At 67.0% G+C, this 359,684-nt stretch carries 277 protein-coding genes, 8 tRNA genes, 2 pseudogenes and 2 riboswitches (1 of these 289 running past the window's edge); of the genes and pseudogenes, 192 read left to right on the plus strand and 95 right to left on the minus strand.

What is annotated here, in order from left to right:
- On the plus strand, positions 1-693 hold the 3' portion of the coding sequence (locus AC1DW0_RS06625) for a GSCFA domain-containing protein (protein ID WP_477945212.1). The gene continues 354 nt to the left of window position 1, outside the view; the window shows 693 of its 1,047 coding nt (coding positions 355-1,047); its start codon lies off the left edge, out of view; the stop codon is at positions 691-693.
- Between the two features lie 130 nt (positions 694-823).
- Here AC1DW0_RS06625 and AC1DW0_RS06630 read toward each other — a convergent pair whose 3' ends face one another.
- From AC1DW0_RS06630 to AC1DW0_RS06640, 3 genes are all read right to left on the minus strand, one after another.
- Complete coding sequence (locus tag AC1DW0_RS06630; RefSeq protein ID WP_477945213.1) at positions 824-16,348, minus strand: hypothetical protein; 15,525 nt, start codon at positions 16,346-16,348, stop codon at positions 824-826.
- Positions 16,349-16,691: 343 nt separating this feature from the next.
- A complete protein-coding gene (locus tag AC1DW0_RS06635; protein ID WP_477945214.1) occupies positions 16,692-27,032 on the minus strand; it encodes a hypothetical protein in 10,341 nt (3,446 codons plus the stop codon).
- Positions 27,033-27,350: 318 nt separating this feature from the next.
- Complete coding sequence (locus tag AC1DW0_RS06640; protein ID WP_457325842.1) at positions 27,351-28,007, minus strand: GntR family transcriptional regulator; 657 nt, start codon at positions 28,005-28,007, stop codon at positions 27,351-27,353.
- A gap of 83 nt (positions 28,008-28,090) precedes the next feature.
- On the opposite strand from AC1DW0_RS06640, the gene scpA reads away from it, so the two are divergent.
- Genes scpA through AC1DW0_RS06690 form a run of 10 tightly spaced genes read left to right on the plus strand, consistent with a single transcriptional unit; the run spans position 28,091 to position 38,706 of the window.
- Entirely contained in the window at positions 28,091-30,265 is a 2,175-nt protein-coding gene (gene scpA / locus AC1DW0_RS06645; RefSeq protein ID WP_477945215.1) for a methylmalonyl-CoA mutase, read from the plus strand.
- Positions 30,265-30,690 (plus strand): GNAT family N-acetyltransferase, encoded by a 426-nt coding sequence (locus AC1DW0_RS06650; RefSeq protein WP_477945216.1) that lies wholly within the window; start codon positions 30,265-30,267, stop codon positions 30,688-30,690. Before scpA ends, AC1DW0_RS06650 begins: the two co-directional genes overlap by 1 nt.
- Positions 30,687-31,649 carry a methylmalonyl Co-A mutase-associated GTPase MeaB gene (gene meaB, locus AC1DW0_RS06655; protein ID WP_477945217.1) on the plus strand — a complete coding sequence of 321 codons (963 nt, stop codon included), beginning with the start codon at positions 30,687-30,689 and terminating at the stop codon, positions 31,647-31,649. The genes AC1DW0_RS06650 and meaB overlap by 4 nt, the downstream gene beginning before the upstream one ends.
- On the plus strand, positions 31,646-32,041 hold the full coding sequence (locus AC1DW0_RS06660; RefSeq protein WP_056196607.1) for a VOC family protein: 396 nt from the start codon (positions 31,646-31,648) through the stop codon (positions 32,039-32,041). The genes meaB and AC1DW0_RS06660 overlap by 4 nt, the downstream gene beginning before the upstream one ends.
- A gap of 6 nt (positions 32,042-32,047) precedes the next feature.
- Positions 32,048-33,580, plus strand: a complete 1,533-nt coding sequence (locus AC1DW0_RS06665) for an acyl-CoA carboxylase subunit beta (protein ID WP_477945218.1) — start codon at positions 32,048-32,050, stop codon at positions 33,578-33,580.
- Positions 33,577-33,867 carry a helix-hairpin-helix domain-containing protein gene (locus AC1DW0_RS06670; RefSeq protein WP_457390009.1) on the plus strand — a complete coding sequence of 97 codons (291 nt, stop codon included), beginning with the start codon at positions 33,577-33,579 and terminating at the stop codon, positions 33,865-33,867. Before AC1DW0_RS06665 ends, AC1DW0_RS06670 begins: the two co-directional genes overlap by 4 nt.
- Before the next feature lie 11 nt (positions 33,868-33,878).
- Positions 33,879-35,924: an acetyl-CoA carboxylase biotin carboxylase subunit gene (locus AC1DW0_RS06675; protein ID WP_477945219.1), complete on the plus strand. Its 2,046-nt coding sequence runs from the start codon at positions 33,879-33,881 to the stop codon at positions 35,922-35,924.
- Entirely contained in the window at positions 35,917-37,122 is a 1,206-nt protein-coding gene (locus AC1DW0_RS06680) for an FAD-dependent oxidoreductase (protein ID WP_477945220.1), read from the plus strand. The genes AC1DW0_RS06675 and AC1DW0_RS06680 overlap by 8 nt, the downstream gene beginning before the upstream one ends.
- Complete coding sequence (locus AC1DW0_RS06685) at positions 37,122-38,219, plus strand: hypothetical protein (protein WP_056196624.1); 1,098 nt, start codon at positions 37,122-37,124, stop codon at positions 38,217-38,219. The genes AC1DW0_RS06680 and AC1DW0_RS06685 overlap by 1 nt, the downstream gene beginning before the upstream one ends.
- A 13-nt stretch (positions 38,220-38,232) precedes the next feature.
- Positions 38,233-38,706, plus strand: coding sequence for a VOC family protein (locus AC1DW0_RS06690; protein ID WP_056196628.1), 474 nt, complete (start codon positions 38,233-38,235; stop codon positions 38,704-38,706).
- 13 nt (positions 38,707-38,719) lie between these two features.
- On the opposite strand, the gene AC1DW0_RS06695 is transcribed toward AC1DW0_RS06690, so the two are convergent.
- The gene (locus AC1DW0_RS06695) at positions 38,720-39,952 is read right to left on the minus strand and encodes a Yip1 family protein (protein ID WP_477945221.1); all 1,233 of its coding nucleotides are present in this window, start codon (positions 39,950-39,952) and stop codon (positions 38,720-38,722) included.
- 304 nt (positions 39,953-40,256) lie between these two features.
- On the opposite strand from AC1DW0_RS06695, the gene AC1DW0_RS06700 reads away from it, so the two are divergent.
- The 24 genes from AC1DW0_RS06700 to AC1DW0_RS06815 all read left to right on the plus strand — a co-directional run bounded on the left by AC1DW0_RS06700 (position 40,257) and on the right by AC1DW0_RS06815 (position 61,954).
- Positions 40,257-41,594, plus strand: coding sequence for a phospholipase C/P1 nuclease family protein (locus AC1DW0_RS06700; protein ID WP_457355764.1), 1,338 nt, complete (start codon positions 40,257-40,259; stop codon positions 41,592-41,594).
- Between the two features lie 84 nt (positions 41,595-41,678).
- Positions 41,679-42,572, plus strand: coding sequence for a LysR family transcriptional regulator (locus AC1DW0_RS06705; RefSeq protein WP_056196636.1), 894 nt, complete (start codon positions 41,679-41,681; stop codon positions 42,570-42,572).
- Complete coding sequence (gene leuC / locus AC1DW0_RS06710) at positions 42,569-43,981, plus strand: 3-isopropylmalate dehydratase large subunit (RefSeq protein ID WP_457442182.1); 1,413 nt, start codon at positions 42,569-42,571, stop codon at positions 43,979-43,981. Before AC1DW0_RS06705 ends, leuC begins: the two co-directional genes overlap by 4 nt.
- A 2-nt stretch (positions 43,982-43,983) precedes the next feature.
- Positions 43,984-44,631, plus strand: coding sequence for a 3-isopropylmalate dehydratase small subunit (gene leuD, locus AC1DW0_RS06715; protein WP_457355768.1), 648 nt, complete (start codon positions 43,984-43,986; stop codon positions 44,629-44,631).
- Between the two features lies 1 nt (position 44,632).
- Positions 44,633-45,727 carry a 3-isopropylmalate dehydrogenase gene (gene leuB, locus AC1DW0_RS06720; RefSeq protein WP_477945222.1) on the plus strand — a complete coding sequence of 365 codons (1,095 nt, stop codon included), beginning with the start codon at positions 44,633-44,635 and terminating at the stop codon, positions 45,725-45,727.
- A gap of 86 nt (positions 45,728-45,813) precedes the next feature.
- Positions 45,814-46,926, plus strand: a complete 1,113-nt coding sequence (gene asd, locus AC1DW0_RS06725; RefSeq protein WP_457355771.1) for an aspartate-semialdehyde dehydrogenase — start codon at positions 45,814-45,816, stop codon at positions 46,924-46,926.
- Between the two features lie 339 nt (positions 46,927-47,265).
- Positions 47,266-49,782, plus strand: coding sequence for a motility hub landmark protein FimV (locus tag AC1DW0_RS06730; RefSeq protein WP_457355772.1), 2,517 nt, complete (start codon positions 47,266-47,268; stop codon positions 49,780-49,782).
- Between the two features lie 55 nt (positions 49,783-49,837).
- The gene (gene truA, locus AC1DW0_RS06735; protein WP_457355774.1) at positions 49,838-50,620 is read left to right on the plus strand and encodes a tRNA pseudouridine(38-40) synthase TruA; all 783 of its coding nucleotides are present in this window, start codon (positions 49,838-49,840) and stop codon (positions 50,618-50,620) included.
- Positions 50,617-51,258 (plus strand): phosphoribosylanthranilate isomerase, encoded by a 642-nt coding sequence (locus AC1DW0_RS06740; RefSeq protein ID WP_457355776.1) that lies wholly within the window; start codon positions 50,617-50,619, stop codon positions 51,256-51,258. Before truA ends, AC1DW0_RS06740 begins: the two co-directional genes overlap by 4 nt.
- A 9-nt stretch (positions 51,259-51,267) precedes the next feature.
- Positions 51,268-52,530 carry a tryptophan synthase subunit beta gene (gene trpB, locus AC1DW0_RS06745; protein ID WP_457355778.1) on the plus strand — a complete coding sequence of 421 codons (1,263 nt, stop codon included), beginning with the start codon at positions 51,268-51,270 and terminating at the stop codon, positions 52,528-52,530.
- Positions 52,527-53,330: a tryptophan synthase subunit alpha gene (gene trpA / locus AC1DW0_RS06750; protein WP_477945223.1), complete on the plus strand. Its 804-nt coding sequence runs from the start codon at positions 52,527-52,529 to the stop codon at positions 53,328-53,330. Before trpB ends, trpA begins: the two co-directional genes overlap by 4 nt.
- Position 53,331: 1 nt before the next feature.
- Entirely contained in the window at positions 53,332-54,204 is an 873-nt protein-coding gene (gene accD, locus AC1DW0_RS06755; RefSeq protein ID WP_056196658.1) for an acetyl-CoA carboxylase, carboxyltransferase subunit beta, read from the plus strand.
- Between the two features lie 72 nt (positions 54,205-54,276).
- A complete protein-coding gene (gene folC / locus AC1DW0_RS06760; RefSeq protein ID WP_457355780.1) occupies positions 54,277-55,587 on the plus strand; it encodes a bifunctional tetrahydrofolate synthase/dihydrofolate synthase in 1,311 nt (436 codons plus the stop codon).
- Positions 55,588-55,602: 15 nt separating this feature from the next.
- A complete protein-coding gene (locus AC1DW0_RS06765; RefSeq protein ID WP_477945224.1) occupies positions 55,603-56,373 on the plus strand; it encodes an SPOR domain-containing protein in 771 nt (256 codons plus the stop codon).
- A gap of 6 nt (positions 56,374-56,379) precedes the next feature.
- Positions 56,380-56,922 (plus strand): CvpA family protein, encoded by a 543-nt coding sequence (locus tag AC1DW0_RS06770; protein WP_477862512.1) that lies wholly within the window; start codon positions 56,380-56,382, stop codon positions 56,920-56,922.
- A gap of 11 nt (positions 56,923-56,933) precedes the next feature.
- The gene (gene purF, locus AC1DW0_RS06775) at positions 56,934-58,445 is read left to right on the plus strand and encodes an amidophosphoribosyltransferase (protein WP_056196671.1); all 1,512 of its coding nucleotides are present in this window, start codon (positions 56,934-56,936) and stop codon (positions 58,443-58,445) included.
- An 11-nt stretch (positions 58,446-58,456) separates the two neighbouring features.
- On the plus strand, positions 58,457-59,683 hold the full coding sequence (locus tag AC1DW0_RS06780; RefSeq protein ID WP_056196674.1) for an O-succinylhomoserine sulfhydrylase: 1,227 nt from the start codon (positions 58,457-58,459) through the stop codon (positions 59,681-59,683).
- A complete protein-coding gene (gene gltX / locus AC1DW0_RS06785) occupies positions 59,680-61,083 on the plus strand; it encodes a glutamate--tRNA ligase (RefSeq protein WP_056196678.1) in 1,404 nt (467 codons plus the stop codon). The genes AC1DW0_RS06780 and gltX overlap by 4 nt, the downstream gene beginning before the upstream one ends.
- A 76-nt stretch (positions 61,084-61,159) precedes the next feature.
- A tRNA-Ala gene (locus AC1DW0_RS06790) sits at positions 61,160-61,235 on the plus strand.
- 50 nt (positions 61,236-61,285) lie between these two features.
- Positions 61,286-61,361 (plus strand) — tRNA-Glu (locus AC1DW0_RS06795).
- A 52-nt stretch (positions 61,362-61,413) separates the two neighbouring features.
- A tRNA-Asp gene (locus tag AC1DW0_RS06800) sits at positions 61,414-61,490 on the plus strand.
- A 75-nt stretch (positions 61,491-61,565) separates the two neighbouring features.
- Positions 61,566-61,641 (plus strand) — tRNA-Ala (locus AC1DW0_RS06805).
- 48 nt (positions 61,642-61,689) lie between these two features.
- A tRNA-Glu gene (locus tag AC1DW0_RS06810) sits at positions 61,690-61,765 on the plus strand.
- Between the two features lie 112 nt (positions 61,766-61,877).
- Positions 61,878-61,954 (plus strand) — tRNA-Asp (locus AC1DW0_RS06815).
- Between the two features lie 483 nt (positions 61,955-62,437).
- On the opposite strand, the gene AC1DW0_RS06820 is transcribed toward AC1DW0_RS06815, so the two are convergent.
- Together AC1DW0_RS06820 and AC1DW0_RS06825 are read right to left on the minus strand one after the other, a co-directional pair.
- Positions 62,438-62,527, minus strand: a tRNA-Ser gene (locus AC1DW0_RS06820).
- A 50-nt stretch (positions 62,528-62,577) separates the two neighbouring features.
- On the minus strand, positions 62,578-62,952 hold the full coding sequence (locus AC1DW0_RS06825; RefSeq protein ID WP_056196681.1) for a hypothetical protein: 375 nt from the start codon (positions 62,950-62,952) through the stop codon (positions 62,578-62,580).
- A gap of 77 nt (positions 62,953-63,029) precedes the next feature.
- Between AC1DW0_RS06825 and AC1DW0_RS06830 the strand changes: the two genes are divergently transcribed.
- Positions 63,030-63,746, plus strand: coding sequence for a helix-turn-helix transcriptional regulator (locus AC1DW0_RS06830; RefSeq protein ID WP_056196685.1), 717 nt, complete (start codon positions 63,030-63,032; stop codon positions 63,744-63,746).
- Positions 63,747-64,032: 286 nt separating this feature from the next.
- Here AC1DW0_RS06830 and AC1DW0_RS06835 read toward each other — a convergent pair whose 3' ends face one another.
- A complete protein-coding gene (locus tag AC1DW0_RS06835) occupies positions 64,033-64,950 on the minus strand; it encodes an SPFH domain-containing protein (RefSeq protein WP_056196690.1) in 918 nt (305 codons plus the stop codon).
- A gap of 30 nt (positions 64,951-64,980) precedes the next feature.
- Positions 64,981-65,409 (minus strand): NfeD family protein, encoded by a 429-nt coding sequence (locus AC1DW0_RS06840; RefSeq protein WP_056196692.1) that lies wholly within the window; start codon positions 65,407-65,409, stop codon positions 64,981-64,983.
- A 121-nt stretch (positions 65,410-65,530) separates the two neighbouring features.
- Here AC1DW0_RS06840 and AC1DW0_RS06845 point away from each other — a divergent pair, with 121 nt between their 5' ends.
- Positions 65,531-67,804: an arginine/lysine/ornithine decarboxylase gene (locus AC1DW0_RS06845; RefSeq protein ID WP_056196695.1), complete on the plus strand. Its 2,274-nt coding sequence runs from the start codon at positions 65,531-65,533 to the stop codon at positions 67,802-67,804.
- Between the two features lie 82 nt (positions 67,805-67,886).
- On the opposite strand, the gene fabI is transcribed toward AC1DW0_RS06845, so the two are convergent.
- Positions 67,887-68,669: an enoyl-ACP reductase FabI gene (gene fabI, locus AC1DW0_RS06850; protein WP_056196698.1), complete on the minus strand. Its 783-nt coding sequence runs from the start codon at positions 68,667-68,669 to the stop codon at positions 67,887-67,889.
- 250 nt (positions 68,670-68,919) lie between these two features.
- On the opposite strand from fabI, the pseudogene rimP reads away from it, so the two are divergent.
- The 21 genes and pseudogenes from rimP to AC1DW0_RS06955 form a co-directional block, all read left to right on the plus strand.
- A pseudogene (rimP, locus tag AC1DW0_RS06855) lies at positions 68,920-69,426 on the plus strand (ribosome maturation factor RimP); the annotation flags it as partial.
- Positions 69,427-69,542: 116 nt separating this feature from the next.
- The gene (nusA, locus tag AC1DW0_RS06860; protein WP_457355792.1) at positions 69,543-71,021 is read left to right on the plus strand and encodes a transcription termination factor NusA; all 1,479 of its coding nucleotides are present in this window, start codon (positions 69,543-69,545) and stop codon (positions 71,019-71,021) included.
- A 46-nt stretch (positions 71,022-71,067) separates the two neighbouring features.
- Positions 71,068-74,070, plus strand: a complete 3,003-nt coding sequence (gene infB / locus AC1DW0_RS06865; RefSeq protein ID WP_056196705.1) for a translation initiation factor IF-2 — start codon at positions 71,068-71,070, stop codon at positions 74,068-74,070.
- A gap of 101 nt (positions 74,071-74,171) precedes the next feature.
- Positions 74,172-74,552, plus strand: a complete 381-nt coding sequence (gene rbfA / locus AC1DW0_RS06870) for a 30S ribosome-binding factor RbfA (RefSeq protein WP_457390026.1) — start codon at positions 74,172-74,174, stop codon at positions 74,550-74,552.
- Entirely contained in the window at positions 74,545-75,501 is a 957-nt protein-coding gene (gene truB, locus AC1DW0_RS06875; protein WP_056196710.1) for a tRNA pseudouridine(55) synthase TruB, read from the plus strand. The genes rbfA and truB overlap by 8 nt, the downstream gene beginning before the upstream one ends.
- A gap of 24 nt (positions 75,502-75,525) precedes the next feature.
- Positions 75,526-77,349, plus strand: a complete 1,824-nt coding sequence (gene typA / locus AC1DW0_RS06880) for a translational GTPase TypA (RefSeq protein ID WP_056196714.1) — start codon at positions 75,526-75,528, stop codon at positions 77,347-77,349.
- A gap of 103 nt (positions 77,350-77,452) precedes the next feature.
- A complete protein-coding gene (locus AC1DW0_RS06885; RefSeq protein WP_477945225.1) occupies positions 77,453-78,322 on the plus strand; it encodes a DMT family transporter in 870 nt (289 codons plus the stop codon).
- Positions 78,319-79,434, plus strand: a complete 1,116-nt coding sequence (locus AC1DW0_RS06890; protein ID WP_457355797.1) for an enoyl-CoA hydratase/isomerase family protein — start codon at positions 78,319-78,321, stop codon at positions 79,432-79,434. Before AC1DW0_RS06885 ends, AC1DW0_RS06890 begins: the two co-directional genes overlap by 4 nt.
- Positions 79,435-79,520: 86 nt before the next feature.
- Positions 79,521-80,102: a lectin-like protein gene (locus AC1DW0_RS06895; protein WP_457325510.1), complete on the plus strand. Its 582-nt coding sequence runs from the start codon at positions 79,521-79,523 to the stop codon at positions 80,100-80,102.
- A gap of 120 nt (positions 80,103-80,222) precedes the next feature.
- Complete coding sequence (gene dusA, locus AC1DW0_RS06900; protein WP_477945339.1) at positions 80,223-81,176, plus strand: tRNA dihydrouridine(20/20a) synthase DusA; 954 nt, start codon at positions 80,223-80,225, stop codon at positions 81,174-81,176.
- Positions 81,177-81,226: 50 nt separating this feature from the next.
- Complete coding sequence (locus tag AC1DW0_RS06905; RefSeq protein ID WP_477945226.1) at positions 81,227-82,681, plus strand: serine hydrolase domain-containing protein; 1,455 nt, start codon at positions 81,227-81,229, stop codon at positions 82,679-82,681.
- Positions 82,678-83,631, plus strand: coding sequence for an MBL fold metallo-hydrolase (locus AC1DW0_RS06910; protein ID WP_477945227.1), 954 nt, complete (start codon positions 82,678-82,680; stop codon positions 83,629-83,631). The genes AC1DW0_RS06905 and AC1DW0_RS06910 overlap by 4 nt, the downstream gene beginning before the upstream one ends.
- A complete protein-coding gene (locus tag AC1DW0_RS06915; protein ID WP_457325336.1) occupies positions 83,606-84,196 on the plus strand; it encodes a methylated-DNA--[protein]-cysteine S-methyltransferase in 591 nt (196 codons plus the stop codon). Before AC1DW0_RS06910 ends, AC1DW0_RS06915 begins: the two co-directional genes overlap by 26 nt.
- Positions 84,197-84,211: 15 nt before the next feature.
- Positions 84,212-85,444, plus strand: coding sequence for a DEAD/DEAH box helicase (locus AC1DW0_RS06920; RefSeq protein ID WP_457355805.1), 1,233 nt, complete (start codon positions 84,212-84,214; stop codon positions 85,442-85,444).
- Between the two features lie 3 nt (positions 85,445-85,447).
- Positions 85,448-85,936: a CYTH domain-containing protein gene (locus AC1DW0_RS06925; RefSeq protein WP_477945228.1), complete on the plus strand. Its 489-nt coding sequence runs from the start codon at positions 85,448-85,450 to the stop codon at positions 85,934-85,936.
- Between the two features lie 229 nt (positions 85,937-86,165).
- Entirely contained in the window at positions 86,166-88,610 is a 2,445-nt protein-coding gene (locus AC1DW0_RS06930) for a TonB-dependent receptor (protein ID WP_477945229.1), read from the plus strand.
- A gap of 175 nt (positions 88,611-88,785) precedes the next feature.
- The gene (locus AC1DW0_RS06935) at positions 88,786-90,363 is read left to right on the plus strand and encodes an ABC transporter substrate-binding protein (protein WP_477945230.1); all 1,578 of its coding nucleotides are present in this window, start codon (positions 88,786-88,788) and stop codon (positions 90,361-90,363) included.
- A gap of 8 nt (positions 90,364-90,371) precedes the next feature.
- Positions 90,372-93,581 carry a hybrid sensor histidine kinase/response regulator gene (locus AC1DW0_RS06940; protein ID WP_457390035.1) on the plus strand — a complete coding sequence of 1,070 codons (3,210 nt, stop codon included), beginning with the start codon at positions 90,372-90,374 and terminating at the stop codon, positions 93,579-93,581.
- 105 nt (positions 93,582-93,686) lie between these two features.
- A complete protein-coding gene (locus AC1DW0_RS06945) occupies positions 93,687-94,241 on the plus strand; it encodes a hypothetical protein (RefSeq protein WP_477945231.1) in 555 nt (184 codons plus the stop codon).
- 118 nt (positions 94,242-94,359) lie between these two features.
- Entirely contained in the window at positions 94,360-96,435 is a 2,076-nt protein-coding gene (locus AC1DW0_RS06950) for a TonB-dependent receptor (RefSeq protein ID WP_477945232.1), read from the plus strand.
- A gap of 158 nt (positions 96,436-96,593) precedes the next feature.
- Complete coding sequence (locus tag AC1DW0_RS06955; RefSeq protein ID WP_457390090.1) at positions 96,594-97,664, plus strand: asparaginase; 1,071 nt, start codon at positions 96,594-96,596, stop codon at positions 97,662-97,664.
- A 99-nt stretch (positions 97,665-97,763) separates the two neighbouring features.
- Here the strand turns inward: AC1DW0_RS06955 and AC1DW0_RS06960 are convergent, their stop codons facing one another.
- Together AC1DW0_RS06960 and AC1DW0_RS06965 are read right to left on the minus strand one after the other, a co-directional pair.
- Positions 97,764-98,756 (minus strand): recombination-associated protein RdgC, encoded by a 993-nt coding sequence (locus AC1DW0_RS06960; protein ID WP_477945233.1) that lies wholly within the window; start codon positions 98,754-98,756, stop codon positions 97,764-97,766.
- A 104-nt stretch (positions 98,757-98,860) separates the two neighbouring features.
- Positions 98,861-99,532: a DsbA family oxidoreductase gene (locus AC1DW0_RS06965; protein WP_477945234.1), complete on the minus strand. Its 672-nt coding sequence runs from the start codon at positions 99,530-99,532 to the stop codon at positions 98,861-98,863.
- Between the two features lie 87 nt (positions 99,533-99,619).
- Here AC1DW0_RS06965 and yghU point away from each other — a divergent pair, with 87 nt between their 5' ends.
- The 6 genes from yghU (at position 99,620) to AC1DW0_RS06995 (ending at position 105,095) form a co-directional block, all read left to right on the plus strand.
- On the plus strand, positions 99,620-100,501 hold the full coding sequence (gene yghU / locus AC1DW0_RS06970; protein WP_477945235.1) for a glutathione-dependent disulfide-bond oxidoreductase: 882 nt from the start codon (positions 99,620-99,622) through the stop codon (positions 100,499-100,501).
- Entirely contained in the window at positions 100,498-101,127 is a 630-nt protein-coding gene (locus AC1DW0_RS06975) for a glutathione S-transferase family protein (RefSeq protein ID WP_457390040.1), read from the plus strand. The genes yghU and AC1DW0_RS06975 overlap by 4 nt, the downstream gene beginning before the upstream one ends.
- A 36-nt stretch (positions 101,128-101,163) precedes the next feature.
- Positions 101,164-101,502 carry a hypothetical protein gene (locus tag AC1DW0_RS06980; RefSeq protein WP_477945236.1) on the plus strand — a complete coding sequence of 113 codons (339 nt, stop codon included), beginning with the start codon at positions 101,164-101,166 and terminating at the stop codon, positions 101,500-101,502.
- 58 nt (positions 101,503-101,560) lie between these two features.
- A complete protein-coding gene (locus AC1DW0_RS06985; RefSeq protein WP_477945237.1) occupies positions 101,561-101,986 on the plus strand; it encodes a hypothetical protein in 426 nt (141 codons plus the stop codon).
- Positions 101,983-103,476 carry an ATPase domain-containing protein gene (locus AC1DW0_RS06990; RefSeq protein WP_477945238.1) on the plus strand — a complete coding sequence of 498 codons (1,494 nt, stop codon included), beginning with the start codon at positions 101,983-101,985 and terminating at the stop codon, positions 103,474-103,476. Before AC1DW0_RS06985 ends, AC1DW0_RS06990 begins: the two co-directional genes overlap by 4 nt.
- Positions 103,477-103,646: 170 nt before the next feature.
- Positions 103,647-105,095: a sensor histidine kinase gene (locus tag AC1DW0_RS06995; protein ID WP_477945239.1), complete on the plus strand. Its 1,449-nt coding sequence runs from the start codon at positions 103,647-103,649 to the stop codon at positions 105,093-105,095.
- A gap of 57 nt (positions 105,096-105,152) precedes the next feature.
- Here AC1DW0_RS06995 and AC1DW0_RS07000 read toward each other — a convergent pair whose 3' ends face one another.
- From AC1DW0_RS07000 to aptA, 5 genes are all read right to left on the minus strand, one after another.
- Positions 105,153-106,133 carry a succinylglutamate desuccinylase/aspartoacylase family protein gene (locus AC1DW0_RS07000; protein WP_477945240.1) on the minus strand — a complete coding sequence of 327 codons (981 nt, stop codon included), beginning with the start codon at positions 106,131-106,133 and terminating at the stop codon, positions 105,153-105,155.
- On the minus strand, positions 106,130-106,981 hold the full coding sequence (locus AC1DW0_RS07005; protein ID WP_477945241.1) for a PIG-L deacetylase family protein: 852 nt from the start codon (positions 106,979-106,981) through the stop codon (positions 106,130-106,132). The genes AC1DW0_RS07000 and AC1DW0_RS07005 overlap by 4 nt, the downstream gene beginning before the upstream one ends.
- A gap of 164 nt (positions 106,982-107,145) precedes the next feature.
- Positions 107,146-108,033, minus strand: a complete 888-nt coding sequence (locus AC1DW0_RS07010; RefSeq protein WP_477945340.1) for a DMT family transporter — start codon at positions 108,031-108,033, stop codon at positions 107,146-107,148.
- Positions 108,033-109,193 carry an esterase-like activity of phytase family protein gene (locus AC1DW0_RS07015; protein ID WP_477945242.1) on the minus strand — a complete coding sequence of 387 codons (1,161 nt, stop codon included), beginning with the start codon at positions 109,191-109,193 and terminating at the stop codon, positions 108,033-108,035. Before AC1DW0_RS07015 ends, AC1DW0_RS07010 begins: the two co-directional genes overlap by 1 nt.
- A gap of 55 nt (positions 109,194-109,248) precedes the next feature.
- On the minus strand, positions 109,249-110,565 hold the full coding sequence (aptA, locus tag AC1DW0_RS07020) for an omega-aminotransferase AptA (RefSeq protein WP_477945243.1): 1,317 nt from the start codon (positions 110,563-110,565) through the stop codon (positions 109,249-109,251).
- A 312-nt stretch (positions 110,566-110,877) separates the two neighbouring features.
- Here aptA and AC1DW0_RS07025 point away from each other — a divergent pair, with 312 nt between their 5' ends.
- From AC1DW0_RS07025 to AC1DW0_RS07035, 3 genes are read left to right on the plus strand one after another with little or no spacing between them, the layout of a single operon-like run.
- The gene (locus AC1DW0_RS07025; RefSeq protein ID WP_477945244.1) at positions 110,878-111,732 is read left to right on the plus strand and encodes a hypothetical protein; all 855 of its coding nucleotides are present in this window, start codon (positions 110,878-110,880) and stop codon (positions 111,730-111,732) included.
- Between the two features lie 54 nt (positions 111,733-111,786).
- Positions 111,787-112,668, plus strand: a complete 882-nt coding sequence (locus tag AC1DW0_RS07030) for an SMODS domain-containing nucleotidyltransferase (protein WP_477945245.1) — start codon at positions 111,787-111,789, stop codon at positions 112,666-112,668.
- Positions 112,669-112,677: 9 nt separating this feature from the next.
- Complete coding sequence (locus AC1DW0_RS07035) at positions 112,678-113,316, plus strand: SLATT domain-containing protein (protein ID WP_477945246.1); 639 nt, start codon at positions 112,678-112,680, stop codon at positions 113,314-113,316.
- Between the two features lie 30 nt (positions 113,317-113,346).
- Here the strand turns inward: AC1DW0_RS07035 and AC1DW0_RS07040 are convergent, their stop codons facing one another.
- The 5 genes from AC1DW0_RS07040 to AC1DW0_RS07060 all read right to left on the minus strand — a co-directional run bounded on the left by AC1DW0_RS07040 (position 113,347) and on the right by AC1DW0_RS07060 (position 115,974).
- Positions 113,347-113,604 carry a hypothetical protein gene (locus tag AC1DW0_RS07040; RefSeq protein ID WP_477945247.1) on the minus strand — a complete coding sequence of 86 codons (258 nt, stop codon included), beginning with the start codon at positions 113,602-113,604 and terminating at the stop codon, positions 113,347-113,349.
- A gap of 118 nt (positions 113,605-113,722) precedes the next feature.
- Complete coding sequence (locus AC1DW0_RS07045; RefSeq protein WP_477945248.1) at positions 113,723-113,902, minus strand: hypothetical protein; 180 nt, start codon at positions 113,900-113,902, stop codon at positions 113,723-113,725.
- A gap of 23 nt (positions 113,903-113,925) precedes the next feature.
- Positions 113,926-114,237 carry an H-NS family nucleoid-associated regulatory protein gene (locus AC1DW0_RS07050; RefSeq protein ID WP_477945249.1) on the minus strand — a complete coding sequence of 104 codons (312 nt, stop codon included), beginning with the start codon at positions 114,235-114,237 and terminating at the stop codon, positions 113,926-113,928.
- Between the two features lie 52 nt (positions 114,238-114,289).
- Positions 114,290-115,195, minus strand: coding sequence for a DMT family transporter (locus AC1DW0_RS07055; RefSeq protein ID WP_477945250.1), 906 nt, complete (start codon positions 115,193-115,195; stop codon positions 114,290-114,292).
- Complete coding sequence (locus tag AC1DW0_RS07060; RefSeq protein ID WP_477945251.1) at positions 115,192-115,974, minus strand: ferritin-like domain-containing protein; 783 nt, start codon at positions 115,972-115,974, stop codon at positions 115,192-115,194. The genes AC1DW0_RS07055 and AC1DW0_RS07060 overlap by 4 nt, the downstream gene beginning before the upstream one ends.
- A 50-nt stretch (positions 115,975-116,024) precedes the next feature.
- Between AC1DW0_RS07060 and AC1DW0_RS07065 the strand changes: the two genes are divergently transcribed.
- From AC1DW0_RS07065 to AC1DW0_RS07080, 4 genes are all read left to right on the plus strand, one after another.
- Positions 116,025-116,549, plus strand: a complete 525-nt coding sequence (locus AC1DW0_RS07065; RefSeq protein ID WP_477945252.1) for a gamma carbonic anhydrase family protein — start codon at positions 116,025-116,027, stop codon at positions 116,547-116,549.
- A complete protein-coding gene (gene hslO, locus AC1DW0_RS07070) occupies positions 116,546-117,505 on the plus strand; it encodes an Hsp33 family molecular chaperone HslO (protein WP_477945253.1) in 960 nt (319 codons plus the stop codon). Before AC1DW0_RS07065 ends, hslO begins: the two co-directional genes overlap by 4 nt.
- 140 nt (positions 117,506-117,645) lie before the next feature.
- Complete coding sequence (locus tag AC1DW0_RS07075) at positions 117,646-121,236, plus strand: hypothetical protein (RefSeq protein WP_457355848.1); 3,591 nt, start codon at positions 117,646-117,648, stop codon at positions 121,234-121,236.
- Between the two features lie 189 nt (positions 121,237-121,425).
- Positions 121,426-121,887: a hypothetical protein gene (locus tag AC1DW0_RS07080; protein WP_457324366.1), complete on the plus strand. Its 462-nt coding sequence runs from the start codon at positions 121,426-121,428 to the stop codon at positions 121,885-121,887.
- 3 nt (positions 121,888-121,890) lie between these two features.
- Here the strand turns inward: AC1DW0_RS07080 and AC1DW0_RS07085 are convergent, their stop codons facing one another.
- The 12 genes from AC1DW0_RS07085 to mutS form a co-directional block, all read right to left on the minus strand.
- Positions 121,891-122,406 carry an AAA family ATPase gene (locus AC1DW0_RS07085; RefSeq protein ID WP_457355849.1) on the minus strand — a complete coding sequence of 172 codons (516 nt, stop codon included), beginning with the start codon at positions 122,404-122,406 and terminating at the stop codon, positions 121,891-121,893.
- 133 nt (positions 122,407-122,539) lie between these two features.
- Positions 122,540-123,148 carry a nicotinamide riboside transporter PnuC gene (pnuC, locus tag AC1DW0_RS07090; RefSeq protein ID WP_477945254.1) on the minus strand — a complete coding sequence of 203 codons (609 nt, stop codon included), beginning with the start codon at positions 123,146-123,148 and terminating at the stop codon, positions 122,540-122,542.
- Positions 123,148-123,441 carry a septum formation initiator family protein gene (locus AC1DW0_RS07095; protein WP_056196809.1) on the minus strand — a complete coding sequence of 98 codons (294 nt, stop codon included), beginning with the start codon at positions 123,439-123,441 and terminating at the stop codon, positions 123,148-123,150. The genes pnuC and AC1DW0_RS07095 overlap by 1 nt, the downstream gene beginning before the upstream one ends.
- Before the next feature lie 3 nt (positions 123,442-123,444).
- Positions 123,445-124,731: a phosphopyruvate hydratase gene (eno, locus tag AC1DW0_RS07100; protein WP_056196812.1), complete on the minus strand. Its 1,287-nt coding sequence runs from the start codon at positions 124,729-124,731 to the stop codon at positions 123,445-123,447.
- Positions 124,732-124,829: 98 nt separating this feature from the next.
- Positions 124,830-126,092, minus strand: coding sequence for a DUF3999 family protein (locus AC1DW0_RS07105; RefSeq protein ID WP_457355851.1), 1,263 nt, complete (start codon positions 126,090-126,092; stop codon positions 124,830-124,832).
- Positions 126,073-128,730, minus strand: a complete 2,658-nt coding sequence (locus tag AC1DW0_RS07110) for a DUF2339 domain-containing protein (protein WP_477945341.1) — start codon at positions 128,728-128,730, stop codon at positions 126,073-126,075. The genes AC1DW0_RS07105 and AC1DW0_RS07110 overlap by 20 nt, the downstream gene beginning before the upstream one ends.
- 5 nt (positions 128,731-128,735) lie before the next feature.
- Positions 128,736-129,023 (minus strand): DUF1330 domain-containing protein, encoded by a 288-nt coding sequence (locus AC1DW0_RS07115; protein ID WP_056196820.1) that lies wholly within the window; start codon positions 129,021-129,023, stop codon positions 128,736-128,738.
- A 75-nt stretch (positions 129,024-129,098) separates the two neighbouring features.
- Entirely contained in the window at positions 129,099-129,956 is an 858-nt protein-coding gene (kdsA, locus tag AC1DW0_RS07120) for a 3-deoxy-8-phosphooctulonate synthase (RefSeq protein ID WP_477945255.1), read from the minus strand.
- Positions 129,957-129,959: 3 nt separating this feature from the next.
- A complete protein-coding gene (locus tag AC1DW0_RS07125) occupies positions 129,960-131,591 on the minus strand; it encodes a CTP synthase (protein ID WP_056197248.1) in 1,632 nt (543 codons plus the stop codon).
- 58 nt (positions 131,592-131,649) lie between these two features.
- Positions 131,650-132,453 carry an alpha/beta fold hydrolase gene (locus AC1DW0_RS07130; RefSeq protein ID WP_477945256.1) on the minus strand — a complete coding sequence of 268 codons (804 nt, stop codon included), beginning with the start codon at positions 132,451-132,453 and terminating at the stop codon, positions 131,650-131,652.
- Between the two features lie 72 nt (positions 132,454-132,525).
- Positions 132,526-133,344 (minus strand): substrate-binding periplasmic protein, encoded by an 819-nt coding sequence (locus AC1DW0_RS07135; protein WP_457356659.1) that lies wholly within the window; start codon positions 133,342-133,344, stop codon positions 132,526-132,528.
- 5 nt (positions 133,345-133,349) lie between these two features.
- Entirely contained in the window at positions 133,350-135,911 is a 2,562-nt protein-coding gene (gene mutS, locus AC1DW0_RS07140; RefSeq protein WP_477945257.1) for a DNA mismatch repair protein MutS, read from the minus strand.
- A 363-nt stretch (positions 135,912-136,274) separates the two neighbouring features.
- Here mutS and AC1DW0_RS07145 point away from each other — a divergent pair, with 363 nt between their 5' ends.
- Complete coding sequence (locus AC1DW0_RS07145) at positions 136,275-137,345, plus strand: porin (RefSeq protein ID WP_477945258.1); 1,071 nt, start codon at positions 136,275-136,277, stop codon at positions 137,343-137,345.
- An 86-nt stretch (positions 137,346-137,431) separates the two neighbouring features.
- Here the strand turns inward: AC1DW0_RS07145 and AC1DW0_RS07150 are convergent, their stop codons facing one another.
- Complete coding sequence (locus AC1DW0_RS07150) at positions 137,432-137,746, minus strand: energy transducer TonB (protein ID WP_056196838.1); 315 nt, start codon at positions 137,744-137,746, stop codon at positions 137,432-137,434.
- A gap of 226 nt (positions 137,747-137,972) precedes the next feature.
- Positions 137,973-138,902, minus strand: coding sequence for an inositol monophosphatase family protein (locus AC1DW0_RS07155; protein WP_457390064.1), 930 nt, complete (start codon positions 138,900-138,902; stop codon positions 137,973-137,975).
- Positions 138,903-139,010: 108 nt separating this feature from the next.
- Between AC1DW0_RS07155 and AC1DW0_RS07160 the strand changes: the two genes are divergently transcribed.
- The 3 genes from AC1DW0_RS07160 (at position 139,011) to AC1DW0_RS07170 (ending at position 143,956) form a co-directional block, all read left to right on the plus strand.
- The gene (locus AC1DW0_RS07160; RefSeq protein WP_082532618.1) at positions 139,011-139,748 is read left to right on the plus strand and encodes an RNA methyltransferase; all 738 of its coding nucleotides are present in this window, start codon (positions 139,011-139,013) and stop codon (positions 139,746-139,748) included.
- 40 nt (positions 139,749-139,788) lie between these two features.
- Entirely contained in the window at positions 139,789-140,565 is a 777-nt protein-coding gene (gene cysE / locus AC1DW0_RS07165; RefSeq protein ID WP_056196844.1) for a serine O-acetyltransferase, read from the plus strand.
- 160 nt (positions 140,566-140,725) lie between these two features.
- Positions 140,726-143,956 carry a ligand-binding sensor domain-containing protein gene (locus tag AC1DW0_RS07170; RefSeq protein ID WP_477945259.1) on the plus strand — a complete coding sequence of 1,077 codons (3,231 nt, stop codon included), beginning with the start codon at positions 140,726-140,728 and terminating at the stop codon, positions 143,954-143,956.
- Here AC1DW0_RS07170 and mog read toward each other — a convergent pair.
- Together mog and yjgA are read right to left on the minus strand one after the other, a co-directional pair.
- Positions 143,953-144,519, minus strand: a complete 567-nt coding sequence (mog, locus tag AC1DW0_RS07175; RefSeq protein WP_457442225.1) for a molybdopterin adenylyltransferase — start codon at positions 144,517-144,519, stop codon at positions 143,953-143,955. The genes AC1DW0_RS07170 and mog overlap by 4 nt on opposite strands.
- The gene (yjgA, locus tag AC1DW0_RS07180) at positions 144,512-145,183 is read right to left on the minus strand and encodes a ribosome biogenesis factor YjgA (RefSeq protein WP_477945260.1); all 672 of its coding nucleotides are present in this window, start codon (positions 145,181-145,183) and stop codon (positions 144,512-144,514) included. Before yjgA ends, mog begins: the two co-directional genes overlap by 8 nt.
- Here yjgA and pmbA point away from each other — a divergent pair.
- Together pmbA and AC1DW0_RS07190 are read left to right on the plus strand one after the other, a co-directional pair.
- A complete protein-coding gene (gene pmbA, locus AC1DW0_RS07185) occupies positions 145,133-146,500 on the plus strand; it encodes a metalloprotease PmbA (protein WP_477945261.1) in 1,368 nt (455 codons plus the stop codon). The two genes, yjgA and pmbA, sit on opposite strands and share 51 nt — an antisense overlap.
- Before the next feature lie 118 nt (positions 146,501-146,618).
- Positions 146,619-147,701: a TRAP transporter substrate-binding protein gene (locus AC1DW0_RS07190; protein WP_056196858.1), complete on the plus strand. Its 1,083-nt coding sequence runs from the start codon at positions 146,619-146,621 to the stop codon at positions 147,699-147,701.
- A 77-nt stretch (positions 147,702-147,778) separates the two neighbouring features.
- Here the strand turns inward: AC1DW0_RS07190 and AC1DW0_RS07195 are convergent, their stop codons facing one another.
- From AC1DW0_RS07195 to AC1DW0_RS07220, 6 genes are all read right to left on the minus strand, one after another.
- Complete coding sequence (locus AC1DW0_RS07195; protein ID WP_457354121.1) at positions 147,779-149,338, minus strand: TRAP transporter large permease; 1,560 nt, start codon at positions 149,336-149,338, stop codon at positions 147,779-147,781.
- Positions 149,338-149,946: a TRAP transporter small permease subunit gene (locus AC1DW0_RS07200; protein WP_056196861.1), complete on the minus strand. Its 609-nt coding sequence runs from the start codon at positions 149,944-149,946 to the stop codon at positions 149,338-149,340. Before AC1DW0_RS07200 ends, AC1DW0_RS07195 begins: the two co-directional genes overlap by 1 nt.
- A 99-nt stretch (positions 149,947-150,045) precedes the next feature.
- Entirely contained in the window at positions 150,046-150,390 is a 345-nt protein-coding gene (locus AC1DW0_RS07205) for a protein tyrosine phosphatase family protein (protein WP_457354115.1), read from the minus strand.
- Positions 150,391-150,399: 9 nt separating this feature from the next.
- Positions 150,400-150,846: a GatB/YqeY domain-containing protein gene (locus AC1DW0_RS07210; protein ID WP_457354113.1), complete on the minus strand. Its 447-nt coding sequence runs from the start codon at positions 150,844-150,846 to the stop codon at positions 150,400-150,402.
- Positions 150,847-150,952: 106 nt separating this feature from the next.
- The gene (gene rpsU, locus AC1DW0_RS07215; protein WP_056196873.1) at positions 150,953-151,165 is read right to left on the minus strand and encodes a 30S ribosomal protein S21; all 213 of its coding nucleotides are present in this window, start codon (positions 151,163-151,165) and stop codon (positions 150,953-150,955) included.
- 165 nt (positions 151,166-151,330) lie between these two features.
- Positions 151,331-152,548 carry a BaiN/RdsA family NAD(P)/FAD-dependent oxidoreductase gene (locus AC1DW0_RS07220; RefSeq protein WP_457354110.1) on the minus strand — a complete coding sequence of 406 codons (1,218 nt, stop codon included), beginning with the start codon at positions 152,546-152,548 and terminating at the stop codon, positions 151,331-151,333.
- 214 nt (positions 152,549-152,762) lie between these two features.
- Between AC1DW0_RS07220 and AC1DW0_RS07225 the strand changes: the two genes are divergently transcribed.
- Positions 152,763-153,776, plus strand: a complete 1,014-nt coding sequence (locus AC1DW0_RS07225; RefSeq protein ID WP_457354108.1) for a GGDEF domain-containing protein — start codon at positions 152,763-152,765, stop codon at positions 153,774-153,776.
- On the opposite strand, the gene AC1DW0_RS07230 is transcribed toward AC1DW0_RS07225, so the two are convergent.
- The 8 genes from AC1DW0_RS07230 to AC1DW0_RS07265 all read right to left on the minus strand — a co-directional run bounded on the left by AC1DW0_RS07230 (position 153,773) and on the right by AC1DW0_RS07265 (position 159,709).
- Positions 153,773-154,585 carry a sulfite exporter TauE/SafE family protein gene (locus AC1DW0_RS07230; RefSeq protein WP_457323802.1) on the minus strand — a complete coding sequence of 271 codons (813 nt, stop codon included), beginning with the start codon at positions 154,583-154,585 and terminating at the stop codon, positions 153,773-153,775. The two genes, AC1DW0_RS07225 and AC1DW0_RS07230, sit on opposite strands and share 4 nt — an antisense overlap.
- Complete coding sequence (locus AC1DW0_RS07235; RefSeq protein WP_457354107.1) at positions 154,582-155,040, minus strand: EVE domain-containing protein; 459 nt, start codon at positions 155,038-155,040, stop codon at positions 154,582-154,584. Before AC1DW0_RS07235 ends, AC1DW0_RS07230 begins: the two co-directional genes overlap by 4 nt.
- A gap of 219 nt (positions 155,041-155,259) precedes the next feature.
- Positions 155,260-155,547 carry a cell division protein ZapA gene (locus AC1DW0_RS07240; protein ID WP_056196881.1) on the minus strand — a complete coding sequence of 96 codons (288 nt, stop codon included), beginning with the start codon at positions 155,545-155,547 and terminating at the stop codon, positions 155,260-155,262.
- Positions 155,544-155,753: a hypothetical protein gene (locus AC1DW0_RS07245; protein ID WP_056196883.1), complete on the minus strand. Its 210-nt coding sequence runs from the start codon at positions 155,751-155,753 to the stop codon at positions 155,544-155,546. The genes AC1DW0_RS07240 and AC1DW0_RS07245 overlap by 4 nt, the downstream gene beginning before the upstream one ends.
- 13 nt (positions 155,754-155,766) lie before the next feature.
- Positions 155,767-156,408 carry an endonuclease III gene (nth, locus tag AC1DW0_RS07250; RefSeq protein WP_457354105.1) on the minus strand — a complete coding sequence of 214 codons (642 nt, stop codon included), beginning with the start codon at positions 156,406-156,408 and terminating at the stop codon, positions 155,767-155,769.
- Between the two features lie 10 nt (positions 156,409-156,418).
- Positions 156,419-157,063: an electron transport complex subunit RsxB gene (gene rsxB / locus AC1DW0_RS07255; RefSeq protein ID WP_457354103.1), complete on the minus strand. Its 645-nt coding sequence runs from the start codon at positions 157,061-157,063 to the stop codon at positions 156,419-156,421.
- A gap of 7 nt (positions 157,064-157,070) precedes the next feature.
- Entirely contained in the window at positions 157,071-158,390 is a 1,320-nt protein-coding gene (locus AC1DW0_RS07260; protein WP_057299630.1) for a polyhydroxyalkanoate depolymerase, read from the minus strand.
- 131 nt (positions 158,391-158,521) lie between these two features.
- Positions 158,522-159,709, minus strand: a complete 1,188-nt coding sequence (locus AC1DW0_RS07265) for an amino acid aminotransferase (protein WP_457354099.1) — start codon at positions 159,707-159,709, stop codon at positions 158,522-158,524.
- Positions 159,710-159,836: 127 nt separating this feature from the next.
- Here AC1DW0_RS07265 and uvrB point away from each other — a divergent pair, with 127 nt between their 5' ends.
- The 9 genes from uvrB to tsaD all read left to right on the plus strand — a co-directional run bounded on the left by uvrB (position 159,837) and on the right by tsaD (position 168,543).
- Positions 159,837-161,966 (plus strand): excinuclease ABC subunit UvrB, encoded by a 2,130-nt coding sequence (gene uvrB, locus AC1DW0_RS07270; protein WP_477945262.1) that lies wholly within the window; start codon positions 159,837-159,839, stop codon positions 161,964-161,966.
- A gap of 184 nt (positions 161,967-162,150) precedes the next feature.
- Positions 162,151-162,684 (plus strand): Fe-S cluster assembly transcriptional regulator IscR, encoded by a 534-nt coding sequence (iscR, locus tag AC1DW0_RS07275; RefSeq protein ID WP_477945263.1) that lies wholly within the window; start codon positions 162,151-162,153, stop codon positions 162,682-162,684.
- Between the two features lie 24 nt (positions 162,685-162,708).
- A complete protein-coding gene (locus tag AC1DW0_RS07280; RefSeq protein WP_477945264.1) occupies positions 162,709-163,929 on the plus strand; it encodes an IscS subfamily cysteine desulfurase in 1,221 nt (406 codons plus the stop codon).
- 86 nt (positions 163,930-164,015) lie between these two features.
- The gene (gene iscU, locus AC1DW0_RS07285) at positions 164,016-164,402 is read left to right on the plus strand and encodes a Fe-S cluster assembly scaffold IscU (protein WP_056196896.1); all 387 of its coding nucleotides are present in this window, start codon (positions 164,016-164,018) and stop codon (positions 164,400-164,402) included.
- A gap of 1 nt (position 164,403) precedes the next feature.
- On the plus strand, positions 164,404-164,727 hold the full coding sequence (iscA, locus tag AC1DW0_RS07290) for an iron-sulfur cluster assembly protein IscA (protein WP_056196898.1): 324 nt from the start codon (positions 164,404-164,406) through the stop codon (positions 164,725-164,727).
- A gap of 60 nt (positions 164,728-164,787) precedes the next feature.
- Positions 164,788-165,306 carry a Fe-S protein assembly co-chaperone HscB gene (gene hscB, locus AC1DW0_RS07295; RefSeq protein ID WP_056196900.1) on the plus strand — a complete coding sequence of 173 codons (519 nt, stop codon included), beginning with the start codon at positions 164,788-164,790 and terminating at the stop codon, positions 165,304-165,306.
- 5 nt (positions 165,307-165,311) lie between these two features.
- On the plus strand, positions 165,312-167,156 hold the full coding sequence (hscA, locus tag AC1DW0_RS07300) for a Fe-S protein assembly chaperone HscA (protein WP_477945265.1): 1,845 nt from the start codon (positions 165,312-165,314) through the stop codon (positions 167,154-167,156).
- A gap of 8 nt (positions 167,157-167,164) precedes the next feature.
- Positions 167,165-167,503: an ISC system 2Fe-2S type ferredoxin gene (gene fdx / locus AC1DW0_RS07305; protein ID WP_056196904.1), complete on the plus strand. Its 339-nt coding sequence runs from the start codon at positions 167,165-167,167 to the stop codon at positions 167,501-167,503.
- Positions 167,500-168,543, plus strand: a complete 1,044-nt coding sequence (tsaD, locus tag AC1DW0_RS07310) for a tRNA (adenosine(37)-N6)-threonylcarbamoyltransferase complex transferase subunit TsaD (RefSeq protein ID WP_457354092.1) — start codon at positions 167,500-167,502, stop codon at positions 168,541-168,543. The genes fdx and tsaD overlap by 4 nt, the downstream gene beginning before the upstream one ends.
- Here tsaD and AC1DW0_RS07315 read toward each other — a convergent pair.
- Positions 168,540-168,935 carry an Hsp20/alpha crystallin family protein gene (locus AC1DW0_RS07315; protein ID WP_056196906.1) on the minus strand — a complete coding sequence of 132 codons (396 nt, stop codon included), beginning with the start codon at positions 168,933-168,935 and terminating at the stop codon, positions 168,540-168,542. The genes tsaD and AC1DW0_RS07315 overlap by 4 nt on opposite strands.
- A gap of 391 nt (positions 168,936-169,326) precedes the next feature.
- Here AC1DW0_RS07315 and rpsO point away from each other — a divergent pair, with 391 nt between their 5' ends.
- The 24 genes from rpsO (at position 169,327) to AC1DW0_RS07435 (ending at position 194,906) form a co-directional block, all read left to right on the plus strand.
- Positions 169,327-169,593: a 30S ribosomal protein S15 gene (rpsO, locus tag AC1DW0_RS07320; protein WP_057299620.1), complete on the plus strand. Its 267-nt coding sequence runs from the start codon at positions 169,327-169,329 to the stop codon at positions 169,591-169,593.
- Positions 169,594-169,799: 206 nt separating this feature from the next.
- Entirely contained in the window at positions 169,800-171,950 is a 2,151-nt protein-coding gene (gene pnp / locus AC1DW0_RS07325; protein ID WP_457354090.1) for a polyribonucleotide nucleotidyltransferase, read from the plus strand.
- 11 nt (positions 171,951-171,961) lie between these two features.
- The gene (locus tag AC1DW0_RS07330; protein WP_457354088.1) at positions 171,962-172,963 is read left to right on the plus strand and encodes an NAD(P)H-quinone oxidoreductase; all 1,002 of its coding nucleotides are present in this window, start codon (positions 171,962-171,964) and stop codon (positions 172,961-172,963) included.
- A complete protein-coding gene (gene tpiA, locus AC1DW0_RS07335) occupies positions 172,960-173,703 on the plus strand; it encodes a triose-phosphate isomerase (protein ID WP_056196912.1) in 744 nt (247 codons plus the stop codon). Before AC1DW0_RS07330 ends, tpiA begins: the two co-directional genes overlap by 4 nt.
- 215 nt (positions 173,704-173,918) lie before the next feature.
- A complete protein-coding gene (secG, locus tag AC1DW0_RS07340; protein WP_056196914.1) occupies positions 173,919-174,299 on the plus strand; it encodes a preprotein translocase subunit SecG in 381 nt (126 codons plus the stop codon).
- 112 nt (positions 174,300-174,411) lie between these two features.
- A tRNA-Leu gene (locus AC1DW0_RS07345) sits at positions 174,412-174,496 on the plus strand.
- Between the two features lie 222 nt (positions 174,497-174,718).
- Positions 174,719-175,078: an NADH-quinone oxidoreductase subunit A gene (locus tag AC1DW0_RS07350; RefSeq protein ID WP_056196915.1), complete on the plus strand. Its 360-nt coding sequence runs from the start codon at positions 174,719-174,721 to the stop codon at positions 175,076-175,078.
- A gap of 30 nt (positions 175,079-175,108) precedes the next feature.
- The gene (locus tag AC1DW0_RS07355; protein ID WP_046113908.1) at positions 175,109-175,585 is read left to right on the plus strand and encodes a NuoB/complex I 20 kDa subunit family protein; all 477 of its coding nucleotides are present in this window, start codon (positions 175,109-175,111) and stop codon (positions 175,583-175,585) included.
- 10 nt (positions 175,586-175,595) lie between these two features.
- Positions 175,596-176,192, plus strand: a complete 597-nt coding sequence (locus AC1DW0_RS07360) for an NADH-quinone oxidoreductase subunit C (RefSeq protein WP_056196918.1) — start codon at positions 175,596-175,598, stop codon at positions 176,190-176,192.
- 5 nt (positions 176,193-176,197) lie between these two features.
- Entirely contained in the window at positions 176,198-177,451 is a 1,254-nt protein-coding gene (locus tag AC1DW0_RS07365; protein ID WP_056196920.1) for an NADH-quinone oxidoreductase subunit D, read from the plus strand.
- Positions 177,448-177,948 carry an NADH-quinone oxidoreductase subunit NuoE family protein gene (locus AC1DW0_RS07370; protein WP_457325875.1) on the plus strand — a complete coding sequence of 167 codons (501 nt, stop codon included), beginning with the start codon at positions 177,448-177,450 and terminating at the stop codon, positions 177,946-177,948. Before AC1DW0_RS07365 ends, AC1DW0_RS07370 begins: the two co-directional genes overlap by 4 nt.
- Positions 177,949-177,956: 8 nt before the next feature.
- Positions 177,957-179,297, plus strand: a complete 1,341-nt coding sequence (gene nuoF / locus AC1DW0_RS07375; protein WP_477945266.1) for an NADH-quinone oxidoreductase subunit NuoF — start codon at positions 177,957-177,959, stop codon at positions 179,295-179,297.
- 20 nt (positions 179,298-179,317) lie between these two features.
- Positions 179,318-181,624, plus strand: coding sequence for an NADH-quinone oxidoreductase subunit NuoG (nuoG, locus tag AC1DW0_RS07380; protein ID WP_477945267.1), 2,307 nt, complete (start codon positions 179,318-179,320; stop codon positions 181,622-181,624).
- A gap of 14 nt (positions 181,625-181,638) precedes the next feature.
- Positions 181,639-182,736: an NADH-quinone oxidoreductase subunit NuoH gene (gene nuoH / locus AC1DW0_RS07385; protein ID WP_056196924.1), complete on the plus strand. Its 1,098-nt coding sequence runs from the start codon at positions 181,639-181,641 to the stop codon at positions 182,734-182,736.
- A gap of 10 nt (positions 182,737-182,746) precedes the next feature.
- Complete coding sequence (nuoI, locus tag AC1DW0_RS07390) at positions 182,747-183,235, plus strand: NADH-quinone oxidoreductase subunit NuoI (protein ID WP_056196926.1); 489 nt, start codon at positions 182,747-182,749, stop codon at positions 183,233-183,235.
- Between the two features lie 53 nt (positions 183,236-183,288).
- Positions 183,289-183,933: an NADH-quinone oxidoreductase subunit J gene (locus AC1DW0_RS07395; protein WP_477945268.1), complete on the plus strand. Its 645-nt coding sequence runs from the start codon at positions 183,289-183,291 to the stop codon at positions 183,931-183,933.
- Complete coding sequence (gene nuoK, locus AC1DW0_RS07400; RefSeq protein WP_056196929.1) at positions 183,930-184,259, plus strand: NADH-quinone oxidoreductase subunit NuoK; 330 nt, start codon at positions 183,930-183,932, stop codon at positions 184,257-184,259. Before AC1DW0_RS07395 ends, nuoK begins: the two co-directional genes overlap by 4 nt.
- Before the next feature lie 7 nt (positions 184,260-184,266).
- Positions 184,267-186,315 carry an NADH-quinone oxidoreductase subunit L gene (nuoL, locus tag AC1DW0_RS07405; RefSeq protein ID WP_477945269.1) on the plus strand — a complete coding sequence of 683 codons (2,049 nt, stop codon included), beginning with the start codon at positions 184,267-184,269 and terminating at the stop codon, positions 186,313-186,315.
- Positions 186,316-186,335: 20 nt separating this feature from the next.
- Positions 186,336-187,814, plus strand: coding sequence for an NADH-quinone oxidoreductase subunit M (locus AC1DW0_RS07410; RefSeq protein WP_056196933.1), 1,479 nt, complete (start codon positions 186,336-186,338; stop codon positions 187,812-187,814).
- Positions 187,815-187,835: 21 nt separating this feature from the next.
- Positions 187,836-189,317 carry an NADH-quinone oxidoreductase subunit NuoN gene (gene nuoN / locus AC1DW0_RS07415; protein WP_056196935.1) on the plus strand — a complete coding sequence of 494 codons (1,482 nt, stop codon included), beginning with the start codon at positions 187,836-187,838 and terminating at the stop codon, positions 189,315-189,317.
- 8 nt (positions 189,318-189,325) lie between these two features.
- Complete coding sequence (locus AC1DW0_RS07420; RefSeq protein WP_056196937.1) at positions 189,326-189,628, plus strand: DUF2818 family protein; 303 nt, start codon at positions 189,326-189,328, stop codon at positions 189,626-189,628.
- The gene (locus AC1DW0_RS07425; RefSeq protein ID WP_477945270.1) at positions 189,615-190,199 is read left to right on the plus strand and encodes an NUDIX domain-containing protein; all 585 of its coding nucleotides are present in this window, start codon (positions 189,615-189,617) and stop codon (positions 190,197-190,199) included. The genes AC1DW0_RS07420 and AC1DW0_RS07425 overlap by 14 nt, the downstream gene beginning before the upstream one ends.
- 296 nt (positions 190,200-190,495) lie before the next feature.
- Positions 190,496-191,665, plus strand: a complete 1,170-nt coding sequence (locus AC1DW0_RS07430) for an efflux RND transporter periplasmic adaptor subunit (protein ID WP_056196940.1) — start codon at positions 190,496-190,498, stop codon at positions 191,663-191,665.
- A gap of 13 nt (positions 191,666-191,678) precedes the next feature.
- Positions 191,679-194,906: an efflux RND transporter permease subunit gene (locus AC1DW0_RS07435; RefSeq protein WP_457442239.1), complete on the plus strand. Its 3,228-nt coding sequence runs from the start codon at positions 191,679-191,681 to the stop codon at positions 194,904-194,906.
- Here the strand turns inward: AC1DW0_RS07435 and AC1DW0_RS07440 are convergent.
- Positions 194,884-196,287: an FAD-binding oxidoreductase gene (locus AC1DW0_RS07440; RefSeq protein ID WP_477945271.1), complete on the minus strand. Its 1,404-nt coding sequence runs from the start codon at positions 196,285-196,287 to the stop codon at positions 194,884-194,886. The two genes, AC1DW0_RS07435 and AC1DW0_RS07440, sit on opposite strands and share 23 nt — an antisense overlap.
- Entirely contained in the window at positions 196,284-196,664 is a 381-nt protein-coding gene (locus tag AC1DW0_RS07445) for a DUF2069 domain-containing protein (RefSeq protein ID WP_477945272.1), read from the minus strand. Before AC1DW0_RS07445 ends, AC1DW0_RS07440 begins: the two co-directional genes overlap by 4 nt.
- A 21-nt stretch (positions 196,665-196,685) precedes the next feature.
- Between AC1DW0_RS07445 and AC1DW0_RS07450 the strand changes: the two genes are divergently transcribed.
- Positions 196,686-198,002 carry a YihY family inner membrane protein gene (locus AC1DW0_RS07450; protein WP_082532621.1) on the plus strand — a complete coding sequence of 439 codons (1,317 nt, stop codon included), beginning with the start codon at positions 196,686-196,688 and terminating at the stop codon, positions 198,000-198,002.
- Here AC1DW0_RS07450 and AC1DW0_RS07455 read toward each other — a convergent pair.
- Together AC1DW0_RS07455 and AC1DW0_RS07460 are read right to left on the minus strand one after the other, a co-directional pair.
- The gene (locus AC1DW0_RS07455) at positions 197,974-198,927 is read right to left on the minus strand and encodes a Bug family tripartite tricarboxylate transporter substrate binding protein (protein WP_457354067.1); all 954 of its coding nucleotides are present in this window, start codon (positions 198,925-198,927) and stop codon (positions 197,974-197,976) included. The genes AC1DW0_RS07450 and AC1DW0_RS07455 overlap by 29 nt on opposite strands.
- 31 nt (positions 198,928-198,958) lie before the next feature.
- Positions 198,959-199,528 carry a helix-turn-helix domain-containing protein gene (locus AC1DW0_RS07460; RefSeq protein ID WP_457354065.1) on the minus strand — a complete coding sequence of 190 codons (570 nt, stop codon included), beginning with the start codon at positions 199,526-199,528 and terminating at the stop codon, positions 198,959-198,961.
- A gap of 93 nt (positions 199,529-199,621) precedes the next feature.
- Here AC1DW0_RS07460 and kbl point away from each other — a divergent pair, with 93 nt between their 5' ends.
- The 3 genes from kbl to AC1DW0_RS07475 are packed head-to-tail and all read left to right on the plus strand — an operon-like array spanning position 199,622 to position 202,602.
- Entirely contained in the window at positions 199,622-200,818 is a 1,197-nt protein-coding gene (gene kbl, locus AC1DW0_RS07465) for a glycine C-acetyltransferase (RefSeq protein ID WP_477945273.1), read from the plus strand.
- Positions 200,815-201,759 carry an NAD-dependent epimerase/dehydratase family protein gene (locus tag AC1DW0_RS07470; RefSeq protein WP_056196951.1) on the plus strand — a complete coding sequence of 315 codons (945 nt, stop codon included), beginning with the start codon at positions 200,815-200,817 and terminating at the stop codon, positions 201,757-201,759. Before kbl ends, AC1DW0_RS07470 begins: the two co-directional genes overlap by 4 nt.
- A gap of 48 nt (positions 201,760-201,807) precedes the next feature.
- Entirely contained in the window at positions 201,808-202,602 is a 795-nt protein-coding gene (locus tag AC1DW0_RS07475) for a MipA/OmpV family protein (protein WP_162247778.1), read from the plus strand.
- On the opposite strand, the gene AC1DW0_RS07480 is transcribed toward AC1DW0_RS07475, so the two are convergent.
- A complete protein-coding gene (locus AC1DW0_RS07480; protein ID WP_056196956.1) occupies positions 202,599-202,907 on the minus strand; it encodes an Mpo1-like protein in 309 nt (102 codons plus the stop codon). The genes AC1DW0_RS07475 and AC1DW0_RS07480 overlap by 4 nt on opposite strands.
- Positions 202,908-202,990: 83 nt before the next feature.
- On the opposite strand from AC1DW0_RS07480, the gene AC1DW0_RS07485 reads away from it, so the two are divergent.
- A complete protein-coding gene (locus AC1DW0_RS07485) occupies positions 202,991-204,448 on the plus strand; it encodes a flavin-containing monooxygenase (protein ID WP_056196958.1) in 1,458 nt (485 codons plus the stop codon).
- Here the strand turns inward: AC1DW0_RS07485 and AC1DW0_RS07490 are convergent.
- Positions 204,433-205,230 carry an alpha/beta fold hydrolase gene (locus AC1DW0_RS07490; protein WP_056196960.1) on the minus strand — a complete coding sequence of 266 codons (798 nt, stop codon included), beginning with the start codon at positions 205,228-205,230 and terminating at the stop codon, positions 204,433-204,435. The two genes, AC1DW0_RS07485 and AC1DW0_RS07490, sit on opposite strands and share 16 nt — an antisense overlap.
- Positions 205,227-206,519, minus strand: a complete 1,293-nt coding sequence (locus AC1DW0_RS07495; protein WP_056196962.1) for an O-acetylhomoserine aminocarboxypropyltransferase — start codon at positions 206,517-206,519, stop codon at positions 205,227-205,229. Before AC1DW0_RS07495 ends, AC1DW0_RS07490 begins: the two co-directional genes overlap by 4 nt.
- Before the next feature lie 72 nt (positions 206,520-206,591).
- On the opposite strand from AC1DW0_RS07495, the gene AC1DW0_RS07500 reads away from it, so the two are divergent.
- On the plus strand, positions 206,592-207,059 hold the full coding sequence (locus AC1DW0_RS07500) for a CBS domain-containing protein (RefSeq protein WP_056196964.1): 468 nt from the start codon (positions 206,592-206,594) through the stop codon (positions 207,057-207,059).
- 75 nt (positions 207,060-207,134) lie between these two features.
- Entirely contained in the window at positions 207,135-208,232 is a 1,098-nt protein-coding gene (gene aroC, locus AC1DW0_RS07505; RefSeq protein WP_056196966.1) for a chorismate synthase, read from the plus strand.
- 87 nt (positions 208,233-208,319) lie between these two features.
- Here aroC and AC1DW0_RS07510 read toward each other — a convergent pair whose 3' ends face one another.
- On the minus strand, positions 208,320-209,342 hold the full coding sequence (locus tag AC1DW0_RS07510; protein WP_457323166.1) for a PEP-CTERM sorting domain-containing protein: 1,023 nt from the start codon (positions 209,340-209,342) through the stop codon (positions 208,320-208,322).
- Between the two features lie 486 nt (positions 209,343-209,828).
- Here AC1DW0_RS07510 and AC1DW0_RS07515 point away from each other — a divergent pair, with 486 nt between their 5' ends.
- The 4 genes from AC1DW0_RS07515 (at position 209,829) to AC1DW0_RS07530 (ending at position 214,978) form a co-directional block, all read left to right on the plus strand.
- Positions 209,829-210,992, plus strand: a complete 1,164-nt coding sequence (locus AC1DW0_RS07515) for an efflux RND transporter periplasmic adaptor subunit (RefSeq protein WP_477945274.1) — start codon at positions 209,829-209,831, stop codon at positions 210,990-210,992.
- Positions 210,993-211,002: 10 nt separating this feature from the next.
- Entirely contained in the window at positions 211,003-214,245 is a 3,243-nt protein-coding gene (locus tag AC1DW0_RS07520) for an efflux RND transporter permease subunit (RefSeq protein WP_477945275.1), read from the plus strand.
- A 103-nt stretch (positions 214,246-214,348) separates the two neighbouring features.
- The gene (locus AC1DW0_RS07525) at positions 214,349-214,570 is read left to right on the plus strand and encodes an AbrB/MazE/SpoVT family DNA-binding domain-containing protein (protein WP_056196972.1); all 222 of its coding nucleotides are present in this window, start codon (positions 214,349-214,351) and stop codon (positions 214,568-214,570) included.
- A gap of 3 nt (positions 214,571-214,573) precedes the next feature.
- Complete coding sequence (locus tag AC1DW0_RS07530; RefSeq protein ID WP_477945276.1) at positions 214,574-214,978, plus strand: PIN domain-containing protein; 405 nt, start codon at positions 214,574-214,576, stop codon at positions 214,976-214,978.
- A gap of 60 nt (positions 214,979-215,038) precedes the next feature.
- On the opposite strand, the gene AC1DW0_RS07535 is transcribed toward AC1DW0_RS07530, so the two are convergent.
- Complete coding sequence (locus AC1DW0_RS07535) at positions 215,039-215,929, minus strand: LysR family transcriptional regulator (RefSeq protein ID WP_477945277.1); 891 nt, start codon at positions 215,927-215,929, stop codon at positions 215,039-215,041.
- A gap of 72 nt (positions 215,930-216,001) precedes the next feature.
- On the opposite strand from AC1DW0_RS07535, the gene AC1DW0_RS07540 reads away from it, so the two are divergent.
- From AC1DW0_RS07540 to AC1DW0_RS07585, 10 genes are all read left to right on the plus strand, one after another.
- The gene (locus AC1DW0_RS07540; RefSeq protein ID WP_477945278.1) at positions 216,002-217,315 is read left to right on the plus strand and encodes an MFS transporter; all 1,314 of its coding nucleotides are present in this window, start codon (positions 216,002-216,004) and stop codon (positions 217,313-217,315) included.
- Between the two features lie 482 nt (positions 217,316-217,797).
- Positions 217,798-219,681: a phosphomethylpyrimidine synthase ThiC gene (gene thiC, locus AC1DW0_RS07545; RefSeq protein WP_477945279.1), complete on the plus strand. Its 1,884-nt coding sequence runs from the start codon at positions 217,798-217,800 to the stop codon at positions 219,679-219,681.
- The gene (locus AC1DW0_RS07550) at positions 219,678-220,679 is read left to right on the plus strand and encodes an FAD-dependent oxidoreductase (protein WP_477945280.1); all 1,002 of its coding nucleotides are present in this window, start codon (positions 219,678-219,680) and stop codon (positions 220,677-220,679) included. The genes thiC and AC1DW0_RS07550 overlap by 4 nt, the downstream gene beginning before the upstream one ends.
- Complete coding sequence (gene thiS / locus AC1DW0_RS07555) at positions 220,672-220,875, plus strand: sulfur carrier protein ThiS (protein WP_056196984.1); 204 nt, start codon at positions 220,672-220,674, stop codon at positions 220,873-220,875. Before AC1DW0_RS07550 ends, thiS begins: the two co-directional genes overlap by 8 nt.
- 2 nt (positions 220,876-220,877) lie before the next feature.
- Complete coding sequence (locus tag AC1DW0_RS07560) at positions 220,878-221,666, plus strand: thiazole synthase (protein ID WP_477945281.1); 789 nt, start codon at positions 220,878-220,880, stop codon at positions 221,664-221,666.
- Complete coding sequence (locus AC1DW0_RS07565; protein ID WP_477945282.1) at positions 221,663-223,216, plus strand: bifunctional hydroxymethylpyrimidine kinase/phosphomethylpyrimidine kinase; 1,554 nt, start codon at positions 221,663-221,665, stop codon at positions 223,214-223,216. The genes AC1DW0_RS07560 and AC1DW0_RS07565 overlap by 4 nt, the downstream gene beginning before the upstream one ends.
- Before the next feature lies 1 nt (position 223,217).
- Complete coding sequence (locus AC1DW0_RS07570; protein ID WP_477945283.1) at positions 223,218-223,853, plus strand: PEP-CTERM sorting domain-containing protein; 636 nt, start codon at positions 223,218-223,220, stop codon at positions 223,851-223,853.
- Between the two features lie 427 nt (positions 223,854-224,280).
- On the plus strand, positions 224,281-226,902 hold the full coding sequence (locus AC1DW0_RS07575; protein WP_477945284.1) for a hypothetical protein: 2,622 nt from the start codon (positions 224,281-224,283) through the stop codon (positions 226,900-226,902).
- Between the two features lie 2 nt (positions 226,903-226,904).
- Positions 226,905-229,226 carry an RHS repeat-associated core domain-containing protein gene (locus tag AC1DW0_RS07580; protein ID WP_477945285.1) on the plus strand — a complete coding sequence of 774 codons (2,322 nt, stop codon included), beginning with the start codon at positions 226,905-226,907 and terminating at the stop codon, positions 229,224-229,226.
- 3 nt (positions 229,227-229,229) lie between these two features.
- Entirely contained in the window at positions 229,230-229,562 is a 333-nt protein-coding gene (locus AC1DW0_RS07585) for a hypothetical protein (protein ID WP_477945286.1), read from the plus strand.
- Positions 229,563-230,398: 836 nt separating this feature from the next.
- Here the strand turns inward: AC1DW0_RS07585 and AC1DW0_RS07590 are convergent.
- Positions 230,399-231,331, minus strand: a complete 933-nt coding sequence (locus tag AC1DW0_RS07590; RefSeq protein ID WP_477945287.1) for a LysR family transcriptional regulator — start codon at positions 231,329-231,331, stop codon at positions 230,399-230,401.
- A gap of 105 nt (positions 231,332-231,436) precedes the next feature.
- Between AC1DW0_RS07590 and AC1DW0_RS07595 the strand changes: the two genes are divergently transcribed.
- Together AC1DW0_RS07595 and AC1DW0_RS07600 are read left to right on the plus strand one after the other, a co-directional pair.
- A complete protein-coding gene (locus AC1DW0_RS07595; RefSeq protein ID WP_477945288.1) occupies positions 231,437-232,450 on the plus strand; it encodes a zinc-binding alcohol dehydrogenase family protein in 1,014 nt (337 codons plus the stop codon).
- 112 nt (positions 232,451-232,562) lie between these two features.
- Entirely contained in the window at positions 232,563-233,297 is a 735-nt protein-coding gene (locus AC1DW0_RS07600) for a DUF72 domain-containing protein (RefSeq protein ID WP_477945289.1), read from the plus strand.
- Between the two features lie 7 nt (positions 233,298-233,304).
- On the opposite strand, the gene AC1DW0_RS07605 is transcribed toward AC1DW0_RS07600, so the two are convergent.
- The 4 genes from AC1DW0_RS07605 to AC1DW0_RS07620 are packed head-to-tail and all read right to left on the minus strand — an operon-like array spanning position 233,305 to position 240,679.
- The gene (locus AC1DW0_RS07605) at positions 233,305-234,774 is read right to left on the minus strand and encodes a hypothetical protein (RefSeq protein WP_477945290.1); all 1,470 of its coding nucleotides are present in this window, start codon (positions 234,772-234,774) and stop codon (positions 233,305-233,307) included.
- A 53-nt stretch (positions 234,775-234,827) separates the two neighbouring features.
- Positions 234,828-238,430, minus strand: a complete 3,603-nt coding sequence (locus AC1DW0_RS07610; protein ID WP_477945291.1) for a PAS domain-containing protein — start codon at positions 238,428-238,430, stop codon at positions 234,828-234,830.
- A 55-nt stretch (positions 238,431-238,485) separates the two neighbouring features.
- Complete coding sequence (locus tag AC1DW0_RS07615; protein ID WP_477945292.1) at positions 238,486-239,283, minus strand: NRDE family protein; 798 nt, start codon at positions 239,281-239,283, stop codon at positions 238,486-238,488.
- Positions 239,284-239,290: 7 nt separating this feature from the next.
- A complete protein-coding gene (locus tag AC1DW0_RS07620) occupies positions 239,291-240,679 on the minus strand; it encodes an L-serine ammonia-lyase (RefSeq protein WP_477945293.1) in 1,389 nt (462 codons plus the stop codon).
- 72 nt (positions 240,680-240,751) lie between these two features.
- Between AC1DW0_RS07620 and AC1DW0_RS07625 the strand changes: the two genes are divergently transcribed.
- Positions 240,752-242,605, plus strand: coding sequence for a sensor domain-containing diguanylate cyclase (locus AC1DW0_RS07625; protein ID WP_477945294.1), 1,854 nt, complete (start codon positions 240,752-240,754; stop codon positions 242,603-242,605).
- Positions 242,606-242,663: 58 nt separating this feature from the next.
- Here the strand turns inward: AC1DW0_RS07625 and gcvP are convergent, their stop codons facing one another.
- Genes gcvP through gcvT form a run of 3 tightly spaced genes read right to left on the minus strand, consistent with a single transcriptional unit; the run spans position 242,664 to position 247,080 of the window.
- Positions 242,664-245,552, minus strand: coding sequence for an aminomethyl-transferring glycine dehydrogenase (gene gcvP / locus AC1DW0_RS07630; RefSeq protein WP_477945295.1), 2,889 nt, complete (start codon positions 245,550-245,552; stop codon positions 242,664-242,666).
- Positions 245,553-245,573: 21 nt separating this feature from the next.
- Complete coding sequence (gcvH, locus tag AC1DW0_RS07635) at positions 245,574-245,948, minus strand: glycine cleavage system protein GcvH (protein ID WP_056197006.1); 375 nt, start codon at positions 245,946-245,948, stop codon at positions 245,574-245,576.
- Between the two features lie 19 nt (positions 245,949-245,967).
- The gene (gene gcvT / locus AC1DW0_RS07640) at positions 245,968-247,080 is read right to left on the minus strand and encodes a glycine cleavage system aminomethyltransferase GcvT (protein ID WP_477945296.1); all 1,113 of its coding nucleotides are present in this window, start codon (positions 247,078-247,080) and stop codon (positions 245,968-245,970) included.
- 27 nt (positions 247,081-247,107) lie between these two features.
- Positions 247,108-247,222: riboswitch (glycine riboswitch) on the minus strand.
- Between the two features lie 32 nt (positions 247,223-247,254).
- Positions 247,255-247,352: riboswitch (glycine riboswitch) on the minus strand.
- A 77-nt stretch (positions 247,353-247,429) separates the two neighbouring features.
- On the opposite strand from gcvT, the gene AC1DW0_RS07645 reads away from it, so the two are divergent.
- Entirely contained in the window at positions 247,430-248,260 is an 831-nt protein-coding gene (locus tag AC1DW0_RS07645) for a PEP-CTERM sorting domain-containing protein (RefSeq protein WP_477945297.1), read from the plus strand.
- Here the strand turns inward: AC1DW0_RS07645 and AC1DW0_RS07650 are convergent.
- The 5 genes from AC1DW0_RS07650 to AC1DW0_RS07670 form a co-directional block, all read right to left on the minus strand.
- A complete protein-coding gene (locus AC1DW0_RS07650; protein WP_477945298.1) occupies positions 248,257-251,517 on the minus strand; it encodes an amidohydrolase family protein in 3,261 nt (1,086 codons plus the stop codon). The two genes, AC1DW0_RS07645 and AC1DW0_RS07650, sit on opposite strands and share 4 nt — an antisense overlap.
- 65 nt (positions 251,518-251,582) lie before the next feature.
- Complete coding sequence (locus tag AC1DW0_RS07655) at positions 251,583-254,156, minus strand: ATP-binding protein (protein ID WP_477945299.1); 2,574 nt, start codon at positions 254,154-254,156, stop codon at positions 251,583-251,585.
- A 4-nt stretch (positions 254,157-254,160) separates the two neighbouring features.
- Positions 254,161-255,078 (minus strand): aspartyl/asparaginyl beta-hydroxylase domain-containing protein, encoded by a 918-nt coding sequence (locus tag AC1DW0_RS07660; protein WP_235531965.1) that lies wholly within the window; start codon positions 255,076-255,078, stop codon positions 254,161-254,163.
- Entirely contained in the window at positions 255,075-255,944 is an 870-nt protein-coding gene (locus tag AC1DW0_RS07665) for a lysophospholipid acyltransferase family protein (RefSeq protein WP_056197013.1), read from the minus strand. Before AC1DW0_RS07665 ends, AC1DW0_RS07660 begins: the two co-directional genes overlap by 4 nt.
- Positions 255,935-256,429, minus strand: coding sequence for a GFA family protein (locus AC1DW0_RS07670; protein ID WP_457354000.1), 495 nt, complete (start codon positions 256,427-256,429; stop codon positions 255,935-255,937). The genes AC1DW0_RS07665 and AC1DW0_RS07670 overlap by 10 nt, the downstream gene beginning before the upstream one ends.
- A 364-nt stretch (positions 256,430-256,793) precedes the next feature.
- On the opposite strand from AC1DW0_RS07670, the gene AC1DW0_RS07675 reads away from it, so the two are divergent.
- The 31 genes from AC1DW0_RS07675 (at position 256,794) to AC1DW0_RS07825 (ending at position 303,335) form a co-directional block, all read left to right on the plus strand.
- Positions 256,794-258,170, plus strand: coding sequence for a sigma-54 dependent transcriptional regulator (locus AC1DW0_RS07675; RefSeq protein WP_457353998.1), 1,377 nt, complete (start codon positions 256,794-256,796; stop codon positions 258,168-258,170).
- A gap of 424 nt (positions 258,171-258,594) precedes the next feature.
- The gene (locus AC1DW0_RS07680) at positions 258,595-258,741 is read left to right on the plus strand and encodes a hypothetical protein (RefSeq protein WP_457353996.1); all 147 of its coding nucleotides are present in this window, start codon (positions 258,595-258,597) and stop codon (positions 258,739-258,741) included.
- Between the two features lie 8 nt (positions 258,742-258,749).
- Complete coding sequence (locus tag AC1DW0_RS07685) at positions 258,750-259,340, plus strand: Pvc16 family protein (protein WP_457353994.1); 591 nt, start codon at positions 258,750-258,752, stop codon at positions 259,338-259,340.
- Entirely contained in the window at positions 259,337-260,245 is a 909-nt protein-coding gene (locus AC1DW0_RS07690; RefSeq protein ID WP_457353992.1) for a hypothetical protein, read from the plus strand. The genes AC1DW0_RS07685 and AC1DW0_RS07690 overlap by 4 nt, the downstream gene beginning before the upstream one ends.
- A 28-nt stretch (positions 260,246-260,273) precedes the next feature.
- Entirely contained in the window at positions 260,274-262,193 is a 1,920-nt protein-coding gene (locus AC1DW0_RS07695) for a phage tail sheath family protein (RefSeq protein WP_457353990.1), read from the plus strand.
- 12 nt (positions 262,194-262,205) lie between these two features.
- Positions 262,206-262,658 carry a phage tail protein gene (locus AC1DW0_RS07700; RefSeq protein WP_457353988.1) on the plus strand — a complete coding sequence of 151 codons (453 nt, stop codon included), beginning with the start codon at positions 262,206-262,208 and terminating at the stop codon, positions 262,656-262,658.
- Between the two features lie 3 nt (positions 262,659-262,661).
- Positions 262,662-265,529 carry a phage tail sheath C-terminal domain-containing protein gene (locus tag AC1DW0_RS07705; RefSeq protein ID WP_457353986.1) on the plus strand — a complete coding sequence of 956 codons (2,868 nt, stop codon included), beginning with the start codon at positions 262,662-262,664 and terminating at the stop codon, positions 265,527-265,529.
- On the plus strand, positions 265,526-265,993 hold the full coding sequence (locus AC1DW0_RS07710) for a phage tail protein (protein ID WP_457353984.1): 468 nt from the start codon (positions 265,526-265,528) through the stop codon (positions 265,991-265,993). The genes AC1DW0_RS07705 and AC1DW0_RS07710 overlap by 4 nt, the downstream gene beginning before the upstream one ends.
- Positions 265,990-266,814, plus strand: coding sequence for a CIS tube protein (locus AC1DW0_RS07715; RefSeq protein ID WP_457353982.1), 825 nt, complete (start codon positions 265,990-265,992; stop codon positions 266,812-266,814). Before AC1DW0_RS07710 ends, AC1DW0_RS07715 begins: the two co-directional genes overlap by 4 nt.
- Before the next feature lie 15 nt (positions 266,815-266,829).
- The gene (locus tag AC1DW0_RS07720) at positions 266,830-267,012 is read left to right on the plus strand and encodes a hypothetical protein (RefSeq protein ID WP_457353980.1); all 183 of its coding nucleotides are present in this window, start codon (positions 266,830-266,832) and stop codon (positions 267,010-267,012) included.
- An 11-nt stretch (positions 267,013-267,023) separates the two neighbouring features.
- On the plus strand, positions 267,024-268,094 hold the full coding sequence (locus AC1DW0_RS07725) for a phage late control D family protein (protein ID WP_457353978.1): 1,071 nt from the start codon (positions 267,024-267,026) through the stop codon (positions 268,092-268,094).
- Position 268,095: 1 nt separating this feature from the next.
- Entirely contained in the window at positions 268,096-268,812 is a 717-nt protein-coding gene (locus AC1DW0_RS07730; RefSeq protein ID WP_457353976.1) for a phage baseplate assembly protein V, read from the plus strand.
- 4 nt (positions 268,813-268,816) lie between these two features.
- A complete protein-coding gene (locus tag AC1DW0_RS07735) occupies positions 268,817-270,847 on the plus strand; it encodes a hypothetical protein (protein WP_457353974.1) in 2,031 nt (676 codons plus the stop codon).
- Entirely contained in the window at positions 270,844-271,233 is a 390-nt protein-coding gene (locus tag AC1DW0_RS07740; RefSeq protein ID WP_457353972.1) for a GPW/gp25 family protein, read from the plus strand. Before AC1DW0_RS07735 ends, AC1DW0_RS07740 begins: the two co-directional genes overlap by 4 nt.
- A 20-nt stretch (positions 271,234-271,253) precedes the next feature.
- Positions 271,254-273,557, plus strand: coding sequence for a baseplate J/gp47 family protein (locus AC1DW0_RS07745; protein WP_457353970.1), 2,304 nt, complete (start codon positions 271,254-271,256; stop codon positions 273,555-273,557).
- On the plus strand, positions 273,557-276,583 hold the full coding sequence (locus AC1DW0_RS07750; protein WP_457353968.1) for a phage tail protein: 3,027 nt from the start codon (positions 273,557-273,559) through the stop codon (positions 276,581-276,583). The genes AC1DW0_RS07745 and AC1DW0_RS07750 overlap by 1 nt, the downstream gene beginning before the upstream one ends.
- Before the next feature lie 36 nt (positions 276,584-276,619).
- A complete protein-coding gene (locus AC1DW0_RS07755; protein ID WP_457353966.1) occupies positions 276,620-278,197 on the plus strand; it encodes a hypothetical protein in 1,578 nt (525 codons plus the stop codon).
- The gene (locus AC1DW0_RS07760; RefSeq protein WP_457353964.1) at positions 278,194-279,501 is read left to right on the plus strand and encodes a hypothetical protein; all 1,308 of its coding nucleotides are present in this window, start codon (positions 278,194-278,196) and stop codon (positions 279,499-279,501) included. Before AC1DW0_RS07755 ends, AC1DW0_RS07760 begins: the two co-directional genes overlap by 4 nt.
- Positions 279,502-279,521: 20 nt before the next feature.
- Positions 279,522-280,295: a hypothetical protein gene (locus AC1DW0_RS07765; RefSeq protein ID WP_457353962.1), complete on the plus strand. Its 774-nt coding sequence runs from the start codon at positions 279,522-279,524 to the stop codon at positions 280,293-280,295.
- A 31-nt stretch (positions 280,296-280,326) separates the two neighbouring features.
- The gene (locus tag AC1DW0_RS07770) at positions 280,327-283,287 is read left to right on the plus strand and encodes an outer membrane beta-barrel protein (protein WP_477945300.1); all 2,961 of its coding nucleotides are present in this window, start codon (positions 280,327-280,329) and stop codon (positions 283,285-283,287) included.
- A 12-nt stretch (positions 283,288-283,299) separates the two neighbouring features.
- Positions 283,300-285,081 (plus strand): hypothetical protein, encoded by a 1,782-nt coding sequence (locus AC1DW0_RS07775; protein ID WP_457353958.1) that lies wholly within the window; start codon positions 283,300-283,302, stop codon positions 285,079-285,081.
- 7 nt (positions 285,082-285,088) lie between these two features.
- Positions 285,089-287,149, plus strand: coding sequence for an ATP-binding protein (locus AC1DW0_RS07780; RefSeq protein WP_457353956.1), 2,061 nt, complete (start codon positions 285,089-285,091; stop codon positions 287,147-287,149).
- A 3-nt stretch (positions 287,150-287,152) separates the two neighbouring features.
- Positions 287,153-290,395, plus strand: a complete 3,243-nt coding sequence (locus tag AC1DW0_RS07785; protein WP_457353954.1) for an eCIS core domain-containing protein — start codon at positions 287,153-287,155, stop codon at positions 290,393-290,395.
- A 10-nt stretch (positions 290,396-290,405) separates the two neighbouring features.
- Positions 290,406-290,870: a DUF6882 domain-containing protein gene (locus tag AC1DW0_RS07790; protein WP_457353952.1), complete on the plus strand. Its 465-nt coding sequence runs from the start codon at positions 290,406-290,408 to the stop codon at positions 290,868-290,870.
- Between the two features lie 8 nt (positions 290,871-290,878).
- Positions 290,879-294,469, plus strand: coding sequence for a phage tail protein (locus AC1DW0_RS07795; protein ID WP_457353950.1), 3,591 nt, complete (start codon positions 290,879-290,881; stop codon positions 294,467-294,469).
- A 30-nt stretch (positions 294,470-294,499) separates the two neighbouring features.
- Complete coding sequence (locus AC1DW0_RS07800) at positions 294,500-295,081, plus strand: hypothetical protein (RefSeq protein WP_477945301.1); 582 nt, start codon at positions 294,500-294,502, stop codon at positions 295,079-295,081.
- Positions 295,082-295,086: 5 nt separating this feature from the next.
- Positions 295,087-297,690, plus strand: coding sequence for a capsular polysaccharide export protein, LipB/KpsS family (locus AC1DW0_RS07805; RefSeq protein WP_477945302.1), 2,604 nt, complete (start codon positions 295,087-295,089; stop codon positions 297,688-297,690).
- Positions 297,687-298,214: a class I SAM-dependent methyltransferase gene (locus AC1DW0_RS07810; RefSeq protein ID WP_457353944.1), complete on the plus strand. Its 528-nt coding sequence runs from the start codon at positions 297,687-297,689 to the stop codon at positions 298,212-298,214. Before AC1DW0_RS07805 ends, AC1DW0_RS07810 begins: the two co-directional genes overlap by 4 nt.
- Positions 298,215-298,859: 645 nt before the next feature.
- Positions 298,860-300,620 carry a circadian clock protein KaiC gene (kaiC, locus tag AC1DW0_RS07815; protein ID WP_477945342.1) on the plus strand — a complete coding sequence of 587 codons (1,761 nt, stop codon included), beginning with the start codon at positions 298,860-298,862 and terminating at the stop codon, positions 300,618-300,620.
- A complete protein-coding gene (locus AC1DW0_RS07820; RefSeq protein ID WP_056197060.1) occupies positions 300,617-300,919 on the plus strand; it encodes a circadian clock KaiB family protein in 303 nt (100 codons plus the stop codon). Before kaiC ends, AC1DW0_RS07820 begins: the two co-directional genes overlap by 4 nt.
- Complete coding sequence (locus AC1DW0_RS07825) at positions 300,906-303,335, plus strand: EAL domain-containing protein (protein ID WP_477945303.1); 2,430 nt, start codon at positions 300,906-300,908, stop codon at positions 303,333-303,335. Before AC1DW0_RS07820 ends, AC1DW0_RS07825 begins: the two co-directional genes overlap by 14 nt.
- Positions 303,336-303,552: 217 nt before the next feature.
- Here AC1DW0_RS07825 and AC1DW0_RS07830 read toward each other — a convergent pair whose 3' ends face one another.
- Together AC1DW0_RS07830 and AC1DW0_RS07835 are read right to left on the minus strand one after the other, a co-directional pair.
- Positions 303,553-303,888 carry an HPF/RaiA family ribosome-associated protein gene (locus AC1DW0_RS07830; RefSeq protein WP_477945304.1) on the minus strand — a complete coding sequence of 112 codons (336 nt, stop codon included), beginning with the start codon at positions 303,886-303,888 and terminating at the stop codon, positions 303,553-303,555.
- A 150-nt stretch (positions 303,889-304,038) separates the two neighbouring features.
- Positions 304,039-306,372, minus strand: coding sequence for a nitric-oxide reductase large subunit (locus AC1DW0_RS07835; protein WP_477945305.1), 2,334 nt, complete (start codon positions 306,370-306,372; stop codon positions 304,039-304,041).
- A 619-nt stretch (positions 306,373-306,991) separates the two neighbouring features.
- Between AC1DW0_RS07835 and AC1DW0_RS07840 the strand changes: the two genes are divergently transcribed.
- The 7 genes from AC1DW0_RS07840 to AC1DW0_RS07870 all read left to right on the plus strand — a co-directional run bounded on the left by AC1DW0_RS07840 (position 306,992) and on the right by AC1DW0_RS07870 (position 317,078).
- A complete protein-coding gene (locus tag AC1DW0_RS07840; protein ID WP_477945306.1) occupies positions 306,992-309,625 on the plus strand; it encodes a DUF2235 domain-containing protein in 2,634 nt (877 codons plus the stop codon).
- Between the two features lie 207 nt (positions 309,626-309,832).
- Positions 309,833-310,756, plus strand: a complete 924-nt coding sequence (locus AC1DW0_RS07845; RefSeq protein ID WP_457325491.1) for a hypothetical protein — start codon at positions 309,833-309,835, stop codon at positions 310,754-310,756.
- Between the two features lie 15 nt (positions 310,757-310,771).
- Positions 310,772-311,227: a hypothetical protein gene (locus AC1DW0_RS07850; protein ID WP_056197069.1), complete on the plus strand. Its 456-nt coding sequence runs from the start codon at positions 310,772-310,774 to the stop codon at positions 311,225-311,227.
- A 424-nt stretch (positions 311,228-311,651) separates the two neighbouring features.
- Positions 311,652-313,673, plus strand: coding sequence for a glycoside hydrolase family 2 protein (locus AC1DW0_RS07855; protein ID WP_477945307.1), 2,022 nt, complete (start codon positions 311,652-311,654; stop codon positions 313,671-313,673).
- A 26-nt stretch (positions 313,674-313,699) separates the two neighbouring features.
- Positions 313,700-315,274 (plus strand): GH39 family glycosyl hydrolase, encoded by a 1,575-nt coding sequence (locus AC1DW0_RS07860; protein WP_457391002.1) that lies wholly within the window; start codon positions 313,700-313,702, stop codon positions 315,272-315,274.
- On the plus strand, positions 315,271-316,143 hold the full coding sequence (locus tag AC1DW0_RS07865) for a CE1 family esterase (RefSeq protein ID WP_457391001.1): 873 nt from the start codon (positions 315,271-315,273) through the stop codon (positions 316,141-316,143). Before AC1DW0_RS07860 ends, AC1DW0_RS07865 begins: the two co-directional genes overlap by 4 nt.
- A gap of 20 nt (positions 316,144-316,163) precedes the next feature.
- Complete coding sequence (locus AC1DW0_RS07870; protein ID WP_457353924.1) at positions 316,164-317,078, plus strand: ThuA domain-containing protein; 915 nt, start codon at positions 316,164-316,166, stop codon at positions 317,076-317,078.
- A gap of 279 nt (positions 317,079-317,357) precedes the next feature.
- On the opposite strand, the gene AC1DW0_RS07875 is transcribed toward AC1DW0_RS07870, so the two are convergent.
- The 8 genes from AC1DW0_RS07875 to AC1DW0_RS07910 all read right to left on the minus strand — a co-directional run bounded on the left by AC1DW0_RS07875 (position 317,358) and on the right by AC1DW0_RS07910 (position 327,095).
- Positions 317,358-318,827, minus strand: a complete 1,470-nt coding sequence (locus tag AC1DW0_RS07875; RefSeq protein WP_477945308.1) for an NAD-dependent succinate-semialdehyde dehydrogenase — start codon at positions 318,825-318,827, stop codon at positions 317,358-317,360.
- Between the two features lies 1 nt (position 318,828).
- The gene (locus tag AC1DW0_RS07880; protein ID WP_477945309.1) at positions 318,829-319,917 is read right to left on the minus strand and encodes a tartrate dehydrogenase; all 1,089 of its coding nucleotides are present in this window, start codon (positions 319,915-319,917) and stop codon (positions 318,829-318,831) included.
- Positions 319,918-319,936: 19 nt separating this feature from the next.
- Positions 319,937-321,565 (minus strand): ABC transporter ATP-binding protein, encoded by a 1,629-nt coding sequence (locus tag AC1DW0_RS07885; RefSeq protein WP_477945310.1) that lies wholly within the window; start codon positions 321,563-321,565, stop codon positions 319,937-319,939.
- On the minus strand, positions 321,565-322,434 hold the full coding sequence (locus AC1DW0_RS07890; protein WP_477945311.1) for an ABC transporter permease: 870 nt from the start codon (positions 322,432-322,434) through the stop codon (positions 321,565-321,567). The genes AC1DW0_RS07885 and AC1DW0_RS07890 overlap by 1 nt, the downstream gene beginning before the upstream one ends.
- A 13-nt stretch (positions 322,435-322,447) precedes the next feature.
- Positions 322,448-323,404, minus strand: a complete 957-nt coding sequence (locus AC1DW0_RS07895; RefSeq protein WP_457390990.1) for an ABC transporter permease — start codon at positions 323,402-323,404, stop codon at positions 322,448-322,450.
- A gap of 24 nt (positions 323,405-323,428) precedes the next feature.
- Entirely contained in the window at positions 323,429-325,045 is a 1,617-nt protein-coding gene (locus AC1DW0_RS07900) for an ABC transporter substrate-binding protein (protein WP_477945312.1), read from the minus strand.
- 74 nt (positions 325,046-325,119) lie between these two features.
- Positions 325,120-326,409 carry an NAD(P)/FAD-dependent oxidoreductase gene (locus tag AC1DW0_RS07905; protein WP_477945313.1) on the minus strand — a complete coding sequence of 430 codons (1,290 nt, stop codon included), beginning with the start codon at positions 326,407-326,409 and terminating at the stop codon, positions 325,120-325,122.
- 20 nt (positions 326,410-326,429) lie between these two features.
- Entirely contained in the window at positions 326,430-327,095 is a 666-nt protein-coding gene (locus AC1DW0_RS07910; protein ID WP_477945314.1) for a haloacid dehalogenase type II, read from the minus strand.
- Positions 327,096-327,591: 496 nt separating this feature from the next.
- Here AC1DW0_RS07910 and AC1DW0_RS07915 point away from each other — a divergent pair, with 496 nt between their 5' ends.
- The 6 genes from AC1DW0_RS07915 to AC1DW0_RS07940 all read left to right on the plus strand — a co-directional run bounded on the left by AC1DW0_RS07915 (position 327,592) and on the right by AC1DW0_RS07940 (position 333,612).
- Positions 327,592-328,479, plus strand: a complete 888-nt coding sequence (locus tag AC1DW0_RS07915) for a GNAT family N-acetyltransferase (RefSeq protein ID WP_477945315.1) — start codon at positions 327,592-327,594, stop codon at positions 328,477-328,479.
- A 7-nt stretch (positions 328,480-328,486) separates the two neighbouring features.
- Positions 328,487-329,416: a 2-hydroxyacid dehydrogenase gene (locus AC1DW0_RS07920; protein ID WP_477945316.1), complete on the plus strand. Its 930-nt coding sequence runs from the start codon at positions 328,487-328,489 to the stop codon at positions 329,414-329,416.
- Positions 329,417-329,550: 134 nt separating this feature from the next.
- A complete protein-coding gene (locus tag AC1DW0_RS07925) occupies positions 329,551-330,990 on the plus strand; it encodes an aminotransferase class III-fold pyridoxal phosphate-dependent enzyme (protein ID WP_477945317.1) in 1,440 nt (479 codons plus the stop codon).
- Between the two features lie 49 nt (positions 330,991-331,039).
- Entirely contained in the window at positions 331,040-331,534 is a 495-nt protein-coding gene (locus AC1DW0_RS07930) for an Lrp/AsnC family transcriptional regulator (RefSeq protein ID WP_056197100.1), read from the plus strand.
- Between the two features lie 366 nt (positions 331,535-331,900).
- Complete coding sequence (locus AC1DW0_RS07935) at positions 331,901-332,863, plus strand: porin (protein ID WP_477945318.1); 963 nt, start codon at positions 331,901-331,903, stop codon at positions 332,861-332,863.
- 380 nt (positions 332,864-333,243) lie between these two features.
- Positions 333,244-333,612, plus strand: a complete 369-nt coding sequence (locus tag AC1DW0_RS07940; protein WP_056197103.1) for a DUF1428 domain-containing protein — start codon at positions 333,244-333,246, stop codon at positions 333,610-333,612.
- Between the two features lie 318 nt (positions 333,613-333,930).
- On the opposite strand, the gene AC1DW0_RS07945 is transcribed toward AC1DW0_RS07940, so the two are convergent.
- The 4 genes from AC1DW0_RS07945 to AC1DW0_RS07960 all read right to left on the minus strand — a co-directional run bounded on the left by AC1DW0_RS07945 (position 333,931) and on the right by AC1DW0_RS07960 (position 336,059).
- The gene (locus tag AC1DW0_RS07945; RefSeq protein ID WP_477945319.1) at positions 333,931-334,146 is read right to left on the minus strand and encodes a hypothetical protein; all 216 of its coding nucleotides are present in this window, start codon (positions 334,144-334,146) and stop codon (positions 333,931-333,933) included.
- A 220-nt stretch (positions 334,147-334,366) separates the two neighbouring features.
- On the minus strand, positions 334,367-335,134 hold the full coding sequence (locus tag AC1DW0_RS07950; protein ID WP_477945320.1) for an MltR family transcriptional regulator: 768 nt from the start codon (positions 335,132-335,134) through the stop codon (positions 334,367-334,369).
- A 68-nt stretch (positions 335,135-335,202) separates the two neighbouring features.
- Entirely contained in the window at positions 335,203-335,568 is a 366-nt protein-coding gene (locus AC1DW0_RS07955; protein WP_477945321.1) for a hypothetical protein, read from the minus strand.
- Between the two features lie 314 nt (positions 335,569-335,882).
- Complete coding sequence (locus AC1DW0_RS07960; RefSeq protein WP_477945322.1) at positions 335,883-336,059, minus strand: hypothetical protein; 177 nt, start codon at positions 336,057-336,059, stop codon at positions 335,883-335,885.
- A gap of 17 nt (positions 336,060-336,076) precedes the next feature.
- On the opposite strand from AC1DW0_RS07960, the gene AC1DW0_RS07965 reads away from it, so the two are divergent.
- Positions 336,077-336,466, plus strand: a complete 390-nt coding sequence (locus tag AC1DW0_RS07965) for a hypothetical protein (RefSeq protein ID WP_477945323.1) — start codon at positions 336,077-336,079, stop codon at positions 336,464-336,466.
- A gap of 266 nt (positions 336,467-336,732) precedes the next feature.
- Here the strand turns inward: AC1DW0_RS07965 and AC1DW0_RS07970 are convergent, their stop codons facing one another.
- Positions 336,733-337,902, minus strand: coding sequence for a M20 aminoacylase family protein (locus tag AC1DW0_RS07970; protein WP_477945324.1), 1,170 nt, complete (start codon positions 337,900-337,902; stop codon positions 336,733-336,735).
- A 164-nt stretch (positions 337,903-338,066) separates the two neighbouring features.
- Between AC1DW0_RS07970 and AC1DW0_RS07975 the strand changes: the two genes are divergently transcribed.
- The 3 genes from AC1DW0_RS07975 to AC1DW0_RS07985 are packed head-to-tail and all read left to right on the plus strand — an operon-like array spanning position 338,067 to position 341,598.
- Positions 338,067-339,536, plus strand: coding sequence for an aldehyde dehydrogenase family protein (locus AC1DW0_RS07975; RefSeq protein WP_477945325.1), 1,470 nt, complete (start codon positions 338,067-338,069; stop codon positions 339,534-339,536).
- Positions 339,533-340,252 carry a cupin domain-containing protein gene (locus AC1DW0_RS07980; protein ID WP_477945326.1) on the plus strand — a complete coding sequence of 240 codons (720 nt, stop codon included), beginning with the start codon at positions 339,533-339,535 and terminating at the stop codon, positions 340,250-340,252. The genes AC1DW0_RS07975 and AC1DW0_RS07980 overlap by 4 nt, the downstream gene beginning before the upstream one ends.
- Before the next feature lie 20 nt (positions 340,253-340,272).
- On the plus strand, positions 340,273-341,598 hold the full coding sequence (locus AC1DW0_RS07985; RefSeq protein WP_477945327.1) for an NAD(P)/FAD-dependent oxidoreductase: 1,326 nt from the start codon (positions 340,273-340,275) through the stop codon (positions 341,596-341,598).
- An 11-nt stretch (positions 341,599-341,609) separates the two neighbouring features.
- Here AC1DW0_RS07985 and AC1DW0_RS07990 read toward each other — a convergent pair whose 3' ends face one another.
- The 5 genes from AC1DW0_RS07990 to AC1DW0_RS08010 form a co-directional block, all read right to left on the minus strand.
- On the minus strand, positions 341,610-344,750 hold the full coding sequence (locus AC1DW0_RS07990; protein WP_477945328.1) for an efflux RND transporter permease subunit: 3,141 nt from the start codon (positions 344,748-344,750) through the stop codon (positions 341,610-341,612).
- Positions 344,747-346,039: an efflux RND transporter periplasmic adaptor subunit gene (locus tag AC1DW0_RS07995; RefSeq protein WP_477945329.1), complete on the minus strand. Its 1,293-nt coding sequence runs from the start codon at positions 346,037-346,039 to the stop codon at positions 344,747-344,749. The genes AC1DW0_RS07990 and AC1DW0_RS07995 overlap by 4 nt, the downstream gene beginning before the upstream one ends.
- A gap of 4 nt (positions 346,040-346,043) precedes the next feature.
- Positions 346,044-347,306 carry a TolC family protein gene (locus AC1DW0_RS08000; RefSeq protein ID WP_477945330.1) on the minus strand — a complete coding sequence of 421 codons (1,263 nt, stop codon included), beginning with the start codon at positions 347,304-347,306 and terminating at the stop codon, positions 346,044-346,046.
- A gap of 91 nt (positions 347,307-347,397) precedes the next feature.
- Complete coding sequence (locus tag AC1DW0_RS08005; RefSeq protein WP_477945331.1) at positions 347,398-347,673, minus strand: hypothetical protein; 276 nt, start codon at positions 347,671-347,673, stop codon at positions 347,398-347,400.
- A gap of 235 nt (positions 347,674-347,908) precedes the next feature.
- Complete coding sequence (locus tag AC1DW0_RS08010; protein WP_268795254.1) at positions 347,909-348,034, minus strand: hypothetical protein; 126 nt, start codon at positions 348,032-348,034, stop codon at positions 347,909-347,911.
- A gap of 170 nt (positions 348,035-348,204) precedes the next feature.
- On the opposite strand from AC1DW0_RS08010, the gene AC1DW0_RS08015 reads away from it, so the two are divergent.
- From AC1DW0_RS08015 to AC1DW0_RS08030, 4 genes are all read left to right on the plus strand, one after another.
- Positions 348,205-348,465, plus strand: coding sequence for a heavy-metal-associated domain-containing protein (locus tag AC1DW0_RS08015; RefSeq protein WP_457356568.1), 261 nt, complete (start codon positions 348,205-348,207; stop codon positions 348,463-348,465).
- Positions 348,466-348,578: 113 nt separating this feature from the next.
- Positions 348,579-348,794 carry a DUF2933 domain-containing protein gene (locus AC1DW0_RS08020; protein ID WP_477945343.1) on the plus strand — a complete coding sequence of 72 codons (216 nt, stop codon included), beginning with the start codon at positions 348,579-348,581 and terminating at the stop codon, positions 348,792-348,794.
- Positions 348,795-348,940: 146 nt separating this feature from the next.
- Entirely contained in the window at positions 348,941-349,228 is a 288-nt protein-coding gene (locus AC1DW0_RS08025) for a hypothetical protein (RefSeq protein WP_477945332.1), read from the plus strand.
- A 13-nt stretch (positions 349,229-349,241) separates the two neighbouring features.
- Positions 349,242-351,401, plus strand: coding sequence for a copper-transporting P-type ATPase (locus tag AC1DW0_RS08030; RefSeq protein WP_477945333.1), 2,160 nt, complete (start codon positions 349,242-349,244; stop codon positions 351,399-351,401).
- Between the two features lie 103 nt (positions 351,402-351,504).
- Here AC1DW0_RS08030 and AC1DW0_RS08035 read toward each other — a convergent pair whose 3' ends face one another.
- On the minus strand, positions 351,505-353,469 hold the full coding sequence (locus AC1DW0_RS08035) for a family 43 glycosylhydrolase (RefSeq protein WP_477945334.1): 1,965 nt from the start codon (positions 353,467-353,469) through the stop codon (positions 351,505-351,507).
- 383 nt (positions 353,470-353,852) lie between these two features.
- Here AC1DW0_RS08035 and AC1DW0_RS08040 point away from each other — a divergent pair, with 383 nt between their 5' ends.
- From AC1DW0_RS08040 to AC1DW0_RS08055, 4 genes and pseudogenes are all read left to right on the plus strand, one after another.
- Complete coding sequence (locus tag AC1DW0_RS08040; RefSeq protein ID WP_477945335.1) at positions 353,853-355,442, plus strand: glycoside hydrolase family 43 protein; 1,590 nt, start codon at positions 353,853-353,855, stop codon at positions 355,440-355,442.
- Between the two features lie 67 nt (positions 355,443-355,509).
- A complete protein-coding gene (locus AC1DW0_RS08045) occupies positions 355,510-357,465 on the plus strand; it encodes a glycoside hydrolase family 127 protein (RefSeq protein WP_477945336.1) in 1,956 nt (651 codons plus the stop codon).
- A gap of 52 nt (positions 357,466-357,517) precedes the next feature.
- The gene (locus AC1DW0_RS08050; RefSeq protein ID WP_477945337.1) at positions 357,518-359,137 is read left to right on the plus strand and encodes a glycoside hydrolase family 43 protein; all 1,620 of its coding nucleotides are present in this window, start codon (positions 357,518-357,520) and stop codon (positions 359,135-359,137) included.
- Positions 359,138-359,196: 59 nt separating this feature from the next.
- Positions 359,197-359,684, plus strand: a pseudogene (locus tag AC1DW0_RS08055) (alpha-N-arabinofuranosidase); the annotation flags it as partial.

Here is a 359,684-nt window from a genome sequence, read left to right on the forward strand (position 1 = left end):
ACCGAAAAGGGCCGCATCTTCGACGCCCTGCGCCCGCGCGTCCAGGCCGGCGGCTATGACTCGCTGGCCGACCTGCGCGCCGACCGCGCCTGGCATCTGGCCCAGGTGCGGCGTCTTTTCAGCGAGTGCGATGTCTTCGTCTTCACGCTCGGCCTGACCGAGGCCTGGGTGGAGCAGGGCAGCGGTGTCGTCTTCCCGGTCTGCCCGGGCACGGCGGCGGGCGAGTTCGATGCCGAGCGGCATGGCTTCGTCAACTTCGAGTACCCGGAGATCCTGGCCGACCTGGAATGGGTGCGCGGGTTCATCGCCGGCGTGAATCCGGGCATGCGCTGGATCGTCACGGTGTCGCCGGTGCCGCTGGTGGCCACGGCGACGGCGCATCCGGTCATCGTTGCGTCCAGCTATTCCAAGGCGGTGCTGCGCGCGGTCGCCGGGCGGTTTGCGGACGCGCATGACGAGGTCGACTATTTCCCCTCCTTCGAGATCATCTCGTCGGCGCAGAGCTTTGGGCAGTACCTCGAGGGCGATTTGCGCGAGGTGTCGCCGCGTGGCGTGGACCATGTCATGCGCCAGTTCTCGGCCGCCTTTGTCGAAGCCGGCGAACGCGCTGCCGTGGCGGCACCCAGCCTGGCGGCCCAGGCCGCAGCGGCGGCTCAGGTCGAGTGCGAAGAGCTCCTGAACGACAGACCCTGAAGGGCTCACGTCTGTTTTCTGCACGGCCCTGCGGGGCCGTTTTCTTTGGCCCGTCATAAAAAAAGGCCCTGGGATTGCTCCACAGGGCCTGCATGGGCCGGCACCCCGTGCCGGCGTCAGGAGATCAGGCTCAGATCCAGTTGCCGCCGTTGTTGCGACGGTGCTCGTCGTCCTCGGCCAGCTTGCGGTCGATGGCGGCGAGGTGGGCGTCGGCGCTCGGCAGGGCGACCTTGGCCAGGTCCACGGATGGCGCCCCCAGGAGCGCGTCGGCCGGCGCGGTCAGCAGGTCGCTCAGGCTGACCGTCGCATCCTTGCCGTCGTCGGCCTTTTGCGGCTGCACGTCCTTGGCGAACCAGACGTCGGCCACGTCATGCTTGCCGCCGTCGGTCGTCGTGTAGCTGGAGACCAGGCCGATGAGGTTGCCGTGGTCGCTGCCCGAACCCTTGGCGGCGTTCAGGTCGATGGAGGCGACACCCACCTCGTCCAGCGTCTTCAGTTCGCCGGCGTCGGTCTTGCCATCGTGGTTGGCGTCGACCCAGACCTGCAGCTGCTTCCAGTTGGCGTCGTGTGCATCGAGCTTGCCGTCATGGTTGCTGTCCTGCTCGGCCATGGCGGCATAGCCGTCCTTGGCGTGCTTGCCATTGGCCAGGATGGTGCCCATGCCGAAGAGCTCGCTGCCGTTGTTGATGATGCCGTCGAGGTTGCGGTCCATGACGAGCAGGCCATCGCCGCCGGCAATCCAGCCGACCTTGTCCACGTGGCCGGAGCCGATCAGGTCGAAGTTGACGCCCTGGGCGGCGGCCAGCGTGTTGATGCCGTGGCCGTCCAGGTCGAGCACGATCGGCGTCTTGGAGAAGTAGGCGTCGAGCTGGGCGCCGTTCATCTCGCCGACGGCCGCGTTGGTCAACGCGTCCAGCTGGGCCATGCTCATGGCGGCGATGTCGCGGGTCTCCAGGCCGGCGACCTGGTCGGTCGTGATGGCATGGACCTGGTCGGTCGTCAGCGCGGCGGCCTGGTCCGTCGTCAGCGCGGTGATCTGGGTCACCTTCAGCGTCGTGAACTGGGCCGTGGTGATCGCGTCGATCTGCGCATTGCTCAGGGCCGCGAAGTTGGCCGTGGTCAGGGCGCGCAGGTCGTCGGTCTCCAGCGCCTTCATCTGGTCGGTGCTGAAGGACTGGACCTGGCTCGAGGTCATGACGCCGAACTGCGAGGCCGTGAACGAGTTCAGATCGTCCGTGGACAGGTGGTTGATCTGGCTGGTCGTCAGTACATTGACGCGGCCAGCCAGGCCGGTCAGCTGATCAGTCGTCAGGGTTGCCAGCTGGGTGTCGGTCAGGGCACGCAGCGAGGCCGTGGACAGCTTGGCCAGGTCTGTGGCGTCGATGGCCACGATCTGGTCGGTCGACAGCGAGGCCACCTGTTCCGTCGTCAGCACCGAGACCTGTGTCGAGCTCATCGCCGTCATGTCGGCCGCCGAAAAGCCGTCGAGCTGGCTGGTCGTCAGCGACAGCACCTGGGCGGTGCTCAGCGCGACGATGTGGTCGGTCGACAGGGCGGCGAACTGGTCGGAATCCAGGCCGGCCAGGGCGGCCGTCGTGATGGCGCGCAGGTCGGCGGTTTCCAGCTTGGCGAGCTGGCTGGTGGTCAGTGCGCCGAACTGGTCGGAGTCCAGCGCGGCGAACTGCGCCGTGCCCAGGGCGTTGAGGTTGTCGGTGACCAGGTTGCCAAGCTGGCTGGTGGTCAGTGCCTCGGCCTGGGCGGACGACAGGTTGCTGAACTGGCTGGTGGTCAGGCTGTTCAGGTCGGCCGTGCCCAGGGTGTTGATCTGCGCCGTCGTCAGGTTGTTGATCTGCGTGCTGCTCAGGGCGCGCAGCTGGTCGCTGGTGAAGGCGTCGAGCTGGTCGGACGAGAGGTTGCGCAGGGCTGCCGTGGACAGCGACTTGATGTCGGCCGTCTCGATGGCGGCGACCTGGGCCGTGGACAACACGTCGGCTTGCGTCGAGCTGATCGCGGCGATCTGCGTCGACGTCAGGGCCACCATGTCGGCGGTGCTCAGGCCCTGGATCTGGGTCGTGCCCAGTGCACCCACCTGTGCCGCGGTCAGCGAGCCGACGGCGTCACTGGCCAGTGCAGCAACCTGGTCGGAGCTCAGCGCGTTCAGTGCGGCGGTGGACACCGCGCGCAGGTCGGCCGTCTCCAGCTTGCCCAGCTGGCTGGTGGTCAGCGCGCCGAACTGGCTGGAACCCAGCGCAGCGAACTGCGCGGTGCCCAGGGCGTTGAGGTTGTCGGTCGCCAGGTTGGCGAGCTGTGCGTTGGTCAGGGCCTGCACCTGGCCCGAGGACAGGTTCGCGAACTGGCCGCTGGTCAGGCTGTTCAGGTCGGCCGTGCCCAGGGTGTTGATCTGGGCCGTGGTCAGGCTGTTGACCTGGCCGCTGCTCAGTGCGCGCAGCTGGTCGCTGGTGAAGGCGTCGAGCTGGTCGGAGGACAGGTTGCGCAGGGCGCCGGTGGACAGCGACTTGATGTCGGCCGTCTCGATGGCCGCCAACTGGGCGGTGGACAGCGAGCCGGCCTGGGCGGAGTTCAAGGCAGCGACCTGGGTCGAGGTCAGCGCGACCATGTCAGCGGTGCTGAGGCCCTTGATCTGGGCGGTGCCCAGCGACCCGACCTGCGCCGTCGTCAGTGTGCCGACGGCATCACTGGCCAGGGCGCCGATCTGGTCGGAACTCAGCGCATTGAGGGCCGCGGTCGTCACGCCGTGCAGGTCGGCGGTTTCGAGCTTGCCGAGCTGGCTGGTGGTCAGCGCGCCGAACTGGCTGGACGACAGGGCCGCGAACTGTGCCGAACCCATCGCATTGAGGCTGTCCGTCGCCAGGTTGGCGAGCTGGACGCTGGTCAGCGCCTGGACCTGGGCCGTGGACAGGGTGGCGATCTGACCGGTGGTCAGCGCGTTCAAATCGGCGGTACCCAGGTTGGCGAACTGCGGGCTGGTGCTCAGCGCATTGAGCTGGGCCGAGGACAGCGCGCGCAGTTGGTCGCTGGTCAGGGCGTCGAGCTGGTCGGTGGACAGGTTGCGCAGGGCTGCCGTGGACAGCGACTTGATGTCGGCCGTCTCGATGGCGGCAATCTGGGCCGTGGACAGGCTGGCGGACTGCGTCGAGTTGATCGCGGCGATCTGGCCAGAGGTCAGGGCGACCATGTCGGCCGTGCTCAGGCCCTGGATCTGCAGCGTGCCGAGCGCCGCGATCTGCGCCGTCGTCAGCGAGCCGACGGCATCACTGGCCAGGGCCGCCATCTGGTCGGAGGACAGGCCGTTCAGCGCCGCGGTCGAGACCGCACGCAGGTCGGCCGTCTCCAGCTTGGCCAACTGGCTGGTGGCCAGTGCGCCGAACTGGCTGGACGACAGGGCAGCGAACTGCGAGCTGCCCAGTGCGTTGAGGCTGTCCGTCTTCAGGTTGCCGAGCTGGGTGTTGGTCAGCGCCTGGACTTGGGCCGTGGACAGGTTGGCGAACTGGCCGCTGCTCAGGCTGTTCAGGTCAGCGGTGCCCAGGGTGTTGACCTGTGCCGTGGTCAGGTTGTTGATCTGGCCGCTGCTCAGGGCACGCAGCTGGTCGCTGGTGAAGGCGTCGAGCTGGTCGGAGGACAGATTGCGCAGGGCACCGGTGGTCAGCGACTTGATGTCGGCGGTCTCGATGGCGGCGACCTGGGCGGTGGACAGCGAGCCGGCCTGGGCAGAGTTCAAGGCCGCGACCTGGGCCGAGGTCAGGGCGACCATGTCGCCCGTGGTCAGGCCCTGGATCTGGGCGGTGCCCAGCGAGGCTACCTGGGTGCTGGTCATGGCGCCGACGGCGTCGCTCGCCAGGGCACCGACCTGGTCGGAAGACAGGCCGTTGAGAGCCGCCGTCGTGACAGCGCGCAGGTCGGCGGTCTCGAGCTTGGCCAACTGGCTGGTGGCGAGGGCGCCGAACTGGCTGGAGCTCAGCGCCGCGAACTGGGCGGTGCCCAGAGCGTTGAGGTTGTCGGTGCTCAGGTTGCCGAGCTGATCGGAAGTCAGCGCACGGACCTGGGCCGTCGACAGGTTGGCGACCTGGGCAGTGGTCAACGCGTTCAGGTCGGCGGTACCCAGGTTGGCGAACTGCGGGCTGGTGCTGAGCGCATTGAGCTGGGTCGAGGACAGCGCGCGCAGCTGGTCGCTGGTCAGGGCGTCCAGTTGGTCGGTCGAGAAGTTGCGCAGGGCAGCCGTCGACAGGGCCTTGATGTCGGCCGTCTCGATGGCCGCAATCTGGGCGGTGGACAGGCCGGCCACCTGGGCCGAGTTGATGGCGGCGACCTGGGCCGAGGTCAGGGCGACCATGTCACCCGTGGTCAGGCCCTTGATCTGGGCGGTGCCCAGCGAAGCGACTTGCGCCGTGGACAGGGCGCCGACGGCGTCGCTGGCCAGGGCACCGATCTGGTCGGAGCTCAGGGCATTGAGGGCGGCCGTCGTGACGGCGCGCAGGTCAGCGGTTTCGAGCTTGGCCAGCTGGCTGGTGCTCAGGCCGCCGAACTGGCCCGAAGTGAGGGCTGCGAACTGGGCCGTGCCCAGGGCGTTCAGGTTGTCGCTGGCGAGGTTGGCGAGCTGGGTGCTCGTCAGCGCCTGGACCTGGGTCGAGGACAGATTGCCGAACTGGCTGCTGGTCAGGCTGTTCAGGTCGGCCGTGCCCAGGGCGTTGACCTGGGCCGTGGTCAGGCTGTTGACCTGGCCGCTGCTCAGCGCACGCAGCTGGTCGCTGGTGAAGGCGTCGAGCTGGTCGGAGGACAGGTTGCGCAGCGCGCCGGTGGACAGCGACTTGATGTCGGCCGTTTCGATGGCGGCGATCTGGGCCGTGGTCAGGCTGCCGGCCTGTGTGGAGTTCAGCGAGGCGATCTGGCCCGAGGTCAGGGCGACCATGTCACCGGTGGTCAGGCCCTTGATCTGGGCGGTGCCCAGTGAGGCGACCTGCGCCGTGGACAGCGAGCCGACGGCGTCGCTGGCCAGCGCACCGACCTGGTCGGAGGACAGGCCATTCAAAGCCGCCGTGGTGACGGCGCGCAGGTCGGCCGTCTCGAGCTTGGCCAGCTGGCTGGTGGCGAGGCCACCGAACTGGCTGGAGCTCAGCGCCGCGAACTGGGCGGTGCCCAGGGCGTTGAGGTTGTCCGTGCTCAGATGGCCGAGCTGATCGGTGGTCAGCGCGCGGACCTGGGCCGTCGACAGATTGGCCATCTGGCCGGTCGTCAGCGAGTTCAGGTCGGACGTCGACAGGTTGGCGAGCTGCGGGCTGGTGGTCAGCGCATTGAGCTGAGTGGAGGACAGGGCACGCAGCTGGTCGCTCGTGAGGGCGTCCAACTGGTCCGTGGACAGGTTGCGCAGCGCAGCCGTGGACAGCGACTTGATGTCAGCGGTCTCGATGGCGGCAATCTGGGCGGTAGACAGCACACCGGCCTGCGCGGAGTTGAGGGCGGCGACCTGGGCCGAGGTCAAGGCCACCATGTCACCCGTGGTCAGGCCCTTGATCTGGTCGGTGCCGAGCGCAGCGATCTGGGCGGTGGTCAACGAGCCGACGGCGTCGCTGGCCAGGGCACCGACCTGGTCTGAGGACAGGCCATTGAGTGCGGCGGTCGTGACGGCGCGCAGGTCAGCGGTTTCGAGCTTGCCCAACTGGCTGGTGCTCAGCGCACCGAACTGGCTGGAACTCAGCGCCGCGAATTGAGCGGTGCCCAGGGCATTGAGGTTGTCGGTGGTCAGGTGGCCGAGCTGATCGGTGGTCAGCGCGCGGACTTGGGCCGTCGACAGATTGGCGATCTGGCTGGTGGTCAGCACATTCAGATCGGCCGTCGACAGGTTGTTGACCTGCGGGGCGGTCGTCAGCGCATTGAGCTGCGTCGAGCTCAGTGCGCGCAGCTGGTCGCTCGTCAGGGCGTCGAGTTGGTCCGTCGACAGGTTGCGCAGCGCGCCGGTGGAGATGGACTTGACGTCGGCTGTCTCGATGGCGGCGATCTGGGCGGTGGACAGCGCACCCGCCTGGTTGGAGTTGATGGCGGCAATCTGGCCGGAGGTCAGGGCCACCATGTCGCCCGTGGTCAGTCCCTTGATCTGGGCAGTGCCCAGCGAGCCAACCTGTGCCGTGGTCAGCGAGCCAACGGCGTCACTGGCCAGGGCGCCGACCTGGTCGGAAGACAGGCCGTTGAGCGCGGCCGTGGTGACGGCGCGCAGGTCGGCGGTCTCGAGCTTGCCGAGTTGGGCGGTGGTCAGCGAGCCGAACTGGCCGGAGTTCAGGGAAGCGAACTGGCCGGTGCCCAGCGCGTTCAGGTTGTCGGTGGCGAGGTTGCTGAGCTGCGTGCTGGTCAGCGCCTGGACTTGGGTCGACGAAAGGTTGCCGAACTGGCCGCTGGTCAGGCTGTTCAGGTCGGCCGTGCCCAGCGTGTTGACCTGGGATGTGGTCAAGCTGTTGACCTGGCCGCTGCTGAGAGCGCGGAGCTGGTCGCTGGTGAAAGCGTCGAGCTGGTCGGACGACAGATTGCGCAGGGCGCCGGTCGTCAGCGACTTGACGTCGCCGGTTTCGATGGCGGCAATCTGGGCGGTGGACAGGCTACCGGCTTGCGTGGAGTTCAGTGCAGCGACCTGACCCGAGGTCAAAGCGACCATGTCACCCGTGGTCAGGCCCTTGATCTGGGCGGTGCCCAGCGAGGCGACTTGCGCCGTGGTCAGCGAGCCGACTGCATCGCTGGCGAGGGCGCCGACCTGATCGGAAGACAAGCCGTTGAGGGCCGCGGTCGTGACGGCGCGCAGGTCGGCCGTCTCGATCTTGGCCAGCTGGCTGGTGCTCAGTGCGCCGAACTGGCTGGACGACAGGGCCGCGAACTGGGCCGTGCCCAGGGCGTTGAGGTTGTCGGTCGACAGGTTGCCGAGCTGGTCGGTCGTCAGCGAACGGATCTGAGCCGTCGACAGGTTGGCCATCTGGCCAGTCGTCAGCACATTCAGGTCGCCCGTGGAGATGTTGACGAGCTGCGGGCTGGTGGTCAGCGCGTTCAGCTGGGTGGAGGTCAGCGCACGCAACTGGTCGCTGGTCAGCGCATCCAGCTGGTCGGTCGACAGATTGCGCAGCGCGCCGGTGGAGATGGACTTGACGTCGCCGGTCTCGATGGCGGCGATCTGGGCGGTGGAAAGCACGCCTGCCTGGGTCGAGTTCAGCGAGGCGACCTGGGCCGAGGTCAGGGCGACCATGTCGCCCGTGGTCAGGCCCTTGATCTGGGCGGTACCCAGCGAGCCAACCTGTGCGGTGGTCAGCGAGCCCACGGCGTCGCTGGCCAGGGCGCCGACCTGGTCGGAGGACAGGCCGTTGAGCGCAGCCGTCGTGACGGCACGCAGGTCAGCGGTCTCGAGCTTGCCGAGCTGGCCGGTCGTCAGCGAACCGAACTGGCTGGAGTTCAGGGAAGCGAACTGGCTGGTGCCCAGCGCGTTCAGGTTGTCGGTGGCGAGGTTGCTGAGCTGCGTGCTGGTCAGCGCCTGGACCTGGCCCGAGGACAGGTTGCCGAACTGGCCGCTGGTCAGGCTGTTCAGGTCTGCCGTGCCCAGCGTATTGACCTGGCTCGTGGTCAGGCTGTTGACCTGGCCGCTGCTGAGGGCGCGGAGCTGGTCGCTGGTGAAGGCGTCGAGCTGGTCGGAAGACAGGTTGCGCAGCGAACCGGTGGTCAGCGACTTGACGTCGCCCGTTTCGATGGCGGCAATCTGGGCGGTAGACAGGCTACCGGCCTGGGTCGAATTGATGGCAGCGACCTGGGCCGAGGTCAGGGCGACCATGTCACCCGTGGTCAGGCCCTGGATCTGGGCGGTGCCCAGTGAGGCCACTTGAGCGGTCGTCAGCGAGCCGACGGCATCGCTGGCCAGGGCACCGACCTGATCGGAAGACAGGCCGTTGAGGGCTGCGGTCGTGACGGCGCGCAGATCGGCCGTCTCGAGCTTGCCCAATTGGCCAGTGGTCAGCGCACCGAACTGGCTGGACGACAGGGCTGCGAATTGGGCGGTGCCCAGCGCGTTCAGGTTGTCGGTCGCGAGGTTGCTGAGCTGGGTGTTGGTCAGCGCCTGAACCTGGCCAGAGGACAGGTTGGCGAACTGGCCGCTGGTCAAGCTGTTCAGGTCAGCCGTACCCAGCGTATTGATCTGGCTGGTGGTCAGCGAATTGACCTGGCCGCTGCTGAGTGCACGCAGTTGGTCGCTGGTGAAGGCGTCGAGCTGGTCGGAGGACAGGTTGCGCAGGGCGCCGGTGGTCAGCGACTTGATGTCGGCCGTCTCGATCGCAGCGATCTGCGCCGTGGACAGACCGGTCACCTGGGTCGAGTTCAGTGCAGCGACCTGGCCCGAAGTCAGGGCGACCATATCGCCGGTGGTCAGCCCCTTGATCTGGGCCGTGCCCAGAGAGGCGACTTGGGTTGTCGTCAGCGAGCCAACAGCGTCACTGGCCAGCGCGCCGACCTGGTCCGAGGACAGGCCGTTGAGCGAGGCGGTCGTGACAGCACGCAGGTCGGCCGTCTCGAGCTTGCCCAACTGGCTGGTGGTCAGAGCGCCGAACTGGCTGGAGCTCATCGCCGCGAACTGCGCGGTGCCCAGGGCGTTGAGGTTGTCGGTGGCGAGGTTGCTGAGCTGGGTGTTGGTCAGTGCTTGAACCTGGCCGGAGGACAGATTGGCGAACTGGCCACTGGTGAGGCTGTTCAGGTCGGCCGTGCCCAGGGTGTTGACTTGGGCAGTCGTCAGCGAGTTGATCTGGCCGCTGCTGAGCGCGCGCAGTTGGTCGCTGGTGAAGGCGTCGAGCTGGTCAGACGACAGGTTGCGCAGGGCGCCGGTCGTCAACGACTTGACGTCAGCCGTCTCAATAGCCGCCAGTTGGGCGGTGGAGAGGCTGCCGGCCTGGGTAGAGTTCAGCGCCGCGACCTGGCCCGAGGTCAGGGCGACCATGTCACCCGTGGTCAGGCCCTTGATCTGGGCGGTGCCCAGCGAGGCGACCTGTGCCGTGGTCAGCGAGCCGACGGCATCGCTGGCCAGGGAGCCGACCTGGTCGGAAGACAGGCCGTTGAGCGCGGCGGTCGTGACGGCGCGCAGGTCGGCCGTTTCGAGTTTGCCCAACTGGCCGGTGGTCAGCGCACCGAACTGGCTGGAGCTCAGCGAGGCGAACTGGCTCGTGCCCAGGGCATTGAGGTTGTCGGTCGCCAGGTTGGCGAGCTGGGTGTTGGTCAGCGCCTGGACCTGGCCCGAGGACAGGTTGGCGAACTGGCCGCTGGTCAGGCTGTTCAGGTCAGCCGTGCCCAGCGTATTGATCTGGCTCGTGGTCAGCGAATTGACCTGGCCGCTGCTGAGTGCACGCAACTGGTCGCTGGTGAAGGCGTCGAGCTGGTCGGACGACAGGTTGCGCAGGGCGCCGGTCGTCAGCGACTTGACATCGCCCGTTTCGAGGGCGGCAATCTGGGCGGTGGACAAGCTGCCGGCCTGGGTCGAATTGATGGCAGCGACCTGGGCCGAGGTCAGGGCGACCATGTCGCCCGTGGTCAAGCCCTTGATCTGGGCGGTGCCGAGGGAGGCGACCTGCCCGGTGGTCAGCGAGCCCACGGCATCGCTGGCCAGAGCACCGACCTGATCGGAAGACAAGCCGTTGAGGGCTGCGGTCGTGACGGCGCGCAGATCGGCCGTCTCGAGCTTGCCCAATTGGCCAGTGGTCAGCGCACCGAACTGGCTGGACGACAGGGCTGCGAATTGGGCGGTGCCCAGCGCGTTCAGGTTGTCGGTCGCGAGATTGGCGAGCTGGGTGTTGGTCAGCGCCTGGACTTGGGCCGAGGACAGGTTGGCGAACTGGTTGCTGGTCAGGCTGTTCAGGTCGGCCGTGCCCAGCGTATTGATCTGGCTGGTCGTCAGCGAGTTGATCTGGCCGCTGCTCAGCGCACTCAGTTGATCGCTGGTGAAGGCGTCGAGCTGGTCGGAGGACAGGTTGCGCAGGGCGCCGGTGGTCAGCGACTTGATGTCGGCCGTCTCGATCGCAGCGATCTGCGCCGTGGACAGACCGGTCACCTGGGTCGAGTTCAGTGAAGCGACCTGGCCCGAAGTCAGAGCGACCATGTCGCCGGTGGTCAGGCCCTTGATCTGGGCCGTGCCGAGCGAGGCGACCTGGGCCGTGGTCAATGATCCGACGGCGTCACTGGCCAGCGCGCCGATCTGGTCGGAAGACAGGCCGTTGAGCGCGACGGTCGTGACGGCGCGCAGGTCGGCGGTTTCGAGCTTGCCGAGCTGGCTGGTCGTCAAGGCACCGAACTGGCTGGAGTTCAGCGCCGCGAACTGGGCGGTGCCCAGCGCGTTCAGGTTGTCGGTCGCAAGATTGGCGAGCTGGGTGTTGGTCAGTGCCTGGACTTGGGCCGAGGACAGGTTGGCGAACTGGCTGCTGGTCAGGCTGTTCAAGTCGGCCGTGCCGAGCGTATTGACCTGGCTCGTGGTGAGGCTGTTGATCTGACCACTGCTGAGCGCGCGGAGCTGGTCACTGGTGAAGGCGTCGAGTTGGTCGGAGGACAGGTTGCGCAGGGCGCCCGTGGTCAGCGACTTGACGTCCGCGGTCTCAATCGCGGCCAGTTGCGCGGTAGACAGGCTGCCTGCCTGCGTGGAGTTCAGCGCCGCGACCTGGCCCGAGGTCAGGGCGACCATGTCACCCGTGGTCAGGCCGTCGATCTGGGCGGTGCCCAGCGAAGCAACTTGAGCGGTCGTTAGCGAGCCGACGGCATCGCTGGCCAGCGCACCGACTTGATCGGAAGACAGACCGTTGAGGGCAGCGGTCGTGACGGCGCGCAGGTCGGCAGTCTCGAGCTTGGCCAGTTGGCTGGTGCTCAGCGCGCCGAACTGGCTAGACGACAAGGCTGCGAACTGGGCCGTGCCCAACGCGTTCAAGTTGTCCGTGGCGAGGTTGGCGAGCTGGGTGTTGGTCAGTGCCTGGACTTGGGCCGAGGACAGATTGGCAAACTGGCTGCTGGTCAGGCTGTTCAGGTCGGCCGTGCCCAGCGTATTGATCTGGCTGGTGGTCAGCGAGTTGATCTGGCCGCTGCTCAGCGCACGCAGTTGATCGCTGGTGAAGGCGTCGAGCTGGTCGGAAGACAGATTGCGCAAGGCGCCCGTGGTCAGCGACTTGACGTCTGCAGTCTCGATCGCGGCCAGTTGCGCGGTAGACAGGCTGCCTGCCTGCGTGGAGTTCAGCGAGGCGACCTGGGCCGAGGTCAGCGCGACCATGTCGCCCGTGGTCAAGCCCTTGATCTGGGCAGTGCCGAAAGAGGCGACTTGCGCCGTGGTCAGTGAGCCGACGGCGTCGCTGGCCAGGGCGCCGATTTGGTCTGAGGAGAGGCCGTTGAGGGCAGCGGTCGTGACCGCACGCAGGTCAGCGGTTTCGAGCTTGCCGAGCTGGCTGGTCGTCAGTGCACCGAACTGGCTGGAGGACAGGGCCGCGAACTGGGCGCTGCCCAGGGCGTTGAGGTTGTCGGTCGACAGGTTGCCGAGCTGGTCGGTCGTCAGCGAACGGATCTGGGCTGTCGACAGGTTGGCCATCTGGGCCGTCGTCAGCACGTTCAGGTCGCCCGTGGAGATGTTGACGAGCTGCGGGCTGGTGGTCAGCGCGTTCAGCTGCGTCGAACTCAGTGCGCGCAGCTGGTCGCTGGTCAGGGCGTCCAGTTGATCCGATGACAGGTTGCGCAGTGCGCCGGTGGAGATGGCCTTGACGTCGGCCGTCTCGATGGCGGCGATCTGGGCGGTGGAGAGCGCACCCGCCTGGGTCGAGTTCAGCGAGGCGACCTGGGCCGAGGTCAGGGCGACCATGTCGCCCGTGGTCAGGCCCTTGACCTGGGCAGTGCCCAGAGAGGCTACCTGAGCGGTCGACAGCGAGCCGACGGCGTCGCTGGCCAGTGAGCCGATCTGGTCGGAAGAAAGGCCGTTGAGGGCAGTCGTCGTGACGGCGCGCAGGTCAGCGGTCTCGAGCTTGCCAAGCTGGCCGGTGGTCAGCGCCGCGAACTGGCTGGACGACAGCGCCGCGAACTGGGCGGTGCCCAGGGCATTGAGGTTGTCGCTGGCGAGGTTGGCGAGCTGGGTGTTCGTCAGTGCCTGGACTTGGGCCGAGGACAGGTTGGCGAACTGGCTGCTGGTGAGGCTGTTCAGATCCGCCGTACCCAGCGTGTTGATCTGGCCGGTGGTGAGGCTGTTGATCTGGCCACTGCTCAGCGCGCGCAGCTGGTCACTGGTGAAGGCGTCGAGTTGGTCTGAGGACAGGTTGCGCAGGGCGCCCGTGGTCAGCGACTTGACGTCCGCGGTCTCAATCGCGGCCAGTTGCGCGGTAGACAGGCTGCCTGCCTGCGTGGAGTTCAGCGCCGCGACCTGGCCCGAGGTCAGGGCGACCATGTCACCCGTGGTCAGGCCCTTGATCTGGGCGGTGCCCAGCGAGGCGACTTGTGCCGTGGTCAACGAGCCGACGGCATCGCTGGCCAGGGAGCCGACCTGGTCGGAAGACAGGCCATTGAGGGCTGCCGTCGTGACGGCGCGCAGGTCGGCCGTTTCCAGCTTGCCCAGCTGGCCGGTGGTCAGTGCACCGAACTGGCTGGAGTTCAGCGCCGCGAACTGGGCGGTGCCCAGCGCGTTGAGGTTGTCGGTCGCGAGATTGGCGAGCTGGGTGTTGGTCAGTGCCTGGACTTGGGCCGAGGACAGGTTGGCGAACTGGCCACTGGTGAGGCTGTTCAGGTCGGCCGTGCCCAGGGTGTTGATCTGGCTCGTGGTCAGCGAATTGATCTGGCCGCTGCTGAGTGCACGCAACTGGTCGCTGGTGAAAGCGTCGAGCTGGTCGGACGACAGGTTGCGCAGCGCACCCGTCGTCAGCGACTTGACGTCGGCGGTCTCGATCGCAGCGATTTGCGCGGTGGACAGGCTGCCCGCCTGCGTGGAGTTCAGCGCCGCGACCTGACCCGAGGTCAGGGCGACCATGTCACCCGTGGTCAGGCCCTTGATCTGGGCGGTGCCCAGCGAGGCCACTTGTGCCGTGGTCAGCGAGCCGACAGCGTCGCTGGCCAAGGCGCCGACCTGGTCGGACGACAGGTTGTTGAGTGCAGCGGTGGTGACGGCGCGCAGGTCGGCAGTTTCGAGCTTGCCAAGTTGGCCGGTGGTCAGTGCACCGAACTGGCTGGAGCTCATCGCCGCGAACTGGGCGGTGCCCAGGGCGTTGAGGTTGTCGGTCGCGAGGTTGGCGAGCTGGGTGTTGGTCAGTGCCTGGACTTGGGCCGAGGACAGGTTGGCGAACTGGCTGCTGGAGAGGCTGTTCAGGTCGGCCGTGCCCAGCGAGTTGACCTGGGCCGTCGTCAGTGAATTGACCTGGCCGCTGCTCAAGGCACGCAGCTGGTCACTGGTGAAGGCGTCGAGCTGGTCGGAGGACAGGTTGCGCAGGGCGCCGGTGGTCAGCGACTTGATGTCGCCAGTCTCGATAGCCGCGAGCTGGGCGGTGGACAGCGTGCCGGCCTGGGCCGAATTGATGGCGGCGACCTGGGACGAAGTCAGGGCGACCATGTCACCCGTGGTCAGGCCCTTGATCTGGGCGGTGCCGAGCGAAGCAACTTGGGCCGTGCTCAGCGAGCCGACGGCGTCGCTGGCCAGGGCACCGACCTGGTCGGAAGACAGGCCGTTGAGGGCCGCGGTGGTGACGGCGCGCAGATCGGCCGTCTCGAGCTTGCCCAACTGGCCAGTGGTCAGCGCGCCGAACTGGCTGGACGACAGGGCCGCGAACTGGGCTGTGCCCAACGCGTTCAAGTTGTCGGTGGCGAGGTTGCCGAGCTGCGTGTTGGTCAGCGCCTGGGCTTGGGCCGTGGAGAGGTTGGCGAACTGGCTGCTGGTCAGGCTGTTCAGGTCGGCCGTGCCCAGCGTATTGATCTGGCTGGTTGTCAGCGAGTTGATCTGGCCGCTGCTCAGCGAACGCAATTGGTCGCTGGTGAAGGCGTCGAGCTGGTCAGACGACAGATTGCGCAGGGCGCCGGTCGTCAGCGACTTGATGTCAGCCGTCTCGATGGCGGCAATCTGGGCCGTGGAAAGGCTGCCGGCCTGGGTCGAGGTCAGCGAGGCGACCTGGGCCGAGGTCAGGGCGACCATGTCGCCCGTGGTCAGGCCCTTGATCTGGGCGGTGCCCAGCGAGGCGACTTGTGCCGTGGTCATCGAGCCGACGGCGTCGCTGGCGAGGGCGCCGACCTGGTCGGAGGACAGACCATTGAGGGCTGCCGTCGTGACGGCGCGCAGGTCAGCGGTTTCGAGCTTGCCGAGCTGGCCGGTGGTCAGCGCACCGAACTGGCTGGACGACAGGGCCGCGAATTGGGCGGTGCCCAGGGCGTTGAGGTTGTCCGTCGCCAGATTGGCAAGCTGGGTGTTGGTCAGCGCCTGGACCTGGCCCGAGGACAGATTGGAGAACTGGCTGCTGGTCAGGCTGTTCAGGTCGGCCGTGCCCAGGGTGTTGATCTGGCCGGTTGTCAGCGAATTGACCTGACCGCTGCTCAGCGCGCGCAGCTGATCGCTGGTGAAGGCATCGAGCTGGTCGGAGGACAGATTGCGCAGGGCGCCGGTCGTCAGCGACTTGATGTCAGCCGTCTCGATGGCGGCAATCTGGGCCGTGGAAAGGCTGCCGGCCTGGGTCGAGGTCAGCGAGGCGACCTGGGCCGAGGTCAGGGCGACCATGTCGCCCGTGGTCAGGCCCTTGATCTGGGCGGTACCCAGCGAGCCGACCTGTGCGGTGGTCAGCGAGCCCACGGCGTCGCTGGCCAGCGCACCGACCTGGTCGGAGGACAGGCCGTTGAGCGCAGCCGTCGTGACGGCGCGCAGGTCGGCCGTTTCCAGCTTGCTCAGCTGACCGGTCGTCAGCCCGCCGAACTGGGTCGACGACAGCACGGCGAAATGGCCCGTGCCCAGCGCGTTCAGGTTGTCGGTGGCCAGGTTGCCGAGCTGGGTGGCGGTCAGCGCCTGGGCCTGGGCTGTGGAGAGGTTGGCGAACTGGCTGCTGCTCAGGCTGTTCAGGTCAGCCGTACCGAGCGTATTGACCTGACTCGTCGTCAATGAATTGACCTGGCCACTGGAAAGGGCGCGGAGCTGGTCGCTGGTGAAGGCGTCCAGCTGGGTGGACGACAGGTTGCGCAGCGCAGCGGTGGTGATCGACTTGATGTCGACCGTCTCGATGGCGGCGAGCTGGGCCGTGGAGAGGTTGCCCAGCTGGGCGGACGTCAGCGCGCCGATCTGGGCGGAGGTCAGCGCCACCATGTCGGCGCTGCTCAGGCCCTGGATCTGGGCCGTCGACAGGACGGCGATCTGCGAGGTGCTCAGGGCCTGGACCTGGTCGGTCTTCAGGGCCTGGATCTGGTCAGAGCTGAAGCCGACCAGGGCGCTGGTCGCGATGGCCCGCAGGTCTTCGGTCTGGAAGGCCCGGATCTGGTCGCTCTTCAGGACCGCCAGGCTGCTGGAAAGGATGACCGAGGCCTGCGCGGTGGTGAACGCGATCAGCTGGTCGGTGCTGAGGGCGGCGTAGTCTTCCGTCGTCCAATTGCGGATCGTCGTCGTGCTGAGGTTCGGGATGACAGATGGCGAAATGCCGGGGATGACGGTTGACATGTTTTCTCACCTGTACTGATGGCCGCCTTGCCTTGCGGCGTGGCGGCGTTGGACCATCGCTGGCCCACCCCCGAAACTGGAGGCGTTGTTCTGAGCGGAGCCTGTGCCCCGGCGCGTCGAGCAGCCAAGACGTGCCAGAGATACAAAAAAAGTGAAACCCGAACCCAACCCAATGCGGCCGCAGGCGGGATGCGATCCCGCCTGGAGCGCCGCGATGAGGTGGGCTCGTGTTGTCATGCTAGGGACGAGTCCTCGGAACCAATCGGCAAAAAGACCGGGTTTCTCGACCCAAGGTCGACCGTTCGGCAGCTGCGCCGAATGGGTTTGAACGAATTCACGGACTTCACACCCAGTTGCCGCCGTTGTTGCGCCGGTGCTCGTCGTCCTCGGCCAGCTTGCGGTCGATGGCCGCAAGGTGGGCGTCGGCCGACGGGTGCGGCACGGCCGCCTTGGCCAGGTCGACGTGCTCGGCACCGAGCAGCGGGGCGGTCGGCGGTGCCAGCACGTCGTGCAGGCTGACCGTCGCGTCCTTGCCGTCATCGGCCTTCTGCGGCTGCACGTCCTTGGCGAACCAGACGTCGGCCACGTCGTGCTTGCTGCCGTCGGTCGTCGTGTAGCTGGACACCAGGCCGATGAGGTTGCCGCTGTCTGACCCGGAGCCCTTGGTGGCGTTCAGGTCGAGCGAGGTGATGCCCAGCTGGTCCAGCGTCTTCAGCTCGCCGGCGTCGGTCTTGCCGTCGTGGTTGGCGTCGACCCAGACCTGCAGCTGCTTCCAGTTGGCGTCGTGGCTGTCGAGCTTGCCGTCACGGTTGCTGTCCTGTTCGGCCATGGCGGCGTAGCCATCCTTGGCATGCTTGCCGTTGGCCAGCACGGTGCCCATGCCGAAGAGTTCACCGCCGCTGTTGATGAGGCCGTCATGGTTGCGGTCCATCACCAGCAGGCCATCGCCGCCAGCCACCCAGCCCACCTTGTTGGCCTGGCCGGTGCCCAGCAGGTCGAAGTTCACGCCCTGGGCGGCGGCCAGCGTGTTGACGCCGTGGCCATCCAGGTCGAGCACGATGGGCGTGACGTTGAAGTAGGCGTTCATCTGCGCCGCGCTCATTTCGCCGAAGGTCGTGCCTTGCAGCGCGTCGAGCTGAGCCATGCTCATGGCGGTGATGTCGCGGGTTTCCAGGCCGCTGATCTGATCGGTCGTGAGGCTGTGGATCTGATCCGTGGTCAAGGCCGCCGCCTGCGCCGTGGTCAGCGCCGTGATCTGCGTCGCCTTCAGCGTGCTGAACTGGTCGCTGGTGATGGCCTGGATTTGCGCATTGCTCATCGCGGCGACGTGGGCCGTGGTCAGTGCGCGCAGGTCGTCGGTTTCCAGCGCCGCGATCTGCGAGTTCGTGAAGGCCTTGACCTGGGTGGAGGTCAAGGACGCGAACTGCGCCGTCGTGAAGGTGTTCAGGTCGTCGGTGGCCAGGTTGTTGATCTGGCTGGTCGTCAGCACCGACACGCGGGTGCCCAGGCCGGTCAGCTGATCGGTGGTCAGCGCACCCAGCTGGGTGTTGGTGATGGCCTGCAGCGATGCCGAAGTCAGCTTGGCCAGGTCATCGGAGTCGATGGCCACGATCTGGTCGGTGGACAGCGAGTTCACCTGGGCCGTGGTCAGCACCGAGATCTGCGCCGAGCCCATGGCCGTCAGGTCGGCTGCGGCCAGGCCCTGGATCTGTGCGGTGGACAGCGACAACACCTGGGCCGTGCTGAGCGCGGCGATGTGCTCGGTCTGCAGCGAGGCGATTTGATCCGAGTTCAGGCTCGACAGCGCCGCCGTCGTCACCGCGCGCAGGTCGGCCGTCTGCAGATTCGGCAGCTGGTCGGTTGTCAGCGAACCGAACTGGGTCGCGTTCATCACCGCGTAGTGCTGTGTTCCCAGGGCCGTCAGATCGTCCGTCGTCAGGTGCGACAGCTGGCCGGCCGTCAACGCCTGGACCTGGCCCGTGCTCATGCGAGCGAACTGGTCGGTCGTGAACGCGTTCAGGTCGTCGCTGTTCATCGTCGACAGCTGGGCCGTCGTCAGCGAGTTCACCTGCGCCGAGGTCAGCGATTGCAGCTGGTCGCTGGTCAGCCCATCCAGCTGGGTGCTGGTCAGGGCGCGCAGCGCCGTCGTGGTCAGGAAGCGGATGTCGCCGGTCTCGATGGCGGACAGCTGATCGGTGCTCAGCGCAAACGCCTGGGCGGAGTTCAGCACGGCCACCTGGGCGGTGCCCAGGGCCGTCATGTCGGCGGCCGTCAGGCCCTGGACCTGGGACGTCGTGAGCGAGCCGATCTGGGCGGTGCTGAGGCTGGAGACCTCGTCGGAGCTCAGTGTCAGGATCTGATCCGAAGACAGGCCACGCAGCGCTGCCGTGGTGACGGCGCGCAGGTCGGCCGTCTCCAGCTTGGGCAACTGGTCGGAGGTCAGCGAACCGAACTGACTGGAGTTCAGCGTCGCGAACTGGGCCGTCCCCATGGCGTTGAGGTTGTCGCTGGCCAAGCTGCTCAGCTGGGCCGTCGTCAGTACGGCGACCTGGGCGGTGGAGAGCTTGTTGAACTGGTCGGACGTGAGGCTGTTGAGGTCGTCCGTGTTCAACGTGCGGACCTGGTCGGTCGTCAGCGAGTTGATCTGAGCACTTGTCAGGGCGCGCAGTTGGTCGCTGGTCAGGCCGTCCAGCTGTGCGCTGCCGAGGGCCCGAAGAGCCGCCGTCGTCAGCGACTTCATGTCAGCCGCATCGATGGCCGAGAGTTGGTCGGTCGACAGGTTCTGGGCCTGCGCCGAGCTCAGCGCCGCGACCTGAGCGGTGGACAGGGCGGTCATATCGGCCGCGGTGAGGCCCTTGACCTGGGCGGTCGTGAAGGCCGCCACCTGGCCCGTGGACAGGCTGGACACCTCGTCGGAGGTCAGCGACTGCACCTGGTCGGAACTCAAGCCGCGCAGCGCGTTGGTCGTGACGGCGCGCAGGTCGGCCGTTTCCAGCTTGGACAGCTGGTCGGTCGTCAGCGAGCCGAACTGGCTGGACGACAGCGTCGCGAACTGGGCCGAGCCCATCGCGTTGAGGCTGTCGGTGACCAGGTTGCTCAGCTGCGAGGTCGTCAGCGCCTGGATCTGCGAGGTCGACAGGCGGGCGATCTGGTCCGTCGTCAGCACGTTCAGGTCATCGGTGTTGAGGCCGATGATCTGCGGGTTGGTGGTCAGCGCATTGAGCTGTGTGCTGCTGAGGCCGCGCAGCTGATCGCTGGTCAAGCCATCGATCTGAGTGCTGGACAGGGCTCGCAACGCGGCCGTCGTCAACGACTTCATGTCGGCGGCGTCGATGGCCGACAGCTGGTCGGTGGACAGCGACTGGGCCTGTGCCGAGCTCAGCACGGCCACCTGGGCGGTGCCCAGGGCCGTCATGTCGGCGGCCGTCAGGCCTTGAATCTGGCCGGTGGTCAGCGAGCCGATCTGGGCGGTGCTGAGGCTGGAGACTTCATCGGAACTCAGCGTCAGGATCTGGTCCGAACTCAGGCCGCGCAGCGCGGCGGTCGTGACCGCACGCAGGTCGGCTGTCTCGAGCTTGGGCAACTGGTCGGAGGTCAGCGAACCGAACTGGGTGGATGACAGCGAGGCGAACTGGGCCGAACCCATCGCATTCAGGTTGTCTGTCGTCAGGTTGCTGAGCTGCGTGGTGGTCAGCACCTGGACCTGGGCGGTGGAGAGCTTGTTGAACTGGTCGGACGACAGGCTGTTGAGGTCGTCCGTGTTCAGCGTGCGGACCTGGTCGGTGGTCAGGGCATTGATCTGGCTGGAAGACAGGGCCCGCAACTGATCCGAGGTCAGGCCGTCGAGTTGGGTGCTGCTGAGGGCGCGCAGGGCGGCCGTTGTCAGCGACTTCATGTCAGCCGCGTCGATGGCGGACAGTTGATCCGTGTTCAGTGCGGCCGCCTGGGCCGAGCTCAGCACGGCCACCTGGGCGGTGCCCAGGGCCGTCATGTCAGCGGCCGTCAGGCCCTGGACCTGGGACGTCGTGAGCGAACCGATCTGGGCGGTGCTCAGGCTGGAGACCTCATCGGAGCTCAGCGTCAGGATCTGGTCCGAGCTCAGGCCGCGCAGTGCGGCGGTCGTGACGGCGCGCAGGTCGGCCGTCTCCAGCTTGGGCAGCTGGTCGGACGTCAGCGAACCGAACTGGGTGGACGACAGCGTGGCGAACTGGGCCGAGCCCATCGCATTGAGGTTGTCCGTCGTCAGGTTGCTCAGCTGAGCGGTCGTCAGCACTTGCACCTGGGCGGTGGAGAGCTTGTTGAACTGGTCGGACGTGAGGCTGTTGAGGTCGTCCGTGTTCAGCGTGCGGACCTGGTCGGTGGTCAGCGAGTTGATCTGGCTGGAGCTCAGCGCGCGCAGCTGGTCCGAGGTCAGGCCGTCGAGCTGGGTGCTGGACAGCGAGCGCAGAGCCGCCGTCGTCAGCGACTTCATGTCGGCGGCTTCGATGGCGGACAGCTGGTCGGTCGACAGGTTCTGGGCCTGGGCCGAGCTCAGCGCGGCCACCTGGGCGGTACCGAGCGCCGTCATGTCGCCAGCCGTCAGGCCCTTGACCTGGGCCGTCGTCAACGTGGCGATCTGGGCCGTCGTCATCGAACCGACTTCGTCGGACGTCAGCGACTGGACCTGATCGGAGCTCAGGCCGCGCAGCGCATTGGTCGTGACCGCGCGCAGATCGGCCGTCTCCATCTTGGAGAGCTGATCGGTGCCCAGGGCGCCGAACTGGTTGGAAGACAGCGTGGCGAACTGGGCCGAGCCCATCGCGTTGAGGCTGTCGGTGACCAGGTTGCTCAGCTGAGTCGTCGTCAGCGCCTGGATCTGCGAGGTCGACAGGCGGGCGATCTGATCCGTCGTCAGCACGTTGAGGTCATCCGTGCTGAGGCTGATGATCTGCGGACTGGTGGTCAGCGCGTTGAGCTGGGCACTTGTCAGCGCCCGCAGCTGATCGCTGGTCAGGCCATCGATCTGGGCGCTGGACAGCGCACGCAGGGAGGCCGTCGTCAGTGACTTCATGTCGGCCGCATCGATGGCCGAGAGCTGGTCCGTGTTCAGCGCAGCGGCCTGGGCCGAGTTCAGCGCCGCGACCTGGGCGGTGCCGAGCGCCGTCATGTCGGCGGCGGTGAGACCCTTGACCTGGGCGGTCGTGAAGGCCGCCACCTGGCCCGTGGATAGGCTGGACACCTCGTCGGAGGTCAGCGACTGCACCTGGTCGGAACTCAGGCCGCGCAGCGCATTGGTCGTGACGGCACGCAGGTCGGCCGTCTCGAGCTTGGACAGCTGGTCGGTCGTCAGCGAGCCGAACTGGCTGGAGGACAGTGTCGCGAACTGGGCCGAGCCCATCGCATTGAGGCTGTCCGTGGCCAGGTTGGACAGCTGCGTCGTCGTCAGCGCCTGGATCTGCGAGGTCGACAGGCGGGAGATCTGATCCGTCGTCAGGACGTTGAGGTCGTCAGTGTTGAGGCTGACGATCTGCGGGCTGGTCGTCAGCGCGTTGAGCTGGGTGCTGGTCAGGCCGCGCAGCTGGTCGCTGGTCAGGCCGTCGAGCTGGGTGCTGCTCAGGGCGCGCAGGGCGGCCGTCGTCAACGACTTCATATCGGCCGCGTCGATGGCCGACAGCTGGTCGGTGGACAGCGACTGCGCCTGGGCCGAACTCAACACGGCCACCTGGGCGGTGCCCAGGGCCGTCATGTCGGCAGCCGTCAGGCCTTGGATCTGGCTGGTGGTCAGCGAGCCGATCTGGGCGGTCGTGAGGCTGGACACCTCATCGGAGCTCAGCGTCAGCACCTGATCCGAGGAGAGGCCGCGCAGCGCGGCCGTCGTGACGGCGCGCAGGTCGGCGGTTTCCAGCTTGGGCAACTGGTCAGACGTCAGTGAACCGAATTGCGTGGAATTCAGCGATGCGAACTGGGCCGTGCCCAGGGCGTTGAGGTTGTCCGTCGTCAGGTTGCTGAGCTGAGTGGTCGTCAGCACCTGGATCTGGGCAGTGGAAAGCTTGTTGAACTGGTCGGACGACAGGCTGTTGAGGTCGTCCGTGTTCAGCGTGCGGACCTGGTCGGTGGTCAGCGAGTTGATCTGGCTGGAGCTCAGCGCGCGCAACTGGTCCGAGGTCAGGCCGTCCAACTGGGTGCTGGACAGGGCGCGCAGGGCGGCCGTCGTCAGCGACTTCATGTCGGCCGCCTCGATGGCTGACAGCTGATCCGTGCTCAATGCGGCCGCTTGGCTAGAGCTCAGCACGCCAACCTGGGCCGTGGACAGGGCCGTCATGTCACCGGCCGTCAGGCCCTTGACTTGCGTGGCGGACAGCGAAGCAATCTGTCCCGTGGACAGGCCCGCCACCTCGTCGGAGGTCAGCGTCAGGATCTGGTCGGAGCTCAGGCCCGCCAGTGCCGCAGTCGTGACGGCGCGCAGATCGGCCGTCTCCATCTTGGGCAACTGGTCCGACGTCAGCGAACCCAGTTGCGACGAATTCAGCGTGGCGAACTGGGCCGAGCCCATCGCGTTGAGGTTGTCCGTCGTCAGGTTGCTCAGCTGAGCAGTCGTCAGCACCTGCACCTGGGCGGTGGAGAGCTTGTTGAACTGGTCGGACGTGAGGCTGTTGAGGTCGTCCGTGTTCAGCGTGCGGACCTGGTCGGTGGTCAGCGAGTTGATCTGGCTGGAGCTCAGCGCGCGCAGTTGGTCCGAGGTCAGGCCGTCGAGCTGGGTGCTGGACAGGGCACGCAGGGCGGCCGTCGTCAGCGACTTCATGTCGGCGGCTTCGATGGCGGAGAGCTGGTCGGTCGACAGGTTCTGGGCCTGGGCCGAACTCAGTGCGGCCACCTGGGCGGTGCCGAGCGCCGTCATGTCGCCGGCGGTCAGGCCCTTGACCTGGGCCGTCGTCAGTGCGGCCACCTGGGCAGTGGTCAACGAACTCACTTCGTCCGAGCTCAGCGACTGGACCTGATCGGAACTCAGGCCGCGCAGTGCAGCGGTCGTGACCGCGCGCAGGTCGGCCGTCTCCATCTTGGAGAGCTGGTCGGTTGTCAGTGAGCCGAACTGGCTGGAAGACAGCGTGGCGAACTGGGCCGAGCCCATCGCATTGAGGCTGTCGGTGACCAGGTTGCTCAGCTGCGTGGTCGTCAGCGCCTGGATCTGCGCGGTCGACAGGCGGGCAATTTGGTCCGTCGTCAGGACATTGAGGTCATCGGTATTGAGGCCGACGATCTGCGGGCTGGTGGTCAGCGCGTTGAGCTGGGCGCTGGTGAGGGCGCGCAACTGGTCGCTGGTCAGGCCATCGATCTGGGTGCTCGACAGGGCGCGCAGGGCGGCCGTCGTCATCGACTTCATGTCGGCCGCATCGATGGCGGACAGTTGGTCGGTATTCAGCGCGGCGGCTTGAACCGAACTCAGGGCGGCCACCTGGGCGCTGCTCAGCGCCGTCATGTCGCCGGCCGTCAGGCCCTTGACCTGGCTGGCCGACAGCGAGGCGATCTGGCCGGTCGACAGGCCGGCCACCTCGTCGGAGGTCAGCGTCAGGATCTGGTCGGAGGTCAGGCCGGCCAGGGCCGCGGTCGTGACGGCGCGCAGGTCGGCCGTCTCCAGCTTGGGCAACTGGTCGCTGGTCAGCGAACCGAACTGGGCCGAGCTCAGCGTCGCGAACTGCGATGAGCCCATCGCATTGAGGCTGTCGGTGGCCAGATGGCTGAGCTGGGTGGTCGTCAGCGACTGGACCTGGGCGGTGGACAGCTTGTTGAACTGGTCGGACGTGAAGCTGTTCAGGTCGTCGGTGTTCAACGTGCTGACCTGGGCAGTGGTCAGCGAGTTGATCTGGCTGGAGGAGAGGGCGCGCAGTTGGTCGGAGGTGAGGCCATCCAGCTGTGTGCTGGTCAGGGCGCGCAGGGCGGCCGTGGACAGGAAGCGGACGTCGCCGGTCTCGATGGCGGCCAACTGGTCGGTGTTCAGCGCCTGGGCCTGGGTCGAGCTCAGCACGCCGATCTGGGCGGTGCCCAGGGCGGTCATGTCGCCGGCCGTCAGGCCCTGCACTTGAGATGTGCTGAGTGAGCCGATCTGGGCGGTCGTGAGGCTGGACACCTCGTCGGAGCTCAGCGTCAGGATCTGGTCGGAAGAGAGGCCGCGCAACGCGGCGGTCGTGACCGAGCGCAGGTCGGCCGTCTCCATCTTGGGCAACTGGTCCGACGTCAGCGAACCGAACTGGCTGGAGTTCAGCGTCGCGAACTGGGCCGAACCCATCGCGTTGAGGTTGTCGGTGGCCAGGCTGCTCAGCTGGGCCGTCGTCAGCACGGCGACCTGGGCGGTGGAAAGCTTGTTGAACTGGTCGGACGTGAGGCTGTTGAGGTCGTCCGTGTTCAGCGTGCGGACCTGGTCGGTCGTCAGCGCGTTGATCTGGCTGGAGGTCAGGGCGCGCAGCTGGTCGCTGGTGAGGCCGTCCAGTTGGGTGCTGGTCAGGCCACGCAGGGCGGCCGTGCTCAGCGACTTCATGTCAGCCGCCTCGATGGCGGACAACTGGTCGGTGTTCAGGGCCGACACCTGGGCCGAGCCCAGGGCGGCGATCTGGGCGGTGCCCAGGGCCGTCATGTCGCCGGCCGTCAGGCCTTGCACTTGGGCCGTGGTCAGCGCAGCGATCTGGCCCGTGGTCAGGACGCCCACCTCGTCGGAGGTCAGCGTCAGGATCTGGTCGGAGGAGAGGCCGCGCAGTGCCGCGGTCGTGACGGCGCGCAGGTCGGCCGTTTCCATCGTCGGCAGCTGGTCAGAGGTCAGCGAGCCGAACTGCGTGGAGTTCAGCGTCGCGAACTGGGCCGAGCCCATGGCGTTGAGGCTGTCCGTCGTCAGGTGGCTCAGCTGCGCCGTCGTCAGCGCGGCGACCTGGGCGGTGGAGAGCTTGTTGAACTGGTCGGACGCCAGGCTGTTGAGGTCGTCCGTGTTCAGCGTGCGGATCTGGTCGGTCGTCAGCGCGTTGATCTGGCCAGAGGTCAGGGCACGCAGTTGATCGCTGGTCAGGCCATCCAGCTGGGTGCTGGTCAGGCCACGCAAGGCGGCCGTGCTCAGCGACTTCATGTCGGCGGCCTCGATGGCCGACAGCTGGTCGGTGTTCAGGGCCGACACCTGGGCCGAGCCCAGGGCGGCGATCTGGGCGGTGCCCAGGGCCGTCATGTCGCCGGCCGTCAGGCCCTTGACCTGGGCCGTCGTCAAGGCGGCGATCTGGCCCGTCGTCAGGGCGCCCACCTCGTCCGAGGTCAGGGTCTGGATCTGGTCGGAGGAGAGGCCGCGCAGTGCCGCGGTCGTGACGGCGCGCAGGTCGGCCGTCTCCATCGTCGGCAGCTGGTCGGACGTCAGCGCGCTGAACTGGGCCGAGTTCAGAGCGGCGAACTGGGTCGAGCCCATCGCGTTGAGGCTGTCCGTCGTCAGGTGGCTCAACTGGGCCGTCGTCAGCACGGCGACCTGGGCGGTGGAGAGCTTGTTGAACTGGTCGGACGACAAGCTGTTCAGGTCGTCCGTGTTCAGCGTACGGACCTGGTCGGTGGTCAGGGCATTGATCTGGCCCGAGCTCAGGGCACGCAACTGGTCGCTGGTCAGGCCGTCCAGCTGGGTGCTGGTGAGCGCCCGCAGGGCGACCGTCGTCAGTGACTTCATGTCGGCCGCATCGATGGCGGACAACTGATCAGTGTTCAGCTGGGCGACCTGGGCCGAGCTCAGCACGGCCACCTGGGCAGTGTCCAGGGCCGTCATGTCACCAGCCGTCAGGCCTCGCACCTGGGCCGTGGTCAGCGCGGCGATCTGGCCGGTCGTCAAAGCGCCCACCTCGTCGGAGGTGAGGGTCTGGATCTGATCGGAACTCAGGCCGCGCAGCGCCACCGTCGTGATGGCGCGCAGATCGGCGCTCTCCATCTTGGGCAGTTGGTCGGAGGTCAGCGAACCGACCTGCAGGGAGGACAGAGCGGCGAACTGGGCCGAGCCCATCGCGTTCAGGCCATCCGTCGTCAGGTGGCTGAGCTGGCTGGTCGTCAGCGACTGCACCTGGGCCGTGCTGAACTTGTTGAACTGGTCCGACGTCAGGGTGTTGAGGTCGTCGGTGTTCAAGGTGCTGACCTGGGCGGTGGTCAGCGCGAGGATCTGGCTGGAAGACAGGGCGCGCAGCTGGTCGCTGGTGAGACCGTCCAGCTGGGTGCTGGTCAGGGCGCGCAGCGCGGCCGTGGACAGGAACTTGATGTCCGTCGCTTCCAGGGCCGACAGCTGGTCCGTGGAGAAACCCTTGGCCTGCGTCGAAGTCAGGGCGCCGACCTGGGCGGTGGTCAGCGCCACCATGTCGGCGGCATTGAAGCCCTGCAACTGCGCGGTGCTCAGCTGCAGGATCTGGCCGGTGCTCAGGGCCTGCAGCTGGTCGGTCGTCAGGACGCCGATCTGGTCGGAATTGAAGCCGCCGATGGAGGCGGTCGAAATGGCGCGCAGGTCCTCGGTCTGGAAAGCGCGCAGTTGGTCGCTGCTCAAGACAGAAAGGCCGCTGGAGGTGATCACAGCGGCCTGTACGGTGGTCAGCGCAATCAGCTGGTCGGTGCTGAAGGCGGCCCAGTCTTCGGTCGTGAAATCCCGGATCGACGTGGTCGTGAGGCCAGGGATCTTGGAGACCGGAATGAAGGGGACGATGCTTGCCATGGTTGTACCTGCTGTGCTGACGGCCACGCCCTCATGGAGGTGGCGGCTTGCAACCCGGGGCAGCCGGCCAATGCCGTGGCACGGCCGTATCCCTAGATTTCAAGTGCTTCGATCGGTTATCGGGCCGGCCCCGCTTGACTTGAGGAACAAAGTCTCAAATCGGCCGGAATCAACCCGAACCGAGGCCGCCGCCCACGGCCCGAACACCCGGACCGGGGGTGGTTTTCCCAGTAATTGCCATGCTAGTAAGGACTTAGCGAAGCCACACGCCGATAAGCGCGGGCTTTCGGTGGCAGTTCACGCACCGCCCGTCTGCCTTCACAAAGCTGTCTGGGTGGCGCTCAGTCCGTTACAAAAATGGGCCGTGACAAGCTGCCTGCAGGCTTGCGCATCGCGCGCAAGCAGCGCTTGGACGATGGCGCGGTGTTCCTCCAGCGACTCCGCCAGCCGTCCCTCCCGGAACAGCGAATGGTGGCGATTGAGCTTCATCAGCCGCCGCAAGTCGCCGACGATCTGCAGCCGCCAGCGGTTGCCGTCAATCTCCAGCACGCGCAGGTGAAAGCGTTCGTTGGCAGCGAAGAAGGCATCCCGGTCGGGCAACGCCTCCTCCAGCGCGCGATGCAGTTCGCCGAGTTCGTTCAACTCGGCATCCGTCGCCCGGACACAGATTTCGGCGGCGGCGTCACTTTCTAGAAGGGAGAGCAGTTGGTAGGCTTCCCTGACGTCCCGCTCGCTCATCTCCGTCACATAGGCGCCGCGCCGAAGCTTCATCGTCACCAGGCCCTCGGAGGCCAGCACCTTCAGCGCCTCGCGCATGGGCGTGCGGCTGATACCCAGCTCGGCGCAGAGCTTGAGCTCGTCGATCCACGACCCCGGCTCCAGCTCCCGCGCCAGGATCTGCTGGCGAAGGCGGTCGGCCACCTGCTCATACAGAGCCGAGGCGGCGAGGGGGGCGTGGTCGAGGGAACCGGGCATGGCGGCCGAGTGTAGCGATTCTGAATTCATAATTATGAATAATCATTCGGCTAAGATGCCGGCCCAGTTACAGGAGAGTTTCGATGTCGGACGACAGCCGCGCCGGGGACGCCCCGGAGTTCAAGACTGCCACGCTGGAGCAATGGACCAAGGCCGCCGCCAAGTCCGCCCCGGGCGGTGACGTGGCGGCACTGAACTGGGTGACACCCGAGGGGTTGACGGTCAAGCCGCTCTACACCGCGGCCGATGTGGCCGACCTGCCGCACGCCGACACGTTGCCCGGCTTCGAACCCTTCCTGCGCGGCCCGCAGGCGACGATGTACGCCGCCAGGCCCTGGACGATCCGCCAGTACGCGGGCTTCTCCACCGCCGAGGAGAGCAATGCCTTTTATAGAAAGGCGCTCGCCGCCGGCGGCCAGGGCGTGTCGGTGGCCTTTGACCTGGCGACCCACCGCGGCTACGACAGCGACCATCCCAGAGTGACCGGCGACGTCGGCAAGGCCGGCGTGGCCATCGACTCGGTGGAGGACATGAAGATCCTGTTCGACGGCATCCCGCTGGACAAGGTGTCGGTCTCGATGACCATGAATGGGGCCGTGCTGCCGGTGCTGGCCGGCTATGTCGTGGCGGCGGAAGAGCAGGGCGTGTCGCAGGACAAGCTGGCCGGGACCATCCAGAACGACATCCTCAAGGAGTTCATGGTCCGCAACACCTATATCTACCCGCCGGAGCCGTCGATGCGCATCGTCGGCGACATCATTGAGTACACGGCGCGGGCGTGCCCCAAGTTCAACTCCATCAGCATCTCCGGCTATCACATGCAGGAGGCGGGCGCCAACCAGGCGCTGGAGCTGGCCTTCACGCTGGCCGACGGCCAGGAGTATGTGAAGACGGCCATGGCCAAGGGCCTGAGCGTCGACGACTTCGCGCCGCGCCTGAGCTTCTTCTGGGCCATCGGGATGAACTTCTATCTCGAGATCGCCAAGATGCGTGCGGCGCGGCTGCTGTGGACGCGCATCATGAAGAGCTTCGGCGCGACCGCGCCTAAGAGCCTGATGCTGCGCACCCACTGCCAGACCTCGGGATGGAGCCTGACCGCCCAGGACCCGTACAACAACGTGGTGCGCACCACCATCGAAGCCATGGCTGCCGTGTTCGGCGGCACGCAGAGCCTGCACACCAACTCGCTGGACGAGGCCATTGCCCTGCCCACCGAGTTCAGCAGCCGCATCGCGCGCAACACCCAGCTCATCATCCAGGAAGAGACCCACATCACCAGCGTCGTCGACCCCTGGGCCGGCAGCTACATGATGGAAAAGCTCACCCAGGACATGGCCGACAAGGCCTGGGAGATCATCGAAGAGGTCAATGCCCAGGGCGGCATGATCAAGTCGGTGGACTCAGGCTGGGCCAAGCTGAAGATCGAGGCGAGTGCAGCCGAGAAGCAGGCGCGCATCGACTCCGGCCAGGACGTCATCGTCGGCGTCAACAAGTACAAGCTGGCCAAGGAAGACCCCATCGACATCCTGGACGTGGACAACGTCAAGGTGCGCGACGGCCAGATCGAGCGCCTGAACCGCATCAAGGCCACGCGCGACACGGCCGCCGTGCAGGCCGCGCTGGCCGCGCTGACGCAGGCCGCGGAGACTGGCGAAGGCAACCTGCTGGACCTGTCCATCAAGGCCGTGCGCCTTCGCGCGACGGTGGGCGAGGTGTCCGACGCGCTGGAGGCCGTATTCGGCCGCCACCGTGCCGACACGCACAAGGTCAGCGGTGTCTACGCGGCCGCCTACGACTCGGCAGAGGGCTGGGCCAAGCTGCAGGAGGAGATCGCGGCCTTTGGTGACGAGCAAGGCCGCCGCCCGCGCGTGATGATCGCCAAGCTCGGCCAGGACGGCCACGACCGTGGCGCCAAGGTCGTGGCCACCGCCTTTGCCGACCTGGGCTTTGACGTCGACATCGGCCCGCTGTTCCAGACGCCCGAGGAATGCGCCCGCCAGGCCATAGAGAACGACGTGCACGCGGTGGGCATCTCGACGCTGGCGGCCGGGCACAAGACGCTGGTGCCGGCCATCATTGCCGAGCTGAAGAAGCAGGGCGCGGACGACATCATCGTGTTCGTGGGCGGCGTCATTCCGGCCCAGGACTACGACATGCTGTACGCGGCGGGCGTGAAGGGCATCTACGGCCCCGGCACGCCCATCCCGGCGAGTGCCAAGGACGTGCTGGAGCAGATCCGCGCACAGGTGGCCGCCTGATGACGCCCACGCTGGCGCCCGTCGCCGACGCGGATTTCGAGGCGATGCTGGCCCTGCGCATCGAGGCGCTGCGCGACAGCCTGGAGCGGCTCGGCCGCTTCAACCCCGATGTCGCGCGGGCACGGCTGCAGAGCCAGTTCCGGCCCGCGTGGATGCAGCACCTCGTCGTGGACGGCGAGCGCGTCGGCTACTTCACCGTCGAGCCGCGCGAGGGCGAACTGCGTCTGCATCACCTCTATCTGCGTCCTCAGGCCCAAGGGCAGGGCGTGGGCGCCTGGGTGCTCGACCAGATCAAGTCGCAAGGCCTGCCGATCACGCTGGCCGCGCTGCGCGAGAGCCGCGCGAACGACTTCTATCGCCGCCACGGCTTCCGCGTCGTTGAAGAACAGGAGTTCGACACCGAATACCGCTGGGAGGCCGAGTGAGTCTTGCGGCACCCTTGCAAGCCGGCGACCGCCGTGCGCTGGCCAAGGCCATCACGCTGATCGAGTCCACCCGGGCCGATCACCGCGAACAGGCCGACGCGCTGCTGACGGCGCTGATGCCCGCCACCGGCGGCGCGCTGCGCCTGGGCATCTCCGGCGTTCCGGGCGTGGGCAAGAGCACCTTCATCGAAGCCTTCGGCATGTTTCTGCTGGAGCGCGGCCACCGCGTGGCGGTGCTGACGGTGGACCCGTCGAGCACGCTGTCCGGCGGTGCCATCCTGGGCGACAAGACGCGCATGGAAAGGCTTTCCATGGACCAGCGCGCCTTCATCCGCCCCAGTCCCAGCAGTGGCACGCTGGGCGGCGTGGCCGAGAAGACGCGCGAGGCCATGCTGCTGTGCGAGGCGGCGGGCTATGACGTCGTCATCGTCGAGACGGTCGGCGTCGGCCAGAGCGAGACGGCCGTGGCCGGCATGACCGACCTCTACCTGCTGCTGCAACTGCCCAACGCGGGCGACGATTTGCAGGCCATCAAGAAGGGCGTCATGGAACTGGCCGACTTGGTCGTCATCAACAAGGCCGACCTGGACGACGTGGCCGCCACGCGTGCCCAGGCCCAGATCACGTCCGCGCTGCGGCTGTTGCCCAGGCATGCGCACGCCAACCATCGCGTGATGAAGGTCAGCGCGCTGAAGGCCGACGGCATAGCGCCCGTGTGGGACGCGCTGACTGCACTGCGCACAGCGAGTGAAGGCGGCGGCGGCTGGGCGGCCAAGCGCCGCGAGCAGTCCCTGGCGTGGATGTGGGCGCGCATCCAGTCCGGCCTCAAGCTGGCCTTCGTCTCGCACCCAGGCGTGAAGAGCCAACTCGACGCCGCAACCGCGGACGTTCGCGAAGGCCGTACGCCAGCATCCACCGCGGCACGCCAGTTGCTGGCGACCTTCAGGAGCACCCCATGATCACCGGCCTGCATCACATCAATCTGCGCGCACCCGCCGAGCTGCTCGCAGTGCTGCGCGATTTCTACCGCGACGTGCTCGGCCTCGAGCAAGGGCCGCGGCCGGACTTCGACAGCCCAGGCTACTGGCTCTATGCCAGCGGCCACCCGGTCGTCCACCTGTCCACGCAGCGGGCCAATGAAGCGGTGCGCGGCCCGGTGAACCCCGCCGCCCCGACGACCTACGACCACACGGCCTTCTTCGGCACTGACCCGGTGGGCACCGCGGCGCATCTGCGCGCGCTGGGCGTGAGCTTCCACGAGTCCCGCTCGCCCGTCACCGGCCAGCACCAGTTCTTCTTCCAAGACCCCGCCGGTAATGGCGTGGAGATCAATTTCCCGTTCGAGGGTTGAACCCATATGCAAGACATCCTGCAAGCACTCGAAGCCAAGCGCGCCCGTGCGCGGCTCGGCGGTGGCGAGAAGCGCATTGCCGCCCAGCACGCCAAGGGCAAGTTGACGGCGCGCGAACGGCTGGAGCTGCTGTTCGACGAAGGCAGCTTCGAGGAATGGGACATGTTCGTCGAGCACCGCTGCGTGGACTTCGGCATGCAGGACAACAAGATCCCCGGCGACGGCGTCGTGACCGGCTACGGCATGATCAACGGGCGCCTGGCCTTCGCCTTCAGCCAGGACTTCACGGTCTTCGGCGGCGCGCTCTCCGAAGCCCATGCCGAGAAGATCTGCAAGGTGATGGACCAGGCCATGAAGGTCGGTGCCCCGGTCATCGGCCTGAACGATTCGGGCGGCGCGCGCATCCAGGAAGGTGTCGCGTCCCTGGGCGGTTATGCCGACGTGTTCCAGCGCAATGTGATGGCCTCCGGCGTCATCCCGCAGATCAGCATGATCATGGGCCCCTGCGCCGGCGGCGCGGTCTACTCGCCGGCGATGACCGACTTCATCTTCATGGTGCGGGACAGCAGCTATATGTTCGTCACCGGCCCCGAGGTCGTGAAGACCGTGACGCACGAGGAAGTGACCGCCGAGGAACTGGGCGGCGCCACCACGCACAACAGCCGCAGCGGCGTGGCTGACCTGTCGTTCGAGAACGATGTCGAGGCGCTGCTGATGCTGCGCCGCTTCTTCAACTACCTGCCGCTGTCCAACCGCGAGAAGGCGCCATGCCGCCCGAGCGGCGACCCGGCCAATCGGCTGGACATGTCGCTGGACACGCTGGTGCCCGAGAACCCGAACAAGCCCTATGACATCAAGGAACTGATCCTCAAGGTCGTCGACGACGGTGACTTCTTCGAGCTGCAGCCCGACTACGCCAAGAACATCGTCACCGGCTTTGCGCGCATGGAAGGCCAGACGGTGGGCATCGTCGCCAACCAGCCGCTGGTGCTGGCCGGCTGCCTGGACATCAAGAGCAGCATCAAGGCCGCGCGCTTCGTGCGCTTCTGCGACGCGTTCAACATCCCGGTCGTCACTTTCGTCGACGTGCCCGGCTTCATGCCTGGCACCTCACAGGAGTACAGCGGCATCATCAAGCATGGCGCCAAGCTGCTGTATGCGTACGCCGAGTGCACGGTGCCCAAGATCACCGTCATCACCCGCAAGGCCTACGGTGGCGCCTACGACGTGATGGCCTCCAAGCACCTGCGCGGCGACGTCAACTTCGCCTGGCCCAACGCCGAGATCGCCGTGATGGGCGCCAAGGGCGCGGTGGAGATCATCTTCCGCGAGGACAAGGGTGATCCAGCCAAGCTCGCCGCCCGCGAGGCCGAGTACAAGGCCCGCTTCGCCAACCCCTTCATCGCCGGCAGCCGCGGCTTCATCGACGACGTCATCCAGCCGCACGAGACGCGCAAACGCATCTGCCGCAGCCTGTCGATGCTGAAGGACAAGAAGCTGGAGAACCCGTGGCGCAAGCACGGGAACATTCCGCTGTGAGCAAGGCAAGCTGCGCCGCTGAAGCCAAGCGCCTCACCGACATCCCCAACATCGGCAAGGCGATGGAAGCCGACCTGATCGGCCTGGGCATCGCGACGCCCGCAGACGTGAAGCGCATGGACCCGATGAAGACCTACGACCGCCTGCGCGACCCGATGGGCCAGCGCCATGACCCCTGCGTGCTCGACACCTTCATGGCCGCCCACGATTTCATGAACGGCGGGCCTGCCCAGCCGTGGTGGCACTTCACCGAACAGCGCAAGAAGCTGCTCGCGAAAACGAAATAACGAGGCACCTCATGTTTACCAAGATCCTGATTGCCAACCGGGGTGAGATCGCCTGCCGGGTCATCGCCACGGCAAGGAAGATGGGCATCGCTACCGTCGCCGTCTATTCCGAAGCCGACAAGGACGCCCGCCACGTCGACCTGGCCGACGAGGCCGTGCTGCTCGGCCCCGCGCCGTCGCGCGAGAGCTATCTTGTCGCCGACAAGATCATTAGCGCCGCCAAGCAGACGGGTGCGCAGGCCATCCACCCCGGCTACGGCTTCCTGTCCGAGAACGAAGAGTTCGCGCGTCGCGTCGAGGAGGAGGGCCTGGTCTTCATCGGTCCCAAGCACGGCTCCATCGCCGCGATGGGCGACAAGATCGCGTCCAAGAAGCTGGCGACCGCGGCCGGCGTCAACACCATTCCCGGGCACAACGAACCCATCCTGTCGGCCGAGGAGGCCGTGGGCATCGCGGCGCGCATCGGCTACCCAGTCATGATCAAGGCCAGCGCCGGCGGTGGTGGCAAGGGCCTGCGGGTGGCCTTCAACGACAAGGAAGCCTTCGAGGGCTTCACGTCCTGCCGCAACGAGGCGCGCAACAGCTTTGGCGACGACCGCGTCTTCATCGAGAAGTTCGTCGAGGAACCGCGCCACATCGAGATCCAGGTGCTGGGCGATTCACAGGGCAGCGTCGTCTACCTGTGGGAGCGCGAATGCTCCATCCAGCGCCGCCACCAGAAGGTCATCGAGGAGGCGCCGTCGCCCTTTATCAGCGAGGCCACGCGCCGCGCGATGGGAGAGCAGGCGGTGCAACTGGCAAAGGCGGTGAACTACCAGAGCGCCGGCACGGTGGAGTTCGTCGTCGGCAAGGACCAGGGCTTCTACTTCCTGGAAATGAACACGCGGCTGCAGGTGGAGCATCCGGTCACCGAGTGCATCACGGGGTTGGACCTCGTCGAGCAGATGATCCGCGTCGCCGCCGGCGAGCCGCTGTCATTCACGCAGGAGCAGATCAAGCGCGAAGGTTGGGCCATCGAATGCCGCATCAATGCGGAAGACCCCTTCCGCAACTTCCTGCCCAGCACCGGCCGCCTGGTGCGCTACCAGCCGCCCGAGACGACGATGACGCAGGCCGAGCCGCAGCGCTTTGGCGTGCGCGTGGACACCGGCGTCTACGAGGGCGGCGAGATCCCGATGTTCTACGACTCGATGATCGCCAAGCTCATCGTGCACGGCCGCGACCGGGCCGAAGCCATCGCCAAGATGCGCGAGGCGCTGAACGGCTTCGTCATCCGCGGCGTGTCCAGCAACATCCCCTTCCAGGCGGCGCTGCTGGCCCACCCGGACTTTGCGAGCGGCGACTTCAACACCGGCTTCATCGCCCAGCACTACGCCGGCGGCTTCAAGGCCGAGGATGTGCCGCATGACGACCCGCTCTTCCTTGTCGCGCTGGCCGGCTTCATCCGCCGCAAGGCACGTGAGCGCGAGGCCGGCATCAGCGGCCAGTTGCGCGGCCACGAGGTGCAGATCGAGCACGACTACGTTGCCGTCGTCAATCTCGGCGCTGGCCACAGCGAGCGCCATGCGCTGCACATCAGCGAATACGCGGGCGCGCTGGGCGAGGCACGCGTGCAGGTGGGCGGCAAGGACTACCGCATCGTTTCCAGCTCCCGCCTGAACGACGTGCGCATCACCGGCACCGTCAATGGCCTGGCCTTTACCGCCCAGGCTGAGCGCGGCACGGCGAAGAACCCGCTGGCCTATCGCATCCACCATGGCGGCCTGTTGATCGAGCTGACCGTGCTGAGCCCGCGCGCGGCCGAATTGCAGACGTTGATGCCCTACAAGGCACCGCCGGACACCTCCAAACTGCTGCTGTCGCCCATGCCCGGGCTGCTCGTGCACCTAGTTGCGCAGGTCGGCCAGACGGTTCAGGCCGGTGAGCGGCTGGCGGTCATCGAGGCGATGAAGATGGAGAACATCCTGACCGCCGCGCAGGACGTGACCGTCGCCGAGGTGTTGGCCAAGCCGGGCGAGAGCCTGTCGGTAGACCAGCCCATCCTGCGCTTTGCCTGAATCCGTCGCCATCGTCGGCGCCGGTGTCGCCGGCGCGGCCGCAGCGATTCGTCTGGCCGAGCGCGGCGTCGCTGTTGATCTGTACGAGGCCGTGCCCGAGCCCAAACCCATCGGTGCGGGCCTGCTGCTTCAGCCCACCGGCCAGCGCGTGCTCACGGCCATGGGGCTGCTGGACGAGGCGCTGGCGCTGGGTACGCGGGTAGACCGCTTGTTCGGCGACACGCCCTCGGGCCGCGCGGTGCTGGACATGAGCTACCGGCGCTTCCATCCTGAGGCCTATGGCCTGGGCATCCAGCGCGGCGCGTTGATGGGCATGCTGTGGAAGCGCGTGCGCGAGCTCGGCGTCCGCTGGCATTGCGGCGCGCTGGTTGAAGGCTTCGAGCAGGACGAGGCCGGCGTCACCTTGCGTTTGTCCGGCGGAGCCAAGGCTCGCCATGCCGCGTTGATCCTCGCCAACGGCAGCTTCTCCAGGCTGCGCGAAGGCATGAAGGTCAGCCAGCATGCGCGCGCCTTCCCCTGGGGCGCCGTCTGGACCGTGCTGCCGGCGCCGCCTGTTTTCCCTCAGATCGAGCTGCGCCAGCGCTTCCGATCGGCCTCGCAGATGATCGGCCTGATGCCGGTCGGCAGGGCCGATCACGCCGATGGCGCACGAGGCATCAACCTGTTCTGGAGTCTGCCCGTCGCCGAACTTGAAGGTTGGCGCGAGCGCGTTGGGCTGGATCGCATCAAGCAGCAGATGGCCGAGCTCTTTCCCGACGTCTTGCCGCTGCTGGCCGGCCTGCGCGATGCCGGGCAGTTGCGTGAAGCCCGCTACGCCGATGTCCACATGGCGCGCTGGCATGACGGCCGCGTGCTGGCCATTGGTGACTGCGCCCATGGCATGAGCCCGCAGCTGGGGCAGGGCGCCAACATGGCGCTGATCGATGCGCACGAGCTGGCGAGCGAGGTCGGTGGCGACTGGCCCGGCGTGTTCGAGCGCTACGGCCGCCGCCGCCGCGCCCACCTGCGCTTCTACGGTCAGGCCAGCAAGGGCCTGACGCCGATGTTCCAGTCCCACGCCGTTGTCGCGCCCTGGCTGCGCGACCGCTTCTTCGGCTGGGGCGGGCGACTGCCCTATGTCCACCAGCAGTCCATCGCGGTGCTGGCCGGCTACAAGACCGGCTGGCTCTGGGGGCGGCTCAAGCTGGCCGGCTGCTGATGCGCTTCGGCCTGTTCGCCCATCTGCGTGTGCTGCGGGCCGCGCTGGCGCCGCTGCGCCAGCGCGGCTTCGGCAAGGCCCAGGCGCTGCTGTGGCAGTTGCCGGCGGCCGTGCTGCTGCGCGCCTGGCGCGCACTGGCCCAGCCCTGCAATGCGGCGCTGCTGAGCGGCACTGCCGGCGCGCGGCGCTGCGCCGAGTTCCAGCAGCGGCTGCCGCAAGACGGCCGGCCGCGGCTTTACGTCATCGTGATGCCGCAGACGCTGCATTTCCTGCAGCCCTGCCTGAGCCTGCTCGTGGACAGCGCACAGCTGGTGCTGCTGGCGAACGGCGCCCGGCGCTGGGAACGGCAATGGCTGGCGCGGCGCTTCCCGACGCTGCCCCTGCATGTGCTGCCGACGCTGCCGGCGTCCAGTGCACCGCATGGCGCGGTCGTCAGCCTGCTGCTGCGCACCGAGGGCGCCAGCTTTGGCATCCTCGACCATGACGCCTACGTCTTTGACGGCGGCCTGCTGCCGCGCTTGCTGCCCACGGGGCGGGACAGCATGGTCAGCTGCTTCGAGGCCCGCAGCGAGGAGACCGGCCTGGCCTATCCGCTGACGCATCTGCTCTTCCTCAACGCCCCGGTGCTGCGCGAGCTGATGGAGCGCTGGCAGGTCGACGCGCGCTTGTACCGTCGCGCACCGGCCTCGGTGGCCGAGCCTTTTGCACAACTGCATCTCGGGCCGCGCAGCTACCTGAAGCCCTACCAGGGCTTCTTCGACACCCTGCACGTGCTGCTGATCGTGGCCCAGGCAGAGGGCTGGACGCCGCGCTTCGTGCCCATGGCCAGCGAGGCGCCGGTCTGGCATGTCGGTGGCACCAGCATCGGCAGCCACCACACCAAACCGCTGTTCGCCCTCTACCTGCACCTGCGCTTCCTGGAACTGGTGGGCGACGAGACGCTGAGCCGCCGCTACGCTTTCATGGCGGCACCGCTGACCCACTCCGATGAGGCGCTGCAGCGCTGTATGCCCGGCGATGCCGGCTGGCAAGGATTGCCCATCGCCTTGGCCCTTCTGGACAGGCTGCAGCAGCGCCTCCAGCCCCCCACAACCTGACGCGAGTCACGCCATGACCCAAGCCACGCCCCGTCCCTTCCAAGTCCTCGGCCTGCAGCAGATCGCCATCGGCGGCCTGGACAAGGACAAGCTGCGCCGCCTGTGGGTGGACCTGCTGGGCGTGCCGGTGACCGGCAATTTCAAGAGCGAGCGCGAGAACGTCGATGAGGACATCTGCACGCTGGGGCAGGGCGTGCATGCCGTCGAGGTGGACCTGATGCAGCCGCTGGACCCGGAGAAGAAACCGGCCGTGCATGCCACGCCGTTGAACCACATCGGCCTGTGGGTGGACGACCTGCCAGCGGCCGTGGCTGCCATGACGGCGCAGGGCGTTCGCTTTGCGCCCGGCGGCATCCGCAAGGGCGCGGCCGGTTACGACATCTGCTTCATCCACCCGAAGAGCAACGATGAGTTCCCCATCGGCGGAGAGGGCGTGCTGATCGAGCTGGTGCAAGCACCGCCCGAGGTGATTGCAGCACTGGGTTGAAAGGCGGCTGCGCTCAGCCGGGCTGGCGCGCTGTGGTGGCGAGCTTGTTGAGGTCGACGCCGCTGATGACGCCGCGCAGCTGGTCGATGCCGACCTGCTCGCCCTTGGCCTCGACGATGACGCCGTTGGGCAGCAGCACCGACACCTCGGCGTGCGAGCCATCCTTGCGATAGTCCTCGCGCACCGTGCGGTCGCCCTGCTTGAACACGCGCTCGATGCGGCCATCGGCCTCCTTGTCGAGCGTCATGTTGGCCCAGCCGGCGAGGTTGGCCATGCCGGCGAGGCTGCCCATGTCGGTGATGTCCAGGCTGATGGACTTGTCGCCATTGCCATAGCGGGCCCGGGCGGATGACGAGTTGATGCCGATCGCGCCGCCGCTCTGGGCCTCGACACTGGTGCGCTTGAAGTCGCCGAGAGTCTCAGGCAGCAGCGCCTTGAGGTCCGCGGCCGGCATCGGCTTGGCCCCCCCGGTCGCACCCGTCACAGCGCCCATCATCTCGCTCAGCGCCTTGCCCGCTGCAGTGCTGTCTCCCTTGGCCTGAGCCTCCTCCATGCGTTTGCCCAGCGCCTCCATGCGCTTGGCGGCCGCGTCCATCTTGCTGGTGTCGAGGGTGACGTCGCCGCCCGGGCCCTTGAGCGTCACCGAGCCGCTACCCTGATGCCCGCCGCCCCAGCTGCCCATGCCGAGTACTGCGCTGCTCACCGCGCCCACCACCAACCCGGCCACGATGCCCGCCACCACGACCACGGCGGTGTAGCCGGCGGACTTCTCCGGCGGGTTGCGCATCAGCACTGGCAGCCCGAGGTAGATGAGGTAGATCGAATAGAGCCCGCACAGCAGGCCCAGCACGCTCAGCGAGGGCAGGAGCTGGAACACCCCGCCCACGAAGCCAGCCGTGCAGCCATACGCCACCAGCTTGAGCGCGGCCAGGGGGTCGGGCGTGCCGCCGAAGGTGGGCGCCAGCGCGTTCACCAGCAGCGAAAGCAGGTAGACCATGCCCAGCGACAGCACATAGCCCACCACCATATGCACCAGGCCGCTCACGAAAGGCACGCGGAAGCTGATGCCGAAGCCACCCATTCCGATCACCGACATGCCGATGAAGCCCGCCACCGCCGGTATCGCCGCCAGGATGAGCAGCCATTCCTTGTACAGGGACTGCACCGTGGCGGTCTCCTGGGCGATCTGCGGCCAGGTGTCCTTGGGCTTGAGCAGGATGTCTTGGATGCGCTGAACCAGAATCATGGCGATCTCCGCAGGGGTGCCGCATCGTAGAAGCCGGCACCTGCGTGGCACATGGGGCTTTCATGAAGCCGCTCGCGGCGCTGACGTCTTTGGCGTTGGCGAAGCCGTGCTTCCCGAATCGCCGCTTCTGCGAAACCGTACCCGCCCGTAATCTGCAAGCAGCAAAACTTGCGCGTGCCGCGCTGGGCTCACCGGCCCGTGGCACACCGGAAGGCGAGGGGGCCACAAGCCGTTTCGCGAGTTCGGTCGCAAGGGTTTGCTCAGCACGGGCCAGAATGCGCGGCTTCTCATGCCGCTGCCGCCGATGCGCCTCCTCCACGTCCTGTTCGCCCTGCTGTTGCCGACCCTCGCGCAGGCCTGGGGCAACCACACCCCCATGTGCTACCGCGCCTTCGAGCGCATGCCCGAGGTTGCGAACGTTGCGGTCGTGAAGGCCGAACCTCTCGTCGACTTCCTTCGCGACCAGGAAGTGGCCATCGCCGCTCGGCTCGACGCTCAGGAGGCTTTGCTGCGCGAGCGCCTGAAGGGGCATGCCCCCCGGCCCGAGGCGCTGCGCTTTGTGGCCGATGCCAAACGCAGCGATGACGAGCGACGCGCTGCCTTCCTGCGCGCGCTGCGCCTGTCGCCCCAGGCCAGGCTGGCCCTCTATCTGCAGATCGACCCGCGCAACCCCGACGCCAGCCGCCCTGCACTGGATGTCGGCGTGGTCAGTGCCGCCACCCCGGGCAAGGGCGCGACCCAGCGCTTCGTCACACTGCAGCCCGGCGAGACCGTCGCGCCGCTGGCCGTGCTGGCCTCGGCCTGCGACGAGCCCGACTACGGCCACGACCTCAATCTCTTTGACGACAACCCGGGCAGCCCGGCCGACCCGGCTTACGGCTTCGGCAAGCAGCCTTTCGGGAACGCGGCCGTTGCCATCGGCTCGCAGGCTCCTTTTCACATGGGCTTCTTTCACCAGGGCGCCGTCTTCAACACCCTGGCGCCCAGCTTTGCGCGCACCTTCACCGAGTTGCGCGTGCAGCAGTACAGCGCATTGGCCGCGTTGGCCTGGCAGAGCGGCCATGCCTATTGGGGTTGGCGCTTTGCGGGCATGGCCCTGCACCATGTCGAGGACCTGACGCAGCCTTATCACTCCAGCGCAGCGCCGGGCGCGACGCTGAGCCACATGATGTGGGTCAACCTCAAGGCCCAGCTGGGCGCGCCGGCAGATCGCCAGGGATTGGTCGTGCTGCAAAGCAACCGCCATTTCGTGCTGGAGCAGTTCCAGACGCGCTGGATCATCGACAACGCGCAGCAGCGTCGCGATGGCCCGCTGGAGCTCGCGCTGCGCGACGCCACCCGCGACGGTCACTACCCGGCCTGGGGTTTCGACTATGTACGCGACATCGTCGCGGCCGAGGCGTTCAAGGCCGGGCCGGCGACGGATGCAGCCGTCGTGGTCGGCGCGCCGGCGAAATTCGTCACTGACCCCAATTTGGACTTTGCTGCCAACGAAGCCCAGTTCGGCCCCGAGCTGGCGCGCGACCTGCAGGGTCAACGCGATGCCTTGCACCGGGCCATCGCCGAGCTGCTGGGCCATTTCGGCGCGCACAGCCGCAACGCACTGCGTGGGATGTTGAAGCAGGCCAGCGCGCCGCATTGATCTTCGCAAACCACGAAACGCCAGTCGTTTTCTGGCGCAGAATCTCTATCTTCACGAAGGCTATGCTGGAGTTGGACGATCAACATGCGCCACGACCTCACCACTCTCAATCTCGTGCTCGCCATCGAGCAGACCCGCTCGATCACGCGCGGCGCCGCCCAGGAACACCTGGCGCTGGCAGCCGCCAGCAAGCGCCTGTCTGACCTGGAAAGCCGCCTCGGCGTGCAGCTCTTTGAGCGGCGCGCGAGGGGGGTCGAACCTACCGAGGCCGGCCGCGCCTTGGTGCGCCATATCCGTTCGCTGCACGCATCCCTCTACGCACTCGAGACCGAGGTCATGGAGTTTTCGCGCGGCATCAAGGGCCATCTGCGCATCGCCGCCAACAGCAGTGCCATCACCGAGGCGCTGCCGCCGCATCTGGTGGGTTTCTCGCAGGCGCACAGCCAGATCCGCATCAGCCTGGAAGACCTGACCAGCGCCGAGGCCCAGGCCGCGGTGGCGGAAGGGCGTGCCGACATCGGTGTGTTCTCGCCGCCTCTGCTGGACAACCGGCTGCAGACGTGGACGTTTGCGCACGGTCGCCTCGCGGCGCTCGTGCCCTTGAAGCACCCGCTGGCCCAGCGCGAGGAAGTCACCTTCGACGACCTGCTGGCTTATGACCTCATCGGCCTGCATGCCGGTGCCAGCGCCCAAGAGCTGATGCGCGAGCAGGCGGCGGCACGCGGCAAGACGCTGAATGCGCGCTGGCAGGTGCGTGGCTTTGATGCCATCGCCCAGCTCGTCGAGGCTGGCCTGGGCGTGGCCGTGCTGCCCGAGCAACCGGCCGAGCGCTTCACGCGCGTCTTCGGCGTGCGCTGCCTGCGGCTTGAAGAGCCGTGGGCCGAGCGCGAATATGTATTGGGTGTGCTGCGCCAGCAGCGTCTGCCCACCGTGGTGCAACGCTTCGTGGACACCCTGATTCCTCGAGAGAAGCAATGACTTCAAGAACCCTCTACGACAAGCTCTGGGATGAGCATGTCGTGCACTCCGAGCCGGATGGCACGGCACTGCTCTACATCGACCGCCACCTCGTCCATGAGGTGACCAGCCCGCAGGCCTTTGAAGGCCTGGACCTGGCCGGCCGCAAGGTCTGGCGCTTGAGCGCCAACCTCGCCGTCAGCGATCACAACGTGCCGACGACGGATCGCTCGCAAGGCATTGCCGACCCGATCTCGCGCCTGCAGGTCGACACGCTGGACGCCAACTGCGACCGCGTCGGCATCACGCAGTTCAAGATGAACGACAAGCGCCAGGGCATCGTGCACGTCATCGGCCCCGAGCAGGGCGCGACGCTGCCGGGCATGACGGTCGTCTGCGGCGACAGCCACACGTCCACGCACGGCGCCTTCGGCGCGCTGGCACATGGCATCGGCACCAGCGAGGTCGAGCATGTGCTGGCCACGCAGACGCTGTCGGCCAAGAAGGCCAAGAACCTGCTCGTCAAGGTCGAAGGCCAATGCCCCAAGGGCGTCGGCGCCAAGGACATCGTGCTGGCCATCATCGGCAAGATCGGCACGGCCGGCGGCAACGGCTACACCATCGAGTTTGCGGGCGCGGCTATCCGCTCACTCTCGATGGAAGGTCGCATGACCGTCTGCAACATGGCCATCGAGGCCGGTGCGCGCGCCGGGCTCATCGGCGTGGACGAAACGACCATTGCCTACGTGAAAGGCCGCCCCTTTTCCCCGCAGGGCGTGGAGTGGGACCAGGCCGTCGCCTACTGGCGCACGCTGCATTCGGATCCCGGCGCCCATTTCGACAAGGTCGTCGAGCTCGACGCCGCGCAGATCCGCCCGCAAGTCAGCTGGGGCACCTCGCCCGAGATGGTGCTGGCCATCGACGACCGCGTGCCCGACCCCGACAAGGAAAAGGACGCCGTCAAGCGCGGCGCCATCGAGCGCGCGCTGACCTACATGGCGCTGGAACCCAACAAGGCCATCAGCGACATCCATGTCGACAAGGTCTTCATCGGCTCCTGCACCAACAGCCGCATCGAGGACATGCGCGAGGCTGCGGCCGTCGTGCGCCGTGTCGGTGGCCGGCTGGCCAAGAACATCAAGCTGGCCCTGGTTGTGCCGGGTTCCGGCCTCGTCAAGGCGCAAGCCGAAGCCGAAGGCCTGGACCAGGTCTTCAAGGCCGCCGGCTTTGAGTGGCGAGAGCCGGGCTGCTCCATGTGCCTGGCCATGAACGCCGACCGCCTGGAGCCGGGCGAGCGCTGCGCGTCGACCAGCAACCGCAATTTCGAAGGCCGCCAGGGTGCCGGTGGTCGCACCCATCTCGTCAGTCCCGCCATGGCCGCAGCGGCCGCGATGACCGGCCACTTTGTCGACGTTCGTACCCTGAGCTGATCATGGACAAGTTCACCATCCACAAAGGGCTGGTCGCGCCCATGGACCGCGACAACGTCGACACCGACGCCATCATTCCCAAGCAGTTTCTGAAGTCGATCAAGCGCAGCGGCTTCGGCCCCAACCTGTTCGACGAATGGCGCTATCTGGACCATGGCGAGCCTGGCCAGGACCCCGCCAGCCGCCAGCCCAACCCCGACTTCGTGCTGAACCAGCCGCGCTATGCCGGCGCCAGCGTGCTGGTCGCGCGCAGCAACTTCGGCTGTGGTTCCAGCCGCGAGCACGCGCCCTGGGCGTTGCAGCAGTACGGCTTCCGCGCCATCCTGGCGCCGAGCTTCGCCGACATCTTCTTCAACAACTGCTTCAAGAACGGCCTGCTGCCCATCGTCCTGCCGGAAAGCGCCATCGCGCGCCTGTTCGACGAGGTCTATGCCTTCCCCGGCTACCAGCTGGTCGTCGACCTGCCGCGCCAGGTGGTGGTCAAGCCCGACGGTGCCGAGCTCCCGTTCGACATCGAGCCCTTCCGTAAGGAGTGCCTGATCGGCGGCCTGGATGAAATCGGCCTGACGCTGCAGCACACCGACAAGATCCGCGCCTACGAGGCTCAGCGCATTGCCGCCAAGCCCTGGCTGAACAACCGAGTGATTTGAGATGAAGAAGATTGCAGTACTGCCGGGCGACGGCATCGGCCCAGAAATCATGGCCGAGGCCGTCAAGGTGCTGAAGGCGCTGGACCTGCCTTTGCAGCTCGACTGGGCCGACGTCGGCGGCAAGGCCTACGAGACCAGCGGCCACCCGCTGCCGCCCGCCACGCTGAAGCTGGCCCAGGAAGCCGACGCCGTACTGTTCGGCGCCGTGGGCGACTGGAAATACGACAAGCTGGAGCGCTCGCTGCGCCCCGAGCAGGCCATCTTGGGCCTGCGCAAGGCGCTGGGCCTGTTCGCCAACTTCCGCCCGGCCATCTGCTACGAGCAGCTCACGCACGCCTCGTCGCTGAAGCCTGAGCTGGTGGCGGGCCTCGACATCCTGCTGATTCGCGAACTGACCGGCGACATCTACTTCGGCCAGCCGCGCGGCCGCCGCACGGCCGTGGACGGCCACTTCCCCGGCGCCGACGAAGCCTTCGACACGATGCGCTACTCGCGTCCCGAGATCGAGCGCATCGCCCACGTTGCCTTCCAGGCCGCCCGCAAGCGCGGCAAGCGCCTGACCAGCGTCGACAAGGCCAATGTGCTGGAGACCTCGCAGTTCTGGAAGGACATCGTCATCGAAGTCCACGCCCAGTACCCCGACGTCGAGCTGGACCATATGTACGTGGACAACGCAGCCATGCAGCTCGTCAAGGCGCCGAAGAAGTTCGACGTCGTCGTGACCGGCAACATGTTCGGCGACATCCTGTCCGATGAAGCCGCGATGCTGACCGGGTCCATCGGCATGCTGCCGTCGGCCTCGTTGGACGCCAACAACAAGGGCCTCTACGAACCCAGCCACGGCAGCGCGCCGGACATCGCAGGCAAGGGCATCGCCAATCCTCTGGCTACAATCCTGTCCGCTGCCATGATGCTCAAGTTCTCCCTCAACCAAGCCGACGCTGCCGCTCGTATCGAGCAGGCCGTGCAATCGGTGCTGGCCCAGGGCTTGCGCACTGCCGACATCTGGTCCGAAGGCACCTCGAAGGTCACGACCATCGAGATGGGCGACGCAGTCGTCAAAGCCATTACGACCACGAAAACCGTCAAGAGCTAAAGCTCCGTCTCGTCTCGCCCCACCAAACCCCGGCGAACGAGCCGGGGCCCAAAGTGGATGGGGTTTGGTGAAGCAAAGGAATGATGATGACGACCTTGGTAGGCCTCGTAGGCTGGCGCGGCATGGTGGGCTCGGTGCTCATGGAGCGCATGACCACTGAACGCGATTTCGACCTGATCGAGCCGCTGTTCTTCTCGACGTCCAACGCCGGCGGCGCCGCCCCGGTCCAGGCCAAGAACGAGAAGTCGCTGCAGAACGCCTTCGACATCGAACAGCTCAAGCGCTGCGACATCATCATCACCGCCCAGGGCGGCGACTACACGACCGAGGTCTACCCCAAGCTACGCGCCGCGGGCTGGGCCGGCCACTGGATCGACGCCGCCTCGACCCTGCGCATGGCCGATGACGCCGTCATCATCCTGGACCCCGTCAACCGCCCGGTCATCGACCAGGCGCTGAGCAACGGCGGCAAGAACTGGATCGGCGGCAACTGCACCGTCAGCTGCATGCTGATGGGCGTGGGCGCGCTGTACAAGGCTGGCCTCGTTGAGTGGATGTCCACCCAGACCTACCAGGCCGCTTCCGGCGGCGGTGCCCAGCACATGCGCGAACTGCTGACCCAGTACGGCACGCTGAACGCGTCGGTCAGGTCGCTGCTGGACGACCCGAAGAGTGCCATCCTCGACATCGACCGCCTGTTGGCCGAGAAGCAGCGCACGCTGTCGCCCGACGAGGTGGCCAACTTTGGCGTGCCGCTGGGCGGCTCCTTGATCCCCTGGATCGACAAGGACCTCGGCAACGGCATGTCCAAGGAAGAGTGGAAGGGCATGGCCGAGACCAACAAGATCCTCGGCTCGGGCGCCATTCCCGTCGACGGCTTCTGCGTCCGCGTCGGCGCAATGCGCTGCCACAGCCAGGCCCTGACCTTCAAGCTGAAGAAGGACGTGCCCCTGGCCGACATCGAGGCCATGATCGCCGCCGACAACGCCTGGGTGAAGGTCGTGCCGAACACGCGCGAAGCCACCATCCGCGACCTGACGCCCGTGGCCGTCACTGGCACGATGACCATCCCCGTCGGCCGCCTGCGCAAGCTGGCCATGGGCCCCGAGTACCTGGGTGCCTTCACCATCGGTGACCAGCTGCTGTGGGGCGCCGCCGAGCCGCTGCGCCGCATGCTGCGCATCCTGCTCGAGCGTTGATAGACCGAACATGCCTTGCGCCCCGCGTGGCGCAAGGCATGATTTGCTTACGGTCTTTTACGGTTTGACCTAGGGTTCACCCGGGCATCGATATTGGAACGAAGCGACACATCAGGTACCCCTTGAGCATTTCAGCGTATATGCTTGATGCCGTTGTGTTTTTTATTCCAGACTCGACACAGGCTATAACGTGCAGCCCAGCGTGCAAACCAGCGTGCAGACCAGGCTCGTGCCGCGCGTTCTGAAGATCGAGACAGGCGGGGCTTTGTGCCCCGCCTTGTTGCTTTGGGGAATGCCTTGAAAGATTACATCCGCGACGCATTCGAGGGAGTTCGACCCATGGGATTTGCTCGCCATCATCTGGCGCTTGCTGCTGCGCTGCTCGTAGCCGGCGGTGGTGCGCAAGCGCTTGGCCTGGGCAAGCTGAATGTGCAGTCGGCCCTGGGCGAGACCATGCGCGCCGAGATCGACGTCACCAGCCTGACACCCGAGGAGGCGTCGACGCTGAAGGTGCGCGTCGCGCCCCCCGAGTCCTACCGCGCCACTGGCGTGGAATACAACCCGGTGCTGACGTCGACCCAGGTTCAGATCGTGCGCAGCAACGGCCGCACCCTGCTGCGCGTCAGCAGTGATCGCTCGGTCCAGGAGCCGTTTGTCGACGTCATCCTCGAATTGAGCTGGTCCAGTGGCCGCCTGGTGCGCGAATACACGCTGCTGTTCGACCCGCCAAGCCTGCCCAAGCCCGCGCCGATCATCACGGCACCGCCGGCCGTGGCCGCCGCGCCTGCGCCGGCCACCGCTGCGTCGAGCGAGGCTGTTCCCGCACCGGCGCCGGCTGTGACTTCAGCCTTGCCGCGCAACGGTTCCGCATCGGCGCCAGCGCCGGTGGCCGCGGCCCGCCCGCCTGCTGCCGCACCCGCTCCCGTTCGACCACCGGCCACGGCGGCCTCCGAGTACGCCGTGCGCCCTGGCGACTCGCTGTCCAAGATTGCCACGCGCACCCAGGTCAGCGGCATCTCGCTGGACCAGATGCTGGTCGGCCTGTTCCGAAACAATCCCGACGCCTTCATCGACGGCAACATGAACCTGCTGAAGTCGGGTGCCGTGTTGCAGGTCCCGTCCAGCGACTCGCTGGCCGCGGTGCCCGCGCCCGAAGCGCGTCGTGTCATCCTGGCCCAGAGCGCCGATTTCTCGGCCTACCGCCAGCGCCTGGCCTCCGCCGCGCCGACGCTGCAAAACAGCGGGAGCGAGCGCCAGTCCAAAGGACAGGTGCAGGCCGCCGTCGAGGACCGCAAGCCCGCCGCTGCGCCGACGCCCGACAAGCTCACCCTCAGCAAGGCTGGCAGCACCGCCGCCAGCGCCGCCGAGGCCAAGCTGTCCAAGGACACCGAGAAGAAGGACGCCGCCGCCCGCGTAGCCGAGCTGACCCGCAATGTCGAGGAGCTGAAGAAGCTCTCCAGTGCGGCCAAGCCAGCGGCGCCGGCGCCCACCACAGCGTCCGCGCCCGCGCCCGCAACGCCGGTGCTGCCCGCGCCGGTCGTGGCGACTGCCGAGCCCGCATCCGCTGCTGCGTCGACGCCGGTTGCGGCTGCGGCAAGTGCGGCCGCGTCCCGTCCTGCGCCGCGCGCCAGTGCACCGCTGGCACCGCCGCCCGCTGCCGAGCCACCGGGCTTCATCGAGCAATTGCTCGACAGCCCCATCGTGCTGCCCCTGGCCGGTGTCCTCGTCGCCGTGCTAGGCGGCCTGGGCCTGTACCGCCTGCGCTCGCGCCGCCCGGCCCATGCAGCCGAGACCGGCTTCCACGAAAGCCGCCTGCAGCCCGATTCCTTCTTCGGCGGCACCGGCGGCCAGCGCGTCGACACGCGCGACGCGCAGAACAGCGGCCAGTCGTCGATGAGCTATTCGCTCAGCCAGCTCGACGCGATTGGTGACGTCGATCCGGTCGCGGAAGCCGACGTCTACCTGGCCTATGGCCGCGACCTGCAGGCCGAGGAAATCCTCAAGGAAGCCCTGCGCGCCAATCCCACGCGCCTGGCCATCCGCCTGAAGTTGTTGGAGGTCTACGCCAAGCGCCGTGACACCAAGGGCTTCGAGCAACTGGCCGTGCAGCTTTACGCCGAGACCAAGGGTTCGGGCGAGGACTGGGGCAAGGCCCAGGAGCTGGGGCGCGGCATCGACCCGGACAACCCGCTCTATCAGCCTGGCGGCGCGCCCGCTCATGTCGAGGATGGCCCCGAGCTGCGCCCCGAGCCGATGAATGCCAGCACGCTGCCCCAGACTGCGTTGCCGAGCGGCGCGTCGGCCGCTGCTGCGGCGGCTGCGGCTCATATGGCGACCGATGCGATGCGCGGCGGTCCCGACACCGGGCCGGTCAGCGGCTTCGACCTGGCGCTTGATCTGGATCTGGATGCGCCCGAGCCGGTTTCGCCGAATGCGATGGCGGCCACCCAGGCCATGCCCGCTTCGATCGAACAGGCGCCGATGACGATGGACTTCGACATCTCCAGCCGCGGCACCCGCACGGCACCCCCCGCGCCGGACCTGAACTTCGATCTCAGCAGCATGGGGGGGCTGCCGCCGTCGCCTGCGGTCCCTGCATCGGCGTCCACCGACCTGGATTTCGACTTCGGCGAGCCCACGCTGCCTGGCGAGACGAATCCCGAGGTGCTGGGGGCGGCTCTCGAAGGGCTGGGTGATGACGAAGGCGACCCGCTGCTGCGTCAGCTCGAGCTGGCCGACGAATTCCGTCAGATCGGTGACACCGAAGGTGCCCGCGAAGTGCTCCAGGAGCTGATCCAGCGTGCCAGCGGCCCGTTGCGTGACAAGGCGCAGGCCATGCTGAACGAGCTGCGCTAAGGCTCAGCCGCGATACTTCAACGCCCGGCTTGCCGGGCGTTTTTACTTGGAGCCCATGAGAGTCGCACTAGGAGTCAGCTACCGCGGTGGCGGCTACAACGGCTGGCAGAGCCAGCCGGACGGCCGCACCGTGCAGGATGCGCTTGAAAAAGGCTTGTCCGCGTTCGCTGCACAGCCCATCCGCACGGTCTGCGCCGGCCGCACCGATGCGGGCGTGCATGGCATCAACCAGGTCATCCATTTCGACACCGAGGTCGAGCGCGAGCTGTTTTCCTGGGTGCGCGGCAGCAACCGCTACTTGCCGCCCGACATCGCCATCCAGTGGTGCCGCTTTCCGGGCGACACCTTTCACGCCCGAAACTCCGCTCGTGGCCGGCGTTATGCCTATCTGCTGCTGGAATCCGCCGTGCGGCCGGCCATCGAATCCGGGCAGTGTGGCTGGGTGTTCCGCCCGCTCGACCAGGCCGCCCTCGAAGCCGCTGCCGGACGCCTCATTGGCGAACACGACTTCTCGTCCTTCCGTTCGTCCGAATGCCAGGCCGCTTCGCCGGTGAAGACGCTGCGCGAGATCCGCGTGCAACGGCGCGGCGCCTACTGGCGCTTCGAATTCGAGGCCAGTGCCTTCCTGCATCACATGGTGCGCAACCTGATGGGCTGCATCCTCGCCGTCGGCAGCGGTACGCGCTCGGCGGATTGGGTGTCGGACGTGCTCGCCGCGCGGGACCGCAAAGTGGCGGCTCCGACCTTTGCCCCTGATGGGCTCTACTTTCTCGGCCCGACCTACGATGTCGAACTCGACATCCCGCGCGAGGTCGCGGCTCTGAATTGGCTTCCATGACTCGAATCAAGATCTGTGGCCTGACCCGTGAAGCCGACGTGGAGGCGGCCGTCGAAGCCGGCGCCGACGCTATCGGCTTCGTCTTCTACGCCAAGAGCCCGCGCGCCGTGACGCCCGAGCGGGCGAGGGCGCTGGCCAGGCTGTTACCGCCCTTCGTCACGCCGGTCGGCCTGTTCGTCAACGCGACCGACGCCGAGCTGAATGCGGGCTTCGATGCGCTGCCCAATATGCTCGTCCAGTTCCACGGCGACGAGACGCCCGCCGACTGCGATCGCGCCAACCGGCCCTATCTGCGCGCCGCCCGCATGGCGCCAGGGGTCGATTTGCTAAACTTCGCCACTCAATTTCCCAACGCCCAGGCCCTGCTGCTCGACGCCCACGTCGACGGTTATGGCGGTGGCGGCAAGGTCTTCGATTGGTCACTCATTCCTCCAAGCGTCAGCTCTCGCCTCGTTTTGTCTGGTGGGTTGAATGCAGCAAACGTCGCCGATGGCATCGCGACGGTACGGCCCTGGGCCGTTGATGTGAGTTCCGGCGTCGAGGTGTCCAAGGGCATCAAGAGCGCCGACCTGATCCATGAGTTCTGCCGCGCTGTTCGTCTCGCTGACAGCCGCGCCGACGCAGAACTGACCCGATAGAGGAAGACCATGTTCCAGTACGACCAGCCCGACGCGACCGGGCATTTCCGCCATGCGGGCACCACGACCTTCGGCGGCAGCTTCGTCTCCGAGACCCTCGTCCATGCGCTGGACCAGCTCAAGGACGCCTACGCCCACTACCGCAATGACGCCGAGTTCATCGCCGAGTACAAGAAGGAGCTCAAGCACTTCGTCGGCCGCCCGAGCCCGATCTATCACGCCGACCGCCTGAGCCGCGAACTCGGCGGCGCGCAGGTCTACCTGAAGCGCGAGGACCTCAACCACACCGGCGCACACAAGATCAACAACGTCATCGGCCAGGCCCTGCTGGCCAAGCGCATGGGCAAGCCGCGCGTCATCGCCGAGACCGGCGCCGGCCAGCACGGCGTGGCCACGGCGACCATCTGCGCGCGCTACGGCCTGGAGTGCGTCGTCTACATGGGCAGCGAGGATGTGAAGCGCCAGTCGCCCAATGTCTACCGCATGAAGCTGCTCGGTGCGACCGTCGTGCCGGTGGAGAGCGGCAGCAAGACGCTGAAGGACGCCCTCAACGAGGCGATGCGCGACTGGGTCACCAACGTCGAGAACACCTTCTACATCATCGGCACCGTGGCCGGCCCGCATCCCTATCCGATGATGGTGCGCGACTTCCAGCGCGTCATCGGGCTGGAGTGCCTGGAGCAGATGCCCGAGCTGGCCGGCCGCCAGCCGGACGCCGTCATCGCCTGCGTGGGCGGTGGCTCGAACGCCATCGGCATCTTCCACCCCTATATCCCGCACGAGGCAGTCCGGCTCATCGGCGTCGAAGCAGAAGGGCAGGGCATCGCCAGTGGCAAGCATGCCGCGACGCTGACCGCTGGCAGCCCCGGCGTGCTGCACGGCAACCGTACCTACCTGCTGCAGGACGAGGACGGCCAGATCATCGAGACTCATTCCATCTCGGCCGGCCTGGATTACCCCGGTGTCGGCCCCGAGCACGCTCACTTGAAGGACATCGGCCGTGCCGAATACGTCGGCGTCACCGACGCCGAGGCACTGTCGGCCTTCCACCGGCTGTGCCGCACCGAAGGCATCATCCCGGCGCTGGAATCCAGCCACGCGGTCGCGCATGCCATCAAGCTCGCCCCGACGCTTGGGCAGGACAAGGTGCTGCTGGTCAACCTCAGCGGCCGGGGCGACAAGGACATCGGCACCGTGGCCGACCTGTCTGGTGCTGCCTATTTCGACCGACCTTCGCAAGCGGGCGAGATGGTCAAGGGAGGTGCGCAATGAGCCGCATCGCCACCACTTTCGACCAGCTCAAGGCCGCCGGCCGCAAGGCGCTGATCCCCTTCGTCACCGCGGGTGATCCGTACCCGAGTGCAACAGTCGATCTGCTGCTGGCCATGGCCGAGGCCGGCGCCGACGTCATCGAGCTGGGCGTGCCGTTTTCCGACCCGATGGCCGATGGCCCCGTCATCCAGCGCGCCGGTGAACGCGCCTTGAAGAACGGTATCGGCCTGCGCAAGGTGCTTGGCTTCGTGCGCGAGTTCCGTGCTCGTAACAACAAGACACCGCTGGTGCTGATGGGCTACGCCAACCCGGTCGAACGCTATGGCCTGGACGCCTTCGTGGCCGACGCCAAGGACGCCGGCGTGGACGGTGTGTTGATCGTCGACTACCCGCCCGAGGAATGCGAGGAGTTCGCTGCCAAGCTGCGCGCTGCCGACATGGATGCGATCTTCCTGCTCGCCCCCACGTCCACCGAGGCGCGCATGGCCCAGGTCGGCAAGCTGGCCAGCGGCTACGTGTATTACGTGTCGCTCAAGGGTGTGACCGGCGCCGGCCACCTGAACACAGCGGCCGTGGCCGAGGCTGTGCCGCGCATCCGCCAGCACGTCAGCGTGCCGGTGGGCGTTGGTTTTGGCATCCGCGACGGCGCGACGGCACGGGCCGTTGCCGACGTTTCCGACGCGGTCGTCATCGGCTCCAAGCTGGTCGAGCTGCTGGAGCGCCAGCCAGCCGATAATGTCGCCCTGACCAGCGCGGCGTTCATCCAAGACATCCGTGCCGCACTCGACAAGAGGAACTGACATGAGTTGGATCGACAAACTGCTCCCGCCCAAGATCCAGCAGGGCGACCTCGCCGACCGGCGCACGGTGCCTGAGGGCCTGTGGATCAAGTGCCCGAGCTGCGAGACGGTGCTCTACAAGACCGACCTCGAGCAGAACATCAACGTCTGCCCCAAGTGCTCGCACCACCATCGCATCGGCGCCCGTGCGCGCCTGGACGCCTTCCTCGACGGTGAAGGCCGCTACGAGATCGGCCAGGAAGTGCTGCCGGTCGACGCGCTGAAGTTCAAGGACAGCAAGAAGTACCCCGACCGCCTGAAGGAAGCGCTGGAGAACACCGGCGAGACTGACGCGCTGATCGTCATGGGCGGCGCCATCATGAGCGTGCCGGTCGTGACCGCCTGCTTCGAGTTCGACTTCATGGGCGGCTCCATGGGCTCGGTGGTCGGCGAGCGCTTCGTGCGTGGCGTCGAGACCGCCATCGAGCAGAAGACGCCCTTCATCTGCTTCACCGCCACCGGCGGCGCACGCATGCAGGAGGGTCTGCTGAGCCTGATGCAGATGGCCAAGACCAACGCCTCGCTGACGCGACTGGCCAAGGCCAAGTTGCCCTATATCAGCGTGCTGACCGACCCGACCATGGGCGGCGTGTCTGCCAGCTTCGCCTTCGTGGGCGACATCGTGCTGGCCGAGCCCAAGGCGCTGATCGGCTTCGCCGGCCCGCGCGTCATCGAGAACACCGTGCGTGAGAAGCTGCCCGCCGGCTTCCAGCGTGCCGAGTTCCTGATGGAGAAGGGTGCCATCGACATGATCGTGGACCGCCGCCAGCTGCGCGAGACGATTGCGCGCCAACTGGCCATGCTGCAACGCCAGAGCGCGGACGCCGTCGCCTGAACGCCGCCCGCAGGGTCCCAAGCCAGGCMCCGTGCCTGGCTTTTGTTTTTTGTTTCGCCATGACGCTTGACCATGACGCTCGATGAATGGCTCGCTCACTGCGAGCGCCTGCACCCCAAGTCCATCGACATGACGCTGGACCGCGTCGCGACCGTGCGCGAGCGGCTGGGCATTGCCTTCGACTGCCCGACCATCGTCGTGGCCGGCACCAACGGCAAGGGCTCGACCTGCGCGATGCTGGAGTCCATCGCGCTGCACGCCGGCTACCGCGTCGGCCTCTACATCAAGCCCCATCTCGTGCACTTCCAGGAGCGCTGCCGTGTGGGTGGCGCACCGGTGGCGGCCGAGTCGCTGGAGCCGCACTTCGAGGCCGTCGAGGCCGCCCGAGGCAACATCACGCTGACCTATTTTGAGTTCACGACGCTGGCCATCATGCGGCGTCTGCAGCATGAGCCGCTGGACCTGGTACTCCTCGAAGTCGGCCTGGGCGGGCGGCTGGATGCGGTCAACGTCATCGACGCCGACTGCGCCGTCATCACGAGCATCGATCTGGACCACACCGAGTTCCTCGGCAGCGACCGTGACAGCGTGGGCCGCGAGAAGGCCGGCATCATGCGCACGGGCCGGCCCGTCGTCGTCAGCGACCCGATGCCGCCGGCCTCGCTGGCGGAGCGGGCCCTGGAGATCGGCGCCGACCTGCGCCAGCTGGGCCGCGACTTCACCTTCAGCGGTGACCGCACGCAATGGCAATGGGCCGGGCGAGCCAAGCGCTTCTCCGGCATGGCCTATCCGGCGCTGCGCGGCGTCAACCAGCTGCTGAACGCTTCCGGCGTGCTGGCCGCCTTCGAGGCGCTGGCCGACCGGCTGCCCATCAGCGCCCAGGCTGTGCGCACCGGCTTGGCCTTGGTCGAGCTGCCCGGTCGCTTCCAGGTGCTGGCCGGCCAGCCGGCCGTCGTGCTCGACGTCGCCCACAATCCGCACGCCGTCGCGGCGCTGGCCCAGAACCTGGACCAGATGGGCTTTTTCCCGCGCACCCATGCCGTTTTTGGGGCGATGGCGGACAAGGACCTGGCGGGCATCCTGGCCAGGATCGCGCCGCTGGTGGACGTCTGGCATTTCACCGACCTGGCCATTCCCCGCGCCGCCAAGGCCGAGCAGCTCGAAGCGGCCTTTCTCGCTGCCGGGCTGAAGACGCCGCCCGATGTCGCGACGCACACCCATGCCAACCCGCTGGACGCCCTGCATGCAGCGGCGGCCGGGGCGACCACGGCCGATAGAATCCTCGTCTTCGGTTCCTTCTACACCGTGGGCGGGGTGCTTCAACAGGGCCTGCCGCGCGTGACGGCTGGTGCTACCGCACCCCAGCCCCCCACCTTCCACTGACGCCAGACGCTGCCGATGGGCCTGTTTTCCTTTCTCAAGCGCGATGACACCGCCGCCGCGGTGCCGCCCAAAAAGTCGGCCAAGTCCGGCGCCAAGGCGGCCGACGACGTGCAGCAGCTGCGCTTGCGCGCCCGCCGCCGCCTTATCGGCGCGGCCGTGCTGGTGGCGGCCGGTGTGGTCGGCTTCCCTCTGATCTTCGAAACCCAGCCGCGGCCGATTCCCGTCGACTTGCCTATCGACATCCCCCGCAAGGACACCGCGCCGCCGCTGGCCGTGCCGACTCGCGAGCCGCTGACCCAGGCCGATACGGCTGCCGCGCCCGAAATCACGCCCCCGCCCGCCGTGGCCCCTGCTGTCGTGCCTGCGGAAGCCAAGCCGGCCGAAAAGCCCGCTGAGAAGCCGCCGGTCAGACTTGCCGAAAAGCCTGCTGAAAAACCGGCCGAGAAGCCCGCAGATAAGCCGGCCGACAAGCCCAAGGCCCATGGCGGCGACGGTGCGCGTGCCCAGGCCTTGCTGGAAGGCAAGGAGGCCTCGGCCAGCATGCCAACTGCGTCTGCCGCGCGCTTCATCGTGCAGGTAGGTGCCTACGGTGAGAACAAGACCGCGCAGGACGTACGCAGCAAGGTCGAGAAGCTCGGCCTCAAGACCTATGCCCAGGCCGTGGACACGGCCGATGGTCGCCGCGTGCGCGTGCGCCTGGGGCCGTTTGCAAGCCGCGACGAGGCCGAGCGCGCCGCGTCCAAGCTCAAGGGCGCGGGCCTGCCCGGCGCCATCCTGACGCTGTAGCCCGCCATGGACGTCGCGCTCAGCTGGGTCGACCTCGCGTTCGCGGCAGTGCTGCTGATCTCGATCGGCATCGGCCTGTGGCGCGGCCTGATCTTCGAGGTCATGTCACTCGCCGGCTGGGTGGTCGCCTATTTCGCCGCGTCGCCGCTGGCGCCTGTCGTCGAGGATCTGCTGCCTGCCTCCATGACCAGCAAGTTCGGCCCTGCCGCCCTGCATGTTGTCGCGCTGGCGATCGCCTTCTTTTTCGTGCTGATCGTCTGGAGCCTGGCCTCGCGCCTGGTCAAGACGCTGATTCACGCCACGCCGCTGTCCATCGTGGACCGCCTGGGTGGCGCCGGTTTTGGTGCGCTGCGTGGTGTCTTCATCGCACTGTTGCTTGTGCTCGTCATTGGCGCTTCGCCCCTGGCGGAGTCAAGCACCTGGCGGGCCTCGCGTGCCGCACCCGTGCTCAGTGATGTGCTGCTCGACGTGGCGCCCTTGCTGCCCGAACCACTTGCCCGATTTGTTTCCCGCTCGATGACCCCATCTGAAGCGGAATCGACCAATTAAGGACCCTCGCCATGTGCGGCATCGTCGGCGCTCTCGCTGCCTCCCCCGTCAACCAGCTCCTGTATGACGCGTTGCTGCTGCTGCAGCACCGCGGCCAGGACGCCGCCGGCATCGTCACCATGCAGGGCAACAAGTGCTTCATGCACAAGGCGCGCGGCATGGTGCGTGATGTCTTCCGCACCCGCAACATGCGCGCGCTGCCGGGCAGCATCGGCCTGGGCCAAGTGCGCTACCCGACAGCCGGCAATGCCTACAGCGAGGAAGAGGCGCAGCCCTTCTACGTGAACGCGCCTTTCGGCATCGTGCTGGTGCACAACGGCAACCTGACCAATGCGCATGCACTGAAGGACGAGCTCTTCGACATCGACCGTCGCCACATCAACACCGAGAGCGACACCGAGGTGCTGATCAACGTGCTGGCGCACGAGCTGGAGCTGGCCGCGCGCGACCTGCCACTGACGCCCAAGGAGATCTTCTCCGCCGTGCGTGCGGTGCAAAAGCGCATCAAGGGCAGCTACGCCGTCATCGCGCTGATCGCCGGCCAGGGCCTGCTGGCTTTCCGCGACCCCTTCGGCATCCGCCCGCTGTGCTTCGGCCGCTCGGCCAACGGCGAGGTCATGGTGGCCAGCGAAAGCGTCGCGCTGGAAGGCACCGGCCACCAGCTGGAGCGCGACGTAGCGCCCGGCGAGGCCCTCTTCATCGACATGACCGGCAAGCTGCACACCGAGCAGTGCAATGACAACCCGACGCTGAACCCCTGCATGTTCGAGTTCGTCTACCTGGCCCGCCCGGACTCGGTGATGGACGGCATCTCGGTCTACCAGGCGCGGCTGAACATGGGCGAGACGCTGGCCCAGCGGGTCATTTCCACCATGCCGCCCAACGAGATCGACGTCGTCATCCCGATTCCGGAAAGCAGCCGCCCCTCGGCCATGCAACTGGCCCACCGCATCGGCAAGCCCTATCGCGAGGGCTTCGTGAAGAACCGCTATGTCGGCCGCACCTTCATCATGCCGGGGCAGGGCGCGCGCAAGAAGTCGGTGCGCCAGAAGCTCAATGCCATCGGCGTCGAGTTCAAGGACCGCAATGTGCTGCTGGTGGATGACTCCATCGTGCGCGGCACCACGTCCAAGGAGATCGTGCAGATGGCCCGCGAGGCCGGTGCGCGCAAGGTCTACCTGGCCTCCGCCGCGCCGCCGGTGCGCTATCCCAACGTCTACGGCATCGACATGCCGACGACCGAGGAACTGATCGCACACAACCGCTCCGTCGAGGAGATCCGCCAATACATCGGCGCCGATGCGCTGATCTACCAGGACGTGGATGCTATGAAGCGCGTCGTCGCCGCGCTGCGCCCGGGCCTCGCCGGCTTCGAGGCAAGCTGCTTCGACGGCCACTACGTGACCGGTGACGTGAGTCTCGAAGACTTCGCCACGCTGCGCGCGCAACGCACCAGCCAGCCCAGCGAGGAAGACGCCGACGCACGTGGCCGCCTGGCGCTGCAAAGCGACAGTGAGCAATAGGGGCTGAACGCATGAGCGACCCCGCTCGCCGCACCTTGCCCGAGGGCCTGCGCCCGGAGACACTGGCCGTGCGCACGGCGCTGGCGCCTAGCCAGCATGGCGAGAACTCCGAAGCGCTGTTCCTGACCACGGCCTACGTCCAGCCCGACGCGGAAACCTCGGCGCGCAAGTTCTCCAACTCCGAGGACTTCACCTACTCGCGCACCAGCAACCCGACCGTGCGCAGCCTGGAGGCGCGCCTGGCTGCGCTGGAGGGTACCGAGGCGGCGATCGCTACGTCCACTGGCATGAGCGCCATCCTGCTGCTCGGCATGGGCGTGTTGAAGGCCGGCGATCACGTCGTCTGCTCGCGCTCCGTGTTCGGCTCGACCATCAACCTGTTCGCCAAGGAATTCGCGAAGTTCGGTGTCGAGACCAGCTTTGTCTCGCAGACTGACCTCGCCGAATGGCGTGCAGCCGTCAAGGCGGCAACGAAACTGCTCTTCGCCGAGACGCCGACCAACCCGCTGACCGAGGTCTGCGACATCCGCGCCTTGGCGGACATTGCCCACGGAGCCGGCGCCATCCTGGCGGTCGACAACACCTACTCGACGCCAGCGCTGCAGCGCCCCACCGAGATGGGTGCCGACATCGTCATGCATTCGGCCACCAAGTACATGGATGGCCAGGGTCGCGTGATGGCCGGCGCGCTGTGTGGCTCCAGCAAGTTGATCCGCGATGTCTTCGGCCCGGTGCTGCGTACCGTCGGCATGACGCTGGCGCCTTTCAACGCCTGGGTCGTGCTCAAGGGCTTGGAGACGCTGTCGCTGCGCATGAAGGCCCAGAGCGAGCAGGCCCTGGCCGTTGCGCGCTGGCTGGAGGCGCAGCCGGAGGTGGACCATGTCTACTACCCATCGCTCGCATCCCATCCTCAGCATGACCTGGCCATGCGCCAGCAAAGCGGGCAGGGCGGGGCGGTGCTGTCCTTCGACCTGCGCGCCGATACCTCTGAAGCTGCACGTGCAGCAGCTTTCCACGTCATTGACAGCACGCGCGTGCTGTCCATCGCCACCAATCTCGGCGATACGAAATCCATCATCACTCACCCCGCGACGACCTCGCACGGCCGCCTGACCGAGGACCAGCGTCAAGCCGCCGGCATCGGGCAGGGGCTGATCCGCCTGGCCGTTGGCCTCGAGCATGTAGACGACATCACTGACGATCTGCTGCGTGGCCTTTCCACTTTGAAAATCCGATGAGCTCCACTTTCGACAAGGTCCGCACGCGCATCGCACCGTCGCCGACCGGCTTTCTGCACCTGGGCACGGCCCGCACCGCCCTTTTTTCCTGGGCCTATGCCCGGCACCACGGCGGCGAGTTCGTGCTGCGCATCGAGGACACGGATGTGGCCCGCTCCACGCAGGACTCGGTCGACCAGATCATTGCGGCGATGAACTGGCTCGGCCTGAACTACGACGAGGGTCCGATCTACCAGATGCAGCGCCTGGACCGCTATCAGGCCGTCGTCGAACAGTTGATCAGCGAGGGCAAGGCCTACCGCTGCTATGCGACGCCCGAGGAACTGGACGCGATGAAGGAGGCTCAGCAGGCCCGCGGCGAGAAGAAGCTCTACGACCGCCGCTGGCGCCCCGAGCCGGGCAAGGTGCTGCCCGCCCCGCCGGAGGGTGTGAAGCCCGTCATCCGCTTCGCCAACCCCGTCGACGGCGACGTGACCTGGGACGACCTGGTCAAGGGCACGATCACGATCAACAACCGCGAGATCGACGACCTCATCATCGTGCGCACCGACGGTGTGCCGACCTACAACTTCGCCGTCGTTGTCGATGACTGGGACATGCGCATCAGCCACGTCTTTCGCGGCGACGAGCACATCAACAACACGCCCTGGCAAATCAACATCTTCAATGCGCTGGGCGCACCGCTGCCGCAGTTTGGACACCTGCCCATCATCCTGGGTGACGATGGCCAGAAGTTGTCCAAGCGCCGCGGCGCTGTAAGCGTGACGGCCTATGCCGACGGTGGCTATCTGCCCGAGGCCATGCTGAATTACCTGGCCCGCCTGGGCTGGAGCCATGGCGACGATGAGTTGTTCACGGCCGAGCAGATGGTGGCGTGGTTCGATGGCTCGCATCTGTCCAAGAGCCCCGCGCAGTGGGACCCGGCCAAGCTGGACTGGGTCAACGGCCATTACCTGAAGCAGATCGATGAGGGCCGGCTGGCTGATCTTGTCGTCACGCAACTCAAGGCCAAGGGTATTCAAGCCACGGCAGAGCAGGTCCAGCCCAAGGTCGGTCTGTTCAAGGATCGCTGCGCGACGGCCGCCGCACTGGCCGATTGGCTCGCGATGTATTTCGCGCCCGTCATGCCATCGGTCGAGGATCTTGCGGCTTACATCACCGATGCCGTGCGCCCGGCACTGGCTGTGCTGGCAGAACGACTGTCGGCCATGACCGACTGGAACAAGGCCGGCATCCAGCAGGCCTTGAAGGAAACCCTTGCGGCCACCGGACTGAAGATGCCGCAGTTGGCGGTACCGGTGCGCGTGCTGGTGTGCGGGCGTTCTCAGACCCCGAGTGTGGATGCCGTGCTGGAGCACTTCGACAAGAAAAAAGTCCTCGAACGCTTGCATTCCATTTGAATTTCGTCATATACTCTTGGTCTCGCTTGAACAGCGCTGTTAACGAAGAGACTGACAACAGTCAACTCGAAAACACGGGGGTATAGCTCAGCTGGGAGAGCGCTTGCATGGCATGCAAGAGGTCAGCGGTTCGATCCCGCTTACCTCCACCAAAAAGGCCTTGGCTTATTGGATGGCGCGCGGTTCAAGTTGCGAAGGTTTCGTCCCCTTCGTCTAGAGGCCTAGGACACCACCCTTTCACGGTGATTACAGGGGTTCGAATCCCCTAGGGGACGCCAAGTTTGATGAGCTTGGATATTGTCGAAGGACGGTATCGAATTCATCCCACGCGGAGTGGTAGTTCAGTTGGTTAGAATACCGGCCTGTCACGCCGGGGGTCGCGGGTTCGAGCCCCGTCCACTCCGCCAAGGATTCCATCGGGTCCACCCGATAAAAGAACGGCCAATTTATTGGCCGTTTGCTTTTTGCGACCGGTTTATACCGGGGGTATAGCTCAGCTGGGAGAGCGCTTGCATGGCATGCAAGAGGTCAGCGGTTCGATCCCGCTTACCTCCACCAAATACTCTTGTGGTTTTTGTGTGGCACGCAGTTTGTTTAAAAAGTTCTGTCCCCTTCGTCTAGAGGCCTAGGACACCACCCTTTCACGGTGATTACAGGGGTTCGAATCCCCTAGGGGACGCCAATATTGGCAATCTCGTCGTATGATGGGAATGCGATTGGCAATCCCGTCGCAAGACGGGCAAGTTTGATGAGCTTGGATATTGTCGAAAGACGGTATCGAATTCATCCCACGCGGAGTGGTAGTTCAGTTGGTTAGAATACCGGCCTGTCACGCCGGGGGTCGCGGGTTCGAGCCCCGTCCACTCCGCCAAAAACAGCAATGCCCCGAAACCATAGGTTTCGGGGCATTTTTACTTGGCTGCTTAGGAGACGAGGCCGCGGGCCGGGGCGGGCGCTGTGCCAGCGTCGTCATTCCCGCCGGTGCCATGAATCTGTGGGCTGGCTGGGCCGGCAGGGCGCTGTTCAGCCGGCGCGGCCCGTGGGGCTTCGGCGGGACCGCGCTTGCCACTGACAACGAGGCGAGCGAGCTTGACAACCTCACTGGCTTTTGCCGGCATGCCGCCGATCAGCAATCCGAGCGTCAAGCTCAAGCACCACCATCCCTGTTTCACTCTTGGCATCTCCGGCTCCAGCCTTGCTCATCGGCAGGGCGCAGACTGAAGTGTTGAGCAAGGTCGGACAGCGGGCCACCTTGACGCGACGAACTGCGCTTTCTGTGGGCTGAACTGCGACTGAATGTCGATCAGTCATGAGCCAGAAAAGCAAAACGGGCCCAGTGGGCCCGTTCATACTTTGGCGGAGAGGGCGGGATTCGAACCCGCGGTGGGTATTAGCCCACACACGCTTTCCAGGCGTGCGACTTAAACCGCTCATCCACCTCTCCTGCAAGCCAACAATCATAACCTATTGCGTGCTCACGAAGGCGACATTCCGTCAGTTGCTGCTGCGCCAGTCCAGGGCGCCGCGCCAGTCGAGCTGGTGCACGACATTGTTGAGGTGCAGCATGCGCCGCGAACGCGCCAGCTCATGCCCGTGGCCGTCAATCAGCGCGACGTTGCACAAGATGTTCATCGGGTCGAACAGCGCCACGACGTCAGGCTGGATCTCCGTCCATTCCCATGCAATCTGGATGGCTTCGCCATCGGCCAGTGCAGCCCACACTTCCTGGCCACATCGCAGCCCGGAACGTGCATCGTGCACTCTGACACTGCTTCCGATTTGACGCAGGTCGTCTGTCACTTTTTCAAACTCGTTTACAGTCTTGACGACCGTCTCGCAGGCCATCAGTTGCCAGGCTGCCATCTGCATTCGGATCTCCCGTCATTTGGATGGTTTGCAGTTTGCGTTCGTCGAGGCCGCACTGCGCCTACCAACCCTAGTAGCGCATGAACCTCCAGCGGTACGAACAAGTCAGTCAAGCAGCAGATCTCACGTCTTTTCGACAGGGGCTGATCGCCTTCGCGAATGACCTAGATTTCGGTCTGGTCGTTGGCGTGCTGGCCATCGAGCACCGTGGGCCGGGTGCGAAGACTGAGTACGTCGCCGTAGGCAACACGCCTGAGGCTTTCTTGGAGATTTCCAGGGACAACAGCTACGCGCAACGCGACCCCGTGCATCAACGTTTGGCGAGCCTGACCAAACCGCTGATTTACGACCAGGCTTTCTACGTGGACGCCGGTGCAGGCGAGTTGTGGGAGATGTATGCACCGTTCGGCTACCGGACCGGTGTTGCCGTAGGTGTCCAAATGCCTGGCTACCGCCGGTTGCTTCTCGGGCTCGATCGGGACGCACCCTTGCCCAAAGATCCGATCAAGCTGAATCGGATGATCGCGGACTTGCAATTGCTCGCCGTTCATGCACAGGACGCTGCAGGGCGGCTGCTTGTGTCCAAGAGATCGGCACAACCTGCGGTGCAGCTTCCGTCACGACAGCTTGAGATCCTGAAGCTGACGATGGAGGGCAAGAGCGCCTGGGTTGTCGGGAGCCTGCTAGGCATCAGCGAGAACACGGTGAACTACCACATGAAGCAACTGTTCAAGCTGCTCGACGTGTCCACCAAGCACCAAGCCGTGCTGAAGGCGATGGAGCTGGGGCTGCTCTGACCGGCTACCGGCCCTACCAGGGTTTGTAGTTCTCTGTTGTCTGCCCGTCCTACACACTGCGCGCCATCTCAACGCTGCTAGCCGGACGGTGCAAATGGAAAAAGTTTCTTTCTGGGAAGTTCTCGCAGAACTGCTCGGCTTCCCGATTACGGGTAATTGATCCCGATCCTCTGAGCAGATCTTAGGAAAAGCGACACCTCCATCGCTTTCGTTCGGCGCCCCCCGAACGTCTTGCGCCCGCGACTGCCCTTGTTCAGGGCCCTCGCGGGCTTTTTTGTTCTGGGCCTCAGGCCTTTGCGCCGCCTTTGAACAACGCCATGGCGGTGCCGATCAAACCAGCGACTTCCGTCATATTGCCCGGCACGATCATCGTGTTGTTCTTCTGAGCGAGCTGGGCATAGGCGTCGACAGCCTTCTCGGCGACCTTCAGCTGCACAGCCTGATCACCGCCCGGCTGCTGGATGGCCGCTGCGATCTTGCGGATGGCGTCCGAAGTCGCGTCCGCCACAGCGGTGATCGCTGCGGCCTGGCCCTGTGCCTGGTTGATCTCGGCCTGCTTCTCACCCTCCGAGCGTGCAATGGCCGCCTCACGTTCGCCGGTCGCGATATTGATCTGCTCCTGGCGCCGGCCTTCTGACGCCGCAATCAGCGCGCGTTTCTCGCGCTCCGCCGTGATCTGAGCCTGCATGGAATGCAGGATGGCTGGCGGCGGCGTCAGGTCCTTGATCTCGTAGCGCAGCACTTTGACGCCCCAGTTCAAGGCCGCCTCGTCCAGGGCCTCGACGACGGACGTGTTGATGACGGCGCGCTCCTCGAAGGTGCGGTCCAGCTCCATGCGGCCGATGACTGAGCGCAGCGTCGTTTGCGCCAATTGCGTGATGGCGACAACATAGTTGCTCGCGCCGTAGCTCGCCCGCATGGGGTCGGTGACCTGGAAGTAGAGGATGCCGTCAACCGTCAACTGGGTGTTGTCCTTGGTGATGCAGACCTGGCTGGGCACATCGAGCGCGATCTCCTTCAGTGAGTGCTTGTAGGCCAGCCGGTCGACGAAGGGCACGAGGAAGTTGAGCCCCGGTGTGAGCGTCCCGTGGTATTTGCCCAGGCGCTCCACCACCCAGGCGTTCTGCTGCGGGACGACCTTGATGGAGCGCGCCACGAAGATGGCCGCGATGACGAGGATGACGAGTGCGATTTGGAACCCCATGAGGCCTCCCGGTGTTGTTGGTTTGCAGGCTCAGCGATCGAGGAGCAGACAACTGCCTTCGACCGCGCGAATCACATGCCGGCCACTTTGGGCCGGCGGACTGCCGATAAAGCGTGCCTGCCAGGCAGCGCCGCGGTATTGCACCTTGGCCCGGCCGTCGGTTGACCAGGTCTCGACCTGGACGGATTGACCGATGTCGAGGTTGACATCTGGGTTGCTTGCAGCGGGAGCGGCTGCGGGCATGCGGCTGCGCCGCAGGTGCCAGCCCACGACCGCTGCGCCGCCCGTGACGGCGGCGGTCAGCACTTGTGCGGTCAAGCTCGCGCCGAGATGAGCCGCCAGCGCACCGGCGATGGCGCCCACGGCCAGCATCAGCAGATAGAAGGTGCCGCTGGCCAATTCGGCCGCGACGAGCGCTCCTGCAGCGATCCACCAGACGGTGGCCCAGTTCCATTCCATCTTGTCTCCCCAGGTAAGTGTTGTCGGGTCAGTTTATAGACTGCGCTGACGCGAGTGGGACATGCTGCGGCCCTACACTTCGCCGCTTCGTTTTTTGATGCCCGCCCGCTGGAGGCCGCCGATGATCCGTTTTCACTTTCCCATCGTCATCATCGATGAGGATTACCGCTCCGAGAACACCTCGGGCCTGGGCATCCGCGCGTTGGCCGAGGCCATCCAGAAGGAGGGCATGGAAGTCCTGGGCGTGACGAGCTACGGCGATCTGTCGCAGTTCGCCCAGCAGCAAAGCCGCGCCTCGGCATTCATCCTGTCCATTGACGACGAGGAATTCACCGCGGGGCCCGAGATGGACCCTGTCGTGCTGAATCTGCGCAAGTTCATCCAGGAGATCCGCAACCGCAACCCGGACATCCCCATCTACGTCTATGGCGAGACGCGCACCAGCCAGCATCTGCCTAACGACGTGTTGCGCGAACTGCATGGCTTCATCCACATGTTCGAGGACACGCCGGAGTTCGTAGCCCGCCACATCATCCGTGAGGCCAAGAGCTATCTCGATGGCCTGGCACCGCCGTTCTTCAAGGCGCTGATGGACTACGCCCAGGACGGCTCCTACTCCTGGCATTGCCCAGGCCACTCGGGCGGCGTCGCCTTCCTGAAGAGCCCGGTGGGGCAGATGTTTCACCAGTTCTTCGGCGAGAACATGCTGCGCGCTGACGTGTGCAACGCCGTTGAAGAGCTCGGCCAACTGCTGGATCACACCGGTCCGGTCGCGGCCAGCGAGAAGAACGCGGCGCGCATCTTCAACGCCGATCACTGCTTCTTCGTCACCAACGGTACGTCCACGTCCAACAAGATGGTCTGGCACCACACGGTGGCGCCCGGCGACGTCGTCGTCATCGACCGCAACTGCCACAAGAGCAATCTGCACGCCATCATCATGTGTGGCGCCATCCCCGTCTTCCTGACGCCGACGCGCAACCACTACGGCATCATCGGGCCCATTCCCGAGAGCGAGTTCAGTCCGGAGACCATCCGCGCCAAGATCGCCGCCAACCCGCTGCTGGCGCACATCGACGCTGCCACGGTCAAGCCCTCCATCGTCACGCTGACGCAGAGCACCTATGACGGCGTGCTCTACAACACCGAAACCATCAAGAAGAAGCTCGACGGCTACATCCCGACGCTGCACTTCGATGAGGCCTGGCTGCCGCATGCGGCCTTTCACGATTTCTACGGGCAGTTCCACGCGATGGGCAAGAACCGTCCGCGCCCGAAGGAAGCCATGGTCTACGCGACGCAATCCACGCACAAGCTGCTGGCTGGCATCTCGCAGGCCTCGCAGGTGCTCGTGCAGGATTCGCAAAGCGTCAAGCTGGACAAGCATCTCTTCAACGAGGCCTACCTGATGCATACGTCGACCTCGCCGCAATACTCGATCATCGCGAGCTGCGACGTGGCTGCGGCGATGATGGAGCCGCCCGGCGGTACGGCGCTCGTGGAGGAAAGCATCCGCGAGTCGCTGGACTTCCGCCGTGCCATGCGCAAGGTCGAGTCGGACTATGGCGACGACTGGTGGTTCAAGGTCTGGGGGCCGGACTTCCTGCGCGCGCAGGATGACCAGGGCAGCGAGCCCGTGTCGGCGGACTGGATGCTGCACGCCGACGAGGACTGGCATGGCTTCGGCGCGCTCGCCGAGGGCTTCAACATGCTGGACCCGATCAAGTCCACCATCATCACGCCCGGGCTGGACATGGAAGGGCGCTTTGCCACCACGGGCATCCCGGCCTCGGTCGTCACCAAGTTCCTCGTCGAGCATGGTGTCGTCGTCGAGAAGACGGGGCTGTATTCCTTCTTCATCATGTTCACCATCGGCATCACCAAGGGCCGCTGGAACACGCTGTTGACTGCGTTGCAGCAGTTCAAGGACGACTACGACAAGAACGCGCCGCTGTGGCGCATCCTGCCGGAGTTCTGCGCGAAGTTCCCGAAGTACGAGCGCATGGGCCTGCGCGACCTCTGCCAGTCCATTCACAGGGCCTATGCCGAAGGCGACATTGCACGCCTGACGACGGACATGTATCTGTCCAATCTGCAGCCGCTGATGACGCCGACGGAAGCCTATGCCCATATCGCACAGCGCAAGACCGAACGCGTCGGCATCGACGACCTGGAGGGGCGCATCACGACCTCGCTGCTGACGCCCTATCCGCCCGGCATCCCGCTGCTGATTCCTGGCGAGGGCTTCAACAAGAAGATCGTCGATTACCTGAAGTTCACGCGCAGCTTCAATGCGAAGTTTCCGGGCTTCGCGACCGACGTCCACGGCCTTGTCCATGAAGTGGACGAAGAGACCGGTCGCGGCCGGTATTACGTGGACTGCGTGAAGGCCTGATCAGGCCGCTGCGCCCATCCGCCGGCGCGGTTTCTCGTGGTACGCCAGGTCGCGACGCACGCCATGCCGCGACCTCACTTGATCACTCGCCGCCGGCGAGTGCGACATGGCTGAAGCCGCCATCGACATACATGATCTCGGCGCTGACGCCGGCGGCCAGGTCGGACAGCAGGAAGGCAGCGGCGTTGCCGACGTCCTCGATGGTCACGTTGCGCCGGATCGGCGCCGAGGCGGCGAACTGGCTCAGCAACTTGCCGAAGTCCTTGATGCCGGAGGCTGCCAGCGTCTTGATTGGGCCGGCAGAGATGCCGTTGACTCGCACGCCCTTGGCGCCGAGGTCGTGGGCCAGGTAGCGCACGCTGGCCTCCAGCGCCGCCTTGGCCATGCCCATGGTGTTGTAGTTGGGCACGTAGCGCTCGGCGCCCAGGTAGCTCAGTGTGAGCAGGGCGGCGCCGGGGCGCAGGCGCGGGGCGGCCAGCTTGGCCATGGCGGGGAAGCTGTAGGCCGAAATGTCGTGGGCGATGCGGAAGTTCTCGCGCGTCATGCCGTCCAGGAAATTGCCGGCAATCGCCTCGCGAGGCGCAAAGCCGATGGAATGGACGAAACCGTCGAACTCCGGCCAGACCTCGCCGAGCTGGTTGAACAACGCCTCCATCTGCTCGTCGCTGGTCACGTCACAGTCGTAAATGAGTTTGGAGCCGAATTCGGCAGCGAACTCGCTGATGCGGTCCTTGAAACGTTCGCCCTGATAGCTGAACGCCAACTCGGCACCTTCGCGGTGGCAGGCCCGGGCAATGCCGTAGGCGATGGAGCGGTTGGACAGCACGCCCGTGATCAGCAGCCGCTTGCCGGCGAGAAAGCCCATTCTTGTCTCCTGTGAGGTCTCAAACAGCCTCAGATTCTGGCACGCGCAGGGCGTAGCGGCTTGCCGGCATGGGACTTGCACAGTACAATCCGAGCTTCACCAGAAATGAGAGAACTCTGCAAAGAGTCTTTCAACGAGCCCCGGACGACATCCCCCGGGGCGCGATATCAGGTGAACGAGTGGGCGGATTCATCCAGCCCATTTTTTTTGCTTTTTCGATTTTCTTTCGACCGAAGACCGCACACCCCGAATGAGTTGGCAAACCGCTGTGGAAACGACCGTGACCGGACTCGGTTACGAACTCGTGGACTGCGAACGCAGTGCCAGTGGTGGAACGCTGCGCGTGACGATTGACAGGCTGAACGCTGGGGCGGATGCCGGCGAGCTGATCGATGTGGATGACTGCGAAAAGGTCACCCGACAGCTGCAGTATGTGCTCGAGGTCGAGGGTTTGGAATATTCCCGGCTCGAAGTGTCTTCACCGGGTCTGGATCGGCCGTTAAAAAAGGCCGCGCATTACGCGCGCTTTGTCGGCCAGGAAATCGATATCACGCTCAAAGCGCCTTTCCAGGGCCGCAAGAAGTACCGCGGCGTGGTCAGCGCGCAGCCGGATGCGGCGGACGACCAAGCCTGGCGCCTGGTGTTCGACGACGGCGAGGCCGATCAGGCGCTTGATTTCACGCTCGACGAGGTGCGCGAGGCACGCCTCGTGCCGTCGTTCAGCTTCAAGGGTCGTGGCGGCGAACCGGCGCCTGACCGCAAGCCCGGCCAGCGTGGTGTCATCAAGCCGAAAAAAGCAGCACTCAAGAAACAAGCGGGCGCGCCCAGTGATGCGGCGCCCGGCCAAGACAAGGTTGACGGAGGTCTCAAGCAATGAACCGCGAAATGTTGATGCTGGTGGACGCGATCTCGCGCGAGAAGAGCGTGGAGCGCGATGTCGTGTTCGGTGCGGTGGAAGCCGCGCTGGCCTCGGCCACCAAGAAGATTTACGGCGCTGAGGCCGACATCCGCGTCAGTGTGGATCGCGAATCGGGTGAGTACGAGACCTTCCGCCGCTGGCATGTCGTGCCCAACGAGGCCGGTCTGCAGAACGCCGACGCCGAAATCCTGCTGTTTGAAGCCCAGGAACAGATCTCCGACATCGAGGTGGACGACCACATCGAAGAACCCGTCGAGTCCCTGCCCATCGGCCGCATCGGCGCACAGGCCGCCAAGCAGGTCATCCTGCAGAAGATCCGTGACGCCGAGCGCGAGCAGCTGCTCAACGACTTCATGTCGCGCGGCGAGAAGATCTTCGTCGGCACGGTCAAGCGCCTGGACAAGGGCGACATCATTGTCGAAAGCGGTCGCGTCGAAGGGCGCCTGAAGCGCAGCGAAATGATCTCGAAAGAGAACCTGCGCACCGGTGACCGCGTGCGCGCCGTCATCCTCGGTGTGGACCCGACCCAGCGCGGCCCGCAAATCATGCTTTCGCGCTCCAGCCCTGAGTTCATGAAGGAACTCTTCGCCCAGGAAGTGCCGGAAATCGAACAAGGCCTGCTGGAGATCAAGAGCTGCGCCCGCGACAGCGGTTCGCGCGCCAAGATCGCCGTCATCAGCCATGACCGCCGTGTCGACCCCATCGGCACCTGCGTCGGTGTGCGCGGTTCGCGCGTCAACGGCGTGACGACCGAACTTGCTGGCGAGCGCGTCGACATCGTGCTGTGGAGCGAAGACCCGGCCCAGTTCGTCATCGGCGCGCTGGCCCCGGCCAATGTGCAATCCATCGTCGTGGATGAAGAGCGCCATGCCATGGATGTCGTCGTTGACGAGGAAAACCTCGCCATCGCCATCGGCCGTGGCGGCCAGAACGTGCGCCTGGCGTCCGAGCTGACCGGCTGGCGCATCAACATCATGTCGGCCGAGGAATCGGCTGCCAAGCACGAGGTCGAGGCCGAGAGCGTTCGCAAGCTCTTCGTCGAGAAGCTCGACGTCGACGCCGAAGTCGCCGACATCCTGATCGCCGAAGGCTTCACCAGCCTGGAAGAAGTCGCCTACGTGCCGATGCAGGAAATGCTCGAGATCGAGGCCTTTGACGAGGACACCGTCAACGAGCTGCGCACCCGTGCCAAGGATGCCCTGCTGACGATGGAAATCGCCCGCGAAGAGAAGGTCGAAGAGGTCTCGCAGGACTTGCGCGATCTCGAAGGCGTGACCCCTGAACTGTTGAGCAAGCTGGCTGAAGGCGGCATCAACACCCGTGACGATCTGGCCGACCTGGCTGTCGACGAACTGGTCGAGCTGACCAGCCAAGACGAGGCCGCTGCGCGCGCGCTGATCATGAAGGCCCGCGAACACTGGTTCAACGCCTGATCAACACACGCCGCGCCGCACCGAAAGTAATTTGAAGGATCCCCACATGGCCGTGACTACCGTCGCCCAATTCGCCGCCGAGCTGAGCAAGCCGGCGGGCACGCTGCTGGAGCAGCTGCATGCCGCGGGCGTCAAGAAGTCTTCCGTCGACGACTCGCTGAGCGAGAACGACAAGGAACGCCTGCTCGACCACCTGCGCTCTTCCCACGGCACTGCCGGTGCGGATCGCAAGAAGATCACGCTCGTCAAGAAGTCGACCACCGAGATCAAGCAAGCCGATGCCAGTGGCAAGGCCCGCACGATCCAGGTCCAGGTCAAGAAGACCCGCACCTTCGTCAAGCGTGACGACGAGGTCGCTGCCGGCCCCGACGACGCCGAACTGGTGCGCCGCGAGGAAGAAGCCCAGGCCCAAGCCACCGCGCTGCGTGCCCAGGAAGAGGAACTCGCCGCCAAGGTGAAGGCTCGCGAGGACGCCGAGCGCGCCGCGCGTGAAGCTGCCGAGGCGCGCCGCGCCGAGGAGCAGGCTGCCGCCGAAGCCGCCGCCAAGGCCGCTGCCGAAGCTGCCGCTGCAGCTGCCGCCGCCAAGCCGGAGGTCACGCCCGTCGAGCAGGCCGAGGCCCGCCAGCGCAATGCCGCTGCTGCCGCCGCCGAAGCTGCCGCGATCAACAAGGCCGCCTCCAAGCGCGGTGCCAAGGCCGCCGCGCCTGCGCCCGAGCCTGAAGTCGTTGCGCCGCCGCCGCCCGCACCTGCGCCTGAAGTCGTCGCCCCGCCACCGCCCGCGCCCGAAGTGGCCAAGCCGGCGCTGCGCGTCGTCAAGGCCGTCGATGCCGCTGCCGAAGAGAAGCAGAAGCAGGACGACCTGGCCCGCCGCCGCAAGGCCGCCGAGGACGAGGCCGCCAAGATCCGCGCGATGATGAATGCACCCAAAAAGGTGCTGGTCGCGAAGAAGCCCGAAGAGCCCAAGCCGGCCGAAGCCGCCGCGGGCATCAAGGGCACCATCCACAAGAAGGCCGGCACGCCGGGCGCAGCACCTGCTGCAGCCGGCGCAGGCGCCGGCAAGCCGGGCGACAAGAAGTCGGTCAAGTCCGAGAAGCTGTCATCCAGCTGGGCCGATGACGCCGCCAAGAAGCGTGGCCTCAAGACCATCGGCGCCGGCCCCGCCGGCGCGAACCGCCCGGGTGGCGGCGGCAACTGGCGTGCTCCGGCGCGCGGAGGTGCCGGTGGCCGTCGTGGCGGCAATGACCGTGGTGGCAATGGCCAAGGCAACTTCCAGGCACCTGCAGAGATGCAGATCCAAGAGGTGCACGTCCCCGAGACGATCTCGGTGGCCGACCTCGCCCACAAGATGTCGGTCAAGGCCGCCGAGGTCATCAAGCAATTGATGAAGCTGGGCCAGATGGTCACCATCAACCAGCAGCTGGACCAAGAGACGGCCATGATCCTGGTCGAGGAAATGGGTCACAAGGCCTTCCCCGCCAAGCTGGACGATCCGGACGCCTTCCTGGAAGAAGAGGGCACCGCCGAGCAGGAGCACGAGTCGCTGTCGCGCGCCCCGGTCGTCACCGTCATGGGCCACGTCGACCACGGCAAGACCTCGCTGCTGGACTACATCCGCCGTGCCCGCGTCGCCGCAGGCGAGGCTGGTGGCATCACGCAGCACATCGGCGCTTATCACGTCGATACGCCGCGCGGCATGATCACCTTCCTGGACACCCCGGGTCACGCGGCCTTCACGGCGATGCGTGCCCGCGGTGCCAAGGCAACCGACATCGTCATCCTCGTTTGCGCGGCCGACGACGGCGTCATGCCCCAGACCAAGGAAGCCATCCACCACGCGAAGGCGGCTGGCGTGCCGATCGTGGTCGCGATGACCAAGATCGACAAGCCCGACGCCAACGTCGAGCGCGTGAAGAGCGAGCTCGTGGCCGAACAGGTCGTGCCGGAAGAATTCGGTGGCGAGTCGCCCTTCATCGGCGTGTCGTCCAAGACCGGCCAGGGCATTGACGACCTGCTGGAGCAAGTGCTGCTGCAGGCCGAAGTGCTGGAACTGAAGGCGCCGGTGGCCTCGATGGCCAAGGGCCTGGTCATCGAAGCCAAGCTGGACAAGGGCCGCGGCCCGGTTGCGACGGTGCTGGTGCAGAGCGGCACGCTCAAGCGCGGCGACGTCGTGCTGGCGGGCTCCACGTTCGGCCGCGTTCGCGCCATGCTGGACGAAGACGGCAAGGCCTGTACCGAGGCTGGCCCGTCCATCCCGGTCGAAATCCAGGGCCTGACCGAAGTGCCGCAAGCTGGCGATGAGTTCATGGTGCTGGGCGACGAACGCCGCGCCCGCGAGGTCGCGACCTTCCGTTCGGGCAAGTACCGCGACGTGAAACTGGCCAAGCAGCAGGCTGCCAAGCTGGAGAACATGTTCAGCGAGATGGGCGCCGGCGACGTGCAGACGCTGCCGCTGATCATCAAGAGCGACGTGCAGGGCTCGCAGGAAGCGCTGGCCGCTTCGCTGCTCAAGCTCAGCAACGCCGAGGTCAAGGTGCAGATCGTCCACGCGGCGGTCGGCGGCATCAGCGAGAGCGACATCAACCTCGCCATCGCCTCCAAGGCCGTCATCATCGGCTTCAACGTGCGGGCCGATGCCGGTGCGCGCAAGCTGGCCGAAGGCAACGCGGTCGATCTGCGTTACTACAGCATCATTTACGACGCTGTGGATGACGTGACCAAGGCGATGTCCGGCATGCTGGCGCCCGAGCAGCGCGAAGAAGCGCTGGGTACCGCCGAGATCCGCGTCGTGTTCGTCGCTTCCAAGATCGGCACGGTGGCCGGCTCCATGGTTACCAGCGGTTTGGTTCGCCGTGGCGCTCGCTTCCGACTGCTGCGCGAGAACACCGTCGTCTACACGGGCGAGGTGGACTCGGTGCGTCGCGAGAAGGACGACGTCCGCGAAGTCAAGGAAGGCTTCGAGTGCGGTATCAAGCTCAAGAACTACAGCGACATCAAGGAAGGTGATCAGCTCGAATTCTTCGAGATCAAGGAAGTGGCCCGCACGCTCTGACCTCCAATCCCGAGGGTTAACCCCGCCCCTCGGGGCGGGGTTTGTTCTTTGTTGGCTGTCCGCGCGTGAACCGCGCAAACAGCCTGATCAGGAAACCTGCCATGAGACACAAACGCGCCATCCCCAACCGAGCTTTCCGAGTCGCCGACCAGATCCAGCGTGATCTGGCGGAGCTGATCCGCGAGCTCAAGGATCCGCGCATCGGCATGGCGACGATCAATGCGATCGAGGTCACGCCCGACTACGCCCATGCCAAGGTGTTCTTCTCGGTACTGGTCGGTGACCCGAAGGAAACGCAGGAAGCGCTGAACGAGGCCGCGGGTTTCCTGCGCAACGGCCTGTTCAAGCGCCTGCAGATCCACACGGTGCCGACGCTGCACTTTCAGTTCGACCGCACCATCGAGCGTGCCGCCGAGATGAGTGCGCTGATCAACAGGGCCAACGCGACACGCGCAATAGAAGACGAGGAGCCGAATGACTGAGGCTGTCGTCACTGCGAGGCCTGCTCGGGTACGCATCCAGCGTCGCCCGCTGCATGGCGTGTTGTTGCTCGACAAGCCGCTGGGCTTGTCGAGCAACGACGCGTTGCAGAAAGCCAAGTGGCTGCTGCGCGCCGAGAAGGCCGGCCACACCGGCACGCTGGATCCCCTGGCGACGGGCTTGTTGCCGCTGTGCTTTGGCGCGGCCACCAAGTTCAGCCAGGTCAGCCTGGATGCCGACAAGCGCTATCTCGCAACCCTGGCGCTGGGCATCCGCACGACCACCGGCGACGCCGAAGGCGAGGTGCTGGAGCGCCGTGACGCCGACGGCATCACGCAAGCGCAGATCGCTGCCGCCTGTGCCGCCTTCACCGGCGAGATCGACCAGATGCCGCCGATGTACTCGGCGCTCAAGCACGAGGGCAAGGCGCTGTACGAATACGCCCGCGCCGGCATCGAGATCGAGCGCAAGAGCCGTCGCGTGACGATTCATGCCATCGACATCGTCAGCGTGCAGGCTGGTACCGTGACCCTCGATGTCCGTTGCACCAAAGGCACCTACATCCGCACGCTGGCCGAGGACATTGGCACTGCACTCGGTTGTGGCGCTTCACTTGCCGCACTGCGCCGCACGGGCTCCGGCAGCCTGACGCTGGACGGCAGCATCACGCTCAGCGGCCTGGAAGCCCTGCCCGAAGAACAACGCGCCGCGCTGCTGACCTCACCCGACCGCCTGCTGGCCGAAGCCCCCGAGCTTCGTCTGCCTGCCGACGAGGCCGCACGCTTCCTGTCTGGGCTGCGCCGTCGCGTGACGGCCGCCGACGCCGAGCGCGTGCGCGTCTACGGCCCCGAACCCCGCGCCTTCCTCGGCAGCGCCCACATCTCCTCTGGCGAACTGATCGCCGACCGCCTGTTGACCCCGCCGGAGGTCCAGGCTCTGCTTTCCGCCTGACCCGGTTTTCTTCCAAGCATCACCATGACCACCCCGATCCGCAACATTGCCATCATTGCCCACGTCGACCACGGCAAAACCACCATGGTCGACCAGCTCCTGCGCCAGAGCGGTACCTTCGCCGACCACGAAAAGGTCGTCGACACCGTCATGGACAGCAACGCCATCGAACGCGAGCGTGGCATCACCATCCTGGCCAAGAACTGCGCGGTGTCGTGGGGCGGCACGCACATCAACATCGTCGACACGCCCGGACACGCGGACTTCGGCGGCGAAGTCGAGCGCGCCCTGTCCATGGTCGATGGCGTGGTGCTGCTGATCGATGCCCAGGAAGGCCCGATGCCGCAGACGCGCTTCGTGACCAAGAAGGCGCTGGCGCTGGGTCTCAAGCCCATCGTCGTGGTCAACAAGGTCGACAAGCCGGGCGCCAAGCCCGACGCCGTCATCAATGCCGCTTTCGACCTGTTCGACAAGCTGGGCGCCACCGACGAGCAGCTCGACTTCCCGGTCGTCTACGCCTCCGGCATCAACGGCTGGACCTCGCTGACCGAAGGCGCGCCTGGCGAGCAGTGGGGCCCCGACATGTCGGCCCTGTTCGACACGGTGCTGAAGCACGTGCCCGCCCAGTCGGGTGATCCCGCTGCACCCCTGCAACTGCAGATCTCGGCGCTGGACTTCTCCACCTTCGTCGGCCGCATCGGCGTGGGCCGCATCAGCCAGGGCACCATCAAGACCGGCATGCAGGTCGTCGTGATGGAAGGTCCGGACGGCAAGGCCGTCAACGGCCGCATCAACCAGGTGTTGACCTTCCACGGCCTGGATCGCGTGCAGGTCACCGACGCCGGCCCGGGCAACATCGTGCTGATCAACGGCATCGAGGACATCGGCATCGGCGTGACCGTGACCGACCCGGCCAACCCGTCGCCGCTGCCCATGCTGAAGGTCGACGAGCCGACGCTGACGATGAACTTCTGCGTCAACACCAGCCCGCTGGCCGGCCGCGAAGGCAAGTTCGTCACCAGCCGCCAGATCTGGGACCGCCTGCAGAAGGAACTGCAGCACAACGTGGCTCTGCGCGTGAAGGAGACCGACGAAGACGGCATCTTCGAGGTCTGCGGCCGCGGTGAACTGCACCTGACCATCCTGCTGGAAAACATGCGCCGTGAAGGCTATGAGCTGGCCGTCTCCAAGCCGCGCGTGATGTTCAAGGACGTCGACGGCGAAAAGCAGGAGCCGATGGAGCTGGTGACCGCCGACGTGGAAGAAATCCACCAGGGCGGCGTCATGCAGGCGCTGGGCCTGCGCAAGGGCGAAATGCTCAACATGGAGCCGGACGGCCATGGCCGCGTGCGCCTGGAGTACCGCATCCCGGCCCGTGGCCTGATCGGCTTCAGCAACGAGTTCATGAACCTGACCCGCGGCTCGGGCCTGATCTCGTCGATCTTCGACGGCTACGAGGCCCACAAGGGTGACATCGGCGGCCGCAAGAACGGCGTACTGATCTCCATGGACGACGGCGAAATCTTCACCTACGCCCTGGGCAAGCTGGACGATCGCGGCCGCATGTTCGTCAAGCCCAACGACCCGGTCTACGAAGGCATGATCGTTGGCATCCACAACCGCGACAACGACCTGGTCGTCAACGCGACCCGCACCAAGCAGCTGACCAACTTCCGCGTCTCCGGCAAGGAAGATGCGATCAAGGTCACGCCGCCGATCGAGCTGACGCTGGAGTACGGCGTCGACTTCATCGACGACGACGAACTGGTCGAGATCACGCCCAAGAGCGTGCGGGTTCGCAAACGCTTCTTGTCCGAGAACGAGCGAAAGCGTGCTCAGCGGAGCTGACACGCTTTCGCTGGTGCGGCGCCTTGAGCTCCCCCCAGCCCCCCTCCAGGAGGGGGTTCTAGTCAGTTGATTGCCCGCGCCCCGAAAGGGGCGCTCTTCGTTGATGAGCCACCGGTCTGCTGTTTTGCTGATGCTGCTGGTCACGCTGATGTGGAGTTCGGCGGGCGTGGTCACGCGGCATCTAGATGCGGCGCGGGGCTTCGAGATCACGTTCTGGCGCAGTGCGTTCAATGCGCTGGCGCTGGTGCTCATCCTTGGCGTGATGCGGGGCAGGGCGCTGTTCGGCAGCCTGAAGGGCCGCGCGGTCTGGGCCTCAGGCCTGTGCTGGGCTGTCATGTTCACGGCCTTCATGGTCGCGCTGTCGCTGACGACGGTGGCCAATGTGCTGGTCACGATGTCGCTGTCACCGCTGTTCACGGCGATATTTGCGCGGCTCTTTTTGCATCAGCCGATTCCGGCCCGCACCTGGTGGGCCATTGCCGTGGCTGGCGCGGGCATCGCGTGGATGTTTGGCGGCCAGCTTGGCGGGCCGCTACTGGGTGTCTTCGTCGCGTTGGGCGTGCCGCTGGCCGCTGCATCGAACTGGTGCCTGTTGCAGAAGGTGGGGCAGGGCGGTGACATGCTCCCTGCCGTCCTCATTGGCGCCTTCATCTCCATGGCCGCCACACTGCCGCTGGCCTGGCCGTTGCAGGCCAGTGCGCACGACCTGTCCCTGCTGGGTTTTCTGGGCGTCTTCCAGCTTGCCGTTCCCTGTCTGCTGGCCGTGCGCCTGGCGCGCGAGCTGCCGGGCCACGAACTGGCCCTGCTCGGCCAGGCGGAAACCCTGCTCGGCGTGCTTTGGGCCTGGGCTTTTGCGGGCGAACACCCAGGCAGCGCGGCCCTGATCGGCGGTAGCCTCGTGCTTGCGGCGCTGATCGCCAACGAAGCGCTGGCGCCTCCTACTGTCAAACCCGCCTCCTTGAATAACGCATGAGTGACCTGATCCCGACCCTGGTGTCTGACGGCCATATCCTGGCCGACGTCAACGGCTGTCTCGGCCTCATCACGCTGAACCGCCCGCAAGCGCTGAATGCGCTGTCGCTGGCCATGATCCGCGACATGACGGCGCTGCTGCGCCACTGGGCGTCTCGACCGGAGATCCAGGCCGTCGCAGTGCTCGGCGCGGGCCGCGAAGGCAAGGCGCCGGCCTTCTGCGCGGGCGGCGACATCCGCTTCTTCCACCAGGCCGCTCATGCCGGTGACCCGGCGCTGGAAGACTTCTTCACTGAGGAATACCGCCTCAACCACCTGATCCACCACTACCCCAAGCCCTATATCGCGCTGATGGATGGCATCGTCATGGGCGGCGGCATGGGTATCAGCCAGGGCGCCAAGCTGCGCGTGCTGTCCGAGCGCTCCAAGCTGGCGATGCCCGAGACCGGCATCGGCCTCTTTCCCGATGTCGGTGGTGGCTACTTCCTCGCCCAATGCCCCGGCCACGTCGGCGAATGGTTGGCACTGACCGGCCAGGCCATTGCGGCCGGCGACGCCATCGAATGGGGCCTGGGCGACGTCTATGTGCCGGCGGCGCAATGGGCCGACCTTGTCGAAGCGCTGAGGGCCAGCCCCCAGCCCAGCGCCGAGCACGTCATCGCGACCGTCATGGAGTGTGCCGATCTCGCCCCCACCGCCGACCCCAAGGCCGCCGCCGAACGCATCGACCGCCATTTTGGCGAGCCGACACTGGCCGGCATCCTGGCATCCCTGGCCGCGGCCGATGACGACTGGGCGCACCAGACCCGCGAGACGCTGTTGACCCGCTCGCCAACCATGATGGCGGTGACGCTGGAGCTTGTGCGCCGCGGCCGCAAGCTCGGCCTGGCCGACGATCTGCGCCTGGAGCGTGATCTGGTGCACCACGCCTTCCATTTGCGCGGCGCGGCCCGCAGCGAGACCGTCGAAGGCATTCGCGCGCTGGCGGTCGACAAGGATCACGCACCGCGCTGGAGCCCAGCCTCGGTCGCCGATCTGGACGCGGGTGAGGTGGCCGCCTTCTTCGTCAGTCCCTGGCCTGCGAACGAGCATCCGTTGCGCGACCTGAGCTGAAGCTGTCGCCCCCTGGATCGGGGGTTGGCCTGGCGCGGGCATCTCCACACACTCGCGAAAATTTTTCACGTTCGACGGAGACAACAATGCGCAAAGTGCTCATGACGGCCTTGCTGGCCACCGGCCTGTTCGGCCAGGCTGCCCAAGCCTCGCCGGTGCTGTGGGATTCCGCCTCCGGCGGCAATGACCACTACTACGAGTTCTTCGACGCCAACGTCAGCTGGGACGATGCCTTCACGGCGGCCCAGAGCGCGAGCTATCTGGGCATGACCGGCTACCTGGCCACCATCACCAGCGCCGGCGAAAACCGCTTCGCTTCCGTCACCGTGGCCGGTGGCATCCTGGCATGGCTGGGCGCTTCGGACGCCGGCAATGAAGGCACTTTCACCTGGCGTGATGGTCCCGAGAACGGCCAGGCCTTGACCTACACCAGCTGGAATCCGGGCGAGCCGAACAACTGCTGCGGTGGCGAGAACTACCTGCAGACCAACTTCGGCGCCGTCATGGGCTGGAACGACCACGGCGGCCCGGGCAATGCTGGCCAGATCAACGGCTATCTGGTCGAGTTCAGCGCCGCCCCCGGCACCGTGCCCGAGCCGGCCAGCCTGGCCCTGGTGATGGCGGCCGCCCTGGCGGGCGTTGGCGTGTCCCGCCGCCGCAACCGCTAAGCCCTCACGGTTCAGCATTTCTCAACGCCCGCGTCAGCCCGACGCGGGCGTTGCCATTTGCGGGCCGGGATAATCCGCTGCGTGACTGCTTTTTCTCCCTGGCGCCTGTCCGTCGCGCCGATGATGGACTGGACCGATCGCCATTGCCGCCATTTCCATCGGCTCATCACCCGCCGCGCGCTGCTCTACACCGAGATGGTGACGACTGGCGCCTTGCTGCATGGCGACCAACCCCGTCATCTCGACTTCAACGACACCGAGCACCCGGTCGCGCTGCAGCTGGGTGGCAGCGATCCCGCCGACTTGGCCGCCTGCGCCAGGCTTGCCGAGCGCTGGGGCTACGACGAGGTCAACCTGAACTGCGGCTGCCCCAGCGAGCGAGTGCAGAAGGGCGCCTTCGGGGCCTGCCTGATGGCCGAACCCCAGTTGGTGGCCGACTGCGTCAAGGCCATGCGCGATGCCACCTCGCTGCCGGTCACCGTCAAGCACCGCATCGGCATCGACAAGATTGAGAGCTACGACTTCGTCCGCGACTTCGTCGCCACGGTCGCCGAGGCCGGCTGCGAAGTCTTCATCGTGCATGCCCGCAATGCCTGGCTGCAGGGCCTTTCACCGAAGGAAAACCGCGAGATCCCACCGCTGCGCTACGAGCTGGTGGAGCAGCTCAAGCGCGAATTCCCGCAGCTGACCATCGCCATCAACGGCGGCCTGAAGACGCCGGACCAGATCGCCGAGCAGCTGGCCGTGCTGGACGGCGTCATGATCGGCCGCGAGGCGTATCACGAGCCCTGGAGCATGGCGCAGTGGGACTCGCGCTTTTTCGGCCAACGTGACCCGGCGGCGTCGCGCGAGCAGGTCGAAGACGCCTGGCTGGATTACCTGGATCGCGTGCATGCCGCTGGCCGCTCCTGGTCCCATGCGATGCGCCACGCGCTCGGCCTGTGGAACGGCACGCCCGGCGCACGCCGCTGGCGCCAGGTCTGGAGCGACCATCGCCTGAAGACCCTGCCGCCGCGTGAGGTGGCCGAGCGCGCCAACGCGGCGCGTGTGCAAGGCGCCTCGGTCGCGGCATGACGACCGGCCGCGGCGCGGCCCTCGGCGAGCATGTGAGCATGCATCCCTCCATGACCCGAACCGCCGCCCTGGCGCTGTGCCTCGCCGTGGCGGGCAGTGCCCATGCCGCACCCTGCAAAGAACAGCCGGGCGCTGCCGCCCGCCGGCAAGCCGTCGAGCAGGGCCTGCTGCCTGCGGTGGTGTTCGACGGCGAAGAGCAGCCGCGGACGCTGGCCGCCCGCATGGCCGAGCACGGCGTGCCCGGCCTGGCCGTGGCGGTGCTGCGCGGCGGCGAGGTGGACTGGGTGGCCGTGTACGGCCGCCGTGCGATGCAGGCGCCGGCTGTCAGTTGCGACACGCTGTTCCAGGCCGGCTCGCTGGCCAAGCCCGTCACGGTGCTTGCCGCGCTGCGCCTGCAGGACGCCGGCCGGCTGGACTGGGACCGCGACGTCAACGGCCTGCTCACGTCGCTGCGCCTGCCTGCGGGCCGGCAGGCGCCCGATTACCCCGTCACGTTGCGTGGGCTGCTCGCGCACACCGCGGGCATCACGCCGGGGGGCTACCCCGGCTACGCCCAGGCCGGCCCCGTGCCGACAGTGTTGGAGGTGGCGACCGCGGCACCGGGCACGAACACGCCGCGGCCCGAGGTCGTGCTGCCGCCCGGCGAGCAGCTGCGCTATTCCGGCGGCGGCTACACGCTGGCCCAGATCGCTCTGCAGGATAGCCAGAAGCTGGCCTTCGAGCCGCTGATGCAGCGCTGGCTGTTCCAGCCGCTCGGCCTGCGCCATGCCACGTTCGCACTGCAGCGCCAAAGCGCCGGTGGCGATGTGGCGGCCGGCCACCAGGGCGACGCCGCGCCGGTACCGGGCGGCTGGCTGCACCTGCCCGAAAGCGCCGCGGCCGGCCTTTGGTCCGACGCGGGCGACCTCGCCACGCTGCTGACGGAACTGCGCAAGGGCTGGCAGGGCCGCAGCCAGGTGTTCCGCCAACCCGGCGTGCGCACGCTGCTTGGCACGCCTGTCGAGGGGCATCTCTACGGCTTCCGGCTTATCGGCGAAGGGGAACAGCAGGTCCTCGTCCACTACGGCGGCACGACGGGCTACAACGCCGGCATGGCCATCAACCTGCACACGGGTGATGGTGTCGTCTACCTGGCTAACGCCGATGCGGGCCGGGCGCTGAGCGCTGAACTGCTGGCGGCCGTGTCACGCGCCTATGGCTGGACGCAGTTCCGCGAGACGCGCGTGCGCCGGGCTGCCGTGGACGAGGCGGCTCTGCAAGGCCTCGCTGGGCGCTACCTGTTCGCCGCCATGGGGGTGCGCGTGCAGGTTGAACAGGCCAAGGCGCAACTGACCCTGGTGTTTCCCAACGGTGACCGCCTTGCGCTGACGCCCATCGCCGCCGATGGCGTGCCGCTGCAGTTCATCCATCCCACCGGCGTGCGCGTTGGCTTCCAGCGCGGTGAGGCCGGCGCGGTGACGATGCAGCTCTATGGCGACCAGGGCGTGCGCGAGAACTCGCCATGACGAAACTGCGGCGCGCGTGGGCCGCCGTGCTGTGCCTGGCCGCCGCGGCGGCGGTGACGGCGCAGCCGCTCGCGCTCGGCGTCGTCCTGGTGCCCGGTGGTTTCGAGGCTGGCCGCCAGCCCGACGGCAACAGCCTGCTGCTGCAGGGCGATCAGGGCTGGCTGCTGATCGACAGCGGCCGCCACCGCGCTCATGCCGAAGCGGCGCTCGCGGCGGCGGGCGGGCAGGTGAGGGCGGTGCTGAACACGCATTGGCACCTCGACCACCTCGGCGGCAACGCCTGGTTGCGTTCGCAAAGGCCTGGGCTTGAAGCCTGGGCGTCGCCCGCGGTAGCGAAGGCGCTGGCGGCCGATGGCTGGCTGGACCGCTACCGCCGCCAGCTGATGGAGGCCATTCCCACGGCACCGCCCGATCAGGCGGCCGTCATGCGCGTTGACCTCGAACTGCTGAACCAGGCTGCGGCCCTGCGCCCCGATCGTGAGATTGGGACAGCCTCGGCCCGGACCATCGCCGGCCGCCGCCTGCAGATCGGCATCGAAACCGCCGTCAGCGGTGGCGACTTGTGGGTGTTGGACGCGGCCACCGGCACACTGGCCGCTGGCGACCTTGTCACGCTGCCGGTGCCCTTCATGGACACCGCCTGCCCACCCGCCTGGCGCGAGGCGCTGGCACGCCTCTCCGCCCAGCCTTTCCAGCGCCTGGTACCTGGCCATGGTCCGGTCATGAGCCGCGCCGATTTCGAGCGCTGGCGTGGCGGCTTCGAGGCCCTGCTGGACTGCGCCGACCAGGGCCTGCATCCCGGAGCCTGCGCCGCCGTCTGGCGCTCGCGTGTGGACAGCTGGCTGGACGATGCCGGCCGAACCCGCGTCAATGGCATGCTTGGCTACTATTTCAAGACCCTGCTGCAAGCACCGACCGAACAACGTGAGCGATTTTGTCGACGACCCTGACATCGGCCCGGTGCTGCCGGCCGGCGAGCCGCTTTGGGCTCACAGCTTCGACACGGCACTGGGCCGCTGCGGCGTTGTCTGGAGCGAGCGGGGCATCGTCGCCTCGCTATTGCCTGAAGCCAGCCCGGCGCGACTGAAGCGCCGACATCCCACCGCCGAACTGACGACGGAGCTGCCCGCCCACATCGCCCATGCCGTCGATGGCATTCGCGCGCTGCTGGCCGGCGAGGTGCGAGACCTGAGCGAAATCACCTTGGACGAGCGCGGCATCCCCGAGTTCCGCCGCCAGGTGCATGCGCTGACCCGCGCCATCCCGCCCGGGCAGACCCGCACCTACGGCGAGATCGCCACGGCCCTCGGCCAGCCCGGTGCGGCGCGCGCGGTCGGCCGCGCCGAGGGCGACAACCCGTTTCCACCCATCGTGCCGTGCCACCGCGTGATGGGTGCGGGCGGTGAGCCCACGGGCTTCTCGGCGCCGGGCGGCGTCGAGACCAAGCGGCGCATGCTGCTCATCGAGGCCCGCGCCGTGGGTCAGCTCGCGGGCGATCAGCAGAAGTTGTTCTGACCGCGACAATCGCGCATGTCCTTTTCTTCCCTGGGCCTGTCGCCCGCCCTGCTGCGCGCCGTGCGCGAACAGGGCTATCACGCGCCGACCGCCGTGCAGTCGGCTGCGTTGCCTCCCATTCTGGCCGGCGCCGACGTGCTCGCGCTGGCGCAGACCGGCTCCGGCAAGACCGCTGCCTTTGTGCTGCCGCTGCTGCAACGCCTGGTCGCCGCGCCGCCTCGCCCAGGCCCGCGTGCGTTGGTGCTGGCGCCGACGCGTGAGCTGGCCGCCCAGACGGCCGAGCTGATGCGCAACGTCGCCGCGCTGCTGATGCACCGGCCCAAGGTGGCGCTGGCCTTTGGCGGCGTGTCCATCAACCCTCAGCTGATGGCGCTGCGCGGCGGCTGCGACGTGATGGTGGCCACGCCGGGCCGCCTGCTGGACTTGATCGACCACAACGGCCTGACGCTGGCCGGCGTGGAATGCCTGGTGCTGGACGAAGCCGACCGGCTGCTCAACGCCGGCTTTGCCGACGAGTTGCAGCGCGTGCTGGCGCTGGTGCCCGCACGGCGCCAGACCCTGCTGTTCTCCGCCACCTGCCCGCCGGCCGTGCAGGGGCTGGCCGAGCAGTTGCTGCGCGAGCCCGTGCGCATCGACATCCAGGAGGCGCCGCCGCAGATCACGCAGCGTGCCATCCAGCTCGACCGCGCCCAGCGCCTGCCCGCACTGCGGCAACTGCTCAAGGAAGAGGCCTGGGATCGCGCGCTGGTCTTCGTCGCCAGCCGCTACACGGCCGAGCTCGTATCGGACAAGCTTTTCGCCCATGGCTTCAAGGCCGGCGCCTTGCATGGCGAGCTGAGCCAGGGTGCGCGCAGCGACGTGCTGGCGGCGCTGAAGAACGGCAGCGTCAAGGTGCTTGTCGCGACCGACGTCGCCGCCCGCGGCCTGCACGTCGATGCGCTGGACGCGGTCGTCAACTACGAGCTGCCGCGCTCGGCCGCCGACTACACCCACCGCATCGGTCGCACCGGCCGCGCCGGCGCCACCGGCGTGGCAGTCAGCTTCATCTGCGCAGACAGCGCCGAGAACGCCGAGAGCCACTTCCGCCTCATCGAGAAGCGCCAGGGCCAGCGCGTGCCACGCGAGCGGCTGGAGGGCTTCGAGCCCGAGGCAGTCGCCACCGAAGCCCAGGCCATCGGCGGCATCAAGAGCACGACGCGCAAGAGCAAGAAGGACAAGCTGCGCGAGGCCGCGGCGCGTGGGGAATGAGCGATGGGCATTGAGATCGAACGCAAATTCCTCGTCACCGGCGACGGCTGGCGCCAGCCGGCCGCGGCGCAGACCCGCTTCAGCCAGGGCTATCTGAGCCGTGACCCGGCGCGCACGGTGCGCGTGCGCATCGCCGGTGAACAGGCCTTCCTGACCATCAAGGGTGCGACCCAGGGGGCCACGCGGGCCGAGTTTGAATATGAGATTCCGCTCACTGACGCCCGACAGCTGCTGGCGCTGTGCGATGGCCCGCTCGTCGAGAAGATCCGCCACCTGTGCCCGCATGAGGGCATGACCTGGGAGGTTGACGAATTCCTGGGAGCCAACGCCGGCCTCGTGGTCGCGGAAATCGAGCTGGCGGCCGAGGGCCAGGTCTTTGCCCGGCCGGACTGGCTGGGTGCCGAAGTGACCGGCGATGGCCGTTACGTCAATGCCAACCTGGCGGTGAACCCGTTCACGCGCTGGCCGGCCGGCCGGGCCGCGGACTCGTAACACGGCGAGTTCGACACCCATGGCCCGCGCCGGGCCATGACGCAGGTCAAAGCGGACGCTCATCCTCGTCTGGCGCCTCGCCTCTCGCCTGCCTACACTGCAAGAGTTCGGCGATACATCTGGAGACAACGTGAAACACGCTCCAACGCTCCGCCCGAGGCTCCCGCAGACAGTAGTCGCGCTAGCCACTCTAGCGATGGTCGTCGCCGCACACGCGCAGGACACGCCCTTGAGCGCTGGACCTGCCGCCAGCGCCCCCTCGTCCGCAGCGACAGCCCCGTCGACGCCCCCGGCGGCCAACCGCCTGAGCCTGGACCGGATGGTGGTCACCGGCACGGGTGTGGCCCGCCGCAAGTTCGACACGTCTTACGTCGTTTCGAGCCTGTCGTCTTCGGACATCGACAAGCTCGGACCGCTGAACACGGCGGATCTCCTCGGTCAGGTGCCGGGTGTGCAGGCCGAAGCTACCGGCGGCGAGGCCCAGAACATCTATCGCGTGCGTGGCATTCCGAACGAGTCGAACTTCTTCACGTTCCAGGAAGACGGCATGCTCATCTACGGGGAGAACGACGGGTACTTCTTCAAGGGCGACGTCATGCTGCGCCCGGACCTGATGACCCAGAACGTCGAAGTCGTCCGTGGCGGGCCAGCGCCGATATTTGCGGACAACGCGGCCGCCATCCTCAACCTGATCACGCGCCAGGGCGGTGAAGTGGCGGAGCACGGCGCCCGGCTCACGCTGGGCGACACCGGCCTGTATCGCTTCGACGGCTTCGCCTCCGGCAAGCTGGCCGACCGGACCTACTACGCCGTCGGCGGCTTCTACCGCAGGCATCAGGGCTACCGCGACAACGGCTTTCCCAGCGACACCGGCGGCCAGTTGCGGCTGAACATCCGGCACAGGCTGGACAACGGTGAGGCCAGGTTTTTTGCCAAAGTCTTCGACGACAGCAATGTGTTCCTGCTGCCTATTCCCGTGGCAGACCCGCGCGATCCGTCCAAGTCGCTGAACCCCTACATCGACTACTTCAAGGGCACGCTGAATTCGCCGTATCTGCGCAACGTCAAGTTCATCTACCCGACCGTGGGCGGCGCGGGCAGTGCCACCGAATCGCGTGACCTGTCCAACGGCCGGCACCTGCGCTACTTCAACACCGGCGTGGATCTCAACCTCAACCTGGGTGGATGGCAGCTCAGCGAGAAGCTGAGGCTGACGAAAGGCAAACTCGACTTCGATGCCTTGTACTCGACCGTCAACCCGGCGGACGCCAACACCTTTGCCGCCAGCTTCCTGACTGCCTCACGCACGGCGTTCGGTGCCGGCGTCAACCGCCTGGGCTACACCTACGCCGGCCAGTCCGGGGCCTACGACCCGTACGGCGCATCGGGCCTGGTCGCGCAGGCGGGCTACCGCTCGATCCAGAACGACTTCAACACCATTTCCAACGACCTGCGCGTGACCCGCGACTTTGAACTTGCCGGCCGGCACAGCCTGACCGGCGGCCTGCTGCTGTCGCGCTACAAGTCCACGATGAACCTGCGCTTCCAGGACTTGCTGCTGGAGTTGGCCGGCAAGCCCCGGCCGCTGGACCTGGTCGCCTATGACGCCAGCGGCGCCGTGCTGGGCCGCGTCACCGACAACGGCGTGCTGCGCTACTCATCCACGCTGATCGGCGGCGAGTCCACGGTCACCCAGACCTCGGTCTACCTTGCCGACACCTGGAAGCCGGCGCCGCAGACTGCGCTGGATTTCGGTGTCCGGCGCAGCGGCTACAAGGGCGACGGCTACAGCAAGAACACGGCCCGGTACGACCTGGGCAACGCCGCCACCCTGGCCGACAACTCGACGCTGGGTTACACCGGCGTCAACGCCCCGCGCCCGATTGACGGCCACCCGACTTCCTGGACCGTCGGTGTCAATCAGGAGCTCACGCGAGCCATGGGCGTGTATGCGCGCGCCTCCGTGGCCTACCGTCTGCCGGGGGAAATCAACGTCTACACATTCGCTGCGCCGACGACGACCAAGGCCAAGCAGTACGAGGCCGGCTTGAAGTACTCGACCGAGCCGTTCTCGGCTTTCGCCACCGTCTTCCTGAGCCAGTTCAAGCCCTTTGCGACGACGGTGGCCGAAATCAACCCCGCCACTGGAACCATCACGAATCAGGTCTTCATCGGCGACGTGAAGAGCCCTGGCGTGGAGTTCGAATTCTCGTGGCGCCTCATTTCAAGTTTCACGTTGGACGGCGCGGCGACCTACAGCCCGGCCAAGTCCGGCAACATGGTCAGCGCCGCCGGCAACCAGTCGCTGACGACCGAAGGCAAGTTGCCCATCCGCCAGCCCAAGGCCTGGGGCAATATCCGTCCCACCGTCCACTTCGCCGTGGCGGACTGGCAGGCCAGCGCCTACGCCCGCTTCAACTTCACTGGAAGGCGCTACGTCGATCTGCAGAACACGACGGCGCTGCCGGCCTACCAGACCCTGGCGCTGGGCACGTCGGCCAGCAGGGGCGGCACCACCGTGCAGCTGATGGTGGACAACGCCACCAACGCCAAGGGCCTGACCGAAGGCAACCCGCGCGCCGATGCGGTGGCCGGGCAGGGTTCGGCCGATGCCATCTATGGCCGACCGCTGTTTGGCCGCAATGTTCGCCTGACGCTGACCCAGGAATGGTGACTCGAGCGGCACAGGGGCCGGTACGGCCAAACACCAATCCGCGGACTGGAGATGTGGAATAGAGTGGGATCGAGGTTGGTGAGCACGGCTTGGCTCGATTCGGTGGGTTGCGCAAGGCCCTCCGATATCGACGCACCCCCGGCCTCATGGAGGCGACATGACTCTGAGCAGGCTCATGGGTGCATGCCTGGTGCTGTTGACCGGCTGGATCCCGCTGGCACAGGCCGCTGACGGCCCGGAGGCCAACGCGCCCGTCAGGCCCGAGAGCACCACCGTCACGGTTGGCCAGGCCAACGATGTCCCCGTGCCGCGTGTGCTGCCAGCCTGCGCGCCGGGTACGTGCCTGTTTGCGGGTCAGAAGGTGACGGTGATCGCCACCAAGAGCGCGATCAGCGTGGCGCTGCTCGAAGTGAAGCAGGAGTTCGAGGCGGCCACCGGTGCTCAACTCGACATCGTGCGCTTGGCCGGTGTGGAGCACTACCCGACCATCATCTCGGACATGACCACCCACACCGGCAAGTACGACGCGTCGATTGCCGCTGCCTGGTGGGTCGGCGACATGGTGGCTGGCGGGCACCTGCTGTCGTATGAGAAGTTCTACAACGACCCGCGATTTCCGAAGTGGGACATCGACGACGTACTGCCCGGCCCGCGCACCCTGCTGTCCTACGGCGGCAAGAAGTACATGGTCGCCTACGACCACGACGGCCAGGTGCTGTACTACCGTCGCGACTTGCTGAACCACCCGCGGCACCAGGCGGCGTTCAGGCAGAAGTACGGCTACCCGCTGGCGGTGCCGCAGACCTGGGCGCAGTTGCGCGATGAGGTCGAGTACTTCAACGGCCAGGACATGAATGGCGACGGCACGCCGGATCACGGCATCGTGCTGGCGCTGCAGCCGGGCAGCCAGGGCATGTTCAATTACATGACGCTGTCGGCGTCGTTCGTCATCGGCCCCACCAATGCGCGGCTGTACTGGTTCGACCCGCAGACGATGGAGCCGCTGATCAAGAGCCCCGGCCACGTGCGCGCCCTCGAGTTGTTCGTTGAACTGGTGAAGTTCGGCCCGCGCGAGATGCTGACCTGGAACCATGGCCGTGGCTGGGACCATTTCCTGGCGGGCCGCGCGGCGTTTGCGCTCACCTGGGGCGACCTCGGCGCGCTGGCTCAACAACAGGGCAGCAAGGTCAGGGGCAAGACCGGCGCTGCGCCGGCGCCCGGAACGCACGCGTACTACGACATCGCGCGGGGCAAATGGACCAGCACCGCAGGCGTCAACCAGGTCGGCAACACCAGCGGTGCCTCCTGGGCCGGCGTGATTTCCAAGTATTCGAAGGTGCCCGAGGCCGCGTACTTCCTGCTGGCGCTGCTGGCGGCGAAGGAGAAGTCGCAGGTCTATGCGGCGCGGGGCTGGGACGGCGTCGATCCGGGGCGCAAATCCCAGATGCTGCCGCCTGAAGGCACGGGCAGCCTGGCGCCGTATCTGCGAGCGAACTGGGACCCGGCCGACGTCCGCGACTATCTCAGCGCGTTCGAACGCACTTTCAGCAACAAGCAGCAGATCCCCTACCTGCGAATCCCTGGAACCTACAGCTATGTGCTGGCGCTGGATCTGCGCCTCATGCAGGCGGCGGCCGGTCAATTGAGTCCGGCAGAAGCGCTCGAGGCCGCTGCCGTCGATTTCGAAGAGATCACGATCCGGCTCGGCCGCGAGCGGCAACGAGAGGCGTATCGAACTTCACTGGGCTATTGATCACGGGCATGCGCTGGAATTTCCGGGTAGCGTCACTGGGCATCGGCACCAAGCTGACCGTCGGCGTCGGGGTCCTCGTCGGGCTGACGCTGCTGGTGGTGGCACTCGCCATCCTGGCGGGCCGCAACGCCAGCCGGGACATCGAAATCAGCGAAGGCCTGCGGGCGCCGGCCTCGCGGGCGTCGGCCCAGGCGCAGGAGGCGCTGCTGAGCATGCAGCTGCACCTGCGCGGCTTCCTGGTGCTCTCTGACCGCGAAGACATCGGGCACTACCACGCGGCACGCGGGGCGTTCGAGAGTGCGCTGACATCGCTGGAGGAATTGGCCGACGGCTGGGAGGAGGGCGAGCGCAAGCAGGTGCAGGCCTTGAACGAGCGTTACGCGCGCTGGAAACGCCTGCCGCCACAGCTGTTCGAGCTGCACGAGGACACCTTGCGCAACCGGCCGGCGCTGCGACTGTCGAGCATGGACGTGCAGGCGCAGCGGGTGCGTGTGCTGGCCGAGACCGAGGCCATGATCAAGTTGCAGAATTCGCGCCCTGCCGACGCGGTGAACCGCGAAGTGCTGGCGGAGATGCTTACCTTCCAGAGTTCGTTCGATGTGCTGGCCACCAACGTGATGGCGTTCGGCGCCTCGGGCGAAGGCAACTTCAGGCTGACGTACAGCTCGCAGCTGGTCACCAATGCGGCCTTGTGGGACGGGCTCTACGCCCGTCGCCCCTTGCTCACGGCTGCGCAGCGCGCCCACCTGGACCGCATCGCAGCGGCGCGGGCCGCGCTGACCGAGCTGACCCTGCGCATCCGCACGATCCAGGACAGCGCGCGTGCCTACGAGGACCTCTACCTGTATCGGACCGAGGTCGTGCCGCAGGCGCAAGGGCTTCTCGACCTGCTGCACCAGATCACCGCCGAGCAGCAGGCGCAACTGCAGACCGAGCTGTCGCGGGCTCGGGACAGCCTGGCCCGCTCGCGTGCCCAAACGGCTGTCGGTGGCCTGGCCGCGCTGGCATTCGGTGCAGCCTTGGCGTTCCTGCTTCGGCGCAGCATCGTCGGGCCGGTGCAGCGCCTGACCCAGGTGGCGGCACGGATCGCCGCTGGCGACCTCACCGCCCAGGCGCCCGTCGAAGCGCGCGATGAGACCGGCATGCTGGCCACCAGCTTCAATTCGATGACGGCCCGCCTGGCCCACACGATTGCCGACCTGGAAGCCGCCTACAGCGAAGCGCAGCAGGCCAAGAATGTTGCCGAGCTTGCCAACCAGGCCAAGAGCAGCTTCCTGGCCAACATGAGCCATGAGATCCGCACGCCGATGAACGCGATCCTGGGCATGTCCCACCTGGCGCTGCAAAGCGGCCTCAACCCGCAGCAGCACAACTACATCCAGAAGGCGCATGCGGCGGCGGAATCGCTGCTGGTCATCATCAATGACATCCTCGACTTCTCCAAGATCGAGGCCGGCAAGCTCGACATCGAGACGATCCCGTTCAGCCTTGGCGACGTGCTGGACAACCTGAGCAATGTTGTGGGCCTGAAGGCCGACGAGAAGGGCCTGGAGCTGCTGCTGGACTTGCCGCTCGCGGTCCCCCGGGCACTGGTGGGCGACCCATCGCGCCTGGGCCAGGTGTTGCTCAACCTGGGCAACAACGCCGTCAAGTTCAGCGACAGTGGCGAGGTCATCGTCGCCGTGAAGATGGTGGAACGGGACGGCGAATCGGCCCGGCTGCGCTTCACCGTGGGTGATTCCGGCATCGGCATGAGCCCTGAACAACTGCAACGCCTGTTCCAGCCCTTCACGCAGGCCGATGCCTCGACCAGCCGGCGCTATGGCGGCACCGGCCTCGGGCTGGCGATCAGCCGCCACCTGGTGAAACTGATGGGCGGCGAGCTCACCGTCGAGAGCGAGCTGGGCCGCGGCAGCCGTCTGCACTTCGAGCTGCATTTCGGGTTGCAGCCTGGCGCTGCGGACGCGGCCATGGACACCAGCCTGCGCGGCACGCGTGTGCTGGTCGTCGACGACAACGCCGCCGCGCGCGAGCTGCTCGCGACGATGTGCGGCACGCTGGGCCTGCAGGTCGATACCGCCGCAGGTGGCGAAGAAGCGCTGCGCCTGGTGATGCAGGCCGACGCGGGCGACGCACCCTTCCAACTGCTGCTGCTCGACTGGAAGATGCCGGGCATGGACGGCGTGGCCTGCGCGCAGGCGCTGGCCCAGCAGACCGAGCTGCGCCACCCGGCACCCCTGGTCATGCTGGCCACGGCCTTCAGCCGCGAAGAGGTGAGGCAGCGCCTGGCCGAGCGCAAGCTGCGGGCCGGCGCGCTGCTGACCAAGCCGGTCACGCCCTCGACCTTGCTGGATGCCTGCGCTGCCGCACTCGGACGCTCGCTTGCCGTCCCCACGCGCAATGCGCGGCGCGAAGAAGCACAGCTCGACCATCGAAAGGCGCTGGCCGGTGCCCATGTGCTGCTGGTGGAGGACAACGCGATCAACCAGGAACTGGCCGTCGACCTGCTCAGCCGCGCCGGTATCGTCGTCAGCGTCGCCGGCAATGGCGAGGAAGCGCTGCGCAAGCTGGCCAGCGAGCGTTTTGATGCAGTGCTCATGGACTGCCAGATGCCCGTCATGGACGGTTATGCAGCGACGCGGGCGTTGCGCCAGCAGCCGGCGCTGCAGGCGCTGCCCGTGATCGCCATGACCGCCAATGCGATGGTCGGCGACCGCGAAGCCGTCATCGCGGCGGGCATGAACGATCACATCGCCAAACCGATCAAGGTCGATGAGATGTTCGCCACCCTCGCGAAATGGGTCAAACCGAGCGGTTTGGTGGTGGTGGGCAACGACGGCAGCGCCGACGCGTTGCAGGCGCTGAACGGCATCGACGCGCATTGCGGCTTGGCCAATGTCGGCGGCAACGGCGTGCTGTACCGCCGTGTGCTGAGCATGTTCCGCGACCGCGAGGCCGATTTCGCGCAGCGTTTCAACGCCGCACGCCGTGCAGGCGACGCCGACGCCGCCATGCGCGCCGCGCACGACCTCAAGGGCCTGTCCGGAACGCTCGGCATGCATGCGGTGCAGGCCGCTGCCGCTGCGTTGGAGCGGGGGTGCCTGCATGGCGCGCGCGACGCCGAGGTGGACGCCATGGTGCATGACGTGGCGAGCCACCTCGACAAGGTCGTCGACGAGCTCCGGGCCGTCGAGAGTGAGACCGCGCAGGCCGCGTGATCGTCATTGCCAGGCTGCGGCGACGCCTTCAGTGAATCCGGCCACCGATGGCCCACGTAGGACAAGCAAGCGAATGTCATACGCGGGCAATGCTGGTGACCGAAGATGCGTCGCCTGGCCTGCGCCCGCCTCGGTTCCTTTGTCATCACGCCCGTGCCACCCACCCTGTCATCACTGCTCCATCGAACGCGTGCTGCCGTCCTGGTGCTGCTGCTCGTCGTGTTGCCGCTCCAGGGCGTGGTGCAACTCGTTGCGGGCCTCCAAGGCCACAGGCATGTGCATATCGGCACGGCGACTCGGCATGACGCCGTGCTGGCGGGCCTGACTCAGCCACTGCGCGCCCTGCTGGACCATCTGCACGCCGCACAGGACCCGCGGCTGCAGGGCTCCAAGCGCTCTCAGGTGCTGAGCAATGGGCATGGCGCGGAAATGCACGAGCATGGGGGTGTCTTTCACAATCACTCCCAGCACGACGCCGACGTGCTCGAGGTCGGCGATCCGGCTGACGACACCGCCCAGGGCGCTGTGACGGCCTTCCTCGCCTGGCTGCCGGCAGGCTTGACCTTGCCGATGGGCGAGGGCGGCGATCACCCTGCCGCGACTCGCCTCGATTGGCGCGACCGTGTCGTCGCGCCGCCGTTGACCCCTCCTCGCGGCTGATCGACAGGCGCCTTCGCGTGCCATGGCGCTTGCTGCGTCAGTCCGACCCCCTGACTTCCGCCCGTCCTGACTGGATTTGCGGTGCCTGCGCACGCGCGCAGGCTTGCCGAGAGCACCCATGCCCAAACATTGCCGCTTCCAGCCGACGCTGCTGGCCGTCGCCTGCCTGCTCGCCGCCTCCGCAGCCCGGGCCGAACCCTCAGCCGTGCTTGAAAAGGTCGAGATCACCGGCCGCCATTACGACAACGCCATCGGCAGCACCGACGCCGCGTCCCAAGGCACCATCCGCGCCGAGCTGCTGAAGAGCCGCCCCGCGCTGCGCCCGGGCGAGGTGCTGGAGTTCGTGCCCGGCCTCATCGTCACGCAGCATTCGGGTGACGGCAAGGCCAACCAGTACTTCCTGCGCGGCTTCAACCTTGACCATGGCACCGACTTCGCCACCACGGTCAATGGCCTGCCGGTCAACATGCCGTCTCACGGCCACGGTCAGGGCTACTCGGACCTGAACTTCCTGATCCCCGAGCTCGTCGACCGCATCGAGTACCGCAAGGGCCCGTACTTTGCGAAGAACAGCGACTTCGCCGCCGCCGGCTCGGCCGACATCGCCTACCGCAACACGCTGGACGAAAGCTTCGCCGCATTGACGCTGGGCCAGCGCCAGTTCCAGCGCTTTGTTGGCGTCGGCTTCACGCAGCTGGGCGAGATGCATCTGCTGGGCGCCATCGAGGTGCAGCACAACGACGGGCCGTGGCAGTTGCCCGAACACCTGCGCAAGACAAACGGTGTGCTGATTCTTTCGGGTGGCACGCGCGCCGAGGGCTGGAGCACGAGCCTGATGACCTATGACGCCCGGTGGACCTCGACCGACCAGGTGCCCGAGCGTCTCATCACAGCCGGCAGCTTCAACGGCCAGCCGTTCGGCCGCTTCGATGCCATCGACAAGAGCGACGGCGGCGAGACGCGCCGCAGCAGCCTGTCCGGTGAATGGCATCGCAATACCGGCACAGAGACCACCAACGTCGCGGCCTATGCGATGAACTACCGGCTCAAGCTCTTCTCCAACTTCACCTACGCGCTGGAGCGGCCCGACGACGGCGACCAGTTCCTGCAGCAGGACAGGCGCAGCGTCTACGGCGCCAATGCCAGCCACGCCGTCGACCACCGCCTGGGCGACCTGCCGGCCCGCAGCGAGATCGGCCTGCAGCTGCGCCATGACCGCATCCGCGTCGGCCTTTACGACACCGTGGAGCGCCGCATCACCGCAACGACGCGCGACGACGAGGTACGCGAGACCGAGCTTGGCGTCTACGGCCAGACCTCCGTCGAGCTGACGCCCTGGCTGCGCGGCGTCATCGGCCTGCGCGCGGACGAGGCGCGCTTCAAGGTGCATAGCTACAGCAACGCCGCCAACTCCGGCAGCGCCTCGGCCCACCTGCTGTCGCCCAAGTTCTCGCTGATCGCCGGGCCGTGGGCCAAGACTGAGTTCTTCTTCAACGCGGGCCGTGGCTTTCACAGCAATGACGCGCGTGGCACGACGGCCACCATCGACCCCAAGACCGGAGACGCGGTCGACAAGGTGCCGGGTCTTGTCGCGGCGCGTGGCCTGGAGCTGGGTGCACGGACCGAATGGGTGCCGGGCCTGCAGAGTTCGGTCGCGATCTGGAAGCTGGACTTCGACTCCGAACTCGTCTATGTGGGCGACGCGGGCGCGACCGAGGCCACCCGGCCCAGCAAACGTCATGGGCTTGAGTGGAACAACCGCTATGTCCCTGTGCCCTGGTTGCTCATCGACGCCGACCTGGCCTGGACGCGTGCCCGTTTTGCCGATTTCGACCCCGCGGGCAACCGCATTCCCAATGCCGTCGACAAGGTCGGATCGATCGCCGTCACGCTGCGCGACCTTGGTCCCTGGTCGGCCAGCCTGCAGTGGCGTTACCTCGGCTCGGGCTCGCTGGTCGAGGACAACAGCGTGCGCTCGCGCTCGTCGCTGACGACGAATCTGCGCGTCAGCCGCAAGCTGTGGGACAAGGCCGAGCTGACGGTGGACGTGTTCAACCTGATGGACCGCAAGCTCAACGACATCGAGTACTTCTACGAGTCGCAACTGCCCGGCGAGGCGGCGTCGGTGGCCGACCGTCACGTCCACCCGGCCGAGCCGCGCACGGTGCGGGTGACGCTGAAGATGGGGTTCTGAAGAGACGACGCTTTTGCACGCGGCCCGGCCCGGGCAATGCACTGGAGTCATGCGCCTTCTGAAAGCGTGAATGCCGGATCGGTATTCATGCGAGCCCGTTTCTCGCATCTACTCGCGCTGGTTTCTTTACAACCAGAGGAGAACTCCGCATGCAATCCATGACCTTCGGCCTGCGCGCCGCCTGCGCCGCGCTGCTGGCGGCCAGCGCCTTCGCCGGCTTGCCGGCGCTGGCCCAGACCGCCAAACCCACCGTGGTGATCGTCGCCACCGGCGGCACCATCGCCGGTGCTGGCGCCTCGGCGTTGAACAGCGCCACCTACCAGGCCGCCAAGGTGCCGGTGGACAAGCTGATCGCCGGTGTGCCCGAACTGGCCAGCGTGGCCAACGTGCGCGGCGAGCAAGCCTTCCAGATCGCTTCCGAGAGCTTCACCAACGACAAGCTGGTGACGCTGGGCAAGCGCGTTTCCGCGCTGCTGAAGGACCCGGAAGTGGGCGGTGTGGTCGTCACCCACGGCACCGACACGCTGGAAGAGACAGCCTTCTTCCTGAACCTGGTGATCAAGAGCGACAAGCCCATCGTGGTTGTCGGCTCGATGCGGCCGGGCAGCGCGATGTCGGCCGACGGCATGCTGAACCTGTACAACGCGGTGGTGGTGGCGGCTTCGCCCAGCGCCAAGGGCAAGGGCGTGCTGATCACCATGGCCGACGACATCCTGTCCGGCCGTGACGCAGCCAAGCGCGTGAACATCAAGACCAGCGCCTTTGGCAGCCAATGGGGTTCGCTGGGCATGGTGGTCGAGGGCAAGACCTTCTGGTTCCGCAGCCTGGCCAAGCGCCATACCGCGAACTCCGAGTTCGACATCGACACCATCGACGCGCTGCCGGACGTGTCCATCGTCTATGGCTCGGGCAGCATGAACATGGCGCTGTACGACGCGGCGGCCACGCCGGGCGTCAAGGCCATCATCAACGCCGGCACGGGCAATGGCTCGGTGCCCGACTACGCGGTGGACAAGCTCAAGTCCATCCGCAGCAAGGGCGTGCTGGTCATCCGCTCCAGCCGCGTGGCTGACGGCATCGTGCTGCGCAACGCCGAACAGCCCGACGACAAGTACGACTGGGTGGTGGCCCACGACCTGAACCCCCAGAAGGCCAAGATCCTGGCCGCCGTGGCCCTCACCAAGCCGCAGACCACCGCTGAGCTGCAGCGGATCTTCTGGGAATATTGATCTAGCGGAGCGTGCCGAGAGCTTCGCGGCTGACGGCACCGTTGTGGCGTGCCTGCCGGTGCCGCGCCAAGCTACCCAAGCGATCCGACGCCTGGGGTGTCACCAGGGCGGTGACTCACTGAGCGCGTCCTCAGGCACGTTCGCCGGCAGAGAGGCGATGGCGGGCGCGGGCGCTGAGGCGGGCGCACCGGCTGCGGCGAAGTCATGCTCGCCGCCCAGGCCTTCGATGAGCGCCGGGATCAGCCGGCCCAGTTCGCCGGTCGCCAGGGCCGCGTCGGCGTCGAAGGCCTCGTCGCCGCTGGCTTCGGGCCGGCCTTCAAAAGCCAGGTCCAGGAAGCTGATCTTCTTGATCGCGAAGCCCTCGGTCAACGTGAAGGCGACGCGGTCGTTCCAGCTCAGGGCCAGGCGGGTCGGCATCTTGCCGCTGGTCAGGTGGGCGCGGACCTCGTCGATGTCCAGCGGGTGGCGGGCATAGCGCACGACGGGCTTCTCGTCATCGCTGCCCTTGAGTTCGCATTCGCGCTCGATCTGGAAGCCCTCGGGCGTCACGCCGTCCAGCAGCCAGGCGGCCATGCAGGCGGCGGGGCTTTCGGCCGTCTGCACCAGCTGCAACGACAGGCCGTCGGCGGCCTGGATCAGCAGCGTGACGACCTCGTCGGCGCGGCTGGCGGAGCCGGCATCGACGAACAGCAGACGCTGCTCCGGCGCGATCCAGACGCGCGTGGCCGAGGTCTTGGTGAAGGCGCGCGGCAGCAGCTCGTGCGTGGCCTGCTCCTTCATGTCCTTCTTGGCCTTCTTGCCGGGTTTGCGGCCGGTCTGGGCCTCGATCTGCTCGGCGAGCTCGTCGATGCGCTCCTGCACGACGGAGGAGGGCAGCAGGCGCTGCTCGCGCTTGAGCTTGAGCAGCCAGTGGCCGTCGATGACTTCGACCAGGGGCGCGTGCTCGATGTCCCGCGGCGGGGCCCAGCCGACGGCCAGGGGTTGCGTCGGGGCGCAGGACAGGAAGGGTTCCTTGGCCAGCTTGTCGGCCAGTTGGGTGGCGTCGGGCTGCCAGCCCTCGCCGATGCGGTAGACGATGAGGTTCTTGAACATGGGCTCGATACAAACAAGAAACCCGCCAGCGGCGGGCTTCGCAAATAGGCAGCGATCAGGCCGCGATTGTCTCAGGTCGCGCGGCGGCGCCGGCGAGGGGTGGGTCAGGCCAGGTGCGGTTCGTCCATGACCTGGCGCAGCAGCTTCTCGAACACCTCGACCGATTGGCCGCCCTGGATCAGGTGGCGCTGGTTGACGATGACGGCCGGCACGGCATGGATGCCCTGGGCGTGCACCTCGGCCTCGGCGGCAGCCACCTCTTCGGCGTAGCGCTTGCCCGCCAGCAGCTCGCGCGCCTCGGCCTCGGGCAGGCCGGCGGCGGTGGCCAGGCTCAGCAGCACTTCGTGATTGGACACATCACGGCCATCGGTGAAATAAGCCTTCAGCATTGCCACCTTCAGCGTGCGCTGCACGGCGCCGCCAAAGGCTTCGTCCGCCCAGTGCAGCAGGCGATGGGCGTCGCGCGTGTTGTAGATGCGGCCGCGCGCCTCCATGCGGAACTCGAAGCCCAGCGCCGCACCGCGCTCACGGATCGCCTGTCGCGTGCCGGCCAGCGCCGCCGGGCTGGCACCGTATTTTTCGGCCAGATGCTCCTCGATGTCCTGGCCCTCGGGTTTCATGCCGGGGTTGAGCTCGAAGGGGTGGAAGTGCAGGTCCAGTTCCAGCCCGGGAATGCGGGCCGCCGCCGCTTCCAGCGAATACAGGCCGATGGCACACCAGGGGCAGACGATGTCGGAAATGAAGTCGATGCGCATGGGTGGCATTTTCGCGGGCATCGAGATGCCCCTCAGGTTTGCAGGCTTGACCGAGGTGTGACCGGCTTTTGCGCTAGCGTTGCCGGGTTTGCATCCTGGAACGCCTGCATGACCGATCCGACAACGACCGACTACATCCCGCCCCAGGTCTGGACCTGGGACAAGGCCAGCGGCGGCCAGTTCGCCAGCATCAATCGCCCTATCGCCGGCGCCACCCATGACAAGGCGCTGCCCGTTGGCCGCCATCCGCTGCAGCTGTATTCGCTGGGCACGCCCAATGGCGTCAAGGTCACCGTGATGCTGGAGGAACTGCTGGCGCTGGGCCACACCGGCGCCGAGTACGACGCCTGGCTGGTGCGCATCAACGAGGGCGAACAGTTCGGCAGCGGCTTTGTCGAGGCCAATCCCAATTCCAAGATTCCGGCCCTGGTGGACCACAGCGGGCCAGAACCGGTGCGGGTGTTCGAGTCGGGCGCCATCCTTGTCTACCTGTCGGAAAAGTTCGGCGGCGCCTTCTTGCCCGAAGGTGGTGCGGCGCGCGCCGAGGCGCTGAGCTGGCTGTTCTGGCAGATGGGCAGCGCGCCCTTCCTTGGCGGCGGCTTCGGGCACTTCTACGCCTATGCGCCCACCAAGCAGGAGTACCCCATCGACCGCTATGCCATGGAGGTCAAGCGCCAGCTCGATGTGCTGAACCGCCGGCTGGCTGAAGCGCCCTATCTGGCGGGCGAGTCCTACAGCATTGCCGACATGGCCATCTGGCCCTGGTATGGCGCGCTCGCCAAGGGGCAGCTCTACGGCGCGGGTGAGTTCCTGTCGGTGCACGAGTACACCCATGTCATCCGCTGGGCTGACGAGGTCGCCCAGCGCCCGGCCGTCAAGCGCGGCCGCAAGGTCAACCGCACCTGGGGTGAACCCGGCAGCCAGCTTCACGAGCGCCACGAAGCCAGCGACTTCGATACCAAGACGCAAGACAAGCTGGTGGCGCCATGATCACCCTCTACGACTGCGCCACCGCGCCCAGCCCGCGCCGCGCGCGCATCCTGTTGGCCGAGAAGGGGGCGCCGCACGAAACGGTGCAGGTCGACCTGCGCAATGGCGAGCAGATGGGCGAGGCGTTCCGGCGCATCAACCCGCAGTGCACGGTGCCGGCGCTGGTGACGGAGGAGGGCGTTGTGCTGACTGACAACGCCGCGATTGCGGCCTACATCGAGGCGCGTTTCCCCGAGCCGCCGCTGCTCGGCCGCAGCCCGCTCGACAAGGCCGAGATCGCGGGCTGGCAGTGGCGCGTCGAGTTCGAGGGCCTGCTGGCGATTGCCGAGGCATTCCGCAACAGCAGCCCCGCCATGGTCAACCGCGCGCTGGCGGGGCCGCTGGACTACGCGCAGATCCCCGCGCTGGCCGAGCGCGGGCAGGCGCGGGTGCAGGCCTTCTTTGCGATGCTGAACGCGCATCTGGCGGAGCGCGACTTCATCGCCGCTGGCCAGTTCAGCATTGCCGACATCACGGCCGTGGTGGCGGTGGACTTTGCGCGGGTCGTCAAGGTCAAGCCCGGTGACGAGCATCCCCATCTGCGGCGCTGGCGAGCGGCGATGGAGATGAGAGGCACGATGGCGTAGGCCATCGATCACCGTCAGACATTGAAAGGCAGCACCATGGGAGCGGACGCATTCATCGCCTTCTACGGCATCAAGTTCGAGCTCGACCCTGACGACGAGGAGGGGCTTGACGCCTGCGATACGGGCAGCGATGTCCGTTGCCAGAAGGCGAGGTCGGTCGGGCTGGAAGCCTACACGGGACGCATGACGGACGGTGAAGACTACTTCCTGTACATCGGCACAAGGCTGGCCTCACTGGGCATCGAGCATGATCAGTACGTGACGCAATCCGTCGAGCAGCTCTCTTCTCTCGCCGCTAACGTCATGGCCAAGCTGAGGGCGGCGGACTTTCCGCAGTCGCCCGAGCTTCACTTCCAGTTCATCGGTCAGTACTAGCCACGCGGGGGGGGGTACTATCCGTCAGTCCGCATTGCGGCAACTGACGGGGTCGTGCATGTCAACTGGACCGCAACATATCGAAGCGGTCCTGGCACGTCAGCTCGCAGAGGGCGCCAGTGCGGCGGTGATTGCCGACGCATCCTGTGAGGTCTGGCGCCGGATCGACGCCGCCTTGTCACCCATCGTCGGGCGCCATGGCGTCTCAGCGCTGCTCAAGCGCAGCCTGCACCTCACGCGAACCGCTCATCCTGCGCTGGCCGCCGCTGCAAATGCGGATGCCCGCCCCGGCGATTTCCGTGCATTGCGCGCGGTCCTGGCGGGTCAGGCCAGCGCCGAAGCCGCCGCGCTGAATGCCGCGTTGCTGGGTACCTTCTACGACCTCCTGTCCAGCCTGATCGGCGCCACGCTCACGGAGCGGCTGCTGGATCCCGTATGGGCACCCCCTTCCACCGACGCGCCCGCACAGGACTCCCAGACATGACCACCGCCAAAGCAACCATCAACCGCCTGGCCACAGGCGTGCAGGGCTTGGACCAGGTGCTGGGCGGTGGCCTGCCGGAGTTCTCCTTCAACATCATTGCCGGCCCGCCGGGCTGCGGGAAGACAACGTTGGCGCACCAGATGATGTTCGCGCTGGCCACGCCCGAACGACCGGCGCTGTACTTCACCGTGCTTGGCGAACCGCCGCTGAAGATGCTGCGCTACATGCAGCAGTTCGAGTTTTTCGACAGCGACGAGGTCAACCGTTCGATCTACTTCATCAACCTGGCCGACGACACCGCCGCCGGGGATCTGGACAAGGTGCTCGAAAAGATCGTTGCCGCCGTCGAGCAACATCGCCCCGGCCTGGTCTTCGTCGACTCCTTCCGATCGGTCATGCTGGCCAGCCAGGGCAACGGCAACAGCTACATCACCTTGCAGCATTTCGTGCAACAGCTTGGCATGTTGATGACCAGCTGGCAGGCAACGACCTTCCTGATCGGCGAGTACTTCACCGACGCCGATCCCAACCCCGTCTTCACCGTTGCCGATGGTCTGATCTGGCTGCGCCAGAGCACCAAGCGCAACTCCGTCGTGCGCAACATGGAAGTCATGAAGTTGCGCGGTCAGGCGACTTCGCCCGGCCTGCACACCTTCCGCATCGGTTCTGACGGCATCACCGTCTTTCCGCCCGTGCTGCAGTCGTTTCCGCCCATCAATGCGGTCGCTGAAACAGGCGGGCGGCTCAGCATCGGCGTGCCCGACCTTGACGCCTTGATGGGCGGCGGCCTGCCACGCGGCTACTCACTGCTGGTGGCGGGGCCCTCGGGTTCGGGCAAGACCATCCTGGCCTCGGCCTTTCTTGCAGAAGGCGCACGGCGCGGCGAGACGGGCGTCATCGCCTCCTTCGAGCAGGGCTCAAGTCTCTCGCGCACGCCGGCGGTGGCCGAGCTGGTCGGGAGCGGCCGCGTCGGGCTTGTGGACACGCAGGCGGCCGGCATGTCGGTCGACGAACTGTCGATTTTGCTGATCGCGGAGATCCAACGCCTGGGCGCGAGCCGCGTGGTCATCGATTCGCTGTCGGGCTTCGAGCTGGCGCTCGCGCCAACCTTCCGCGAGGATTTCCGCGAGTCGCTCGCGCGCATGGTCACCGCACTGGCCAGCACCGGCGCCACGGTGTTGATGACGTCGGAGCTGGAAGACCGCTATGACGACCTGCGCTTCAGTCCCTATGGCACGGCCTTCCTGACCGACGCCATCATCGTGCAGCGGTATATCGAGGTGGACAGCCGCCTGCAACGCGTGCTGGCCGTCGTCAAGGTCCGCGCCAGCGCGCACTCCAACGAGCTGCGCCTGTTCCACGTCAACGACGAGGGCATCCAGATCGGCGCAATGCTGGAGGGCTATGAAGGCCAGCTGGCCGGCCGGCCAACCCGCCAGGCAGGGGCTCCGGCGCCTCCTGCGTCATTTCGAGCACCGAAGCCGCCGTGAGCGACGACGCCCATCCGCCGCGGGCGCCACCTGCCCAAGCACAGCAGCCTGACGAAGACGTCGGTGCCATCCGTGCGGAGCTCCTGCGCCTGCGGCAAGACCTGGAACAGGTGCAGCAGCAGTTCAACGCCACGCGGGCCGCGCAACTGCGGGAGGCCAACGAGCAACTGGTGCTGGCCGTCATGCAGGCCGAGGCGATTGCCGAGGCGGCGACGGACAAGTTGATGGCGATGACGCGCATCACCCAGCGCGATGCCCTGACCGACACGCCCAACCGTGCGCTGATGCTGGACCGGTTGCAGACGGCGTTGTCGATGGCCAAGCGCCGGCACACACGCAGTGCGGTGCTGTTTGTCGACATCGATCGTTTCAAGCAAATCAACGACAACTTCGGCCATCTGATCGGCGACGAGGCGCTCAAGCTGGTCGCCCTGAATCTTGGGACGGCCGTGCGCGATTCGGACACCGTCAGTCGCCACAGCGGTGACGAGTTCCTGGTGCTCCTTGCCGAGATCTCGAAAGCCGCTGACGCCGCCCAGATCGCGCTGAAGATGTTGCACTTGATTGCTGCCATCCGCATCGACAGCCTGCCCGCGTTCAGGGTCAGTGCCAGCATCGGCATCGCGATCTACCCCGATGACGGTCGTACGGCCATGCAGCTCATCGACAAGGCCGATTCGGCCATGTACCGCGCCAAGAAGATGGGCGGTGCCATGTTCCAGTTCCACGGCGCTGAAGACGTGCCTGACAGCGGGCACGTGCCGGACTTCGGCGACACGCACGGCCTGGGGACGCAGCCTGTGCCGCTGGATGCAACGCCCAGCCCGAATCCCCACCGTCATGCTTTGCGTGACGCCAACGAGCAATTGCTTCTGTCAGCGCTCGCATCCAGGGTATCGGCGGAGCGGGCCACGGGCGCGCATCAGCAGCACGTCATCCATTTGGCGATGGTCGCGCACGAATTGCGCAGCCCACTCGCACCACTGAGCAATGCCGCGGAATTGCTGAGCCGATCCCGCGGTGATGAAAGCCGGCATGCGTGGCTGCAGGAGGTCATCAAGCGGCAGGTGGCGCACATGACCCGAATCATCGACGACCTGCTGGATGGATCTCGCGCCGAGACGGGCAAGTTCCATCTGGTCTGCGGCAATGTTGACTTGGTGGCGATCCTTGGCGGGGTGGCCCAGTCCTGCCAACCGGCGATGGACGAGAAGCATCAGCGCCTGCGCGTTTCTCTGCCACAAGGCCCGCTGAACGTGCATGGCGATCCCGTGCGGCTCGAGCAAGTTTTTCGGAATCTGCTCGACAACGCGGTCAAGTACACGCGTGACCGGGGCCACATCGCCCTCACGGCTGCCGTGATCGATCGCGTGATCTCGGTCACCGTGTCGGACAACGGCATCGGCATCGTGGCTGAGGCGCTGCCGCATGTATTCGACTTGTTCGTGCAAAACGAGCACGCGATGGCCATGCACCACGGCGGCCTAGGCATTGGCCTGGCGGTGGTGCGCGAGCTCGTAGAGGCCCATGGCGGCACAGTCGTGGCCGTCAGCGCGGGCCATGACAAGGGCAGCGAGTTCATCGTCAAGCTGCCCCTGGCCGCGCTTGCCACGCCTTGAGTGGGGACGCAAGGCCGGCATACAGCAGGCGGCCTCGATGGCGGAGCTGCCCCGCGTTCAACCGAGTTTGCGGTCGCTGGGCCGCGCCAGGTAGAACCACTCGGTTCCCGGCGCGGACTTGGTGTTCGGGAACACGATGCGCCCCTCGCTCGGCGCCAGCACGGCCTCGCCGCTGGCGCGGGTGCCAATCTGCTGACCCTTCGCGATGGCGTCGAAGCTGGCCCAGCCCTGCTCGAACTGGTCGCCCTCGGCTTCGCGGTCGATGACGTCGTAGAGCTGCAGCAACTCAGGCGCCTGAGTGGGGCGGTGTGGCTCGACGGCGCTTGCGTCCAGCATGCCCAGGAACACCAGCGAGCGCAGGATGGCCAGGCGCGCGACCTCGGGGCCGTTCGGGTCCAGATGCTGGCCGCATTCCAGCGTGATGGCCCAGCCGCCGGTGGAGCGCATGTACTCGGTGGTGCCGACGCCGTAGTGCGGGTCGGAGATCAGCGAGGCGCGGCGCGAGCCGTCGTGCTCGCGCTGCTGGCGGCGCTGCAGGCCCAGGGCATAGGTCGACAGCCAGCCCTCGACGATGCGGCCCACGCCCAGGCGCGCGGCCAGCGCCGATTCGGTCGCCTCCTGAGAGAAGGGCTCCAGCTCGCCGCTGTTGTTGCGCGGGCCGATCATCGCGAAGGCCGGGCCCTGGCCCTGGAAGCTGTGCAGGTCGAGGATGCCGTCGTGCTGCGCGATCAAGGCACAGAGCTGGCGGGCGATGCGGTCCTCGAAATCATGCGCGATGACCGGCGGGCGCAGGTTGCGGTTGAGGTTGCGGTCGCCTTCGCGGCGGTTCAGCTGGTGGGCCAGCGGGTTGACGATGGGCACCAGGGTCAGCGTGCCGCGCAGCAGCGTCAGCTCGCCGGCATCGAGCTGGCGAATGATCTCGGCCATGGCTTTGGTGCCATGGATTTCGTTGCCATGCACAGCGCCGGTGACGAGGAAACGCGGGCCAGGTTGCAGGCCGGCGAACTGGTGGACACGGATGTGGGTGGGCTGGTTCATGACTGGAGCAGGGCGGAAGACAGGGCCTTGTCGGCGGAGAAGACGCGGCGCGGCAGTTCGGCGGCGGGCTGGCCGGCGCGGTAGGCAACGAGGCGATAGAGGGTGGCGAATGCGAAGTCGGGCGGCTCCTCGCCGGCGCCCAGCACCAGCTCGCCACCGCGGCGCACGGCGTCGGCCAGGAAGGCGGGCAGGCGCAGGTGATACGGGTTGCGCTCGATCTCGCCGGTGTGGCGCTCCAGCGCGGCGATGAGGCGGGCGGTGTCAGCGATATTGGTCTGCACCAGCGCATTGGGTGCCGACTGCGTGGACCAGAACTCGGTGTGGGCCAGCACCGCGTCCAGGCGTGCGGCGGCCAGCGCTTCGGCGACGAGACGGTAGACGCCGCGGTGGCTGGGGTTGTCGTCCAGCGCATGCGGTGCCAGCACAAGGGCCGGGCGATGGCGGGCCAGCAGCGCGGCGATGGTGTCGACATGGGCCTGCCACAGCTGCGGCTCGCGTTCGGCCGTGTCGGCGCGCACGTCCGACAGGCCGGCCTCGCCAACGCGGATGCAGTCGAAGCCCAGCACGCCGCAGGCGTCCTGCAACTCGACCCAGCGCGACTCGCGGCGTTCGGGGTTGCTGCCCAGGGTCACGGCGACATTGCCGACCCGCCAGCCGGCCTCCTGCTGAAGCCGCAGTGGCAGGGCGCCGACGATGCATTCATCGTCGGGGTGGGGCGCGAAGATCAGGCAATGGCCGGGGCTTGGCTCGCGGCCGGGTGCGGTCACGCGGTCGGGCGGGTTGCCCAACAGCTCGGCAAAGCGGGAAAGGTGCTCACGCCAGCGCGCGAGGTCTGCATCCAGGGACATGCCGGCATCCTACAGAGAGTAGGAGCCAGCGAGGCCGTGAGCGTGGCCCGCGCCGGGGCGATTTGCGGCACCCGGCGGCGTTGCCGGCTCCTTGCGTGGCGCCCGCCACGCGGCGTCACCTGCGCCTTGCCGGCCACCGCAACTCGCCCCGGCGCGGGCCGCGCTCACGGCCTCGCTGGCTCCTTGGCCGGCCATGTCGCCAGCAGCACACCCAATAAGGCCAGGCCATAGGCCAGGGCCTGAAGGGCGGAGATGGATTCACCGAGAGCCAGGCCGATCAGGGCCGTGCTGATTGGCAGAAAGACCATGAAGACTCCCGCCTTGGCCGCCGGCAACCCCTTCAGGCCAGCCATCCACAGCCAGACGGTGATGACGCTGGCCGTGGCGGCGTAGTAGCCCAGCAGCGCCCAGTCCAGCATGCGCGGCGCGCCGAAATCGAAGCTCAGGGCCTGCCAGATGGCCAGTGGCGCGACGAGCACCAGGCCCCAGAGGTTGATCAGGGCGCTGATGCGCTTCGGGCCCAGGCCGGCGGTCAGCTTCTTGCCGATGACGACATAGCAGCCCTCGCAGAACACGGCCGCGAGCAGCAGCAGCGCGCCCACCGGCGTCGTCTCAGCGCCGCCACCCTGTTTGCCGCTGGCCACCAGCGCAATGCCGCCGACCGCGCAGGCGATGCCGGCCAGCACGCGGCCGCCGAGGCGCTCACGCAGGAAGGCCCAGCTCAGCAGCGCGACGGCCGCCGGGATGCCGGCCATGATGACGCCAGCGACCACGGCCGAACTCTGCCGCAGCCCGAACAGCATGCAGATGGAGAACAGGAAGTTGCCGAGGAAGGACTCGAGGAAGAGCAACCAGCGCGAACGCGCATCCAGCGGCGCTTCGTGGGCGGGCTTTTTCAGCCAGGGCAGCATCAGCACGGCCGCGAAGCCGAAGCGCAGGCCGGCCAGCAGGAAGACCGGGAAGGCCGCGACCAGCAGCTTGGACAGGCCGACATAGCTGCCGACCAGGCTGGTGCTGGCCGCCAGCAGGGCATACGCCCGCCAGGGCACCATCACGGCAAGTTGCCGTCGATGGTGAAGGCCAGGAACTGCGTGAACTGCGCGGGATTGAAGTTGTTGTCGGACACCAGGATCAGCGTGCGCTTGCCGTCCAGCATCGGACCGAACGTGATGCCTTCGATGTTGTCCAGGGCCAGCACGCTGCCGTCGTCGTTCTTCAGCGACGACAGGTCCAGCAGCATGGTGCGCTTGACGGGCACGACCTCGTGGCCCTTGATGCTGGACCAACCCGACACATCGGTCGCGCCGCGTGTGTCGATCAGGTAGAGCTTGATGGTGTTGCTGGTGGGCTGCTTGGTCAGCGCCGCGATGCCCGGCGTCACGGCGCCGACGGCGAAGGCGCGCTCGATGACGATGAACTCATGGGCCGACAGGGCCAGCATGTCGGGCACGCCGTTGGTGGCGAAATCGCCCTGGCGCGCCGGCGGGAAGGGCACCGGGCCGACGTCGTAGATGTATTCGGCGCCGGCCTTGCCACTGTCCAGGTCGAAGGACAGCATGCGCGCGCGGCTGCCGCGGCCCACGGCCGTGGGCAGGCTGTCCTGGGCCAGGCCGTTCTCGCTCATGGTCCACAGCGTCTTGCCGTCGGGCGTGATGGCGATGCTCTCGAAGGCGAGGTTGTTATAGACGCCCACGTCGCCGGGCGTGATGCCGCCGGCGCTGCCCAGGGGGTTGTAGTAGCCCGGCACCGGGAATTCGCCGGCCGGCTTGCCGTCGGGGCTCATGCGGCGCACGGTCGGGTTCTGCAAGGAACTGGAGACGCGCTGGCCCTCGTTGGCCCAGTAGATGAGGTTGCGCCTGGCGTCCAGGCGCAGGCTCTCGGGGTCGACCTGGTTGCGGCCAAAGGGCTGGCCGTCGAGGTCGAGGATGGTGGTCATGCCGACCCAGGCCACGCCGGCCTCACCGGGGTTGGCGCTGCGGCGGAACTTGGACAGGTCCAGGCTCAGCTCGTAGTAGCGCGCCGGCGCGCGGTCGCTGCGGTCATCGCAGATGGCCAGGTAGCGGCCGGTGGCGGGCACATAGTCGATGCTGGACAGGCCACCGACCGGCACCCCGCGGAAGCTTGCACTCGTCGGCACGATCTGCTGGCCGATGTAGTTCAGGGTCTGTGCGTGGGCGGACCCTGCAAGTAGCAGGGCGAGTAGCCATTTCATTGGGAAAACTCCAGGGCGGGGCCGCGGCGCCGGTACTGCCGCCACGGGGCGCGGATTATGCGGCGCGACGCAGGGCGCCTCTGAGCGTGTCGACGATGCGTTCGATGTGGCCACTCTCGATGATGAGCGGCGGCGACAGCGCCACGGTGTCACCGGTCGTGCGGATCAGCAGGCCCTTGTCCCAGCAGTCCAGGAAGACGTTGAAGGCGCGCTTGGCCGGCTGGCCGTCCAGCGGCTTCAACTCGATGCCGCCGACCAGGCCGATATTGCGCACGTCGATGACATTGGGCTCCTCGCGCAGCGAGTGCAGCGCCTTGGCGAACTCGCCTTCCATGCGCGCGGCGCGGGTCAGCAGGTCGTCGTCGGCGTAGGTGTCCAGCGTGGCGATGCCGGCGGCGCAGGCCAGCGGGTGGGCCGAGTAGGTGTAGCCGTGGAAGAACTCGATGAGGTGCTCGGGTCCGGTCATGAAGGCGTCGTGGATCTTCTGCTGCGCGAACACGGCGCCCATCGGCACGCAGCCGTTGGTGATGCCCTTGGCCACCGTCATCAGGTCGGGCGTGACGCCAAAGGTCTGGGCGGCAAACGGGCTGCCGGTGCGGCCAAAGCCGGTGATGACCTCGTCGAAGATCAGCAGGATGCCGTGCTTGTCGCAGATCTCGCGCAGGCGCTGCAGATAGCCCAGGGGCGGGAGCAGCACACCGGTGGAGCCGGCCACGGGCTCGACGATGACCGCGGCAATCGTCGACGCGTCATGCAGGGCAACCAGGCGCTCCAGGTCGTCGGCGAACTCGGCGCCATGCGGCGGGACGCCGACCGAGAAGGCGTTGCGCGCCGGGTCGTGGGTGTGGCGGATGTGGTCGACGCCGGCCAGCAGGCTGCCGAACATCTTGCGGTTGGCCACCATGCCGCCCACCGAGATGCCGCCGAAGTTGACGCCGTGGTAGCCGCGCTCACGGCCGATCAGGCGGGTGCGGGCGCCTTCGCCGCGCACGCGGTGGTAGGCGATGGCCATCTTGAGCGCGGTGTCGACCGACTCGGAGCCCGAGTTGGTGAAGAACACGCGGTTCATGCCCGTGGGCGCGATGGCCGCCAGCCGCTCGGCCAGCTCGAAGGCTTTGGGGTGGCCCATCTGGAAGGGCGGCGCGAAGTCCAGCTCGGCGGCCTGGTCCTGGATGGCCTTGACGATCTTGCTGCGGTTGTGGCCCGCGTTGACGCACCACAGGCCCGCGATGCCATCGAGGATCTCGCGACCCTTGTCGTCGCGGAAATACATGCCATCGGCATGCGTCAGCAGACGCGGCGCCTGCTTGAACTGCCGGTTGGCAGTGAAGGGCATCCAATAGGCGTCAAGCTTGGAAACGTCTGCGCTCATGCGAGGCTCCTGGGAAAGGACCCCAAAGTCTAAAAGCTAATTTGACGGGGTGGTCAGAATCTGGCGGCACCTCAGGGCTCCCGTACGTTGCTCTAAATCAACGTCTTGCCTGCGCCGGCGTCACCCGCATTACATGATCGACGTAAAAAGGCCCGCTGATGCAGGCCTTGTCGTTGGTGCAGACGTCTGCACTAAGTCGCCGGCCTCCACAGGTTGCGCGTACCAACGGCATTTGTACCGTTGAGAACTAGCGTCTCTCCCGATTGGCTGGTGCCGCTGAAGGCGGACAGTCAGGGGCCAAGGGAGTGAGCCATGGAAGAGGCCTTCAAGGCGTTTCAACAGACGCTGGTCGAGCGGTTTTCCAGTCCGTTGTTAAGCAGCTTTTTGATTGCTTGGGCCGGTTGGAACTACAAGTTCGTCATGATCGTTCTGTCGTCGAATACGGTCACGACGACTCTTGACCTGATACAGCGACTGGCCTTCCCGGACTGGCAGACCATTGTCGTCAGAGGCGCCGTCTTGCCGTTGGTCTCGGCGCTGCTGTACATCCTCGGCTACCCCTACCCAGCTCGATGGGTGAACGGGTTCGTCCTTCGGCAGCAGAAGGCCAACAACCAGCAGCGGTCGAAGATCGAAGAAGAGACCCCTTTAACGCTTGAGGAGTCCAACCTTCTCCGTGCCGAGTTCAGGGCGCGCTATCGCGAGCAGGAAGAGGGTCTGCGCAAGGCAGAGGGCGAAGCGGCGCATTACCGAGAAATTGCAAACAGCGCAGACGCTAGGGAGTCAAAGCTAAAGGCGGATCGGGACGCGCTGAGCAGCAACGTGGACCAGTACGCTCTTCGGATGGCGGAAGCAGACCGTAGCATCAACGAGCTAAAAAGTAGCAGCGACGCACTCGTGGCTGAGCTAAATGTGGAAGTCCGGGCCCTTAAAGAGGAGTGGTTGCATGACTCCAAGTCTGCGCAGCGCGTCGTTGACGTTTTGACGACGCCGATGTCAGAAGGCATGAACTCCAAAGTGGTAGCGCTCAAATTGAACATGGAGCCATCCTTAGTTAACCGACTCGTCCAACTCATGCACGACGTTGGCTACCTAAACCTAGTTGGGGGCCGATATTCATTGACGCAGAAGGGACAAATTGCGTTTGGCGACCCGCGCAGGATTTGACGAAAAAAACGCCCGCGAGAGTCATCTCGCCTATTAAGCGGAGGAGGATGGGGGATGTCAGTTGCGGAGATTTTCTCGTCGTTCGCCGGGGCTCTGAAAATCCCGGAAGCCAAAAAGGCTTCAATTGCTCGGCGCACTGCTGCAATTACTAGGCGGCTAAATCGGGATTTCAGAAATACCGATTCGGAAGTTGCCAATCGGTTCTATGGCGGGTCCTATGGCAGAAACACGGCCGTGGACTCATTAAGTGATGTGGATTTGCTCTACGTACTGCCGTATGCAACCTATGAAAGGTTCAATGCTTACACCAGTGCTAGGCAGAGTGCGCTGCTACAGGCGGTTAAGACCTCGTTGCTACGAACATATCCTGGCTCGAACATCTATGTGGATGGACAGATAGTCAAAATTCCGTATACAGATGGGATCACTTTCGAGGTTGTGCCTGTATTCAATAACACCGGCGGCGGTTACGTGTATGCGGACACAAATGGTGGCGGCAGTTGGCAGGTATGTCGACCGAAGGAGGAAATCAACGAGTTTTATAGTCGGAATAAAGAAGCGAACTGCAATCTGGTCGTGTTAGGGCGCATAGTGAGGTCTTGGCGAGATCATCACGGTATCAGTATTAGCGGAATGCTGATCGACACGCTTACTTATCAATTCATCGAAGCCTGGGCATATAAGGACAAGTCCTTCCTCTATTACGATTACCTGACGCGAGATTTCTTTTTATGGTTGTCTGAGAGAGATCGCTCGCAGAATTATTGGCGAGTGCCCGGCAGTGGAGCTTATGCTTGGAAGTCAGGAGGGTTCGTGCAACAAGCGGCGGCGGCCTACGGCCTGGCACTCGCGGCCATCGAGAGCTTGGAGAAGCAGCACTACTGGGCCGCTTCGCAAAAGTTTCGTACCATATTTGGTCCGTGTTTTCCGGCTTAAGGAATCGTAGTGAATCGAGAGCAGCTTTTAAAGTTGATAGCTGTTGCAGGCTACGACATCGGGTTTGGGGCCAAGACGCATTTCGCAACATTCGACATCGTCGAGAAAGGCCCTGGATGGCTTGGTTTTGTGTCGCTCGTTGGTGGCATCTATAGTCTATTTGTGCCGATTTGGTCCTCTCAACATGCTGCCGCAGCTTTTGTTGTATTTGGCGTTGCCGCCCTGTACATCGGCTTTTACGGAGCCGATAAGGTGAAATATGAAGAGGTCGGCCGCAAGTTAACTCTAGCATTCCATGAGCTTCATGTGCTATATCGCCGGGTGGAATCGTTGCCCGCAGCTTCCGATGCGACAGCCTTTCTGCCTAGTGTGGAGAAGATTAGATTGGAAACAAACGCGATATGTATCGGCAAACAAATATTCCTTTCGGACTGGTATGCACACTACAAGTTTTTTTGGCAGATGCAGACGGACTGGATTAATGAAGGTCGACCGTTTTCATTTTTTAGAGACAAAATTCCCCTAAGCGCTTACGCCGTAGTCGCTCTGGTATTGGGATTAGTTTGCGTGCATGTAAGCGGAGCGTTGCCTCTATCTAGCGCATGGACCGCGCAACCATCAGGCATTGCGGCGTCTGCCGCAAAGTAACGATTTGGTCCTCACCCGAGCTTGGGCAACTCAGCTGCCGCCGCTTTCTGCAGCGGCTTGCTGAGCACACACAGGTGGCCCTGGCCCTTGAGCATCCGGGGGGTAGCTGTTGAGGGCGACGGCCTCGGCCTCGCGGGCGACGAGGGGGCTGGAGGTGACCGCGTGGCCGTCTTTGTCGACGATGGCCAGGCGGCCGGGCGTGCCGTCGACGAGGACCGACAGGCCCTCGTGCGCAACGGCCGTGATAACGACGTCTTCGATGGCGCCGATAGGCTGGGTGCCGATCATGTTGGGCTCCTGTTGGTGGACAGATGGAGCAGGGTGGGCGGTAGTACCGTGACGCTGAGCCACGGACGCCGGCGAGGACCTGCATGGAAGGAGAGGCGGTAGACCACACGCCAACGCGCTAGTAGTGCGCGCTGCGCTGGTAGTCCTGCCCGCAGGCCCTGCAGTGGCTTCTGGGCAGGCCAGGCCGGTCCTTGCGGTTGGGATAGAACTCGCGGGTGGCTGGCCACCAGCTGAAGCAGGCGCCGCAGAGCTTCTCCAGCTCGCCGTCGACAAAGCGGATCTGCGTGCATGGGGGCAACGTGGGGACACGGGGGCGCGGCGTCAGACCTCGGTTCCAAACAGCTCACCCGTGGCGTCGGCGGCCGGCGAAGCCGGCTTCTTCTTGGCCTTGCCGCCGGAGGCGGCCTTGCTCTTTTCTTCTTTGACCTCGTGGTCGGTCAGCTTGCCGCCGGCGGCGATCGCGGCCTTGAGCCACCTCGGCTGCAGCCCGCGGCCCGACCACGTCTCGCCGGTGGCGGCGTTGCGATAGCGGGAGACGTTCTTGCCGCTGCCCTTTTGCGCGCCCCCCTCTACCGCGAGCGCAACCGGGGATGGGGTAGGAGCGGGTTCCGCAGGTGGCTGAACGAACGACATAACGTACGACGCCGTAGTCAGGTCTGCGCGGCTGACTCACCGCCAGCGGCAGCTAGCAGTTTAGTTTGCGCAACGTTAGGGTTCCCACCAGCGGCAGCAGCTGCACGAGCAGGATGCAGGCGAGCATCAGGCCGCAGCCAATCAGCCCGGCGGTGTTGAGCCGCTCGCCGAGCAGCACATAGCCGAAGGCGGCGGCGAACAGGGTCTCGGCCGACAGGATGATGGCCGCGTCCGCCGCGTGGGCGTAGCGCTGGGCCACCACCTGGGCCGTGAAGGCGATGCCGACCGAGACGATGCCGGTGTAGGCAATGGGCCAGGCGGCCGCCGCGAGTCCGGCCCAGTGCACCGCCTCCAGCCCGGACGCAGCGGCCAGCGACAGCAGGCCGCAGACGGCGAACTGCCCACTCGCGACAAGGAAGGGCGCGCCCATGCGGTCGGCCCAACGGCCCACCATCAAGACGTGCACGGCCCAGGGAATGGCCGAGGCGGCGACGCAGATGTCGCCGAAGCCGATGGTCATCTCATGCGCGCCGGACAGCAGGAAGGCGCCGACCAGGCAGCCCGCCGCCGCCGGCCAGACCGACCAGTGCGAGCGCTGGCGAAGCAGCAGCCAGGCCAGCACGGGCACCAGTGGCACATAGATGGCCGTCAGGAAGCCCGCATGGGTCACGCTGGTGAACTGTATGCCGACCTGCTGCATGACGGCGCCCAGCGTCATCAGGAGACCCAGGCCGGCAATGTGAATGCCGTCCAGCTTCACCAGCGGCCGGCCTGCGCGGCCCAGGCGGCGCCACTCCAGCAGGGCCAATGGCAGCACGACGAGGGCACCGATCAGGAAGCGCACGCCCGTGAACAGCAGTGGGCCGACGTCGGCCATGGCCTTGTTCTGGGCGACGAATGCCGAGCCCCAGATCAGCGCGACGAAGGTGAGCAGCAGATTGGCCTGGAACCGCGTCATGGGCGAGCCAGCGCGGCGAGTTCCGCTTCGTCGAAGCCGGCTGCGCGACGAGCTTCGAGGTTGAAGGGCGCGCGCAGCTTGGGCGCCTGATGAAGGGTGGCGAGTTCGGCGTAGGTCGCGATCGGGTCCAGCCCACGTTGCTCGCACAGGAAGCGGTACCAGCGGTTGCCGGCCAGCACATGGCCGATCTCGTCGTGCAGGATGACGTCGAGGATCTCGCCGGCGCGTTTGTCGCCGGCACCGACGAGCTTGCGCTTGACGGCGGGCGAGGCATCCAGCCCGCGTGCCTCCAGCGTGCGCGGCACGAGGGCAATGCGGGCGAGCAAATCGTGTTTCGTCCGCTCGGCCATGTCCCACAGCGCGTTGTGGGCGTCGAAGTCGCCGTAGTCGAAGCCCAGCGTCAGCAGATGCTCGCGCAGCAGCGTGAAGTGCTTGGCTTCTTCCTGGGCGATGCGCAGCCAATCGCGGTAGAAGGCCTCGGGCATGCCGGGGAAGCGCCAGCAGATGTCCAGGGCCAGGTCGATGGCGTTCAGCTCGATGTGGGCGATGGCGTGCACCAGGGCCGCGATGCCGGCCGGCGTGCGCAGCGACGGGCCTTTGAGCGTGATGTGCTCGACCAGGCGCGGGCGCGCGGGGCGCCCCGGAATGCCGCCGGGCTCGGGAATCAGCGCGCCGGTATCGACGGGCAGGGCGGCGTCAAGCGCCAGCGTGGCGGCGGCCTTGGCGGGCGCATCGGCAATCAGGAGGGGGCCGAGCGTGGCCAGGCGGAGGTCGGACATTGCCCGGGATTCTAAAATCCGCCCTTTTGCGCGTTTTGCGCGAGGCCGCGATGGCGATTTACCAGCTCGACGAGCACCTCCCCGACGTGGCTGATTCCGCCTGGGTGGCCGACAGCGCCGAGGTCATCGGCCGCGTGACCTTGGGTGAGGGCGTCAGCATCTGGTTCAACGCGGTGCTGCGCGGCGACAGCGACACGCTGACGATTGGCGCGGGCAGCAACGTCCAGGACGGCTCGGTGCTGCATGCCGACCACGGCTTCCCGCTCGTCCTCGGCGAGAACGTCACCGTGGGCCACCAGGTCATGCTGCATGGCTGCACGGTCGGCGACGAAAGCCTCATCGGCATCGGCGCCGTGGTCTTGAATGGCGCGCGCATCGGCCGCAATTGCATCGTCGGCGCCGGCGCGCTGGTGACCGAAGGCAAGGAATTTCCGGATGGCTCGCTGATCGTCGGTGCGCCGGCCAAGGTCGTGCGTGAACTGAGCGAGGCGCAGGTCGCCGGGCTCAAGGCCAGCGCGGCCCATTACGTCAACAACGGCCGCCGTTATGCGGCCGGCCTGAAAAGAATCCGATGAGTGAACTGCACAAATTCCTGTTCGACGGCCTGCCGGTGCGCGGCATGCTCGTGCGCCTGACCGAGGGCTGGCGCGAACTGCTGAGCCGCCGTGAGCCCGGCCAGGAGTACCCGCCCGAACTGCGCGACCTGCTCGGCCAGATGAGCGCCGCAGCGGTGTTGATGCAGGCCAACATCAAGTTCAACGGCGCGCTGGTGCTGCAGATCTTTGGCGACGGCCCGGTCAAGCTCGCCGTGGCCGAGGCTCAGCCCGACCTGAGCTTTCGCGCGACGGCCAAGTGCATCGGCGAGCTCGCGCCCGGGGCCGACCTGCCCAGCATGCTGAACGTGCACGGCCAGGGCCGCTGCGCGATCACGCTGGATCCCAAGGACAAGTTCCCCGGCCAGCAGCCCTACCAGGGCGTCGTGCCCCTGCACGGCGACCACCGCGAGCCGCTGTACAAGCTCTCTGAAGTGCTGGAGCACTACATGCTGCAGTCCGAGCAGCTCGACACCCGGCTGGTGCTGGCCGCCAATGGCGACATCGCCGCCGGCCTGTTGATCCAGCGGCTGCCGGTCGAAGGCGAGGGCAACCTCGAAGGAAAACGCAACGAGGATGACATCGGGCTGTCCGAGGGCTTCAACCGCGTCGCCATCCTCGCGGGCACGCTGACCGCCGAAGAGCTGCTGACGCTGGACGCCGACACCATCCTGCGCCGCCTGTTCTGGGAGGAGACGGTGACCCGTTTCGAGCCCCAGGCGCCGCATTTCTCCTGCACCTGCTCGCGGGAGCGTGTGAGCCAGATGCTTCGCGGCCTGGGCCGCGACGAGGCCGACAGCGTGCTGGCCGAGCGCGGCGAGATCGAGATCGGCTGCGACTTCTGCGGCCGGCACTACCGCTTCGACGCGGTGGATGTCGGCGCGCTGTTCACGCCCGCCGGACGCCAGCCGGACGGCGCCGAAGGCACGCTTCAATAGTTCTGAGGTCGTTCAGCGTTTCCATTGCGCAACGGGCCTCATGCCTTCTGAGGATGCCCGGCAGCCTAGTGATTGACGCCACTGCCCCGAGCTGAGACTTTCGCCTTTTGGCCCCTTCTTGAAAGGGCCAGGAGGCGACAGTGGCCGACAAGGGCGGATTTGGCAGCTTCCCGTGGGCAAGTGCCGCGGTGCTGGTGGCCTTCGTGGCCAGCACCCAGCTCGTGCCCCATGCCTTCGAACCGCTGCGGCCCGCCGAGAAGGCCCGCGCCCAGGCGCCGCTGGACCCGGATCTGGACGTCAACGCCCGCCTGTGGGAAGACCCCTTCACGGCGCTGCGCCGCTACGAGACGGAACGGGCGGAGCGCTGCGAGCGCGTGCGCAAGCAAACCTCGCAAACCCTGGACATCGACTGCCGCGACCGCGTGGCCGAGGTGCGTGACCCGCAGCGCATGCTGGCCAAGCTGGACCGCGACCACGACCAGCGCCTGGATGACACGCTGATCATCATGGGCCTGCTGCCCGGCGCCGATTTCGTGGGTGCCGAGGAGGCGCGGCGGCGTGTGCGCTACGCGACGCTGGCCGGCCTGCTGGCCCAGGACTATGTGCCCGACAACGCGGAGCGGCTCAGCCTGCTGGAGTTCAACCTGCTGGAGGCGGCCGCTCCGGCCGAGGCGGCGTCAGTGGCTTCAGCAGCATCAGCGGCCTCCCGGCCCGCTGCCGCCGACAAGCAGGCGCGCGCGGCCAAGGACAACTTCGTCGTGCCCTACGAGCTGCTGTCGGCGCGCTCGGAGCACCGCCGCAAGCCCGACGGCGAGGGCGATGCCAAGGCCGACAAGCCGCGCCGCTATGGCCAGATCGCCTTGCTGTGGGTGGACGAGAATTCCCTGCCCAACCGCAAGCTGGATGCCCTGGCCCGGCTGACCCAGCAGCTGATGGGCAGGCCGGCCCGCGACCTTGCGGCACCGGGTGGATCAGACGGGCAGCGCCTGCCCAGCCTGGCCGTCATCGGCCCTTCGTCGACCGACGCGCTGCGCGCCGCACTGATGGACCTGCGCTGCGCGGCCGACCGCAAGAACGCCGCCGCCGATGCCCTCAGCCCTGCGGCCAGCGCGGCGGCCGCACGCTGCAGCTCGGGCGTGGCGGGTGCCGTGCGGGGTCTCGCGCCCGACCTGCAGGAGGGCTACGAGCTGCTGTCGCGTGCCGAGTTCTACAACTCGGCCTCGACGGCGCCCAACAGCATGATCGCGGAGCTCAGCGACCAGAAGCTCGAGTCCTTCGTCACCGACCAGTTCAACCGCATCACCGGCGTCAACCCGGTGCGGCCGGTGCAGATGGTGCGCACCATCGGCACCGACGCCGAGCTCATCAAGCGCATCGTCGCCGAGCTCGGCCTGCGCCTGCCGCATGAGGGCCGGCGCGTCGTCATCGTTGCCGAGCGGGATTCCCTCTATGCCCAGTCCCTGGTCAGCGAGCTGCGCTACCGCCTGCCCGAGGGGCGGCCGCAGAGCCAGCCGCTGAAGATCGAGGTCATCTATTTCTTCCGTGGCATCGACGGCATCACGACGCGCGAGGCCGGCACCGCCGCCGCAGCCGGGCCGGCGGCCAAGAGCGCGCCGCTGGAATGGCCCGAGAGCCGTGACCAGCTCGACTATCTGCGCCGCCTCGGGGCCGGGCTCAAGCGCAGCGAGGCCGACTCAAGCCGCCTGCCCATCGGTGCCATCGGCATCTTTGCCAACGACGTGCACGACAAGCTGCTCGTTCTGCAGGCCCTGCACGAGGATTTCTCCGACCGCATGTTCTTCACGACGGACATGGATGCGCGCTATCTGCACCCCCGCACCCAGGCCTTCACGCGCAACCTGGTCGTTGCCAGCAGCCTGCCGCTGGCCTTCTACCCGCCCGCGGCAGGGGCACCGCACGGCGCCGTCGACCTGCAGGCCGGCACGCCGCCGCTGCGCGACATCTACCAGGCCAGCACCTATGCCGCCGCCCGCCGGGCCGGCTGCCGCAGCGAGAGCTGCAAGCGCGACGAGAGGCTGTCGCTGGAGCCGGCCCTGCAGAAGCCCTCGCTGTACGAGGTGGGCCGTTCCAGCGCAGTGCCGCTGGCTGGCTATGCGCTGGAGGCCCAGCCGACGCCACCGAGCGCGGGGCGCCACGGCCTGGCCGTGCTGATGGTGGTCGTGATGAGTTGCGCGCTGCTTGTCTGGCCGTCCACGCCGGCGATCCGGCAGGCGCGCCGTGTCTTCCTGCGCGAGCCGACGATGGACAACCAGCCGCAGATGGACATGACGTCCATCGTGCTGGTGGCCCTGCATGCCGGCGTGTTCGCCTACGTGCTGGCCAGCCTCATCGAATTCCTGCTGCCCAGCCAGCTCGGTTTCGTTCATGCCCTGCTGCTGGCCAGCCTGGCTGCTTTCGGGGCACTGCTGGCCGTGCTGCCGGCTTTGCTGCTGGCGCGGCGCGAGCAGCCAGCGCCGCCCGACCAGCGCGCTGGCGTCGACCGCCTGCATCTCGTCGTCGTGCTGCTGGTGGTGGGGGTCTGGCTGTGGCTGGCCTGGCCGGCCGGCGGATGGAACCAGGCCGGCGTCTGCGACAGCTGCGAGCCGGTGGCCTGGCTGGAAGGCGTCAGCGCCTGGCCTTCGCATCTCATCCACCTGCTGGCGCTGTTCGCCATCCTGTGGACGCTGGACTGGGCCTGGGCCGACTCGCTCAACCAGCTCCGCCACGACTCCGACTGGCTGCGGCTGCCGCGGCCCGTGCCCAAGCCCGTCGTGCGCAGCGACATGCGCCAGCTGTTGCGCGGCTGGTTCGAGCATGTCAGCGTGTTGTTCTGGAAGCCCGGCGTCGGCTACAGCTGCGACTTTGACGAGCTCTGGCAGGAGTACGGCGAGCGCGGCGAGGCCCGCCCGCGCGCCGCACGCACCCTGGTCTGGTACGGGCTCACGCTGAGCTGCGTCGGGCTGCTCTTCCTGTGCCTGTCCGAAGGGCAGATTCCCGAGGTGCCCGTGCGCGGCGACGAGCACCGCCAGATGGTGAGTGCCACGCTCTACGCCATCCTGCTGCTGCTGCCGCTGCTCATCGTCGCGGTGGCCGACGCGACGGTGCTGCTGGTGCGCTTCGTGCATCACATGAATGCCGGGCGCACTTTCTATCCCGAAAGCACTATCGAGATGTTTGCCAAGTCCCTGGGCGAGGAGCACAGGGCCTTGTGGGCGCAGCGCTTCAGCGCCCGGCCCGAGGACCGCAGCAAGGACGGCGGCGGCTTCGCGGTGCACACGCTGCTCGACGACTGGATCGACATCCAGGTCGTGGCTCGGCGCAGCACGCCGGTGGCCCGCCTCGTCATAGGTCCGTTCGTCGTGCTGGCGTTGCTGGTCGTCGCGCGCAGCCGGCTGTTCGACAACTGGTCGCTAACGCCGGCCATCGCCGTCGGCGTCAGCTTCTACATCGCCGCGCTGATCGGCCTGACGCTGCTGCTCAAGCGTGCCGCCGAGACGACGCGCCGCCGGGCGCTGGCGTCCATGCAGGCCGATCTGCGCTGGCTGGCGGGCAGCGGCAAACCGCTGTCCGACCTCGTCGAGCCCTACAAGCGGCTGATCGCGTCGGTCGAGAACGAGCAGTGCGGTGCGTTCGCCTCCTTCTTCGACCAGCCCCTGCTCAAGGCCATCCTCGTGCCCCTGGGGGGGGCGGGCGGCACGCAGCTGTTCGACTACCTGCTGCTCGGCCGCTAGAACAGCCGCGCTGATGCGATCCGGCAATTTCAAGCCCTAGAACCGCGGGCCGACCGGTCTGCACTTCCCCCCTCCATACGATGGTGTTTGCTGTCAGGGCGACTAGCCTGTTAGAGCGGCCGCCCCGATTCGAGGCCCCCGTCGGGCGCTCCCGGCATCGCCGTTCCATGCCGGTCACTGGAGTGAAGCATGACATCCGATCAACGACTGCTGGCCCTGATCGGCCGCCGACTACCGGCCATCTTCGACGTCATCCCACGCGGGCCCCAGGGCTTGTCCGTGCATGATCGCGTCAGCGCCGTGGCATTGAATCCCCAGCCGCTGCCGCCCGAGCACATTGGCGCGGCGCTGGCGCAGGAGTTCGCCCACATGGCCTGGGTGAGCGACCGACTGGGCCTGAACTGGAAGACCATGGGCCAGGATCTGGACGACTGGTGCCCCACGCAACCGCGCAAGATCAAGTTCCCCGTTGGTTGGCCGCCCGTGCCCGAGCCCGATCCGCATCCGAACTGGCTGGCCGAGCTGCACCTGGGCTTTGCGGCCAAGCTGTCGGCGATCTCCGCCGAAAATGCCGGCACGCCACTGGCCGCCACGCTGGACCGCGCCGTCAATCGATCCGTCGACGCGCTGTCGCAGTTGCAGGCGAAGTGAAGCTCAGCGGGCCGGTGCGCCCACGGCCTGCGCGGCCTGAGCGAGACGGCTCGCTTCGTCGCCGCAGATGTCGACCCAGGGCAGGCCCTGGGTCGACAGTGCTGCGCGCAACCGGCCGTCGAAACGCGACCGCACCTCGGGGCCGTCGCGCTGGATGCCGTCGGCCAGCCAGGGGAGGTCAGGCGCGCACAGCAGCGTCAGCGCGCAGCGGCGCTGGAAGGCCAGCGCGGGGACGAGCAGGCTGTCGTCGCCGAAGTAGTGCTGGCTGCACAGTGCCGTGATCAGCGGCGTGGTGTCGCAGAAGACCAGTTCATGCGCCCGCGCCGCGGCCTCGATGCGCGCGGCCTGCTCGGCAGCGATGTGGGCCTGCTCGTGCTGCAGCGGTGTGCGGCCATGGGCGTCGCACCATTCGCGCAGGTATTCGCTGACGAGCCCGGCATTGAATTGCCGTGCCAATGCCTCGGCCAGCGTGGACTTGCCGGTGCATTCGGCACCCAACAAGGCAATCATCCTTGCCATGAAGGCTCCGCAAATTGTGCGTGGCCAAGTTCGCCGTGTGGTGGCTGGCCAAGCGACTGCCGTGGAACCGGCTTTGCCGGGCCACTGGCAGTGCCCCCTCGAAGGGGGCGCGCGCAGCGCGTAGGGGGTGAGCTCATTTTCTCCAGGCGCGCCAGCCGATCACGCTCATCGGGATGAAGCCCGCGTAGAGGATGACGGTCAACCAGTAGCCCTTGAGGCCAAAGAGCACGACGCTGACCACGTTGACGACGATCCAGGTCGGCCAGTTCTCTTCGTACTTGCGCGCCAGCAGCCATTGGCCAAGCAGGCTGGCGACGGTGGGGAAAGCATCCCAGTAGGGAAGGGGGCTGTCGGTGTTCTTCGCGAGAAAGACGCCGAGCAAGGGCCAGGCGGCCAGCGTCAGCAGCGCGGGCTTGACGAGGCCTTGCAGGCCGAGGCGGCGTACCTTCAGCGCCTCGCCCTCGCGCGTGCGGCCAAAGCGCCATTGCCACCAACCCCACAGCGCCAGTGCGGCGAACACCAGTTGCAGTGCGGCCTCGCCATAGAGCTTGCCGTCCCAGAACAGCGCGAAATACATCAGCGAGCTGATGAGGGCCAGCGGCCAGGCCAGCAGGTGGACGCGCATATTGCACACGACCATCCAGACGGCCAGCACGAAGGCGACCAGCTCCAGCCAGGAAATGGGGCTGCCGAATGCTGAGAAGGCCGGCGCAAGAAGCGCCGCCCAGGTGGTGGCGAGCATCAGCGCTTGATGGAAGACGCTGCAGCCGGCGCCAGCGGCACGAAAACTTCGTCGGACTTGATCATGCCCAGCTCGAAGCGGGCCTTCTCCTCGACCATCTCCAGGCCTTCGCGCAGATCACGCAGTTCGGCCTGCAACTGGGCGTTGCGGGCCCGGGCCTTGTCGTTGTCGGCCTGGGCCTGGCTCAGCTCCTCCCGGAGCTGAGCGACGTGCGGAATGCTGCCCCGGCCCACCCAGAGCTGGGCTTGGATGGCGATCAGGAAGATCGCCAGGACCGCGGCAAGCGCCTTCAAGCTTTACTTGAGGTTGTAGAAGGCGGCACGGCCGGGATAGAAGGCGACGTCGCCCAGGTCTTCTTCGATGCGCAGCAGCTGGTTGTACTTGGCCATGCGGTCCGAGCGCGACAGCGAACCGGTCTTGATCTGGCCGGCATTCAGGCCGACGGCGATGTCGGAGATGGTGCTGTCCTCGGTCTCGCCCGAGCGGTGCGAGATGACGGCCGTGTAGCCGGCGCGCTTGGCCATCTCGATGGCGGCGAAGGTCTCGGTCAGCGTGCCGATCTGGTTGATCTTGATCAGGATGGAGTTGGCGATGCCCTTGGAAATGCCTTCCTGCAGGATCTTGGTGTTGGTGACGAACAGGTCGTCGCCAACGATCTGCACGTTCTTGCCCAGGCGGTCCGTCAGGATCTTCCAGCCGTCCCAGTCGCCTTCGGCCATGCCGTCTTCGATGGAGATGATGGGGTACTTGTCGACCCAGGTGGCCAGCATGTCGGTCCATTCCTGCGCGGTCAGCTGGATGCCGCCTTCGCCTTCGAGCACGTACTTGCCGTCCTTGTAGAACTCGCTGGCAGCGCAGTCCAGGGCGATGGCAATCTGGTCGCCGGCGCGGTAGCCGGCCTTGTCGATGGCCTGCAGGATCAGCTGGATGGCTGCTTCATGGCTCTCGACGCTGGGCGCGAAACCGCCTTCATCGCCGACGGCGGTGGAGATGCCCTTGTCGTGCAGGATCTTCTTCAGCGCGTGGAAGACCTCGGCACCCCAGCGCAGCGCTTCACGGAAGCTCGGCGCGCCCACGGGGACGATCATCAGCTCCTGCAGGTCCAGCGAGTTGTTGGCGTGGGCGCCGCCGTTGATGACGTTCATCATCGGCACCGGCAGCTGGCAGCCGTTCATGCCGCCGAAGTAGCGGTACAGCGGCAGGCCGGACTCTTCGGCCGCGGCGCGGGCCACGGCCATTGACACGGCCAGCATGGCGTTGGCGCCCAGGCGGCTCTTGTTCTCGGTGCCGTCCAGGTCGATCAGGGTCTTGTCCAGGAAGGCCTGCTCGGAGGCGTCCAGGCCCAGCACGGCCTCGGAGATTTCGGTGTTGATGTGCTCGACGGCCTTCAGCACGCCCTTGCCCAGGTAACGGCTCTTGTCGCCGTCGCGCAGCTCGATGGCCTCGCGCGAACCGGTGGACGCACCCGACGGCACGGCCGCGCGGCCCATGACGCCGGACTCCAGCAGCACGTCGCATTCGACGGTGGGATTGCCGCGGCTGTCGAGGATTTCTCGACCGACGATGTCAACGATTGCGCTCATGGGGTTGTCTCCAGGAAGTGAAAAATTCGGGCGGGCGCAAGTGTGCCAAGCGGGCGTTACCGTGTCACAACAAGCGGCCGGTGCGTTGGGGCGGGAGTTTAAGTGCTGGGCTGCGTCGGTCCCTGGCGCCATAGCCGCCAGGTGACGGCCGCGAGCAGCACGACGCCCACGCCCAGCACGGCCCACAGCAGCAGGCGGCGCGGGGGTAGAGCGGGTTCCGCGGCTGGCATGGCCTGGGGTGTGAAGGCGCCAAGCTGGGCTCGGCCCAGGCGGGCCTGCTCACGCTGCCAGTCGGGCACCACTTCGGCCAGCGAGTGCGGGCCGGTCTCTGGCGCTGCGGCGCCCACCTGCAGGCTGAAAGGCGGTTCGCCCTGGGCAGCCCACACGAGGCGGGTGACGCGCACGGCCCAGTCCAGGCGCAGGCTGTCGGCGGGCGGCAATGCGGTGCCGCGCGGCGGCAGCAGACGCAACTCGCTGGCACCGATGCCCAGCGGTAACGCAGGGGCGATGTCGGCGGGGGCATCGCCTCGCTCCACGCGGTAGAACACGCTGCGGGCGATGGTCTGCCAGGGCGCTTTCGGGCCCGAGCGCGTCTGCACCTGCACGGGCAGGACCCAGGTGCCCCGCGTGCCGGCCAAGCTCAGGCTCAGCAGGGGCTGTGGGCCGCCCAGCGGGATGACCCAGCCGCCATCGGCATCTTGCGCGGGCAAGGGCGAGCTGCGAACCAGCTGCTGCGGCGCTGCGCCAGCGGGTTGGGCCAGCAGGGTGGCGGCCTCGGGCTGCACGGCGCGCGTGGCGTCGTCCCACACCAGGCGCAGATAGCGTTGCGGACGGCCTGGCAGGGTGACCAGCGGCTGGGCCAGCGGCGCGCCGTCGGTCGTGCGCAGGCCCAGCAACTGACCGGTTCCCAGCACTTGCCAGGCTTGCAGGTCGGGGCTGGTCTCCAGCCGGTAGCCGGCCTGGAAAGCTGCGGCGTCGGTGGGCCAGCGCAGCCGCAGTTGGCGGGGCTCGGCCGGCCATTGGGCCGGCTCGCCCAGGTCCAACAGCCAGCCGGCGGGAAGCCGATGACGTGGTGCCGACGCGGCGACCGGCGCCGGCGGCAGCGCGGCCAGCTTCAGCTCGCGCTCGGGCATGGTCAGCAGGTCGTCCGGCAGCAGCGCGAAGGGCACGCGGCGGCCCTGGGCGTCGAGCAGCTGCCAGTCGCGCAGGTCGCTGCCCAGGCTGTGCTGCCAGGCTTCGGCCGTGGCATCCAGCGTCAGGAAGGGCGCGGGTTGGGTGATCTGCACCGGCGCGCGGTGCGGGCTGGCTGTGGCCGATGTGGCGGCCAGCAGCACCAACAGCTCAAGAAGGCTTTTTCTCATCTTGTGTAGAGCCCGGCAAAGGCGCGATATAGCCGATGACCAGCATCAACACGCCCACGCCGATGAAGGAGACGATGCGCAGCACGGTGCCGCTGCCCTGCAGGTCGAAGATCAGCAGCTTCAGCACGACGGCGCCCAGCAGCACGGCGCCGGCCAGCCAGGGCGCGCGCTGGTGGCGGCGCGTGCCCAGCAGCATCAGCACCAGGGCCAGGGCGCTCCACAGCAGTGCCAGGCCGGTTTGCACGCCGCGGGACTCGAGCCAGCCGTCGACGTGATAGGGCACATCGCCCCAGTGATGGAAGCAGCGGATCAGCATGCCGTTGAGCCAAAGGAAGGCCAGGGCTGCCGGCACAGCCAGCGAGGAAGGCGGCAGCTTGAGCGCGGCAGCAGCCGGGCTGCGCAACCAGGCAACGACGGCCAGCAGCGCCGCGGCGATGCCGAGATCGAGTGGATTCAGCACCGGGATGTAGGGCAGAGGCTGGGCAGTGCCGGGGCTGGCCCAGTTGGCGATCAGCACCCAGGCCGAAAGTGCCAGGCTCAGCACGGCAGCGCCCACCTGGGCATAGGCCGCAGGCGCCAGGCGCAGTGGCCAGGCCTGTTGATCGGCAGGGCGACGCTGCTGGCGCAGCACGGCAGCCAGCAGCAGCGCCGGCACCAGCAGCCAGCCCAGCCAACCCCAGGCGCTGCCGGGGTCGCCGAGGTCGGCCGTCCAGTGGCGGCCTTGCAGAGCGCCGAGCAGCGCAAATGCCAGCAGGCTGCCGGCATGCGTGGCGTTGCGCAGCAGCGCGGGCCAGTGCGACGCCGTGCGTTGCAGCACGAGTGCCTGCGCAACCCAGGCCAGCGGCAGTGCCCACACGCCGCCTGCCGACAGCGGCGCGCCGTGCAGCACCGTGCCCAAGATACCGAGCAGGCCCCAAGCCGGCAGCAGCAGCGCGGTCGGCCACGCGGCCGTGGGCCAGCGCCACAGTGCCTGCAGGCTCAGCAGCACGGCGCTGACGGCAGCGATCAGTGCGACGCTGACGGCCCACTCGTGCGATGCCGACACCCATTGGTCGAGCACGATGCCCGCCGCGACTGCGAGCCACGCCGTGCCCCAGCCGACCAGCGCGAACGCGATGCCTGCATGCCACGGTCGGCTGTCGTCACGGCCCAGGAAGCGCGAGGCGCCCAGCCCGGCGGCGGCGATCAAGAGCGCATTCAACAGCTGCGATGGCGCATGGAGGCCGTCGGGGTCGCCGCGGGACATCGACCACAGCAGCGTGAAGCCGCCCAGCGCCATCAGTGCCAGGCCGCTGGCGAGTACGCGCAGCCGGCCTTGGCGCAAGCCCAGCCAGACGGCGCCGACACCTTCCAGTGCCCAGGCACCGGCGGTGGCCTCGGCGCTGAGCGCGAATGGAATGACCAGCGTGCCGAACACGGCGCCGAGCGCGATGAAAGCCTCGAACACCAGGGCATGGGCCGGGCGGCGCCGCACCCAGGCGGCCAGGCCCGCGTAGGCCGCGCCGATCAGCAGCGCAGCAAAGGCGATGGCCATCGAGTCGGGCTTGAGCAGCGCGTACTGCATCGCCGAAGCGAAGACCGGCACGCCGAACAACAGCGTGGCTTGCAGCCAGACCTCGGGTGCTTGTGCGCGGCGGCCCGGCATCAGCAGCACGGCGGTGAACAGCAGCCAGAAGGCGATCAGGAAGCCCTGGGCGACGGCGTAGTCGGCGGGCGTATAGGCCGTCAGTCCCCAGGCACTCGCGATGAGGGCGGTGAAGCTGAAGGCGATCAGGTTCAGGCGCGGCCAGTGCTTGAACCAGGCGACGAGCGCCACGCCCAGGCCCAGCACGAAGTCATAGCCGAGCAGCATGGCGATGGCGCCGCCGCCGGTGGACAGCAGCAGCGGCGTGGCATAGCCGCCCAGGGCGGCGACGACGGCCAGCGCCTGCGCGTCCTGCTTGACGGCCAGCAGTGCCGCCAGCAGCGAGACGGCCAGCATCAGCGCGAACACGAGTGCGAGCGGCTCCAGGCCGGCCAGCTTCACGGCGGCAAACAGCGTCAGGTAGACAACGGCCACGCCGCCGCCTTGCAGCAGCAGCCCGTAGCCGCGCGAGCGCAGCCTCAAGCGCCAGCCAATGACCAGCAGCGCAATACCGGTGGCACCGATGCCGGCCAGGCGCACTTCCAGTGGCACCGTGACGTTCTCTGCCGCGAAACGCGCGAGGAAGACGAGGCCGAGGAAGAGCATCGCCAGCCCCACCTTGACGATGGTGTTGGCCGCGGCAAGGCGCTGGGCCCAGGCGGGCATGGGGATGGGACGGCGCGGGACGGGCGCCGGGGCCGGTGGTTGGGGTGCCGGCCTGGGCGGCGACGGTGCAGCAACCGGCGTCGCGACGTTAGGTGGCAACGGCGCGACAACCGCTTCGGTCCGCTGAGGCACGGCCACAGGGGGCGTTGAAGCGGGTGGTTGAGCGGGCAGCGGCGCCGGCGCCGGTCCGCGGGCTGTGAGCTGCTTTTCCAGGTCGGCGATGCGCCGCCCCTGTTGCATCTGCTGCCAGCCCAGCCAGCCCACCGCGGCGCCGAGAAACGCGCCGATCAGACTCTCCGAGGCGAAGCCGCCGAACAGCGCGCCCAGCAGCAATGCAACGACGGCCACGGGGCTCAAACGCCTTCGATCAACACCATGCGCATGACGGCGATGCCCTCGCGGGCCTCACGCGCCACACCGTACTCGGGCGAGTCATAGAAAGCCTGTGCGGCTTCCGGCGTGGGGAACTTCAGCAGCACGACACGCTCGGGTGTCCAGTCGCCTTCGAGCACCGTGGTCTTGCCGCCGCGCACCAGCACCTCGGCGCCATGCTGCTTCATGGCCAGCGTCGAGAGCCGCCGGTAGTCCTCGTATTGCGCTGGGTTGGTGACCTTGACGTTGGCGAGGATGTAGGCAGCCATTTATCTCTCAGCAGCTGAAATCGTTTTGACGAAAGCGCAAGTCAATGCATGCCAGTTCGTCGAAATGATTTCCCCTTAGCAGGAGAAATCATTTTCAAGCAGCGGCTGCTGCTTGACGACGCGATCCAGCGCCACCAACTGCTCCAGCAGCGTCTTCATGTGCTTGAGCGGCACGGCATTCGGGCCGTCGCTGAAGGCCTCGGCCGGGTTCGGGTGGGTCTCCATGAAGAGACCTGCCACGCCGACGCCCACACCAGCCCGGGCCAGCACGGGCACCATCTCGCGGGCGCCGCCGCTCGAGCCACCCAGGCCACCGGGCTTCTGCACCGAGTGGGTGACGTCGAAGACCACCGGGGCGCCGGTGTTGCGCATTTCGGCCAGGCTGGTCATGTCGGCGACCAGGTTGTTGTAGCCAAAACTGACGCCGCGCTCGCAGGCGAGGAAGAGGTCTTCGGACAGGCCCACCTCGCGCGCGGCGGCGCGGGCCTTGTCGATGACGTTCTTCATGTCCCAGGGCGCGAGGAACTGGCCCTTCTTGATGTTGACCGGCTTGCCACTTTGCGCGACCGCGCGGATGAAATCCGTCTGGCGGCACAGGAAGGCCGGGGTCTGCAGCACGTCCACGACGCTGGCGACCTCGGCCACCTGCGAGGCATCGTGCACGTCGGTCAGCACCGGCAGGCCGGTCTGGCGGCGCACCTCGTCGAGGATCTTCAGGCCGGCTTCCATGCCGACACCGCGCTTGGTGGTGCCGGACGACCGGTTGGCCTTGTCGAACGAGCCCTTGTAGATCAGCGGAATGCCGAGGGCCGTGCACGCTTCCTTCAGCAGGCCGGCGACGTCGAGCGACATCTGCAGCCCCTCGATCGAGCAGGTCCCGGCGATCAGGAAGAAGGGTTGGTCGATACCGACATCGAATCCGCAAAGCTTCATGGATCAGGCCTTTTGATGGTGTTCCAGCGCGGCCTTGATGAAGGCCGTGAACAGCGGGTGGCCGCCCCAGGGCGTGGACTTGAATTCGGGGTGGAACTGCACGCCCACGAACCAGGGGTGCACCTCGCGCGGCAGCTCGACCATCTCGGTCAGCTTCTCGCGCTGGGTGATGGCCGAGATGACGAGGCCGGCCTTCTGCAGGCGGTCGAGGTAGTGCTCGTTGGCCTCGTAGCGATGGCGGTGGCGCTCGGTGACGATCGGGCCATAGATGTCACGGGCCAGCGTGCCGTCCTTGACGTCGGAGCTCTGCGCGCCCAGGCGCATCGTGCCGCCGAGGTCGCTCTTCTCGTCACGCTTCTGGATGCTGCCGTCGGCGTCCTGCCACTCGTCGATCAGCGCGATGACGGGGTGGGGCGTGTCGGGATCGAACTCGGTGGAGTTGGCGTTCTCGAGGCCGGCCATGTGGCGGGCGTACTCGATGGTCGCGACCTGCATGCCCAGGCAGATGCCCAGGTAAGGCAGCTTGTGCTCACGGGCGTACTGGGCGGCCAGGATCTTGCCTTCCACGCCGCGCTTGCCGAAGCCGCCGGGCACGAGGATGGCGTCGAACTTGGCCAGCGTGTCGACCGTCTCGGGCGTCAGCGTCTCGCTGTCGACGTACTCGATCTTGACGCCGGCATGGTTGTGGATGCCGGCGTGGCGCAGCGCCTCGTTGAGCGACTTGTACGAGTCCGACAGGTCGGTGTACTTGCCGCACATGGCGATGGTGATCTCGGTCTTGGGGTTTTCGACCTCGTAGACCAGCGTGTCCCAGCGCCTCAGGTCCGTGCTCTTGGTGTTGAGCTGGAGCTTGGTGCAGATGAGCTGGTCCAGGCCCTGCTCATGCAGCATGCGCGGCACCTTGTAGATGGTGTTCACGTCCCACATCGAGATCACGCCGTACTCGGCGACGTTGGTGAACAGCGAGATCTTCTCGCGCTCGTCGTCGGGGATGCGGCGGTCGGCGCGGCACAGCAGCGCGTCGGGCTGGATGCCGATCTCGCGCAGCTTCTGCACCGTGTGCTGGGTCGGCTTGGTCTTCAGCTCGCCAGCGGCGGCGATCCAGGGCACATAGGTCAGGTGCACATAGGCCGTGTTGGTCGGGCCGGCGCGCAGGCTCATCTGGCGCACGGCTTCGAGGAAGGGCAGGGACTCGATGTCGCCCACCGTGCCGCCGATCTCGACGATGGCCACGTCAACGCCCTCGGCGCCGCGCTTGATGTATTCCTGGATCTCGTTGGTGATGTGCGGGATCACCTGCACCGTCTTGCCGAGGTAGTCGCCGCGGCGTTCCTTCTCGAGCACGGTCTTGTAGATCTGGCCGGTCGTGAAGTTGTTGGCCTTCTTCATCCGCGTGGTGATGAAGCGCTCGTAGTGGCCGAGGTCGAGGTCGGTTTCGGCGCCGTCGTCGGTGACGAAGACTTCACCGTGCTGGAAGGGCGACATCGTGCCGGGGTCGACGTTGATGTAGGGGTCCAGCTTGATCAGGGTGACTTTGAGGCCGCGCGATTCGAGGATGGCAGCCAGGGAGGCCGACGCGATGCCCTTGCCCAGGGAGGACACCACACCGCCGGTGACGAAGACGAATTTGGTCATGTCTTGCAGCACGCAGAACAGCATGCTGAGGTGGGAAATTGCGATTGTACGAGACCCGTCAATTGGGCCCCAGCAACTCCAGCGCCAAGTCGGCCGTTTCCTCAGGTTTCTCGAAAGGGAACAGGTGCGAGCCCTCCATCCAGCGCCAGTTCTCCCCAGCCAGTTTCCTGGACGCCGCGGCACCGGCCTGGCGCAGCTCGACCGAGCGCGTACCGCCGACGAAAGCCACCGGGCACTGTGGCGGGCGCAGACGCAGCAGCAGGGGCAGGTGGTGGGGCAAGGTACGGTAGATGTGGGCCTCGACCTCGCGCGTGAAGCGCAGCCTGACCTGGCCGTCTTCCGACTCTTCGAAACCGGCGTCGATGTAGTCGGCCAGCACCCGTGGGTCCCAACGGGCGAAAAGCTTCTTGGCTGAGAAATGCTTGTAGACGGCCTCGCGATCCGGCCAGACATGGCGACGCTCGCGGGCGATCTTGGACGGGCCGTAGCGGTGGATGAGTCCCGTCGTCTTGGCCATCGCAACGACCGCGGCCTTCATGCCCGACACGACGGGTGAGTCCAGCATGACAAGGCGGCTGACGAGATCGGGTCGGCGGCAGGTGGCCATCAAACTCAGCATGCCGCCCAGCGAGTGGCCGACAAGGGCGACCTGGCCTTGCGGGCGCACTTCATGCTCGATGAAATGCAGCAGCTGGTCACGCAGGCGGCGCCAGTCGCCAGTCACGGGGAAGCGCGGGTCGTGGCCAAAGCGATCCAGCGCCTCGACGTGCCAGCCGGCGGCGCGCCAACGCTCGAACAGCACGCGGTAGCAGCCGGCGGGATAGCTGTTGGCGTGAGAGAAGACCAGCGTGCGAGTTGTCATGGGCGCGCAGTTTGCCTGCGTCGGGCGACCTGTTCAGCGTCAGTTCTGGAGTGCCGAGTCCAGACGTGGCCGTCAGTCGGGCGGCAGCTCAAGCTCCAGCACGCGGCGCCTGCCGGCGTGGATCTCGTCAAGACTGCGCCTGAAGCCGGGAATGCTGCGGAACAGGCGGTCGAAGCTGCCGTCCGCCAGGGCTGCGCGCAGGCCGCGCTCGATGCGGTCGGCCAGGGCCGGGTTGTCGCGGCTGGTGAAAAAGTAGAAGGGCACGCCGTAGTGCAGGAACAGGGTCTGCTCGATGGCCAGGCCGCTGTGCTGTTGCTGCTCGTACCAGGCCTCATAAACGCCGCGCGGCATGTAGTCGAAGCGCCTGGCGCCCAGCATCGCGAAGAGCTGTTCGTAATTGACGGACGTGACCACGGGCAGGCCGTTGGCGCGCAGCACGTCGGTCGATGGCCAGCCCTCGCCGGCCCCGGCCGTGAAGCGGCTCAGGTCGGTCAGCGTGCGCACGGCCCGGAAACGCGCCTGGTCGCCCCTGCGGATCAGGAAGACGCGGTAGTCGTTGAGTTCGCGCAGCAGCGAGAAGCGCACGGGAAGGAGCTCGGCCTCGCGCCTGGTGTTGCTGCCATCCCAGATGACGTTGATGGCGCCATTGTTCTTCAGCTCGACGAACTGGCGCTGGCCGCTCATCGGCTGCTCGTAGTGCTGGATCTCGAAGGCCCCGTCGCTGGCCTGCGTCTTCTCCAACGCCAGGCGCAGCAGTTGCGGGAAATAGCTTGCGTGCTCCTGCGAGCTGGGCGACAACTGCGGGATGGTGACGCGCAGGGGCTCCGCAGCCAGGGCGGCGGAGGGGCCCATCGTGGACAACAGCGCCAATGCGGCGCGGCGCCGGTTCATGGCGTTCAGCTGGCCGCCAGGCGCTTGAGTTGGTACAGCGCTTCCAGTGCCTCGCGCGGCGACAGCGCGTCGGGGTCGACCTTGGCCAGCGCCTGCAGCAGCTCGCTGGGCTCGGGCAGGGGCGGCGGCGCGGGCGGGGCGGCGAAGAGGTCGAACTGGTCGTCGGCCGCGTTCTGGCGGGCCTCCAGGGCCTCCAGCGTCGCGCGAGCCTGGCGCACGAGGCTGGCGGGCATGCCGGCCAGCTTGGCGACCTGCACGCCATAGCTGCGGCTGGCCGGGCCGGGCTGCAGCTCGTGCAGGAAGACGATGTCCTCACCGCTCTCCACGGCCGACACGTGCCAGTTCTGCGCCTGCGCATGCTTGGCGGGGAACTCGGTCAGCTCGAAGTAGTGCGTGGCGAACAGCGTGAACGCGCGCGTCTTGTCGTGCAGGTGGCTGGCGATGGCCGACGCCAGTGCCAGGCCGTCGAAGGTGGACGTGCCGCGGCCGATCTCGTCCATCAGCACCAGGGATTGGTCGGTGGCCGAATGCAGGATGGCCGCACCTTCGGTCATCTCCAGCATGAAGGTGGATTGAGCGTTGGCGAGGTCGTCCGCCGCGCCGATGCGGGTGTGGATGGCGTCCATCGGCCCCAGGCGACAGCTCGTCGCCGGCACATAGCTGCCTATTGATCCCAGCAACGCGATCAGCGCCACCTGGCGCATGAACGTGCTCTTGCCGCCCATGTTCGGGCCGGTGATGACGAGCAGCTTGGTACGCGCATCGAGCTTGCAGTCGTTGGGCATGAACTCCGTGCCGCCGGTCTCGTGCAGGCGGGCCTGCACGACGGGGTGGCGGCCGGCTTCGATCTCCAGGCAGGGCTGGGTGACGAACTCCGGCCGGCACCAGTTCAGCGTGACGGCGCGTTCGGCCAGCGCCGCCAGCGCGTCCAGGCCGGCCAGCGTGCGGCCCAGCGCCGTCAGCGGCTCAAGGCGGCTGATCAGGGCGTCGATGACCTGCTCGTACAGCAGCTTCTCGCGCGCCAGCGCCCGCTCGTTGGCGGACAGGGCCTTGTCCTCAAAGGCCTTCAGCTCCGGCGTGATGTAGCGCTCGGCGTTCTTCAGCGTCTGGCGGCGCTGGTAGTCCATCGGCACCTTGTCGACCTGGCCCTGCGTCACCTCGATGTAGAAGCCATGCACGCGGTTGAACTGCACGCGCAGGTTGGCGATGCCCGTGCGGGCGCGCTCGCGGGTTTCGAGGTCGAGAAGGAAGCCGTCGCAGTTCTGCTGGATGCCGCGCAGCTCGTCAAGGTCGGCGTCGAAGCCGTCGGCGATGACGCCGCCGTCGCGCGTCAGGATGGCCGGCTCCAGCGCGATGGCGCGCTCCAGCAGCTCCTGGATGTCGGCGGGCGGGTTCAGGCTGGCGTCGCGCAACGCGGCGGGTGTCACAGCGCGCAGTTGCGGCAGCACCTGAAGCGTCGCGCGCAAGCCGGTCAGCTCGCGCGGGCGCACCTGGCGCAAGGCGATGCGGGCGGAGATGCGTTCCACGTCGCTGACCGATTTCAGCGCTTCGCGCAGGGGCTCGAAGCCTTCGTCGTGCAGGGCGGCGATGGCGTCGTGGCGCGAGACGGCTTCCGCCCGGTCACGCTTGGGATGCAGCAGCCACTGGCGCAGCGTGCGGCTGCCCATGCCGCTCTTGCAGGTGTCCAGCAGCGAGAAGAGGGTGGGACTCGGCTCGCCGCGCAGCGTCTGCGTCAACTCCAGGTTGCGCTGGGTGGCGGGCGGCAGGTCCAGCAGCTCGCCGCTGCGCTGCACGCACAGGGAGCGCACGTGGGCGAGAGCCCGGCCCTGGGTGTGTTCGGCAAACGCCAGCAAGGCACTGCCGGCCGCGTGAGCCAGCGTCAGCTCATGCGCGTTGAAGCCCTGCAGGCCGGCCACGGCCAGTTGTTCGCACAGCTTGCGCTGGCCCAAAGCGGCGTCGAACTGCCAGCTCGGCCGGTTCGTGACCGGGAAGCGCGCCTTCATGACGCCCGACGGCTGCTGCTCGCGGTTCACCAGCACCTCGGCTGGCGACAGGCGGGCCAACCAGGCGGGCAGCTCCACGTCGCTGCATTCGGCCAGGCCGATCTCGCCCTGGGTCAGCGACAGCCATGCAAGCCCATGGCGGCGGCCGTGGCCGGAGACGGCCAGCAGCACGGCGTCCTGCTTGTCGGCCAGCAACTCGGTGTCGGTGATGGTGCCGGGCGTGACGACGCGCACGACCTTGCGTTCGACCGGCCCCTTGCTCGCGCCGACCTCGCCGACCTGTTCGGCAATCGCCACGGCCTCGCCCAGCTTGATCAGCTTGGCGAGATAACTCTCCAGCGCGTGCACCGGCACGCCGGCCATGACGACGGGCTGCCCCGCGCTCTGGCCGCGCTGCGTCAGCGTGATGTCCAGCAGCGCGTTGCACTTGCGCGCGTCATCAAAGAAGACTTCGTAGAAATCGCCCATCCGGTACAGCAGCAGCGTGTCCGGGAAGTCGGCTTTCAGGCCCAGGTACTGGGCCATCATGGGCGTGTGGGCGCTGAAGTCAGCGGGCTGGGTCATCGGCGTCGAGCAAATAACAAAGCCCCCCGGCGGAGGGCTTCAGAATGGGCGACAGTTTACGCGGCGGCCAAGTAGGCTGCCCCGTCGGTTGAGCGGCCGACGGCCACGGAGCCTTCGCTGTGCTCCTGGCTTGCCGACGAGGCGCGCCGGCTGCCAACCTCCGTCTGGACAAGGGCGAACCGCTGGAGCGCTGGAATCGGCCTTCGCGACGGACAAAGCGCCATCAGTCACCCACGGAACGAGCGCTGGCGAACGATGCCTACCGATATGTTTTATGTTGCTGTGGCGGTGTATTTGGTGCTATGAATACCCGTCCCACCAGGGTGGGCCCCGGATCCTGCACAACAACACATGGAGACCGCCATGAAGACAGGACGTTGGAGGGTGGGCTTTGTGGCCCTGGCCACTGCGGCTGTGGGCGTGCAGGCGCAGCAGGCGGGGAGCGTGCAGCTCTTTGGCCTGATGGACATCGGCGTACAGCAGCTGAAGGCCGACGGTGTCGGCAAGCGCCACCTGGTCACCAGCGACGGCAACGCCTCCAGCCGCTTGGGCGTGCGTGGCAGCGAGGATCTGGGCGGCGGGCTGAAGGTTGGCTTCTGGCTGGAGTCGGCCCTGTTGGTGGACGACGGCAGCAGCGGTGCGACGAGCACCAACAACAAGGACTCCATCAGCGGCGGCCTGACCTGGGCGCGCCGCGCGACGGTGCAGTTGTCCGGTGACTGGGGCGAACTGCGCCTGGGCCGCGACTATGTGCCGTCCTTCATCAACCTGACGATGACCATGCATCCCTTCGGCCCCAATGGCGTCGCCAGTTCGGGGCTGTTGTTCTATCCCGCGCCCGCCAATGGCACGACGCCGCGCACCAATGCGCGGGCGTCCAACTCCATCGGCTACTTCCTGCCGCCGGGCCTGGGTGGTGTCTATGCCCACGTGATGCTGGCCTTGGGCGAGCAGGGCGATGGCCCGACGCAAAGGGACGGCCAGTTGCAGGGCATGCGCATCGGCTGGCGCAACGAGGCCTTCAACGCCGCGGTCGCGATTACGCGCACCCGTTATGCGACGGGCGACTACAAGCAGAGCAATGTCGGTGCGGCCTGGCAGTTGGGCCCGGTCAAGCTGATGGGACTGTGGGGCGAGAACAAGGTCGGCACGACGAAGACGACGGCGCGCATGGCGGGCGCGCGCTGGCAGGTAGGCCCGCAGGGCGAAGTCCGCTTTGCCTACACGACCTTGAGGGCCAAGGGGGTGGCCAGCGACGCGAGTCATATCGCGCTCGGCTATGTGCACGATCTGTCCAAGCGCACCGCGCTGTATGGCAACGCCGCCCGCGCCGACAACAAGGGCACTGGCGTGCGCTTCAACGTGGGTATGGCGACGACGGTGCCGGGCGGCAACTGCAGCGGTGCCGAATTCGGCGTTCGCCACAGCTTCTGAGCGGCGCAAGAAACACCCATAAAGAGCAAGGCCCGCAACGCGGGCCTTGTTGATTCAGCGAAGCGCTTGGCTAGCGAAGCGTCTAATTAATCTTCCGACTTGAACACCAACTTGACTTCGTGGGTCTGGGCGGCGCCGGTGCCTTCGAACTTCCACTGGCTCAGGGCTTCGGTGGCGGCACGGTCGAACACGCGCTTGGGTTCGGCTTCGACGATGGCGACATCCGAGACCTTGCCGTCGCCGGCAATGGTCATCTTGGCGCGCACGCTGCCGGCGCTGATGTTCTTCTTGACGGCCTCATTGGGGTACTCGGGAGCGACCTTCTTCAGAACCTTGGCATCGGCGTGGGCCAGGGAGGCAGCGGCGACGAGGGCGAGAGCGACAGCGGAGCGGGCAAACATCAGTAGCGTCTTTCGGGCGGTTTGATTGGGGGAACAGAGCGGCTCTGGCCGCGTTGCAGCACGCATTCTGGCGAGTCCGCCCCCCACGGGTAAGGGGTGCGGCCGTGCAGAAGTCACGCACGCATGACCGGGTTAGCCCTTGGTCACCGCTGTCGCCAACTCCTTCACGGCCAGGAAATGACAAAGCCCTCGCGAGGAGGGCTTCGAAGGGGACTGGTGGCGCTGATCAGGGTGCTGCGTCGCCGCTTTCATCCTTCTTGATACGCACGGCGCCACGCTTCTTCGGCTCGGCCGGCGCAGGCGCTGCATCACCATTGAGCGTGGGCGCTGCGGCCTCTTCTTCCTTGATGACGCGGGTGTAGGGCGCCAGCATCGTCACCAGCTGCGCGTAGATCTTGGGGTTGCCGGCCACCACTTCACGCTGGTGCAGGAAGTCGGCCTCGCCCGTGAAGTTGCCGATCAGGCCACCGGCTTCCGTGATGATGAGCGAGCCCGCCGCCACGTCCCAGGGCTGCAGGCCGGTCTCGAAGAAGGCGTCGTAATAGCCGGCTGCGACGTAGCAGAGGTCCAGCGCCGCGGCACCTGGGCGGCGCAGGCCGGCGCAGTGCTGCATGACCTCTTCGAACATCTTCACGTAGCGCTTGAAATTGTCGCCACGGCGGAAGGGGAAGCCGGTGCCGATCAGCGCGTCGCTCATGCGGGTGCGCTTGGACACGCGCAGGCGGCGGTCGTTGCAGAAGGCGCCGCGGCCCTTGCTGGCGTAGAAGAGGTCGTTGCGGGTCGGGTCGTAGACGACGGCCTGCTGCACGACGCCGCGATGCGCCAGCGCGATGGACACGCAGTACATCGGCAGGCCGTGGATGAAGTTGGTGGTGCCGTCCAGCGGATCGATGATCCAGACGAACTCGGAATGCTTAGCGCCGTGGGTGCGGCCCGACTCTTCGGCGAGGATGCCGTGGTCCGGGTAGGCGCCCAGCAGCGTCTCGATGATCACCCCTTCTGCGGCGTGGTCGACCTCGGTGACGAAGTCGTTCGGGCTCTTGGTGTTGATGCGCAGAGCTTCGAGGTCCAGCGAGGCGCGGTTGATGATGGCGCCAGCCGCACGCGCCGCCTTGATGGCGACATTGAGCATGGGATGGTGAGACGTTTGCAGCATGCGTGGCACTCGCTGGGAAGAAGGGGCTGACGGGAGGAAAGAGCGGCGGGACCCATGGAGGCGGCCCGGATAATCGCGCGATTCTAGCCGCAGCCTCCGTACAAACCCGTGGAATCCACACGCTTCGTTCTCATCAACACCAGCCACGCCGGCAACGTCGGCGCGACGGCGCGGGCGATGAAGGTGATGGGTTTCCAGGACCTGGTGCTGGTGGCGCCGCGCTTTGCCGACGTGCTCTGCCACGAAGAGGCGGTGGCCATGGCCAGCGGCGCGGCCGACATCCTGGCACGCGCCCGCGTCGTGCCCACGCTGGCCGAGGCGCTGGACGACGTGGACTTCGCCTGCGCCACCGCGATGACGCCGCGCGACTTTGGCCCGCCGACGCGTGAGCCACGTGCACTGTTCGGCGAGCTGGCCGCGCGTGAGGCCGCGCCCCGCCTGGCGCTGGTGTTCGGCTCCGAGCGCTACGGCATGAGCAACGAGGACGTCTACCGCTGTCATGCGGTGCTGAGCATCCCGACCCATCCGGACTACGGCTCGCTCAACCTTGCCCAGGCCGTGCAGTTGCTGGCCTACGACCTGCGCCAGGCCCTCGGCGGCTTCGGCGTGCAGGCGCGCACGCCTGACCCGCAACTGGCCGACGCGCGTGCCGTGCAGGGCCTGCTGGATCATCTACAGGCAGCGCTGGTGCACATCGACTACCTCGACCCCGCGGCGCCCAAGAAGCTGATGCCCCGCCTGAACCAGCTCTTCAACCGCGCCGGGCTCACGAACGAGGAAATCCACATCCTGCGCGGCATTGCGCGACAGATGCAGAAGACCGTAGTGCCAGCAGGCTCAAAGTAGCCCCACCTAAACTGGCCTGCCTTTCTCCCCTGGCTGCACCATGTTCCAGCGCCTGCGCGAAGACATCGCCCTGATCCTCGAACGCGACCCGGCCGCCCGGTCGGCGTGGGAGGTGCTGACCTGTTACCCGGGCCTGCATGCGCTGATGTTCCACCGCCGTGCTCACTGGTTCTGGCAGCGTGGCTTCAAGTGGCTGGCGCGCTGGGTCTCGCACTGGAGCCGCTTTCTGACGGGCATCGAGATCCACCCCGGCGCGCGCATCGGCCGCAAGGTCTTCATCGACCATGGCATGGGCATCGTCATTGGCGAGATGGCCGAGATCGGCGAGGGCTGCACCATCTACCAGGGCGTCACGCTCGGCGGCACCTCGCTCGTGAAAGGCGCCAAACGCCATCCGACCCTGGGCCCGGGCGTCATCGTCGGCGCCAATGCCAGCGTGCTGGGCGGCTTCACGGTCGGCGCCGGTGCGCGCATCGGCTCAGGTGCCGTCGTCACCAAGCCGGTGCCGGCAGGTGCGACAGCCGTGGGCAACCCGGCGCGCATCATCGAGGCCGCCAGCGAACAGGCCCGCGAGGAGGCGGCCGCCAAGATGGGTTTCTCGGCCTATGGCGTGACCCAGGGTGACGACCCGGTCGCGATGGCCATGCGCGGCCTCATCGACAGCGCCTCGGGCCACGAGCACCAGATCGCGCTGCTTTGGAGCGCGGTCTGCAAGCTGTCGACCCAGGCCGGCCGGCCGATCGGTGACTGCGTGCCCGATGACGCCCAGCGCGACGAGGCCTTCGATGCGGCGCAGATGAACCGGCTGGTCAAGTAGCGGCCGCGCCGGCGAAATAGACCGTCAGCCGGCTACGTCTTTGCCGCCGGCCGGCCCGGCGTGAATGAGAATCGCCGGTTCCGGGCCGCGATGGCCCGCCCTGTGTCGGCCTGCTGTGTTCCTGCGCGAGTTACGACTGCGGCTTTCCACTGGCTGGCGCATGGCGCTGTGCCTGGTCATGGCCCTCTGCCTGGCTGAGGCAACTGCGGCACCGGCGCCCAAGCGCTGGTCCAGCCTCGCCGACATCAGCTTCCAGCATCTCAGCCAGGAGCAGGGCTTGCCCAACGCCATCGCGACGGCCGTGGCCGAAGATGGCCAGGGTTTTCTGTGGGTGGGCACGCTCGGCGGTCTGGCGCGCTGGGACGGCTACCACTTCAAGGTCTACAAGGCCGATGCGCAGCGCCCCGGCGCCCTGCCGGACAACTATGTGCAGTCCTTGCATGGCGATGCCAAGGGGCGGCTCTGGGTGGGCACGAGCGCGGCAGGGCTGCTTCGGCATGACCCGACGACGGACCGTTTCGTCGCCATCCCGGTCGGTGGCGCCGCGGGCCTGAGCCATGTCAGCGTGCGGCAGATTGCCGACGACGGCGCGGGTGGGCTGTGGGTCGTGACCGACGGCGGCCTGGACCACCTGGATCCCGACAGCGGGCGCATCGAGCGTGCCAGCACCGTGGGCGGCTGGGCGGCCGGTGCCGGCACCCAGGTCTGGACCCTGCTGCTTGATCGCCGCGGCCAGCTCTGGATCGGTAGCGCCGCGGGCCTGTTCCGCCGCGCGGCCGCGGGCGCGCCGCTGCAGGCCGTGCCACTGGCGGTGGGCCGCGTCGTCCAGCCCCAGGCCCTGGCCCAGGACAGCGCCGGGCGCATCTGGGCCGGCGGCAAGCACGATGGCGTCTTCGTGCTCGCCGACAACGGCGAGGCGCCAGCCGTCGAAATGCGGGAGGCCGGCGTCGCCGCGAACGAGGACCTGCTGGGCAACAGCCAGATCACCAGCCTGCTCGAGACACAGCCGGGGGAGATGTGGGTGGCGACCCTGGGGCAGGGTGTCGTGGCCGTCGACGTCGAGCGGCGCGACAGCCGGCGCATCCGCCACGTGCCGGCCTGGCCGGTCAGCCTGGCGGACAACGCGCTGCGCACCCTCTACCGCGACCGGTCCGGGCTGATCTGGGCTGCATCGAACCGCGGCCTGAGTCGCCACGACCCCCGCCAGGGCGGGGTGCTGACCCGCCTGGGCGCCAGCGCCGAGGTTGGCGATGCACTTGACTCCCGTTTCATCAGCGCCGAGATCAGCTGGATCCTGCCGATGCCCGAGGGCCGCCTGTGGCTGGCCACGCACAAGAGCGGCATCGACATCCTCGACGCCACCGGTGCCCGCGCCGGTGCACTGCGGCCCGACGCGAGCCGGCCCGAGGCCGCGCTGCCGCCCGACATCGTGCTGGGCATGGCGCGCGTGGCGGATGGCAGCGTCTTCATCGCCACCAAGCGCGGTCTTTATCGCTGCGATGCGAATGGGCGCCATTTGCGTCGCGTGAGCCTGGCGGGCCGCAACCCTGCCGCATCCACCTGGGCCCTGCTGGTCGATGGCGGCACGCTGTGGATAGGCGGCCAGTTCGACGGCCTGTGGCGGTTGGACATTGCCAGCGGCAGCGCCGCGCCCGTCACCCTCCCGGCACCGGGCTTGACCGACCAGCGCATCATGGTGCTGGCCCGCGGCGCGGCGGGTGAGCTGTGGGTCGGAACGCGCAACGGCCTCAATCGGGTCGATCCCCTGAGCGGTGGTGTCGTGCAATACCCGGCCGGCCCGACGCTGGCGCGCGGCCTGTCGGCCGGCTTCGTCACGGCGCTGATGCTGGATGCCGAAGGCCGGCTCTGGGTGGGCAGCTATGGCGGCGGCATCGATGTGCTGCCTGCGCCGGGCCAGGGTGAAGCCATCCTGCGCGTGGGCGTTGCCCAGGGCCTGCCGGACGGCACTGTCAACGCGCTGCTGCCGGACCTGCAGGGCCAGGTCTGGGCCAGCACCGACAACGGCCTGGCGCGCATCGACCCCGCCCGCATGACGGCGCGCGCGCTGCGCCGGGCCGAGGGCGTCGTCTTCCCGACTTACTGGACCGGGTCCGCGGCGCGCACCGAGCGCGGCGAGCTGCTGTTCGGCGGTGCCGGCGGCATGACCGTGGTGCTGCCCGAGAAGCTGCAGGCCTGGACCTACCGGCCCGACGTGCTGGTGGCGGACGTGCAGATCGGCGGGCGCTCTGTGGCGCTGCCCCCGGGTGGTACGGCGCTGCTGGACGTGCCGGCCGACGGCAACAGCCTGGCCGTGGAGTTCGCGTCCACCGACTTCTCGGCGCCGGAACGCAATCGCTATGCCTACAAGCTCGAAGGCTTCGATGCCAGCTGGATGGCGGCCGACGCGGCGCGCCGGGTGGCCGCCTATACCAACCTGCCACCGGGTGACTACCGGCTGCGCCTGCGCGCCTCCAACCGCGACGGCCAATGGGGCGAGCGCGAACTGGCCCTGGCGGTGACGGTGAGGCCTGCCTGGCACCAGACCTGGTGGTTCCGCGCTGCCCTGGTGTTTGCGCTATGCCTGCTCGTGCTCGCGGCGGTGGCCGGGCGCACGCGGCTGCTGCGCCACCGTCAGCTCGAGCTGGAGCACAAGGTGCGCGAGCGCACGGTCGAGTTGCGGGCGATGCACCACGCTTTGCAAGAGAAATCAGAGCAGCTTCAGTTGAGCAGCGTGACCGACCCGCTGACGGGCCTGCACAACCGCCGCTTCCTGAGTGACCACATCGAGCAGGACCTGGCAGCCAGCCTGCGCCGATCACAGGAGACGCTTGCCGCCGGGGGGCAGCCGCTGGATACGGACAACGTCTTCCTGCTGCTCGACATCGATGCCTTCAAGCGCATCAACGACCGGCACGGTCATGCCGCGGGCGACGCGGTGCTGGTGCAGTTCGGCGCCCGGCTGCGTTCGGTGATGCGCGAGTCCGATTACCTGGTGCGCTGGGGTGGCGAGGAATTCCTGGCCGTGGCGCGCGACACCGATCGCCTGCGCGCTGAGGAGCTGGCCGAGCGCATGCGCGCCGTCATCGCCGCCACGCCGTTTGAGCTCGACGACGGCGGCCGCCTCGATGTCAGCTGTTCCGTCGGCTTTGCCTGCGTGCCCTTCGAGCCGGAGCGGCCACAGGCACGCAGCTGGCAGCAGGTCGTCAACCTGGCCGACCTGGGGCTCTATGCCGCCAAGCGCGCCGGCCGCAATGCCTGGGTTGGTGTGCACACCGCCAAGGGGCGCGGCGCCACCGGTCAGCGCGTCGTGGGCGGGTTCGGCCTCAGCAGCAATCGCAGCCTGGATGACGTGGCTGCGGCGCTGGCCGAGCCAGGAACGGTCGAAGGCTAGACGGGGCGTTGTGCGCTCTTGGGTCTGAAAGCCTTGCAGACCTCGTCGCGGGTCTCGATGTAGGGCCCGCCGATCAGGTCGATGCAATAGGGTACGGCGGCGAAGATGCCGCTGGCCTTCTCGTGGCCAGCCAGAGTTTCGGCGATGGCCTTGGGCTGGCCGGGCAGGTTGATGATCAGACTCTTGCCGCGGATGACGGCGACCTGGCGCGACAGGATGGCCGTGGGCACGAAATGCAGCGAGATCTGGCGCATCTGCTCGCCAAAGCCCGGCATCACGCGGTCAGCCACGGCCAGCGTCGCCTCGGGCGTGACGTCACGCGGTGCGGGGCCGGTGCCGCCGGTCGTCAGCACGAGGTCGCAGCGCTCGGTGTCGACCAGCTCGGTCAACGCCGCCGAGATGTCGGCCTGCTCGTCAGGAATCAGGCGGGACACGAACTCGATGGGGTTGTGCAGCGCGCCCGTCAGCCAGTCCTTGAGGGCAGGCAGGCCCTTGTCTTCGTAGACACCGGCTGATGCCCGGTCGCTGATGGACACGACACCGATGCGGACCTGCTCACTCATCTTCGGCCGCGGCTTCGGAAGCCTTGATGAACTGGAACAGCTCGCGGAAGGCGCGGCCGCTGCGTTTCTCCGGCTCGTTGGCCGCGTCCTTGCGTGCCGCGCGCACGAGGCTGCGCAGTTGCTGGATGTCGACGTCGGCGTGCTCGGCGAGGAACTCCTGCAGCGCGTCGTCGCTGGCCAGCAGGCGTTCGCGCCAGCGCTCGGACTGATGCAGCTTCAGGCTGTCCTGCGCATGGCCGAGCTTGAAAGCGGCCACCGCTTCCCGGATCGGCTCGGGATCGATCTTGCGCATCAGCTTGCCGATGTACTGGATCTGTCGGCGCTTGCCCTCGAAATTGGTGATCTTCTTGGCGTGGCGCAGCGCGTCGTAAAGGATTTCGGGCAGCGCCAGCGGCTCCCAACGGCTCTCGGGCAAGACGAGCAATTCTTCGCCGAGCTTCTGCAGCGCGGTCATGTCGCGCTTGAGCTGGCTCTTGCTTGGGCCGTCGAAGTCGTCGTCGTCTTCGAATTCAGGGTTGGGATCGTGCATCGCGGTGCGGGGGGAGGGCGGAGTCTTATCATTGTCCCCCACCCCATTGACACCGGCGCCGGCATCGCCCGGCGCTTTGCTTTCATGCCTCAGCCCCAGAACGGTTTTGCCTACAGTCCCGAGCAGTTCCAGCAATGGATCGAGGATGCGCTCGGCGAAGCGAAAAAGATCGGCGCGACCGATGCCGGTGCAGAAGTGTCTGAGGGCTGCGGCCTGTCGGTATCGGCGCGCCTGGGCCAATTGGAGAACGTCGAGCGCAACCGTGACAAGTCGCTCGGCATCTCGGTCTACCTCGGCCAGCGCCGCGGCAATGCCAGCACGTCGGACTTCTCGCCACAGGCTATCCGCGACACAGTGCGTGCGGCTTACGACATCGCCCGCTTCACGGCCGAGGACGAGTTCGCCGGGCTGCCCGATGCGGCCGACCTGGCGTTGGATGCGACCCAGCGGCCCGAGCTGGATCTCTTCCATCCCTGGGCCGTCGACGCCGCTGCAGCGGCCGAGATTGCGCTGCGCTGCGAGGCCGCTGCCCTTTCCGTGGACAAGCGCATCACCAACAGCGAAGGCGCGGCCGTGTCGGCCCAGCAGTCGCATTTCTGGATGGGCAATACGCGCGGCTTCCGGGGCGGCTATGCCAGCTCGCGGCATTCGCTGTCGGTTGCGCCCATCGCTGGCCGCGGCGTGGGCATGCAGCGCGACGCCTGGTACAGCTCCATGCGCGACGCGGCAGATCTGGCCTCGCCCGAGGCGGTGGGCCGTTACGCGTCGGAGCGCGCTTTGTCGCGGCTGAAGGCACGCAAGGTGGCGACCGCCGAGATCCCGGTGCTGTTCGAGAGCACGGTGGCCATCGGCCTGCTCGGTGCGCTGGTGCAGGCGACCAGTGGCGGTGCGCTCTACCGCCGCACCACCTTCCTGCTCGACAGCTTGGGCAAGCCGGTCATGGCGCCGCATATCGACATCTCCGAAGACCCGCATGTGAAGAAGGGCAAGGGCAGCTCGCCCTTCGACGACGAAGGTGTCGTCACGCGCGCGCGCTCGGTCGTGGAAGGCGGCGTGCTGCAGGGCTACTTCCTGTCCAGCTACTCGGCGCGCAAGCTGGGCATGAAGACCACAGGCCATGCCGGCGGTTCACACAATCTGCGCATGACGAGCCGTGCCACCGCGCCTGGCGACGACCTGCCGACGATGATCCGCCGCCTCGGCCGCGGCCTGCTCGTCACCGAGCTGATGGGGCAGGGCGTGAACTACGTGACCGGCGACTATTCGCGGGGCGCCAGCGGCTACTGGGTCGAGAACGGCGAGATCGCCTACCCGGTTCATGAGGTCACCATCGCCGGCAACCTCAAGGACATGCTGCACAACATCGTCGGCATTGGCGCCGACGAGTACACGATGGGCACCAAGACCATCGGTTCGGTGCTCGTCACGGGCATGAAACTCGCCGGCAACTGACGCGCATCTGGCGCGTCAGCGCCGGGGTAAATCCGGGCCGGAGGCCGGTGCAGCCTTCCTAGAATCGGCCGGCAATTTTCTCTCTTCGCAAATCCGAAAACAGGAGACTTCAATGACCATGGAACGTCGTTCCTTCGTGCGCCACGCCGGCCTGGCTGGCGTGCTGGCGGCAGGTGCCGCCCCGGCCGTCGTGCATGCCCAAGCGCAGGTGCGCTGGCGCCTCGCATCGAGCTTCCCGAAGTCGCTGGACACCATCTTTGGCGCCGCAGACGTGTTCGCGAAGAAGGTCTCCGAGATGACCGGCGGCAAGTTCCAGATCTCCGTGCATGCCGGCGGCGAGATCGTGCCGGCGCTGCAGGTGGTTGACGCGGTGCAGAACGCTACCGTCGAGATCGCGCACACGGCGCCCTACTACTTTTTCGGCAAGGACGAGACCTTCGCGCTGGGCTGCGCCATCCCCTTCGGCCTGAACAGCCGCCAGATGACGGCCTGGATGGTGGAGGGCAACGGCCTGAAGCTGATGCGCGAGTTCTATCGCAACTACAACATCATCAACTTCCTCGGCGGCAATACCGGCGCGCAGATGGGCGGCTGGTATCGCAAGGAGATCAAGAGCGTCGCCGACATCAAGGGCCTGAAGATCCGCATCGGCGGCTTCGCTGGCCGCGTGATGGAGCGCATGGGCGCCGTGCCGCAGCAGATCGCCGGTGGCGAGATCTACTCGGCGCTGGAGAAGGGAACGATCGATGCGGCCGAGTGGGTCGGCCCCTATGACGACCAGAAGCTGGGCTTCAACAAGGTCGCGCCCAACTACTACTACCCCGGCTGGTGGGAAGGCGGCCCGCAGCTCGATTTCTTTATCAACACCAAGGCGTACGAGGGTTTGTCGGCCGAATACAAGGCCGTGGTCGAAGCAGCGTCTGCCATGGCGCATATCGACATGCAGGCCAAGTACGACGCCAAGAACCCCGGCGCGCTGAAGCAGTTGGTGGGCTCGGGCACCAAGCTGTTCCGCTTCCCCAAGGACGTGATGGACGCCGCGTTCAAGGAATCCATGGGCATCTACGCCGAGCTGTCGGCCAAGAACCCGAACTGGAAGAAGGTCTACGAGGATTTTTCCAACTTCCGTCGCGACCAGAACCTGTGGTTCCGCTTCTCGGAAGCCGGCTTTGACGACTTCATGCAGGCGCAGAAGCTGTAAGCCTCGCGCCGCAGCAAAAGCAAAGCCCCGCGATGCGGGGCTTTTTCGTTGGCGGCTCGGAGTGCCTCCCGGAGTGCCTACTTCTTCGCCGCGTCCTCCAGGGCACGCCGCACGGCGTCGCCGTCATCCGCGGGCGCGCTGGCACCTGACGCCGCTGGTTCAGGGGCGAACAGCTTGCTCGCATCGTCCGAGCTCATGTCAGCGGGCTTGTCGTGGCCGCCCATCTGCTGCAACAGCTCCGACGCCTGGTTCAGGTCCACCGCCTTCTCCTTGTCGAGAAAGACGGTCACGGTCTGCGGGAAGAAGATGACGATGGCGACGAGGATGAGCTGCATGAACACCCAGGGGATGGAGCCCATGTAGATGTCGCTGGACAGCACCTTCTTCGGGATCGAGCCGTTCTTGAACAGCGTGTCCGAGATGCCGCGCAGATAGAACAGCGCAAAGCCGAACGGCGGGTGCATGAAGCTGGTCTGCATGTTCACGCACAGCATGACGCCGAACCAGACGAGGTCGATGCCCATCTTCTCGGCCACCGGCCCGAGCAGCGGCAGGATGATGAAGGCGATCTCGAAGAAGTCGAGGAAGAAGGCCAGGAAGAAGATGAACAGGTTGACGACGATCAGGAAGCCGATCTGGCCGCCTGGCAGGTCGCTCAGCATGTGCTCGATCCAGCGCCCGCCCTCGACACCCTGGAACACCAGCGAGAAGGTGCGCGAGCCGATCAGGATGAAGACCACCATGGCGGTGATGCGCATCGTGCCGAGCATGGTCTCCTTGATCAGCGGCCAGTTCAGCCGCTTGTGCAGGCCGGCCAGGATGAAGGCGCCGACCGCACCCATAGCGCCGGCCTCGGTCGGCGTGCAGATGGCTGTGTTGATGCCCGGCAGGCCGCCCATGGAGCCGAGCACGGCGAAGATCAGCACGGCCGACGGCACGATGCCGCGCAAACACTTCTTCCACAGTGCCCAGCCTTGCAGCGTGCGCGCTTCCTTGGGAACACCGGGTACGTGGTCCGGCTTCACACGGCTCAGCACGAAGGTGTAGAGCGCAAAGATCAGCACCTGCAGGATGGACGGGCCCCAGGCGCCCTTGTACATGTCGCCCACGGAGCGGCCGAGTTGGTCCGCCAGCACGACCAGTACCAGCGACGGCGGCACCAGCTGCGTGATCGTGCCCGACGCGGCCAGCACGCCGGTCGCGTAGCGCATGTTGTAGCCGTAGCGCATCATGACCGGCAGCGAGATCATCGCCATCGCGATGACCTGGCCCGCGACGGTGCCGGTGATGGCACCCAGGATGAAGCCGACGATGATGACCGAATAGCCCAGGCCGCCGCGCACCGGGCCGAACAGCTGGCCCATGGAGTCGAGCATGTCCTCCGCGAGGCCGCATTTTTCCAGCAGCGAGCCCATCAGCGTGAAGAAGGGAATGGCCAGCAGCAGGTCGTTGGACAGGATGCCGAAGACGTTCTGCGGCAGCGCGCTCATGAACTCCGGCGGGAACCAGCCCTGGCTCACCGCGAAGAAACCGCAGGCCAGGCCGAGTGCTGCCAGCGAGAACGCGACGGGGAAGCCGATCAGCATGATCACGATCAGCCCCGCGAACATCAGCGGCGGGAAGCTCTCCATCGAGATCATTGCAGGGGCCTCTCGTAGTGGATGTCCATGTCGAACTTGTGCGCGAGCCAGGCCACGCGCTTGATGATTTCGGCCACGCCCTGCAGCGCAACGAGCGCGAAGCCCAGGGGCAGCACCAGCACGGCCGGCCAGCGGATCAGGCCGCCGGCATTGCTCGACACCTCGCCCGAGGTCAGCAGCTTGGTGACATAGCCCATGAGGCCGAGGCTGGCGACCGAGTCACTGGCGCTCATGCCGGTGCTGAGCTTGACGACGAACAGGCCCCAGGACAGCCAGGCCATGTAGCAGATGACCGGCATCAGGAAGACGACGAGGCCGAACAGGTCGACATAGACCTTGCCGTGGCCGGTCAGCCGGCTGTAGACCAGGTCCACACGCACATGCTCGTTGAGTCGGAGCACCTGAGCCGCGCCCAGCATGACGCAGGTGGCGAACAGATACCACTGGATCTCGAGGAAGGAGTTGGAGCTGTAGTCCAGCCCGTAGCGGACGACGGCGTTGGCGGCGCTGATGAAGCAGGACAGCAGCACGGCCCAGGCGGCAATCTTGCCGAAGCGGTCGTTCAGGCTGTCGATGCGCCGCGCAAGGGAGAGCAGGGCGTTCATGGGCTGGGCAGGAGAAAAGCGAAGCGGCCGCCAATGTAGCGACCGCTTGGGGGGCGTCGGCTTCTTTCAGCCGTCGTTCAGGGTAAGCCCCGAGGGGGTTCAGCCCAGTTGCTGGGCCTGCATGAACAGGCGGGTCGATCGGGCACCGGAGCGGCAGAAGACCAGCAGCGGCCGCGGTAGTTCGGCCAGCAGATCGGCGAAGGCCGCAATCTCCTCGGGCGACTGGTAGCCGCCGGCCACCGGCAGATGGCGATACGCCAGGCCTGCAGCTTCAGCGGCAGCTTGAATGGCTGCCGAGGTCGGCTGGTCGGGGCCGTGCTCGAAATCGGGCCGGTTGTTGACGACGCTCTTGAAGCCCATCGCCGCCGCTTCGGCCATGGCTTCGGGCGTCAGCTGAGGGGCGGCGCAGATGTCGGGGGCGATGGCTTGCATCGGCAGGCTCATGGCGGCTCCTTACTTGGCCAGCGCGGCCTTGACCGCGGCCGACACTGCACTCATCTCTGCCACGTCGGCGAGTGCGGCCTTGGCAGCCGCCATGACCTTGCCCATGTCGCCCGGGCCGCTCGCGCCCAGCTCAGCCACGATGGCTCCGACCTTCTCAGCCACAGCCTCGGCCGACAGGCGCTCAGGCAGATAAGCCTGCAGCACCGCCAGCTCGGCGGTTTCCTTGGCAACGAGGTCGTCGCGGCCGGCGGCGGCGAACTGACTGATCGAGTCCTTGCGCTGCTTGATCAGCTTGTCGACGATGGCCACCAGGGCCGTGTCGTCCACAACGACGCGCTCGTCCACTTCCTTCTGCTTCACGGCGGCCAGCAGGCCACGGATGGTCAACAGACGATCGGCTTCCTTGGCGCGCATCGCGGCCTTCATGTCTTCGGTGATGCGGTCTTTGAGGCTCATGGCGTAGAGGGTATGAAAAAAACAAAAACCCGCGACAGCGTCCTGTGGCGGGTTTTGGTGTCAACCGGAGCTGTTATGGAAACAGGCTCCGGGTCGCGTCAGCCGATCAGAACAGCTTCTTGGGCAGCTGCATGCTGCGCACACGCTTGTAATGGCGCTTGACGGCGGCTGCCTTCTTGCGCTTGCGCTCGGCAGTGGGCTTCTCGTAGAACTCGCGGGCGCGAAGTTCGGTCAGCAGACCCAGCTTTTCGATGGTGCGCTTGAAGCGACGCAGGGCGACGTCGAACGGCTCGTTTTCCTTGACGCGGATGGTGGTCATTTATTTCCTTCAGATTGCGCTCGGTGTTCGCGGCTGGGATCAGCAGCAGGTTCCGGATTACTGCTTCTCTTGAGTCTTCTTCGAGAAGTGCAGCGAATCGACGCGCAGGTTTGCCAGCAAAGCCGGGGATTGTAGCCAGAAAATCAACGACTTGCCAAGATTCGCTCAAGCTGTTGTGGCGGTGTCCGCCATGGCCCGGGCGCAGGCAGCTGCACTGGCCCACGCCCATTGAAAGTTGTAGCCGCCCAGCCAGCCGGTCACGTCCACGACTTCACCGATGAAATACAGGCCCGGGACGCGCTTGCTCTCGAGCGTTTGCGAACTCAGTTCCTTGGTGCTGACGCCACCGCGCATGACTTCGGCCTTGCGCCAACCCTCGTCGCCGCTGGGCATCAGCTGCCAATCGTGCACGCTGCGGCCCAGGCGCTGCAGGTCGGCGTCGCGGCAGTCGGGCAGCGGTTTGGTGGCGTCCAGGTTTGCGCGCTCCAGCCAGACGGCCGCCAGGCGCTGCGGCAGGCGGGACGCAAATTCGTTGCCGAGTTGGCGGCGTGAGGTGGCCTTGGCCTGGACAAGTTCCTTCTCCAGTTGGAGGTCGGGCGCCAGATTGAGCTGCAGCGCCTGATCATCGGCGCGGTAGCTTGAGATCTGCAGGATGGCCGGGCCGCTGAGACCACGATGTGTGAACAGCAGGTCTTCAAGGAACCGCATGCGCGCTTTGCCACTGCCAACGCTGACTTCCACTGGCAACGACAACCCGGCCAGGGCAGCGAAGGGTGCCCAGGCGTCCGCATCGAAGGTCAGAGGCACCAGCGCCGGGCGCGGCTCCACGATGGCGTGCTCGAAGCGCTTGGCCAGTCGCAGGCCCCAGTCGCTGGCGCCGATCTTGGGCACAGGCAGCCCGCCGGTCGCGACGACGACGCGCGGCGCCAGCACCGGACCCTGGCTGGTGTCCAACTCGAAGCCACCTTCGGGCAGCCTGCGCACGTCCGCCACCGTGCAGGGCTGCCAGCGCGTCACGCCACCCGCCTCGCATTCCTTGACCAACATCTGGATGATCTGCTCAGCGGAGTCGTCGCAGAACAACTGGCCCTTGTGCTTCTCGTGGAAGGCGATGCCATAGCCCTGCACGAGCTTGATGAAGTCCTGCGGGGTGTAGCGGGCCAGGGCTGAGCGGCAGAAGGCGGGGTTTTCGGACAGGAAATTGGCCGGCCCGGCCTCACGATTCGTGAAATTGCACCGGCCGCCGCCCGAGATACGAATTTTTTCGGCCAGCTTGGGCGAGTGGTCGATCAGCAGCACCTTGAGACCCCGCTGGCCCGCCAGGCCAGCACAGAACAGCCCTGCCGCCCCCGCGCCCACCACCACCGCATCGAATCCCCGCATAGACCTCCCGTGAATGGGGCGGCATTGTCGTGGGTGGGCGCATCGAAACTCGTTAGGATTCACGCCGGGTAGCAAAAGGGTCTTCTAGGGGGGAGGCCCGATTCATGGGGTGGCACGGCCTTGCTGGTGCTGCTTTGGCCCCACTACAGTCCCCCGACACCTTTGGTATTCGCGGCATTGCGCCGCGAATACACGATGGCATCACAACGATCTCATGGACATGACCGCTGACCAGACCGCGATGCAGCCGCCGCCCGGCAGCTTGGCGCATTGGCTGGCAGGCCACGGAGAACTGGGCGGCGAGACACTGGCCGGCCTCATCTCGTTGATCGAGCCCCTGGGCAGCCAGGCGGCGATCAAGGCGATGTCCACCGGCCGATACGTATTTGCGAGCACGGGCCTGGCGCAGATGTTCGAGCGTGAAGCGGTGGTCGGCCACACGGACGCCGAGTTGCTCAAGGCCGACGAGACGACGGCCTTGCGTCGTGTCGAGCAGACGGTCATGGCCCAGCGTCACCCGGTCGTCAGCGAGCACAAGCTGGAAATCAACAGCCGTCGCCGCGAGTTCAGCGTCACCCGGCTGGCCCTGAGTGCCGACTTCCTGCTCTCGGTATGGCATGAGCGCACCGAGGAGCGCCACCGAGAGGCCCATCTGCAGCGCGCCCTGGCCCAGATCGAGCAGCAGCAGTCCTCCATCGAGCAGATCCGCCGCGAGCTGCAGCAGGGTTCGGGCCGCGACGATGTTTCGGGCCTTTACATGCGCGCCCAGTTCGACGACCAGCTGCTGCGCGAGATCGACCTTTCTTCGCGCGAGCATCGTGAGTTCGCCCTTGTCATCATTGCGCTGGATGCCTCGCCGACCATCACCGGCCTGGGTGATGACGCCCAACAGCGCCTGCTCGAGGGCATCGGTCGCATGCTGCGCGCCAACACGCGGGCGATGGACTCGGCCTGCCGCATCGGGCCGCAACGCTTTGCGGTGCTGCTGTCCGGCGTGGGCCTGGCGACGGCCCACGCACGCATGGAGCAGCTGCGCCGCCAGTGCGCGGCCCAGATCGTCGTGTTGAATGGCCAGGACCTGGGCTTGTCCATCTCGATGGGCGTGTCCAGCTTCCCGCATACCGCCTCGCGCCAGGACGAGCTGATGGCCGCCAGCGAAGCGGCCGTCCACGAGGCGCAACGCCGCGGTGGCAACCAGGTCGTGCTGGCGTCCATTGCCTTCGGCTAAAGCTCCGACAGCCCCTTGTAGAGCATGTAGGCCGCGAGCGCGAACAACAGCATCGCGAAGACCCTTTTCAGCTGAGCCACGTCCATGGCATGGGCTGCGCGTGCGCCGAGCGGTGCCATCGTCACGCTGGCCACGGCAATCAACGCCAGCGCTGGCAAATAGAGGTAGCCCACCGATCCTGGCAGGGCCGGCGTCAGCCCCCAACCGCCAATGACGTAGCCGAGCGTGTTCGCGACCGCGATCGGGAAGCCCAGGGCGGCGCTTGTCGCGACGGCGAGGTGCACCGGCACATTGCACCAGACCATGAAGGGCACGCTGACAAAGCCGCCACCAGCCCCCACCATGCCTGAAAGCAGGCCGATTCCCGCGCCCGCACTGAACTGGCCGGTCGTGCCAGGCATCTGCCGGCTGGGCGCCGGGCGCTTGTTGCGCAGCATCTGCCAACCCGAAAAGCTGACGAATGCGGCGAAGACCAAGGCCAGCCAGGCGCCTTTGAGAAGGGCGAACAGGCCGGCACCCGCCAGCAGGCCGCCGATGAGGATGCCGGGCGCCAAGCCCTTGACGAGATCCCAGCGCACCGCGCCGCGCTGGTGATGGGCGCGCACGCTGGACAGCGACGTGAACATGATGGTGGCCATGGACGTCGCGATGGCCATCTTGACCGCCAGGCCCGGCTCGACGCCGCGCTGGCTCAGGATGAAGGTCAGGACGGGCACCATCAGCATGCCGCCGCCGATGCCGAGCAATCCCGCGAGGAAGCCAGCCGCGAGGCCGAGTGCGAGCAGTTCCGCGGCGAGGGTGGCTGTCATTTGCCGTGCAGGCGCTTCAACACGGCTTGCCATTCGGCCGGCGTGACCGGCGTGATCGACAGCCGGCTGCCGCGCTCCAGCACGCGCATCGACGCGAGCTCCGGCGCCTCGCGCATTTCCTTCAGGCTCAGCAACCGCGTCGTCTCGCGCCAGCGCACGTCAACATGGACCCAGCGCGGTGCCTCGGGCTTGGACTTGGAGTCGTAGTAATGGCTGCCCGCGTCGAACTGCGTCGCATCCGGATAGGCCGCGCTGCTGACCTCGGCGAGGCCGGCGATGCCCGGCTCGGGGCAGGAGGAGTGATAGAAGAGCACGCCATCGCCCACCTGCATGTCGTCGCGCATGAAGTTGCGCGCCTGGTAGTTGCGGACGCCTGTCCATGGCAAAGTGCCGGCGCGTTGCAGGTCGAGGATCGAAGCCTCGTCGGGCTCTGATTTCATCAGCCAGTAGTTCATCAGCTGATGCTAAGCGGGAAGAAGGTGTCCACCGCAATCCGGGGGGCCGAGATCCTGAACACCCAGGGGTAATCAGGTGGGCGAGGTCAGCCGGACTTCGGGTTCATCTGACGCGAGACGATCACGCCCGTCCGGCATGTTCCAAGCCCTTGCTCATAGAGCATCGGATGAAGGAAATAAAGCCCCGGGGAAAGCGGTGGACGACGTGAATTCTAAGTCTTAGAGCAGCTGCCCGTCGTGACCGAGTGCTTCATCCAGGCGCTTGACGAGGGTATCGATTTCGGGCGTTGACACCGGCGTCTCACGCGAGGTGTCGGCGAGCTGATAGGCCAGGTTCAGCGCGGCCAATACGGCGATGCGTTCGCGTGCCTTGACCTTGCCGGCGTCGCGGATGGCGCTCATCTCGCGGTCCACCTGGGCCACGGCGGAGCTCAATGCAGCTTCGCCGCCTTCGGGGCAGCCGAGCAGATAGCTCTGGCCCATGATGGTCACTTCCATCTGCTTCATACGTCTTCCTTGGGCGTCTCGACGGGCAGGCGCTCCAGCAGCGCATCGACGCGCGCTCGCGCCGCATTCAGCCGTGAGCGCAGGCTGTCACGCTCTTGCGTGAGGGCCGCCACCTGCTCGAGCAGCAGGGTGTTGGTTCGGGTCAACTCGTCGTGGCGCAGCAGCAGGCGTTCGACGCGTTCGGTGAGGTCGCTGAGTTGGGCCATGGCGTGTGAGGGTTCAGGCGGCGGATTTTAGGTTCCGGCCGTAGTCGCATTCGTTGATGACCGCGCAAACATTGCACAGTGGCTTGCGCGCCTGGCAGACATAGCGGCCGTGCAGGATCAGCCAGTGATGGGCGTCAACCAGATAGTCGGTTGGCACGCGGTCCAGCAAGCCCAGCTCGACGGCCAGCGGCGTCTTGCCTGGTGCGAGGCCGGTGCGGTTGCTGACGCGGAAGATGTGCGTGTCAACCGCCATCGTCGGCTCGCCAAAAGCAACGTTGAGCACGACGTTGGCCGTCTTGCGGCCGACACCAGGCAAGGCTTCGAGATCGGGGCGTGAGCGTGGCACTTCGCCGCCATGCAGGTCGATCAGCATGCGGCAGGTCTGCAGCAGATGCCTAGCCTTGCTGCGGTACAGGCCGATGGTTTTGATGTGCGACTCGAGGCCTTCCTGGCCAAGGGCGAGGATCTGCGCGGGTGTGTTGGCAACCGCGAACAGTCGCCTGGTGGCCTTGTTGACACCCACGTCGGTGGCCTGGGCGGACAGCAGCACGGCGGTCAGCAACTCGAAGACGCTGGTGAACTCCAGTTCGGTCTGGGGCGCCGGGTTGGCAGCCTTGAGGATGGCGAAGAAGCGTTCGACTTGGCTCGCGTTCATGCCGCGATTGTCATGTCCGTTTGGCCCTGGCGCGGGCAAGCGCGGCTTCAATGGCCGCGCGCTTGCGGTCGAGCTGCGCGGGGTCGGTGATCGCAGATGCCGCCGGCAGGTCCGCCAGCTTGGCTTCGGCCTTGACAACCAGGCGCGCTGCGTTCTCTTCGGCTTCGCGATGGCGGCGGAACTGGCGAAAGGCGTAGCGCTCGCGCGCCTCGTCGGCCTGCGGCGGGCTCCAGGCCGCCCAGCCGGTGGCAGTGGTGACCTCGGGCATGGAGATGCAGTCGACCGGGCAGGCCGGTACGCACAGTTCGCAGCCGGTGCACTGAGCAGTGACGATCACGTGCATGGCCTTGGGTGCCCCGACGATGCAGTCGGCCGGGCAGGCCTTGATGCAGAGGGTGCAGCCGATGCACCAGGCTTCGTCGATGACGGCGACGCCACGCGTGGCTTCAATGCCGTTGACGGGATTCAATGGCAGGGCAGGGCGCCCGGTGATCGCGGCGAGTCGCGCAATGCCCTCTGCACCGCCAGGAGGGCATTGGTTGATCTCGGCCTCACTCGCGGTGATGGCGTCGGCGTAGCGGCGGCAGTCCGGGTAACCGCAGCGAGTGCATTGGGTCTGCGGCAGTGCGGCGTCGATCAGCTCCGCGAGGTTCACGCTGGATTCAAGCCTTGCGCTTGCGGGCCGCCGGCTTGGCTGTGGTCTTGGCCACCGCCACCTTGGCCGTCTTCTTTAGCGGCGCAGCTTCGTATTTGGCGATGAAGTCGCGCACTTCGGGATAGACCTTCTCGCGCCAGCGGCGGCCCGAGAAGATGCCGTAATGGCCGGCGCCAATGGCGTCGTAGTGGTACTGGTGCTGCTTGGCAACACCCGAGCAGATGTCGTGTGCCGCCTTGGTCTGACCGGCGCCGGAGATGTCGTCCAACTCGCCCTCGACAGTCAGCAGCGCGGTGGTCTTGATGTCCTGCGGGCGCACGAAGTGGCCGTCAACTGCCCAAGTGCCGTTCACCAGCGCGAAGTCCTGGAAGACGGTCTTGATGGTGTCGAGGTAGTACTCGGCCGGCATGTCGAGTACGGCGTTGTATTCGTCGTAGAACTTGCGGTGGGCTTCAGCGCTGTCATCGTCGCCGCGCACCAGGTCCAGGAAGTAGTCGTAGTGCGACGACAGGTGGCGGTCCGGATTCATCGCAACGAAGCCGGTGTGCTGCAGGAAGCCCGGGTAGACCTCGCGGCCGGCGCCCGGGAAGTTGGTCGGTACGCGGTAGATGACGTTGTTCTCGAACCAGCTGTAGCTGCGGTTCATGGCCAGGTTGTTGACGGCCGTCGGGCTCTTGCGGGCGTCGATGGGGCCACCCATCATGGTCATGCTGCGCGGCGTGGCTTCACCGGCGCTGGCCATCAGCGAGATGGCAGCCAGCACAGGCACGGTGGGCTGGCAGACGGAGATCACATGGCTGTCGGCGCCGCCGACGTGGCGGATGAACTCCTGCACGTAGTGGATGTAGTCGTCCAGGTGGAAGGGGCCGACTTCGAGCGGCACCATGCGCGCGTCGGTCCAGTCGGTGATGTAGACCTTGTGGTCCTTCAGCAGTTGCTTGACGGTTTCGCGCAGCAGCGTGCTGTGGTGGCCGGACAGCGGCGCCACGACCAGCACCGTGGGCTGGTCCTTCATCTTGGCCAGCACCTTGAGATCGTCGGTGTAACGCTTGAAGCGCAGCAGGCGGCAGAAGGGCTTCTCGAGCGCCACCAGCTCCTGCACCGCGACGTCGACGCCGTCGACCTCCACGGACTTGATGTCGAACTCAGGCTTCTCGTAGTCCTTGGCCAGCCGATGCATCAGGTCCAGGCCGGCAGACAGGCGCTGCGCCATCGGCGTGTGGGTGAACGGTGACAGCGGGTGGCTGTAGAGCTTGGCCGACGCGGCTGCGAACTCAGAGAAGGGACTGAGCAGCGCGCGCTGGGTTTCGAAGAACTGATACAGCATTGGCAAACCTTGAACTAGGGGCCGGGACGCCCCGATGGTGCCAGAAAACGCTTTCGGCCTTGTGCGCTGCAGCATCGGATGGGCGGTCAAACCGCCAATCCTGCGCACTTGGCTGGTGCATTGAAGGGTTTTTAGCCCTTGATGACCGCCGCCATCGCGCTGGCGACGGTGGGCAGATTGCCCTCATTCAGTGCGGCGACACAGATGCGGCCAGAGTCCACGCCATAGACGCCGAACTCGCTGCGCAGACGCTGCATCTGGGTGGCGTTCAAGCCCGAGTAGCTGAACATGCCCAGTTGCTCAGTGACGAAGGACAGATCCTGGGTCACGCCGGCAGCTTTCAGCGCGGCGACCAGCGCGCCGCGCATGGCCTTGATGCGCACACGCATGCCGGCCAGCTCCTCTTCCCAAAGCGCGCGCAGCTTGTCGTCGGACAGCACCTGGGCGACGACCTGGGCACCATGCGTGGGCGGGTTGGAGTAGTTGGTGCGGATCATGATCTTCAGCTGCGACAGCACGCGCACGGCTTCCTCGTCGCTGCTGCAGACCACGCTCAACGCGCCGCAGCGTTCGCCGTACAGCGAGAAGCTCTTGGAGAAGCTGGTCGACACAAAGAAACCGACACCGGCGGCCATGAACTGGCGCACCGCTTCGCCGTCTTCCTTCAGGCCGAAGCCGAAGCCCTGGTAGGCCATATCGAGGAAGGGCGTCAGGCCCTTGGCCTTGACGGCGGCGACGACCTGGGCCCACTGCTCGGCCGTGATGTCATAGCCGGTCGGGTTGTGGCAGCAGGCGTGCAGCACGACGACGGTGCCGGCGGGTGCGGCATTCAGCGCGGCCAACATGCCGTCGAAGTTGATGCCCTTCTTGGCCACGTCGTAATAGGGGTAGGTTTCGACCGTGAAGCCGGCCTGGGTGAAGAGGGCCCGGTGGTTCTCCCAGCTCGGGTCGGAGATCAGCACCTTGGAGGCGGGGTTGAGCTGCTTCAGGAAGTCGGCGCCGATCTTCAGCGCGCCGGTGCCGCCTAGGGCCTGCACGGTGGCGACGTTCTTCAGTTCGGAGCCGAAGACCAGCTTCTGAACGGCCTTGTCATAAGCGGCAATGCCATCAATGGGGAGGTAGCCGCGCGGCTTGGGGGCGGCGGCCATGGCGGCCTCGGCTTCGCGGACGCATTTCAACAGCGGCAGCTTGCCGGCTTCGTCGTAGTAGACGCCAACGCCGAGATTGACCTTGCCGGGGCGGGTGTCGGCGTTGAACTGTTCGTTCAGGCCGAGGATGGGGTCTCGGGGAGCAAGGGCGACATCGGCGAACAAAGACATGGCGGGTTCCTGAAGGGACGTTGGCAGGAGGGGAGGCTTGAAGAATCAGGGTCTGCGCTAACCTGACCGCTTCTGCATTGCAGCAATGCAGCGCAGCAATTTTGCCGCCGAACCCAGGGAATTCCCCATGCAAGAAGCCTTGAACGTCATGCCCAGTCCAGAAAGTGACTCGGAGGAACGCAAGGGCGAATTCGTCAGCTTCGAAGGCTCGCCGTTCCAGCTGTTCCAGCCTTTCCCGCCGGCGGGGGACCAGCCGACCGCCATCGCCAAGCTCATCGAAGGCATCAACGACGGCCTCAGCTACCAGACCCTGCTGGGCGTCACCGGTTCGGGCAAGACCTTCACGATGGCCAATGTCATCGCCCGCCTGGGGCGCCCGGCCATCGTCTTTGCGCCGAACAAGACGCTGGCGGCCCAGCTCTACAGCGAGTTCCGGGACTTCTTTCCGAACAACGCCGTCGAGTACTTCGTCAGCTATTACGACTATTACCAGCCCGAGGCTTATGTGCCGCAGCGCGATCTCTTCATCGAGAAGGACAGCGCGATCAACGAGCACATCGAGCAACTGCGGCTTTCGTGCACCAAGAGCCTGCTGGAGCGGCGCGACGTGATCATCGTGGCATCCGTATCGGCCATTTATGGCATCGGCAACCCGAGCGACTACCACCAGATGGTGATGACGCTGCGCGTGGGCGACAAGATGGGCCAGCGCGACGTCATCGCCCACCTGATCCGCATGCAGTACACCCGCAACGAAATGGAGTTCGTGCGCGGGCATTTCCGCGTGCGCGGCGACACCATCGATGTATTCCCGGCCGAACACTCGGAGCTGGCCATCCGCATCGAACTCTTCGACGACGAGATCGAGGCGCTGTCGCTGTTTGACCCTCTCACGGGGCAGATCCGCCAGAAGATCCCGCGCTTCACCGTTTACCCGAGCAGCCATTACGTGACGCCGCGCGACCGCGTGCTGGCGGCCACCGACGCGATCAAGGCGGAGCTGCGCGAGCGCGTTGACTTCTTCGTCAAGGAGGGCAAGCTGGTGGAGGCGCAGCGCGTCGAGCAGCGCACGCGCTTCGACCTGGAGATGCTGCAGGAGGTGGGCCACTGCAAAGGCATTGAGAACTACACGCGGCACCTGTCCGGCGCCGAGCCGGGCGACCCACCGCCGACGCTGGTGGACTACCTGCCCAAGGACGCCCTCATGTTCCTGGACGAGAGCCATGTGCTGATCGGCCAGTTCGGCGGCATGTACAACGGCGACCGGGCTCGCAAGACGACGCTGGTCGAGTACGGCTTCAGGCTGCCATCGGCCATGGACAACCGGCCGCTGAAGTTCGCCGAGTTTGAACGCAAGATGCGCCAGGCCGTCTTCGTGTCGGCCACGCCGGCCCAGTACGAGCAGGACAACGCCGGCCAGGTTGTGGAGCAGGTGGTGAGGCCCACCGGCCTGGTCGACCCCATCGTCGAGGTGAGGCCGGCGACGCACCAGGTGGACGACGTGCTGCAGGAGATCCGCCTGCGCGTCGAGGTCAACGAGCGCGTGCTGATCACGACGCTGACCAAGCGCATGGCCGAGCAGTTGACCGACTACCTCAGCGACAACGGCGTCAAGGTGCGCTATCTGCACTCGGACGTGGACACGGTCGAGCGCGTCGAGATCCTGCGCGACCTGCGCCTGGGCGCTTTCGACGTTTTGGTGGGCATCAACCTGCTGCGCGAAGGCCTGGACATCCCCGAGGTGTCGCTGGTCGCCATCCTGGACGCTGACAAGGAAGGTTTTTTGCGCGCCGAGCGCAGCCTGATCCAGACCATCGGCCGCGCGGCGCGCAACCTGAACGGCAAGGCCATCCTCTACGGTGACCGCATCACCGAGTCGATGCGCAAGGCCATCGGCGAGACCGAGCGGCGCCGCGCCAAGCAGGTCGCCTTCAACGCGGAAAACGGCATCACGCCGCGCAGCGTGACCAAGCGCATCAAGGACCTGATCGACGGCGTCTACTCCGCCGAATCCGGCCGCGACGACGCCAAGTTGCTGGCGGCGGCCAAGGTCGAGGACTTGTCCGAGAAGGATCTGGCCAAACGTATCGCCCAGCTCGAAAAGCAGATGCTGGAGCACGCCCGCAACCTCGAGTTCGAGCAAGCCGCCCGCATTCGCGATCAGCTGGGGCAATTGCGCGAGCAGGCCTTCGGCGCCCGCGTGCACGACAACATCGTGCCCCTGGACAGTGCCCGCAAGGCCGGTTCAGCCCGCTGAAGCTGCTGCGGCGCAGCAAAAGCCCGCCGAAACCTAGGGATACCTGCCGGCCATAGGAAGTGGCCGAGTAGTCGAGTAAAATCATCGGAAATGATTCGCTCGGCTATTGTCCGTGCGTCCCGGGTTAACCCCGATCATTTGTCCTGGACAAATCCTGTTCAGGCGCCTCGCAAAGGAGTTTCGTATGCGTCTCACCACCAAAGGCCGGTTTGCTGTCACCGCGATGTTGGACCTGGCGCTGCGCGAGAATACCGGCCCGGTCGCCCTGGCGGCGATCAGCCAACGGCAGCAGATTTCGCTCTCCTACCTGGAGCAGCTCTTCGGCAAGCTGCGCCGCCATGAACTGGTGGAAAGCACCCGTGGCCCCGGTGGCGGTTACTCGCTCGGCCGCAAGGCCGAGAACATCACCGTCGCCGACATCATCGTCGCCGTGGACGAGGCGCTGGACGCCACCGGTTGCGGCGGCAAGGAAAACTGCATGGGCGAGGACAGCGGCCGCTGCATCACCCATGAACTCTGGACCAATCTGAACGCCAAGATGATCGAGTACCTCGACTCCGTGTCCCTGCGCAAGCTTGCCGATGAGCAGTTGGCCAAGGGCTTCGAGGTCGAGGCCGCACCGATCAAGCGCGCCATCTCCAGCCAGCCCGTGCTCAAGCCCATCCGCGTGACGGCGCCGAATTCGGTCTTCGCCCTGGGTGGCGCGTTCAGCAAGTAAGAAGAACTCACAAGAAGTCGTTCCATGGACATGACCCCGCACTTCCCGATCTACCTCGACTACGGCGCGACGACGCCGTGCGATCCCCGCGTGGTGGACGCGATGATTCCCTGGTTGCGCGAGCACTTCGGCAACCCGGCGTCGCGCAGCCACGCCTGGGGCTGGGAAGCGGAAGAGGCGGTCGAGAAGGCGCGTGTGCAGGTCGCCGAGCTGATCGGTGCCGACCCGCGAGAGATCGTCTGGACGTCCGGCGCGACCGAGTCCAACAACCTGGCCCTGAAGGGCGCCGCGCAGTTCTACAAGACGCGTGGCAAGCACCTGATCACGGTCAAGACCGAGCACAAGGCCGTGCTCGACACCATGCGTGAGCTGGAGCGCCAGGGCTTCGAGGTGACCTACCTCGATGTGCTGGAAAACGGCCTCGTCGACCTGGAGGCCTTCAAGGCCGCGCTGCGCCCGGACACCATCCTGGCCTCGGTCATGTACGTGAACAACGAGATCGGCGTCATCCAGGACGTCGTTGCGCTGGGCAATCTCTGCCGTGAGCGCGGCGTCATCTTCCACGTCGACGCGGCCCAGGCCACCGGCAAGGTCGCCATCGACATGGCCAAGCTGCCCATCGACCTGCTGAGCCTGGCTTCTCACAAGACCTACGGCCCCAAGGGCATCGGCGCCCTGTATGTGCGTCGCAAGCCACGGGTGCGCCTGGAAGCGCAGATGCACGGCGGTGGCCACGAGCGCGGCATGCGCTCCGGCACGCTGCCCGTGCACCAGATCGTCGGCATGGGCGAGGCCTTCCGTATCGCCCGCGAGGAAATGGGCGCCGAGAGCGAACGCATCCGCGCACTGCACAACAAGCTGATCAAGGGCCTGTCCGGTATCGAGCAGACCTTCATCAACGGTGACCTCGAGCACCGCGTGCCGCACAACCTGAACATCTCGTTCAATTACGTCGAGGGCGAGTCGCTGATCATGGGCGTCAAGGGCCTGGCGGTGTCGTCGGGCTCGGCTTGCACGTCGGCGAGCCTGGAGCCCAGCTATGTGCTGCGCGCACTGGGCCGCAGCGACGAGCTGGCGCACAGTTCGCTGCGCATGACCATCGGCCGTTTCACGACCGAAGAAGAAATCGACTACGCGATCAGCGTGCTGACCGACCGCGTGGCCAAGCTGCGCGAACTGTCCCCGCTTTGGGACATGTACAAGGACGGCATCGACATCTCGACCATCCAGTGGGCTGCCCACTGACGGACGACAGCCCACTGCGGACTGTCGTCCGCGGTGGGCAGGCCAAGGGGCTTGCAAGCCCCTTGGCAACCTAGAAGGAGAACACCATGGCATACAGCGAAAAGGTCGTTGACCACTACGAGAACCCCCGCAACGTCGGCAAGTTCGACAACGGCGATGACGACATCGGCACCGGCATGGTCGGCGCGCCCGCCTGCGGCGACGTGATGAAGCTGCAGATCAAGGTCAACCCGGCGACCGGCCTAATCGAGGACGCCAAGTTCAAGACCTATGGCTGCGGCTCGGCCATCGCCTCCAGCTCGCTCGTGACCGAATGGGTCAAGGGCAAGACGCTGGACCAGGCGCTGACGATCAAGAACACGCACATCGCCGAAGAGCTGGCGCTGCCGCCGGTCAAGATTCACTGCTCCATCCTGGCTGAAGACGCCATCAAGGCAGCGGTGGACGACTACCGCGCCAAGCACGCCAACTGACATGTCCGTCACGCTGACCGAAGCCGCAGCCCGCCACGTCAAGCGCTACATCGCCAAGCGCGGCAAGGGCGTGGGCGTGCGGCTGGGCGTGAAAACGACCGGCTGCTCGGGCCTGGCCTACAAGCTGGAATACGCCGATGAGGTGGCGCCAGAGGACGTGATCTTCGAGGGCCATGAGGTCAAGATCCTCATCGACCCCAAGAGCCTGCCTTACCTCGACGGCACCGAGCTGGACTTCGTCCGCGAAGGCCTCAACGAAGGCTTCAAGTTCCGCAATCCGCGCGAGAAAGACAAGTGCGGCTGCGGCGAGTCCTTCCGTGTCTGAAACTCGCTGACTCGACGACAGGCGCGGTGTGAACCGCGCCTTTTGCTTTTCCACTCTGCCATGCGCCTGACCGACAACGATTTCCAGCTCTTCGGCCTGCCTGAACAGCAGGCCCAGGTGCGCGCCGACATCGATGCGCGCTGGAAGTCGCTGCAGGCCGAGGTCCACCCGGATCGCTTTGCGTCGGAAGGTGCTGCCGCCCAGCGCCTGGCCATGCAGTGGGCCATGCGTGTCAACGAGGCCCACCAACGTCTGCGCGACCCGCTCAGGCGCGCCGCCTATCTGTGCGAGCTGCGTGGTGCGCCGGTTCAAGCCGAGAACAACACGCAGATGCCCGCGGCCTTCCTGATGCAGCAGATGGAATGGCGCGAATCGCTTGACGACGCCGACGGCGAAGCCGCCCTCCAGGCACTGGATGACGACGCGGCGCAAGCCGAAACCTCTGCGCTTGCCACCGTGCAGCGTCTGCTCGACGAAGCCGGCGACGCGCCGGCTGCCGCATCCCAGGTCCGCGCGCTGATGTTCATCCAGCGCTTCCGTGCCGATATCGACCAGCGCCTCGCCGCGCTGGATGCCTGAACACCATGGCTCTTCTCCAAATCTCCGAACCCGGCGCCTCGCCCGACCCGCACCAGCGCCGCATCGCCGTGGGCATCGACCTCGGCACGACGCATTCCCTCGTCGCCGCCGTTCGCCACGGCGTGGCCGAATGCCTGCCCGACGAACAGGGCAGGGTCATCCTGCCGTCCGCCGTGCGCTACCTGCCAGAAGGCCGCCGCCAGATCGGCGCTGACGCGCTCGCGGCCCAGGCCGAAGACCCCGAGAACACCATCGTCTCGGTCAAGCGCTTCATGGGCCGCGGCCTGGCCGACGTGGCCAACCGCGAGCAGCTGCCCTATCAGTTCGAGGACCGTCCCGGCATGTTGGCCGTTGCCACGCGCGACGGCGTGAAGAGCCCGGTCGAGGTGTCCGCCGAGATTCTGGCTACGCTGCGTTTTCGCGCCGAGGACAGCTTTGTCGACGACCTGTTCGGTGCCGTCATCACGGTGCCGGCCTACTTCGATGACGCCCAGCGCCAGGCTACCAAGGACGCCGCCGAGCTGGCCGGCCTCAAGGTATTGCGCCTCATCAACGAGCCGACCGCTGCTGCCATCGCCTACGGCCTGGACAACGCCAGCGAAGGCTTGTACGCGGTCTACGACCTGGGTGGCGGCACCTTCGACATATCGTTGCTGCGCCTGACGCGCGGCGTGTTCGAGGTCGTCGCGACCGGCGGAGATGCGGCTCTGGGCGGCGATGACTTCGACCGCGTGCTGGCCGACTGGGCGCTCGCCGATCGCGTCGTCGAATCTGCGCATGACAAGCGCGCCGTCCTCGTCGCCGCACGTGCGGCCAAGGAGGCGCTGTCTGACGCTGACTCGACCGAATTGGTCGCCGCGCTGGACGCGGGTGAACTGCGCGTGATCGTTTCGCGCGAGCAGTTCGAGCAACTGGCCCAACCGCTGATCGCCAAGACGCTTTCGTCCGTGAAACGCGTGCTGCGCGACGCCAAGGTCAAGGCGGCCGATGTGGCGGGCACCGTCATGGTCGGCGGCTCCACGCGCATGCCCATCGTGCGCCATGCGGTGGGCGCGCTGTTCGGCCGCGAAGTGCTGACCAACCTGAATCCCGACGAGGTCGTCGCGCTGGGTGCCGCCATCCAGGCCAACCAGCTCGCCGGGAACGCGGCCGATGGCGAGATCCTGCTGCTGGACGTGATCCCGCTGTCGCTGGGTCTTGAAACCATGGGCGGCCTGACTGAGCGAGTCATCGAGCGCAACTCGACCATCCCCGTCGCCAAGGCCCAGGACTTCACGACCTTCAAGGACGGCCAGACGGCGCTCGCCATTCACGTTGTGCAGGGCGAGCGCGAGTTGGTCAGCGAATGCCGGTCGCTGGCGCGCTTCGAGCTGCGCGGCATCCCGCCCATGGTGGCCGGCGCGGCGCGCATCCGCGTCAGCTTCCAGGTCGATGCCGACGGATTGCTGAACGTATCGGCTGAGGAGCTGACCTCGGGCGTGCAGGCGGCCATCACCGTGAAGCCCAGCTACGGCCTCGGCGACGACGAGATTGCCAACATGCTGAAGGATGGTTTTGCCAGCGCCGAGGGCGACATGGCGGCGCGCAAGCTGCGCGAGGCCAAGGTGGAGGCCGAGCGCATGGTCCTCGCGACGCGCAGCGCGCTGGCCGCCGATGGCGACCTGCTGCCCGAAGCCGAGCGTGAGGCGCTAGAGGCGCGCCTGTTGGCCCTGGCCAAGATGGATGGCGATGCCGATGCCATCGATGCGGCCGTCAAGGCGCTGGCCGAGGCGACCGAAGGTTTTGCCGCCGAGCGCATGAACCGCTCCATCGCCCGCGCGCTGACCGGCCGTGCCGTCAACCAGATTTGAGAACTGACATGCCCGTCATCAAGATCCTTCCCCACGCCGAGTATTGCCCCGACGGCGCCAGCATCACCGCTACGCCCGGCACGTCGATCTGCGAAGCGCTGCTGGCCAACGACATCCACATCGAGCACGCCTGTGACCAGGTCTGCGCCTGCACGACCTGTCACGTGATCGTGCGTGAGGGCGGCCGTTCGCTGAGCGAGATGGAAGAAGACGAAGAGGACATGCTGGACCGCGCCTGGGGGCTGGAGCCCGACTCGCGCCTGTCCTGCCAGGCGCTGTTGCGCCAGCAGGACGTCACGGTTGAGATTCCCAAATACTCGATCAACCACGCCAAGGAAGGTAAGTGAATTCGGTTCAGCGCATCCTTGGGTTCGAGTCGTCCTGCGACGAGACCGGGGTTGCGCTTGTCGAGATCGATGGCAATGCGCCGCCGCGGCTGGTGGCGCAGGCGCTGCACAGCCAGATCACGATGCACCAGGCCTACGGCGGCGTCGTGCCCGAGTTGGCCTCGCGAGATCATGTGCGCCGCGTGCTGCCGCTGACGCGCGAGGTTCTGTCCCAGGCCGGCTTGGCGCTGCAGGACGTCGATCTGATCGCCTACACGCAGGGCCCCGGCCTCGCGGGGGCGTTGCTGGTGGGCGCCGGCGTGGCGGTGTCGCTGGCCGCTGCGCTCGATGTGCCGGCGCTGCCCATCCATCACCTGGAAGGGCATCTGCTGTCGCCCTTCCTGTCGACAGACCCGCCGGAGTTTCCCTTTGTCGCGCTGCTGGTCAGCGGCGGCCACACGCAACTGATGCGCGTGGACGGCGTGGGCAGCTACGAGATCCTCGGCGAGACCATCGACGACGCGGCCGGCGAGGCCTTCGACAAGAGTGCCAAGCTGCTCGGCCTGCCTTACCCCGGCGGCCCGCATCTGGCACGCATGGCCGAATTCGGTAACCCGGAGGCTTTCGCGCTACCGCGTCCGCTGCTGCACAGCGGCAAGCCGGATTTCAGCTTTGCCGGCCTGAAGACGGCGGTGTTGACGCAAGTCAAGAAGATTGGCGATTCGCCATGTGACCAGACACGCGCCGACTTGGCCGCCTCCACACAGGCGGCCATCGTCGAGGTGCTGGTGAAGAAGTCGCTGCTGGCCTTGAAGATGACCGGGCTCAAGCGCCTCGTCGTCGCCGGTGGTGTTGGCGCCAACGCCAAGCTGCGCGAGCAATTGAACGCCGCTTGCGCCAAACGAGGCGTGCGCGTGCACTACCCCGAGTTGTCTCTGTGCACCGACAACGGCGCCATGATCGCGATGGCCGCCGCGCTGCGGGTGCAGCGCGGCATGGCCAATCCCAGCCACGATGGCGGCTTTGCAGTCCGCCCGCGCTGGGACCTGACTGCGGCTTAGTTGACCGTCAGCTGGCCGCCGTTTTCGGCAACGCGCTTGACCAGATTTAGCGTCAGCACGCCGTTCTCGAAGCGGGCTTCGGATTGGCCCTGGTCGATCTCGGCCGGCAGCGAGAAGCTGCGGGCATAGCTGGCGGCGCGGCGCTCGCGGTACAGCACGCGGGAACCGTCAGTCGGCGCAGCCGCTTCTTCGGTGGCGGTCTCGATGTTGACGCGGCGGCCTTCGATGCGGACCTTGACGGCATCCTTGGCCACGCCAGGCATGTCGACCGTCACGCGGTAGGCCTTGTCGTCCTCGCTGACGTCGAGGGCCGGGGTGCGAGTGGCATTGGCCTCCGCATCAAACTGGCGCAGGACGCGGGCGACATGGCGGGGGTGGGTCAGATAGAACATGGTGAAACTCCGTGGCGGTTTGACGCTGCTTCGAAGGGTCGGGAGCAGCACCCGATGACCCAGAGATGTGGCGGTGTGAGAGCGCTTCAAGAGCCTTTCATGCGCTGACGAATAGAAGTCACGCATTTGCAGGGCAGGGCGGTTTTGGCTCTTGAAACCAGCATCCACGTCCACATGTCCGCTCGCTTGGCCTGCCGCGGTTTGGGGCTCCCACCGCTTTCGGCTAGAATCCGCAGGTTTTGCGCGTCCAACGTCCTTGTTGGGCTGCAGAACACCAGCACGGCTCGGGGCGGTTTCCCCCTTGTCCGCAAGTCAACCCCGGAAACCGTCTGCGGCAGCGCCAGTAGTTGCGTCTCGCCCGGCCGGACTTCCGAAACCTTTTGGAAAACAAATGTCCATCGCCGAAAAGAAGGCCGAGATCGTCAAGGCCAACGCACGCAGCGCCAATGACACCGGCTCGCCGGAAGTCCAGGTCGCCCTGCTGACCGCCCGCATCAACGACCTGACGCCCCATTTCAAGACCCACGCCAAGGACCACCACGGTCGCCGCGGTCTGCTGAAGATGGTCAACACCCGCAAGAGCCTGCTGGCCTACCTTAAGCGCGTTGATTCCAGCCGTTATGTCGCGCTGATCGCCAAGCTGGGCCTGCGCAAGTAATTCGCCCCATCCGACATGGAGCCTGTCTGGTCCTCAAGCCCAGTACAGGCTCTTTGTCCATCTATCTACCGGAACCGAGCTGACGTGGTGTCGGATCATTCCAAGACGGTTTTTTCGAGCCGCCCTGGAATGGCATCTGGACCAAACCCAGTCTCGTTCCCGGTTCCCCCGGGTGCCCCCGCACCCACCACAACCAGGAGATGAGCATGTCCATTTTCAACAAGGTCACGAAGTCCTTCCAATGGGGCCGCCACAACGTCGTGCTGGAAACGGGTGAAGTCGCCCGCCAGTCCACCGGCGCCGTCCTTGTCAACATCGAAGGCACCGTCGTGCTGGCCACCGTGGTCGCCAAGACCGAAGCCAAGGCCGGCCAGGACTTCTTCCCACTGACCGTCGACTACCTCGAGAAAACCTATGCCGCCGGCAAGATCCCCGGCAGCTTCTTCAAGCGCGAGGGCCGCCCCTCCGAGCACGAGACGCTGACCAGTCGCCTGATCGACCGCCCGATCCGCCCGCTGTTCCCGGAAGGCTTCTTCAATGAAGTCCAGGTCGTCATCCACGTGGTGAGCCTGAACCCCGAAGTCCAGGCCGACATCGCCGCGCTGATCGGCACGTCCGCTGCGCTGGCCATCTCCGGCATCCCCTTCAATGGCCCGATCGGTGCCGCCCGCGTGGGCTACGTCAACGGCGAATACGTGCTGAACCCCAGCAAGTCCGAACTGGCCAACAGCCAGATGGACCTGGTCGTCGCCGGCACGCAAGCCGCCGTGCTGATGGTCGAGTCTGAAGCCTCGGGCCTGTCTGAAGAAATCATGCTCGGCGCCGTGGTCTACGGCCACGAGCAAGGCAATGTCGCCATCGCCGCCATCAATGACATGGTGCGTGACGCCGGCAAGCCGACCTGGACCTGGACTGCCCCCGCCAAGGACGAGGCCTTCATTGCCAAGGTCAACGGCCTGGCCGAAGGCTCCCTGCGCGAGGCCTACCAGATCCGCTCCAAGCAAGCCCGCACGCAAGCCTGCCGCAGCGTGACGTCCAGCGTCTTCGCCGCGCTGAAGGACGAAGGCGTCGCTTTCGACAAGGTCGAGGTCGAAGGTCTGCTGTTCGAGATCGAAGCCCGCATCGTGCGCAGCCAGATCCTGGCCGGCGAGCCGCGCATCGACGGTCGCGACACCCGCACCGTGCGTCCCATCGAAATCCGCAACGGCATCCTGCCGCGCACCCACGGCTCGGCGCTGTTCACGCGCGGCGAGACGCAGGCCCTGGTCATCGCGACCCTGGGCACGGACCGTGACGCCCAGCGCATCGACGCGCTGGACGGCGAGTTCGAAGACCGCTTCATGATGCACTACAACATGCCCCCCTTCGCCACCGGCGAGACGGGTCGTGTGGGTTCGCCGAAGCGCCGCGAAATCGGCCACGGCCGTCTGGCCAAGCGCGCGCTGATCGCCGCACTGCCGAGCAAGGAAGACTTCCCCTACTCGCTGCGCGTCGTCTCGGAAATCACCGAGTCCAACGGCTCCTCGTCGATGGCTTCCGTCTGCGGCGGCTGCCTTGCACTGATGGACGCCGGCGTGCCGATGAAGGCCCACGTGGCTGGCATCGCCATGGGCCTGATCAAGGACGCCAACCGGTTCGCCGTGCTGACCGACATCCTGGGTGATGAAGATCACCTCGGCGACATGGACTTCAAGGTGGCCGGCACGACGACCGGCATCACCGCCCTGCAGATGGACATCAAGATCCAGGGCATCACCAAGGAAATCATGCAGGTCGCCCTGGCGCAAGCCAAGGAAGCCCGCCTGCACATCCTGGGCAAGATGGTCGAGGCCATGGGCACGGCCAACACCGAGGTGTCGCAATTCGCGCCCCGCCTGTACACGATGAAGATCAACCCGGAGAAGATCCGTGACGTCATCGGCAAGGGCGGCTCCACGATCCGCGCGCTGACCGAAGAGACCGGCACGACCATCGACATCGGCGAAGACGGCACCATCACGATCGCTTCCACGGACGCCGACAAGGCTGAACTGGCCAAGAAGCGCATCCAGGAAATCACGGCGGAAGTCGAAGTCGGCAAGGTCTACGAAGGCCCGATCACCAAGATCCTGGACTTCGGTGCTCTCGTGAACCTGCTGCCTGGCAAGGACGGCCTGCTGCACATCAGCCAGATCGCCCACCAGCGCGTCGAGAAGGTCACCGACTTCCTGAGCGAAGGCCAGATCGTCAAGGTCAAGGTCCTGGAGACGGACGAGAAGGGCCGCATCAAGCTGTCGATGAAGGCACTGCTGGACCGTCCCGAGCGTGAAGCTGCTCCGATGCCGGCCGCTGACCACACGCCGCCCGCCGCAGAATAATTGCGAGAGCGATGAAAGCCATCGCGATCACCCGCCCCGGCGGGCCCGAGGTGCTGGAGCTGGCCGAACGGCCGGATCCAGTCGCGGGCTCGGGCGAGTGCCTGATCCGCGTCGCAGCTTCGGGCATCAACCGCCCGGATGTGCTGCAACGCAAGGGCGCCTACCCGCCGCCGCCGGGTGCGAGCGATCTGCCGGGGTTGGAAGTTGCGGGCGAGATCGTCGCTGGTGACTCCGAGGCTCTGGCGGCGCATGGCTTCAAGTTGGGCGACAAGGTCTGCGCGCTGGTCAATGGCGGCGGCTATGCCGAGCTGTGCACGGCGCCGATCGGGCAATGCCTGCCGGTGCCCAAGGGTTGGACGCTGGCTCAGGCCGCGACGCTGCCCGAGACCTGCTTTACCGTCTGGGCCAATGTGTTCGACCGCGCTGCATTGCAGCCGGGCGAGACGCTGTTGATCCACGGCGGCAGCAGCGGCATCGGCGTGACCGCCATCCAGATCGCCAAGGCGCTGGGTGCCCGGGTGCTGGTGACGGTCGGCAGCGCCGAGAAGGCCGAGGCTTGCAAGGCGCTGGGTGCTGACGTCGTGATCAACTACCGCGAGCAGGATTTCGTCGTTGAAGCCAAGGCCGCCACCGGTGGCCGCGGTGTCGACGTGATCCTGGACATGGTGGCCGGCGACTACATCGGCCGTGGCGTTCAGGCGCTGGCCGAGGATGGTCGCCTGGCGTTGATCGCTGTGCAGGGCGGCGTGAAGTCGGAGATCGATGCCGGCCTCGTGCTGCGCAAGCGCTTGACGATCACCGGTTCGACACTGCGCCCGCGCTCGGCAGCGTTCAAGGCGGGCCTTGCGCGATCACTGCGCGACAAGGTCTGGCCGCTGATCGAGGCCGGTCGCATCAAGCCCGTCATTGACCGCGAGTTGCCCGCGGCCCAGGCGGCCGAGGCGCACACGCGCATGGAATCCAACCAGCACATCGGCAAGATCGTGCTGACCTGGTCAAGGAGTGAGCCGTGAGAAGAAAACTCGTCGTTGGCAATTGGAAGATGCACGGCAGCCGCGCTGCCAACGCCCAACTGCTGGCCGGCCTCAAGGAGGCAGGCCCCTGGAACGCTGACGTCGCCGTCTGCGTGCCCACCCTCTATATCGCCGAGACGGCGCTCGCGTTGACCGGCACGGCCATCACCTACGGCGCGCAGGACTGCTCCTCGCACGAGCAGGGCGCCTACACCGGTGAGGTCTCGTCGGCCATGCTGGCGGACGTCGGCTGCCGCTACGCCATCGTCGGCCATTCGGAGCGCCGCGCTTATCACGCGGAAAGCGACCAACTGGTCGCCGACAAGGCCAAGGCCGCGCTGGCCCATGGCGTGACACCCATCGTCTGCGTCGGCGAAACGCGTGCTGAGCGCGAAGCCGGCCAGACCGAAGCCGTCGTCAAGCGGCAACTCGCCGCCGTCATCCACACGCTGGGCCATTGCTGCGGCGAAATGGTCGTTGCCTATGAGCCCGTCTGGGCCATCGGCACCGGCCTGACCGCCTCGCCCGCCGAGGCGCAAGCCGTGCATGCGGTGCTGCGCGCGCAGTTGCACGCCGCGACGGACAAGTCCGGTGTCATGCGCATCCTTTACGGCGGCAGCGTCAAGGCTGACAACGCGGCCGAGTTGTTCTCGCAGCCCGATATCGACGGCGGCCTGATTGGCGGCGCGTCGTTGAAGGTGGCGGATTTCGCCGCCATCTGCCTGGCGGCGACGCACTGAAATGAAGCTGCCCCTCGCCCAGTCTTGCGGCGCTGAACGCGCGCCAACCTGGTCGGTCCCCCGCGGGGACGAGGCCGCCTGCGGCATTGAGCCGCAAGCGGCCTCAGGCGGGCCGGCTCGGGAGCGGCCCAGCGCTCGGCCCGGAAATAGGTGAAGTATCCCGGCGCCTGTCGCATGGAGCGGCGGCGTCATCAAGTTTTGATGGAGTGTTTGGAATGCAGTTCTTTGCGAATCTGGTGTTGATCGTTCAGTTGCTCTCGGCCCTGGTGATCATCGGTCTGGTGCTTGTGCAGCACGGCAAGGGCGCCGACATGGGCGCGTCCTTCGGCAGCGGTGCCTCGGGCAGCCTGTTCGGTGCCACCGGCAGTGCCAACTTCCTGTCGCGCAGCACGGCCGTCGCCGCCACGCTGTTCTTTGGTTGCACGCTGGGCCTGGCCTTCCTGTCCAACGGCCGCACAGCCGCACCGACTGCCGACAGCGTGCTGGACCGCGCCGCCGTCATCGCCCCCGCCGCGTCGGGCGCTGCCGCCATCCCTGGTGCCGTCGTTGCGCCTGCTGCAACGGCCTCGGCTGCTGCGTCTGCCGCAACCAACTGAAGTCCGACTAAAAACCTCGCTTCCTCACCGGGAGACCCCTAATTCCCGGTATAGAATTCGAGGCTGTCTGGCACGCAAACCCTCACTAGCTGCCAGGCATGTTTGAGTACCTGCCGTCGTGGTGAAATTGGTAGACACGCTATCTTGAGGGGGTAGTGGCGAAAGCTGTGCGAGTTCGAGTCTCGCCGACGGCACCAGAACATCGGCTAGGATTCCCGCGGCACTGATGCGGGAGTCAGCCATAGCGGCCTGTCGCCAAAGTCGCTCAGCCTCAGGCTGGGTTGATTGAGGCTAGGTTCAAGGCGGGCGCGATCCGCGAGCGAGACTTTGGTTTTGCTGGTGACGCGCCCGTTTGCTTTTGTGGCTCGCGTATGCGGGCCACGTTGACGAAGACGTTTAGTCGACCCGAGAAAGCCCAGATGAATCTCGATCAATACCTGCCCGTCATCCTCTTCATTTTGGTCGGCGCAGTGGTCGGGATTGCACCCCAGGTGCTCGGCGCGCTGCTCGGCCCCAATCGGCCCGACGCGGCCAAGAACTCCCCCTACGAATGCGGCTTTGAGGCCTTTGAAGACGCGCGCATGAAATTCGATGTGCGCTACTACCTCGTCGCCATTCTGTTCATTCTTTTCGACCTGGAAATTGCCTTCCTGTTCCCTTGGGCCGTGGCGCTCAAGGAGATCGGTGCGACGGGCTTCTGGGCCATGATGATCTTCCTCGGCATTCTGGTCGTCGGCTTTGCCTACGAGTGGAAAAAAGGCGCCCTCGATTGGGAATAAACGTCCGCCGACACAAGCTGGGAATTCCAAATGGGTATTGAAGGCGTCTTGAAAGAGGGCTTTGTCACCACGTCGGTCGACAAGCTCATCAACTGGTCCAAGACCGGCTCACTCTGGCCGATGACATTCGGTTTGGCCTGCTGTGCCGTCGAGATGATGCACGCGGGTGCCGCGCGCTACGACATCGACCGCTTCGGCATGCTGTTTCGCCCGAGCCCGCGCCAGTCCGACTTGATGATCGTGGCCGGCACGCTGTGCAACAAGATGGCGCCGGCCCTGCGCAAGGTCTACGACCAGATGGCCGAGCCGCGCTGGGTGCTGTCGATGGGCTCCTGCGCCAATGGCGGCGGCTATTACCACTACAGCTATTCCGTCGTGCGCGGCTGCGACCGCATCGTGCCGGTGGACGTCTACGTGCCCGGCTGCCCGCCGACGGCCGAGGCGCTGCTCTACGGCATCCTGCAACTGCAGGCCAAGATCCGCCGCGAAAACACCATTGCACGCTGAGCGCCAAGGTATGAGCCTGAATCTCGAAACCCTGGCCCAGCAAGTTGGCGCCGTCCTCGGTGAGCGCGTCGTTGCGCTGAAGAACGCCCTGGGCGAACTGACGCTGACCGTGCGCGCGGCCGACTACCTCGAGGTCGCGACGACGCTGCGTGACCACCCCGAGCTGAAGTTTGAGCAGTTGATCGACCTCTGCGGCGTCGACTACAGCAGCTTCGGCGATGGTGCCTACGAAGGCGCCCGCTACGCCGCAGTCAGCCACCTGCTGTCGATCAGCAAGAACTGGCGCCTGCGCCTGAAGGTCTTCGCCACCGACGACGACTTCCCCTGCGTGGCCTCGGTCACCGGCGTGTGGAGTTCGGCCAACTGGTTTGAGCGCGAAGCCTTCGACATGTATGGCGTCATCTTCGACGGCCACGACGACCTGCGCCGCATCCTGACGGACTACGGCTTCATCGGCCACCCGATGCGCAAGGACTTCCCGGTGTCGGGTCATGTCGAGATGCGCTACGACGCCGAGCAGAAGCGAGTCATCTACCAGCCGGTGACCATCGAGCCGCGTGAGATCACGCCTCGCATCATTCGCGAAGACAAGTACGGCGGGCTCTGAACACCATGGCCGAAATCAAGAACTACACCCTCAACTTCGGTCCGCAGCATCCGGCCGCGCACGGCGTGCTGCGTCTGGTGCTGGAGCTGGACGGCGAAGTCATCCAGCGTGCCGACCCCCACATCGGCCTGCTGCACCGCGCGACCGAGAAACTTGCCGAGAGCAAGACCTACATCCAGTCGCTGCCCTACATGGACCGCCTCGACTATGTGTCGATGATGGCGAATGAGCAGGCCTACTGCCTGGCCATTGAAAAGATGATGGGCATCGAGGTGCCGATCCGCGCGCAATACATCCGCGTGATGTTCGCGGAGATCACGCGGCTGCTGAATCACCTGATGTGGCTGGGCGCGCACGGCTTGGACTGCGGTGCGATGAATGTGCTCATCTACTGCTTCCGCGAGCGCGAAGACCTGTTCGACATGTACGAGGCGGTCTCGGGCGCACGCATGCACGCGGCCTACTTTCGGCCGGGTGGCGTCTACCGCGACCTGCCGGACACGATGCCGAAGCACCAGGCCAGCAAGATCCGCAATGCCAAGGCCATCGACAGGCTCAACGAGAACCGCCAAGGCTCGCTGCTGGACTTCATCGACGACTTCACCGCGCGCTTCCCGAAGAACGTCGACGACTACGAAACGCTGCTGACCGACAACCGAATCTGGAAGCAGCGCACGGTCGGCATCGGCGTCGTCTCGCCCGAGCGCGCGCTGAACCTGGGCTTCACCGGCCCCATGCTGCGCGGCTCCGGCATCGCCTGGGACTTGCGCAAGAAGCAGCCCTACGACGTCTACGACCGTCTGGACTTCGACATCCCCATCGGCACCAACGGCGACACCTACGACCGCTACGTCGTGCGCGTGGAAGAGATGCGCCAGTCCAACCGCATCATCCAGCAGTGCTCGGCCTGGCTCCGTGCCAACCCCGGGCCGGTCATCACCGACAACCACAAGGTGGCGCCGCCTTCGCGCGTGGACATGAAGTCCAACATGGAAGAGCTGATCCACCACTTCAAGCTCTTCACCGAAGGCTTCCACGTGCCCGAGGGCGAGGCCTATGCGGCCGTCGAGCACCCCAAAGGCGAGTTCGGCATCTACATGGTCAGCGACGGTGCCAACAAACCCTACCGCCTGAAGATCCGCCCGCCTGGTTTTGCCCACTTGGCAGCGCTGGACGAGATGGGACGCGGCCACATGATTGCCGACGCCGTCGCCATCATCGGCACCATGGACATCGTGTTCGGCGAGATTGATCGATGAGCTACCAACTCTCTGACGCCACCCGCGCGCGCTTCGACCGCGAGGTCGCCAAGTACCCCTACGAGCTGCGCCAGTCCGCCGTCATGGCCTGCCTGGCCATCGTGCAGCAGGAGGAGGGCTACGTGTCCCGCGCCGCGGAAGATGTGATCGCCGCCCACCTCGGCATGCCGACCATTGCGGTCTACGAGGTGACGACCTTCTACAACATGTTCAACCAGCGTCCGGCGGGCAAGTTCAAGCTGAACGTCTGCGCCAACCTGCCTTGCCAGTTGCGTGACGGCCAGAAGGCGCTGGACCACCTGTGCAGCAAGCTCGGCATCGAGCAGGGCGGCACGACGGCCGACGGCCTGTTCACCGTGCAGAAGAGCGAGTGCCTGGGCGCCTGCGCCGACTCGCCGGTGATGCTGGTGAATGACCGCCAGATGTTGAGCTTCATGACGACCGAGCGCCTGGATGAGCTCGTCGACGTGCTGCGGTCTGAAGCAGCCAAGGCCTGAGGACGACGATGCTGGACCTTTCCAAATTCCAAGCCACCGGCGCCGAGACCTGTTTCCACGGCCGCCACATCGCTCCGCAGATCTACGCGGACCTGGACGGCAAGAACTGGTCAATCAAGGACTATGAAGCCCGCGGTGGCTATGCAGCCCTGCGCAAGATCCTCGGCAAGGACGGTGGCGAAGGCCTGACAGCCGATCAAGTCATTGCCGAAGTGAAGACCTCGGCCCTGCGCGGCCGTGGCGGCGCAGGCTTCCCGACCGGCCTGAAGTGGAGCTTCATGCCCCGACAGTTCCCGGGCCAGAAATACCTCGTCTGCAATTCCGACGAAGGCGAGCCGGGCACCTGCAAGGACCGCGACCTGCTGATGTTCAACCCGCATCAGGTCATCGAGGGCATGGCCATCGCCGCCTACGCGATGGGCATCAAGGTCGGCTACAACTACATCCACGGCGAGATCTTCGAGGTCTACGAGCGCTTCGAAGCGGCCCTGGAAGAAGCCCGCGCCGCGGGTTACCTCGGCGACAAGATCATGGGCTCGGACTACAGCTTCCAGCTGCACGGCCACCATGGCTTCGGCGCCTATATCTGCGGCGAGGAAACCGCGCTGCTGGAGTCGCTGGAAGGCAAGAAGGGCCAGCCGCGCTTCAAGCCGCCGTTCCCGGCCAGCTTCGGCCTGTACGGCAAGCCCACCACCATCAACAACACCGAGACCTTCGCGGCGGTGCCCTGGATCATCCGCAACGGCGGCCAGGCCTACCTGGAGATCGGCAAGCCCAACAACGGCGGTACCAAGCTGTTCTCGGTGTCGGGTGACGTCGAGAAGCCTGGCAACTTCGAGGTTCCGTTGGGCACGTCCTTCGAGAAGCTGCTCGAGCTCGCCGGTGGCGTGCGCAAGGGCCGCAAGCTCAAGGCCGTCATTCCCGGCGGTTCGTCCGCGCCGGTGCTGCCGGCCGACGTGATGATGCAATGCACGATGGACTATGACTCCATCGCCAAGGCCGGCTCCATGCTGGGCTCGGGCGCCGTCATCGTCCTCGACGACTCGCGCTGCATGGTGCAGAGCCTGTTGCGCCTGTCCTACTTCTACGCCCACGAGTCCTGCGGCCAGTGCACGCCCTGCCGCGAAGGCACGGGCTGGATGCACCGCGTGCTGGAGCGCATCTACCACGGCGAGGGCAGGGCAGAGGACATCGACCTGCTGAACTCGGTGGCCGACAACATCCAGGGCCGCACGATCTGCGCGCTGGGCGACGCTGCCGCGATGCCTGTGCGCGCCATGATCAAGCACTTCAAGCACGAGTTCGTGCACCTAATTGAACACAAGAAGCCCCTGGTGGCTCCGACCTGAGCGCCTAGAGAAACACCACCATGGTTGAAATCGAACTCGACGGTCAGAAGGTCTCGGTCCTGGAAGGCAGCATGGTCATGCATGCCGCCGAGAAGGCCGGCACCTACATCCCGCACTTCTGCTATCACAAGAAGCTCAGCATCGCGGCCAACTGCCGCATGTGCCTGGTGGACGTGGAGAAGGCGCCCAAGCCCATGCCGGCCTGCGCGACGCCCGTCACGCAGGGCATGATCGTTCGCACCAAGAGCGACAAGGCGATCAAGGCCCAGCAGGGCGTCATGGAATTCCTGCTGATCAACCATCCGCTGGATTGCCCCATCTGCGACCAGGGCGGCGAGTGCCAGCTGCAGGATCTGGCCGTCGGCTACGGTGCTGGCAAGAGCCGCTACACCGAAGAGAAGCGCGTCGTCTTCCACAAGAACGTCGGCCCGCTGATCTCGATGGAAGAGATGAGCCGCTGCATCCACTGCACCCGCTGCGTGCGCTTCGGCCAGGAGATCGCCGGCCAGATGGAGCTGGGCATGGCCCACCGCGGCGAGCACAGCGAGATCCAGACCTTCGTCGGCCGCACGGTGGACTCCGAGCTGTCGGGCAACATGATCGACATCTGCCCGGTCGGTGCGCTCACGAGCAAGCCGTTCCGCTACAGCGCCCGCACCTGGGAACTGTCGCGCCGCAAGAGCGTCAGCCCACACGATTCGACCGGTGCCAACCTGATCGTCCAGGTCAAGAACCATCAGGTCCTGCGCGTCGTTCCGCTCGAGAACGAAGACGTCAACGAATGCTGGATCGCCGACCGCGACCGCTTCAGCTATGAAGCGCTGAACAGCGACCAGCGCCTGACCGCGCCCATGATCAAGCAGGGCGGTGCCTGGAAGCAGGTCGACTGGACGACGGCGCTGGAATACATCGCCAACGGCCTCAAGACCATCAAGGCCGACCATGGCGCGGCCGCCATCGGCGCGCTGGGCTCGGCCCACAGCACGGTGGAAGAGCTGCACCTGCTCGCACAGCTTGTGCGCGGCCTGGGCAGCGACAACATCGACCACCGCCTGCGCCACAGCGACTTCGGCAATGTCGCGTCAGCCGGCCAGGCGCACTGGCTGGGCACCAGCATCGCCAGCCTGTCCGAGCTCGACCGCGCCCTCGTCGTCGGCTCCAACCTGCGCAAGGACCACCCGCTGTTCGCCGCCCGCCTGCGCCACGCCGCGCGCCGTGGTGCCGCCGTGCATCGTGTCGGCCTGAGCAGCGATGACTGGCTGATGCCGCTCGCCGGCTCGACCTCCGTCGCGCCCTCGGGCTGGGTGCAAGCCCTGGCCGATGTGGCCGCCGCGATTGGTGCTGGTGCCCCGCTGGCCGGCACGGCCACCGACGAAGCCAAGGCCATCGCCGCCAGCCTGCAGTCCGGTAAAGCCAAGGCCATCCTGCTGGGCAACGCTGCCGCCGAGCACTCGCAAGCCGCCAGCCTGCTGGCGCTGGCGCAGTGGATTGGCCAGCAGACCGGCGCGAGCGTCGGCTACCTGACCGCCGCCGCCAACACGGTTGGCGCGCAGCTCGTGAAGGCCCAGCCGCAGATCGACGGCCTGAATGCCGGCCAGATGCTGAACGGCACCTCGCTGAAGGCCGCACTGCTGCTGAACACCGACCCGGTGCTGGACTCCGCCAATGCCGCCGCCGCCGCCAAGGCGCTGGACGCGGCCGAGATGGTCGTCGTGCTGAGCCCGTTCAAGAGCGGTCTCGAATACGCCGACGTGCTGCTGCCCATCGCCCCGTTCACCGAGACCTCCGGCAGCTTCGTCAACGCCGAGGGCCGACTGCAGAGCTTCGTCGGCGTCGTGCGCCCGCTGGCCGAGACGCGTCCGGCCTGGAAGGTGCTGCGTGTGCTGGGCAATCTGCTGGGCCTGCCGGGCTTCGACCAGGACAGCTCCGAGCAGGTGCGCGAACAAGCCCTGGGTGGCGACATCGCCGCCCGTCTCAGCAACGCCACCACCTCTGCGCCGCAAGCCGCGGTCAAGGCTGAGGGCGTCGAGCGCTTCGGCAATCTGCCCATCTACGCGACCGATGCGCTGGTGCGCAACTCGACCTCGCTGCAGCTGACCACCGACGGCCGTGAAGCCGCCACGGTCGGCCTGCCCAGCAGCCTGTGGCAACTGCTTGGCTTGGCTGAGGGCGATCAGGTCCGCGTCGTGCAGGACGGCGGTGCCGCCCAACTGCCCGCACGCCTTGAAGCCGGCCTGCCGCAAGGCGTGGCCCGCGTGCCCGCTGGCCTGGCACAAACCGCCGCGTTGGGTGCTGCCTTCGGCACGCTCAACATCAGCAAGGTCTGAGGGAGCTGACAAGAATGATCGACACCCTCTACCAGAACGGCGCCTCGCTGCTGGGGGCCCTGTGGCCCCTGGTGTGGAGCCTGATGAAGATCATCGCGGTCGTTGCACCGCTGATGATCTGCGTCGCCTACCTGACGCTGTGGGAGCGCAAGGCCATCGGCTGGTCGCAGATCCGCCCGGGCCCGAACCGCGTCGGCCCCTACGGCCTGCTGACGCCCATCGCCGATGCGGTCAAGCTGATCTTCAAGGAGATCATCAAGCCCGCAGCCGCGAGCAAGGGCCTGTTCTTCCTCGGCCCCGTCATGACCATCATGCCGGCGCTGGCCGCCTGGGCCGTCGTGCCCTTCGGCCCGGATGCCGCCGCCGCCAACGTCAATGCCGGCCTGCTGTACTTGATGGCCATCACCTCGCTCGAGGTCTACGGCGTCATCATTGCCGGTTGGGCTTCGAACTCGAAGTACGCCTTCCTCGGCGCGCTGCGCGCCTCGGCGCAGATGGTCTCCTACGAGATCGCGATGGGCTTTGCGCTGGTCGTCGTGCTGATGGTGACCGGCAGCCTGAACATGACCGAGGTCGTGCAGGTGCAGGAACGCGGTTGGTTTGCATCCCACGGCGTGCCGCTGCTGTCGTGGAACTGGCTGCCGCTGTTCCCGATCTTCATCGTCTACTTCATCTCGGGCCTGGCCGAAACCAACCGCCATCCGTTCGACGTCGTCGAAGGCGAATCGGAAATCGTTGCCGGCCACATGATCGAGTACTCGGGCATGTCGTTCGCGATGTTCTTCCTGGCCGAGTACGCCAACATGATCCTGGTGTCGGCCCTGGCCGTCCTCATGTTCCTGGGCGGCTGGAGCGCGCCGATCTCCTGGAGCCTGTTCGGCATGGAAACGCCGACCTTCATCCAGCACACGATGGCGTTCTGGAATTGGGCCTGGCTGTTCGGCAAGACCTTCTTCGTCGTCACGACGTTCCTGTGGGTGCGCGCCACGTTCCCGCGCTTCCGCTACGACCAGATCATGCGTCTGGGCTGGAAGATCTTCATTCCCATCACGCTGATCTGGCTGGTCGTTGTCGGTGCCTGGATGCAGACACCGTTCAACATCTGGAAGTGAGGCGGCGCCCATGACTGCAATCACGAATTTCGCGAAGACCTTCTTCCTCTGGGAACTGCTCAAGGGGATGAAGCTCACCGGGAGGCATTTCCTCTCGCGCAACATCACCATCCAGTTCCCGGAAGAGAAGACGCCTCTCTCCCCGCGTTTCCGCGGCCTGCACGCGCTGCGCCGCTACGAGAACGGTGAAGAGCGCTGCATCGCCTGCAAGCTCTGCGAGGCCGTCTGCCCGGCGATGGCCATCACCATCGAGAGCGACGTGCGCGCCGACGGCAGCCGCCGCACGACGCGCTACGACATCGACCTGACCAAGTGCATCTTCTGCGGCTTCTGCGAGGAAAGCTGCCCGGTGGACTCCATCGTCGAGACCAGCATCTTCGAATACCACGGCGAAAAGCGCGGCGACCTGTACTTCACCAAGGACATGCTGCTGGCCGTCGGTGACAAGTACGAAGCCGAAATCGCGGCCCAAAAGGAGGCTGATGCCAAGTACCGCTGATCGCTGACCGGCCTTGCGGCCGCAGCGGTCCAGCCTAGCTGGCCTGGATACGTATGGACATCACGACCATCCTCTTCTACGTCTTCTCCGGCATCCTGCTGGTGAGTTCGTTCCGCGTCATCACGGCGCGCAGCACCGTGCATGCGGCGCTGTTCCTGATCCTGTCCTTCTTCACGGCGTCCTGCATCTGGATGCTGCTGAAGGCCGAGTTCCTGGCGATTGCGCTGGTGCTCGTCTACATCGGTGCCGTCATGGTGCTGTTCTTGTTCGTCGTCATGATGCTGGACCTGAACACCGACAGCCTGCGTGAGGGCTTCTGGAAGCATCTGCCGCTGGCGGCCGTTGTCGGCGCGCTGATCGCCTTCGAGATGGGCATCGTGCTGATGGGCGGCTTCCAACTGTCTGACGTGCCGGTGGCCACCGCCGAGCAGCTGAAGATGGGTAATACCAAGCTGCTCGGCATCGAGATCTACACCGCTTACCTGTACCCGCTGCAGATCGCTGCCGTGCTGCTGCTCGTGGCCATCGTTGCGGCTATCGCGCTGACGCTGCGCCGGCGCAAGGACTCGCGTGCCATGGACGCATCCGAACAGGTCAAGGTCACCAAGGCCCAGCGCCTGAAGATCGTCAAGATGGCGCCCACCGTCGCCACGCCGCCGGCCTCGCCCGCCGCACCCACCGAAGGAGGCCAGGCATGACCGCCATTACTGGACTGAGCGGCTTGACCCTGGGCCACTTCCTGACGCTGGGCGCGATGCTGTTCGCGCTGTCGGTGATCGGCATCTTCCTGAACCGCAAGAACCTGATCGTGCTGCTGATGGCCATCGAGCTGATGCTGCTGGCGGTCAACATGAACTTCGTCGCCTTCTCGCACTACCTGGGCGACATGGGCGGCCAGGTCTTCGTGTTCTTCATCCTGACCGTCGCGGCGGCCGAGTCGGCCATCGGCCTGGCCATCCTGGTCGTGCTGTTCCGCAACCGAGCCAGCATCAACGTCGAAGAGCTCGACGCGCTGAAGGGTTGAGAAAAAGATGTCTGCACAACTCTCCCAGAACCTGCTGCTGACGGTGCCGATGGCGCCGCTCGTGGGCGCCATCGTCGCCGGCTTCTTCGGCAAGACGGTGGGCCGCCGCGGCTCGCACATGGTCACCATCCTCGGCGTGCTGATCGCCTTCATCCTGTCGGCCATGACGCTGTACAGCGTGGCCGTCGACGGCGCGCGCTTCAACGCCACCATCTACGAATGGATGAACCTCGGCGCGCTGAAGATGGAAGTCGGCTTCCTCATCGACGGCCTGACGGCCATGATGATGGTGGTCGTGACCTTCGTGTCGCTGATGGTGCACATCTACACCATCGGCTACATGGAAGAGGACGACGGCTACCAGCGCTTCTTCTCCTACATCTCGCTGTTCACCTTCAGCATGCTGATGCTCGTCATGAGCAACAACATGCTGCAGCTGTTCTTCGGCTGGGAAGCGGTGGGCCTGGTGTCGTATCTGCTGATCGGCTTCTGGTACAAGAAACCGACGGCCATCTTCGCCAACATGAAGGCTTTCCTGGTGAACCGGGTCGGCGACTTCGGCTTCATCCTGGGCATCGGCCTGCTGGTGGCCTTCGGGGGTTCGCTGAACTACGCCGAGACCTTCGCCAAGTCCGAGATCCTGTCGCAGATGATCTTCCCCGGCACCGATTGGTCGCTGATGACGGTCACCTGCATCTGCCTCTTCATCGGTGCGATGGGCAAGTCGGCGCAGTTCCCGCTGCACGTCTGGCTGCCGGACTCGATGGAAGGTCCGACGCCCATCTCCGCGCTGATCCACGCCGCGACCATGGTGACGGCCGGCATCTTCATGGTGGCGCGCATGTCGCCGCTGTTCGAGCTGAGCGACACGGCGCTGAACTTCGTCATGGTGATCGGCGCGATCACGGCGCTGTTCATGGGGTTCCTCGGCATCATCCAGAACGACATCAAGCGCGTCGTGGCGTACTCGACGCTGTCCCAGCTGGGTTACATGACCGTCGCCCTGGGCGCCTCGGCCTACTCGGTGGCCGTCTTCCACCTGATGACGCACGCCTTCTTCAAGGCGCTGCTGTTCCTGGGCGCGGGCTCCGTCATCATCGGCATGCACCATGATCAGGACATCCGCAACATGGGCGGCCTGCGCAAGTACATGCCCATCACCTGGATCACGTCGCTGCTGGGTTCGCTCGCGCTGATCGGCACGCCGCTGTTCTCGGGCTTCTACTCCAAGGACTCGATCATTGAGGCCGTGCACGCCAGCCATCTGCCGGGCGCGCACTTCGCCTACTTCGCCGTCATCGTCGGCGTGTTCGTGACGGCCTTCTATTCGTTCCGGATGTATTTCCTCGTCTTCCATGGCAAGGAGAACTTCCATCACAAGCCCTTCCCGCCGGAAGATGACGAGCAGCACGGTCATGACGACCACGGCGACCACCACGCCCACGTGCCGCACGAGTCGCCCTGGGTTGTCACCGCGCCGCTGGTGCTGCTGGCCATCCCGTCGGTCGTCATCGGCTTCATGACCATCCAGCCGATGCTGTTCGGCGACTTCTTCAAGGACGCCATCTTCGTCAACCTGCACGCCCACCCGGCGATGGAGGAACTGGCCGAGGAGTTCCATGGCGCCGCCGCAATGGCCCTGCACGGCTTGACCTCGCTGCCGTTCTGGCTCGCGCTGGCCGGTGTCGTGACGGCCTACGTGTTCTACATGGTCGCCCCGAGCATTCCGGCCACGCTGGCCAAGGTGCTGCGCCCGCTGATCATCGTCCTGGAGAACAAGTACTTCATGGACTGGATCAACGAGAACATCCTCGCCCGCGCCGCACGCCTCATCGGCATGGGCCTGTGGAAGGGTGGCGATGCCGGGCTGATCGACGGACTCATCATCAATGGCTCGGCGCGTGGCGTCGGTGGCATCGCGGGCCTGGTGCGCCGACTGCAGAGCGGCTACCTGTACTGGTACGCCCTCGTCATGATCCTTGGCGTCACCGGCCTGATGACCTGGCAGCTCTGGCCCTATATCAAGCCCCAGTTCAGCGCCCTGTTCGGGTTCTGAGCGAGAGGCGGAGAACAAGAATGTTGCTGAGTCTTGCGATTTTTCTGCCCATCGTCTGCGGCGCCTTGCTGCTGGCGCTCGGGCGCGACGAGCAGGCGCACGCCGTGCGCTGGCTGGCCCTGGTCGCTGCCGTGGCGAGCTTTCTCGCCACCATCCCGCTGATCACCGGCTTTGACACATCGACGGCTGCCATGCAGTTCGTCGAGAACCAACCCTGGATCGACCGCTTCAACATCAGCTACCACCTGGGCGTGGACGGCATCTCGATGTGGTTCGTGCCGCTGACGGCCTTCATCACCATCATCGTGGTGATCTCGGCCTGGGAGGTCATCGAGACCCGCGTCAACCAGTACATGGGCGCCTTCCTGATCCTGTCGGGCCTGATGGTGGGCGTGTTCAGCGCGCTGGACGGCATGCTGTTCTACGTCTTCTTCGAGGCCACACTGATCCCGATGTACATCATCATCGGCGTCTGGGGCGGCCCGAACCGCGTCTATGCGGCTTTCAAGTTCTTCCTCTACACGCTGGCCGGCTCGCTCTTGATGCTGATCGCGCTGCTCTACCTGTACTCCCAGGTTCCCGGCGGCAGCTTCGACATCCAGACCTGGCACAAGTTGCCGCTGACCGGTGGCGCCCAGACCTGGCTGTTCTTCGCCTTCCTGGCCGCCTTCTCGGTCAAGGTGCCGATGTGGCCGGTGCACACCTGGCTGCCCGACGCCCACGTCGAGGCACCCACGGGCGGCTCCGTCGTGCTGGCCGCCATCATGCTGAAGCTGGGCTGCTACGGCTTCCTGCGCTTCTCGCTGCCGATCGCGCCGGACGCGGCTCGCCACTGGTCCTGGCTGATCATCGCGCTGTCGCTGATCGCCGTCGTCTACATCGGCCTGGTGGCCCTGGTGCAGAAGGACATGAAGAAGTTGGTGGCCTACTCGTCCATTGCCCACATGGGCTTCGTGACGCTGGGCTTCTTCATCTTCAACGAACTGGGCGTCTCCGGCGGCCTGGTACAGATGATCTCGCACGGCTTCGTGTCGGGCGCCATGTTCCTGTGCATCGGCGTGCTCTACGACCGCGTGCATTCGCGTGAGATCGCTTCCTATGGTGGTGTCGTCAACACCATGCCCAAGTTCGCTGCCTTTGCCGTCTTCTTCGGCATGGCCAACTGCGGCCTGCCCGCCACGGCCGGCTTCGTCGGCGAGTGGATGGTCATCCTCGGCACCGTCAAGGCCAACTTCTGGCTGGGCGGCATCGCCGCGACGGCCCTGGTCTTTGGCGCGGCCTACACGCTGTGGATGATCAAGCGCGTCTACTTTGGCGATATTGCCAACGACGACGTGCGCGCGCTGACCGACATCAATACCCGCGAATTCCTCATGCTCGCTCTGCTGGCCGTGGCGACGCTGTACATGGGCCTCTATCCCAAGCCCTTCACCGACGTGATGCACAACTCGGTCACCGAGCTGCTCAGGCATGTCGCGCTCAGCAAGATCCCGGCCTGATTTCGAGCAGAGGCAAGAACAATGAACGACATGAACTGGCTCGCGATCTACCCCGAAATCCTGCTGCTGGCGATGGGCTGCGTGGTTGCCCTGGTGGACCTGTGGGTCACCGACGAGCAGCGCCGCCCGACCTACTGGCTGACCCAGCTGACCCTCATCGTCGTGGGTGGCCTGCACTTCAGCTACTTCAACGCCGGCCTGACCACCTATGCCATGCAGGACATGGTGGTCGCCGACCCCATGGGCCACCTGCTGGCCGGCTTCGCCTGCGTCGCGACGCTGATCACGCTGGTCTATGCGCGCCCCTATGCCGCTTTCCGCGAGATGCTCAAGGGCGAGCTCTTCATCCTCAGCCTGTTCGCGCTGCTGGGCATCAACGTGATGCTGTCGGCAAACAACTTCCTGGTCGTCTACCTCGGCCTGGAGCTGATGAGCCTGTCGCTGTACGCGCTGGTCGCGCTGCGCCGTGACCATGCGGTGTCCACCGAGGCAGCGATGAAGTACTTCGTCCTCGGCGCCCTCGCCAGCGGCTTCCTGCTGTACGGCCTGTCGATGATGTACGGCGCCACCGGTTCGCTGACCATCCCCGAAGTCTTTGGCGTCATCTCCCAGGGCATCCCGAACAAGAGCGTGCTGATCTTCGGCACCGTCTTCGTCGTGGCCGGCCTGGCCTTCAAGCTCGGCGCCGCGCCCTTCCATATGTGGGTGCCTGACGTCTACCAGGGCGCCCCGACGGCTGTCACGCTGCTGATCGGTGGCGCGCCCAAGCTGGCCGCATTCGCGATCACCGTGCGCCTGCTCGTCGAAGGCATGAGCGGCCTGGCGGTGGACTGGCAGCAGATGCTGGTCGTGCTGTCCGTCATGTCGCTGCTGATTGGCAACCTCGCCGCCATCGCCCAGAGCAATCTGAAGCGCATGCTGGCCTACTCGACCATCGCCAACATGGGCTTCATGCTGCTGGGCATGACTGCCGGCGTCGTCAACGACAGCACGACCTGGGGCACCAACGCCTACAGCTCGGCCATGTTCTACGTCGTCACCTATGTGCTGACGACCCTGGGTACCTTCGGCATGGTCATCTTGCTGTCGCGCCAGGGCCATGAGGCTGAGGAGATCAAGGACCTGGCGGGCCTGGGCAAGCGCAGCCCTTGGTTCGCCCTGGTCATGACGCTGTTCATGTTCTCGCTGGCCGGCGTGCCGCCCACCGTGGGTTTCTACGCCAAGCTGGCCGTGCTGCAGGCTCTGGTGGCCACGCAGATGCCGTTCTACCTGTGGCTGGCCGGCTTCGCCGTCGTCGTGTCGCTGGTTGGCGCCTTCTATTACCTGCGCATCGTCAAGGTCATGTTCTTCGACGCCCCGACCGATACGGCCCCGCTGGCTGCGCCGGCCGACGTGCGCTTCGTCATGACCCTCAACGGCGCCGCCGTGCTGGTCTTCGGCCTGCTGCCGGGTGGCCTGTTGGAGCTGTGCAAGGTCGCCATCCGCCAGGCCCTCGCCACCTGAACGCATCCATGGACCAGTCCGCCGCCGTCTGGCTGGTCCTCGCCGCGGCCGTCATCGCGGCCAACCTGCCTTACTTCAGCGAGAGGCTACTCCTCGTTGGCCCGCGCCAAGCGCCGAAAGCGGCCTGGTGGCGGCTGCTCGAACTGGTATTGATGGCCGCGCTGACCTTTGCCCTCGGCTCGGTGCTGGAGGCCCGCATCGGCCAGCGCCATGCGCAAGGCTGGGAGTTCTATGCCGCGGCGACCTGTCTCTTCATCACGCTGGGCTTTCCCGGCTTTGTCTGGAGATATCTGCGCCGTGGCCACCTCTGACAGCGAAGACCCCCATCTCGTCGAGCGCCTGCTCGAAAGCACACAGGTCTTCGCGGGCCACTTCCTCGACGTGCGCCGCGATCGTGTCGCGCTGCCGGACGGCACCGCCGCGCACCGCGAATACATCCGCCACCCCGGCGCCGTCATGGTCGTACCGCTGCTGGACGATGGCCGGTTGTTGATGGAGCGCCAATACCGCTACCCCATGGGCCGCGTGATGCTGGAGTTCCCGGCCGGCAAGCTCGACGCCGGCGAAGACCCGCTGGTCTGCGGTCGCCGCGAGCTGCTGGAGGAGACCGGCTACAGCGCCACCGAATGGGCCTATGCCGGTGTACTACACAACGCCATCGCCTACTCGGATGAAGGCATCCACATCTACTTCGCGCGTGGCCTGAACAAGGGCGAGCAGAAGTTGGACGAGGGCGAGTTTCTCGAGCTTGTCACACACACGGTCGACGATCTCGACCGCCTCGCCGCCCAAGGCGAGCTGACCGATGCCAAGACCCTGATCGGCCTGCTGTGGCTGCAGCGCTGGCAGCAGGGTGTCTGGGCGCTGGACTGGCTAAAGTAGCGCCTCTCGTCCAAGGCATACCTTGGCCGGTTCCAGGGAGACGGCGACGCATGCAGCGTCGAGCCGCATGCACATCGCCAGGCGGGCCGGCCAGGTGAACTGGAGTCGGACACAAGAAGTCCCTGCGGACTGCTTGTGCCTACGGAAGGCCATGGGCCTCCGGCCCACGGCAGGCCCGGCGCTCGGCCCGAAAGTTCTTCCGTTTCGTACATGACCTCTGGCGCCGTGTTGCCAGACCGTTAAGCTCCGGCGTTTGAGCCGTCCGACCTTTGCCCTTTCGAAGAAAGCTTGTCTCCATGACGCGTGCATCGCTGACCCTGACCGCATTGACATTGGCCCTGGCCCTTACCGCTTGCGGCAAGGGTGGCAAGCCCGATGAGGCCAAGGGCGCCGCGGCCAAGACGTCTGCGCCGCTGCTGCTCGCGCCCGAGGATCTGCGTCAGGTTGGCCAGAGCGGCCTGATCGGCGCGCCCGTCATCACGGGCGCCATCCAGCCGGCCCGCCGTGCCGACCTGCGTGCCGAAGTGGCCGCCGTCGTGCTGCAGGTGGCCAAGGACAACGGCGAACGTGTGCGCGCGGGTGATCTCATCATCCGACTGGACCCCACCTCCATCCGCGACGGCCTGACCTCGGCCGATGAGGCGCTGCGCGCCGCCCAACAGAGCTTCGAGCAGACCGAGCGCGTGCTGGCCCGCCAGCGCACGCTGAACCAGCAGGGCATGATTTCCATGCAAGGCCTGGAAGACGCCGAGGTGCGCCGCAACGCCGCCCAGAGCGAGTTGGCCGCAGCCAAGGCGCGCGCCGTCACGGCCCGCCAGCAGGTTTCGCGCACCGAGATCCGCGCGCCGTTCGATGGCGTCGTCAGCGAGCGAAAGATCTCCGTCGGCGACACCGTGCAGATCGGCCGCGAACTCATCAAGGTCATCGACCCGGCGTCGATGCGCTTCGAAGGCCAGGTCTCGGCCGATCGCCTGGGCGAGCTCAAGCTGGGCCAGCCGGTGTCCTTCCGCATCAACGGCTTTGGCGACGCGGAGTTCCGCGGCAAGCTGGCCCGCATCGATGCCGCTGCCAATGCGACGACGCGTCAGGTCGAGCTCATCGCTGAATTCAACGATCGCAGCAAGGCCCCTCAGGTCTCCGGCCTCTATGCCGAAGGCCGCGTCGAGAGCGCCGAGCGCAAGGCGCTGGTGCTGGCCGAGGGCTCGGTGCAGCGCCAGGGCGATAGCGCCTATGTCTGGAAGGTCGATGGCAATCAGCTCAAGAAGGTCAACGTGATCTTGGGCGAGCGTGACGACCGCCGCGGCGAGGTCGTCATCGCTTCAGGCCTGGCTTTGGGAGACCAGGTGCTGCGCGCACCCACCGGCAACCTGACCGATGGTGCGCCGCTGCAGCGCGTCACGGCCGGGGCCGGCGCGGCCTCAGCCGTCGCGGGCACGGCGTCACCCGTGCCTGCCGCCAGCAAGTAAGCAGGAGACCTCGATGTTTCTCTCCAACTTCAGCATCAGCAAGCCCGTCGCGACCGTCGTCATGGTCATCGGGCTGATGCTGGTGGGCCTGCTGGCGCTGTCCAAGCTCAAGGTCAACCAGTTCCCCGAGGTCGAGCCGCCGGTGCTCGTCATCAACATTCCCTATCCGGGCGCGTCGCCCGAGACGGTGGAGCGCGAAGTCGTCAACCGTATCGAGAAAGCGCTGCAGAGCATCTCGGGCGTGGATCGCTCCAACTCCACGTCGCGCGAGGGCAGCGCCACCCTCGTGCTGGTCTTCGACTTCTCGAAGAACATGATCGAGGCCGCCGATGAGGTGCGCAACGCCATCGCCTCGGTGCGCTACAAGCTGCCCACCGAAATCCGCGAACCCATCATCACGCGGGCCGACCCCGGCGCTCAGCCCATCCTGCAGCTGTCGCTGTCCAGCACGACGCTGACGCACGCCCAGCTCAGCCGCCTGGCCGAGGACAAGCTTGCCGAGCGCTTTCGCGGCATCTCGGGCGTGTCGACGGTGGGTGTCAACGGTTCGCTCAAGCGCGAGTTGTCCATCCTGCTGCACGCCGAGAAGCTGCGCGAGTTCGGCGTCTCCGTCACCGAGGTGCTGAATGCCGTGCGCGCGCAGAACACCACCGCCCCAGTCGGCAAGGTGCGTGGCGCGCTGGAAGACCAGAGCATCCGCCTGCTCGGTCGCCTCGAGTCGCCGGCCGAGTTCGAGCAGATGATCATCAAGCGCACAGGTGGCACCGGCGGCGGCACCGTCGTGCGCCTGGGCCAGGTGGCCGAGGTGCAGGACGGCTTCGCCGAGATGACCGGCTACTCGCTGCGCAACGGCCGACCCAACGTCGGCATCTCCATCACGCGCTCACGCGATGCCTCCACCGTCAGCGTGGCCAACGGCGCGCGCACGCTGCTGAAGGAAATCGAGAAGGAACTGCCCAAGGGCACGACGCTCGAGATCACCCAGGACGGCGGCAAGGATGCCGAGAACAGCCTGCACAACGTCACCGATGCGCTGGTGTTTGGCGCCGCGCTGACCATCTTCGTCGTCTACGCCTTCCTGAACAGCTGGCGCTCGACGCTGATCACCGCGCTGTCCCTGCCCACGTCCGTGCTGGCCGCCTTCATCGCCGTCTGGCTGATGGGCTTCTCGCTGAACTTCATGAGCCTGCTGGGCCTGTCGCTGGCCATCGGCGTGCTCATCGACGACGCCATCGTCGTGCGGGAGAACATCGTCCGCCACATGGAGCGCGGCAGCGACCGCGTCACTGCGGCGCGCGAGGGCACCGCCGAGATCGGCCTGGCCGTGGCTGCTACCACCTTCGCCATCGTCGCGGTCTTCGTGCCGGTCGCCTTCATGGGCAACGGCCCCGGCCAATGGTTCAAGCCCTTCGCGCTGACCGTCGTGGCCTCGGTCGTCGTATCGCTCATCATCAGCTTCACGCTCGACCCGATGCTGTCGGCCTATTGGGGCGACCCCGTGGGCTACCACGAGCAGCCCAAGAAGGGGTTCGGCCGGCTGCTGGAGCGCTTCAATCACTGGTTCGACGGCGTGGCCAACGGCTATGGCCATGTCATCGCCTGGGCGTTGCACCACCGCCGCTGGATGACGGCCTTCGCGGTCCTCAGCCTCGTCGGCGCCATCTTCCTGCAGATGACGTTCGGCGGCTCCAGCTTCCTGCCGCAGGCCGATGCCGGCTTCCTGGCCATCGAGGTGCGCAGCCCCGCCTCCAGCAGCCTCGACTATTCCAAGCTCAAGCTCGACGCGGCCGCTGCCCTGGCCTCGACGATGAAGGAAACCAAGGCGACGACCTCCTATCCCAACGCCAGCGGCGGGCGCATCTACGTCGACATTGGCAAGAGCACCGAGCGCCAGCGCTCGGCCGCCGACGTCGCCAAGGAGCTGCGCGAGAAGGTCGCCCGCCTGGTTGGCGCCGAGTACGTCGTGCTCGACGACCTGAACAACGGCGCCCAGAAGCCCGTGCAGATCCGCTTCTACGGCACCGACACGCGCCGACTGCAGCAGATCACGCAGGACTTCCAGAAGACCATGGCGGGCATCAAGGGTGCGGTCGACATCGGCTACTCCGAGCAGGACCCGCAGAACGAGCTGCAGATCGAGCTCGACCGCAGCCTGGCCAACCAGATGGGCATCTCGGTCAACGACGCCGCCCAGGCGCTGCGCGTCGCCTTCGCCGGTGTCGAGGCCGGTGACTGGATCGACCCGACCGGCGAGGCCCGCGACGTGTCCATCCGCCTGCACCCGAGCGACCGCGTCGACGCCGCCAACATCGAGCGCCTGCCGATCGCGGTGACCGGCACCAACCGCATGGTGCCGCTGGACCAGATCGCCACCGTCACCATGGGCAAGGGCCCGGGCCAGATCCAGCACGGCGACGGCAAGCGCACCATCACGGTCAGCGCCAATGCCCAGGGCCGCTCGTCCGGCGAGATCACCGCCGAAGCCAAGAAGCTGGCCGAGAAGATCGACTTCCCGCCCGGCTTCGGCATCGAGCTGGCCGGTGCGGCACGTGACCAGCAGGTTGTTTTCACGGCCATGATCACGGCGCTGCTGTCCGGTATCGCGCTGATGTATTTCGTGCTCGTCATCCAGTTCAACAGCTTCACGGCGCCGTTCGCCGTGATGCTGTCGCTGCCGCTGAGCCTGATCGGCGTCGTGCTGGCGCTGATCCTGACGCGCGGCACGCTGAACCTGATGAGCCTGATCGGCGTCATCATGCTGATGGGCCTGGTGGCCAAGAACGCCATCCTGCTGCTGGACGCGACGCGCCAGGAGGAGAAGGCCGGCATCGATCGCGAAGAGGCGCTGATGCACGCAGGCCGCAAGCGCTTCCGTCCCATCCTGATGACGACGCTGGCGCTGATCGCCGGCATGATGCCGGTCGCCATCGGCATCGGCGAGGGCGGCGAGTTCTACCGCCCGATGGCCGTGGCCATCATCGGTGGCACCATCACGTCGACGCTGCTGACGCTGCTCATCGTGCCGACCTTCTACGACAGCATCGAGCTGGCCCGTGACCATGCGCTGGCCAAGTTCCATCGCCGCGTGCCGCGGTTCACACTGGTCGGTGCCTTTGTGCTGACGTTGATCGAAGCGGTGCTGGCGCTGGTGATGGTGCGGTTCGTGTTCCGCCTGATCGTCAAGGCCGGCCGTTTCGTGACCGGCCGCCGCGTGGCCGTTACACCAGCCGCCCAGGGTTGAGCAGGTCGAGCGGGTCCAGGGCCCGCTTGATCGCCCGCATCAGCGCCAGGGCTGTCGGATCCTTGCGCTGAGCCAGCTCGTCGCGCTTGAGCCGGCCAATGCCATGCTCGGCCGAGATCGAGCCGCCGCGCTGCTGAACGGCGTCATAGACCAACTCGTTGATGGCCGCCTCATGCGCGGCCAGGAACTCCACCGGCGACACGCCGGCCGGCGCCTGCACGTTGTAGTGCAGATTGCCATCGCCCAGATGGCCGAAGTCGATGACCTCGATGCCGGGCAGATAAGCCGCCAGCACCGCATCCATCTCGGCGACGAAGCCGGGAATGGCGGACACCGGCAACGAGATGTCATGCTTGATGTTCAGCCCCGCCTGGGCCTGGGCCAGCGGAATGGATTCGCGTAGATGCCAGAAGGCCTTGGCCTGCTGGATGTTCTGGGCAATGGCCGCGTCCTGCACGCAGCCGCCTTCGAGCGCGGTTTCAAGCAGACCTTCGAAGACGCTGCGTGCATGCTCGGCGCTTTCGGCGTCGGACAACTCCAGCAGCACGGTCCATGCCGCGGCCGGCAAGGGCTGGGGCAATTGCGGCAGCTCGCGCGCAACAAGGGCGAGCGAGGCGCGGTTCATCACTTCGAAGCCGGTCAGCGCATCGCCGGCGCGCTCGCGCGCCAGGCCGAGCAAGGCGACGGCATCGTCCAGCGAGGCACAGGCCGCCAGCGCGGTCAGGCGCTCCTTCGGCTGCGGATACAGCTTCATCGTCGCCGCGGTGATGACGCCCAGCGTGCCCTCGCTGCCGATGAAAAGGTCGCGCAGGTCGTAGCCGGTGTTGTCCTTGCGCAGCCCCGACAGCCCATGCCAGATCTCGCCGGCCACGGTGACAACCTCGAGGCCGAGGCAGAGTTCGCGCGCATTGCCATAACGCAGCACCTGCGTGCCTCCGGCATTCGTCGCCAGGTTGCCGCCGAGCGTGCACGAACCCTCGGCCGCGAGGCTGAGCGGAAAGAGCATTCCGGCTCCAGCCGCGGCGGTTTGGATCTCGGCCAGCACGCAGCCGGCCTCCGCCGTCAGGCTGGCGTTGACGAGGTCGATGCCGCGAACGCGCTTCATGCGCGTCAGGCTCAGCAGGAGTTGTTGGCCGCTGTCGTCCGGCGTCGAGCCGCCCACCAGGCCGGTATTGCCGCCCTGCGGCACGACCGGCACGCGGTGCTCGTGGCATAGGCGCATCACCGCCGCGACCTCTTCGGTCGACACCGGCCGCGCGACGGCCAGGGCCTTGCCGGCATAGCGCTTGCGCCAGTCGTTCTCATAGGCCGCCAGGTCGCCACCCACCAGCAGGCCCGCCTCGCCAAGCTGTTCACGCAGCGCAGCGAGAAAGGCGTTCATGTGGCTTTGGCCGCCGCCAGTCGCTGGCGGATCTGGGCCGTGCAGGCCGTGAAGATGACAACGCCCAGCAGCACTTCACCCAGCGCCAGCCATTGCCCGAGGCCGCCTTCGCTGGTCGAGCGCACCAGGCCCTCCATCACATAGAGCCAGATGGCCAGGGCCAGCCAGCGGTAGGTGTACATGCGGTAGCGCCACAGGCCGACGGGTGCCGCCAGCAGCGGCAGCACCTTCACGGCCAGCGTGCCGCGGCCGGTCGGCGCGAGCCACAGTTCCCAGGCCAGGCACAGCAGGATCAGCGCGACGGTGGCGGCCAGCGCCAGATTGCGCGTCAGCCGTTCGACGGCCGTGGGTTCGGTTCTTTCAAGGGCAGGGGACATAGCTGCGGCATCATAGAAGCCATGTCCTTGACGCCGATTCCGCCGATCCCGCCCGTTCCGCCCGCCGCGCCCGCCAATGCCGACAACCCGGACGCACCGCTGGCCCACAACCCCATCGCCTTCGCCAGCGACTTCATCACCGAGCTGCTGGCCTGGCCCTGGTTGCAGACCCTGCACACCTTCCGCCAGCGTTTCCGCGAGGAGAAGCTCGGCCTGACTGCCGGCAGCCTGACCTTCACGACGCTGATCTCGCTGGTGCCGCTGCTGACCGTGATGCTGGCCATCTTCACGGCCTTCCCGATGTTCTCCAGCTTCCAGTCCGCGCTGGAGCAGTACTTCCTGAAGAGCTTGATCCCACCCAATATCGCCAAGCCGGTGCTGGCGTCCCTCACGCAGTTCGCGGCCAAGGCCAACAAGCTCGGCGTGGTCGGCCTGATCTTTCTGGGCATCACGGCGCTGGCGCTGATGCTCACCATCGACCGCACGCTGAATGCGATCTGGCGCGTGAAGCGCCCGCGGCCCATGGCCCAGCGCGTGCTGGTCTACTGGGCCGCGTTGACGCTGGGCCCGCTGCTGCTCGGCGGCAGCCTGACGCTGACCAGCTATGCCATCAGCGTCGGCCAGGGTTATCTCACGGCCATGCCGGCGAGCATGTCCACGGTCCTGGGCAGCGCCGACGTGGTGCTGTTCGGCCTGGCGATGGCCGGGCTCTTCCATTACGTGCCCAACACCCATGTGCGCTGGCGCCATGCCCTCATCGGCGGCGCCTTCGTGTCGCTGGGCTTCTCGCTGGCCAAGGGTCTGCTGGCCTGGTATGTGAAGCAGGTGCCGACCTATTCGACGCTGTACGGCGCCTTCGCGACCGTGCCCATCTTCCTGATCTGGATCTACCTGGGCTGGGTCATCGTGCTGCTGGGCGCCATCCTGGCGGCCAACACGCCCAGCCTGACGGGTCGGCTGCATCTGCGCCCCGACTCGCCCGGCCAGCCCATGGCGCTGGCGCTGGAGGTGCTGCGCGAACTCTGGCGCGTGCGCGAGGCCGGCCAGCAGGGCCTGTCCTATCTGGCCCTGGCCAGCGCGCTGCGCGTCGACCCGTTGCAGCTCAGCCCCGTCATCGACAAGCTGCTGGCCCTGGACTGGATCGGCCGGCTGGAAGAAGAGGGCGCCCAGCGCCTGGTGCTGCTGTGCACGCCCGAGAAGGCGCTGGCCGAACCTCTGCTGAGCGCCTTCCTGGCCGAGCGCCAGGGGCTGCTGGCCAATCTGTGGGCGCAGGGTGAATGGTCGAAATTGACCCTCGACCGCCTGCTGCTCACTGAGGCTGGAAGCCCCCGACCTTGATGATCTTGGCCCAGGCCGCCGAGTAGGCGCGCTCGCGGGTGGCGAGCTGGGCCGAGCTCATCATGGCCACCGACAGGCCGAGCTCGGTCAATCGCGCCTTCACGACCGGCTGATTGATGACGCCGGCCAGCGCATTCGAGAAGCGCTCGACGACGGCCGGCGCGGTGCCCGCCGGTGCGAACAGGCCGTAATAGGGCAGATCCTCGAAGCCCGCGACGCCCAGTTCCGCAAAGGTCGGCACCTCCGGCAACACGCCCTGGCGCTGCTGGCCCATGACGGCGACGATGCGCAGCTTCTTCTGCTGGTGGTTGGTGATGAGGTCGGGTACCGAGCCGACGCCGGCGCTGATCTGGTTGCCCAGCATGTCGGCAATCATCGGCGCGCTGCCGCGGTAGGGCACGGCCAGCAGGTTCAGGCCATTCTTCTCGCCGAGCAGCTTGACGAGGAATTCCGGCACCGAGGCCGGGGCCGGCACGCCCACGCTGCCCTGGCCACCTTGCTTCTTCACCCAGGCCAGGTATTCAGGCAGGCTTGAAGCCGGCGTGCCGCCTGACAGCGCCAGCGCGTTGGCAAAGGTCGCAAAGCCCGCCACCGGCACGAAGTCCTTGGCCGGGTCGAAACCCGGGTTCTTCAGCACCAGCGGCAGGATGGAGATGGTGTGGTCGTGGCTGACGAAGAAGGTCGTACCGTCGGGTGCCGCGGCCTTCAGCGCCTGGGCCGCGATCTGGCCGCCGGCGCCGGGCTTGTTCTCGACGATGACCGGCGTGCCCAATGACGCCTGCAAGGCCTCACCCAGCAATCGCGCAATCGCGTCGGTGCCGCCGCCGGCCGGAAAGCCGACGAGGAGGCGAATGGGCTTGTCATCGGCGCGGGCGGCAAAGGGCAGGGCGGCCAGCGCGGCCAGGGCGGAACGACGTTGCAGCATCGGCGGGCTCCTTGGTTGAACCCGCCGGAGTCTACGGGTGGAGCACCACCAAAAGTGCGGTCGCCGCCGACTTGCCCACGTTGCGGATGGCATGCGGGCCGTCCACCGCATAACGCGCCGTCTCGCCGGCCTTGAGCCTGTTGGTCATGCCCTGGGCGCTGACCTCCAGGCTGCCCGTCAGCACGCTCAGGTGCTCGCGCGAACCCGGCTCGTGGGCCTGGCTGTCCAGCACGCCGCCGGGTTGGATATTCAGCTCGTACCACTCGAACTGGCCCGCCAGCTCGATGGGGCCGAGGATGCGCAGCTTGCAAAGCCCGTCCGGGCTGGTCAGGCCCGGCGTCGCGTGGGCCGGCACGGTCTCGATGGCAGGCGTCGCTGCGCGCTCGCCGCCCAGCAACTCACCCATGTCCACGCCCAGCGCATTTGCCAGCCGCCACACCACGGCCACCGTGGGATTGGCCTGGTTGCGCTCGATCTGCGACAACATCGACTTACTCACGCCGGCCCGCTTGGAGAGATCATCCAACGACAGGCCACGGCTGCTGCGCAGCGCCTGCAGGGCGGCGCCGACGCGGGGCGGTTCGGTGTTGTCCATGTTCATGCTTGACCTGGATAGATGATTTTCAGATACTGCACAAAAGTTCGATATATCGAACAAGTTCACTAAACCGGATTGTGCATCAGGAGCAGCGCCATGAGCCAGGCCTTCTATCAACACCTGCAGACCGAGTTGGACAGCATCCGCGCCGCCGGGCTGTTCAAGTCCGAGCGCATCATCACGACGCCCCAGGGCGCCGTCGTGAAGACGGCCGACGGCCGCGAAGTCATCAACCTTTGCGCCAACAACTACCTGGGCTTGTCGTCGCATCCCAAGGTCATCGAGGCCGCGCATGAAGCCCTGCGCACGCATGGCTTCGGGCTGTCTTCGGTGCGCTTCATCTGCGGCACGCAGGACCTGCACAAGGAATTGGAGGGCCGCATCGCCCGCTTCGTCGGCTGCGAGGACGCCATCCTCTACGCCGCCGCCTTCGACGCCAACGGCGGCCTGTTCGAGCCGCTGCTGGGTGAGCAGGACGCCATCATCAGCGACGCCCTCAACCACGCTTCCATCATCGACGGCATCCGTCTGTGCAAGGCGCAGCGCTACCGCTACGAGCACAACAACCTCGACGACCTCGAGCGCTGCCTGAAGGAAGCGAAAGAGAAGGGCGCCCGTTTCACGCTGGTGTTCACCGACGGCGTGTTCTCGATGGACGGCACCATCGCCCAGCTCGACAAGATCCGCGCGCTGTGCGACAGCTATGGCGCGCTGCTGGGCATCGACGAATGCCATGCGTCAGGCTTCATGGGCAAGACCGGCCGTGGCACCGCCGAGCATCGCGGTGTGTTTGGCAAGATCGACATCATCACGGGCACCTTCGGCAAGGCCCTGGGCGGCGCCAGCGGTGGCTTCACGGCCGCGCGCAAGGAAGTCGTCGAGCTGTTGCGCCAGCGCTCGCGCCCCTATCTGTTCAGCAATACGCTGGCCCCCAGCATCGCCGGCGCGTCGCTGGCCGTGCTGGACCTGCTGGAAGGCTCCACGGCGCTGCGCGACAAGCTCGAAGCCAACACCGCCTGGTTCCGCGAGGCGATCCAGGCCGCCGGCTTCGAGATCAAGCCCGGCACCCACCCCATCGTGCCCATCATGGTCTACGACGCGGTGAAGGCGCAGGAGCTCAGCAAGCGCATCCTGGAGCTGGGCATCTATGCCGTCGGCTTCTTCTTCCCCGTCGTGCCCAAGGGTCAGGCGCGCATCCGCGTGCAGGTCTCGGCCGTGCATGAGCGCGAACACCTGGAGAAGGCCGTCGCCGCCTTCACGCAGGCTGGCCGTGAACTGGGCATCGTCAAATGAAGATCCTCATCATTGGAGCGAACGGCCAGATCGGCACCGAACTGGCGACCGAACTGGCGAAACTGCATGGCAACGAAGCCGTCGTCACCAGCGACCTCAGCCCCAAGGGCCGCGTGCCCAGCCTCCAGCACGAGGCGCTGGATGTGACCGACGCGGGGGGCCTGGCCACGGTCGTCAAGCGCCACCACATCACGCAGATCTACCACCTGGCCGCGGCGCTGTCGGCCAACGGCGAGAAGCACCCGATGTGGGCCTGGGACCTGAACATGAAGGGCCTGCTCAATGTGCTGGAGCTGGCCCGCCACGAGAAGCTGGACAAGATCTTCTGGCCCAGTTCGATCGCGGCCTTCGGCCCCAACACGCCAGCCATCGACACGCCGCAGACGACCGTCATGGACCCGACGACGGTCTATGGCATCTCCAAGCTCGCCGGCGAACGCTGGTGCGACTGGTACCACGCCAAGCACGGCGTGGACGTGCGCAGCCTGCGCTACCCCGGCCTCATCAGCTGGAAGACGCCGCCCGGCGGCGGCACGACGGACTACGCCGTGGAGATCTTCCATTCGGCGATCAAGGAAGGCCGCTACACCTGCTTCCTGAAAGAGGACCAGGCCCTGCCGATGATGTACATGCCCGATGCGCTGCGCGCCACCATCGAGCTGATGAACGCACCGGCCGACCAGGTCAGGCAGCGCGGCAGCTACAACCTCGCCGGCGTCAGCTTCACGCCGGCAGGCATCGCCGCCTCCATCCGCCGCCGCCTGCCCGAGTTCACGATGGACTGCGTGCCAGACTTCCGCCAGGCCATTGCAGCCAGTTGGCCACAACGCATTGACGACGCAGCCGCCCAGGCCGATTGGGGCTGGAAGCTGCAGTACGACCTGGATGCCATGGTTGACGACATGCTGACTGAGCTGACACGCGAACTACACGTTGGCTGACAGGCGGTGCCAGGTCTGGCTGGTACGCTAGCCTCTATGAGAGTCGCGTTGACTACCCTCCTGGCTCTGTCCGTGGCGACGTTGGCCCAGGCCGAGCAGCCCGAGGTGGAAAGTCCGTCAGCTCGCTATCTGCTGGGGGCCGCGGTGGCCTCGCAGCCGGAGTACGACGGCGCGAGCAGCCGTGACATCAAGATCAAGCCCTTGTGGGCATTTAAGCTCGGCCGAGTGCGCATCAGCACTTCCGGCGCGGGCAGCCTGATGGGCTTCGGGCGTGAGGAGGCGGCCGGCGGTGCCAGTACCCAGTTCATTGACACAGACAAGCTGCGCGTGGGTGTGTCACTGCGCATGGACAGCGGCCGCAGCAGCGGCGACGCCAGCACCACGCGGGGCCTGCCCGACGTCCGGCGCACGCTGAGGGCGCGCTTCTATACCAACTACAGCCTCACCAAGGACCTGACCATCGGCGCAACGCTTTCGCAGGACCTGCTCGGCCGGCAAGGCGGCACGACGCTGGGCGCGGACCTGGGCTGGCGGTTCTACCGCAGCCCGACGCTGGAGTGGACCAGCGGCTTCGGCATCTCGGCCGCCAGCGCTCGAAACCTGCGCAGCTATTTCGGCGTGCCCGAGTCGGCCGTCGCGGCCAGTGGCAAACCCGCCTACGAACCCGGTGCCGGCCTGCGCGATGTGCACGTGGGTGTCGGCTTCATCCGGCCGCTGACCAAGCATTGGCTCGTCTACGGCAATGCCGGCGCGAGCCGCCTCCTCGGTCCCGTCGCCGACAGCCCGCTGGTCGAGAAACGCACCGGCTCGTCGGTGGGCATCGGCCTGGCCTGGCGCAACTAAAGCTTCACGCGACCGCGCCAGATGTCGGCGTACATGACCCAGTCGCCGATGAAGCTGTAAAGCGGATATTTGAAGGTCGCCGGCCGGTTCTTCTCGAAGAAGAAATGCCCGACCCAGGCGAAGCCATAGCCACACAGCAGGCCGTAAAGCAGCCACACCAGCGCGCCCGTCCTGAACAGCTGCCACAGGCAGACCAGCACCAGGGTCGAACCGACGAAGTGCAGCCGGCGGCAGATGGCGTTGCCGTGCTCGCTGAGGTAGAAGGGATAGAAATCGGCGAAGCGAGAGAAGCGTTCGGTGCTCATGGAGGGTCAGTGCTGGCAGGCCCTGATTCAAGCGCGGGTTGCGCCCGAGCGGCAAGCGGGGATGCCCTCGCAATAATGCGCCGATGCGCGCCATGCCCACCGAGTTGGAGGTTGTCATCCTCGGTGCGGGCATGTCCGGGCTGTGCATGGCCATCCAGCTGCAGCGCGCGGGCGTCGATGACTACCTCATCGTCGAGAAGTCTCATGGGCTGGGCGGCACCTGGTGGGACAACCGCTACCCCGGCGCCCAGGTCGATGTGCCGGCACCGGCCTACAGCTTCAGCTTTGCGCCCAACCCTCATTGGACGCACCGCTTCGCCGACGCGCCCGAGATTCACCGCTACCAGCAGCGCCTGGCCGAGCAGCACGGCCTGGCGGCACGCATGCGTCTGGGCGTGGCCATCACCGAGGCGCGCTTCGACGCACAGGCCGGCCGCTGGGAGCTGAGCCTGGACGATGGCAGCGCCTTGAGCGCGCGCTTCTTCGTCTGCAGCACCGGCCCGCTGAGCCGGCCGCGCTGGCCCGACATCCCCGATCTGGCCTCCTTCAAAGGGCAGTTGCTGCACTCGGCGCGTTGGCCGGCCGACGCGGACTTGGGCGGCAAGCGCATCGGCGTCATCGGCACGGGCTCCACGGCGTCTCAGCTTGTGCCGGCGCTGGCACCCACGGCGGCACGGCTCACGCTGTTCCAGCGCACGCCCAACTGGGTGATGCCGCGGCTGGACCGGCGCTATGGCGCACTCGACCGCTGGCTGGCCCGCTTCCCGCCCTATGCCGCGCTGGCCCGCCATGCCTGGGTGCAGTTCCTGGAGCTGGGGCGGCGCGGCTTCGACGAGGGCACGCTGGCCCGGCGCGCCATAGTGGCCACGGCCCGCGGCCATCTGCGGCGCCATGTGCCCGATGCTGTGCTGCGCGAACGACTGACACCCCGCTATCCGCTGGGATGCAAGCGCATCATCTACTCCAACGACTACTTCCATGCGCTGGCGCTGCCGCAGTCGGAGCTGGTCACGGAGGCCATCACCGGCGTGACGGAAAGAGGCGTGCTGACCCTGGACGGCCGGGAGCACCAGTTGGACGCACTGGTCTGTGCCACCGGCTTCGACACGACGCAACTCCTGGCGGAGCTGCCCATCACAGGTCTCGACGGGCGCACGCTGGAAGAGACCTGGCGCGTCAATCCCAGCGCCTACTTCGGCCTGACGGTCCCGGGCTTTCCCAACCTCTTCCTGACGCTCGGCCCCAACACCGGCACAGGCCATACCTCGACGCTGCTTTTCATCGAGCCCCAGGTCCAGCACGCGCTGGCCTGCATGCGCAGAGTCAAGCAATCAGGCAAGCGATGGATAGACGTGCGCCCTGAAGCGTTTGCAGCCCAGGACGCCAACGTCCAGCAAAGGCTCGCCGGCTCGGTCTGGAGCCGGTGCAGTTCCTGGTACCGCAACGACAGCGGCCGCATCATCGCGATCTGGCCGGGCTTCACCGGCGAATACGCCCGGGCCGTGCGGCGGCCCGACGAAGCAGCCTACGAGCTGGGCTGAAGCGCCGCCCTCAGCGCGGCCAGCACGGCGTCCGGTGCTTCGGCCATCAGCGCGTGGCCGGCTGGCACGGTATGGATGCGCGGCTTGAGCAGGCCGCCGAGCACGGCGTTCTGCTTGGGCGACGTCATCTGGTCCAGCGCGCCGAGGATGAAATGCACCGGGCAGGCCACGCGAGCGGCCGCGGCCTCGCCGCCGGCATAGCGGTCGCAGACCTGGAAGTCGTTCTCGAACAGATTGACTTCCGTCTGGCGCCCCTGCAGCCGGCGCATCAGCGCCATCGAGCCGCCGCGCAGCCAGGCGCCCGGGCCCGGGTAGCCCGGCTTGGCGCTGGCCAGCGAATGCGAAAAGGCCGTGACCATGGCCATCGCGGCCTCGGGCTTGTCGCGCGCCGTCGTCAAAAGAGCCTCCGAGACCTTCATCGGGTAGGCCGTGCCGACCATGACGAGAGTGGACGCTCGTTCGGCCGCTTCGAGTGCGATCAGCGAGCCCATGCTGTGGCCGACGAGGGTGGCCTTTTGCACGCCGGCCGCGTCGAGCAGACGGTGCAGCCAGGAGGCGATGTCCTCGACGCTCTTCAAAGGCGTGCCAGCGCTGCGGCCATGGCCCGGCAGGTCGACGGCGAGCACGCCGTAGCCGTGGTGGGCACACCAGCGCGCCAGCAGGGTCCAGACGCTGTGGTCGTTCTGTGCGCCATGGATGAAGACGACGCAGGGCAGGGCGGGGTCTAACGCCTTGCCGCCCGTGTACGCATAGGCCTCTTGGTTGTCGACGATGAACTTCATGCCTTGCCTGCCATCTTGAGCGCGCGCTTCAGGTCGTCGATGAGGTCGGCCGGGTCTTCCAGCCCGACGGACAGGCGGATGGTGCCCGGGCCTATGCCGGCACTCCTGAGCGCCGCGTCATCCATGCGGAAGTGGGTTGTGCTGGCGGGGTGGATGACCAGGGACTTGGCGTCGCCAACGTTGGCCAGGTGGGAGAAGAGCTTGAGCGCCTCGATGAAGGCGCGGCCCTGTTCCCGCGTTCCCTTCAAGTCGAAGGAGAACACCGCGCCAGCGCCGCGTGGCATGAGCTTTCGCGCCAGCGCATGGTCGGGGTGGGAGGCCAGGCCGGGGTAGGCCACCTTCTCGACGAGGTCGTGTGCCTGCAGGAACTCGGCCACCGCCTGCGCATTGGCCACATGCCGGGCCATGCGCAGCGGCAACGTCTCCAGTCCTTGCAGCATCAGCCAGGCCGTGTGCGGGCTCATGCAGGCGCCAAAGTCGCGCAGCCCCTCCCGGCGGGCGCGCAGCAGGAAGGCGCCGACGGTGCTTTCCTCAGCGAACACCATGCCGTGGAAGCCGTCATACGGCTCGCACAAGGTCTCGAATCGCCCGTGGCGATCATGCGCGGCCTGCCAGTCGAAGGAGCCCGCATCCACCAGCACGCCGCCAACCACCGTGCCATGGCCGCAGAGAAACTTGGTGGCCGAGTGGTAGACGAGATCGGCGCCCAGTTCGGCCGGGCGCTGCAGGTAGGGTGTCGTGAAGGTGGCGTCCACCAGCAGAGGCAGGCCGGCCTCGTGCGCCAGTGCCGACACGGCCGGGATGTCCAGCACGTCCAGCCCCGGGTTGCCCAGGCTCTCGCCAAACAACAGCCGCGTCTCGGGCCGGATGGCGGCGCGCCAGGCGTCCAGGTCGCGTGGGTTGACGAAGGTCGTCTCGATGCCGAAACGGCGCAGCGTGTAGTGCAGCAGGTTGTGGCTGCCACCATACAGCGCCGTGCTGGCGACGATGTGCCCACCGGCGCCCATCAGCGTGCAGATGGCCAGGTGCAGGGCCGCCTGGCCGCTGGCCGTGGCGATCGCGCCGATGCCGCCGTCCAGCGCCGCCATGCGCTCCTCGAAAACCGCCGTCGTCGGGTTGGAGAGCCGGCTGTAGACGTGCCCCGAACGCTCCATGTTGAACAGCGACGCCGCGTGCTCGCTGTTCTCGAAGACGAAGGAGGTGCTGAGGTGCAGCGGCGTCGCCCGCGCGCCGGTGCCCGGATCGGGCGTGGCGCCGGCATGCAAAGCTAGGGTGTCGAAGCCCGGCATGGTGTTTTCTATGGGGTGGAGTCGCGGGCATTGTGTGCTATGTTGACTGGCAGTTTTCGCATGGAGGCCCCTATGAAAGTCGTCGATATCCTGCGTGTCAAAGGTGGCACCTTGTTCACTGTCACGCCTGACGAGCCGCTGAAGGATTCGCTGGCCGTCATGGCAGAGCGCGACATCGGTTCGCTGGTCGTCATGGAGCATGGCGACCTGGTCGGCATGCTGACCTTCCGCGAGGTCATCCAGGCCATCGTGAAGAACCAGGGCACGGTGGGCACGACCATCGTCCGCACGGTGATGGACGACGCGCCGCTGACCTGCACGCCCGAGACAGAGATCGACGAGGTGCGCCGCATGATGCTGGGCCGCCACGCGCGCTATATGCCGGTGATGAACGGCAAGACGCTGATGGGCGTCATCTCTTTCTACGACGTGGCCAAGGCGGTGGTGGACAGCCAGGACTTCGAGAACCGCATGCTCAAGGCCTATATCCGCGACTGGCCGGTCGAGGAGCCCATCGAGGACCCTGCCAAGGCCGGCTGAGCCGACTTGGTTCGTTGTCCATGAAGGCGGCCTTTGCAGGCCGCTTTTCATTTGGACGGCTCCTAGAATGGCGGCATGTCCGGTAGCACCCTCGGCGAACTCTTTCGCGTCACCAATTTCGGCGAAAGCCACGGTCCGGCCATCGGCTGCGTCATCGACGGCTGCCCGCCGGGCATGACGCTCAGCGAGGCCGACATCCAGCCCGAGCTGGACCGCCGCCGCCCCGGCACCAGCCGCCACGTGACCCAGCGCAACGAGCCCGATGCGGTCAAGATCCTGTCCGGCGTCTATGAGGGCGTGACGACCGGCACGCCAATCTGCCTGCTGATCGAGAACACCGACCAGCGCAGCAAGGATTACGGCAACATCCTCGACACCTTCCGCCCCGGCCACGCTGACTACACCTATTGGCGCAAATACGGTGTGCGCGACCCGCGCGGCGGCGGCCGCGCGTCGGCGCGGTTGACGGCGCCCATGGTCGGCGCCGGCGCAGTGGCCCGCAAATGGCTGCGGGAGGCTTATGGCACCGAATTCCGCGGCTGCATGACCCAGCTCGGCGAGATCGAGATTCCTTTCGAAGGCTGGCAGCACGTCGGCCAGAACCCCTTCTTTGCCGCCAACGCCAGCAAGATCGCCGCGCTGGAGGACTACATGGACGCCTTGCGCAAGGCCGGCGACTCGGTTGGCGCACGCATCCGCGTGGAAGCCACCGGCGTGCCGGTCGGCCTGGGCGAGCCGCTGTTCGACAAGCTCGACGCCGACATCGCCTACGCGCTGATGGGCATCAACGCCGTCAAGGGCGTCGAGATCGGCGCTGGCTTCGGCGTTGTCGCACAGAAGGGCACCGAGCATGGCGATGAGCTGACACCGCTGGGATTTGCCAGCAACAACTCGGGCGGCATGCTGGGCGGCATCTCCACCGGCCAGGACATCGTCGCCAGCATCGCGATCAAGCCGACCAGCTCGATCCGTTCGCCCAAGGCGAGCATCGACCGCGCGGGCAATCCTTCCGTGGTGGAAACCTTTGGCCGCCACGACCCCTGCGTGGGCATCCGCGCCACGCCCATCGCCGAGGCCATGCTGGCCCTGGTGCTGATGGACCATGCCCTTCGTCACAGGGCGCAGTGTGGAGATGTCGTGCTGCCGGTCGATGCCATCCCGGCACAACGATAGGTTGAGGCGAGCGCGTCGGGCTGACGACGGGCAAAGCCCGCAACGGGCGAGCAATGCCGTGGACTACAGCTGAACTGAGTTGCTAAATCAGGTCAGCGATTCAAGCCCGACAGCGTTCGGGTTTGGGCTGTGCGGCTGGACAACCTTCTTGCGGAAAGCAAGAAACACCGCGAGCGTCCCCAGACCGAAACACAGCAGCCATCCGCTGCTGGGCTCAGGGACTGGAACTGCTGACACCTTCCAGTCGTGAGCAGTATTTCCCAGCGCCGAAAACGCCGTCGTTGTCGATCCATTCGCCAAAGTAATGGACGTAATGCCGGCCCAATATATTGAATTTCCGAAATTGGCGAACGAATCGACCGAGGAGTTTGATCCCGCCAGCGTATAAGCCGTCGTGTCGATGCCGGCGTCCAGGGCGAACGCCTGACCAAACGTAACGGGAATGCTCAGCTCCCAGAATCCGCGTAGATCCCCGGTGTAGTCGAGGCCATTGACGCGGGTGAATGTATATGTTGGATCGGTGCCCAGATGAGTCAATGCCGCCTGAACATTGAAGCTGAATACAGTGGCGCCACCCGCGCTGAAAACGAAGTCAGCCGCAGCCGTTCCAGCAAAGCTTCCCCCCAAACCAGCCGTGCCGCTGTTGAGAAGGCTGCCTGAGGCGGGATCGACGAAGAAACGAATATTGGCCCAGCCGGTGCCGGACAAGCCTGCGCCAGCCACTGTGACGGAGTCACTCCAGTGTGCGGCGGCATATGCCTTTCCCACCGACGCGAATCCATTGAAAATGTTGCCACGGCTCGCGCTGGCAATGGCTGAAGATTTGAGTACACCGTAGTCTGCGGTAGCGCCGCTCGAGCCGCCCGAGCCTGACCATACGCTGCTGATCTTTTCAGACACCGAGCCATTCACTGAAGAATGAGTGATGGGGCCGACGCCGCCATTGCTGCCATCTTCGGCCGTGTAGTTTGCAAAAACAGTGACCTTGACTTCCGAAGCACTTGCGGAAATCGCCGGCCCCATCGCAGCCAGGCAAATCACGGCATTGAAAATCCACGTGGCGCCCGGGCTTAACGTAGACCTTGTGCGGAACATCTGAAGTTGGGACATCGTTCTCACCCCTATTGATTTGAACCCGAATACATCCAACACCCACTGTGTCGGCTGTTCAAACTCGGGGCACTCACCGAGGTGAAGCTCAAAGTGAAATCGACCGAGCCAAGATGCGAGCGAACTGCACTGTAGGCTTCGTGATGTCGGGGCCTGCTGCGCTGATCCCCAGAACGCGGGGAACGTTTTCATTCGAATTGATGTCGAGAGGTGGCAGCGCATTGGACTGGTCGGCGCTGGCAGCAGCAGCGGCGATGGCCGCTCGCCGGCAATTGGTGTCGCTATGACCTCGTCATGACGCTGCGCAGCGGATTTGATGCAGGCCGCCTCTCGTGATCCGCAACTCGTCCGCCGGGATTCCAGCCTGATCGCCGGCCGGTGCAGCTCAGCCCTCGCAAACCGCGTTTCGTCACAAGCCCGCTGCGCGGCTTGCCGCCGGTTTCTAGACTGTAAAGGTCGTGAAATCAGAGAGTGATTGGGGGAGCCATGCGCAAGTCTTGGAAGATCGGTAGCGTCGTCGCAGCCGTGTTGTTGGTGGGCGGTGCCGGGGTGGCCGTCATGGCGAGCAAGGGGGATGGCCCCAACAAGCCGGGTGACGAGAAGGCCAAGGCCGTGCTGGAGTTCGTGCCCAGCGAAGTCGTCAAGCCGACGCTGACCGCCATGCCGGCCCAGATCGAATTCAGCGGGCCGCTGGTGGCGCCGGGCACGGCCATGGTTCGCGCCAAGTCCAACGGCACGCTGCTCAACCTCGCTGTCGGCGAAGGCAGCCGCGTGAAGGCGGGCCAGGCTCTCGGCCAGGTCGACCTGGAAGAGCTTCGCTATCGCATCGCCGAGCGCGGCGCCAGCGTCGAGGCCATGCGAGCCCAGATGGAGCAGGCCGAGCGCAGCTTCAAGGCCAACGAAGGCCTGGCTGCCAAGAACTTCATTGCCCAGACCGCGCTGGACAACTCTCGCGCCGCCTATGAGTCGGCCCGCGCCAACTGGAACGCCGCCAAGGCCCAGCTCGACACCAGCCAGGTGACGATGCGCCAGGCCGCGCTGGTGGCGCCCATCAACGGCGTCGTCTCCAAGCGCCATGTGGTGCCCGGCGAGAAAGTAGCGGCCGAACAGCAGATCCTGACCATCGTCGACCTGTCCAAGCTGGAACTGGCCGGCCTGGTCGGCACGCATGAAGTCAGCCGCCTGAAGCCGGGCATGACGGTGCAGGTGAAGGTCGAGGGCGTGGAAGAGCCGGTCGAGGCCAAGATCGACCGCATCGCGCCGAGCGCCGAGCCGGGCACGCGTTCCATCGGCGTGACGCTGGTGCTGGCCAACCCCAAGGAGGCCTACCGCGCCGGCCAGTACGCCGTCGCCAAGGTGGTGCTGCAGGACGACACCCAGCGCCTGACCGTGCCCATCGCCGCCATCAGCCGCAATGCCGGCCAGGAACAGATCTGGATGATCGAGAGCGGCGCCCTGGTGCGCCGGATCGTGACGACCGGCCGCAGCGACGCCCGCGAAGGCCGCGTGGAGGTGTTGAACGGCCTCAAGCCCGAAGCCCAGGTGCTGGCGGCGCGCTTTGACAACCTGCGTGAGGGCGACAAGGCCAGCATCGTTGCCACCAAGGCGGCCAAGGTCGCCAGCGCAGCCTCGGCTGCGGCGCAACAGTGAGGACGCCATCATGTGGATGACCCGCGTTTCCATCCAGAACCCGGTCTTCGCGACCATGGTGATGGTGGCCCTGTGCGTGCTGGGCCTGTTTTCCTACTCCAGGCTGGGCGTCGAGCAGATGCCCGACATTTCCTTCCCCGGCGCGCAGGTGGACGTGCGCTACCCCGGCGCCTCGCCCGAGGCCGTCGAGCGCGAGATCGCCAAACCGCTTGAAGAGGCGCTGAACACGATTGCCGGCGTGGAACGCATCCAGTCGCGCAGCTTCGAGGGCCGTGTGCAGGCCAGCGTCGAGTTCTCGCTGAACGCCGACATGGGCCGCGCGATGCAGGACCTGCGCGACCGCGTCGCCGCCGCGCAGGCCCGATTCCCGCGTGACGCCAAGCCGCCGACGGTGCAGCGCTTCGAAAACGACAACTCGCAGCCCGTCGTCGTCATGGCGCTGCTGAGCCCCACACGCGGCTCGCGCGAGCTGTCCATGATGGCCGACCTGATCGTCTCCAAGCGCCTGGGTCGTGTGGAAGGCGTGGCCAAGGTGGACGTGGGCGGCCTGACCACCCGCGAGGTGCGTATCGACCTCGACCCGATGCGGCTGCGCGCCTACAGCGTGACGCCGGCCGAGATTGCCAAGGCGCTGGCTGAGGCCAACGCCGATCAGCCGGTGGGCCTGCTGTCCGACTCCACCTCCGACGCCATCCTGCGCGTGGAAGGTCGCGTGAAGGACCCGAAGGCTTTCGGCAACATGATCGTTGCCCGCCGCGGCAACCTGGCGCTCACGCTGAACGACCTCGGCACCTTGGTCGAGCGCGAGCGCGAGCAGGACAGCATCGCCCGCATCAACGGCCAGCCGGCCGTCAGCTTCAACATCTTCAAGCAGCAGGACGCCAACATCGTCAAGACCGGCGAGTCCGTGAAGGAGGCGATGGACGAGCTGCGCAAGACGCTGCCCAAGGACGTCGAGCTGCGCCTCATCTACGCCGCCAGCGACTTCGTCAAGGGCTCGCTGACCGGCCTGCAGCACACGCTGATTGAAGGCGCGCTGCTGACGGTGGCCATCGTCTTCCTGTTCCTGCACAGCTGGCGCTCGACCATCATCACCGGCCTCACGCTGCCCATCGCCGTCATCTCCAGCTTCATCGCCGTGCAGGCCTTCGGCTTCACGCTGAACTTCATGACGATGATGGCCTTGAGCCTGTGCATCGGCCTGCTGATCGACGACGCCATCGTCGTGCGCGAGAACATCGTGCGCCATGTGGCCATGGGCAAGGACCACCGCCAGGCGTCGTTCGACGGCACCAACGAGATCGGCCTGGCCGTCATGGCGACGACCTTCGCCATCTGCGCGGTGTTTGTGCCCGTCGCCTTCATGGGCGGCATCATCGGCAAGTTCTTCTACCCCTTCGGCATCACCGTCGCGGTGGCGGTACTGGTCAGCCTGTTCGTCAGCTTCACGCTCGATCCGATGCTGTCGTCGGTCTGGCCAGACCCGCCGGGCACGCGCATCAAGCACTGGCCTGTCATCGGTCATCTCATCCGCGCGACCGACTGGAGCATGGACCGCCTGCACGACCTCTATGCCAGGACGATCGACTGGGCCTTCTCCGGCCGTCGCTACCGCGTCTTCGTGCCGCCCATTCCCGCCTATGGCCATCCGTTCAGCGCGGACGGCAAGCGCGACAAGGCCGCGAAGCGCGTGTTCCGCTTCGCGACGCTGACGCCGCGTGGCCTCGTCATGTGGGGTGCCTTCGCCAGCTTCGTCGCCGCACTGGCCCTGGCGCCCATGGTCGGCAGCGAATTCGTGCCTGAGACGGACAACGGCTTCACGCAGGTCAACCTGCGCATGCCGGTGGCCAGCAGCATCGAGCGCGGCAGCGCCAAGGTCGCCCAGATCGAGGAGATCCTCAAGAACTACCCCGAGATCAAGACCGTCTCGACCGTGGTTGGCAGCACCGGCGAAGGCCTGTCCACCGGCCGCAACCAGGCGGCGCTGAATATCACGCTGACCGAGCGCAGCGAACGCAAGCGCACGCAAAAGGAGATCGAGGACGCCATCCGCGCCGACATTGCCAAGATCCCCGGCATCGAGGTCAGTGTCGGCTTCAACCGCCCGATCTGGATCACCATCCTGGGCAGCGACCCCGAAGTGCTGACCCAGGCCGCCACCGACCTGGTCGAGAAGATCAAGAAGATCCCCGGCGCCGTCGACGTGGACACAACCGTCAAGCCCGGCCTGCCGGCCTTTGCCGTGCGCCTGAAGGATTCGGCCATCCGCGAACTGGGCCTGACCGCCCCGCAGATCGCCTCCAGCCTGCGTGCCTACGTGAACGGCGAGATCGCGACCTACTGGACGACGCCGGATGGCAACCAGGTCGAGGTGCTGCTGCGCCTGCCGCGCGAACAGCGCGAGCGCATCGAGCAGATGAGCAAGCTGCCGGTGGCCTTCTCCAAGGACGGCGCGCCCATCGCGCTGGACCAGGTCGCGACCATCGAACCGGTGTTCAATCCCGAGGTGATCCGCCGCGAGAACCTGCAGCGCCGCGAGGCCGTGTTCGCCGGCGTCCAGGGCCGCCCGGGCGGCGACGTGAATGCCGATGTGCAGAAGCTGATCAAGGCCACCCAGCTGCCCCCGGGCACCAGCTTCAAGGTGGACGGCGCCGGCAAGCAGCAGGCCGAGGCCTTCAACGGCCTGCTGGCGGCGATGGCGCTGGCCGGCATCTTCATCTACATCGTGCTGGCCAGCCAGTTCGGCAGCTTCCTGCAGCCCATCGCCATCATGGCTTCACTGCCGCTCGCCCTCATCGGCGTGATGCTGGCCCTGCTGCTGTGGCGCTCGACGCTGAATGTGTTCTCGATGATCGGCCTGGTGATGCTGATGGGCCTGGTGACGAAGAACGCGATTCTTCTCGTCGACTTCGCCAACCATGCCCGCAAGGCGGGTGCGACCGTCGCCGAAGCGTTGCGCGAGGCCGGCCTGATCCGCATGCGCCCCATCATCATGACGACGGCGGCCATGATTTTCGGCATGCTGCCGATGGCCATCGCGCTGAACGACGGCGGCGAAATCCAGGCGCCCATGGGCCGCGCCATCATCGGCGGCGTCATCACGTCGACGCTGCTGACGCTGGTGGTGGTGCCGGTGCTGTACAGCTATCTGGTGCGGGAGAAGAAGCCCGCCAAGAAGACGGCAGAGCAGGGCGGCGCCTCGTTGATGCCGCTGCATGGCATGCCGGGCGCGATGCCGGCGGACAAGGAATAAGCAAGAGATCCCTCGAGCGCTTCTGCGCTTGGGCCGGTCACGTCAAGTGGTCGGCCCTTTTTGCTTCTGCGAATTACAATTGCGCCGATAGTAAGGAGTTGCCATGTCCGAATCCACCGTCACTGCCAAGGGCCAGACCACCATGCCCGCAGAAATCCGGGCGCTCGTGGATGCCAAGCCTGGCACGCGCCTGGTGTGGTCGGCCATGCCCGATGGCACCCTGATCGTGCGGGTCAAGAGCAAGTCCATCCTCGACATGGCCGGCATGCTCAAGGCCCCCAAGGGCAAGCGCATCGGCATCGATGAAATGAACCCCTGGCGCTGAGGCATGCCCGCGCTCGATACCAACGTCCTGGTGCGCTACCTCGTGCAGGACGACGCCGCGCAGGCTGCGGCTGTGCGCCAGCTGATGGCGCGGCTGACGGGTGAAGGCGCCACGCTCTTCGTGCCCGTCACCGTCGTGCTGGAGCTCGAATGGGTGCTGCGCAAGAGCTATGGCTTCGACAAGGACAGCGTGCTGCACGCCCTGTCATCGCTGTTCTCGGCGGCCGAGCTGAGCATCGAATCGGAGCGCGCGCTGGAGGTGGCGCTGCAGCTTTTCCGCAAAGGCCCGGCGGACTTCGCCGACTGCCTGCACATCGCGCTGGCCGCCCAGGCCGGCGAGCCGCCGCTGTGGACTTTCGACAAAGGCGCCGCCCGGGTGGATGGCGCGCAACTGCTGGCCAAGGGCTGACGCCGGCTCAGCCGGTCGTGGGCGCAGAGGCTTGTGCACTCGAGGGCGACGTGCCGTCAATCAAGCCGCGCAGACCTCTCGCACACAGCCCCGCAACCACCGATGCGCCGCATCCGCATCCATCCGGGGATGCCAAAGCAGCGAGACGGTGAACGGCTCCAGCGCCAGTGGCAGACCGACAGTCAGCAGGCCATCGCGCAAATGCCCGGTGTGCCGCTCGGGCACCGTTGCAATCAGGTCTGTGCCGCGCGCCAACGCCAGTGCTTCCGAGAACCCTGCCACCGTGACGACGATGTCGCGAGCAAGGCCCAGGGCGGACAACGCCTCGTCGACCGGCCCCGCCGCCGCCCCGCGCCGGGAGATGGCGACATGTCGGCCCGCCGCGTAGCGCTTCGCCGTCAGCTTGCCGCTCGCCAGTCCATGGCCTTGGCGCACGACGGCCACAAAGCGATCGCGAAACAGCGCCTGCGCGCGCAGTTCCGGCCCGCTGGACGCAGTGACGATGCCCGTCTCCAGGTCGACGCTGCCATCACGCAGCGGCGTGCTGTCACGGTCGGGCTTGGGGACGAAGCGCAGCCGCACGCTCGGCGCTTCCGAACTCACGCGCGCTAGCAGGGCTGCGCCGAAGTTCTCGACAAACCCTTCGCGCGTTCGCAGCGTGAACTCTCGCTCCAGTTTGTCCAGCCGCAACGCCGCCGCCGGCCTCAACGTGGCCTGCGCCTCATGCAGCAGCGGTCTGACGCGCTCGCGCAATTCCAGCGCCCTAGGTGACGCCACCAGGCCACGCCCGGCCCGCACGAGCAGCGGGTCGCCCGTCGCCTCGCGCAACCGCGCCAGCGACCGGCTCATCGCCGACGGGCTCAGCCTGAGACGCCTTGCAGCGCCAGCGACGCTGCCCTCGGCCAGCAGGGCGTCCAGCGTCAGCAGCAGGTTCAGGTCAGGGTCTGACATGGCGTCTCGCGCATTGATGAAGTGCAGATGATGCGTCTTCCGCCATGCCCAGCAAATGCCTAAGGTCGGGGCATGAACACCTCGACCGTCGCTCAACCCGCCGCAACGCCTGTCACAGGCGTGCTTGTCGGCCTGGCCCTTTGCACCCTGCTGCCTTCGCTGGCCGTCAGCAGCGCCAATGTCGCGCTGCCCACGCTGGCTAGCGCCTTCGGTGCCGGCTTCGCCGAGGCGCAATGGGTCGTGCTGGCCTATCTGCTGGCGATCACGACCCTCATCGTCAGTGCCGGCCGGCTGGGTGACCTGATCGGCCGACGCCGCCTGCTGCTGGCCGGCATCGCGCTGTTCACGGCCGCGTCGACGCTCTGCGCGCTGGCACCCACGCTGCCGCTGCTGATCGCCGCCCGGGCACTGCAAGGCGTGGGCGCTGCCGCCATGATGGCCTTGACGATGGCGATGGTGGGCGCGGCGCTGCCCAAGGCGCGCACGGGTAGCGCGATGGGGCTGCTGGGCACGATGTCGGCAGTCGGCACAGCCCTTGGCCCGACGTTGGGCGGCGCGCTGATCGGTGCTTTGGGCTGGCAGGCCGTGTTTGCCGTCAACCTGCCCCTGGGCTTGCTGGCCATTGCGCTGGTCTTGCGGTATCTGCCGGCTGACCGAGGGCAGGGCGCTGCCGGCTTCGATCTGCCCGGCACGGGGTGGCTGGCGCTGACGCTGGCGGCCTATGCCCTTGCGATGACATGGCATCCTGGCCTGCTGGCGGTCGCCGCGGTGGGCCTGCTGCTATTCCTGCGCACCGAGACGCGCGCTGCATCGCCCCTCGTGCGGCTGGACCGGCTGCGCGACCCCGCCCTGAGCGCAGCCCTGGCGATGAACGCCCTGGTGTCTGCCGTCATGATGGCCACCCTGGTCGTTGGCCCCTTCCACCTCAGCGGCGCGCTCGGCCTTGGCGCCGCCACGGTGGGCGTGCTGATGTCCGTCGGTCCCCTCCTTTCGGCCGGCAGCGGCATTCCGGCCGGCCGGCTGGTGGATCGCTTCGGCACACGGCGAACGAGCCAACTGGGCCTCGCCGCCATGGCGGTCGGCTGCACACTCATCGCGCTGCTGCCCGCGTCGCTTGGCGCCATCGCCTACGTGGGCCCGCTCGCAATCGTCACGCCCGGCTATGCACTCTTCCAGGCCGCCAACAACACAGGGGTCATGGCCGAGGTGCCGGCCGAACAGCGCGGCGTCATCAGCGGCCTGCTGACGCTGTCGCGCAATCTCGGCCTCATCACCGGCGCCTCGGCGATGGGCGCCGTTTTCGCCGCCGGCGGGCTGCGCTTGAGCTTCGTCATCGCGACAGCTTTGGTTGCCGTCGCCCTCGGGCTTGCCAGACGCGCGAATTGACAAGCACAATCGCCCCCGCTCCGGGGTGCCCGGGCCTGGCGAAAGCCGAGCCCAGACGCTGAGATGGTCATCCTGGGCTTGTTAACACGACGGCAATGGGCCGCGAAGGCCATCTGCCAGGGGCCAATCAAGGCGCAGCGCGCCGCCCGCATTGATATGCGGGCAAGCGGTGCAACGCGGAGTGACCCCTGGCAGATGGCCTTCCCTTCGGGTTGTGGCCAGAAAGGCCGCGCGCGGCGTTGCAAATGCTCGCCGGGTGCCCAACCCGGCTCCGCTTTGCGCCTTGCTCGCGGCCTTTCTGGCCACAACGCGGCCCGTTGCCGTCGTGTTAACAAGCCCTGACCAAACCCGTGAACTTGAACCGGCTAATACCGGCGTAAGGAGAGCGCATGCCTCGCGGCGTGCAGGTGTGGCCTTCGGGCCGGACCTCACCCACAGGCGGCCTTGGAGCACCGAACCCACTGCTCCAGGAGACCGCCGCCATGAACGCCCCCGAAAAGAACCTCTCGCTCGATGAGCGCCTGTCGCTGACGCGCGAGCCCTTCCCGGCATCAAGCAAGGTCTACGTGACCGGCAGCCGGCCCGACGTGGCCGTGCCCATGCGAGAAATCGCGCTGACGAATGGCGAGCGGGTCGTCGTGCACGACACCTCCGGCCCCTACACCGACCCCAAGGCGCAGATTGACGTGCGCCGCGGCCTGCCGCCCATCCGCTCCAGCTGGGTCGGTGACCGCGCCGACACCGAGGCCTATACCGGCCGCACCCGCGTCGCGCTGGACGATGGCGGCAAGGAGGACAACGAGCGCATCGCCCAACTGCGCGCCGAAGCCGCCGCGCTGCAGCGCCAGCCGCGTCGCGCCCAGGCCGGCGCCAACGTCAGCCAGATGCACTACGCCCGCCGCGGCATCGTCACGCCGGAGATGGAGTTCGTCGCGTTGCGCGAGAACGGCAAGCGCGATTGGATGCGCGAGTACCTGTCGGACGCCGAGCGCGAGCAGCGCCTGCGCGGTGATTCACTCGGCGCGGCCATTCCCGACGTCATCACCCCCGAATTCGTCCGCCAGGAGGTGGCCCGGGGCCGTGCCGTCATCCCGGCCAACATCAACCACACCGAGCTGGAGCCGACCATCATCGGCCGCAACTTCCTGGTCAAGGTCAACGCCAACATCGGCAACTCGGCCGTCACGTCCAGCATCGAGGAAGAGGTCGAGAAGCTGGTCTGGTCCATCCGCTGGGGTGCGGACACGGTGATGGACCTCTCCACCGGCCGCAACATCCACACGACGCGTGACTGGATCGTGCGCAACTCGCCCGTGCCCATCGGCACCGTGCCCATCTACCAGGCGCTGGAGAAGGTGGGCGGCATCGCCGAGGACCTCTCCTGGGCCATCTTCCGCGACACGCTGATCGAGCAGGCCGAGCAGGGCATCGACTACTTCACCATCCATGCCGGCCTGCGCCTGCCGTTCATCCACCTGACGACCAAGCGCCGCACGGGCATCGTGTCGCGCGGCGGCTCCATCCTGGCCAAGTGGTGCATCACGCATCACCGCGAGAACTTCCTGTACACGCACTTCGAAGAGATCTGCGAAATCATGAAAGCCTACGACGTGACCTTCTCGCTGGGCGACGGCCTGCGCCCCGGCAGCGGCGCCGATGCCAACGACGAGGCGCAGTTCGCCGAGCTGAAGACGCTGGGCGAACTGACCAAGGTGGCCTGGAAGCACGACGTGCAGACCATGATCGAGGGCCCCGGCCACGTGCCCATGCACCTCATCCAGGCCAACATGACGGAGCAGCTCAAGCATTGCGACGAGGCGCCGTTCTACACGCTGGGCCCGCTGACCATCGACATTGCGCCCGGCTATGACCACATCGCCAGCGCCATCGGCGCGGCCATGATCGGCTGGATGGGCACGGCCATGCTCTGCTACGTGACGCCCAAGGAGCACCTGGGCCTGCCCGACCGTGACGACGTGAAGCAGGGGCTGATCGCCTACAAGATCGCGGCCCACGCGGCCGACATCGCCAAGGGTCACCCCGGCGCCCGCGCACGTGACGACGCGATGAGCAAGGCGCGCTTCGAGTTCCGCTGGAACGACCAGTTCGCACTCGGCCTGGACCCCGACACGGCGCGCGACTATCACGACGAGACGCTGCCCAAGGACTCGTCCAAGGAGGCGCATTTCTGCTCCATGTGCGGCCCGAAGTTCTGCTCGATGAAGATCACGCAGGACGTGCGCGAGTACGCGGCGGCCAAGGGGCTCGAAGCGGCGGACGTGGTGGCTGACGGCATGGCGCAGAAGTCAGCCGAGTTCCGCAAGGCCGGCGGCGAGCTCTACATCCCCATCAAGCCGCAGGCGTGACCCGCGTTGCAATTGCAGGCGCCGGCGTCATGGGCCGGCTGTTGGCCTGGCAGCTCGCGCGGGCCGGGCATCGCGTGACCGTGGCTGACCCTGCCTCGGGGCCGGCCGAGCCCGGCGCCGCGGCCTTCACCGCGGCCGGCATGCTGAGCCCACTGGCCGAGCAGGAACATGCCGAGCCCGAGATCGCGGCGCTGGGCTGGCGGTCGCTCGCGCTGTGGCCGGCAATTGCCGCGGCGCTGGGGCAACCCGGCCTGGTGAAGGCCGAGGGCAGCCTGCTGCTGGCGCATGGCAGTGACCTGGGCGCAGCGCGGCGCGTGCTCGCCCGCCTGGCGGAAGGCCCCGAGCCGCTGGATCGCGCCGCGCTGCAGGCGCTGGAACCTGCGCTTGCGCCCGATCTCAAGGCCTGGCTGCTGCCCGGCGAAGGCCAGTTGCTGCCACGCGAGTTGCTGGCCGCCCTGGCCGAGCAAGCCGCCGATGTCGACTGGCTCTGGGGCCGCCGCGCCGTCGCTGTCCGGCCCCGCATGCTGGAACTCGACGATGGCCGTCGCCTGGATGCCGACCTCGTCATCGACACCCGCGGTCTCGGTGCCAGGCCCGACCTGCCGGACCTGCGCGGCGTTCGGGGCGAGATCCTGTGGCTGCACGCGCCGGGCGTCGTGCTCAACCGCCCCGTTCGGCTGCTGCACCCACGCCACCGCGTCTACCTCGTGCCGCGGCCGGGCGACGTCATCGTCGTTGGTGCGTCCGAGGTCGAGAGCGAGGACCGCTCACCCGTGAGCCTGCGCAGCGCCGTGGAGCTGATGGCCGCTGCCCACAGCGTGTTGCCGGCGCTGGCCGAGGCGCGCATCGTGCATATGGAAACCAACCTCCGCCCGGCCTTTGCCGACCATCGGCCGCGCATCGACCACCAGCCCGGCCTGCTGCGCATCAATGGCCTGTTTCGCCACGGCTGGCTGCTGGCGCCGGTGCTGGCCGAGAAAGCGCTTCAGCATGTCTGAGTTCACCTTGAACCGCGAGCCCCGCCCCTGGCGCGAAGGCCTGAGCGTCGCCGCGATGCTGGCCGAGCAGGACAGGGCGCCCGAAGCCGTCGCCACGGCGTTGAACGGCGCCTTCGTGCCCCGTTCGCTGCGTGAGGTGACGCTGATCCAGCCCGGCGACGAACTGACCCTCATTCAACCCATCACCGGAGGCTGAGCATGTCTTGGACCCTTTACGGCCGCCAGCTCACCAGCCGCTTCCTGCTCGGCACCGCCGGCTACCCCTCGCCCGAGATCCTTCGCCGGGCCGTGCTGGCCAGCGGCGCCCAGGTGTTGACCGTCGGCCTCAAGCGCACGCTCGCGGCGGCCGGCGACAACGGCTTTGTCGCCGCCATCCGCGCGACGCTCGCCGAGACCGGCGGCCACCTGCTGCCCAACACCGCCGGGTGCCGCACCGCGCAGGAGGCCATCACGCTGGCGCACATGGCACGCGAGCTCTACGACACGCCGTGGGTCAAGCTGGAGGTCGTCGGCGACGAGCACACGCTGCAACCCGACCCCTGGGAGCTGGTCACGGCCGCCGAGCAGCTCGTGAAGGACGGTTTCGAGGTCTTCCCCTATTGCACCGACGACCTCGTCACCTGCCGCCGCCTGCTGGACGCCGGCTGCCAGGTGCTGATGCCCTGGGGCGCACCCATCGGGTCGGGCCAAGGCCTGCTCAACCCGTTCGCCCTGCGCACGCTGCGCGAGCGCCTGCCCGGCGTGCCGCTGATCGTGGACGCCGGCATCGGTGCGCCCTCGCATGCGGCCCAGGCGATGGAGCTGGGCTTGGACGGCGTGCTGCTCAACTCGGCGATAGCCCAGGCCGGTGACCCCATCCGCATGGCCGCCGCCTTCGGCCAGGCCATCGCGGCCGGGCGAACCGGCTTCGAGGCCGGCGTCATGAGCAAGCAGGACATGGCCGTCGCGAGCACGCCGGTGGGTGGCAGGCCCTTTCTGATTTCATGAGCAAGCCGCCCATCATCTGGAGCATCGCCGGGCTGGACAGCGGTGGCGGCGCCGGCCTGTCGGCCGACCAGCGCGCAGCCGATGCGGCGGGCGTGCACCTCTGCCCCGTGGCTGCCGCATTGACGGCGCAGAACAGCGTCGCCGTCGAGGCCGTCTTCCCCGTACCGCCTGAGCAGCTCGACGCCCAACTCGCCGCGCTGGCCGATGACCTGCCGCCTGCTGCGATCAAGACGGGCCTGCTCGGCGGTGTCGAGCAGCTGCGCGTTGTTGCACGCTGGGTTGACCGGCTGCGCGAGCGCGCTCCCGTCACTCTGGTTGTCGACCCGGTGCTGCGGGCCTCCACCGGCGCCAGCTTTGCCGACGAAGCGCTGTTGCGCGCCTATCGCGAGGAGCTGCTGCCGCGGGCCAGCGCCGTCACACCTAACCAGCGCGAGACGGCGTGCCTGGTGGGCGAGGGCAGCGTGCCTGCGCAGGCGCGCACGCTGCTGGCCCTGGGGGCCCGCGCTGTCTGCATCACCGGTGGCGATGCCGGCGGCCCGCTCGCCCTGGATTGGCTGGCGGCTGAGCATGCAACCGGCTGGCTGGCCCTGCCGCGCCGCGCCGCTGGCAACAACCACGGTACTGGCTGCACCTTCGCGACCGCCCTGGCTGCGGCGTCGGCCCGAGGTTTCGTCGCTGCCGATGCGGCCGTCATCGCCAAGATGCTGACGACCTGGGGCCTGCGTGCCGACATGCAGTCGCCTGGCGCTGGCGCGGGGCCGGCGCGGCCTGAGTCGGGTTTCATCGGCGATGCCAGCCTATTGCCCGCGCTGTTCGACGACGAGGCGCCACCCGAGGCCTGGCCGGCAGCGCGCCGCGGGGCACCGGCCATCGAAGGGGTCTACGCCATCACCGACAGCGGCGCCCATGCCGCCCGCCTCTTCGATGCCGGCCTGCAAACGGTCCAACTGCGCGTCAAGCGAGCGCCGGGCGAGGCCGACTCAGCTTGGACCACCCGCCTGCGCGCGCAAGTCGAGGCCGGGCGCCGCCCGGGCGCAAGCCTCATCGTCAACGACCACTGGCGCGAGGCGCTGGCCCTTGGCGTCGACTTCATCCACCTTGGCCAGGAGGATCTGCTGGTCCTCTCGGCAGCTGATCGCGTCGATCTCGCCGAGGCGCGGGCTCGTGGCCTGCGCCTGGGCCTGAGCTCGCACAGCCTGTGGGAGCTGGCCCGCGCCGTGGCCTGGTCGCCCGACTACATCGCCTGCGGTCCAGTCTGGCCAACGCTGACCAAGGCCATGCCGTGGCGGGCGCAAGGGCTGCACAACCTGGCCTGGTGGGTGTCGATGGCGCCGGCACCGGTCGTCGGCATCGGCGGCGTGCTGGAGCCGCAGCAGCTCGCCGAGATCGCCGCCAGCGGTGCTCGTGCCGGCTGCGTCGTGCGCGGTCTGGCGCCAGGGGCAATTCACTCGCCGCAGACCTGGCGGCAAGCCTGGCGCAGCGGCTGTGACGGGGTGGCTGTCAAAGGTCCGGCCTGGCCGACGCCCAGCCTGCCCGTCAAGCCCCATTGAGGTGGCCCACCCCCATATCAGTGTCGGTGGGCTTTACAGCGCCTGTTACAAAAAGGACGCGTTTCATAGGAGAAACCATCATTGGCCTGAAGCTTGCTTAAAACTGTTGAATCGCCTGGAGAACAAGATGAATTTCCGTACCGTCATTGCCGGTGTTGCCCTCGCAGCATCTGCTCTGGCTGCTCAAGCAGCCCCCGTCCTGGTCATGCGCGGTGTCGGCGGGGTGGACTTGAACAATCTGCTGATCGGCCAGAGCTTCCAGGTCGAAGTGATCATCCACGGCGGCGCGGCTGGCGAGATAGATGTCAGGTCTGGCGGCGGCGATCTCGATCCTGATGGCGCTCCCGCCTTGCACGCGACAAAGTTGGTGGCCGGCACAGCCGAGGCGGGTGTGGAATGGAACCTCGATCCGTCGCTGTTCATCATTGACTTCACGGCCGTTGCCGAAGGTTCCGGCTTCCTCGCCAGCTTGGGACAGTGCCTGATTTCCAACCTTCAGAACTACGGCTGCGGCTTCACCAGCGGCCCGCTGAATTTCACAGTGCGTGACCCGAACCGCCTGCCCGAGCCCGCCAGCCTGGCGCTGACTGGTCTTGCATTGCTCGGCCTGGGCGCCATCCGCCGCCGCGCCGCCTGAGTTTCCTCGCGGCCAAGCGCCGTGCCAAGCTTGCATCAGGGCCCCATAGTGGGCCCTGGTGCCTTTTAGCAGCACCTTTAGGAAGGTGCGTCAGCCAATGCCGTCCAGTGCATTGAAGCCTTCTCGAGCTACCTGGCAACAGCATGACCAGCCGTTCGGCGGTGGGGTCGGCGGGTTCTCATCAGGCCGGCTCGTGGCTACCACAACAGCGGGGCGGCTCCAGCCGCGGGCTGCGAAACTAGCGGACAAACCCGTACTGCGAGTCTATTTACGGCAGGTTTGCCGGCGAAATGTAATCGCGAGATATTCTCTTGGCGGACAAAACCTTGGTAATAATGCCAATGTACTCCAGCGAAAACCCTGCAAATTTTTTACGCAGCTTTGGTATGGTTGTTAAATGTCTGTGATTCAATACATAGGGAGCGCCATGCGCATTATCGGCAAAGCTTTGGCTTGGGCGTTGGCAATCGTGTTATCGCCGGTTTTTGCTGCCACGCTTGATTTCGAAGGAGGCGTTGCTGGAGTTGGCATTTCCGGCAGCTATGGGATAGTAAGGAGTGAAGCCTGCGAAGGGCTTTATTCAATGACTGGCCAAGGAGGGTGCTACGCATTGGCTGTTGCAAGTGATGTGAATAGCTATCCTCCAAGTGGCTCCCCCCAAGTGAGCGTAGTGTTTGATGTTTCGGCCGGATTTGATAAGTTTGAATTCCGCTACGCGGGATCAACTGAATCATCTGCTGCAATCACCGTATACGACGGCGCTGCTGGTACTGGTAATATAGTCAAAACCATCATTGTTAGTGGTGCGTCTTGTAATAGTTATGTCTATTGTAATTGGTTAAAATTGGACGTTCAACTCGCCGGCCCCGCCCGTTCGATAAAGTTTACAGCGGGAGAACAACAATTCGTACTAGATGATATGGCTTTTGGCTGGGCAGGAAGTAACGGCGATCTGAACATTTCATCCCATACGGTGCCGCCGAGGAATTGCCCAGCCAATTTGCGAAAAGGCAATCCCATCGAGCCGCTGACTGGAAATAAGATCCAGACGATTGATCTAGGCACGACGCTGGCAGGTATTCCGCTGACACTCAGCTATGACAGCGGCCGAGCCATCCGTCCCGCCGCGACGGTGGGGCGCTTACCAGGTTTCGGTGGCGGTTGGACCGCCTCTTGGCTGCGCAGCGTCGTGAACCATGAATCAACTCCTGGCGGCATCCAAGCGCCATTTGGAACCTTCAGGCCTGATGGACGCGAAGAGACATTCGTTGTCCCGCGCCCCAATACTTCACCTGCTGCCTGGCAGGCATATTCCGGAGACAGCGACTATGTTCAACTGGTGGACGCCATCAATCTAAATTACAAAGCCGTTCATGAAGGGCTGATCGAGAGAAACACCTCCGCTGACGGAGCTTGGCATCCTGCCAAATTTTCTTCTATTGCAGGGCGAGCACTCGGTGTAATCACGGCCGACGCGGCACATCCGCTGACGTTAGACGGTCGACAGGTGTTCGGCCTGCCTATGCAGTTGTACGATGATTTTGGTCGCACCGTTAGCTTCCAGTATGAAGTCATTCCGGCGGGCGGGCATCATTATGCTGATGCGAAGGTTGTCGGGATGTCACTGCCCTATGGCGGCTCCATTCAGTTCGGATATTCGCCCTCTGGCAACCTCACATCGATCACATGGCCAGACTTGTCGGTCACAGGGCTTGTCTACCAGGACGCCGCCAGCACCAATCGCTTGTGGACCGGCGTGATCGACGAAAGCAACAAGCGCTTCAGCACCTTTACCTACGACAGCGTCGGTAGAGCGACTGCAACTGAGCACGCGGGGGGTGTGGACGCGCATTCAGCCACCTACAGTGCTTCACCCGAACTCGTTTCCGATCGCTCGTTCGATACAGTGAATCAGCGCTGGATCGCGCGCACCCGCTTTACGGTGCCGCAAGGCGTGGTCCTCAAGGGACCTAATGGATCAACCACTCAAGTGGTGGCGAGTCAGGTAGCCAACTCCAATGCCCCCACGTCCTTTTCTCAACCGGGAGGGTCGGGTTGTGCGCCCAGCACAAGTACACAAAGCTTCGACGGCAAGGGCAACCTGGCATGGCGAGAAGACTTCAACGGCTACAGGACCTGCTTCGCAAACGACCTGACGCGCAACCTTGAAACGAGCCGGGTTGAGGGCTTGGTAGCAGGGGCGTCGTGTACAGCCGTTCTCGCCGAGAACGCCACGCTGCCAGCGAGCGGTCGCAAGATCAGTACGCAATGGCACCCCGCGTGGCGGCTGGAGACGCAGCTGGCCGAACCGAAGCGCCTGACTACCAAGGTCTACAACGGCCAGCCCGACCCGTTCAATGCTGGCGTCGCGGCCTCGTGCGCACCGGCAGGCGCCACGCTGCCGGATGGCAGCCCGATCGTTGTCTTGTGCAAGCAGGTTGATCAGGCGACGACGGACACCAATGGTGCTCAGGGCCTGGCGGCCACGGTGGACAGCACGGTGATGGCGCGCGTTCAGCAGTGGACCTACAACCAGTACGGCCAGGTACTCACCGCCAAAGACCCACGCAACAACACAACCACCTACGCCTACTACAGCGACACCACAGCTGACCACACCACGGGCGACCTCAACACCGTCACCAACGCCAAGCAACAGGTCGCGACTTTCACCAAGTACAACGCGGCGGGCCAATGGCTGGAAATGAAGGACGCCAACGATGTGCTCACCACGCGCACCTTCGACCTGCGCCAGCGCCTGAAGAGCGTGAAGACGGGAACGGCGCTGACCAGCTACGACTACTGGCCCACGGGGCTGCTGCAACAGGTGACCCTGCCGGACAACAGCAGCCTGAGCTATGGCTACGACGACGCGCACCGGCTGACCAGCATCACCGACAACCTGGGCAACAGCATCACCTACACGCTTGACAACAGCGGCAACCGCACCGGCGAGGACGTCAAGGACCCGAGCGGCGCGCTGGCCAAGACGCTTACGCGAGTGCCCGATGCGCTCAATCGAATTCAACAGCTGACTGGGAGGCCCTAAGAATGAAGAACTCGCGTTTCATGACGGCAGTTCCTGCGCTCCAGCGGCTCACGGCGGGGGTGTTCCTCGCGGCATCCTGCGCCGCTGCCCATGCCGTGATCTCGTTACCGTCGACGCCACCGGCTTCAGCGCCTGTCTCGTCGGTCCCCGTGACCAAGTACGAATACGACGCCGAGGGCAACCCCACCAAGACCATCGTCGCGCCCAGCACCCGCGCCTACGCCACCAAACACGAGTACGACGCGCTGGGCCGGCGCAAGAACACGACCGACGCCAAGAGCGGTCTTACCCAGTTCGGCTATGACCTGCAGGATCAATTGACCTCGGTCACCGACCCGCGTCAACTCGTCACGCAATACGAGCCTAGTGGCCTGGGCGATGTGAAAAAGCTCATCAGCCCCGACACCGGCACCACCAACAACACCAGCTTCGACGCTGCGGGCAACCTCAAGGCCAGCACTGACGCGCGTGGCGTGCTGGCCAGCTACGACTACGACGAACTCAACCGGCCTACGCAGGTTGTTTACAGCAAGACTGGCGCCACCAGCCGCACCGTCAACTGGACCTACGACCAGACGGGCGCCAGCTTCGGCTATGGCGTGGGCCGCCTCACCACGGCTGCCACGCCCGACGCCAGCACGACCTTCCGCTACGACGCGCTGGGCCGGGTCAAGATGACCGTGCAAAGCGGCTCAGCGGGCAATCCGCTGGTCGTCAATTACGACTACGACGACGCCGGCCATGTCACCGGCCTGACCTACCCTTCAGGCCGTGTGGTGACCTTCGGTTGGGCCGATGGCCAGCCGCAATCCATTGCCATCACCAGCGGCACCACGACCAAGACGCTGTTGGACCAGATCGCCATGAGCGCCTTCGGGCCGGTGAAGAGTTGGGTCTGGAAATTTGGTGCCACGGCTACAGCGCACATTCGGGTGTACGACACGAGTGGCCGCTTGGTGCGTCAGACCGTTGGCGACGTGACGCGAGATATCACCTACGACGATGCTGACCGCATCAGCAGCTTTAAACATTATTTGACTGGTCCTGCCTCGTCGTACGACCAAACGTTTGGTTATGACGAGCTCGACCGCCTAACTTCGGTGGCCGGCTCAACGAACTGGAGCTACAGCTACGACGTCAATGGCAACCGGACGAGCGCGGGTTCGCGGGTCTACACCGTCCAGGCGACTAACAACAAGCTCGATTCGCTGAATAACCCGGCGCGCAACATGCTTTACGACGCTGCGGGCAACACCAGCAGCGACATCCAGACCGGCTCGTCGGCCAACTACACCGCAACCTACAGCCTGGAGGGCAGCCTGGCCGCCATGGCGCAAGGCAGCAGCGCAGGCGTGGACTTCGGCTACGACGCCATGGGGCGGCGTATCACGCGCGGGCTGTGGGTGGGCAGTTCGAGCAACCCGCGAACCTACACGCTCTATGCCTACGACCAGGACAACCACCTCATTGGCGAATACAACGCCGACGGCACGCCGATCACGGAGTACGTGTGGCTTGGCGATACGCCGGTGGCGGTCATCAAGCCCGATGGCACAGGGATGCAGATCTACGCCATCCACACTGACCATTTAGATACGCCCCGAGTGATTCTGGACGCCAACAAGAAAGTGCGTTGGCGCTGGATGGGTGAGCCCTTCGGAGCAAGCCCGGCAGAGGAGCAGCCGACAGCTGGCTTGGCGGCGCTGCAGCAAAACTTGCGGTTCCCAGGGCAGCAGTACGAGCCCTTTGGCGGTCGGCATTACAACCACTTCCGGGACTATGACCCAACTACCGGGCGGTATGTTCAAAGTGACCCGATTGGGCTCGCGGGCGGCATCAATACCTATGCATATGTCGGGGGGAATCCGCTGAGCTATGTGGACCCGCTTGGCCTGTTTATTACGGCCACGTACAACCACGCCACGGGCATGTTGTACGCGTATGACAGCGATACGGGGAAGCTGTATAGCGGCCCATTTGAGTCAGGTGGCAAGCCGTGGGGAGACCCAATTCCCAACGGGGATTTCGACATCCTGTCAGACCGAAGAAACGATTTCTTCAGGCTTGAACCAGTGGACCAGTCTTATGGTGATGACCAGACGTCGTCAGGCCGTGGGGAATTCCGGCTTCACAAGCCTGGGCGCACTGTGGGTTGTGTTTCGTCCAAAGACGCGGCGAACTGGAAATCTATCCGAGACGCGATTAGAGGCAGCTCTGGTGACAACGTCAACGTCTTGAGCAAGTCGCGCAATCCATTCAATCGCAACCCGGTGGAATCGCTGTATCGGTACGGACGATTGACGGTTATCAACTCGCCAAGGTGAAGTATGCGAGGCTTCATCTCGACCGTCCTTCTTGTTGCATCTGTCGGTTCGTTCCTGGGGGTATTGGAGCGAGCACTGGCCGCCATGCGCTTGACGTGGAAGTTCGGCTTTGAGCGAGTAGAGGCCGTGCATTTGGTGCCACAGAGCTTCTGGCTGTTCGCAATGATTTTTAGCGTGCTCGCTTTGGGAACCGTGTTGCTTGGCCTGCACTGGCGGCGTTCCGGTCTATCCAAAGGCATCTATATGCGGTTGCTGAGCTATGCCCAAAAACTGCAGATGACGACTGTGGGCCTTTTGCTCTTGATGTTCATCGGCGGCTTCTTTGTACTGTCGTAGTAAGCCTCCGGCCACAACGGGGATGTAAACGCTGATTGATGGTCTCCCTGGCTCTCGCGCTGCAAGCACCGTGTCAAGGCAGGCCTTCGGCCACCCGAAGGGCTCGGCCTTGACGTGGCGGCGCAACATTCGACGCTCGCCGTGGGCGGTGCCTGCAGACGGCACGTGGACGAAGTGGCATGCACCGCTGACGGCAGAGGGCGACTCGCCCCCTTCCTGGGAAGGGCGGGGGGATGGGTTGAAGCCGCTGCCGCAGGACTGCGGGCAGGTCAGGCAGGCGCCTGGCCTGACGCGAAGGCGCACCCGCCCCCAGGCGGGTTGCCGCAGCGCTGCAGGGGCCGACCTCGTGCAAGCGCGATCCAAGCGCCGGGTCCGCGCACACGCGGACGCATGAGGTTGGGGTGCAGGTCAGCGAAGCGACCGAAGCCCGTCGCTGACGAAGCGAAGCGCAGGAAGCCGCCCCGGGCGATGACGAGGCGTCCAGCATCAAGGCTGCCCAACGGCACGTTGGGCAGACGCTCATAGCGCGGGGTGGCTTCCTGCGCGTGCCGCCGACGTCCAGGCGGTGATTCGTGCAGGGAGCGGCGCCCAATGACGGGTGACGAAGGGCGTCCAGCCCGCAGAGGTGGCGTGCGGCCCTAGCCGCCGAACAGCCACCGTTCGCCCGCCCGCAGGCCCGGTCTTGAGCTGGCAGCGTCTGCTGCGAGCGTGCCGGGCTGCAGACGCATCGGCAGATGCGTCATCGCTACGCTTTACATCTCCGATGCGACGTGCTTTGGCGGATGCGTCATTACCCTGCGTCACATCCTGGTCTCGAAGCAACGCTCTGGCCCGCCTCAGCGCCGCGCTTCGCTTCCATCCAGGGCCCCGCAGTGGGCCCTGATGCTTTCTGCGAGCCGCCGCAGGGCCGGCGTCAGGCGGTGCCGCCCGACCGCCATCCAGTGAAGCGGCGCGGGCTCGCCGAGCCATTCCGGCAGCAGCGCCACCAGCCGCCCGGCCGCCAGGTCGGCGGCCACGTCGAGGCGGCTCTTGTAGGCGATGCCCAGCCCGGCCACGGCCCATTCGCGCACCAGGCCGCCGTCGTCCACGGTGCGGTTCCCACTGACCTCGACCGCGCAAGCCTCGCCATCGGGTGACGTGAAGCGCCAGCGGCCGTGCAGGCTGTCGCCGAGCACCCAGCGCAGGCAGTCGTGGCCGCGTAGGTCAGCGGGCGCCGCCGGTTGCCCGTGGCGAGCGACATAGGCCGGGCTGGCGCACAGCACGCGGCGGTTGTCCGGCGCCAAGGGTAGGGCGATGAGACTGGAGTCCGGCGGCTCGCCGTAGCGCACGGCGTAGTCGACGGGCTCCTGCACAAGATCGGTCACCCGGTCGCTGAGTCGCAACTCCAGTTGCAGCGCCGAGCTGCCATCGCTGGCAATGAAATCCTCGATCCAGCGCCAAAGATGCTGGCGCCCGATGTCGCTGGGCAGACTCACCCGCAGGCGGCCGCTGAGGGGCTGGTCCTCGGCCGTGATGCCCCGCAGCGCGGCTTGGCCACCCTCCCAGGCCGCCAACAGCTGCCGTGCATGCGGCAGCCATTGCTCGCCCGCCTCGGTCAGGCGTAGCCGGCGCGTCGAGCGCTCGAACAGCCGCACGCCCAGCTCACGCTCCAGCCTTGCGATGGTGGCGCTGGCCTGCACAGGGCCGAGGTCCAGGCGTCGCGCGGCCGCCGAGAAACTGCCGGCCTCGGCAGCGCAGACAAAGAGCTGCAGCGGTGAAAAGCGATCCATCTTCATTTTTGTGATGAAACTGATTCGCCGATCCTAGTCTTTCTGATTTGAATGCCGGCCGCCACCATGACGGCCATCGTTGATTCGTCTCAGAAAGGACGCCCCATGAAAGCCGTCGGCTACCTGCAATCCCTGCCCATTGAGCATCCCGAATCCCTGGTCGATCTCGAACTGCCCGCGCCGGCACCCGGCCCGCTGGACCTGCTGGTTCGCGTCGCGGCCGTGTCGGTCAATCCCGTCGACACCAAGGTACGACGCAACCGCGCGCCCAAGGCATCCCGGCCCGAGGTTCTTGGCTGGGACGCCGTGGGCACCGTGGAGGCGCTGGGCAAGGACGTCAGTGGCTTTGCCATCGGTGACCGCGTGTACTACGCCGGCGCCATCGATCGCCCCGGCTCCAATGCTGAGCTGCAGGTCGTCGACCACCGCATCGCGGCGCTGGCGCCAAAGAGCCTCACCGATGCGGAGGCCGCCGCCCTGCCGCTGACCGCCATCACGGCCTGGGAGCTGCTGTTCGACCGCCTCGGCGTTACCGAGGGCGGCGGCGCTGGCCAGAGCCTGCTCGTCACCGGCGCGGCCGGAGGCGTCGGTTCCATCCTCGTGCAACTGGCCCGCGAGCTGACCCAGTTGCGCGTCATCGGCACGGCCAGCCGGCCCGAAACGCAGGACTGGGTGAAGCAACTCGGCGCCCACATCGTCATCGACCACAGCCAGCCATTGCGGCCGCAACTGGTGGCCGCCGGCGTCGCAGAGGTCGAGTTCATCGCCAGCCTCACCCATACCGAGCAGCACTGGGACGCCCTCATCGATGCCGCCGCGCCCCAGGGCCGTCTGGGCCTCATCGACGACCTCTCGGGCCCCATCGATGTGATGACGCTCAAGCGCAAGGCCCTGTCCCTGCACTGGGAAATGATGTTCACGCGACCGATGTTCGGCACGGCGGACGTCGCGGAGCAGGGCCGCCTGCTGGCGCGCATCGCCGCCCTGGTCGACGCGGGTCGTGTGCGCACCACGGTCAGCGAGCAGCTGCGCCCGATCAATGCGGCGAACCTGCGGCGGGCGCATGAACTCGTCGAATCGGGCCGCATGCGCGGCAAGATCGTCCTCAGCGGCTTCTGAGCCGCGTCGGACAGGGGCGGGCCCGCGCTGCGCCCTTGTCTGACGCCTGACCCCTGCCAGCCTGCCTAGGCTGGGGACATTGCGATCTTGACGCGGAACTGGTCGACAGCCCATGTCCACTCGTCGCTTGGACGTCACTGCACCCGTCGTTATCGCCACGGCTGCCTGGTCCATCCCGGCCAAGGTGGCGGCGGCCTTTCCGGCGGAGGGCTCGCAGCTGGAGCGTTATGCCGCCGTCATGAACGGCGTCGAGATCAATTCCTCCTTTTACCGCCCGCATCGGCCGCAGACTTATGAGCGCTGGGCCGCCAGCACACCCGAGCACTTCCGCTTCGCCGTCAAGCTCCCGAAGCAGATCTCGCATGAGGCGCGGCTCGAAGGCGTGCAGGAACTGCTGGTGCGCTTTGCCGGCGAAGCCGGTGCCCTGGGCCAGAAATGGGCCGTGCTGCTCGTGCAGTTGCCGCCATCCCTGCATTTCGACGCCAGCGTGGTCGGCCGCTTCTTCAAGCATGTGCATGCGGTGTTCGGTGGCAGCATCGTCTGCGAGCCGCGCCATCTGAGCTGGTTCTCACTCGAGGCAGAGAAATTGCTGCGCGATCACGAGGTGGCGCGTGCTGCGGTCGACCMGGCCAAATGGCCCGGTTCCAGCGAGCCGGGCGGGTGGCCGGGCATGCGCTATTTCCGCTGGCATGGCTCGCCGCGCATCTACTGGTCACCCTATGAAGAGGCCTGGTTGCAGGAGCGCGCCGAGGCGCTGCCGCGAGACGTGCCCTGCTGGTGCGTCTTCGACAACACGGCGTCCGGTGCGGCGCTGCAGGATGCGCTGCGGCTTCAGGCCCTGCTGTGAACCCGGCTCACCACTTGCAGCCCTTGCCGCGCGCCGCGTCCACGGCCAGCGGCAGGGCGGCCAGGATGCCAGCGTTCGCGTAGGCCTTGCGGCAGTCCTTGTTGGCAGCGTCTTCGATGGACTGCTCGAGCTTGGACTTGCGCTCCGGTGGTTGCGGCAGCATGTCGACCAGGCCCGGGCCGCGGCGGGCGGCAATGTCACCGCGCGGCAGTGACAGGTTCAGCGGCGCGCGCGGTGCGCTGGCCGCGGCCGACGGCGGCATGGGCAGGTCGGGGCCCAGGCGTGAGCCGGCATCGGGCGAGCCTGCCGCAGCTTTGGGTGCGGCATAAGGGCTGGCGTTGGGATCGCCTTTCGCCGGGCCGGCCGGGGCGTTGACCTCGCCGGGCACGTTGCCTGACAGCTCGTTCAGCGCCGACGCGCCAGGTGCGGCCGCGGCGGTTCGCGGGGTGGCGGTGCTTTGCAGCGGCGTGACTGCAGCACCGCCATCGGCCGACTCCAGGCGGCGCACCGGTGCCGGCAGGTCCTGGCTGTTCAGCGCCGGCGCCGTGGCCGTGGCGGCTGCCGCTGGTGCGCGCAGTTCGCTGGAGCGCGTCAGCGGCGTGACGGCGCCGCCTTCGGCTGTCGGCGCCTCCAGCCGCTGTACGGCGGAGGGCAGGGCGGTGCTCGGTTCAGGCTGGGCGACGGTGCTCGGCGGCGCGGCACGCAGCTCGGCAGCGCGTGGCGGTGCCCGGCTCACACCCGCCTCGGCTGGCGCCTCGAGGCGGCGCACCGGGGCCGGCAGCTCGACGCTCGGCGTGGCGGTGGTGGCCGGCGCAGGCGCAGCACGCAGCTCAGCCGGCCGGGGCAAGGCGGCCGCAGGGGCGGCGGGTGCAGCCTCCAGGCGGCGCACCGCCGAGGGCAGATCGGCAGGCAGGGTGGGCAGTTCGGTCGGGCGGCTCGGCGCACGCAGGCTGGTGGCGGAGGGCAATGGCGCCACGGCAGCCTCGGGCCTGGCTTCCAGGCGGCCAACGGCGGCGGGCAGTTCCGCCGAGGGCGTTTGCAGCGGCGCGGTGCGCGGCGGTGCACTGAGGTTCTCGCGCTCCACGGGTTTGAAGCCTTCGGGCAGCTCCAGCGTCGCCGCGCTGGGCGGTGCGGGCGAGGGCTCCTCGGTACGGGCGGCTTCGGGTGGCACTTCCTGCGGGTTCGCGCGGCCCAGCCTGGCGGCGCCAGCTTCGGTAACGGCGGGCGTTGGCCCACGCTGTCCGCCGGAGTCGGCCGTGCTGCTGTCGCTCGGCGGCGCGCCGGCTTGGCTGCCGCTGCGGCCCAGCAGCTTGACGGTCAGGCTGCCCCAGACACCCTGGCCCGGGGCGGCCGTGCCGCTGGCGTTGCCGAAGACGAGCACCAGCCACACATGCAGCAGCACCGCCAGCAGCAGGCAGCGCTGCAGCTGCTTGGGGTCGGGCGGCAAACGGCGGGGAAGGGCGACGGCGGCAGTCACTGCGGGCGCATTTTGGCCCGGCGCCGCGCCCGGGTTGTTACCAGCTCCGGCGATCAGAAGATGGTTTGTGCGAAGGTGTCACGACCGGCGGCCTTGGCGCGGTACAGGGCCCGGTCAGCGCGCTCGAGAAGGTCGTCGGCACCGTCGCCCACGCCGCCCCAGCAGGCCATGCCGACGCTGGTCGTCACGAGGATCTCGCCGCCGGCGGGCAGTGGCATCGGCGGGCGGATGGCATCGACGAGCTTGGCCGCCACGTGCGACGCCTCGGCATCGCTCAGCAGGCCTTCCAGGATGACGACGAACTCGTCGCCGGCCAGGCGCGCCGCGGTGTCGGTGCTGCGCACGGCGCCGCGGATGCGCGTGGCAAATTCCTTGAGCACGGCATCACCGGCGGCATGGCCATGGCCGTCGTTGATGCGCTTGAAGTGGTCGATGTCCATGAAGATCAAGGCCAGGGCCTTCTGGCCGCGGCGGGCGCGCGCCAGCGCCAGGGCCAGCCTTTCCTCGAACTCGCGGCGGTTGGGCAGGCGGGTCAGCGGATCGATGCGGGCCAGTTCATGCAACCGGCGCTCGATGTCCTTGGTGGCCGTGATGTCGGTGGACAGGGTGTAGACGCCGGCGACGTTGCCGTCGGCGCGCCGGTCGGGGATGTAGACGGTGTGAAGGTACCGGGTCAGGCCCAGGGCCTGGGACGCGACCTCAAATTCAACGCGTTCGCCGCGCAGCGCCTGCTCCAGGGCCGGCTGGCGCTGGGCATAGAGCTCGGGACCGATCAGCGCCTTCAGGTGGCTGCCGACGGCCAGTTCGGGGGCCACGCCCATCCATTCCTCGAAGGTCTTGTTGACGAAGGTCAGGCGTTGGTTACGGTCGATATAGGAGATCAGCACCGGCAGGTTGTCGGCGATGGCCTTGAGGTGGGCCTGGGCGTCGCCGAGACGCTGGGCGGCGAGCTTGCGGTCGGTGATGTCGAAGGTCACCGCGAAGACGCCGACGACCTGACCGTCGGGGTCGAACTCCGGCACGTAGGTCTGCTGGTATTGGCGGGCCTGGCCAACACTGGGGCCGGTCTCGGATTCGAAGACGACGGTCTGGCCCGCCATGGCCTTGGCCAGCCAGGGGCGCACCTGCGCGACGTAGTCCGCGTCACGCACTTCGTCAATGCGCCGGCCGAGCAGTTGCTCGGGATCGAGTTTGAGCAGGGTCTCGAACTGGCGGTTGGCGAACAGATAGCGGCCGTCGGCATCCAGGTGGGAGATCAGGGCCGGCAGGTTGTCGGTGATGGAGCGCAGGCGCCGCTCGCTGCGCTCCTGCTTCAACTGGGCACTGCGCAGGGCCGTGATGTCGAAGGTCATCAGATAGAAGCCGCTGACGGCATCGGTCTGCGCGTCGCGCATGGGCACGAGGTGGATCTGGAAATAGCCAGTGCCGTCGCGCCAGGGCAGCGAGCCCTCGAAAGTCTGGCGCTGGCCTTGCAGCACGGCCTTCACATGGGGCTCGTGCAGGGCATAGCTGGCCTCGCCCAGGCCGTCGCGCATGGGCAGGCCGATGGCCTTGTCACGATCGAGGCCGTGCACCTTGAGGGCCAGGTCATTGGCAAAGACGCAGCGCTCCTGGGCATCGAAGACGCCGACCATGGCGGGGATGGCGTTGGTCACGTCGCGCATGCGCTGCTCGCTGGCGGCGAGCTGGCGGGCGGCGGCCTTGCGCTGGCTGACGTCGCGCACAAAGGCATGTGCCGCGTAGCCGTCGCCCACGGCCATCGCGGCAACGGAAAGCTCCACGTCCAGCAGCCGGCCGTCGCGGTGCTGGGCCATGAGCTCGACGCGCTGGTTGACGACGCGGCCCTGGCCGGTGTGCCGGAAGCGTGCCATGCCGGCCTCGTGGGCGGCGCGTGACTCGGGCGGGATGATGAGTTCGGAAACGCGCTGGCCCCTCGCCTCGGCCGCCGTGTAGCCGAACAGGCGCTCGGCCTGCAGGTTCCAGTCGGTGATGAGGCCTTCGCTGTCCAGGCCGATGAAGGCGTCGCTGGAGTGGTCGAGGATGGCGCGGCAGCGCGCCTGCTCGCCGGCCAGCTGTTTCACCAAGGGCCGCACGTGCTGCCTGAGCACCCAGGTGCCCATCAGAGTCAGCACCGTCAGCAGCAGGGCCAGCCAGCCCAGGCGCTGGCGGATGACGGCGAAGACGGCGTCGATGTCGGCCTTGACGACCATCGCCAGGCCGGTGCGCCCAAGCGGCACATAGGCCGCGACGACCGGCACGCCGCGCAGGTCGGGCGTCAGCATGACGCCCGTCTCGCCGAGCAGGGCGCGGTTGATCGGCAGGTTGACGTTGCCGCTCGCGTCGAACATCGGGATGGTGAAGGCCTTCGGGTAGAGCTTGGACGGCACACAGGACGCGACCTTGTCGATGCGGTTGCAGATCAGCACGTCGGAGGAGGCGTCGGTATCGCGGATGCGCATGACCAGGCGGTCCATCAATGGCAGGCGCTGCTCACTCTGGAAGCGGCCCACCACCTCGCCCTTGTCCATGATCGGAACGTCGGTTGCAAGCAGGAAACCGCTGGTCCAGGCGAGACGACCCGTGGCGGCGTAGTCGCGAGCCAGCGCCAGCGACGGCGTGCCCGCCTGGGCAGCGAAGGCGCCGGCCTCGGCCAGCGGCGCGCCGGCGGCGTCGACGAAGCGCGCCGCGGTGACGCCGGCCGTCAGCAGGCTGCGGGTGATGTTGCCCAGGCGCTCGCGCCGGGCGGTGTCGGCCGGGCTGCTGGCCAGCGCCGCGAGTTGCTCGATGACGACGGGGCGGGTGGCGATGGTCTGCGCAAGCCAGACGCCGCCGTCGACGGCGCTGACCAGTGCCTCGGCGGTGAGCACTGCCGTGGAGCGCACGTCCTCCTTGCGCGTGTGCTCGAATTCCGATTCCAGCGCTGCGAAGCCGCCCGCACCGGCCGCCACGGCGACCAGGGCCAGCACGGCCAGCGAGCGCCGCGTGATGCGCTGCTCATGCAGGTCGATGCGCTCACGCAGGTCGCTCCAGCTCAGGCGCAACTCCCAGATCGACAGGGCCAGCAGCGCCAGGCCAGCGGCCGTCGGCAGCGTCAGGCGGTTGTATGAACCCCAGTGGTAGAGCTGCTCCAGATTCAGCAGATAGCCCAGGATGCCAAGGAGGGCGATGCAGGCCGCGACGATGATGCCAACCGCGCTCAAACGCCGGGCCAGCGTTCGTGGCGGGCCGGCCAGCAGGCCCTGGCAGGCGAACAGCAGCAGCAGGGCCACGCAGCCATTGGGTGAGATGCGGCCGGGGTGAGGGTTCAGCGCCGTTGGCAGCACGCCGGGGCGGGTGATGTCGATACCCAGGGACAGGCCCCCCACGGCCTCGATGAGCATCAAGGCTGGCAACACGGCCATCAGCAGTGCCATGCCCTGCACGGCGCGCTTGGCAGCAGCGCTTGGCGCTTGCCCGCTGCGCCAGCCGGCCATGACCCAGGCCGTGGCGCCGCCGAGCAGCAGCAGCACCGACGACACGATGCCGATCTCGGCCAGCCCGGGCAGGAAACTGCCGACATCCAGTTGCAGGCACCAGCGCACCGCGACAAAACCGGCCAGGAGCATGCAGGCCAGCGCGGTCCAGCGGGCGGTCGACAGGCGAGGCAAGGGTGTCATCGGGCAGCGAAAAGCGGCGGTGCCCGCCTGTATATCAGCTTGAGCGGCGCCTGGGTCAGGGCCAGCGGCTCAATTCGTGGTGGACGGGCGGGAGCCAGTCACCGCTGGCCGTGAAGCTGCGCTCGATGACGTGGGTAGTACCGTTGGCCTCACGGATCAGCACGGTCGCGCAGCGCGTGCCGTAGACAGCCCTGTCAGGCCGCGCCGGATCGGGCATGCGCACGAAGCGGGGCGACAGCAGGCGTTCGCGAGCCACGCCGACGCCGGTGTCGGGAAGTGCCGCGTCCGGAGCCGGCGTGGCGTCGGTCAGCGCGGCGAAGAGCCGGCTTGCCAGTTGCTGCGCCGAGGTTGAGCTGTCGAGCGCCTCGGCCAGCGCTTCCGACAGGCCCAAGGTCTTGGGCCAGGGCGTGTCAAGCGAGGCATTCGATAGCGCGTGGATGCCGGGCCGCAGTTCAAGCGGCGCGGAGGCACGGTTGCTGATCCAGTGCCAGGCGTTGCGGGCCAGATCGGCAGTGACGAGATTGAAGCCGTTGTAGCCCTGTGCCAGCCCGGCCGCGAAATCGTCAGCGTCGCTGGACGAGCCAAGCCAGTCAACGACCAGGGCGCCGCGCGACGGCGCATCGGCGACTTGCCGTCCGGGCTCGCGCACATTGGTCAGCAGCGCGAGACGCCCGGCGCGCGTCAGGCCAAACCAGGTGCCGCCGGCACTGAGATCGCGGCCGGCGAGGATGTCGGGCCGATCCGGCCACCATGCCATGGGCGCCGCAGCGCGAGCGAAAAACTCGTCGCGGTTGGCGGCGATGACGAGGGGGAAGCGCGGGTGGGCGTTCAGCGCGAACGCAGCGAGGCACATGGCCGCGTCAGCACTCGACGATATTGACCGCTAGGCCGCCGCGGGCCGTTTCCTTGTACTTGGTCATCATGTCGGCGCCGGTGTCGCGCATGGTCTTGATGACCTTGTCCAGGCTGACGAAGTGGGTACCGTCGCCGCGCAGCGCCATGCGCGCCGCGTTGATGGCCTTGACCGACGCGATCGCGTTGCGCTCAATGCAGGGAATCTGCACCAGGCCGCCGACCGGATCGCAGGTCAGGCCCAAGTGGTGCTCCATGCCGATCTCGGCGGCGTTCTCGACCTGCTCGGGCGTGCCGCCCATCACCTGGCAGAGGGCCCCTGCAGCCATCGAACAGGCCACGCCGACCTCGCCCTGGCAGCCGACCTCGGCACCGCTGATGGAGGCGTTTTCCTTGTAGAGGATGCCGATGGCTGCGGCGGTCAGCAGGAAGTCGACGACGCCGCGTTCATTGGCATGGTGCACGAAGCGCGTGTAGTAGTGCAGCACCGCGGGCACGATGCCGGCGGCGCCGTTGGTAGGCGCCGTGACGACGCGGCCACCGGCTGCGTTCTCTTCGTTGACCGCCAGCGCGTAGAGGTTGACCCAGTCCATCACCTGCAGTGGGTCGCGCAGCGCGGCCTCGGGGTTGGCTGTCAGGTCGCGGTGCAGCTGGGCCGCGCGGCGCTTGACCTTGAAGCCGCCGGGCAGGATGCCCTCGGTCTTGCAGCCGCGCGTGACGCAGGCCTGCATGACGCCCCAGATCTTCATCAGGCCGGCGTCGATCTCGGCCTCGGTGCGCCAATGGCATTCGTTGCGGCGCATCAGCTCGGCGATGGAGATGCCGTGGCGCTTGGTCAGCTCCAGCAGCTCGTCGCCGGACTTGAAGGGGTAGGGCAGCACGGTGGTGTCTGGCGCGATGACCTTCTGCTTGCTGCCGTCGGCCGCCACCTCGTCGCTGACGACAAAACCGCCGCCGACGGAGTAGTAGACGCGGTTGGCGATTTCGTTGCCATCCGCGTCGAAGGCGATGCAGCGCATGCCGTTGGCGTGGAAGGGCAGCGTCTCGCGGCGCTTGAAGACCAGGTCCTTGGCTTCGTCGAAGACGACCTGGTGCTGGCCGAGCAGGTTCAAGTCGCCTGCGCGGATGGTGTCCATCAAGGCCGGGATGGCCTCGATGTCCACTGCGTCAGGCTCATGCCCGGCCAGGCCCAGCAGCACCGCCTTGTCGCTGCCGTGGCCCTTGCCGGTGGCGCCCAGGCTGCCGTACAGGATGACCTGCACGCGCGCCACCTTGTCGAGCAGGCCGTCGTGTTGCAGCCGCAGGCCGAAAAGCCGCGCCGCGCGCATCGGCCCGACCGTGTGCGAGCTGCTCGGGCCGATGCCGATCTTGAAGAGGTCGAAGACGGAGACTGCCATGGGAGGCCTTTCGGGCAATGAGTGGAAGCCTCTCAGCGAAGCGGGTGCGGGCGCTGCCTACACTCCCGCCCCATGCTGAAGAGGTGTTTGGGTGGGCGCCAGCAAGCCTGGCGGTGGTGGGTGGCGGGGATGTTGTGGCTGCTGTCGGGCGTCGCCTGGGCGGGTGGTGTCGACCTGCAGGCCCTGCCGGCCGATGGGCTGGCGCTGGGGCCGCACTGGGAGCTGTTGCAGGACCCGGACCGCAAGCTGGATCTGGCGGCCGCAGCCCGTCGCGACTGGCAGCCCAGCACGGCCGGCGGCGAGGCCGTGTCGTTCGGCTACACCGGGGCCGCGGTCTGGCTGCGCCTGCCGCTGCGCAACGGCGGCAGCCAGCCGGTGCAGGCCATGCTGGACATCAGCTATCCGCTGCTGCAATACCTCGACGTGATCCTGCTCGCGCCGGACGGCACCGCCGTCCGGCATGAGCTCGGCTACCAGCGCCCCTTTGCGCAGCGGCTCTGGCCGGGTGGCAACTTCGCGGTGCCGGTCACGCTGGCCCCGGGCGAGACCCGAACGCTGGTGCTGCGGGTGGCGTCCGCGAATTCGCTGATCGTGCCGGCCCGACTGTGGCGCGCCGACGCCTTCCCGCACTTCGACCAGCGCCGGCTGGCCGTGCAGATGCTGTACTTCGGGCTGGCGCTGGCCGTGGGCCTCTACAACCTGGTGATCTTCCTGCTGCTGCGCGACGCGTCGTTCGGTTGGTACGTGCTGTTCGCCGGCAGCATCGCGGCGTCGCTGGCTTGCTTCACCGGCATCGGCACCAACTTCCTTTGGCCGGATGCCCCCTTCTGGCAGCAGCGCGGCGTCAACGTGCCCGGCTCGGTGGCGGCCATCGCGCTGATGATGTTCTCGCGCCGCATGCTGCGCACGCCGCAGACCATGCCGCGGCTGGACCTCGGGCTGCGTGCGCTGATCGCGCTGAATGTGCTGCTCATCCCGTTGCTGATGGGCTGGTTCGCGCAGACGGCGCCGTTCTGGGCCGTCTGCAGCGCCACGACCGCCGCGCTGCTGCTGGCCTGCGGCATCACCGGCACGTTGCAGCGCCAGCGCAGTGCCTACTTCTTCGTCGTGGCCTTCAGCGTGCTGCTGGTGGCCGTGCTGCTGGGCCATATGCGCAACCTGGGCGTGCTGCCCAGCAACCTGATCACCAGCGCCGGCACCCAGGCCGGCTCGGCGGTCGACCTGCTGCTGCTGTCGCTTGCACTGGCCGACCGCTACGCGCGCATGCGTGCCGACAAGGAGCAGGCCCAGGCGCGCGCGCTGCAGGCCGAGCAGGCCCGCGTGCAGGCATTGACCGACAGCGAACGCGTGCTGGAGGCGCGCGTGCTGGAGCGCACCGCGGCGCTGGAGGCCGCCAACCGGCAGCTCGAGCTGATGAGCCAGACCGACGGCCTGACCGGGCTGGCCAACCGCCGGCATTTCGATGCGGTGCTGGCTGCTGAATGGGCGCGCGCCCAGCGGGCCGGCCAGCCGCTCGGCCTGGGGCTGCTCGACGCCGACCTGTTCAAGGCCTACAACGACAGCATGGGTCATGTCGCCGGCGACGACTGCCTGCGCCAGATTGCGGCGGTGCTGACCGACACCATCGGCCGCCGCAGCGGCGAGCTGGTAGCCCGCTATGGCGGCGAGGAGTTCGCCTTCATCGTGCCCGGCGCCGGCGCCATGCAGATGCAGGCGCTGGGCGAGCGCATCGTCGCCGCGCTGCGAATGCGGGCGCTGCCGCACCCGGCCAGCCCGACCGGGCATGTCACGGCCAGCATTGGGCTGGCAGCCGAAGTGCCCGGCACAGATCGTCGCCCCGAGCTGTTGGTGCAGACCGCCGATACGGCCCTCTATGCCGCCAAGGCGGCTGGGCGTGATCGGGTGCAGCTGGCGCACGAGGGCTAGAACCGGTACCGGGATGTCGTCTGTTTTCCGATACCAGCGAACCCGCATGGCCTGAGCCTCAGGCCTCTTCGTACTCGCTCAGCGGCACGCAGCTGCAGAACAGGTTGCGGTCGCCCCACACGTTGTCCACGCGGCCCACCGGCGACCAGTACTTCTGGCGGCGCAGCGACGGCAGGGGGAAGGCGGCGGCTTCGCGGCTGTAGCCGTGGGTCCAGTCGGTGGCGCTGACGACCATCGAGGTGTGCGGCGCGTTGACCAGCGGGTTGTCCTCGCGGCTGACCTTGCCGGACTCGACGTCGGCGATCTCCTGGCGGATCTGGATCATCGCGTCGATGAAACGGTCCAGCTCGGCGCGGGACTCGCTCTCGGTCGGCTCGACCATCAGCGTGCCGGCCACGGGGAAGCTCAGCGTCGGCGCATGGAAGCCGTAGTCGATGAGGCGCTTAGCCACGTCCTCTGCGCTGACGCCGGAGCTGTCCTTCAGCGGACGCAGGTCCAGGATGCACTCGTGGGCCACGCCGCCGCCCTTGACGCCGTCGATGTTGCCGCTGAAGTGGATGTCGTAGTGGTCCGACAGGCGGGCCGCCACGTAGTTGGCGGACAGGATGGCCACCTCGGTGGCCTTCTTCAGGCCCTCGGCACCCATCATGCGGATGTACATCCACGAGATCGGCAGCACGGCCGCGTTGCCCAGCGGTGCGGCGGAGACGGCGCCGATGTTGGTGGCCTTGCCCAGGCCCGCCGTGCGGTGCGCGGGCAGGAAGGGCACGAGGTCTTCGACGACGCAGACCGGGCCGACGCCCGGGCCGCCACCGCCGTGCGGGATGCAGAAGGTCTTGTGCAGGTTCAGGTGGCTGACGTCGCCGCCGAACTCGCCGGGTGCCGCCACGCCAACCAGCGCATTCATGTTGGCGCCGTCCACGTAGACGCGGCCGCCGTGGGTCTTCACCATCGCGCAGATTTCCTTCACGTGCGTGTCGAACACGCCATACGTGGAGGGGTAGGTGATCATGATGGCGGCGAGCTTGGCGGCGTGCTGTTCGCACTTGGCCTTCAGGTCGACCAGGTCGATATTGCCTTCCTTGTCGCACTTGGTGACGACGACTTGCATGCCCACCATCTGGGCCGACGCCGGGTTGGTGCCGTGTGCGGATTCGGGGATCAGGCAGACGTTGCGCTGGTGGTCGCCACGCGACTCATGCCAGGCCTTGATGGCCAAGAGGCCGGCGTACTCGCCCTGCGAGCCGGCATTGGGCTGCAGGCTGATGCCGGCGTAGCCCGTGCACTCGGTCAGCCAGTTCTGCAGCAGCTGGTCCAGCTCGGTGTAGCCGGCCAGTTGGTCTTGCGGCGCGAAGGGGTGCACGCCCGCGAACTCCGGCCAGGTGATGGGGATCATCTCGGCCGTGGCGTTGAGCTTCATCGTGCAGGAGCCCAGCGGGATCATGCTGCGGTCCAGCGCCAGGTCCTTGTCCGAGAGGCTGCGGATGTAGCGCAGCATCTCGGTTTCGCTGTGGTGGGTGTTGAAGACCGGGTGGGTCAGGTAGGCGCTGCTGCGGCGCAACTGCGTCGGGATCAGGCTGTCGACGCCGGCGGCGAACTCGGTGACGGTCGGCACGGCCGCACCAGCGGGTGCAAACCAGCTCCAGATGGCCTCGATGTCGGCGCGCGTCGTCGTCTCGTCCAGCGCGATGCTGACGTGCTTGTCGCTGATCTTGCGCAGGTTGGCTTGCGCGGCCACGGCCTTGGCCATGACCGGGGCGGGATCGCACTCGACCAGCAGCGTGTCGAACACATGCGGCGTGACGACCTTGGCGCCCATGCGGGTCAGGCCAGCGTGCAGGATGGCCGTGTAGCTGGCCACGCGTTCGGCGATGCGCTTGAGGCCTTGCGGGCCGTGATAGACCGCGTACATGCTGGCCACGACGGCCGGCAGCACTTGCGCCGTGCAGATGTTGGAGGTGGCCTTCTCGCGGCGGATGTGCTGCTCGCGGGTCTGCAGGGCCAGGCGCATGGCGGGGTGGCCTTGCGCGTCCTTGCTCACGCCGACGAGGCGGCCCGGCATGGAGCGCTTGAACTCGTCCTTGCAGGCCAGGAAGGCCGCGTGCGGGCCGCCGGCGCCCATGGGCATGCCGAAGCGCTGGCTGTTGCCAGCGACGATGTCGGCGCCGAACTCGCCGGGCGAGACCAGCAGCGTCAGCGCGAGCAGGTCGGTGCAGACGATGAAGGCGGCCTGCTTGGCATGAGCCTGGTCGGCAAACACCTTCAGGTCGTGGATGAGGCCCGTAGTGCTGGGGTACTGGCAGACGACGGCGAAGTAGTCGTTCTCGGCCATCAGCGCGGGCGCCATGCCGACCTTCACCTCGATGCCCAACGGCGCGCAACGCGTCTGGATGACTTCGATGGTCTGCGGGTGCACGTCGCCGGCGACGATGAGGGTGTTGCTCTTGCTCTTTACGCCGCGCTTGGCCAGCGTGACGGCTTCTGCGGCCGAGGTGGCCTCGTCCAGCATGGAGCCGTTGGCGATGTCCATGCCGGTCAGGTCCGTCACCATCGTCTGGAAGTTCAGGATGGCTTCCATGCGGCCCTGCGAGATCTCGGCCTGGTAGGGCGTGTAGGCCGTGTACCAGGCGGGGTTCTCGAGGATGTTGCGCAGGATGACGCCCGGCGTGTGGGTGCCGTAGTAGCCCTGGCCGATGAAGCTCTTGTAGACCTTGTTCTTGCCGGCGATGAGCTTCAGCTCGGCCAGCGCGCCGGCCTCGGTGATGGGCGCGGGCAGCTTCATGCCCTGGGCGCGGCGGATGGATTTCGGCACGACCGCGTCGATCAGCGCGGTCCGGCTGGCCACGCCGACGGCGGCACACATCAGGGATTCATCGACGGCATCCGGCCCGATGTGGCGGGCGTGGAATTCGGAGGCGTCTTCGAGATGGGAGAGCGGCGTCGGCATGGCGGGTCTTACTTCGAGGATTTACAGAGTCTTGAGCAGGGCGTCGTAGGCGGTCGAGTCCATCAGGGCATCGAGCTGGCTGGGATTGCTCAGCTTGACCTTGAAGAACCAGCCGGCCTTGAGCGGGTCGGTGTTGGCAAGCGCCGGGTCGTCGCGCAGCGCTTCGTTCACTTCGACGACTTCGCCGTCCACGGGCATGTAGACGTCGGCCGCGGCCTTGACGGATTCGACGACGCCGGCGACTTCCTTCTCGGCATAGGTCTTGCCGACTTCAGGCAGGTCCACGAAGACCACGTCGCCCAGCGCGTCCTGCGCGTGCACGGTGATGCCGACCGTCGCCGTGCCGTCGCCGTGGACGTCAAGCCATTCGTGATCGGGGGTGTACTTGATGCTCATCGTTCAGGCTCCGAGAGGTTTAGCCGCGGTAGTAGCGGTTGGGGGTGAAGGGGGTAGCGGAAACAACCATGGGCGTGCGCTTGTCGCGCACGATGGCGAAGACTTCGGTGCCAACGGCGGTGTGGGCCTTGTCAAGATAGGCCAGCGCCACCGGCTGGTTGACCGTGGGGCCGAGTGTGCCGCTGGTGACGACGCCGATCTCGGTGCCCTCTAGAGTGACGATCTTGGCGCCCTCGCGCACGGGCATGCGCTCCTTGCCGACCAGGCCGACGCGCTTGCGGGCCGCGCCGTTGGCGAGTTGTTCGTCGATGACAGCAGCGCCCGGATAGCCACCGGCACGAGCACCACCGGCGCGGCGCACCTTCTGGATGGCCCAGGTGATGGCCGCTTCGACCGGCGTGGTCGTCTCGTTGATGTCGTGGCCGTAGAGGCACAGGCCGGCTTCCAGGCGCAACGAGTCGCGCGCGCCCAGGCCGATGGGCTTGACCTCGGGTTGCGCCAGCAGCTTGCGGGCGAAGGCGATCGCGTGATCCTGGTGGACCGAGATTTCGAAGCCATCCTCGCCGGTGTAGCCCGAGCGGGTCAGGAAGAAGTCAATGCCGTCGACATAGAAGAAGCCGCCGGTCATGAAGGTCAGCTTTTCGACACCGGGAATCAGGCGGCTGAGCGCGTCGACGGCCAGCGGGCCTTGCAGCGCCAGCAGCGCGCGCTCAGGCACGGGAATGACCTCGCAGCGCGAGCCGATGTGCTTTTGCATGTGAGCAATGTCCTGCTCCTTGCAGCCGGCGTTGACGACGACGAACAGGTCGTCGGGGCGCTTGCAGACCATCAGGTCGTCCAGCAGGCCGCCCTGGTCGTTCGTGAAGAGGGCGTAACGCTGCTTGAAGACGCCGAGGTCGACGATATCGACCGGCACCAGGGTCTCGAGCGCAGCGGCGGCATCCGAGCCGACCAGGCGCACCTGGCCCATGTGCGACACATCGAACAGGCCGGCGGCCGCTCGCGTGTGCTTGTGCTCGGCCATCACGCCGGCGGGGTATTGCACCGGCATGTCGTAGCCGGCGAAGGGCACCATCTTGGCGCCGAGTTCGACGTGAAGGGCGTGCAGGGGCGTTTGCAGCAAAGAGGACATCAAGAGCTCCGACGGAATTCGGGATTGGATGTCCTCGCTGTCCCTGGTACCTGAGAGATTGACAAGGCGGTGTGCAGTCCCGCGCAAGCTTGCCCCTTCGGTGAGCCGGCTCCAGGGCCGGCTTCTCTCCAGTGAGGAACGTCGGGAGTGTCTGCCACTGGTGGCGCCCACTCAAGACGTTTGTCAGTCCTTTTGCCTGAGCGTTCGGATCGCTAGACCCTGCGCCTTCGGCGGCCCCCAACTTCAGCGGGGCGCTCTCCTGACGAGTGAGGATTCTATGCACATCTAGGGGGCTGTCCGCGCAAGCAGCTAGGGGCAGACTCGCGGCCATCATTTATGAGGAGCCGCCATGTTGCCCATCCGCGCCGCGCTTGCCCTAGCGATTGCCTCCTTGGCGGCCCCCGCCGGAGCCGTCACCAGTGTCACGGTGCAGCTGGGTGTGAACCCGAATTTCTTCGGCGGCACCGGCCCGGTGAATACCTTGCTGACCCAGCCCAGCACCGCTGAATTGAGCAGCGGCCTCGTGACCGGCGGCTTCAATTCCAGCGGCGCCGCCCATGCCTTCGCACAGGCCGGCACCCTGAAGATGGACGGCACCTCGACGGGCAGCCTGAACAGCCTGGCCCGGGCCATCTTCCGCGACGATTTCAAGCTGGATTTGGCCGGGGTTGCCGCGGGCACCCAGGTGGTCGTGCAATTCGATCTGCTGCTGAGTGGCAGCTTCAGTGTCGGCGCGTCCAATGAGGCTGCGGCGAACTGGCAGGTGCGCGCCGACGTGGGTGGTGGCGCCTTCGACCTGGGTGCTGGGGGGCATCTGTACAACAACTCCCCGACGCTGGCCATCCACGGCTATGTGGGTGACCCTGTCGGCACTTTGCACGGCACGGCCACCATCAACACCGGCCAGATGCTGCCCCTGTATGTGGAGCTGGAAGCGTCGGCCCAGACCGCATACAACGGTCAGGGCGGCGCCTTGGCCACGGCGGCTTTCGACCTGGGGCACACGCTGCGCTGGGGCGGCATGACGGTTTCGCTCAACGGTGTGCCGCAGAGCCAGGTGACGCTGACCTCGGGCTCGGGATTCAACTATCTGCAGGCAGCGCCGGTGCCCGAACCGGGCACCGGCCTCCTCATCGGGCTGGGCGCCGCCTTCCTGCTCTGGCGGCGCCGCGTGGCTTAGTCGCCCATATGGCCCGACTCCAGGGCCTCCGCGTCGATGGGCATGGTCTGGCCATCGGCGCCCTCGAAGAACAGCGGCTTGCGCGCCTTGGCGACGGGCGCGACCTGGTTCATCGTCATTGCGTCGAACAGGCGGCCGTTCTGCATGACCTGGGCGATGCGGTCCGACTGACGGATGTCGGCCAGCGGGTTGCCGTTGATGACGACCAGGTCGGCCAGCTTGCCGGGCTCCAGCGAACCCAGATCCTTCTCGAAGCCGAAGTTGCGCGCCGGGTTGATGGTGGCGGTGCGCAGGGCTTCATGCGGCGTCATGCCGCCCATGACGAACATCCACATCTCCCAGTGCGTGCCCAGGCCTTCGCGCTGGCCGTGGGCGCCGATGGAGGTGTTGACGCCAGCGCGTGACAGCGCGGTCGCGGTGCGGGCCACGCGGATGATGTTGAAGTCCTCTTCGGGCGCGGTCTCGCGGCGGACCGAGCGCGGCTCCAGCACCGTGCGCGGCACGTAGCGGCTCAGCAGCGGGTGCTTCCAGACGTCGGTGCGGGCGTACCAATAGTGCTCGCCGTCCAGGCCGCCGTAGCCGACGTTCAGCGTCGGCGTGTAGCCCACTGCCGTCTGGCTCCACAGCTGCTTCACGTCATCCCAGACCTCGGCGACGGGCAGCGCATGCTCCACCGTCGTGTGGCCGTCGACGATCATGCTCATGTTCAGCTGAAATAGCGAGCCGCCTTCGGGCACCACCATCATGCCGGTCTGGCGTGCTGCCTCCAGCACCTGCTGGCGCTGGTCGCGGCGCGGCTGCTGGTAGCTCTTGACGCTGATGGCGCCTTCGGCCTTCTGGCGGTTCAGATGGGTCAGCGCCTCGTCCAGGCTGTTGACATTGGAATAGAAGGGCGTGCGGGCGCCGTAGAGGATGGTGCCGGTCGAGTAGATGCGCGGGCCCAGCACGAGGCCGGCGCGCTGCATCTCGGCCTGCGTGAAGATGGCCGAGCTGAGGTTGGACGGGTCGTGCAGCGTCGTCACGCCGAAGGCCAGCGAGGCGAGGTTGACCCAGCTCTGCTGCGGGATCAGGCCCGAGTCGTTCATGGAACCATGCCAGTGGGCATCGATGAAGCCGGGCACGATGGTCTTGCCGCTGGCGTCGATGCGCTTGGCGTCCGCGGGAATCGCGACGTCCTTGCCGACCGCCACGATGCGGTTGCCGTCGACCAGGACGGTGCCGCCCTCGACGACTTCATCCCCCTTCATCGTCACGATGCGGGCGCCCGTCAGCGCGATCTTGCCGCTGGGCTTGTCGCTGGCCTGCTCGAAGCCGATCTTCTGGCTGGTTGCCTTGTCCTTCCCTTCGGCGTTCGCGGTGAAGAGCTCATCTCCCAGCGTGAAATGCAGCTTCTTGCTGTCGCCGCTCCAGTGCAGCGCCGAGCCGGCGTTCACGTCGAGCTGGCGCACCGGCAGCGCGTCCATCTTGGCGCCGACGGTGATGGTCTTGCCGGACTGGCCCTGCACGTTCGGCAGCGGCGTTACGTAGGCGTGGTATCGCTCCACGAAGCCCAGCCACTGGCCGTCGGGTGACACGCTGTACTCGGCCGCCGCGTCGCTGCGCGCCACCTCGGTCTCGCTATGGTCGCGCAGGTTCAGTCGGGTCAGCGAGAAGCGCTGCTCGACCTCGCTCGTGCTGCTCGTCTTCGTGAAGAAGAGCTCGTCGCTCTTCGCACCGAACTGCGCGCCGCTGCCCTCCTTGGCTATCCGCTCGGGCTTGCCCGAGCCATCGGCCACGGCGAGGTAGAGGCCGGTGTCCAGGCTGTGCCAGGGGCTGGTCAGGCCGCCGCCCTTGACCTTGCGGTAGACCACCTGCCTGCCGTCCGGCGACAGGCGCGGCTCCAGGTATTTGCCCGGCTCCTTGACGAGGACGGTTTCCTTGCCGGAGGCGATGTCCAGGCGGCGGATAGCTCCCTGGGTGTCGTCGCGCCAGGTGGCGTAGACCAGGCTCTTGCCGTCGCGCGCCCAGCTGGGGGCGAATTCAAACGACTCGTCCTGCCTGGTCAGCCGGCGCGGTGTGCCGTCAGGCAGATCCTTGACGTAGAGCGAGCCCAGCGCCGAGTAGACGACGCGCTTGCCGTCCGGCGAGACCTGCGCACCGCGCAACTGGTGCACGGCGAACTTCGCCGGGGCCACGTCCTGCGCAAAGCGCATCGGCTCGCGCAGCTCGCGCGTGTCCTTCACGTGGAAGGGAATGTCGGCAGCCGTGCCCTTGAAGGGGTCGACGCGCCAGATCTTGCCCTCGGCCCAGACGACCATCTCCTTGGAGCCAGGCATCCACGCGAAGCTGGGGTAGACGCCCCACATCGCCCAGATCTCCTGCAGGTCGCGTGACAGGCCACTCCAGGCCGGGCGCTCGACACCGGTGCTCAGGTCCTTCAGGAACAGCGTGCTCTGGTTGCGCACGCGGCGCACGAAGGCCAGGTATTTGCCATCCGGCGAGGGCGTGGGCCGCACCGCGCCACCAGGGCCTTGAACGAAGGCCTCGACCGACCCGTCGCCCAGGTCCTGGCGGAAGATCTTGTAGATCTCGCCATTGCTGTCCTTGTTGTATTCGAAGGTCTTTCCGGGTGTCGTGTCCTGCGAGTAGTAGAGGTACTTGCCGTCCGGCGACACGGCCGGCTCGCCGAGGTCCTTCTGCCAGTTGGGCTTCTCGTTGAGCTGCACGCCCTTGTTCTTGGCCGCGTCGCCATCGACGTGGAAGAGCCAGATCTCGCCCGAGCCCGCGCTGCGCGTGCCGGTGTAGTGCTTGCGCGCCAGCAGGTATTTGCCGTTCGGGTGCCAGACAGGGTTGTTCAGCAGGCGGAAGTCTTCCTTGGTGACGGCGCGGGCGCCGCTGCCGTCCACGTTCATGACCCAGATGTTGTCGCCGCCGCCGGCGTCGCTGAGGAAGGCGATCTGCTTGCCGTCCGGCGAGAAGCGGGCCTGGTGTTCCCAGGCGATGGAGTGGGTCAGCGACTTGGCCTCGCCGCCGCCGATCGGCAGCGTGTACAGGTCACCCAGCAGGTCGAACACGATCGTCTTGCCGTCGGGGCTGACGTCCACGCTCATCCAGGTGCCGGTCTTCACATCGATGCTGGCCGTCCTGGCCACGCCGGGCGGCGTGTTGACATTCCAGACCGCGGACGCGGCCGGCGCGGCAGGCTTGGGTGCTTCTTGCGCGTTCGCGGCCAGGGCTGCGGCCAGCAGCAGGGCGGGGGCGGCGTTCAGACGATGCATGGAGGCGGGTGTTGGGAAGACCAAAACCTTCGATGCTAGCGAAGGGTGGCTTGCCCGCCCGTTCGTCACGCCCCAGCCAAGGCCAGGGCTTCTGCGAGGTTCAGGGTTTGCCCGGAGGCCCAGGCCAGCTTGGCGCCGTCACGGCTGAGTTGGGCGCCGGCCAGGCGGCGCACACGCGCCAGCGCGCGGGCTTCACGCGAGCCCAGGGCGCCCAGATGGCGCTGCCAGTACTGCTCGGCAAAGGCCGCCAGCTGCAGCGCCTGCTCGGGGTGGCGCAGCCGTGCCAGCGGCCGGGGGAAGAGCTGCAGCGTCAGGGCCCGCGCGTGCAGATGCTGACGCCCATGCGCGATGCGCAAGGCCTGGCGAGCCGCCGCGAGCATGGCCGGCCAGTCGCGGCGGGCTTCGTGGACCATGGCGAGCGAGATGGCCGCGTCGAGCTGGCCCACGCCGTCGCCGTCGGCCTCGGCCAGCCGCTGGCAGGCGGTGATCCAGCCCAGCGCGGTGGCGATGTCGCCCAGCTCGATCAGGCACTGGGCGCGGTTGCGCAGCCTTGCGGCGGCCTGACGCGAGTGGCCGACCGCCTCCCACAGCTCCTGGGCGCGGGCGTACAGCGCCTCGGCCTGCGCGGGCTGGCCACGCGACACGGCGATGGCGGCCAGTTGCTGCCAGGCACGTGCCTCGGTGGCCACGTCGCCGACGCGCCGGGCCAGGCCGATAGCTTCTTCAAGCGGGCGGGTCTGGCCCTGCTCGCGGTTGTCGCCGGCCAGCAGCACCCAGGCACGGCGCACCAGAGCCGGTGCGCGGGCGACGGGGTCGCTGCCAGCCAGTTGCAGCGCACGCTCGGCCTCGGCCAGCGCGAGGGCGCGGTCGCCGTGTGTGAAGGCCAGTTGCGCGCGCAGCTCATGGCCGGCGGAGCAGGGTGCGAGTTGCAGCAGCAGGCCGAGCTGGTCCACCAGCGTGCGGTCCACGCCGTCGCTTTCCCAGCAGGGGCGCATGGCCAGTGCCAGGCGCAGGCCGGTGGCCGCGTCACTGTCGTCCGCCGCGCTGGCCACAAGGGCGCGAGCCTGCTCGCGCCGTGGCGCCCAGGCCGTGATGGGCGCCTGCAGGCCCAGCGCCAGCGCCCAGTCGCACAGCGCCGCGCGCAGCTTGCGGCGCGCTTGGCGCTGCTCGGCCGCGTCCACGTGCGCCAGCACGCCGCGGCGCAGCAGCTCCAGCATGCGGTAGCGCGGCTCGGCGTCGCCGCCGGCCTGCAGCAAGGAATGGCCGACCAGTTCACTCAGCAGTGCCGGTGTGCCGCCGAGGGCTTCGACGTCGGCCCAGGCGAAAGCACCGGACAGGGCGGCCAGGCGCTGCAGCAGGGCGCGCGGCTCGGGGCCGAGCAGGGCCAGGCTCCAGTCCAGCAGGCCCGCCACCGAGGCGTGGCGGGGCGCTCGCGTCGGGCTCGCGAGCCAGGCAGGCAGTGGCGCGGCCTGCGTGCCGAGGCCGCGCCACTGCGCCAGCATCTGGGCCGGCGAAAAACTGCGCACGCGCGCGGCCGCCAGCTCCAGCGCCAGCGGCAGGCCCTCAAGCTCGCGGATCAGTTCGGTCAGCGCGGCCTGGTTGTCGCGGCTGGCATGGAAGTCGGCCCGCACGGCGCGGGCTCGGTCGATGAAGAGGGCCTCGGCGGTGTCCTGGGCCGAATTGTCAGCACTTGCGAGCGGCGCCACATCGACGAGGGTTTCGCCGTCCACCTCCAGCGCATGCCGGGACGTGACGAGCAGGCACAGCGTGGGCGCCTGCGCCAGCAGCCGCTGCACGGCCTGGGCGACGACGCCGAGGGCCTGCTCGGCGTTGTCCAGCACCAGCAACCGAAGGCCACCGGGGTCTTGCAGCGCAGCCTCGATGGCCGGCCAGCCGCCGCCGCGCGTGACGGTCAGGGCGCGCTCGAGCGCTGCCACCAGGCCGGCCTCGTCGCGCACCTCGGCCAGGGCCGCCATGCCGCAGCTCCAGTCGTGCTCGCCGAACTGCAGCCAGGCCAGCTCCACCGCGAGCCGGGTCTTGCCCACGCCGCCCGGGCCGACGAGCGTCAGCAGGCGCAGCTGGGGCAGCCGCACGGCCAGCGCTTCGAGCCGGCCAGGCGGCGCGAAATAGCGCGTCAGGTAGCGCGGCAGGCTGGTCGCGAACGAGGGCAGGGCGGGAGCGTGCACGAACTCGAGCACCGGCTGCGGCTGCGGGGGCAGATCGTCGGCCAGCGCCGCCAGCCGATGCCGCTCGGCGACGACCCAGTCGTCGAAATGGCCAGGCAGCAGCTCACCGCCATAGTGGGACGGGTTGCGAGTCGCCTCGAAGTCCTGCACGTCGGACGAGAGCGAACCGGGCAACAGCGAGATCTGCAGACGGTCGGCGTTGAAGAGCGGTGCTTCGTCGGTTTCGAGCAGGGCACGCAGCGTGGACAGGGTCTGGCGCAGCCGGTTGCGGCCGACGTCCAGTTCGACACCCGGCCACAGCAGTTCGACAAGTTCCTCGCGCGGATGCTGGCGCCTGGGCGCCAGCGCGAGGCGGGCCAGCAGCAGCACGCTGGCGCGGCTGGGCAGGCGCGTCAGCTCGACGCGGCCGGCCCGCTCGATCTCAAAACCACCGAGCAGGCGCAGACGGAGCATGGGTTCAGAACAGCCACCAGACGAACAAGCCGCCAAAGATCAGCCACTGCAAGCCGTAGTAGGCGAAGCGGCTCCTGGCCTTGATGCGTTTGCCGAACATGCGCACCTGCTGCACATAGGCAAACAGCCGGTTGATGCCGCCGGTCTTGTCGGTGTCCGAGTTGGGGGCGGCTGCGGCGCGGATCAGCGTGTGGCTGATGAAATGGTTGAACCAGCGCGCCACCGGGTTGTTGAGCGGCCGCTCGACGTCGCAGAACAGGATGATGCGCATCACGTCCGACTGGTTCTCTGCGTAGTGCAGATAGGTCTCGTCGAAGATGACGCCCTGGCCGTCACGCCAGGAATAGCGCTCGCCGTCGACCGAGATATAGCAGCTGTCGGCATTGGGCGTGACGAGACCGAGGTGATAGCGCACCGAGCCGGCGAAGGGATCGCGGTGGGTGACGAGGCGCCCGCCCGGCGGCAAGGCCGCGAACATGGCGGCCTTCACGGTCGGGATGCGCTGCAGCAGCCCGGTCGTCACCGGGCAGAGTTCGCGCGCCGACGGATGCGCGTCGCCATACCACTTCAGGTGAAAGCGCGTCCAGCCGGTCTTGAAAAAGCTGTTGAAGCCCGCGTCGTTGTACTTGTCGCTCTTCTTGATCTCGCCCGCGTCGGCCAGCTTGAAGGCTTCGGCGCGGATGTCCTGCCAATGGTCTTGCAGCAGCTTGAGCTCCGGGAAGCCGGCCACCGGCAGATAGGGCTTGGCCGGCAGCCTGGAGAACAGGTACATCAGGCAGTTGATGGGCGCCATGAAGGTGGAGTGATCCATCAGCTGGCGGAAGAAGCGCAGGCGCACGCGACCGCGGAAATGCACGTACATCGTGCTCGCGATGAAGACCGCCACGATGAGCAGCTTGATATAGGGAATGTCGTGGGTCATTTGGCGTAGAAGTCAGCCTCGCCGGGAGGCCGTGACTTGAAGCGCTTGTGCAGCCAGAAGTATTGGTGCAATTGTCGGCGCGCTTGAGCCTCGATGACGGCATTCATGCGGGTGGCGTCCGCCACGATATCGTCGGTCGGGAAATTTTCCAGCGCCGGCTCGATGACGAGCGTGTAGCCATCCGCCTCGCGGCGCGGGTAGCAGGGCAGCACAGCCGCTTTGGTCACGGCGGCCATGCGCGACAGCCCGCCGATGGTGGCCGCCGGCACGCCAAAGAAGGGCACGAAGACCGAGTCGCGGTGGCCAAAGTCCTGGTCGGGCAGGTAGTAGAGGCGATAGCCTTCCTTCAGCGCCCGCAGCGTCGGCCGCGTGCCCTGCTGGCGCGCAAAGATGATGCCGGTGCCAAAACGCAGCCGCTTGGCGCGAAAGAACGCGTCCAGCCAGGGGTCCTTCTGAACCGAGTAGATGCTGACCAGCGGCGTCTCCAGCGACACCCGCAGGCCGGCCAGGTCCAGGCCGGTGAAGTGGGGCATCATCAAGATGACATTGCGGCCATCCAACGCGCGCAGGTTCTCAAGGCCTTCGATGCGGACCAGGCGCTTCAGGCGCTCGCGCGAAGCGAACCAGCCATAGCCGTACTCCAGCAGCATCTGCACCATGGCGACGAAATTCTGGCGCAGCAGGCGGCGGCGAGCTGCCGGTGTCCAGTCCGGCAGCGCGAGCTTGAGGTTGACTTCACCGATGTGCCGGCGTGACGACGGCATCGATGCGACGAGGTTGCCAATCAGCCAGCCCAGGCCCGTGATGGCGCGAAACGGCAGCCAGCTGAGCAGCCAGACAAAACCGACAAGAAGCCTCAGGCCCACGCGCCACCCTCACAGAAGTCCATCCACGCCATCGTCCGCGCCCCACTTGATCCAGGGGCGGCATCGTAGTGGCTGCGGCCGAGCCGCCTCGCGCTAGGGCTCAAGGCGGCTTGTGCTGTCACGGTCATGCGCGTACCGGCGCACCAGAGGAAACTGCGGCAGCCACGACTCGCGGCGAACGGTCCAGAGTTCGTAGGTGGGCTGCAGCTGGCTGGGGCGTCCAGTGCGCCCAGGCTCACCTCGATCTCGTCGGCGCTGCAGCCGAACACGGACGAGCCGCAGCGTGGGCAGAAGAAGCGCCCGGCGTAGTCGCGGGTCTCGCCGGTGATAGTCACCGCGTCCTGAGGGAATATCGCGCTGGCGTGGAACAGTGCGCCGTGGTAGGCGCGGCAATCCAGGCAGTGGCAAAGGCCCACCCGGTACGGCTGCCCGCAGGCCACGATACGGACGTCGCCGCACAGGCAGCCGCCCGTGAATCCATCCATGCCACGCCTCCAGTCAGGCGACGGCGCCGCGCACCTGAGGTCGCGACGCCATCAGCCAAGTCATGCATTGCCTTGTTCCTGAATCCCCAGCAACTCAGCTTCGAAGGGCCGCCTCGACGCCGGGCCGCCACCCGGCCGAATCGTTAACCGCTTCCCTAAGCTGAAGTATGGAGCTTCGTTTCATGCCTCTTAAACTCAAACCGCCCCAACGCTCTTGAGGTTGCGCCGAAGTCCAAGCCCGCTTGGCCAACGCAGCCTGAAGCGCTTTAGCGTGCCCTTGAGCCGACCTCGGTGACCTAAGTCAACGGCGTTTCGGCCCCTTGTACGTGGAACTGCTCGTCGCGGCTGACATCGAGGTGCTCGAATGGAAACGTGCAGGTGGGCCGTCGTGGCTGCTTCCTGCCTGAAGGGGCACGCGCAGACGGTCATTTCAATGATGAGCGGCCTGGACGGCATAGAGGTTGCCGCGTCCAGCGACGCTGACGACAGGTTGAAGGGTTTGGTCGGCATTGTTCTCGTCATCGACCCTCACGACCTGCAATCTGCGGCCGAGCAGGTGACCCGGCTGCACCAGCGGCATCCCTCGTGCGCGCTGTTGTGTGCTGCCGAGAGGCACGCAGCCGTGGACATGGCCGCCTTGCTCAAGGCGGGTTCCCACGATTTCATCCTGCTCCCATGCAGCGCCGCAGAGCTGGATGTCCGCCTGCGCAGGGCTACCGGGCATCTCGGGCCAGGCGCGGCACCCGGTGCCGTCGCACCGCGCCCGGACGCCATCCGCGGCTTCGTCTATGTGAGTCGATCCTGCGAAATGGTTGCGGCCAAGCTGCCGGTGATTGCCGCTTGCCAGGCCAACGTGCTGATCACGGGTGAGACGGGCACAGGCAAGGAGGTCTGCGCGCGAGCCGTGCACTACATGTCGGCCCGCGCCTCGCGGCCCTGGGTGGCGCTGAACTGCGGCGCGCTGCCGACGGAGCTGGTCGAGAACGAGCTCTTCGGCCATGCCAAGGGCGCCTACACGACCGCCCACGCGGCCAGCCCGGGCCTGGTGCGTCAGGCGGAGGGCGGCACCTTGTTCCTGGACGAGGTGGACTCCCTGCCGCTGCCGGCGCAGGCCAAGCTGCTGCGGTTCCTGCAGGAGCACGAGTACCGCCCCGTGGGTTCGAGCTCGGTGGTGCACGCCGATGTGCGCGTGATCGCGGCCAGCAATACCGACCTGTACGCGCTGATGCAGGGTGCGCATTTCCGGCAGGACCTGTTCTTCCGGTTGAACGTGCTCAACGTGAACATCCCTGCGCTGCGCGAGCGGCGTGAGGACATCCCGGTGCTGGCGCTGCACTTCCTGCGCGAGTTCGCGCGCGAGTTCGACCGTGGGGTGGGCACGCTGTCGTCCGCCGCCTTGCACAAGCTGTCCATGCACGACTGGCCAGGCAATGTGCGCGAGTTGCGCCATGTGATCGAGCGCGCCGTGCTGCTGTCCAAGGGGCCCACGCTCGGGCCGGAAGACATCGACATCGGCCGCGCCGGCAGCGAGACCCAGGCTGCCGAGGACGAGTCGTTCCGCGCGGCGAAGACGCGCGCGGTCGAGAGCTTCGAGCGCGGCTATGTCGAGCAGTTGCTCACCGTCCACGGCGGAAACGTCACCCATGCCGCGCAGGCCGCCAAGAAGGACAGGCGTGCCTTCTTCGAGCTGATCCGAAAGCACGGCATCCAGCCGCAGCGCTTCCGGCTTCCTGCCGCCTGACCCACCCCATCCCGAAGGCTTGTCGACGGCCACCGCAGCCTGCGGTGGCTGCGGCATGCCGTGGGCCGTTGCGGTCAGGACAAATCCAGCACGGGGCCAGGACAAATTCATCCTGACCGGTCTGCCCTCTCGCGGCGCGTCGGCTGGCCGCGCTTGCTGTGCTGCGGGGCAGGACAAAACCAGCCACCCCGGGAGCGGCCGCGCGGCCAGGTGCCAGCCAAATCAAGGGCTTGAGCGAGACCGCACACCTGGCACATCGCTTGCAGGGTTAGGCAACGTCAAACGTCATCAAGACATGGCTGAAGGGACAGATCCCACGGCGACCGTGCGTGCGTTGGCCAGATACCTGCGCGCGAATCCGCATGCCTCGGACACGGTCGAAGGCATCTGTCTTTGGTGGCTAGCCCCGGGAGTGGAGATCACGATGGAACAGCTTCAGACTGTGCTCGGCTGGTTGCAGGAACAAGGTGTCGTCGAGGAGTTGCGCGCGGCCGATGGCCGCCGCCGCTACCGGCGCATCGCCGGCGACGCCCAGCTCGACGACCTGCTGGGCGACGCCCCGCGGGGCTGATTGCCAAGATGGCCAACCACCGCGCCATCGCCGCCGCCAGCACCGCGCTGGCCGGGTTGATCCGTGACCACTATCCGCGCGACGAGTTCGGCGCGGGCCTCGAGGTGCAGCTCTACCAGATGCGTGACTTCGAGTCACCGATGCAGGACGGCTTCTCGGTGTGCCTGTACCGCGTGGCGATCAACGGCTCGGTGCGCAACCTCACCATGCGCCGCTCGCCGGACGGGCGCAACTTCAGGCCGTCGCTGCCGCTGGACCTGCACTACATGGTCACGCCGTGGGCGCAGGACGCCGAGATGCAGCACCGCATGCTCGGCTGGGTGATGCGGCTGATGGAGGACACCGGCACGCTGTCGGCGGGCCACCTGAACCACTACCTCAGCGAGACCGACACCTTCGCGCCCCACGAGGCGCTCGACCTGGTGTGCGACCCGCTGTCGCTGACAGACTACCTGACCCTGTGGGACCGGCTGCAGCCGCGCCTGCCGGCCTCGGCCACCTACACGCTGCGCATGGCCTTCATCGACTCCGACGTCCACGTTGAGGGCGGGGCGGCGGTGCAGACGCGGCGCTTCGACATGCGCGGGGTGACGGCATGAGCCTCGCCGCGCGGTCGCTCGAGGTGCTGGCACGCCACGCCGCCATCGGCGTGCGCTTCTGGGATGCCGCGCGCAGCACGTCGCTGATCGACGGCCTGCAGGTCGAGGTGTTCGCACGCTCGAACCCGCGCGTGCGCAAGCCCATGAGCCCAAACCTCAGCGGCGTCTACGTTGGCCACAGCGTGCCGGGCCTGCGCGACTTCGAGTTCTCGGACACCGATCCGCAGCAGCTGTGGGCCACGGCCGAGGCGGCGCTGCGCGCCTGCCGCATCGAGGTGCGCGACCCCTATGGCCGCTTCCTGCCGCTGGCCATCGACGTCGACCTGCCGGTGCGCGGCCTGCTGACCTGGAACGCGCCCTGGTTCTCGCCGCCGCAGCCCATTGTGCTGCCGGGCACGCCAGGTTCACCGCCACAGCTGATGCTGCAGCGCATCCCGCTGTTCTCGGCGCCGAGCCGCGGCGTGCCGGATGCGCAGGCCGCCGTCTACGCGCAGATGCGCGACACCGCCAGCGGCCGGCCGGCCGCCTGGGCGCTGCTGGGCGTCCGCATCGAAGGCCAGCGCTGCGGCCTGGGCCTGGCCGACGAACAGGGCCGCGTGGCCGTGATGTTCCCCTATCCCGAGCCGGCGCGGCGCGCGCTGTCCTCGCCGCCCGAGGCGCGCAACGACTTTTCATGGCCGGTCGAGCTGGACGTGTTCTGGTCGCAGGCCTCGCCGCCGGCGCCGGTGCCTGCGATTGCCGACCTGGCCGACGTGCTGGCGCAGCTGAACACGCCCGGCAGCGTCGACGACCTGGTCTCTTCGCCGACGGCCTCGCGCCGTCTTGCTTACCGCGTGCCATTGACGGCACGCGCGCTGGGGGCGGCGCCGGCCGACGCGTCCTGGCTTTCCGTCTCTGCCGCCTGAGTCACCCGCCTACCGCAGGAGAAGCGATATGCCCGAGTACCTTGCCCCCGGAGTCTTCGTCGAAGAGGTGTCGTTCCGCTCCAAGTCGATCGAAGGCGTCAGCACGACCACCACCGGCTTCGTCGGCCCGACGCGTTACGGGCCGCTGGACATCGAGCCCGAGATCATCACCAGCCTGGTCGAGTTCGAGCGCACCTATGGCGGCCGCGAACGCCTGGACTACCAGGACGCCGGGGAGATCGACAACTACATGTGGCACGGCGTGCGCGCCTTCTTCGAGGAAGGCGGCAAGCGGCTCTATGTCAGCCGCGTGTTCACGCCGACGAATGAAGCGGATCCCTGGTCGGGCCACGCCTTTGGCGGACTGCCCGGCAGCCCGTCGCCGCTGGCGGTGTTCGCGCGCTTCCCCGGTGCCATGGGCGATGCGCGCGTGAGCTTCACCTTCAAGATGGGCCAGAGCGTGCTCGTCGCCGACGGCACCGTGCCGGGCGTGCGCTCCCTCGCCAACCGCGACACGGTCTGGATCCGCCCCGCACCAGCGGGCGGCGCCGGTTCGCCCGCCGTGGCCGAGGGCTACTACCTGGCGCTGCGCGACACGGTCAACGAGAGCTGGGCCTTCTCGTCCACCGGCGACGACCTGGCGACGGCCGATGTGCAGCTCGCCCAGCTGACGCCGGGCGACTACGAAATGCGCATCGTGACGGTCAGCGTGACCATCGCGCCGCTGACCGGCATCACCGTGCCCTTCACGTCGCCGGACCTGCCGCTGGACCCCGACCACGAACGTGGCGGCAGCCCCGACGGGTTGTTCGACTACTTCTCCGAGCATCCCGCCAGCATGGCGCGCGCCCGCACGCTGCCCATCGTCTTCCGCGAGGCCGATGTCGCCGGCATCAACACCGGCGTCGACCTGCTGGGCCTCTTCTTCACCGCAGCGCCTAGCATCGGCTCGCCGGCCACCGGCCTGCAGGCGGCGCTCGAGAACGACGACAGCTCGCCGGCCCAGCGCAGCGTCGCCATCGTGCTGGAAGACGGCGACGACGGCAACCGCCCGCAGGCCGACGAATACGCCGGCATCACGACGCTCGACGACCGCAAGACCGGCATGGTCGCGTTCGAGGACCTGGAGGACATCTCCATCGTCGCCGCACCGGGTTCCACCTTCGGCTACGAGGAGCCCGGCTACGGCCCGACCGCACGCACCATCGTGCGCGCGCTGATCCGCCACGCCGAGCGCATGAAATACCGCATCGCCGTCATCGACAGCGGCGATGACCAGGCCATCAGCGAGGTGCGCGCCATGCGCGCCCAGCTCGACTCCACCTACGGCGCCCTCTACTACCCCTGGATCCGCGTGCTGGACCCGCTGAGCCAGCGCGAGATCCATGTGCCGCCATCGGGCTTTGTCGCCGGCATCTATGCGCGCAACGACATCAACCGCGCCGTCTACAAGGCGCCGGCCAACGAGGTCGTCAACCTGGCCCTGGGCTTCGAACGCTTCCTCAACAAGTCGCAGCAGGAGGTGCTCAATCCCGAGGGCATCAACTGCTTCCGCTTCTTCGAGGGCCGCGGCATGCGGCTCTGGGGCGCCCGCACCATCAGCTCCGACCCCGAGTGGAAATACGTCAGCCTGAGGCGCTACTTCGCCTTCGTCGAGCGGTCCATCGACAAGGGCACGCAGTGGGCGGTGTTCGAGCCCAACGGGCCGGTGCTGTGGGCCAATGTGCGCCGCACCATCGAGGACTTCCTGCGCCAGCAGTGGGAAACCGGCGCGCTGCTCGGCGACAAGGCCGAGAAGGCCTTCTTCGTGAAGTGCGACCGCTCCACGATGTCCCAGAACGACCTCGACAACGGCCGGCTGATCTGCCTGGTCGGCCTGGCTGTCGTCAATCCCGCCGAGTTCGTCATCTTCCGCATCGGCCAATGGACGGCCGACCGCAAGGTTTAACAGGAGCCCGTCATGGCCGAGTTGCGAGACCGACCTTATGTGCAGTTCAACTTCCTCGTCGACCTGGGTGACGGGAACACCGAGGGGCCGCAAGCCGGCTTCCAGGAGCTGAGCGGCATCGGCATGGAAGTCACCGTGTCCGAGTACCGCACGGGCAATGCCCGCGAGAACAGCGTGATGAAGATCACCGGCATGAACAAGGCGACCGACGTCACGATGAAGCGTGGCGTGATCGGCTCGCTCAACCTCTACCAGTGGCTGGACCAGATCCGCAATGGCGACCAGGACGCCATGCGCACGGTCACCATCCAGCTGCAGAACGAGGACCACACGGCGGTGGTGCAGACCTGGAAGCTGCTGCGCGCGCGCATCATCAAGCACACCAGCGGCCCCTTCAATGCCAAGGGCACCGACGTCGCGATGGAGGAACTCGTCCTCGCCTACGAGCGCCTCGAGATGGAGTGATTGGTGCTAGCCGACGCCATCGCTCGCCGACTGCCCGGGATCCGGGTCGACGTCGCGCCACCGCCGGCGGTCGATGCGCTGCCGCGCATGGACGTCGCGGTTTTCGTCGGCTTTGCATCCACCGGGCCTCTGCACCTGCCGGTGGCGATAGAAAGCGCGGCCCAGTACGCCGCGGTATTCGGCCCGGATGCGCCCCTGGCCTGGGATGCGCAACGGGGCGAGCGGGTGCTCGCCCATCTCGGCTGCGCGGTGCGCGCCTTCTTCGCCAATGGCGGCCGGCGCTGCTGGGTGCAGCGCATCGCGCGCAGCGAGGCGCTCGAGGTGGCGCGGGGCGCCGATCCTTCCCTGCCCGGCGTCGCGCGCAGCAGCCGCTTCGCGGTGCCGGGCGTGCTGGCCCTGCCGGTGGGCGGGGCGGCCGTGTCTGCGCTGTCGGGCACGCGCTGCGAAGGCTCCTGGGCCGACCCGCTGCGGCTGAGCTGCGCCGCGCTGGTGCGTGGCCTGGCCATCGAGGGGCTGGTGGAGGCGAGCTCGCCGCCGGGCGATGGCCTCGTCTTCCGTTCGCGCGTGGCGCTGCGTGTGGGCGACCTGCTGCAACTCGGCGACCGCGACCGCGTCTGCGCCTATGCGCGGGTGGAAGCGGTCGACCGGGGACAGGGCGGTGATAGCCTGCAGCTGGTCGAGGCGCGCATGCTCGCGGCCTTCGAGCGGGCGAGCGGCCTGCTGTCACCGGGGTTGCCGGGCAGCGCCGAAGTCCGGGGCTTTGGGGCTGCGGTGTCGGCCACCTGGCTGGGTGCCGACGCCGAGCATGACGACGTCGCTGCACTGCAGTTCGATGATCCGCTGCCGGCCTTGCTCGAAGCTGGCCACTGGGCGCGGTTCGAAAGCGCCGCTGGCGTGCTTTGGCAGCGCATCGATAGCATCCACCGCGAGGCATCGTTCGCCGGCAGTCCGCCTTCGATGGCCACCGCGCTGATGACGGCGACCACCTTTGGCCCGGCCTGGCAGGAACTCGGCGCGGTGCTGCCGCCCGAACTGGGCGGCAGCACGCAGGCGCAGCGCGTCGAGCTGGAACTGCGCACGAGCGCGGACGCCGAGGTCACGCGGCGCTCCGGCATCGGCCTCGCACCCGCGCATCCAGCGTCGTTCTGGACGCTGCAGGACGATGCCGCCTTCTACCGGCCGCGCGATGACCGTCCGCCGCAGCCGCCGGGCGAACTGCCGCGGTTTGCGCTGGCGCCGCTGCCGGAGGATCAAACGCTGGCCTGGCTGCCGCTGGGCGTCGAGCCCTTGCACGGTGCCGCGCTCGCCCCCTTGCCGCAGGACGAGACGGCGCTGGAGCGCGACGGCCTGTCGCGCTTCGACGCAAGCCTCTTCGTCGACCCGGAGTTGGTGAACGACGGCGTCGCCACCGTGGTCGCGCATGCCGACGACATCCGCCTGATCCGCCCGAATCCGCGTGAGCTCTTAGGCCTGCATGCCGCCCTCGCCATCGGCGCGGGCGGCCTGTTCAACGAGGCCAGCCTGCTCGCTCTGCCCGACGCCATCCACCTCGGCTGGCAGCGCCGTGTCGATGTGCCGCCGGAGCCGTCGCAGCCGGAGGGCCCCGATGCGCTGCCCTTCTGGGGCAGCCACGCCGGCCCCTGCGCCACTCAGAGCTCGGCGCCCGAGGGTGGCCCCGATTTCGCCAGCTTCCTGGACTGCAGCACCCGGCTGCTGGCAGCACCCTGGTTGTCCGGCCCGGATGCGCCGTTGCCGCCGGGCCCCTACCGGCTGTCCTGGAGCGACAGCGAGCCGGGTGCCACCTATGTGCTGCTCGAAGCGACCGCGGCCGACTTCAGCGACGCACGCGAGGTCTATCGCGGCCTGGGCCTCGAACACCGCATGGTCGCCATGCGCGAAGGCGTGCTGCGCTACCAGGTGTTCGCCTGGCTGGACGGCCAGCGCAGCCTGGGCTCCAACCCGGTCACGGTGGTGGTGCGTGGCGAAGACTGGGAGCAGCTCGCGCCCGACGCGGCGCAGTTGGTGCACGAGGCCGACTGGCTGGCGGTGCAGCGCGCGGCACTGCGCCTGGCCAATGCCTGTGGCGACCTGTTCGTCGCGCTGGCGATGCCGCGCCACTTCCGCACGCCGCAGGCCCTGCTCTACACGGCGCGGCTGCGCGCGGTGCGCCGCCCGCCCGCGCAGGGCGACCCGCATGCCTTCGGCTACGACGAGGCGCGGGCGCTGTCGCATGGTGCGATGTACTTTCCCTGGGTGCAGTCGGCGCTGCGCGATGGCCTGCTGCCGGCCGCGCCGCGCGTGGTCCCGCCCGATGGCCTGGCCATGGGTGTGCTGGCCGCGCGCGCCTCGCAGCGCGGCGCCTGGATCGCGCCGGCCAACCAGGCGCTGCGGGACGTGGTCGCGCTGGCGCCGCCGGTGCGCAGCATTGACCGCCAGGCCTTGCAAGATGCACAGATCAACCTGTTGCGCGACGACCCGCGCGGCTTCCTGACACTGTCGGCCGACACCCTGGCCCACGACACCGAGCTGCGCCCCATCCAGGTAAGGCGGCTGCTGGCGCTGCTGCGCCGGCTCGCGCTGCGGCGCGGCACGGCCTGGGTGTTCGAGCCCAACGGCCCGGCGCTGCGCCGCTCGATCAAGCGCGGCTTCGACATCCTGATGGGTGACCTGTTCCGCCGCGGCGCCTTCGCCGGCGCGACGCCGTCGCAGTCCTTCCGCGTCGTCACGGACGAAACCGTCAACACGCCGCGCGAGGCCGATGCCGGCCGCCTCGTCGTCGAGCTGCATGTCGCGCCGGCCCAGGCCATGCGCTTCATCGCGGTGCGCCTGCTGCAAAGCGGCGAGCGCCTCAGCGTGGCCGAAGAGCTATGAGCGAGGTCGCCGTCGTCCGCCCCTTCACCGCCTTCAACTTCGCGGTGGAGATCTTCCGCGGCGAAGAGCCCAAGCCGCTGGTCTCGGCCGCCTTCGCCGAATGCGACGGCCTTGAGATGAGCATGGAGGTCAAGACCATTCGTGAGGGCGGCTCCAACGACCGGCAGATCCGCCTTAACGGCGCGATCGCCTACGGCCAGCTGACGCTCAAGCGCGGCATGACCGAGAACTTCGACCTCTGGCACTGGTTCCAGGACTGCGTGAAGAACCCCTATCTGCGCGCCGAGGCCGAGGTCGTCATGTACGCGGCCGACGGCCACACCGTCACCGCCAGCTTCCAGCTGTCGCGCTGCGTGCCGGTCAAGCTGAAGGCACCGGCCCTGAACGCGCGCGACGGCCAGGTCGCCGTCGAGGAACTGCAGGTCGCCTACGAGACCCTGCGCTTCAACGGGATCCAGCCATGACCGAACTCAAGCGCGCCGTCATGTTCGAGCTCGAACCGGGCTTCGAGAACAAGAAGGAGGACGGTCAGTCCGTCGAGGTGCAGTTCAACCCCGAGACGTTGAAGCTGACCTTCAGCAACGAGCTCAAGACCCCCGAGGGCGGCGACCAGAAGGCCGGCTCCGACGGCATGCAGTTCGTCGGCTCCAGCACCACCAAGCTGGCGCTGCAGCTGTGGTTCGACGTGACCGCGATGGAGAAGGACCCGGTCGACGACGTGCGCCGCCTGACCACCAAGGTGCTGTACTTCATGAAGCCCAAGGAATCCGACGCCGATCCCTCCAAGAAGGTGCCGCCCGGCGTCTGCTTCCACTGGGGCGACTTCATGTTCAAGGGCATGATCGAGGCGCTGGAGGAATCGCTGGAGTTCTTCTCGCCCGACGGCAAGCCGCTGCGCGCCAGCCTGTCCCTGACCCTGAGCCAGCAGGCCATCCTGGAGCAGAAGCTCGACGGCGCCGGCAAGGTCGAGGTCAAGCCCGGCCACAAGCCGCCGGGCCATGCGCCGCTGAAGGCGGCCAAGCAGGGCGACTCGCTGCAGAACATGGCGGGCAAGAACAAGAAGGGCGGCAACAAGGACGGTTGGCAGGGCATCGCCGCCGCCAACGACATTGAGGACCCCCTGCGCATGGCGCCGGGGCAGTTCGTCAATCTCAATGCCTCTGTCTCCGCAGGCGCGTCGGCCTCGGCCGATGCGTCATTCGGCGCCTCGGCTTCCGCATCGGCAGGGGGCGGACTGAACGCATCGCTGGGCGGCGCCAGCGGTGCACGCCTGGCCATCGGCTAACACGAGGAGCACAGCATGGGTTCCGTGGTTGTCAACGATTTCGAGGTGCTGCGCGATGCCCAGCCCCAGCAGCCCAAGGGCGGCACGTCCGCGGCCAACGACGCCCAGGGCGGCAAGCCTGAAGAGCTGCCGCCCCAGGAGGTCAAGGACGCCTTGCAAACGCTGCGCACGCAAGCCCTGCGTGTCTGGGCTCATTGAGGTAGCCGACCATGCCCGGTCCATCCACTGACGCCATCGACAGCTCCCGCCCGTCGGTCGAGATCGACGCCCAGCGCGATGCCGGCCTGTGCGCGGGGCTGATGATGATGGACATCGTCGAGACCAGCGAAGGCCTGGCGCGCGCCGACCTGGTGTTCGGCAACTGGGGCGGCAACGACAGCGGCGGCTTCCAGTATTTCGACCGCCAGCTGCTGGATTTCGGCAAGGCCTTGTCGGTCAAGGTGGCCGACGACCTGGTGTTCAAGGGCGCCATCAGCGCCATCACGGCGCAGTTCCCAGAAGGCCGGCCGGCCCAGATCGGCGTCTATGCCGAGGACCGCCTGCAGGACCTGAGGATGACGCGGCGCACCCGCAGCTTCGCCGATGCGACGCTGGCCGACGTGCTGAGCCGCATCGCCGGCGACCACGGCCTGCAGGCCCAGACCGACCTCAGCGGCGAGACCTACAAGCACCTGGCCCAGGTCAACCAGAGCGACCTGGCCTTTGTGCGCGACCTGGCGCGGCGCGAGGACGCGCAGATCTGGATCGAGGACATGCAGCTCAAGGCCGCTCAGCGCGCACGCCGCGAATCGCCGACGGTCGAACTGGCCTGGCCGGGCGACCTGCGCGAGTTCTGTGTCTGCGCCGACCTGGCCCACCAGCGCACCAAGCTCGTCGGCTCCGGCTGGAGCGTGGCCGACAAGCGCGTGGCCCGCCACGAGGCCGACGAGGCCGCCATCCGCGCCGAGCTCAACGGCAATGCCAGCGGCGCCGCCACGCTGGAGCGCGCCTTCGGAGGCCGCATCGACACGCTCGCCCATGCCTTGCCGGCGGTCGATGCCGAGGCGCGCGCCTTCGCCGAGGCGAGCTTCCGCCACATGGCGCGCCGCTTCGTCGTCGGCCACGGCGTGGCCAAGACCAAGCCCGGCCTGCGTGTCGGGGCCAAGCTCAAGGTCAAGGGTGTCGGCCCGTTGTTCGAGGGCGACTACACCGTGACCGAGGTGCAGGTGCGCTTCGACGCCAAGGGCGGGCTGCGCACCGAGTTCTGGTGCGACCGTCCCGCGATTGGCGAAGGACGTTGACATGCTCGTGACTGACCTGCCACCCTTCGAGCAGCTGCTAAACGAGCGCGTTCCCACCGGCTGGGGCGGACGCTGGTATGGCGTGGCGCCGGCCATCGTCATCGACAACCAGGACCCTGATCAGCAGGGGCGGGTCAAGATCACGCTGCCCTGGTCGCCCGATGCGAGCGGCCAGCGCTACGAGGGCTGGGCCCGCATGGCGACGCTGTTTGCCGGCAACGACCGTGGCAGCTGGTTCATCCCCGACGTCGATGACGAGGTGCTGGTCGCCTTCGAGCATGGCGACCCGCGCCGGCCCTATGTGCTGGGCGGGCTGTGGAACGGCCGCGACGCGCCGCCGGCGTCCATGGACAGCAACAACACCAAGAAGGTGATCTGTTCGCGCAACGGCGTGAAGCTGACGCTGGACGACCAGGACGGCCAGGAGTCGTTCAAGGTCGAGACGCCGGGCGGCCAGTCGGTCACGCTGAAGGACGGCCCGGGCTCGGTGACCATCGAGGACAGCAACGGCAACTCGATCAAGCTGGAGGCCGCGGGCATCACCGTCACGGCCTCGGCCAAGGTCACGGTCAACGCGAGCACGGTCAGCGTCAGCGCGGGGCTGTTGTCGGTCGATGCCGGCATGGCGACCTTTTCCGGCACTGTCCAGGCGACGACTGTCATTGCCAGCACGGTGATTGGCAGTTCCTACCTGCCTGGCGCAGGGAATATGTGGTGATGCCATGAACCACAACGTCGCCTGGCAAACCGCTCAGCCGCTTTGGGGCCGCTTTGGCGCCACGCAGGCCCTCGGTGCCGTGTCGGCCGACCAGGGCCGCCCGGTGCTGCTGCGCTTTGACAGCGACGAGTACATGCAGCAGGTGCTGGCCGCGCTGGAGCACGACCCGGCCAGCCTCGGCGACCGCATCGCGCGCCCCGAAACCTGGCGCCTGCCGCCCGGCGAACTGCCCGACCTCGTCGAGCGCGTGCCGCTGCCCAAGCTGGCGAAGACGCTGGCGCGGCTGCGCAAGGACAGGCAGGCGCGCACCGAAGTGACGGCGCCGACGGCCCAGCTCGCCACGAAGGAGAACGGCGTCGACCGCACCCTGCCGCTCAAGCTCTACCAGCCGGCCCACCAGCGCTATTACCTCGTCGCGGCTAACCTGGTGTGCGCGCAGCCGGGCCTGCCCGACCGTGCGCTGGCCACCGGCGGCAGCGAGCAGGTCGGCTTCGTGCTGCGTCGGCTGCTGCCGCCGTCCGCCAACGCGACGCCGGTCGAGTATGCCTTCGTCAAGGACGCCTCGGGCGCGCGCTGGCAGCAGGTCGACCCCGGCGACGCCATGGTGGCGGGTGAGGAGCTGCTGGGCCTGTTCTCCATGGGCTTCAAGGCCGATAACGGCCAGCCCCGGCGCTTGCATGCCGGCCTGATCCCTGTCGGCCGGCGCGAGGAATACATGGGCGCGCGCGCCCAGCACGGCGCTGCCGGTACGGGTGGCGGCGCGGCACCGAGCGTGGTCTCGACGCGCAAGGAGCAGTTCAAGATGGACGTCAGCGAGCCCTGGAAGAACCTGGTTCGCAGCGCCTTCTATGCCCAGGGGCGCATCATGACCGTGGTAGACGGTGGCGTGGATGCTGCCAGCCGCGCCACGCAGGCTGAAGGCGCCAACCAGCAGCTGCAGGGGCAGTCCTGGCTGGTGCTGCTGGACTTTGCCGACTTCCTCGCCACCCATGTGTCGCGGGTCTGGGACGCCGTCGAGACGCCCGCCCTCGGCGCGCAGCTGACCGGCGCGCCAAAGAAGCTGTTCGACTGGCTGAACGGCAATGCGACACAGATGGGCACGGGCTGGCCGGGCCTGAGCGGCAGCCCCGGCATCACGCTGCGCGAGGCGCTCAGGCGCGTGCGCGGTGCGCGCGCCAGCCTCGAAGCCACGACGGCCCTCTATCCGGACGACCCGGGCAGCGGCCTGGCCTGGCCCGACTTCCGCTATCTGCTGGCCGGCTTGCGTGAGGGCGTGCTGCCGGCCTATGCGGCTGCCGGCCTGCACACCACGCTGCCGGTGCCCGACGTGCCGGTCGATGCCGACGACATTGAGGCTACGGCGCCGAACATGACGCCTCTGCAAAAGGAAGCCGAGGATGCAGCGGCCCTGGTCGACAAGGTCGTGCAGCTGGTCATACCCGCCATCGACCTCACGCAGCCGGCGGCGCCATCGCCGGCCCTGCCGTTCGCCGCCAAGCTGCGCGACGCCTTCGACAGCCTGCAGGGCGACGTCGGCTGGTTCGTCATCCGCTGCGCCTATGTGCGCTGCGACTGCGGGTCGCTGAAGCCCACGCTGTTGTCGGCGCCCAGCGTGCGCTTCCAGCTCGCCAGCTTCTTCGACTCCGATGCGCCGGCCCGCCCCATCCGCATTGCCCTGCCCATGGACACGACGCCGGCCGGCCTGCGCAAGCACCAGAAGAACGCGGCCTTCATGATGTCCGATGTGCTGTGCGGCCAGGTGCAGCGCGCCAAGGGGCTGGGCTTCGTCGACCTGGTGCGCTCCGTGCTGCCCTGGCCCCTGCACAAGCCCCTCGACGTTGGCGGCATGGGCCCCTGCGGCAGCTCGCCGCAGGCCAGCCTGGGCATGATCTGCTCGCTGTCCCTGCCCATCATCACGATCTGCGCGCTGATCCTGCTGATGATCATCGTCAGCCTGCTGGACTTCGTGTTCCGCTGGTTGCCCTTCTTCGCGATGTGCTTCCCGGTCCCGAAGTTCAAGGGGAAGTCGGAATGAACAGCATCTTCGGCAGGAGCCTGTCCTTCCCGCCCCGGGTGGGCGCCGACGGCCGTTTCGTCTGGTCGGAGGGCGAGACCAATATCCGCGAGTCGATCACGCTGATCCTGAAGACGGAGGCCGGCGAGCGCGTCGGCCTGCCCGAGTTCGGCGCCGGCCTGACGCGCTATCTGTTCGAACCCAACATCACCGCCACGCATGCGCTGGTGAAGGACGCGGCCCAGCGAGCGCTGACGCGCTGGGAGCCCCGCATTCAGGTCGAGTCGCTCGACATGGCGGCCGACCCCGCGGACGCCGAGAACGCGCTGCTGACCATCACCTACAAGCTGGTCGCCACCGCTGCGCGCGAGCGCATCACGGTCGGCGTTCCGCTGGGCGCGGCCTGACGCGACACGAGGGCCCGACCATGCCGATCACCCCGCCGCCGCTCGACGACCGCCGCTTCACGCAGCTGGTCGACAGCACGCTGGCCCGTGCCCGCGTGCACACGCCCGAGTGGACCAACTTCAACCAGAGCGACCCCGGCGTCACGCTGGTGCAGCTGTTCTCCTTCCTGACCGAGAGCCTGCTGTACCGCGCCAATCTCGTGCCGCTGCGCAACCGCGCCAAGTTCCTGCAGATGCTGCGCGTGCCGCTGGCGCCGGCGTCGGCCGCCAGCGGCCTGGTCGCCATCGCCAACGAACGCGGTGCGGCCAGCGTGCAGACCCTGGGCGCAGACCTGGAAGTGCGTGCCGGCGCGGTGCCCTTCCGCACCCAGCTCGGCCTGGACGTGCTGCCGCTGGAGGCGCGCGTCTTCTTCAAGCGCCGCCTGAGCGCGCCATCGCCCGAGCTGCTCGACTACTACCGACTGCTGTACGCGTCCTACCAGGTGCCATTCCCCGACGATGTGCAGCTCTACGAAACCGTGGCCCTGGACCCGCAGGTGGTCGACAGCGTCGACCTCAATGCCGACACCGTCGACGCCAGCCTGTGGATGGCCTTGCTGGCGCGCCGCGACGACCCGCCCGACAGCGGCGGCAGCGATCCCTGGAAGACGCTGCGCGACAAGCTGGGCGGCCGCACGCTGACACTGGGCCTGGTGCCCGCGCTGGATGCCGAATCGGCCGAGCTGACGCCGGCCGGCCGCGCCCAGCCGCGCCAGCTGCTGCGCTTCGAGCTGCCCGAGGTCAATGTCGATGGCCGCGTCGCCCGCGATGCCGGCGACCGGCCGGCCCCGCGCTACCGCCAGCTCGAACCCCGCACCGACGTCGACCTGCTGTCGGTGCCCGGCGTCGTGCAGCTCGCCTTGCCGGCCGCCGCCCAGCTCAAGCTGTGGCAGGACGTCGATCCCCTCGAAGGCGGTGTGGGCGACATGCCGCCGACCCTGGACGATCCGGCCCTCGGCGCGCGCGTCGTCACCTGGCTGCGCGTGCGTGCCGATGGCGCCGCCCGCGCGCGCCTGCGCTGGGCCGGCATCAATGCGGCGCCGGTGCGGCAGACCCAGCGCATCGCCGCCGAGCCGCTGACCGATGGCGACGGCTCGCCGGACCAGGTGCGCCGTCTGGCGCGCGCGCCGGTGCTGCCGGGCAGCGTCAGCGTCACGACCCGCGTGGGCAGCGAAGCGCCGCTGGCCTGGAAGCCCATCGATGATCTCGCCGCCGCGGCGCCCGAGGTGCCGGTGGGCAACCCGCGCTCCACGGCCCGCGAGCTGAACACGCCCGACACCGGGCCGACCGAGGTCTTCGAACTCGACGCCGAGGCCGGCGAGCTGCGCTTCGGCGACGGCCTGCGCGGGCGCCGCCTGCCGCTGGGCGCGCGCGTGCTGGCCTCCTATGAATTCAGCCAGGGCGCTGCCGGCAATGTGGCCGAGGGCATGATCGACAGCGCCCCGCAGCTGCCCTCGGGTTTCACGGTGTTCAACCCGGTGCAGACCTGGGGCGGCGCCGACGCGGAGGACGTGGCCAGCGGCGAGAAGCAGGTGAGACGCTATCTGCAGCACCGCGACCGCCTCGTCAACGTCGACGACTTCGAGGCCATCACGCTGCGTGCGCCCGGCGTGCAGATCGGCCGCGTCGAGATCCTGCCGGCCTTCCATCCCGACCTGGTGCCCAACGAACCGGGCGCGGCACCGGGCGTGGTCACCGTGATGGCCATCCCCAGGTTCGATCCCGGCCAGCCCGATGCGCCGCGTGCGGACCGCCTCTTCCTCAATGCCCTGTGCCAGCACCTCGACCCGCGCCGGCTGGTCACCACCGAACTGGTCGTGCGCGGCCCGGTCTACAAGGGCTTGTGGATCTCTGTCGGCATCGAGGCCGCCGCCGGTTTCGCGATTGCCGAAGTGGTCGAGGCGGTGAAGCTGCGCCTGCGCAGCCTGCTGGCGCCGGTCGGTCCCCACGGCGATGAGCCGCGCGAAACGCCGCTGTTCACGCCGCGCGGCACCGACCCCGAGCGTGGCTGGCCGCTGCGCACGGTAGTCGCCAGCCGCGTGCTGCTGGCCGAAGTGGCGCGCGTGCCCGGCGTCACTTCGGTTGCCGACGTGTTGCTGGCCGAAGGCGCGCGCGCCGGGGCCGACGTGGTCGAGATGACGGGGCTGGAGCTGCCGCGCGTGCTCGGCATCTCGGTGGTGTCGGGCGACCCGCTGCCGCTGGATGCCCTGCGCGGCGGCGCCGGTACGGCCCCGGCCGCGACCATCCAGCTGCTGCCCGTGCCCGTGGTGCCGGAGTCCTGCTGATGAAGAACGTCAACGGCGCCCGCTTCCAGCTGCTGCTCGGCCGTGCCGACTGGGGCCGCTGCGTCGTTGGCGACAGCGCTGCGGCCCTGTCGCTGGAAGCCTGGTGGAGCGGCGCTGGCAGCCCCGCGCCGCTGCTGCCGCCCAAACTGCCGGCCTGGGACGTGGCGCGCAAGGAACTGAGCCTGCAGCCGCGCCCCATCGAGCTGCCGGCCACCGCCACCGAGGCGCCTTTGACACTGGAAGCGCGCCGCGGCGCCGCGGCGGACCGCTACGGCAATGTCTACCGTGTGGCCGACGACCTGCGCTCCCTGCATGTGGCGTCGGCCGGCAGCGGCCACGACAGCCTGTTCTGGCCAGCCGAGCCGTCCGATTGCACGCCCCAGCATGAACGGGAGAGGCTCGCCTTCCAGCTGCACGCGGCCACGGCGGCGGCGGTGACTGAAACCTATCTCGCCATGGCCGTCACGCAGGACGACTGGCTCGTAGTCGCCTTCGAGCGCGGCGGCCTGCGCGGCCTGCTGGCCTTCGACCTGGTCGCCGGCGGTCAGTCTCTGGAAACGCCCTGGCCCGCCGCCGTGCCTTTCCTGCCCCTGGACATGTGCGCCCGCGAAGGCGGTGGCGTCTGGATCCTCGACCGCGCCAACCTGCGCCTGTGGGAGCTGGACTGCAAGCTGGCCATCGTGCGCAGCGGCCAGCCGCTGTCGTCGCTCGCGCCCGAGGTGATCGACGACTTCCAGCCCCTGTCCGGCCCGCAGCGCGTGCATGCGGCGACCGATTTCCCGCTGGGGCTGGACCTCGCCGCCAGCCCCGGCTGGGTCACGGACCCGATTGCCGTTGAGCCCGGCCGCGACGGCAGCGTGTGGCTGCTCGACCGCGACGACGTGGTGCAACGCTCGCGCGTCGTGCGCCTGCGCCGCGAGGGCGACACCTGGTCCCAGGACGCGTCGGACTGGCTGGCCGGCCTGCCAGCGCCGGCCCACGACTTCCTGCACGCCGCCGCGCCGCGCTGGCCCTGCGCCGAGGGCGATGTGGCGAAGCAGCTCTTCGTCGCCAGCACCGTCGGCAACCAGGTGCATGCCTTCGGCGTCATCGACGACGCTGAGCGCTTCGAGCTGCAGACTCTGCCCCAGCTCTACCCGCTGCGCCGCTACGGTGGCCGGGCGCTGGTGGCGGTGCGCGGCGATGGCCGCTACGACAGCGGCATCGCGCAACCGGTGTGGACGCTGTTCGTGCAGCAGCCGCGCGCGCGCTTCGAGACCGAGGCGGAACTGGTGAGCCCACTGTTCGACAGCGGCGAACTCGGCACGACCTGGGACAAACTGCTGCTCGACGCCGCGATTCCCGCCGGCACCCTGGTCGAGGTGTGGAGCCGCGCGGCCGACGAAGTCGACGGCTTCCCGGGCCAGCTGTCCCCACCTGGCGAGACGATGCAACTGGTCGGCGCCTGGCGGCCGGAACCGGCGCCGCTGCTGCGGCCCGACGGCCCCGAGCTGCCGTGGCTGCGCCGCGAGGCCATGCGGCCCACGCGGCGCGAAACCGGGCAGGGCACCTGGGAGCTGCTGTTCCAGGCCGCCCAGGGCCGCTATCTGCAGCTGAAGCTCAAGCTCAGCAGCGAACAGGGCACGAACACGCCGCGGCTGCGCGCGTTGCGGGTGTGGGCACCCCGTTTCTCCTACCCCGAGCGCTTCCTGCCGGCGGTCTACCGCGAGGACGAACGGGGCGCGGACTTCCTGGAGCGCTGGCTCGCCAACTTCGAGAGCACGCTGACCGGCATCGAGGACAAGGTGGCGCGCGTGCAGTCGCTGTTCGACGCCCGCACCGTGCCGTCCGAGGCCCTGGCCTGGCTGGCCGAGTGGTTCGATGTCGCCCTCGACCCCGCCTGGGACGAACGCCGCCATCGCCTCTTCGTGCAGCATGCGATGGACTTCTTCCGCTGGCGCGGCACGGTGCACGGCCTGCGGCTGGCGCTGGAGCTGGCTTTCGATCCCTGCTTCGACGCGGCGATGTTCGAGGCGCCGCGCGACGGCGACGAGGGGCCGCGCCGCATCCGCATCGTCGAGACCTACCAGACACGCCTGATCGGCGCGCTGGCGGCCGGCGACCCGGGTGCGGCCGCGCTGCAGGGCGACGCCTTGCAGCTCGTCCAGACGCAGACGCTCTGGACCCCGGCCGAAGGCAATACCGGCCTGGTGGACCGCTGGGCGCGGGCCCAGGGCAGGGTGGCCACGCCGACCGAACAGCTGACACCCTTCCCCTTGCTGCCGCCGGTCGATGCCGACGAGGCCTTGCTCTGGCGTACCTTCACCGCGTCGGCCCTGGGTTTCGTGCCTTCGGCGGGGGCGCAGGAGAGGGCGCGCTGGCAGGCCTGGCTGCTGGCGCGCCATGGCAGCCTCGAAGCGGTCAACACCAAGCATGGCAGCGCCTACGCCAGCATGGCCGCGGTCGCGCTGCCGGTCGATGCGCCGGCCAACGAGACCGCCGCCGCCGACTGGGCCGCCTTCTGCGCACGCAGCGACGGCGCCTGGACGCGCGCCCGCTGGCAGGACTTCCTCGCCCGCCGCTACCGCCGCATCGAGCGTTTGAAGACCGCGCACGGCACGCACTGGAGCGACTTCGACCTGGTCGCCTTGCCCGACGTGCTGCCCATCAGCGGCACGGCGCAGACAGACTGGCTGCAGTTCGAGGGCCAACTGCTCGCCATGCACCGCACGGCCCACCGCTTTTCGGTGCTGCTGCCGGTGGACAGCGTCAGCGCCGACCCCTTCGAGCTGGAGGACAGGCTGGGCCTGGCGCGCCGCATCGTCGAGCTGGAAAAGCCCGCGCACACGGTCTTCGACGTGCGCTTCTTCTGGGCCTTCAACCGTATCGGCGAGGCGCGGCTGGGGCTGGACACGCAGATCGGCGCGGGCAGCCGCGCCCCCGAACTGATTCCCGATGCGGTGGTTGGCCGCGCCTACGTCGGCGCGAGCTTTGTGGCCACGGCGTTGCGGCCGCAGGCACCCGACCGGCGCCTGCTGGCCTGTTGAACGACATGAACCATCCGACGAACCGAGGAGCGAGCCATGGGCTGCTGCAATGAACCGGTGAGCACGCTGACGGGCACCGCGCCCGACCCGACGCAGCACGTCAACTACGCGCGCGGCATGGTGCTGGGCGTCGACGACTTCGTCCAGGAGTTCACCTACCTCGACGGGCGCGACCGCTGGCAGGCGCGCGACGCCCTCGGCTACGGCACCTTGAGCGGCCTGCGCGTGATGGCGGAGATCGACGGCAGCGACGGGCCGCGCCTGCATGTCGGCGCGGGCTCGGCGCTGACGCCGAGCGGCCGCCACATCTGCGTGCCGGCCGACCAGTGCGCGGTGATCAACCGCTGGCTGGCGAAGGCCGAGAACGCGGCCCTGGTGAACCGCCTGCTCAACCCGGGTTCGCCGCCGCTGTCGCCGCCCGTGTCGCCGCCGGCCGTCACGGCAGGCACGGTGTCGCTGTTCCTGACCCTGTGCTGGGCCGACTGCAAGACGCGGCCGGTGCCCATCCCCGGCGAGCCCTGCCGCTCGGAAGACAAGCTGATGACGGACTCGCGCATCGCCGACGACTTCCGCCTCGACCTGCGCGAGTTCGCGCCGCTGCAGACCGAGGAGGACGCCCTGCGCGATTTCGTGCGTTGGCTGCGTGCCAATGTGCAGGTCGACGACAGCAGCCCGCCGCCGCTGGGCGGCAGCGACAGCATCTGGATCGAGGCCCTGCGCCCGGGCATCCAGCCCTGGACCGAGGCCGGCGCGGCCTCGCCGCCGCTGTCGCCGCCCGCGTCCTTCGAATCGCTGGGTGACTATCTCTTCGACCTGGCGGCACCGGTCGTGATCGGCAGCGGCGAGCTGTGCGACTTCCTGCGCGTCGCGCTGCGCTTCTGGGTCACCGAGCTGCGGCCGCTGTGGATGGCGATGCGCTGTCACCGCGTCGAGCAGCGCGATGCCGACTGCCTGCTGCTGGCGCGGGTGAGCTTCGATGTGCAATGGATAGGCGGATCGCCGGCCGGCGCCTGGCAGATCGTCGGCAGCCCGCCGCTCATCGATGTCGACGAGACGACGCGGCCGGTGCTCGCCCATCTGCGCCTGCTGCAGGAATGGGCGCTGTGCGGCTGCGAGTGCGGTGACGGTTTCGGCGTCGCGCCGGCGATGGGCGGTGGTGGGCTGATGCTGTCATCGCCCATTCAACCACCCATTCAACCACCCATTCAACCACCCATTCAACCACCCATTCAGCCACCCATTCAGCCGCCCATTCAGCCGCCCATTCAGCCCGCGGTCCAGCCGCTGCGCGTGCCGCTGATCAGCGTCAGTGCCAACACGGTGCTCGGTGAAAACCATTCCCATGTGCTGGCGCGTGATGCGACCGCGCTGACGATCACGCTGCCGCGCTCGTCGCCCGGCAACGAAGGGCGCATCTACGTGGTGAAGAACGTCAACGTCGGCACGCTGACCCTTCGCACCGACCCGCGCTCGCGCAACACGCTGGACGAGCTGCCCAGCCTGGAGATCGCCAGCGGCCGCTCCGCGACGGTGGTGGCGGATGGCGCCGGCCGTTGGTACGAAGTGGGTGGCAATGCCGCCGCCAGCAACCCGCGCACCCGGAGGCCGTCATGAGCGGCGAGGCCCTGCAGCTGGAGGAGCCGCTGAAGGAAGGCGGCATCCGCAGCGTCAACTTCTTCAACGGCCGGCTGCTGACCGGCAAGGACATGTCGCGCGAGCAGCAGGCGCGCCGCGAATGGGATGCGCGCTTGGGCCTGGCCATCGGTGACGGCGTGGCCTTCGGGCTGGAAACCGCGCGGGACGCCGATCTCGACACCGCGGCCGCACCGGTACTGCGGGTCAAGTCCGGCCTCGCGGTCAACCGCGCCGGCCAGACGCTGCGCCTGAGCCTGGACACCAGCGTTGCGCTGACGCGGCGCTTCGACACTGCCGGCACGACCGCCTGCGACTGCGTGTTCGCCAACTGCAACCCGCTGGGCGACGGGACTTATGTCGCTGGCGCGGGCGTCTACCTGTTGACCATCGCGCCGGCCCAGATGTCCGAAGGCCGCGCGCCGACCAACGGGCTGGATCCGACCAATGTGCGATGCAACACCGACGTCACGGTGGATGGTTTGCAGTTCCGCCTGCTGTCGATCAATCCGCTGCGCTATGTCGATCTTGACCTGGGCACACCCCAGTTTCGCAACCGGCTGGCCTACCGCTGCTTCGGTGTGGAAGCGCGCGCGGCCAACGCCCTCGACCCGTGGCGTAACGACCCGCCGAAATACGGCCTGGTCGACGAGCTGCGCGGCACCAGCTTGTCTGATTGCGATGTTCCGCTCGCGTTGGTGTACTGGACGGCGGCCGGCTTGCAGTTCGTCGACACCTGGGCTGTGAGGCGCATGCTGTTGGCGCCGGATGCGCTCAACAGCCTGGCGTTCCAGGCGCGCGACCGGCGCCTGGTCGAGGCGCATGCCATGTGTGCCCAATTCCAGCAGCACCTGTCGGACCTGCTGGCCGCCACGTCCAACCCGACGGCGCTGTTGGCGATCGACCATTTCCGTCATCTGCCGCCCTTCGGCACCGTGCCGCTGCAGAGTTTGCCGCTGCGTGGCTTCTTCGAGCCCAGTTTCCTCTTCGGCATCGTGCGCCGGCCAGGCGGAGACCCGACACAAGGCATCGAGTTCATCGACGCACGCCTGATGAGCGTGCTGCAGGAGCAGGCGCTGGCCCATGCGCCGATCGACCTCACGCAGAAGGAATTCATCTGGCTCTACAGGCCCTGGCAGAACGTGAAGGCGGCCACGGAGGGCGTGCCGGTGCAGCCCATGCTGGTCTTCGCGACCGGCCTCCTGCCAGAGCTTGCACTCGCCCGCTTCGACATGGCGCGCTTCGATTTCAGCAACTACGCGAACTGCTGCGGCAGCGCCGCCTAACCCGCTCCACAGGAGGTTCCATGGCCGCAATTCTCGATACGCTTCGACCCGGCGACGTGATCTCGTCGGACCTTCTCAATCGCATCATCGCGTTGCTCAACGAACACGATGCGGCCATCGGTGGCGCCGGGCCCTCGAATCAGCTCATCACGGGCTTTGATCCACCGCTTCAGCAGAACGCGGGTCGCACGTTGAGGGTCTTCGGCAGCTTCGATTTCCCGCTCGGCACCAACCTGCTGTCGATCGATGGCGTGCCGATCTCGCCTGCGGCGTTCCAGGCGGGCAGCAACAACGCGCAACTGGTCGTCACGATCCCTGGATCGATCCCGGTGCCGAGTGCGTCACGGGAGGTGATCGTGCGCGTGAGCAACAGCCAGGGCACCAGCGAGCGGCCGTACACCTTGCTGCCGGTGATCGCCGGGCTGCCCGACCCGGTCATTTCCAACGCAGTCGATGCGGCAAGCGGCCAGCTGATCCTGCGCTCTGGCCAGAACGCCCGCATCACGGGCATCCAGTTCGCCAACCCTGCGGCCAACAACCTCGTCCGGCTGATCTTCAACACCGGTCCGGGCCAGACGGCGTTCCCCCCCAACGCGGGGGGGTCATTGCCGATCGATCCCGCCTCGGTGATCAACAACGCGCCGACCGAGTCGGTGCTGCTCGTGACGATGCCACCCAACCTGTCTGCCGTGATCGCCAGTGTCGGCGGCACCTCGCAAGCGACGATCGAGATCACGGTGCCGGGCGCCAACAACGTCGACACCCAGAACGTGACCATCCGCCGGATGGTGTGACGTCCATTCCCGAAATCCACAGGAGATGACGATGAACCTCGCAGTTCGTTTGAATGGACGCCCCCCTCGTAGCGCGTTGTTGTGGACCCTCGTTGGGCCTCTGATCTGCGCGGCACTCACGCTCGGGGCGCCGAAGCCCGCCGAGGCAGCACCCGTGTCGAGTTTCCAGATCACGGTACCGAAGCGGCCAGGGGCCAAGCCGACCGGGGACTTCACGGCCACCCAGCTGGAGATCAGCGCGTTGAAGATCTCGCTGCTGCTGACCGACACGAGCCCCATCACCCTGACGGTGACCAACAACACCGAAAGCCGCAGCATCTCCACCGGCGCCATCGACCTGACGAACGCAACCCCCGGCGGGTTCTTCATGTTTGAGAACCCGCCCACGCCGTCGCCGGATTCGGTTGTCGTGCTGAAGCCGGGAGAATCCGGCGCCGACCCGGGGGTTCTGGGTGATCCCAAGCTGGTCCTCAAGCTGCAGCTCGACAACAACATTGACGCGTCATGCGGCTCGACGATGCTCGCGAGCGAGACCTGGACGATCGCGGTCAACCCGCCTGCGGCGCGCATCGTGGGTGTCGCGGTGCAGACGCTGGACAAGGATCTGACCAGCGCCAACCCGCCGGCCTGCGGCAACACCTTCCGCACGACGCCCCTGAATTCCGACCCTGTGGCGACCGTGGCGCCCCCTGCCAACGTGCTCAGCGGGCGCGTCGGGGCGGATGCTGTCCTGGTGCTCGATCGCTCCGGCAGCATGAATGGCAAGGCTAACCCGTCAGATGCCGGGTCGCCGATCAAGATGGCCCAGCTGCACAAGGCCGCCGGCATGTTCGTCGACATGTGGAAGTTGCTGCGAGCCAATGAAGCCGCCCAGTTCATCCAGGCGCCGACGGATCGCCTCGGGGTGGTGTATTTCGACAATGAGATCAAGTGGCTGTCCGAGCTGGCCGCAGGGTCGGGTACCGGCTTGGGGCTGAGTGACTTCGGGCCCTTGCCCGCGGGCCCGTTGAAGACTGCCATCGCCAGCGTCAACCCGAATGGGTCCACGTCGATCGGCGGGGGGATCAAGAAAGCGGCAGAGGCCCTGCCCAGCCTCGCCGGAGACCCCAATCGGAAGGTGATCCTGTTGATGAGCGACGGCGTTCACAACACGGCGCCCAACCCCTCGTTCGCAGCGACACAGGTCCAGGTTGATGGCGTGAACCTCGCGAACCAGCCGCCATTGAAGATCTACAGCGTCACGGTCGGCACGGGTGTGGCCGTCGATCCGACCATCAACCAGGGGCTCGCCACGACGACCGGCGGCTTCTACCTGAACACCGAGGTCGACGACAGCCTGCTCAACGACTTCTTCTTGCAGGTGCTGCAGAACTTTCACAAGTTCGCCACCGTTGAAACACTCCGCGTGATCTCGGACAAGACGAGCCAGGCTGCACTGTTCACCACGCAAGTTCCCGTCACCACCACCACTACCAGCCTCGCGTTCGGCGTGGACTGGAATGCCCGGCAGGGCCGCTTGCGGGTTCGGCTGACACCGCCCTCCGGTGCACCCATCGTGTTCACTCCGGCTGCGGGGGACACGCCTGGAACCCTCATGGGATCGGTGCGTCTGCCGCTGCAAACCAACGGCGCCAATGCGGGTGGTTTGTGGACGGTGAGTGTCGAAAATGCGGGCGAAGGCAACCAGCCAATGCCTTTCAACCTGATCGTTCTGGGTGACGATTCCGCGGTGAACACGACGCTCGGCGTGGTTCGCGCCGAACACGCGGTCGGCGGGAAAATCCGGTTGGTCGCGCGAGTGAACGACTTCGGCGCGGCGCTGCGCGACCTCGGTACCCAGCCGGGCGCGCGTGTCCAGGCATTCGTCGTGCGGCCGGGGAGCAGCGTTGGCGATGTGTTGTCGGACGCGACGGTCCAGCCGTCTGGGCCCACACCCGGCGACACGTCGAGCGCGGCCCAGCGCAAGCTGGACGCGTTGCTGCTGGCAAACCCCGGTGCATTGGCAAAGATCTCGGGTGCGGTGACCCTGGTCGACGACGGCGCGGCCGCGAGTGGAGATACCGCTGCCAATGACGGCGAGTACTCCGCGCTCGTGCCGGCCGACACCGAGGGACACTACCAGATCGTGTTTTTCGTCGAGGGTGTTTCCAAGAGCGGCGGCCGCTTCGTCCGCCAGCAGATCCGCACGGTGCATGTGCGCTCGCTGCCGGACGGCGGCAGTACACAGTACGCCATCAGCACGATCGGCTCGGGGGACGGCCAGCAACTGGCGATCACGATGACGCCGCGCAACGTGCGAGGCGGCAAGATGGGGCCGGGCTACGCGAACTACTTCTGGTTCGCCTCGCCCGGCCGCCCGCCGGTCAAGCCGGTCGACAACCTCAACGGTACCTACACCGCGCGCATCCCGTTCAGCGGCACGACAGCGCCCAGCGTGGCCGTGCACTTCCTCGACCAGCCGGTGATCCGCCTTGACAGCTATGTGCCCAGGCCGGGCGATCTGAATGCGGGCAACACCGTCACGCCGTCAGTGGGCGGCGGCAGCGGCGCCGGCGGCAAGTACGCGATCTGGGGCGCCCTCGGTACGGCCTCCCCGCGCGGCAGCTTCTCCGCTATCAACAAAAGGGGGACGGCCGGCGCCATCGGCTTCGAATACCTGCTGAACCCTGACCTGTCGATAGAGGCGGTGCTGGTCGCCCACTCGGTTGACGGCAAGGGCGCCAACCCTGATGTCGACATGACCCAGTTCGGCGTCAACGCCAAGTTCTATCTCACAGCGTCACCCACCAGGCTGTTCGGCTTCGTCGGCGCAGGGCTGTACGCCTTCGATCCAGGGTCGACGCGCTTCGGTGCCAGCATAGGCGCCGGCCTGCAATGGCAGTTCGCGCCGCAATGGTCGCTGGAAGGGCGCTACAGCTTGCATTCAGTGTCAGGCAACTCGCCGCGGAACTCGTTCTCGTCGCTGCTGCTGGGCCTTCGCTACGCCTTCTGAAGCGGGGCCACGGTGGACTTGAGCCTGTTCCCACGCGAAGGCGCGTCGCTGCGGCGGGTGCGCCTGCACGGTGGCGGCGACGCGCTGCGCGCACGCCAGCAGGTCGAGCGCATGCTGAACGAGGTCGACTGGTCGCCAGCCGGCCTCGGGCCGCGGGCGCTGCTGCTGGTGCGGCGCATCGCCGTCGATGCGCGGCGCGGTTTTGCGCCACGCGCCGAAGGCGGTGTCTTTGCGAGGCAGGTGTCGGGCGCCCTGCGCGAACGCGCGGCCGCCGCGCGGCGGCCTTGGCTGCAGCGTGACGCGGCAAGCGCCGAGGCGGTCTGCTTCGCCGACGAGGCCGAGCTGCTGGCCTGCCTGTGGCGCGACTGGGTGGGTGGCGATCTGCCGTCGCATTGGTGGTGGGGCACGGTGCTGAGGCACAGGCCGCCGGTGCAGTGGCTGCGCGAGCAGCTGTTCGCGCGCGGCGACCGGCTGGTGCCAGTGATGGCGCTGCTGGCCACACGCGGGGAACTGCTCGCCTGCGTCCAGCGATTGGCCACGGCCGACGCCGCGGTCGCGCTGCGGGCCGTGCAGCTGTCGCATGCCCTGCCTGCCCTCGATGGCGTGGCATCGGCGCCGGCGTCCAAGGGGCAGGAGGCAGCGAAGCCACTGCCGCTGCGCATGCAGCCGACCGCCGCGCATGACCGTCCGGGGCGCTCGCTGAAGTCGCTCATGCTGAGTCAATTGGTCGAGGTCGTTCCCGAATTGCGCTGCTCTTTCGCTGCGACGCCTCCGGCGCGGCGCCTGCTCGCGGTCGCGCTGGCCCTGCAACGGCTGCCGCGCTGGGCGCGCTCCCAGGCCCTGGTGCAGGCCCTGGCCGAACTCGATGCCTTCCCCGTGGCCGAGCTCGACGCAGCGGGTATGGACAGGCCTCGCGCTGACGAAGCCATTGAGCCGAGGGGGGAGGCGGTGCGGCCCCCCTCCGCGCCGCAGGGCCGCCTGTCACTGCGGCCCGCCGCGGCCGCTGCATGGAGCCCGGCTGCGCCTGCCTTGCCGCAGCGATCGGCGTCCTCGCTCAGCCCGGCCGCAGTGCCCGAAGCCGTTCGTGAATCGGCCTCGCGGATCGAGGCCATGTCGCCGGACGCCGACGCGCTGGCGGTTGCGCCGGTCCCGCAGCTTGGCAGGCCTGAAGCCCGAGCCATGGCGCCTGTGCCTGCGCGCCCGCCGGTGAGCGCCAGCCGCGCCGAGGCTGGTGCGGCAGCGCGGCTCCACACCGGTTACGGCGGCCTGTTCTATCTGCTCAATATCGCGCTCGCCTGGCGCATCTATGGCGACTTCACGATGCCGCGCACCCCGGGCATCTCCCTGCCGCCCTGGGATCTGCTGGCCTGGACCGGCCAGGCCTGGTTTGGCCAAGGCTTCGAGCAGGACCCGCTATGGCCTTTGCTGGCCGAGCTGTCGGGGCGCGAGCCGCCGGCTCAACCCGGCGACGATTTCGACGATGCCCCCGAGTGGGCGCCGCGCGACGATGCGCCGGTGGCCTGCGCCGAAGCCCTGGCCGAGACCCACCCCGGCCGGCGCTGGCTGCAGCACTGGCGCATGGCCGTCGAGGCGAGGCTGCGCAGCGCCCTCGGCCGCGACGATGCGATCGAAACCCTGTGCCGCCACCGCGCCGGCGTCGCGGTCAGCGAAGCCGCGGTGGACGTGACGCTGTCACTCGCCGAACTACCGCTGGCGCTGCGCTTCGCCGGCCTGGACCGCGACCCGGGCTGGATTCCCGTAGCGGGCCGCAGCCTGGCCTTCCATTTCGAGTGAGGCGGCGATGAGCACCGACTTCGACACCCTCGCGCACACGCCGGCCCAGCACTTCCGCCTGGTGCTGTTCGGCGTCATCTCCCGCATCGCCTGCCATTGCACGGCCGGCGGTATGCCGGCCGCGCTGGCGGCCCATCCCTTTCTCGCCGACTACGACGCCGAGATCGCGCCGCATGTCGAGGGCGCCGAGTCGCCGTGGCTGGCTTGGCGCGAGTGCGTTGCCGCCTGGGAGGCGCGCAGCGGCGAGCATCTCCCTCTGCGCGCGCTGCTGGGCGCCGGCCTGACCGAGCTTCAGCTCGAACTGCTGCTTGCCGCCGGCCTGATCGAGGAGGATCCGCGCTTCGGCCAGGTCTTCGAGCCCGCGGCGACGGGGCGTGACCGACGGCCGAGCTTTGGCGGCCTGCTGGCGTGGTGGCGCAGCGCCGACGATGGCGTCGACCGCGCCGAAACCGTGCGCCACGGCCTGCTAGCCTTGCTGCAGCATGGCCTGCTGCAGGTGCTCAACCCGGAGGCGCCGCGGCCCGAATGGCTGCTGGCGGTGCCGCACTCGCTGTGGGACGGCCTGCGCGGCGATGCACCGTCGCTGCGCTGGCTCAAGCACCACAAGCACGATTCGCTGTGCCGGCTCGAGGCCTTCGTCTCGGGCGCCGAGGTGCAGGCGCGGGCCGCGGCGCTGCCGGCCCTGCTCGCAGCCCAGGCCGACGCGGTACTGCTGGTGCGCGGCCCCCTGCACAACGGCCGCAAGACGCTGATCGGCGCGGTCGCCCAGGCCCTCGGCCGTTCGCTGCTGGTGGCCGAGCCGGCTGTCTTCGACGACGATGCGAACTGGCGGCTGTTCGGCCTGCTGGCCGTGCTGCTGAACGCAATGCCGGTCGTCAACTGCGACCTGACGCCGGGCGAGACCAAAATGCTCGCGTCGCTGCCCTTCGCCCATGCGCCGCTGTGCATCGCCACCGGCCTGCAGGGCGCCTGGTCCAGCGGCGATGCACGCGCGATGCTGACCCTCGAGCTGCCGCTGCCCGACCCAGCGCAGCGGCTGCTGCACTGGCGGGCCGTGCTGCCCGAGCAGGGCGAAGCCGCGCTGCGGCCGCTCGCCGAGGCGGCGCGCCTGACCAGCGGCCATGTGCGCCGCGTGGCGCGCACGGCGGCCGGGCTCGCGGCCCTGGCGCAACGCGACCACATCGAGGCCGAGGACGTGCAGCAGGCCTGCCGGGCCATGCAGTCGGCGCGGCTGGAGACGCTGGCGACACGCCTGCCCGGGCGTGGCGGCCTGCACGAGCTGGCCGTCGATGCGCCGACCCGCGACGAACTCGAGGCCCTGGCCTCGCGCTGCCGCTTCCGCGAGCGCCTGGCCACGGGCGGCGGCGCCGCACAGGCCAATGCCGGCGTGCGCGCGCTGCTGGCCGGCGGCAGCGGCACCGGCAAGACGCTGGCCGCACGCCTGCTGGCGGCCACGCTGGGCAAGGACCTCTATCGCGTCGACCTGTCGGCCACCGTCAACAAATACCTCGGCGAGACCGAGAAGAACCTGCACCACGCCTTCAGCGCCGCCGAGGAGCTGGACGCCGTGCTGCTGCTGGACGAAGGCGATGCGCTGATGGCCAACCGCACCGACATCGGCAGCAGCAACGACCGCTACGCCAACCTCGAGACCAACTTCCTGCTGCAGCGCATCGAGTCCTTCGACGGCATCCTGCTGGTGACGACCAATGCGGCCGAGCGCATTGACAAGGCCTTCTCGCGCCGCATGGACGTGGTGATCCACTTTCGGCCGCCCGACGAGTGGCGGCGCTACGACATCCTGAAGCTGCAGCTCGGCGAAGACGGCCGGGATGGCAAGGCCATCGACGACGACTGGCTGCAGCAGATGGCCTGCCGCTGCACGCTGACCGGCGGCCAGCTGCGCAATGTGGTGTCGCATGCACGCCTGCTGGCGCTGCAGCAGGACGGCGTGCTGCGCACCGAGCACCTGCACGCGTCGCTGCAGCGCGAGTACCGCAAGACCGGCGGCACCTGCCCGCTGCGGCCGGCCGATCCATTGCGTGTCGCGGCGGGCGTCGCCGGCTGAACCATGGCCGTCTCGCCCGCCGCCGCGTTGCGCGCGTCCGTCGAGGCCAAATCACGCCAGACGGCGGTCAAGGCGAGCACGGCGCGCAACCGCTCGATCACGGTCGTCAAGCAGCAGCAGTCGTTCACGCGCGCCAGCAGCACCCTGCTGCCGCCGCGCGTGCAGGCGGCGGCCCTGCGGGTGTCTTCGCCCAGCGACCCGGCCGAGCGCGAGGCGGTCCAGGTGGCCAGCGCCGTGGTGCGCATGCAGCCGCCCGCCGCCGCCGCGCCGCCGCCAGCCGCGGAGAAGAAGGCTGCGGAGCCGGCGCGCGGCCGCACGCGCGCGCACTCGACCCTGCTCGCGCCGGCCAGCGTGCAGCGTGAGGGCAGGGGAGTGGCTCCGAAGGCGGGGCAGGAGGTCGCCACCGAGATTCGCTCCAGCCTGGGCGGCGGCCAGGCGCTGCCCCAGCAGGTGCGCGACTTCATGGAGCCGCGCTTCAAGGCCGACTTCGGCGCGGTGCGCATCCACACCGACGGCCGCGCAGCGGGTCTGGCGGCGCGGCTGGGCGCGCGCGCCTTTGCCTTCGGGCGCGACATCTTCTTCTCGCGCGGCGCCTACGACCCCGACAGCGCCGGCGGGCGCGAGCTGATCGCCCATGAGCTGACGCACACCATCCAGCAGCGCTCGGTGGCGCAGCAGGGCAAGGTGCACCGCGACGCCGCCGTGGAGGCCGTGCCGGCGGTGACGCACACCGAGGCGCCGCAGGTGCAGCGCCTGGGCTGGGACACGGCGCTGGACTACTTCGCCGACAAGGCCAATGTGCTGCCCGGCTTTCGCATGCTGACCATCGTGCTCGGCAACAACCCGATCAACGGCGCCGGCGTGGACCGCTCGCCAGGCAATGTCTTTCGCGCCATCGTCGAGTTCATCCCCGGCGCCTCGCTGGTGACCGACGCGATCAGCAACGCCGGCATCTTCGACAAGGTGGCCAACTGGGCCTATGGCCAGATGAAGGGCGTGATGTCGGCCTTCGGGTCGCTGGGCCAGGCCATCCTCGACTTCGTCAAGTCCCTCGGCGCCGACGACCTGCTGAGCCCGGGCAAGGCGGTCAGCCGCGGCCTGCACCTGGTCCAGGACCCGATCGCCCAGATCAAGAGCCTGGCGGCCGGCTTCATCGACGCCATCCTCGAGTTCATCCGCGAGGCCATCCTGCGGCCGCTGGGCAAGCTGGCCGAGGGCACCGACAGCTACGACCTGCTCAAAGGCGTGCTCGGCGAGGACCCGGTGACGGGAGATGCCGTCGACAACCAGGCCGACGCCATCGTCGGCGGCTTCATGAAGCTGATCGGCCAGGACGAGGTCTACAACAACATCAAGAAGTCCAACGCCCTGGACCGCTGCTGGGCATGGATGCAGGGCGCCTGGGCCGACCTGAAGAGCTTCGTCGCGGAGATTCCGGGCCTGTTCATGGAGGGCCTGAAGTCGCTGACCATCGCCGACGTCATCCTGGTGCCGCTGGCCTTTGCCAAGCTGGCCAAGGTGTTCGGCAGCTTCATCGGGCGCTTCGTCAGCTGGGCCGGCGAGGCGATGTGGGAGCTGCTGAAGATCGTCTTCGAGGCGGTGTCGCCCGAGGCCGCCGGCTATGTGAAGAAGACCGGCGCCGCCTTGAAGGCCATCCTGATGGACCCGGCCCCCTTTGTCGGCAACCTGATCGCCGCGGCCAAGGGCGGCTTCAGCGCCTTCGCGGGCAACTTCCTCGATCATCTGAAGAAGGGGCTCATCGATTGGCTGACCGGTGCCCTGGACGGCGTCTACATCCCCAAGGCGCTGGAGCTCGGCGAGATCATCAAGTTCGCCTTCTCGGTGCTCGGCCTGACCTATGCGCGCTTCAAGCCCAAGCTGGTCAAGGCCTTCGGCGCGACGACGGTGGCGGCGCTGGAGAAGGGCGCGACCGTCGTGGCGACGTTGATGGACAAGGGGCCGTCGGCGGCCTGGGAGCAGATCAAGGGCGAGCTGGCCGCGCTGAAGGACCAGGTGGTCGAGGGCATCAAGGGCCTGATCATCGAAGCGGTGCTGACCAAGGGCATCCCCAAGCTGATCGCGATGTTCATCCCGGGCGCCGGCTTCATCGGGCTGATCATGACGATCTACGACACCGTCGTGACCATCAAGAACGAGATCAAGCGCATCTGGGCCATCGTCACGGCCTTCATCGATTCCATCGTCGCCATCGCCAACGGCAATATCGGCGCGGCGGTCTCCAAGGTCGAATCCATCCTCGCCAAGGGCCTGTCCATCGCGATCAACTTCTTCGCGCAGTACGCCGGCCTCGGCAAGGTCGCCGCCAAGATCAACGGCGTGCTGCAGAAGGTGCGCGCGCCCATCGACAAGGCCATGGACTCGCTGATCGGCTGGGTCAAGAAGATGGTCAAGAGCTTCATCGACAAGCTGGCGGGCAAGGACGCGCCACCCGAGGAGAAGCAGAAGCGGGTCGACAAGGCCGCCGCAGCCGCACTGGCCGCAGTTTCCAGGTACTCGGGCAAGGCCGTCGGCGAGGCGATCCTCGTGCCGATCCTGTTCGGCATCAAGGTGATCCACCGCGTCACGACGCTGGTGCCGATCAAGACGGGCGACTACTGGTCGATCAAGGCCGAGATCAACCCGGTCAAGATCGTCAAGACGCAGGTCAAGGCGGGCAAGAGCACGGCTGAGATGGAGGTCGGCTATCAACCGGAATGGCCACTCGACGAGTTCATGTCCAAGGCAAATGCGATGAAGGCTGCGGCCCAGGGCAAGACGGCCCAGCAGGCCGCGACGCTCGGCTTCGCCAAGGGCAGCAAGACGAAGCAGAAGTCGACCAAGGGCCTGCGCCAGGGCGGACAGGAGGCCTTCCGCGCCGAGATTCATGCCTACATCGACCTGATCACGGTGACCAAGGACCGGAACGCCTGCCGCGGGCTGATGACCCAGCTGCAGGCCGACCATCAGCAGGAACTGCAGATGGGGGGCACGGACACCGAGGAGAACATGGCCATGATCGAAAGCAGCATGAACTCGGCGATGGGCGGGCAGTGGCGCGGCCAACTGAAGGACCTGCCGCCCGAGACCAAGATCACCAAGATCAACGTCGAGACCAAGACTGGCACTGCGAAGGGGCAGAAGCACCGCAAGAGCGGCGCGGCCGCCGAACTGCAGGCGCTGTTGCTGGTTCATGCCAAGGCTTTGAAGACTGCAGCCTCGGTCATCAAGGACTGGTTCAAGCTGTGAGGAGATTTGAATGAAAAAGGACGACTATGAGCGCTGGGTCGGCGCGGCGCGAGCTCAGGCTCGCGAGCGCATGGCCGGCGCGGGGCAGCGGTTCGGGCTCGGCCGGTTTGCACGATTCGAGATCGACCTGCCAGGCACGACGATCCGCTTCTTCGATGCGGCCGATGTAGAGCAGATACATGCGCGCCTGCAGGTGGCCGGTAGCTGGGCGCCGGCGGCCCGGACGTGGCTCTGGGGATGGGAGAATGATTCGGTCCCGCAAACCGCGTCGGCGCTGATGAGCGCAGTTCGAGAACGGGGTGAGTGCGATGGCGTCGAGCCTTTGCAGGGCGCGTTCGGCGAATGCGACGAAGGCGAGGCCTGGACGATGGCGTCACTGGCGGCGGACATCCTCGATGCCGAGAGCGTCTACCGCGCTGGCGGCGATACCAATCGCCTGTTTCTACTGCTGTTCGACATCCGCAAGGTTGGCTGAGTCGCGCCATGTCGTTGTTGGTCACCCCCGCCAAAGCGCCGGACAAGCCCAAGGGCATGGTCGCGCGCGCGGTGGCCGTGCTGAGCGGCAGCCGCCGCACGCGGCGCGGCGGCGCCAGCGAGGTCAACGGCCAGGTCAGCACGGCGCTGCCGCTGCGCATTCCGCCGATTGCCGGCAAGCGCTTCGTGCGCACGGCCGAGGGCCGGGTGGTGGAGGTGCCCGAGGACGTCAGCGACGAAGAGCTGGTGCGCATGAAGTCCGAGACCGAGGCCGCCCAGGCCAAGCTCGGCAAGGGACCCGGGCCGCAGCCGGTGCCGCCGCTCAAGGAGGCGCCCAAGAAGGAAGCCAAGCAGGCCAAGGGCAAGGCCGAGGCCAAGGCGGGGCGCGCGGGTAAGGGTGGCGCCGGCAAGCCGGGCGCGGCACCGGCGACGCTGGCGGTGGGGCGCACGGGCAAGATCGCGATGTTCCTGCTCGGCAAGGCCAAGCCCGTGCTGGCGCGCGGCAGCGCCATGCTGCGCAAGCTGCGCCGCAACGAACAGACCCACGACGAGGCGGCCGAGAAGCGCGCCCAGGCCGACGCCGCGGTGGTGATCCCGGTGTCGGACGAGCAGTCCAAGAGCAATACCGGCCAGGTCACCATGGTCGACAACAAGCCCAGGCCGGTCGTCGACGAGAACAAGGGCAAGCAGCAGCTGCAGCAGTCGCTGGCCGCCAATGTGCCCAAGAAGATCGAGGAGGTCGACAACTTCAAGCGCGACATGAAGGCCCAGCACATGGGCGCCGACGTCATGCAGGTGGTGCAGGGCGACAAGAACGCCGTCGTGTCGACCTTTGCGGACATGGAGAAGACGCCGCCGCCGACGCCCAGTGGCCACACGCCGCAGGAGCTGCCGCCGGCCGAGGCGGCCCCGCCCACGGGCAGCATGGACCTTGGCGCCGGCGCGATCGCGCCGCTGCAGAAGGAGCACACCGACCTCAGCAGCTTCACGCAGGAGGGCGACAAGAAGCTGCAGGAGGAGGGCGTCACTCAGCAGCAGCTCGACATGGTCGACTCCGGCGACCTGGCCACGGCCAACAAGGAGAAGAAGGGCATGGAGAAGGCGGCCAAGGAGCAGCCGGTTGCCATGCAGAAGTTCGTCCAGACGACGGCCGCGCGCATCGACACCGACCTCAAGCGCGAGGAGAAGAAGGGCCGCGATGCGCTGCACGCCAAGCGCCGCGGCGCCCTCGGCGTGACCGCCACCCATCAGAAGAGCGCCAAGAGCGCACTGCAGAAGAAGCGCGAGGAGGTCGCCGCCCACATCAACGGCCTCTTCCAGACCACGCAGGACAAGGTCAAGAAGCGCCTGGCCGATCTCGAGACGCAGTCGATGAAGCGCTTCGACGACGGCAATGCCCAGGCGACCAAGGCCTTCGAGGACACCGTCAAGCGCGACCTCGACGCCTACAAGGACGACCGCTATTCCGGCTTCTTCGGCTGGGCGCGCAGGGCCAAGGACTGGCTGCTCGGCATGGAAGACCTGCCGGGCGTGAAGGCCATCTTCGACCGCAACCGGGCGAACTTCGTCACCGCGGTCGACAAGCTGGTGGAGGTTATCGGCGCCGACAACAAGCGCGTGGTGCAGGAGTGCAAGGACCAGCTCGCCAAGGCACGCCAGGAGATCAAGGACTACGTCGACAAGCTGGGCCCGGCGCTGAAGGACATCGGCGACAAGACGGCCAAGGACATGGCCGGCAAGCTCGACGAGATGGACAAGTTCGTCGCCAAGAAGGAAGAGGACCTGCAGCAGGCGCTGAAGGACAAGCAGCAGGCGGCGATCAAGGCCATCGACGAGAAGATCGAGAAGATGAAGGACGAGATGGGCGGCGCGCTCGCCAAGCTCGGCAAGCTGCTGCTGTGGGCGGCCAAGAAGTTCTTCACCTGGGCGCTGACCAAGTTCGGTTATTCCCTGGAGGAGATCGAGGGCATCATCGCCAAGGGCGTGGCGGTGCTGAAGGCCATCTTCACCAAGCCCATCGTCTTCGTGAAGAACCTGGTGAATGCGGCCGTCACCGGCTTCAGGAACTTCGGCAAGAACTTCCTGAAGCACCTGAAGGACGCCATCTTCGAGTGGATGACCGGCTCGCTGGAGGGCGTCCAGCTGCCCCAGACCTGGGACTTCAAGGGCATCGTCGGCCTGGCGCTGCAGATGATCGGCATCAGCTACGGCAATCTGCGTCGCCACATGGTGACGGTGCTGACCGAGCCGGTCGTCGTCGGCCTGGAGAAGACCTTCACGCTGGTGAAGACGCTGGTCACCGAAGGGCCGATGGCGGCCTGGGAGCAGCTGAAGGAGATGGCCGCCGAGATGCGCGACGCCTTCGTCGACGCGGTGAAGGACTTCGTCAAGCAGAAGATCGTCGAGGAGGCGATCAAGTTCGTCGCGGCCATCTTCATCCCCGGCGCCGGCATCATCAAGGCCATCATCGCCATCTACGACACCGTGGTCTTCTTCATCCAGAAGGCCAAGCAGATCATGAAGATGATCGCCAACTTCCTCGGTGCCATTGGCGATATCGCGGCCGGCAACGTCAGCGGCGCGGCCCAGGCCATGGAGGACGGCCTGGCGCGCGGGCTGGCGCTGGTGGTGGCCTTCCTTGCCAAGCTGCTGAAGCTGGACGGCGTCACGGCCAAGGTACGCGGGGTGATCCAGAAGATCCGCGGCAAGGTCGACGATACGCTGGCCAAGGTGGCCAGGTGGATTGGCTCCAAGATCCAGGCCGTGGTCAGCAAGGGCCTGGGCGGCGACCCCAAGGCCTCGCCGCAGCAGCGGCTGGACAAGGGTGTCGAGGAAGGCACGGCCGCGGTCAACCGCTATGCCGGCAAGAAGGTCGGCGTCCTGGTGCTGCGGCCGCTGCTGGCGGTGATCCGCGCCAAGCATGCCCTGACGCGCCTGGATGTCGAGCTCGAAGGCGACCGCTGGACCGTGGTTGGCGAGGTCAACCCGAAGAAGCGCACACCCACGCGGGCCGAAGGCGACGGCGCAGCCGGCTTCAAGTCCAAGATCACCTACCACCCGCCCAACACCAACCGCGGCGGCACGCGCATGGTGGCCAACCCCATCGGGCCGGACTACGCGGACTATGGCAGCGCGCCTTCCGACGCCGGCGCCATGCCCATCTGGACCAAGGTCAACATCCGCCGGCCGGGCAGCACCAAGCGCCTTTATGTGCTGGGCCATCTGCTCAACCACAAGCTGGGCGGGCCGGGCGACATGGTGGCCAACCTGACGCCCATCAGCTTCAGCATGAACAAGCGCCACTCGGACAAGGTGGAGTCCATCCTGAAGAAAAACATCGGCACCAAGAACAACCCGCGCTGGTTCCATTACGAGGTGAAGGTCAGCTATGCGTCCGGACGGCCCACGCTGACGCCGGCCGAGGTGAACAAGTACAAGGTCGCGCCCGAGGAAAGGATGCTGGCCTCCAAGTTCGCCTGCAGCTGGTACGAGATGGCCCCCAGCCCGACCGATCCGACCAAGCTCGTCAAGAAGCCCAGCGGCGTCGAGGGCGAGAAGGACATCGAACACGACATCCCGCCTTACCCCAGCACGAGCTGAGCCACCCCTGTTCCTCGGAAGGAGAACCTCATGAAGAAAGCACTCGGATCCTTCGCCGCCCTCGTGGTGGCCCTCGGCCTGCTGGCCGGCCTGGGCTTCGGCGMCTGGCTGAGCCTGGACTACCTGGCCTCGCTCTACGCCGGCTGGGACTTTGCGACGCGCAGCCTCGCGATCGGCATTGCGGCCGGGCTGGTCGGCGCCGGCTGGATCGCGCATGCCATCCGCCAGGCCGGCCGCGACCGGCTGGCGGTGCCGCATCGCGAGGCGAGGGCGGTGACCTACCGGCTGTTCGCCGAGTGCTGGTCATTGCACTTGCAGCAGCTCGGGGCGCCGTCGCAGGCGCTGCGTGAGGCGCAGGTTTCGCTGGAGGCCATGCTGGCGCTGAGCGGCAGCCGCGCGCTGATCGAAGCCCATGCGACGCTGCGCGAGCTGAGCGCCCAGCCCGGCGCACGCGCCGAGGCACTGTGGCCCGTGCTGGCCGATGCCTTCAAGGCCGCTCGCGCCGAGCTTGGCGCCGAGGCCGTCGAGGGCGAGTGGCTTGACGCGCTGCTGTCGCCGGCGGCCCCCGAGCCGGCTGCCCCGACGGCGGCGCCCGAACTGTCGGTCGCGTGAACGTGATGCTGGCATCGTTCCGCGACCGGCATGCCGGCGGGACGATCGTCGTCTGCGGTTGCGGGCCGTCGCTGAACACGCTGCCCGAGCCGCGGCGCTGGGTCACGATTGGTGTCAACGACGTCGGCCGGCTGTTCGACCCGAGCTATCTGGTGGTGGTGAATCCGCCCAGCCAGTTCAAGGGTGACCGCTTCCGCTTCGTCGCGGCGTCGCGCGCCCAGGCCCTGTTCACCCAGCTCGAGCTCGGCTCGGTGGCGCCACCCGTGGTGCGCTTTCGCCTGGGCCAGTACGCCGGCACCGACGTCGGCCGCGGCGAGACCCTGCACTACACGCAGAACTCGCCCTATGTCGCGGTGATGCTGGCGGCGCTGATGGGCGCGCGCCGCATCGGCCTGATCGGCGTCGACCTGAGCGATGGCCATTTCTTCGGCGGGCGTGAGCGCCACGTGCTGGCGCCGCGCCTGCAGGAGATCGACGCGCAGTACGGCCGGCTGGCCGCAGCACTCGCCCAGCGCGGTATCGAACTCGTCAACCTGAGCGCCGGCAGCCGCCTGCGCTCGCTGCCGCGCTGCAGTCACGGCTGGCTCGACGGCTCCGCCCCGGCTCCGGTCGAACTGCGGCACGACGTCGGCATTGCAAGGAGTGAAGTCATGAACATCTCCATCGAGAAACGCAGCAAGGGCCTGGTGTCGGACCTGCTGGACACGCTGGCGGCCACCGCAGCCGGCCTTGGCCACACGGTGACGCGCGACACGCGCCGCACCGCGGCGGACCCGCGCGTGCTCTCCATCGTCTGGAACGGCCGCGGCCACCTCGGCCGGGGGCCGACGCTGTACTGCGAGCACGGCTGGCTGCCGCGCGCGGACTACCAGATCAGCCCGCGCGGCATCAACGCGGACTCGCATGCCGCGCCGTTCGCCTGGGATGGCAGGCCGCTGACCGAGGCGCAATCCGCCGCACTCGACGCCAGGCTTGCCGCGGTCAAGTCGGCGAGCTTCGAGGGCTACTACCAGTACATGCAGGCCGACAAGGACGTGCCGCTCGGCCTGCCGGCCGACTTCCTGCTGGTGCCGCTGCAGATCGAATCGGACACCAACATCGTGCGCCATGCGCCCGCCAGCCTTCGCACGATGCAGGCGCTGGTCGATCATGTGTCGCGCATCAACCCGCCGTGGCCGGTGATCTTCAAGCAGCACCCCGCCGATGCGCGAGTTGGCAACCGCCACCTGCAGCTGCGCACGCGCCGCCCGCAGGACCGGCTGTGGCCGCAGTCGCGCGGCAACATCCACCAGATGCTCAAGGGCGGCGCCTGCCGCGGCATCGTCACGCTGAACAGCAACGTCGCGCACGACGGCCTGCTGTGGGACGTGCCGGCCATCGTGCTCGGCCGCAATGTCTGGCCCTCCAGCGGCGTCTGCACGCCCTTCCTGACCACGTGGCCCAAGGACTGGTCGCAGCTGTCCGCGAGCGTGACCGAGCCCGAGGCCGTTGCCTGCCGGCGTGCCTATGCACACCATCTGATCCGGCATCAATGGAGCCTGGATGAGGCGCGCGACCCGCAGCGCGTCGCCGAGCTGCTGGCCTCGGTTCGCCCGCGCGTCGCGCCGCCAGCGCCTGTTCCGGTGCGCAATGCCGTGGTGAACCTGCGCCGTGCGTCGGTGCCCGTGATCAACGTGGTTGCTGAGAACAAGGGCTGGTTGTTCGAGCACTGGAAGCAGGCGCTGGCCGCGGCGCACATGCCGCAGTTTCGCGTCGCCGCGACGCCCAAGCCGTTGCGGGATGCGCGCGCATGGATCTTCATCCGCGCGCGTGAAGCCGGGCTGGCGCCCGAACCGGCACGTTGCGTGGTGCAGATCCACGATGGCCTCGACGAGGGGCGTTACGCGGCCGGCGGCGAGCGCGCTGCGGTCGCGCGCTGCGGCGCCATCTCGCTGACGCATCCGGCGCAGCAGGCCGTGCTTGAGCGCGCCGGCATCGACCTGTCGCGAAGACTCTGGCAGCTCAACACGCCTGGGTGGAGCGGGAAGGCTGCAGCACGGCGGCCGAACGGGTCGTTGCCATGGGTGGCCTGGGTGGGCCGGCCAGCCGTGCATGGCGGCGTCGACACCTCCGGGCTGGACGGCTTTGTTGCCGGCGCGAAGGTGCTGCAGGGCAGGGCGCACCTCGTGCTCGTCGGCGAGAAGCTGTCTGCCGCCGCCGCAGCGCTGCGCGCGGCCGGCGTCGATTGCCGGGTGCATGGCATGCGTGAGTTCGCGATGGCGAGTGCCAGCGAATGGCTGTCACGCTTTGATGCCGTTGCCATCGGTGGCGGGCCTGATACCGGGCCGTGGCCGCTTTTCGACGCCCTGCATGCCGGTGTGCCGGTGGCCGCGACGCGCAGGGGCTGGTCTGAATCCCTGCTGGCCGACGGCAGCTGCGGGCGCCTGGTCGATGACGCGTCCTTGCTCGGCGACGCGCTGCTGGAGCTGATCGCTGCGCAACCAGCCTGGCGCGCGGCGGCGCTGCGGTTGGCCGAGAGCGTCAAGGATCGCAGCCTTGCAGCTTGGGTGCAGGGCGAACTGCAGTTGGCGGCAAGACTGGCCGGGCTTGCCGTGAGGAGCGCCGCATGAGCACGGTCGCGGCGGCACCGCTGCGGCTCGACGTGGGGTGCGGCGCGAAGCTGCGTGAAGGACATGTCGGCGTCGACGTGCGGGCGTTGCCCAACGTCGGCATCGTCTGCAACGCATGGGAACTGGACCGGCATGTCGAGGCCGGCAGCGTAGAGGCCATCTACAGCCGGCACTTCTTCGAGCACTTGACCTACGCGCAGGGCCGCATTGCGTTGCGTGTGTTCCAGCGAGTCTTGCGGCCGGGCGGTGAGCTGCACCTCATCGTGCCGGACATCCGTTACCACGCCGCGCAGCTGCTGCGCAGCGGGCCACGCAGCGCGGCAAACGCGAAATGGACCGAGCGCCAGCATGCGCTCGGCAGCCTCTGGGGCTGGCAGCACGACGGAGAGACCGAGGTGTGGGACGTGCACAAAGCCGGCTATGACGAAGCCGGGCTGGCACAGGCGATGCGGGAGGCGGGTTTCCAGCGCGTGAAGCGGCTGCCGGACAAGCCGTGGCACTTGTCGGTGAGGGCCACGGGCTGAGGAGCTGTCCGACAACATCTACCCTTCCCAGTCGACAAAACTTTCGTTTTGGAATCAATAACTTCTGAAGGAGGAGAGGGTGTTTCTTGACGCCGCGTGGTGACAACAAATACTGCCTGGAACTGGCAGCGACAACAAATACCGACTCGGCCGGGGCAGGGCGTTCAACACCGTTTGATTGATCAGGAGCTTCATAGTCCGCGCAGAGGCGCGGATTCGCAATCTCTCATCGTGGGATGTCTGCCGTAGAGATCCTCAATGGGTATGAGACATATTTGTGGCGATGGGGCGATGAGGAGTGTGCATCCAAGCTCGGCGGGCATGCTCAGCAGCCGATGAAGGGGGCAACTACCTACCGAGAGGCGCAGATGTCGCCATTTCCTTATGTGCGTTGTCGCACGGAGGCTAACGAACAAACCGAACAGACTGGACTCCCAACGGGAGCCGATGTCATGCCCCTGAACGAACAGGATGTCATGGATTGCTCGCGCAGTGCTGCTTCGGCTGACTCCATTCCCGTTCAAATCGACAGGGAGAGACCATGTCAGCAAGATTCTCTTGCGCCCATCTGGCTGACCATGCCGTAGGGTCCTTCATGCAGCGCGCGCGGTGCCATGCGCGTCAGATCTTGATGCGGAAGGCCTTGTGAGAGTCGCGCGAACGGAGGCCGCAGCGGGCAAGGCATCGACCGGCGTGGGTGGCTTCGATGACATCACCGGCGGCGGATTGCCGATCGGTCGCACAACCTTGCTGGTCGGCGGGCCTGGCTCAGGCAAAACGATTTTCGCGCTGCAATTCCTTGCGCACGGCGCGCAGGCCTGCAAGGAGTCTGGAATCTTTGTCGCGTTCGAGGAGCACATCGAGCGCATCGTCGCCAACGCGGGCAGCTTCGGCTGGAATCTGCCCGAGCTTCAGCGCAAGCGGCTGTTCTTCATGAATGCCCAGCCGCTGCCCGATCTGGTGCAGTCCGGCGACTTCGACCTGAGCGGTATGTTGGCGGTTCTTGGGGCCAAGGCCGACGAAATGAAGGCGCGTCGCATCGTCTTCGATGCCCTCGACATCGTGCTGGCATTGCTGCCCGACGCGGCGGCCAAGCGGCGCGAGATCTACCGGCTGCATGAGTGGCTGCTGGCGCGCCAGTTGACTGGCCTGATCACCGCCAAGGCCGGCGGCGATGACAGCAGTCACAGCAACTCGAGCGGCCCGCAACCGTTCGGCCTGATGCAGTTCATGGTCGACTGCGCGGTGATCCTCAATCACGATGTCGTTCAAGGTGTTTCGCAGCGAAATTTGCGGGTGCAGAAGTACCGCGGCTCGCGCTTCGACGAGGACGAATCGCCGTTCGTGATCGGCAATGGCGGCTTCGAGGTCGCCGTCGCGCGGGCGCAGGATCGCGGTGACGTGAAAGTCAGCAGCGAGCGCGTATCCAGCGGCGTCGCGCGTCTGGACACGATGCTGGGCGGCGGCTACTACCGTGGCGCCAGCGTGCTGATCACCGGCTTCTCGGGCACCGCAAAGACGACGCTGAGCGGCGCATTCGCCGAGGCTGCCTGCGGGCGCGGCGAACGCACATTGTTCGTCAGCTTCGATTCGGATGGCTCCGAGGTGGCGCGCAACTTGGCATCGGTGGGCATCCGCCTCGACCGATACAAGAAAAGCGGTCTGCTGCGCATGGTCTCGGCCCGCTCCATCGCTGGCAGCGCGGAGACCTATCTGATGCGCATCAAGACGCTGACGGCCGAACACAAGGCTCGCTGCCTGGTCATCGATCCGGTCTCCACATGGTCGGAATCGGGCAACTACCTGACCGCCCACAGCGTGGCCGAACGGTTGATCGATTGGTCGAAATCTGAAGGCATCACCTTGATCTGCACCCGTTTGCTGGGCGAGATGTCCAGCCTGGCCGAGGGCGGTTCACCGCTGCAGATCTCGGCGGTGGCGGACACCTGGATCCATCTCGACTACCTGGTGCAGGCGGGCGAGCGCAATCGTGGCCTGTCCATCATCAAATCACGCGGCACAGCGCATTCGAACCAGGTGCGCGAGCTGATCCTCAGCGACTCCGGCGTGACCCTGACCGATACCTATACCGCCGGTGGTGAAGTCCTGATGGGCACGCTGCGCTGGGAAAAGGAACGCGCCGAGCGTTCGTCGACCGACGCCGCCGAGGTCGCCCGCAAACTCAAGCGCGTCAGGCTGGATGCCGAAGAGGCCGAGTTGGAGGTGCGAGTGAAGTCGCTGCAGACCGAGCTGGTTGCAAAGCAGGTCGAAAAGGCCTTGCTGGCCAGCGCCACCGAAAGCAGCGAGCGCGAACTGTCACGCGGCCATACCCGCATGCGCGAACTCCGCGGTGCCGATGCCGCAAAACCGGCAGCCAAGGCTGTCACGAAAGCGAGCACTCTATGAACCGCCGCAGCTTGTTCAAGTTCCGGCTCTACGTTGCCGGCGACGCGCTGAATTCGGCGCAGGCACTCGACAATCTGTCAGCCCTATGCCGCGTCCATCTGCCGAAGCGGCATGAGATCGAGGTGGTCGACGTGTTCCGAGAGCCCAAGCTGGCGATGGCGGCAGGCGTATTGATGACACCGACGCTGTTCAAGCTCTCGCCTTCACCGACCCGCCGCATCGTCGGCACGCTCAGCCAGGCCCAGCCTTTGCTGCAGGCCCTGGGGTTGCCGGAAGGCGGCAGCCGTGAAGCCGAATGAGCTACCGCCGGCTGACGATGTCAGCGAGGAGATCGCCAGGCTGATCGAATCTTTCCACGTGATCGAACAAAGGCTGGAGGAACTGACCGGGGGCGAGGTGGACACGGTGACTGACCAACTCGGCCGGACCTCCCTGCTGCGCCGCTCCCAGGAGCACTCACGCCACAACGAGGCGGTGAAGCAGGCCGCGATTCTCGATGCTCTGCCCGCCCATATCGCCGTTCTCGATGCACAGGGATCCATCGTTGCGGTGAATGAGGCGTGGCGCTGCTTCGCCACCGCGAACGCGCTGCAGGGGCCACGTTATGCGGTCGGTGTCAATTACCTGAAGGTGTGCGATGACGCGATAGGCGACGGAGGGAGCGAGGGGCCCATCGTCTCAGCGGGCATACGTGCGGTGCTGATGGAAGGAGCGAAGAGCTTTTCGATCGAGTACCCCTGTGACTCGACGACCGAGCAAAGGTGGTTTTTGCTGACAGTGACGCCGTTGGCCCAGCAGCGCCCGAATGGCGTGGTGGTCATGCACCTCAACATCACGGAGCAAAAGTTCGGCGAAAGCAGGATCAGGCGCCTGAACCGCGTCTATGCGATGTTGAGTGGCATCAATGCGCTGATCGTGCGCGTGCGCGGCCACGATGAATTGTTCCGCGAGGCGTGCCGGCTGGCGGTCGAGCTCGGCGCCTTCAAGATGGCCTGGATCGGGGTCATGGATCCGTTGACCCTGGAATGCAAGGCAGTCGCCTCGCACGGCAGCGAGCCGGGCAATGTCAACCCTATCCCGCCGAGTGCCCGCGTAGACGCACCGAGCAGCGACCGGCCGGCCTGCCGAGCACTTCGATCATCGCAGCCAGTGATCTGCAACGATGTCGATGTCGATAGCGATGTTGCGATGGCGCCATTCCGCGCCGAGCTGCGGGGCGGGGGCTACCGATCATTTGGCTATTTCCCTTTGACGCTGCACGGGCAGCCATGGGCAGTCATGGCGCTGTTTTCGGGCGAGGCCGGCATATTCGATGCGCAGGAAATGCAGCTATTGCAGGAGCTGGCCGGCGATATCTCCTTCGCGCTTGACCATATCGAGAAACTGGAGCGGCTGGAGTACCTCGCCTATTTCGACGTGCTGACCGGATTGGCGAACCGCACGCTGTTCCTTGATCGGGTGACATGGCATCTGCTCGCTGCCATCGCAGGCGGCCACCCCATGGCCGTGTTCCTGCTCGATCTCGAACGCTTCAAGAACATCAACGACAGCCTGGGCCAGGTGACCGGCGACGAACTGTTGCGTCAGGTCGCCGCGTGGCTGGTTCAGCAAATGGGCGATGCTGATCTGGTCGCCCGCATCGGTTCGGACCGCTTCGCTGCGGTGCTGCCGCGTGTCACGCATCTGAGCGGCGTACGGCAGCTGCTCGAGCAGACTTTGATGGCGTTCTTGAACCATTCCTTCCCGCTCAATGACGCGGTGTTCCGCATCTCCGTCAAGGTGGGTGTCGCGGTGTTTCCGGATGACGGTTCCAGCGCCGAAAGCTTGTTCAAGAACGCCGAGGCGGCCTTGAAAAAGGCCAAGGCCAGCGGTGACCGCTACCTGTTCTATACGCCGCAGATGACCGCCTCGGTAGCCAGCAAGCTGGCTCTGGAGAACCAGCTGCGACAGGCGCTGGAGAACGGGGAATTCGTACTTCACTACCAACCCAAGGTCGATCTGCGCAGCGGCTTGCTGACTGGCGCCGAGGCCTTGATACGCTGGAATGACCCACGCACGGGTCTGGTATCGCCGGCCGAGTTCATTCCGATCCTCGAAGAGACCGGCTTGATCTACGAGGTTGGGCGCTGGGCCCTGCGCAGTGCAGTCAGCGACTATCTGCGCTGGCGCCGCGACGGCTTTTCAGCCGTGCGTATCGCTGTCAATGTGTCGCCGCTGCAGCTGCGCAATCGCGACTTCATCGCCGAGGTTGAGCAAGCCATCAGCATCGACCCGCAGGCAGCGGCCGGCCTGGAGTTGGAGATCACAGAAAGCCTGATCATGGAGGACGTGCTGCATAGCATCAGCAGCCTGCGCGCGATCCGCGCGATGGGCGTTCGCGTCGCCATCGACGACTTTGGTACCGGATTTTCGTCGCTGAGCTATCTGTCCAAATTGCCGGTCGACACACTCAAGATCGACCGTTCCTTCGTCGTCGACATGACCACCAGCTCGGAAGGCCTGGCACTGGTCTCGACCATCATCACGCTCGCGCACTCTCTGAAGCTCAACGTGGTGGCCGAAGGCGTGGAGACCGAGGCGCAGCGGCGCTTGTTGCAGGAGCTGGTCTGCAATGAGATGCAGGGTTATCTGTTCAGCCGGCCACTGCCCTGCGATGCCTTCGAGGCGCTCTATCTTGATCCGCCAGCGGGCGGCGCAGATCGGCTCGATGCATGAATCCGGCACTTCAGACTCGTCATGATGGTTGCATTTCGGGTGAGCGACATGATCTAAGCCCGCTGCGTCGCCGCTGCGTCGCCGCTGTGTCCACAGCGCCACGGCCCGACGCTTCGCTCGCTGATATGAAGGACAGCCTTTTCTGCGCCACGCATCAGGAGCAGGTCCGTGAGGCCGCGTCGGCGCTTCGCCGCCGGCAGCGACGAAGCGAAGGCCGTCAGGGGTGCACGGGTTGATGCCGTGGATGATGCTTGGCAATCGCAGCACCGACTGCGCGTTTGAGCTTGTGCACCGCCCCGGCGATGGCCTGGTGCGCGTTGGCGGCGCTGTCGTTCACGACGATGGCCTCTTCGCCGCTGAGCCGTGCATCGAGCATGCAATGAATGTCGTCGGTTCCAGACTTGGCCCGGCTGTTCGCGTCGGACAGATGAACTTCGACGCGCGTGACGCGTTCGCCAAAGCGCCCGAGTGCGGCATTGACGACCGCGTCGAGATGGTCGGTCATCGCCGCGCTGCCGTCGGTGTTGGGGTCCGCGTGGAGCAAGATCTGCATGGAGTCCTTCAAAGTCTTGCGAAGCGTTTGTGCGGCCGGAGCTGTCAGCCCTAGTTTGTGCGGTGCGATCGGCCGGGTCCGTGCGCTGTCGCACGGTCGCGTACCGTGCCCGTCATGCCTGCAGCGGCAGGGCGGGCGCGATCACAAGCACTACACCGGCAGCTTCGCGGGGACGAGCATTGGGCGTATCGACTTGGCGCCCTCCCGCACGCCAAGGTACGCCTTGACCGACGCGATCACCAGCGGCACGGCCCCGAACACGATGAACACCACGTCGCCTGGCATGCGCATCCATTCGAGCAGCTGCGAACGTTCGCTGGCGATGTAGTCCAGGCTGCGGGCATGCCAGTAGCCGTTGTGCAGGACGTCCCACAGCTGCAGCAGCCCCGCCGGGAACAGGCTCAGGCCCACCATCAGAGCCAAGCCGCCGTTGGTGCCCCAGAACGCGACCCGGACATACCTTTCGATCGCAGGCCAACGTGAGTCATCGCTGGTCTGGCGCAGCACGAAGACCATCAGCGCGATCCCCAGCATGCCGAAGACACCCATCATGGCCGAGTGCCCGTGGGCGGGCGTCAGCAGCGTGCCGACTTCGTAGTAGCTGACGATCGGCAGGTTGATCAGGAAGCCGAGCATCCCCGCGCCGACGAAGTTCCAGAAGCCGACCGCCATCAGGAAATAGAAGGCCCACTTGTGCGGGATCTCGATGGCTTTGCCCGTGGCGTCGCGCACGCCGCGCGTGGTGCGCACGAAGTCCCATGCGTCGAGCGTCAGCAAGGTCAACGGAACCACCTCGAGGGCGGAGAACAAGGCCGACAAGGCCATGTTGAAGTTGCTCTGGCCGGTGAAGTACCAGTGATGGCCGGTGCCCATCAGGCCACCGAGAAAATAAAGGATCGCGTCGAGATAGATCACGCGCAAGGCCACATTGCGGCGAGCCAGGCCGAGCTGGAAGAACGTGAGCGCCACCACGGTCGTGGCGAAGAACTCGAAGAAGCCTTCGACCCACAGATGGATGATCCAGAAGCGCCAGGTGTCGACCACCGTGTAGTTGGCCTTGGCACCAATGAACAGCGCCGGAATGTAGAACAGCGGAATCGCGATGGCGGCGACCAGGAACATCCTGACGATGGGCCGCACCGTGGGGTTTGCGAGCGCGTGGGGGCGCACCAGGGTCCACAGCAGCGCGAACCACGCGAAGAGGCCGGCCACCAGAAGGTATTGCCACACTCTGCCGAGTTCGAGGTATTCCCAGCCCTGGTTGCCGAGCCAGAACCACCAATCGCCAAGCACCTGCGAGATTCCCAGCCACTCCCCGAGCAGGCTGCCGCCAATCACCAGGGCGAACGCAGCGAAGAGCACGTGCGTCAACGGTGCGAGCCAGCGCGGTTCGTCTTTGCGCAGTGAACGCCCGAGAAACAGCGCCGCAGCGACATAGGCGGTCGCGATCCAGAAGATCGCCAGCTGCAGGTGCCAGGTTCGCAGCAGATTGCTGGGAAAGATGCGTTCGAGGTCGAAGCCGTAGAAGCTGCCCGGGTCGGCGCGGTAGTGTGCGACACCGCCGCCGACCAGCGTCTGCCCCAGCAAGAGTACGGCGACCACCACGAAGAACTTGACCAGCGCTTTCTGCCCGTCGCTGGACTGGCCCGGCAGCAGCTGCGGCCTGACCTTGTGACCCCGGGTGACCCAGCCGAGGTAATCGAACTTGCCGAAGGCCAGCAGCACCACGGCGATCCCGGCCAACAGCACCACGAGGCTCAGGGCGCTCCAGAACAGGGCTCCGGCGACCGGCCGGTTGCCAACGTTCGGGTCGTAGGGAAAGTTGTTGGTATAGGAATAGCTTTCGCCCGGCCGCACGGCGACGGAAGCCCACGCGGCCCAGCTGACGAAGGCTGTGAACTGCCTCAGCTCCGCGCGATCCGTGATCAGGTCGGCCGAGAGCCCCCCATTGAGCGCCGGGTCGTGAAAGTAGCGGGTCCAGTGCTCGATCAGCTCTCGATGAGCCGCCGCTTGCGAGGCGGTCAGCCGTAACACCCCGGTGTCGGGGTCGTAGCGGTTGGTCTTCAGCTCGACCGCCGCCTCGGCGCGCACCGCCGCCTGCTGAGACGGCGTCAGATCCGAAAAGGGTTGCTGGTGACGCGCCAGCGCGATGGACTGGGCCGTGACTTCGCCCATTCGGTGCAAGGCCGCGGCCGCGTAATCTGGCCCAAGGTAGGCGCCGTGGCCCCAGATGCTGCCGTTGGCCATCAGCCCGTATTTCAGGAACACGGCCTGGCCTTCTGCGATGTCGTCGCCGCTGAATTGCAGCGAGCCTGCAAGGTCCGTCGCCTGCGCGGGGATGGGCGGTGCATTGCGGTAGGCGAGCAACGTGACTGCGATGAGGCCGGCAAAGCCGAGCGCCATCACGATCAACACGGTGCGGACCCACCATGGCGACAAGGGGCCGTCGTCCTCGTCGGTCAGAGGCAGCGCAGCTTCATTCATGATGGTTCCCAGCGGGCGGACATTGCCGGGCATCGTGCACGCCCCTCAGCCTGGTGTATGTGCGCCAGCAGACGCACGCGGCCGTTTTACGCGGCTGGCTTGGGCCAGCGAGTGCCCATCACCGTTTAGTAGTGGGAGCGCGCCAGCCCTTCCACAGTGTTGGGGATGCCTTCCTGAGAGAGGCCGAATGAAATCAGGCCCAGGGGAGGGGAGTGCCATGAACGCAATACTGGGAGATCGCGCCGTGGGCAATTTGGAGTTCCGAGCGCTGAAATCGGCGCTCGGTGTTGGCCTTGCGATTGGACTCCCACAGTATCAGCTCCGGCCCGGACAAGGCCTCCGTACCGCTCGAATGGAAAGATGCTTTCGCCCAGCTGGGTGAAGCGCCTGTCGTGAAGCGGCTACGGATGCACCGCGCCTATGACGCCTCCTTCGTGCCGGCCGCGGCCACGGCCAAGAAGCCCAGCTGGTCTCGGAGCTGGGCGTGGCACTCGCGTTCGACTATCACGTGCAGAACGGCGACTCACGCGTGCAGGCGTGGCCGAATTAGCCGCAGCGGCCTGAAAGGCCAGTGTGTGGCGCCGCCGGCGTCGATTCATTGTTGGGAGTGGGAGGGGACATGCCAAAGAGACTCGTGTTGTGCTCGGACGGAACGGGCAACAGTTCCGCCAAGGCGGAAAAGACCAATGTCTGGCGCATCTTCCAGGCACTGGACCAGACCGAGCCCGACCAGCTTGCGCACTATGACGACGGCGTGGGCACGTCGTCCAACAAATACCTGGCCGCCCTGGGCGGCGCGTTCGGCTACGGCCTCAAGCGCAACGTCATCGACCTCTACAAGTTCGTCTGCCGGGTCTGGGAGCCGGGCGACGAGATCTACGGCTTCGGGTTCAGCCGGGGCGCATACACCATTCGCGTGGTGGTCGCACTGATCGAGAGCCAGGGCCTGGTGCAGGGGCGGTCCGAGTCTGAACTGCATGCGCACGCGCTGGCGGCGTACCGCCGCTACCGCAACGAGACCTATCCGTCCTGGAGCCCCATCGTCTGGCTGGGCCGCCGGCTGCGCGACCTGCTGCTGCTGCCCTCGACGCTCGCCGGCAGGCGCCACATTCAGGACTTGCCGCCGGAGCGGCGCAAGGTCCCTATCCGCTTCCTTGGCCTGTGGGACACCGTGGCGGCGTATGGGATGCCAGTGGACGAGCTCAAGTGGGGAATCTCGCTGCTGATATGGCCCATGGTGTCAAAGGACCATCACTTGAGCGTGCAAGTCCAGCGCGCCTGCCATGCGCTGTCGCTGGATGACGAGCGCCAGACCTTCCATCCCATCCTCTTCGATGAGGCTCACGAGGCTGCGCTGGTCGCCGCGAACAAGGTGCCGCCGGACCGGTTGACGCAGGTGTGGTTCTCCGGCGCCCACTCCAACGTGGGTGGCGGCTACCCGGAGGACCAGCAATCGCTGGTGACGCTGGACTGGATGATCAGCCAAGCCAGTGATGCAGGCCTGCGGCTGGACGCGCGAACCGTGCAGGAGGTGGCCCAGGAAAAGTCGCCCTTTGCCCGGCTGTACGACGCCCGCGCGGGCGCAGGCTCGTACTACCGCTACGCGCCGCGGCGCGTGGACATGGGCATGGACAAGACCACGGGCCAGCCCATCCGCGCCATCGTGCATGGCAGCGTTATCGCGCGCATCGCCTACGGCTCGGATGCCTACGCGCCGATCGCGCTGCCCGCCGAGTTTGATGTGCTGGCGCCGGACGGCTCGCTGCTGCCCATGGTGGGGTTCGAGGACCGGGGCATGAAGCTGTCCAAGTCCACGACGGCGCAGGCCAGCGTGGCGGCATCAAGGACCGAGAAGGTCAGGGTGGCCATCGAAAAGATCGGCGCGCCCTTGCAAGGCATGGTGGAACAGATCCGCGATACGGTCTGGTTGCGCCGGGTCGCGTATTTCGCGTTTTTGTTCGCGACGTTGGCGTTGGTGATTTATCCGTTGGACGCCAAGAAATTCGCCGCGGCGATGTTTGAAACGCTTGGCCGGGCCAACGAACAGCTGGGCGGCCGCGCGGAGGCTACATCGGACGGGATCAACGAGACCTTGAAGGGCATCGTCGAGCCCTGGAGGCCGCAGTTGCGCGAGCTGGCGCCCAATTGGGCCAGAGGCTGGGTCGAGGCCTTCTGCGAGCAGCCGTTCGGGATGCTGGTCGTCATCGCGATGGTGGGGGGCCTGTTCCAGGTCAGCAACTTCCTTCGGCAGCGCGTTCATGACCGTGCCTGGTTTGCCTGGCATGCTGACCGGCGCGAGGACTACGTGACCTGGGTCCGCGACTCGGCGAAGAACTCCACCCTCAAGGCGGCGGCGCTCCTGGGCGTCGTGGTGGTGGTGGTCCTTGCATACACCAAGTGGCAAACATGGGCCGATGTCAGCCCGGTTCTGAAGCTGCTGGTTGTAGCCCTGCTGGCGGTCCTGCTCTGGCGGGTGCGCGTCCAGCGGCGGATCGAGAAGGTCATCGACGGCCACGTGCCCAGCACGCCCACGCTGAAGGTGGCCCGGGTGTTGCGCAACAACCCGTTCCTGATTGGCGCGGCCTGGCTGATTTCCCGGGGCATCGTGCCGCTGATCTTTGCGTTGGCGCTGCTGTACCTGATCGTGGGCGGCGTCAGCCACTTCGTCGCGCGCAGCGCGGACTCGGCGGGAGCGTTCTGCACGCCTTCAAAATCTTTACGGGACGTCGGCGACAGTCCCCTTGCTCCGAAGGCGCGTTTCGACACGAGCGAGGTCTGCTGGGCCACGGGCCTTTCCGTCAAGGCGGACCAGTCGTATGAAATCGAGCTGGACACCGGCGCCAGCCCGCCTTGGTACGACAAGGGCGTCGAGGCCAGCGTGGCGGGGCTGAAGGCACGGGGCTGGCCGCACAACCTCTTTGCGCTCATCAAGCGCTCATGGGATGTCGACTACTTTGTTCCCATGATTCGCATCGGCCAGCGCGGCAACGTCGAGCCGGTCTTGAAGATGCAGCCTATTGAAAAGGGCTCTGGCAAGGCGAAGCTGACGTTCACGGCGTCGCGCGACGGTGAGCTGTTCCTGTACCTCAGCGACGCCATCGTGCCGGTCCCCTACATTGCCAACTGGTTCTACAGCAACAACTGCGGTTCGGCGGCCGTGACCGTGGGGCCTTCGCCGTCCGCCTCGGCCGCGAGCACCGCCGAGGCCACCCCGCCGGCGCCGGCTGGCGAAAACTGTCCGCGCAGGCATTGAGCGTGCGATGCCCGGACCGCGTGCCGGCATCGCGCTCCGACGTGCAGCGGCGTCCATTCACCTGTTGCGGCGCGTCGAGCTTGCCGCCTTCTGGTGCATGAGTTTGCCTCGGGGGAATTTGTTGGCGGCCTCATTAACTTTTGGGATGAGCCTTCCCCCAGCGCCGCCGATCATTCACAGGCCTACAGGCTCAAAGGGGAGTGAGACATGAGCGTGCCATTGCGTGCGATTGCGGCCTTGGCCGTCCTGGCGTTGGCAGGCTGCGCCAACTACAAGGCGATCACCAACTTCGCCGGTGAGACCACGAAGATGACGGGTGCCGTTCGACAGGAGATTCAGCAGGTCGCCAAGCTGTGCAATGACGCGGCGGACGTGCGCGTCTTGCTGTCGGAATCAACGCCAACGGGCGATGTAGAAGGTGCCAAGGCGCTCAAGAAGAGCTGTGGGTTGACGGGTGACGCCACCGTTGCGTTCCAGGAGGTCACTGTCGACACCTTGGAGCTCTACGCCAAGACCCTGCTAGCGATGGTTGACGACAAGCAGTTCGAGGTTCGCAGTTCCATTCAGGGAACGGCCAAGAAGTTGAGCGCACTCAAGGACAAGGACGGCGCTTCGATCGTCAATCCAAAGAAGGTCACCGCTGTCGCCAGCGTGTTGTCGCTGCTCGCTGATGTCCTTGTGAAGGCCGAGCGAGAGGACGGCATCCGGCGGCTGGTGGCCGCAGGGCCGGACCTCGTGGCCAACGCGCGCGTCTTGCGAAGCTTTTTTGTCGACGAGGCCCAGCAGTCCAACTACGACGGCTGGCTGACCACGACCGCGCGCGTGACGCGGGGCAGCGAGATCAGTGTGGGCATGGGGAAACCCATGGCCGTAGCGGAGCCCATCCGAACAGCGGAACTGCGCCGGCAGATCGGGGTGACTTCGAAGGCGATCGACTCCCGCCTGGCCAAGGCGGGCAAAGCCGGCGATGTGCCCACCAAGATCGTCGCCGCCATCGACGCCTGGATTGTCTCTGTGCCGGTGTTTCAGCAAGAGGCGCTCAAGTCGGACCCGCGTGCGCTGCTGAACCAGTTGGACGACTTCCGGACCAAGACACTTGAGGCTCGGGATGCCATCGAGGCGGGCTTTTAAGCACAGGAACAGAGCATGAGCACCGAAGCGAACAATGAATCCACAGGCACTTCCGGGCCTGAGCAGCAACTCATCGCGGTAGCCCAGGTCGGGGATCAGCTTGACGAAGCCTCGCTGGCCTCGTTGAGAACGTTCCTGAACGACCAGCTTGATGCGCTCAATGAGGATTTGAAGAAGGCGACCGCGCAGGAGGTCATCGACGCCGTCCTGGCGACACAAGACCGCCTTGCAGCGAAAGCTACCGCTCTCACCGGCTTGAGCATCCTCTTGCAAGCAGGTGAAGCGAAGATTTCAGCTGAGCACATCAAGTCGGCGGTCGACGCGGCACAGCAGGTGATTGCCAAGGTCAAGAGCGTCAAGGCCAAGCTCGCCAAGATTGGCGCCGTCATCGACTTCGCTGCAGCGGTGCTGACGGGCAACGGCAAGACGATCGTGGAAGGTGCGGAGACCTTGAAGGAAGCGCTTAAATAAGTGGAGTAGTCGCTGCGAGGGACCGAGTGCGTCGATTTCTTGGCGCCTTTGTGGGAGGTAGCGCAGGATGAAGCCATTGCTGCGAGCACTTGGGCCGCAGTGCTTGGCGCTGCTATTTGGCAAGCTGAAGTTCCTCATGGGCGCCGCACGCTATTGATTTTACATAATGCACATTGTCGCCAAACCAGGTGGTTGACGCGGTGTTGCGATAGAGCGCTTTCGAATTGGGTTCCTACACTTCCGATACTTGCTGCCTGTTGTGTTCATGCTCCTGATGCTCCCATCAAAAACTTATGTCCTCGTTGATGACCAACTTCTTCCACGCGTCAGCAAAGGTGCGCTTCCAGGGTCAGCCCGACCGGCCCTTGCAGAGAACCTCATGACGAAGTCTCGAAGAATTCGGCACGCCCTGTTGGGGCGGGCAATGCAGCAGTTGTCACTGGCCTTGGCGGTGATGTTGACAGCCATGCCCGTGATGGCGCAGCGTCAACAGCTTCTGCTTGATGGGCCTTGGCGCTTCCAGGCTGGAGACGCCAAGGCGGCGGCCGAGCTGGATGATTCCACCTGGGCGCGGGTCGTCTTGCCGCACAGCTTCAATGCCGTCGACGGCGAAGCGGGCGGCGCCTACTACCGCGGCGCCGCCTGGTACCGGCGCGTCCTGGAGCGTCCGGCCGCAGCCGCGGGCCGGCGCCAGTTCCTGGAGTTTGACGCCGCCACGATGGCCGCCGAGGTCTGGGTCAATGGCCAGCGCGCCGGCCGCCACGACGGCGGCTATGCGCGCTTTCGCTTCGACATCACGAACCTGCTCCGCCCCGGCCGCAACCTGCTTGCCGTGCGCGTAGACAACGGCGCGCTGCCGCAGGTAGCGCCGCTCGGCGGCGACTTCACCGTCTTCGGCGGCCTGGTACGGCCGGTGCGCCTCATTGAAACCGACGACGCTCACATCGAGCTGCTCGACCATGGCGGCCCTGGCGTCCAGGTCGACACCGAGGCCCTGACCTCCGCGGCCGCACAGCTGAAGGTGCGGGTGCAGCTGCGCAACGACGCCGCCCTGCCCGCCCGGCGCCTGCTGCGCCTGACACTGCGCGACGCCGCGGGCCGCACCGTGCTGCAGCAGAGCCAGGCAGTGGAGCTGCCGGCCGGCGCAGCCGACGCCGCAAGCGTGCAGCTGAACGTAGCCAAGCCGCACCTGTGGCAAGGCGTGTTCGACCCTTACCTCTACCGTCTGAGCGCCGAACTGCTCCAGGGGACCACTGTGCGCGACGCCGTGCAGCTGCCGCTGGGCCTGCGCCAGGTCGCCGTCGACCCGCAGCGCGGCTTCCTGCTCAACGGCAAGCCGTACCCGCTGCATGGCGTCAACTACTTCCACCCCGGCCGCCCTGGCCACGGCGTGGCGGTGGGCGATGCCGAGGTCGACGAGGACCTGCGCATCCTGATGGAGCTCGGCGTCACCGGGCTGCGGCTGGTGCACTACCAGCACCCACCGCGCGTCTACGAACGCGCCGACGAACTCGGCCTGGTGCTGTGGACCGAGATCCCGCTCAACGCGGCGATGAGCGAGGCGCCGGCCTTCCGCGACAACCTGTTCCAGCAGCTGCGCGAGCTGGTGCGCCAGAACCGCCACCACGCGTCGGTGGCCGTCTGGGGCGTGGGCAACGAGGTCTACCGTTCTGACGACGCCATCCGCAACCTGCTCGGCGAGCTGCACCGCCTGGCCAAGCAGGAAGACCCGGCACGCCTGACGACCTATGCGCACTGCTGCGCGCCGGACGACCATCCCATGGCGCTGCAGACCGACCTGGCCTCCTACAACCGCTATTGGGGTTGGTACGACGGCGAGTTCACCGACATCGGCCCCTGGGCGGATCGCCTGCACGAGAAGCTGCCGACCAAGCCCATCGGCCTGGGCGAATACGGCGCCGGCGCCAGCGTGCTGCAGCAGGAAGACCCGCCGAAAAGGCCGCAGCCGGGCGCGCGCTGGCACCCCGAGCAGTACCAGGCCCTCTTCCACGAGGCCTATGCCCGCCAGCTCTCGGCGCGCCCCTTCCTGTGGGGTCATTTCGTCTGGCTGGGCTTTGACCATGCCTCGGCAGGCCGCAACGAAGGCGACGCCCCCGGCGTCAACGACAAGGGCCTCGTCACCTACGACCGGCGCTTCCGCAAGGACGCCTTCCTGCTCTGGCAGGCCTGGTGGCAGCGGGAGCCCGTGCTGCATCTGGCCAACCGCCGCGCCAGCCCGCGGCCCGCGGGCACCGTGGCCGTGAAGGCCTACAGCAACGGCCGCCAGGCCAGCCTGGAAGTCAATGGCAAGCCGATGGGCACCGTGCCCGTCGTCGACCGCATCGCCGCCTGGCCCGCGGTGCCATTGGCGCCGGGCCGCACCACCCTGCGCGTGCGCGATGAGCGCGGCGCCACCGACAGCATCGAATGGGACATCCAACCTTGAACGCCATCCCGCGCCGCCCCACCCTCATGATCAAACGCCTGACTTCCCTCTCTGCCGCCGTGCTGGCGCTGAGCCTGTGCGCCCAGGCGGGCGCCGCCGGCCCGGCCGAACGCAAGGTCGACCTCGACATCGCTGCCGCGAAGGCGCCAGTCGATCGCTTCTTCGATCTGGCGGTCGGCTCCGACTATGTCGGCACCACGGGTCGCCCGGAGAACCTCGCACAGCTGAAGACCGCCGTCGACGAACTGGGCTTTCGCTCCGTGCGCTTCCACGACGTCTTCCACGACGTCTACGGCACCGTGAAGAAGGAAGGCGACAAGCTGGTGTTTGACTGGACCGGCATCGACCGCCTGTACGACGCCCTGCTGGCGCGCGGCATCAAGCCTTTCATCGAACTGGGCTTCTCGCCCAAGGTGATGACGACCTCCAATCTCACCATCTTCCATTGGAAGGGCAACACCTCGCACCCGCAGCCGGGGCCCTGGGCCGAGCTGATCGATGCATTCGCGCGCCATCTGATCCAGCGCTACGGCGCCGAAGAAGTGCGCAAGTGGCCGTTCGAGGTCTGGAACGAACCCAACCTGGACGGCTTCTGGGAGAAGGCCGACCAGAAGGCCTACTTCGAGCTCTACGCCAACACGGCGCGTACCCTCAAGAAGGTTGATCCGGCGCTGAAGGTGGGTGGCCCGTCCACTGCCGGCGCGGCCTGGGTACCGGAGCTGCTGGCCTATGCCAAGCAGCAAGGCGTGCCGGTGGACTTCGTCACCACCCACACCTACGGCGTGACCGAGGGCTTCCTCGACGAATACGGCCAGTCCGACCGCATCCTGGCCCCCGACGCCAACTCCATCATTGGCGACGTGCGCCGCAACCGCAGCGAGATCGAGGCCTCGGCTTTCCCCGGCATCCCGCTGTACATCACGGAGTGGAGCACCAGCTACAACCCGCGCGACAAGGTGCATGACAGCTACATCAGCGCACCGTGGATCCTGACCAAGCTGCGCGGCGCGCGCGGCTACGCGCAGGCGATGAGCTACTGGACCTACAGCGACCTGTTCGAGGAGCCGGGCCCGCCGGACCGCGCCTTCCATGGCGGCTTCGGCCTGATGACGCGCGACGGCGTGCGCAAGCCGGCGTGGTTCGCCTACAAATACCTCAACGCCTTGCGCGGCAAGGAGGTGCCCAGCAAGGACGACAAGGTGCTGGCTGCCGTGGATGGCGGCAAGGCCGCCGTGGTGGTCTGGGACTGGCAGCATCCCGACCAGAAGAAGAACAGCAACGGCGTCTTCTTCGGCAAGCCGGTGCCCAACGGTCCGGCACCCGCCGTCACGCTGAACCTGCGCAACGTCAGCGCCGGCAACTACCGCGTGCTGGTGCGCCGCACCGGCCACAAGGTCAACGACGCCTACACCGCCTACCTCGAAATGGGTGCTCCCAAGGACCTGAGCGCCGAACAGCTGGCCCAGCTGCAAAGCCTCACCGAGGACCAGCCCGAGGCGGACCGCATCGTCAAGGTCGGCAAGGACGGCAAGCTGCAGTGGAAGCTGACCATGCGCAGCAACGACATCGCGCTGGTGACGGTGGAGCCCGTCAAGCCATGAGGCGGCTGCATTCGACGGTGGCGCGGCGAGTGCTGGGCGCCTTACTGCTCCTCTGCGCGCTCGCCGCCTGCGGCGGTGGCTCGGCGTCCGAGAGTTCCTCGACGCCAACGCCCACGCCACCACCCCCGGCACCAGTCGCCACCGGCAGCGCCGGCTGCGGCATCACGGCCAAGTTCAGCACCGGCCTCCAGTCGATCACGTCGGACAACGTCCAGCGCAGCTACTGGATCGAGATGCCGGCCGGCTACGACCGCAACAAGACCTATCCCGTCGTCATCGGCCTGCACTGGCGCGGCGGCAGCGCCAACGATGTCTATACCTGGGGCGGTTTCTTCGGACTGAAGCCTCTGTACGGCGACAACGCCATCTTCATCGCCCCGCAAGGCCTGGATGCCGGCTGGGCCAACGACGGCGACCGCGACATCCGCTTCATGCGCAGCATGATCAGCCAGGTCCAGCAAGGCGTGTGCACCGACCCGCAACGGGTGTTCGCCACCGGCTTCAGCTTCGGCGGCATGATGTCCAACGCCATCGGCTGCCAGATGGGTGACGTGGTGCGAGCCATCGCCCCGCTGTCCGGCTCGCTGTGGAGTGGATGCGGCAGCTCGGCGCATCGCGTCGCAGCGATCTTCGACCACGCCATGGACGACAACGTCGTGCCCTACTCCGCCGGCGAGGATGCCCGCAACACCTTCCTGGCCCGCAACAGCTGTAGCGCCACCACCAAGCCCATCGGCACCAACGGCTGCGTGGAGTACCAGGGCTGCAGCGCGGGCAAGCCGGTCGTCTGGTGCGGCCACGCGGCCGGCGGGCATTGGCCGCCCGGCTTCTCGGCAGCCGAGACCAAGGCCTTCTTCGACCGCTTCTAGCGCGGCCATCGGGTGCATCCATGGGACGTGACCGCAGGACCTTCCTGTTCACCGCACTGGCCTTGGCAGCGGCCGGCCTGCCACTGCTGACGCGCGCCGCCGAAGCCCCGCGCATCCGGGTGCTCATCATCGAGGGCATCAGCAACCACGACTGGCCACGCCGGCTGGCACTGGTGCGCGAGATCCTCGCCCGCGACGGCTCGTTCGAGGTGAACGTCTCCATCACGCCACCGGATGCAAGCGACCCCGCAGCCTGGGCGCGCTGGCGGCCCGACTTCACGCACTACGACGTGGTGCTGTCGGGCTACAACAACCTCGGCGGCAAGCCGGGCTGGCCGGCCGAAGTGCAGCGCGCCTTCGAGGCCTTCGTGCGCGGCGGTGGTGGCTTCTACGTCTACCACGAGGCGAACAATGCCTTCGCCGAGTGGCCCCAGTACAACGAGATGATCGGCCTGGGCTGGCGCGACAAGCACTTCGGCTCGGCGCTGCTGGTGCGCGAGGACGAGACACTGCAGACCGTACCGGCCGGTGACGGCGACGACACCTGGCACGGCGATCGCACCGACACGCTCGTGCACCAACGCGGCCAGCATCCCATCCATGCCGGCCTGCCGCGCAGCTGGCGGGCCGCCGACATGGAGGTCTACCGCTACGCCCGCGGCCCGGCCCGCAACGTCGACGTGATCGCCTATGCACACGACGGCGTGGACGGCCGGCAGTTCCCCGTCGAATGGACCGTGAGGTACGGCCGGGGCCGCGTCTTCGTGTCCGCCTACGGGCATGTCTGGTTCGGCCATGGCGCATCGCCGGGCATGCGCTGCGCCGCCTTCCAGACCGTCATGCCGCGTGCCTTGAAATGGCTGGCGGGGCGCAACCCCGACACCCAGCTGCCGGCCGACTTCCCCGGGCCAGACGCCACCTCGCTGCGACCCTGACGGCGGGTACCCGTCCTGGACTACGTCCGCGTCGGCAAAGCCGTCGAGTTCATCGACGCGCAGGGACATGGGCGGTAGACAACACCCTCGCGGCCGATCGGAACACGTCCCCGCCCACGCTGCTGCCGCTTGCAGATCAGCTACATGCAGGAGCGCTGCTGCCCATAGCAAACCTTCCTGCGGCGTTCGAGCAAAGACGCACCACGTTGATCTTTGCGGCCAGTGCCGGCGTCACCGGACACAGCATTTGAAAGGCGGCCTTGCAGAAAAGGTATGACCTCAAAGCTGCCCCTGGCACACGTATTTCAGGTGCATGTAGTCGTCCAGGCCGTGCACCGAGCCCTCGCGCCCATAGCCTGACTCCTTGACGCCGCCGAACGGTGCCGCCTCGGCAGCTAGCGCGCCTTCGTTGACGCCCACCAGGCCGGTCTGCAGGGCCTCCGCCATGCGCCAGATGCGCCGCACGTCGGTGGCATAGAAATAGCCCGCCAGGCCGAAGGGTGTGTCGTTCGCCGCGCGGATCACGTCGGCTTCGGTCTCGAAGCGAGTGATGGCCACCAGTGGTCCGAAAGTTTCCTCGCAGGCGCAGGCCATGCCGCCGTCGGCGCCGACCAGCAGCGTCGGCGCGAAGTAGTTCGGTCCGAGGGCCGGCAGCCGCGCGCCGCCGACCAGCGTGGCCGCACCGCGCTCAACGGCGTCTTGCACATGGCGCTCGATCTTGTCGACGGCCCTCGCGTTGATCATCGGCCCGATCTGTGAGGCCGGGTCGCTGGCCGGGCCGACCTTGAGCGCCGAGATGCGAGCGGCCAGCTTCTCGACGAAGGCGTCGTGCACGGGCGATTGCACGAACACCCGGTTCGGGCTCACGCAGGTCTGCCCGCCGTTGCGGAACTTGGCCACCATCAGGCCCTCGACGGCGGCATCGAGGTCGGCGTCCTCGAAGACGATGAAAGGCGCGTTGCCACCCAATTCCAGCGACAGCCGTTTGAGCGTGTCGGCGGCGCGACGCGCCAGATGCTTGCCCACTGGTGTGGAACCGGTGAAGGTGATCTTGCGCACGCGCGGGTCGTCGAGCCAGACATCGACGACCTCGGGCGTGCGTTCACGCGAAGCTGTCACGATGTTCAGCACCCCCGCGGGGACGCCTGCCTCCTCGGCCAGCTTGACCAGCGCCAGCGAGGTCAGTGGCGTGTCCTCGGCCGGCTTGCAGACCACGGTGCAACCGGCGGCCAGCGCAGGGGCGATCTTGCGCGCGATCATCGCCGCGGGGAAATTCCAGGGCGTGATCGCGGCGACCACGCCGACCGGTTCCTTCAGCGCGAACATGCGCCGGCCGGGCACCGACGCGGGGATCACGTCGCCGTTGGCACGCGTGGCTTCGGCAGCGAACCATTCCACATAACTCGAAGCGTAGGCGACCTCCCCTCGCCCCTCGGCCAGGGGTTTGCCCTGCTCACGCGAGATCAGGCGGCCCAGGTCATCCTGGTGCGCGAGGATCAGTGCGTTCCAGCGATTGAGGATCTGCGCCCTTTGCTTGGCCGGCATCGCACGCCAGATCGGAAAGGCCGCATGGGCCGCCTCAAGCGCCGCAGCAGCGTCGAGAGCACCGCTGTCCGGCACAGTGGCGAACACCGCGTCGGTCGCCGGGTCGGTCACCCCGAAACGTTGGCCCTCCAGCGCCTCGCGCCATTGCCCCGCGATGAAGTTGCGGCCGGGCAGCAGGTCGTCATGTTGAATCGTCAATGGCATTTCAGAATTCCTTCACTCGATTGGCAATTGCCTGGCCGACGTCTTCGGTATGGGCGTCGCCGCCAAGGTCGGGCGTGCGTGGCCCGCGCAGGATCACGTCCTCGATGGCGCGCACGATGGCGTCGTGCGCTGCGCGGCCGGCGCCCTGCCCTTGCGTCAGGAAGTCGAGCATCAGCGCACCCGACCAGATCATGGCGATCGGGTTGGCGATGCGGCGGCCATAGATGTCGGGCGCCGAACCATGCACCGGCTCGAACAGCGACGGGAACTGGCGTTCCGGGTTGAGGTTGGCGCTCGGTGCCAGGCCGATGGTGCCGGTGGTCGCCGGGCCGAGGTCGCTCAGGATGTCGCCGAACAGATTGGTCGCGGCGACGACATCGAAGCGCTGCGGCTGCAGCACGAAGCGGGCGCAGAGGATGTCGATGTGCTGCTTGTCGACCTGCACGTCCGGGTACTGGCGCGCCATCTCGTCGGTGCGCGCATCCCACCAGGGCATGCTGATGGCGATGCCGTTGCTCTTGGTGGCCACGGTCAGCGCCTTGCGCTGGCGCGAGCGAGCCAGCTCGAAGGCGTAGCGCAGCACGCGGTCGGCGCCGTGGCGCGAGAACACCGACTCCTGGATGACGATCTCGCGCTCGGTGCCGGCGAACATCACGCCGCCGAGGTTGGTGTACTCGCCTTCGGTGTTCTCGCGCACGACGACGTAGTCGATGTCGCCGACCTTGCGCCCCGCCAGCGGGCACGGCGCGCCCTCGAAGAGCCGCACCGGCCGCAGGTTGATGTATTGGTCGAACTCGCGCCGGAACTTCAGCAGAGAGCCCCACAGCGAGACGTTGTCGGGCACGGTCGCCGGCCAGCCGACGGCGCCGAAATAGACGGCGTCAACGCCGGCGAGCTGCTGCTTCCAGTCGTCCGGCATCATCTGGCCGTGCTGCGCGTACCAGTCGCAGCTGGCCCAGTCGAACTCGCGCAGTTCGAGGGCGAAACCGAAGCGATCGGCTGCGGCCCTCAGCACGCGCAAGCCCTCGGGCATCACTTCCTTGCCGATGCCGTCGCCGGCGATGGCGGCGATTCGGAACGTGTTCATCATGGGTTTTCCTTCGTCGTTGTCAGGCGACCAGCACGGGCCGCGGCGAGTCGAGTTCTTCAAGCCAGCCGCGCCGCAGTTCGGGTACGGCTCGCGCGAGCTGCTCGTAGTAGGGGTGGTGCGGCCCGCGGTCATAGTCGGCCCGCGCCACCTGGGCCAGCTTGCAGCCATGCCGCATGACGACGATCTCGTCGCAGACCGCGCGGACCGTGTGCAGGTCATGGCTGATGAACAGGATGGACAAGCCCAGCTCGCGGCGCAGCTCGGCGATCAGGTCGAGCACGGCAGCGCCGACGACGGTGTCCAGCGCCGAGGTGACCTCGTCGCACAGCAGCAGCTCAGGCTCGGCGGCCAGCGCCCGCGCCAGGTTGACACGCTGCTTCTGGCCGCCCGACAGCCCGCCGGGCAGGCGGCCAGCGACGTTGGCCGGCAGCTTCACCAGGTCCAGCAGCTCGGCGATGCGGCGCTGCAGGGCAGCACCTTTCATGCCGCGGTAGAACTGCAGCGGCCGCGCGAGGATGCTTTCGATGGTCTGCGACGGGTTCAGCGCCGTGTCGGCCGACTGGAAGACGATCTGGATGCGGCGCAGGTCCTCCTTGCTGCGTGCGCCAAGCGTTGGCGCCAAGGGCCGGCCGTCGAAACGGATGGTGCCGGCGTTCGGTCCCAGCAAGCCCGCGACGGCGCGGGCCAGCGTCGTCTTGCCGGAGCCCGATTCGCCGATGACGCCGACGGCCTGGCCGCGCTCCAGCCGCAGGTCGATGTCCTGCAGGATGCACACCAGCGGGCGGCCCTGCGCGTTCAGCGCGCCGTAGCCGGCACTGACGCCACTCACTTCCAGCAGCGCCGGCGTGCTGCCGGGCTGGTGGCCGGAGTCGCGCGCCGCCGGCCGCGCGGCGGCCAGCAGCTCCCGCGTGTACTCATGCGCGGGCTGGGCCAGCACGCGGTCGGTGCCAGCCAGCTCCTGCATGCAGCCGCCGCGCAGCACCAGGATGTGATCGGCCATCTGGGCCACGACTGCCAGGTCATGGCTGACGTACACCGCCGTGACCTGGCGCTCGCGCACCACCCGCTTGAAGGCGCGCAGCACCTCGACCTGCGTGGTCACGTCCAGCGCCGTGGTGGGCTCGTCGAGGATGACGACGTCGGGGTCGGTGATCAGCGCCATCGCCGCCATCAGCCGCTGCAGCTGGCCGCCTGACACCTGGTGCGGGTAGCGCGCGCCAATGCCTTCAGGATCGGGCAGCGCCAGCTCGCGGAACAGCGCAATCGCCTTCAGTTCAGCCGCCGGGCGCGACAGCGTGCCGTGCAGCGTCGCCGGCTCCACGACCTGGTCGAGGATGCAGCGCGATGGGTTGAACGACGCCGCCGCGCTCTGCGCGATGTAGGTGACCTTGCGGCCGCGCAAGCCGCGCAGCTGGCGCGGGTCGAGCTTGAGCACGTCGACATCGCCGATGCGGACTTGGCCCGCCGCGATGCGGCAGCCTTGGCGCGCATAGCCCATCAGGGCCAGCGCCGTGGTCGTCTTGCCCGAACCGGACTCGCCGATCAGTGCCAGCACTTCACCGGGGTGGATCGTGAACGACAGTGCGTCGACCAGCGTCGCGTCGCCGGCTGTGACCGTCAGATTGCTCACTTCAACAAGGCTGCCCATCAGCGTGCTCCCCTCTCGCGGGCCTTGCGGCCCGGCAGGTTGTCGATCACCAGATTCACGGCGATGGTCAGGCTGGCTATTGCCCCGGCCGGCGCAATCACCGAGGCACCACCGTCGGCCAGCGCGCCGATGTTCTCGCGCACCAGCGAACCCCAGTCCGCCATCGGCGGCTGCACGCCCAGGCCGAGGAAGCTCAAGGACGCCAGCAGCAGCACGACGTAGACGAAGCGCAGCCCCAGGTCGGCCAGCATCGGGCCGAGGATGTTCGGCAGGATCTCGCGCCGCATCACATACCAGGTGCCCTCGCCGCGCGTGCGGGCCACGGTGACGTAGTCCATCGCGTTGATGTTGACCGCCAGCGAGCGGCCGATGCGGTAGGCGCCCGGCACATAGATGACGGCGGCCGTCAGGATCAGCACGGGCACCGACGAACCGAAGCCGGCCACGATCAGCAGCGCGAACATCTTGCTCGGAATGGCCGTCAGCGTGTCCAGCAGGCGGCTCAAGGCCCCGTCGATCCAACGCCCGCTGGCGGCCGCCAGCAGCGCCAGCAAGGTGCCCGTGCCGCTGGCCAGCAGTGTGGCGACCAGCGCCACGCCGACGGTGTAGCGGGCGCCTTCGATGACGCGGGCCAGCATGTCGCGGCCGAGGTAGTCGGTGCCCAGCCAGTGATGAGCGTTGATGGGCGCGAACACGGCACCACCGCCCTGGGCGCCGGTGCGGGCCAGCAGCGCGGGGCCGAACAGTGCGGCCAGGACCCAGAAGGTCAGGACCACGAGGCCGAGCAGTCCCGAAGGGCCGAACTGCGCGAGCCGGCGGCGCCAGGCCGCGGAGCGCCCGGCCGGCAGGGGAATGGAAATGACGGTCATGCCTGTGCTCCGTTCAGCGGTGCCGCAGCCGCGGGTTGGCGACGATGCCGCAGATGTCCGCGGCCGTGACGAGGATCAGATAGCCGCTGCAGAACAGCATGGCGCAGGCCTGCACCAGTGGCGTGTCGCGTTGCGCGACGCCGTCGACCATCAGCTTGGCCACGCCGGGATAGTTGAAGATGGTCTCGACGATGATCACGCCGCCCAGCAGGTAGGACAGGCTCAGCGCCACCGCGTTGGCGATCGGGCCGACGGCGTTGGGCAAGGCGTGGCACATGACGATGCGCAGCGACGAGGCGCCCTTCAGGCGAACCATCTCCACATAGGGCGCCTCCAGCTGGTCGATGACCGCCGCACGCGTCATGCGCATCATCTGGGCGACGATCACGCAGGTCAGCGTCAGCACCGGCATTGCGAAGGCCTTCAGCAACTGGCCCATCGATTCGATGTCGTTGACATAGGACAACGCCGGCAGCCAGCGCAGCTGCACCGCGAACACCAGCACCGCCAACGTCGCGATCAGGAACTCCGGCACAGAGACGACGCCCACCGAGGCCGTGGACGCGGCACGGTCGAACCACGAGCCCCGCCACACCGCCGACGCGATGCCGGCCGCCAGCGCGATGGGCACCGAGAACAGCGCCGTGATGGCAGCCAGCAGCAGCGAGTTGGGCAGCCGCGAGCCGATCAGCTCGGCCACCGGCTGGTAGGCCGTGACGGACTTGCCGAAGTCGCCGCGCGCCAGGCCGCCCAGCCAGCGCAGGTAGCGCGTAGGGGCCGAGGCGTCCAGGCCCATCTGCGCCCGCAGTGCCGCCAGCGCCTCGGGCGTGGCGTCCTGGCCGAGCTGCTCCTGGGCGGCGTCACCGGGCAGCACCGCCGTCACGGCGAAGACGATCACCGACACCGCCAGCAGCGACAGCAGCGACAACGCGACGCGCTGCGCGAGCAGCTTGAGGATGATCCCGTTCATAGGATGCCTTGTGCGGTGGGGGTGTCAGGCGGCGAGCCAGACGTTCTCGGCAAAGTTGTAGCCCATCAACCCGCCCAGCGGGATGGGCGACAGGCCCTTGACCTTGGTGCTGTGGCCGTCCAGGCTGGCCAGGAACAACGGGATGCCGATGCCGGCCTCCTGGTGGATCAGCGTCTGCATGTCGGCATACATCTGGCGGCGCTTGGCGAGGTCGGTCTCGCCGCGCGCGGCAACGAGCAGCTGGTCGAACTTCTCGTTCTTCCAGCGCGACTCGTTCCATTGCGCGTCCGACTTGAAGAACTGCGTCAGCAGCATGTCGGCGCTTGGCCGCGGGTTGACGTTGCCGAAGCCGACCGCGCTGTTCAGCCAGTGGTTGGACCAGTAGCCGTCGGCCGGCATGCGCTTGACGTCGATGTCCAGACCGACCTCCTTGGCCGTCTGCTGCAGCAGCAACGCCATCTCGACCGAGTACAGCGCTGCGGGTGAGCACACCACCGGCACGGCGGTGGACACACCGGCCTTCTTCAGGTGGAACTTCGCCTTCTCCGGATCGAAGGCGCGCTGCGGCAGGCCGGCGAAGTGGAAGCGGTTGGTGGGGTCGATGGGCTGGTCGTTGCCGATGACGGCCTGGTCGAGCGCAATGGTCTTCTTCATCTGCTCGCGGTCGAACAGATGCTTCATGCCCAGCACGAAGTCGGGGTTGGCGCCAGGGCCGGTGTCGCGCCGCATGGTGAGGTCGGAGTACTGGCCCGACTGCGTCTTGAACACGGCGAAGCCCGGCGTGCCGGCGATGCGTGCCAGCGAGCGCGGATTCACGGCGCCGACCAGGTCCATGCCGCCCGACAGCAGCGCGTTGACGCGGGCGTTCTCGTCGCTGATGCCGACGAACTCAATCTCGTCCAGATAGGGCTTGCCGGGCTTCCAGTAGGCCTCGTTGCGCACGACGACCGAACGCACGCCGGGCTTGAACTCCTTGAGCTTGTAGGGGCCGGTGCCGATGCCGGTGTTGAAGTCTGTCGTGCCGTCCTTGACGATGTGGAAGTGGAAGGTGCCCAGGATGACCGGCAGGTCGGCGTTCGGCGAGGTCAGCACGATGGTCACCTCGTTGGCGCCGCTGGCCTTGATGCTCTCGATCTGGTCGGTCTGGACCTTGGCCTTGCTGGCCGTGGCGGGGTCCTTGTGTCGCGAGATCGAGAACACGACGTCGGCAGGCGTCAGCGCCTTGCCGTCATGGAAGGTCACGCCCTTGCGCAGCGTGAACACCCAGGTCTTGGCGTCCTTGGTGTCGAAGCGCTCAGCCAGGGCGGGCTGCGGCGTCAGGCTGCCATCCAGCGACGTGAGCCCGTTGTAGAGCATGTTGCAGCGCGAGTAGTCGGCTTGGTTGGACTGCTTGGCCGGGTCCAGCGTGTCGCTGGCCGACGCCGTGGCGCCGGCCACGCGCAGCTTGCCGCCGCGCCTGGGCGCCTGCGCGTGGGMCGTCATCGCCGTGCCGGCCAGCGCGCCGGCGAGGCCGGCCTGCATGCCCGCCCCGACGAGCAGGCTGAGGATGTCGCGGCGGCTGGCGCCGCGCTTGAGCGCGTCGAACAGGCGCTGGCTGTCTTGCGGGCCGACAAGGGCTTCGAGGGGTTGGCGATGGCTCATGGTGTGTTTCTCGTTCAGTGTTCTGTGGGGTTGACGAGTTCGGGGCGGGTCTTGGGAGAGCCGCCCGCTCCAGGCTAGGCGAGGCGATCCTTCAGCCGGTAGTACAGGCCGACGGCGGGCAGGAACCAGGGCGGGCCGACATGGCCGGGAATGGCCGGCCAGGCACGGTCCGCCCACGGGTTGGCGGCGGTGTCGCCGCCCATCAGCGCGGCCATGCGCTGGCCCATCAGCACCGACATCTGCGTGCCGTGGCCGCTGTAGCCCATCGTGTAGTACAGGCCGTCGCGCTCGCCGGCATGGGGCAGGCGGTCCTGTGTCATGTCGACGAGGCCGCCCCAACAGTAGTCCAGCCGCACGCCGGCCAGTTGCGGAAAGGTCTCCAGCAGGCCGGCGCGCAGGACCTCGCCGCTGGCGGCGTCCTGCTGCGGGCTGCTGATCGCGAAGCGAGCGCGGCCGCCGAAGACCAGCCGGTGGTCGGCCGTCAGCCGGAAGTAGTGGTGGATGTTGGCCACCGTCGTGTAGGTGCGGCGCGCCGCCAGCAGCGCGGCCGCGCGCTCCGCGCCGAGCGGCTCGGTCACGACGATGAAGCTGCCGATGGGCACGATGCGCCGGCGCAGCCAGCCGAAGCTGCGGTAGCCGCCGTGGCGCGAAGCCCCGGTGGCCAGCAGCACCTGGTCGGCCGCCACGGTGCCGCGCGTGGTGTGCAGGCGGTGGGCGTGGCCGTGGGTGCGCTCCAGCCGCTGCACGCAGGTGTCGGTGAAGATACCCGCGCCCTGGCGCTCGGCGGCCTCGGCCAGGCCGTTGGCGAAGCGGCCCATGTGCATCTGGCCGCTGCGCCTGTAGAGCATGCCGCCGTGGAAACGCTCACTCTGCACCTCGGCACGCACGGTGGCCGCATCGAGGATCTCGGTGTCGGTGTCGACGCCGTCGGCATGCAGGCGCTCCACGCTGCGCCGCAGCGCCTCCAGCTGCGCCGGCCGTGTCGCCAGCTTGAGCTTGCCGGTGCGGCTGAAATCACAGGCGATGCCCTCCTGCTGCACCAGCTGCGCCACGGTGTCGACGGCGTCGTCGTAGGCGCGGTACCAGGCGGCTGCCCGCTCGCGGCCGTGGCGTGCGGCGGCTTCCGCATAGTCGACCGCCAGGCCGTTGTTCACATGGCCGCCATTGCGCCCCGAGGCTTCGGACGCGACGCGCGCACCAGCCTCCAGCACTGCCACCGTGGCACCGCGCTTGGCCAGCGCCAGGGCGGCGGACAGGCCGCTGAAGCCGCCGCCCACGATGGCGACGTCCACGCGCTGCGGCAGCTCGCGCGCCGCCGGCACGAACGCCGGCACGCTGTCGGTCCAGTAGGCATCGAGTTTCATGGCCTGGCCGCTATCGACGTTCAGAGACCGACGACGCCGGCCAGGCCGCCGATGTCGGCGATCTCGGTGTAGCGGTAGTCAGGGCAGCCCGGGCCATGGCCGCGGTTGACGAAGACCTTGTTGACGATGCCGATGTCGTCGGCCGACATCAGGTCGTAGCGCAGGCTGGACGACACATGCAGCAGGTCCTCGGGGTTGCAGCCCAGCGAATCGATCATGAACTCGAAGGCCTTCAGCCGCGGCTTGTAGGCCTGGGCCTGCTGCGCGGTGTAGACGCGATGGAAGGGTGCGCCGAGCATGGCGACGTTGGTCTGGATCTGGTGGTCCATCGCGTTGGACAGGATCACCAGCGGGATCTCCTTGGCGACCTTGGCCAGGCCCGCGGGCACGTCGTCGTGCGGCCCCCAGGTGGGCACGGCATCGACGTAGCGCTGCGCCTCGGCGTCAAGGTATTGCAGCTTCCACTTGCGGCACAGGCGGCGCACCGCGTTCTTCAGCACCACGTCGTACGGCTGCCAGTCGCCCAGCACTTCGTCGAAACGGTAGGCCGTGAAGTCGGCGATGAACTGCTCCATGCGGTCGGCCGGCACGCGGTCGAAGAAGATATCCCGTGTGATCTCCGCCATGCGAAAGCGGGTCAGCGTGCCGTAGCAGTCGAAGGTGATGTACTTGGGTCGGATGCTCATGTTGCGCGTCTCGCTCAGTGGGTTGTCATCAGGGCTTCATTGCAGCATGTGCAGTGAAGTGGTTTGTGGGGAAAACGGGCTGTCGCAGGCGCTGAAACTGCCGTTCGAAGGCGGCTCGGCGGCATGCCCTGCGGCGTGCACTTGGACGGGGATGAGCGCCCTTCAATGGAACCCTGAAGGCACCAGCCGGTGGCGCAAATGCGGGACCGCGAATCGGCCCTGCGCGACCCCGGGGTCCGGGCGGGCATTGGCGAATGCGGCTGGGCGACTTGCATGCGATTGACCTGCGATGTCATGGGTGAATGGGCGCTGATGGTAGGGACGGCACCGCGAAATTTGTGGTCGCAGACTGGCCCGCCGCAGCATTGAATGCCGTGCGCGGCAGGCCTCACAGCGCAAGCTGCCGAAATGGGTGGCAGACCGTATTTGGGCTGGCGCGGCACCCGCGAAAGGCCGCAACATCGGCAACCCCTTGCCCTTCAGGAGACCCCGCCACATGGGTGCCCCCGCCACCACGAATGCAGCTCCCGTCGACGACGGCGTGCGGCTGCGCAAGATGAGTGCCGCTGATCTTGCGGCCGCTCACGACCTGTCCGACACGCTGCGCTGGCCCCACCGCCTGGCCGACTGGAAGCAGGTCTTCCACCACGCCGAGGGCGTCGTCGCCGAGCGCGACGGCGAGATCGTCGGCACCGCCCTGCGCTTTCGCTGGGGGGCGCAGGCCGCGACCATCGGCCTGGTCATCGTCGCGCCGGCGCAGCAGGGCCGGCGCATCGGCCACCGCCTGATGAGCGCGGTGCTCGACGGGCTGCAGGATTGCCGCGTTCGGCTCAACGCCACGCTCGAAGGGCGCGGCCTCTACGAGCGCCTGGGCTTCGTGCGCGTCGGCGAGCTGCGCCAGCACCAGGGCATCGCGCAACCGGCGCCACTGGTGGCCCTGGATAGCGGCTGGCGTCTGCGGCCGGCAGGCGCTTCCGATGCGCCGGTGTTGAAGGCGCTCGACGCCCAAGCCTGCGGCATGCCGCGCGATGCGCTGCTGGACGAACTGCTGGCCGAGGCGGAGTCCACCGTCGTGCTCGACGACGGCGGCACGGTGCGCGGCTTCGGCCTGCTGCGTCGCTTCGGCCGCGGCCACGCCATCGGGCCGGTCGTCGCGCCGGACGACGAAGGCGCCAAGGCCCTCATTGCCCACCTGGCCGGCACCAACGCCGGCCGCTTCACGCGAGTCGACATCGACCTGGACAGCGGCCTGGCCGAATGGCTGGAAGCGATGGGCCTGCTGCGCGTCGACGCGCCGGTGATGATGGAGCGCGGCCCGACTGCGCAGCCGGCGGCGCCGGGTGCGCCCAAGAGCTACGCCATCGTCACGCAGGCCCTGGGCTGAAGCACCGATGGCCACCTTCCTCTACATGGCTGACGCCGAGCGCGGCCGGCGCTGGGGCGAACTGTTCCGCCGCGACGCGCCAACACTGGACTTCCGGCTCTGGCCGGACGTGGGCGATCCAGCCCAAGTTCAATACCTCGCCACCTGGCAGCAGCCCGAGCAGCTGGCCCAGCGCTTCCCGAACCTGAAGCTGCTGTTCTCGACCGGCGCCGGCGTGGATCAGTTCAACCTCGCCGCGTTGCCACCGACCGTCTCGCTGGTGCGCATGGTCGAGCCCGGCATCGTGCAAGGCATGGTGGAGTACGTGCTGCACGCCGTGCTGGATATGCACCGCGACCGCCCCGCCTACCGGCGCCAGCAGGCCCAGGGGCTGTGGCGGCCTTTGCCGGTGCGTACCGCGGCGCAGTGCCGCGTCGGCGTTCTGGGGCTGGGATCGCTTGGCGAAGCGGTGCTGCAGGCGCTGCGCGGCCTGGGCTTTGACTGCGCCGGCTGGAGCCGCAGCCGGCGCAGCATCGAGGGCGTGCGGTGTTTTGCCGGTGAGGGCGAGCGTGCAGACTTCCTGGGCCGCAGCGACATCCTGGTCTGCCTGCTGCCACTGACCGACGCGACGCGCGGCCTGCTGAACAGCGCGTTGTGCAACGCACTGCCGCGCGGCGCGGCGCTGGTTCACGTCGGCCGCGGCCCGCAGCTGGTGAGCGCAGACCTGTTGCGCGCCCTTGACGACGGCCGCCTCGGCGAAGCCGTGCTCGACGTGACCGATCCCGAGCCCCTGCCGGTCGACGACCCGCTGTGGCGCCATCCGCGCGTGCAGATCACGCCGCACATCGCCAGCATGACGCAGCCGGACACCGCGGCTGCCGTGGTGCTGGACAACCTGCGGCGCTTCGAAGCGGGGCTGCCGCTGGTGGGCCTGGTGGACCGCGACAAGGGCTATTGAGCGCGAGCGGCAGCTTCTGCCGTGGCGGCCCGCAGTTCAGCGCAAGACGCTGCCGTGACCGGCCAATGCAGCACCCAACGGCGGCCTCTAACGCCCAAACTGAAGCGTCGCTATCCACTGCAACACGCCGCCTCATGACCGCCCTCCCCCTCGCCCAAACCGCCGCCCGATCCGCCATCACCACCCCGGAACAGCACGCTGCGCTGGCCGGCCTGGACCGCGCGCATCTCATCCACCCCGTGGCACCGTGGCGCCGGCACGAGGAGCGCGGCCCGATGGTGCTGAGCTCAGGCCGCGGCGTCTGGCTGCAGGATGCCCAGGGGCGCGAACTGCTCGACGCCTTTGCGGGCCTGTGGTGCGTCAACGTCGGCTACGGCCAGGAGAGCGTCGTGCAGGCCGCCGTCGAGCAGATGCGCCGCCTGCCCTATGCGACCGGCTATTTCCATTTCGCCAGCGAGCCGGCCATTCGCCTGGCGGCCAAGCTGGTCGAGATCACGCCGGCCTCGCTGACCCGCGCCTACCTGACGCTGGGCGGCTCGGAGTCGGTCGACGCAGCCGTGCGCTTCATCGTCCAGTACTACAACAACACCGGCCGGCCCACCAAGAAGCACTTCATCGCGCTGGAGCGGGGCTATCACGGCTCGTCCTCGACCGGCGCGGGGCTGACGGCGCTGGCGGTCTTCCACCGCGGCTTCGACCTGCCGTTGGCCACGCAGCACCACATCCCGTCACCCAACCCCTACCGCCATGAGAACGGCGCCGACGCGCAGGCGCTGATCGCCGCCTCCGTCGCCTCGCTGCGCGCCAAGGTCGCCGAGCTGGGCGCGGAGAACGTCGCCGCCTTCTTCTGCGAGCCCATCCAAGGTTCCGGCGGCGTCATCGTGCCGCCGCCGGGCTGGTTGAAGGCGATGGCCGACGCGGCGCGCGAGCTGGACGTCCTGTTCGTCGTCGACGAGGTCATCACCGGCTTCGGCCGCACCGGCACGATGTTCGCCTGCGATGCCGAGGGCGTGCAGCCCGACCTGATGACGCTGGCCAAGGGCCTGACCTCGGGCTATGTGCCGATGGGCGCGACGATGATGTCGGAACGGGTCTACGCCGGCATCGCCGACGGCGCACCGGCCGGCCAGCCCATCGGCCACGGCGCGACCTACTCCGCGCATCCGGTGTCTGCAGCGGTGGCGCTGGAAGTGATCCGCTTGTACGAAGAGGGCGGCATCCTCGCCAACGCCCAGCGCGTTGCCGCGCGCTTTGCCGCCGGGCTGGAGGCCTTGCGCTCGCACCCGCTGGTGGGCGACGTGCGCTACCGCGGCCTGCTCGGCGCGCTGGAATTGGTGAGCGACAAGGCCAGCCGGCGCGGCTTCGACCCGGCATTGGGCCTGGCCGACCGACTGTTCGCCCTCGGCTACCAGCGCGGCCTCGTGTTCCGCAGCTTCGGCGACCACGTGCTCGGCTTCGCGCCGGCGCTGACGATCACCGAGGTCGAGCTCGACGAGTTGTTCACGCGCCTGCGCCGCGTGCTGGACGATGCGTTGGAAGCACCCAACGTGCGCACGGCGATGGCCGGCGGCTGAACACCGGCGCCACACAATCGCGCCATTCGCCAACCTTTGGGCACCCACCATGGCAGAAGCTCTCAAACTCGACCGGTTGGACCTGCGCATCCTGGCCCAGCTGCAGAAGAACGGCCGCATCACCAACGTCGATCTCGCCGATGCGGTCGGACTGTCACCGAGCCCCTGCCTCATCCGCGTCAAGCGGCTGGAGCAGGCCGGCTACATCAGCGGCTACGGCGCCCACCTGCGGCTGGAGAAGCTGGGCGACACGCTGACGGTGTTCACCGAAGTCACGCTGACCGACCACCACCGCGAGGACTTCATCCGCTTCGAGAGCGCCATCCGCGAGGTCGACGAGATCCTCGAGTGCCATCTCGTCAGCGGCGGCTACGACTACCTGCTGCGCTTCATGACGCGCGGCGTGAACCACTACCAGCAGGTCATCGAAGGCCTGCTCGAACGCAACATCGGCATCGAGAAGTACTTCAGCTACATCGTCATCAAGTCGCCGTTCGTGAAGACGCATTGCCCGATCGAGAAGCTGTTCCACGAAACGCGCTGAGCGCCCGCACTGACCTGAGCAGGCCCGCACCATGCGGGCCTGCTGCGCATTGGGCCGCCTCCCACTTCATGCCGCTGACACAAGCCACCTGAACCCGCGCCGCCGCGTCGTGATGACGCCGCAGACGCTGCCGGCAACACCCCTCCCAACCGCAGCAATCGCCTGCGCGCCGCGCGGTTTCGGCATCGGCGCAGATCGCGCTGCCCGCGCCTTCCACAACCGCAGTTCGTGCCGCCGCGGGCGGCCACAACGCGACGCCGCGCGAAGCCCCCGGTGCTGGAATGCCCTGGCACCGAGCGGTGCGGCTTCTGGATCGAAGTTGCAGCCCCTCGTCGTCGCCGACAAGCAACCTACAAGAGGGAATCCATGACAGCTTTCACCCGTATCCGCCTTCTCGTCGTCACCGGCGCTGCCTTGTGCGGCAGCGTCGCCAACGCGCAATCCAACGTCACGGTCAGCGGCAGTATCGACGCGGGCGTGTTCCGCGACACAGCCGGCCGCACGAACGTCGGCACCATCCAGCGCAGCCACCTGGAGTTCGCTGGCAACGAGGATCTCGGCGACGGCCTGGCCGCGACCTTCCGCCTGCGCCACCGTTTCGACGCGGACACCGGCGCGTCGGAGGCCGGCACGGGCAGGCCGTTCTGGCACGGCGAGTCGACCGTCGGCATCAAGGGCGGCTTCGGCGCCTTGCGCCTGGGCCGCGCGCTCGACGCCATCCAGGCGCAGGACTGGGCCTTCGACGCCTGGAGCAACTACGACCGCATCGTGTCGCCCGCCTGGGACCTGTGGCACTGGAACTACTCCGCCGACCCGGCCGGCGGCGGCTCGGGCCGCGTGGCCAACGCGGTCTTCTACGACTCGCCGAAGTTCGCCAACGTCTCGCTGCACGTCAGCGCCTCGCCCGAGTCGCCCGCAGGCGCTGTGGCGAAGACGCGCGCCGCCACGCTGCTCTACAACGACGGCAAGCTGCGCATGATGCTGGGCAGCGGCAAGAACAGCGCCGGCGCCACCGAGACCTCGGTCGGCGTGCGTGCCGCCTTCGGCATGCTGTCGTTGATGGGCATGTACAACGCCAGCGAATCCGTCGCCGGCTCCAAGGCCAAGGTGACGACGCTGGGCGCGGTCTATGTGATGGGTGCCACGACGCTGAAGGCAGGCTGGGGCCAGGCCGACGTGGACGGCCTGAAGAAGGAGAAGATGGTCTCGGTGAGCGCCGGCTACAGCCTGTCCAAGCGCACCACGGTGTATGCGGACCTGGCCTCCAAGCGCCTGCTCGGCACCGGTACCAAAGAGGTCTACGGCGCGGGCATGACGCACTCGTTCTGACCGGGCCTCGCTACGACCCCTTCGCGAGATTGAACTGGCCCGGCACACCGCCCCGATGCGCTCGCAGCCGGATCGACCACCCTGCCAGCAAACGGCGCTCCCGACGCCGGCGCCGGGTTGCGCCGACCGGCGCCACGTCGCAGGCTCCGAAACAATTGCAGTCGGGAGCCGGGTCGCTCGGCGTAACCTGCTGGGCCAAGGCGTCTACGCTGCGGGCACCGCGGCGGCTGATCCCACGGGCATGCTGTTTCGGCGCCGCCACAGGACGCATGTCCTCCAACAGGCAGGCCATGTCGATTTGGGTTCCCGTCGTTCGTCGATGGGAGACGAGGTGCCCTCAGGGGGGCGCTCCGTCCGGTCAACTTAGCAGGAGTGAAGACATGTCATACATCGATGGTTTCGTGATCGCGGTCCCTACCGCCAACAAGCAGAAGTTCATTGAGCACGCGCGCCACTTCGACGCGATGTTCCTTGAGCTGGGCGCGACCCGTGTGATCGAAGGTTGGGGCGACGACGTCCCTGACGGCAAGGTCACCGATTTCCGCCGCGCAGTCCAGGCCACCGCCGAGGAGACGGTCGCCTTTTCGTGGGTCGAATGGCCGGACAAGGCCACGCGCGACGCAGGCATGAAGAAGATGATGGAAGACCCGCGCATGGATCCGTCTACACCCGGCAACCCGCCCATGCCCTTCGACGGCAAACGCATGATCTTTGGCGGCTTCGAACAGGTGGTCGAAGTGAAGGCTTGAGCGACGACGCGACACCGCCCCTGGTCCGCGCGTCACGATGGGCATCTGGCGCAACCGTCGGTCCGCAGGCGGTGCCTCCGGGACATTGCGCCGGGCACCCCGTCGTTGCGACCCAGTATGTCGGCTCTCGGGACTCTGGATGGCTTCACACTGGCGGCCATGAGCGGTCATCGCCTCTGCTGCTTCGGGCGCCGGCTTCGTGCCCGAAGCGGACGTCGGCACAGGCCGACCAGGCCTCCAGAAAGCTGCCGTTCAACGTCTGAATTCAGCGGACGGCGAAGCCGTCCGCTGCAATGAATGGTTGGGCATCTGCACGCCTCACTTCCAAGGAAGCGGCTGTGGCGGCCGAACTGTGTCTTCGTCAATCGTCTCAATCGGCCCCAGAGTCACTTCGAGCCTGGATACGCCCTTGTATTTCGGATTTCTACGATGTTGAGTGACGGAGTTGAAGGCATCAATCGCACCCTTCTTGAATTCGGCGACAAGTTGCTCTTCGGTCCACGACTGATCGGGAACGCGACGAATTGAACCCACGCCAGGCTCCTCAAACGGACCGTGGCTGGTACTGCGCCCCCGGACCACATATCGGCATTCAAAGCACGGAGTCATCGAGCACTCGTCGGTAAATGAAGGTCGTCAGGCTGATGCTCAACGTCGGAGTTGACCGGAGCGCAACTGAATTGCGCCGCGCGACGCATGCTTTCGCGCATGGCTCGCGGCGCAATGCAGTTGCGTGTCCGTGTCGAACGACCTGTTAGGCCGCATGTTGGACACGCAGGCTGCGCACCTGCTCGTAAAGGCCGACCATCTCGGCTTTCTGCTCCGGCGTCTCCGCGCGTCTGACAAGCGCGATGCGGTCGGAGAGTGCTGCGAGGAGTTGACGGTTAAACGCGCGCTCCTCGTCCTCCGTGGTCTCCAGCTCGTGCTGAATACGCGCCAGCTCCTTGCGCGCCTCCTCCAGTTGGGCCGAGAAGTCGTTGCCTGAAAAGCCAGCGATGAGATGGTTACCAGAAGGCCGCGCCTGCGCACCCCGCTTTGGGAGTTGGTGCGCCGCAGATCGAAGTTCAATGAGGAGACAACTGATGGAGCTCCTCACCTTTTCGCTCACCGTCTTAGGAAAGCGACTGTCAACGCGGCTGTAAGTCATGGCCTGAACTAGGGCAGCGAGCTTAGGGTGCGCGAGCGAAACAGGCTTCCACGTGTGCGCGAAGTCGTTGCGGATCTTCCGGAGACGCTCAAGATCAGAAAACTGTTCTGTAGTGATTAGGCCCATCGCGTAAGCGGCTTTTATCCGCGCAGATAGGGTGCCTAAGGGCGCGTTAAATCCCTCCAGAAGCTGCCCGGACGCTTCCGACGCTATGAGGTACGCCTTCAGTAGGGAACCGAGGGCGTCCTCCGCGAAGGCTGACAGAGATAGGACCAAGCCACGATCGTCAAGCTCATCAAGGGACCGGGTGAGCAAGTTGATGCCGCCGAAGACTTCGTCTTCTGTGACCGCGGGATCAGGGGAGGCGTCTTTCACATGCGGCCTAACGTTTGAGTTCAACGGACCAGCCAGCGAAGCTGGCGCAGGTCCGCTGCAATGAATGGTTAGGCGGCTCGAAACGTTTTAAACGCATAGCTGATGGCCACCAGATGAATTGCCCCGCTAGCAGCCTCTGGAAGCAGAAGAACAAGCGCCAAGGATGGCTCGCCAACGACATAGAGAACCGCCCCGAAGACAAGAAGATGGCCGAAAAGTGAAGATAGCCAGATACGTAGCCTTTGCCTGGATTCGTATTTGCCAATGGAGCTCAGGTAGTAGAACTGCGCGACGTAGACGCCTAAGCAGGCTGCAGCCAGCACCAACCAAATGGATCTCGGCGCAATAGCGAAAGCTAACGCGACGGCCACGGCGAGTACGACGATTGAGCCACCCAGCAGGCCAACGCACCACTTGGCCATACGCTCTTCCATCGTGGGCGCCTTGTGTCTCGGCACGAACCGCATCAAAGCCGCCTAACTACTAGTTTATCCAGCACGTCGTGCTGCATAACTCCGGCGACTGCTGCTTAACCAAGTCAGCGACATTCACGGCAAGTCCTTGTGCGGCAATAAGAATTCGGCCGGAATGCCGGAATTCAGTGCTATTAAATTGATGCGGAAAGCAGCGTCCATCGCCACAACTCTGCCAGCCGCCCAGACCCGGCGCAATGGTGCAAATTCCCGGCCAGCAGCCCGGCAGCCGAGCCTCTGTCAAGAGGCCATGCTGCTTGCCGCATAGCAGCCGTTCACGGATGACGGCTCATGGCCGGGATCTCCAGTTCGCAGCCGGCGCCAACAGCTGCCGCTCGGCCTGGCCGGGCTTGATCGACCAGTTCCTGAGTCAGCGAGCTCACCTTGCCGACCCAGAGCCGAAATTGACTCAGCTGCGGCAGCAGGCTGATAGCAGCCGCTTTGAAGGCCATACGACAATCGCCTTCTCATGTTCAATTGGTTTCGACGCCCAAAGCTACTAACGCCACCTGATGAACAGCCAGCGGTTCAAGCCCAGAGTCTCCGGCCATATCCGGGAAAGAGTTTTGGCGAATCGCTCCTTGATGCGGCAGCCTGGAAAATCAGATGGTTGGGGGATTACACATGGCGCGGTGTGTACGAGGCTCCCCCGGAGCTGCCGGGCCAGTTCCCCGACGCAACCGCAGAAGAGATCTCGGACGCCGAGAAAAAGGCATCGGCACTTCTTCAAGCGGCGTACTTTTCTGCCGACTATGACGGAGACGGAAGGGGCATCGCCTTTTTGAAGCGGACGTTCCCTGGCTTCAGCGACGAGACCTACTCAATGGTGTACGGATACGGTTGTTGGCAGAGTCGTTGACCGGCGTCCGTTGTCGGCTTCCGCTGCGGAACCGCCCTCGAGCCCTGATCTCGAACTTCTGCTTTGGGCACGTAGCTGTCGCCCAAAGCCGCAGACGCGATGACTGCAACGGGTCGGAACCGCCAGCTGGCCGACTGTGATACCTGCCGTTGATCCGAGAGGTACCTAGATCCTGGGTCGGCGCAGACAAGGCCCACTCTGAAGGGCCGGTCCCGGAGGCGCCGCGGTCACTTCACGAATGCCCGTCGCTCCAGCTTTGCCGACGATCATTCGCCGGGCCGAAGCACGCGCTCCACCAACGCACAGAACCACCGCACCCCGTTCGGCAGCGCCTCGTCGTTGAAGTCGTAGCAGGGATGGTGCAGCGGCCTGTCGCCGCCCTGCCCCAGCCACAGATAGGCGCCCGGCCGCTCGCGCAGCATGAAGGCGAAGTCCTCGCTGGTGAAGGCGGGCTTGGGTGCTTCGGTGGCGTGCAGGCCGGCATCGGCAGCGGCGGCCAGTGCGAGCGCGGCCTCCGCCGACGTGTTGATGGTGGACGGGTAGTAGCGGGTGTAGGCCACGTCGACCGCCAGGCCATGGCCCAGCGCCACGCCGGCCGCCGCGTCGCGCAGCGCGGACTCGATGCGGTCCTGCACCGCTGCGTCGAAGCTGCGGACCGTGCCGGTGATGCGGGCTTCGGCCGGCAGCACGTTGTGGCTCTGGCCGCCCTCCAGCTTGGTGACCGACAGCACGGCCGAATCGGCCGGGTCGATGCGGCGCGAGACGATGGTGTTGAGCTGCACGAGCAGCTGGCTCGCGGCCAGCAGCGCGTCGGGCGTGTGGTGCGGCTGCGCGGCGTGGCCACCCCGGCCGCGCAGCGTGATGTCGAAGCGGTCGGCCGCCGCCATGATGGGGCCGGGCCGTGTCTGCGCGTGGCCCAGCGGCAGGTCGGGCCAGTTGTGCAGTGCGTAGACCGCGTCGCAGGGGAAGCGTTCGAACAGCCCTTGCTCCACCATCACACGGGCGCCGCCCTGCCCCTCCTCGGCCGGCTGGAAGATGAAGTGCACCGTGCCGTCGAACTGCCGGGTGCGTGCCAGGTGCCGCGCGGCGCCGAGCAGCATCGCGGTGTGGCCGTCGTGGCCGCAGCCGTGGTGTGCGCCGGCATGGCGGCTGGCATGGCCCAGGCGCGACTGTTCGGCCATCGGCAGTGCGTCCATGTCGGCACGCAGCCCGACCGAGCGGCCGCTCGTGCCGTGGCGCAGCGTGCCGACGACACCGGTGCCACCCAGGCCTTCGTGCACTTCGAGCCCGAGCAGGCGCAACGCCGCCGCGACGATGCCGGCGGTGCGCCGCTCCTGGAAGGCCAGCTCCGGGTGGGCATGCAGGTCGCGGCGCAAGGCGACCAGGTCGGGCATCAGGTCGTCGACCGCAGTGGCGGGGATCTGTTCTTCAAGCATGGCCGAGCTTAGATCCGGGGCAGCGGCCATCCACAGCAGCGCTCGCTGTTCTGCGGGGCCGGCACGACAGATTCTTGCGAAAGCCGGCGCACATCCGGCACGCCCACAAGCGGCCCTTCATGTCTACTTTCGTTCGCCTTGCCTGGCCCCAAAGGACACACTGAATGCACCCCGTCATCGAGCGCCTCACGAACGCCGGCCACCTGGATCGCCTCTTCATCGGCGGTGAGTGGCGTGCACCGACGGGCCAGGCCCGCAGCGCCGTCATCGACCCATCGACGGAGCAGGCCGTCGCTGAGATCGCGCTGGGCAATGCGCAGGACGTCGACGCCGCCGTGGCCGCAGCCCGGGGGGCGTTCACCACCTGGTCCGTCAGTGCGGTCGAAACCCGGGCCGCGTTGCTCGACCGAGTGCACGCCTTGATCCTGGAGCGCGCGGAGTGGTTCGCGCAGGCCATCTCGTTGGAAATGGGCGCCGCCATCAGCGTCGCGCGCAGCACGCAGGTGCCCATTGCCGCAGAGCACATCCGCGTGGCGCGTGACCTGGCACGCAGCTATCCCTTCCTGACCCATCGCGAGGGTGTGTCCATCCTGCGCGAGCCCATCGGCGTGTGCGGGCTGATCACGCCCTGGAACTGGCCGCTTTACCAGATCACCGCCAAGGTCGGCCCCGCGCTGGCGGCGGGGTGCACCGTCGTGCTGAAGCCCAGCGAGCTGTCGCCCTTGAGCGCGCTGCTCTTCGCCGAGGTGATGCGCGATGCCGGCGTCCCTGCCGGCGTGTTCAACCTCGTCAATGGCGAGGGGCCGGAGGTTGGCGCAGCGCTGGCGGCGCACCCGGATGTCGACATGATCTCGATCACCGGCTCGACGCGCGCCGGCGTGCTGGTGGCCCAGGCGGCCGCGCCGACGGTCAAGCGGGTCGCGCAGGAACTGGGCGGCAAGTCGCCCAACATCGTTCTGCCCGACGCGGACCTCCCGCGCGCCATACCTCTGGGCGTGGCCGCGGCCTTCCGCAACGTCGGCCAGTCCTGCAGCGCCCCGACCCGCATGATCGTCCCGCGCGAGCGCCTGGCGGAGGTCGAGCGGCTCGCCGCCGAAGCGGCCGCGGCCCTCGTCGTGGGTGACCCGCGCTTGCCGCAGACGACGCACGGTCCGGTCGCCAATCGCGCCCAGTTCAACCGCGTTCAGGAAATGATCGAGGCCGGCCTCGCCGAAGGCGCCCGGCTCGTCTGCGGCGGCCCCGGCCGGCCGCCGGGCCTGGAGCGCGGCTTCTACGTCCGCCCGACCATCTTCTCCAGCGTGCAGCCCCGTATGCGCATCGCCCAGGAGGAGATCTTCGGGCCGGTGCTGTCCATCATTGCCTACGACGGCGTGGACGAGGCCGTGGAGATCGCCAACGACACGGTCTACGGCCTGGGCGCCCATGTGCAGAGCCGCGACCCCGCCGCCGCGCGCGCCGTCGCTGCGCGCATCCGCTCGGGGCAGGTGCACATCAACCATCCGGCCTGGAACCCACACGCCCCCTTCGGCGGCTACAAGCGCTCGGGCAACGGCCGCGAGTACGGCGTCGAAGGCCTGCAGGAATACCTGGAAACCAAAGCCATTCTTGGCTACATGAACGAGGAGCCAACATGACCGCAGCCCTGCTGCTGCACCGCGCCCACGGTGCCTCCATCTCAACCACTTTCTGCAAGGCGGCCTTCGGCAAGGACGACCCGTTCGCACCATGTCGCGAGATCGCCTGGGAAGGACCCGGCGCGATGATCGCCGGCCGGGTCAACTTCACTGGCGACATCGACGTGGCCAGCTTTCCTCATACCGAGACCCTCGTCGTCGTGGCGGGCCAGCTGACGCTGACAGCGGCTGGCGCGGCGCCGCTGGTGCTCGGTCCCGAGGCGGGCGCCGTCATCGCACGGGGGACTGCGGTGCGCATCCAGGCCGGGGTTGGCGTGCGCTTCGTGTGCTGCGCGGCCGCAAGTGATGGCCCATCGGCGCCCGGCATCACGCCCTTGCACGCCGAGGCCGACCTGAAGCCCTCCAACCCGCCACCGGCGCAAACGCTGCTAGGCCCGAGCCCGGCCTGCCGCAGCGACAACGTCTTCACTGAGGAGCAGACGCAGTACCGCGCCGGCACCTGGGACTCGACGCCCTACCACCGCGTCGTCCGCCCGCATCCTCTCAATGAATTCATGCACCTGCTGGCCGGCAACGTGCGATTCGCCAGTCCCAACGGCAGCGTGCTGTCGGCGGGCGCTGGCGATGCGCTCTTCGTGCCGCAGGGCGCGCCCATCGGCTGGGAGAGCCGCGACCACGTCGCGAAGTTCTACGTGGTGCAAGCCGTCCCGGCCTGAAACGACTGTCAAGATCCAACATGTCCCAGCCATTGCGCCTCATCGAGACCTCGCCCAAGCCGCCGGCCAGTGCCGACGTTGTCGTGATCGGCGGCGGCATCATCGGTGTCTTCACCGCCTACTACCTGGCCCGGCGCGGCCTGTCGGTCGCCGTGGTCGAGAAGGGCCTCATCGGCGCCGAGCAGTCGAGCCGCAACTGGGGCTGGTGCCGCCAGCAGAACCGGGACGCCCGCGAACTGCCGATGGCCACCAAGAGCCTTGAACTCTGGGATCAGTTTGCCGCCGACACCGGCGAGGACACGGGCTTCAAGCGCTGCGGCTTGCTCTACCTGAGCGACGACGAAGCGCAGATTTCCGGCTGGGCCAGCTGGCGCGAGCTGGCGAAGACGGCTGGCGTGACCACCCACATGCTCAGTGGCCGCGAGGCGTCGGAACGGGGCCAGGCGACCGGCCGCGTGTGGAAAGGCGGCGTCTTCTCGCAGAGCGACGGTACGGCCGACCCGGCCAAGGCGGCGCCTGCCGTGGCAGCCGCGCTCATGAAACTCGGCGGCACCGTCCACCAGAACTGCGCCGCTCGCGGCATCGAGCTGGAAGGCGGGCGTGTCAGCGGCGTCGTGACGGAAGCCGGGACCATCAAGACCCGCACCGCGGTGCTCGCGGGCGGTGCGTGGGCGTCATCGTTCTGCAACCAGCTCGGCGTGCGGTTCCCGCTCGCCACGGTGCGTCAATCCATCGTGCGCCTGGCACCGGTGGAACAGCGCCTGCCGGACGCCCTGGCGGGCCCGCGCGTCGCAGTCACCCGTCGGCCCGACGGCCACTACGTCCTGGCCATCAGCGGCCGTGGGCGCGTCGACCCCACGCCGCAATTGATGCGCTTCGCGCCACAGTTCATCCCGATGTTCGCCAAGCGCTGGCGCAACGTGTTTCCCGGCGGCTGGGAAGGCATGCGCTGGGGCCACGAGACCCGCGCACGCTGGAAGCTGGACGCGCCCACACCCATGGAACGCGCACGGATCCTCAACCCGAAGCCCGACCCTGCCGGGGTTCGCGAAACCCACCGCCGTGCCATCGACTTGTTGCCGGCGCTGCGCGACGCCCGCATCGCCAGCACCTGGGCGGGCTACATCGACAGCACGCCCGACGGCGTGCCGGGTATCGGGGAACTGCCGCAGATGCCCGGCTTCATCCTGGCCGCGGGCTTTTCCGGCCACGGGTTCGGCATCGGCCCCGGCGCAGGTCACCTGATCGCCGACCTGGTCACAGGGGCCCGGCCGATCTTTGATCCCGCGCCTTTCAACCCCTCACGATTCAACGAGTCGTCCTGGGGCAAGGTCGCTGATTTCTAGTGCCAAGCGTGTCACTGCAGGCATGCAGCTGGCTGCGGCCTTCCTCGCATCAATGTGAAAGCCGCCGGCACGACGAAAAGGGACAGCAGCGGCGCCGTCAACATGCCGCCAAGCATGGGCGCGGCAATCCGGCTCATGACCTCGGAGCCGGTGCCCGAGCCGCAGACGATGGGCAGCAGGCCGGCGAGGATCACGGCCACCGTCATTGCCTTGGGCCGCACCCGCAGCACGGCGCCCTCGCGGACGGCGTCGAGCACCACGTCCCGCGTCATGGGCATGCCGGCGCGCATCCGGTCTTCGAGCGCGTGCTTGAGGTACAGCAGCATCACCACCCCGAATTCCGCCGACACGCCCGCCAGCGCGATGAAGCCCACGCCGGTGGCCACGGACAGGTTGTAGCCCAGCAGGTAGAGGAACCAGACCCCGCCGGTCAACGCGAGCGGCAGCGTGGCCATGATCAGCGCAGCCTCCTCGGCACGCCGGAACGTCAGGTACAGCAGCACGAAGATGATGAGCAGCGTCGCCGGCACGACGACCTTCAGCCGCTCGTTGGCGCGCTCCATGTACTCGAACTGCCCGGAGTACGCCAGGCTCATGCCCGGCTCCAGGCGCACCTGCTGGGCCACCGCGCGCCGCAAGTCACCAGCGACCGACGCCAGGTCACGGCCGCGCACGTCGACGTAGACCCAGCCGGATGGCCGGGCGTTCTCGCTCTTGAGCATGGGCGGGCCGTCGACAAGCGCGACGGTGGCCAAGCTGCCCAGCGTCACCTGCTGGCCGCCGGGTGTGAGCACCGTCAGGTTGCGCAGCTTCTGCGGCGTGTCGCGCAGTTCGCGCGGATAGCGCAGGTTGATCGGGAAACGGGCCAGTCCTTCGACGGTCTCACCGACGTTCTCGCCTCCGATGGCGCCTGACACCACCGCCTGCACGTCGCTCACGTTCATGCCAAACCGCGCCGCTGCCGCCCGGTCGATCTGCACGTCGACGTAGCGGCCGCCAGTCAGTCGCTCGGCCAACGCCGAGCTGACACCGGGCACATTCTTCGCCACCGCCTCGATCTGGGCAGCGACCCGATCAATGGCGGTCAGATCCGTGGCGGAGACCTTCACGCCGATGGGGCTCTTGATGCCAGTGGCCAACATGTCGATGCGGTTGCGGATCGGTGGGATCCAAATGTTGCTCAGGCCAGGCACCTTCACCGTGCGGTCCAGTTCCTCCACCAGCTTCTCCGGCGTCATGCCCGGGCGCCACTGGTCGCGCGGCTTGAGCTGGACGGTGGTCTCGAACATCTCCAATGGCGCCGGGTCGGTGGCGGTCTCGGCCCGCCCGGCCTTGCCGAACACCCTTTGCACCTCGGGCACCGTCTTGATCATGCGATCGGTGATCTGCAGCAGCTCGGCGGCCTTTTGGGCCGACAGGCCAGGGAGCGCCGATGGCATGTACAACAGGTCGCCCTCGTCCAGGGGCGGCAGGAACTCACCCCCCAGGCGCATCAGAGGCCATAAGGTTGTCGCGAACGCCGCCACGCCCACCACGATCGTGGCTTTGGGCCAGCGCAGCACGACTTCCAGCGCCGGCCGATACATCGCGATCAGCCCCCGCGTGATCGGATTGCGCCGCTCGTCCGGGATGCGTCCGCGAATCCAGTAGCCCATCAGCACCGGGATCAGCGTGACCGACAGGCCCGCGGCAGCCGCCATGGCATAGGTCTTCGTGTAGGCCAGAGGCCCGAACAGCCGACCCTCCTGCGCCTGCAACGTGAAGACCGGCACAAAGGACAGCGTGATGATCAGCAGCGAGAAGAACAGCGCTGGCCCCACCTCGACGGCGGCGTCAGTGATGACCGCCCAGCGGGCCTCACCCTTCAACTCTTCATCCGGGTGCGCGTGCTGCCAAGCCTCCAGCTTCTTGTGCGCGTTCTCGATCATGACGACGGCCGCATCCACCATGGCGCCGACGGCAATGGCGATGCCGCCCAGCGACATGATGTTGGCGTTCAGCCCCTGGTATTGCATGACCAGGAAGGCCGCCATGACGCCCAGCGGCAGCGAGATGATGGCTACCAGCGCGGAGCGCAAGTGCCACAGGAACACCGCACAGACGATCGCGACTACGATGAATTCCTCGACCAACTTCATCGACAGGTTGTCGATGGCGCGCTGGATCAGCGAGCTGCGGTCATAGGTCGTGACGATCTCGACGCCTTTGGGCAGGCTGGCCTGTAGCTGCTTGAGCTTGTCTTTGACCGCGGCAATGGTGGCCTGGGCGTTCTTGCCGGTGCGCAGGATCACCACGCCGCCCACCGCCTCGCCTTCGCCATCCAGCTCAGTGATGCCGCGGCGCATCTCCGGGCCGATCTGGACGGTGGCGACCTGGCCCAGCAACACCGGCACGCCATTGCGGCTGGCCAGCACGATGCTGCGGAAGTCGTCCAGTGACTTGAGGAAGCCGCTGGCGCGCACCATGTACTCGGCCTCGGCCAGTTCCAGCACCGCGCCACCGGCCTCCTGGTTGCCGTTCATCAGCGCCTCGCGCACCTGGTTGTGCGTGATGCCGTAGGCGACCAGCTTGGCCGGATCCATGACCACCTGGTACTGCTTGACCATGCCGCCGACGGTGGCGACCTCGGCGACATTGGCGACGGCCTTCAGCTCGAACTTGAGGAACCAGTCCTGCAGCGCGCGCAGCTGCGACAGATCGTGCTGCCCGCTGCGGTCCACCAGCGCGTACTGGAACACCCAGCCCACGCCGGTCGCGTCGGGCCCAAGCGAAGGCTTGGCCGTCGCCGGCAACCTGCCCTGGACTTGGTTCAGGTACTCCAGCACGCGGGAGCGTGCCCAGTACAGGTCCGTGCCGTCCTCGAAGATCACGTAGACGAAGGAGTCCCCGAAGAACGAGAACGCACGCACGGTCTTGGCGCCCGGCACCGACAGCATGGTCGTCGCCAGCGGGTAGGTGACCTGGTTCTCGACGATCTGCGGCGCCTGGCCGGGGTAGCTGGTGCGGATGATGACCTGCACGTCCGACAGGTCCGGCAGCGCGTCGATGGGCGTGGAGCGCAACGAGAGCACGCCGGCGACAGCGAGAAAGAGCGTGGCCAGCAGCACCAGGAAGCGGTTGCCGACCGACCAGCGGATCAGTGCGGCGATCATTGGGCGCCTCCCTTGGGTTCAAGGCGCAACGCGGCGCTGGCGGCAGGCGCACCGGGGCTCGCCTGCCGCTGCATCACCCCCTGCATGCTGGCCTCGGAATCGATGAGGAACTGGCCCGAAGCGACAACCTGCTGGCCCGGCTGCAAGCCCTGCAGGACCTCCAGCTTGTCGCCCAGCTCGCGGCCCAGGCGAACCTGGACCGGCGTGAAGCGCCCGGGCTGCTCGACGACATAGACCACCACGCGCTGGCCGGTGCGAATGACCGCCTCGGCGGGGACGACCAGTGCTTCCTCGCTGGACCCGCCCAGCCGCATCGTTGCAAACATGCCGGCCCGCAGGCGCCCCTGGGGGTTGCGCAACTCGACCCTGACGCGCAGCGTGCGCGTCTCGCTGCGGGCCTCCGGCAGCACCGCGCTGATCTTGCCGCGCAGCGTCTCGCCCGGGAAAGCCGTCAGCACCACATCGACCGGTTCGCCCACCCGCGCCATGCCGGCCTGAGCTTCGGGCAACGCAGCCTCGATCCAGACCGTGGACAGCCCGGTGATGCGGGCCAGGCTCATACCTTGGGACACCGTCATGCCCGGACGGACCATCAACTCCTGCACCAGGCCTCCGGTGGGCGCATGCACCGTCGTCAGCGCCTGGACTTGACCCGTTCGCTCGACCTGCTGGATGAGGGAAGCTGGCATGCCCATGAGCACGAGGCGCTGGCGCGCCGCGCTAGCCAGGGCTTCGTCGCCGGTACCGCGCACCGCCAGGAACTCCTGCTGGGCGCCGGCCCATTCCGGCACGAGCAGTTCGGCAATGAAGGCGCCGGCGGCCACGACATCACCGGGTGCCAGGCGGGCGACTCGCTGGACGAAGCCTGCCGTGCGGGCCTGCAGGATCGAGATATCGCGTTCGTTGAGCTGGACGGTGGCTGGGACTTGCAGCGCGGTGCCGATGCGCTGCTTTTCTGCAGTTGCGGTGCGCACACCGAGCATCTGGGCCACACGGGGATCGACGGCCACGCCGCCGGTCGGCGCCTCGTCTGCATATTTCGGGACCAGCTGCATGTCCATGAAGGGCGACTTGCCGGGCTTGTCGAATCTCTGCTGCGGCGACATGGGGTCGTACCAATAGAGCACCTTGCGGTCACCGGTCACCGCGCCGCTGGCGGCGGCTGGCGAGGTTGCGAAATGCCCGACAGGCGATACCCCGGCGCGCCACTGTGCGACGCCATAGCCAAGCCCGGCGCCGAGGGCGACCAGGACCATGGCCGCGGCAGACAACTTGCTGTTGGAGGTCATGGGGTCACTCCGCAATGAGATAGGCCAGGCGGGCCTGCTGCGCGAGCACCTGGGCTTGGAGAGCGAGATCGCGCAACTGCGCCTCGATGGCGTTCTTGCGCGCGGCGAGCACGGCACCGAGGTCGGCACGACCCGACTGGTAGCTGGCCAGCGTCACTTGGGCGCGCTCCTGCGCGAGGGGCAAGGCGACGCTGCGCTGGCGCTGCTGCACGCGCTCCAGGCGCTGCAGCTCGGCCACCTGGCCGTCGACGTCGGCACGGATTCGGCGCAATGCGTCCTCGCGTTCGGCCTGCAGCCGTTCTACCTCCTTCTGGCGCGAGGCGATCACAGGTTCCTGACGGGTGGACTTGGAGACCGGCAGCTCGAACGTCAACTGGAAGGACACCAAGTCCCCGAAGGACCGGGCACGGTTGCCGTAGGCCACCTCCCAGCCCCAATCCCCTCGGCGCATGGCCACGGCCTCATCGAGATCAGCACGGGCCATCGCCAGCATCGGGTTGAAAACAAGGAGCTCGGCGTGCCGATCAAGCCCACCGAGCAATCGGGCGAGATCGAGCCGCAGCACAGGCGCCTCGGAGGCTGTTGCCATGTCCGACTGCTCCCCCGTCCAGCGACGCAACTGGGCGCGTGCCTGCTCAACGCCGGCTTGAAGCTCGTCCCTGCGGTCGGCCAGGTCCAGCACCTCCTGGCGTGCCATCAGCGCGTCGGCAGGTGTTGTGGCGCCAGAAGCCACGCGCGCGGCCAGGGTGTCCTGCAGGAGTCGGTTTTCCTGCTCAAGGGTGGCAAAGGCGGCGAGCTTGCGCTCGGCGAAGTGCAGGTTGAGCCAGGCCAGCGCGGCCTCGCGGCGCACGGCCAGACGTTCGGCCTCCAGCATCGCGCGTTCGCGCTCCGCCCTGGCGTCGGCAGCGTCGCGTTGTGCGGCTCGCTTGGCGGCATTGGGCACCTCCTGCATGACGCCAACGCGGCGCATCGTCATCGACTCCCGGTTCCAGCTGAACCGCTCAGGCCCCGAGATCGGAAAGTTCTCGACGCCAACCGCCAGCTTCGGATCGGGCAGTTGTCCTGCAGCCGCGCGTGCCTGTTGCGCGCCGTCGGCGGTGGCCTGGCGCGCTGTCAGGGCCGCCGAGCGCTGCTCGGCCAGCAGTTGCGCCTGCTCGAAGTTCAGTGGTGCGGCATGGGCCGCTGGGGCGGCCAGGAAGACGGCAACCACGAAGGCGGCCGCGACGAGAGGACGGGACTGCAATCCCGCCCGTAAAAAGATGGCCATGAAGGCTCTCCACAAAGACCCTGGAAGCGATCGAGCACGATCGCGAGACGTGGTCGCACCGCCGCGAACGCGGCCGCGCGAGCGTCAGGGCTCAATTGCGGAAGACTTGAAGGGCGAGATAGACCGGCAGCGTGCCTTCAGGCGGGCCGGTATGGGCGGTGATCACCGCCGGAAGTGCCTCGGCCGCTTCGGGCGGCAGCCAGAGGGCCAGGCGGGTCAGCAGCGGGTCGAGGATGACCGTGGGCGCCAGATCCGGTGCAGGCACGTTGCTGACCGTCTGCTTGTCGCGGTCGCAGTGCGCCTTGCACAGCTGCGGCTGTTCGGTGTCCATCGCGGACATCTGCTCGCAATCGGTCATGCCGGCCATGCCGGCGATCGATGAGCCCGCGGGTGCGGGCGCCGGGCAAGCATAGGCCGCGGTGGCAAGTTGAAGACACACCATGACCGTTGCGAGCAAGCTCGCGATGCAACGCAGGTAGGCCTTCCTCACTTTCATGTCGCGAGTCTAGCGGCGCCGTGAAGCGGCACGAGGGCATGACCTTGCGCCAGCGCAAAGGAAAGCGTCATATCTCCTCCGAGTCAGGTCAAGGGGGCGTTTTTCGCTACGTGGCCACGCGCAGGCGTGCGGCGATCGCCTCCATCTGGTTGATCTCGGCACGTTGTGCCTTGACGATCTTGTCGCACAGCGCGAGGAGCTCTGGGTCGGCGAGCCTCGCCTCCCGACACATGAGGCTCTGGTGGTCACCGCGATGACAGTCAAGGTTCCCACATTGGCAAGGTCAAGAGGTCGTGGCAATCCGTCCCTTTCTGAAGAGATTCTTCGCTTGCTGGGCTTGACCTTCCCACTGTGGGAGGCTCGAAAGTCCAGCTGTCATCAACCCAGTCCCAGGAGGACACCATGATCGCCTTCGAAGTCAACGACATGACCTGCGGTCACTGCGTCAGCACCATCACCAAGGCACTGAAGGCCGTGGACCACGCCGCCAAGGTGCAGATCGACTTGGCGACACATCGCGTGCTGGTCGAGCCCAACTCCGCCGATGCCGATGAGCTGGCCGAGGCCATCAAGGACGCGGGATACAGCCCGACACCCGTCGCGCCGATCAACGTCACGACCGAAAAGACGGCAAGCAGTTGCTGCGGCTGCGGCAGTCGCTGAATCAAGGGGCTTCCGCGGCATCAGCAGCCGGAGTTGACGCGGATCAAGCACCTGGGATCGGTCCCGATCAAAGCTCTCGTTGCAACCAACGAAAGGAACGCGCCGTGGACAACATGCAGCCAGCCCGCAAGCCGGCATGGCGAACACCGGCGGGTGTCTTCATGCTCGTCGCCGGCCTCGTCGGCTTGTATTACCTGTTGACTGAGCATTTGACGCACGTTACGCAGGCGATTCCCTTCCTCTTTCTGTTGGCGTGCCCGCTGATGCACCTGTTTGGGCATCACCAAGGCGGGCATCACCGGCACGGCAACGACACTCCCGAAGAGTAGCGGCTGCTTTGCTGCCCCAACCTCCCTGCGCTAGACGGATCCACCGACGGTGGCGCAGTTCTGTCTTCTGGCAGCTTAGGGTGCTAACGCCATGTTGACGCGACATTTGGCCAGGCTGCGCCGGCTATGCACTCGTGGCGGGACGGATGGCCGCCCCCGTTGACCGCAGTGCGTTGAAGGCGGCGGAGCTGCTCTCGACGGCGGGCGCCACTGCGTTGGGCGGCGGTCTTGCCCTGTTGTGGCCGAGGCTGGCCGACTTTGCGGTGCCGCTGCTCGTCATCGGCTTGCTGGTTCACGCGACCGGCATGGGCCTCAAGCAGAGGTTGCAACGTGGAGACCCTCAACCACGGTGGCACAGCGCCCTGGTGCGGGTGTGCTGGCTGGCAATGGCCGGCTTGGCCGCCTTCCTCGGCTGGCGCATCTCTGCAGGATGAATTGGAGAACACGATGGACCATCGTCACCATGATCACGACACGCATTCCGCAAGCCTTTCGCAACCCGGTGGCGCCGCGATCTACACCTGCCCGATGCATCCTGAGATCCGGCAGGACCACCCGGGCACCTGCCCCAAGTGCGGCATGACCCTGGAGCCGCTGATCCCGGAGGCGACGGCGGGCGATGACAACCCGGAGCTGYGGGCCTTCACTCGCCGTTTCTGGTGGACCCTGCCGTTGACCGTGGTGGTCATGACTCTGGCGATGGCTGGGCATCGGTTCAGCCTCATGGACCCCGCTCAGCAAAGCTGGCTTGAGCTGGTCCTGGTTTTGCCGGTCGTGCTGTGGGCCGGCGGGCCCTTTTTTGAGCGGTGCTGGCAATCCCTGGTTCATCGCAGTCCGAACATGTGGACGTTGATCGGTATTGGCACCGGCGCGGCGTTCGTCTACAGCGTGGTCGCGACGGTCGCGCCTGAACTGTTTCCGCAAAGCTTTGCGGCTCATGGCCGGATTGGCGTTTACTTCGAGGCGGCGGCCGTCATCATCTCGCTGACCCTGTTGGGGCAGATGCTGGAACTCAAGGCGCGGTCGCAGACCTCCGCGGCCATCAAGTCACTGCTCGGGTTGGCGCCCAAGACGGCAAGGCGGATCGAACCGGACGGCAGCGAATCAGATGTCCCGCTCACGCATGTGCACGTCGGCGACCGCCTGCGCATCCGCCCCGGCGAGAAGGTCCCCGTGGACGGCGTCGTCATCGAGGGGACGAGCGCCATCGACGAGGCCATGCTGACCGGCGAGCCGGTCCCCGTGACCAAACGCCCCGGCGACAAGGTCATCGGCGCCACCATCAATACCGCAGGTTCACTGGTGATGCAGTCGGAGCGCGTGGGATCGCAGACCATGCTGTCTCAGATCGTGCAGATGGTCGCCCAGGCTCAACGCTCCAAGGCGCCCATGCAACGAATGGCCGATCAGGTGGCCGGTTGGTTCGTGCTGGTCGTGATCGGCATCGCGGTAGCGGCCTTCCTCGCCTGGGGCCTGCTCGGCGGTGAGCAGGGCTGGCAGTTTGGGCTCATCAACGCGGTGTCGGTCCTCATCATCGCCTGTCCCTGTGCACTGGGCCTGGCGACACCGATGTCGATCATGGTCGCCACCGGCAAGGCTGCAACCCAGGGCATCCTGTTCCGCGATGCCTCGGCCATCGAGAACTTCCGCCGGCTCGACACGATGATCGTCGACAAGACGGGCACCCTGACCGAAGGCCGGCCGGCCTTCGACCGCGCCGTGGCGGCGCAGGGTGTGACCGAGGACGAGGTGCTGCGACTGGCGGCCAGCCTGGACCAGGGCAGTGAGCATCCGCTCGCGCAGGCCATCGTGGATGCGGCGCGCGCCCGCAAGCTCGCGCTGTCGCCGGCGTTGGACTTCGAGTCCTCCACGGGCATTGGTGTCAGAGGTGTCGTCGAGGGCCAGAAACTTGCATTCGGCAACGCGGCGCTGATGGCGCAGGACGGCGTGGACGTGTCGCTGTTGCGTGCGGCCGGCGAGGACCTTCGCCTGCAAGGCAGCAGCGTGATGTTCCTGGCTCAACAGGGGCGCCTGATGGGCATCCTGGCCGTGTCAGACCCCATCAAGACGAGCACGCCCGAGGCGGTCCAGAGCCTGCATGACGCGGGGATGCGCGTGGTGATGGCCACCGGCGATGGCCTGACCACCGCGCAGTCCGTCGCAAAGCAGTTGGGCATTGACGAGGTCCATGGCGAGGTCAAGCCGGCCGACAAACTCGCGCTTGTTGAACGGCTGCAGCGCGAGGGCCGCGTCGTGGGCATGGCGGGCGACGGCATCAATGACGCGCCGGCCCTTGCCAAAGCCGATGTCGGCGTGGCCATGGGGACCGGTACCGATGTGGCGATGAACAGCGCCCAGGTGACGCTCGTCAAGGGCGACCTGCGCGGCATTGCCCGGGCGCGAGGCATCTCCCAGGCCACCATCGCCAACATGCGACAGAACCTCGTGTTCGCCTTCGTCTACAACGCACTCGGCGTGCCGTTGGCAGCCGGCGCGCTTTATCCGTTCACCGGGTGGCTTCTGTCGCCCATGATTGCGGCGCTCGCGATGAGCCTGTCGTCGGTCAGCGTGGTTTTCAATTCTCTGCGGCTGCGGGGCCCGCAGTGAGCGGCCCCCCGGCCTGGGAACTGCTGATTCGGCCAGTCACGATGGGCCAGGCTGAGTGCCGGCCGGCACCGTTGACTTCCCGGATTCGCCGGCACGACCCTATTTACTGCGACCAGGTGAAGCGCGCGCCGTCGCTGTTGTCCGGCATGGGGCCAGGACTGTCGGCGCGGATATCCCCGGTCTTCGGATCGATGCGCAGGAAGCGGTTGGTGGCCAATGACATCAGCACCAGTTCGCCCGTCGGGGTTTCAATCCATTGGAAGCTTTGCGCCGTGCCCGGCTGGCCGGCCACCAGCGTCACCCCACCGTCCTCGCCGACCGTGACATGGCGTCGGCCCGATCGCAGGGCGACACGGCCCAGCTTGCGGTCGACGATCTCGAACCGCGTCGGCGCATCCGAAACCAGGCGCCCACCGCTGGCCGCCAGGCCGGTGCTCGCGTGAAACGACGTCAGCCGGACTGATCGGCCATAGGGAATGGGCCGCATCAGGCCGCGGGTATGCGGCTGATGGACGTCGATGCTGTCGAAATCGGCAAAACCGCCCTCGGCGCCGGTCGTGTTGTAGTTGAACAAGCTATAGCGAACACCTTGGAAGGTGAAGGTCTGATAGAGCAGCACGACCTCGTTGCCGATGGGCGTGAAGGTGTTGCCGTCGACCGAATAGCTGAAGCGCGCCCGTTCGGTGAGGAAGTCGCAGTCGGCCCGCAACCAGATGCGCGTTCCGGTCATCTTCACCCGCACCCGCTGATCCAGGCGCTGGTCGTAAAAGACGACATTGAGTTCGTCGGCGAGTTTCTCGACGCCCAAGGTCGCATAAGGGAGATTGAGTAGACCCAGGCCGGCCGTGTCGCCTGGCTTCAGGTTGGACACATCGAGCAGGACGGTTGGCGTGGACATTGGCCCGATCGCTCGCTGCGTCAGCGTGTTGCGCGCGTCGTAGAACGAGGTCGCCGGCAGGGCATGCAGCCGCAGGAAACCCGGTCGCTCTGACAACGACCACTTGTCGTCGACCGGGACGTGGTTCCACTGCCACAGGGGTTGGAGCTGCGGCGCCGAGAAGTCGTCGCTGCGCTGAAAGGGCACACGCACCGGCTGCGGCGTGGCAGTCTTGGGCTTCACCCACGTCCGCGGCGTGCGCGTCAGGTTGCCAGGCAGGCCAAAGTAGGGCCAGCCGTCCTTCCAGGTGATCGGAGACAGGCTGAGCAGGCGACCGACGGAGTTGAAGTCCATCATTGAAAAGCCCCACCACTCGCCCGCAGGCGTCTGGATGATGCCGCCCTGGTGCAACGCCAGGCTGTGGTTGGCGGCGGGGTCGGGCCCCCAGGTCTCGAACGGCGGCTGGCGCGTGCCCAGGCGCAAGCTTGAGGCCATGCCGAAGTCCTCATGCAAGCTGATCGCTTGATGGACCTCGTAGGGCCCCAGCACATGATCCGCTCGCGCCGCCGGCATGCGAAAGCCGCCCGCGTAGTTGGCGCTGATGATGTAGTACTTGCCGTCGATCTTGTAGAAGTGCGCGCCCTCGCCCATGCCGGCGTCCTTGGTGAACAAGACGCGCTCGGTGCCCGGCACGATGTCGGTCAGGTCGTCCGTCAGCTGGGCCAGTCGCATCATCTGGTGATCCCAGACGACATAGGCCTTGCCGTCGTCGAACAGCACGGACAGGTCGTGGAAGCTGCGCTTCATCGGCGTGCGTGTCCAAGGCCCCTTCGGATCGGTGGCCGTGAACATCTGGGTCACCTGGCCGTTGACGTTGGCAAAGATGTAGAACTTGCCTTCGTGATAGCGGAAGGACGGCGCCCAGATACCCAGGCCATAGATGTGGTTGCCGCCCTCCAGCCGGAAGGCCGGGCCGAGGTCGAGCTTGTCCATCGCGTAGGCAACGAACTCCCAGTTGACCAGGTCTTTCGAGCGCAGGATCGGCACGCCCGGCATGGTGTGCATGGTGGTGCCGGTCAGGTAGAACCAGTCACCGACGCGGATCAGGTCCGGATCTGAAAACTCGTCATAGAACAAGGGATTGGTGAAGGTGCCGTCGCCGTTGTCCGGCGTCCAAGTGGCGGTCGACAAGCCCTTGGACGCGCTCGCCGCTGGCCCCCCGCCCTTCAACGCAGATGCCGGCGCCGCGCAGGGCAACAGCGTCAAGGCGATGCATGACAGCAGCCCGGATATGAAAACTACGGGCGATCTCGACCCATGCCACATGACGCTTCACCTTTCAGATTGCCCAGTTCGAACTGCCGCTGGCGGGCATGCAGCGGGCGATTGTCGACAGACTTTGGTATGACCAAATTGAAGTTTACGCATAAACTGGTCAGACCCTTTTCGGGTTTGGCCTCCCACGTCGTCATCCAAGCCTTCGGCTGTGCCTAGACCGGGTTGGGCGATTCCAGGTCTCTCAAAACCACTCCGGGTAACGCCCGCAACAACCTCTTGAAGGTTCACGCCCAGCCATGCGCCTCGTCAGTCTCCTGCACCGCATCGCCCTTTGCTGCGCCGCCCTCGCCTGCGGGGCCGCGCCGGCTGCCGAACCGGCGCCCGGCGCCAATCCGGTGCTGCGTGACCGCTTCACCGCCGACCCTGCACCGCTGGTCGTGGGCGACACGGTCTATCTCTACGTCGGCCGTGACGAGGCCAAGGGCGACGAGTTCTTCCGCATGAACGAGTGGCTGGCCTATTCCTCCAAGGACCTGCGCCACTGGATCGCCCACGGCGCCTTCATGAAGCCTACCGACTTCAAGTGGGCGGTGGGCGACGCGTGGGCCGCGCAGGTGGTGCAGCGCAACGGCCGCTTCTACTTTTACGCCACCGTGCAGCACAACGACACGCAGCCGGGCAAGGCCATCGGCGTGGCGGTGGCCGACAACCCGCTGGGCCCGTTCAAGGATGCGCGCGGCTCGGCGCTGATCACCGATGCCGCGACGCCGGCCCCCTACGGCTGGAACGACATCGACCCCACCGTCCTCATCGACGACGACGGCACCGCCTGGCTGGCCTGGGGCAACCCGGTGCTCTACCTGGCCAAGCTCAAGTCGAACATGACCGAGCTGGACGGGCCCATCGAGAAGATCGCGTTGCCCAACTACACCGAGGGGCCGTGGCTGTCCAAGCGCAAGGGGATGTACTACATGACCTACGCGTCCATGGCGCACCAGGGGCTCGCCGAGCATCTGTCCTATGCCACCGCGCCCAGCCCGCGCGGGCCCTGGACCTACCAGGGCACGCTGACCGGCACTGCCAAAAACAGCTACACCATCCACGCCGGCGTCATCGACGACTTCAAGGGACAGTCCTACCTGGTCTATCACAACGGCGCGCTGACCCTGCCGGATGGGGAGACCGGCGCCGGCGCCCGCCGCTCCGTCACGATGGAATACCTCTACTACGACGCCGACGGCCGCATGTGGCCCGTGACGCAGACCGAGGCCGGCATCAGTGCGCCGCCCAAGCCGCCCACCGGCAAGGTGCCCGCGCTGGCGGACCCGGGCCGCTCCGACCCCCGCGTGGCCGTCCAGCAGTTCGCCCAGGGCTATCCCGAAACCTGGCCGGGCAGCCCGGCGCTGGCCTCGGTCACCCGGCCTTTCGAGCAGGCCCCTGAACCCGTGGGCTTCCATCGCGACGGCGGCGGCGCCAGCCGCCTGGTGCAGACCTTCGTGCCGCGCGCCGACATCGCACTGGGCCGGCTCAGCCTGTACGCCGGCGACGGCCACGGCACGGATGCCACGCGCAGCTTGCGCCTGTCGCTGCGCGACGTGGAGGCCGGCACCGAACTGCTCGGCGCGGGCGAGGGCCTGGCCATCGCCTACCGGCCGCAAGGAGCAGGGCTGCTGAGCTTTGACTTCAGCGCCCATCCGCTGGTCGTGCTGAAGTCCGGCCGCCGCTATGCGCTGGCGCTGCAGGGCCAGAAGGATGCGCTGACGATCAATCTGCGCGCCAGCCGCAGCGACGTCTATGCCGGCGGCGAGGCCAGCCTCGACGACCGGCCGTTGAAGGACCGTGAGGGCCGACCCATGGACTTCGCGTTCGCGCTCTACGCGCGCTAGCCATGCGGAGCTGGCCCCAGGCCGCTGGGTTCGCCATCGGCGGGTCGGACATGGCAACCGTATCAATATGAAAACTCAGAAGATCACCTGCAAGGTATCGACCGTCGGTGTTCCCCGGGGCGACGGGGTCCCGGCGGATCAACTGCGACGGCACCTGCTGCAAGCCATCGCCGTTGCGCCGCTGCTGCTTGGCATGCCAGCCGAGGCCGAAGAGAGAGACAGTGAGAGCGAAACCGCGCAGCCTTTCCCCTTGTCGGATGTGCGGCTGCTCGACGGTCCTTTTCGCAAGTCCCAGAGCCTCAACGCGCTCTACCTCGAGTCGCTCAACTGCGACCGCTTGCTGCACAACTTCCGGAAAAATGCGGGACTCGCTCCGAAGGCGCCGGTGTACGGCGGATGGGAGGCGGAAGGGCTTTGCCCGGGCCACACCCTGGGCCATTTTTTGAGCGCCTGCTCAATGTTGTGCGCATCCACCGGACGGGAGGGGCTGCGCGCCAGGATCGACTACGTCGTCAGTGAGCTGCAGGCCTGCCAGGCAGCGGCGCCCGGCGGCCTGGTGTGCGGCTTCCCCGATGGCGATACGCAACTGCGCAATTGCCTGGCAGGCCGCCCTGTCGTTGGAGTGCCCTGGTACACCCTGCACAAGTTGATGGCCGGTCTGCGCGACGCGTATCTGCACCGGGGGAACACCCAGGCGCTCGCGGTCCTGGTGCGTATCGGCGACTGGGTCGACGAGGCCGCGCGGCCGGTCGACGAGCCGCGCTTTCAAAAAATGCTCGATCTGGAGCACGGCGGCATGGCCGAAGTGCTGGCGGACCTGCACGCGCTGACCGGGGAGGCGCGCTACCTGCGCCTGGCTGAGCGCTTCAGCCACCGGGCCCTGCTCACGCCGCTTGCCGAAGGGCGCGACACCCTCGACGGCTTGCACGCCAACACGCAGATTCCCAAGGTGATCGGCTTCGCCCGGCTGCACGGACTCACGGGACAGGCGCATTACCGGCAGGCCGCGCGCTACTTCTGGCGCACGGTAGTCGAGCAGCGCTCGTTTGCGACGGGGGGGCATGGCGACAACGAGCATTTCTTTCCGCCCGCCGAATTCGAGAAGCATCTGGCCTCGGCTTCGACCATGGAAACCTGTTGCACCTACAACATGCTGCGTCTGACGCAAGCCTTGTTCGCCGCGCAACCATCGGCCGCCTACGCCGACTATCACGAACGTGCCCTGTTCAACGGCATCCTCGCCTCCCAGGACCCGGACAGTGGCATGTTCACCTACTTCCAGGCCACCCGGCGCACCTATCCGAAGCTCTATTGCACCCATGAGCATTCGTTCTTCTGCTGCACCGGCACGGGGATGGAAAGTCACGCCAAGCACGGCGATTCCATCTATTTCCACCGTCGGGAAGTGCTGTATGTGAATCAATACATTGCGTCGGATCTGCATTGGGCCGACCAGGGTGTGCATCTGCGCCAGACGACCACGTTTCCCGAGCGCGGCGCCAGCCGGCTGACGCTGCGGCTGGAGCGGCCCACAAAGCTTGTCCTCAAGCTGCGCCACCCGGGCTGGTGCCGGCAGCTGAGCGTGCGCCTGAACGGCCGCCAACTCATGGCCAGCGACAAGGCCGGGCGCTACGTGGAGCTCTCGCGCACCTGGCGCAACGGCGACGTGCTGGATATCGACCTGCCGATGCATGTGCATCTGGCACCGTTGCCGAACGCGCCCCAGATTGCGGCGCTCATGTACGGCCCCCTGGTGCTGGCCGCGCGCGTCGCCGGCCCCGCCATGGCGCCCGGTGCCGATTTGGTGGCATGGAACGTGTCGTATGGCAAGACGTTCAAGGAGCCGCTGGAGATCCTCCCGCTACCCCTGCCTGGCACCGGCCTTGATGGGGCGGTCCGGCGCGGTACTGGCCCGCTGATGTTCCATCTGAGCGGGCCGGGCCTTGGGGAGGAGTACGAACTGCTGCCGTTCCACAGAATCGCGCACGGCTACTACAACTTGTACTGGCGAAGCCCGCAGTGATGACCTCCATAGACAAGAACTTGGACCAACCCTGACAACCTGACCCCACCCCATGAGCCGACCGTTTTCTTCCCTCCTGCTGGCCCTCGTCCTTGCCTGCATCACGTCTCAGCCCCTTTCAGCGGCACCGGCCCCTAAGGAGATGCAGGTCGATCCTGCTCATAACCCTCTTATCTGGGCCGACGTCCCGGACATCGCCATCATTCGCGTAGGCAAGACCTACTACATGAGCAGCACGACGATGCACATGAGCCCAGGCCTGCCGATCATGAAGTCGACGGACCTGGTCAACTGGACCATGGCCTCGTACGCCTATCAAACCCTTGCCGACAACGACGCCTTGCGCCTCGAAAACGGCAAGAACGCCTACGGTGAAGGCTCCTGGGCCAGCAGCCTGCGTTACCACGACGGCGTGTTCCATGCCTCTACGTTCGCCGCCAACACGGGTCGCACCCACATCTACACCACGCGCGATCCGGAACGCGGCCCGTGGAAGGAGACGAGCTTCGAGCCCTTGCTGGGTGACCACAGTCTGTTCTTCGACGACGACGGTCGCGTCTACATGGTCTACGGGGGTGGCCGAATCATGCTCACCGAGATGAAACCGGATCTCTCCGGCATCAAGCCCGGCGGCGTGAACAAGGTCATCGTCGAAAACGTCAACGCCCTCTTCGGCGCCGACCAGGGCGGGCTCAAGGGCGAAGGCTCGCAGCTTTTCAAGGCCAACGGCCGCTACTACCTGTTCAACATTGCCTCACCCGGCAGCCGTTGGGCACGCACCGTCACCATCCACCGCGCCGACGCCATCGACGGCCCCTACGAAGGTCGCATCGCGCTCGATGACCGCGGTATCGCCCAGGGCGGCCTGATCGACACCCCGGAAGGCAAGTGGTACGCCTATCTCTTCAAGGACAACGCGGCCGTCGGTCGCATCCCCTACCTCGTGCCGGTGACCTGGAAAGACGGCTGGCCCGTGCTCGGCGAAAACGGCAAGGCACCCATGACGCTCGATATCCCCGCCGGCGCACAGGGCGTCTCGGGAGCCTCCGGCATCGTCGCCTCCGACGAATTCGACCGCCGGCCCGGCGACCCCGCCCTGCCGCTGGCCTGGCAATGGAATCACAACCCGAAGCCCCATGACTGGTCGCTCACCAAGCGGCCGGGCTACCTGAGCCTCACCACCAGCCGGGTCGTTCCCACGCTGCTCGATGCCCCGAACACGCTCACCCAGCGCACCTTTGGCCCGAGCAGTTCGGCCACCACCCGCATCGACGTGAGCGGCATGAAGGACGGCGACTGGGCCGGCTTGTCCGCCTTTCAACGGCAGTACGGTTTCGTGGGCGTCAAGATGAGCGACGGCGTCCGTTCTCTCGTCATGGTGAGCGCCGAAACGGACAAGCCCGAGGAGATCGCCTCCATCCCCCTCCCCGGCAAGACCGTTCATCTCAGGGTCGACTGCGAATTTGAGCCTGCGCCTGAACTCGCCCGCTTCTCCTACAGCCTCGACGGTAAATCCTGGACCCCCATCGGTCGTCCCTCTCGCCTGAAGTACACCTTCCCGCACTTCATGGGCTATCGCTTCGGCCTCTTCTATTACTCGACCAAGACGGCCGGCGGCCGTGTCGACTTTGACTACTACCGCGTCGGGCAAGGGACGGAAGACCGTCGCTGACAAGGCGCGATCACTTTCGGCCTTCCTCCACCTGCGCCCCACTTGAATAGACAACCCCTGTGAACTCCATCAAACACGGCCTCGCCGTACTCGGCCTGATCGCCGCACCGGCTTTTGCCGCCAACCCGGTCAGCATCAACATCGACGCCGGCAAGCCCGGCCCGGTCATCAGCAAGTACGTCTACGGCCAGTTCGCCGAACACCTCGGCACCGGCGTCTACGAAGGCATGTGGGTCGGCACCAAGTCGAACATCCCCAACACCCGGGGTTGGCGCAATGACGTCGTCGGCGCGCTCAAGGAGCTGCATGTGCCGCTGGTGCGCTGGCCGGGCGGCTGCTTCGCCGACACCTACCACTGGCGCGACGGCATTGGCCCGCAGGACAAGCGCCCGAGCAACGTCTGGGGGACCCACGTCGAAGAGATCAACGCCGTCGGTACGCACGAGTTCTTCGACCTGATCGAGATGATGGGCGCCGACGCCTACGTCAACGGCAACGTCGGTACCGGCAGCGTGCAGGAGATGGCCGACTGGGTCCAGTACATGAC

The sequence above is a fragment of the Roseateles sp. P4_D2 genome (assembly GCF_056401875.1).

Coding starts and splice junctions, on each gene's coding strand:
- AC1DW0_RS07860 (WP_457391002.1), top strand. CDS start 313,700: ATGATCAAACGCCTGACTTCCCTCTCTGCCGCCGTGCTGGCGCTGAGC.
- AC1DW0_RS06630 (WP_477945213.1), bottom strand. CDS start 16,348: ATGTCAACCGTCATCCCCGGCATTTCGCCATCTGTCATCCCGAACCTC.
- AC1DW0_RS07495 (WP_056196962.1), bottom strand. CDS start 206,519: ATGCCGGGCTTCGACACCCTAGCTTTGCATGCCGGCGCCACGCCCGAT.
- AC1DW0_RS07040 (WP_477945247.1), bottom strand. CDS start 113,604: ATGATCGGCACCCAGCCTATCGGCGCCATCGAAGACGTCGTTATCACG.
- AC1DW0_RS07500 (WP_056196964.1), top strand. CDS start 206,592: ATGAAAGTCGTCGATATCCTGCGTGTCAAAGGTGGCACCTTGTTCACT.
- AC1DW0_RS06920 (WP_457355805.1), top strand. CDS start 84,212: ATGTCCTTTTCTTCCCTGGGCCTGTCGCCCGCCCTGCTGCGCGCCGTG.
- AC1DW0_RS07885 (WP_477945310.1), bottom strand. CDS start 321,565: ATGGGCAGCCTTGTTGAAGTGAGCAATCTGACGGTCACAGCCGGCGAC.
- AC1DW0_RS07395 (WP_477945268.1), top strand. CDS start 183,289: ATGGACATCACGACCATCCTCTTCTACGTCTTCTCCGGCATCCTGCTG.
- nuoG (WP_477945267.1), top strand. CDS start 179,318: ATGGTTGAAATCGAACTCGACGGTCAGAAGGTCTCGGTCCTGGAAGGC.
- AC1DW0_RS07235 (WP_457354107.1), bottom strand. CDS start 155,040: ATGAACTACTGGCTGATGAAATCAGAGCCCGACGAGGCTTCGATCCTC.
- AC1DW0_RS07910 (WP_477945314.1), bottom strand. CDS start 327,095: ATGAGCATCCGACCCAAGTACATCACCTTCGACTGCTACGGCACGCTG.
- nuoN (WP_056196935.1), top strand. CDS start 187,836: ATGAACGACATGAACTGGCTCGCGATCTACCCCGAAATCCTGCTGCTG.
- infB (WP_056196705.1), top strand. CDS start 71,068: ATGGCCGTGACTACCGTCGCCCAATTCGCCGCCGAGCTGAGCAAGCCG.
- nuoH (WP_056196924.1), top strand. CDS start 181,639: ATGATCGACACCCTCTACCAGAACGGCGCCTCGCTGCTGGGGGCCCTG.
- AC1DW0_RS07830 (WP_477945304.1), bottom strand. CDS start 303,888: ATGCAGATCTTGCTCCACGCGGACCCCAACACCGACGGCAGCGCGGCG.
- AC1DW0_RS07780 (WP_457353956.1), top strand. CDS start 285,089: ATGAGCACCGACTTCGACACCCTCGCGCACACGCCGGCCCAGCACTTC.
- hscA (WP_477945265.1), top strand. CDS start 165,312: ATGGCTCTTCTCCAAATCTCCGAACCCGGCGCCTCGCCCGACCCGCAC.
- AC1DW0_RS07065 (WP_477945252.1), top strand. CDS start 116,025: ATGGCGATTTACCAGCTCGACGAGCACCTCCCCGACGTGGCTGATTCC.
- AC1DW0_RS07625 (WP_477945294.1), top strand. CDS start 240,752: ATGCTGAAGAGGTGTTTGGGTGGGCGCCAGCAAGCCTGGCGGTGGTGG.
- secG (WP_056196914.1), top strand. CDS start 173,919: ATGCAGTTCTTTGCGAATCTGGTGTTGATCGTTCAGTTGCTCTCGGCC.
- AC1DW0_RS06845 (WP_056196695.1), top strand. CDS start 65,531: ATGATCCGTTTTCACTTTCCCATCGTCATCATCGATGAGGATTACCGC.
- AC1DW0_RS07350 (WP_056196915.1), top strand. CDS start 174,719: ATGAATCTCGATCAATACCTGCCCGTCATCCTCTTCATTTTGGTCGGC.
- AC1DW0_RS07820 (WP_056197060.1), top strand. CDS start 300,617: ATGAACCGCCGCAGCTTGTTCAAGTTCCGGCTCTACGTTGCCGGCGAC.
- AC1DW0_RS07715 (WP_457353982.1), top strand. CDS start 265,990: ATGACCGAACTCAAGCGCGCCGTCATGTTCGAGCTCGAACCGGGCTTC.
- AC1DW0_RS07935 (WP_477945318.1), top strand. CDS start 331,901: ATGACAGCTTTCACCCGTATCCGCCTTCTCGTCGTCACCGGCGCTGCC.
- AC1DW0_RS07650 (WP_477945298.1), bottom strand. CDS start 251,517: ATGCATCGTCTGAACGCCGCCCCCGCCCTGCTGCTGGCCGCAGCCCTG.
- mutS (WP_477945257.1), bottom strand. CDS start 135,911: ATGACCCAGCCCGCTGACTTCAGCGCCCACACGCCCATGATGGCCCAG.
- nuoF (WP_477945266.1), top strand. CDS start 177,957: ATGCTGGACCTTTCCAAATTCCAAGCCACCGGCGCCGAGACCTGTTTC.
- AC1DW0_RS07615 (WP_477945292.1), bottom strand. CDS start 239,283: ATGTGCCTCGCTGCGTTCGCGCTGAACGCCCACCCGCGCTTCCCCCTC.
- AC1DW0_RS07685 (WP_457353994.1), top strand. CDS start 258,750: ATGGCCAACCACCGCGCCATCGCCGCCGCCAGCACCGCGCTGGCCGGG.
- AC1DW0_RS07585 (WP_477945286.1), top strand. CDS start 229,230: ATGCGAGGCTTCATCTCGACCGTCCTTCTTGTTGCATCTGTCGGTTCG.
- gcvT (WP_477945296.1), bottom strand. CDS start 247,080: ATGTCCTCTTTGCTGCAAACGCCCCTGCACGCCCTTCACGTCGAACTC.
- AC1DW0_RS07355 (WP_046113908.1), top strand. CDS start 175,109: ATGGGTATTGAAGGCGTCTTGAAAGAGGGCTTTGTCACCACGTCGGTC.
- AC1DW0_RS07535 (WP_477945277.1), bottom strand. CDS start 215,929: ATGTCAGACCCTGACCTGAACCTGCTGCTGACGCTGGACGCCCTGCTG.
- eno (WP_056196812.1), bottom strand. CDS start 124,731: ATGAGCGCAATCGTTGACATCGTCGGTCGAGAAATCCTCGACAGCCGC.
- AC1DW0_RS06700 (WP_457355764.1), top strand. CDS start 40,257: ATGCGCCTCCTCCACGTCCTGTTCGCCCTGCTGTTGCCGACCCTCGCG.
- AC1DW0_RS07720 (WP_457353980.1), top strand. CDS start 266,830: ATGGGTTCCGTGGTTGTCAACGATTTCGAGGTGCTGCGCGATGCCCAG.
- leuC (WP_457442182.1), top strand. CDS start 42,569: ATGACTTCAAGAACCCTCTACGACAAGCTCTGGGATGAGCATGTCGTG.
- AC1DW0_RS08000 (WP_477945330.1), bottom strand. CDS start 347,306: ATGGCCATCTTTTTACGGGCGGGATTGCAGTCCCGTCCTCTCGTCGCG.
- AC1DW0_RS07595 (WP_477945288.1), top strand. CDS start 231,437: ATGAAAGCCGTCGGCTACCTGCAATCCCTGCCCATTGAGCATCCCGAA.
- AC1DW0_RS07010 (WP_477945340.1), bottom strand. CDS start 108,033: ATGGTGCCCTGGCGGGCGTATGCCCTGCTGGCGGCCAGCACCAGCCTG.
- iscA (WP_056196898.1), top strand. CDS start 164,404: ATGTCCGTCACGCTGACCGAAGCCGCAGCCCGCCACGTCAAGCGCTAC.
- AC1DW0_RS07590 (WP_477945287.1), bottom strand. CDS start 231,331: ATGGATCGCTTTTCACCGCTGCAGCTCTTTGTCTGCGCTGCCGAGGCC.
- AC1DW0_RS07265 (WP_457354099.1), bottom strand. CDS start 159,709: ATGTCTTTGTTCGCCGATGTCGCCCTTGCTCCCCGAGACCCCATCCTC.
- AC1DW0_RS06925 (WP_477945228.1), top strand. CDS start 85,448: ATGGGCATTGAGATCGAACGCAAATTCCTCGTCACCGGCGACGGCTGG.
- AC1DW0_RS07920 (WP_477945316.1), top strand. CDS start 328,487: ATGGCCACCTTCCTCTACATGGCTGACGCCGAGCGCGGCCGGCGCTGG.
- AC1DW0_RS07965 (WP_477945323.1), top strand. CDS start 336,077: ATGTTCAATTGGTTTCGACGCCCAAAGCTACTAACGCCACCTGATGAA.
- AC1DW0_RS07850 (WP_056197069.1), top strand. CDS start 310,772: ATGAGCACCGAAGCGAACAATGAATCCACAGGCACTTCCGGGCCTGAG.
- AC1DW0_RS07960 (WP_477945322.1), bottom strand. CDS start 336,059: ATGGCCTTCAAAGCGGCTGCTATCAGCCTGCTGCCGCAGCTGAGTCAA.
- AC1DW0_RS07005 (WP_477945241.1), bottom strand. CDS start 106,981: ATGTCCCTGGATGCAGACCTCGCGCGCTGGCGTGAGCACCTTTCCCGC.
- AC1DW0_RS07130 (WP_477945256.1), bottom strand. CDS start 132,453: ATGACAACTCGCACGCTGGTCTTCTCTCACGCCAACAGCTATCCCGCC.
- AC1DW0_RS07930 (WP_056197100.1), top strand. CDS start 331,040: ATGGCAGAAGCTCTCAAACTCGACCGGTTGGACCTGCGCATCCTGGCC.
- AC1DW0_RS07875 (WP_477945308.1), bottom strand. CDS start 318,827: ATGCCATTGACGATTCAACATGACGACCTGCTGCCCGGCCGCAACTTC.
- AC1DW0_RS07085 (WP_457355849.1), bottom strand. CDS start 122,406: ATGGCAAGGATGATTGCCTTGTTGGGTGCCGAATGCACCGGCAAGTCC.
- AC1DW0_RS07675 (WP_457353998.1), top strand. CDS start 256,794: ATGGAAACGTGCAGGTGGGCCGTCGTGGCTGCTTCCTGCCTGAAGGGG.
- AC1DW0_RS07060 (WP_477945251.1), bottom strand. CDS start 115,974: ATGTCCGACCTCCGCCTGGCCACGCTCGGCCCCCTCCTGATTGCCGAT.
- AC1DW0_RS06985 (WP_477945237.1), top strand. CDS start 101,561: ATGTCAACTGGACCGCAACATATCGAAGCGGTCCTGGCACGTCAGCTC.
- AC1DW0_RS06895 (WP_457325510.1), top strand. CDS start 79,521: ATGCGCAAAGTGCTCATGACGGCCTTGCTGGCCACCGGCCTGTTCGGC.
- AC1DW0_RS06675 (WP_477945219.1), top strand. CDS start 33,879: ATGTTTACCAAGATCCTGATTGCCAACCGGGGTGAGATCGCCTGCCGG.
- AC1DW0_RS07915 (WP_477945315.1), top strand. CDS start 327,592: ATGGGTGCCCCCGCCACCACGAATGCAGCTCCCGTCGACGACGGCGTG.
- AC1DW0_RS07190 (WP_056196858.1), top strand. CDS start 146,619: ATGGAACGTCGTTCCTTCGTGCGCCACGCCGGCCTGGCTGGCGTGCTG.
- AC1DW0_RS06665 (WP_477945218.1), top strand. CDS start 32,048: ATGCAAGACATCCTGCAAGCACTCGAAGCCAAGCGCGCCCGTGCGCGG.
- AC1DW0_RS07225 (WP_457354108.1), top strand. CDS start 152,763: ATGGACATGACCGCTGACCAGACCGCGATGCAGCCGCCGCCCGGCAGC.
- AC1DW0_RS07510 (WP_457323166.1), bottom strand. CDS start 209,342: ATGTCCCAACTTCAGATGTTCCGCACAAGGTCTACGTTAAGCCCGGGC.
- gcvP (WP_477945295.1), bottom strand. CDS start 245,552: ATGCCGACGCCGCTCTCCCATCTCGAAGACGCCTCCGAATTCCACGCC.
- AC1DW0_RS07765 (WP_457353962.1), top strand. CDS start 279,522: ATGGCCGCAATTCTCGATACGCTTCGACCCGGCGACGTGATCTCGTCG.
- AC1DW0_RS07145 (WP_477945258.1), top strand. CDS start 136,275: ATGAAGACAGGACGTTGGAGGGTGGGCTTTGTGGCCCTGGCCACTGCG.
- AC1DW0_RS07740 (WP_457353972.1), top strand. CDS start 270,844: ATGAACAGCATCTTCGGCAGGAGCCTGTCCTTCCCGCCCCGGGTGGGC.
- AC1DW0_RS07975 (WP_477945325.1), top strand. CDS start 338,067: ATGCACCCCGTCATCGAGCGCCTCACGAACGCCGGCCACCTGGATCGC.
- AC1DW0_RS07515 (WP_477945274.1), top strand. CDS start 209,829: ATGCGCAAGTCTTGGAAGATCGGTAGCGTCGTCGCAGCCGTGTTGTTG.
- AC1DW0_RS07135 (WP_457356659.1), bottom strand. CDS start 133,344: ATGAACCGGCGCCGCGCCGCATTGGCGCTGTTGTCCACGATGGGCCCC.
- AC1DW0_RS07810 (WP_457353944.1), top strand. CDS start 297,687: ATGAGCACGGTCGCGGCGGCACCGCTGCGGCTCGACGTGGGGTGCGGC.
- AC1DW0_RS07835 (WP_477945305.1), bottom strand. CDS start 306,372: ATGAATGAAGCTGCGCTGCCTCTGACCGACGAGGACGACGGCCCCTTG.
- AC1DW0_RS06840 (WP_056196692.1), bottom strand. CDS start 65,409: ATGGAATGGAACTGGGCCACCGTCTGGTGGATCGCTGCAGGAGCGCTC.
- AC1DW0_RS07220 (WP_457354110.1), bottom strand. CDS start 152,548: ATGCGGGGATTCGATGCGGTGGTGGTGGGCGCGGGGGCGGCAGGGCTG.
- pnp (WP_457354090.1), top strand. CDS start 169,800: ATGTCCATTTTCAACAAGGTCACGAAGTCCTTCCAATGGGGCCGCCAC.
- AC1DW0_RS07200 (WP_056196861.1), bottom strand. CDS start 149,946: ATGAACGCCCTGCTCTCCCTTGCGCGGCGCATCGACAGCCTGAACGAC.
- AC1DW0_RS07985 (WP_477945327.1), top strand. CDS start 340,273: ATGTCCCAGCCATTGCGCCTCATCGAGACCTCGCCCAAGCCGCCGGCC.
- fabI (WP_056196698.1), bottom strand. CDS start 68,669: ATGGGCTTTCTCGCCGGCAAGCGGCTGCTGATCACGGGCGTGCTGTCC.
- AC1DW0_RS06690 (WP_056196628.1), top strand. CDS start 38,233: ATGACCCAAGCCACGCCCCGTCCCTTCCAAGTCCTCGGCCTGCAGCAG.
- AC1DW0_RS07995 (WP_477945329.1), bottom strand. CDS start 346,039: ATGACCTCCAACAGCAAGTTGTCTGCCGCGGCCATGGTCCTGGTCGCC.
- kbl (WP_477945273.1), top strand. CDS start 199,622: ATGAGCCAGGCCTTCTATCAACACCTGCAGACCGAGTTGGACAGCATC.
- AC1DW0_RS07455 (WP_457354067.1), bottom strand. CDS start 198,927: ATGCTGCAACGTCGTTCCGCCCTGGCCGCGCTGGCCGCCCTGCCCTTT.
- AC1DW0_RS07365 (WP_056196920.1), top strand. CDS start 176,198: ATGGCCGAAATCAAGAACTACACCCTCAACTTCGGTCCGCAGCATCCG.
- AC1DW0_RS07870 (WP_457353924.1), top strand. CDS start 316,164: ATGGGACGTGACCGCAGGACCTTCCTGTTCACCGCACTGGCCTTGGCA.
- nuoK (WP_056196929.1), top strand. CDS start 183,930: ATGACCGCCATTACTGGACTGAGCGGCTTGACCCTGGGCCACTTCCTG.
- AC1DW0_RS07030 (WP_477945245.1), top strand. CDS start 111,787: ATGTCAGTTGCGGAGATTTTCTCGTCGTTCGCCGGGGCTCTGAAAATC.
- rpsU (WP_056196873.1), bottom strand. CDS start 151,165: ATGACCACCATCCGCGTCAAGGAAAACGAGCCGTTCGACGTCGCCCTG.
- hscB (WP_056196900.1), top strand. CDS start 164,788: ATGCGCCTGACCGACAACGATTTCCAGCTCTTCGGCCTGCCTGAACAG.
- mog (WP_457442225.1), bottom strand. CDS start 144,519: ATGAGTGAGCAGGTCCGCATCGGTGTCGTGTCCATCAGCGACCGGGCA.
- AC1DW0_RS06955 (WP_457390090.1), top strand. CDS start 96,594: ATGACCTTCGGCCTGCGCGCCGCCTGCGCCGCGCTGCTGGCGGCCAGC.
- AC1DW0_RS06965 (WP_477945234.1), bottom strand. CDS start 99,532: ATGCCCGCGAAAATGCCACCCATGCGCATCGACTTCATTTCCGACATC.
- AC1DW0_RS07315 (WP_056196906.1), bottom strand. CDS start 168,935: ATGTTCTATCTGACCCACCCCCGCCATGTCGCCCGCGTCCTGCGCCAG.
- AC1DW0_RS07790 (WP_457353952.1), top strand. CDS start 290,406: ATGAAAAAGGACGACTATGAGCGCTGGGTCGGCGCGGCGCGAGCTCAG.
- AC1DW0_RS07245 (WP_056196883.1), bottom strand. CDS start 155,753: ATGGCCCAACTCAGCGACCTCACCGAACGCGTCGAACGCCTGCTGCTG.
- AC1DW0_RS06765 (WP_477945224.1), top strand. CDS start 55,603: ATGGGCCTGTTTTCCTTTCTCAAGCGCGATGACACCGCCGCCGCGGTG.
- nuoI (WP_056196926.1), top strand. CDS start 182,747: ATGACTGCAATCACGAATTTCGCGAAGACCTTCTTCCTCTGGGAACTG.
- AC1DW0_RS07450 (WP_082532621.1), top strand. CDS start 196,686: ATGTCCTTGACGCCGATTCCGCCGATCCCGCCCGTTCCGCCCGCCGCG.
- AC1DW0_RS08025 (WP_477945332.1), top strand. CDS start 348,941: ATGGCCGCCCCCGTTGACCGCAGTGCGTTGAAGGCGGCGGAGCTGCTC.
- AC1DW0_RS07700 (WP_457353988.1), top strand. CDS start 262,206: ATGGCCGAGTTGCGAGACCGACCTTATGTGCAGTTCAACTTCCTCGTC.
- AC1DW0_RS07205 (WP_457354115.1), bottom strand. CDS start 150,390: ATGAGCCTGCCGATGCAAGCCATCGCCCCCGACATCTGCGCCGCCCCT.
- gltX (WP_056196678.1), top strand. CDS start 59,680: ATGAGCTCCACTTTCGACAAGGTCCGCACGCGCATCGCACCGTCGCCG.
- AC1DW0_RS07655 (WP_477945299.1), bottom strand. CDS start 254,156: ATGCTCCGTCTGCGCCTGCTCGGTGGTTTTGAGATCGAGCGGGCCGGC.
- AC1DW0_RS06905 (WP_477945226.1), top strand. CDS start 81,227: ATGACCCGAACCGCCGCCCTGGCGCTGTGCCTCGCCGTGGCGGGCAGT.
- AC1DW0_RS07925 (WP_477945317.1), top strand. CDS start 329,551: ATGACCGCCCTCCCCCTCGCCCAAACCGCCGCCCGATCCGCCATCACC.
- AC1DW0_RS07990 (WP_477945328.1), bottom strand. CDS start 344,750: ATGATCGCCGCACTGATCCGCTGGTCGGTCGGCAACCGCTTCCTGGTG.
- AC1DW0_RS07690 (WP_457353992.1), top strand. CDS start 259,337: ATGAGCCTCGCCGCGCGGTCGCTCGAGGTGCTGGCACGCCACGCCGCC.
- aroC (WP_056196966.1), top strand. CDS start 207,135: ATGTCCGGTAGCACCCTCGGCGAACTCTTTCGCGTCACCAATTTCGGC.
- uvrB (WP_477945262.1), top strand. CDS start 159,837: ATGCAAGAAGCCTTGAACGTCATGCCCAGTCCAGAAAGTGACTCGGAG.
- AC1DW0_RS07710 (WP_457353984.1), top strand. CDS start 265,526: ATGAGCGAGGTCGCCGTCGTCCGCCCCTTCACCGCCTTCAACTTCGCG.
- AC1DW0_RS07890 (WP_477945311.1), bottom strand. CDS start 322,434: ATGACCGTCATTTCCATTCCCCTGCCGGCCGGGCGCTCCGCGGCCTGG.
- AC1DW0_RS07540 (WP_477945278.1), top strand. CDS start 216,002: ATGAACACCTCGACCGTCGCTCAACCCGCCGCAACGCCTGTCACAGGC.
- AC1DW0_RS07520 (WP_477945275.1), top strand. CDS start 211,003: ATGTGGATGACCCGCGTTTCCATCCAGAACCCGGTCTTCGCGACCATG.
- AC1DW0_RS06640 (WP_457325842.1), bottom strand. CDS start 28,007: ATGCCCGGTTCCCTCGACCACGCCCCCCTCGCCGCCTCGGCTCTGTAT.
- AC1DW0_RS07260 (WP_057299630.1), bottom strand. CDS start 158,390: ATGCTGTATCAGTTCTTCGAAACCCAGCGCGCGCTGCTCAGTCCCTTC.
- aptA (WP_477945243.1), bottom strand. CDS start 110,565: ATGAGCGCAGACGTTTCCAAGCTTGACGCCTATTGGATGCCCTTCACT.
- AC1DW0_RS06980 (WP_477945236.1), top strand. CDS start 101,164: ATGGGAGCGGACGCATTCATCGCCTTCTACGGCATCAAGTTCGAGCTC.
- AC1DW0_RS07170 (WP_477945259.1), top strand. CDS start 140,726: ATGGCGCTGTGCCTGGTCATGGCCCTCTGCCTGGCTGAGGCAACTGCG.
- AC1DW0_RS07620 (WP_477945293.1), bottom strand. CDS start 240,679: ATGGCAGTCTCCGTCTTCGACCTCTTCAAGATCGGCATCGGCCCGAGC.
- AC1DW0_RS07795 (WP_457353950.1), top strand. CDS start 290,879: ATGTCGTTGTTGGTCACCCCCGCCAAAGCGCCGGACAAGCCCAAGGGC.
- hslO (WP_477945253.1), top strand. CDS start 116,546: ATGAGTGAACTGCACAAATTCCTGTTCGACGGCCTGCCGGTGCGCGGC.
- iscU (WP_056196896.1), top strand. CDS start 164,016: ATGGCATACAGCGAAAAGGTCGTTGACCACTACGAGAACCCCCGCAAC.
- AC1DW0_RS06990 (WP_477945238.1), top strand. CDS start 101,983: ATGACCACCGCCAAAGCAACCATCAACCGCCTGGCCACAGGCGTGCAG.
- AC1DW0_RS06960 (WP_477945233.1), bottom strand. CDS start 98,756: ATGTTCAAGAACCTCATCGTCTACCGCATCGGCGAGGGCTGGCAGCCC.
- AC1DW0_RS07050 (WP_477945249.1), bottom strand. CDS start 114,237: ATGTCGTTCGTTCAGCCACCTGCGGAACCCGCTCCTACCCCATCCCCG.
- AC1DW0_RS08040 (WP_477945335.1), top strand. CDS start 353,853: ATGCGCCTCGTCAGTCTCCTGCACCGCATCGCCCTTTGCTGCGCCGCC.
- AC1DW0_RS07580 (WP_477945285.1), top strand. CDS start 226,905: ATGAAGAACTCGCGTTTCATGACGGCAGTTCCTGCGCTCCAGCGGCTC.
- AC1DW0_RS07670 (WP_457354000.1), bottom strand. CDS start 256,429: ATGGATGGATTCACGGGCGGCTGCCTGTGCGGCGACGTCCGTATCGTG.
- thiS (WP_056196984.1), top strand. CDS start 220,672: ATGTCTGAGTTCACCTTGAACCGCGAGCCCCGCCCCTGGCGCGAAGGC.
- AC1DW0_RS07410 (WP_056196933.1), top strand. CDS start 186,336: ATGTTGCTGAGTCTTGCGATTTTTCTGCCCATCGTCTGCGGCGCCTTG.
- AC1DW0_RS07330 (WP_457354088.1), top strand. CDS start 171,962: ATGAAAGCCATCGCGATCACCCGCCCCGGCGGGCCCGAGGTGCTGGAG.
- leuB (WP_477945222.1), top strand. CDS start 44,633: ATGAAGAAGATTGCAGTACTGCCGGGCGACGGCATCGGCCCAGAAATC.
- AC1DW0_RS07745 (WP_457353970.1), top strand. CDS start 271,254: ATGCCGATCACCCCGCCGCCGCTCGACGACCGCCGCTTCACGCAGCTG.
- AC1DW0_RS07770 (WP_477945300.1), top strand. CDS start 280,327: ATGAACCTCGCAGTTCGTTTGAATGGACGCCCCCCTCGTAGCGCGTTG.
- AC1DW0_RS07210 (WP_457354113.1), bottom strand. CDS start 150,846: ATGAGCCTCAAAGACCGCATCACCGAAGACATGAAGGCCGCGATGCGC.
- AC1DW0_RS07025 (WP_477945244.1), top strand. CDS start 110,878: ATGGAAGAGGCCTTCAAGGCGTTTCAACAGACGCTGGTCGAGCGGTTT.
- nusA (WP_457355792.1), top strand. CDS start 69,543: ATGAACCGCGAAATGTTGATGCTGGTGGACGCGATCTCGCGCGAGAAG.
- AC1DW0_RS06940 (WP_457390035.1), top strand. CDS start 90,372: ATGCGCTGGAATTTCCGGGTAGCGTCACTGGGCATCGGCACCAAGCTG.
- AC1DW0_RS07845 (WP_457325491.1), top strand. CDS start 309,833: ATGAGCGTGCCATTGCGTGCGATTGCGGCCTTGGCCGTCCTGGCGTTG.
- AC1DW0_RS07880 (WP_477945309.1), bottom strand. CDS start 319,917: ATGATGAACACGTTCCGAATCGCCGCCATCGCCGGCGACGGCATCGGC.
- AC1DW0_RS08010 (WP_268795254.1), bottom strand. CDS start 348,034: ATGTGTCGGGAGGCGAGGCTCGCCGACCCAGAGCTCCTCGCGCTGTGC.
- AC1DW0_RS06770 (WP_477862512.1), top strand. CDS start 56,380: ATGGACGTCGCGCTCAGCTGGGTCGACCTCGCGTTCGCGGCAGTGCTG.
- AC1DW0_RS07155 (WP_457390064.1), bottom strand. CDS start 138,902: ATGCTGCAAACGTCTCACCATCCCATGCTCAATGTCGCCATCAAGGCG.
- AC1DW0_RS07240 (WP_056196881.1), bottom strand. CDS start 155,547: ATGAAGCAGATGGAAGTGACCATCATGGGCCAGAGCTATCTGCTCGGC.
- purF (WP_056196671.1), top strand. CDS start 56,934: ATGTGCGGCATCGTCGGCGCTCTCGCTGCCTCCCCCGTCAACCAGCTC.
- AC1DW0_RS06975 (WP_457390040.1), top strand. CDS start 100,498: ATGATCACCCTCTACGACTGCGCCACCGCGCCCAGCCCGCGCCGCGCG.
- AC1DW0_RS06825 (WP_056196681.1), bottom strand. CDS start 62,952: ATGCAGATGGCAGCCTGGCAACTGATGGCCTGCGAGACGGTCGTCAAG.
- pnuC (WP_477945254.1), bottom strand. CDS start 123,148: ATGCTCGCCACCACCTGGGCGGCGCTTCTTGCGCCGGCCTTCTCAGCA.
- AC1DW0_RS07430 (WP_056196940.1), top strand. CDS start 190,496: ATGACGCGTGCATCGCTGACCCTGACCGCATTGACATTGGCCCTGGCC.
- AC1DW0_RS06950 (WP_477945232.1), top strand. CDS start 94,360: ATGCCCAAACATTGCCGCTTCCAGCCGACGCTGCTGGCCGTCGCCTGC.
- AC1DW0_RS07565 (WP_477945282.1), top strand. CDS start 221,663: ATGAGCAAGCCGCCCATCATCTGGAGCATCGCCGGGCTGGACAGCGGT.
- AC1DW0_RS07460 (WP_457354065.1), bottom strand. CDS start 199,528: ATGAACATGGACAACACCGAACCGCCCCGCGTCGGCGCCGCCCTGCAG.
- AC1DW0_RS06650 (WP_477945216.1), top strand. CDS start 30,265: ATGACGCCCACGCTGGCGCCCGTCGCCGACGCGGATTTCGAGGCGATG.
- leuD (WP_457355768.1), top strand. CDS start 43,984: ATGGACAAGTTCACCATCCACAAAGGGCTGGTCGCGCCCATGGACCGC.
- gcvH (WP_056197006.1), bottom strand. CDS start 245,948: ATGAGCATCAAGTACACCCCCGATCACGAATGGCTTGACGTCCACGGC.
- AC1DW0_RS06910 (WP_477945227.1), top strand. CDS start 82,678: ATGACGAAACTGCGGCGCGCGTGGGCCGCCGTGCTGTGCCTGGCCGCC.
- scpA (WP_477945215.1), top strand. CDS start 28,091: ATGTCGGACGACAGCCGCGCCGGGGACGCCCCGGAGTTCAAGACTGCC.
- AC1DW0_RS07055 (WP_477945250.1), bottom strand. CDS start 115,195: ATGACGCGGTTCCAGGCCAATCTGCTGCTCACCTTCGTCGCGCTGATC.
- AC1DW0_RS07805 (WP_477945302.1), top strand. CDS start 295,087: ATGCTGGCATCGTTCCGCGACCGGCATGCCGGCGGGACGATCGTCGTC.
- AC1DW0_RS07895 (WP_457390990.1), bottom strand. CDS start 323,404: ATGAACGGGATCATCCTCAAGCTGCTCGCGCAGCGCGTCGCGTTGTCG.
- AC1DW0_RS07760 (WP_457353964.1), top strand. CDS start 278,194: ATGAGCGGCGAGGCCCTGCAGCTGGAGGAGCCGCTGAAGGAAGGCGGC.
- AC1DW0_RS07970 (WP_477945324.1), bottom strand. CDS start 337,902: ATGCTTGAAGAACAGATCCCCGCCACTGCGGTCGACGACCTGATGCCC.
- folC (WP_457355780.1), top strand. CDS start 54,277: ATGACGCTCGATGAATGGCTCGCTCACTGCGAGCGCCTGCACCCCAAG.
- AC1DW0_RS07785 (WP_457353954.1), top strand. CDS start 287,153: ATGGCCGTCTCGCCCGCCGCCGCGTTGCGCGCGTCCGTCGAGGCCAAA.
- truB (WP_056196710.1), top strand. CDS start 74,545: ATGACTGAGGCTGTCGTCACTGCGAGGCCTGCTCGGGTACGCATCCAG.
- AC1DW0_RS07955 (WP_477945321.1), bottom strand. CDS start 335,568: ATGGAAGAGCGTATGGCCAAGTGGTGCGTTGGCCTGCTGGGTGGCTCA.
- AC1DW0_RS07560 (WP_477945281.1), top strand. CDS start 220,878: ATGTCTTGGACCCTTTACGGCCGCCAGCTCACCAGCCGCTTCCTGCTC.
- asd (WP_457355771.1), top strand. CDS start 45,814: ATGACGACCTTGGTAGGCCTCGTAGGCTGGCGCGGCATGGTGGGCTCG.
- fdx (WP_056196904.1), top strand. CDS start 167,165: ATGCCCGTCATCAAGATCCTTCCCCACGCCGAGTATTGCCCCGACGGC.
- AC1DW0_RS07680 (WP_457353996.1), top strand. CDS start 258,595: ATGGAACAGCTTCAGACTGTGCTCGGCTGGTTGCAGGAACAAGGTGTC.
- thiC (WP_477945279.1), top strand. CDS start 217,798: ATGAACGCCCCCGAAAAGAACCTCTCGCTCGATGAGCGCCTGTCGCTG.
- truA (WP_457355774.1), top strand. CDS start 49,838: ATGAGAGTCGCACTAGGAGTCAGCTACCGCGGTGGCGGCTACAACGGC.
- accD (WP_056196658.1), top strand. CDS start 53,332: ATGAGTTGGATCGACAAACTGCTCCCGCCCAAGATCCAGCAGGGCGAC.
- AC1DW0_RS07000 (WP_477945240.1), bottom strand. CDS start 106,133: ATGAACCAGCCCACCCACATCCGTGTCCACCAGTTCGCCGGCCTGCAA.
- AC1DW0_RS06945 (WP_477945231.1), top strand. CDS start 93,687: ATGCGTCGCCTGGCCTGCGCCCGCCTCGGTTCCTTTGTCATCACGCCC.
- AC1DW0_RS07980 (WP_477945326.1), top strand. CDS start 339,533: ATGACCGCAGCCCTGCTGCTGCACCGCGCCCACGGTGCCTCCATCTCA.
- AC1DW0_RS07750 (WP_457353968.1), top strand. CDS start 273,557: ATGAAGAACGTCAACGGCGCCCGCTTCCAGCTGCTGCTCGGCCGTGCC.
- nth (WP_457354105.1), bottom strand. CDS start 156,408: ATGAACGCGAGCCAAGTCGAACGCTTCTTCGCCATCCTCAAGGCTGCC.
- AC1DW0_RS06780 (WP_056196674.1), top strand. CDS start 58,457: ATGAGCGACCCCGCTCGCCGCACCTTGCCCGAGGGCCTGCGCCCGGAG.
- AC1DW0_RS07755 (WP_457353966.1), top strand. CDS start 276,620: ATGGGCTGCTGCAATGAACCGGTGAGCACGCTGACGGGCACCGCGCCC.
- AC1DW0_RS07840 (WP_477945306.1), top strand. CDS start 306,992: ATGCCAAAGAGACTCGTGTTGTGCTCGGACGGAACGGGCAACAGTTCC.
- AC1DW0_RS07370 (WP_457325875.1), top strand. CDS start 177,448: ATGAGCTACCAACTCTCTGACGCCACCCGCGCGCGCTTCGACCGCGAG.
- AC1DW0_RS07530 (WP_477945276.1), top strand. CDS start 214,574: ATGCCCGCGCTCGATACCAACGTCCTGGTGCGCTACCTCGTGCAGGAC.
- rbfA (WP_457390026.1), top strand. CDS start 74,172: ATGAGACACAAACGCGCCATCCCCAACCGAGCTTTCCGAGTCGCCGAC.
- AC1DW0_RS06885 (WP_477945225.1), top strand. CDS start 77,453: ATGAGCCACCGGTCTGCTGTTTTGCTGATGCTGCTGGTCACGCTGATG.
- AC1DW0_RS07115 (WP_056196820.1), bottom strand. CDS start 129,023: ATGGCTGCCTACATCCTCGCCAACGTCAAGGTCACCAACCCAGCGCAA.
- AC1DW0_RS07280 (WP_477945264.1), top strand. CDS start 162,709: ATGGACATGACCCCGCACTTCCCGATCTACCTCGACTACGGCGCGACG.
- pmbA (WP_477945261.1), top strand. CDS start 145,133: ATGCCTCAGCCCCAGAACGGTTTTGCCTACAGTCCCGAGCAGTTCCAG.
- AC1DW0_RS07575 (WP_477945284.1), top strand. CDS start 224,281: ATGCGCATTATCGGCAAAGCTTTGGCTTGGGCGTTGGCAATCGTGTTA.
- AC1DW0_RS07865 (WP_457391001.1), top strand. CDS start 315,271: ATGAGGCGGCTGCATTCGACGGTGGCGCGGCGAGTGCTGGGCGCCTTA.
- yghU (WP_477945235.1), top strand. CDS start 99,620: ATGACCGATCCGACAACGACCGACTACATCCCGCCCCAGGTCTGGACC.
- AC1DW0_RS06695 (WP_477945221.1), bottom strand. CDS start 39,952: ATGATTCTGGTTCAGCGCATCCAAGACATCCTGCTCAAGCCCAAGGAC.
- AC1DW0_RS06705 (WP_056196636.1), top strand. CDS start 41,679: ATGCGCCACGACCTCACCACTCTCAATCTCGTGCTCGCCATCGAGCAG.
- AC1DW0_RS07645 (WP_477945297.1), top strand. CDS start 247,430: ATGTTGCCCATCCGCGCCGCGCTTGCCCTAGCGATTGCCTCCTTGGCG.
- AC1DW0_RS06830 (WP_056196685.1), top strand. CDS start 63,030: ATGAACCTCCAGCGGTACGAACAAGTCAGTCAAGCAGCAGATCTCACG.
- AC1DW0_RS07015 (WP_477945242.1), bottom strand. CDS start 109,193: ATGAAATGGCTACTCGCCCTGCTACTTGCAGGGTCCGCCCACGCACAG.
- nuoL (WP_477945269.1), top strand. CDS start 184,267: ATGTCTGCACAACTCTCCCAGAACCTGCTGCTGACGGTGCCGATGGCG.
- AC1DW0_RS07420 (WP_056196937.1), top strand. CDS start 189,326: ATGGACCAGTCCGCCGCCGTCTGGCTGGTCCTCGCCGCGGCCGTCATC.
- AC1DW0_RS07485 (WP_056196958.1), top strand. CDS start 202,991: ATGCGCGCCATGCCCACCGAGTTGGAGGTTGTCATCCTCGGTGCGGGC.
- AC1DW0_RS08015 (WP_457356568.1), top strand. CDS start 348,205: ATGATCGCCTTCGAAGTCAACGACATGACCTGCGGTCACTGCGTCAGC.
- AC1DW0_RS06835 (WP_056196690.1), bottom strand. CDS start 64,950: ATGGGGTTCCAAATCGCACTCGTCATCCTCGTCATCGCGGCCATCTTC.
- AC1DW0_RS07230 (WP_457323802.1), bottom strand. CDS start 154,585: ATGACAGCCACCCTCGCCGCGGAACTGCTCGCACTCGGCCTCGCGGCT.
- AC1DW0_RS07855 (WP_477945307.1), top strand. CDS start 311,652: ATGCAGCAGTTGTCACTGGCCTTGGCGGTGATGTTGACAGCCATGCCC.
- AC1DW0_RS07480 (WP_056196956.1), bottom strand. CDS start 202,907: ATGAGCACCGAACGCTTCTCTCGCTTCGCCGATTTCTATCCCTTCTAC.
- AC1DW0_RS07725 (WP_457353978.1), top strand. CDS start 267,024: ATGCCCGGTCCATCCACTGACGCCATCGACAGCTCCCGCCCGTCGGTC.
- rpsO (WP_057299620.1), top strand. CDS start 169,327: ATGTCCATCGCCGAAAAGAAGGCCGAGATCGTCAAGGCCAACGCACGC.
- AC1DW0_RS07735 (WP_457353974.1), top strand. CDS start 268,817: ATGAACCACAACGTCGCCTGGCAAACCGCTCAGCCGCTTTGGGGCCGC.
- AC1DW0_RS08005 (WP_477945331.1), bottom strand. CDS start 347,673: ATGGCCGGCATGACCGATTGCGAGCAGATGTCCGCGATGGACACCGAA.
- AC1DW0_RS06635 (WP_477945214.1), bottom strand. CDS start 27,032: ATGGCAAGCATCGTCCCCTTCATTCCGGTCTCCAAGATCCCTGGCCTC.
- AC1DW0_RS07470 (WP_056196951.1), top strand. CDS start 200,815: ATGAAGATCCTCATCATTGGAGCGAACGGCCAGATCGGCACCGAACTG.
- AC1DW0_RS06685 (WP_056196624.1), top strand. CDS start 37,122: ATGCGCTTCGGCCTGTTCGCCCATCTGCGTGTGCTGCGGGCCGCGCTG.
- kdsA (WP_477945255.1), bottom strand. CDS start 129,956: ATGAAGCTTTGCGGATTCGATGTCGGTATCGACCAACCCTTCTTCCTG.
- AC1DW0_RS07125 (WP_056197248.1), bottom strand. CDS start 131,591: ATGACCAAATTCGTCTTCGTCACCGGCGGTGTGGTGTCCTCCCTGGGC.
- AC1DW0_RS07440 (WP_477945271.1), bottom strand. CDS start 196,287: ATGAACGCCTTTCTCGCTGCGCTGCGTGAACAGCTTGGCGAGGCGGGC.
- AC1DW0_RS07080 (WP_457324366.1), top strand. CDS start 121,426: ATGACATCCGATCAACGACTGCTGGCCCTGATCGGCCGCCGACTACCG.
- AC1DW0_RS06660 (WP_056196607.1), top strand. CDS start 31,646: ATGATCACCGGCCTGCATCACATCAATCTGCGCGCACCCGCCGAGCTG.
- AC1DW0_RS06740 (WP_457355776.1), top strand. CDS start 50,617: ATGACTCGAATCAAGATCTGTGGCCTGACCCGTGAAGCCGACGTGGAG.
- AC1DW0_RS06730 (WP_457355772.1), top strand. CDS start 47,266: ATGGGATTTGCTCGCCATCATCTGGCGCTTGCTGCTGCGCTGCTCGTA.
- AC1DW0_RS07150 (WP_056196838.1), bottom strand. CDS start 137,746: ATGTTTGCCCGCTCCGCTGTCGCTCTCGCCCTCGTCGCCGCTGCCTCC.
- dusA (WP_477945339.1), top strand. CDS start 80,223: ATGATGGACTGGACCGATCGCCATTGCCGCCATTTCCATCGGCTCATC.
- AC1DW0_RS07905 (WP_477945313.1), bottom strand. CDS start 326,409: ATGAAACTCGATGCCTACTGGACCGACAGCGTGCCGGCGTTCGTGCCG.
- iscR (WP_477945263.1), top strand. CDS start 162,151: ATGCGTCTCACCACCAAAGGCCGGTTTGCTGTCACCGCGATGTTGGAC.
- trpA (WP_477945223.1), top strand. CDS start 52,527: ATGAGCCGCATCGCCACCACTTTCGACCAGCTCAAGGCCGCCGGCCGC.
- AC1DW0_RS07610 (WP_477945291.1), bottom strand. CDS start 238,430: ATGACACCCTTGCCTCGCCTGTCGACCGCCCGCTGGACCGCGCTGGCC.
- AC1DW0_RS07940 (WP_056197103.1), top strand. CDS start 333,244: ATGTCATACATCGATGGTTTCGTGATCGCGGTCCCTACCGCCAACAAG.
- AC1DW0_RS07660 (WP_235531965.1), bottom strand. CDS start 255,078: ATGACCCACGACATTCCCTATATCAAGCTGCTCATCGTGGCGGTCTTC.
- AC1DW0_RS08020 (WP_477945343.1), top strand. CDS start 348,579: ATGCAGCCAGCCCGCAAGCCGGCATGGCGAACACCGGCGGGTGTCTTC.
- AC1DW0_RS07435 (WP_457442239.1), top strand. CDS start 191,679: ATGTTTCTCTCCAACTTCAGCATCAGCAAGCCCGTCGCGACCGTCGTC.
- cysE (WP_056196844.1), top strand. CDS start 139,789: ATGTTCCAGCGCCTGCGCGAAGACATCGCCCTGATCCTCGAACGCGAC.
- AC1DW0_RS07695 (WP_457353990.1), top strand. CDS start 260,274: ATGCCCGAGTACCTTGCCCCCGGAGTCTTCGTCGAAGAGGTGTCGTTC.
- AC1DW0_RS08045 (WP_477945336.1), top strand. CDS start 355,510: ATGAAAACTCAGAAGATCACCTGCAAGGTATCGACCGTCGGTGTTCCC.
- AC1DW0_RS07360 (WP_056196918.1), top strand. CDS start 175,596: ATGAGCCTGAATCTCGAAACCCTGGCCCAGCAAGTTGGCGCCGTCCTC.
- AC1DW0_RS07525 (WP_056196972.1), top strand. CDS start 214,349: ATGTCCGAATCCACCGTCACTGCCAAGGGCCAGACCACCATGCCCGCA.
- AC1DW0_RS07445 (WP_477945272.1), bottom strand. CDS start 196,664: ATGTCCCCTGCCCTTGAAAGAACCGAACCCACGGCCGTCGAACGGCTG.
- typA (WP_056196714.1), top strand. CDS start 75,526: ATGACCACCCCGATCCGCAACATTGCCATCATTGCCCACGTCGACCAC.
- AC1DW0_RS06890 (WP_457355797.1), top strand. CDS start 78,319: ATGAGTGACCTGATCCCGACCCTGGTGTCTGACGGCCATATCCTGGCC.
- trpB (WP_457355778.1), top strand. CDS start 51,268: ATGTTCCAGTACGACCAGCCCGACGCGACCGGGCATTTCCGCCATGCG.
- AC1DW0_RS07730 (WP_457353976.1), top strand. CDS start 268,096: ATGCTCGTGACTGACCTGCCACCCTTCGAGCAGCTGCTAAACGAGCGC.
- AC1DW0_RS06935 (WP_477945230.1), top strand. CDS start 88,786: ATGGGTGCATGCCTGGTGCTGTTGACCGGCTGGATCCCGCTGGCACAG.
- AC1DW0_RS07105 (WP_457355851.1), bottom strand. CDS start 126,092: ATGAGAAAAAGCCTTCTTGAGCTGTTGGTGCTGCTGGCCGCCACATCG.
- AC1DW0_RS07490 (WP_056196960.1), bottom strand. CDS start 205,230: ATGAAGTTCATCGTCGACAACCAAGAGGCCTATGCGTACACGGGCGGC.
- AC1DW0_RS08050 (WP_477945337.1), top strand. CDS start 357,518: ATGAGCCGACCGTTTTCTTCCCTCCTGCTGGCCCTCGTCCTTGCCTGC.